The 461,373-nt window shown below is 71.8% G+C and carries 374 protein-coding genes and 5 pseudogenes (2 of these 379 only partly in view); 189 read left to right on the forward strand and 190 right to left on the reverse strand.

The genetic code is table 11. The features are described 5' to 3' along the window. A protein-coding gene (locus IPQ09_00495; protein MBL0192698.1) for an NmrA/HSCARG family protein crosses the window boundary here: on the reverse strand, nucleotides 1-693 show its 5' portion. 252 nt of this gene lie to the left of the window's left edge; only the first 693 of its 945 coding nucleotides appear in the window; its start codon is at nucleotides 691-693; the stop codon falls past the left edge of the window. A 140-nt stretch (nucleotides 694-833) separates the two neighbouring features. Here IPQ09_00495 and IPQ09_00500 point away from each other — a divergent pair, with 140 nt between their 5' ends. Then, entirely contained in the window at nucleotides 834-1,859 is a 1,026-nt protein-coding gene (locus IPQ09_00500; protein ID MBL0192699.1) for a hypothetical protein, read from the forward strand. Between the two features lie 21 nt (nucleotides 1,860-1,880). Here the strand turns inward: IPQ09_00500 and IPQ09_00505 are convergent, their stop codons facing one another. Further along, nucleotides 1,881-2,696, reverse strand: coding sequence for an alpha/beta fold hydrolase (locus IPQ09_00505; GenBank protein MBL0192700.1), 816 nt, complete (start codon nucleotides 2,694-2,696; stop codon nucleotides 1,881-1,883). A 3-nt stretch (nucleotides 2,697-2,699) separates the two neighbouring features. Further along, nucleotides 2,700-3,038 (reverse strand): hypothetical protein, encoded by a 339-nt coding sequence (locus IPQ09_00510; GenBank protein MBL0192701.1) that lies wholly within the window; start codon nucleotides 3,036-3,038, stop codon nucleotides 2,700-2,702. A 121-nt stretch (nucleotides 3,039-3,159) separates the two neighbouring features. On the opposite strand from IPQ09_00510, the gene IPQ09_00515 reads away from it, so the two are divergent. Next, a complete protein-coding gene (locus IPQ09_00515) occupies nucleotides 3,160-3,648 on the forward strand; it encodes a hypothetical protein (GenBank protein MBL0192702.1) in 489 nt (162 codons plus the stop codon). 25 nt (nucleotides 3,649-3,673) lie between these two features. On the opposite strand, the gene IPQ09_00520 is transcribed toward IPQ09_00515, so the two are convergent. Continuing rightward, nucleotides 3,674-4,831 (reverse strand): hypothetical protein, encoded by a 1,158-nt coding sequence (locus tag IPQ09_00520; protein ID MBL0192703.1) that lies wholly within the window; start codon nucleotides 4,829-4,831, stop codon nucleotides 3,674-3,676. Nucleotides 4,832-4,906: 75 nt separating this feature from the next. Continuing rightward, a pseudogene (locus IPQ09_00525) lies at nucleotides 4,907-7,145 on the reverse strand (molybdopterin-dependent oxidoreductase). A 199-nt stretch (nucleotides 7,146-7,344) separates the two neighbouring features. Here IPQ09_00525 and IPQ09_00530 point away from each other — a divergent pair. The 6 genes from IPQ09_00530 to IPQ09_00555 all read left to right on the forward strand — a co-directional run bounded on the left by IPQ09_00530 (nucleotide 7,345) and on the right by IPQ09_00555 (nucleotide 13,974). Further along, a complete protein-coding gene (locus tag IPQ09_00530) occupies nucleotides 7,345-8,322 on the forward strand; it encodes a cobalamin biosynthesis protein CbiX (protein MBL0192704.1) in 978 nt (325 codons plus the stop codon). After that, on the forward strand, nucleotides 8,319-8,900 hold the full coding sequence (locus IPQ09_00535) for a PepSY-associated TM helix domain-containing protein (GenBank protein ID MBL0192705.1): 582 nt from the start codon (nucleotides 8,319-8,321) through the stop codon (nucleotides 8,898-8,900). Before IPQ09_00530 ends, IPQ09_00535 begins: the two co-directional genes overlap by 4 nt. Nucleotides 8,901-9,151: 251 nt before the next feature. Beyond that, the gene (locus IPQ09_00540) at nucleotides 9,152-10,990 is read left to right on the forward strand and encodes a TonB-dependent receptor (GenBank protein MBL0192706.1); all 1,839 of its coding nucleotides are present in this window, start codon (nucleotides 9,152-9,154) and stop codon (nucleotides 10,988-10,990) included. Next, nucleotides 10,987-12,150: an HmuY family protein gene (locus IPQ09_00545; protein MBL0192707.1), complete on the forward strand. Its 1,164-nt coding sequence runs from the start codon at nucleotides 10,987-10,989 to the stop codon at nucleotides 12,148-12,150. Before IPQ09_00540 ends, IPQ09_00545 begins: the two co-directional genes overlap by 4 nt. Before the next feature lie 6 nt (nucleotides 12,151-12,156). Beyond that, on the forward strand, nucleotides 12,157-12,978 hold the full coding sequence (locus IPQ09_00550; GenBank protein ID MBL0192708.1) for a hypothetical protein: 822 nt from the start codon (nucleotides 12,157-12,159) through the stop codon (nucleotides 12,976-12,978). A 261-nt stretch (nucleotides 12,979-13,239) separates the two neighbouring features. Further along, nucleotides 13,240-13,974: a hypothetical protein gene (locus tag IPQ09_00555; GenBank protein ID MBL0192709.1), complete on the forward strand. Its 735-nt coding sequence runs from the start codon at nucleotides 13,240-13,242 to the stop codon at nucleotides 13,972-13,974. A gap of 25 nt (nucleotides 13,975-13,999) precedes the next feature. Here the strand turns inward: IPQ09_00555 and IPQ09_00560 are convergent, their stop codons facing one another. Both IPQ09_00560 and IPQ09_00565 read right to left on the reverse strand, forming a co-directional pair. Then, nucleotides 14,000-15,070, reverse strand: a complete 1,071-nt coding sequence (locus IPQ09_00560; GenBank protein ID MBL0192710.1) for an alkene reductase — start codon at nucleotides 15,068-15,070, stop codon at nucleotides 14,000-14,002. Nucleotides 15,071-15,192: 122 nt separating this feature from the next. Further along, the gene (locus IPQ09_00565) at nucleotides 15,193-16,662 is read right to left on the reverse strand and encodes a cytochrome P450 (protein MBL0192711.1); all 1,470 of its coding nucleotides are present in this window, start codon (nucleotides 16,660-16,662) and stop codon (nucleotides 15,193-15,195) included. A 133-nt stretch (nucleotides 16,663-16,795) separates the two neighbouring features. Between IPQ09_00565 and IPQ09_00570 the strand changes: the two genes are divergently transcribed. Then, nucleotides 16,796-22,816, forward strand: coding sequence for a hypothetical protein (locus IPQ09_00570; GenBank protein ID MBL0192712.1), 6,021 nt, complete (start codon nucleotides 16,796-16,798; stop codon nucleotides 22,814-22,816). Between the two features lie 503 nt (nucleotides 22,817-23,319). Here IPQ09_00570 and IPQ09_00575 read toward each other — a convergent pair. Continuing rightward, the gene (locus IPQ09_00575) at nucleotides 23,320-25,599 is read right to left on the reverse strand and encodes a bifunctional salicylyl-CoA 5-hydroxylase/oxidoreductase (GenBank protein MBL0192713.1); all 2,280 of its coding nucleotides are present in this window, start codon (nucleotides 25,597-25,599) and stop codon (nucleotides 23,320-23,322) included. A gap of 242 nt (nucleotides 25,600-25,841) precedes the next feature. Between IPQ09_00575 and IPQ09_00580 the strand changes: the two genes are divergently transcribed. Continuing rightward, nucleotides 25,842-27,137 carry a hypothetical protein gene (locus IPQ09_00580; protein ID MBL0192714.1) on the forward strand — a complete coding sequence of 432 codons (1,296 nt, stop codon included), beginning with the start codon at nucleotides 25,842-25,844 and terminating at the stop codon, nucleotides 27,135-27,137. 103 nt (nucleotides 27,138-27,240) lie between these two features. Further along, nucleotides 27,241-28,236 (forward strand): hypothetical protein, encoded by a 996-nt coding sequence (locus IPQ09_00585; GenBank protein ID MBL0192715.1) that lies wholly within the window; start codon nucleotides 27,241-27,243, stop codon nucleotides 28,234-28,236. A gap of 58 nt (nucleotides 28,237-28,294) precedes the next feature. Here the strand turns inward: IPQ09_00585 and IPQ09_00590 are convergent, their stop codons facing one another. After that, nucleotides 28,295-29,254: a hypothetical protein gene (locus tag IPQ09_00590; GenBank protein ID MBL0192716.1), complete on the reverse strand. Its 960-nt coding sequence runs from the start codon at nucleotides 29,252-29,254 to the stop codon at nucleotides 28,295-28,297. Between the two features lie 127 nt (nucleotides 29,255-29,381). On the opposite strand from IPQ09_00590, the gene IPQ09_00595 reads away from it, so the two are divergent. Further along, nucleotides 29,382-29,987, forward strand: coding sequence for a TetR/AcrR family transcriptional regulator (locus tag IPQ09_00595; protein ID MBL0192717.1), 606 nt, complete (start codon nucleotides 29,382-29,384; stop codon nucleotides 29,985-29,987). An 8-nt stretch (nucleotides 29,988-29,995) separates the two neighbouring features. On the opposite strand, the gene IPQ09_00600 is transcribed toward IPQ09_00595, so the two are convergent. Next, nucleotides 29,996-31,600, reverse strand: coding sequence for a response regulator (locus IPQ09_00600; protein MBL0192718.1), 1,605 nt, complete (start codon nucleotides 31,598-31,600; stop codon nucleotides 29,996-29,998). A gap of 261 nt (nucleotides 31,601-31,861) precedes the next feature. On the opposite strand from IPQ09_00600, the gene lon reads away from it, so the two are divergent. The 4 genes from lon to IPQ09_00620 all read left to right on the forward strand — a co-directional run bounded on the left by lon (nucleotide 31,862) and on the right by IPQ09_00620 (nucleotide 37,472). Beyond that, nucleotides 31,862-34,399, forward strand: a complete 2,538-nt coding sequence (gene lon, locus IPQ09_00605; protein ID MBL0192719.1) for an endopeptidase La — start codon at nucleotides 31,862-31,864, stop codon at nucleotides 34,397-34,399. Between the two features lie 190 nt (nucleotides 34,400-34,589). After that, on the forward strand, nucleotides 34,590-36,404 hold the full coding sequence (locus IPQ09_00610; protein MBL0192720.1) for a sel1 repeat family protein: 1,815 nt from the start codon (nucleotides 34,590-34,592) through the stop codon (nucleotides 36,402-36,404). Continuing rightward, on the forward strand, nucleotides 36,401-36,958 hold the full coding sequence (locus tag IPQ09_00615; protein ID MBL0192721.1) for a hypothetical protein: 558 nt from the start codon (nucleotides 36,401-36,403) through the stop codon (nucleotides 36,956-36,958). The genes IPQ09_00610 and IPQ09_00615 overlap by 4 nt, the downstream gene beginning before the upstream one ends. Before the next feature lie 52 nt (nucleotides 36,959-37,010). Continuing rightward, nucleotides 37,011-37,472, forward strand: coding sequence for a hypothetical protein (locus IPQ09_00620; protein MBL0192722.1), 462 nt, complete (start codon nucleotides 37,011-37,013; stop codon nucleotides 37,470-37,472). 88 nt (nucleotides 37,473-37,560) lie between these two features. On the opposite strand, the gene IPQ09_00625 is transcribed toward IPQ09_00620, so the two are convergent. After that, complete coding sequence (locus IPQ09_00625; GenBank protein MBL0192723.1) at nucleotides 37,561-38,667, reverse strand: hypothetical protein; 1,107 nt, start codon at nucleotides 38,665-38,667, stop codon at nucleotides 37,561-37,563. Between the two features lie 145 nt (nucleotides 38,668-38,812). On the opposite strand from IPQ09_00625, the gene IPQ09_00630 reads away from it, so the two are divergent. Next, nucleotides 38,813-40,015: a hypothetical protein gene (locus IPQ09_00630; GenBank protein MBL0192724.1), complete on the forward strand. Its 1,203-nt coding sequence runs from the start codon at nucleotides 38,813-38,815 to the stop codon at nucleotides 40,013-40,015. A gap of 296 nt (nucleotides 40,016-40,311) precedes the next feature. Here IPQ09_00630 and IPQ09_00635 read toward each other — a convergent pair whose 3' ends face one another. Beyond that, nucleotides 40,312-40,968 carry a universal stress protein gene (locus IPQ09_00635; GenBank protein MBL0192725.1) on the reverse strand — a complete coding sequence of 219 codons (657 nt, stop codon included), beginning with the start codon at nucleotides 40,966-40,968 and terminating at the stop codon, nucleotides 40,312-40,314. 463 nt (nucleotides 40,969-41,431) lie between these two features. On the opposite strand from IPQ09_00635, the gene IPQ09_00640 reads away from it, so the two are divergent. The 3 genes from IPQ09_00640 (at nucleotide 41,432) to IPQ09_00650 (ending at nucleotide 44,111) form a co-directional block, all read left to right on the forward strand. Beyond that, entirely contained in the window at nucleotides 41,432-42,001 is a 570-nt protein-coding gene (locus tag IPQ09_00640; protein MBL0192726.1) for a hypothetical protein, read from the forward strand. Nucleotides 42,002-42,149: 148 nt separating this feature from the next. Then, nucleotides 42,150-42,953, forward strand: a complete 804-nt coding sequence (locus IPQ09_00645) for a hypothetical protein (GenBank protein MBL0192727.1) — start codon at nucleotides 42,150-42,152, stop codon at nucleotides 42,951-42,953. A 402-nt stretch (nucleotides 42,954-43,355) separates the two neighbouring features. Then, on the forward strand, nucleotides 43,356-44,111 hold the full coding sequence (locus IPQ09_00650; protein MBL0192728.1) for a 2OG-Fe dioxygenase family protein: 756 nt from the start codon (nucleotides 43,356-43,358) through the stop codon (nucleotides 44,109-44,111). 52 nt (nucleotides 44,112-44,163) lie between these two features. Here IPQ09_00650 and IPQ09_00655 read toward each other — a convergent pair whose 3' ends face one another. Both IPQ09_00655 and IPQ09_00660 read right to left on the reverse strand, forming a co-directional pair. Beyond that, nucleotides 44,164-45,108 (reverse strand): alpha/beta hydrolase, encoded by a 945-nt coding sequence (locus IPQ09_00655; GenBank protein MBL0192729.1) that lies wholly within the window; start codon nucleotides 45,106-45,108, stop codon nucleotides 44,164-44,166. Between the two features lie 40 nt (nucleotides 45,109-45,148). After that, on the reverse strand, nucleotides 45,149-46,687 hold the full coding sequence (locus tag IPQ09_00660; GenBank protein MBL0192730.1) for a TolC family protein: 1,539 nt from the start codon (nucleotides 46,685-46,687) through the stop codon (nucleotides 45,149-45,151). A gap of 230 nt (nucleotides 46,688-46,917) precedes the next feature. Here IPQ09_00660 and IPQ09_00665 point away from each other — a divergent pair, with 230 nt between their 5' ends. The 7 genes from IPQ09_00665 (at nucleotide 46,918) to IPQ09_00695 (ending at nucleotide 52,367) form a co-directional block, all read left to right on the forward strand. Beyond that, nucleotides 46,918-47,691: a haloacid dehalogenase-like hydrolase gene (locus IPQ09_00665; protein ID MBL0192731.1), complete on the forward strand. Its 774-nt coding sequence runs from the start codon at nucleotides 46,918-46,920 to the stop codon at nucleotides 47,689-47,691. Between the two features lie 160 nt (nucleotides 47,692-47,851). After that, nucleotides 47,852-49,009, forward strand: coding sequence for an acyl-CoA dehydrogenase family protein (locus tag IPQ09_00670; protein ID MBL0192732.1), 1,158 nt, complete (start codon nucleotides 47,852-47,854; stop codon nucleotides 49,007-49,009). A 115-nt stretch (nucleotides 49,010-49,124) separates the two neighbouring features. Then, a complete protein-coding gene (locus IPQ09_00675; protein MBL0192733.1) occupies nucleotides 49,125-49,748 on the forward strand; it encodes a hypothetical protein in 624 nt (207 codons plus the stop codon). Nucleotides 49,749-49,799: 51 nt separating this feature from the next. After that, the gene (locus IPQ09_00680; GenBank protein ID MBL0192734.1) at nucleotides 49,800-50,951 is read left to right on the forward strand and encodes an acyl-CoA dehydrogenase family protein; all 1,152 of its coding nucleotides are present in this window, start codon (nucleotides 49,800-49,802) and stop codon (nucleotides 50,949-50,951) included. Between the two features lie 83 nt (nucleotides 50,952-51,034). Then, nucleotides 51,035-51,418, forward strand: a complete 384-nt coding sequence (apaG, locus tag IPQ09_00685) for a Co2+/Mg2+ efflux protein ApaG (GenBank protein MBL0192735.1) — start codon at nucleotides 51,035-51,037, stop codon at nucleotides 51,416-51,418. 49 nt (nucleotides 51,419-51,467) lie between these two features. Further along, a complete protein-coding gene (cyaY, locus tag IPQ09_00690) occupies nucleotides 51,468-51,803 on the forward strand; it encodes an iron donor protein CyaY (protein ID MBL0192736.1) in 336 nt (111 codons plus the stop codon). Nucleotides 51,804-52,070: 267 nt separating this feature from the next. After that, a complete protein-coding gene (locus IPQ09_00695; GenBank protein ID MBL0192737.1) occupies nucleotides 52,071-52,367 on the forward strand; it encodes an RNA-binding protein in 297 nt (98 codons plus the stop codon). 137 nt (nucleotides 52,368-52,504) lie between these two features. On the opposite strand, the gene IPQ09_00700 is transcribed toward IPQ09_00695, so the two are convergent. Then, nucleotides 52,505-57,766 carry a hypothetical protein gene (locus IPQ09_00700; protein ID MBL0192738.1) on the reverse strand — a complete coding sequence of 1,754 codons (5,262 nt, stop codon included), beginning with the start codon at nucleotides 57,764-57,766 and terminating at the stop codon, nucleotides 52,505-52,507. Between the two features lie 135 nt (nucleotides 57,767-57,901). Here IPQ09_00700 and IPQ09_00705 point away from each other — a divergent pair, with 135 nt between their 5' ends. The 8 genes from IPQ09_00705 to IPQ09_00740 all read left to right on the forward strand — a co-directional run bounded on the left by IPQ09_00705 (nucleotide 57,902) and on the right by IPQ09_00740 (nucleotide 64,589). Next, nucleotides 57,902-58,615, forward strand: a complete 714-nt coding sequence (locus IPQ09_00705; protein MBL0192739.1) for a MerR family DNA-binding protein — start codon at nucleotides 57,902-57,904, stop codon at nucleotides 58,613-58,615. A gap of 36 nt (nucleotides 58,616-58,651) precedes the next feature. Next, complete coding sequence (locus tag IPQ09_00710; protein ID MBL0192740.1) at nucleotides 58,652-59,869, forward strand: IscS subfamily cysteine desulfurase; 1,218 nt, start codon at nucleotides 58,652-58,654, stop codon at nucleotides 59,867-59,869. A gap of 61 nt (nucleotides 59,870-59,930) precedes the next feature. Next, nucleotides 59,931-60,332, forward strand: a complete 402-nt coding sequence (gene iscU, locus IPQ09_00715; protein ID MBL0192741.1) for a Fe-S cluster assembly scaffold IscU — start codon at nucleotides 59,931-59,933, stop codon at nucleotides 60,330-60,332. A gap of 28 nt (nucleotides 60,333-60,360) precedes the next feature. Beyond that, entirely contained in the window at nucleotides 60,361-60,825 is a 465-nt protein-coding gene (locus IPQ09_00720) for an iron-sulfur cluster assembly accessory protein (protein ID MBL0192742.1), read from the forward strand. 1 nt (nucleotide 60,826) lies between these two features. Beyond that, on the forward strand, nucleotides 60,827-61,387 hold the full coding sequence (gene hscB / locus IPQ09_00725) for a Fe-S protein assembly co-chaperone HscB (GenBank protein ID MBL0192743.1): 561 nt from the start codon (nucleotides 60,827-60,829) through the stop codon (nucleotides 61,385-61,387). Next, nucleotides 61,377-63,287 carry a Fe-S protein assembly chaperone HscA gene (gene hscA / locus IPQ09_00730; GenBank protein MBL0192744.1) on the forward strand — a complete coding sequence of 637 codons (1,911 nt, stop codon included), beginning with the start codon at nucleotides 61,377-61,379 and terminating at the stop codon, nucleotides 63,285-63,287. Before hscB ends, hscA begins: the two co-directional genes overlap by 11 nt. 98 nt (nucleotides 63,288-63,385) lie before the next feature. After that, the gene (locus tag IPQ09_00735; protein MBL0192745.1) at nucleotides 63,386-63,748 is read left to right on the forward strand and encodes a 2Fe-2S iron-sulfur cluster binding domain-containing protein; all 363 of its coding nucleotides are present in this window, start codon (nucleotides 63,386-63,388) and stop codon (nucleotides 63,746-63,748) included. Nucleotides 63,749-63,812: 64 nt separating this feature from the next. Further along, nucleotides 63,813-64,589 (forward strand): DUF1275 domain-containing protein, encoded by a 777-nt coding sequence (locus tag IPQ09_00740; protein MBL0192746.1) that lies wholly within the window; start codon nucleotides 63,813-63,815, stop codon nucleotides 64,587-64,589. 54 nt (nucleotides 64,590-64,643) lie between these two features. Here IPQ09_00740 and IPQ09_00745 read toward each other — a convergent pair whose 3' ends face one another. After that, nucleotides 64,644-64,967: a hypothetical protein gene (locus tag IPQ09_00745; protein MBL0192747.1), complete on the reverse strand. Its 324-nt coding sequence runs from the start codon at nucleotides 64,965-64,967 to the stop codon at nucleotides 64,644-64,646. A 243-nt stretch (nucleotides 64,968-65,210) separates the two neighbouring features. On the opposite strand from IPQ09_00745, the gene IPQ09_00750 reads away from it, so the two are divergent. The 4 genes from IPQ09_00750 (at nucleotide 65,211) to IPQ09_00765 (ending at nucleotide 73,162) form a co-directional block, all read left to right on the forward strand. Next, complete coding sequence (locus IPQ09_00750; GenBank protein ID MBL0192748.1) at nucleotides 65,211-67,664, forward strand: DUF1588 domain-containing protein; 2,454 nt, start codon at nucleotides 65,211-65,213, stop codon at nucleotides 67,662-67,664. A gap of 11 nt (nucleotides 67,665-67,675) precedes the next feature. After that, on the forward strand, nucleotides 67,676-69,073 hold the full coding sequence (locus IPQ09_00755) for a DUF1501 domain-containing protein (GenBank protein MBL0192749.1): 1,398 nt from the start codon (nucleotides 67,676-67,678) through the stop codon (nucleotides 69,071-69,073). A gap of 873 nt (nucleotides 69,074-69,946) precedes the next feature. Then, nucleotides 69,947-70,537 (forward strand): hypothetical protein, encoded by a 591-nt coding sequence (locus tag IPQ09_00760; GenBank protein MBL0192750.1) that lies wholly within the window; start codon nucleotides 69,947-69,949, stop codon nucleotides 70,535-70,537. Nucleotides 70,538-70,708: 171 nt separating this feature from the next. Continuing rightward, a complete protein-coding gene (locus IPQ09_00765) occupies nucleotides 70,709-73,162 on the forward strand; it encodes an FAD-dependent oxidoreductase (protein MBL0192751.1) in 2,454 nt (817 codons plus the stop codon). Nucleotides 73,163-73,442: 280 nt separating this feature from the next. Here the strand turns inward: IPQ09_00765 and IPQ09_00770 are convergent, their stop codons facing one another. From IPQ09_00770 to IPQ09_00780, 3 genes are all read right to left on the reverse strand, one after another. After that, nucleotides 73,443-73,721: a hypothetical protein gene (locus tag IPQ09_00770; GenBank protein ID MBL0192752.1), complete on the reverse strand. Its 279-nt coding sequence runs from the start codon at nucleotides 73,719-73,721 to the stop codon at nucleotides 73,443-73,445. 244 nt (nucleotides 73,722-73,965) lie between these two features. Then, complete coding sequence (locus IPQ09_00775) at nucleotides 73,966-74,595, reverse strand: hypothetical protein (protein ID MBL0192753.1); 630 nt, start codon at nucleotides 74,593-74,595, stop codon at nucleotides 73,966-73,968. 322 nt (nucleotides 74,596-74,917) lie between these two features. Continuing rightward, nucleotides 74,918-75,526 (reverse strand): TetR/AcrR family transcriptional regulator, encoded by a 609-nt coding sequence (locus IPQ09_00780; GenBank protein MBL0192754.1) that lies wholly within the window; start codon nucleotides 75,524-75,526, stop codon nucleotides 74,918-74,920. Nucleotides 75,527-75,693: 167 nt separating this feature from the next. On the opposite strand from IPQ09_00780, the gene IPQ09_00785 reads away from it, so the two are divergent. Both IPQ09_00785 and IPQ09_00790 read left to right on the forward strand, forming a co-directional pair. Continuing rightward, complete coding sequence (locus IPQ09_00785) at nucleotides 75,694-76,695, forward strand: NADP-dependent oxidoreductase (protein MBL0192755.1); 1,002 nt, start codon at nucleotides 75,694-75,696, stop codon at nucleotides 76,693-76,695. Between the two features lie 60 nt (nucleotides 76,696-76,755). After that, on the forward strand, nucleotides 76,756-77,607 hold the full coding sequence (locus IPQ09_00790; GenBank protein MBL0192756.1) for an oxidoreductase: 852 nt from the start codon (nucleotides 76,756-76,758) through the stop codon (nucleotides 77,605-77,607). A 180-nt stretch (nucleotides 77,608-77,787) separates the two neighbouring features. On the opposite strand, the gene IPQ09_00795 is transcribed toward IPQ09_00790, so the two are convergent. The 5 genes from IPQ09_00795 to IPQ09_00815 form a co-directional block, all read right to left on the reverse strand. After that, nucleotides 77,788-78,027, reverse strand: coding sequence for a DUF1272 domain-containing protein (locus tag IPQ09_00795; GenBank protein ID MBL0192757.1), 240 nt, complete (start codon nucleotides 78,025-78,027; stop codon nucleotides 77,788-77,790). Between the two features lie 236 nt (nucleotides 78,028-78,263). Beyond that, nucleotides 78,264-79,247 carry a hypothetical protein gene (locus tag IPQ09_00800; GenBank protein MBL0192758.1) on the reverse strand — a complete coding sequence of 328 codons (984 nt, stop codon included), beginning with the start codon at nucleotides 79,245-79,247 and terminating at the stop codon, nucleotides 78,264-78,266. 193 nt (nucleotides 79,248-79,440) lie between these two features. After that, nucleotides 79,441-80,265 carry an SDR family oxidoreductase gene (locus IPQ09_00805; protein MBL0192759.1) on the reverse strand — a complete coding sequence of 275 codons (825 nt, stop codon included), beginning with the start codon at nucleotides 80,263-80,265 and terminating at the stop codon, nucleotides 79,441-79,443. Further along, complete coding sequence (locus IPQ09_00810; GenBank protein ID MBL0192760.1) at nucleotides 80,262-80,948, reverse strand: hypothetical protein; 687 nt, start codon at nucleotides 80,946-80,948, stop codon at nucleotides 80,262-80,264. The genes IPQ09_00805 and IPQ09_00810 overlap by 4 nt, the downstream gene beginning before the upstream one ends. Before the next feature lie 40 nt (nucleotides 80,949-80,988). Beyond that, on the reverse strand, nucleotides 80,989-81,726 hold the full coding sequence (locus IPQ09_00815) for a hypothetical protein (GenBank protein MBL0192761.1): 738 nt from the start codon (nucleotides 81,724-81,726) through the stop codon (nucleotides 80,989-80,991). A 109-nt stretch (nucleotides 81,727-81,835) separates the two neighbouring features. On the opposite strand from IPQ09_00815, the gene IPQ09_00820 reads away from it, so the two are divergent. From IPQ09_00820 to IPQ09_00830, 3 genes are all read left to right on the forward strand, one after another. Further along, the gene (locus tag IPQ09_00820; GenBank protein MBL0192762.1) at nucleotides 81,836-83,125 is read left to right on the forward strand and encodes a VWA domain-containing protein; all 1,290 of its coding nucleotides are present in this window, start codon (nucleotides 81,836-81,838) and stop codon (nucleotides 83,123-83,125) included. Nucleotides 83,126-83,185: 60 nt separating this feature from the next. After that, the gene (locus IPQ09_00825) at nucleotides 83,186-83,941 is read left to right on the forward strand and encodes a hypothetical protein (GenBank protein ID MBL0192763.1); all 756 of its coding nucleotides are present in this window, start codon (nucleotides 83,186-83,188) and stop codon (nucleotides 83,939-83,941) included. Nucleotides 83,942-84,112: 171 nt separating this feature from the next. Continuing rightward, nucleotides 84,113-85,513 (forward strand): sulfatase, encoded by a 1,401-nt coding sequence (locus tag IPQ09_00830; GenBank protein MBL0192764.1) that lies wholly within the window; start codon nucleotides 84,113-84,115, stop codon nucleotides 85,511-85,513. A gap of 29 nt (nucleotides 85,514-85,542) precedes the next feature. On the opposite strand, the gene IPQ09_00835 is transcribed toward IPQ09_00830, so the two are convergent. Beyond that, nucleotides 85,543-86,367 (reverse strand): RNA methyltransferase, encoded by an 825-nt coding sequence (locus IPQ09_00835; GenBank protein MBL0192765.1) that lies wholly within the window; start codon nucleotides 86,365-86,367, stop codon nucleotides 85,543-85,545. A 109-nt stretch (nucleotides 86,368-86,476) separates the two neighbouring features. Here IPQ09_00835 and IPQ09_00840 point away from each other — a divergent pair, with 109 nt between their 5' ends. From IPQ09_00840 to IPQ09_00850, 3 genes are read left to right on the forward strand one after another with little or no spacing between them, the layout of a single operon-like run. Continuing rightward, nucleotides 86,477-87,415, forward strand: a complete 939-nt coding sequence (locus tag IPQ09_00840) for a pantoate--beta-alanine ligase (protein MBL0192766.1) — start codon at nucleotides 86,477-86,479, stop codon at nucleotides 87,413-87,415. Between the two features lie 14 nt (nucleotides 87,416-87,429). Further along, complete coding sequence (gene tmk, locus IPQ09_00845; protein MBL0192767.1) at nucleotides 87,430-88,056, forward strand: dTMP kinase; 627 nt, start codon at nucleotides 87,430-87,432, stop codon at nucleotides 88,054-88,056. Nucleotides 88,057-88,087: 31 nt separating this feature from the next. Beyond that, entirely contained in the window at nucleotides 88,088-88,759 is a 672-nt protein-coding gene (locus IPQ09_00850) for a hypothetical protein (GenBank protein ID MBL0192768.1), read from the forward strand. 64 nt (nucleotides 88,760-88,823) lie between these two features. Here the strand turns inward: IPQ09_00850 and IPQ09_00855 are convergent, their stop codons facing one another. The 5 genes from IPQ09_00855 to IPQ09_00875 form a co-directional block, all read right to left on the reverse strand. After that, nucleotides 88,824-90,815, reverse strand: coding sequence for a protein kinase (locus IPQ09_00855; GenBank protein MBL0192769.1), 1,992 nt, complete (start codon nucleotides 90,813-90,815; stop codon nucleotides 88,824-88,826). Between the two features lie 398 nt (nucleotides 90,816-91,213). After that, entirely contained in the window at nucleotides 91,214-92,200 is a 987-nt protein-coding gene (locus tag IPQ09_00860; protein ID MBL0192770.1) for a YcbK family protein, read from the reverse strand. Between the two features lie 7 nt (nucleotides 92,201-92,207). Continuing rightward, the gene (locus IPQ09_00865) at nucleotides 92,208-93,242 is read right to left on the reverse strand and encodes a hypothetical protein (protein MBL0192771.1); all 1,035 of its coding nucleotides are present in this window, start codon (nucleotides 93,240-93,242) and stop codon (nucleotides 92,208-92,210) included. Between the two features lie 6 nt (nucleotides 93,243-93,248). Next, a complete protein-coding gene (locus tag IPQ09_00870; GenBank protein MBL0192772.1) occupies nucleotides 93,249-93,836 on the reverse strand; it encodes a hypothetical protein in 588 nt (195 codons plus the stop codon). Between the two features lie 93 nt (nucleotides 93,837-93,929). Then, nucleotides 93,930-94,379 carry a hypothetical protein gene (locus tag IPQ09_00875; GenBank protein ID MBL0192773.1) on the reverse strand — a complete coding sequence of 150 codons (450 nt, stop codon included), beginning with the start codon at nucleotides 94,377-94,379 and terminating at the stop codon, nucleotides 93,930-93,932. A gap of 169 nt (nucleotides 94,380-94,548) precedes the next feature. Here IPQ09_00875 and IPQ09_00880 point away from each other — a divergent pair, with 169 nt between their 5' ends. Further along, nucleotides 94,549-96,366, forward strand: coding sequence for a hypothetical protein (locus IPQ09_00880; protein ID MBL0192774.1), 1,818 nt, complete (start codon nucleotides 94,549-94,551; stop codon nucleotides 96,364-96,366). 89 nt (nucleotides 96,367-96,455) lie between these two features. Next, nucleotides 96,456-97,946, forward strand: coding sequence for a protein kinase (locus tag IPQ09_00885; protein ID MBL0192775.1), 1,491 nt, complete (start codon nucleotides 96,456-96,458; stop codon nucleotides 97,944-97,946). 159 nt (nucleotides 97,947-98,105) lie between these two features. On the opposite strand, the gene IPQ09_00890 is transcribed toward IPQ09_00885, so the two are convergent. Together IPQ09_00890 and IPQ09_00895 are read right to left on the reverse strand one after the other, a co-directional pair. Further along, nucleotides 98,106-100,793, reverse strand: a complete 2,688-nt coding sequence (locus IPQ09_00890; protein ID MBL0192776.1) for a hypothetical protein — start codon at nucleotides 100,791-100,793, stop codon at nucleotides 98,106-98,108. 138 nt (nucleotides 100,794-100,931) lie between these two features. Continuing rightward, entirely contained in the window at nucleotides 100,932-101,828 is an 897-nt protein-coding gene (locus IPQ09_00895; GenBank protein ID MBL0192777.1) for a trypsin-like serine protease, read from the reverse strand. Between the two features lie 150 nt (nucleotides 101,829-101,978). Between IPQ09_00895 and IPQ09_00900 the strand changes: the two genes are divergently transcribed. Together IPQ09_00900 and IPQ09_00905 are read left to right on the forward strand one after the other, a co-directional pair. Further along, the gene (locus IPQ09_00900) at nucleotides 101,979-103,025 is read left to right on the forward strand and encodes a PEGA domain-containing protein (protein MBL0192778.1); all 1,047 of its coding nucleotides are present in this window, start codon (nucleotides 101,979-101,981) and stop codon (nucleotides 103,023-103,025) included. A 55-nt stretch (nucleotides 103,026-103,080) separates the two neighbouring features. Continuing rightward, on the forward strand, nucleotides 103,081-103,755 hold the full coding sequence (locus IPQ09_00905; GenBank protein ID MBL0192779.1) for a hypothetical protein: 675 nt from the start codon (nucleotides 103,081-103,083) through the stop codon (nucleotides 103,753-103,755). Between the two features lie 110 nt (nucleotides 103,756-103,865). Here IPQ09_00905 and IPQ09_00910 read toward each other — a convergent pair whose 3' ends face one another. After that, entirely contained in the window at nucleotides 103,866-105,773 is a 1,908-nt protein-coding gene (locus IPQ09_00910) for a hypothetical protein (protein ID MBL0192780.1), read from the reverse strand. 218 nt (nucleotides 105,774-105,991) lie between these two features. Here IPQ09_00910 and IPQ09_00915 point away from each other — a divergent pair, with 218 nt between their 5' ends. After that, on the forward strand, nucleotides 105,992-108,490 hold the full coding sequence (locus tag IPQ09_00915; GenBank protein MBL0192781.1) for a hypothetical protein: 2,499 nt from the start codon (nucleotides 105,992-105,994) through the stop codon (nucleotides 108,488-108,490). 98 nt (nucleotides 108,491-108,588) lie between these two features. On the opposite strand, the gene IPQ09_00920 is transcribed toward IPQ09_00915, so the two are convergent. From IPQ09_00920 to IPQ09_00935, 4 genes are all read right to left on the reverse strand, one after another. After that, entirely contained in the window at nucleotides 108,589-108,822 is a 234-nt protein-coding gene (locus IPQ09_00920) for a hypothetical protein (GenBank protein ID MBL0192782.1), read from the reverse strand. 262 nt (nucleotides 108,823-109,084) lie between these two features. Next, on the reverse strand, nucleotides 109,085-109,591 hold the full coding sequence (locus tag IPQ09_00925) for a hypothetical protein (protein MBL0192783.1): 507 nt from the start codon (nucleotides 109,589-109,591) through the stop codon (nucleotides 109,085-109,087). A 2-nt stretch (nucleotides 109,592-109,593) separates the two neighbouring features. Further along, entirely contained in the window at nucleotides 109,594-110,583 is a 990-nt protein-coding gene (locus IPQ09_00930) for a hypothetical protein (protein MBL0192784.1), read from the reverse strand. A 1-nt stretch (nucleotide 110,584) separates the two neighbouring features. Further along, entirely contained in the window at nucleotides 110,585-112,063 is a 1,479-nt protein-coding gene (locus tag IPQ09_00935) for a serine/threonine protein kinase (GenBank protein ID MBL0192785.1), read from the reverse strand. A 168-nt stretch (nucleotides 112,064-112,231) separates the two neighbouring features. Between IPQ09_00935 and IPQ09_00940 the strand changes: the two genes are divergently transcribed. After that, the gene (locus IPQ09_00940) at nucleotides 112,232-113,299 is read left to right on the forward strand and encodes a PD40 domain-containing protein (protein MBL0192786.1); all 1,068 of its coding nucleotides are present in this window, start codon (nucleotides 112,232-112,234) and stop codon (nucleotides 113,297-113,299) included. A 40-nt stretch (nucleotides 113,300-113,339) separates the two neighbouring features. Here IPQ09_00940 and IPQ09_00945 read toward each other — a convergent pair whose 3' ends face one another. Then, nucleotides 113,340-113,675 (reverse strand): hypothetical protein, encoded by a 336-nt coding sequence (locus IPQ09_00945; GenBank protein ID MBL0192787.1) that lies wholly within the window; start codon nucleotides 113,673-113,675, stop codon nucleotides 113,340-113,342. A gap of 249 nt (nucleotides 113,676-113,924) precedes the next feature. On the opposite strand from IPQ09_00945, the gene IPQ09_00950 reads away from it, so the two are divergent. Next, nucleotides 113,925-114,914 carry a hypothetical protein gene (locus IPQ09_00950; GenBank protein ID MBL0192788.1) on the forward strand — a complete coding sequence of 330 codons (990 nt, stop codon included), beginning with the start codon at nucleotides 113,925-113,927 and terminating at the stop codon, nucleotides 114,912-114,914. Beyond that, nucleotides 114,911-115,477: a hypothetical protein gene (locus IPQ09_00955; GenBank protein MBL0192789.1), complete on the forward strand. Its 567-nt coding sequence runs from the start codon at nucleotides 114,911-114,913 to the stop codon at nucleotides 115,475-115,477. Before IPQ09_00950 ends, IPQ09_00955 begins: the two co-directional genes overlap by 4 nt. Nucleotides 115,478-115,488: 11 nt before the next feature. Here the strand turns inward: IPQ09_00955 and IPQ09_00960 are convergent, their stop codons facing one another. Both IPQ09_00960 and IPQ09_00965 read right to left on the reverse strand, forming a co-directional pair. Further along, a complete protein-coding gene (locus tag IPQ09_00960) occupies nucleotides 115,489-116,307 on the reverse strand; it encodes a metal ABC transporter permease (protein ID MBL0192790.1) in 819 nt (272 codons plus the stop codon). A 20-nt stretch (nucleotides 116,308-116,327) separates the two neighbouring features. Further along, nucleotides 116,328-118,067, reverse strand: coding sequence for a hypothetical protein (locus tag IPQ09_00965; protein ID MBL0192791.1), 1,740 nt, complete (start codon nucleotides 118,065-118,067; stop codon nucleotides 116,328-116,330). Nucleotides 118,068-118,589: 522 nt separating this feature from the next. Here IPQ09_00965 and frr point away from each other — a divergent pair. The 8 genes and pseudogenes from frr (at nucleotide 118,590) to IPQ09_01005 (ending at nucleotide 127,808) form a co-directional block, all read left to right on the forward strand. Continuing rightward, nucleotides 118,590-119,147: a ribosome recycling factor gene (frr, locus tag IPQ09_00970; GenBank protein MBL0192792.1), complete on the forward strand. Its 558-nt coding sequence runs from the start codon at nucleotides 118,590-118,592 to the stop codon at nucleotides 119,145-119,147. A gap of 241 nt (nucleotides 119,148-119,388) precedes the next feature. Then, nucleotides 119,389-120,423: a Stp1/IreP family PP2C-type Ser/Thr phosphatase gene (locus tag IPQ09_00975; GenBank protein MBL0192793.1), complete on the forward strand. Its 1,035-nt coding sequence runs from the start codon at nucleotides 119,389-119,391 to the stop codon at nucleotides 120,421-120,423. Between the two features lie 140 nt (nucleotides 120,424-120,563). Beyond that, nucleotides 120,564-121,244 (forward strand): DedA family protein, encoded by a 681-nt coding sequence (locus IPQ09_00980; protein ID MBL0192794.1) that lies wholly within the window; start codon nucleotides 120,564-120,566, stop codon nucleotides 121,242-121,244. Nucleotides 121,245-121,307: 63 nt separating this feature from the next. Next, complete coding sequence (locus IPQ09_00985) at nucleotides 121,308-123,089, forward strand: methylmalonyl-CoA mutase family protein (protein MBL0192795.1); 1,782 nt, start codon at nucleotides 121,308-121,310, stop codon at nucleotides 123,087-123,089. Between the two features lie 138 nt (nucleotides 123,090-123,227). Beyond that, complete coding sequence (locus IPQ09_00990) at nucleotides 123,228-124,286, forward strand: L,D-transpeptidase (GenBank protein ID MBL0192796.1); 1,059 nt, start codon at nucleotides 123,228-123,230, stop codon at nucleotides 124,284-124,286. A gap of 317 nt (nucleotides 124,287-124,603) precedes the next feature. Continuing rightward, nucleotides 124,604-126,590, forward strand: a pseudogene (locus IPQ09_00995) (sodium-translocating pyrophosphatase). Between the two features lie 155 nt (nucleotides 126,591-126,745). Continuing rightward, entirely contained in the window at nucleotides 126,746-127,378 is a 633-nt protein-coding gene (locus tag IPQ09_01000; protein ID MBL0192797.1) for a hypothetical protein, read from the forward strand. A gap of 91 nt (nucleotides 127,379-127,469) precedes the next feature. Next, nucleotides 127,470-127,808, forward strand: coding sequence for a hypothetical protein (locus IPQ09_01005; protein MBL0192798.1), 339 nt, complete (start codon nucleotides 127,470-127,472; stop codon nucleotides 127,806-127,808). A 10-nt stretch (nucleotides 127,809-127,818) separates the two neighbouring features. Here IPQ09_01005 and IPQ09_01010 read toward each other — a convergent pair whose 3' ends face one another. The 6 genes and pseudogenes from IPQ09_01010 to IPQ09_01035 form a co-directional block, all read right to left on the reverse strand. Continuing rightward, entirely contained in the window at nucleotides 127,819-128,775 is a 957-nt protein-coding gene (locus IPQ09_01010) for a calcium/sodium antiporter (GenBank protein ID MBL0192799.1), read from the reverse strand. A 142-nt stretch (nucleotides 128,776-128,917) separates the two neighbouring features. Then, nucleotides 128,918-129,682 carry a c-type cytochrome gene (locus IPQ09_01015; GenBank protein ID MBL0192800.1) on the reverse strand — a complete coding sequence of 255 codons (765 nt, stop codon included), beginning with the start codon at nucleotides 129,680-129,682 and terminating at the stop codon, nucleotides 128,918-128,920. Then, nucleotides 129,679-130,929 (reverse strand): YncE family protein, encoded by a 1,251-nt coding sequence (locus IPQ09_01020; protein MBL0192801.1) that lies wholly within the window; start codon nucleotides 130,927-130,929, stop codon nucleotides 129,679-129,681. Before IPQ09_01020 ends, IPQ09_01015 begins: the two co-directional genes overlap by 4 nt. Next, nucleotides 130,926-131,552 (reverse strand): hypothetical protein, encoded by a 627-nt coding sequence (locus IPQ09_01025; protein MBL0192802.1) that lies wholly within the window; start codon nucleotides 131,550-131,552, stop codon nucleotides 130,926-130,928. The genes IPQ09_01020 and IPQ09_01025 overlap by 4 nt, the downstream gene beginning before the upstream one ends. Nucleotides 131,553-131,644: 92 nt before the next feature. Next, nucleotides 131,645-133,165 carry a hypothetical protein gene (locus IPQ09_01030; protein ID MBL0192803.1) on the reverse strand — a complete coding sequence of 507 codons (1,521 nt, stop codon included), beginning with the start codon at nucleotides 133,163-133,165 and terminating at the stop codon, nucleotides 131,645-131,647. Nucleotides 133,166-133,702: 537 nt separating this feature from the next. Further along, nucleotides 133,703-134,164, reverse strand: a pseudogene (locus IPQ09_01035) (hypothetical protein). Between the two features lie 983 nt (nucleotides 134,165-135,147). Here IPQ09_01035 and IPQ09_01040 point away from each other — a divergent pair. Further along, entirely contained in the window at nucleotides 135,148-135,984 is an 837-nt protein-coding gene (locus IPQ09_01040) for an enoyl-CoA hydratase/isomerase family protein (protein ID MBL0192804.1), read from the forward strand. Between the two features lie 87 nt (nucleotides 135,985-136,071). Here the strand turns inward: IPQ09_01040 and IPQ09_01045 are convergent, their stop codons facing one another. Further along, the gene (locus IPQ09_01045) at nucleotides 136,072-136,671 is read right to left on the reverse strand and encodes a GNAT family N-acetyltransferase (GenBank protein MBL0192805.1); all 600 of its coding nucleotides are present in this window, start codon (nucleotides 136,669-136,671) and stop codon (nucleotides 136,072-136,074) included. Nucleotides 136,672-136,749: 78 nt separating this feature from the next. Here IPQ09_01045 and IPQ09_01050 point away from each other — a divergent pair, with 78 nt between their 5' ends. After that, nucleotides 136,750-137,520, forward strand: a complete 771-nt coding sequence (locus tag IPQ09_01050) for a hypothetical protein (protein ID MBL0192806.1) — start codon at nucleotides 136,750-136,752, stop codon at nucleotides 137,518-137,520. A 28-nt stretch (nucleotides 137,521-137,548) separates the two neighbouring features. Next, a complete protein-coding gene (locus IPQ09_01055; GenBank protein MBL0192807.1) occupies nucleotides 137,549-138,844 on the forward strand; it encodes a chloride channel protein in 1,296 nt (431 codons plus the stop codon). A 79-nt stretch (nucleotides 138,845-138,923) separates the two neighbouring features. Here the strand turns inward: IPQ09_01055 and IPQ09_01060 are convergent, their stop codons facing one another. Further along, entirely contained in the window at nucleotides 138,924-139,661 is a 738-nt protein-coding gene (locus IPQ09_01060) for a hypothetical protein (protein MBL0192808.1), read from the reverse strand. Nucleotides 139,662-139,772: 111 nt separating this feature from the next. On the opposite strand from IPQ09_01060, the gene IPQ09_01065 reads away from it, so the two are divergent. Both IPQ09_01065 and ppk2 read left to right on the forward strand, forming a co-directional pair. Next, nucleotides 139,773-141,794 (forward strand): CocE/NonD family hydrolase, encoded by a 2,022-nt coding sequence (locus IPQ09_01065; protein ID MBL0192809.1) that lies wholly within the window; start codon nucleotides 139,773-139,775, stop codon nucleotides 141,792-141,794. A 71-nt stretch (nucleotides 141,795-141,865) separates the two neighbouring features. Next, nucleotides 141,866-142,642 (forward strand): polyphosphate kinase 2, encoded by a 777-nt coding sequence (gene ppk2 / locus IPQ09_01070; protein ID MBL0192810.1) that lies wholly within the window; start codon nucleotides 141,866-141,868, stop codon nucleotides 142,640-142,642. Between the two features lie 80 nt (nucleotides 142,643-142,722). Here the strand turns inward: ppk2 and IPQ09_01075 are convergent, their stop codons facing one another. From IPQ09_01075 to pilB, 6 genes are all read right to left on the reverse strand, one after another. Continuing rightward, nucleotides 142,723-144,009, reverse strand: a complete 1,287-nt coding sequence (locus IPQ09_01075) for a hypothetical protein (GenBank protein MBL0192811.1) — start codon at nucleotides 144,007-144,009, stop codon at nucleotides 142,723-142,725. A 90-nt stretch (nucleotides 144,010-144,099) separates the two neighbouring features. Next, a complete protein-coding gene (locus IPQ09_01080) occupies nucleotides 144,100-145,356 on the reverse strand; it encodes a sodium:proton antiporter (GenBank protein MBL0192812.1) in 1,257 nt (418 codons plus the stop codon). Continuing rightward, a complete protein-coding gene (locus IPQ09_01085; GenBank protein MBL0192813.1) occupies nucleotides 145,353-147,197 on the reverse strand; it encodes a hypothetical protein in 1,845 nt (614 codons plus the stop codon). Before IPQ09_01085 ends, IPQ09_01080 begins: the two co-directional genes overlap by 4 nt. Before the next feature lie 30 nt (nucleotides 147,198-147,227). Then, the gene (locus tag IPQ09_01090) at nucleotides 147,228-147,839 is read right to left on the reverse strand and encodes a nitroreductase family protein (protein MBL0192814.1); all 612 of its coding nucleotides are present in this window, start codon (nucleotides 147,837-147,839) and stop codon (nucleotides 147,228-147,230) included. Nucleotides 147,840-147,894: 55 nt separating this feature from the next. Further along, nucleotides 147,895-149,004: a type IV pilus twitching motility protein PilT gene (locus IPQ09_01095; GenBank protein ID MBL0192815.1), complete on the reverse strand. Its 1,110-nt coding sequence runs from the start codon at nucleotides 149,002-149,004 to the stop codon at nucleotides 147,895-147,897. A gap of 50 nt (nucleotides 149,005-149,054) precedes the next feature. Beyond that, nucleotides 149,055-150,764: a type IV-A pilus assembly ATPase PilB gene (pilB, locus tag IPQ09_01100; GenBank protein MBL0192816.1), complete on the reverse strand. Its 1,710-nt coding sequence runs from the start codon at nucleotides 150,762-150,764 to the stop codon at nucleotides 149,055-149,057. Between the two features lie 117 nt (nucleotides 150,765-150,881). Between pilB and IPQ09_01105 the strand changes: the two genes are divergently transcribed. From IPQ09_01105 to IPQ09_01115, 3 genes are all read left to right on the forward strand, one after another. Then, nucleotides 150,882-152,075: an FHA domain-containing protein gene (locus IPQ09_01105; protein ID MBL0192817.1), complete on the forward strand. Its 1,194-nt coding sequence runs from the start codon at nucleotides 150,882-150,884 to the stop codon at nucleotides 152,073-152,075. Nucleotides 152,076-152,168: 93 nt separating this feature from the next. Further along, nucleotides 152,169-155,144, forward strand: a complete 2,976-nt coding sequence (locus IPQ09_01110; GenBank protein MBL0192818.1) for a PHP domain-containing protein — start codon at nucleotides 152,169-152,171, stop codon at nucleotides 155,142-155,144. Nucleotides 155,145-155,263: 119 nt separating this feature from the next. Beyond that, complete coding sequence (locus IPQ09_01115) at nucleotides 155,264-155,956, forward strand: hypothetical protein (GenBank protein ID MBL0192819.1); 693 nt, start codon at nucleotides 155,264-155,266, stop codon at nucleotides 155,954-155,956. Nucleotides 155,957-156,129: 173 nt separating this feature from the next. Here IPQ09_01115 and IPQ09_01120 read toward each other — a convergent pair whose 3' ends face one another. Further along, nucleotides 156,130-156,675, reverse strand: coding sequence for a hypothetical protein (locus IPQ09_01120; protein ID MBL0192820.1), 546 nt, complete (start codon nucleotides 156,673-156,675; stop codon nucleotides 156,130-156,132). A gap of 77 nt (nucleotides 156,676-156,752) precedes the next feature. Here IPQ09_01120 and IPQ09_01125 point away from each other — a divergent pair, with 77 nt between their 5' ends. Continuing rightward, a complete protein-coding gene (locus IPQ09_01125; protein MBL0192821.1) occupies nucleotides 156,753-157,220 on the forward strand; it encodes a hypothetical protein in 468 nt (155 codons plus the stop codon). 559 nt (nucleotides 157,221-157,779) lie between these two features. Here the strand turns inward: IPQ09_01125 and polX are convergent. Next, nucleotides 157,780-159,516, reverse strand: coding sequence for a DNA polymerase/3'-5' exonuclease PolX (gene polX / locus IPQ09_01130; protein MBL0192822.1), 1,737 nt, complete (start codon nucleotides 159,514-159,516; stop codon nucleotides 157,780-157,782). A gap of 84 nt (nucleotides 159,517-159,600) precedes the next feature. Here polX and IPQ09_01135 point away from each other — a divergent pair, with 84 nt between their 5' ends. The 3 genes from IPQ09_01135 (at nucleotide 159,601) to IPQ09_01145 (ending at nucleotide 163,730) form a co-directional block, all read left to right on the forward strand. Continuing rightward, nucleotides 159,601-160,536 carry a MoxR family ATPase gene (locus IPQ09_01135; GenBank protein ID MBL0192823.1) on the forward strand — a complete coding sequence of 312 codons (936 nt, stop codon included), beginning with the start codon at nucleotides 159,601-159,603 and terminating at the stop codon, nucleotides 160,534-160,536. Nucleotides 160,537-160,680: 144 nt separating this feature from the next. Beyond that, a complete protein-coding gene (locus tag IPQ09_01140; GenBank protein ID MBL0192824.1) occupies nucleotides 160,681-161,937 on the forward strand; it encodes a DUF58 domain-containing protein in 1,257 nt (418 codons plus the stop codon). After that, the gene (locus IPQ09_01145) at nucleotides 161,934-163,730 is read left to right on the forward strand and encodes a DUF3488 domain-containing protein (GenBank protein ID MBL0192825.1); all 1,797 of its coding nucleotides are present in this window, start codon (nucleotides 161,934-161,936) and stop codon (nucleotides 163,728-163,730) included. Before IPQ09_01140 ends, IPQ09_01145 begins: the two co-directional genes overlap by 4 nt. Nucleotides 163,731-163,734: 4 nt before the next feature. Here the strand turns inward: IPQ09_01145 and IPQ09_01150 are convergent, their stop codons facing one another. From IPQ09_01150 to IPQ09_01165, 4 genes are all read right to left on the reverse strand, one after another. Next, a complete protein-coding gene (locus IPQ09_01150; protein MBL0192826.1) occupies nucleotides 163,735-166,173 on the reverse strand; it encodes an ABC transporter substrate-binding protein in 2,439 nt (812 codons plus the stop codon). Beyond that, on the reverse strand, nucleotides 166,170-167,627 hold the full coding sequence (locus IPQ09_01155; protein ID MBL0192827.1) for a sigma 54-interacting transcriptional regulator: 1,458 nt from the start codon (nucleotides 167,625-167,627) through the stop codon (nucleotides 166,170-166,172). Before IPQ09_01155 ends, IPQ09_01150 begins: the two co-directional genes overlap by 4 nt. A 112-nt stretch (nucleotides 167,628-167,739) precedes the next feature. Beyond that, nucleotides 167,740-168,258 carry a hypothetical protein gene (locus IPQ09_01160; GenBank protein ID MBL0192828.1) on the reverse strand — a complete coding sequence of 173 codons (519 nt, stop codon included), beginning with the start codon at nucleotides 168,256-168,258 and terminating at the stop codon, nucleotides 167,740-167,742. A gap of 158 nt (nucleotides 168,259-168,416) precedes the next feature. Next, nucleotides 168,417-168,860 (reverse strand): DUF1554 domain-containing protein, encoded by a 444-nt coding sequence (locus IPQ09_01165; GenBank protein ID MBL0192829.1) that lies wholly within the window; start codon nucleotides 168,858-168,860, stop codon nucleotides 168,417-168,419. A 347-nt stretch (nucleotides 168,861-169,207) separates the two neighbouring features. Here IPQ09_01165 and IPQ09_01170 point away from each other — a divergent pair, with 347 nt between their 5' ends. Beyond that, a complete protein-coding gene (locus IPQ09_01170; protein MBL0192830.1) occupies nucleotides 169,208-169,369 on the forward strand; it encodes a hypothetical protein in 162 nt (53 codons plus the stop codon). Nucleotides 169,370-169,734: 365 nt separating this feature from the next. Here the strand turns inward: IPQ09_01170 and IPQ09_01175 are convergent, their stop codons facing one another. The 7 genes and pseudogenes from IPQ09_01175 to IPQ09_01205 form a co-directional block, all read right to left on the reverse strand. Then, entirely contained in the window at nucleotides 169,735-170,991 is a 1,257-nt protein-coding gene (locus IPQ09_01175; GenBank protein ID MBL0192831.1) for a DUF1554 domain-containing protein, read from the reverse strand. Nucleotides 170,992-171,172: 181 nt separating this feature from the next. Next, nucleotides 171,173-171,498, reverse strand: a pseudogene (locus IPQ09_01180) (DUF2325 domain-containing protein). 1,464 nt (nucleotides 171,499-172,962) lie between these two features. Next, nucleotides 172,963-174,042, reverse strand: a complete 1,080-nt coding sequence (locus IPQ09_01185; GenBank protein MBL0192832.1) for a succinyl-diaminopimelate desuccinylase — start codon at nucleotides 174,040-174,042, stop codon at nucleotides 172,963-172,965. Continuing rightward, complete coding sequence (locus IPQ09_01190) at nucleotides 174,039-174,884, reverse strand: 2,3,4,5-tetrahydropyridine-2,6-dicarboxylate N-succinyltransferase (GenBank protein MBL0192833.1); 846 nt, start codon at nucleotides 174,882-174,884, stop codon at nucleotides 174,039-174,041. Before IPQ09_01190 ends, IPQ09_01185 begins: the two co-directional genes overlap by 4 nt. A gap of 266 nt (nucleotides 174,885-175,150) precedes the next feature. Next, the gene (locus tag IPQ09_01195) at nucleotides 175,151-175,954 is read right to left on the reverse strand and encodes a hypothetical protein (protein MBL0192834.1); all 804 of its coding nucleotides are present in this window, start codon (nucleotides 175,952-175,954) and stop codon (nucleotides 175,151-175,153) included. A 123-nt stretch (nucleotides 175,955-176,077) separates the two neighbouring features. Beyond that, nucleotides 176,078-176,506 carry a nucleoside-diphosphate kinase gene (gene ndk, locus IPQ09_01200; GenBank protein MBL0192835.1) on the reverse strand — a complete coding sequence of 143 codons (429 nt, stop codon included), beginning with the start codon at nucleotides 176,504-176,506 and terminating at the stop codon, nucleotides 176,078-176,080. A gap of 121 nt (nucleotides 176,507-176,627) precedes the next feature. Beyond that, nucleotides 176,628-178,712, reverse strand: coding sequence for a DUF4132 domain-containing protein (locus IPQ09_01205; GenBank protein MBL0192836.1), 2,085 nt, complete (start codon nucleotides 178,710-178,712; stop codon nucleotides 176,628-176,630). Nucleotides 178,713-178,888: 176 nt separating this feature from the next. On the opposite strand from IPQ09_01205, the gene IPQ09_01210 reads away from it, so the two are divergent. The 9 genes from IPQ09_01210 to IPQ09_01250 all read left to right on the forward strand — a co-directional run bounded on the left by IPQ09_01210 (nucleotide 178,889) and on the right by IPQ09_01250 (nucleotide 188,725). Beyond that, the gene (locus tag IPQ09_01210) at nucleotides 178,889-179,155 is read left to right on the forward strand and encodes a hypothetical protein (GenBank protein MBL0192837.1); all 267 of its coding nucleotides are present in this window, start codon (nucleotides 178,889-178,891) and stop codon (nucleotides 179,153-179,155) included. Nucleotides 179,156-180,003: 848 nt separating this feature from the next. Next, nucleotides 180,004-181,170, forward strand: coding sequence for an AAA family ATPase (locus IPQ09_01215; GenBank protein MBL0192838.1), 1,167 nt, complete (start codon nucleotides 180,004-180,006; stop codon nucleotides 181,168-181,170). Nucleotides 181,171-181,328: 158 nt separating this feature from the next. Continuing rightward, the gene (locus IPQ09_01220; protein MBL0192839.1) at nucleotides 181,329-181,598 is read left to right on the forward strand and encodes a hypothetical protein; all 270 of its coding nucleotides are present in this window, start codon (nucleotides 181,329-181,331) and stop codon (nucleotides 181,596-181,598) included. Between the two features lie 68 nt (nucleotides 181,599-181,666). Next, nucleotides 181,667-182,512 (forward strand): phytanoyl-CoA dioxygenase family protein, encoded by an 846-nt coding sequence (locus tag IPQ09_01225; protein ID MBL0192840.1) that lies wholly within the window; start codon nucleotides 181,667-181,669, stop codon nucleotides 182,510-182,512. A gap of 303 nt (nucleotides 182,513-182,815) precedes the next feature. Beyond that, nucleotides 182,816-184,882, forward strand: a complete 2,067-nt coding sequence (locus IPQ09_01230) for a hypothetical protein (GenBank protein MBL0192841.1) — start codon at nucleotides 182,816-182,818, stop codon at nucleotides 184,880-184,882. 23 nt (nucleotides 184,883-184,905) lie between these two features. Next, nucleotides 184,906-186,018 (forward strand): VWA domain-containing protein, encoded by a 1,113-nt coding sequence (locus tag IPQ09_01235; GenBank protein MBL0192842.1) that lies wholly within the window; start codon nucleotides 184,906-184,908, stop codon nucleotides 186,016-186,018. Continuing rightward, nucleotides 186,015-187,247, forward strand: coding sequence for a hypothetical protein (locus IPQ09_01240; GenBank protein MBL0192843.1), 1,233 nt, complete (start codon nucleotides 186,015-186,017; stop codon nucleotides 187,245-187,247). The genes IPQ09_01235 and IPQ09_01240 overlap by 4 nt, the downstream gene beginning before the upstream one ends. After that, entirely contained in the window at nucleotides 187,199-188,050 is an 852-nt protein-coding gene (locus tag IPQ09_01245; GenBank protein ID MBL0192844.1) for a hypothetical protein, read from the forward strand. Before IPQ09_01240 ends, IPQ09_01245 begins: the two co-directional genes overlap by 49 nt. Nucleotides 188,051-188,080: 30 nt before the next feature. After that, complete coding sequence (locus IPQ09_01250; GenBank protein MBL0192845.1) at nucleotides 188,081-188,725, forward strand: hypothetical protein; 645 nt, start codon at nucleotides 188,081-188,083, stop codon at nucleotides 188,723-188,725. Nucleotides 188,726-188,753: 28 nt separating this feature from the next. Here the strand turns inward: IPQ09_01250 and IPQ09_01255 are convergent, their stop codons facing one another. Then, the gene (locus IPQ09_01255; protein MBL0192846.1) at nucleotides 188,754-189,722 is read right to left on the reverse strand and encodes a hypothetical protein; all 969 of its coding nucleotides are present in this window, start codon (nucleotides 189,720-189,722) and stop codon (nucleotides 188,754-188,756) included. Nucleotides 189,723-190,599: 877 nt separating this feature from the next. Between IPQ09_01255 and IPQ09_01260 the strand changes: the two genes are divergently transcribed. Further along, on the forward strand, nucleotides 190,600-191,313 hold the full coding sequence (locus IPQ09_01260; GenBank protein ID MBL0192847.1) for a hypothetical protein: 714 nt from the start codon (nucleotides 190,600-190,602) through the stop codon (nucleotides 191,311-191,313). Nucleotides 191,314-191,329: 16 nt separating this feature from the next. On the opposite strand, the gene IPQ09_01265 is transcribed toward IPQ09_01260, so the two are convergent. After that, nucleotides 191,330-192,571 (reverse strand): c-type cytochrome, encoded by a 1,242-nt coding sequence (locus IPQ09_01265; protein MBL0192848.1) that lies wholly within the window; start codon nucleotides 192,569-192,571, stop codon nucleotides 191,330-191,332. A 165-nt stretch (nucleotides 192,572-192,736) separates the two neighbouring features. Between IPQ09_01265 and IPQ09_01270 the strand changes: the two genes are divergently transcribed. The 3 genes from IPQ09_01270 (at nucleotide 192,737) to IPQ09_01280 (ending at nucleotide 199,659) form a co-directional block, all read left to right on the forward strand. Beyond that, nucleotides 192,737-193,693 (forward strand): D-alanine--D-alanine ligase, encoded by a 957-nt coding sequence (locus IPQ09_01270; protein ID MBL0192849.1) that lies wholly within the window; start codon nucleotides 192,737-192,739, stop codon nucleotides 193,691-193,693. Between the two features lie 186 nt (nucleotides 193,694-193,879). After that, nucleotides 193,880-198,094, forward strand: a complete 4,215-nt coding sequence (locus IPQ09_01275) for a DNA topoisomerase 3 (protein MBL0192850.1) — start codon at nucleotides 193,880-193,882, stop codon at nucleotides 198,092-198,094. Between the two features lie 143 nt (nucleotides 198,095-198,237). After that, the gene (locus tag IPQ09_01280) at nucleotides 198,238-199,659 is read left to right on the forward strand and encodes a TPM domain-containing protein (protein MBL0192851.1); all 1,422 of its coding nucleotides are present in this window, start codon (nucleotides 198,238-198,240) and stop codon (nucleotides 199,657-199,659) included. On the opposite strand, the gene IPQ09_01285 is transcribed toward IPQ09_01280, so the two are convergent. Then, nucleotides 199,634-201,226, reverse strand: a complete 1,593-nt coding sequence (locus tag IPQ09_01285) for an N-acetylmuramoyl-L-alanine amidase (protein MBL0192852.1) — start codon at nucleotides 201,224-201,226, stop codon at nucleotides 199,634-199,636. The genes IPQ09_01280 and IPQ09_01285 overlap by 26 nt on opposite strands. A gap of 183 nt (nucleotides 201,227-201,409) precedes the next feature. Between IPQ09_01285 and IPQ09_01290 the strand changes: the two genes are divergently transcribed. The 3 genes from IPQ09_01290 (at nucleotide 201,410) to IPQ09_01300 (ending at nucleotide 204,151) form a co-directional block, all read left to right on the forward strand. Further along, complete coding sequence (locus IPQ09_01290) at nucleotides 201,410-201,817, forward strand: YbjN domain-containing protein (GenBank protein ID MBL0192853.1); 408 nt, start codon at nucleotides 201,410-201,412, stop codon at nucleotides 201,815-201,817. A 289-nt stretch (nucleotides 201,818-202,106) separates the two neighbouring features. Continuing rightward, nucleotides 202,107-202,901 carry a hypothetical protein gene (locus tag IPQ09_01295; GenBank protein MBL0192854.1) on the forward strand — a complete coding sequence of 265 codons (795 nt, stop codon included), beginning with the start codon at nucleotides 202,107-202,109 and terminating at the stop codon, nucleotides 202,899-202,901. 50 nt (nucleotides 202,902-202,951) lie between these two features. Then, nucleotides 202,952-204,151, forward strand: coding sequence for a hypothetical protein (locus IPQ09_01300; protein ID MBL0192855.1), 1,200 nt, complete (start codon nucleotides 202,952-202,954; stop codon nucleotides 204,149-204,151). A 36-nt stretch (nucleotides 204,152-204,187) separates the two neighbouring features. Here the strand turns inward: IPQ09_01300 and IPQ09_01305 are convergent, their stop codons facing one another. From IPQ09_01305 to IPQ09_01345, 9 genes are all read right to left on the reverse strand, one after another. Continuing rightward, on the reverse strand, nucleotides 204,188-205,546 hold the full coding sequence (locus IPQ09_01305) for a hypothetical protein (GenBank protein MBL0192856.1): 1,359 nt from the start codon (nucleotides 205,544-205,546) through the stop codon (nucleotides 204,188-204,190). Nucleotides 205,547-205,777: 231 nt separating this feature from the next. Then, nucleotides 205,778-207,076: a sigma 54-interacting transcriptional regulator gene (locus IPQ09_01310; GenBank protein MBL0192857.1), complete on the reverse strand. Its 1,299-nt coding sequence runs from the start codon at nucleotides 207,074-207,076 to the stop codon at nucleotides 205,778-205,780. 94 nt (nucleotides 207,077-207,170) lie between these two features. Further along, nucleotides 207,171-216,962 carry a tetratricopeptide repeat protein gene (locus IPQ09_01315; GenBank protein ID MBL0192858.1) on the reverse strand — a complete coding sequence of 3,264 codons (9,792 nt, stop codon included), beginning with the start codon at nucleotides 216,960-216,962 and terminating at the stop codon, nucleotides 207,171-207,173. A 2,081-nt stretch (nucleotides 216,963-219,043) separates the two neighbouring features. Next, entirely contained in the window at nucleotides 219,044-219,961 is a 918-nt protein-coding gene (locus tag IPQ09_01320; protein ID MBL0192859.1) for a tetratricopeptide repeat protein, read from the reverse strand. Nucleotides 219,962-220,139: 178 nt separating this feature from the next. After that, nucleotides 220,140-222,284: an AgmX/PglI C-terminal domain-containing protein gene (locus IPQ09_01325; GenBank protein ID MBL0192860.1), complete on the reverse strand. Its 2,145-nt coding sequence runs from the start codon at nucleotides 222,282-222,284 to the stop codon at nucleotides 220,140-220,142. 94 nt (nucleotides 222,285-222,378) lie between these two features. Continuing rightward, the gene (locus IPQ09_01330) at nucleotides 222,379-222,618 is read right to left on the reverse strand and encodes a hypothetical protein (GenBank protein MBL0192861.1); all 240 of its coding nucleotides are present in this window, start codon (nucleotides 222,616-222,618) and stop codon (nucleotides 222,379-222,381) included. 314 nt (nucleotides 222,619-222,932) lie between these two features. Then, nucleotides 222,933-224,420: a hypothetical protein gene (locus tag IPQ09_01335; GenBank protein ID MBL0192862.1), complete on the reverse strand. Its 1,488-nt coding sequence runs from the start codon at nucleotides 224,418-224,420 to the stop codon at nucleotides 222,933-222,935. Between the two features lie 14 nt (nucleotides 224,421-224,434). Beyond that, the gene (locus IPQ09_01340) at nucleotides 224,435-228,208 is read right to left on the reverse strand and encodes a hypothetical protein (GenBank protein MBL0192863.1); all 3,774 of its coding nucleotides are present in this window, start codon (nucleotides 228,206-228,208) and stop codon (nucleotides 224,435-224,437) included. A gap of 2 nt (nucleotides 228,209-228,210) precedes the next feature. Continuing rightward, nucleotides 228,211-229,989 (reverse strand): hypothetical protein, encoded by a 1,779-nt coding sequence (locus IPQ09_01345; protein ID MBL0192864.1) that lies wholly within the window; start codon nucleotides 229,987-229,989, stop codon nucleotides 228,211-228,213. A 647-nt stretch (nucleotides 229,990-230,636) separates the two neighbouring features. On the opposite strand from IPQ09_01345, the gene IPQ09_01350 reads away from it, so the two are divergent. Both IPQ09_01350 and IPQ09_01355 read left to right on the forward strand, forming a co-directional pair. Beyond that, on the forward strand, nucleotides 230,637-231,296 hold the full coding sequence (locus IPQ09_01350) for a hypothetical protein (GenBank protein MBL0192865.1): 660 nt from the start codon (nucleotides 230,637-230,639) through the stop codon (nucleotides 231,294-231,296). Nucleotides 231,297-231,308: 12 nt separating this feature from the next. Beyond that, complete coding sequence (locus IPQ09_01355) at nucleotides 231,309-231,683, forward strand: YraN family protein (protein MBL0192866.1); 375 nt, start codon at nucleotides 231,309-231,311, stop codon at nucleotides 231,681-231,683. Between the two features lie 33 nt (nucleotides 231,684-231,716). Here IPQ09_01355 and IPQ09_01360 read toward each other — a convergent pair whose 3' ends face one another. Then, nucleotides 231,717-232,430, reverse strand: coding sequence for a hypothetical protein (locus IPQ09_01360; GenBank protein MBL0192867.1), 714 nt, complete (start codon nucleotides 232,428-232,430; stop codon nucleotides 231,717-231,719). 120 nt (nucleotides 232,431-232,550) lie between these two features. After that, on the reverse strand, nucleotides 232,551-233,381 hold the full coding sequence (locus IPQ09_01365; GenBank protein ID MBL0192868.1) for a HEAT repeat domain-containing protein: 831 nt from the start codon (nucleotides 233,379-233,381) through the stop codon (nucleotides 232,551-232,553). Between the two features lie 294 nt (nucleotides 233,382-233,675). On the opposite strand from IPQ09_01365, the gene IPQ09_01370 reads away from it, so the two are divergent. From IPQ09_01370 to IPQ09_01390, 5 genes are all read left to right on the forward strand, one after another. After that, nucleotides 233,676-235,478, forward strand: a complete 1,803-nt coding sequence (locus tag IPQ09_01370; GenBank protein MBL0192869.1) for a hypothetical protein — start codon at nucleotides 233,676-233,678, stop codon at nucleotides 235,476-235,478. A gap of 63 nt (nucleotides 235,479-235,541) precedes the next feature. Then, a complete protein-coding gene (gene ftsY / locus IPQ09_01375) occupies nucleotides 235,542-236,867 on the forward strand; it encodes a signal recognition particle-docking protein FtsY (GenBank protein MBL0192870.1) in 1,326 nt (441 codons plus the stop codon). Nucleotides 236,868-237,421: 554 nt separating this feature from the next. After that, a complete protein-coding gene (locus tag IPQ09_01380; GenBank protein ID MBL0192871.1) occupies nucleotides 237,422-238,120 on the forward strand; it encodes an outer membrane beta-barrel domain-containing protein in 699 nt (232 codons plus the stop codon). Nucleotides 238,121-238,140: 20 nt separating this feature from the next. Next, on the forward strand, nucleotides 238,141-239,001 hold the full coding sequence (locus tag IPQ09_01385) for an outer membrane beta-barrel domain-containing protein (protein MBL0192872.1): 861 nt from the start codon (nucleotides 238,141-238,143) through the stop codon (nucleotides 238,999-239,001). Nucleotides 239,002-239,193: 192 nt separating this feature from the next. Then, a complete protein-coding gene (locus IPQ09_01390) occupies nucleotides 239,194-240,105 on the forward strand; it encodes a trypsin-like serine protease (protein MBL0192873.1) in 912 nt (303 codons plus the stop codon). Between the two features lie 11 nt (nucleotides 240,106-240,116). Here IPQ09_01390 and IPQ09_01395 read toward each other — a convergent pair whose 3' ends face one another. Beyond that, the gene (locus tag IPQ09_01395; protein MBL0192874.1) at nucleotides 240,117-241,028 is read right to left on the reverse strand and encodes a YihY/virulence factor BrkB family protein; all 912 of its coding nucleotides are present in this window, start codon (nucleotides 241,026-241,028) and stop codon (nucleotides 240,117-240,119) included. Nucleotides 241,029-241,135: 107 nt separating this feature from the next. Here IPQ09_01395 and IPQ09_01400 point away from each other — a divergent pair, with 107 nt between their 5' ends. Next, a complete protein-coding gene (locus IPQ09_01400; GenBank protein MBL0192875.1) occupies nucleotides 241,136-241,774 on the forward strand; it encodes a DUF3105 domain-containing protein in 639 nt (212 codons plus the stop codon). Between the two features lie 39 nt (nucleotides 241,775-241,813). Here the strand turns inward: IPQ09_01400 and IPQ09_01405 are convergent, their stop codons facing one another. Then, the gene (locus tag IPQ09_01405; GenBank protein MBL0192876.1) at nucleotides 241,814-242,434 is read right to left on the reverse strand and encodes a hypothetical protein; all 621 of its coding nucleotides are present in this window, start codon (nucleotides 242,432-242,434) and stop codon (nucleotides 241,814-241,816) included. Between the two features lie 72 nt (nucleotides 242,435-242,506). Between IPQ09_01405 and IPQ09_01410 the strand changes: the two genes are divergently transcribed. Continuing rightward, nucleotides 242,507-242,962, forward strand: coding sequence for a hypothetical protein (locus IPQ09_01410; GenBank protein ID MBL0192877.1), 456 nt, complete (start codon nucleotides 242,507-242,509; stop codon nucleotides 242,960-242,962). A gap of 12 nt (nucleotides 242,963-242,974) precedes the next feature. Here IPQ09_01410 and IPQ09_01415 read toward each other — a convergent pair whose 3' ends face one another. Beyond that, nucleotides 242,975-244,162, reverse strand: coding sequence for a GGDEF domain-containing protein (locus tag IPQ09_01415; protein MBL0192878.1), 1,188 nt, complete (start codon nucleotides 244,160-244,162; stop codon nucleotides 242,975-242,977). After that, on the reverse strand, nucleotides 244,143-245,204 hold the full coding sequence (locus tag IPQ09_01420; protein ID MBL0192879.1) for a hypothetical protein: 1,062 nt from the start codon (nucleotides 245,202-245,204) through the stop codon (nucleotides 244,143-244,145). Before IPQ09_01420 ends, IPQ09_01415 begins: the two co-directional genes overlap by 20 nt. 133 nt (nucleotides 245,205-245,337) lie before the next feature. Here IPQ09_01420 and IPQ09_01425 point away from each other — a divergent pair, with 133 nt between their 5' ends. Then, nucleotides 245,338-246,270 (forward strand): rhomboid family intramembrane serine protease, encoded by a 933-nt coding sequence (locus IPQ09_01425; GenBank protein MBL0192880.1) that lies wholly within the window; start codon nucleotides 245,338-245,340, stop codon nucleotides 246,268-246,270. Nucleotides 246,271-246,335: 65 nt separating this feature from the next. Then, complete coding sequence (locus tag IPQ09_01430; protein ID MBL0192881.1) at nucleotides 246,336-247,670, forward strand: hypothetical protein; 1,335 nt, start codon at nucleotides 246,336-246,338, stop codon at nucleotides 247,668-247,670. Nucleotides 247,671-247,746: 76 nt separating this feature from the next. On the opposite strand, the gene IPQ09_01435 is transcribed toward IPQ09_01430, so the two are convergent. After that, nucleotides 247,747-248,061 (reverse strand): hypothetical protein, encoded by a 315-nt coding sequence (locus IPQ09_01435; protein ID MBL0192882.1) that lies wholly within the window; start codon nucleotides 248,059-248,061, stop codon nucleotides 247,747-247,749. A gap of 280 nt (nucleotides 248,062-248,341) precedes the next feature. On the opposite strand from IPQ09_01435, the gene IPQ09_01440 reads away from it, so the two are divergent. The 4 genes from IPQ09_01440 (at nucleotide 248,342) to IPQ09_01455 (ending at nucleotide 254,249) form a co-directional block, all read left to right on the forward strand. Beyond that, nucleotides 248,342-249,436 carry a hypothetical protein gene (locus IPQ09_01440; GenBank protein ID MBL0192883.1) on the forward strand — a complete coding sequence of 365 codons (1,095 nt, stop codon included), beginning with the start codon at nucleotides 248,342-248,344 and terminating at the stop codon, nucleotides 249,434-249,436. A 38-nt stretch (nucleotides 249,437-249,474) separates the two neighbouring features. Beyond that, nucleotides 249,475-249,780, forward strand: coding sequence for a hypothetical protein (locus tag IPQ09_01445; protein MBL0192884.1), 306 nt, complete (start codon nucleotides 249,475-249,477; stop codon nucleotides 249,778-249,780). Between the two features lie 60 nt (nucleotides 249,781-249,840). Beyond that, on the forward strand, nucleotides 249,841-251,913 hold the full coding sequence (locus IPQ09_01450) for a hypothetical protein (GenBank protein MBL0192885.1): 2,073 nt from the start codon (nucleotides 249,841-249,843) through the stop codon (nucleotides 251,911-251,913). 221 nt (nucleotides 251,914-252,134) lie between these two features. Continuing rightward, nucleotides 252,135-254,249: a beta-propeller domain-containing protein gene (locus IPQ09_01455; protein MBL0192886.1), complete on the forward strand. Its 2,115-nt coding sequence runs from the start codon at nucleotides 252,135-252,137 to the stop codon at nucleotides 254,247-254,249. Between the two features lie 20 nt (nucleotides 254,250-254,269). Here IPQ09_01455 and IPQ09_01460 read toward each other — a convergent pair whose 3' ends face one another. From IPQ09_01460 to IPQ09_01470, 3 genes are read right to left on the reverse strand one after another with little or no spacing between them, the layout of a single operon-like run. Continuing rightward, the gene (locus IPQ09_01460) at nucleotides 254,270-255,361 is read right to left on the reverse strand and encodes a hypothetical protein (GenBank protein ID MBL0192887.1); all 1,092 of its coding nucleotides are present in this window, start codon (nucleotides 255,359-255,361) and stop codon (nucleotides 254,270-254,272) included. A gap of 2 nt (nucleotides 255,362-255,363) precedes the next feature. Beyond that, the gene (locus IPQ09_01465; protein ID MBL0192888.1) at nucleotides 255,364-256,698 is read right to left on the reverse strand and encodes a serine/threonine protein kinase; all 1,335 of its coding nucleotides are present in this window, start codon (nucleotides 256,696-256,698) and stop codon (nucleotides 255,364-255,366) included. Then, entirely contained in the window at nucleotides 256,691-257,320 is a 630-nt protein-coding gene (locus IPQ09_01470) for a sigma-70 family RNA polymerase sigma factor (GenBank protein ID MBL0192889.1), read from the reverse strand. Before IPQ09_01470 ends, IPQ09_01465 begins: the two co-directional genes overlap by 8 nt. A gap of 92 nt (nucleotides 257,321-257,412) precedes the next feature. Here IPQ09_01470 and IPQ09_01475 point away from each other — a divergent pair, with 92 nt between their 5' ends. Further along, nucleotides 257,413-259,347 (forward strand): hypothetical protein, encoded by a 1,935-nt coding sequence (locus IPQ09_01475; GenBank protein MBL0192890.1) that lies wholly within the window; start codon nucleotides 257,413-257,415, stop codon nucleotides 259,345-259,347. Between the two features lie 91 nt (nucleotides 259,348-259,438). Here IPQ09_01475 and IPQ09_01480 read toward each other — a convergent pair whose 3' ends face one another. The 10 genes from IPQ09_01480 to IPQ09_01525 form a co-directional block, all read right to left on the reverse strand. Next, entirely contained in the window at nucleotides 259,439-260,692 is a 1,254-nt protein-coding gene (locus IPQ09_01480; protein ID MBL0192891.1) for a Zn-dependent hydrolase, read from the reverse strand. Nucleotides 260,693-260,911: 219 nt separating this feature from the next. Further along, entirely contained in the window at nucleotides 260,912-261,472 is a 561-nt protein-coding gene (locus IPQ09_01485; GenBank protein ID MBL0192892.1) for a dihydrofolate reductase family protein, read from the reverse strand. 32 nt (nucleotides 261,473-261,504) lie between these two features. Beyond that, on the reverse strand, nucleotides 261,505-264,501 hold the full coding sequence (locus tag IPQ09_01490) for an FHA domain-containing protein (protein MBL0192893.1): 2,997 nt from the start codon (nucleotides 264,499-264,501) through the stop codon (nucleotides 261,505-261,507). A gap of 111 nt (nucleotides 264,502-264,612) precedes the next feature. Next, nucleotides 264,613-265,929 carry a protein phosphatase 2C domain-containing protein gene (locus IPQ09_01495; GenBank protein MBL0192894.1) on the reverse strand — a complete coding sequence of 439 codons (1,317 nt, stop codon included), beginning with the start codon at nucleotides 265,927-265,929 and terminating at the stop codon, nucleotides 264,613-264,615. Further along, nucleotides 265,926-266,369 carry an FHA domain-containing protein gene (locus IPQ09_01500; protein ID MBL0192895.1) on the reverse strand — a complete coding sequence of 148 codons (444 nt, stop codon included), beginning with the start codon at nucleotides 266,367-266,369 and terminating at the stop codon, nucleotides 265,926-265,928. The genes IPQ09_01495 and IPQ09_01500 overlap by 4 nt, the downstream gene beginning before the upstream one ends. A 305-nt stretch (nucleotides 266,370-266,674) precedes the next feature. Then, nucleotides 266,675-268,618, reverse strand: a complete 1,944-nt coding sequence (locus tag IPQ09_01505) for a hypothetical protein (GenBank protein ID MBL0192896.1) — start codon at nucleotides 268,616-268,618, stop codon at nucleotides 266,675-266,677. Nucleotides 268,619-268,814: 196 nt separating this feature from the next. Continuing rightward, nucleotides 268,815-269,789, reverse strand: a complete 975-nt coding sequence (locus tag IPQ09_01510; GenBank protein ID MBL0192897.1) for an FHA domain-containing protein — start codon at nucleotides 269,787-269,789, stop codon at nucleotides 268,815-268,817. Between the two features lie 168 nt (nucleotides 269,790-269,957). After that, nucleotides 269,958-270,632, reverse strand: a complete 675-nt coding sequence (gene lexA / locus IPQ09_01515; protein MBL0192898.1) for a transcriptional repressor LexA — start codon at nucleotides 270,630-270,632, stop codon at nucleotides 269,958-269,960. Nucleotides 270,633-270,823: 191 nt separating this feature from the next. Beyond that, nucleotides 270,824-271,477, reverse strand: coding sequence for a hypothetical protein (locus IPQ09_01520; protein ID MBL0192899.1), 654 nt, complete (start codon nucleotides 271,475-271,477; stop codon nucleotides 270,824-270,826). 32 nt (nucleotides 271,478-271,509) lie between these two features. Next, nucleotides 271,510-271,992, reverse strand: a complete 483-nt coding sequence (locus IPQ09_01525; protein MBL0192900.1) for a cyclic nucleotide-binding domain-containing protein — start codon at nucleotides 271,990-271,992, stop codon at nucleotides 271,510-271,512. 130 nt (nucleotides 271,993-272,122) lie between these two features. On the opposite strand from IPQ09_01525, the gene trxB reads away from it, so the two are divergent. Then, a complete protein-coding gene (trxB, locus tag IPQ09_01530) occupies nucleotides 272,123-273,079 on the forward strand; it encodes a thioredoxin-disulfide reductase (GenBank protein ID MBL0192901.1) in 957 nt (318 codons plus the stop codon). A 156-nt stretch (nucleotides 273,080-273,235) separates the two neighbouring features. Here the strand turns inward: trxB and IPQ09_01535 are convergent, their stop codons facing one another. The 6 genes from IPQ09_01535 to ruvB form a co-directional block, all read right to left on the reverse strand. Next, the gene (locus IPQ09_01535) at nucleotides 273,236-274,885 is read right to left on the reverse strand and encodes an outer membrane protein transport protein (GenBank protein MBL0192902.1); all 1,650 of its coding nucleotides are present in this window, start codon (nucleotides 274,883-274,885) and stop codon (nucleotides 273,236-273,238) included. Further along, entirely contained in the window at nucleotides 274,882-276,777 is a 1,896-nt protein-coding gene (locus tag IPQ09_01540; GenBank protein ID MBL0192903.1) for a hypothetical protein, read from the reverse strand. Before IPQ09_01540 ends, IPQ09_01535 begins: the two co-directional genes overlap by 4 nt. A gap of 5 nt (nucleotides 276,778-276,782) precedes the next feature. Further along, nucleotides 276,783-277,502, reverse strand: a complete 720-nt coding sequence (locus tag IPQ09_01545; protein MBL0192904.1) for a hypothetical protein — start codon at nucleotides 277,500-277,502, stop codon at nucleotides 276,783-276,785. Between the two features lie 150 nt (nucleotides 277,503-277,652). Beyond that, nucleotides 277,653-278,930 (reverse strand): GHKL domain-containing protein, encoded by a 1,278-nt coding sequence (locus IPQ09_01550; GenBank protein MBL0192905.1) that lies wholly within the window; start codon nucleotides 278,928-278,930, stop codon nucleotides 277,653-277,655. A gap of 1 nt (nucleotide 278,931) precedes the next feature. Then, the gene (locus IPQ09_01555) at nucleotides 278,932-280,902 is read right to left on the reverse strand and encodes a PAS domain S-box protein (protein MBL0192906.1); all 1,971 of its coding nucleotides are present in this window, start codon (nucleotides 280,900-280,902) and stop codon (nucleotides 278,932-278,934) included. A 74-nt stretch (nucleotides 280,903-280,976) separates the two neighbouring features. After that, nucleotides 280,977-282,119: a Holliday junction branch migration DNA helicase RuvB gene (ruvB, locus tag IPQ09_01560; protein MBL0192907.1), complete on the reverse strand. Its 1,143-nt coding sequence runs from the start codon at nucleotides 282,117-282,119 to the stop codon at nucleotides 280,977-280,979. Nucleotides 282,120-282,229: 110 nt separating this feature from the next. Between ruvB and IPQ09_01565 the strand changes: the two genes are divergently transcribed. Together IPQ09_01565 and IPQ09_01570 are read left to right on the forward strand one after the other, a co-directional pair. Further along, entirely contained in the window at nucleotides 282,230-284,644 is a 2,415-nt protein-coding gene (locus IPQ09_01565) for a Smr/MutS family protein (GenBank protein ID MBL0192908.1), read from the forward strand. 68 nt (nucleotides 284,645-284,712) lie between these two features. Then, nucleotides 284,713-285,339, forward strand: coding sequence for a GNAT family N-acetyltransferase (locus IPQ09_01570; GenBank protein ID MBL0192909.1), 627 nt, complete (start codon nucleotides 284,713-284,715; stop codon nucleotides 285,337-285,339). Nucleotides 285,340-285,480: 141 nt separating this feature from the next. Here the strand turns inward: IPQ09_01570 and IPQ09_01575 are convergent, their stop codons facing one another. Together IPQ09_01575 and IPQ09_01580 are read right to left on the reverse strand one after the other, a co-directional pair. After that, nucleotides 285,481-286,638 (reverse strand): glycosyltransferase, encoded by a 1,158-nt coding sequence (locus IPQ09_01575; protein ID MBL0192910.1) that lies wholly within the window; start codon nucleotides 286,636-286,638, stop codon nucleotides 285,481-285,483. An 87-nt stretch (nucleotides 286,639-286,725) separates the two neighbouring features. After that, nucleotides 286,726-287,316: a TetR/AcrR family transcriptional regulator gene (locus IPQ09_01580; protein MBL0192911.1), complete on the reverse strand. Its 591-nt coding sequence runs from the start codon at nucleotides 287,314-287,316 to the stop codon at nucleotides 286,726-286,728. A gap of 81 nt (nucleotides 287,317-287,397) precedes the next feature. On the opposite strand from IPQ09_01580, the gene IPQ09_01585 reads away from it, so the two are divergent. After that, nucleotides 287,398-287,727: a type II toxin-antitoxin system Phd/YefM family antitoxin gene (locus tag IPQ09_01585; GenBank protein MBL0192912.1), complete on the forward strand. Its 330-nt coding sequence runs from the start codon at nucleotides 287,398-287,400 to the stop codon at nucleotides 287,725-287,727. A gap of 32 nt (nucleotides 287,728-287,759) precedes the next feature. Further along, the gene (locus IPQ09_01590; GenBank protein MBL0192913.1) at nucleotides 287,760-288,020 is read left to right on the forward strand and encodes a type II toxin-antitoxin system RelE/ParE family toxin; all 261 of its coding nucleotides are present in this window, start codon (nucleotides 287,760-287,762) and stop codon (nucleotides 288,018-288,020) included. Nucleotides 288,021-288,594: 574 nt separating this feature from the next. Here the strand turns inward: IPQ09_01590 and IPQ09_01595 are convergent. The 10 genes and pseudogenes from IPQ09_01595 to IPQ09_01640 all read right to left on the reverse strand — a co-directional run bounded on the left by IPQ09_01595 (nucleotide 288,595) and on the right by IPQ09_01640 (nucleotide 299,572). Continuing rightward, nucleotides 288,595-290,244 carry an RHS repeat-associated core domain-containing protein gene (locus tag IPQ09_01595; GenBank protein MBL0192914.1) on the reverse strand — a complete coding sequence of 550 codons (1,650 nt, stop codon included), beginning with the start codon at nucleotides 290,242-290,244 and terminating at the stop codon, nucleotides 288,595-288,597. A 486-nt stretch (nucleotides 290,245-290,730) separates the two neighbouring features. After that, nucleotides 290,731-291,156 carry an SMI1/KNR4 family protein gene (locus IPQ09_01600; protein ID MBL0192915.1) on the reverse strand — a complete coding sequence of 142 codons (426 nt, stop codon included), beginning with the start codon at nucleotides 291,154-291,156 and terminating at the stop codon, nucleotides 290,731-290,733. Between the two features lie 67 nt (nucleotides 291,157-291,223). Further along, nucleotides 291,224-292,219 carry a BMP family ABC transporter substrate-binding protein gene (locus IPQ09_01605; GenBank protein ID MBL0192916.1) on the reverse strand — a complete coding sequence of 332 codons (996 nt, stop codon included), beginning with the start codon at nucleotides 292,217-292,219 and terminating at the stop codon, nucleotides 291,224-291,226. Nucleotides 292,220-292,260: 41 nt separating this feature from the next. Then, a complete protein-coding gene (locus IPQ09_01610) occupies nucleotides 292,261-293,259 on the reverse strand; it encodes a cation diffusion facilitator family transporter (GenBank protein ID MBL0192917.1) in 999 nt (332 codons plus the stop codon). A gap of 100 nt (nucleotides 293,260-293,359) precedes the next feature. Continuing rightward, nucleotides 293,360-294,094, reverse strand: coding sequence for a hypothetical protein (locus IPQ09_01615; protein ID MBL0192918.1), 735 nt, complete (start codon nucleotides 294,092-294,094; stop codon nucleotides 293,360-293,362). After that, the gene (locus IPQ09_01620) at nucleotides 294,091-294,867 is read right to left on the reverse strand and encodes a hypothetical protein (protein MBL0192919.1); all 777 of its coding nucleotides are present in this window, start codon (nucleotides 294,865-294,867) and stop codon (nucleotides 294,091-294,093) included. The genes IPQ09_01615 and IPQ09_01620 overlap by 4 nt, the downstream gene beginning before the upstream one ends. Nucleotides 294,868-295,086: 219 nt before the next feature. Beyond that, entirely contained in the window at nucleotides 295,087-296,583 is a 1,497-nt protein-coding gene (glpK, locus tag IPQ09_01625; protein ID MBL0192920.1) for a glycerol kinase GlpK, read from the reverse strand. Nucleotides 296,584-296,826: 243 nt separating this feature from the next. After that, nucleotides 296,827-298,602, reverse strand: a complete 1,776-nt coding sequence (locus tag IPQ09_01630) for an AarF/ABC1/UbiB kinase family protein (protein ID MBL0192921.1) — start codon at nucleotides 298,600-298,602, stop codon at nucleotides 296,827-296,829. Between the two features lie 51 nt (nucleotides 298,603-298,653). After that, nucleotides 298,654-299,193 carry a serine hydrolase gene (locus IPQ09_01635; protein ID MBL0192922.1) on the reverse strand — a complete coding sequence of 180 codons (540 nt, stop codon included), beginning with the start codon at nucleotides 299,191-299,193 and terminating at the stop codon, nucleotides 298,654-298,656. A gap of 19 nt (nucleotides 299,194-299,212) precedes the next feature. Next, a pseudogene (locus tag IPQ09_01640) lies at nucleotides 299,213-299,572 on the reverse strand (serine hydrolase). A gap of 312 nt (nucleotides 299,573-299,884) precedes the next feature. Between IPQ09_01640 and IPQ09_01645 the strand changes: the two are divergent. The 3 genes from IPQ09_01645 to IPQ09_01655 all read left to right on the forward strand — a co-directional run bounded on the left by IPQ09_01645 (nucleotide 299,885) and on the right by IPQ09_01655 (nucleotide 303,308). Then, nucleotides 299,885-301,096, forward strand: a complete 1,212-nt coding sequence (locus tag IPQ09_01645) for a type II secretion system F family protein (protein MBL0192923.1) — start codon at nucleotides 299,885-299,887, stop codon at nucleotides 301,094-301,096. A gap of 22 nt (nucleotides 301,097-301,118) precedes the next feature. Continuing rightward, the gene (locus tag IPQ09_01650; GenBank protein ID MBL0192924.1) at nucleotides 301,119-302,459 is read left to right on the forward strand and encodes a two-component sensor histidine kinase; all 1,341 of its coding nucleotides are present in this window, start codon (nucleotides 301,119-301,121) and stop codon (nucleotides 302,457-302,459) included. Between the two features lie 150 nt (nucleotides 302,460-302,609). Next, nucleotides 302,610-303,308 carry an ABC transporter substrate-binding protein gene (locus tag IPQ09_01655; protein MBL0192925.1) on the forward strand — a complete coding sequence of 233 codons (699 nt, stop codon included), beginning with the start codon at nucleotides 302,610-302,612 and terminating at the stop codon, nucleotides 303,306-303,308. A 51-nt stretch (nucleotides 303,309-303,359) separates the two neighbouring features. Here IPQ09_01655 and IPQ09_01660 read toward each other — a convergent pair whose 3' ends face one another. Then, nucleotides 303,360-304,355: a hypothetical protein gene (locus IPQ09_01660; protein ID MBL0192926.1), complete on the reverse strand. Its 996-nt coding sequence runs from the start codon at nucleotides 304,353-304,355 to the stop codon at nucleotides 303,360-303,362. Beyond that, nucleotides 304,333-305,850 (reverse strand): serine/threonine protein kinase, encoded by a 1,518-nt coding sequence (locus tag IPQ09_01665; GenBank protein MBL0192927.1) that lies wholly within the window; start codon nucleotides 305,848-305,850, stop codon nucleotides 304,333-304,335. The genes IPQ09_01660 and IPQ09_01665 overlap by 23 nt, the downstream gene beginning before the upstream one ends. Nucleotides 305,851-305,929: 79 nt before the next feature. On the opposite strand from IPQ09_01665, the gene IPQ09_01670 reads away from it, so the two are divergent. Further along, a complete protein-coding gene (locus tag IPQ09_01670; GenBank protein MBL0192928.1) occupies nucleotides 305,930-307,027 on the forward strand; it encodes a C-type lectin domain-containing protein in 1,098 nt (365 codons plus the stop codon). Nucleotides 307,028-307,080: 53 nt separating this feature from the next. Here the strand turns inward: IPQ09_01670 and IPQ09_01675 are convergent, their stop codons facing one another. After that, complete coding sequence (locus IPQ09_01675) at nucleotides 307,081-308,400, reverse strand: sigma 54-dependent Fis family transcriptional regulator (GenBank protein MBL0192929.1); 1,320 nt, start codon at nucleotides 308,398-308,400, stop codon at nucleotides 307,081-307,083. A gap of 143 nt (nucleotides 308,401-308,543) precedes the next feature. Between IPQ09_01675 and IPQ09_01680 the strand changes: the two genes are divergently transcribed. Then, complete coding sequence (locus IPQ09_01680) at nucleotides 308,544-309,398, forward strand: hypothetical protein (protein MBL0192930.1); 855 nt, start codon at nucleotides 308,544-308,546, stop codon at nucleotides 309,396-309,398. Between the two features lie 88 nt (nucleotides 309,399-309,486). Here IPQ09_01680 and IPQ09_01685 read toward each other — a convergent pair whose 3' ends face one another. Beyond that, complete coding sequence (locus tag IPQ09_01685; GenBank protein MBL0192931.1) at nucleotides 309,487-309,861, reverse strand: PilZ domain-containing protein; 375 nt, start codon at nucleotides 309,859-309,861, stop codon at nucleotides 309,487-309,489. 195 nt (nucleotides 309,862-310,056) lie between these two features. Here IPQ09_01685 and IPQ09_01690 point away from each other — a divergent pair, with 195 nt between their 5' ends. From IPQ09_01690 to IPQ09_01705, 4 genes are all read left to right on the forward strand, one after another. After that, nucleotides 310,057-310,491 carry a hypothetical protein gene (locus tag IPQ09_01690; protein ID MBL0192932.1) on the forward strand — a complete coding sequence of 145 codons (435 nt, stop codon included), beginning with the start codon at nucleotides 310,057-310,059 and terminating at the stop codon, nucleotides 310,489-310,491. A 172-nt stretch (nucleotides 310,492-310,663) separates the two neighbouring features. Further along, nucleotides 310,664-312,436, forward strand: coding sequence for a peptidylprolyl isomerase (locus IPQ09_01695; protein MBL0192933.1), 1,773 nt, complete (start codon nucleotides 310,664-310,666; stop codon nucleotides 312,434-312,436). Nucleotides 312,437-312,473: 37 nt separating this feature from the next. Continuing rightward, nucleotides 312,474-313,763: an insulinase family protein gene (locus IPQ09_01700; GenBank protein MBL0192934.1), complete on the forward strand. Its 1,290-nt coding sequence runs from the start codon at nucleotides 312,474-312,476 to the stop codon at nucleotides 313,761-313,763. A gap of 268 nt (nucleotides 313,764-314,031) precedes the next feature. Then, nucleotides 314,032-314,496, forward strand: a complete 465-nt coding sequence (locus IPQ09_01705; GenBank protein MBL0192935.1) for a hypothetical protein — start codon at nucleotides 314,032-314,034, stop codon at nucleotides 314,494-314,496. A gap of 254 nt (nucleotides 314,497-314,750) precedes the next feature. Here IPQ09_01705 and IPQ09_01710 read toward each other — a convergent pair whose 3' ends face one another. Together IPQ09_01710 and IPQ09_01715 are read right to left on the reverse strand one after the other, a co-directional pair. After that, nucleotides 314,751-315,674 carry an alpha/beta hydrolase gene (locus IPQ09_01710; GenBank protein MBL0192936.1) on the reverse strand — a complete coding sequence of 308 codons (924 nt, stop codon included), beginning with the start codon at nucleotides 315,672-315,674 and terminating at the stop codon, nucleotides 314,751-314,753. A gap of 63 nt (nucleotides 315,675-315,737) precedes the next feature. Further along, nucleotides 315,738-317,252, reverse strand: a complete 1,515-nt coding sequence (locus tag IPQ09_01715) for a mechanosensitive ion channel family protein (GenBank protein ID MBL0192937.1) — start codon at nucleotides 317,250-317,252, stop codon at nucleotides 315,738-315,740. 510 nt (nucleotides 317,253-317,762) lie between these two features. On the opposite strand from IPQ09_01715, the gene IPQ09_01720 reads away from it, so the two are divergent. From IPQ09_01720 to IPQ09_01765, 10 genes are all read left to right on the forward strand, one after another. After that, a complete protein-coding gene (locus IPQ09_01720) occupies nucleotides 317,763-318,206 on the forward strand; it encodes a hypothetical protein (protein ID MBL0192938.1) in 444 nt (147 codons plus the stop codon). 84 nt (nucleotides 318,207-318,290) lie between these two features. Further along, nucleotides 318,291-319,340, forward strand: coding sequence for a hypothetical protein (locus tag IPQ09_01725; GenBank protein MBL0192939.1), 1,050 nt, complete (start codon nucleotides 318,291-318,293; stop codon nucleotides 319,338-319,340). A 38-nt stretch (nucleotides 319,341-319,378) separates the two neighbouring features. Continuing rightward, nucleotides 319,379-320,044, forward strand: coding sequence for a glutathione S-transferase family protein (locus IPQ09_01730; GenBank protein ID MBL0192940.1), 666 nt, complete (start codon nucleotides 319,379-319,381; stop codon nucleotides 320,042-320,044). A gap of 44 nt (nucleotides 320,045-320,088) precedes the next feature. Beyond that, nucleotides 320,089-321,135: an HlyD family efflux transporter periplasmic adaptor subunit gene (locus IPQ09_01735; protein MBL0192941.1), complete on the forward strand. Its 1,047-nt coding sequence runs from the start codon at nucleotides 320,089-320,091 to the stop codon at nucleotides 321,133-321,135. Beyond that, nucleotides 321,132-322,115, forward strand: a complete 984-nt coding sequence (locus tag IPQ09_01740; GenBank protein MBL0192942.1) for an ABC transporter ATP-binding protein — start codon at nucleotides 321,132-321,134, stop codon at nucleotides 322,113-322,115. The genes IPQ09_01735 and IPQ09_01740 overlap by 4 nt, the downstream gene beginning before the upstream one ends. Beyond that, a complete protein-coding gene (locus IPQ09_01745; GenBank protein ID MBL0192943.1) occupies nucleotides 322,112-323,239 on the forward strand; it encodes an ABC transporter permease in 1,128 nt (375 codons plus the stop codon). Before IPQ09_01740 ends, IPQ09_01745 begins: the two co-directional genes overlap by 4 nt. Further along, a complete protein-coding gene (locus IPQ09_01750; GenBank protein ID MBL0192944.1) occupies nucleotides 323,239-323,907 on the forward strand; it encodes a TetR/AcrR family transcriptional regulator in 669 nt (222 codons plus the stop codon). The genes IPQ09_01745 and IPQ09_01750 overlap by 1 nt, the downstream gene beginning before the upstream one ends. A gap of 52 nt (nucleotides 323,908-323,959) precedes the next feature. Further along, nucleotides 323,960-325,105, forward strand: a complete 1,146-nt coding sequence (locus IPQ09_01755; protein MBL0192945.1) for a hypothetical protein — start codon at nucleotides 323,960-323,962, stop codon at nucleotides 325,103-325,105. Between the two features lie 62 nt (nucleotides 325,106-325,167). Continuing rightward, nucleotides 325,168-325,881, forward strand: coding sequence for a dienelactone hydrolase family protein (locus tag IPQ09_01760; protein ID MBL0192946.1), 714 nt, complete (start codon nucleotides 325,168-325,170; stop codon nucleotides 325,879-325,881). Nucleotides 325,882-325,949: 68 nt separating this feature from the next. Continuing rightward, entirely contained in the window at nucleotides 325,950-326,777 is an 828-nt protein-coding gene (locus tag IPQ09_01765; GenBank protein ID MBL0192947.1) for a dienelactone hydrolase family protein, read from the forward strand. Nucleotides 326,778-326,816: 39 nt separating this feature from the next. Here the strand turns inward: IPQ09_01765 and IPQ09_01770 are convergent, their stop codons facing one another. Genes IPQ09_01770 through IPQ09_01780 form a run of 3 tightly spaced genes read right to left on the reverse strand, consistent with a single transcriptional unit; the run spans nucleotide 326,817 to nucleotide 329,881 of the window. Further along, complete coding sequence (locus tag IPQ09_01770; GenBank protein ID MBL0192948.1) at nucleotides 326,817-327,371, reverse strand: class I SAM-dependent methyltransferase; 555 nt, start codon at nucleotides 327,369-327,371, stop codon at nucleotides 326,817-326,819. Nucleotides 327,372-327,397: 26 nt separating this feature from the next. Then, on the reverse strand, nucleotides 327,398-329,074 hold the full coding sequence (locus IPQ09_01775; GenBank protein ID MBL0192949.1) for a hypothetical protein: 1,677 nt from the start codon (nucleotides 329,072-329,074) through the stop codon (nucleotides 327,398-327,400). A 45-nt stretch (nucleotides 329,075-329,119) separates the two neighbouring features. Beyond that, nucleotides 329,120-329,881 carry a hypothetical protein gene (locus IPQ09_01780; GenBank protein MBL0192950.1) on the reverse strand — a complete coding sequence of 254 codons (762 nt, stop codon included), beginning with the start codon at nucleotides 329,879-329,881 and terminating at the stop codon, nucleotides 329,120-329,122. 120 nt (nucleotides 329,882-330,001) lie between these two features. On the opposite strand from IPQ09_01780, the gene IPQ09_01785 reads away from it, so the two are divergent. Continuing rightward, entirely contained in the window at nucleotides 330,002-331,795 is a 1,794-nt protein-coding gene (locus IPQ09_01785; protein ID MBL0192951.1) for a phosphoenolpyruvate carboxykinase (GTP), read from the forward strand. A gap of 109 nt (nucleotides 331,796-331,904) precedes the next feature. After that, the gene (locus IPQ09_01790) at nucleotides 331,905-332,606 is read left to right on the forward strand and encodes a hypothetical protein (GenBank protein ID MBL0192952.1); all 702 of its coding nucleotides are present in this window, start codon (nucleotides 331,905-331,907) and stop codon (nucleotides 332,604-332,606) included. Nucleotides 332,607-332,626: 20 nt separating this feature from the next. Here IPQ09_01790 and IPQ09_01795 read toward each other — a convergent pair whose 3' ends face one another. Then, nucleotides 332,627-332,971, reverse strand: a complete 345-nt coding sequence (locus IPQ09_01795) for a hypothetical protein (protein ID MBL0192953.1) — start codon at nucleotides 332,969-332,971, stop codon at nucleotides 332,627-332,629. 131 nt (nucleotides 332,972-333,102) lie between these two features. Further along, nucleotides 333,103-333,522: an EVE domain-containing protein gene (locus IPQ09_01800; protein MBL0192954.1), complete on the reverse strand. Its 420-nt coding sequence runs from the start codon at nucleotides 333,520-333,522 to the stop codon at nucleotides 333,103-333,105. A gap of 186 nt (nucleotides 333,523-333,708) precedes the next feature. On the opposite strand from IPQ09_01800, the gene IPQ09_01805 reads away from it, so the two are divergent. From IPQ09_01805 to IPQ09_01820, 4 genes are all read left to right on the forward strand, one after another. Then, nucleotides 333,709-334,335 (forward strand): deoxynucleoside kinase, encoded by a 627-nt coding sequence (locus IPQ09_01805; GenBank protein ID MBL0192955.1) that lies wholly within the window; start codon nucleotides 333,709-333,711, stop codon nucleotides 334,333-334,335. Nucleotides 334,336-334,499: 164 nt separating this feature from the next. Beyond that, nucleotides 334,500-335,657: a metallophosphoesterase gene (locus IPQ09_01810; protein MBL0192956.1), complete on the forward strand. Its 1,158-nt coding sequence runs from the start codon at nucleotides 334,500-334,502 to the stop codon at nucleotides 335,655-335,657. Between the two features lie 42 nt (nucleotides 335,658-335,699). After that, nucleotides 335,700-336,881 carry a DUF2236 domain-containing protein gene (locus IPQ09_01815; GenBank protein ID MBL0192957.1) on the forward strand — a complete coding sequence of 394 codons (1,182 nt, stop codon included), beginning with the start codon at nucleotides 335,700-335,702 and terminating at the stop codon, nucleotides 336,879-336,881. 52 nt (nucleotides 336,882-336,933) lie between these two features. After that, nucleotides 336,934-337,965, forward strand: coding sequence for a hypothetical protein (locus IPQ09_01820; GenBank protein ID MBL0192958.1), 1,032 nt, complete (start codon nucleotides 336,934-336,936; stop codon nucleotides 337,963-337,965). Nucleotides 337,966-338,030: 65 nt separating this feature from the next. Here the strand turns inward: IPQ09_01820 and IPQ09_01825 are convergent, their stop codons facing one another. Continuing rightward, the gene (locus tag IPQ09_01825; protein MBL0192959.1) at nucleotides 338,031-338,636 is read right to left on the reverse strand and encodes a TetR family transcriptional regulator; all 606 of its coding nucleotides are present in this window, start codon (nucleotides 338,634-338,636) and stop codon (nucleotides 338,031-338,033) included. A gap of 4 nt (nucleotides 338,637-338,640) precedes the next feature. Next, entirely contained in the window at nucleotides 338,641-340,089 is a 1,449-nt protein-coding gene (locus IPQ09_01830; protein MBL0192960.1) for an aspartate aminotransferase family protein, read from the reverse strand. A 163-nt stretch (nucleotides 340,090-340,252) separates the two neighbouring features. On the opposite strand from IPQ09_01830, the gene IPQ09_01835 reads away from it, so the two are divergent. After that, the gene (locus tag IPQ09_01835) at nucleotides 340,253-340,513 is read left to right on the forward strand and encodes a hypothetical protein (protein MBL0192961.1); all 261 of its coding nucleotides are present in this window, start codon (nucleotides 340,253-340,255) and stop codon (nucleotides 340,511-340,513) included. On the opposite strand, the gene IPQ09_01840 is transcribed toward IPQ09_01835, so the two are convergent. Next, complete coding sequence (locus tag IPQ09_01840; GenBank protein ID MBL0192962.1) at nucleotides 340,497-340,940, reverse strand: hypothetical protein; 444 nt, start codon at nucleotides 340,938-340,940, stop codon at nucleotides 340,497-340,499. The genes IPQ09_01835 and IPQ09_01840 overlap by 17 nt on opposite strands. 66 nt (nucleotides 340,941-341,006) lie before the next feature. Here IPQ09_01840 and IPQ09_01845 point away from each other — a divergent pair, with 66 nt between their 5' ends. From IPQ09_01845 to IPQ09_01865, 5 genes are all read left to right on the forward strand, one after another. Further along, a complete protein-coding gene (locus IPQ09_01845) occupies nucleotides 341,007-342,029 on the forward strand; it encodes a hypothetical protein (GenBank protein MBL0192963.1) in 1,023 nt (340 codons plus the stop codon). Between the two features lie 148 nt (nucleotides 342,030-342,177). Continuing rightward, nucleotides 342,178-342,405 carry a hypothetical protein gene (locus tag IPQ09_01850; protein ID MBL0192964.1) on the forward strand — a complete coding sequence of 76 codons (228 nt, stop codon included), beginning with the start codon at nucleotides 342,178-342,180 and terminating at the stop codon, nucleotides 342,403-342,405. A gap of 57 nt (nucleotides 342,406-342,462) precedes the next feature. Next, nucleotides 342,463-343,092, forward strand: coding sequence for a DUF2239 family protein (locus IPQ09_01855; GenBank protein MBL0192965.1), 630 nt, complete (start codon nucleotides 342,463-342,465; stop codon nucleotides 343,090-343,092). A 52-nt stretch (nucleotides 343,093-343,144) separates the two neighbouring features. Beyond that, nucleotides 343,145-344,098 carry a universal stress protein gene (locus IPQ09_01860; GenBank protein MBL0192966.1) on the forward strand — a complete coding sequence of 318 codons (954 nt, stop codon included), beginning with the start codon at nucleotides 343,145-343,147 and terminating at the stop codon, nucleotides 344,096-344,098. A 45-nt stretch (nucleotides 344,099-344,143) separates the two neighbouring features. Further along, entirely contained in the window at nucleotides 344,144-345,211 is a 1,068-nt protein-coding gene (locus IPQ09_01865; protein MBL0192967.1) for a hypothetical protein, read from the forward strand. A gap of 55 nt (nucleotides 345,212-345,266) precedes the next feature. Here the strand turns inward: IPQ09_01865 and IPQ09_01870 are convergent, their stop codons facing one another. From IPQ09_01870 to IPQ09_01890, 5 genes are all read right to left on the reverse strand, one after another. Continuing rightward, the gene (locus IPQ09_01870) at nucleotides 345,267-345,719 is read right to left on the reverse strand and encodes a universal stress protein (GenBank protein MBL0192968.1); all 453 of its coding nucleotides are present in this window, start codon (nucleotides 345,717-345,719) and stop codon (nucleotides 345,267-345,269) included. A gap of 3 nt (nucleotides 345,720-345,722) precedes the next feature. Continuing rightward, complete coding sequence (locus IPQ09_01875) at nucleotides 345,723-346,097, reverse strand: CBS domain-containing protein (protein MBL0192969.1); 375 nt, start codon at nucleotides 346,095-346,097, stop codon at nucleotides 345,723-345,725. Between the two features lie 138 nt (nucleotides 346,098-346,235). Next, on the reverse strand, nucleotides 346,236-347,012 hold the full coding sequence (locus IPQ09_01880; protein MBL0192970.1) for a hypothetical protein: 777 nt from the start codon (nucleotides 347,010-347,012) through the stop codon (nucleotides 346,236-346,238). Nucleotides 347,013-347,049: 37 nt separating this feature from the next. Next, nucleotides 347,050-349,047: a PAS domain S-box protein gene (locus IPQ09_01885; GenBank protein MBL0192971.1), complete on the reverse strand. Its 1,998-nt coding sequence runs from the start codon at nucleotides 349,045-349,047 to the stop codon at nucleotides 347,050-347,052. Further along, nucleotides 349,040-350,179 (reverse strand): hybrid sensor histidine kinase/response regulator, encoded by a 1,140-nt coding sequence (locus tag IPQ09_01890; protein MBL0192972.1) that lies wholly within the window; start codon nucleotides 350,177-350,179, stop codon nucleotides 349,040-349,042. Before IPQ09_01890 ends, IPQ09_01885 begins: the two co-directional genes overlap by 8 nt. Nucleotides 350,180-350,305: 126 nt before the next feature. Here IPQ09_01890 and IPQ09_01895 point away from each other — a divergent pair, with 126 nt between their 5' ends. Then, nucleotides 350,306-351,694, forward strand: a complete 1,389-nt coding sequence (locus tag IPQ09_01895; GenBank protein ID MBL0192973.1) for a sigma-54-dependent Fis family transcriptional regulator — start codon at nucleotides 350,306-350,308, stop codon at nucleotides 351,692-351,694. Between the two features lie 67 nt (nucleotides 351,695-351,761). Here IPQ09_01895 and IPQ09_01900 read toward each other — a convergent pair whose 3' ends face one another. Genes IPQ09_01900 through IPQ09_01940 form a run of 9 tightly spaced genes read right to left on the reverse strand, consistent with a single transcriptional unit; the run spans nucleotide 351,762 to nucleotide 360,527 of the window. Further along, on the reverse strand, nucleotides 351,762-352,202 hold the full coding sequence (locus IPQ09_01900; protein ID MBL0192974.1) for a universal stress protein: 441 nt from the start codon (nucleotides 352,200-352,202) through the stop codon (nucleotides 351,762-351,764). 10 nt (nucleotides 352,203-352,212) lie between these two features. After that, entirely contained in the window at nucleotides 352,213-352,983 is a 771-nt protein-coding gene (locus IPQ09_01905; GenBank protein MBL0192975.1) for a sulfite exporter TauE/SafE family protein, read from the reverse strand. Further along, nucleotides 352,980-354,338, reverse strand: a complete 1,359-nt coding sequence (ccoG, locus tag IPQ09_01910; protein MBL0192976.1) for a cytochrome c oxidase accessory protein CcoG — start codon at nucleotides 354,336-354,338, stop codon at nucleotides 352,980-352,982. Before ccoG ends, IPQ09_01905 begins: the two co-directional genes overlap by 4 nt. Next, entirely contained in the window at nucleotides 354,335-354,946 is a 612-nt protein-coding gene (locus IPQ09_01915) for a c-type cytochrome (protein MBL0192977.1), read from the reverse strand. The genes ccoG and IPQ09_01915 overlap by 4 nt, the downstream gene beginning before the upstream one ends. Further along, nucleotides 354,939-355,118, reverse strand: coding sequence for a hypothetical protein (locus IPQ09_01920; protein ID MBL0192978.1), 180 nt, complete (start codon nucleotides 355,116-355,118; stop codon nucleotides 354,939-354,941). Before IPQ09_01920 ends, IPQ09_01915 begins: the two co-directional genes overlap by 8 nt. Further along, the gene (gene ccoN, locus IPQ09_01925) at nucleotides 355,115-357,442 is read right to left on the reverse strand and encodes a cytochrome-c oxidase, cbb3-type subunit I (protein ID MBL0192979.1); all 2,328 of its coding nucleotides are present in this window, start codon (nucleotides 357,440-357,442) and stop codon (nucleotides 355,115-355,117) included. Before ccoN ends, IPQ09_01920 begins: the two co-directional genes overlap by 4 nt. Next, nucleotides 357,435-357,593, reverse strand: a complete 159-nt coding sequence (locus IPQ09_01930) for a cytochrome oxidase (GenBank protein MBL0192980.1) — start codon at nucleotides 357,591-357,593, stop codon at nucleotides 357,435-357,437. Before IPQ09_01930 ends, ccoN begins: the two co-directional genes overlap by 8 nt. Then, nucleotides 357,581-359,920 carry an HAD-IC family P-type ATPase gene (locus IPQ09_01935; protein MBL0192981.1) on the reverse strand — a complete coding sequence of 780 codons (2,340 nt, stop codon included), beginning with the start codon at nucleotides 359,918-359,920 and terminating at the stop codon, nucleotides 357,581-357,583. The genes IPQ09_01930 and IPQ09_01935 overlap by 13 nt, the downstream gene beginning before the upstream one ends. Nucleotides 359,921-359,933: 13 nt before the next feature. Then, nucleotides 359,934-360,527: a universal stress protein gene (locus IPQ09_01940; protein MBL0192982.1), complete on the reverse strand. Its 594-nt coding sequence runs from the start codon at nucleotides 360,525-360,527 to the stop codon at nucleotides 359,934-359,936. Nucleotides 360,528-360,930: 403 nt separating this feature from the next. Here IPQ09_01940 and IPQ09_01945 point away from each other — a divergent pair, with 403 nt between their 5' ends. Both IPQ09_01945 and IPQ09_01950 read left to right on the forward strand, forming a co-directional pair. Then, entirely contained in the window at nucleotides 360,931-362,340 is a 1,410-nt protein-coding gene (locus tag IPQ09_01945; protein MBL0192983.1) for an MBL fold metallo-hydrolase, read from the forward strand. A 149-nt stretch (nucleotides 362,341-362,489) separates the two neighbouring features. Beyond that, nucleotides 362,490-363,296: a dioxygenase gene (locus IPQ09_01950; GenBank protein MBL0192984.1), complete on the forward strand. Its 807-nt coding sequence runs from the start codon at nucleotides 362,490-362,492 to the stop codon at nucleotides 363,294-363,296. A gap of 12 nt (nucleotides 363,297-363,308) precedes the next feature. Here IPQ09_01950 and ybaK read toward each other — a convergent pair whose 3' ends face one another. Continuing rightward, nucleotides 363,309-363,791 carry a Cys-tRNA(Pro) deacylase gene (gene ybaK / locus IPQ09_01955; protein ID MBL0192985.1) on the reverse strand — a complete coding sequence of 161 codons (483 nt, stop codon included), beginning with the start codon at nucleotides 363,789-363,791 and terminating at the stop codon, nucleotides 363,309-363,311. A 75-nt stretch (nucleotides 363,792-363,866) separates the two neighbouring features. Here ybaK and IPQ09_01960 point away from each other — a divergent pair, with 75 nt between their 5' ends. Then, a complete protein-coding gene (locus IPQ09_01960; GenBank protein MBL0192986.1) occupies nucleotides 363,867-364,421 on the forward strand; it encodes a hypothetical protein in 555 nt (184 codons plus the stop codon). 93 nt (nucleotides 364,422-364,514) lie between these two features. On the opposite strand, the gene IPQ09_01965 is transcribed toward IPQ09_01960, so the two are convergent. The 7 genes from IPQ09_01965 to IPQ09_01995 all read right to left on the reverse strand — a co-directional run bounded on the left by IPQ09_01965 (nucleotide 364,515) and on the right by IPQ09_01995 (nucleotide 372,610). Then, complete coding sequence (locus IPQ09_01965; protein ID MBL0192987.1) at nucleotides 364,515-365,093, reverse strand: hypothetical protein; 579 nt, start codon at nucleotides 365,091-365,093, stop codon at nucleotides 364,515-364,517. Nucleotides 365,094-365,448: 355 nt separating this feature from the next. Beyond that, nucleotides 365,449-367,191 carry a PE-PGRS family protein gene (locus tag IPQ09_01970; GenBank protein MBL0192988.1) on the reverse strand — a complete coding sequence of 581 codons (1,743 nt, stop codon included), beginning with the start codon at nucleotides 367,189-367,191 and terminating at the stop codon, nucleotides 365,449-365,451. Nucleotides 367,192-367,301: 110 nt separating this feature from the next. Continuing rightward, nucleotides 367,302-368,102, reverse strand: a complete 801-nt coding sequence (locus tag IPQ09_01975) for a phenylalanine 4-monooxygenase (protein MBL0192989.1) — start codon at nucleotides 368,100-368,102, stop codon at nucleotides 367,302-367,304. Nucleotides 368,103-368,137: 35 nt separating this feature from the next. After that, nucleotides 368,138-369,073 carry a CehA/McbA family metallohydrolase gene (locus IPQ09_01980; GenBank protein ID MBL0192990.1) on the reverse strand — a complete coding sequence of 312 codons (936 nt, stop codon included), beginning with the start codon at nucleotides 369,071-369,073 and terminating at the stop codon, nucleotides 368,138-368,140. Next, nucleotides 369,051-370,718 carry a carboxypeptidase regulatory-like domain-containing protein gene (locus IPQ09_01985; protein MBL0192991.1) on the reverse strand — a complete coding sequence of 556 codons (1,668 nt, stop codon included), beginning with the start codon at nucleotides 370,716-370,718 and terminating at the stop codon, nucleotides 369,051-369,053. Before IPQ09_01985 ends, IPQ09_01980 begins: the two co-directional genes overlap by 23 nt. A 54-nt stretch (nucleotides 370,719-370,772) precedes the next feature. After that, complete coding sequence (locus IPQ09_01990; GenBank protein ID MBL0192992.1) at nucleotides 370,773-371,165, reverse strand: hypothetical protein; 393 nt, start codon at nucleotides 371,163-371,165, stop codon at nucleotides 370,773-370,775. After that, nucleotides 371,057-372,610: a hypothetical protein gene (locus IPQ09_01995; protein ID MBL0192993.1), complete on the reverse strand. Its 1,554-nt coding sequence runs from the start codon at nucleotides 372,608-372,610 to the stop codon at nucleotides 371,057-371,059. The genes IPQ09_01990 and IPQ09_01995 overlap by 109 nt, the downstream gene beginning before the upstream one ends. Before the next feature lie 154 nt (nucleotides 372,611-372,764). Between IPQ09_01995 and IPQ09_02000 the strand changes: the two genes are divergently transcribed. Next, on the forward strand, nucleotides 372,765-373,439 hold the full coding sequence (locus IPQ09_02000; GenBank protein ID MBL0192994.1) for a hypothetical protein: 675 nt from the start codon (nucleotides 372,765-372,767) through the stop codon (nucleotides 373,437-373,439). A gap of 120 nt (nucleotides 373,440-373,559) precedes the next feature. Continuing rightward, complete coding sequence (locus tag IPQ09_02005; protein ID MBL0192995.1) at nucleotides 373,560-373,949, forward strand: hypothetical protein; 390 nt, start codon at nucleotides 373,560-373,562, stop codon at nucleotides 373,947-373,949. A 78-nt stretch (nucleotides 373,950-374,027) separates the two neighbouring features. Here IPQ09_02005 and IPQ09_02010 read toward each other — a convergent pair whose 3' ends face one another. The 5 genes from IPQ09_02010 to IPQ09_02030 form a co-directional block, all read right to left on the reverse strand. Further along, nucleotides 374,028-376,151 carry a M13 family metallopeptidase gene (locus tag IPQ09_02010; protein MBL0192996.1) on the reverse strand — a complete coding sequence of 708 codons (2,124 nt, stop codon included), beginning with the start codon at nucleotides 376,149-376,151 and terminating at the stop codon, nucleotides 374,028-374,030. An 81-nt stretch (nucleotides 376,152-376,232) separates the two neighbouring features. Beyond that, a complete protein-coding gene (locus tag IPQ09_02015) occupies nucleotides 376,233-377,288 on the reverse strand; it encodes a hypothetical protein (GenBank protein ID MBL0192997.1) in 1,056 nt (351 codons plus the stop codon). 63 nt (nucleotides 377,289-377,351) lie between these two features. Next, the gene (locus tag IPQ09_02020; protein ID MBL0192998.1) at nucleotides 377,352-378,116 is read right to left on the reverse strand and encodes a 16S rRNA (uracil(1498)-N(3))-methyltransferase; all 765 of its coding nucleotides are present in this window, start codon (nucleotides 378,114-378,116) and stop codon (nucleotides 377,352-377,354) included. After that, the gene (locus tag IPQ09_02025) at nucleotides 378,113-378,997 is read right to left on the reverse strand and encodes a 50S ribosomal protein L11 methyltransferase (GenBank protein ID MBL0192999.1); all 885 of its coding nucleotides are present in this window, start codon (nucleotides 378,995-378,997) and stop codon (nucleotides 378,113-378,115) included. The genes IPQ09_02020 and IPQ09_02025 overlap by 4 nt, the downstream gene beginning before the upstream one ends. Nucleotides 378,998-379,001: 4 nt before the next feature. Continuing rightward, nucleotides 379,002-379,940 carry a hypothetical protein gene (locus IPQ09_02030; GenBank protein ID MBL0193000.1) on the reverse strand — a complete coding sequence of 313 codons (939 nt, stop codon included), beginning with the start codon at nucleotides 379,938-379,940 and terminating at the stop codon, nucleotides 379,002-379,004. 236 nt (nucleotides 379,941-380,176) lie between these two features. On the opposite strand from IPQ09_02030, the gene IPQ09_02035 reads away from it, so the two are divergent. Then, a complete protein-coding gene (locus IPQ09_02035) occupies nucleotides 380,177-380,803 on the forward strand; it encodes a hypothetical protein (GenBank protein ID MBL0193001.1) in 627 nt (208 codons plus the stop codon). 46 nt (nucleotides 380,804-380,849) lie between these two features. Here IPQ09_02035 and IPQ09_02040 read toward each other — a convergent pair whose 3' ends face one another. The 4 genes from IPQ09_02040 to IPQ09_02055 form a co-directional block, all read right to left on the reverse strand. Further along, nucleotides 380,850-382,748, reverse strand: coding sequence for an ABC transporter ATP-binding protein (locus IPQ09_02040; protein ID MBL0193002.1), 1,899 nt, complete (start codon nucleotides 382,746-382,748; stop codon nucleotides 380,850-380,852). A gap of 55 nt (nucleotides 382,749-382,803) precedes the next feature. Continuing rightward, nucleotides 382,804-384,462: an ABC transporter permease gene (locus IPQ09_02045; GenBank protein MBL0193003.1), complete on the reverse strand. Its 1,659-nt coding sequence runs from the start codon at nucleotides 384,460-384,462 to the stop codon at nucleotides 382,804-382,806. Beyond that, nucleotides 384,463-386,208 (reverse strand): lysine--tRNA ligase, encoded by a 1,746-nt coding sequence (locus IPQ09_02050; GenBank protein MBL0193004.1) that lies wholly within the window; start codon nucleotides 386,206-386,208, stop codon nucleotides 384,463-384,465. A 172-nt stretch (nucleotides 386,209-386,380) separates the two neighbouring features. Then, the gene (locus IPQ09_02055; protein MBL0193005.1) at nucleotides 386,381-386,914 is read right to left on the reverse strand and encodes a CD225/dispanin family protein; all 534 of its coding nucleotides are present in this window, start codon (nucleotides 386,912-386,914) and stop codon (nucleotides 386,381-386,383) included. Between the two features lie 230 nt (nucleotides 386,915-387,144). Here IPQ09_02055 and IPQ09_02060 point away from each other — a divergent pair, with 230 nt between their 5' ends. After that, on the forward strand, nucleotides 387,145-387,489 hold the full coding sequence (locus IPQ09_02060; GenBank protein ID MBL0193006.1) for a DUF2752 domain-containing protein: 345 nt from the start codon (nucleotides 387,145-387,147) through the stop codon (nucleotides 387,487-387,489). Nucleotides 387,490-387,551: 62 nt separating this feature from the next. Here the strand turns inward: IPQ09_02060 and IPQ09_02065 are convergent, their stop codons facing one another. Together IPQ09_02065 and IPQ09_02070 are read right to left on the reverse strand one after the other, a co-directional pair. After that, on the reverse strand, nucleotides 387,552-388,574 hold the full coding sequence (locus IPQ09_02065; protein MBL0193007.1) for a hypothetical protein: 1,023 nt from the start codon (nucleotides 388,572-388,574) through the stop codon (nucleotides 387,552-387,554). Between the two features lie 52 nt (nucleotides 388,575-388,626). Further along, complete coding sequence (locus IPQ09_02070; protein ID MBL0193008.1) at nucleotides 388,627-389,634, reverse strand: cysteine synthase A; 1,008 nt, start codon at nucleotides 389,632-389,634, stop codon at nucleotides 388,627-388,629. Between the two features lie 193 nt (nucleotides 389,635-389,827). Here IPQ09_02070 and IPQ09_02075 point away from each other — a divergent pair, with 193 nt between their 5' ends. The 4 genes from IPQ09_02075 to IPQ09_02090 all read left to right on the forward strand — a co-directional run bounded on the left by IPQ09_02075 (nucleotide 389,828) and on the right by IPQ09_02090 (nucleotide 393,936). Further along, a complete protein-coding gene (locus IPQ09_02075; GenBank protein ID MBL0193009.1) occupies nucleotides 389,828-390,448 on the forward strand; it encodes a fasciclin domain-containing protein in 621 nt (206 codons plus the stop codon). A gap of 242 nt (nucleotides 390,449-390,690) precedes the next feature. Further along, nucleotides 390,691-391,926: a DNA polymerase IV gene (gene dinB / locus IPQ09_02080; protein MBL0193010.1), complete on the forward strand. Its 1,236-nt coding sequence runs from the start codon at nucleotides 390,691-390,693 to the stop codon at nucleotides 391,924-391,926. Between the two features lie 60 nt (nucleotides 391,927-391,986). Beyond that, nucleotides 391,987-392,760: a hypothetical protein gene (locus IPQ09_02085; protein MBL0193011.1), complete on the forward strand. Its 774-nt coding sequence runs from the start codon at nucleotides 391,987-391,989 to the stop codon at nucleotides 392,758-392,760. 324 nt (nucleotides 392,761-393,084) lie between these two features. Next, entirely contained in the window at nucleotides 393,085-393,936 is an 852-nt protein-coding gene (locus IPQ09_02090) for an MBL fold metallo-hydrolase (GenBank protein MBL0193012.1), read from the forward strand. A gap of 68 nt (nucleotides 393,937-394,004) precedes the next feature. On the opposite strand, the gene IPQ09_02095 is transcribed toward IPQ09_02090, so the two are convergent. Continuing rightward, entirely contained in the window at nucleotides 394,005-395,390 is a 1,386-nt protein-coding gene (locus IPQ09_02095; GenBank protein ID MBL0193013.1) for an O-antigen ligase family protein, read from the reverse strand. Between the two features lie 8 nt (nucleotides 395,391-395,398). Continuing rightward, the gene (locus IPQ09_02100) at nucleotides 395,399-396,448 is read right to left on the reverse strand and encodes a glycosyltransferase family 2 protein (GenBank protein MBL0193014.1); all 1,050 of its coding nucleotides are present in this window, start codon (nucleotides 396,446-396,448) and stop codon (nucleotides 395,399-395,401) included. Between the two features lie 68 nt (nucleotides 396,449-396,516). Here IPQ09_02100 and IPQ09_02105 point away from each other — a divergent pair, with 68 nt between their 5' ends. Then, complete coding sequence (locus IPQ09_02105) at nucleotides 396,517-397,095, forward strand: polysaccharide biosynthesis/export family protein (protein MBL0193015.1); 579 nt, start codon at nucleotides 396,517-396,519, stop codon at nucleotides 397,093-397,095. A 132-nt stretch (nucleotides 397,096-397,227) separates the two neighbouring features. Continuing rightward, nucleotides 397,228-398,595: a sugar transferase gene (locus IPQ09_02110; GenBank protein ID MBL0193016.1), complete on the forward strand. Its 1,368-nt coding sequence runs from the start codon at nucleotides 397,228-397,230 to the stop codon at nucleotides 398,593-398,595. Here IPQ09_02110 and IPQ09_02115 read toward each other — a convergent pair. Together IPQ09_02115 and IPQ09_02120 are read right to left on the reverse strand one after the other, a co-directional pair. Beyond that, nucleotides 398,592-400,697, reverse strand: a complete 2,106-nt coding sequence (locus IPQ09_02115) for a peptidase M4 family protein (protein MBL0193017.1) — start codon at nucleotides 400,695-400,697, stop codon at nucleotides 398,592-398,594. The genes IPQ09_02110 and IPQ09_02115 overlap by 4 nt on opposite strands. 227 nt (nucleotides 400,698-400,924) lie before the next feature. Next, entirely contained in the window at nucleotides 400,925-402,766 is a 1,842-nt protein-coding gene (locus tag IPQ09_02120) for a hypothetical protein (protein MBL0193018.1), read from the reverse strand. 177 nt (nucleotides 402,767-402,943) lie between these two features. Between IPQ09_02120 and IPQ09_02125 the strand changes: the two genes are divergently transcribed. Beyond that, nucleotides 402,944-404,122: a glycosyltransferase gene (locus IPQ09_02125; protein MBL0193019.1), complete on the forward strand. Its 1,179-nt coding sequence runs from the start codon at nucleotides 402,944-402,946 to the stop codon at nucleotides 404,120-404,122. Between the two features lie 81 nt (nucleotides 404,123-404,203). On the opposite strand, the gene IPQ09_02130 is transcribed toward IPQ09_02125, so the two are convergent. Together IPQ09_02130 and IPQ09_02135 are read right to left on the reverse strand one after the other, a co-directional pair. Next, nucleotides 404,204-405,751 (reverse strand): GMC family oxidoreductase, encoded by a 1,548-nt coding sequence (locus tag IPQ09_02130; GenBank protein MBL0193020.1) that lies wholly within the window; start codon nucleotides 405,749-405,751, stop codon nucleotides 404,204-404,206. Continuing rightward, nucleotides 405,748-406,140, reverse strand: coding sequence for a hypothetical protein (locus IPQ09_02135; GenBank protein MBL0193021.1), 393 nt, complete (start codon nucleotides 406,138-406,140; stop codon nucleotides 405,748-405,750). The genes IPQ09_02130 and IPQ09_02135 overlap by 4 nt, the downstream gene beginning before the upstream one ends. 131 nt (nucleotides 406,141-406,271) lie before the next feature. Here IPQ09_02135 and IPQ09_02140 point away from each other — a divergent pair, with 131 nt between their 5' ends. The 4 genes from IPQ09_02140 (at nucleotide 406,272) to IPQ09_02155 (ending at nucleotide 410,574) form a co-directional block, all read left to right on the forward strand. Continuing rightward, nucleotides 406,272-408,875: a fused MFS/spermidine synthase gene (locus IPQ09_02140; GenBank protein ID MBL0193022.1), complete on the forward strand. Its 2,604-nt coding sequence runs from the start codon at nucleotides 406,272-406,274 to the stop codon at nucleotides 408,873-408,875. Between the two features lie 536 nt (nucleotides 408,876-409,411). Then, the gene (locus IPQ09_02145; GenBank protein ID MBL0193023.1) at nucleotides 409,412-409,960 is read left to right on the forward strand and encodes a hypothetical protein; all 549 of its coding nucleotides are present in this window, start codon (nucleotides 409,412-409,414) and stop codon (nucleotides 409,958-409,960) included. 243 nt (nucleotides 409,961-410,203) lie between these two features. Then, the gene (locus IPQ09_02150; GenBank protein ID MBL0193024.1) at nucleotides 410,204-410,392 is read left to right on the forward strand and encodes a hypothetical protein; all 189 of its coding nucleotides are present in this window, start codon (nucleotides 410,204-410,206) and stop codon (nucleotides 410,390-410,392) included. After that, the gene (locus tag IPQ09_02155) at nucleotides 410,350-410,574 is read left to right on the forward strand and encodes a hypothetical protein (GenBank protein ID MBL0193025.1); all 225 of its coding nucleotides are present in this window, start codon (nucleotides 410,350-410,352) and stop codon (nucleotides 410,572-410,574) included. Before IPQ09_02150 ends, IPQ09_02155 begins: the two co-directional genes overlap by 43 nt. Here the strand turns inward: IPQ09_02155 and IPQ09_02160 are convergent. Continuing rightward, nucleotides 410,564-411,514 carry an SUMF1/EgtB/PvdO family nonheme iron enzyme gene (locus IPQ09_02160; GenBank protein ID MBL0193026.1) on the reverse strand — a complete coding sequence of 317 codons (951 nt, stop codon included), beginning with the start codon at nucleotides 411,512-411,514 and terminating at the stop codon, nucleotides 410,564-410,566. The two genes, IPQ09_02155 and IPQ09_02160, sit on opposite strands and share 11 nt — an antisense overlap. A gap of 230 nt (nucleotides 411,515-411,744) precedes the next feature. Between IPQ09_02160 and murA the strand changes: the two genes are divergently transcribed. From murA to IPQ09_02200, 8 genes are all read left to right on the forward strand, one after another. Continuing rightward, nucleotides 411,745-413,028: a UDP-N-acetylglucosamine 1-carboxyvinyltransferase gene (murA, locus tag IPQ09_02165; GenBank protein MBL0193027.1), complete on the forward strand. Its 1,284-nt coding sequence runs from the start codon at nucleotides 411,745-411,747 to the stop codon at nucleotides 413,026-413,028. Between the two features lie 98 nt (nucleotides 413,029-413,126). After that, nucleotides 413,127-415,568, forward strand: a complete 2,442-nt coding sequence (locus IPQ09_02170; GenBank protein MBL0193028.1) for a serine/threonine protein kinase — start codon at nucleotides 413,127-413,129, stop codon at nucleotides 415,566-415,568. 135 nt (nucleotides 415,569-415,703) lie between these two features. After that, on the forward strand, nucleotides 415,704-416,819 hold the full coding sequence (locus IPQ09_02175; protein ID MBL0193029.1) for a hypothetical protein: 1,116 nt from the start codon (nucleotides 415,704-415,706) through the stop codon (nucleotides 416,817-416,819). Next, a complete protein-coding gene (locus tag IPQ09_02180; GenBank protein ID MBL0193030.1) occupies nucleotides 416,816-417,370 on the forward strand; it encodes a hypothetical protein in 555 nt (184 codons plus the stop codon). The genes IPQ09_02175 and IPQ09_02180 overlap by 4 nt, the downstream gene beginning before the upstream one ends. A gap of 32 nt (nucleotides 417,371-417,402) precedes the next feature. Then, complete coding sequence (locus tag IPQ09_02185; GenBank protein ID MBL0193031.1) at nucleotides 417,403-418,311, forward strand: SpoIIE family protein phosphatase; 909 nt, start codon at nucleotides 417,403-417,405, stop codon at nucleotides 418,309-418,311. After that, entirely contained in the window at nucleotides 418,308-418,841 is a 534-nt protein-coding gene (locus IPQ09_02190) for an ATP-binding protein (GenBank protein MBL0193032.1), read from the forward strand. Before IPQ09_02185 ends, IPQ09_02190 begins: the two co-directional genes overlap by 4 nt. Continuing rightward, complete coding sequence (locus IPQ09_02195) at nucleotides 418,838-419,248, forward strand: hypothetical protein (protein ID MBL0193033.1); 411 nt, start codon at nucleotides 418,838-418,840, stop codon at nucleotides 419,246-419,248. Before IPQ09_02190 ends, IPQ09_02195 begins: the two co-directional genes overlap by 4 nt. 103 nt (nucleotides 419,249-419,351) lie before the next feature. After that, entirely contained in the window at nucleotides 419,352-420,221 is an 870-nt protein-coding gene (locus IPQ09_02200) for a hypothetical protein (GenBank protein ID MBL0193034.1), read from the forward strand. Nucleotides 420,222-420,290: 69 nt separating this feature from the next. Here the strand turns inward: IPQ09_02200 and IPQ09_02205 are convergent, their stop codons facing one another. The 6 genes from IPQ09_02205 to IPQ09_02230 form a co-directional block, all read right to left on the reverse strand. After that, entirely contained in the window at nucleotides 420,291-421,349 is a 1,059-nt protein-coding gene (locus tag IPQ09_02205; protein ID MBL0193035.1) for a proline dehydrogenase, read from the reverse strand. Continuing rightward, nucleotides 421,346-422,527, reverse strand: a complete 1,182-nt coding sequence (locus tag IPQ09_02210; GenBank protein MBL0193036.1) for an acyl-protein synthetase — start codon at nucleotides 422,525-422,527, stop codon at nucleotides 421,346-421,348. The genes IPQ09_02205 and IPQ09_02210 overlap by 4 nt, the downstream gene beginning before the upstream one ends. Before the next feature lie 12 nt (nucleotides 422,528-422,539). After that, nucleotides 422,540-423,652 (reverse strand): hypothetical protein, encoded by a 1,113-nt coding sequence (locus tag IPQ09_02215; protein ID MBL0193037.1) that lies wholly within the window; start codon nucleotides 423,650-423,652, stop codon nucleotides 422,540-422,542. A gap of 73 nt (nucleotides 423,653-423,725) precedes the next feature. Further along, nucleotides 423,726-425,048, reverse strand: a complete 1,323-nt coding sequence (locus tag IPQ09_02220; protein ID MBL0193038.1) for an aspartate aminotransferase family protein — start codon at nucleotides 425,046-425,048, stop codon at nucleotides 423,726-423,728. Next, nucleotides 425,045-426,007, reverse strand: a complete 963-nt coding sequence (locus IPQ09_02225; protein MBL0193039.1) for a diguanylate cyclase — start codon at nucleotides 426,005-426,007, stop codon at nucleotides 425,045-425,047. The genes IPQ09_02220 and IPQ09_02225 overlap by 4 nt, the downstream gene beginning before the upstream one ends. 94 nt (nucleotides 426,008-426,101) lie before the next feature. After that, entirely contained in the window at nucleotides 426,102-427,067 is a 966-nt protein-coding gene (locus IPQ09_02230) for a tetraacyldisaccharide 4'-kinase (protein ID MBL0193040.1), read from the reverse strand. Nucleotides 427,068-427,156: 89 nt separating this feature from the next. On the opposite strand from IPQ09_02230, the gene IPQ09_02235 reads away from it, so the two are divergent. Further along, a complete protein-coding gene (locus IPQ09_02235; GenBank protein ID MBL0193041.1) occupies nucleotides 427,157-427,855 on the forward strand; it encodes a class I SAM-dependent methyltransferase in 699 nt (232 codons plus the stop codon). Here IPQ09_02235 and IPQ09_02240 read toward each other — a convergent pair. Continuing rightward, the gene (locus tag IPQ09_02240; protein MBL0193042.1) at nucleotides 427,839-428,015 is read right to left on the reverse strand and encodes a DUF4177 domain-containing protein; all 177 of its coding nucleotides are present in this window, start codon (nucleotides 428,013-428,015) and stop codon (nucleotides 427,839-427,841) included. The two genes, IPQ09_02235 and IPQ09_02240, sit on opposite strands and share 17 nt — an antisense overlap. 128 nt (nucleotides 428,016-428,143) lie before the next feature. Here IPQ09_02240 and IPQ09_02245 point away from each other — a divergent pair, with 128 nt between their 5' ends. Next, entirely contained in the window at nucleotides 428,144-429,526 is a 1,383-nt protein-coding gene (locus tag IPQ09_02245; protein MBL0193043.1) for a hypothetical protein, read from the forward strand. Between the two features lie 71 nt (nucleotides 429,527-429,597). On the opposite strand, the gene IPQ09_02250 is transcribed toward IPQ09_02245, so the two are convergent. Then, on the reverse strand, nucleotides 429,598-430,164 hold the full coding sequence (locus IPQ09_02250; protein ID MBL0193044.1) for an NUDIX hydrolase: 567 nt from the start codon (nucleotides 430,162-430,164) through the stop codon (nucleotides 429,598-429,600). Nucleotides 430,165-430,216: 52 nt separating this feature from the next. On the opposite strand from IPQ09_02250, the gene smpB reads away from it, so the two are divergent. Then, nucleotides 430,217-430,699, forward strand: a complete 483-nt coding sequence (gene smpB / locus IPQ09_02255) for an SsrA-binding protein SmpB (GenBank protein MBL0193045.1) — start codon at nucleotides 430,217-430,219, stop codon at nucleotides 430,697-430,699. Then, a complete protein-coding gene (locus tag IPQ09_02260) occupies nucleotides 430,696-431,025 on the forward strand; it encodes a hypothetical protein (protein ID MBL0193046.1) in 330 nt (109 codons plus the stop codon). The genes smpB and IPQ09_02260 overlap by 4 nt, the downstream gene beginning before the upstream one ends. 38 nt (nucleotides 431,026-431,063) lie before the next feature. Here the strand turns inward: IPQ09_02260 and IPQ09_02265 are convergent, their stop codons facing one another. Both IPQ09_02265 and IPQ09_02270 read right to left on the reverse strand, forming a co-directional pair. Next, the gene (locus IPQ09_02265; protein MBL0193047.1) at nucleotides 431,064-431,900 is read right to left on the reverse strand and encodes a metal ABC transporter ATP-binding protein; all 837 of its coding nucleotides are present in this window, start codon (nucleotides 431,898-431,900) and stop codon (nucleotides 431,064-431,066) included. Further along, the gene (locus tag IPQ09_02270) at nucleotides 431,897-432,871 is read right to left on the reverse strand and encodes a zinc ABC transporter substrate-binding protein (GenBank protein ID MBL0193048.1); all 975 of its coding nucleotides are present in this window, start codon (nucleotides 432,869-432,871) and stop codon (nucleotides 431,897-431,899) included. The genes IPQ09_02265 and IPQ09_02270 overlap by 4 nt, the downstream gene beginning before the upstream one ends. 105 nt (nucleotides 432,872-432,976) lie before the next feature. Here IPQ09_02270 and IPQ09_02275 point away from each other — a divergent pair, with 105 nt between their 5' ends. The 6 genes from IPQ09_02275 (at nucleotide 432,977) to IPQ09_02300 (ending at nucleotide 437,961) form a co-directional block, all read left to right on the forward strand. Then, the gene (locus IPQ09_02275; GenBank protein ID MBL0193049.1) at nucleotides 432,977-434,017 is read left to right on the forward strand and encodes an arginine N-succinyltransferase; all 1,041 of its coding nucleotides are present in this window, start codon (nucleotides 432,977-432,979) and stop codon (nucleotides 434,015-434,017) included. Between the two features lies 1 nt (nucleotide 434,018). Beyond that, nucleotides 434,019-434,972, forward strand: coding sequence for an alpha/beta fold hydrolase (locus tag IPQ09_02280; protein MBL0193050.1), 954 nt, complete (start codon nucleotides 434,019-434,021; stop codon nucleotides 434,970-434,972). A gap of 75 nt (nucleotides 434,973-435,047) precedes the next feature. After that, nucleotides 435,048-435,755, forward strand: a complete 708-nt coding sequence (locus tag IPQ09_02285) for a DUF938 domain-containing protein (protein ID MBL0193051.1) — start codon at nucleotides 435,048-435,050, stop codon at nucleotides 435,753-435,755. Continuing rightward, nucleotides 435,755-436,705, forward strand: a complete 951-nt coding sequence (locus tag IPQ09_02290; GenBank protein ID MBL0193052.1) for an endonuclease/exonuclease/phosphatase family protein — start codon at nucleotides 435,755-435,757, stop codon at nucleotides 436,703-436,705. The genes IPQ09_02285 and IPQ09_02290 overlap by 1 nt, the downstream gene beginning before the upstream one ends. A gap of 70 nt (nucleotides 436,706-436,775) precedes the next feature. Beyond that, entirely contained in the window at nucleotides 436,776-437,699 is a 924-nt protein-coding gene (gene grxD, locus IPQ09_02295) for a Grx4 family monothiol glutaredoxin (protein ID MBL0193053.1), read from the forward strand. A gap of 1 nt (nucleotide 437,700) precedes the next feature. Next, the gene (locus tag IPQ09_02300) at nucleotides 437,701-437,961 is read left to right on the forward strand and encodes a BolA family transcriptional regulator (GenBank protein ID MBL0193054.1); all 261 of its coding nucleotides are present in this window, start codon (nucleotides 437,701-437,703) and stop codon (nucleotides 437,959-437,961) included. A gap of 60 nt (nucleotides 437,962-438,021) precedes the next feature. Here IPQ09_02300 and IPQ09_02305 read toward each other — a convergent pair whose 3' ends face one another. Next, on the reverse strand, nucleotides 438,022-438,855 hold the full coding sequence (locus IPQ09_02305) for a hypothetical protein (GenBank protein ID MBL0193055.1): 834 nt from the start codon (nucleotides 438,853-438,855) through the stop codon (nucleotides 438,022-438,024). A 274-nt stretch (nucleotides 438,856-439,129) separates the two neighbouring features. Here IPQ09_02305 and IPQ09_02310 point away from each other — a divergent pair, with 274 nt between their 5' ends. Together IPQ09_02310 and IPQ09_02315 are read left to right on the forward strand one after the other, a co-directional pair. Further along, complete coding sequence (locus IPQ09_02310; protein ID MBL0193056.1) at nucleotides 439,130-439,738, forward strand: hypothetical protein; 609 nt, start codon at nucleotides 439,130-439,132, stop codon at nucleotides 439,736-439,738. Between the two features lie 17 nt (nucleotides 439,739-439,755). Beyond that, on the forward strand, nucleotides 439,756-440,073 hold the full coding sequence (locus IPQ09_02315; GenBank protein MBL0193057.1) for a cytochrome c: 318 nt from the start codon (nucleotides 439,756-439,758) through the stop codon (nucleotides 440,071-440,073). A gap of 74 nt (nucleotides 440,074-440,147) precedes the next feature. Here IPQ09_02315 and IPQ09_02320 read toward each other — a convergent pair whose 3' ends face one another. Then, nucleotides 440,148-441,140, reverse strand: coding sequence for a hypothetical protein (locus IPQ09_02320; protein MBL0193058.1), 993 nt, complete (start codon nucleotides 441,138-441,140; stop codon nucleotides 440,148-440,150). 1,438 nt (nucleotides 441,141-442,578) lie between these two features. Between IPQ09_02320 and IPQ09_02325 the strand changes: the two genes are divergently transcribed. Together IPQ09_02325 and IPQ09_02330 are read left to right on the forward strand one after the other, a co-directional pair. Further along, nucleotides 442,579-443,337, forward strand: coding sequence for a hypothetical protein (locus IPQ09_02325; GenBank protein MBL0193059.1), 759 nt, complete (start codon nucleotides 442,579-442,581; stop codon nucleotides 443,335-443,337). Between the two features lie 333 nt (nucleotides 443,338-443,670). Next, nucleotides 443,671-445,671, forward strand: coding sequence for a WGR domain-containing protein (locus IPQ09_02330; protein MBL0193060.1), 2,001 nt, complete (start codon nucleotides 443,671-443,673; stop codon nucleotides 445,669-445,671). 84 nt (nucleotides 445,672-445,755) lie between these two features. Here IPQ09_02330 and IPQ09_02335 read toward each other — a convergent pair whose 3' ends face one another. Then, a complete protein-coding gene (locus tag IPQ09_02335; GenBank protein ID MBL0193061.1) occupies nucleotides 445,756-447,090 on the reverse strand; it encodes a hypothetical protein in 1,335 nt (444 codons plus the stop codon). 187 nt (nucleotides 447,091-447,277) lie between these two features. On the opposite strand from IPQ09_02335, the gene IPQ09_02340 reads away from it, so the two are divergent. Continuing rightward, a complete protein-coding gene (locus IPQ09_02340; GenBank protein ID MBL0193062.1) occupies nucleotides 447,278-449,074 on the forward strand; it encodes a ferritin-like domain-containing protein in 1,797 nt (598 codons plus the stop codon). A 100-nt stretch (nucleotides 449,075-449,174) separates the two neighbouring features. Beyond that, nucleotides 449,175-451,334, forward strand: a complete 2,160-nt coding sequence (locus IPQ09_02345) for a family 20 glycosylhydrolase (GenBank protein MBL0193063.1) — start codon at nucleotides 449,175-449,177, stop codon at nucleotides 451,332-451,334. Between the two features lie 81 nt (nucleotides 451,335-451,415). Here IPQ09_02345 and IPQ09_02350 read toward each other — a convergent pair whose 3' ends face one another. Then, on the reverse strand, nucleotides 451,416-451,865 hold the full coding sequence (locus IPQ09_02350) for an MAPEG family protein (protein MBL0193064.1): 450 nt from the start codon (nucleotides 451,863-451,865) through the stop codon (nucleotides 451,416-451,418). Nucleotides 451,866-452,221: 356 nt separating this feature from the next. On the opposite strand from IPQ09_02350, the gene IPQ09_02355 reads away from it, so the two are divergent. Next, nucleotides 452,222-452,800 carry a hypothetical protein gene (locus tag IPQ09_02355; protein MBL0193065.1) on the forward strand — a complete coding sequence of 193 codons (579 nt, stop codon included), beginning with the start codon at nucleotides 452,222-452,224 and terminating at the stop codon, nucleotides 452,798-452,800. Nucleotides 452,801-452,837: 37 nt separating this feature from the next. Next, the gene (locus tag IPQ09_02360) at nucleotides 452,838-454,001 is read left to right on the forward strand and encodes a TPM domain-containing protein (protein ID MBL0193066.1); all 1,164 of its coding nucleotides are present in this window, start codon (nucleotides 452,838-452,840) and stop codon (nucleotides 453,999-454,001) included. 15 nt (nucleotides 454,002-454,016) lie between these two features. Here the strand turns inward: IPQ09_02360 and IPQ09_02365 are convergent, their stop codons facing one another. The 5 genes from IPQ09_02365 to recA form a co-directional block, all read right to left on the reverse strand. Next, the gene (locus IPQ09_02365; protein ID MBL0193067.1) at nucleotides 454,017-454,670 is read right to left on the reverse strand and encodes a DUF1801 domain-containing protein; all 654 of its coding nucleotides are present in this window, start codon (nucleotides 454,668-454,670) and stop codon (nucleotides 454,017-454,019) included. An 84-nt stretch (nucleotides 454,671-454,754) separates the two neighbouring features. After that, complete coding sequence (locus tag IPQ09_02370; protein MBL0193068.1) at nucleotides 454,755-455,954, reverse strand: hypothetical protein; 1,200 nt, start codon at nucleotides 455,952-455,954, stop codon at nucleotides 454,755-454,757. A 472-nt stretch (nucleotides 455,955-456,426) separates the two neighbouring features. Continuing rightward, on the reverse strand, nucleotides 456,427-457,023 hold the full coding sequence (locus IPQ09_02375; protein ID MBL0193069.1) for a hypothetical protein: 597 nt from the start codon (nucleotides 457,021-457,023) through the stop codon (nucleotides 456,427-456,429). A gap of 61 nt (nucleotides 457,024-457,084) precedes the next feature. Then, nucleotides 457,085-458,092 carry a hypothetical protein gene (locus tag IPQ09_02380; GenBank protein MBL0193070.1) on the reverse strand — a complete coding sequence of 336 codons (1,008 nt, stop codon included), beginning with the start codon at nucleotides 458,090-458,092 and terminating at the stop codon, nucleotides 457,085-457,087. A gap of 2,449 nt (nucleotides 458,093-460,541) precedes the next feature. Continuing rightward, on the reverse strand, nucleotides 460,542-461,373 hold the 3' portion of the coding sequence (gene recA, locus IPQ09_02385) for a recombinase RecA (protein MBL0193071.1). The gene runs 194 nt beyond the window's last position; only the last 832 of its 1,026 coding nucleotides appear in the window; the start codon falls outside the window, past its right edge — the gene reads right to left on this strand; the stop codon is at nucleotides 460,542-460,544.

Here is a 461,373-nt window from a genome sequence, read left to right on the forward strand (position 1 = left end):
GCCCGTGAGGTGCTCGCCGGCGATGCCGACGGTCTTGCCGGCGAGGTCGGGCCGCTTGAACACGCCATACGCACACTTGCCGATGTCCTCGGCGGCGATGCCGGGCAGCTTCTTGTCGGCCATCGGCAGCACGAAGGCGAGCTTGCCGTCTTCGCCCTTCCTCGGGCCCATTCCAAAGTATACGAGGTTATCCCAATAGAACGAGGTGAGCAGCATCGTCGTGGGCACTCCGGCCTCGGTGAAGAACCGGTTCGCCTCCCCCTTGGCGTCGAAATGGGGCACCTTGTACTTGTCTTTCAACGTGGGCATGCGAGCGTCGCTGACAGGCACGCGGAGGCGGGTGTCCTCGAGGGTCGACCACACGGCGTGAGACACGCCCGCGGCCTTGGCCGCCTTCGCGAGCGACGCGGCCTGGGCCATCTCCTTCTCCGGCGAGAAGTGCTCCCAGAAGTTCGTCACGCAGAACGCGCCGTACGCGCCGGCGAACGCCTTCTCGAGGCTCGCGTCGTCGTCGAGGTCCGCGGCCACCACCTCCGCCCCGAGCGCCGCGAGCTCCTTGCCCTTGTCGCCGTCTGGCTTGCGCGTGATCGCGCGCAGCGCAAACCCACCCTGCTTGTCGGCCAAGATGGCCCGCGCGAGCCCCCCGCCCTGAGCCCCGGTCGCGCCCGTCACAGCGATGATCTTCTTGGTCATGTTCGTCCGTCTCCTGGTTGGAGGCGGCAGGGTACCACCGCGGGGCGCGGGGGGGCGCGGCGGGCGGCGCCCCTCGCCGCGCCCCTCGCCGCGCGACACGCCGAGTTGCCGCGGCAGCGAGGGCGGACTATTCCAAGCCGATGCGCTCGCCTCTCCCCTCGCTCCGCTCCGTGACCCGACTCACCGCGCTTACTGCGCTCGCCGCGGCAGGGCTGCTCGCGGCTTGCGTCGGCACCGACCCCGTGCCGGGGGGTGGCACGCCGAACCCAAGCGCGACGACGACCACCACGAGCACCACGACGGGCACCACTCCGGGGACCGACGCCTCGCTCCCCGACGGCGCCGCCCCCGACGCCTCGCTCCCCGACGGCGCCGCCCCCGACGGCGCCGCCCCCGACGCAGCGGACGCCGCACCGCCGCCGCCCGCGCCTCCCGTGGTGTCGCCGAACGTTTGGCTCGACGCGCGCAAGATCCCCGCGACCACCACGACCCTGCGCACCTGGACCGACAGCACCGCGAACGGCGCGAACGCGACGAGCCTCGCGGCGCTCACGTTCTCGCCCACCGCGGTCGGCGGGCGACCGGGCGTCGTGTTCGTGGGCGACGCGTCGCAGGCGCTCTCGATCCCGGCCGCGAAGGTGCCGCCGTTCCGCGCGTTCGCCGGGGCGGGCTACGCCGTGTTCATGGTCGCGGCCTACAAGGACACGGCCGCGCGGACGGCGCAGGCGGTGCTCTTCGCCCGGCGCGCGTCGACTGGCATTTTTCCAGCCTTGGAGCGCGTGGGCCTCCAGCTCACGATGAACAACACGCTCACCGAGGTCGCCGCCGAGCTCACGAGCTTCAGCGGCACGCAGGTCACGGTCGAGGCCAAGGCCGCCACGCCGACGAAGACGGCGCCGCACCTCTACGTGGTCCACGGCGTCGGCGGCGCGGTGACCTTGCGCGTGGACGGCGCCGTCGTGCAGACCGCCTCCGGCTTCGTCGAGAACAATTTCCCGACGAACGCCGACCTCCCGCTCGACATCGGCGCATACACCTCGACGACGGCGGCGCAGTTCGGGCTCGTCGGCGCGATCGGGTTGGTTGCAGTCTACACGCGACCGCTCAGCGTCGCCGAGGTCGCCGCGGGCGAGGCGGCCACGAAGGCGGCGTGGGGGATCCCGTAGCGCGGGCTCGAGCGCTCGCGCTCACTCCGCGCGGGTGACATGCGCGAGGATCAGCTCGTTCACGGACACGGCGTGGGTGAGCGGCCCGGCGTGACCGGCGCCGGGGATGACCACGCGCTCCGCCCGTGGGAGGGCTCCGTGCAGCAAGCGGCCCACCTCGCGCGCGGCGAGCGGCGTGCGTTCACCGGTCAAGAGCAGCGTGGGGGCGCGCACGCCCGAGTAGGCGGCCGCGGGCGCGCGGTCGCCGAGGACAGACTGGACCTCACGCGCCACCTTTCGTCCCACGCGGAGCGCCTCGGCGCGCGCCTCCGCGGGAAGCATGTCCCACGCCTGCTCGCCGCCCCAATAGGTCATGAACGCGCGAAACCAGAGCTCGGAGCCCTGGAGCGCGGGGTCGGACAGGGCCGACCTCGCCACGAGGTCGGCCACCTCGGCCCGCGCGTCCGCCGCAGCGGCGGCCTCGAACAGCACACCGAACGCGACCGGATCGTAGAGCGCGAGGGTGCGCACGAGGTCGGGCCGCTCGAGCGCGACCCGGAGCGCGAGGAGGCCTCCGTACGAGTGCCCCACGAGATCGACCGGTGCGTCACCGGCGAGCGCGCTCTCCGCGAGCACGACCTCCGTGACCGCAGCCACGTCGAGCGCGAGGTCGAAGGGCGCGTCGTCCGGCCACCGCGGGTTGTCGCCGTAGCCGAGGAGATCGGGGGCGACCGCGCGGCGGTGCGCCTTGGCGGCCAGGCGGGCCATGAGCGGCCGCCACTGACGCGACGACATCGCGCTGCCGTGGAGGAGCACGACGGGCGCTCCCGCGCCGTGAGCGCGCGTGACGAGCGCCACGCGTCAGCCGGCCACGTCGGGGGGGGCGCCGTACAAGGGCACGACCGAAGGCGGCTGCGGGCCCGCGTCGCCAGGCGGCGCCGCAGGAGCGCCGGGCGTGGTCGTGGAGGGCGCGGGCGGCGCGGGCTCGAGCGGCGGCGGGCCGCCGTACTTGGGCGCGCAGCTCACGGCCGCGGCCGCGGCGAGCGCCACGCCGCCGAAGACGAGCGCGGCGCGCGTGCGCAGGGCGACGTCACCCGATCGGCCCGCCGGCTCGAGGAGCGAGCGCTCACCGCAGAACGGACAGCAGGGCTCGGCGTCGCGGCGATGCCGCTCGCAGGCGGCGCATGGGCGGAGGCTCATGCGGGCCAGCCTACCTGCGGGTCGACGCGTGTGGAAGGCGGCGCGATCGCCGTGGGTCGGCTACAGTCTCGCCATGGAAGTGCGAGCGAGGCCGCGAGCGCAGCGACGAGGTACCTGGTGGGTGCGTGCGGCCGCCGCGTCGCTCGGCGCTTGCGTGGTGGGGCTCGCCGCGCTCGGCGGCTGCGGCGGAACAGATCCGACCTATGTGTACGTGCCGGTCTCTTCGTCCGACGCTCGCCCGGGGCGTGTGAGCCCCAACGAGCCGCAGGGCAGCGGCGCGAAGCCAGCGCGCGCCACCTACTCGCGGAAGTGCACGACGAACGCCGATTGCGTGCTCGTGAGCTTCGCCGAGGCGGCGTGCGACACATGCAAATGCCCCAACGACGCCATCGCGGTGGAGGAGCAGCGGCGCTTCTTCGACGAAGAGGGGGCCTTCCGGGACACCTGCCGTGAGACCCCGAAGCCGTGCCAGGCCGACTGCGCGCCCCTCGCCGCGCGGTGTGAGGGCGGGGCGTGCACGCTCGTGAAGACCGGCGGCGCCCCCGCGCGCGACGCCGGCGCTCCGGACAGCGCGCCAAACGATGACGCGGGCGACGCCAACCCGGAGTAACGACCGCCGCGCCCGCGGCACACGCTCAGGGGCAGCTCCCCGCCCAGGCGTCCCCGCAGGCGCGAACGGGCGACCCGGGCTCGACCACATTCCCGAGCACCGAAGGCACCGACGTGAAGCGCACGGCAAACGACGAGGCGTCACACGCACCGTCTTTGCCGTCTTGGGTAGGATCTTCGAGGAGATCGCGGCTGGCGCAGATGCTGTCGCGGAGGTTCAGGTAGAGGCGGTCGGTTCCACACAGATAGGCCCCTGGAGTGAGCGGGTGCGGCACGCTCTCGAGGCCCGTGAGGAACTTGGTGACCACGAAGCGCCCCGACACGACGCCGTCGAGGATGGCGTAGCTGTCCCCGGTCTTCGAGAGCCTGCCGGTGATGAGCCCGCCGACGACCGGGAGGGGATAGGTCCCGACGCGCACGAGACCGGAGAACGAAGCGACGAGCACGCCGCCGCGCACGTACGCGCGGGTGTCGAAGATCGTGGGGACATACGGGACTCCGCCGAACAACGAGCTGCGGTCGACGGTCCACCGATCGGTGCCGTCGAGCTTCGGCCGAGGGGCGTCCGGGCCGCCGTCGTTCGCGCCCTCGAGGCCGAAGCTCGTGAAGAGCGCGAGCTCGACTTCCGAGTCGTCGGGCTGCTCGTTGTAGCCGCTGACGCGAAGGAGCAGCCCGTTGGTGCCCGCGCGGAGGCGCGCCGTGATCGTGTTGCCATCACCGAGGACCGTGAGCAGCGACAGCAGGTAGGTGCCCGCGGCGTTGTCGACACCGTTCGGGTAGTCGCACACCCCGGGGCCGCTGGCAGGCTTGCACGAGCGAGGCCCAGGGCACGTGCACGTGCGGTCGAGATCGTATCCTTGGGTGTTGGGCGCGCTCGGGTCCCGGGGATCGCCGGCCTCGAAGCTGACGAACGCGTTGACGAACGACTTGGCGCCACCCCCCACCCCCACGGGCCGCTCGGGTGGGAGCGCGGACACACACGAGGGCGCCGCGTCGCGGTCGGCCCCCGCGTCGACGACGCCCGTCTCTTCGGGGATCGGCGGGGTCACGACGACGTCGGGGCCCGTGTCGGGCGCGCCGCCGGTATAGCCCTCGAGCGGATTGAGCAGCGTGCACGCCGCCGCGACGAACGCGAGCCCGCCAGCGAGGGCGAGTGAACGCGCGAGCGCGGGAGGGGAGCGCATCCCGTGACGGTATCTGGCGCCGCTGGGCTCGTCCATGGTCGGAGGATTCGACGCGCGCCGCAGCCTGCCGCCAGGCTACTCGTGGGATCGCCCCTCGGGCGCCCGCGCGACCGTGACGGGCACTCCGCTGAACGCCGCGTTCGCGCTGAGCCCGTCGAGGAAGGTCGCGTCCGTCACGTCGTTCACGCTCGCGCCAGGCCTCGCCCCGGCGACGCGGAGCCCGTCGCCGCCGTGCCCCCACCCGTGCGGGAGGCTGACGACGCCGCGCCGGATCTCGTCGCTCACGAACACGGGAACGCAGACCTCGCCGGTGCGCGAGCGCAGCGTCGCGAGGTCGCCGGAGGCGAGGCCGCGCGCCGACGCGTCGTCCGGGTGCATGAGCAGCGAGCAGTCGTCCGCGCCCTTCCTCCCCTTCGTGAGGCGCTCGACGTTGTGGAGCCACGAGTTGTTGCTTCGGAGTGACCGCCTCCCGATGAGCACGAGCTCGTCCGGAGCGCGCGCGGGCCGCGCGAGCGACGCCCGCAGGCGCTCGACGTCGCCGAGGAACACCGCCGGCGCGACGCGCACCTTGCGGCGCCCCAAGAGCTCGCGGAGGCGCGGGGTGAGTGGCCCCAGATCGCGCCCATGCGGGGCCTCCTCGAGCGCGCGCAGCGAGAGCCGGTGCGGGCCGGTGCGGAGCAGCCCGTCGAGCACGCGCTTGGGCCCGAGCGCCCGGGCCGACCTGACGGCGAGCCGCGCACGCAAGGGCCCGAGCCCGCGCCGCCGCGAGACGATCCGGTGGGCGAGGTCGGACAGGATGTCGAAGTCGTCGCGAGCCTCGCCGCGCGGCGGGAAGACCGCCGGGGCGTAGCGCGCGAAGTTCCGCACGGCGAGAGCGTAGAAGACGAGGTCGTAGTGATCGCGCTCCAAGCCGAAGGTGGCGGGGAGGATGAGATCGGCGTGGCGCGTGGTCTCGTTCCGGTACACGTCGACCGACACCATGAAGTCGAGCCCAGGCAGCGCGCGCGCGAGCGCCGCGCCGTTGGGGGTGCTCAAGACGGGGTTTCCGGCCATCGTCACGAGCGCGCGGATCTGCCCCTCGCCGGGCGTAGAGATCTCCTCGGCGAGCGCCGCCACGGGCAGCTCCCCGGCGAACTCGGGCAGGCCGCGCACACGCGTGCGAAACCTCGCGAAGCTGCCGCGGAGCCCCAGCGCGCTGCCGAGGCGCACCACGTCGACCGCGGGCCGCGCGAGCATCTTGCCGCCGGGGCGGTCGAGGTTCCCCGTGACCACGTCGAGGGCGAGCGCGAGCCATGCCGTCACTCCGCCGAACTCCTGGGTGCAGGCCCCGAGGCGCGCGTAGCACGCGGCGCCGTCGGCCTTCGCGTGCTCGACGGCGAGGCGACGGATGGTGTCGGCGTCGATGCCCACGGCGGCCGCCACCTGCTCGGCCGAGAAGCCTCGCGCCACCGCGCGCAGGTCGTCGAGCCCGTCGATCGGCGCGCCCACGCGGTCGGGGCGCTCGAGCTTCGCCTCGAAGATGGCGTCGATCATCGCGGCGAGGAGCAGCGCGTCGCTGCCCGGGCGAACGAGAGTGGTGCTCGTCGGCGACCTCGGCGGTCTCGGTGCGGCGCGGGTCGACGACGACCACCTTGCCCCCGCGCGCGCGAAGCTCCGCGAGCCGGCGCTTCATCCCGGGAGCGGTCATCACCGACCCGTTCGACGCGAGCGGGTTCGCGCCGAGCACGAGCAGGTGGCGCGTGCGATCGAGGTCGGGCACGGGCATCATCAGCTGGTGGCCGAGCACCTCGTAGGCCGCGAGCATGTGCGGGAGCTGGTCGGCGCTGGTGGCGGAGAACCGCGAGCGCGCCCCCACCTGCTGTGAGAACAGCACCGAGCCGAGGAGCCCCGCGTACGAGTGCGCGAGCGGGTTGCCCGTGTAGGTGGCGAGCGCGTGCGGGCCGTGGCGATCGAGGACCGCGGCGATGCGGCTCGAGGCCTCGTCGAGCGCCTCGTCCCAGGCGATGGGCGCGTGCCCGCCCGCGCGAGTCTTGCGCAGCGGCCGCACGACGCGGTCGGGGTCGAGGCGCACGTCGTCGAGGGCGGCGGCCTTCGGGCACAGGTACCCCCGACTGAACGCGTCGTCGCGATCGCCCTCGACCCGCAGCACGCGGCGCTCGCGCTTCGCGGCGCGCTCGTTCGGAGGATCCGAGCCCACCGTGAGCACCACACCGCACGAGGCCTCGCAGAGCATGCACGTCGCGGCCACGCGCTCGCGCCCAGCGTTTGCGTCGCCTGATCTCCCCGCGCTCTCCGCCCCGCTGGTGCCCTGCATCGAGCGAGCCTCCGCGCAGTCTCGCCCCGCGTCAAGCTGGGCCGGGGCGGGCTCCCTCCCCCTTGGCTGCGCGGCGAGGGCGGAATTGTTCGGCCCTCGTGTCTTCGCTTGACACTATCGAAAATGAAAATCATATTCATATTCATCAAACGTGCGGGGCGTACCCGTGCACCACGGCGGGGAGGCGACGGAGAAGGCGATGGAGCTGCGGGCCGGGTCGATTCGGAGAGTCATCGGGTGGTCGGCGGCGGTGACGCTCGGCGCGGGTGCCCTCGCCTACGCTGTCGCCCACGGCGGTCGACCGGCGGAGGCGCGGGCGGAGCGGGAGCGGAAGATCGCCCTCTTGCTCGTGAACCACGGCTCCCGCTCCGAGGCCTGGCGCAAGGGCCTGCTCGGGCTCGAAGACGACGTGAGGGGTCCCGTCCTGAAGGGGGACCGCGTCCGAGGAGTGAAGACCGCGTTCATGGAGTACACCGAGCCGTCGATCGCGACGCGGCTGAAGGACCTCGACCACGAGGGCTTCTCCGATGTCCTCGTGGTCCCGATCTTCCTCACCGTGAGCCCTCACTCCTTCGACGACATCCCCACGATCGTCGGGAAGAAGGAGAACCCAAGATCGGTCGAGCTCCTGAAGATGGAGCGGATCGAGCGCTACACGCCGAGGGCCCAGGTCCACATCGCGCCGCTGCTCGACTTCACCGACCTGCTCCGAAAGAACGTGCTTCGCCGAGCGCGCGCGCTCAGCCGAGACGCCTCCAACGAGGGGCTCGTGCTCATCGCGTACGGCGACGAGACCTACGAGAAGGAGTGGGACCGCCTGCTCGACTCCGTGGGGGCTCACGTGAAGGAGGAGCTCGGGATCACGGAGCAGGCCCACGGCTGGTGCGGACACATCGCGCACTACGACCCCAGCCACACCACGCGAGCCATTCAGAGGGTGCTCGAGAAGAAGCGGCGCGCCGTCGTCGTCCCCGTGCTCGTCGCCTACGACGAGATGTTCCAGGTCAAGATCATCGGCGATGGCGTCGCCGCTGTGCCCAACGCGCGCGACCGCGTGGCCTACAAGCCAGACGCGATTTTGCCAGACCCCAACGTCGAGGCGTGGGTGGTGCAGACCACGCGTGAGCACGTCGACCGCATCGTCGGCGGCGCCGCCGCGACGCCAGGCCGACCATGACCCATCGACCGGAGTGGAGCGCGCGCTGGAGGCGACTCAACGCGGCCGTGCACCGCGACCTCGGCTACTTCTTCACTGCGCTCATCATCGCCTATTGCCTCTCGGGCGTAGCGCTCAACCACATTGAGGACTGGAACCCCGACTTCGTCATCGAGCGTCGTGCCGTTCGCCTCGATCGCACGTACTCCGGCGAGGAGCTGTCTCCGGCGGTGATCGCGGCGTTTGGGAGTCGCGTGGGCGAGCCGCGCTACAAGGTCTACGACCAACCGACGCCCACTCAAGTAAAGATTTACTACGACAACGCGACTCTGCACGTTCACCTCGACGCGGCGGAGGGGACGTACGAGCGAGTGGGGAGGAGGCCGCTCTTCTTCCAGGCCAATGTCTTGCACCGAAACAGCCTCAAGGGGTGGAGGTGGGCTTCGGACGTGTTCGCCGGCGCGCTCGTCGTCGTCAGCGCCACCGGGCTGCTGATCCTGCGAGGCAAGTACGGGCTCGCGGCGCGGGGCAAGTGGCTTGTGTTGGCCGGGCTCGCGCCCCCGTTCGCGGCGCTCCTCCTCTTCGAGTTGAAGGCATGACTCGCGCGTCGACGACGCCGAGCGCGCCTCCGCGCGACCGTTCATTGACAATGACCATCTTCTTCATTTTCAGTCCCTACGCCGCTCGGCGGCGCTCTGGGTCCCGCCCACCTCGCGGGTGCCTGTTGGCGGCCCCGCTCCTCGCCGCGGGCCTCGTCCTCGCGCGCCCGGCGCTGGCGCAGCGGGCACAGGCCGCCGAGTCCGTGGTGGTCACAGGCACGCGCACCCCCGAGAGCGCTCAGCGGTCCACCGTGAAGACCGACGTCGTGACCCGTGAGGAGGCCGAGCGTCGAGGGGCCACCAACGTCGCGGAGGCGCTCTCTTCCCAGCCCGGTGTGCAGGTCAACCCCGGCGCCTACGGGACGCTCGGCGGGGTGAGCGCCATCCAGATCCAAGGGTTCGACCGCGACCGCGTGCTCGTGCTGGAGGACGGGGAGCGCGTGGTCGGCGACGTCGGTGGCGCCATCGATCTCGCGTCACTTCCGACCGCCGACCTCTCGCGGATCGAGGTGGTGGCGGGCCCGACGAGCTCGCTCTACGGGACCAGCGCGATAGGCGGCGTGGTGAACGTGCTCTCGCGTGGACCGGACGCGGAGGGGCCGAGCGGGCGGCTCCGGCTCGAGGGGCGCAGCCAGCCGGGATACCTCACCCAAGGGACCGTCGCCTATCGCAGGGGCGGGGCATGGCTCGCCCTCGACGGCGACGCCGTCGGGACCCGCGAGCGCGCCGACAGACCCGGTCTGCCGGACTTCACGCTCCCCGCGGTGACGCGCCGATCGATCGGCGCGCGCGCCGCGATGGAGGTGCTGCCGCGGGTCGACCTTCGAGTCCGCGCGCGCTACTTCGACGACCTGACGCGCGGGCTCGAGACCACGCTCGCGCCCGGGCTCGGCCGGTATTTCGTCGATCTCCCGACGCGCACGCGTCGCGTCACGTTCCACGTGATCGAGCGCGTCGACCTCGGGGGAGGCTCGAACCTCCGCCTCACGCTGGGCAAACAGGCCGCCTTCGGGGAGGCGACGAAGGACCGTCGTGACTCGCCCGTCGACGAGTCTCGACTCCGAGAGCATGGGATGCAGAGCGCGGAGGGCGCGCTCACCCTCGCCGACGGCGCGCGCACCTGGGTCGTGGGCGCGCGCCTCGAGGCGGAGAGGTTCTCCCAGGACCTCCAGCGAACAGAGAGCCGAGCGGGCGGGCTCGTGACCTCCGAGGGGCCTGAGGTCGCCCCGGTCGGCTTCGGGACGGCCGCGCTCTACGGGCAGCTCGCCTGGAAATTCAAGCAGCTCACGGTCCTCGCGGGGGGCCGGGGCGAGCTGCACTCGCGTTACGGCGGAGTGGCCGTGCCGCGCCTCGCCGTGGCCTACCGGCCAAGCCAGGCCGTCCAGGCGCGCGCGTCGTTCGGGCGCGGATTTCGCGCCCCCAGCGCGAAGGAGCTGGGGTTCTCGTTCGATCACTCGTTCTACGGGTACCGGGTGGTCGGGAACCCCGGCCTCGGCCCGGAGGCCTCGTGGGGCGGGAGCGCGGACGTCTCGTACGCCCCCCACGCGGCGCTGACCCTCCGCGCCGCGGGCTTCGTGAACCGAGTGAGCGGCCTCATCGACGTGGACACCGCCGCGGGCGTGACGAACGGGTCCGTGACCGACTACCGGTATGTGAACTTCGGCGACGGCACCACGCTCGGCGCCCAAGCGGGCGTGGTCGCGAAGGTCGGGGCGACGCTCCGCGCCGAGGCCACGTACGACTATCTCTACACGCGCGACGAACGGAACGAGCGGCCCTTCGGCGGGCGCCCTCCCCACACCGTCACCGCGAGCGTCCGAGCGGCGCCGCTCTGGAAGGTCGAGGCCGTCGCTCGGCTCCGCGTGGTGAGCGACGCGTTCGCCAGCGACGAGCTCCGGTCGCCTGGCTACGCGGCGCTCGACGTCCGCCTGGGGCGCGCGCTGTGGCCGAGCGCGCAGGCGTACGTGGGGGTCACGAACGTGCTCGACGCGAGGCAGGACCAGGGGCGCGTGGGCGACCTCCGCCCCCCGTTCGGTCGCGTCTTTTATGGGGGCATTCGGGCCGAGTTTCCTTGGGAGGACGAGACATGAAGACGCTCACATCGCGCACGTCGTCTCGCACCGCGCGCGCGGCGCTCGTCGCGCTCGTCACGCTCGCCGCGGGCTGGGCGACCGCGTGCAGTGACTCCGCGACCGCGCGGCCGGACGCGGGGACCGGCCAGCCCGGCGGGGGCGGCGCGGTGGAGGCGGCGACGGCCTTCGCGAGCGGCCAGGAGATCGCGATCGCGGTGCCGGAGAAGGGGAAGGTCTTCCTCTCGCTCTCGCCGCTCGGGATCGTGCCCGCGCCCGCCGATCCGCGGGTCTCCACCGGGTGGGACATGGCGTTCGAGCAGTACACGATCACGACGAACGGAGGGGTCTCCGGGCCGGGACAGGCGGCGTCGTTCGGGCCGCTCGACGCCGCCGCGTTCGTGGGCGACGCCGCGCCGACGGTGCCGTTCCTCGTCGCCGACAAGGCAGCAGGCGCGTTCCTCGATTGGTTCGCGTACGAAGGCGCGCCGTCCCACGCGCTGTTCTCGCGCTTCCACGTCGTCGGCGTGAAAGACGGAGAGCGCCTGTGGAAGGTGCAGCTCCTCTCATATTACGGAGAGCGAGACGGCGCGCCGATCAGCGCGCTCTACAGCCTCCGGTACGCGGAGCTCACGGACCGGGGCGAAGGCCCGACGCAGCAGGTCGATCGCCTCGAGGGCACCGCGGGCGGGCCAGGCGGGGGCCCGAACGAGCCGAGCGAGCTCCTCGACCTGGCGACGGGCGCCCGGTCGCAGCTCACGCCCGCCGACGCGCTCGCGTCGCGCCTATGGCACCTCTCCTTCCGGCGACAGACCGTGGGGGTGAACGGCGGCCTAGGCGGCCCGCGCGGCGTCGCCGCGTGCGATCTGGACGAGGCCGGCCTCAAGGACGAGACGATGGACGTGGTGCGGGCCCGCACGCCGGAGAGCGAGCGCGCGCGCTTCGCGAGCGTCACCCGGGCGTCGTTCGACGGCAGGTCGTTTCGGGCGGACGGGGTCGTGAGTGGCTTCAGCGACGCGTGGGTCGACCGCGCCGGCGCCTCCCCCGCGCCGGCCTACGCGACGTGGATCGTCGTCGACGCAGAAGGCAACAAATTCATGATTGGTTTCAGCAAGTTCGTCTCTGCCAGCACGACGTCGCCCGGCACGATCGTGATGCATCTCAAGCCGGTCTCGAGGTGAATTGAAATGAAGCAGACCACTCGACTCGCTTGCGCCCTGGTGTCGTTCGTGGGCCTCGTCCCGCTCGTGACCGAGGGCTGCTCGGACACCGCCGCGAGCGGCGACGCGGGCCCGGCTACGTCCGCGTCCGCGCAGCCGAAGGGCGCCGCGCCGCCGCAGCCCAGCGCTTCCACCTCCGCGCCGCCGCAGCCCACCGACGGCGGCGCCGACGCGTCGCCGAGCTGCGACGTGGCGCTCGATGCCGCCCTCAAGCCGATCGACACGGTGTCGACCGGCGCGGTCACGGTCCTCGAGGAGAGCGGCGGCGCGCGCCTGCTCTTCGTCGACGCGACGGCGGGCGGCCCCGCCGCGGCGAGCACGAACCCTCGCGTGTACCTGGACCTCGGCACAGGGCGGCGAGTCGAGGTCTCCGACAAGGCAGCGCGAACCTCCTCGGGCTGGGACCTGGCGCTCGAGCGCGCGGTCATTTTCACCAACAGTGGCCACGGCGGCCCGGGCGTGGGCTCCGCCGTGTACGTCGCGAAGCCCTTCGCCGACGTCACCGCCGCCGACGCGGGCGGGAAGACCTTCCCCACCGAGCGCTTCGTCGACGAGCGCTGCGCGCCGATCCTCGACCCCGGCGGCGCGCTCAAGACCTCGTTCGACGGCTGGTACGACTACGACGCCGCCACCAACAAGGTCACCCCGAAGACTGGCACGTTCCTCGTGAAGGGCGCCAAGGGGGCGCTCTACGGCGTCGCGGTCACGCAGTACTACGCCACCTCCGACGGCGGCGGGCCAGGCGCCGCGGGCGCGAACCCGCGGGCCCCCCCGTCTCCTGGGGCGTGACCCCGGCCTTTGAAGGGAGGGGTCCGTTTTCGGCGGGGGGGGCGCGTTCTGCGGTACACTGCCCTGAGGGACGGGCCGCCGCCGCCGAAAACGGGCGGACCAACGAACCACGACTCCAGGAGACTAGCGCCGCGGGGAATGCGCGGGCGGGGCGCGGGGGCGTTCTGCGCCACATGGCACATGCTGCCGCGGATGAGGCGCGGAAATTGGCGACTTTTGGGGGCGTCGCCGCTTGGCCCGCATCCTGCTCTAGCTACCGCCATGGCCCGTTCTACTCATGCCCTCGCGCTCTCGATGCTCCCCCTCGCGATCGGCGTGGTCGCCGCGTGCGGGGGCCGCGTGGACGTCGATCCAGGGGAGCCGGTTCCCGTCGCGAGCACGACCGCCACTGCCACGGCGACCGCCACTGCCACGGCGACCGCCACCGCCACGGCGACCGCCACCGCCACCTCAACCTCCCCGCCCCCGCCGCCCCCGCCACCGTCCTGTGTGCCCGAGAACTGCAAGCTGCCCCACACCGCCTCGGCGACCTGCGTGGAGGGCCAGTGCGTGCCTGTCACGTGCGAAGACGGGTTCGGGAGCTGCGACGGCGTCGGGAGCAACGGCTGTGAGGCCGCGTTGGTGATCGCGTTCCGCGACGCCGACGGCGACGGCTTCGGCGATCCCGCGCAGCCGACGCTCGCATGTCCGACCGCCGGCTACGTGGCGAACCAGGGCGATTGCTACGACGGGAATCCCGACGCGCACCCCGGCCAGACGGCGTTCTTTGCGACAGCGCGGGGCGACGGAAGCTACGACTACGACTGCAGCGGCGACGAGACCAGGCGGTTCCCGCGCACGCAGCAATACTGCCTCTGCACCGACTTCGCGTGCAGCATCGATGAAGGCTGGATCGCCACGGTCCCCGGGTGCGGCGCGGAGGGGAGCTGGGCGCTCCCGGCCGGTGGCTTGATCTGCGAGCCGATCCCAGAGGGGCGTACGCAGGCGTGCCGTTGACGCGCGCGACCGGCTCGGGTCCTAGCTAGAGCGTGGGGTAGTCGGTGTAGCCCTTCGGACCCGGCGTGTAGAACGTGCCCATGTCGGGGGGGGTGATCTCGGCGCCCCTCCTCGCGCGCTCGACGAAGTCGGGATTGGCGAGGAACGGGCGCCCGAAGGCGACGAGGTCACCCTTCTTCTCGGCGAGATCGGCCTCGGCGCGGGCGGCGTCGTAGCCACCGGAGAGAATGAACGCGCCGCCGAACGCGCCGCGGAGCGCGGCCTTCAGGTCGGCGGAGACGGGCGGGGCGCCCATCGACGAATGATCGACGAGGTGCAAGTACGCGACGCCGAGCGCGCCGAGGGCCTTCGCCAGGTCGGTGAACTGAGCGTCGACTCCCTCGAACCCGCCCGTGGCGTTGAAGGCGCCATACGGCGACAGTCGAATGCCAACTCTGTCTCTGCCAATGGCGTCGGCCACGGCCCGAACCACCTCGAGCGCGAACCTATTGCGGCCCTCGGCCGAGCCGCCGTAGCCGTCGACCCGGGTGTTCACGTTGGCGTTCAAGAACTGCTCGATCAAGTAGCCATTTGCGCCGTGGACCTCGACACCGTCGAAGCCCGCCCGGAGGGCGTTCTTGGAGGCGGTCACGTGCTCCGCGACCGCGCGCTCGATGTCCGCAGACTCCATGGCCCGCGGCTTGCCATGGGGCTTCATTCCCGCCGCGTCGGTGTACATTTCGCCTGGGCAAGCCACGTCGGTCGGACCCACGATCTCGCCCCCGGCGGGAAGGTTGAGCTCCGCGGAGACGCGACCTGTGTGCATGAGCTGGGCGAAGATCTTCCCGCCCTTCGAGTGAACGGCCTCGGTCACGAGCTTCCAGCCCGCGACCTGCGCTTCGGAGTAGAGGCCGGGGATGCGCGGGTAGCCGAGGCCATTCGGTGAGGGGGAGGTGCCCTCGGTGACGATGAGGCCCGCGCCCGCGCGCTGCCCGTAATACTCCGCCATCAGCGCGTTCGGCGAGTTGCTCTCGACGGCGCGCGAGCGGGTCATGGGCGCCATCACGAGGCGGTTCTTCAGGGGGAGGCCAGCGAGCGTGGTGGGGTCGAAGAGCATCGGGGGAATCCTGTCGTAGAGGGGTCCGCACACCCTACGGATTCGCTTCCGAATCGGAAGTGCCAACTTTCGGAACGCACTGTTGATTCTGGAGGGACGATGTCCATCCAGCGGCCGAGGCCTCATCTTGCTTCGGGTGAGGTGGACCGCCGCTCACGCTCGCGGTGGTGCACGACCGCGGGCACGCCGCCCTTGGGGCGCAGCGTCGCGAACGCGTCGGCCTCGATGGGCTGCGTAGGCAGCTCGAAGCGCGCGCGTCGGAGGAGCGTCGCGAGGACCAGCGGGCCCTCCATCATCGCGAAGTGGTTTCCGATGCACACGCGCGGTCCCACGCCGAACGGCAGCCACGCCGACTTGTGCCGCGTGGCCTCGCGCTCGGGCAAGAAGCGATCGGGGTCGAAGCGGTCGGGTTCGGGCCACACGTCGGCGGACATGTGCAACCCGTAGGGGTTCACGAACACGATCGTCCGCTCCGGCAGCGCGACGCCCGCGATCTCGACAGGCTCGAGGGTCCGGCGGGGCAGCAGCACGACCGGCGGGTAGAGGCGCAGCGCCTCGCGGAACACGCGCGTCGTGTACGCCAGCCGCTCGGGCTCGTACGATGTGGGCCCCTCGGGGCCGAAGGCGTCGGCCTCGGCCTGCGCGCGGGCGAGCGCCTCGGGGTGCCGGCCGAGGAGGGAGAACGACCAGGCCAGCGCGTTGGCCGTGGTCTCGTGTCCCGCGACGAACAGCGTGTTCGCCTCGTCGCGCACCTGCTTGTCGCTCATGCCCTCGGTGCGGCCGCCCTCGACGTCGCGGACGAGGAGCAGCTTCGTGAGGAGATCGACGCGCTCCTGCGGGCTCGCGCGGCGATCGTCGATGAGCGCCTGCACGTAGGTGTCGAGGCGCTGCACGGCCGCGACGAGCTCAGGATCCCGGCGGCCCGGGAGCAAGATGGGGTCACGCAGCGCCTCCTCGAGCTTGGCCTGCACCGAGGCGAGCGGCGCGGGCACGACGGGCTGGAGCTTCTCGAGCAGCTCGATGAGGGTGATCTGAAGCGTGAGGTAGCTCGACGCCATTTGACCGTCGACCCACTTGAGCGCCACGGTGAGCGCGTGGCCGATGTCGTCGGCGTCGCCCGCGCTCTCGGCGCCGAAGAGCGTGGCGGCCACGACGCCCATCGCGATGCGGGTGGTGAGGCGCGACAGATCGACCCGCTCGCCATCGGCCACCTCGGCGAGCGCCCGGCGGGCGACGTCGCTCATCGTCGGGGCGTAGCCGGCCAGCGGCTGCGCGTGAAAGAGCGGCGACATGAGGCGGCGCTGCTTCTTCCAGAGGTCGCCCTCGCTCGTGAAGAGCCCGTCGCCCGCGAGCTCGTGCAAGAGCACCCGGATCCCTGGCGACTTTTCGAACGATTTCGCGTGCTCGACGAGCACCGCGTGCGCGGTCTCGGGGGCGCTCGCCATCACGACCCACCGGTGCAGGAAGCGCAGCCTCGAGAGGGGGCCGGTCTCGCCCACCGTGCGCAGGAAGCGCAGCCGGTCGTCCTGAAAGAGGTGCACGTGACCGAGGACGTTGCCGCCGGGCACCACGGGGAGCTCGTCGATGGACATACGCTCGAGAGTACGCGCGATACCCCACGACGCGAGCGGCGATCCGCGACGGCGCCGACGCGGGCCCAAGCGCGGCCTTTTTGGCTATTCACCAGCCCCCAAAGCCGAGAGACTCACCGCGCGAGGTCTTTCCATGCAGCGCTCCGTCTGGCTTCTCGGCGTCTTCATCACGCTCCTGGCGCTCGGTTGCCCCGGTCAGAAGCCCCCCGTCGCGCCGCCTGGCCCGGAGGTCGCGAAGGCCCCCGAGGAAGAGAAGATCGTGTGGCGCCTCTCCAAGAGCGGCCTCGGCTTCCGCCTGAGCCAGGCGGACACGGACACGCCCCACAAGGCGACGCGCGGCGCGGTGACGACGCCGCTCGACGAGAAAGACACGGCGAAGCTCCTCGCGCGGCTCGCGCCCATCAAAACCGAGCCCGAGGACGTGGTGCCGTTCGCGATGCGCGCCAAGTCGCTGCCGCCGCCCGTCACCGGAGAGACGGTGCGCGAGCCCTTCCCGCCGCCCCCGGGCCCGCCGCCCGCCGAGGTCGCGCGCGGGCCGCTCAAGGTGGAGCGGGCGCTGCCCAAAGGAGAGGTGCCGATCGCGCCGCACCTGGCCGTGACGTTCTCGCAGGCGATGGTCCCCATCACGTCGCACACCGAGCTCGCGAAGCTGCCCTCGCCGGTGCGCCTCAGCCCACAGCCGCCGGGAGAGTGGCGGTGGCTCGGCACGCAGACGGTGGTCTTCCAGCCTGAAGCGCGCTTCCCGATGGCCACCGAGTACAGCGTCGAGATCCCCGCGGGCACCCGCTCGCTCGCCGGCGGCGCGCTGGAGAAGGCAGAGCGCTTCACCTTCAGCACGCCGCCTCCGCGGGTCGTGGGGATGTGGCCGAGCGGCAGCGAGGTCAATGCGGATCCGCTCATGTTCATTGAGTTCGACCAGGCCGTGGAGCCGTCGCGCGTCCTGCCCTTCCTCGAGCTCGGCGGCACGACGGGAAACGTGAAGCTGCGCCTCGCCTCCGACGACGAGATCGCCAAGGAGAAGGGCATCGCCCTCCGGCTCGAGCGGGGGGAGAAGGGCCGCGCGTTCGCGTTCAAGGCCGAGCAACCCCTTCCTCTCGCGTCGAGCTTCGGCCTCGTCGCGCGGAAGGGCACCCCTTCGGCCGAGGGGCCTCGCGGCGCCGCCGCCGACCACCGCCAGACTTTCTCCACGTACGGGCCGCTCCGCCTCGCGGGCTCAAACTGCTCCGTGAAGAAGGAGCCCTGCAGCCCGGACGCGACCTTCGCGCTGGCGTTCTCGAATCAGCTCGCGCTCGATTCCTTCGAGCCTGCCAACGTGATCGTCGATCCGCCGATCCCCCACGCGAAGGTGAGCGCGGGCTGGCGCTCGATCACGGTGTCGGGGCGCAAGAAGGGCAACACCACCTACCGCGTCACGGTGAAGGGAGGCCTCCGCGACGTGTTCGGCCAATCGCTCGCGCAAGACGCCACCGCCGAGCTCCACGTGGGCCGCGCGGCGCCCGCGTTCTTCGAGGAAGACACCGCCATGCGGGTGCAGGACCCCGGCGGCGTGCCCGAGGTGCTCGCGTTCTCCGTGAACCACAAGGCGCTCCGCGTGAAGCTCTACGCGGTCAAGCCGGAGGAGTTCTCGGCCTACGAGAAGTTTCGGCGCGACTGGGACTGGCACAACAAGCGCACGACCCCGCCGGGGAAGCTCGTGCTCACGAAGGTGCTCACCCCGCGGAGCGCGCCTGACGACCTCGTGGAGACGCACATCGACCTCACCCCCGCGCTCGTGGGCGGGGTCGGCAACGTGCTCGCGATCGTCGAGCCCGTCGCGCAGCCCCGCCGCCCGGAGGCTCACCTTTGGTCACGCCAGTGGGTGCAGGTCACGAAGCTCGGCGTCACCACGGTGCACGAGCCCGGCGGCGGGCTCGCCTGGGTGACCGATCTCGCCACCGGCGCCCCGGTCGCCGGCGCCAACGTGCACGTCGACGCGCACCCGCCCGTTCAGACCGGCGCCGACGGCGTCGCGCACTTCCGCGCGGAGGCGGTGAGGCTGCTCGTCGCTCGGCGCGGCGCCGACGCGGCCTTCCTGGGGGGAGGCGAGAACCCGTTCTACTCGAGCTACTCGCCCTCCGAGCGGGTGACCTGGTTCACCTTCGACGATCGCAAGCTCTACAAGCCCGGCGAGGAGGTGCACCTCAAGGGGTGGCTCCGCGCCATCGACTTCGGCAAGAAGGGCGACGTGACGCTCCCGACCGAGCTCGCCGGCAAGCCCGTGAAGTTCACCGCGCACGACGGCCGCGGCAACGAGATCGCCAAGGGCGAGGCCACGCTCGACCCCGCGTACGGCTTCGATCTCGCCTTCAAAATCCCCGACAACGGGAACCTCGGGGAGGGCGACATCCGGCTCGAGTGCGGAGGCAACTCGCGCTCGCACGGGTTCATGATCGAGGAGTTCCGGCGGCCCGAGTTCGAGGTGTCCATGACCACGGGCGAGGGGCCGCACTCGGTGGGAAAGCACGCGATCGCCTCTGTCGCGGCCAAGTACTTCGCGGGCGGCGGCCTGCCGAACGCGTCGACCCAGTGGCAGGTCTCCAGCCAGGAGGCGCAGTTCACGCCGCCCAATCGCTCCGACTTCCTGTTCGGGCGCGTGCCTGACTTCTGGTGGTCGTGGCACCGGCATGGCCGCTCGAGCCATAGGGGCCAGGGGCCGTCGCAAGAGTCGCTCACCGGCACCACCGGGCCCGATGGAACGCACCGGGTGCGGGTCGACTTCGACGGCACGGAGCCCGCGTTCGCGCGGCAGCTCTCCCTCACCGCGACCGTGACCGACGTGAACCGCCAGGAGTGGGCGGCGCGCGGCTCGATGTTGGTGCACCCGGCGAGCGTGTACGTGGGGATGAAGCTCTCGAAGACCACGCTGCGCGAGGGCGAGAGCGTCTCGGCGCGGCTCGTCGTGACCGATCTCGACGGCAAGGCCGTGGCCGGGCGCAAGGTGCACGTCGACAGCGCCCGGCTCGAGACCGAGCTCCAGCGGGGGGAGTGGGTCGACAAGGAGCTTGACCAAGCGAGCTGCGATCTCGACTCGACCGCAGAGCCACTCCCCTGCGACCTCGCCACCAAGCGCCCGGGCGTCTACCGCGTGCGGGCGACCGTGACCGACGAGTGGGGCCGCAAGAGCCAGACCGAGGCCTCGGTGTACGTGTACGGCGGCGTGGAGACCGACCGCAACCTGCGCTCCGAGACCGTGACGATCGTGCCGGACCGCAAGGAGTACCGCGTCGGCGACGCCGCCGAGCTCCTCGTGATGTCGCCGGTCGCCCCGGCCGAGGCGCTGCTCACCGTCGAGCGCTCGGGCGTCGTGCACGAGCGGCGCTTCCGGATCGAGCGGCCGACCCAGCCGCTGACCGTGAAGCTCGAGGAGGGCTGGGCCCCGGGCGTGACGGTGTCGGTCCATGTGGTCGGCAGCGCGGCGCGTGAGAACGAGCGAAACCAGGCCGATGCCTCGCTCCCCCGGAGACCCGCGTTCGGCAGCGGCGCCGTGGTGCTCTCGATCCCGCCTGTGGACCGCGGCATCACCGTGACGGTCAAGGCGCGCCAGGAGCGGGTCGAGCCCGGGGCCCGGGTCACCGCCGACGTCACCTTCCAGAACGAGCGCGGACAGCCGCTCCCCGAGGCGCGCGCGGCCATCGTCGTCGTCGACGAGTCGGTGCTCGCGCTCGCCGGCTACAAGCTGCCCGATCCTCTGGCCGCGTTCTACCCGCAGCGCACCGCCGGCACGCGCGACCGGGAGCTGCGCACGGCGGTGCGCGTCGCGGAGCCGGGCAACCTGAAGCAGGTCGCCGACGACGACGACGCCCCCCGCGCTGGGTTCGCGAAGAGGGCCGGAATGCCGGCGCCGGCGCCCACCGCGTCGGCGGCGATGAGGATGCAGAAGCCCGAGGCGAGGCTCGTCTCGGCGAAGGAGAAGGGCGCCCCCATCACGATCGCCGAGGTGGCGATCATGGGCCGAGAAGAGGACGCGAAGATCAGCGTGCGCAAGGACTTCAGCGCGCTCGTGGCGTTCCTCCCGCGCGTCGCCGCCGACGGCCGAGGCCACGCCGAGGTGACCTTCAAGCTCCCCGACAGCCTCACGCGCTACCGCATCATGGCGGTGGCCGTGAACGGCGAGCACGACTTCGGCAAGGGCGAGGGCACCGTCACCGCCCGGCTCCCGCTCATGGTGCGGCCCTCGCCGCCGAGGTTCCTGAACTTCGGCGACGTGTTCGAGCTGCCCATCGTGCTTCAGAACCAGACCGATCGCCCCCTCGCGGTCTCCCTCGCGGCCCGCGCCACCAACGCGCAGCTCACCGATCCGCGCGGGCGCCGCGTCACCGTGCCGGCGAACGACCGCGTCGAGGTGCGCCTCCCCGCGCGCGCCGCGAGGCCAGGCCGCGCCCGCTTCCAAATCGCCACGTCGAGCGGCGACAAGGCCGACGCGGCCGAGGTCGACCTGCCCGTGTGGACCCCCGCCACGACCGAGGCGTTCGCCACCTACGGCGTGCTCGACCAGGGCGCGGTCGCGCAGGCTGTGACGATGCCGGCCGGGGTCGTGCCCGAGCTCGGCGGCCTCGAGGTCACCACCTCGTCCACCGCGCTGCAGGCGCTCACCGACGCGGTGCTCTACTTGGTAAACTACCCTTACGACTGCGCCGAGCAGCGCGCGTCGCGGGTGCTCGCCATCGCGGCCCTCCGCGACGTGCTCACCGCGTTCCGCGCGAAGGGGATGCCGCCGCCCGAGCGCGTGCTCGAGTCGATGGCGATCGACCTCGCCGAGCTGAAGGCGCGCCAGCACTACACGGGCGGGTGGGGCTTCTGGCGCTCTCACGAGGCGAACCCCTTTGTCTCCCTTCACGTGGCGCACGCGCTCGTGCGGGCCGAGAAGAAGGGCTTCAAGGTCGACGCGGACATGAAGCGGAGCGCCCTCCACTACCTGCGCTCGATCGAGCAGCACATCCCTCGGTGGTACAGCCTCGAGTCGAGGCGGGCGCTCATCGCGTACTCGATCTTCGTGCGTGAGCTCGCCGCCGACGCCGACCCCAAGCGCGCCCACGCCCTCTTCACCGACGCCAAGGGCCCCGAGCACCTCTCCATGGAAGCGCTCGGCTGGCTCCTGCCCACGCTGAACGGCGACGCCAGCACGAAGGCCGACGCCTCCGCGATCCTGGCGTTCCTCGCCAACCGAGTGACGGAGACGGCGGGCGCGGCGCACTTCACGTCGTCGTACTCCGACGGCGCGCACGTGCTGCTCCACTCCGACCGGCGCGACGACGGCGTGCTGCTCGAGGCGCTCATCCGCGTCGACGACAAGAACACGGTGATCCCCAAGATCGTGACGGGGCTCCTCGCGCACCGCAAGCGCGGCCACTGGGGCAGCACGAACGACAACGCGTTCGTGCTCCTCGCCCTCGATCGCTATTTCAACACCTACGAGAAGGTCACCCCCGACTTCGTCGCGCGGGCCTGGCTCGGCGACACGATGGTGTCGGAGCACGCCTTCAAGGGCCGCACGACCGAGCGCGATCGGGCCGACGTGCCCATGAGCTTCCTCGCGCGCGGCGGCGACAAGGCCCAGCGCTTCGTCGTGGGCAAAGACGGCCCGGGGCGGCTCTACTACCGCGTGGGCATGCAGTACGCGCCCGCGGATCTGCGGCCCCCGCCGATCGATCGCGGCTTCGTGGTCACGCGGCGCTACGAGGGCGCGGACGACCCGAAGGACGTCTCGCGCGACGCGAGCGGCGTGTGGCAGGTGCGCGCGGGCGCGAAGGTGCGCGTGCGGGTCTCGATGGTCAACGTGGCGCGGCGCTACCACGTCGCGCTGGTCGACCCGCTCCCCGCCGGGTTCGAGGCGATGAACGCGGCGCTCGCCATGACCGGGTCCATCCCCGACGATCCGGCCCCCGCGGAGGGTGGCCGCCGCGCGTGGTGGTCGCGCTGGTACGAGCACGAGAACCTGCGCGACGAGCGCGTGGAGGCGTTCACGTCGCTGCTGTGGGAGGGCGTGCACGAGTACGTGTATGTTGCACGCGCCACGACGCCCGGGGAGTTCGTGGTGCCGCCGCCGCGCGCCGAGGAGATGTACATGCCCGAGACCTTCGGCCGCGGCCCAGGCGACAAGGTGGTGATCCGCTGAGCGACGACGTCCCGTTCTCCTTCTCCTTCTCCTTCTCCTTCTCCTTCTCCTTCTCCTTCTCCTTCTCCTTCTCCTTCTCCTTCTCCTTCTCCTTCTCCTTCTCCTTCTCCTCCTTCTCCTTCTCCCTCCTCCGCGCGCGAGGGCCCAGAGCGTGGGTGGGGCTCTCGGCCGCGGGTGGGAGGAGCCGCATGTCCGAGGTCGTCGTTCCCGCGCGCTCCCAAGCACCTCCACCTCACCCACCCCCACCCCGCCACCTCCACCGCGCTTCACTCTGCCGAGTCGCGGAGGGGGGGGGGGGGGGGCGGGGGTGGGGGGGCGGCGGGGGGGCCGGGGGGGGGGGGGGGGGGGGGGGGGGGGCCCGGGGGGCCCCCCCCCCCCCCCCCCCCCGGGCCCACCCGCGGCCAAGAGCCCCACCCACGCGGTGGCCCACCACGCGCACCCCCGCCGTCCCAACACCCGCGCGCCCCGCGCGCCCCCGCGCGCACCCCCTCCCTCCGAGGCCCCTACCCCGGCCGCCCCATCGCCCGCACCACGCCGTACGCGTTCGGGACGAAGTGCTCGGCGACGCCCGCGTCGAGCGCGGCGTGCATCGTGAAGTACGGGTCGCGCAGGTGCCCGCGCCCGATCGCGATGAGATCGGCGCGGCCCCCGGCCAGGAGGGTGTTCGCTTGATCGGCGCTCGAGATGTTGCCGACGGTGATCGCGGGCATGCGCGCCTCGTTGCGCACCTCGTCGGCGAACGGCGCCTGGAACATGCGGCCGTAGAACGCGGGGCGGCCGCCCGGCACGGTCTGCCCCGTGGAGACGTCGACCACGTCGCACCCGGCCGCCGCGAGGGCGCGCGCGATGGCGACCGCGTCCGCGCCCTCGTTGCCGCCCGCGGCCCAGTCGGTGGCTGAGAAGCGCACGCTCATGGGGCGCGCCGCGGGCCACACGGCGCGCACCGCCGAGAACACCTCGAGCGGGAAGCGGAGGCGGCCCTCGAGGCCGCCACCGTAGGCGTCGGTGCGCGCGTTCGTGAGCGGCGAGAGGAAGCTCGCGAGCAAGTAGCCGTGGCCCATGTGGAGCTCGAGGAGGTCGAAGCCCGCGCGCGCGCCTCGCTCGGCGGCGGCGACGAAGTCGGCGGTCACGCGCGCCATGTCGGCGCCGTTCATCTCGCGCGGCGTCTGGCTGTGAGGGAAGTACGGGAGCGGAGACGCGGAGAGGAGCGGCCACGCGCTCGCGGCGTCGAGCGGCTCGTCCATGCCCTCCCACATGAGCCTCGTGGCGCCCTTTCGCCCGGCGTGCCCGAGCTGGAGCCCGATCTTCGCCGGGCTCTCGCGGTGCACGAAGTCGACGACGCGCGCCCACGCCGCCTCGTGCGCGTCGGTGTAGAGGCCCGCGCAGCCCGGGGTGATGCGCGCGTCGGCCGACACGCACGTCATCTCGCTCATCACGAGGCCCGCGCCGCCGATCGCGCGGCTCCCGTAGTGAACGAAGTGAAAATCGGTGATCAGCCCATCATGTGCAGAATACATACACATGGGCGACACGACCACGCGGTTCACGAGCCGCATCTCGCGGAGCGCGAACGGCGTGAACATCGGCGGAACGGCGGGCCCCTCGGGCGCGGAGGCCACGCCCGCCCGCGCGTCGAAGTCGCGCGTCACCTCCTCGACGAACCCGGGGTCGCGGAGCGCGAGGTTGTCGTAGCCGATCTTCTTGCTGCGGGTGAGCAGTCGGAAGGTGAAGGCGAGCGGATCGAAGTGGAGGTAGCGGCGCGTGTGCTCGAAGAAGCGCAGGCTGTCCTCCGCCGCGGCCTGGGTCTTCTCGACCGTGAGCCGGCGCGCCGCGTCGTACGCGGCGAGGGCCCGAGGGAGCTCGCTCGGCGACTGGACGTCCGCGAGCGCCTCGGAGAGAGAGATCGCGTCCTCCATGGCGAGCTTCGTGCCCGACCCGATGCTGAAGTGCGCGGTGTGGCACGCGTCGCCCACGAGCACGACGTTCTCGTGGCTCCAGGCCTCGCAGCGCAGGGTCTGAAAGGTGAGCCAGGAGGAGCGGTTCGACTCGAGCGGGTGCCCGCCGAGGTGCTCCGCGAAGAGGCCTTCGAGGAAGGCGAGCTGCCCGGCGAGGTCGAGGTCGGCGAGGCCCGCGCGCGCGAACGACTCCTCGTCGGTCTCGACGATGAAGGTGCTCGTGTCCTCGTCGAAGCGATACGCGTGCACCTGGAAGAGGCAGCGCGGGTCGGTGGGCAGCTCGGCGAAGAGGAACGTGAAGGCCTCGAACTTCTGCTTCGTCCCGAGCCAGATGTAGCGCGCGTTGCGCCGCTCGAGCGTGGGACGGAAAGTGCGCTCGTAGAGCGCGCGGGTCCGGCTGTTGAGGCCGTCGGCGGCGACCAAGAGATCGCAGGACCCGCGCAGCGCCTCGATGTCGACGACGTCGCGCCCGTACTCGACGACCACGCCGAGCGCCTCGGCGCGGCGGCCGAGGATGTCGAGCAGCGCGCGGCGCGAGATGCCCGAGAAGCCGTGGCCCACCGAGCGGGTGCGCTCGCCCGGCGCCCACGAGAAGTGCAGGTCGATGGCGTCCCAGTGGGCGAACGTGCGGCGGATCGCCTCGTGCGACTCGGGGTCGTTGTCCTCCAGGTAGCCGAGGGTCTCGTCGGAGAACACCACGCCCCACCCGAAGGTCTCGCCGCGCGCGTTGCGCTCGAGGACCGTTACGTCGTGCGAGGGGTTGGCTTTCTTCAGCAGGATGGCGAGGTACAGGCCGCCCGGGCCGCCGCCGATGCAGACGATGCGCATGAGGTCTTGTACCTCACGCGGGCCGGCGACCGTCACTCGTCCGCCCGCGGTGACCGAGCCCGCACCAACAATTTCCGGTGGACGGCTGGATCACGCTCATGGATCATGCCATAGCCATGGACCCGGTCGCCGCCGGCGGGATGGCGCAGAAACATCGGGAATTTTCGCTGTAGGACAGCGGCACACCTTTCGCAACATAGCGGACAGCAGCCCACAGGCGGGGCCGCTCAAGGAGAAACAGCATGGCCCTCTCGGATTGGATGTCGAAGTCGCGTTGGCTCCCCCTCGTCGCCTTGATGGCGCTCGGCTCGTCGGTGGGCTGTTCGGCCGCGGTCGCGGAGGGCGAGGGCGAGGCCGAGGAAGAGGGCGTGTCGACGGACGACATCACGCAGCTCGACCACACGAAGGTGAAGCGCCAGTCGATCGGCAACTGCTGGCTCTACGCGGTGGCGTCATGGACCGAGGCGCTGAACAAGCGCTCCACCGGCAACGAGGCCAACGTGTCGGAGTCGTACTGGACCTACTGGCACTGGTTCGAGCAGCTCGCCAACGGCCGCGCGTCGACCGAGCTCTCCACGGGCGGCAGCTACGGCACGGCCGCGGGCATCATCGACCGCTACGGCCTCATGCTCGAGAAGGACTTCATCCCCGAGGAGGCCGAGGCCGAGATGTCGGCTCGCCAGTCCTCTGCGCTGGAGGCCATCAACACGTCCCTCAAGAGCGGCCCGCTCGCCGACTCGGCCGTCCGCCGCGACCGCGCGAAGGTCCGCGCCGAGCTCGACAAGGCCTGGAAGCTCTCGCCCGAGACCATCACCAAGCTGAACAACGTGTTCGGCGCCGGCGTCACCAAGACCCTCGACCGCAGCTACACGCGCCGCACGCCGGGCAACACGGTCATCCGCGCCCGCGACTTCGAGGCGCGCCTCTACGACTTCCGCACGAAGGCCGAGCGCAAGATCAAGCTGCAGGACGCCATCGGCACCGGCTCGTCGTGGTCCCGCACGGGCCCGAACGCGTTCCACGAGGAGAACTACCCCTCGAGCGCCGCCTCGCGCCGCAAGTTCCAGATCGCGGTGCAGGAGTCCCTCCACGCCGGCATCCCGGTCATCATCTCGTGGAAGGTCGACTTCAACGCGCTCTCGAGCAACGCGCAGTTCTCGATCGAGGAGCTGAACCGTCGTGGCCCGGGCCGCCAGGGCGGGCACATGACCGTGCTCGACGACTACCAAGTGAAGCTCGCCGACGGGAAGGTCCTCGCGGCCGGCACGCCCGTCACCGACCAGAGCCTCCTCGGCGCCGCGCTCTCCCCCGCGGCGCAGATCGAGTTCTTCCGCGTGAAGAACTCGTGGGGCTCCATCCGCCCGGACCGCTGGAACGAGGCGGCCAAGCCGGGCTTCCACGACCTCACGATCGGCTACATGAACGGCCCGATCAAGGAGTGCCCCGAGGGCGTCACGGACGCGACCAAGTGCACGAGCCAGGTCACGCCCTGGTGGGACGCGGTGCTCCCGGCCACCATCGGCACGGACATCTTCTAGTCCGCACGCGCCTCTCGGGGCGCGTCACGGTCACGCTCGCGGGCGGTCCAGTCACGGATCGCCCGCTGGCGTTTTGTGCGTGCCCTGCTCTACGCTGCCGAGGATGAGACGTCCTCTCCTGCTGGGCATCGCTGCAACGGGCCTCATCGCGGCGGCCTTCGCCTGCGGGAGCGAGGAGTCGGCGCGGACGACGACGACGCCCCCCGACGCGACGCCACCGATCACCGTCCCCGACGCGCGGCTCCCCGACCCGCCACCGCCCGACGCGAGCGACGCCGCGCCGACACCGCCGGACGCCAGCGACGCCGCTCCGACACCACCAGACGCCGAGGGCGGCGCGGACGCGGGGCCACCGCCGAGCCCGCTGTCGGGCGTCTGGCAGGGCACCGCGATTCAGGAGGGAATCGATCCGTTCACCGTGCTCGTGAGCGTGCACCCCACGGCGCTCGCCGCTCCCGCGGGCGCGGTGGTCGGCCTGATGACCTACCCCTCCCTCGGCTGCGGCGGCTACCTCACGCGGCACGAGCCGGCCACCGGCGACGCCGGAATGATCGACGCCGGCGCACCAACGACGAGCCTCCGCCTCTTCGCCCACGAGTCGGTCCCCCCGGAGGTGGCGTGCATCGTCGAGGGCGACGATCTGCTCACGCTGCAGCCCGACGGCACCCTGCTCTACGAATACTGGAGCACGTTCGGCGGCGCCCCCCAGTACGCGAGCGGCGTGCTCACGCGCGTGGGCGCGGGCGGCCCGGTCGAGGCGCTCGGAGGCAGCTGGGCGGAGCCCACGGCGGCCCCCAACGGCGTGCGCACGCTCATGGCGAGCCTCGTGCGCACCGACACGATCGGCGCGCCCGCGGGCCTCTTTCTCCGCGCGAACGCCGACCGCTCGTACGCGTGCGGCGGCGTGTGGACCCTGCGCGCGCGGACGTCCGCGACCGATCTCCTCGTGGACGAGAGCTTCCCGGCGGGCCAGCTCGGGTGCGACGGCCTCGCCCCCGGCGGCGCGAGGCTCCAGCAGGCAGGCGCGCAGCTCCAGGTCACCCGCGCGACCGACGCCGGGCCCGAGCCGCCGATCACGCTCACCCTCGGCGGGCGCTGACGCCCCACGCCTCTCGGAAAAAGTCTGCTCTATTTCTGGGCCAGGGACGAGGCGGCGCTCAGCGCGCGAGCCTCGCCCCGAGCTCGGCGTCGTCGAGGCCGCGCGCGATGGCGGCGGCGCGGCGACGGAGGGGGCTGGCCGGCGAGGCGCCCTTCAGGTGCGCGAGCAGGCCGAGAGACACCGCCCGCAGGCGCACGAAGCCGCCGTCGCCGGCGTGGCGGGAGGCCGCGCGCGCCATGGCCAAGGCCTCGGTGTGGGACCCCTGGCGCCCCAAGACGTAGGCGAGGCCGAGCGCGCGTCGACACGCCGCGTAGGGCGTCTCCGCGGCGATCCCTTCGTAGAGCTCGCGGGCGGGTCCGAGCTCCCCGCAGCGGAGGTGCTCGTGCGCCAGCTGATCGGCGAGCCGGGCGGCGTAGTTCGCGCGCTCGGGATCGGCCACGTCTAGGGCACCGACGAGCTCCGTCGCCTCCTCGAGGGCGTAGGTCTTCGACTGGAAGCTGTCGAGGCGATCTTCCACGTAGGCGAAGACGAGCGCCCGCTCGAGGCGAGCGGCGACGGCCGCCGTGATCGGCACCTCGGCGAGCCGGGCGTGGGCCCCGCCGTAGTCGCGCTTCCTCACCGCCAGCTGCGCAAACCCAAGCGCCAGCCACACGCGATCGGCCGAGTCCGAGGCTGGCGGCCGATTCCAGACGTTCAGCAGATCGCGGAGGAGGTCCGCGGGCAGATCGGCGCTGCGGCTGTGGAACATGCCGAGCCACCGCAGCCGGACCTCGACCGAGCGAGGGAGCCCGTAGACGCGGAGCAGGCGCACGCCGTGCTCGCCGCCGTCGCGCGTGCCCCGGCCGCGGAGACGGCGCAGTCCCCGCTCGACGGACTGGGCGTCGAGGGCGGGCGTGGCGTGCTGCGCCACCTTCAGCGCGACCGCCGCGAGCGACCCTGCGTCCGCCACGAGCGCGTCGACGTAGTCCCCCCACGTGTAGCCGGGCTGGCGTGGATCGAGGGCGGTCTCACCGTACATTCGCCCCATCCTACAGCCGGCGCGCGGGGAGGGCGCGGGGTCGCGAGCCGAGGACGCGCTTTTTTTCGCGGGACCGGGGGCGAGACGCCGCCTCCCCTTTTTCGGCCGACTTGCTACTCTGTAGGAGATGCGCGAGACGCCGACCGATCCGCGCCGCGAGCACATTCTCGACGCCGCGCGGCGGCTGTTCGCCGAACACGGCCCGCAGAAGACCACGGTCGCCGACATCGCCAAGGCGGCCGGCGTGGGCGTGGGCACGGTGTACCTCGAGTTCGACTCGAAGGACGCGATCGTGTCGGAGCTCTCCGGGACGATGCACGGCGTCGTGCTCGCGGCCATGCGCGAGGCGGTGCGCGAGCGGGACGCCGACGCCGATCTGTCCACCGCCTTCATCGCGGTGATCGAGGCCCGCACGCGGGCTTTCCTGTCGTTTCGAGAGAAAGGGCCCGGGGGAAAGGGCTGTGAGCTGCTCCAGTGCCGCACCGAGGTCACGCGCCGCGAGCAGGCGCGCTTCTTCGAGCGCGAGCGGGCGTTCTACGCGGAGCTCTTCGCGGTCGCCGGTCGCCGACGCGAGCTAGGGCCCCACGAGCCGGGGCGGGCCGCGGAGCTCGTGCAGCTCGCGCTGGCGTCGCTGTCGCCTCCGTCGCTCTTCATTCTGCCGCCGGCGGACGCCGCCGCGCGCGCGCGGGATCTCGCCGCGCTGCTCGTCGCGGGGCTCGCGGCGCGACGGTAGGTGCACGCTCAGCGCGGCGCCGCGCCGCTGGCGTCGGGCGGCTCGAGCGCGGCCCGCAGCGCCGCCTCGAGGTCGGCGAGCCGGTAGGGCTTCTGCAGGAACACGACCCGCTGGTCCGAGAGTTGCTCGCCGACGTCCTCGAGGCTGAAGCCCGTCGAGAGGATGACGGGCAGCGTGGGCTTCATGTCGCGCAGCGCCTTCAGCGTCTCGACGCCCGACAACACCGGCATGGTCATGTCGAGCAGCGCGAGCACGATGTCGTCGCGGTGCGACCGGAAGAGCTCGAGGGCCGCCCCGCCGTCGGGGGCGGCTACCGTCTCGAAGCCTAGCGTCCGGAGGAGGACGCCGAGCGTGGCGCAGATCGCGCGCTGGTCGTCGGCGATGAGCACCGTGCCTCGCCCCTTCCAAGCGGAAGGCGGGGGGTCGACCACGGGCGGCGGCTCTGGGAGATCGACGGCCGGGAGCAGCAGCGTGAAACGAGCGCCATCGCCGGGCGTGGACGCCACCGTGATCGCGCCGCGGTGACCACGCACGATGCCGAGCACGGCCGACATCCCGAGCCCGCGGCCGGCGAATTTGGTCGTGAAGAACGGCTCGAAGATGCGCGCCTTGGTCTCCTCCGACATCCCGCAACCCGTGTCGCTCACCTCGAGCGCTACGTATTGGCCCGGGGCGAGACCCAGGCCCTCGGCCTCCGCCTCGGCGACCGCTCGCGCGGCTGTGCGCAGCGTGATCGTGCCCTCGCCGTCGCCGAGCGCGTCGGAGGCGTTCGTGAGGAGGTTCATGACGACCTGCTGCAGCTCGGCGCGATCGCCCATGACACACGGGAGCGTCGACGCGAGGTCGTGGATGACCTTGGCCCTGCGCGTGATCACGACCGCGAGGAGACTCGCGAGGTCGGCGAGGAGGGCGCCGAGGTCCACCGGGGCCATGACGAGGGGTCGCATGCCCGCGTACGCGAGCAGCTTCTGGGTGAGCTCGGCCGCGCGCAGCGACAACTTCTCGATCTGCTCGAGCCCGGTCGCCACCCGCGCGAGATCGGCCGGCTCCACGCCTGCCCCGGCGCGCTCCTCCAAGGTCCTCCGCGCGAGGCTCGCGTGGCCGAGCACGCCCGTCAGCAGGTTGTTGAAGTCGTGGGCGACGCCGCCAGCCAGCACGCCGAGGCTCTCGAGCTTCTGCGACCTGGCGAGCCGCAGCTCGAGCTCGTGACGCTCGGCTTCGGCGCGCACCCGGCTCGTGACGTCGAAGACGTATCCGAGGTAGTGCGTGGCGCTCCCCTGGGCGTCTCGCAGGATGTGGGTGAAGTCGTAGAGCCAGATCACCTGATCGTCACGGCGCCGCACGCGGTAGGGCTCGTGCTCGAACGACTCTGCGCCGGACTCGGTCGCGGAGGTCACCTCGGCGCCCACGCGGGGGAGGTCCTCGGGGATCACGAGGCTGCCGTACGACACGGTGCCCGATAGGAACTCGTCGGCCCCGTATCCGAGCAGCTCGTGGACGTTCCCCGAGACGTACTCGACCGGCCACCCGGCCTCATTCCTCCACTTGAAGACGACGACCGGCCCGCGCTCGAAGAGAGCGCGCTCGTCGAGGTGAGGGAGCGGGTGCGGCACAGCTCGACTATACCGACGCGCGCCACCTTCGCCTCGCGCAACCGTCAGCGCGCGCGAGCGGAATCGCCCGGGGCCCCCGTTGACGCGGCCGTGAACGAAATTAGGTTCTGTTCACGACGGGGCGGCTGACGCGGCGCAAGGGTGCGCGGCGGCGTCGCGGCCCGCCTACGACAGCCCAAAGCGGCGCGGATCTCCCGCGCCGTGGCGGTCGACCTACGGCTCTGACTCGCCACTGCCCCCAGAGAAAAGAAGAAGATCCCCATGACGACGTCCCGTGGCGGCGCTCCCGCGCCCACAGCTCCCCTCGCCGCGCTCCCCCTTCGCACCGGGGTGCTCTTCCCCGGCACCACCCTCACGCTCTCGGTCGGTCGGCCTCGCTCGCTCGCGCTCCTCCGCACGCTCTACCCGGGCGACGTGATCGTGACGCTCACACAGCGGAACCCGAAGACCCAGAACCCCGAACGGCAGGAGCTCCACACCGCGGCCACGCTCGCGAGGGTCGAGAGCATTCAGAAGCGGAGCGAGTCGGACTGGCAGCTCTCCGTCACGGGGCTCGATCGCGCGACGCTCATCGACCTGCACGACGACGGCCCCTTCCTGCGGGCCACGGTCGAGAAGCTGCAGGAGCGCGGGGGCGACACCCTCGAGGCGCAAGAGCTGGCCGCGGCCCTCGTGCGCTCGCTGAAGGACGCCACCGAGTCGGAGGGCGGCGCCCTCGCGCACCTCGACGCCCGGGCGCTCGACCCCGCGACGCTCGCGGACACCGTCGCGGCGCAGTCGAACGTGGCGACCGAGCGCGAGGTCGCCCTGCTCGCCGAGCTCGACGTCCCGAGCCGTCTGCGAGCGCTCACTGACGCCCTCGGCGAGCTGCGGGCACGCGGCGAGGTGAAGGCGAAGATCGAGAGCGAGGTGCGGCAGCGCTTCGGAAAATCGCAGCGCGAAGCCGTGTTGCGCGAACAGCTGAAGGCGATCCAGAGAGAGCTCGGCGACGACGACGACGACAACGAGACGAGCGAGCTCGGCGCGCTGAAGAAGCGGCTCGCCGAGGCGAACCTGCCCGAGGAGGCGCGCAAGGTCGCCGATCGCGAGCTCGCGCGGCTCGCCCAGATGGGTGGGCAAGGCGCCGAGGTGCACGTCATCCGCAACTACCTCGAGCTCATCGCGGATCTGCCTTGGTCGAAGCGGGCCGAGGTGCGCCTCGACGTGTCGGCGGTCGAGGAGCAGCTCGAGCGCGATCACTACGGCCTCACCGACGTAAAGCGGCGGATCCTCGAGCACATGGCGGTGCTCGGGCTCGCGCAGGGGTCACCCGAGACGGGCGACATGGCGAGCGGCGACCCCGAGCGCGGCCCCTCCGAGCAGCGCGGCACGCTGCTCTGCCTCGTGGGTCCCCCGGGCGTCGGCAAGACGAGCCTCGGCGAGTCGATCGCGCGGGCCACGGGCCGCCCCTTCGTACGCGTCGCCCTCGGCGGCGTGCGCGACGAGGCCGAGGTCCGCGGGCACCGGCGCACCTATGTGGGGGCGCTGCCAGGCCGCATCCTCCACGCCCTGCGCAAGGCCAAGGTGAAGAACCCCGTCGTGCTCCTCGACGAGATCGACAAGCTCTCCCAGGGCTTCCAGGGGTCCCCGGAGGCGGCGCTGCTCGAGGTGCTCGACCCCGAGCAGAACCACACCTTCACGGACCACTACCTCGAGCTCCCGTTCGATCTGTCCGAGGTGCTCTTCCTGTGCACGGCGAACACACTGGAGACGCTCTCCGCGCCGCTGCGCGACCGGCTCGAGGTCGTCGAGCTCTCGGGCTACACGCCCGAGGAGAAGGTGCGCATCGCGAAGACGCACCTCGTGCCGAAGCGGACGCGTGGCCACGGCCTCTCGAGCGCCACCGGAGAGCGCCTCACGATCACCGACGAAGCGCTCCTCGCCGTCATCCGGGACTACACACGAGAGGCCGGCGTGCGCCAGCTCGACAGGGAGCTCACGCGGCTCTGCCGGGCGGCGGCGCTCCAGATCGCCAAGGCGGCGAAATCGCCGAGCGCGACCGACGTCACGGCCGACACGGGAGATCCGGCGAGGGTGCACGTGGAGGCGCGGAACCTGGCGGAGCACCTCGGCCGCCCCCGCTTCGAGCGTGAGGCCCACGACGCCACGTCGACGCCCGGCATGGCCACCGGGCTCGCGTGGACGCCCTTCGGCGGGAGCACACTGCACATCGAGACCTCGCGCATGCCCGGCAAAGGTCACGTCGAGATCACAGGTCAGCTTGGCGACGTGATGAAGGAGTCCGCCCGCGCCGCCCTCACCTACGTGCGCAGCCACGCGAAGGAGCTCGGCCTGCCGCCGGGCACGCTCGAGAGCGAGGACGTGCACATCCACGTACCGGCGGGGGCGGTGCCGAAGGACGGGCCCTCAGCGGGCGTCACGATCTTTACCGCGCTCACCTCGCTCTTCACCGGCCGCAGCGTCCGAGCCGACACGGCCATGACCGGCGAGGCGACGCTCCGAGGGCGCGTGCTTCCGGTGGGCGGCATCAAGGCCAAGGTCCTCGCCGCGCACCGCGCCGGACTCACCCGGGTCATCCTCCCCGACCGCTGCGCGCGGGAGCTCGACGAGGTGCCAAAGGAGGTCCTCGACGCCCTCGAGATCGTCCTCGTGGAGGACATGCGGCAGGTGCTCGAGGCCGCGCTCGAGCCGGCGCCCCCCGCCCTCGCCGACGACCTCTCCCCTCGCTCGAGCGCTGCCATCAAGGCGCAGGAGGGAGCGCAAGAGGGAGCGCAGGAGGGAGGTGGCCTCCCCGGCTGAGCAACACGACGAAAGCCTCCTCGAGCCCCGCGAGCACTCCCCTCGCGGGGCTCGGTCTTTCGCTCGCCGGCAGCGACGGCCCCGCCCGCGAGGGCGAGTTTTCCCTTCGCCGACACTTTCCGCTATCGTCTCGTCCCGACACTTCGCGCGCTCGTGCGCGCGAAGGCGTGAGGCTTCCGGGAGGCGTTTCATGAAGAAGATCGCAGCGTTGGCGATGATGACCGGGGCACTGGGTGGGTGCTGGGGGTGTGGCGAGAGGCTCCCGCCGGGCCCGCCGCCGCCGCCGTCCGGCCCGCGGGTCATCGTGGAGGGCAACGGCGAGCCGCTCATCGTCGACTGGGAGCCGCAGCACCGCGGCAACCTCGAGGTCGCGATGAAGGAGGGCCTGGCGGTGGTCGAGTACAGCGACCGCGGGTTCCGCCTCTTGAAGAATTGCAGCGTGGACGGCCAGTACGATTTCGTCGGCATGTCGACCAAGGAGCAGCTCGTGCGGCTCGAGTCGGCCGACGACATCCGCGCCAACCTGCCGCTCGGCGGCGCGGGGCTCGTGGGGCAGCTCGGCGGCGAGCTCGGGCGCTCCACCACGCTCGACGTGGCGATGGTGATGATCGGGAAGATCCGCACCACGTGGAACCACGTCACGAAGAAAGATCTCCGCGGCGAGTGCGCCGGCGCCTCGCACTTCGTGAAGGGCGCGATGGTCGGCGCGTTCGTGATGGAGACCGGGGACAAGGCGCACGCGCGCGCCGTGGCCGAGTTCTTCAGCATCGGCGCCGGGGGCGGGTCCACGCGCGCGTCCAAGATCCACAACTCGGACGGCAAGCTCGAGGACTGCAAGGCGGCCCTCCCGGAGTCGCTCAAGGCCCCCGCGCGCTGCGCGGCGCTCCTCCGGGTCGAGCTCATCCCCATCGCCGCCGAGAAGCCGGCCGAGGCTGCCGTCGCCGCGGCGGAGAAGCCCCAGGCCGTGCAAGAGTGCCCGAGCGGGATGGTCCGCGTCGGCGGCAAGTGCACCGCGCCGACCCCCGAGGCGACCACCGCCGCGGCGACCGAGTGCACCTACGGGCAGGCCAAGCAATGCGCGGAGCTCTGCGAGCGCGACAGCGGCGTCAGCTGTGGTCGCCTCGGGCTCCAGCTCCTTCGCGGCGAGAACATCGCGAAGGACCTCAACGTGGGCTCGAAGGCCACGCTCCGAGGCTGCAAGCTGAACGACGGGCCGTCCTGCGAGTACCTCGGCGACTTCCTCGCGAGCAACGAGGGCGGCGCCCGCAACATGAAGGACGCCACGGCCGCGTGGGGCCGCGGCTGCGAGCTCGGCCAAGACCGCGCGTGCACCTCGGCGGGTTCGACGTTCTACACGGGCGACGGCGTGACCCAGGACTACGCGCAAGCGTCGAGGCTGCTCGACCGCGGCTGCAAGGGCGGCAACCACAGCGCGTGCAGCACGCTCGGCATCATGTACCTCGGCAACGCCGGCGTCGGCACCGATCGCAAGATGGCCGCGAAGCTCTTCAAGCAGGCGTGCGACGGCGACTCGGCCGGTGGCTGCTCGAACCTCGGCTACATGGTCGAGTTCGGGAAGTCGGTGGTGAAGAACGCTTCCCTCGCCGTGCGCCTCTACGAGAAGGCGTGCTCACTCGACAAGCAGGCGTGCGTGTCACTCGCGCAGGTGACCCACGCCGGCATCGGCGTGACGAAGAGCGCCGGAGACGCCATCGAGCTCTTCAAGACCGCATGCAACGCGGGCGAGCCGACGTCGTGCTCGGTGCTCCGCGCCTACGGCAACCGGGGCGGTACGGTCGACGAGGCCGCAGCCAACCGAAACCTCCAGATCTGGAAGGGCACGTGCGCCTCCGGGATCGAGCGCGACTGCACGGCCATCGGGGTCGCGTTCACCGCCTTCGGCAAGGTGAGCGAGGGGCGACGCTTCATCGAGCGAGGCTGCTCGATGGGGGACGAGTGGGCGTGCGCCCTGCTGAAGCTCAAGGTCATGGTGCCTGAGCGTTGACGCGCGGAACGCCACGCGCCAAGTGTGTCGCGCTCGGCCTGCTCGCGCAGCTCGGGCTGGCCACGGGCTGCAAGGGCGCGACACGAGCGGGGCAGGACGACGATGGCGCCGCGCGGAACGCCGCGCGCCCCACCTCCGCGCCGCTCATCCCTGCGAGCGCGTCGCTGCCCGGGGAGTTCTTGCCAGCGAAGGATCCGGTCCCGCACCCCGCGCCCCCGGCACCGGAGCCGACCTGGCTCGGGTTCGAGGCGTATCCGGGGGTCGAGCTGCTGTGCGACGAGCACGTCACCGCCGCGCCGGGCGGCAAGGTCCGCGAGATCCACTGGGCCTCGTACGGGAGCGAGTCGCCTCACTACGAGATCACGTCGTATTACAAGCGCCACGACGCGGGCGCCCCCGAGCTCGATCGCGACGAGGCCACGTTCGCCCTCGGGAGACACCAGCGGCTCTCGGTCATCCGGCTGCCCACCACGCAGCCCTTCCCCCGGTGCGAGCGCGCGCCGAAGCCGAAACACAAGGCGGTGATCGTCGTGTCCCGCGCGGTACCGCGGTGACGCGCGGGGATCTTGGCCCGACGGCGAGCTCTCGCCTAAGGGGACCGGCGGTATGCGCTGGAACACCCTCCGCGACGACGATCCGACGATGCGCCCGCCCAGCGGCGCGCACGTCCGCGAGGTGCGACTTGACGCGACCGACGCGACGCACGCGACCGACGCGACGCACGCGACGCACGCGACCGACGCGACCGACACGACCGACACGTCCCGCCCGACCGAGGTGCCCCTGATGTCCGAGCTGCGAGCGAAGCGCGCTAGCGAAGAAGAGGGGCTCGACACCCCAGCCGCCGCCGAGGCGCTGCGCCCGGCGCGGCTGCCCCGGGACGCGGACGAGCTCCTGCGCGCCTCGATCGCCCCGCCGGCCGCACCGATCGAGCCTGGCGGCGCTTCCCGCTCCGCGCGTCCCGCACCGACGCCGGCGGCTCACGCCGTGCTGCTCGTGCTGGGTGGTGTCCTCGCGATGTGGGTGATCGCGATGGTGGCCCTCGCCGTGGTGCACTACGCCCGCTGAGCCCGCGGAGGTACCGGGGGGTCGGGAGCTCTGCGTCGGCGCGCGCCGCGCCATGGTCCGCGCGCGCACGCCCGCGCGGACGGAACGCTCAACGGCAGCGAACGTAGCCGCTGAAGGGGAACGCCGTCGTGACGGCGCTCTTCGTCGTGTTCGCCGCGAGGTCGTGGACACGGAGGTAGTAGGAAGTGTCGACGGACTCCCAGAAGGCCACGCGGCCGTCGGCGAGGGCGCACGGGGTGTTGAAGTCCATATCGGTGAAGGGCTTCGGGGTGAACTCCTTCACCGCGCCACCAAACTTGTAGAGGAACAGGTGGTCGCCGGTGTTGGCGTCGTCGTCGCCCTCGAAGACGAGGCCCGACCCGTCCTGAAGGAAGTGCGGCGCCTGGGCGTAGAGCGACGTGAACGGGCTGTACTGGGACGACACGTCGGCCCCGAACGTACCATCAGGATTCACCTGAAATATCGAATACATACGCGGAGCGACGATGTTCTCGGCGTCGCCCCACTTGAAGGGCTTGACCCCGGAGACGACCGCGAGCGTGCCGTCCGGCGCGACGTCGTGGACGATCTCCACGTCCTTGCCGATCGACACCGGCGCCTCGAAGGCGAGGTCGGCCCCCTTCCGGCGGGCGACGAACGCGCCGCCGCGGCCCGAGAGGAAGAGGCGGTCGCCAGCGTAGCTCGTGGTGCCCCAGTAGAGCGCCTGGGCGAACAGCGTCGTGACGTTCCCGTCGAAAGGGATGAGCGCGGCCTTGCCGTCGGCCCCCACACTGTAGAGCCCGCTCTTTCCGCCGCCGGTGTAGTGCGCGTAGTAGCGCCCCGTGACGGGATCCCGGACGTCCCACGCGGTGCCGGCGACGGCCCGGGAGAGGCCTCCGGGATAGCTGGCGGCGAGCACGTCGCGCGCGACGAGCGTGTTGGCATCCACCGCGCGGGTGACGCCCCGCGCGACGTACCGCAGCTCGGGCGGCACGGCCGGGCCCGGGGGCGGGCCACCCTCTGGCCCCGCGGGCGCGCCGTCCGGGAGGGTGCCCGTGCCTGTGCCGGTCGGGCCAGGCGGCACGATGGCGCCGTCGGGCAGCACGGCCCCGCCACCGTCGGCATCGGGGACGCCCACGGGATCGCCGCTGCACGCGGCAAAAGCGAGCGGACCGGACGCGAGCAGTGCGATGCACGGGAGCAGGAGCGAGCGCATCCGGAGGGCATAGCACGGCGCACGTCCAACGCTCGCCCACGACAACGTTCCGGGAGGGCTCACGGAAAAGCCGACCGGCGTGGCTCGTCGGAGGAAGGTCGGAGCGAAAGCGGCGTATGACCCCGGCGAACCCCAAGGAGTCGTCATGAAGCCGCTCGCATTCCTCGCCCCGTCGATCCTCGCTCTCTCCGTGCTCGCCTCGCCCTCGCTGGCCCTCGCGCTGAGTGAAGACGGCGCCAACACGCTGCGCTCGATCGACTACTACAAGACCCAGGTCGACCTGAAGACTCGGCCCTTCGCCAACGGCGACTCGGACTACACGATCGGCCAGGCGATGTATCAGTACGAGACGAAGCTCAAGACGGTGAAGGAGCGCCTCGAGAAGGTGCCCGCCGCCGACCGCTCCGACCCCAAGTACGAGGCGACCGCGAAGTGGGTCGGCGAGTTCGAGTCGACGCTGAAGAAGTGGCAGGCCGAGCGCGGCACCAACACGCAGAACCTCAAGGCGAAGGCGGCCGCCGAGGAGGCCTACAAGACCGAGTCGCGCAACCTCGGTGACGCGCTGGGCTTCGTGAAGGCAGTCCGGGGCACTTACTCGTACGACCTCGAGCCCGCCGCGATGCTCGCGAAGTGGCGCAGCGCCGAGGCCCTCACCGCCTTCGCCGCGAAGTGCGACCGCGAGTTCGCCGCCGTCGACGCGACGAGCTACTACGGCCGCGAGAAGGTCGAGGCGTGCAAGAACGCGGCGGAGTGGCGCACCGTGCTGAAGCCCTTCCTCGACGCGAGGGCGCAGGCGAAGGCGAAGAAGCTCGGAGACTCGGTGGCCGCGACCCTGACCCGCATCCGGAACGGCGAGTCTGTCTACGAGGCGCAGCTCGACCGCGCCCGCAAGCCCACCGAGTACCTGGCGAGCCTCCGCGGGTCCTACGAAGCGCTGTACACCGCGATGGGCGCTCCGCTGCCCGCGGGGCTGTTCTCGTCGATCGAGTCGGCGGCCGCGGGCTACGCGGCGGCCGTCACCGCGGGCCAGGCCAAGGTGAGCTACAAGCCCGGGCGGTTCTCCGACCCGGCCGTGTCGGCGGCGGTGAAGGCCGCCCTCGCGACGAGCAAGGTGAAGGTCGTAAAAATCAGCCAGACCTTCGGCGACTGGGACATCCGCAAGAGCGGCCTCATGCCCACACACCGCATCCGTGACTCGGTCGTGCTCGGCCAGGCGGCCGGCGAGACGCACTGCCGCGTCTACACCATCACGACCTCTCAGCAGTACGCCGGTGGCGGCCGATACGCGGGGAACCTCTCGGTGGACCTCGGCCGCGAGCCCGCCTTCCTCATCGCGTCGTGCAAGTGAGGATGTGAGCCCGTGAGCCGGTAGCCGTCGTGCATGGGGACACCTCGCCTTCAGCTCGGGCTCGCCATCGACCGTCGTTCGCGCGCGGCCCCAAGCAGCCCGTTGGGTTTCTCCCGTCGCCCGTCGGCGCCGCATCCCGACCGCCTCCGTTGCGATCCTGCAGGTGCACGCTCACCTCGGAGACTAGGCCCCGAGCGCGGACGAGGACGGGCCTCGGTCCGCAAGTCAACGGGCTGCGAGGCCGCGCGCGACGCTTCTTGTTCTCGTCGCGCGGGCCTGGGGCGCGGCGGAGCGAATCAGAAGTCGACGCCGGTGGGGCTCACCGCCGAGTCATGACCGGAGAAGGGCCACTCGCGTTGGTACGAGTAGGTGTGGCCGCTCTTGGCGTGCGACGCGTGGCGCTCGCACCACCAGTGGTTCCCGCGGCTCTCGAAGCGCACGCGGGTGCAGTCCGGGCACGGCGGCTCGATGGCCAGTGCCTCGTCGCCCGGCGGCGCGGCGCCGCGGGGGCTCGCGACGAGCACGGGCATCGGGGCGTGCGCGACCAGCTTGTCGGCGGTCGAGCCCATGATCCACTGCTTCAGGCGGGGTCCCGCCTCCGACCCCACGACGATCATCGTGGCGCTCACGTCCGACGCAAGCTGCAGGATCTCGCGCACGGTGTCGCCGTAGCGGAGGTGGATGCCGACGTGGAGCCCGCCGAGCCCGCCCATCGAAGCAGCCTTCTCTTCCACGTACGTCCGCAGACGCCCGGCGAGCGCCGCCGAGCTGGCCTCGGTGCGGGGCGCGTTCGCGTCGAACACGTGGACGAGGTGGAGCTCGCCGCCCGGCGCCCAGGTGGCGATCTTGGCGGCCCTTTCGAAGGCTGGACCGTCGGCGGCGGTGAAGGCGAACCCGACGACGATGGACACCGTGGCGGAACGGGGAGACGAGGGGGGTTGCGCGGCGCTCATGAGGGACCTCGAGGTTTTGGAGTGAGGGCTGGCGCGCGCCGCAGGGACGCGCGGGCCCGTCCTTTGATAGCTGAACTGCGGCGGCCTGGGGGGCCTCGTGCGGCACGATCCGCGAGGCGCCGGAGAAATCGTCGCCCGTTGATAAACCCGGCCCGATGACTCCACCCACGGGCAGGTCACGCGTGTGACCGCTCTCGGAGGAATCATGCTGCGCCGCGCCAACACGCTCTTTGGGCTCGCTCTCGCCTCGTTCGCCTCGCTCGCCTCGCTCGCGCCGTCCGCGGCCTGGGCTCAGCCTGCTCAGCCTGCTCAGCCTGCTCAGCCTGCTCAGCCTGCTCAGCCTGCTCAGCCTGCTCAGCCTGCTCAGCCTGCTCGGCCTGCTCAGCCTGCTCAGCCTGCTCAGCCTGCTCAGCCTGCTCAGCCTCCCGCAACGGCGGCGGTCTCCGGCGCGGACGCCGTCACCGTGGAGCTGCGGGCGAACGACCCTCGCGCCACGCTCGAGCGTCGTCAGAGCACGACCACCGTCGGAGGGCTCGGCCTGCCCGACCTCGGCATCGGCGGCCTGACGCAGTGGGAGAGCGCGTGCGTGGCCCCTTGCTCCACGGCGCCCGTATCCCCGGATTACTCTTACAGAATTTCGGGAGACGGGCTTGTCCCCAGCAAGACCTTCACCCTCCCGCGGGGGCCCCGCGCCCTCCGCATCGACGCGGATCTCGGCTCCTCCACAGGGCGCGTGACCGGGATGGTCCTGACGGCGGGCGGCGCGGGCGCGATTCTGCTCGGCGGCGTCGCCTTGGTGGCGTCCCCGATCCTGTCGGCCAACGACGTGGGGAGCGAGGGCTTCCGTACCGGGGTGCTGGCGGGTGGCGCGGGCGCGGTCGGGCTCGGCGTGCTGCTCGCCGCCGCCGGCCTGACGCTCTGGCTCACCAACGGCAGCACCCTCAGGTTCGATCCGAGCCCGGCGCTCGCGACCGCGCCCCCTGTCGGACCGCGGGCCGCGGTGCGGCTGCTCCCCACCGGCCTCGCCTTCTGATTGGCGCAAGGTCGCGGACGTGAGACGGGCGCGAGACGCCCGAGGACCGGCCGTGGGAGCCCCCCTGCGAGCCCGCCCCCCGAAGGACGCGGCGTGCTACATCCTTGGAGAGCGCCGCTTTGGCGAAGAGCGATCCGAGGAGTCCACCATGAAGACACCGCTTGCCCTGACCCTCTCCTTGACGGCGGCGCTGCTCGTCGCGTGCAGCTCGTCGACCACCCCCGCGGGGGACGCTGGCGGCACGGCGCCGCCGCCTCCCGGCGCGGCCTGTACGACCTGCTCGGGGCCCTCCCCTGCGGACGCGAAGCTGTGCCCCGACGGGGCGTCTCTCGGACGCGTGTGCCTCGCACGCGCGGACGGCACGTGCGGCTACGACTTCCCCCCCTGCCCGCCGGCCAAGCCCGACGCCGCCACGCCGAACGACGCCGCCACGCCGGACGCCGCCGACGCGGCCCCGGCGCCGCTCGGGCTCGGTGAGTCGTGTGGAGGCCGCGGCCGCCCGCCGTGCGCATCGCCGCTCTTCTGCAAATTCCCGATCGCGGCCGCGTGCGGCGCGGCCGACCAACCCGGGGTCTGCGCCGACAAGCCCGCGGTCTGCACGAAGGAGCTCGCGCCCGTCTGCGGCTGCGACGGCAAGACCTACTCGAATTCGTGCGAGGCCGACAAGGCCGGGGCGAGCGTGGCCTCGACCGGCGACTGCCCGCTCGCCGACGGCGCGGCGTGTGGCACCCGCGGAATCCCGGGGGTGTGCGCGCCAGGCTCGTTCTGCAAGCGCTCCATCGCAGCCGCGTGCGGCTCATTCGACGCGCCGGGAGCCTGCTCGAAGATCCCCATGACGTGCGCCCCCTCGCGCGACCCCGTGTGTGGGTGCGACGGCACGACCTACGGCAACGCGTGCGAAGCCGAGAAGTCCTCCGTCAGCGTGAAGTCCCTGGGCCCCTGCCCGACGTGACCTGCGGATGCGACACCGGCCGGCTCGCGGCGTCGATAATGAATGCAGAATACACATGATTCTCGCGTGACGACGTGAACGCGAATCCACGACGAATACCCCACGATGCATTCCCAAGGGGCGGTGGCCCCCGTGACGCGGCGCTCGCGGTGGAGATCGCCGCCCACGCGGGGGACGCCACCCAAGAAGCGGCCGACCGATGCGTCGTCCTCGGGGATCGGTTGGTGGCGCTCCTCACGGGCCTCATCCGCCGCTGAGGGTTCGCGTTCGCCGCCCGCGGCCTTCGGGTCGCGGGCGAGGTCGCGGTCGGGGGTCGGGGTAGCCCTGCCGGCCGCGTGCGGCGCCATGCCCGCGCGTGGGCGGTAGCGAGATGGACCTTCTCGCTGTAGTGGTACGCCGCGTATGCCGCCTCCGCTCGAGCTCCACGCCCCGCGCTCGCGCCCCGCGGCGCTCGCCTCACTCCGTGACGTAGGGTTCGCCGTCGTGGCACCCGACGCGCTCGCCGGCGTCGCGGAGCTGCCGCGTGACTCGTTCGTGGGGCTGGAGCGCTCATGGGCGAGCCTCCCGCCGGATCCCCACCTGCTCGACGGTGGCGCGTACCGCTTCCGCAGGCACGGGTGCTTCGTGCAGCAGCTCGTGGGCGCGAGCGACCTCTCGTCGACGCCACCGCGGCCCCACTACCAGCCCGTGACCTACAACGCTCTGCACGGGGGTATCGTGAGGTGGTTCGCCCCCCTGGAGTCGACCCTCGCGGAGGCGCCCGGGTTCGTGCGCCTGGTCGCGGGTCTCGGTCGCGCGTTCGCGGACGCGCGCGCCGACGTGCGCCCCACGCGCTGGCACGTCGAAGCCCACGCGTTTCGCATCGACCCGCGCGAGGGCGTAGGGCGGCCGACGCCGGAGGGCGCGCACCGTGACGGCGTCGATTTCGTCGCCGTGGTGCTCGTGGATCGTCGCGGCGTACGGGGCGGCGAGACGCGCGTGTTCGACGCCGCAGGGCCCCACGGCGTGCGGTTCTCGCTCGTGGCGCCGTGGTCCGCGCTGCTCCTCGACGACGCGCGCGTCGTGCACGAGACCACGCCGATCGTCCTCGAGGAGCCGGGGGGACACCGCGACACCCTCGTGCTCACCTACCGCGAGGCCGGCTTCCAGGAGCCCTGAGCCCGCGCGTCGCGGAGCCACGCCTACGGCATCGCGACGCCGGCGATCGGCGCTACCCGTCCCCGAGCAAGAAGTCCTTCGCCGCCGCGAGAAAGTCGTCGGGGGCGTCGACGTGCGCGAAGTGCGAGCCTCGCTCGAGCCACGTGAGGCGCGCGTCGGGGACGAGGGCGGCGAGGCGCTCGCCCACCGCGGGCGGCACCATGGGATCGCTGCGCGCGTACACGAGCAGCAGCGGCGTCGGGAAGCGCGCGAGCGAGGAGAGGTCGCGCTCGAAGCGACGCATGCCGGCCACCGAGAGCGTGTCTGCGAGGTAGCGCGCGAACGCGCGGCGTCCCGCCGGCGTCTGGAGGGGCGCCGAGTACTCCTCGACCTCTTCACGCGACTTCAGCGACTCGTCGTAATAGTGAACGTTCTTCCACACCCAGCGGCGCGGATCGCGCGAGACGAGCACGTCGAGGAGCCCGGGCGCGCCAGGGAGCCGCAGCGCGGCGTCGAGCGCGCGCATGCGCGGAGTGACGATCCCCGGAGAGTGGAGGTTCACGAGGCGGCCTACGCTGCCGGGGTGGCGCATCGCGAGGTGCATCGCGAGGTAGCCGCCCATCGAGTTGCCGAGCACGGACGGCGCTCCGAGGCCGAGCTCCCGGAGGAGCGCGCCGAGCAGGTCGGCGAGCGCTTCGGGGCCGTAGGGCAGGTCGGGCGCGTCGCTGCGGCCGGCGCCGGGCAGATCGGGCGCGATGACCTCGCACTCGCCGCCGAGGCGCTCCAGGAGGTAGCGGAACGAGTAGCTCGACGTCATCAGGCCGTGGATGCAGACGAGCTTCTTCGCGCCCGGCTTGGCGCCCCCGAAGCGGCGGACGGCGAGCGTCACCTCGCCGAAGTGGGGTGTGCGGACGCGCACCCGCTCGTCGCGGCACGCCGGTGAGAAGAACGGGTGGTCGAGCCGCGGGAGCGCCGGCAGCGAGGCGTACGGCACGGGCTCGAAGGGTGCAAGATGCATAGACTCCTCGGGGGCGCCGCGACCGCCGCGCGCCCCGAGGCTACCGATCGTAGGGGCGGGCGTCACGCCCGAGGGCGTGCTCGAGCCGCACGCGCGCCGCGCGGGCCTCGATGCGCGCGTTCAGCTGCTCGAGCCGCGCGCGGGTGAGGTCGGCCTCCGCGTCCGTGAGGGTCGTCGAGGTGGCGCGCCCGTTCACGAACAGCTCGCGCGCGACGCGGTGGGCCTCCTCGGCGCTCGCGAGCTGCCGCTTGCTCGACACCGCGGCGAAGTCGGCCTCGCGCACCGCCTGGAAGGCTTGGGTGACCTCGAGCTCCACGCCGTCGCGGACGGCCTCGCGTTGAGCCTCTGCGCCGGCCACGTGGGCCTCCACGTCCCTCGCGCCCGCGAACGCGCCGTACGCGTCGTTGGGCGACCAGGTGACCTGCGCGCCGAGCGCCCAGGTGCCGAAGAACTCGTTCGCCTGGGGGAAGCGGCGCTGGTTCGGGTTCGCGTACAGCGCGCTGCCGAAAGCGGCGACGCTGGGGTACGCGCCGCCACGATACGCCTCGGCCTGCTTGCGCGCCGCGGCCGCGCTCGCGTCGATGCTCTTGATCTCGTAGCGCCCCGTTCGGGCCTCCGCGATGAGCTGGGGGAGGCTGCCGACGAACGGCGCCACCTCGCCGTCGATGCCCTCGCCGGGCACGAGCGCTTCGTCCTCTTTCGCGTGGATGGCGAGCGCGACCTGCTTCTCGGTGAGGGCCGCGAGGTTCTTCGTGCGCTCGACGGCGAGCTCGGCGCCGGCGACGGCGGTCTCGGCGCGGAGCACGTCGGCGCGCGAGGCGCTGCCCACCGCGAGGAGGTTCTTGGCGTCGGCGAGGTGCACCTTCACGGCCTCGAGGCTCTGGGTGGCGACGACGACCGCGCCGCGAGCGCGCAGCCAGTTGTAGTACGCGACGCGACCCTCGGCCGCGGACTTCGCGCGGGCGGTGACCACGTCGAGCCGCGCGGCGTCTTGGCTCCTCGTCGCGGCGGCGTAGCCTTGGTTGATGCGGAGAAAGTAGTCCGAGATCGGCACGACGAGCTGCGCCTCGAGCGCCCACTGGTTCAGCACGAGCGGGAACGAGAAGCCCACCGCCACGGTGGGCGTGGGGTTCGGCGTGCCAGCCGGCAGCGGCGTGCCGACGATGGAGCCGGCGCCGGTGGCGGAGGGCGGCGTGAAGTCGGAGAGGCGCGTGTACGAGAACTTCCCGGAGAGACGCGGGAGGTAGTTCGACCACGCCTGGTCGACCTTCACCGCGGCGGAGCGCACCGACTCCTGGGCCGCTCGCGCCGAGTAGCTCGTCTCCGCGGCGCGCCGGCCGACGACGTCGGCGGTGAGCGCCCCGCCCGCCACGGCGGTGCCGCCGAGGTTGGGCCGGGGGGCCTGCGGAGCAGCCACCTCGGGCGCGGGGCTCGGGGCGGCGGGGGCGGGCGCAGGGCTCGGGGCGGGCGCGGGCTGCGCCGCGGCGACGCGCACCGCCGCGGACGCCGCGACGGCCAGGGCGAGCGCCACGCGGCGTGGCGAGAGCGGTGAAGACGAGAGGGAGCGAGGTCGTGGCATCAGGACACCTTGGACAGGACACCGTGGGCGGACCGAGGAGAGGGCTCGACGCGCGCTCTGGAGCGCGTGGTCGGCGCGAACTTAGGTCGGCGGGGCCTCATTTCAAGTCCCGCGTAGGAATTATTGACCCGCCGGTCATTCTTTCCCGACGCGCGGCTCGCGCCGAGGCCAGGCGGCCTGCCTCTCGCCAGGCCTTTCCGTTCCAAGCGAGAGCCGATATCGTGCGGCGCGTGAGAGTGGAACCCTACGAGACCGTGCGGCTCCGCCTGCGCGAGGCCGCCCGGCGGAGCCCCTCCGGTGCCGTAGCCTTCGACGGCGACGGCACGCTCTGGTCGGGCGACGTCGGAGAGGACTTTCTCGAGGCGCTCCTCGCCGAGGACGCGTTCTCGGCGGAGGCCGCGGAGCTCTTCCGAACCGACGCGGCGGGCTTCAACGTGCCGGCGCGGGGCGGCGCCAAGGCGCAGCTCGAGGCCATCTTCGAGGCGTATGGGCACGGGCGCTTCCCCGAGGACCGCATCTGCGAGCTCATCGCCCTGGCCGTCGCAGGGCGCGCGACCGCGGAGATCGACGCGTTCTCGACCCACCTCGTCGAGACCCGCGGCCTCGCCGCCCGGCTCCACGGGGAGAGCGTCGCCCTCCTCGACGAGGCGCGTGGCCTCGGGCTCGAGGCCTTCCTCGTGAGCGCGTCGCCGCGCCCCATCGTCATCGCGGGGGCGCGCCTCGTCGGGATCGACCCCGACCACGTGATCGCCGCGACGGCGTACGCCGCGGGCGGTCTGTCGACGCGCGAGATCGACGCGCCGATCCCGTACGGTCCAGGAAAGGTCGCGCGCCTACGCCGCGTCATCGGCGCGCGCCCCCTGGTGCTCGCCGCGGGCGACAACGTCTTCGACCTCGCGATGCTGGCCGAGGCCACGGTGCCTGTCGCAATTCGCCCGAAGCAGCGGCTGCTCGTACGGGCCGGCGAGCTCCCGGCCCTCGTGGCGGTCGAGCCGGCCGCGTAGCAGCCCCGTGGCGCTCGCCTCAGCGCGCGCAATCGTTGCCGTTTACAGGCCGCGACGCGGACAGTAGAACCACCGCCACACGCCGCCGCCACGATCCCGCCTGCCTCGCGCGCCTCCACCGGCGCGGCCAGGGGGCCCCCCGACTCTGGAGCGCACGAACATGAATTTCGAGCTGACCGAAGAGCAGAAGATGATCCGCGACACCGCGCGGGACTTCGCGGCGCGCGAGATCGCGCCGAAGGCCTCCGAGATCGACAAGGCCTCGCGCTGGCCGGACGAGATCGTGAAGCGTCTGGCCGAGCTCGGCTTCCTCGGAATGATGGTCCCGGAAGAGCACGGCGGCGGCGGCCTCGACGCGCTGTCGTACGTCCTCGCGATGGAAGAGATCAGCGCCGCCTGCGCCTCCTCGGGCGTCATCATGAGCGTGAACAACTCGCTCTTCTGCGATCCGGTCACGAAGTTCGGAACGCCTGAGCAGAAGGCCGAGGTCCTCGGGCCGGTCGCGCGGGGCGAAAAGCTCGGCTGCTTCGGGCTCACCGAGCCCATGAGCGGCTCCGACGCGCACACCATGCTCACCTTCGCCGAGCGCCAGGGTGACTCGTGGGTCATCAATGGCGCGAAGAACTGGATCACGAACGGCCCGCAGGCCGACTACATCGTGCTGTTCGCGGTGACCGACCGCGGCGATCCGAACGCCGCCAAGCCGAAGGTGCGGCACACCGCGTTCCTCATCCCCGCGGGGACGCCCGGCTTCACGAAGAACGCGCGCGACCACAAGCTGGGCATCCACGGGGCGCACTCGTGCACCGTGTTCTTCGAGAACTGCCGCGTCCCGCACACCGCCGTGCTCGGCCCCGTGGGCGACGGCTTCAAGGTGGCGATGGCCACGCTCGACGGCGGCCGCATCGGCATCGCCGCGCAGGCGCTCGGCATCGCGCGCGCGGCCCTCGACGTGGCGACCGCCTACGCCCAGGAGCGCAAGTCGTTCGGCGTCCCGATCGCGCAGCACCAGGCGATTCAGTTCATGCTCGCGGACATGGCGACCGAGCTGGACGCAGCCCGGCTCCTCACCTGGCGCGCGGCCAGCCTGAAGGACAAGGGTGTCCGCCACAGCATGGAGAGCGCGCAGGCGAAGCTCTACGCGAGCGAGGTCGCGACGCGCGTCGCGCACAAATCGCTGCAGATTCACGGCGGCTACGGCTACTCCACCGAGTTCTCCCCCGAGCGCCACTACCGCGACGCGCGCATCACGGAAATCTACGAGGGCACGAGCGAGATCCAGCGCATCGTGATCGCGGCGAAGGTGCTCGCGTCGTGAGCGTACGCGTCGACGCGCGGCGCGGGGCGGGGCGGCGGGCGCGGCCCTCGCGCTCTCGATGGCGCTCGCGGCCTGCGGTGGAGAGCCCCCCGCGAAGGAGCCGGAGGGGGCGCGCATGCCCACGCCCAACCGGGCCGCCCCACCGCTCCCGCAGGTCTCGCAGGAGCTCGGGCAGATCGACCCGGCGCTGACCGACCGCGCGTTCGAGCGCGTGAAGCCGAAGCTGCTCGCTTGCCAGACCCAGGGGCAGAAGCGCCTCGACTACCTGGCGGGTGACGCCAAGTTCTTCGCGCGAATCGACGCCACCGGCAAGGTCCGCTGGATCTACCTGGAGGAGTCGACCCTCGGCGATCGCGACACCGAGCGCTGCGTGCTCGACGTCCTCACGGGGGCGCCCTGGCCCGCGCCGGTAGGGGGCGAGGCGGAGGTCCAGAAGGGCTTCGGCTTCGACCTCCACGACGCGCGGGAGCCCTCGGCGTGGGGGCCCGAGAAGGCGGCCGTCGGCGCGAAGGCCCTCGCCGACGCGGTGAAGCAGTGCCGCGACGGCAAGAGCGGCCCGCCCTTCCAGGTGACGGTCTACGTCGAGCCGGACGGCAGCCACGGCAAGGTCGCCAGCGTAGGGGTCGCGGGCCCCACGAAGGAGGCCGCCGCACAGATCGACTGCGTGGCGGCGGCGGCGCGCGCCATGCGCTTCCCGAGCCCCGGAAGCTACGCGGCGAAGGTCACCTTCTCACTGTAATTTCACGATTCGTTTCCACATGTTGCGCGCATTCGCGCGCCGGGAGCCATCATGGACCTCGAGCTGACCGAGACCCAAGAGCACGTGCGCCTCGCCGCCCGCGACTTCGCGACGAGGGCGATCGCCCCGAAGGCCCGCGAAATCGACGAGAAGGAGCGCTTCCCCGAGGAGCTCATCCGCGGCCTTGGGGAGCTCGGCCTGCTCGCGGTGAACGTGCCCGACGACGTGGGCGGGTCGGGCGCGGGCGTGGTCTCGTACGGGCTCGCGATGCAGGAGATCGCCGCCGCCTGCGCGTCCACGGCCGTGACCATGGCCGTCACGAACATGGTGGGGGAGGTGATCTCCGCGTTCGGCACCCCCGAGCAGCGGCAGGCCTACTGCCCGAAGCTCGCGAGCGCCGAGTACCTCGCGGGCGCCTTCGCCCTCAGCGAGGCCGGCGCGGGCAGCGATCCGGGCGCGATGCGCACCGTGGCGCGCGACGACGGCGACTCGTGGGTCATCGACGGCGACAAGCAGTGGATCTCGAGCGGATCGTACGCGGGCGTCTTCGTGGTGTGGGCGCGGACGGGCGACACCGCCACCCTCCCCGGCACGAGGGGCGTCTCGTGCTTCCTGGTCGAGGGCGGCACCCCGGGCCTGAGGATCGGGCGCGCCGAACAGAAGATGGGGCTCCGCGGGTCGAACACCGCGGCGCTCGAGCTCGAGGCCTGCCGCGTGCCCAAGTCGGCGCTGCTCGGCAAGCTCAACGGGGGCTTCAAGGTCGCGATGATGGCGCTCGACGGCGGCCGCATCGGCATTTCGTGCCAGGCCCTCGGCATCGCCCGCGCGGCGCTCGAGGAGTCGGTCCGCTACGCGCGTGATCGGCGGGCGTTCGACCGATCGATCGGCGAGTTTCAGGCCATTCAGTGGAAGCTCGCCGACATGAAGACCGAGCTCGACGCGGCGCACCTGCTCGCGATGCGCGCGGCGTGGCTGAAAGAGGAGGGGAGGCCCTTCTCTCGGGAGGCGAGCATGGCCAAGCTCTTCGCGAGCGAGGCGGCGAACCGCATCGTGAATCACGCCGTACAAATCCACGGCGGCTACGGCTACATCCGCGAGTTCGCGGCCGAGCGTCATCTCCGCGACGCCCGCGTCACGACGATCTACGAAGGCACGAGCGAGGTCCAGCGCCTCGTGATCGCGCGGAGCGTCTTGTCGCCCTGAGCCATCGAGCTCTGCCGCTTGCGCGGCGGGCCACGCTCCTTCTCTTGAAGTCTCGCCCACAAAGTGGCACTTCTGCTCTCCTCGTGTCGAACGCCATCACCCAAGGCATCCGCGTCTCCGTCTCCACTCAGTACGTGCCGGAGCAGTCGTCGCCGAAGGCGCACCGCTACGTGTTCGCGTACACCATCCGCATCGCGAACGAAGGGCCCGAGCCGGCGCAGCTGCGCAGCCGGCACTGGGTCATCACCGATTCGAATGGCAAGGTCGAGGAGGTCCGCGGCCCAGGGGTCGTGGGCCAGCAACCCACGCTGCGTCAGGGCGAGCAGTTCGAGTACACGAGCGGCTGCGTGCTGGCCACGCCGCGCGGCGAGATGCGCGGCACCTACCAGATGCACCGCGCCGACGGCTCGCGGTTCGACGCGGCCATCGCGCCGTTTGCGCTCGCCTTGCCCCACTCGCTGAACTGAGTCGCCAGCCGACTCGCGCGGCTGCCCCCACCCTGCCGCGAGGCCCCTCATGAGCGAAGCCCCCATGGACGAGACCATTTACTACCGCCACGCCGAGGCCGCCTTCCGCCGCGTGGAGGCCGCGCTCGAAGGCTTCGACGCCGACGAGGTGGACTTCGATCGCGCCGGCGACGTGCTCCGCGTGACGTTCCGTGACGGCGGAAAGTGTGTGCTCAACACCCAGCGACCCACGCGTCAGCTCTGGCTCGCCGCCGACGCGCACGCGTGGCACTTCTCGCTCGACGACGGGGGCGCGTGGCGCGACGACCACGGAGGCGACCTCGACCTCTTCGCGCGAATCTCGGAGATCGTCAGCCGGCACGTGGATCGCCCCGCGTCGGTCTGAAGCGCCCGTAGCGCGAACGGACGCAACGCACCCTAGCGACATCGCTTGCATATCCTCCGTTTCGGACTACCTTGCGGGCACTCACTCACGTTTCTCCGCTACGACGACGACGCTCTCTCGCTTCACCCTGGGATCGCGGACCTCGCTGCAAACGGCAACGACGCGAGGGAACGGAACAACGCTTCCGTACCCGACCTTCCGATCTCCACGGCTGATTGGATGGCAGGTTTTTCAAGACCGGGCCGTTAATTGAATCGAGATTCACACATGGGCAATCGTCTCTACGTCGGCAACCTCTCCTTCAACTCCAACCAAGACTCCGTCCGCGCGGCTTTCTCCACGTTCGGCGAGATCACCGACGTGCACGTCGTCTCCGATCGCGAGACCGGTCAGTCGCGCGGCTTCGGCTTCGTGACGATGGGCACCTCCGAGGCGGCCCAGAAGGCCATCCGCGAGATGAACGGCGCGCTCCTCGACGGCCGCGCGCTCAAGGTCAACGAGGCCGAGGAGCGTCAGAACCGCGGCGGTGGCGGTCGCGGCGGCGGCGGCGGCGGTCGCTGGTAGGCGGCGGACCGCCCTGCCCGCGTCGCGGCGCAGGTCTGGTCAGCATGAAGGCCCAGCCCCGCGAGGGTTGGGCCTCTCTTTTTTTCTGCGGACCTCCAGGCCACGCGTGGCTCCGACCCCGGGGGGAGTGAGGTCCGCTATCCCTCGCCGCCGCTGTCGCCGACGTTGACGCCGATGGCCTGACGCAGGTCCGCGTACAGCTCGCCGGTAGCGAAGAGGTAAAGCGCCCCGAGCTTTTCGCGCGCGGCGCCGGCGTTCGACGCCGACTCGATGGCGCGGCTCGCGGTGGCGACGTCCTGGGACAGCAGCAGCCCGACGCGCAGCGTGGCCTGCTCGGCGGCGCGGCTCCACCGTGGGACATCGAGCCGCGCGCCCTCGGCGCGGGCGATCTCGACGGCTCGAGCGACGCTCTCGCGTTCGTCGGCGGACATCAGCGAGAGCAGCAGGCGGTCCTGCTTCGTCGAACCGCCGTCCGAGCCACGCTCGCCCATCGCCACGCGCACGGCCGTGGCGAGGAGCTTCGTCAGCTCCGTGGGTGCCCGGAAGAGCGCCGCGGGGGCCAGCTCGGGGCGCTGTTTGGCGAGCGCCGCGCCCACGAAGTAGGGCAGGAGCGCCTCCCGGCCAACGACACCGTCGACGTCGACGGCGATCGCTCCGAACGGCGTGCTCGACGACGCGAACGGCGAGCCGTCCGGCGTCGGCCCCACGAGCAGCTCGGGATTGCCAACGGCGAGAATTTCGGCGCCATCGTGGAACATCGTGCGGATGACGTCGGCGTTCCGGAGGTGAGTCCGTGACAGCCGCGTGCCGAAGGCGCGGACCCGCTCTTCATCGCTCATCTGCGCCTCGAGGAGGCGGCACATGGCGGGCGTCATCCACGCGAAGACGCTCGTGAGCAGCGGATCGAGGTCCTCGGGGAAGAGGTGCGAGGTCCACGCCTCCTCGAGCAGACTGCCAGGCACGTCGCCGAGGCCGCAGGGCGGGTAGTCGTCGATGAACTGCTGCTCTTCGGCGGACGGGACGCGAAACTCCGCGAGCACCTGCGCGGTCGCGAGCGCGCGATCGAACCTGCGCTGCCGCAGGTACACGCCGTACAGCAGCTCGTAGCACCGCGCGTCATGCGGATCGCGCTGGAGCTCCTGGCGGAGCGCGGCGCAGGCCAGGTCGAGCTCGTCGCGAGCGACGAGGTCCTCGACGGCGGCGAGGTCCGCCGGAGAGAGCGGCGCAGACGCCCCCTGGACGTCGTTGTCATCGCGATCGTGATCCTGATCGTGATCCTGATCGTGACCGTGATCGTGATCGTGATCGTGATCGTGATCGTGATCGTGATCGTGACCGTGATCGTGATCGTGATCGTGACCGTGATCGCGGTCGTGATCGTGGTCGGGATAGGCGTGCGCGGGCGGCGCGGGCGCGTCGGAGCGCATTCGCGCGAGCTCGTGGTCGAGCGAAGCGCGCAGCTCGTGGTCGCCGCTCGCGTCCGCGCGGTGGCGCATGCGGCGATAGGCTGCCTCGAGCGCCGCAGGATCACCCAGCTCGCTCAAGGCCGCGACGAGCGCGTGGAAGGCGTCGTCGCGCGAGCTGTCCGCGTCGAGCGCCGCCTCGTAGAGATCACTCGCACGCGCGCGATCGCCGAGCTGCCCGAGCGCGACCTCCGCAGCCGCGATGAGGGAGCGAGCCTGCCCCTGAGCGCTGTCACGTCGGTGCGCCGCGCCCTCCAGCGCGGTCACGAGGCCCCCCCAGTCGTGGTCTGCGCCGTAGGCCCAGTAGCCAGTCTTGAGGAGCCAGTCGTCGTCGTCGCGGAGCGCAAGCGCCTCCGCGACGACGGCCTTGGTGGCGGGCAGATCGCAGAGCTGATGAGCGTAGAGCTCGATGGTCGCCACGAGCGCGGCGTAGCGCGCGTCGGGCTCCAACGTAGCGCGCGCCCCCCGGAGGCGCATGGCCGCGGCTCGCTCCAGATCGCCGAGCGCCACGAGCGATTCGGCCACCGCGGCGAAGAGGCCCGCGCCGACCTCGGGCACCGGTCGCTGGCCCGTCGCGCCCTCGGAGGGGTCGTCCTCCACGTCGACGAGCATCGCGCGATCGGCGAGCTCGACGACGCGGGCGTGGTCCCCGGCGGACGCGAGGCGCATGGCGAGCGCCGCGACGACGTCGACGTCGAGCTCGGGGGCGCGCGCGGCGACCCGCGAGAACGCGGCCGCCGCGTGGGGATCGTCGGCAGGCTCGGGCGCCCCCTCTCGAACGAGGACGTCGGCGAGGCGTTCCACGGGCTCGAGCTCGGAGGGCTGGGTCTCGACGGCGGCCAGAGTGGCGGCCATCGCCTTGCTCAAGTCGCCGATACCCATGGCGATTTTCGCCTTGATGAGCAGCCTGGCGAACAGCGCGGAGGCGTCACGATCGCGGGCGGCGGCGGTGACGAGAAGCTCGCACGCGGGCTCGGCCTCCGCGAAGCGGCCGGCGGCAACGAGCGAGCTCAACACGGCGACGGCGGCGCCCTCGTTCGAGGGATCGGCCTTCAGCGCCGCCTCGTACGCGCGGTCGGCGTCGTCCGCCTCACCGAGCGCGCCGAGGCGCGCGCCGAGCTGGAGCAGGAGCTGCCCCTTCGTCCGCTGGGACTCCGTGGCGTCGATGCGGCCTCGGAGCGCGAGCAGCGCGCCTCGCTCGTCGCCGACCTCTCGCGCGACGCGCTCGATCCCCTCCCACCCGCCCGCACAGCCAGGGTCGGCCTGCGTCGCCTGCTCGAAGAACCGACGCGCCTCGAGGGGGTCGTCGCACGCGAGCGCGACGGCCAGGAGCTGCTCCGCCCTCTTCCCGGGCTCATGCGCGAGCGCTGCGAGCCGAACGCGGTACCCGCGGGCGACCGCCTGTTCCTGCATGCGCTCGGCGAGCATCGCGCCCTGGGCGAGGATAGCCTCGTTCGTCGGCGCGAGCCGGGCCGCGCGCGCGAGCAACTCCGCCGCCCGCACCTGATCGCCGAGGCGCGTCTCGCTCACCTCGGCTGCGTACGCGAACGCTTCGGCGCGTGCGTCGTCGTCGGCGACGACCTCGGGCGCGACGGCGCGCGCGCAGACGGCCTCCACGAGCCCGGACCAATCGCGGAGGCCCAAGTAGCAGCGCTCGAGCGCCTGCCGCGCCTCGGCGTGGCCCGGCGCCCGCTCGAGCAGCGCGCACAGCGCCGTCACGGCCTCCTCGCGCTTGAGGAGGCGCGACTCGAGGAGGTCGGCGAGACGGAAGTAGGCCTCGACCCGCTCCTGCTCCGGACCGTGAGTGACGATCTGTTCGAGCGCCCAGCGCGCGTCTGCGTCCTGGTCGAAGCGGGCGGCGATCCGCTCGAACGCGCGGAGCACGACGGGGCTCGTGGGATCGAGATCAAGCGCCGCCTCGACGTGGAGCTGGGCGTCCGCGTGGAGGGCCTGCGCGTCCGCCAGCGCGAGGTGGAGCGCGACCCTCTCTCTCTCCAGATGCGGCGCCGCGGCGCGCTCGAGCGCCCGCTCGGCGAGCTCCGAGAACGAGGCGATGTCCCCGGCGGCCCAAGCCGCGAGCGCGCGGCGACGGAGCGCGACAGGGTGCGAAGCGGAGAGCCGTTGGAGCTCCTGGGCGTACGGCTCCGCGTCGGAGGGGCGCCCGATCGGACCGTCCAGCCAGCGCACGAGATCCGCGAGGAGCGGTACCCTCGCGGTCCCCTGCGCGCGCTCGAGCTCCTGCCCGCAGACCCGCGCGAGCAGCTCCCATCCGCCGAGCCTCGACGCGGAACGCTCAATCGCCAAGAGGACGGAGGGTTCGTCGGGCGCGACTCGGTAGGCGTCGGCGAGCGCGTCGAGTGCCTGCGCTGGCTCGGCGAGGCCGACCTCCAGCGCCGAGGCGAGCCTCGCGAGGAGGCGCGCGCGGGCCTCGTCGCCCGGAGCGCGGTCGACGCGCGCGAGCAGCAGATCGCAGAGGTCGTCCCAGCGCCCGGCCTCACGGAGCGCGCGCTCTTCGCCGTCTTCGCCGAGCTCCCACTCCTGGGGCACCCGCACGGCCGCGAGGTCGTTCCGTGCGTGGGTGAGCTCGCTCGGGGGAGGCTCGTCGACATGGGCGGGCCACGCGGAGTCAGCGTGACGCGCGGTCGCCGCTCGGCGCTGAGGGTCGACATCGGAGTCGCCGGCGAGCGGCTCGGGCGCCGAGTGGGGCGTGGCCCGCACGAAGGTCGCCCCCGACAGCTCCAGGTCCGCGTCGGTGGCGTCGGAGAACGACGGGAGCCGGCGCGCACCGGCGCGATCGGTCGACACGCCCGCAGAACCCGACGAGCTGGGCGCGGGCCCACGGACCAGCGACCCCAGCGACCGCTGCGGATCGGTGGCGAGGTCCTCGGCGTAGCCGAAATCCTGCTTCGACGAGATCACGGGCGCGTGCCTCGAGGCCTCCGGAGGCTCCATGTGCGACGCGCGCGCCTCCAGCGCCGCCTGCGACAGCAGCTCGACGTCGGCCGAGTCGGGCTCGAACAGCTCGAAGTCGCCCGTCCCGAGCGGGATGTCGTGCTCGGCCATCATCACCGCGTTGGAGCGCGCGATCAGCGTCGCCTCGACCGGCTCCCCGTGCTCCCCGCTCGCCTCGAGGATCGCGTCGTCGGGGAGCTCCTCGATGGCTGGCATCGGCTCGAACGCGATGCGGCCGTCGCGGTCGCGCGGCAGCATGTGGGGCACGATGGTGTTCGGCTCGCCGTCGGCGCCCACGGCCCACGCTGGAGCCAGCTTCGGTGGGAGCGTCGGCTCCTCGAGGCTCGCGGGGCTCGAAGCGCTCGCGAAGCTCGAGGGCCTCACCTCTCGGCGCTCGGCGAGCCACTCGTCGGATCCGTCGACCCACGGCTCCGCCGCCGAGCGCCACGAGGCGGGGCCTCGCGATTCCGCGTCGTCGGGATCGCGCGGGGGAGCCTCCGTGCGCCCCAGATCGGTGGCCGGCGCGCTCGACTCGACGCCGTCGCCGGTGTCGGCCTCGGGCCGCGCTTCGTCGAGGAGCGCAGAGCGGCTCCACAGGGCGGCCGCGTCGAGCAGCGGCCCGTCGACCTTCGCTGTGACCGCCGCGGTCCGGTGGCCTGCGGGCGGCGGGGGCCGGGCCGGGGCCACCCGCGCGCGGGGCTGGGCGCGGAGGTCGGCGGAGGTGCGCTCTTCGTCGAGGAACGGGTACGCCTCGGGCCCTACGGCCCGGGTAACGGGGGCCGCCGAGTCGGGCGCGCGCGGGCCCTCACCGCTCTCGGCGATCTCCTCGTCCAGCGTCGCGGCGCGGCCGATGTGCGTCGGAGACGGCGGCGCGTCGGAGATGGGCGCACGGGTGTCCTCCGAGACAGCATCCGACGCCCCCCGACGGCGCAGTGCCTCGATGTCAATCTGCGCCGTGGCTTCGTCGTCGCTCGGAGGTCCCAATCGTTCCAACAGGATACCACGGGCGCGTGGCCGAGCACACGAGCGCGCGACATAACCCTCACCCTTACGTAAGGGCGCTTGACGGCCGGCGTCTCCCGGCTTAAAGAACCAATACCCTTACGTGAGGGTTTCGTCATGAACCAGCGCAACGTTCACCTTCCGCTCCTCCAAGAGCCGTCCGAGACCTGGCCCCGAGCCGAGGCCGACGAGAGAAATCTGCTGCAAGTAGGCGACCTTGCGCGGCTCTGCGGGAAGACCGTGCGCGCCATTCATCTCTACGAGGAGCTCGGCCTGCTGACTCCCGCGGCCCGCTCCCGCGGGCGGTACCGCCTCTACGCGAGCACGTCGCTCGTGCGTGTGCGCTGGATCGGCAAGCTCCAGGACATGGGCTTCAGCCTGACCGACATCCAGTCGCTCGTCCGCGACTGGGACGATCAGCGCTCCGCGACGAGCGCGATGGCGAAGATGCGCGAGCTCTACGCGCGTCAGCTCGCGGAGACCCGCGCGCACATCGTGCGCCTGCAGGCCCTCGAGCGCGAGATCGTGAGCAGCATCGACTACCTCGACACCTGCGACGTCTGCGATCCGGAGCGCCTCGTCGCCTCCTGCACGTCGTGCGAGCACCACGCGGTGGGCACGCGCGTGCCCGAGCTGGTGTCGGGCTACAGCGTCGCGCTCCCCGCCGCGCCCGCGTCGTCGGCGGCGGCGCCATCCTCGCCCGCCCACGTCGCCTCCCTCGACGACGCACCGCCGGCCCCATCGCGGCCTCGCGCCGCGCGCGGGAAGCGCGACGCCCCCGCCCGCGACGCCCCCCCCGTCCGCCCCGTCGACCCCGCAGAGACCCCCTAGCCCCCTTAGCCCCGTCCCCGAGAGCGCGCCATGGCCCTGACCTTCCCCATTTTCATGGACTACCACTCGACGACGCCGGTGGACCGGCGCGTCCTCGACGCCATGCTGCCGTACTTCACAGAGAAGTTCGGCAACGCCGCGAGCCGTAACCACGCGTTCGGCTGGGTAGCGGAGGAGGCGGTCGACCAGGCCCGCGAGCGCGTCGCCGCGCTCATCGGCGCGCAGAGCGAGAAGGAGATCGTGCTCACGTCCGGCGCCACCGAGAGCAACAACCTCGCGCTGAAGGGCGTGGCTGAGTTCTACAAAGACAAGGGCAACCACATCATCACCACGGTGATCGAGCACAAGGCCGTGCTCGACACCTGCCGCCACCTCGAGGGCGAGGGATTCGAGGTGACCTACCTCCCCGTGCAGCGCGATGGCCGAGTGTCGCTCGAGGCGCTCGAGCGCGCGATCACCGACAGGACCATCCTCGTGTCGGTGATGCTCGCCAACAACGAGATCGGCACGGTGCAGCCCCTCGCCGAGATCGGAAAGCTCACTCGCTCTCGCGGCGTGCTGCTCCACACCGACGCGGTGCAGGGCGTCGGCAAGGTGCCCTTCGACGTGCAGGCCATGAACGTCGACCTGGCGTCCATCACGGCGCACAAGATGTACGGCCCGAAGGGGATCGGGGCGCTCTACGTGCGACGTCAGCGGCCGCGCGTGCGCGTCGCCGCCCAGATGGACGGCGGCGGCCACGAGCGCGGCATGCGCTCCGGCACGCTCAACGTCCCGGGCATCGTGGGCCTCGGCCGGGCGGCCGAGATCATGAAGGAAGAGGGCGCGGCCGAGAGCGCGCGCATCGGCGCCCTGCGCGACCGCCTCCAGGCGCGCCTCATGAAGGAGCTCGACGAGGTCTACCTGAACGGCTCGGCCGAGCACCGCCTGCCCGGCAACCTGAACCTCTCGTTTGCGTTCGTCGAGGGCGAGGCCATGATGATGGCCATCAAGGACGTCGCGGTCAGCTCCGGCTCCGCGTGCACCTCCGCGAGCCTCGAGCCGAGCTACGTGCTCCGCGCGCTAGGCGTGGGCGACGAGCTCGCGCACTCGAGCATTCGCTTCGGCCTCGGCCGCCACACCACCGAGGAAGAGGTCGACTACGTAGCCGAGCTCGTCATCAAGAAGGTGCGGCACCTCCGCGACATGTCGCCGCTCTACGAGATGCACAAAGACGGCGTCGACCTCTCCAAGGTGGAGTGGGCCCACCACTGAGCCGCCCCACGACGGACCTCCCGAAGCGCCCCGCGCAGTAAAGCAGCAGACAGGTAAGACCATGGCCTACAGCGAAAAAGTCATCGAACATACCGAGAACCCGAAGAACGTGGGCACGCTCGACAAGAGCGATCCGAGCGTGGGCACCGGCCTCGTCGGGGCGCCCGCCTGCGGCGACGTGATGCGCCTGCAGATCAAGGTGGGCGACGGCGGCGTCATCGAAGACGCGAAGTTCAAGACGTTCGGCTGCGGCTCGGCGATCGCGTCGTCGTCGCTCGCCACCGAGTGGCTCCGCGGCAAGACCATCGAGCAGGCGGAGACCATCAAGAACTCTGACATCGTCCAGGAGCTCGACCTGCCCCCCGTCAAGATACATTGCTCCGTGCTCGCGGAGGACGCCATCAAGAGCGCGATCGCCGACTACCGTCAGAAGCAGGCCGCGCGAGCGTCGAGCAAGGGCTGAGACAGCGCACCGAAGACCCGAGGCACCCATGCACAGCTCTCCAGAGGCCACCTCCTCCCCCGCGTCGCCCAAGGCGGCGACGGCAGCCACTGCAGCGCCGCAGGACGCGAAGACGTCCGAGCCCGCCCCGACCTCGGGCGCGGCGGCGGCCTCCATCTCGGTGAGCCCACGCGCGGTCGAGGCCATCAAGAAGCAGCTCCATAAGCGCGGCGTGCCCGACACCGCCCTCCGCGTCGGCATCCGCGGGGGCGGCTGCTCGGGCTTCTCGTACGTCATCGAGTTCCACGACGGCCCTCCGCGCGCCCGCGACCGCGTCTACGACTACGTGGCCGCAGACGGCACGCCGGTCCGCGTAGTGGTCGACCCGAAGAGCCTCGTCTACTTGAACGGCTCGGTGCTCGAGTGGGAGAGCAAGCTCCTCCAGCAGGGGTTCAAGTTCATCAACCCACAAGAAAAGGCGAGCTGCGGCTGCGGCCACAGCTTCCAGGTGTGACATGGGCGTGTCCTCCCGCTCTGTCTCCCCCTCACGAGAGGAGAGCCCGTTCGCGCTCCTCGGCCTCGAGCCCGCCTTCGACCTGGACGTCACAGCGCTCGAGCGCACTCACCGAGAGCTCTCGCGAGCCCTCCACCCGGACCGCTACGTCGGCGCCCCCCCGGGCGAACGGCGCCAGGCCCTCGATCGCGCGGTGCTCGTGAACCAGGCGTTCCGCGTGGTGCGCGACCCGCTGAGCCGCGCCGAGGCGCTCTTCGCGCTGCGCGGCGTGCCGCTCGGCGACGGCCACGAGCCGAAGCCGAGCCAAGCGTTCCTGATGGACGTGCTCGAGTGGCGCGAGGAGCTCGGTGACGCCAAGGCTGGGCGCGACGCCGCGCGCGTGGCCGCGCTGGGCGCCGTCGCGCGAGAGGGCACCGCGCGCGTGCTCCGAGCGCTCGCGAGCGCCTTCGAGGCCGACGCGGACCTCCACTCAGGGGTCGCGCTGCTCGGCGAGCTCCGCTTTTTTCGACGCTTCGCCGACGAAGTCTCCGCCGCAGAGGACGACCTGCTCGATGCTCCTTGAAATCTTCGATCCCAAGGCCCCGGCGCGCGCCGTCGGCATCGATCTCGGCACCACCAACTCGCTCGTCGCCTACGTGCGTGACGGTGCGCCCACCACCATCGAGGACTGCCACGGCTCCATGCTCACGCCGAGCGTCGTCCACTACGATGCGCGCGGCCACGCGGTGGTCGGGAAGGCCGCGCAGGCCCTCGCGGCGGAGAGCCCTCGCGAGACCATCGTCAGCGTGAAGCGCTTCATGGGCCGCGGCGGCGACGACCCGGAGACACGTCGCCTCGGGCCCTACCGCTTCCTCCCGCCGGAGCGCGGCGGACCCAACGTGGTGCGCTTCGACGTGCGGGGCCGCGCGGTCACCCCTGTAGAGGTCTCGGCCGAGATCCTGCGCGCGCTCCGCGAGCTCGCGGAGGACGAGCTTCGCACCGTCGGTCCCTGCGTGATCACCGTTCCCGCCTACTTCGACGACGCCCAGCGCCAGGCCACCAAAGACGCCGCGCGGCTCGCCGGCCTCGAGGTGCTCCGGCTCCTGAACGAGCCCACCGCCGCGGCGCTCGCCTATGGGCTCGAGCAGCGAACAAACGGCCTCTTCGTGGTCTACGACCTCGGCGGCGGCACCTTCGACGTCACCGTTCTGCTCCTCGAGGACGGCGTGTTCCAGGTCAAGGCGACCGGCGGCGACAGCGCCCTCGGCGGCGACGACATGGACCGCCTGGTGGCCGAGGAGCTGCTCGCCCAGATGGGGGTCCAAGCGGGCTCTCCCGAGCGCACCCCCGCGCTCGTCCGCGCGACGCTCGACCTCGCGCGGCAGGTCAAGCACGCCCTCACCGACGCGGCCACGGTCACCGTGGAGAGGCCGCGTGGAGAGGGGTCGCTCACCCTCGCACGCGAGGTGCTGGAGCGGCTCGTCGCGCCGCTTCTCGCGCGCACGGGGGCGTCGTGCAGGCGCGCCCTGAAGGACGCCGGCGTCGCGGCGAGCGATCTCGACGGGGTCATCCTCGTCGGCGGCACCACGCGCGTCCCCGCGGTGCGCGCGTACGTCGAGGAGCTCTTCGGCAAGGTTCCGCTCGCGGGCATCGATCCCGAGGGGGTCGTGGCGATGGGCGCCGCCGTCCAGGCCGAGCTGCTCACCAACGCCTCGCGCGACGGCGAGGTGCTCCTGCTCGACGTCGTGCCGCTCTCGCTCGGCATCGAGGTGGGCGGAGGTGTGGTCGACAAGATCCTCCCTCGAAACACCACGATCCCCACGGGTGCGCGCGCGACCTACACCACCCAGGAAGACAACCAGACCGGCTTCGCGCTCCACGTCGTTCAGGGTGAGCGCGAGCTCGTCGCCGACTGCCGCAGCCTCGCCCGCTTCACGCTGAAGGGCATCCCGCCCATGCCCGCCGGCATCGCGCGGCTCGACATCACCTTCAAGGTCGACGCCGACGGCCTGCTGACCGTGCACGCCCGCGAGACCACGACGGGGATCGAGCAGCGCGTCACGGTCAAGCCCACCTACGGTCTGGACGACGAGACCGTCGAGCGCATGCTGATCGACGCCCTCGACCACGGCGAAGACGATCTGCGCCGGCGGCGCGTGCTCGAGGGGCGGGTCGAGGCCGAGCGCGTGCTCCGCGCCACCGAGCAGGCCCTGGTGGTCGACGCGGCGCTCCTCGTCCCAGGCGAGGCCGAGACCATCCGCCGAGCCATCGCCGCGCTGAAGGAAGCCGCCGCGGGCGACGACCCCGGACGCACGCGCACGCGGCTCGACGATCTGGATCACGCGACCAAGGAGCTCGCGGGGAGGCGCATGGACCAGGCCGTGGCGCGCGCCCTCGCGGGGCAGCGCCTCGACGCCGTGGAAGACGGCGTGAAGCACGCGAAGGGCGTCGAGAACGCCCACACCGAGCGACCGCTCGACTAGACCGATTCACCCCCGCGGCGGCGGAGCCCGCCCGAGCCAAGACAAGCCCGCGCCCGCGTCCCGCGAAGCGCGCGCCCCCGCCCTCCATGGAGAGCCCCATGCCCATCGTAGCGTTCAAAGAGTTCGGGGAGATCGAAGTGCCCCTCGGCACCAGCCTGCTCCAGGCCGCGCAGAAGCTCGACGCGCCGGAGGGCTACGCGTGCGGCGGCGTGTGCGCGTGCTCCACGTGCCACGTGTACGTGCTGTCCGGAGCGTCGCTCCTCTCGACGGCGGAGGACGAGGAGGAGGACATCCTCGACAAGGCCTTCGACGTGCGCGCCACGTCGCGGCTCGGGTGCCAGGCGAAGGTCGCCCGCGACGGCCGCGTCGAGGTGGAGATCACCCGCGAGAGCCTGCAGGCGTACGAGAACGAGCACCCCGAGACGCGGGGGAAATACACGAAAAACAACACGAAACGGTGAGCTCGGCCGCGGGGCCACGACGACGCTGCGCTCGGCGCGCACAGATGCTATCGGGGACCGAGCGATGTTTCGCCACCACGGCTTCGGCCGGACCGAGCGCCAGAACCGCAGCCTCGCCGCGTACCTCGCCGCGGTGGGTGGCTTCGTGAACTCGGCCGGGTTCGTGCTCATCGGATCCTTCACGTCGCACGTCACGGGCAACGTCGGCCGCCTGGCCAACGACCTCGCCACCAAGGAGGTGGGCGCCGCGGCGACCGCGGTCACGATGATCGTCGCCTTCTTCGTGGGCGCCTTCCTCGCGGCGATGGCGGTGGAGACCAGCGTCTTCGGGCGCCTGGGGAACGCGTACGCCGTGGTCCTCCTGTGGGAGGCGGGGCTCTTTCTGCTCTTCCTCGGCACGTCTACGCTCACCCCCGAGGCGCACCCGCGGCTCAAAGACATGGAGGCCGCGCTGCTGTGCGCGGCCATGGGCATGCAGAACAGCCTCGTCAGCCGCATCTCCGGCGCGGTCGTCCGAACGACGCACCTCACGGGCGTGGTCACAGACCTCGGCGTGGAGTCGGCCCGCTGGTTCCGCTGGTGGCGCGACACCGTCGGGGAGGCCCTCCACGTGCCGCTGGCGCTCGGGAAGAAGCACACCGCGAGGCCCCCGCACGAGAAGCTCGCGCTGCTCCTCACCATCGTGGTCGCGTTCTCGGGAGGCGGCGCGCTGGGCGCGATCCTCGCGGTCCGCTTCGCGCACGCGGCGCTGTTCGTACCGACCCTCGCCGTCGTGGTCTGCGCGGCCTACGCCTTCGCTACCGGGCGATCTGCGCATCACGGCGTCGATCCGCCGGCGTGAGGACGACGCCGCCTCTCCGCGCCCGTTTCTGGGGGCGTCCCCGAGCCGCTGCGCTCACCCCGTGGGCGCGTCCGCCGGGCCCGTGTCGGCGGGCGGCGGAGCGGTGTCGGGCGCGACGGTGTCGGGCGCGGCGTCCTTCGGCGGCGGCGGCGGCGTCACCGGCGCGCTTCCGTCCGTGCGGGGGACCACCCCCGGAGGGAGCGGGTTCTGCGAGGGGGCGGACACGGGCTGGTACGACGGCGCGGGGGTGAGCCCGCCTCCCTCGGCCTCGGGATCGGAGCTGCAGCCGAAGGCGAAGGCCGCGGCCGCGGCGACGTACGCCGTCGCAGCGACGACCGTGACGATCCGACGTTCCGACCTAGACCTGCGCGCGACCATGCCGACAGCGTACCAGGTCCGGCGCCCCCGCGGTAGGACGGCACGACACGGCGCCCAGCCCGACCGTGCGCAGCCCGCACCGCGGGGCGCTCCTTGGCGCTCCTTGGCGCTCCTTGGCGCCCCCTGCCGACTGTGTGGGCGACCGGGGACGACCTAAGGCGCGCTCGCACCTCGACGCGCGGATCACCGCGAGGTCACTTGACCTTTTGCCACATGCATCGTTGAACTATGTGCATGGACAACGTGCAGAGACGCCCCCGCTCCACGAGCCGGTTCTCACGGCCGCGCGCGAGCGCCCTCACCCTCTTCGGCGCCGCGCTCGCGGCCACGGTGCTCGGGTCGAGCACGGGCTGCGGCAGCAGCGAGGAAGACTCGGGCGCCGCGTGCGTGAGCACCCGCGAGTACTTCACCACGCAGGTGTTCGGGAAGGCAATGGTCAGCTGCGCGGGCTGCCACACCCCGGGCGGGCTCGCCGACCAGGCGGGCGCCAAGTTCAAGATGTACCGCGAGACCTACCCCGACTTCGTCAGCGCGAACCTGAACGCGCTGCGCGAGTTCTCGGAGGTGGAGGTGCGCGACACCCCGCTCATCCTGCTGAAGCCGCTCGGCGAGCGCGGCCACGGCGGCGGCGCGGTGCTCTCGAAGGAGTCCGAGGAGTACAAAATCCTGAGCAACTTCGTGGCCGAGCTCCGCGCCGGCACGGACCGCCAGTGCGAAGGCGCGGACCGGCTCCAGGTCCTGAACCTCTCGCTCCGCGAGACCGCGCGCAAGGCGTCGATCCAGCTCGCCGGCCGCGTCCCCACCGACCAGGAGCTCGAAGAGGCGACCTCCGAGGCCGGCTTCGACGCGTTCATCGTGAAGCTCACCCGCGAGGAGCTCTTCTACGACCTCCTGCGCGAGACCTGGAACGACGCGCTCCTCACCGACCGCGGCCTCGACGCGGGCGTCGGCGCCAACTTCGACAACGCCCCCGAGCTCTACAACGACAGGGCCCCGGGCTACACCCCGGAGAACCGCGCGCTCGCGACCCTCGCGGTCAGCGAAGAGCCGATGCGCTTCATCGACTTCGTCGTTCGCAACGATCTGCCGTTCTCCGACGTGGTCGCGGGCAACTACGTCGTCGCCAACCCCTACACCGCCCGCCTCTACGGCCTGCCTCACGACAAGCCCGTCGCCGCGTCCAGCTACCTCGACTGGAAGCGCATCGAGCTGTCGCCGGTGCAGCACTCGGTCACCAACGGAGTGGCGAAGGCGACCGGCGTGCCCGCTTCGGGCATCCTCAGCACCCCAGGCTTCCTGAACCGCTGGGAGACCACCCCGACGAACCGCGGCCGAAAGCGCGCTCGCGTGGTGCTGAAGAACTTCCTGGCGACCGACGTGCTCAAGTTCGCGCAGCGGCCCGTCGACTCCACGGCGCTCACCTCGGTGCAGAACCCCACCAGCAACTCGGCGATGTGCTCGGTGTGCCATCGGGTGATGGACCCCGTGGCCGGCGGCTTTCGCGGCTTCGGCGAGCAGGCGCTCTTCCGCTTCGACCCCGCCGACAAGTGGCACGACGACATGCTGCCGCCGGGCTTCAACGGCGCCCAGACCCCGCCCCAGAACTACGGCAACGCCATCATGTGGCTCGGCGCGCAGATCCCGAAGGACCCGCGCTTCGGCGTCTCGATCGCGCAGGTCATGTACAAGGGCATCGTCGGCGACGAGCCGCTCTCGTTCCCCCAAGACCGCGCCGCGAGCGACTACGCCGATCGCGTGCAGGCGTTCTCGGTGCAGAACGACTTCTTCGTAAAGGTAGGGGCCGAATTCACGGCGTCGAACTTCAACCTCCGCAAGCTCGTCGTGGCCCTCGTGCGCAGCCCGTACTACCGCGCCAAGACGGGGGAGCTCGCGAAGGAGGCGCTCCACGCCGGCCTCGGCCAGGGTCGTCTGCTCACCCCCGAGGCGCTCGGCCGAAAGTACCGCGCCACTACCGGGCTCTACTTCTTCACGGGCGACGCCGCCCGGAAAGACGAGACCCGCGCGCGCGACGGCTACCTGCGCTCCGACCTCTCGAAGGACGCCGAGTGGCGCCTCGTCTACGGCGGCATCGACTCGGCCGACGTCACGCGTCGCACCGACGTGATGAGCCCCATCATGGTCGCCACGAGCCAGTATGCGGGCGCCCTCGTGGCCTGCAAGGCCACCAGCTACGACTTCACCAAGCCCATCGGCGAGCGCCGCCTCTTCCGCTCCGTGGAGCTCAACACGGTGCCCTTCGCGCCGCGGGCCAACGACACCGCGCCGCTCGCGCCCGTGGGCGACTCGGAGCCGAAGATCCGCAAGAACATCCAAGAGCTCTACTGGCGACTGCTCGGCGAGACCGTGGACATCGCCTCTCCCGAGGTGAACCGCGCCTACTCGCTCTTCATCGACGTGTGGAAGGACCTCGAGGAGGCCGACCTCAAGGGCAACGGCAACAACAAGGGTATCGGCAATGGCCGCTGCGCCGCGACGACCGACTGGGACAAGGGCGCGCGCTTCGAGCCCGACGCGAATGGCAACGTCCGCGCGGTCTTCACCGAGCTCCGAGCGCGGCCTGACAAGGCCCCGTACGAGGCCGGCATGCGCCTCGACCGCGACGAGAACTTCACCGTGCGCTCCTGGCAGGCCGTCATGACGTACCTTCTGACCGATTACCGCTTTACGCACGAGTGAGGAGCCGCACCATGCAACGCCGAAATTTCCTGAAGGTTGCGGGACTCGCCGGGCTCTCTCTCATGGGCCCTTGGGGCCCGGGCGGGCGCGCGAGCGCCGATCCTGCCGTGTGGGGCGGTCCGTTCCTGCTGCACATGCACGCGAGCGGCGGCTGGGACCCCACTCTCTTCTGCGACGGAAAGCTCACCGCCGAGGGCTCCACTCCCGAGTACGAGAACCGCCTCGTCACGGCCGTCGAGGTCGTGAACGGCGTGCCCGTGCCCTCGGCCACCGCCACTGGCAAGTACCTGCTCACGTCGGGCGGCGCGGCCCTCGAAGACCCGGTGCACTTCTTCCAGACCATCGGCCGCGACGTGCTCGTGGTGAATGGCATCGACACCCAGACCAACAGCCACGAGACCGGTGTGCAGGGGCTCGGCTGCGGCCACAACGACGTCGAGCTGCCGGCGATCGCCGCGCTGTTCGCCGGCACGGTGGCGCTCGAGCGCAAGGTGCCCATGGCCTTCCTCGCGAGCGGCGCCTACAACCGCACGGGCGACGTGATCGCGCCATCGCGCTTCCCCGGCAACAAGGTCGACCTCCTCACCGACCCGTTCAAGGGCGTGCCGGCGAACGAGAAGGGCCTCCTCACCGACCTCGGCGCCAAGCGTATTCTGGAGTTGCGGGCCCAGCGCATGGCCGAGCTGCAGGGCAAGTCCACGCTGCCCCGTGAGCGGCGCACCCTCGCGGCGCTGGCCGAGTCGACCAAGAGCGGCGACGCCATCAACCTGCTCAAGTCGGTGACCGAGGGGCCCCCGCCCGCCATCGACTCGTTCGTGAACGATCTCGCGCCAGACACGCGAGGCGCGCTCACGGCGGTCACCAACGGCGTCTCCCGGTTCGTCGATCTCGGGCGCCCGCTCGAGACCATGCTCCGCTGCTTCGCCGCCGGGATCTCGATTTCCGCCACGTGGGCGCAGGGCGGCTTCGACACCCACGCGCAGCACGACCAGAACCAGACCTCGGCCCTCGCCTCGTTCGTCGCGCGCATCCGCTACGTGCAGCTCCGCGCCGCGCAGCTCGGCCTGAAGGACAAGCTGTATGTCCTCGTGACCAGCGATTTCGGCCGCACCCCGAAGTACAACACCGGCAACGGCAAGGATCACTGGAACGTCACCTCGGCGCTCCTCATGGGCCCGGGCATCCGCGGTGGCCGCGCCATCGGCAAGACCGACGAGGGCCACAAGGCCCTCAACGTCTCGAAGTCGAACGCCTCCGAGAACGTCCCGGCCTACGAGCCGAACGGCACGCGCATCCACCCTTCTCACGTGCACCGCGAGCTGCGTCGCGTGCTCGGCGTCGAGAAGGCGCCGTTCATCGGTCAGTTCGTGCTGCCGTCCACCCACGGGCCGCTGCCCCTGCTCGCGTAAGGGTCCAGGGAGCTCGGTGCGCGTGCCGGCAGAGGCGCGCCCGCGTCCGTCCGCGCGGGTGTTCCCCGCGCCGCGTGCGCGGGCCAAGGGAGCGCCGCGCGCGCTCGGCGTCTCGCTGCGTCGCGCCCGTCGCCGTGCCCCCGCATGAACGGGCCGCGAGGGTAAGTTTTTGGTTGACGAGGTAGGATAAGCAGCTACATAAGCGCGCACCCAGGAGGGCTTCTCACCATGCGTACCTCGATCTTCGCGCTCGCCGCCGCTTTCTCCGTGTCGATGCTCGCCGCCTGCGCGGCCGACACCTCCATCTCCGAAGACGGCGTCGATGAAGAGATCACCGGCGAGACCGAGGACGCCCTCTCGGTCAATGGCAACTACGGCTTCTACGTCGTGACCCGGCGCGACTTCCGCAAGTGTGTCTCGCCGCTCTGCGGCGGCGTCTTCGTGAAGCGCGCGAACCGACCCCTCACCACGTGCGCCGACGGGACCCGCCAGCCGGAGTGCTACGTCGGCAGCTACGACTTCGCCGCGACCGGCCTCGACTCGGACGAGCAGGCCGACTTCCGCGGCGTCTTCGAGGCGAGCCACGCCGTCGTCCGCGCCACCATGGTGTCGACCCGCTTCAACGGTCAGCGCGTCGGCAAGCTCCGCGTCGCCGAGGCCTGGAAGGGTGCGGCCGAGGCCAGCGTCACCGGCACGTTCTTCCGCGCTGCCGACAACGGCATTCGCTGCATCAAGGCGCCCTGCCCCAGCACGACAGCCTACACGCTCAACTCGAGCGACCAGCACAACGTCATCCGCGTCGGCATCGACTCGGTCGGCGCCGCGCGAGACGAGGTGGCCGCGGCCCGCACCGCGCTGACGACCCGCGAAGGGATCCTCGTCGCCGGTGGCATCGCCGTCCCCCGGTGCCTCCCCACCGCGACGGACTGCGGCCCCTTCCTCACCGCCGAAGACTTCTACCTCCGCGTGAAGCACCAGGCCGGCCCGGCCGCCTGCGGTGGCATCGCGGGCCTCGGCTGCAAGGCGGGCGAGTACTGCTCGTACGCCCCGAGCGCCCAGTGCGGCGCGGCCGATCAGATGGGTACCTGCGCGCGGCGCCCCGACGTGTGCACGAAGGAGTACCGCCCGGTCTGCGGCTGCAACGACCAGACCTACGGCAACGCCTGCATGGCCGCCGCCGCTGGCGTCTCGGTCGTGAGCGAGGGCGCGTGTGTCACGGGCCCCACCCCCGGCGCCTGCGGCGTCCGTGGCGGCGTCCTGTGCAAGGCCGACGAGTTCTGCTCCTTCTCCTTGGCCGCCCAGTGCGGCGCGGCGGATCACCCCGGCGCCTGCGCGAAGCGCCCCGAGGCGTGCATCCAGGTGGTTCAGCCGGTCTGCGGCTGCGACGGCCGCACCTACGGCAACGCGTGCACCGCGGCGAGCGCGGGTGTGTCGGTCGCCAGCGACGGCGCCTGCGCGAAGTGACGCGCGAGGCGCCCGAAGAGGTCGCCTCCCCTTCCCCGGTCCTTCAAGCCCGCTCGGCGCTCGCGTCGCAGCGGGCTTGAAGCGTAGGCGCGGTTGGCAGCGGCGCCCGCCCACGATGAGGCGGGCCCGCTTCGGCCTTGCGTCCCCCGGCGGTGCGGGTATCCGTCGAGCATGACGACCTCGGACGGAAGGCGCGCGCTCGTCGTCGGCGCGGGGATCTTCGGCGTGACCGCGGCCCTCGAGCTCCGCGCGCGCGGCCTCGACGTGACGCTCCTCGATCCCGGGCCCCTGCCCCACCCGCTGGCCGAGTCGACCGACATCAGCAAGGTCATTCGTCTCGACTACGGGGCCGACGACCTCGCCATGGCGCTCATGGAGACCGCGCTCGACGGCTGGCGCCAGTGGAACGCGCGCTGGAACGCCGACGGAGGGAGGTCGCTGTTTCACGAGTGCGGTGTCGCGTTCCTCACGCGAACGCCGATGGCCCTGGGCGCCGTGGCGGCTCCCGACGGCCACCCCCTTGGCGGCTTCGAGGCGGAGAGCTACCAGGCGCTCCTGCGCCGAGGCCACGCGCCTCAGCGCCTCGGCGCGGCCGAGATCCACGCCCGCTACCCCGCGTGGCGAGAGGGCGCCTTCGTCGACGGGTATTTCAACCCCGAGGGCGGCTGGGCCGAGAGCGGCGCGGTGGTCGCCACGCTCGCGCGCGAGGCCGAGTCGCGGGGAGTCCGGCTCTGCCGCGGGCTCACGTGCGCGGGGCTCCTCGAGCGTGGCGCGCGCGTCGCGGGGGTCGTCACACGCGAGGGCGCGACCCTGGAGGCAGACCACGTGGTCGTGGCCGCCGGCACGTGGACCCCGAGGCTCCTCCCACACCTCGGCGGCGCGCTCCGCTCGGTGGGTCAGCCGGTGTTCCACCTCGCGCCGCGCGACCCGTCACCCTTCGGGACGGCGCGATTCCCGGTGTTCGGCGCCGACATCGCCCAGACTGGCTATTATGGATTCCCGGTGCAGCCCAACGGCGTCGTGAAGATAGCGAATCACGGCGTCGGTCGCGACGTCGACCCCGGCGACGTGGCGAGCACGGACTCCGAGCTCGGGCGCCCGAGCGCGTCGTCTCCGCGGCGGAGGTCGAGGCGCTGCGCGCGTTCCTGCGCGACACGTTCCCGGGGCTCGTCGACGCCCCGATCGTGGGCACTCGCCTCTGCGTCTACGGCGACATGTGGGACGAGCAGTTCCTCATCGCGCGCGATCCGGAGCGCGCGGGCCTCACGGTCGCGGCGGGCGGCTCGGGCCACGCGTTCAAGTTCGCGCCCGTGCTCGGCGGCCTCATCGCAGACGCGACGCTCGGCGTCCCTCACCCAGCCCTCGAGCGCTTCGCGTGGCGCCCCCTCAGGGCCGCCGCGCCCGGCGAGGCCGCGCGCCACCACGGATAACCCTGAACGTGCGCGAGCGCGCAGGGTTCGTTCAAGGAGTGCAGTAGTGCCTGGCGCTGTCGGACCCGCGCCTCCCCGCTTGCGGTTCACGGCCCCCCGGGTAGCGTCGATCCGTGACAGCGCAGTCGCCGGAGCGGTTCTCGAGCGCGCACGCCACCTTTCAGCCAGGCGCGTGGCGCGTGTACGGTCTCATTCGGGGCGCGCCGACCGAGGCGAACCACGGCTGGGGCGAGCGCGCGGAGGACGGCAGGCGGGTCAAGGTCTACCGCGCGGATCCGGGCGCTCCGCCGGCGACCACCTCGGCCAACTGGAAGGGCTACACCGAGGTCCTCCACCTCGGCGCCGACGGGCGCCTGACGCTCGTGCGCTTCGACTACGCGAACCGAGAGCTCCCGTCGAGGGTGGTAAACGAGCGGATCACGGGCGACTTCTTCCTCGTGCTCAAGGCGACGTTTCGCGGACCGCGCCTCTACGTGCGGTTTCGCGACGGGGTCCTCACGGAGGACACCGCGGGGTGGCTTCACGAGGAATCCACCCCGGGCACCTTCGAGAGGACGCTGCGCGAAGGCGCCCATCCCGACTTCCCGGACGCCCCGGAACACTGACCCGTTCGCGGCGAGTCGACGTTCGCCGCGCTCAGCCGGGCGACGGTCGCACGACGCGGCGCCTCGGAAAGAGCACGAGCGCGAGGACCGCTGGGATCCAGAGAAAATACGCGTTCATCGCGCCAACCACGCCGAGGGCCGACCCAAGCCCCTCGGCGCTCGCCTCACCGGTGGCCTTCGCGAGGCTCACCGGTCCGGCGACCTCCGCGCGCTCTTCACCCGTGGCGGCGCGTTTCAAGCCCTTCGCCGCCGCCCCCCAGACCCGCACCGGCCCCACGATGCCGGACGCGAGCGCCGACCCGACGCCGATGGAGCGCCGACTCATGGGCGGGGCGACGCCGATCTTGCCGGTCGGGCCCGGCGTGGGCGTCAGGGTCAACTCCCCATTATGCCGCTTCACCACGACGCGCGCCGGCGAGCTGGCCGATTTCGCGACCTCTCCCCTCAGCTGCGGCCAGTCGCGAATGGGGACGTCGTTGACCGACACGATGCGTGTCGTTGTCCTGCACTCCCGCGCTCGGCCGGGCCGCCCGCCACGACCACGACCCGCATGCTCTCCTCGTCCACGACCTGGCTCCCGGCCGCCGTGAGACCGAACGTGATGAAGCAGGCGGCGCAGAGGTAGCAGCCGATCGGGCCCGCGACGGCGAACAAGGCCCGACGCGCCAACGAGACCCCTGCCCAAGCCTCGCGGTGGTCCGCCCCCAAGACGGCCTGGGCGCCCCGCACCCCGGACACGCGCGCGGCGAGATAGCGAAGCCCAAAGAACGCCGCTCCGTTGAGGAGGGCGGCGAGCGCAAGCAAGAAGAGGCCAGTTCCCATGCGGTTCTCCGGCGATCGACCAGGTCGTGTGGCGAGTCCAACGTCGCGCTACAGGGACTCGCACACGAACGATGGACGTAGCTCGTGGGCGCAGCGGATGTCGTTCCAGCCTGCGTACTTCTTCTCGAGGCTCTCTTTCACCTCGGCCGAGCCGCCCGCGCGCACGCCCACCGTGCCGACGTCGGCGGAGAGCTGCTGCTGCTTGCTGCCGCCGAGCTGCGCCCCTTGGGCGCGAACACACGCCACATAGTCCGCCACGTTCTCGCGAACGCACACCCCGTCGAGGAGGGTGCGCCCGGCAGGACACGTGATGGATGTCTGGTTCAAAGCGGGCCCGGCTCCACCGCAAGAAGGGAGCGCGAAGACCGCGAGCGCGACGCCAAGGTGGCCGAGAGGGAGTCGACGGGACACCCCCCGGATCGCACCACGAGCGCGCCCTTTTTGTCGATTGGGGCCGAAGCGAGTGGCTCCTATCGGCGAGGACCGCGCGTCGCAGGCAAGGCGGTGCAACGACGAAGACGGCTGTACGTTGAGGAGCCGCGACGCCCCTTGCGAGTGCGGGACTGGCGCTCTACAGCTGCCGCTCGAGGGCGCTCGCCACGAACACCAGGCGGCGCACGGCCTCGCGGACGGGGTCGACCGCCGGGTCGTACGCGCCCTCGTGGGCGAGCTCGCGCTCGACCTCGTCCACGAGCTCCTCGAAGTGGAGGCTCTTGGCGAGCTCCACGCGGAGCCGGCTGCCGCGCTCGGTCTCGCGCGCGCGAGCGAGGTCGTCGATGGCCTCGCGCGTGGCGTGGGCCCACGCCGCCATCCCCCGCAGGTACTCTACGAACGCCGTGTCCTCCCGGAAGAGCCGGGGCACCCCGCGCGCCGCGCCGAGCACCTGCACGAGGCCGTCGCGCACGTGGGCGAGGCCCTGCGCCTGCCCCTTCAGCCGCCGGGCGTCGGGCCCGGTGCGCGGGTGGAGGGCGAAGCGGATCGCCTCGAGCCCACGCACGAGCGCCTGCACCTCGCGCTCGAGCTGCACGAGCACGCCGTGCGCGTCGGCGTCGCGGTCGGCGGCGCTCTTCGTCGCGGGGCGGAGGCCCGACTCCTCTTCGGGGAGCGGCGCGCCCTCGGACGACGCGTCCGCGGCCTCGCCGGCGCGCGGACCGCCGGGCGAGGTGACGAGGAGGCGCGAATTGGGCGTCGAGGGGGGCATGGAGTGGGGAGCCTGTTCGACCATACGCTCGCGCGCGGAGAGTCTTCCCCAGAAAAAACCAACGATGCCGCGGTGGTCGCCCGCGGCTCGAGATCCGCCGCGAGAGGCCGGGGTGCGCGGGCTCATCGCGGGGCCTGAGGCCGGGCTGAGCCGCGGAACATGTGGCTCAAGCACTCCGAGCCGGCGAGCCTCGCGTCCGAAGGCGCCCGGATGGCGAAGGTTCAGAGGAACTTCGTCGCAGGCAGACGTCCCACATCTCTAGGGTGACGAGCTCGGCCCACGGGTACGCGGCCCTCGACCCGAGGTCCGAGACGCGTCCTCTTCAGCGTGCGCGAGCGCGCGCCGTCGGCTCATTGTCGGGGGACGCCAGCCGGAGTGCCGCGCGAACGCCTGCCTCGAGGATCGCGTCGGACTCTGCGCGGTCGGGGGTGGCGCGCGCGAGCTGCAACGTTCCGGCGAGGAGCCCGAAGAACGCGGCGGCGTCCGCTCGGCTCACCTTCTTGCCTCCGCGCCGTTCCGACAGGCCATCGGCGACGAGGTCGAGGCTCGGGGCGCTCTCGGACGCGAACGCTTGCCTCGTGCCGCGTGGATGCCTTGCCACCTCCGACGCGAGCGCGGCGGTCGGGCACCCCGCGCCCGGAGCATCGCGGTGCTCGGGGCTCAGGTACGCGCGGACCGCCAGCTCCACATCGCCCGCGCGGAACGCCTGTTCGAGCTGCACGTGTCGGTGCTTCAGCGCCCGAACGAGGGTCTCGCGAACGAGTGCCTCCTTCGACTTGAAGTGCGTGTAGAAGGTCCCGACCGTCAGACCCGCCTCGCTCATGATTTTCGCGAGGCCCACGGCCGCGATGCCATCTTCGCGGAAGAGGCGCGATGCTGCCTCCACGATCCGGTCGCGTGCGGCTTCGTTGTGTCCAGGGGCGTATCGCATGGCGCTCTCCGTTCTCGCCTCGCCGATGCCATCGTAATCATACTGCAAAAGTCGACAAGGGCTCGCGCGACGAAAGAAATCGGCGCCGGCCCCTTGCGTCTTCCTGATGGCAGTATAACTATACTGCCACGGGTCGACGCGGTCTCGACCCACGGAAACAGGAAGTCATGAGAGCCCTCGTCCTCGCGCGTTACGGCGGACCCGAAAACGTCGTGTTTGCAGATGTCCCCCGGCCGGTGCCGAAGCGGGGCGAGATCCTCGTGCAGGTCCACGCGGCCGGATTGAACCCGATCGACAACGTGATCCCGAAGGGCTCGTTCAAGCCCGTCCTCAAGCTCACGTTGCCTGCAACCATGGGCAGCGATCTGGCGGGGGTCGTCGTCGAGGTCGGCGCCGGCGTGACCCGCTTCAAGGAGGGCGACGAGGTGTTCGCCAGCCTGTTCGATCTCGGCTCGGGCTCCCTCGCAGAGTTTGCGGTCGTGCCGGAGAGCGCCGCCGCGCTCAAGCCCTCGAACGTCGACTTCGTCCCGGCCGCCTCGGTTCCGATGGTCGGTCTGACGACCTGGCAGGCGTTCACGGAGCGCGCCCGCGTGCGACCCGGCCAGAAGGTGTTCGTCCCCGCTGGCTCGGGCGGCATCGGCACGTTCGCCATCCAGCTCGCGAAGCACCTCGGCGCCACGGTGGGTACGACCACGAGCAGCGGGAACGTCGAGCTGGTGAAGCGCCTCGGGGCCAGCGAGATCGTCGACTACACGAAGCAGGACTTCACGGACGTGCTGCGCGGCTACGACGTCGTGCTCGGCACGTTGAAGGGCGCGGAGCTCGAGAAGTCGCTGCGCGTCCTCGAGCCGGACGGCATCGTCGTCTCCCTCGTCGGACCGCTCGACGCAGACTTCGGGCGCGCGCGGAGGATGGGCGCCCTCTTCGTGTTCATCTTCCGGCTCATGAGCTTCTGGATCCGCCGGCAGGCGCGGAAGCTTCGCGTCCGGTACTCGTTCCTCTTCGTCCACGCGAGCGGCAGTCAGCTGTCGGAGATCGGCGAGCTTCTTCGGGAAGGAACGATCACGCCCGTCATCGACCGAGTCTTTCCGTTCGATCAGGCGAAGGAGGCGCTCGCATATCTCGAGACGGGACGGGCCAAAGGCAAGGTCGTCGTGCAGCTGCGGTGAGTTTGAGATGGCGCGCGAAGGCGCGCGTCGCCCCCAAGAACGAAAGAATGTGAGGACAACATGGACAAGAACGTGAAGAAGGTGGCACTCGTCACGGGCGCATCGTCGGGGATCGGCGAAGCCGTGGCCGAGCGGCTCGCGAGCGCTGGTTACAAGGTCTACGGTACGAGCCGGCGGGGCGCCAAAGCAGGAGAGCGCTCGTTCGAGATGCTGAGCCTCGACGTGACGAGCGACGAGTCGGTCCAGGCCGCCGTCCGCGAGGTGATACGGGCGCACGGACGCATCGACCTCCTCGTCAACAACGCGGGCTTCAGCGTCTCTCCCGCGGCGGCGGGAGAGAGCTCCATGGAGCAGACCCGGGCCATCTTCGACACCAACTTCTTCGGGCTCATCCGGATGACCAACGCCGTCCTGCCCCAGATGCGAAAGCAAGGCAGCGGGCGCATAGTCAACATCGGCTCGGTGCTCGGCTTCATGCCGGCGCCGTACATGGCGCTCTATTGCGCGACGAAGCACGCCGTCGAAGGGTACTCGGAATCCCTCGACCACGAGCTGCGCACGCGAGGGATTCGCGTCTCGGTGGTCGAGCCCGCGTACACGCGGACGCAGTTCGAGGCGAATACCCTGGAGCCCGACTCGCAGCTCGACGAGTACCGCACAACCCGCGCGGCCCTCCGCGAGCTCATGACGGAAGCCGTTGCCACCGGTGACGAACCGAGCGTCGTGGCGGAAGTCGTGCTCAAGGCCGCGGCTGCGGCTCGTCCGCAGCTTCGCTACACGGCCGGTCCGCTCGCAGCCCGCTTGCGCCTCCTTCGCCGATTCGCGCCGGCGGGCATGGTCGACGGCGGCGTTCGGAAGAGCCTCCAGCTCGACAAGCTGCCGGCGCCGCGGACCGCGGCCCTTGCTCAGTAGCGCGAGGAGAGGAACGAGGCCATGAGCGAGCCCGCACGATATTGGTGAATGAGGGTCGGCCCGATGACTCCGCCCCAACCGGCTCCCTTGGCTCCGCTCCCTCGCTCGCTACCTGGTTTACAGGTCCGTCGCTCGCTACAGGTTCGGCTCACATCGTGGGAAGGGTTACCGTTCCGCAGGTCAGGCGCAGCCGAGCGGCTTGTGAATGCGGCTGGTCGATGGCGGGCTCGTCGCCAGCTTGCTCGCCGGGCGACGCGGCCGAGGTACAAGTTCTCCCCCGCAGTTCGGGCACGTCCCCTTGAGCCTGACGTCGGCGCACTGCGTACAGAACGTACACTCGAACGAGCAGATCCGAGCGTCGCCAGAGTCCGCGGGAAGGTCCCGGTCGCAGCACTCGCACCCAGGACGGAGCTCCAGCATGCGGGAATAGTCCCACGCTTGGGCAACGCCGGCCATTCCCATACTTGCCACACAAGGAACCTAGCAGCCCGTTGATTTACTCCCGTCGGCCCGTCGGCGTCGCATCCCGACCGCCTTCGTTGCGATCCTGCGGTGCGTGCTCACCTAGGAAACTAGGCTCCGCGCGCGCCTCGGATCGCGCCTCGGCGGGCCGGGCGCGGACGACGACGGGCCTCGGTCCGTAAATCAACAGGCTGCTAGGCGCGGAACCCCTCGACCGCCGGCCCCATCCCCGCGGGCTCGGCCAGGCGCAGCGCGCGAATGCGGGCCGCGTCTTCCACGCGACCGAGCTCGGCCGCGGTGCGCTCGAATTTCTCCAGGTCTTCGCTGCCAATGACGGGCGCGAAGCGCTCGAGGATGCTCATGACGTGGCCCCACTGCCCCTCGAGCAGGCGCGCGTAGGCCAGCACGCGAATGGCCGTGATCTTGAGCTCGGGCGACTCCGCCTGCACAAAGACCGGCTCGGCGAGCCGCACCGCGGCGGCGCCGTCTTGCGCCTCGAGGGCGACGTACGCCTGGGCGAGGGCGGCGGCGAGCGGGGCCTCGTCGACCTTGGGCTTCGCCGACGCCATGAGCTGCTGCACGTTCCGCACGAGGTAGACCCCCGCGAGGATGGCGCCGAAGATGACCCCGTACTTGAGCGCGACCGCGGCGATGAAGAGCGCCGTGAGGATCGACACCACCCGCGCCGCGTTCTCGCCCCGCTTGGGCGAAAAGAGCTGAAAGAACGCGGACATGACCGCGCCGCCGTCCATGGGCAGGATGGGGAGCAGGTTCAGGATTCCCCAGCCGAGCGTGACCCACACGAGCCGCGTGATGGCCTGGCCCACGAGCGGGGGATGAGGCACATACGCCGCGCCGACCAACATCGCCGCGCCGAGGACGATGCCGACGAGCGGGCCCGCGAGGCTCACGACGATTTGTTTGCCCGGCGTGAGCCGCTTGCCGCCGGGCCACGACGTGGTGCCGCCCATGCCGTGGAGCTGGATCGCGGGCACGAGGCCGAACAAGCGGCCCGCGAGGGCGTGGCCGAGCTCGTGGAGCAGCACCGCCAGGAACGCCCCCAGCACCCACACGACCAGCAGTATCGGGGTCTTCATGTCGCCCATGCCGAAGAACAGCATGGTGAGAAAGAAGGACCCGTGCACCTGCACCGGGATGGAGCCCAGCCGAAAGTTCATGGCGCCACCTCGCCTTCGGCTCGGGGCCGGCATAGACCTCCGTTCGCCCCTCCGGGGCTCACTTTCAGGTTCATCACGGAGACAATGTGGGCGCGCGGAGGCGGGATGTAAAGGACGGGGCGTCGCTTGCTGGGGTGGGCCGCAGCGTCGGCCCGCGGCGTTGGCCCGCGGCATCCTGGCCTCGCGGGCTCGTTCAGACGCGCGTGGCGAGCTCTCGCTTGCGCATCAGGCGAGACGCGAACGACGTGTAGAGGCGCACCACCCAGCGCGGCGTGAGCGCGGCGAGCCCGAGGAGCACCTTCATCACCAGGCCGGGCACGACGATGGCGCGGCCACGGCGGAAGCCCGCGAAGGCCTGGCGCGCGCAGGTGAGCGCGGAGATTTCGATGAGCCCTGGCACCTTCATGCCCGTGAAATTCCCCGCGTTCTGCTCGAACTCGGTGGCGACCGGGCCGGGGCACACTTGGGTGACGGTCACGCCGGTGCCGGAGAGATCGCACCGCAGCGCCTCGCTGAAGCCGGTGACGAAGTGCTTCGTGCCCACGTACGCCGCGAAGCCGGGCATCAGCGTGAGCCCGGCCCCCGAGCTGATGTTCAGGATGCCTCCCCTGCCCCGCGCCACCATCGGGCCGACGCAGGCCTGGGTGAGCGCGACGAGGCTCGTCACGTTGAGGTCGAGCATCGCGCGGACGCGGGCGGGCTCCGCGAGGTCGAGCATCCCCATGAGCCCGACGCCGGCGTTGTTCACGAGCACGTCGATGTCGACCCCCTCGCCGGCGAGGCGCTCGACGAGGCGCACGGCCTCGTCCGGAGCGCCGAGATCGCACGCCTCGGCGCGCACCTCCAGCGACGGGTGGGCGCGGCCGAGCTCGTCGGCGAGCGCGTCGAGGCGGTCCTTGCGGCGGGCCACAAGCACGAGGCGCTTCGCGCGCGCGGCGAACAGCTTCGAGAGCTCGAGCCCGATGCCCGAGCTCGCCCCGGTGACCAGCACGGTGCCGTCGAGCGGCGGGCGGCTCATAGGCTCTCCATACACGAGTAGAGCGAGCACGAGGTCATGCACGCGCGGAGGCGCGCGCGGCCCGCCGGCACGAGCGCCGAGACGTAGCGCAGGCACTCCTCCTGCGGCATCGACGGGCAGCGCGCGCGCAGCGCCTTGCACTCGGTGACCGCGGTGGGGTCGGGGCACGAGGCCTTCATGGCGCGATCGCCACACGCGTACACCGCGCACGCGTCGCAGCGGTTCTTTGGGGAGAGCGCGCGCAGGCACGCCACCGCGGCCTCGGCGACCTTGGGTTTCAGGAACTTTTTGTAGGTGGCGCAGTGGTCGCCCGGGAAGGCGAAGCCGCTGCAGGCGATGCACGCGGGGAGCGCGCCCGACACCGCGTCGTTGCACACGGGGCCCGCGCGGCGGACCGTGTTCGTCACGATCTCGCCGCAGGTGCTGCGGTCGACCTCGTCGTCGTCGCCGCCCTCGGCGGTGGGATCGCCGAGATCGCCCTCGGCGGTGGGCGCCGCGAGCGGGACGGGAGGCGGCGGGGGCGCGACCTCGCGGCGAGGCTGGACGGGCTGCGGCGGGATGTGGACCTCGCCTGACTGGAGCTCTCCCCCGCGCGCGGCGCACGCGCCGAGCGACGCCGCGCCGAGGGCGACCACGAGCTCGCGGAAGCGTCGGCGATCGAGGGCTGAGAAGCTGGAGGTCATACGTCGTCTCTCTCGTTTCGCGCGCCGTGCGCGCCCCACGTTACTCTGCGCCGGCGCCGCCGTGCGCGTGAACCCAGGCGGCCGCGCGCGCCCCGACCTCGGCCCACACCTGCTCACGCGAGCGGCCGCGCGCCTCGGCCCGGGTGACCTCGAGCGAGTGGTCGCCTCCCGGGACGATGTCGAGCGTGGCGCGGGGGCCGAGCGCGGCGGCGAGCTCGCGCATGCGCGCCTCGCTCGCGAACGGATCGCGCGTACCATGTGCAAAGTACATGGGAACCGGCGCGGGCACCGCGCGCAGCAGCGCCTCGCGCGAGGCCTCTTGTGCCGGGCGCTCGCGCGGCGAGAGCGGGTACCCGAAGCACACGAGGCCGCGCGGCGGCTCGGCGCGGGCGCGGCAGAGCTCCGCCGCGGCGCGGCTGCCCATCGACTTTCCGCCGACGAACAGCGCGCCGCCGACCTTCTCTTCCGTGTCCTCCACCACCGCCCGGAAGGCCTCCACGAGCCGCGGGAGGCGGTCGGGCGCGCGCCGTCCCTCCACCACGTAGGGGAAGTCGAAGGTGCGCACCGAGACGCCCGCGCGCGCCATCGCCGACGCCACGCGAACCATAAACGGGTGAGCTTGAGGCGCGCCGGCCCCATGGGCGAGCACGAGCACGAAGCCGCCCACGTGCTCCGAACGGTAGAGCCGCGTCGGGAGGCGCAGCTCGGCGCCGTCCGCGCTCACGCACCGCACGAAGGTCTCGTCGAACGTCTCGTCCAGCGGAGGGGTCGCGTCCACCGGGACAAGGGTGACACATCAGCGAGGGACGTGTCGTGCGGGACCGCCCACCCGCCGCCCGCGCGGGCACAGGGCGACGAGGCCCACGCCGCGTGCTAGACGAACGCCCATGGCCCTCCGCCGCGCGCTCGCGCTCTCTTTTCTCCTTTCTTTCGCGGCCTTGACCTCGATGGCGCCCGCCTGCGGCTCGCAGGAGCCCACGAGCTTTTTCGACGCCGCGCTGCCCGACACCTTCGTGCCGCCGCTGCCTCCGCCGGGCTCGTTCCCCGACGCGGGCGAGGCGACGGACGGCGGCTTCGATCTCGACGGGGGCTGCGCCACCGCCACAGCGCAGGCGAGCCGCATCCCCGTGTACATGCAGCTCGTGCTCGACGGCTCGGGCAGCATGGACGGCTTCAACGGCACGAGCTACGTCGCCGGCGAGCGCGAGGTCGACCCCGAGACGCTCACCCCGCGCATGGATCTGACGAACGTGCCCACGCAGTCGTCCGGCAAGAAATGGATCGCCGTGCGAGGCGCGCTCAAAGCCTTCTTCGACGGGCTCGTGGCCAAGCCCGATCCGAGCCTCGCGGTGGGGCTCTATCTCTTCTCCAGCAACGTCGCGAAGCCGACCGCGCAGGTCGACGTGGCGATGGGCTTCGTCGACGTGACCCAAGCGGGCGCGCTGAAGGGCCGCCTCAGCCCGCCGATCTACCCCATGGGCGGCACGCCGCTCGGCGCCGCCGTGAAGAACCAGCGGCCCCTCCTCGTGGGCTATCGCCCGGTCGCCCCCGTGCTGCCCGGCGGCAAGTACGTGATGGTGGTGATGACCGACGGCGTGCCCAACGCCGAGTCGCTCACCCAGGCGCAGGCCAACGCCGACGTGGTGGCCGCCGCGACCGCCGCGCGCACGGGCACGCCCCCGGTCACGGTCTTCGTGGTGGGCGTCGGAAACCCGTCGGCGCAGATCGATCAGTACGACGAGCTCTTCCTCGGGCAGCTCGCGCAGGCGGGCGGCGCGCCGGAGCCCGGGTGCAACCCCGCGTGGTCGGACACCGCCATGTCGGGCAAGCCGTGCCACTTCCAGGTAACCCCGGGCGCCAAGACCGCCGCGCAGATTCGCGACGATTTTCTCACTGCCATCAACCAGATCCGCGAGAAGGTCGCCTCGTGCGAGTTCACCCTCGAGCGCCCGCCGGGCGGCGGCGAGCTCGACCCCACGCGCGTGAACGTGCTCTACACGAGCGGCGCGGGCGTGGAGACGCCCATCCCGCAAGACGCGTCGAGCGGCTGGACCTACGACGACCCCGCGCGCCCCACGAAGGTCATCTTGAACGGCAAGGCGTGCGCCGACATGAAAGCCGATCCCGACGGGAAGGTCCGCGTCGTCATCGGCTGCAAGACGATCGTCACCAAGTAGGGGGCGCCGCGTCGCCGTTGTTCGTCGTTGCGGGGCGGCCCGTTTTCAGACAGATCTGAGATGTCTGTGGTCGAGCGCGTCGGGCCTGCCGAGCGGCGCGAGACCCACCTTTTTCTCCGCGAGAGGGCGAAGATGCTGCGATCGAAGCTTGGCCTAGGGATGTGCGCGGCGATCGTGGGCGTGTTCCTGCTCGGCGCCTGCGGCTCCAAGTCGGGCACGGCCGACGGCGGCGTGATCGAGGAAGAAGAAGAGCTCGACGCGAGCGTGACCCCCGTGCGCGACTCGGCCACGCCGGTCCCGCCGGCGTTCGAGGGCGGCATCAAGCCCGAGGACTCGGGGGTCGGCCCCGTGCCCGACGGCGGCAACGACCTCTCCGGGTGCCTCGACCCCGGCGATCCCGGGGGCACCGAGCCCACCTCGAAGCTGCTGCCCAACACGGACGACTGCGACAAGAGCAAGGGCACCGTGAAGGGCGTCATTCGCGGGCTCGCCGACACCGACATGTACCGGCTCACCCTCGCCGACAAGACCTTCTGCCGTCAGGACAGCAACTTCAAGCTCGACGGGACGGCGCTCGAGTTCTGCGCGTTCATCCAGTGCAAGGTGAACGGCGCCAACACCGAGATCGAGTCCTGCGGCGGCGGCATCAAGAAGGACTCCGACATCGGCCTCCACGGCTGCTGCGCGGGCTCGCCCACCGAGATGAAGGTCACGTGGAACTGCTCGGGCACCATCGACGAGCAGTCGGACGTGTACTTCCGCGTGAAGCCGACGCAGAACGTCTGCACTCCGTACACGCTCACGTACAATTTCTAGCTTTCGCCGGCGGGCGGGTCGTTCGGACGCTGTCTCCGTGAGCTCCGCGCGCTGTCGTCGGCCCAAGGGTCGGGCGCGCGGCGGACGCAGCCGGACCGTGAGCGGCCTGGGCCAGGTCATGAACCGCGAACCTCCAGGGAACGGGTGAGGCCTGCTAGGGTCCCGCCCGCCATGGCTACGCACCGATCGCTCCCGCCGCTCCTCGCCTCGCTCGCCTCGCTCGCCTCGCTCGCCGCCTGCGGCGTGGTGGGCTGCTCCCACCCTAACCCGCCCCCTGGCCCCACGCCCACGGACGGTACGCAGGCCGCGGCCCCGCCTCGACCTGCGCCGCCGGTCGCGCGGGGCAGCGCCCCGACCTCGACGCCGGCCGCTCCTGCCGCCTCGGCCGAGGCCGCGCCGAAGCCGGCCGGCGCGACCGGGGGCCCGCTCAACGTGCTGCTCATCAGCATCGACAGCCTCCGCGCCGACATGCCGTGGGCCGGCTACCCGCGCGCGATCGCGCCGAACCTCACGGCCCTCCACGCGAAGAGTGTATCTTACACTCATGCCTACTCCACCTCGTCGTTCACCTCGAAGAGCGTGGCCGGCATGCTCTCCGGGCGCTACCCGTCGGAGCTCGCGCGCACGGGCCGCTTCTTCACCAAGTACTTCGACGACAACGTGTTCATGTGCGAGCGCCTCCACGAGAGGGGCACTCCGTGCGTGGGCGGACACGCGCACGCGTACATGGGGAAGGGCCTCTCGGGCTTCGAACAGGGCTTCTCGGACTGGCGGCTCGTGCCGAATATCCCCTTCGACTACAACAAAGATCCCTACGTCACGAGCCAGGCCCTCACGCCGATGGCGATCGAGATGCTGAGCGCGGTGTCCAAGGGGAGCGCGCCGTTCTTCGCGTGGTTTCACTACATGGACCCGCACGACGAGTACAAGCGGCACGACGAGTCGACCCACTTCGGGAAGACCGCGCGCGACATTTACGACGAAGAGGTGTTCTACACCGACCTCTGGATTGGCAAATTGCTCGACTGGGTGAAGACCCAGCCGTGGGCGGCGCGCACCGCCATCGTCGTGACCGCCGACCACGGCGAGGGCTTCGGCGAGCACAGCTTCTATCGCCACGCCCACGAGGTGTGGGAGCCGCTCGTGCGCGTGCCGCTCTTCGTGATGCTCCCGGACGCCGCGCCGCGCGTGATCGACGCGCCGCGCGGGCACGCCGATCTGGTGCCCACCTTCCTCGAGCTGCTCGGGGCGCCGGCCGACACCGGCCTGCCCGGCGCGAGCCTCGTCGGCGAGCTGCGCGGCGGCGCCACACCCCAGCGCGACGTGGTGGTCGACCTGCCGGAGGACGAATACAACGAGCGGCGGCGCGCCCTCGTGCACGGGCGCTACAAGCTCACCGCGTTCGGGAAGGACACCCGCTTCACGCTCTACGATCTCGAGGCCGATCCGGGCGAGCTCACAGATCTCGCGCGCACCCGCAAGGACCTGCTCGACGACCTGCGCGAGCGCTACCGCGCGGCGTCGGCGCGCATCCCCGAGGTGGCGCCGCGCGGCGGGATCCCCAAGCACTGAGCTTCGGCCCGCGGTCTCCGCGGGCTCGCTCAGCCGCGGCGCGCGGCCCGCAGCGCGTGGAGCCCGATGCCGCACGCGACGCCGACGTTCAGTGAGTCCCACCCCGGCGCCATCGTCACGCGGAGCCCTCGCGCGAGGGCCATGGTCTCGGCCGCGAGGCCGGTGCCCTCCGCACCGACCACGAGCGCCGACCGCGGGGGCACGTCCTCCGGGGCGAGCGCGGCCACGTCGAGCTCGCCGCGCGGGGTGAGCGCGAACACCGCGTAGCCCGCCTCGAGGAGGCCTCGCACCACGTCGACCTCGGCGCCGCCGCGCGCGAAGGGCACCGCGATCGACGCGCCCACCGAGACGCGGATCGCCTTGCGGTACAGGGGATCGCACGACGCCCCGTCGAGCAGCACCGCGTCCGCGCCGAAGGCCGCGGCGTTCCGGAAGATGCCGCCCACGTTGTCGTGGTTCGTCACCCCGCACACGCCCACCACGAGCGACGACGCGGGCAGCCCCGCGAGCAGCTCGCGAGGCGCGCGCGAGGGCCCGCGCGAGGCGAGGGCGAGCACCCCGCGATGAATGGGGAAGCCCACGACCGCGCTCATCACCGCCTCCGGCGCGGTGTACACGGGCACCTCGGGCCCGAGCGCCCCGAGGGCGTCGTCGAGGGCGCCGCGGCGCTTGTCGAGCAAGAGCACCGACCGCACCCGCTCCGGCGCGCGGGAGAGCAGCACCCGCAGCACCACCTCGCCCTCGGCGATGAAGCTGCCCTCGTGGCCTTCGGCGCGGGCGTCGCGATCGCGCAAATCGCGGTAGGGCGCGAAGCGGGGATCAGCGGCGGAGTCGAGCGGTTCGGGGCGAGGCACGCGCGACCCGATACCACACGGTCACTTCGCGCGCGGCAGGCGCTGCGCGGAGACGCCGGCGCCGTTGATGCGACCTTCCGGCGCCTGCTAGGGTCCCGCGGCCATGGGAATGGGAGAGCCGCGAGCGAGCATCGAGGAGACCACGTCGCCGGAGGCGCTGCGCGACGCCTGCGAGCGGGCGCGACGCGCCGGCGCCGGCGTGGCGTTCGTGCCCACCATGGGCGCGCTCCACGAGGGGCACCTGGCGCTCGTGCGCGCGGGGCGGGCGCGCGTGGGACCGGGCGGCCTCGTGGTGGCCTCCATCTTCGTGAACCCCACGCAGTTCGGGCCCACCGAAGACCTCGCGCGCTACCCTCGAGACCTCGCGGGTGACGCGGCGAAGCTCGAGGCGGCGGGCTGCGATCTGCTCTTCGCGCCCTCGGCCTCTGCGATGTACACCGAGGGCGACTCGACGCGCGTGCGGGTCGATGGCCTCACCGCGCACCTCTGCGGCCCCTTCCGCCCGGGGCATTTCGAGGGGGTCGCCACCGTGGTCACCAAGCTCTTCGCGCTCGTGGGCGCGTGCGCGGCGATCTTTGGGAAGAAGGACTACCAACAGCTCGCGGTGCTCCGCCGGGTCGCGCGCGATCTGTTCTTGCCGGTGGAGGTCCTGGGGCACGGCATCGTGCGTGAGCCGAGCGGCCTCGCGATGAGCTCTCGCAACGCGTACCTGTCCGACGCCGAGCGCCTGCGGGCCCTCGCCCTCTCTCGCGGGCTCCGGGCGGCCGCCGCGGCGTTCGGCGCGGGCGAGCGCGACGCGGCGACCCTGTCCGGCCTCGTACGCGCCGAGGTGGAGCCCGCCGCCGACAGCGTCGACTACGTGTCGGCCGCCGACCCGGACACCCTCGCCCCGCTCGAGGGCCTTGTAGGTGCGCGCGCGCGCGCGCTGCTGGCGATCGCCTGCCGTGTGGGGGCGACGCGGCTCCTCGACAACTTCGTCCTCGGGGAGGACACGCCGGGCGATCTCGAGCCGGCCTCGGCCTCGCGCGGCGAGCGGAGGGCCTCGTGAGCCGCGGCCGCTTCATCGTGCTCGAGGGCCTCGACGGCGCGGGGACCACCACCCAGACCGCGCGCCTCGTGTCGGCGCTCCGCGCTCGCGGCGTCTTCGCGCGTGGGACGCGCGAGCCGAGCGACGGGCCCATCGGCACGATGATTCGGCAGGTGCTCTCGGGCCGCTTCGTGCTCCCGGGCGGGCGCGCGCCCGGCTGGGCGACCATGGCGCTCCTCTTCGCGGCCGACAGGCTCGACCACGTGGAGGCCGAGATCGCCCCCGTGTTGGAGCGCGGCGGGGTGATCGTGTCCGACCGCTACGACGCCTCGAGCCTCGCGTATCAGTCGGTCACGAGCGCGCGCGAGGGCGCGGTGGACTTCATTCGCACCGCGAACGCCCAGGCTCTGCGCCCCGACGTGATCGTCGTGGTGAACGTGCCGGCGGAGGAGGCCGCGCGGAGGCGCGAGTCTCGCGGCGAGGCCGCGCAGCTCTACGAGCAGAGCGAGGTGCAGCGCGCACTAGCTGCATTCTACAAGGATCTCCCGACCCACATGCCGCGCGACCGCGTGGTGTTGGTCGACGGCGTGGGCACGGAGGACGAGGTCCACGCGCGCATCGTGGCGGCGATCGAGTCCACCTGCGGCTGGCCGGAAGCTTGACCCCGCCCACGGCGTGGGGCAAGGGATCGGCGTGATGCGCTTCGCCCTCGCCTCCGCCCTCGCGCTGTCTTTCACCGCCCTCGGGCTCGCGTGCGGCGCGGGCGAGGCGCCACCGCCGAGCTCGCCCGCCGACGAAGCGGCGAGCGCGCGCCCCGCGGCGGGGCCACGCGCGAAGGCCACGCAGCTCTCGCGCAGCGGCGTGAGGCGGGTCGTGAGCGGCGGGTTCGGGCGCTTCCTGCAGAGCGTGGAGGTCGACGATCGCCCCGCGTTCCGCGACGGAAAGTTCTTGGGCTTCAGGCTCACCGAGCTCCGCGGCGATCTCGAGGCCTGCGATCTGCAGCGCGGCGACGTCATCACGCGGGTGAACGGCCGAGCCATCGAGCGCCCCGAGGAGGCGCAGGCGGTGTTCCTCGCGCTGCTCACGGCGAAGGAGCTCGTGGTCGACTACGAGCGCGGCGGAGAGGGGCGGCGGCTCGTGCTCCCGATCGTGGACGACGGCGGCCCCGAGGCGAGCGCGCCCGCGGACTCGCAGCCCTCGCAGGCGCCGCAGCCCCCGCCCGCCGCTGCGCCCGCGCCGACGACGACGCCGGACGTACCCCCCGCGATCGCGCCTGCGCCCACCCCGCCGCCGCCCGCGGCGCCCGCGCCGAAGCCGGCGAAGAAGCCCGCCAAGAAGCCCGCCGCGAAGCCCTCCAAAGACTGAAGGTCGCCCCGTCGCGAATGGCGGGGCACGAATGGACAGCGAAAGCCCGCTGGGGGCGGGCCCCTCAGCCCGTGAGGCGCGCGAGGGCCATACGGTCGTTGTCGAACGTGCCGGTCGGGCCTTGGTTCGGCGAGAAGCGGACCATGAGCGTGCCGTCGGCGAGCTCGCACAGGTGCGCCTCGTCGAGATACCCGTGCACGAAGCCCTCGGAGTGGAGGAGCGCGACGACGCGGCGCAGCTCGTCGGCCTCACTCGGGGTCACGCGGCGCTGGGGCGCGCGGGCGTCGGGGTGCGCGAGCCACAGCGCGCCCGCTTCCCGCGCGACGCGCAGCACGGGCTGGAGGAGCGGGTGCTCGAGCCGCGCGAAGACGCGCGCCCGCGTGAGCGTCACGTCGTCGAGGGGCACGGCCTCGACGAGCCTCCCGGCCCAGGTGTCCTCGAGCAGGCCGTCGGGCCGCGCGCGGAGGCGCCCCGCGTCGGCCTCGCGGGGCGCGGGCGCGATGGAGCCCTTCTTCAGCGTCGCGCGCTCGATGGTGCTCGGCCACACGATCGAGCTGAGCTCGCGGCGGGCGGCGAACGCGTCTTCGGGGCGATCGTTGGGCGACTCGGCGAGCAGGCGCAAGACGATCTCGTCGTGCCGCACGTCCAAGTCGCGGTGCGCGCCGCTCGGGCGCGTGCGAAAGGCGCCGTCGCGCTGCGTGCGGGGGGCCGCGTCCGGCGCCGGCGGGCGCTCTCCGGTCAACATTTCCCAGAGGATCGCGCCGACCCCGTACAGATCACTGCGCACCGTGGCGGGGCGCCCCTCCCGCTGCTCGGGGCTCATGTAGGCGAGCGTGCCGATGAGGCCCGCGGTGGCGGTGGCCGACAGATCGCCGAGGTGCGCGGCGCCGAAGTCGCCGAGGCGGGTGACGCCGGCGTCGTCGAAGAGCACGTTGGCCGGCTTCACGTCGCGGTGGAGCACGCCGAGGCGGTGCGCCTCGCCGAGCGCCGAGAGCACGGCGATCGCGATCTCGACCGCTCGTGCCGGCGCGAGCGGCTCCTTGCGGAGCATGTCGTCGAGGGTGCCCCCGCTCATCCACGCGAGCACCAGCGCGGGCCCCTCGGGCAGGTAATCGCGCAGCGGGAGCACGTTCGGGTGATCGAGCGCCGCGAGCACCCGCACCTCGCGCTCGAACCGCGCGAGCGCGTCGCGCCCTGCGCCGCGGGCGTCGTACCCGGCGAAGATCTTCACGGCGACGTGCTCCCCGCGCACGGTGTCGTTGCACTCGACGACGCGCGCAGACGGAGAGCTGCCCACCTCCCGGACCACCTCGTAGCGCCCGAAGAGCCGAGAGCGCACGGCGATCGCCTCGGCGCGGTCGGTCGCGCCGGCGCCCGCGCCCGCGGCGGCCAGCGGGACCGGCCCGCCGAGCGCCGCGAGCTCGTGCGACGCCTCGGCCTCGGCCTGGGTCAGGCCGAGCTCGTGGAGGCCGCGCACGAGCCAGGTGAGCGCCTCGCGCCGCTCGGGCGCGCGCGCGGGCACCTTCTGGAGCGCCTTGGTCGCGTGCTCGAGCTTGCCGAAGCGGAGCAGCAGCCCGCCGTATGCGACGTTGAGCGCGTATTTCTCGGGGGCGCGGCGCATGGCGCTCTCGAGGGTCCGGGCGGCCGAGACGACGTCGCCCGCGGCCTCGAGGAGCGCCGCGGCCTTCACCGCGTCGCCTGCTTTGTCGAAGGCGCGCGCCGCCTCCTTCGGCTGCTGCGCGGCCTCGTAGAGCCGACCGGCCCACGCCGAGTGCCCGCGCTGCTCGAGGCGCTGCGCCGCGCGCGAGAGCTCGGAGGCCGCGCCCCGCATGGCTTCGAGCGCCCGCTCCGCGAGCGGAGCGTCGCCGGCCTCGGCCGCGAGCACCACGCTGCCCGCCGGATCGCCGGCCAACAGCGCCTCGCGCGCGGCGAGCCCGAAGGAGCACGCGCGCTCGTAGAGCTTCCGGGCGGTGTCGTGATCTCCGAGCCGCGAGGCCAGCTCCCCCGCCTCGAGGAGGCGCTCGGCGCGGACGAGCTCGGCGAGCTCGGGGTTCATGGCGAGACCTCGCCTGCGGCTCGGGGCCGCCTTCGACCAACGTTCGCCCCTTCGGGGCTCACTTCGAGGTTCATGCCGCGCTCCCTTCGGTCGCTTGGCATAGGCATGCCGCTCGCCTGCGGCTCGCTTGCATGTTCAAGGCGAGACCTCGCCTGCGGCTCGGGCCCGCCTTCGACCAACGTTCGCCCCTTCGGGGCTCACTTCGAGGTTCATGCCGCTCACTTCGCCCCTTCGGGGCTCACTTCGAGGTTCATGGCGAGACCTCGCCTGCGGCTCGGGCCCGCCTTCGACCTACGTTCGCCCCTTCGGGGCTCACTTCGAGGTTCATGGCGAGACCTCGCCTGCGGCTCGGGCTCGCCTTCGACCAACGTTCGCCCCTTCGGGGCTCACTTCGAGGTTCATCCGTCGGCGCCCGCCGCGCCCGCCGCGCCGGGCGCCTCGGCGTCCTCGTCCTCCTCGTGCATCGGCTCGGTCGCCTGTCCGCCCTCGGCCCGGAGGGCCGCGTCGACGTCGGGCAGCAGCGAGAACGCGCGCACGGGCCGCGCCCCGCGCGCCGCGGCCGCGCTGTCGGCCTTCGCCGCGACGTCGGCCAACACACCGCGGAGCCGGCTGCGCCCGCCCGGCCCGCTCGTGTCGATCCAGAAGTAGCTCCGCGGTCGGATGTCGACGTGGACGAAGCCGCTCACCGGGTAGACGCCCACGCCGGAGTATCCCGCCTCGCGCGCGAGCTTCGCCACGTCTTCGTCGGTGGCGCCGGGCACGATGAGGTCCATCGCGCGCCCGCGGCCGTGGTTCGAGTGGCCGCCCGGCTTTGGCGTCCGGTAGCCAGAGATGACCCGCACCTCTTGCGCAGAGAAATGCCTCGCGATCCGGTACACCGCGTCGAGCAGCGCGGGCTCCACCGGGTGCTCGTTTCCCGTGCGCGGATCTCGCAGGAGGTGGGCCGCGGTGTCGAGCTCGGCCGCCGCGAAGCCGCCGGTGTCGGTCTGCGCGGGGAGCGTCACGCGCTCGGCCGTGTTCAGCGCGACGAGCGTGAGCATGGGGCGGCCCTGCGCGTCGAGCGCAGGCGCGCGCCCAGGGGCGGGCGTGTGCCAGGCGCGGACGGTGTTCGCGTAGCCCTTCGGGATCGGCGGCTCACCCCGCCCCTTCGGCTTCCCTTTGGGCTTCTTCGGCGCGCCGCCGCCGCGATGCGGGGCCTGGCCGGGGCGGGCCGGCGCCGGCGGCGCCGAGGGGCGCCGTGGAGCCGCCGCCGGTGCGGGGGCAGGCGCGCGGGTCGCAGGGCGCGGGCTCGCGGGCGGGTCGGCGATGGCGTCGCCGGGCGCGACGAGGCCAGCCACGACCAGCGCGGCGACCGCGACGAGACCTGCGCGGCGGTCGCGGAGCACCGGCCTCCTAGAGCGCGCGCTCGCGGGCGCGGCGGTACGGGAGCGCGCGCACCGCGTCGAAGCGGATCTCGCCCTCGCCCTCGCGGCGTACGCCGGCGTGGCCCTCGAGGCGGAAGCGCTCGCGCTGCACGCGGCGGAGCACCAGCGTGCCCTCGTCGGCCGAGAGCGCGGCCGCGGGCAGCAGCGCGCGGCCCGTGTCGGGGAAGGCGCAGCGGTACGCGGTGCGGGTGGCGTCGGAGGGGCGGACCTCGACGCCGATCGTGGCGCTCGACTCGTCGGCGTCGGCGGCCCACGTGAGCTCGGCGGCGCCGAGCGAGGTGAGCGAGGTGAGCGAGATGAGCGAGGTGAGCTCGCGGGGGTCTTGGCCCGCGAGCCGCACGTCGGCCACGTCGCGGGGGACGGCCACGGTGGCGGTGAACGCGGCGCCCTCGACGTCGCCCGGGGAGGGCTGCGCGCGCACGGTGACCGTCGCGCGGGGCGCGAGGAGGCCCGCGCCCTCGGGGGTCAAGCGTGCATTGTACACTACCCCGGAGAGCACCCCCGCCGGATCGGGCACGTGACGGGCGACGAGCGGCGCGCGGAAGGTGTCGCCCACCTCGAGCGCCACGCCGCCGAGCTCGACCAGCTCGAGGCTGCGCGAGGCCGCCGTTCCGGCGAGCCCGCCCTCTCGCGTCCCCGAGAGGCCGGGGCCGTCGACCGGGACACAGGTGCCAAGGACGGGCAGCGCGTCGCCGAGGCCGGCGATCCGCAGCGCGGCCTCGTCCAGGGGGCCTCCGTGCGCGCGCACGACCCGAGCGACCACCTCGACCCGCGCGCCGTCGGTGGAGGAGCGCTCGAGGGTGACGAGCGCGGCCTGAGACGTGCCGGCCTCGGCGTCGGCCGCGTCGGGCGCGGTGGACAGCGAGCACCCCATCGCCGCGCTGCCGAGGAGCGGCGCGAGCACGACGGCGCGAGCCGCGCGCAGCGAGGCGGACGCCGCCGCAGGCGTGGCGGCCCGTGAGGCGGCGAGCAGAGCAGACAGCAGGCCGGAGGGGGATCGCATGGACAGCTACAGCTTAGACGGCGACCGGCCTTCGAGCAAGAGGCGCCAATGCCCGCCCGAACCGCCAGCGAGGCCCCGGAGGAGCGCCTCGGCCGCCCGTCGCGACGCCTCGGCGTGGTTCGCGCGCCACTGCTCGCGGCCGCGGGCGCCCACGAGGTTCGCGACGCCGAGCACCGCCGCGAAGCGCGCGCCGGCCCGCTCGGCCGCGAGCCCCACAGCGAAGGCCTCGAGGTGCTCGACCGCGGCGCCGGTCGAGCGCGACAGGGCGCGCGCCGCCTCGTCGTCGACCGTGAGCGTGAGCGTCGTCACGCCCGAGACCGCGGCGACCCCGGGCGCGAGGGCCGAGGTGAGCGCGGCGTCGGCCACGAGCTCGCGAGCCATGGGCTCAGGGAGCGCCGCGAGCCCCGCCGCCACGCCCGCGCTCGCGAGGCGCGTCCGCGCGAGGGCTACGACGTCGAGGACCTCGAGCCCCGCGCCCTCAAACGCGCCGCAAGTACCTAAAAACACGACGTTCTTCGCGCCGGTCACGCGGAGCTCGTGGGCCGCCCCAAGCGACGCCTCGACGAGCCCGACGCCGCAGGTGGCCGCGACCACGCCCGGAGGCAGCCGCCCGCGAGCGGCGCGATCTCCGGGGGGAAGGCCCCGAGCACGAGCAGATCGGGGGCGCTCACCGCGACCGCGCAGGCCTCACTTCACGCAGAACGGCGGGAGCGGATAGCAGCAGCCGCGGCACGTGGTGTCACACGGCGGCATATCGCCGAGAGCGATTTGAAGGAAACCTTTCGCGGCCACGGCGCTGTCCGACAGGTCACACAGAGGCGGCAGGCTGGGGCCCGCGTCCGGCGGCGGGGCCGCGTCGACGGGCGGCGGCGCGGCGTCAACCCCGACGGCGCTGTCGGGCTTCGACGCGTCGATCGGCGGCGGGGACGCGTCGGTGGGCGGCGGCGGGGGCGGCGGCGGCTGCGAGTCGCGCGCCGTAGACGCCGCGGGCGCGCCGTCTTTCGTGGTCGTGCTCGCGTCGGTCCCCTCGGGGGACTCCTCGTCGGTGACGACAGGAGAGCCGGCGCAGGCCGCCACCATCGACGCGGCGAGGCCGGCCAAGAGGCCTCCGAAAAGGAACGTTCTGAACGAGCTCATGGGGATCCACAGCGTATGGCACGCCGGCGCCTCCCGGCAACGAAGGCTCGGCGCTTTTGTCCTACGCGCGCCTACCTCCACGCACGCGCCGCGGCGGCGCGGAGGACGCGCGGCCGCCGCCTGGGCGTGGAGGGCGCCGCGACGCGCGATTTCTGGGTAGCATCGGCGCGTGTCTCTACGACGCCATGTCCCGCGGGGCGCGCGCGCTCGCCTCGTCGCGGCGACCCTGGCCGCCCTGCTCGGCGCGCCGCGTGAAGCGCGCGCCGCCGATCCGCCCTCGTCGACCCGCACCGGCTACTCGCCCTACGAGCAGGCGACGATCTCGGACACGCTGAAGCGCACCGGCTTCGTGGCGGAGCCCGGGCCCGACGGCAAGATCATCGAGTCGGTCGAGATCGTGCGCCTCGAGGTGATCGAGCCGCGCGATCCGGCGCCCGCGTTCTTGAACGCCGTCCACACCACGTCGAAGGACTACGTCATCCGCCGCGAGCTGCTCCAGCGACCTGGCGAGGCCTTCGCGACGGTCATCGCCGACGAGACCGAGCGCAACATGCGCCGGCTCTTCCAGATCTCGCTCGTCGTCGTGCTCGCGGTGAAGGGGAGCGACGACCGGCACGTGCGCGTGCTCGTGATCACGAAAGACGTGTGGAGCCTCCGCCTCAGCTACGACCTCGCGCTCACCTCGGGGGGCCTGGAGACGCTCACGATCGTGCCGCAAGAGACGAACCTCTTCGGCCTCCACCACACCGCGCGCACGCAGTTCACCTACAAGCCGGAGAGCCTCACGTTCGGCCTCGGCTACAAAGTGCCGCGCGTCCGCACCACGTGGATCGGCGCGTCGGCCGACCTCGGCGTCACCGTCAACCGGCGCTCGGGCGAGGCGGAGGGCTACGTGGCGAAGGCCTCGGTGGCGCAGCCGCTCTACTCCACGCGCGCGCCGTGGGCGTGGGGCGCCGGCGTGGACGCGAGCCAGGGCGTCGTGCGGCGCTACTCGCAGGCGAAGCTGTTCATCGACCCGCGCACCGGCGTGCCCTTCGAGTACAACGCGCGCAGCGTCGGCGGCACGGCGAGCGCGACGCGCAGCTTCGGCTGGCGCCAGAAGCTCGACGTGTCGTTCGGCTACGGGCTCACGGTCGCCAAGAACGAGGTCGACCCCGCGCGCCTCGCCGCCTACGGCCGCCCCATCGACCCCGTGAAGCTCGCCGCCTTCGAGCGCGCGAACCTGCCCATCGCCGAGACGCGCTCCGGCCCCTTCCTGCAGGGCCACGCGTACACGACGAACTTCCTCACCGTGACCGACTTTCGCACGCTCGGCCTCCAGGAGGACTTCCGCCTCGGCCACGACGTGTACGTGCACCTCTACCCGGTGCTCCAGGGCTTGGGCTCCACGCGCGACCTGCTCGGCGCCTATTTGGGTGCACAGTACACATGGGCGCTCCGCGACGGCATGGTGCGCACGTCCATCGAGTCGACCACCGAGCTGCAGCTCGGCGGCGACACGCGCTTGTCGGACGCCTCGATCGAGGGCGGCCTGCACGTGGTGACCCCGCGCCTCGGGTTCGGCCGGCTCGTGTTCAGCGCCGCGGCGGCGAACCGCTACGAGAACTACCTGAACCGCCAGTCGTTCCTCGGCGGCGAGGGGAGGCTCCGGGGCTACCCGAGCAGCTTCTTCAACGGGAAGGACTTCGTCGTGGGGAACCTCGAGTACCGCTCGCGCGCGCTCGAGATCCTCTCCGTGTTGGTGGGCGGGGTGCTCTTCTACGACGTCGGCGACACGATGAACGGGTTCGATCGCCTGCGGCCCAAGCAGTCGCTTGGCGGCGGGCTCCGGTTCCTGTTCCCCCAGCTGAACCGCGCGGTGTTCCGCACCGACCTCGGCTTCCCGATGGATCGCGGGCCGTTCACCCCCGGCGCCAAGCCTGTGGATCCCGTGAACTTTTACTTCGCGTTCGAGCAGGCCTTCGGGTTCGGGGGCGTCGGTCCCTGAGCTCGAGGACACCGCGTCGCGGCGGAGCGCCCGACGCAGCGCGCGATCACGTCGCGGCCGGCCCGAGGAGTGCTACCCTGAGCCTCGCCGTGCCCCTCTCCTTCGACGAAGCCCAGCGCTCGCCCGTGAGCTCCGGCGACATCATCGCCGGCAAGTACCGCGTCGATCGTGTCCTCGGCGCGGGGGGCATGGGCGTCGTGGTGGCGGCGACCCACACCGACCTCGGGCAGCGCGTCGCGCTCAAGTTCGTGCTGCCACACATGCTCGGCGGCCAGTCGGTCGAGCGGTTCTTCCGCGAGGCGCGGTCGACGGCCCAGCTCAAGAGCGAGCACATCACGCGCGTACACGACGTCGGGCGACTCGACAGCGGCGCTCCCTACATCGTGATGGAGCTGCTCGAGGGCACCGATCTGTCGGTGCTGCGCAAGCGCGCCGGCGAGCCGCTCGCCGTCCCCGACGCCGTCGAGTTCGTCCTGCAGGCCTGCGAGGGCCTCGTCGAGGCGCACGCGGCCGGCATCGTGCACCGGGACCTCAAGCCGCAGAACCTGTTCGTCGCCCGGAAGATGAACGGGGCGCCACTGGTCAAGATTCTTGACTTTGGGATCTCGAAAGCTACGGGCGCCGCCGCCGTGGGCCAGATGAACCTCACCGACTCGGCGACGGTGCTCGGCTCACCGCTCTACATGTCGCCCGAGCAGATGCGCTCGGCGCGCAGCGTCGACGCGCGCAGCGACATCTGGGCCCTCGGGGTCATCCTCTACGAGCTGCTGGCCGGCAAGGTGCCGTTCGACGGCGAGACCGTGACCGAGCTGTGCCTCAAGGTGGTGATCGAGAAGGAGAGCCCGCTCGCCGAGCACAGGCCCGAGCTGCCCGCCGGGCTCGCGGAGATCGTCCATCGCTGCCTCGCCAAGGACCCGAACGAGCGCTTCGCGAACGTCGCGGCCCTGGCCGACGCGCTCGATCCGTTCTCGCGGAGCGCCGAGAAGGGCGCGCCGCACCGGTCGTGGCGCTCGTTCTCCGACACAGCGGACGCGTCGGGGCCGTCGGAGCTCAGCACCGCGCGCAACGCCGCGGTCGCGCTCGCCGACTCGGGCGGGGGCGCCAGCGCGATCGCCAGCGCGCAGCGCGGCGAGGACAAGAGCAGCACGCAGAGCACCTGGGGCAACACCCAGAGCGGCAGGCGCGCGCGCACCCGCACCTTCGCGTGGGCCTTCGGGGGCGTGGTCGCGGCGGGGCTCTTGCTGCTCGCGGGCGTGCACCTCGGCGGCCGCACCTCGCCGCCGATCGTGGCGTCGCCGGCGGCGTCGCAGCCGACGCTGGCCTCGGCCGCCGCCACGACCAGATCGAGCGGGCAGGCCGGCCAGGCTGCGGGGCCCAGCGAGACCGCTCAGCCGACCGTGCCACTCGTGGCGCTCTCGGCGCTCCCGGTAGCGAGCGCCGCGCCGAGCCAGACCGCCCGGAAGCCGCCGCCGACGCCCGCGCCGAGCGCGACGGCCCACGCCACGACGCCCTCCGCCTCCGCCCCGCGCGTGCCGCCCACCGCGAGCGGCAAGGTCAACGGCTCCCCGATCCTGCACTGAGCCGCTCGACCCCTACGCCTGCGCTCTTCGTTCCGGTGCGCCTACGGCCACCGCACTGTTCGGGCAGTCTGCCTTCGCCCAGGCGCCGGCGGCCCTCCGGCCCCGCCCCCGACGGCGCCCGACGAGGCGCACCCGCTCGCCCTTGAACCATCGATTGGCCTACCGACGGCGACGGCGTCGCCAGCCCGCGAGCACGAGGCCGAGGACGATGCCCGCGACGCCTCCGGGCGCCGCGGCGCCCGGCGCGGCAACCGCACACCCGGCGTCGGGGCTCGGCTCCACGCACCGACCGTTCGAGGCGCAGATCGTGGGAGCCACGCAGTCGTTGCTTGACGCGCAGGACTTGCCGCAGACACCGCTCCCGGAACACTTGTAGGGTGCACACTCCGCGCGCGCGCCGAAGGCGTCCTTCGAGGTGTGGTCGTCCACGCACGTGGCGCCGGGACCGCAGAAGACCTCCCCGCGCTGCAGGCCGTCCTTGACGGTGCCGCAGATCCCGTCGTCGACGCCGGAGCTCTTGACCGCGGCGGCGCAGGCTTGGCACGTGCCGTTGCACGCCGTGTCGCAGCACACGCCGTCCACGCAGAAGCCGGTGGCGCACGCCCGGCAGCTCTCCCCGGCAGCGCAGGCGCACGCTGCGCCCGGGGCCCGCCCAGCGACGCACGCGCCCGCCGCGCAAAAGAAGCCCTTGGCGCACGCCGCGTCGGCGGCGCAGGACGACGGGCACGACGCCGCCACACCGTCGCACAGGTACGCGCAGGACCCCGACGGTGGAGCGCCCTGCTCCGCCGCCCCACAGACCCCGGGCGCCGCGGGCCGATCGCATCGGGCGCACACCCCGTCGCACGCGACGTCGCAGCAGACGCCGTCCACGCAGAAGCCGGTCGCGCAGGCCGCGTTGGAGGTGCACGCCTCGCCGCCGGTCCCACGCAGCAGCTCCGCCGCGGCCGGGTTGGTGATACCGCCGCCCACGATCAGCACCAGGCCCTGGGGCAGCAGGCTCGCGGTGTGCGCGCCGCGCGCGGCGAGCATCGAGCCGACGGACGTGAAGCCTCCGCCCGTAGCGCGGGGGTCGAAGACCTCGGCCGCGGTGAGGTACAGGGAGTTGCCTCGGTCGCCGCCCGCGATGAGGACCTTGCCCGTGGGCAGCACGGTCGCCGTGTGGCTCTTGCGGACGCTGCTCATGCGCCCCGCTGGGCTGAATCCGCCACTGACCGGGTCGAAGAGCTCGGCCGTGGCCTCCAACGTCGATTCCGACGACGAGCCACCGGCCACGAGCACGCGGTCCGACGGGAGCAACGTGGCGGTGTGCAGCGCGCGCCCAACGGACATCGACCCCGCGGCGCTGAAGGCGTCCGCCGCCGGGTCGTAGAGCTCCGCGACCAGCGGGTACACCCCCTCGGCGGAGCCGCCGGTGATGAGGACCTTGCCCGTCGTCAGGATCGTGGCGCGGTGGAAGTTGCGCGCTGCGCCCATGGTCGCCGTGTAGCTGAACGCGCCCCTCCCCCCGTCGCCGGCGGGATCGTAGAGTTCGGCGCTCGAGCGAACCGACCCCGGGAACGAGGAGCCGCCCGTGATGAGCACCTTGCCCGAGCGGAGGGCCGCCTCGGCGTGGCGGTACCGCGGCGTGTTCATTCGCCCGGTCGCAGCGAAGGTGCCGAGCGCCGGATCGTAGAGCTCGGCGCTCGATAGGTACGTCGGAAGCGTGGGCGCCGCCCGGGCGCCGCCAGCGACGAGGACCTTACCGGACGGAAGCGTCGAGGCGGTGTGGTCAAACCGCCCCTCGAGCGGAGCGCCCGTCGCGGCAAAGGCGCCGGCCACGCCACCCGCGAGGTCATAGAGCTCCGCGCTCGCGAGGCCAAACACGCCGTCGCCGGCCCCGCCCACGATGAGAACCCGACCCGACGCGAGCACGCTCGCGGTGTGCAAACCGCGGCCGGTGACCATCGAGCCCGTCGCGCCCCACACCGGATCGACGACGGCGGGATAGGCGACGCCGCCGCCCCATGTGACCCGCACGGTGCAGCGCGCCGCGCCCGGGCGGACCACCGGGCGGCCCCAGGGGCCAACCGGGCTCGTGTCGTACGCGCAGCCGCTCACCGCGAGCGTCGCCTCGTGGCGCTTCCCCTTCGCGTCGAGGAGGTATGGAGGCGCGACGCGAAGGGCAGGCGCGCCCGTAGCATCGAGGAACTCGAGCGTGTTGCTCACGAGGCGGAGCCCCGGGACGCGGGCGACCCCTACCGAGTAGCGGAGCTCCTCGACGGCGGGTCGGCTCTCGAAGACGGCGAAGTCCTCCGTGCCCTCCGCGCTCACGTGGTGCACGAGGTCGGCGCCCTCGAGCGCGCCGCGGTAGACCGCGACGTCGCCCGCCACCTCGATGGGTGTATCATGCACCCGTTCCAGGGCAAAGCTGAGCGCGACGTGCGAGGTCTCGTCCTCGAGGAGCACCTCCTCCGACGCGCGGAGGGGCAGCGCGACGCTCGCCGCGCGAGGGACCTGCGCGCGCGCCTCGGGGGTGATGACGGCCCGCGCGTGGAGCGCGTCAGACCCGCTGGCGACCTCGAAGCGGTCCACGGCGACGCGCCGGGGCGTGGGGTCTGGCATCGCGACCTGCGCGACCTGCCCGAGACGAGAGCGCGCTGCGCGACGGGCGAGAGGGAGGCGCGCGCCCAACTCCGCGAGCCGACGGGCGGCCGTGGCCGACTGGGGCAGCACGGCGGCCGTCGCGTGGGGCGACCCGGCGTCGCCCTCCGCGGACGCGAAGGAGCGCGGAGCGTCGCCGCAGCTCGGAATGACGCACCCGAGGCCCACAAGAACGGCGCACCCGACGCCTCGACGAAACTTCATGCTCTCTCTCCCGCGCCACGGAGGCCCGTCGCCACGTTAGCCCACCCTGCCGGGCGACGTGCAGGCGTGGAGCGCTCGATCGCAAAGAGACAGCGCGGCCGGACTCGACCGGGCGAGGCGTTCTCGCAGCCTGAAGCGTCAGGGCGCGGTGTTCCCGCACGCGACGGGCTTCATCGTCGCGACGTCCGCGCCCCCTGCGACCTGGCCCGCCTGCTCGATGAGCTCCCTCACGGGGGTGGTGTCGAAGCGGGTGATCGCCGTCTCGCGCCGGGGCGAGCTCATGCCGCCGCGGCGGTGCGACTGGATGCCGATCAGCCGCCCGCTGGACGTCTCGACGACGGGCGCGCCGATGTCGCCGGCGCACGGCGCGCGGTCGATCGTAAGCCGCCCGTTCTCGCGCTCGATGACCCGCGCGCGCTTCACCTCCTTGCCGCCGTCGCAGCGATCGAAGCCGAGGGCGTCGACCTTCGCGTCCGGCCCGGGCGCGCTCGCGAGGTCGAGCGGCACGACCCAGGGCGCCGCTTCGCTCAGCACGACGACCACGAGGTCGACGTCGCGGCGCTTGCACGCGGGGATGACGACGTGCGACGCCTTCCGCTGCGCCCAGGCCAGCGAGCCCGACGCGATCTCGACGCGCACCTGGTCGTCCTTCTTGGCGGCATCGAGCGCGTGCACCCCCGCCTCCTGCTTGAAGCAGCGCCGTGTGGTGCCGATGAGGCGCGGGCCGAGCACCACGCCGGCGCACGCGACGTTGCCCGCGTGGACGTGGACCATGGCCCGCTCCTGCTTCGTGCTCACGAGCGGGTGCTCGGGCTCGGCCCCCTCGGGCTCGTCCTCGTCGGGGTCCACGGCGGCGGCGGTCGGCGCCACCGTGCCGGTGCCCGACAGCCCAGGGCGCTCCATGTTCACGAAGCCCACGCGGCCGCCGCAGCCCGGCGTGGCGAAGGCCGCGAGCGCGAGCGCCGCCCACGGGGCGAGGACCTCGAGCGCCCGAGCGCCCGCCCACGAAGAGCCGCGATGAGCGTGTTTTTCCACGCTCCTAGCGTACGGCGGATCGGTCGGGGCCGTGGCAACTATCGACGCCGCGAGCGCAGGCTTCGATGACCTTCGATTCCGTTCGCGGCGGGAGTCGAGACGATGTGAACGCCGCCGGTCCGCCCCCGACAGCTGCTAGGCTGCGCTCCCGTGAGACCGCCCGCGACTCCTCCTTCTTCCCCCACGCCCCCGCGGCGCACGCTCGCGCGGCGCCTCCAGGGCGCGGCGCGCCTGGCGCTCGTGGTGCTCGCGCTCAGCACGCTCGGCGCGGTGGGCCGCACGGCGCGCGCCGCCGAGCTCGACGCCGAGACGCTCATCTCCCAAGGGATCGCCCTCCGCGAGCAGGGCAAGGACGACCAGGCCCTCGAGCTCTTTCGGCAGGCCGAGGCCAAAGGGAAGACCCCTCGGGCCACGGCGCAGGTCGCGCTCGCGGAGCAAGCGCTCGGCATGTGGGTGCTCGCCGAGGCGCACCTCGGGGGGGCGCTCGCCGCGAAGGGCGATCCGTGGATCGAGAAGAACCGCGCGGCGCTCGAGGGCGCGCTCGCGGTCGTGCAGAAGCACGTGGGTGCGCTCGAGGTGCGCGCGAACGTCGCGGGCGCCGAGGTGTACATCGACGGGACTCTGGCGAGCTCGCTGCCTCGGGCGAGCGCGCTGCGGATCGAAGTAGGACCGCGTCGCCTCGAGGTGCGGGCCCCTGGCTACCACCCCGTCGCCCGCTCGGTCCTGATCTCCACCGAGGCCCTCGCGCGCGAGACCTTCACGCTGGCGCCGCTCCCGCCCCCTCCGCCGCCCGCCTCCGGGCGAACCGGCCCCCGCGAGGCCCCTCCCCCGCTCGTGCTCACGACCCCCACCAACGTGCCTCGCACCGTCGGCTGGGCGCTGCTCGGCGTGGCAGGCGGCGCGGCGGTCTTCGGCGGCGTGTCGTTCCTCATCCGCGAGGTCCAGACCGGCCGCTACAACGACCGCACCGACTGCCCCGGCGTGGACAAGCCGGGCCAGCCCGCGGCGTGCCAGTCGATCCTCGACGCCGAGGCGACCTGGCGGACGGTGGGCGTCGCCTCGTTCGTGGGCGCTGGAGTCCTCGCGGTCGGCGGGCTCGGCCTCGTGGTGTTCGCTTCGAGCCCGAAGGCGTCCACCGCTCCCAGAGCCGCGTGCGCGCCCGCGGGTCTCAGCCTCCAGTGCGCTGGGACGTTCTGACGCCGCGGCGCGCCGCCGAGCGCGCACGCCCCGCGAGTGCTAGGGTGCCCCCGCCATGAAAAAGCGCTCACGCCACGCCGCAGCCGACCGGCTGTTCCCCGCGCTGCTCCCCGCGCTCGTCGCCGCGATCACCGCGGCCGCCTGCGGGAGCCGCGGCCCGCTCGACGACACGCCCTACGGGAGCGCGTCCGACGCGTCGACGGGTGACGGGAGCACGACGCCGACGCCGATCCCCGTCCCCCTCCCGTCGGACGGCGGCGCGGACGGCCGGATCGGTCCCGATCTGCCTCCCATCGTGGACTGCGGCCTCTGCCTGGCCACCGAGTGCGGTCAGCCCATTCTGGCGTGCGTCACGAACCCCACCTGCCAGCAGGCGTTCCAGTGTGTCCTCGCGACGTGCGGCGCCTCGCTCGACCCGGCCTGCATCCTCGGATGCGCGAAGACCTCGCCCGCCGGCGCGCTCCAGCTCTTGTCGATCTTTCAGTGCGTGACCGGCAAGTGCGGGCCGGACTGCGGCGAGGTGCTCGGACAGCTCGGCGGCGGGCTGCCCGGCTTCCCCGGGACGCCCGGGCGCGACGCGGGCACGCCTCCGCGGCCCGACGGGGGCCCTCCCCAGCCCGATGCGGGGCCGCGACCTCCGGGTGTGCCCGCGCGCGACCCCCGCGAGGGCCGAGAAGCGCTCGAGCGCGCTTTCTCCGCGTGGCCCGATCTCCTCACACCGAGCCGCTGACTCGCGGCGTCCCCGGGCGATGCGCCCGGACACGCGCCGGCGTCGCGCCCGACGGGGCGCCCCGCGTCGCGCGTCGCGCCCCGCTCGCGCCCACTGTCGTTTCCGAGGGCTCAGGGGCCGCAGAAGCGGGTGCCGACCGCCTGCAGCCACCGGCCGTAGTTGAGCCCGTAGGTCGCAGGGTTGCAGAAGGCCGCCGCCCCACCAAGCAGCGCCGGGAGCGCGCACTGGGCCGCCTGGGTGGAGCTGGTCGCGCACTGTCCGCCGGGCCGGGTCGTGCTGGTCTTGCAGGCGTCGCCAGCGCCCGCGGGGCACGCGCCGCAGCTGGTGCCGAGGCAGTCGGCGGCGCAGCCGAGGTTGCGCAGACACCCGGCGTTCACGAAGGGCGAGACACACGCCGCGAGGCCCTTGCCGAGCGACGGGAGGTTCGGATCGAAGAACGGCGACTGAAAGTTCGCCATACAGGTCCCGCAGCCGGGCTCGGTGGCCGCGAGGAACGCGTAGTAAGCGACGCAAGGCGGCGTGTCATGGCCACCCGCGCACGCGGCCGCGGCATCGGACAGAGCGGCGGCGGAGCACGCGCTGGCGCCCTGGCGGAGCACGGGCTGCGAGACACCGGCGGGGCACGCGGGGTACGGCGCGGGGCAGGTGGCGGCGCCGCCGCAGACGCGGGGCACGGCGACCGTGTTGCAGGTGGTGCCGGTGGCCGCGCAGTCGCCGCAGACCGCGCCCGCAGAGCCGCAGGCTCGGTTCGTGAAACCCGCGAGGCACCTATCGCCCTGGCAGCAGCCGGGGCAGTTGGCGGCCGAGCACGCGGGCGCCGAGCAGACGCCGCCGGGGTTGCAGGTGCCGGCGCCGCAGTCACGGCACGCTTGGCCTCGCGCGCCGCAGGTGGCCGCGTCGGTGCCCGGCACGCAGGTGTTCCCGTCGCAGCATCCGGCGCAGTTCGCGGGGCCGCAGGTGGGCGCGCCGCCGCAGAGGCCGCCGGCGCCGCAGGTCTGGCCGGTGCCGGCGCAGTTGAGGCACTGGTCCCCCTTCGCGCCGCACGCCGTGTCTTGGTCGCCCGCCGTGCACGCGTCGCCAATGCAGCACCCGGCGCAGTTCGCCGGACCGCAGGCCGGGGGCGTGACGCAGGTGCGCCCGTTGGGCTGCTCGCGCGGCGCGCAGACCTGTCCGCGCGGCGTGCAGTCGTTGCACGCCTCGCCGCCTCGCCCGCACGAGGTGCTGTCGATGCCCTCGGTGCAGGTGCCGCGCGCGTCGCAGCAGCCGCCGCAGTTCATCGGACCGCAGCGGCCGATGCCCTCGCAGAGCCCGCCGCCGCCCGGGATCGGGCCGCACGTGGTGCCCTGGGCCGTGCAGTTCTGACACGCCTGGCCCTTGGCGCCGCAGGCGGTGCCGTCGGTGCCGACCTGGCACTTGTCGCCGACGCAGCAGCCGTTGCAGTTCGTCGCGTCGCACGTCGTGCCGCCGCACACGCGGAGCTTGGGATCGCACGCCTGCCCCTTCGACCCGCAGTCGACGCAGGCGCCCGCCCCCGTGCCGCACGCGAGCGCGTCGGTGCCCGGGAGGCACACCGAGGCGCCCGCCGTGGTCACGCAGCAGCCCGCGCCGCAGGTCGTGGCGTCGCACGTGGCCACCTTCTTGCCGCACGCCTTGCGCGTCGCGTCGCAGGTGTCGAAGCCCGTGGCGACGCAATCGGCGCACTTTCCACCAAGGTTTCCGCAGGCTTGCACATCGGTGCCCACCCGGCACACCCCGCGCGCGTCGCAGCAACCGGTGGGGCAGGTGCTCGGACCGCAGGTGCCCGCGTCGGGAGAGGCGTCGGGCGCCCCGTCGACCCGCGCGTCGGCCGTGACGCCTCCATCGAGGATGGCGTCCTCGAGGCTCGAGCGCCCGCACCCGGCGCCCGCCGAGGAGGTCAACCCGGCCAGACCCAGCACGAAGACGGCAGACGTGGCGACCCGCGCGGCCGGCGAGGCGCCGGCGGCGCCGCCCTTGGAATGAAGCTTGTTTTTGCGCATGTGCGTTCGGTCCGGGCCCGCTCCTGTGGCCCGGCGCGGCGTGGACGCCGCGACCCGTAGGCCGGTCCAGCAGCGTAGCGCGGGACGCCCCGGCAGACCAACTCTCTTGCGCGCGGCCCGCGCTCGCGCCGTGCGCGCGGCGGAGCTTGGTGCCCGGACGCATGCACCGCGGCCACACCCCCCGAGACGAGCGGCCGGGTCGCACGTACGCTTCGTCCATGGCGCCGCTCCGGGACCTCTTCGCGCCGCTCTCCGAGCCGCTCGCGCACCGGCTGCGCGAGGCGGTGCTCCGCGCGCTGCGCGAGCTCCCCTGCGACGTCACGGTCGGACCGGTCACCCTCGAGGGCTCCCGCGCCACGCTGGACGAGGTGACGCTCTCGAAGAGGGCCCCAGGCGGCGAAGTGCGGGTCGTGGCGCGGCGCGTGATCTTCGGGCTCCGCCCCCAGGGCTGGCTCGTGCGCGACGAGCCCGAGCTGTGCCTCGAGGCGATCGACGCGACCGTCGAGGTCCTCCCCCCCGCCCCGCTCGCGCCCCTCCGCGCGGTCCTTCGCTTCCACCCCAGCGGGCGGACCGAGCGCTGGGTCGACGGCCACGCGTTCCTCGAGGGCGCGGGCCTCTCGCTCTCGACCGCCGTGAAGGCGAGCGCGATCGAGGTGACCCTTGGCGAGCTCCGCCTGTCGGGCGCGCGCACCGATCTCCGGGGGTGGCTCGCGCTGGGCCTCGGCGCAGCGCCGCGCGTCGCGGGTGGGCTGTCGGGTCGCCTCGCGCTCAGCGATCTCCCGCTCGCGCCCCTCGCCTCACTCCCGATCGACCCGCGCGAGCTGGCGGTGCAGGTCGCGCTCGACATCGACGGGCGCATCGGCCACGGCGCGCTCCCGGACGGGCGGCTCACCCTCACCGCCGTAGGCGCCGCGCTGCGGGCCCCCCATCAGCGGCGCTTTCTCCCCCACCTCCGCCTCGAGCGCGCGCGGTGCGAGGCGCGCGTCCACGGCGGGCGCGTGGACCTCCGCGCGGAGCTCGAGCCCAACGGCGGGGGCCGCGTCAACCTCGAGGCCGAGCTCGGGGCCGCTATCCACGCGACGGTGCGTGAGCTCGCGCCGGCGACAATCCAGCTCGCGATCCAGCTGGCGCTCGATCTCGCGAACGCGGGGGTGCGCACGAGCCGTACGGCGCTCCACGGCGCGCCGGTCTCGGGGGTCGTCACGCTCGACGCGGGCCGCCTCCACGCCGAGCTCGACGCAGCCGCGATCACGGTCGATCTCGACGGCGCCTCCTTCCCGCTCGACCGTCCGCGGCTCGTACTCGACGGCCCCGTCCGCGCCCCGGATGTGCGCCTCGAGGCGTCCCTCGACGGCGGCGCCCTGTCGTTCGCGCGCCACGCGGACGGCGTCCTCTCGCTCCACGTGCGGGAGGCCCGCGCGCAGCTCTTGCCGCGCCTCGCCGCGATGGACCCCGGGATGCCCCCGCTCGTGGTCTCGGGCGAGCCCTCGCCGCCCGGCGCGATCGTCGTCCCACGGGGCCTCTCGATCACGCTGGAGGCCCGGCCGGCGCCCGACGCGCTCTTGGCCGAGCTCACGCTCGAGGGCGAGGGCACCCGCGTCGTCGTGCACCTCGACCAGCACAGCGGGCTGCACCGCGCCTCGCGCGTGCTCGGCCACGTCGCGCTCGCGCACGCGACCGCGCTCCTCGATCGCGCGGGATGGGCTCCTGGCCTCACGCTCTCGGGCGAGCCGCTGATGCTCGATCTCGCGCTCCTCGGCTCCACGACCGCGCGCGACAGCGCTTCCACCGCGGGCACGTGCGCGCTCTCCTCGGCCACGCTCACCTACCAGGGCCGCGCGCTGACCTTGGGACCGATGTCGGTGCGGGCACACCTCGCGCCCACATGGCTCGCCTTCGACGAGCTCGACGCGCGCGTCGGGCGCGGTGTGGTTCGGGCCGCAGGCGTCGCGACCTTCGGGGGTGAGGCTCCGCAGGCGCGCGTGCACATGGTCTGCCACGACGTTCGCCTCGGGCGAGGCGAGCTCTTCCCCGAGGGCGCCCCGCTCGATGGACGCGCGTTCGCGCACGGGTGGATCGCGCTCACCGGCGCCGGACTCGCGCACGCGCGAGGCGAGCTCCGCGGGAGGGTCGAGGCGCCGCGCTACGCCTTCCTCACGCGAGCCACGGCGAGCCTCGACCGCGTGGGGCTGCCCCCGGTGCCCACGGAGGGCGACGGCCCACTCGAGGCGCACGCCGTGCTCGAGGGCGGCGCGCTCTGCGTGCGCTCGCTCCGCGCGAGCGTCCCGGGCCTCCGCGCGAGCGCTCGCGGGGAGGCCCGCGCCGAAGGCCAGCTCCGGGCGGAGCTCGCGCTGGTGGTGGACCGCGCGTGGCTCTCGCAGCGAGCCCTCTACGCGCTCCCCGCCGCCCTCCTAGGCCGCGTCGACGTGCCGGTCGCGCTCCGCGGCTCGGTGTCGCGCCCCGCCGCCCGCGCCGAGATCGCGAGGGCCGTCTTGAAGAGCCTCGGCGACAGCTGGAGCCGCGCGTGGCGCGACCTCGGCGTGGAGTCGACCACGCCGCGCGCGCTCGGCCCGCGCTCCCTCCTCATTCCGGACGCGCCGCTCTCGCCCGAAGAGGCCGCGCAGCTGCGCGCGCTCGTCGGCGGGGCGCTCCCCCTGGGCGCGCTCGGGGAGCTGGCAGCGCGGTTCACGGAGGGCGCACCGACGGAGGACGTGTGATGAGCGACGAACCGATCCCGCGAGCCTCCTTCTCGACCTGCGCGGGGAGGGCTCGGGGTGCGGGGTGCCCACGCAGCGTGGGGCGTCGCGCGTGCGCGCTATTCGATCGAGCGCTCTTCAAGCATGAACACGACCTCCGCCGTCATCTGGGGTGTACTCCGGTGAACAGGCCCTGCTTCCACAGTTGCCCAGGAAGGTCGCCCTCTTTCCGCTAGGGCGCGCAGTTGCTCGCTGTCTGATCCTCTGGTGATCGTCGTGAAGCCGGATCGCTCTTCCAGCCAGTAGATCTCGCTCAGCTTCGCCCCGTTGAGAAAGTCGGGGCCCGTGCTCACCGCCGATCCTCCCCGCGCCCCAACTCGGGCTCGCACGCCTCGCACAGCGACTTGCACACCGGCGGCCCCCCCTGTCTCGAGCGAGACGGGGCCTCTTCGCGTGGGCCCGCGGCCGAGCACTGGCCGCGCGCCCGCGCGACGGCGAGGGGAGCCCGCCCGGCGGGCTTTGAGCGGGTCTCCCTCGGGGCGCTCCGTGCGCCGGCCTTCAGGCCGGCGTTCCGTGGGAATGTGCCACCGAAGGGGCACACTCCCCGTGGGCGCCTCAAGGGCTCGCGAGGCGACGGAGGGTGAACCTGCCGTCGTACTTGCACGCGTCGTCCGGCACCCTCGCGTCACCCCCGAGCTCTAGGACGCCCACACCCGCCGCGCTGAGCGTGAACGTGGCGGCGTTGTAGGTGATCGTGAGCGAAGCCGAGAACGTGCACGACGACGGCGCCACGAGGGTGCCCACCGCGCCGCTCGTGCTCAGGGTGATCTGGCACGCCGGGGAGTCGGCGTTCGTGCCCTTCACCTGGCCGTTGCCGAGATCGACCAGATCGAAGGTGTACGTGCCGTTGAACGCGAAGTCGGCGCTGGCGCGGCACTGGGTCAGGTGGTCGCGCGGGGGAGGCGCGTCCGATCGCCAGCGGCCCACGAACGCAGCCGGCCCCGTGGCCAGCGCGACCGGCGGCGCCTCGTCGACCGGCGCCTCGATGCCGACGATCTGGTTGCAGGCGAGCCCAGGCAGCAGCACCAGCAGAGCGATCACGTGGCTCCGGGCTCGGACCATGGCTAGAAGCTCCCCTGGAGCGACGCGCCTGCGCCGTCCGGCGAGCAGGCGGGCGCGAGCGAGGCGCTCGGCCTTCCGCCGCGGGACGAGCCGTTCGTGAAGAGCAGCGTCAGGCCGCCCGCCGCGAGGACCCCGCCGACGACGAAGAGCACGGTGGACACGTTCCCCGCGGCGAGCGCGTCTTCGCGGAGGGCCTTGCCCGCGGCGTTGCACACGTTCCCACGACAGCCGCCCGAGTCGAGGGACTCGCGGTTCTTGGAAATGGCTCGGACACCGAAGTAGCCACCCACCCCCGCGGTCACCACCCCGGCGGCCGCGGCGACGAAGGCGACCGTGCGGAGCGGCGAGGTCTGCGCCGGCTCGGCGGGGCCCTCTGTTGGGCGGTCGGGGGCCAGCTGACGCGGCGCGGCCGGTTGGCTGGCCAGCGCGGCGAGCGCGGGCACCGCGACGAGGCGCGTCTCGCCCTCGCGGAGCGACACGCGCGACGCGAAGGGCGCGCGACCGGGCGCGGTCACCTCCACCGAGTGCTCGCCCGGATCGACAGGGATCTCGACGCCGTAGCCGGCGGTGACGACCACGCCGTCGCGGCGCACGACCACGCCCGGCGTCGCCTTCACGTCCGGCCCCACCGACACCACGAGCCGCGCGAGCCGGGGCTCGAGCGCCTCGGCGCGCTCCTTCGCGGCGGCCGCGCGATCGGCGCGCCCCTCGCGCGTGGCCCGCGCGGAGACCTCGAGGTACTCCGACCACGCGCTCGCGAGCTTGCCCTCCGCCTCGTGGCACGAGGCCAGCGCGAGCTGCGCGCCGCTGACGGGGTCGAGGCGGAAGCTCTCGGCGAACAGCGGGCAAGCCTCGGCGTAGCGCTTGGCCTCGAACAGGTCGTGTCCCCGCTGAAAGAGCGACTCGGCCGCGGCCGTCGTCTGCGCGCGCGCGACACCTGCGCAGAGCCCGAGGGAGATCACGAGGGCCAGCTGAGGAGAACGTCTCGGCATTTCAGTTCCTCGTGGCAGGCATGAGGCTACCCGGCCCCGCGGGCGCAGGCGCAGGCGCGGGCGCAGGCGCGGGCGCAGGCGCGGCTGGCGGAGGAGGCGGAAGAGGCACGGAGGCCGGCTTCCCAGCGCCTGGGACGCGCGCTGACGAGGGTCGCGCGCTCGCGGCGGCGGCGGCGGCGGCGGCGGGGACGACGGGCGCACCAGGCGCGGGTCGCTCGCTGGCGGGCGCGCTCACGGCGGGCGGCGCCTCGCCCGAGCGCGGGGGGGCCGAAGGGGCGGCCACGGCGGCCGAAGCGACCCCGGGGGCTTCGAGCGCAGGCGGCTCCCCCGCCCCAGGCCCGCGCGCCACGTGGCGTGCCGCGAACCCCGCGAGCCCCGCGAGGAGCGCTGCGCCCGCGGCGAGCGAGAGGGGGCCCCGAAGGGGCCGCGCGCGGGGCTCGTCGCGCTCCCCCGGCCAGACGTGCGGCTCGTCGGCCGGCACGGGCACCGCGCTCGCGGCGACCGCGGCGACCGCGGCGTTCGGGACAGGAGCCCGCGCAGGCCCGTCCGCGGGGGCGAGCGGCAGCGTGGCGCCGAACGCGAGCGACGTCGCGTCGCGCACCTCCGGGGCCGCCGGCGCAGGCCGGGGAGCGGGCGAGTACGCCGTCATCGCCAGCGCCGCCGCGAGCTCGCTCGCGCCGGCGTAGCGGGCCGCGGGGTCCTTCTCGAGGCACCGCAGCACGACCGCCTCGAGCGCGGGAGAGAGGCCGGGGCACGACGCGGAGGGGGGCCGCGGGCGACCGTGCAAGATGAGCTCGCTCAGATCCGGCAGGGACGTGGCGAGGAACGGCAGCTCGCCCGTGAGCAGCTGGACCATCACCACCCCAAGGGCCCACACGTCCGTGCGCGCGTCGACCGAGCGCACGTCGTTGATCTGCTCGGGGGACATGTACAGCGGCGTGCCGAGGAACGCGCGCGTGGCGGTGAGCGGGGTCGGCGTCGTGGCCTTCGCGATGCCGAAATCGAGGATCTTCAGCGCGGTGGCCCCGGTGGGTCGACGGGCGAGGAAGAGGTTGGCGGGCTTCAGATCGCGGTGCACGATGCCCCGCTCGTGCGCCTCGGCGAGGCCCTCGCAGGCTTGCAGCATGAGGGCGATCACCTCGCCGCTCGGGAGCGGACCTCGCCGCGCGAGGGCCGCCGCGAGGTCCTCGCCTTCGAGCAGCTCCATGGCCATGTAGGGCGCGCCGCTCGCGAGGCAGCCGACGCGGAACACGCGCGCCACGTGGTCGCTCTGGAGCGCGGCGACCGCCCTCGCCTCGCGCTCGAAGCGCGCAGCGGCCTCGCCGCCCCGCCCCTCGCCGAGCAGCACCTTCACGGCCACGCGCCGATCGAGCTCGGGCTCCCGCGCCACGAAGACGGCCCCCATCCCGCCCTGCCCGAGCAGTCGCTCGACGACGTAGACGCCGTCAACGAGGTCTCCGGGCCGAAGAGGGGCTTCCACGCGACAAACTAACCACGACGGGAGGGGAGCCGCAAAGGGCCGCGTGGGGTGCGCGGCGGGCCGCGACGCGATCCCCGTCGGCCGCCAAGTTGAGCGCTCCGCCGTCGTCGTTGAACGGTGCTATTCTCTCGTCCATCGCGTGAGTGGCCAGGTCTCGGGAGGTACGTCTTGAAGCGATCCGTGGTGCCTACGTTTATTTTCATCGCCTCGTTGACCTCGTTCGCCGCCTGCGTCGGCTCCGATCCGGTCGTCGGCGCCGACGCCGCGCCGCCGCTCGACGCGACGGCGCCCGGCCTCGAGGCCGGCGCCGACACGAACGCGCCGCCCGTCGACGCGGCGCCGCCCGTCGACGCGGCGCCGCCCGTCGACGCAGCCGACGCGGCGAACCCGTGTCCGCACTCCAGGCTCGGCGCCAACGGACGGTGCGAGCCGGTGTGCGGCGTGAGGTTCACGCTGGGCGCCGACATCGCGCCGGGCCCCGCAGCCTCTCCCAGCGTCGTGAGCGTCGCGGGCCAAGGCGAGGGCAGCTATGGCCTCGCCAACGACGGGTCGTTCATGTTTTTCTCCCCGAGCCGCACGGCAGCCGGCTACGCGTTCGCGAAGAAGACGGCGGGGGGATACGCCGTGGCCGAGATTCCGGCGGCGAACCTGACCGAGGTCGACGGGAGTCGCGGCGGTCACCTCACGAGCGACGGACGCCACGTCGTCTTCGTGAGCTCGAAGAACGTCCTGCTGTATGGCGACGCGAACCTTAGCACCGGGGCGGTCACGTTCGCGCCGACGGGCGGCCCGTTCGCGACCCTGAACCCCCTGCTTCCGCCGCCCAACGACAGCACCATCACGAGTCCAGTCTTGTCGGGCGACGGGCTAACGTTGGCGTTCTCTCGCAACTCGACGAACCCGGGCGTCGCGGGCACCTACCAGTCGCGCCGCGCGGACGTCCTGTCGCCGTTCCCTCAGGCGAAGCGCCTCGAGGGGGACCTCTCCAATTTCGCCCGGTATTCGTCGATTTCCGCGCTGTCGTACGACGGCCTGACCGCGTTCGTGTTCGACGCGTTCACCACACGGGTGTTCACGCGAGCGAACACGGGGGACGAGTTCACGACGGACCTGACGAGATCGGCCATTCCCGCTTGGCTCGTGGGCGTCGCCGACAAGTGCGACACGCTCGTCGCCACCCGGTCGATCGGCGGGTCTCAGAACCAGGAGATCGCCACCGTCACCGCCACTCCCTGAGGTCGACGGCCACCGCGACGCGCGCCGAACCCGGCGCGCGTCAGCGGCGCGCGTCCGGGATCCCGAGGCCCCCGTCGAGCCCCTTCAAGAGGCAGGTCTGGTAGCCGAAGAGGTCCGCTGCGCACCTCTCGAAGATCGCGGTCGTCGAGGCGTTGGCATCCGTCTTGCCGTCTCTGCAGACGATGAGGGCCGAAGCGCAGTTCAGCGAGGCCACGTAGTGCGCGTCGCACCCGGCGCCGCTCGGATCCCGCCCGCTCCTGCACTCCTCGATGGCGCTCGGCGGCGGCTCGGGATCGGCGGGACACGCCTTCTTGCACGCGGCCTCCGAGACCACGGCGGGCTTCCCGGAGGCGCCCCCGTCGGGGGTCTCTTCCACGAGGCCTCCACATGCAGACAGCGCGAGCGCGCCAAGCACACCAGCTCCCCTTCTCCTTCGTGGGTTCATCGACGCTCCTCCGGGCTAAGAGGCTACGTGATCCCCGAGCCTCCGCGTGCTTGGGCTCGCGCGCACCCGTAATCACACGTTCACGCGCGAGCGCCGGCGCCGTATTTCGCTGCGCGACGCGCTGGTACAGGCCATGCTTGAGCGCGCCCGATGTACATCGCCGACCGACCGCGCCCTCTCATGGCCCCCCACGGTCGCGCGCTCCTGCGCGCCCTCACGGCCGGCTCGTGGGGCTCGGCCTTCCTGCTGCTCTCGCTGGTCCCCGCGTGCTACAGCTCCACCACGGAGACCCGCTCCACGCAGGTGCGGTGGCCGTCCGAGTCCTGCGGCGGTGGCGCGTGCCTCCCGCTAGGGCTCAAGTCGTGCGAGGAGGCCTGCCGCGCGGGACTCGACGACTTCAGCCCGGACACCGACACCCTCGACGGGTGCACCCCTCCAGCGCTCGACGAGCGGGGCGACGTGCAGACGACCTGCACGATCACGCGGCCCGCGTACGACCAGGTCATCGGCCTCGGGAAGGGCCGCCCTCCCCGCGGCTTCGTGCCCGAAGAGCGCGGCGTGACGCTCGCGGCGTTCCTCCGCCAGAGCGCCGACCTCGAGGCCGCGAGCGTGACGGCCTTCGTCGCGCTGAAGCGCGACCTCGGGGCGCTCCGGGCCCCGCGCGGGCTCCTTCGGGCCTGCGGTCGAGCGGCGCGCGACGAGGGCCGGCACGCTCGCGCGCTCGGGGCTCGGCCTCGCTCGCAGCGCCGCGCCGTGCGCGACGCGAGCCCTCACGCCCCAGGGGTCACCCGGCTCTCGCTCGCGGTGCAGAACGCCGTCGAGGGGTGTGTGGGCGAGGGGTGGGGCGCGCTGCTCGTCGGCTTCGGCGCGAGCCACGCGGTGGACCGGGAGCTGCGGGCGCGCTTCGCGCGCATCGCGGCCGAAGAGGCCTCGCACGCGGCCCTTTCGCTGCGCGTGCACGACTGGCTCCGCGCGCGCCTCAGGCCCGAGGAGCGGGCCGTCGTGGGCCGCGCCGTCCGGCGCGCGGTCGCCGATCTCGAGGCTCGCGTCGGGCTCGACCTGCCTCCGCGCGAACACGAGGCGCAGCGCGCGGGCCTGCTCCCCTCGCAGGAGGAGCAGCGCGCGTGGTTCCCCACCTTCGCGTCGGCCATCGAAGCGAGGCTCGCGTGAGCCGCGCCTACGCAGCCATCGCCGCAGCCATCCGCCCGCGCGCCCGGCGCGCCGCGGCGCTCGCCGCCCCCGCCGTGGCCGTCGCGGCCGCGCTCGCGGGGCCCTGCGCGTGCAGCCTGAACACGGGGGCGTCGCCGCTCGCGCAGGCGCGCGACCCCTATTTTCTCTACCTCCCGTACGCCGTGTGCAGCGCGCCTGGCGCGGGCGACGCGGGCGCCGAGTACGACGCGGGGACCGCCACGGTCGACGCGGGCCCCGATGGCGCGCTCGTCTGCCGCAACGTCGCGAACGCGGCCGCGCCGCGGGTGGCGCTCGCGGCCCTCCCCTCCTGCGACGTCATGTGCGAGGCGCTGAAGGACGGCGAGGCCTGGCCCGCCGGCGACGTCGGGGGGCTCGCCCGCTGCACGACCACCCGGCGCGCGGCCCGCTCGGGCGGCGGCGTCGAGGTCTGGGCTTACTGCGAGTACCCGGTGCTCGTGGCGACCTACTGGCGTGGGAACGGCCCGGCTCCGACGCTGGTCGGCGCGCCGCCCGAGGGCACGCCGACGCTCCCCGGCGACTGAACCGCCCGCGCTCAGCGCGCGCGGAGGCGCTGAACCCCGAGGGAGGCCAAGAACAGCGCCGCGAGCATGATCACGATGGCGGCGCCCTCGGGCCAGGAGAAGGCGTGGCCTGCTACGAAGCCGGCGAACACCCCGAGCACGCCCGTGAGCATCGCGTAGCCCACCACGCCCCCGAGCCCCTTCCCCAAGGCGCGGCCGGCGGCGGCCGGGATGACGAGGAAGGCGCTCACGAGCACCACCCCGGCGAGGCGGATGGCCGCGACGACCACCGCCGCGAGCAGCGCGAGCAGCGCGCTCTCCAGCCAGCCCACCTCGATGCCCGAGAGGCGCGCGAGCTCCTCGTCGAAGGTGGCGTAGGCGACCCGCGTCCACGCGAAGAGAAAGAACGTGGCGGTCACCGCCGCGATGACGATCACGATCGCGAGGTCGTCCGACCCCACGAGCAGGATGTTGCCGAAGAGGAGCTGCTCGGGGTCGAAGGTGGCCTCGGTGCGCTTCGCTTTCCGCAGCAAGATCACCCCAAACGCGAAACACACGGCGAAGAGGATCGCCATCGCGACGTCCGAGCGGAGCCCACCCTTGCGGCGCAGCGCGCCGATCGCGATCGCGGCGAGCGCCGTGAACGGGATGGCCACCACCAGCGGCGCCGAGACCCCGAGGAACATCCCGAGCGCGATGCCGCCGAACGCCGCGTGGGAGAGCCCGTCACCGAGCGTGGCGAGCCCGCGCGCCGTGACGAGGACCCCGAGCACCGCGAGCAGCGCCGCGAGCAAGGAGCCCGCGAGCAGCGCGCGCTGGAACAGGGGTATGGCGAGGTAGGAGAGGTCCATCCGAGCGCCAGCCTACGCGGTCAGAAGCCGAGCTGCTTCTTCATCAGCTCGCGCAACACACGATCGGACACGTCGACGCGCACCCACCGCTTGGGGACAGGCGCCTCGCCACGCGAGCCCCACGCGAGCACGGCCGGCGCGGTGGGCACGGGCTTGCTCTGGTCGACGAGGAAAGGCTGCCCGAGGAGCACGAAGCTCGCCTCCTTCCCGAGGGCCTCCACGTAGGCGGCCAGGGTCTTCTCGTCCGAGAGCTTCTGCTCCGGGCGTGAGGCCCGCGTGACGAGCTCGAGCGGATCGTCGCCGAGGGCGGCGCACAGCACGCCGCCCTCGGCCTCCCACGCGAGCCCGAGCTTCGTGTCGGGGAGCTTGCCCTTCCCCTCGATGAGCACCTCGAGCACGTCGCATTTACCGACGCCCTTCGCCTCGCCCGTGGTGCGCTGCACCTTCTTCAGGCGGAGCGGGTCCTTGAAGGCCGGCGCGCGGAGGAGATCGGCCGCGTCGGACACCGAGCGGCGCGCGATCTCCGAGTCTTTTGCGCCCACCGGAGTGCGGAGCACGAGCCCCTTCGCCTTGCGCTCGCCGCCGAGCGCGACGAGCGTGAGCGCGTCGCCCCGACCCCGCGCGAAGCCGCCGATGGCCGCGCGCAGCTTGGTGGCCTCCGCCTCGGGCAGGCGCGGGCCGAGCGTCGTGAGCAGCGCCACCTCGATGTCCTTCGCGTCGGCCGCGCGCTCCTCCGGGGCGCTGCGGGTGAGCAGCGCGGCGATGGAGTCTTTCGGGGCGTCGAGGAGCGGGGTCGTAGCGCCGACGGTCATGGGCGTGAGGCCACCGTCGCCCGCGTCGCGGGCGCCCTCGAGCTCGGCCGCGATGTGGAGGTCTTCGTCGGTCGCGTCGAGGTCGACGCTGAGCTTCTCGATCGCGCCGATCGCGCCGAGCCGGCGCTGCACCAGGCCGTCGGCGACCGCCACGATGGCCCTCGGCTCCGCGAAGTCGGGGGCGCGGCCGCCGTGGGCCGAGCGCTGCTTGGCGTCCGAGTCGAGCAGCTCGGCCATCGTGGCCTGCCAGCGCCGCTCGAGCAGCGGGCGGAGCCGCCCGGCGAGGGCCTTCGGTCGCACCTCGACATGGACCGGCGCCTTCGGCGGCGCCTCGCGCGGCAGGTTGCGGGTCGCGTACGGCCCGAGCCGCGTCAGGGTCGCGGCGTCCTTCGCCACGACGAGGTACCCCGAGCGCGTCACGCCCACGCCCACGCCTCCGCCGACGCCTGCGCCGCCTCCCTTGGGCGTGAGGACGGTCAGCGAGCCCTCGTCCCGACCCGTGTACTTTGCAGTCTCCGACTCCAGCAGGACGCCGCGCGCCTTGCGGAGCTCCACGAGCTTGGCGACGACGATCCACGAGGGCGCCTCGACGTCGCCCGCGAACGCGAAGTACACCGGCGAGGTGCCGTCGACCTCGGGCCCCATCGCCAGGTCGACCCCGGCGAGCGAGCACATCACGGCGCCCGCGGTCTGCGGCATGAGGCCGAGCGCGCCGCCGACGCCGCGCTGGAGGCGCCCCCAGGTGGCGTTCGGGGTGAGCGCGACGCCGTCCGCGAGGAGGTCGTCCGGCGCCGCGACTTTCTCCTCCAGCGCCGCGGGGGCCTCGCCTGGCGGCGGGCCGTCGGGCTTTCCGCACGAGCTGCACCCGGCGACCCAGGGCGTCGCGAGCGCGAGGGCCGCGGTGGCGGCGAGGCAGAGGTTTCGCACACGATCGCCGGGGCCGCGCATGGCTCTGTCCTAGTGGGTCGGCCGCCCGACTTCAATCGTCCCGGCCGGCGTGGTCCGGGGGCGCGGGCTCCAAGCCTGCCGCTCCAGCGCGATCGGGACCGGTTCGCGTGGCATAGGCACGCCGCTCGCCTGCGGCTCGCTTGCATGTTCATGGCGCGTCCCCTCGCCTGCGGCTCGGCGCCGCCATCGACCTGCGTTCATGGCGCCACCGCGCCTTCGGCTCGGCGCCGCCATCGACCTACGTTCGCCCCTTCGGGCCTCACTTCGAGGTTCGCCCCTTCGGGCCTCACTGCCGGTTCATGGCGCGTCCCCTCGCCTGCGGCTCGGCGCCGCCATCGACCTGCGTTCATGGCGCCACCGCGCCTTCGGCTCGGCGCCGCCATCGACCTACGTTCGCCCCTTCGGGCCTCACTTCGAGGTTCGCCCCTTCGGGCCTCACTGCCGGTTCCCGAATCGATGGCCCTGGGCTACAGTGCCGCCCGAAATGGCGAAAGGCGCGCCCCGCGCCCCCGGAAGGTCCCGATGATCGACGACGTCCACAAAGAACTCTCCTCTGCGAGCGCCAAGGCCCACGACGCGCTCCGCCGCGACCTCGCCAAGCTCCGCGCGGGCCGCGCCAGCGCGAACCTCCTGGACGGCGTGCGGGTCGACTACTACGGCTCCTCGACGCCCCTCTCGCAGATGGCCAACATCGCCATCCCCGAGCCGCGGCTCCTCACCGTCAAGCCGTGGGACCGCTCGGCCGTGAAGGCCGTGGAGAAGGCCATCCGCGAGACCGACCTCGGCCTGAACCCCCAGACCGACGGCGACCTCATCCGCGTGCCGCTTCCCCCGCTCACGGAGGAGCGCCGCCGCGAGTTCGTAAAGATCGCCAAGAAGTACGGCGAAGAGTGCAAGGTCAGCGTTCGCAAGGCCCGCCACGAGGCCGTCGACCTCCTCAACGAGATGGACAAGGCCGGCGAGGCCAGCGAAGACGACGTGGAGCGAGGCAAGAAGAAGGTCGAAGAGCTCGTCGCCGAGGCCACGAAAATCGTCGAGCAGCTCGTCGCCACAAAAGAGAAAGATATCATGGAGGTATGAGTTTCTTTTTCCCCCCGGGCACGCCCCGGCGGCCCTCCTCTCGCGCCCCATGTCGGCGCCGTCGCCCGTGGCGCGAACAGAGCAAGTGAGCAGCGCAAGTGACCTTGACACCTCCAAGGGTCGGTGAAAGCCTGGTGGCAATGACCGTCCGAAGCCCCGCAGCCTCGACGTCTCGCGCTCGCGCGGGCGAACGCCAGGCGCCCGAGAGGCACGCGTGATGCAGCCGAGAGAGCTATCCGCCTTGCGCGCCGTCGCGGCAGGGCTGAGCGACGTTGGGCTCCAGCGCGAGCACAACGAAGACTCCTTCATCGTCCTGACCGAGCACGACCTCTTCGTCGTCGCCGACGGCATGGGCGGCCACAAGGCCGGTGACGTCGCGTCGAAGCTCGCGACCGACACCATCTCCGACTTCTTCCGCTCCACCGCGAACGAAGACGTCACGTGGCCCTTCCACTTCGACACCAACCTCTCGGAGGAAGAGAACCGGCTGCTCACGGGCATCCGCGTGGCGAACCGCCAGATCTTCGAGCGGAGCTCACGGTCGCGCGAGTGCCACGGAATGGGCACCACGGTGGTGGGGGCGATGTTCAGCCCGCGCAAGAAGCGCATGTACATCGGGCACGTGGGCGACTCGCGCTGCTACCGCGTTCGCTCGGGCGCCATCCAGCTGCTCACGCGAGACCACTCCCTCATCAACGACTACCTGCTCGCCATGCCCGACCTCACCCCCGAGCAGCGCAGCGAGCTCCCCAAGAACGTCATCACGCGGGCGCTGGGCATGCACGACCAGGTCGTGGTCGATCTCCAGCACGACGACCCGAAGCCAGGCGACGTCTACGTGCTCTGCTCCGACGGCCTGTCGGGCATGGTCGAAGACGACGAGATCCTGCTCCTCGTGAGAGAGGCGGCCGACCTCACCTCCCTCTGTACGGCCCTCATCGCGAAGGCGAACGAGCACGGCGGCGAGGACAACGTCACGGCGGTGGTCGTGAAGATCGAGGACCCGAGCGGCGCCGCGGCGGAGCCCGCGACCGCCGCGCACGCGCACGCCGACGACCTCGACGAGCCCACGGTCGTCGAGGCGCGCGCCGCCCTCGTGCCCGCGCCGAGCCCCATGGAGCAGCCGCTCCAGCCGGACGGCGAAGGCGACGAGCCAACCTCGCCGGGCATCATCAGCCGCGCTCCGCCGTCGCTCGACGACTTCGTGACGCGCGAGACCGCGGTGCCGGACGGCGACGAGCCGCCGCCGCCCAACAAGTCGACCGACTCCAGGTAGGCGCGCGCCCCGCGGCCTCCGCCCGGGCCCACTTTCCTCGGTCTCGCGCGAGCAGAGCTTGCGCGCCACGCCGCGCCAGCCTATTGGCGAGCCTTCCTGAGCGGCGCTCGGCGAGCGACTCAGCACAAGCGAGCACCTCCATGGACATCAAAGAAGTCGTCGACAAGGTCCGCCACCTCGACAAGTTCCTCGGCGAGATCACCCAGACCTACGGCACGACCACCTACGCCATCCTCGCGGCGGTGGTCTTCTGCGAGACGGGCCTCGTGGTGCTCCCGTTCCTGCCTGGCGACTCGCTGCTGTTCGCGTCCGGCGCGGTGGCGTCCCTGCCCAACTCGGGCCTCAACGTCGGGCTGCTCGGGCTCATCCTCATCGTCGCCGCCGTCGTCGGCGACACGGTGAACTACCATGTGGGCAAGGCGATCGGCCCCCGGGTCATGAAGGGCGAGAAGTCGAAGATCTTCAACAAGAAGCACCTCGACAAGACCCACAAGTTCTTCGAGAAATACGGGGCAAAGACCATCATCCTCTGCCGCTTCGTCCCCATCGTGCGCACCTTCGCGCCGTTCGTGGCGGGGGCGGGCGCGATGAACTACTCGAAGTTCATCCTCTACAATGTCGTGGGCGCGGTCGCCTGGGTCGTGCTGATGATGGGCTCGGGCGTGCTCTTCGGGCAGCTCGAGGTCGTGAAGAAGAACTTCGAGCTCGTGGTGATCGGCATCGTGGTGCTCTCGGTCCTGCCGATGGTCATCGAGTGGTGGAAGAACCGCGGCAAGACGGCCGACGACGCCCCGGTCGAGCCCGCGCCCGCCAAGGAGTAGCGGCCAGCGCGAAGGCGCAGACGACGCAGTGACCCGCGCGCCCGCCGGCGCTATGGTGTCGCCATGGCGCAAGACGGCTCTGCCTCCACGCGCGGCTCGCACGACGAGGCCGCGAAGCTCCCCAACGTTCACGCCCAGGCCGACCTGGGGGGCGACGTTCCTGGCGATATCCCCGGCGATCTCGCGGTGTTGCGCCAAGCCACGCTCGCGTGGCGGGCCACGGTGCTCGCGAAGAGCGAGGCCAAGATGCCGCCGCGGAAGGCGCGCTTCACCACCTGGAGCGACGCGGAGGTCGCCGACGTGCGCACCCCGGCGGACGTGCCGCTCGACTACACGCGCGACCTCGGCATGCCGGGCGAGTACCCCTTCACGCGCGGCGTGCAGCCGACCATGTACCGCAGCCGCCTGTGGACCATGCGCATGTTCGCGGGCTTCGGCACGCCCGAGCAGACCAACGAGCGCTTCAAGTTCCTGCTCGCCCAGGGGCAGACGGGGCTCTCCACGGCCTTCGATTTCCCCACCCTGATGGGCTACGACTCCGACTCGCCGCGCTCCCTGGGCGAGGTGGGCATGTGCGGCGTGGCGGTCGACACCCTGCGCGACATGGAGGTGCTCTTCGACGGCATCCCGCTCGACAAGGTCACCACGAGCATGACCATCAACGGTCCGGCGATCGTGCTCCTGTGCTTCTACATCGCCCTCGCCGACAAGCGCGGCATCCCGCGGACGGCGATCGGCGGCACGGTGCAGAACGACTGCCTGAAGGAGTTCATCGCGCAGCACGCGTGGCTCGTGCCGCCGCGGCCGGCGATGCGCATCGTCACCGACATGATCGAGTTCTGCTCGAAGGAGGTGCCGCGCTGGAACACCGTGTCCATCAGCGGCTACCACATCCGCGAGGCAGGCGCGACGGCGGCCCAGGAGCTCGCCTTCACCCTGGCCGACGGGGTCGCCTACGTGGAGAGCTGCGTGGCGCGCGGCATGGACGTGGACGACTTCGCGCCGCGCCTCTCGTTCTTCTTCGACGTGCACAACGACTTCTTCGAGGAGATCGCCAAGTTCCGCGCCGCGCGGCGGCTCTGGGCGCGGCTCATGAAGGAGCGCTTCGGCGCGAAGAAGGCCGAGAGCATGAAGCTCCGGACGCACGCGCAGACGGCCGGCGTGTCGCTCACCGCGCAGCAGCCGTACAACAACGTGGTGCGCGTCGCGCTCCAGGCGCTCGCGGCCGTCCTCGGCGGCACGCAGTCGCTCCACACGAACAGCCTGGACGAGACCTACGCGCTCCCCACCGAGGACTCGGTGATGATCGCCCTGCGCACGCAGCAGATCGTCGCCGAAGAGAGCGGCGTGGCGAACACGATCGACCCGCTCGGCGGCGCGTGGTTCATCGAGGAGCTCACGACCAAGCTCGAGGAGGAGGCGCTGGCCACCATCAAGCGCATCGACGCGATGGGCGGCATGGTGTGCGCCATCGAGAAGGGCTACCCGCAGCGCGAGATCGCGGCGAGCGCCTACCACTTCCAGCGCCAGCTCGAGACCGGCGAGCGGGTGATGGTCGGCGTGAACAAGTACGTCAGCGACGAGGCGACGAGCGGCGGCATCCCGCTGCTGCGCATCGACGAAGAGGTGCAGAAGCTCCAGGTGCGAAACCTCGCCGCCGTGAAGTCCGGGCGCGACGCGGCGGCGGTCACCGCGGCCTTGGCGGCGGTCGGCGAGGCGGCGCGCTCGGGCGCGAACCTCATGCCCCCGATCATCGCGGCGGCGAAGCTCTACGCCACGCAGCAAGAGGTCTGCGATGTGCTGCGCGAGGCGTTCGGCACGTACACCGATCCGGCCGAGTTCTGAGCCTTCGGCTGGGGCGGTGGTTTGTCCATGCTGGATCCGAAAGGATCCAGCGCGGGTGGAGTGAAGGTATGAAACAGGCGTAGATGTAGGCAAACGTGGCCGAACGTGGCAGGCACGCTCCGTGCTTAGGGGGCCGCCATGAAGGTCTCTCGCTTCGCCCCGCTCGCCCTGGTCGCCTGCCTCTTTGCCCCGCTCGCCGCCGGCTGCGCCGCCGAGACCGGCGAGGAAGAGCCCGTCGTCGCGGCGGACTCGGAGGACGAGCTCGTCGCGAAGGCCGACGAGCACTGGTTCTACAACGGCGCCGTGCCCACCCTCGAGCAGTCGCAGCTCACCGTGTCGCTGAAGGGCAACACCGCGCGCCTCACCGGCCTCCTGCCCCAGGGCGCCTCGGTGCCGGCGCTGCCGCACGCGAAGACCAAGGCCGAGGGCGGCCGCACCCGCATCGACCTCGTGTACCCGATCGCCACGGCGCGCCCCGGCAAGAGCAACTCGCGCCCGGGCACCTACGCGTTCCAGCTCGCGAAGCCCTACCGCCCGGACGGCTCGGCGTGGACGGCGAGCGAGGGCGAGCACTTCGTGCCGTGGGGCGGCTTCCCGTTCATCTCGTACAATGGTGGCATCGCCGTCCACGGGCCCATCACGTCGACCTCGGCGGTCAGCGCGGCCGACCTCAACGTGTGGGTCCTGAAGCGGGGCGCGGTGTCGGGCGGGTGTAACCGCATGATGGGCGAGCACGTGGTCGAGCTCGCGCACGCGATCGGCGTCAACATGCGCAAGGTCTACGTGGCCAACAAGATCTACACGCCGCCCCACGCGCCCGTGAAGGTCATCGCCGACTACGACCAGTACGACGGCAAGGCGATCGACGTCGACTACCCGACCGACACCGGCGTGGTGCGCCCGGGGAAGGTCCTCGGCGCCGACAAGGTCGTGATGTTCGGCTCCTGGGTCGCCTCCGAGCTCCCGAACGGCAAGGACCTGCCCCCCAACATGAAATGGGAAGGCGGCGTCGCGGGCGACTACTACGTGTTCGCGGAGCACGCGCTCAAGAACACCGTGTGCTCCGCGCCCAAGGCCGACCTCGCCAAGCTCGGCGCGTACGCGAAGCTGAAGGGCGAGCTGCCGACGAACTTCTGCGCTCAGAAGGCCTGCTACCTGAGCGCCCTCCGCGCTGGCCGCACTCCCGCCTGCAACTGAGCGAGCCCGCCACCCTCGCTTGGCGAGGCTCGAGGCCCGCTCGCCCTGCGTAACGCATTTCTGCGTGACGAACTGAAATGGTCTGCGGCCGCGTCTTGTTCTTGACCGTGGACCGAAAATCCCGTTTCTGGCCTCCCACTGGCCCCCCACACTCGCCGTACCGTGCGAGGGCCGAGCGACGAAGGCATGCCGCCGCGTCCCCGCCCCTGTCCCCTTAGAAGGAAACCCAGTCCGTGGAATTTCTGCCCCACTCGGCCATCGGAACGGGCGCTGTCGCGCTCATCGTGGCCCTCGGCTTCTACTTCCGCGTCAAGTCCATGCCGGAAGGCAACGAGCAGATGGCCCGCATCGCGCGGTTCATCCGCGAAGGCTCGATGGCCTTCCTCTCCCGCGAGAGCAAAAGCCCCCGCCGATACGCGCCGCGCGGGTTCGCGGCGCGTGCCGCGAGCCTCGGCGGTCGGGCCCGGGCTGGGCGTTCTCGCGGGCGCGTTCCTGTCGCTCCTCGCCGGCTTCTTCGGCATGAAGGCCGCCACCTACGCCAACGTCCGCACGGCCGAGGCCGCCCGCGGCAAGGGCAAGGCCGAGGCGCTCCTCACCGCGCTCGACGGCGGCGCGGTCATGGGTCTGTGCGTCGCAGGCCTCGGCCTCATCGGCATGGGCGCGATCTACCTCATGTTCCGACACACCGAGTCGCACCGCTTCGGCACGGTCATCCACTCGTTCGCCGTGGGCGCGAGCTCCATCGCGCTCTTCGCGCGCATCGGCGGCGGCATCTACACCAAGGCCGCCGACGTCGGCGCCGACATCGTCGGCAAGGTCGAGGCGAACATCCCCGAGGACGACCCCCGCAACCCCGGCGTCATCGCCGACAACGTGGGCGACAACGTCGGCGACATCGCCGGCATGGGCGCCGACATCTACGAGAGCTACGTCGCCGCGGTGGTCGCCGCGATGGCCCTCGGGCTCACCATCCCGCAGGCCCAGCTGCAGCCGCTCGCGCCCTCCGAGACCGACGAGACGAAGCTCCGCGTCATCGCCGTCGCGCTCCCGCTCCTGCTCGCCACCATCGGCCTGGCGGTCTCCATCGTCGGCATCTTCATCACCCGCGCGATGAAGAACATGCCGCCGGCGCGCGTGCTCCGCCTCGCGCTCATCCTGCCGCCGTTCCTCGTCATCGGCGCGGCGTTCCCGGTGCTCGCCAAGCTCGGAATCAGCCAGACCGCGGTCATCGTGCTCGCGGCCGGCGCCCTCGGCGGCGGCATCGTCGGCCTCATCACCGACTACTACACGTCGATGGGCCCCATGCACCGCATCGCCGAGGCGTCGCTGACGGGCCCCGGCACCAACGTCATCCGCGGCCTCGCCGTGGGCCTGGAGAGCACCGCGATCCCGCTGCTCACGGTGTGCATCGCCGGCGCGGTCTCCAACCACTACCTCGGCCTCTACGGCATCGCGCTCGCCGCGGTCGGCATGCTCGCCGGCACCGCCATCGTCATGACGGTCGACGCGTACGGCCCCATCGCCGACAACGGCGGCGGCATCAGCGAGATGAGCGGCCTCGGCAAAGAGGTCCGCGACATCACCGACGAGCTCGACGCGGTGGGCAACACCACCGCGGCGGTGGGAAAGGGCTTCGCCATCGGCTCGGCCATCCTCACCGTGGTCGCGCTCTTCGCGGCCTTCAGCATGGAAGTGAACGCGGTCCGCAAGGCGCACGGCGGCAAGGACCTCGTGCTCCAGCTCACCGACGCGAAGGTGCTCATGGGCATCCTCTTCGGCGCCATCCTGCCGTGCCTCGTCGGCGCGACCACGATGACGTCGGTCGGCAAGGCCGCAGGCGCCATCGTCGAGGAGATCCGCCGCCAGTTCCGGGAGATCCCGGGCCTGCTCGAGGGTAAGCCCGGCGTCGAGCCCGAGCCCCGCAAGATCGTCGACATCGCCACCACGGCGGCCATCAAGGAGATGATCCTCCCTGGCGCCATCGCGGTGCTCGCGCCCGTCGTGGTCGGCGGCCTCTTCGGCGCCGAGCTGCTCGCGGGCATGCTCGCCGGCTCGCTCGCCGTCGGCGCGACGCTCTCGCTCATCATGGCGAACGGCGGCGGCGCCTGGGACAACGCCAAGAAGTTCATCGAGAAGGGCGGCCTCCCGGGCCACAAGAAGGGCTCCGACGCGCACAAGGCCGCGGTCGTCGGCGACACCGTCGGCGACCCCTTCAAGGACACGTCCGGCCCCGGCATCGCGATCCTCATCAAGGTCATGGGCGTCGTCTCGCTGCTCATCGCCCCGCTGATCGCGCTGCGCTAAAGTCACGTCCCTCCGTCGATTCCCCGAAGGCCGCCCGCACCCGCGCGGCGCCCGCGTTGGCGCGCCCCCTCCCCCTCCCCTCCCGGGCCGGCCGCTCCGGCGAAAACCGGCGACCGTGGTTGACGCGCGCGCGCGCCTCGCCGAAGGTGCGCGCGATGGCATCCAAGAAGACTGAGGCGGCGGTTCGTGGTGCAAAGCTCGTCAAGAAGGCGCTGGCCGCGGCGGCGGCGGTCGATTTCCTCGCGAGCCCAGAGCCCATGGCGGCTTCGCTCGCGAAGAAGATGGTGCTCCCGAACGGCGAGCCGCTCTCGGCGGGGATGCGGGCGCTGCTCGTCGTCGACACCGACTGGCTCGGCGTGGACTTCGACGACGAAGAGGGCGAGATGTCCGGGATGTCGCTGGAGGAGGCCGTGGAAGAGGCCTTCGGCGAAGAGGCCGTCGCGGCGTTCGCCGAGGCGTACGATCTGCTCCCCGAGGAGGTCGTCTACTTCGACGGCGACGTGTCGAGGCCGGCCTGCCTCTACTGCGGAGTCGCCGACGACGAGGGTGAATACCCTGTCATCCAGATGAGCTGGGAAGACGGAGTGGCCAAGATAGGCGGCTTCGTCCCGTTCGACGTGTGGGTGGCCCAGGAGCTCGGCGCGCTGCCGCGAGGCGCAGAGCTCGGCGACGTGCCGGCGGAGTACGCGGCGCTCCCAGGAGCCAGCGCCAAGGCGAACGCTGACGGCCGCGCGGTGTTCACGCCGATCGCGGGCGAGCCCGTCGCCCCCGAGGTCGCCCCCGAGTGAAGCCGCGCGGGCGTGAGGCTGCGGGCGGGGCGTGAGCGATGGGTGCGATTCCTTCTTGCGAGAGACGAGGAGTTGGGGCGACCCTCTCCGAATGAACCTCATCCCTCGCGCCCTCTCCCTCGCTCTCCCCCTCTGCGCCTGGCTCGCGTGCGGCGGTGTCGCCGCGACCGACGCCGCGCGACAGGTGTCCGGCGCCTACTGCGAGAAGCTCAAGACCTGCGTCGGTGACGCGACGTTCACCGCGTCGTACCCGACCGGCGTGCCCGGCTGCGTCGAGAAGGGGCAGTCGGCGCTCCCGGCCGACGCGAAGGACAAGAGCTCGCCGTGCGGCCAGGCAGAGATCGACACGTGCATCAAGGACATCCAGTCCTCGACCTGCCCCGCGAGCAACGGCGTGCCTCCGCTCCCTGCGAGCTGCGAGAAGTGCTGAACACGCGGCGCTAGCGCACGCCCAGGGCGAGCCCACCCAGGAACGCGCAATAGCCCGCGACCAGCACCGCCCCCGCGAGGCGACTCACCGCCGGTCGCAGCATGAAGCCCGCTCCTGCCAGCGTGATCACGCCCAACACGGCGAGGTCGAAGCGGAGCTCCGCGAGCGGCTGCTCGACGCTCCCGACGAGCCCCGCCGCGCCGAGGATGAGCAGCACGTTGAAGATGCTCGAGCCGACGACGTTGCCGATAGCGACCTCGGCGTGACCGCGCCGCGCGGCCAGCACCGAGGTCGCGAGCTCCGGCAGCGACGTGCCGACCGCCACGATGGTAAGGCCCACCGTGTGCTCGCTCATGCCGCACAGGCGCGCCACACCGCTCGCGCCGTCGACGAAGAGCTTGCCGCCCGCGAGCAGCGCGAGGAGGCCCACGAAGGAGACGACGACGAGGCTGCGTCGGCTCCTCGCGTGGGGCGCGCCCGCGGTCTCGGCCGCGGCCTGGACCGCGCCTAGCTCCGCTCGATCGACCCGCCTTGGGCGCAGCGTCAGCGCGGAGTGGAGGAAGGCCCCGAGGAGGAGCAACGCGCCCTCGAGCCGGCTGATGCGGCCGTCGAGGAGAACGAGCGGCACGGCGCAGGTCGCCACGAGCAGCGCCGGCAGGTCCCGGCGGCGCAGCCCGGGATCGACCTTGGGCGGCGATACCAGCGCCGTAACGCCGAGGATGAGGCCGAGGTTCGCGATGTTGGAGCCGATCGAGTTGCCGAGCGCGATGGGGCCTTGGTGCGAGAGCGCGGAGCCCACCCCGACGACGAGCTCGGGGGTCGAGGTGCCGTACGCGACGACGGTGAGCCCGATGACGAGCGGCCGCACTCCAAGCGCCGCGGCGAGCCCGGAGGCGCCCCGCACGAGCCACTCCGCGCCGATGTAGAGGCAGAAGCCCCCGACCACCAGCAGCAACGCGTGGGTCAAGGCGACACCTCGCGTTCGGCTCGAGCTCGCCGTCGACGTTCGCTCGCCCCTTCAGGGCTCACCTCCAGGTGCACGGCGACACCTCGCGTTCGGCTCGAGCTCGCCGTCGACCTTCGCTCGCCCCTTCGGGGGTCACTTCCGTTCATCGCGCCGGGGCGGCGCGGTAGAGGCCGAGGTACGCGAGCAGTGCGCCGAGATCGCCGTCCGAAAGCACCTCGAGCGAGAAGGGCGGCATGGTGCCGCTGTAGCCGAGGAACACGCCGTGCCGCACCTTCTCCACGAAGACGAGGCGTTGTTCGTTCGACGTGAGGTACGTGTGCTCGGCCAGGGTCTGCCCAGGGAGGAGCGGCGCGCGAGGGGCGATGCGACCGAAGCCCGCGTCGCGCGCCCCGTGACAGCTCGCGCAGGCCGCCTCGTACACGGCCGCGCCGCGTGTGGGGTCTCCGGCGGGCAGGTCCGCCACCTGCTGCACTACCGTGAACGGTACGGGAGCAGTAGGGTTGGCCGGGGCTGGGAGCGAGTCGAGGTAGGCGTAGAGCACCTTCGCCTCCTCGCCGTCGCGGGCCCACGGATCGCGCGCCCCCATGAACCGTGTGCGACACGCGTTGATGGAGCGGAGCAGGTCGTCCTCCTGGCCGGCCCAGTACGTCGCGCGCTTCGTCACGCCGCCGAGCGGCGCGCCGGGCAGCGTGCGGCCATCCGTCACGTCGGGCTCCGCGACGTGGCACGTGGAGCAGGCGAAGAAGTTCAGGGTCGACTCGGACGCCCGCGGATCGTCGAACACGGCCCGCCCGTGGTCGATGGGCGTGTCGAGGGTGGAGGGCTGGGCCTCCCCGCCCCCGCACGCGAGCCCGAGCGCGAGCGCCGCTGGCGCCACCCCGGCGATGCGCCGCACCACGGGGCTCACTTGGGGCCTCGCACGATCAGGCGATCGGGGTAAACCCCGACGCCGACCGAGCGGCGCGTCGCGAGCGTGGCCCGATCGAGCGAGAGCACCACGCTCGGCTTCTTGCGATCGCCCTCGCACACGACCCACACGGCCGTCGCGTCGGCGCCGAGCACCGCCTCGTGCGGGCTCATGCACTCGCTCGGATCGAACGCGCGCTGGCGCTTCACGGCGCCGGTCCGAGCGTCGAGCACGCGCACGCCATCGGGAGCCTGTGTGGGCACGAAGAGCTCGGCGCCGTCCTCGCTCCACGCGGGAAAATAGGGAGCCCCCTGCGTGGGGAACACGAGGCCGGTCGGCGCGCGGGTCGCCACATCGACCACGCGGAGGTCCTTCGAGTCGAGGTCGGCGACGAGCAGCTCCCTCCCCGAGGGCGACAGCGCGGCGGAGTAGGGCCCGTACACAGGCGCGCTGGGCGCGGACTGCGCGGCGGGACCGAGCGGCACTCGCACCGGCGCGGCCGCGGGATCACGCAGATCGAGCACCGCGATCGCGTCGTCGCCATAGCACGCGACGAACGCGAGATCGCCGCCGGGCCGGGAGAGCGCGAGCCCGTGCGGCGCCGCGCACACCGGGACCTTCACCGGCTCGGGCGAGCCCGTGAGCGAGAGGGTCTCGGGGTCGAGCACGGCCAGCGTCGCGCGCCGCGCGGCTGGCTCAAGGCCCTTCGCCGTGGCCCTCGTGAGGTCGAAGTGGGTCACGACGAGGCGGCGCCCGTCGTCGCTGAGCACGATGTCGCCGGGGTTCGGATCGACCCGCGCCTCGCCCACGACGCGCAGATCGGAGAGCCGCAGCTTCTGGACGACGCCGAGGCGGGCGCTGCCGCCGTGGGAGGCGTGTGGGCCCGACGCCGCGGCGGTCGCCGGGTACGAGAGCGCGACGTACGCGAAGCCGCGGACGCGATCCAGCGCGATGTGGTGCGGCCCGTCGAGGTCGACGGGATCGCGCCCGACCGGCAGGGTCGCGAGGACCTCGCCGCGCGCGATGTCGATCGCCGTCACCGTGTCGGAGCCCGCGTTGCTCACGAGGCCGAGGTCGCCCTCCACCGGCGGCAGCGGCGCGCGGCGCTCCGGATACACCGGTGGCCCCGTGTACGGCTTGTACGTCCGCGGGCCGGAGTCGCTGCGCGTGCACGCGGGCGTGGCGAGCGCCGCGCAGACCGCGAGCGCCGCGCAGGCCGCGAGCCCGCACGCGCGCAGCCCCGTCACGGCGTGACCGTGAAGACCACCGAGCCGCCGTCGAAGGGGCCGGTGACCACCGCGTTGTTGTCGAAGGTGGCGGTCTGCAGCTTCGCGGTGATCGGGCCCTTCTCCGCGCTGAGCTTCTGCCACACGGTGGGCGTGGGCGTGTAGGTCGTGAGGGTCGTGAAGACGCGGACCGCCTGCGGATTGGCTCCGGAAGAGAACGTGACGAGGTGCGCCTTGCCGTTCAGCGCGGCGCCGTGCGCGTACGCCTCGCCGCCCCCGAACAGGCGGGACGCGCGCCACGTCGGCGCGGTCCGGCCGGTGTGGCTCATGAGGCCCGTGAAGCCGGCGAGGCACGGGCCCGACCTGGGCGCGCTGCGGAGACCGGTGCGCGGGCTCGCCGCGTCGGTCCACGCGAAGGCCGGCGGCGTGGCCGCGGAGACCTGCGCGTTGGCGGCGGGCTTCTCGAACACGAGCGGCGAAGGCGCCGCCTTCGCGGGGAGGGCGAGCATCGCGTCGAGGGCCTCGTCGCTGGCCCCGCCCTCGTACACCACGTCCTCGAGGCCGGCGACAGTGGACGAGCACGCGGCGCCGAAGGAGAACAGCCCAAGCGTCACCAAGAAGAGCGATATACTGAGCAGTCTCATATACTTCTCACGCGCGGCGTACGTGTACCACGGCGCGACGCGAGGGGCGAGCGCACGACCCCGACCGCGCGCGGCGCCGCTCGAAGCGCGCGCTACTTCGCCTCGGCCGAGCAGGCCGCGAAGCGCCGCCCGAAGTCGGCCTTCGCGTCGTAACTTCCGGTGATGACCTTGCTGGCCACGAGCTTGGCAGACAGGTCCCGGAACACCGCCCACGCTTGCGGGCAGTCGCCCGCCTTCAGCGAGCACGCGGCCGCCCACTCGCGGAGGCTCTGCGCGCCGCCACCCACCATCGCGTTCCGATCGTCGGGCTTGGTGACCTTCGACATGAGCGTCATCGCGGTCTGCGTGTGGGTCTTGCAGAACGCCGCGGGCTTCTTGCTCGTCACCCCCTCTTGGACGCGGCGCATGGCGAAGATGTACCGGTCGCGCTCGGTGCCGTCGGTGCCGGTGCAGCGCTGCTCGACGACGCTGTCGACCATCATGTCGATGACCTCGGGCCCGGTGCCGGTGGACATGTGGGCCTCTTGCATCTTGCGCATGAGCACCTTGCCGGCGGCGCACCGCCCCGAGAGCATGAGGCACTGGGCGCGCGTGCCCGCGCCCCACGAGGCGGGACCGCTCGACACCATGTTCGGGCGAGGATCGGCGACGTCGCTCTTGTCGAGCTCGGCGATGCAGCCCCGCCCGTCGCCGGCGTTGAGCTTCTGCAAGGCGGCGTTGTAGTGCTCTTGCGCCTTCTCGTTCAGGTTGATGCGCTGGTCGACCTTGCCCGCGAGGTTGGCCGCGGCCGGAGTCTCGGGCGCGCGCGCCGCCGCCGCGTCGGGGTTCTCCCCCTCCTCGAGCTCGCGGAGCGTGAGGCGAATGGGCGCCTTGCACGTCTCGATCTCCTTCGCGCTGTCGCCACGGCACGAGCTGAGCACGCCGCCCTTCTTCTCCGCGGCCGACGCCTGCGTGCGCGCCGCGCCGGCCTCCCCGCCCCAGACGCTGCCGGTGATCTCCCCCTTGATGTTCTTCGTGCTCCCGAGGGCGAAGGCCCCGAGCGCGTACGCGTACACGAAGTGCGTGGCCCCGCGGCAGCCGGGCAGCTTCGCGACCTCGGTCTTGTAGACCGCCGGGCGCGTGGCCGCGCGCGTGCCGCTCACGAAGTACTCCATGCGGAACTTCTCGCCGGCAGAGACCCGCCCGCCGAGCGTCGCGGCGCCGAGCGGCAGCTTGGCGTAGAGGTCGACCTCGCTGCCGATCTCCACCTTCTCCACCGAGCCGCTCGTCCACGACACCGGCTTGTAGGCGCCGAGGCTCCCCTTCACCGAGTCGTCCTTGCAGGTGTCGATCACCTGCAGCTTGCACCCATCGTATTTCACGAACACGACGTCGGCCGTGGTGAGGGTCTCGAACTGCGCGGCGTCGGTGGCGTCCCACTCGAGGATGAAGGGGCGGTCATGGTTCTTCGCGTCGCAGCTCTGGCCCGCGAGGGTCTTGCCCATCAGCGTGCTCTGACCCGAAGCGCGGTCGGGCCCCGCGGCCGGGATCGCGGGCGCGCCGCCGCACGCGGCGGCGAGGATCGAGGTGAGCGCGAAGGCGGAGGCGAGCGGCGAGGCGAGCGGATGCTTCATGGATCTCCAGAGCTTTGACCACACGTGGAAGGTGCGAGGCAACCTACGTCGACCGCGGCCGGATCCTTCCCCGGCGGCCTCGCCCGTCGCCCCTCGCCGACCGCGAGGGGCCCCTCCTCGTACTGGCGCTCTCGCCGCACCCTCGACTCAAGGCAGGCGCCGCACGTCCCACCTCACGCGCCGCGCGCGCGGCCCCTTCGCGCGCAGCACGAGGCCGCCGAGGGCCACCTCGGACTCCTGGGCCAGCGCCGTGTTCACCCGCGTGCGCGCGACGCCGCCGTGAGGGCCCGCCGCGACGCACTGGGCGCACTCGACGAGCTCGGCCTCGGCCACGCGGGCGAACGACGCCGGCGCCTCGCCCGCGTCGCCGCGCGCGTCGTACGACAGCTCGGTGCCATCCGCCAACCGGAACGCGCCGGCGGCGGCCTTGGCGGGCACCACGAGCACGTCGAGGCGATCGGCGACGCGCTCGGGCGTGACGACCTCGGGGTCGGTCGCGGGGGCGAGGGTGTCGATTCGTGCATCGTACATGGGCAGGAGCGCCCCCTCGGTGAGCCACAGAGGCAGGTGTCCGAGAGGCGCCGGCACCTCGACCTTGCGTCCCCCCTCGAGCACCTCGGAGGTGGCGAGGTCGACGAAGCGCCCGGGCGGCAGCCACAGCGACTTCGTGGTCTGGCCGCGCCGCACGACGGGCGAAGTGAAGAGCGAGCGCCCGACATAGAACGAGTCTTCCACGGCGTACGCCTCCGGCACGGTGGGGTGCACCAGGAACGGGTGGCGCGTGATGGGCACTCCCGTCGCGTTGGCCTCGATCGCGAGGCCGTGGAGATAGAGCCCGAGGCGCGTGTGGAGGCGCGTCATCGCGCGGTACACGTCCTGGGTCTCCTGGTCCTTGAAGAGCGACCACTTCTCCTTCTTCGCGCCCACGGGGTTCGCGCAGGCGTTCTGCTCTTGGAACACCGGCGACACTGCGCCGAGCTCGACCCAGCGGAGGTAAATCTCCTTTGTCGTTCGGCGCGCTCGTCACACACTTGTAGCCCGACACGTCGCTGCCCCAGACCGGTACGCCGCTCATGCCGAGGGGGGTGGGGGGGGGGGGGGTGTTGGGGGGGGCCGGGGGGGTGGGGGGGGGGGGGGGTTTCTCCGGGGGGGGGGGGGGGGGGGGGGGGGTGGGGGGTGTTTGGGGGGGGGGGGGGGGTTGGGGGTTGTGGGGGGGGGGGGGCCTGGGGGGGGTGGTGGGGGGGGGGGGGGGGGTTCGGGTTGGGGGGCGGGGGGGGGTTTGGTCCGGGGGGGCCGGGGGGGGGGGGCCCCCGGCCCGCTTTTGGGGGGGGCCGGGGGGGCCGGGCCCCCCGGGGGGGTTTCCGGGGCCCCCCTTCTGGCCGGGGGGGCTCCCGGGGGGGGGGGGTTGCCCCGGGGGGGGGGCCCCCTTCTGGGGGGGGGGGGGCCGGGGGCGGGTTTTGCGGGGGGGGGGGGCCCCCCGGGGGGGGGGGCCCCGCGGGGGGGGGGGGGGGGGCCGCCCCCCCCCCCCCGGGGGCCCCCCCCCTTGGGCCCCCCCCGGGGGGGGGGGGGGGGGGGGGGGGGGGGCCCCCACGGGCCCCCCGGGGGGGGGGGGGGGCGCGGGGGGGGGGGGGGGGGGGGGGGGGCGGGGGGGGGGGGGGGGGCCGGGGGGGGGGGGGGGGGGGGGGGGGGGGGGGGGGGGGGGGGGGGGGGGGGGGGGGGGGGGGGGGGGGGGGGGGGGGGGGGGGGGGGGGGGGGGGGGGGGGGGGGGGGGGGGGGGGGGGCGGGGGGGGGGGGGGGGGGGGGGGGGGGGGGGGGGGGGGGGGGGGGGGGGGGGGGGGGGGGGGGGGGGGGGGGGGGGGGGGGGGGGAGAGCGGGGTTCGCGCGCGCATGTGGACGACTCTCCCACCTCGCGCGGCCTCACGCCAGACACCTCCGCGGGCGAACCCCGTGGACGACCGCGCCGCGAAATGCGACACGGGCGCATGAGCCACCCCAGGGATCCAAGCGCTCGCTCGCACGCCCCGCACGCCCCGAGCGCCCCGTGCGACGTGCGCGTCGAGCAACACGGCGCCGTCGCGGTGCTCGTGCTCGACGACGAGCGACGCAAGAACGCCATGACCCCCGAGCTCGGCGACGCCCTCCGCCGCGTCGTGACCGAGGTGCGCGCTCGGCGGGGCGTCCGGGCCGTGGTGCTGACGGGCGCGGGCGACGCGTTCTCGGCGGGCGGCGATCTCACCATGCTCGAGCGGCTGCGGCGGGTCTCGCGGGAAGAGTCGAAGGCGACGATGCTCGCGTTCTACGGGCGATACCTGTCGATCCTGGAGCTCGAAGTGCCCACGATCGCCGCGGTGCGGGGACCCGCGATCGGCGCGGGGCTCGCCGTGGCGCTGGCGTGCGACCTCATGGTGTGCGACGAGGACGCGAAGCTCGCCGTGAATTTCGCGAAGCTCGGGCTCTACCCGGGAATGGGCACGACGTACTTCCTCGAGCGCCGCGCGGGCGCGCTCCGCGCCGCCGAGCTGGTGCTCACCGGCCGCCGCTTCACCGGGCGAGAAGCGCTGGCGTGGGGCCTCGCCAACCACGCGGTGCCTGCCGCCGAGGTGCTGCCGCGCGCGCTCGCGCTGGCCGAGGACATCGCGCGCTCCTCACCGGCCACGGTGCGCGCCCTGAAGACGCGGCTCGCGCCGAGCCCCGAGGCGCTGCGCGCCGCGCTCGAGCACGAGGCCGAGCAGCAGTCGGAGAGCTACCTGGGCGCCGATCTGGGCGAGGGGCTCGCGGCCGCGCGCGAGCGCCGAGCGGCGGTGTTTCAAGACGCGTAGTCGGGCGGGCGCGCGCCCCGCGACCGACCGCTTCACCGGGCGCGCGGGCGCGATGAATCGACCACTACGCGCGCTGCGCGGGAGCCCTCAGCCCGGCGGCCCCGGGGTGGTCATCGTCCACACCGGCGGAGCGCCATGCAGGGTGAGCTCGTGGCCCACCTCGTAGCCAAATTTGCGGTAGAGCGAGAGGTTCACCGGGTTCGAGGTCTCCAGGTGAGCGACCACGCCGGCATCGCGCGCCAGGCCGGCCGCGTGCCGTAGCAGCGCGCCGCCGAGGCCGCGCCCCTTCTGCGCGGGGTGCACGCCGAGCACATACACGTAGAGGTGTGACTCCGCCGGGTGGAGCTTGAGAATGGCGCTCTCGATCGCGAGCCCCACGCGGAGCAGCCGCGCCGAGGGCACCCCCGGTGGTAGGGAGAACGCGCGCGCCTGGGCGCCGAGCGAGAGCGGCCACGTGCCGGGCGGAGTGAGCGCGACGACGCCGTGCTCGGGGCCCCCCTCGACGGTGAGCGCGCCGCCCACGGAGTGGCTCTCGGTCAGCGCGTGAAGGGTGATCCAGCGGAGCCACTTCGGTCGCGTGTCGGCGTCGGGGAGGAGGAAGCGAAAGAGCGGATCGTCTTCGAACGCCAGCGCGAGGGTGGCTGCGGCGGAGGGGAGCTCGGATCGTTCGAGTGGCCGGACGCTCATGATGCGTGGATACTACAATGAGATGCGCCGGGCCGTGACCCGCGACGGGATCTGCCGGCAGCTGCTACGCTCGTGGCGATGCGCAGCGCCCTGCTCGGATCGATGTTCACCCTCGCGCTCGCCTGCAATCCCACCGGTGAGACGCGGCGTCCTGTGGTCGCGCACGACGCCTCGGTCGCGCGCGAGGTCGCGTCGATCGTGGAGCCCCCCCCAAGCCCCGCCCCGAGCGCAAGCTCCGCACCTCCCCCAGAGGCCGACGCCAGCGAGCCTTGCCTCGGGGCGGGCCGCTTCGATCTGGCGGCGCTGCTCGCCTCGCCCGCCTGCGCGCTGCGCGGCGACGATCCGCGCGCGCGCGCGGTCGCGCAGCACGGGCCAGCCAAGGCCCCCTCGCTCGCGTTCGAGGTGAGACCTACGCACCCCAGCGCGAGCTCCGGGGCCGCGGTCGAGGTCGAGCTCGTGGTCACCAACACCGGACGCGCGCCGGTCGAGGTGGTGCTCGTGGTGCGCCCCGACGAATGGGGCAACCTCGCGATTCGCAGCGCCAAGGACCGCGACGGTGCTTGGGAGACGCTCCGCGGCGCGCGCGGCCCCTCCTTCGATCCCGCGGACAAGCGCGCGCCCTGGTGGGCGGCGGTGCGCATCGCCCCCGGGGCCACGGGACACACCCGCATCGCGGCGCGCGCCACCGTGACGCGCGTGGAGCACCTCGCGGCGCCCCCGGGGATGGCCGCGCCGTACGCCGCGCGCGAGTCTCCCGCGAAGCCCGGGACCTACGACCTGCGCCTCAGCGAGCCGCTCTCGGGCCGCGAGCTCCACCCCGCGGTCACCTTGCGGATCGACGCGCCGTGAGTCTCGCGCGTTTCGCACCGAGCGCGCGATGACGCACGCCCATCTCTCCCGCGACCGCCTCACCGCCCTCGGGCAGTGGCTCGTGCTCGGTGCCCTCGTCGGCGTCGCGTGCGGCGGCGCCTCGGCGCTCTTCCTGTGGCTCCTGGAGCGGGCCACGGAGGTGCGCGCGCGGCACGAGTGGCTCGTCTACGCGCTCCCGATCGCCGGGCTCGTCGTGGGCTCCCTCTACGAGCGCTTCGGAGAACCCATAAAGGGGGGAAACAACCTCGTCATCGACACGATCCACGACGACGGGCCCGAGATCCCCCTGCGGATGGCCCCGATGGTGCTCGTGGGCACCGTCCTCACCCACGTGTTCGGCGGAAGCGCCGGGCGCGAGGGCACCGCCGTTCAAATGGGCGCGAGCCTCGCCGACTGGCTCTCCCATCGCCTCGGCGTGTCGAAGGCGGTGCGCCGCCAGCTGCTGGCCGCGGGCGTGGCGGGCGGCTTCGGCTCGGTGTTCGGGACGCCGATCGCCGGCACCGTGTTCGGGCTCGAGCTCGTGGTGCTCGGGCGCATCGAATACGAGGCGCTCGTCCCGGCCTTGGTGGCGTCGGTGGTCGGCGACCTCACGACCCGCGCGCTCGGCGTCGGGCACACGCATTACCCCGCAGCGCCGCACGTCCCTCTCACGCCGCTCCTTCTCGCCAAGTGGCTCGTGTTCGCGGCCGCGGTCGCCGCCACGTCGACCGCCTTCATCGAGCTCACGCACTGGCTGAAGAAGCGCGGGGAGCGCCACCTGCGGCGGCTCCCCCTCCGCATGTTCGCAGGTGGCGTCGCGGTCATCGCCATGTGGAAGCTCGTGGGAACGAGCGACTACCTCGGCCTCGGAGTGCCCACGATCGTCCGCGCGTTCACCGACCCGAGCCTCCCCACCTACGCGTTCGCGCTGAAGCTCGTCTTCACGGCCGTGACGCTCGGCGCCGGCTTCTTGGGCGGCGAGGTGACGCCCCTCTTCTTCGTGGGCGCAGCCCTCGGGAGCGCGCTCGCTCGCTTGCTGGGCATTCCGCTCGAGCTGGGTGCGGGCGTGGGCCTCGCGGCCGTGTTCGCGGCGTCGTCGAATACACCGCTCGCCCTATCGATCATGGCCGTGGAGCTGCTCGGCGCCCACGTGTTCCCGCACGTGCTCATCGTATGCGTCGTGGCCTATCTGCTCACGGGACACCGAAGCATCTACTCGTCCCAGCGGCTCCTCGGCGCCAAGGGAGGCGAGCGGCTCACGCACCCCCGCGCGCTCCGCGACCTCGACCGCGGCCCCGACGAGCCGCCGAGAGGGGCCAAGTAGCGGCCTGTCAGGCGCGGGGGACGGGAGCGCGGCGACTCGGTCGCGCGGCCCGCGCTCGAGCACACGCGGGCTGCGCCTCTCAAGGCCGCAACAGGACCAGCGGTCGCTCGGAGGTCCCCGAAATGCGCAGTCCGCTCGAGCTCGAGCGATAGGCGCTCTCCGTGTCGGCGCGAGCGCCGCTCACCGTCCCGAAGACCGCGATCCTGTCGCCCGGCCCGAGCCGCGCCTCGAAGCAACGAGTCCTGTGGGCCCCCCCGGGTGACAGCGGCAGAATTTGGGGCTGGCCGGACACGGCGACAGGGAAGAACGCCTTGAGCGAGGGGTTCGCGCGGGCACGCGCCGTCACGTCTTCCGTGGCGAGATCGAGGAGAAAAGGGGCGCGCACGAGCGCGTCTCCCCGACTCACCACCGCGCTCGGCGGGAGCGGCCCTTCGTCGCCGACCAAAGACTCCGAGCGACCGAGCTCGACGTGGACGCGGGACTCCCCGTCGTCGTCCAGGAGGACGAGAGGCTCGCGCGACGCGTCGCGAGCCCGAAGCTCCCAGTACCGCGCGTACGTCCCCGTGCTGCGGTTCATGCCTGTGTCCGCCTCTTGTTCGAGGCAGACGAACCAGAAGGCACATGGCGCTCCGGTGAACGGCGCCGGGAACGTCGCGCTCGAGGGATCGATGCGCCCGACCACACGGACCTCGGTGCCCTCGCCCACGCCCTCGCCCCCTGCGATGGCGCGCGCCACCGAACGGGTGCGAGCACGGAGCGCGCTCGCGACGCGCGGCGCGACGAAGAAGGGTCGCCAGAGGTCAGAGAAGAAGCCCACGCGCGCGGACCTTACTCGATCGCGTCGGTCGGCGCTCCCCTCGGGGTGTGGCGGAGTTGGGCGAGCGCGTCGACCGTGGCGACGCTCGGTGGAGGGGTGGTAGAAGGCGTCGTGGCTCTCTTCGGCTCACGCCTCGCGCGCTCGCTCCGGTCCCCGTTCGCGCTGCTCGCGCTGGCTGCGGTCTCCTCCGCGTCCTGTGGGGCAGCGCCGCCGCCCCCCGCTCGCGCTCCCCAGGCGAAGGCTCGCACGGTAAACCCCGCGCCGCTCGTGCCCTACGATCTCGCGAACGAGCAGGACATCCCGAAGGCGATCCGTGAATACTACACGAAGTACGAATACCGCATCCCCATGCGCGACGGGGCGCGCCTCTTCACCAACGTGTACGTGCCCAAAGACGACGAGCACGTCTACCCGATCGTGATGCAGCGCACGCCCTACAGCGTATTGCCGTATGGCATCGACAACCTTCCGCCCGCGTCCAACGCGCGCCTCCTGCGTCGGTTCGCGCCGAACCCGCTGCTGGTGAAGGACGGCTTCATCTTCGTCCACCAAGACGTGCGTGGGAAGATGATGTCGGAGGGCACCTTCGTCGACGTGCGCCCCCACCGCGCGGGCAGCGGCCCGACCGACATCGACGAGACGACCGACGCCTTCGACACGATCGACTTTCTCGTGAAGAACGTGCCGCGCAACAACGGCAACGTCGGCGTGTGGGGCATCTCGTACCCCGGCTTCTACGCCGCTCAGGCGGCGATCTCGGGGCACCCGGCGCTGAAGGCCGCCTCGCCCCAAGCGCCGGTGACCGAGTGGTTCTTGGGCGACGACTTCCACCACAACGGCGCGCTCTTCCTCGCCGACGCCTTCGACTTCTACTCGAGCTTCGGGCAGCCGCGGCCCAAGCCCACGGCGAAGTCGCCCCCGTGGGGCTTCGAGTACGGCACGGGCGACGCGTACGACTTCTTCCTCGCGCTCGGCCCGCTCTCGAACGTGAACGCGCGGCACTTCGAGGGCAAGCTCATGTTCTGGAACGACCTCATGGCGCACGGCACCCGCGACGACTTCTGGAAGGCTCGCGACCCGCGCCCCCACTACAAGAACGTGAGGCCGGCGGTGCTCACGGTGGGCGGCTTCTTCGACGCCGAGGACGTCTACGGCACGCTGGAGACCTACAAGGCGTTCGAGGCGCAGAGCCCTGGGGCGCACAACACCCTCGTGATGGGCCCCTGGCGCCACGGAGGCTGGGCGCGGGGCGAGGGCGACCACCTCGGCGCAGTGAGCTTCGGCCAGAAGACCGCGCGCATCTTCCACGAGCGCGCCGAGCTGCCCTTCTTCCAGCGGTGGCTCAAGGGCAAGCAGACCACCCCGCTGCCGGAGGCCTTCTGCTTCGAGACGGGCACGAACGAGTGGCGGAGCTTCACCGCGTGGCCTCCCCGCGAGGCTCGCGCGGAGACCTTGTATTTTGCACCGAACGGCCGCCTCGCCGCGGCGCCCACGCGCGGGCCCGCGCCCGAGTCCGACAGCTACCTGAGCGATCCGAGGCGGCCGGTGCCCTACAGCGGGAAGACAGCCAGCGACATTGATGCAGAATACATGGTCGAGGACCAGCGCTTCGCGTCGCGGCGGCCCGACGTGCTCGTGTTCTCGACGCCGCCGCTCACCGACGACGTCACCCTCGCGGGTCCGCTCGAGGCCACCCTCTGGGTCACCACCACCGGCACCGACGCCGACTTCGTGGTGAAGCTCATCGACGTGTACGCCGACAACGCGGAGGACCCCGAGCCGAACCCGACCGGGCAGCGCTTCGGCGGCTACCAGCAGCTCGTGCGGGGCGAGGTGATGCGCGGGAAGTTCCGCGACAGCTTCGAGGCGCCCAAGGCCTTCGTGCCGGGTGAGCCCACCCGCGTGCGCCTGACGCTCCCCGACGTGCTCCACACGTTCCGCCCGGGCCACCGCCTGATGGTGCAGGTGCAGAGCTCGTGGTTCCCCCTGGTCGACCGCAACCCGCAGACCTTCGTGGACATCCCCAAGGCCAGCGAGGCCGATTTCCGCGCGGCCACCCACACCCTCCTCCGCACGGCCGACCGCCCGTCCACCCTCGGCGTGCGCGTCCTGCGCGGGCAGCTGCCTCGTTGAAGAGGTAGCGCCGTCTTTTCGCTGACGACGTCCGGGTGTTGGCTCTACGCTCCACGCCAAAGCGAGGAACCATGGGCAATCTGAAGCGCAAAGACTACGAGGCCGCGTTGGAGCCGCTCCAGGTGGAGCTGAACGAAATGGCGCGCTGGCTGAGCCACACGGGCACACGCCTCGTGGTGCTGTTCGAGGGCCGCGACACGGCCGGCAAGGGCGGCGCCATTTCGGCTATCTCCGACTGCCTGAGCCCTCGCCAGTGCCGGGTCGTGGCGCTCTCCAAGCCGAGCGAGCGCGAGCGGGCGCAGTGGTATTTCCAGCGCTACGTGGAGCACCTGCCCGCGGCCGGCGAGATCACCCTCTTCGATCGGAGCTGGTACAACCGCGCGGGCGTCGAGAAGGTGATGGGGTTCTGCACTCCCGCGGAGGTCGACACGTTCTACGAGCAGGCGCCGGTCTTCGAACGGCAGCTCGTCGACACCGGCACGTTGCTCGTGAAGTACTGGCTCTCCGTCGACCAGGACAAGCAGGAGGAGCGCTTCGCCGAGCGCTTGTCCGACCCGCTGAAGCGCTGGAAGCTCTCGCCGATCGATCTCAAGGCGCGCGAGCACTACGCGGCCTACGGCAAAGCGCGGGACGTGATGTTCAAGGCCACACACAAGAAGTGGGCGCCGTGGTTCGTGGTCGACTTCAACGACCAGAAGCGGGGGCGCCTCAACCTGCTACGCCACCTGCTCGATCAGGTGCCCGACAAGCGCGTCCCCGACGTCGAGGTGCCCTTCCCCAAGCTCGAAGGGAAGCCCGCGAAGGAGAAGTTCACGGGCCCGGTGTCACCGATTCGCGGCAAGTACTGAAGCTCAGCCCGCGGGAAAATGAGCGCCGAGGCACCGGACTCTGCGCTCACCTCGCGCTCACCGTACCCTGGCCTGCGCGCTCACCCGCAGAGGCCGGCGCAGGTCTCCTGCGCGCGTAGGCACGAGAGCCCGACGGGGCTCGGGCGTACGGGCGACCAGCGCCGCGTGGGCAACGAGAACCAGTGCGAGTCGCCGAGGAGGCCGCAGTCGCCCTTCCCGAAGCCCGCGAAGAACCCCTGCCCGTCCGCGCGGGGCGCGAACACGAACGCGCTGCGACGCTCCGGCGAGGCCTTGTCGATCGTGGTGAAGTCGGGCGCGAACACGCACGCCTTGGTGGAGGGCTTGTTCAGCGAGTCGCCGAGCGGCATGCGGGACCACGCGGCCGTCGCCACGTCGAGCGTGTAAATCTCGTTCTGATTTCCCACCTGGCCGTCGTCGTGACCACCGAACACGACGACCCGCTTGTTCACCGAGTCGAACATCGCCGCGTGGTTGATGAGGCCGAGCGGCGCGTCGCCGTTGGTCTCCACCTTCGTCCACGTCGACGAAGCGAGGTCGAGCTTCCACACGTCACGGAGGAAGGGCCCCAAGAAGGCGTTCTTGTCGCCGCCGGAGACGACCCACGCCACGCGCGACGCGGCGTCCAGCGCCATCGCGTGGAAGAGGCGGGCTGGGGGACGCGCGGGGGTGTCGAGGGTGCGCCACGTCGAGGTGGCGAGGTCGAGCACGAAGGTGTCGTTCTGCGGGGCGAACGCGAGGCCGTCGGTCGAGGTGTTCCCACCGAACACGACGAGCTCGCCGCGCGCGTCGTCGACCGCGGCCGCGAGGTTCGCGCGCGGGCTCGGCGCGGTGCCCTGCGTCGCGAGCTCGCTCCACGCGCGCTTGGCGAAGTCGAACGACCAGAGGTCCGCGAAGAGAGTGTAGGGGCCGCTCCCACCCTTTCGGGTTCTACCGCCGAACAGGAGCGCGCGATTCCGCGCGCGGTCGGCCAGCATGACATGGCGGGCTCGCGCGGGTGGCGCCTGGTCCACCGGGGTGAAGTCGCCGCAGCCCACGTCGAGCAGGAAGCTGCCTCCGTCGTGCACCGCGGCGGCGACGGAGCCGCACGGCGCGACCGCGGTGTCGCCGCCAAACATCACGAGGATCTTGCCGTCGGCCGAGAGGGCCCCCGCGGAGTCACCGCGCGGCGCAGGCAGCGTGGAGCCGCGAGTGGGCGGATTGCTGGCGCACGCCGGGGCACCGCCGCCGGGCGGCTCTCCCGCGCCGGCCTCCCGAGGGGGCGTTGGCTGCGCGACCGGTTCGGGCGCCGAGGAGGAGCACGCGAGGAGGAGCGTCGGGACCAGAAGGAGACCAGCGAGGAGCCGCACCGGGCTAGGCTACCACGGCGCGCGGCCTACGCCCGCGGCATGCGGGCTCGCGCGGTGGCGGTCACGCGCCCCGTGGAAGACGCGCGCCCCTCAGCCCTCGGTCGCAGAGGCCTCCGCAGCCACGCGCCTCGCGACGGCGCCGAGCGACAGGCCCTGCACGAGCACCGAGAACACCACCACCACGTACGTGACGGTCACGATGGTGTCGCGCGCCGGCGACGCGGGGAGCGACAGCGCGAGGGCGACCGAGATCCCGCCGCGAACGCCGCCCCAGGTGAGCACCGTCACCGCGCCCTTCAGCGGCGCGACGAAGCGCCGCATCGCCGTGAGCGGGATGACGACGCTGAGATACCGCGCGAGCAGCACGACGACGATCGCCACTCCGCCGAGCCCGATCGCGCCCTTCGACATGGGGAGCGTGGTGAGCTCGAGGCCCACGAGCACGAAGAGGACGGCGTTCAGGACCTCGTCCACCAGCGTCCAGAACTTGTCGATGTGCTCGCGGGTGACGTCGCTCATGCCGCGCGCGCGGCCGGCGTTCCCGATGATGAGCCCCGCCATCACCGCGGCGAGGGGCGCGGAGACGTGGAGTCTCTCCGCCAGCGCGTACCCGCCGAACACGAGGGCGAGCGTGAGCAAGAGCTCGGTCTGGTAGTGGTCGATGCTGCGCAGCAGGCGATACACCGCGTAACCCGTCACGAGGCCAAAGACGGCGCCTCCGCCTGCCTCCCGCACGAACGTCGTCGCGACCTGAGCCGCGGTGGCCTGGCGCCCCGAGACCACCGCGCCCACGACGGTGGAGAACACGACGACCCCCACTCCGTCGTTGAGGAGAGACTCGCCGGCGATCTGGGTCTCAATGCGCTTGGGGACCTTCGCTTCCTTCAGAATTCCCATCACCGCCACCGGATCGGTGGGGGAAATGAGGGCCCCGAACACGAGCGCGTATCCGAAAGACACGGGGGCCCCGAACGCGCGCCCCGCACCGTAAAAGAGGACGCCCACGATGGCCGTCGACAGCAGCGTACCGACGAAGCTGAGCCCGAGCACCACGGCTCGCTCGCGCTTCAGGTCGCCGAGGTCGATGTGGAGCGCGCCCGCGAAGAGCAACGCTCCGAGCATGCCGTGCATGAGCGTGTGCTCGAGCTCTGCCCGCGCGACCACGTTCATCATGAGGGGCCGGAGCGAGACGAAACCCACCCGGTCGAGCACGACGAGGAGGGTCGAGCCCACGAGGGACATGGCCATGATCCCGATCGCCGGCGGCAGCCGCAGCGACCGCTGGTTGACGTACGCGAACAGCGCGGACAGCGTGAGCACGGCCGCGAACACCTGAAAAGCAGTCACGGTGTGCGAACCCTAGCCGTCCACTCCGGGGGCCCCACGCGCGGGGCGCCCCAGGTCCACCGGTCGACCAGCCACGGCCCTTCCGACGCGAGCGGGTCGTCCTTGCCGATCACCCACGCGTCGATCGTCCCCGACGGCGCCACGCGCATCCGCACGAAGCTCTTGAAGCCCGGGTGCCCGAGCACGGTGAAGACCTGCTGCATCTCCAGGCCTCCGAGGGCGCAGAGCGCCAGAAACAAGCCGTAGAGGAGCGCGCTCGCGTACGCGTGCACGAGGATCATGAGCGGCTCGTGGGTGAGCGCGTGGAGGTGGTTCCCGAAGCTCACCTGGAGGAACGCGAGCCCCGCCGGCAAGAGGCCGAGCGCCAGGCCGAATGGGAACGCGAGCGCGAGGACGCGCCGGGGGTGTGCGCGGTGGTGACCCGCGATCGCGTAGAGGGCCCAAATCCACGCGCCGCTGGCCACGGCGGCCGTGACCGCGAAGCGCACGAGCCCGTGCCCGCCGGCCGCGAGCTCGACCCCGCCGACCACCGCCGCGACGATGTGCATGATGTACCCAGCGCGGCCGAGCACGAGGCGCAGCGGGACCTGCAGCGCCAGGCGCCGCGAGATCCGCGCGCTCGGATAAGCCGCGGCCGCGGGGCTGGGATCGGGGACGATGCGCGTGCCGTGGAGGAAGGCGCCGCTGCCGCCCGCGATGACGTGCATCGACTCGCCCACGACGCGGCGCTCGTAGTGGTGCATGTCGCCACACTGGTAAAGGACCCGGTCGCGAGACAGGTCGAGGCCGCTCGCGGCGAGGATGCGCTCGCCCACGTCCCACGGCTCGCCGAAGGCGATCGCGGGGTCGGGCGACGCGAGCCACACCCGGTCGCCCGAGGCGTGGCGACGACGCGACGCGAAGAAGCTCCGCTGGCGGTAGTCGAGGCGCCCGAGCTGGCGGTCCACCCCCCAGAGGTCGAGGCCTGGGGCCAGCGGAAGCGCCCAGTAGCTCGCCTCCTGCACGGCCTCGTACCCGAGCAACGTCAGGCGGCGGCGGCGCTGCTCGTCGGTGCCTCGCCACAGCGCGCGGGTGGTCTTGGCGACGCCCGCGATCGTGCTGATCGTGCCGCCGAGCTCGTCCAAGTGGAGCCCTCGCGCGACGAGGCCGACCGCGCGCGACGCGGAGTCCTTCTTGCGCGGCTCCTCCGCGACGCCGTGGCCGCGGAGTCCGTCGCCAGCCGTGCGGCGAAAGAGCCTGCCGAAGCCGTCGAGCCCGTCGTACCAGTCGTGGTTGCCCGGGATCGCGAGCAAGAGGCGCGGCGGTGCGGCGGGATCGAACGTGGGCTCGAGGAGCTCGTTCCACGGCTCGAGCACCCGGCGGAAGATCTCGTCGGCGGTGGCCACTGGGTACGCCGTGTCGCCGCCGAACAGCAGCACGTCTCCGCGGGGCAGGACGCGCTCGCCCTCGCCCTCGCCTTCGCAGGCGTCGTCGCCAAGGACGGTATACTCGGAGAAGACCATGCGGCCCACCTCCCGGCTCACATCGCGGTCGTCCCCCGTGTCGGCCACCCAGTCGACCCAGAGCGGCCGCCCGAGGCCCTCCAGCACCGTCGGCGCGTCGGCCCGGAGGCGCAGCACCTCCGCCACGGCGCGGAGCAGCTCCTCGGGCGAGAGCGGTCGCATCCAGTCGCGCGCGTCGACGGCCTCGCGCGCGATCGCGGTCGAGACCAAATTTCGAAAGTGCCCCCACAGCGACGTCGCCCCGTACCACCGAATCCCGAACGGCGCGGTGGCGCCCTGGCGGAACACGACGGGCGCCGCGCGGTCCCCCCGCGGCGCGAGGCGCACCGGAGCGCTCACGGGCTCACGGGCGCGCGGAGGGGAGCCTGCCTATAGAAATACCGCGATCTCATCGAGCTCCTTTTTGCGCAGCGTGGGCACCTGCGCGCCCTCCGCGGGATACCCCACGACGAGGAGCAGATAGGGCCGCTCGTGCGCAGGCCTCCCGAGCAGCTTCGAGAGGAAGCCCATGGGGCTCGGCGTGTGGGTCAGCGTGGCGAGCCCGGCGTGGTGGAGCGCGGCGATGAGAAAGCCGGTGGCGATGCCCACCGACTCTTGAACATAGTAATGCTTGGTGCGCGCGCCGTCGGCGGCGAGGCCGTGGCTCTCGGCGAAGATGGCGATGAGATACGGCGCGGTCTCGAGAAAGGGCTTGTCGGCGTCGGTGCCGAGCGGCGCGAGGGCGGCGAGCCACTCCTCGGGCGCCCGGCCGCCGTAGAACGCGTGCTCCTCGGCCTCGGCCGCCTCGCGAATGCGCCGTTTGGTCGCGGGATCTCCCACGACCACGAACCGCCAGGGCTGGAGGTTGGCGCCGCTCGGGGCCGTGCCCGCGGCCCGGATCGCGTCGGCGATCGCCTCCCGAGGGACGGGCTTCGGGGAGAAGCTCCGCACCGAGCGGCGCGCGCGGAGCTCTTGGTAGAACGCCGCCGCGCGCGCGCGCATGTCGTCGCTCGTGCGCTCGTGGAAGACGAGAGGCTCCTCTGCCACCGTCACACCGTTAGCGCTGCGGGCGCGTCTGGCGTTGCTCCACCATCGAGCGGAGCTCCTCGGGCTCGAGCGAGCGGCTCAGCGCTTCCTCGAGAGACACGTAGCGACGCATGAGCAGGTTGAAGAGCGACTGGTTCAGGGTCTGCATGCCAAACTTGTCTTGGCCAATCTGCATCTGGCCATAGATCTGCTGTATCTTCGACTCGCGGATCAGGTTCCGGATGGCCACGTTCGGCACGAGCACCTCGAGGGCCATGCACCGCCCGGGCGCGCCGGCGCGCGGCAGGAGCTGCTGCGAAATGACGGCCTGGAGCACGAACGAGAGCTTCGAGCGGATCTGCTCCTGCTGGTGGGGCGGGAACACGTCGATGATGCGGTTGATCGTGGAGATCGCGCTGTTCGTGTGGAGCGTCGCGAAGACGAGGTGACCGGTCTCGCTGATCGTGAGCGCCGCCTCGATGGTCTCGAGGTCGCGGAGCTCGCCGAGCAGCACGACGTCGGGGTCCTGCCGCAGCACGTACTTGAGCGCCCCGCCGAAGCTCGCGGTGTCTTGCCCCACCTCTCGCTGGTTGACGACCGACAGTTTGTGCGGGTGCAGGTACTCGATCGGATCTTCGATGGTGAGGATGTGGAGACGCTGCTCGGAGTTTATCTTGTCGATGATCGACGCGAGCGTGGTGGTCTTGCCCGAGCCGGTCGGCCCCGTCACCAGGATGAGGCCGTTCGGCTTCTGGGTGAGCTCGGAGATGATCGGCGGGAGGCCGAGCTCCTCGAAGCTCAAGATCTTGAACGGGATGGTGCGCAGCGCCCCCGCTACGGCGCCGCGCTGGATGAAGAAGTTCGCGCGAAAACGCGAGAGGCCCTTCACCGTGAAGCTGAGGTCGAGCTCGTTGTCGCGCTCGAACTGGATCTTCTGCTCTTCGGTGAGCACCGAGTAGCAGAGCGCCTTCGTCTCGGTGGGGCCGAAGGGCGGCAGCTTCAGGGGGATGACCTCGCCGTCGATGCGCAGCAGCGGGGGCGTCCCCACGGTGATGTGCATGTCGCTCGCGCCCTTGTCCACCATGGCCTTCAGCAGCTGGTGGAGGTTGACGCGGAGCTCGGGGGGCTGTTGTTGCGACATCGATCTTTTCGGTGGGCTCTACGGTGGGGCGCTTCGGCAGGCTTCCGCGGTCAGCCGTCGGACATGGTGACGCGGAGGACCTCTTCGGTGGTGGTCACCCCGTCGAGGACCTTGAGGATCCCCGCGGCGCGAAGGCTGCACATGCCGCCCTTGATCGCTCCGAGCTTGAGCTCGGCGGTGGACGACCCCTGGAGCACCATCTCCTTCAGGTTCTCGGTGAAGCGCATGACCTCGTAGAGCGCGACGCGGCCCTTGTAGCCGCTGCCGTTGCACGTGCGGCAGCCCGCGCCCTTGGAGAGCCGGCCCTGGCATCGCGCGATCTGCTCGGCGTTGAAGCCAACCTCCTTCAGGACGGCGTCCTCCACGACGATCTGCTGCTTGCAGTCGACGCAGATCTTTCTCGCGAGGCGCTGGGCGAGGACGAGGTTCACGCTCGCCGTGATGAGGAAGGGCTCGACACCCATGTTGAGGAGACGAGAGATCGTCGCCGGGGCGTCGTTCGTGTGCAGCGTCGAGAGCACCAAGTGGCCCGTGAGCGCCGCCTTGACCGCGATTTCAGCGGTCTCGAAGTCGCGGATCTCGCCGACCATGAGGACGTCCGGGTCCTGCCGGAGGAACGCGCGCAGGGCCATGGCGAAGTTGAGCCCGATCTCGTCGTGCATCTGCACTTGGTTGATGCCGTGGAGGTTGTACTCCACCGGGTCTTCCGCGGTGCTGATGTTGGTGTCGATCTTGTTGAGATCGGAGAGCGCCGAGTAGAGGGTCGTGGTCTTCCCGGAGCCCGTAGGGCCGGTGACGAGCACCATGCCCCACGGCTGACGGATGGCCCAAAGGAAGTCGTCGAGCGCCTTCCGGTCGAAGCCGAGCTTCGTCATGTCGAGCTGGAGGTTGCCCTTGTCGAGGAGACGCATGACGGTCTTCTCGCCCCAGAGGCACGGGAGGACGCTCACGCGGAAGTCCATCTCGCGGCCCTTGCCGAGCTTCAGCTTGATGCGCCCGTCCTGCGGGAGGCGACGCTCGGCGATGTCGAGCTGGCTCATGATCTTGATGCGGCTCGAGATCGCGTTCTTCAGCTTGACCGGGGGGCTCATCTCCTCGATGAGCACGCCGTCGACGCGGTACCGGACGCGCAGCGATTTCTCGTACGGCTCGATGTGGATGTCGCTGGCGCCCTTCTTGATGGCGTTCAGGAGGATCATGTTCACGAGGCGGATGACCGGCGCGTCCTCCGAGGCCTTCTCGAGCTCGACGAGGTTCAGGTCGTCGTCTTCGCCCGTGAACTCGATCTCGGACTCCTCGAAGCCCGCCATGACCTCGTCGTACGAGGGGCCGACGCTGTAGTTGCGCTCGATCGCCGCGAGGATCGCGTTCTCGGAGGCGATGACCGGCTCGATGTTGTAGCCGGTGAGGAACTTCAGGTCGTCGATGGCGTGGAGGTTCGTGGGGTCGGCCATCGCCACGATGAGCGAGCTGCCCGCGCGCGACACCGGGATGACCTTGTGCCGCTCGCACTGGTCGCGCTGGACGAGCTTCAGGATGTCGCCGTCGATCTCGTACTCGTCGAGCTGGATCGTGGGGACGCGGTACTGCTGCGACAGGAAATTCGTGATGTCTTGGTCGCTGACGAAGCCGAGCCTCGCGAGCGCCGCGTTCAGGTTCTGACCTGACCGCGACTGCTCGTCCTGGGCCTGCCGCAGCTGCGAAAGGGAGATGAGCTTCTCTCGAACGAGGAGCTCGCCGAGTCGGTTCTGGTTTGCCATACGTCCTCTTCGGGTGAGTCTACGGTGGTCCGCCGCGAATTCGTACGAGATTCCGCGGCGCCGGGCGCGAGCGCGACCGCGGCAGCGCTCGCACAGTGTGGTACCCTGCGGGTTGTCGTGGGACTGTTCGACCGCATCTTCGGCCGGGGGCGCGACGCCGCGAGGGCTCGCAGCGCCGAGGTGCGCGGCGAGCTCGCGAGGGCTGCCGAGCTCTACGCCGAGGCAGGGCGTCCGCTCGAGGCCGCCCGCGTGATGCTCCTCCGCGGCGACGGCGACCCGGACCACCGGGCGCGGCTGCAGCACTATACCCAGGCCGCGAAGCTCGCGCCGGAGGGCACCCCGGAGAACGTCGAGGCGAGGAGGAAGCGCGCGCTGCTGCTGCTCGCGCTCGTCGGCGACGTGGCGCTCTCCGCGGTCAATCGGCGCGACGTCGAGGACGCGGCCCGCGAGCTCGAGGCGGTGGGCGAGCACGAGCGCGCGGCCGAGGCCTACGCGAGCATCGACGACCGCGAGGGCGAGGCCCGGGCGCTCACAGCGGCGGGCGACGTCGAGAAGCTCGAGTTTCTGCTCGCGAGCGAGCAACACAAGGAGCGCGGCCAGCGCCGGCGACGCGACCGCAACGCCGAGGTCGATCTGCTCGTGACGAGCGGCCGCCGCCGCGAGGCGCTCGAGCTGCTCGAGCTGCTCGCGAGAGAGAGCCCCGACGACGCGACCGTGCGCGAGCGCGTGGCGAGCCTGCGCGCGCGGCTCGCGCGGGGGCCCATCGTGACCTTCGCGCTCGGCGCGCTCGGCGCGCTCGGCGAGGAGCGGCTCACGGTCGCGTTCGGCAGGGAGCTCGTGGTGGGCCGCACGGAGGGCACGGTGCTCGTGCCTTCTAGCGCAGTGAGCCGCCAGCACCTCGCCGTCACGCGCGAGGAGGGGGGCTTCTTCGTGCGCGATCTCGGCAGCCGCAACGGCACCCAGCTGCGCGGCCTCCCCATTCGCGGAGCGCTCCCCGTGGGCGAGGGCCTCGAGCTGAGGCTCGGTCGCGAGGTGCCGGTGCACGTGACCCCGAGCGCGCTGCTCGCTGGGGCCGTGCAGGTCGAGGTGCCGGGGCAGCGCGTGAGCTCGGCGTTCGGCCCGGTCGTCATCGCCGTGGGAGACGGGCAGTGGGTGCTTCGCGAGGGCGCCGACGGCCTCATCGAGCTCTCCGCCAAGGCCCCCGCCGCCTACCTGGGTGACGTGGCGCTCGGCGACGGGACGACGCTGCTCGTGGGCGACGCGCTCGCGGCAGAGCGTGGGGGTCCGGCGCGCCTGCGCGTCGTGGGCTGACGCGCAGTCGGTTGAACCGGGCGCTCGCCGCGCGCGCGCCGTGCGCAAAACATTGCACAACGCAGCTCCCCGCACCGCGGATAGACATGAGGCATGGATCGACGAAGGACGGCGTTGGCCTCGACGTGCTCGTTCGCGTTCGCGTGCGCCTTCGCGTGGCTCGCGGTCTTCCGCGGCTGCGCGGCGCCCGAGGGTTGCCTCGGCGGCGACGACGGGGTCTGCTCGCCACCCACGCCCTGCCGGGGGCTCACGTACACCTGCGCCGCGCCCGCGCTCGAGATGCGGCGCGTGGAGCGCGCCGCGGACCGCGCCTCCGGACCCGACGCCCTGGCCGCGACCGGCGATGTCCTCCTCCGCAACGACCACCTCCGCCTCGTGCTCGACGGCCTCGGCGCGCCGCACTTCCTCTCGCCGTCGGGCGGAGCGATCCTCGATCTCTCGCCGGTCGACTCCGCTGGCAATGGCGACGACGGAATAAACCAGATCTTTCAGGCGGTCGGGATCCTCCCCGGCGACGCGGTGCGCGCGACTCGCATCGACCTCGAGGATCGCTCACCGCGGTACGTCGCGGCGATCGTGCGGGGCACGCTCGACGGGCGCCCGAAGGTGTCCGTCGTGACCCGCTACGAGCTGCGCCCCTGCGAGCCGGGCGTGCGCGTACGGACCGAGCTGTTCCACGGGGGCGACTCGCCGGAGAGCTTCTTCCTCAGCGACGCGCTCTACTGGGGCGGTCGCAAGAGCGCGCCCTTCACGCCGCTCGCGGGGCGAGGCTTCGTCCACCCCGACCTCGACCTGCTCGAGCTCGATCGCTCCTTCGTCGAGCAACCGTTCCTCGCCTCGCGGCCGGAGCGTGAGGCCGCACCGTCCTACGCCGTGGTCGGGTGCGGGGAGGGCAAGCAGGCGCTCAGCGGCTTTCACAGCGACTCGATCTCCGCGGCCGGCCTCCCGCGCACGGTCGTCATGCCGGGCGACGCGCTGGCCTTCGAGCGGTTCTTCGTGGTGGCGCGCGGACCGGGCATGGGCGGCGCGGTGAGCGAGGCGCTCCGAGCGCGCGAGCAGCTCTTCGCGGAGCCCACGCGCACGGCGCGGGGTCGCGTGCGGCGCCCCGACGGGCGGCCCCTGACCGCCGCTGACCACGCGAGCGTGCTCGTCTACGAGCCGGGCCCCGGCGGCTCGCCCGCGCTCGACGCGCGGACGGTGTGGACCGAGGCGACGCTCGACGCGCAGGGCGCCTACCGGGTCGCCGTGCCCGCCGGCAAGCGCCTCGTCGCCGTGGCCCACACGCTAGGCCGCGCCGCCTCGCCGCCCGCGACGTTCACCACGCTCGGCGACGTCGAGGTCCCGGACCTCGTCTCACCCGAGCCGGGGCGCCTGGAGGCGCGGGTGGTCGACTCCGCGGGGCAGGCCGTGCGCGGCGAGCTCGTGCTCACGCCGGTGCGCGCCGAGGACGTCGCCGCAGCGCGGGGGTCGCTCTATGGCGCGTTCGACGTCGCGCACTGCGCGCCGTACCTGGGTCCTCCGCACGGCGGCTCCCCCGCGTGCAACCGGGCGCTGCTGGGCGCGGATGGGCGCGTGTCGGTCGCGGTGCCCGCGGGCCGGTACTGGGCGTACGCGACCGAGGGCCCATTCTCCACGCTCGCGCGCGCAGAGATCACCATCACCGACGGGGCGACCACGACGACCACGCTGGTGGTCGACAAGCTCCCGTCGCTGACGCCCGCGGGCGCCCTCTCGTCCGACTTTCACGTGCACGCCGGGGCGAGCTTCGACAGCAGCCTGCCGGAGATCGACCGCGCTCGTTCGTTCGTCGCGACGGGCATCGACGTGCTGGCCGCCACCGACCACGACGTCGTCACGACCTACGAGGCGGCGATCCGCGAGCTCGGTATCGGCGACCGCGTGCGCGTGATGCCCGGGGCGGAGACCACGGGACACATTCTCTTCTACCGACCGCCCGGCTCCGACATCCCGAAGGTGGTGGGGCACTACAACTTCTGGCCGCTGCGGTACGACGCCGCGCTGCCGCGGAACGGCCTCGCGTGGGACGAGCTCCTCGAGCCGGGCCCGCTCTTCGACCGCGTGTCGGCGTCGTTCGACGGCGCCGGCGTCATCCAGTTCAACCACCCGCTGGCCGGCTCGAGCTTCGGGCGCGACGAGGGGTTCCTCACGGCGATCGAGTTCGACGCGCGCAAGCCCGTGCCCGCGGAGCCTAGCGACGTCGGCCCCGGCCAGCTGCGCCGGAGCCGCGGCGGGCGCACCGCGCTCGACTACCACGTGCAAGAGGTGATGAACGGCACGAGCACGCGGCAGTTCCAGCAGTACCGGCTCGCGTGGTTCTCGCTGCTAAACCAGGGGATCCTGCGCGGCGGCACGGCGAACAGCGACTCGCACACGCTCGCCGTCGAGGTGCTCGGGTATCCGCGCAACCTCGTGCTCGGCGGCCACACGCTCCGCGCCTTCGACGTCGAGCGCTTCAACGCGGATGTCCGCGCGGGCAAGATGATCGGCACCAACGGGCCGGTCATCGACGCGAGCATCGAAGGGCGCGGGCCCTCCCTCGCGCCGCTCCGCGCGGCCGCCGACTCGGCGCTGACCCTCGAGGTCCGCGCGGCGCCGTGGATCCCGGTCGAGGAGATCCGCGTGCTCGTGAACGGCAAGGTGCGGCGCGTGCTGCGAGGGCCCGAGCTCACGCGGCCCACCGATCCGTTCGGACGCGCCGGCCTGGTGCGTTTCACGGGGAAGCTCCCCTTGTCCGAGCTGCTCGCGGGGCTCCCGCCCGACTCCGACGCATGGATCGTGGTCGAGGCCGGGCTCCCGCTGTTTCCCTCGGCCGACCTCGATCGCGACGGCTACCCGGACACCACGGACAACAACGGCGATGGCTCCATCGATCTCGACGATCGGCGCGGCTACGGCGAAGACGACGCGTACGTGGAGCCGGGTCGACCGTCGGAGACCGATCCGCGCTTCCACGCGAACGTCGTCGCGCCGGGCCACTGGGCCACCGCGTTCACCAACCCGTGGCTCATCGACCGAGGGAGGGACGGATGGTCAGCTCCCGGCCTATGAACAGCGCGCGGCTCGCGTGGGCGGCGACGCTCGCATGCGTTCTACACGCTTCTGTCGCCGCGGCGGAGGGCCCGTGCGACCGGGGGCGACCGGGGCTCGGGACCCCGATCCGCGTCCCCGTGTTCGGCCCCGCCGACCTCGGCGTCGCGCAGGAGGCGTGCGCCCGCACGTCGCTCACCGTCGAGAGCCGCCTCGCGCTGCTCATCGCCGAGGACGACTTCTACGGGAGCGTGCTCATGGGCGCCGCCCTCCGCGCCTCGCTCCGGCTGCCTTTCGCCGGGGCGTGGCTCTCGGCGTGGCTCCCGGGCCTCGAGTACCGCTTCGTCGCGAACGCCACGGTCGAGAGCGACGGCGCGAGGGTCGGCGCCGGCGCGCTGGGCCTCCACGCGCCCATCGCGCGCACGGAGCGAGCCCAGCTCGTCGCCTACGGGCGGCTGCTGCTGCCCACGGAGACGGTGTTCGCGAGGGCCCGGCGCTACGGCTTCGAGCCGGGGCTCAGCGGGGTGTGGTCGCGCGGCGCCTTCGAGCTCGTCGGCTCGCTGTCGTTCGCGTCGCTCATCACCACCGTGCCGGGCCGCGCGACCCTCGAGTGGGCGCCCGCGGCGACGACAGATCTGATCTTTCGCCCCGTGCGCGGGTTCGGGGTGGCCGTCGGCGCAGGCCTCCGCCCTCTCCAGTCGTTCGACCCCCACGCCCAGCTGCGCTTCTATCCGTACCGGGCGCTCGCCATCTCGCTCGGCGCGGCGCTCCCCGTCGGGGGCCGCGACCGGACGAACCTCGCGGGCGCCGTGTCGATCGGCTGGGACGACTGAGCCCACCCGCGCGGCGCGCGTCCATGCGGGGCGCGCGCCCGCGAGTGCTGCGCTCAGCTCGCGAACGCGATACCCCACGCTTCTCGCTGAGACCACGCGTCGTGTCCGCGCCCGGGTGGCACCGCCCGGCGCGCTGGTCGCGCCTAGCGATATCGCGACCGCACGGCAGCATTCTACGGAGGAAGTGAGCGGGTGGCGAGGACGTCGTCGCGAACCAGCGTCGCCACGCGCAGCCGCGCGTCTTCTCGTACCGGGAGCGTCGGGACTCGCTCGAGCAGGACGGCGGGATCCACCAACCCACACCTCACGGCGACCCGGCAGAAGTGACGATCCTTCTCGCGGGCGGCGACATACTTCGAGAGGAGCAGATCGTGGATCTCGAGGCAGAGTCCCTTCGCGCCTCGAGTCCCCGGGCCCTGAATGGTCACTAGGCGACTTTCCCACCCTGCCGGCAGGAGCGCCGTGCCGGGCTCGACGCCCTGAGCGTAGTAGCCGAAGGTGTCGTGGAACGGGGACAGCTCTCCCAGTGAGCCATCGATGAGCTCCCATCGCTCCGGGTGATTCCGAGGGTAGACGTCCGCCTCGACGGAGACGAGGAGCTCAGCGGGGGCGTCGGGAAACTGGCCGAGGACCGCCTGGCTTCCGACGATGATGAGCTCGTCGTCGTCGGCGATGGTGGTCGCGGCTCGAATGATGTGCTCGAGCTGGGAACGCTTCACGAAGCGCGTGACCGGAGGATGCGCCATCGTGTTCGCGCGTCCAGGACGCCCGCGAACGGGCTCACTTGGCGGAGGTCGTGCATTCGCTCGGAGCCTTCGAGCATGGCACGGACCAGAGCATCGCGAGGCTCCTCGAGGAGCGCGTGCCAGGCCTCGGCGTACGCACGCGGGACCGAGTCGTCGAGCAGCCAAGCCGCGACGCGCCGCCGGGCGGCCGAGACGAGCGCGGGATCGGCCAGGAGTCGCTCGACGACGGCGGCGTGGAGTCGAAGGCTCCTCTCTTGGACGTGATCGTGAAGGTCCACGCACGAAGCATACAGCGCGCGGGCTCGTGGAGCACGCTCGCCGTCCCGTCCACCCTGCCGGCGAACGGCTCGTTGGACGCCCCCGCCGCGGTCGACCGCCGCGCGCGTCGAGACGCGCTCCGCGACCTTCGAGCGAACCGCAGGTACGAGGATCAGAACGACGCGGCCTCACTGCGGCGTGATCCCGCATGGAAGGTCGCATGCGACCGCAACGCCGACGAAGACGACGCTGCTGCGTGAGCCGCCGCGCACTGCGCGCCCACCGCCGCACCGCGCGCTTCGCCGCGAGACGGCTACGCGCGTCCGCCACAGGCCCGCCGAGACTTCGCCAGCCCCATCGCTCGCCCTTCGTCGGCTCCCGACTAAAATCGCCCCCTCCACACACCGCCCCCACATCCAGTGAATTATCCGGGCTCTAGGCGAGGAGGAGCAACGAAGTACGGCGACGTAAGTCGGCGAAAAGCCGACCGAATCAAGCGGTTCGGCGCTCTAGTCTCCTGGAGTCGTGGTTCGTATCAGAAGTCGGGTCTTCGGTGTCATGCCGAGGAGCGATGGGGTGCCCCGTTTTCGGCGGCGGCGGGCCCGTCCTCAACTCGGACGTCGTTCCGCGCGGTGGAGGCCGCGCTTTGCGCTCAGGGGACAGTGGTTTCGGGGGTGACCGCGCGAGAACGCCGACCCTCGAACATGAGTATCCTCCCACCGCCGCCGAAAACGGGACACCCCCTCGCTCCCTTGTGGCGAAAGGCCGAACCCGCGCGACTTCTGGAAGGGATCACGCTTCCAGGGGACTAGCCGCGCGTCAGCTCCGGCGCGCGCGGCGCCACTCGACGAGCTCGCCCGCCGACCGTGTGTTCAGCACGTGCTCCGGGCGGAGCCAGGCGCGCCGCGCGATCCCCACGCCGTAGCGGAGGTGCGAGAGCTCGCGGACGCCGTGGGCGTCGCTGTTGATCACCACGAGGACGCCGGCGTCGCGCGCCTGTCGCGCCAGGTGCTCGTCCACGTCGAGGCGCGTGGGGGAGCTGTTCAGCTCGATGGCCACGCCGGTGCGCGCGAGGGCCGCGAGCACGACCTCCATGTCGAGCGCCGCGGGCGGCCTGTGCCCGATCTGCCGGCCCGTGGGGTGCCCGAGGCAGTCGATCTTGCCCGACTCGATCGCGCGGACCACCCGGCGGGTGAGCTCCTCGCGCGGCATGTCGAGCCGCTGGTGCACGCTGCCGATCACCCAGTCGAGCTCGTCCAGCGCGTCCTCGAGGTCGAGCGCCCCGTCGGCGAGGATGTCGGCCTCGAGCCCCGCGAAGAGCCGCAGCTCGCCCTCGTGGGAGGCCTCGACCTCGCGGAGCACCTCGCGCTGCGCGCGGAGGCGCTCGCGGCTGAGCCCTCGCACGAAGCCGAGCGACTCGGAGTGATCCGTCACGGCCAAATAAGTCCTAGCTAATGCCCGGGCGGCCGTGGCCATCTGGGCGAGGGTGCTCTTGCCGTCGGTCTCCGTCGTGTGCGAGTGCAGATCGCCGCGAAGGTCGGCGAGCTCGACCAGGCGCGGCAGCGTGTCGCTCGCGGCGGCCTCGACCTCGCCGCGGTTTTCCCGGAGCTCGGGCGGCATCCACGCGAGGCCGATCGCCGCGTACACGCCGGCCTCGTCGTCGCCGGCGACCTTCTTCCCCGCCGCGTCGAACACGCCGTACTCGCTCACCTTCAGCTGCTTCTTCACCGCCAGGGTTCGCATGGCGACGTTGTGGTCGCGCGAGCCGGTGAAGTACTGGAGCGCGGCGCCCCACGACGCCGCGGGTACCACGCGCAGGTCCGCTTGCATGCCGCCCTCGAGCACGACGCTGGTCTTGGTCTCGCCCTGTCCTAGGATCTCCACCACGTCGGGCGCGGCGACGAACGCGCGCATGATGGCGGAGGCGTGCTCGGGCAGCGCGGCCACGAGGACGTCGAGATCGCCGACGGTCTCGGCGCGGCGGCGGAGGCTGCCGGCCGGCTCGCACGCCAGCACCCCGGGCACCGCCCGCATGCGCTCGCAGAGGGCGTCGGCGGCGAGCCACGCCTCGGCGAGGGGCCTCCGCTTCGGGGCCTCGGCGCGCTTGCGCCACGCAGCGATGGCGAGCACGAGCCTCTCCTCGCGCTTCGCGCCGAAGCGCGGCAAGTCGCGCAGCCGGCCCTCCTTCGCGGCGGCCTCGAGCGCGTCGATCGACGTGATCCCCCGCTCCTTCCAGACCTGCTGCGCGGTCTTCAGGCCGATGCCCGGGAGGTTCATGAGGTCGGTGAGGCCCGGCGGAAGCGTCGCGCGGAGAGCCTCGGCCTCGGCGAGCTTCCCCGTGTCGAGCAGCTCCCGGATCCGCCGCGCGACGCCCTCGCCCACGCCCCGCACGCCCTCGAGCTTCCCGGCCGCGGCGAGGTCAGCGAGGCTCTCGCCGAGCCCCTCGATGGCGCGCGCCGCGGAGCGGAAGGCGCGGACCTTGAACGGCACCATCCCGCTCAGCTCTTGCATGTCCGCGAGCTCGTCGAGGGCCCGGGCGATGGCGAGGTTGTCCACGCGACCGAGTGTAGGCGATCCCGACAGCGTACGCCCCGCCACTCTCTCCCGGCCCGCGCCGCGTTCCGCTACGCTCGGGACACCATGGACAAGCGCGCGAGCACCCTCGCCGATCTTCGGGCCCAGGTCGGGGGCGTGCTCCGCGGCAAGGCCGAGGTCGTAGACCAGGTGCTGGTCGCGGCGCTCGCGGGCGGGCACGTGCTGCTCGAGGACGTGCCCGGGGTCGGCAAGACCACCCTCGCGAAGGCCTTCGCCCGCTCGCTCGGCGTGTCGTTCGCGCGGGTTCAGTTCACCCCCGATCTCTTGCCGTCCGACATCCTCGGCTCGCTCGTGCTCGACCGAGACTCCGGCACGTTCGCGTTCCGAAAAGGTCCGATCTTTACTCACGTACTCCTCGCCGACGAGATCAACCGCGCGTCGCCGCGCACGCAGTCCGCGCTGCTCGAGGCGATGAGCGAGGGGCACGTCACCGTGGACGGCGAGACCCACCCGCTGCCGCCGCCGTTCGTGGTGCTCGCCACGCAGAACCCCTCGGACCACCACGGCACCTACCCGCTCCCCGAGGCGCAGCTCGACCGCTTCCTCGTGCGGCTCTCGATGGGGTATCCGAGCCACGCCGAGACGCTCGAGCTGCTCTTCGCGCGGGCCACGGTCGACCCGCTCGACGCCCTCGCGCCCAGGCTCCCCGAGGGCGGCCTCGTGGAGCTGCAGCGCGCGGCGCGAGAGATCCGCGTGGATCGCGCGGTGGCGAGCTACCTCGTGTCGCTGGTCGAGCGCACGCGCGCGCACCCCGACGTCGAGCTCGGCGTCAGCCCGAGAGGGGCCCTTGGCCTCTTCCGCGCGAGCCAGGCGCGCGCGCTGCTCCTCGGGCGAGGCTTCGTGGCGCCCGACGACGTGGCCTCGCTCGCGGTGCCCGTGCTCGCCCACCGCCTGCTCCTCGGACCCGAGGCGAAATACGCGGGGCGACGGGGCGAGGGTGTCATCCGCGCGATCGTGGAGAGCGAGCCGGTGCCTGCGTGAACCTGGAAGTGAGCCCCGCAGGGGCGAACGAAGGCCTATGGCGGGCCCGCGCCGCAGGCGAGGTGTCGCCATGAACCTGGAAGTGAGCCCCGCAGGGGCGAACGAAGGCCTATGGCGGGCCCGCGCCGCAGGCGAGGTGTCGCCATGAAGATCGACTGGGACCGGCTGAACCACGTGTTCATCCCCGTGCCCACGGCCGAGCGGCGGCGCCGGGTGAGGCCCCTCTCGCCGCGCGTCGCCCGGCTGATCGAGCTGCTGTTCTCCGTGACGAGCGTCGGGTGGGCGCTCTTCCTCGTGGGCGCGGTCGTGGGCACCCTGTCGCTGGCCGCGCCTCGCTCACGCCTCGCGTTCGTGTCGGGCACGGCGCTCGGTCTCTTCGCGCTCTCCGTCGCCGCGCGCGGGCGGTTTCGCGTGCGCGAGGGGCGCGCTCGCCTCGAGCAGCCGACCCGCGTCACGGTCGGCGAGGCCATGGAGGTGCGGGTGCTCGTGGACGCGTCGGACCGCGCGAGCGATCTGGCGGTGCGCGGGCCCTTTTTGCCCTATTTCGCGCGCTACGAGGGCGCGCCTCCGGCCCTCGCGGAGGAGCGCGGCACGCGCACCCTCGCGGCCACCGCGCGCGTCCGCTTCCTGAAGCGCGCCGACCTCTTCCTCGGCCCGTTCGCGGTGGCGCGCCGACTGCCGTTCGACGTCGTGAGCGGGCCGCCCATCGAGACCGAGCCCTTCCGCATCAAGGTGGTGCCGCGCCCCGCGCGCGTCTCGCGCCTCGCGCTCGCGCCCTCGCGAGACACGGCCCTCGACGCGCGGCGCGCGACCCGGCGCGCGGGCCTCGCCGACCTCGCCGGCGTTCGCGAGTACCGCCCCGGCGACCGCGTGCGCGACCTCGACGTGCGGACGTGGGCGCGGACGGGCGTGCCCGCGGTGCGCGAGTACCACGACCCCGAGAGGCCCCACGCGCTCCTCCTCCTCGACACGCACGCCGACGACGGGGACGCCTTCGAGGCCGCGGTGTCGCTCACCGCCGGGGTGGCCGAGATCGTCTCGGAGGGCTCGCTCTCGCTCGAGCTGCTCGTGCTCGGTGATGCGCTCCACCCGCTCGGCGCGAGCCGCGGCCGCGAGGTCGTCCCGCGGGTGTCCGACGCGCTCGCGGTCGCCGAGGCGCGCCGCGGGCCGCTCGACGCGCGCCGCCTGCTCGCGCGCATCGCGCCGCACCTCGGCGCCGCGTCGTCGGTGGTGTTCGTGACCACCCGGTGGGATCCCGCCCGCGACGAGGTCGTCCTCGCGCTCACGCGGCGCGGGCTGTTCGTGCGCGCCCTGGTCGTCGCCGACCGGCCAGGTCCGCTCCCCTCGGGCGTGGTGGCGCTGTCGCCCGCGAGGATCGCGCAAGGGGGCCTCGACCTATGAGCGGCGCGATCGCAAGCCCGGCCCGGCTCGCCCTCGCTCGCAGCGCCGGGACGCTCGCGTCCGTGCTGCTCCTCACCACGCTCGTCGACGTGCGCGCGATCGCGCTCGCCCTCCCCTTGGCGCTCACGCTTCGCGTGCAACCTGCACGCATCCCACGCGCCGCCGAGCTCGGACTGTACTTGCTCCTCGTGCTCGGCTTCGGCGCGGGGGTGCGCGCCCTCGGCGAGACGCCCGGCGGCCTCGCGGCGCAGATCGCAGCCGGAGCGCTCGTGGTGACGGCGAGCCGCGCCTTCTTCGTGCCCACCGTGCTCGCCAAGGGAGGCGACGTCACCGCGGTGCTCGTGGCGAGCGCCGCGCTGGCGGTCCAGGGACACCGCGTCGCCGAGCTCGCGCCCTCGCTCGCGGCCGCGCTCGGCCTCGCGACGCTGGGGCGCGATCCCACGTTCGGCGCGGGCCGGCCGCGCGTCGCCTGGGGCTCCGCGGCGGCGCTCATGGTGGGCGCGCTCTGCGTCGGCGGGGCCTCGTCGCGGATCGTGCCCCGCGCGACGTTCGCCGTGGCCCGGCGCTTCGCCATGCGCGCGTACGACCGGCCGCGATCGGGGTTCGACGACGCGCTCACGCTCGGCGACGCCCAGGAGATCCTGGAGTCGGACAAGGTCGTGCTGCGCCTCACCGGCGACGACGTGGAGTACCTCCGAGGCAAGGTCTACCAGTCGTTCGACGGCGCGCAGTGGCTCGGCCTCGCGAGCCACTCGACGCCCGCTGCCCCGTCATTCCCGGCGCCCACCTCGCCCTCGAAGAGCGTGCACGTCGAGGCCACGAGCGGGCACGGCGTGCTCTTCGCGCCGCTGGGGTTCGTCGTTCCAGGCGCTCGAACCCGCGCCGACGGCCTCACGCACGGCCCGAAGCGCACGAGCTGGGACGCCACCAAACCCGCGGGCGACGGCCTCTCGCTCGGCCCGCCGTCGGCCGACGACCTCCAGCTCCCTCGGGCCCACCGGGACGAGCTCCGCGCGCTCGCCGCCGAGTGGACCGTGGGCGCTGCGACGGACGCCGAGCGCCTCGAGGCCCTCGAGACCCATCTCCGAGGCTACCGGTACACCCTGCGGCGCGAGAGGTTCGAGGGGAGCGCGCTCCGCGACTTCCTCTTCGTCCACCGAGCCGGCCACTGCGAGCTGTTCGCGACGGCGTTCGCCCTCCTCGCGCGCGCCTCGGGGATCCCCGCGCGCGTCATCGGCGGCTACCGCGTAGCAGAGGCCGCCACTTCGGGACCGGGCTACGTGGTGCGCGAGCGCCACGCGCACGCGTGGGTCGAGGCGTACAGCGCGACCCCGACGACGCCGGCCGCGTGGCGCACGTGGGACCCCACGCCTCCGAGCGCGTTTCTCCGGCGCCCGTCACCACTCGAGGTGGCGCTGCTCTCGGCGGAGGCGCTGCTCGACGGCCTTGGAAAGCCCAAGGCGCTCGTGGGTGGTGGCGTCCTCGTCGCGGTCGGCGTCGGCGTGTGGCTCGGCGTGCGACGTGCCCGAGCACGACGCGCGCGCCTCGCCGCGCCCGTGGTGCCAATCCACCCCGAGCTCGAGCGGCTCGAGGCCCACCTCGCGACGCGCGGTGTCCAGCGGGACCGCGCCGAGGGACTCTACGCCTTCGCCGAGCGCCTCGAGACCCAGGGCGACGACCTCGCCGCCCGCGCGGTGCGCGCGTGCGCGGCGCTGCGGTATGGCCACGAGGGCACCTCGGAGGAGCTCCGCGCCCTCGTGTCGGCGCGCCTGGCGTCGGACGCGCGAGCCTGAACATTTAGTGCGCACTTGGGCTCCCACGGACGATCTTGCCGCCCTTCACGACCCACGGCTCGAAGGCGCCCTGCACGCGCCCGTTCGGCCCGAGGTCGAGATCTCCCGAGGCCCCCTCGTAGCCTGCGTCTTCGCCTCGCGCGACGGCGCGGAGGAGTCGCCCGAGCTCGGAGGGGCCGTAGCCGCTCTTGCCTTGGCTGATGCGGATCATGGCGTCGCGCAGCTTGGCGGAAGGCGCCGCGAGCCCTTCGGCCTCGATCGCGAGCGCGAGGAGGACCACCGCGTCGAACTGGTGCGCCGCGAAGGGCTCGTCGGGATCGCCTCCGTGGGTGGCGCGGAACTGCCTGCGGAACGCAGAGAGCTCCGCTCGATCCGGCGCCGCGGAGGCGACCGCGACGCCCTCGACGCCCTCCGCGAGCGAGGGGGCGTTCACGTCCTCGACGTCGCCGCGCGCGAACTCGATGAAGTCGCGCGAGGCGAGCGAGTCGCCCGCGAGAAGGCGGAGGCCCTTGCGCTGCGCGGCGGGGATCGACGTGACCACGCGGCCTCCGACCTTCGGCGACACGAGCAAGGCGAGGCAGTCGGCCTTCTCGCGCGCCACCTCCGCGACCAGGTCGTCGTACCGGCGCCGCGGCTCCGGCGGGACGAGGTGGCGCGTCGTCTCGAGCGGCGGCGCGGCGCGCGCCTCGGCCTCGAGCGCCTGCGCGAAGGGCGCTCCGTGCGCGTCGCTCGCCGCCACGATCGCGAGCCGGCGGCAGGGCCGACCGAGCGGCGCCCCCGAGCGCCCCTTCGCGGCGCGCGCGAGCGCGGGCCCCTGGGCGTCGTCGGACGGCGCGAGGCCGACGAAGAGCCCAGGCGCGCGGTCGCTCGGGGCGAGCGACTCGGCCGTGGCCGTCGCCGAGACGGCGAGGACGCCGCGCTCCGCGAGCGCGGGTCCGACCTCGACGGCCTGCGGGCTGAGCAGCGGCCCCAGGACGGCCGGCACGCTCGCCCGCGTCGACGCCTCGAGCGCTCGCGCGCTCAGGAACGCGCCGGAAGCGCCTTGGTCGTCGAGCGTGTCAAGCACGAGGGTACGACCACGTACGCCGCCTTCGCGGTTGATAGCGGCGACGGCCGTACGGGCCGCCCGCTCGAGCTCGCTCCCGCGTCGGCGGTTCGCGCCGGAGAGATCGGTCAAGAGCGCGAGGCGCACGCGTCCTTCTGGGCGGCCGGCGTCGGCGGCGGGCTCCCCCGGGCCCGCGGCGGCGTCACTCGACGCAGTGGGCGCGCGGCTCGGGTCGACCGCGCGCGGTGCGCGGTGCGCGCTCGTGATCGCGATCGTGATCGATGCAAGGAGCAGCGTGAGGGCTGCGACCGCGCCGAGCCGCCACCTTCGGGCGCTCGCGCGCGGCGGGGTCGCGGAGGCTCGGCCACGCTCGTCGCCGTCGGGCTCCGGAGTCGCCGGCGTCGCGGCGCCGAGGGCGGGCTCCGCGCTCGGGGACTCCCCATCAGGGAGCGTCGCGCCGTCGTCGACTGTGGATTCCGCGGGCGCGTTCACCGGCGGAGAGCACGCACGCATCGCCCCTTGGAGCGCCACAAGCCAGGTGTCGACGTCCGCAAAGCGCGCCTCGGGCTCGGGCTCGGTCGCGCGCGCGAACCACGAGTCCACCTCCGCAGGGAGGCTCGGGACGAGCGCCGAAGGGCGCGGTCGCTCCATGCGATACGCCGCGAGGCCGAGCGCCTCGAGCGAGGCGCGGGGGATGGCGGCCGTGCCGGTCATCAGCCGGAAGAGCACAAGCGCGAGTGAGTAGAGATCGCTGCGCGCGTCGACGGGTCTGCCCGCCGCCTGCTCGGGGCTCATCGTCGAGCGTGTCCCGACGACGTCCCCCGCCTGCGTGAGCTGCGTCTCTTCGCCCTCGGCGAACGCCACGCCAAAGTCAAGAATCTTGACAAATGGCGTGGTCCCCATTCCCGCGCAGAGAAAGAGGTTTCCAGGCTTCAGATCGCGGTGCACGAGCCCGGCGTCGTGAGCTCTCTTCAGCCCGCTGCCCACCTGCTCGGCGATCGTGAGGACCTCGCGCGGCTCGAGTCGGCCGCGCGCGTCGAGCTCCACCCCGAGGTCGTGGCCCTCGAGCAGCTCCATGACCAGGTAGGGGCCGAGCTCCGGGGACTCGCCCGCGTCGAGCACGGCGACCACGTGAGGGCTCCGCACCTTGGCGAGCAGCGCGGCCTCGCGCTCGAAGCGTCGGAGCGCCGTGGGGCTCGCGGCGACCATCGAATTGACGAGCTTCACCGCGACGTCGACGCCGAGCGCTTCATGGCGCGCGAGCCATACGGTGCCCATTCCGCCCGCGCCGAGAGGGCGCACCAGGCGCACCTGGGGCGTCACGCGGCTTCCGGGCTCGGCGGACCGCGGCGCCGCGGGCGAGTCGGTGGGCGCGGACGGGCCTACGACGCGCGTCACGTCAGCCGGGTCCCTCTTGGCCCGGGCGGTAGACCTCGAGATCGACCCCGAACTTCGCGATCCACCGGTGCACCTGCACCCGCGTGGTGTTCATTTGGCGGGCGACCTCGCTGAGGTTGCCGCGGTGCTCTTCGAGCAGCGCCAGGAGCGCGCGCTCGCGCTCGTCGGCGGGCACGGGCGGGCGCGGCGCCTGCGGGCTCCTCGGTTTCTCCGCGCTCGGGGGCCTCGCCTCGGGGGCGGCGGTGCGCCCGGAAGTCGCGGGGGCGCGCGCGACGCCGAGGCCCGCGGGGAGGTCGGAGAGGCGCACGACGCCGGCGTCTCCCGCGAGGACGAGCGCGCTCGCGAGCGCCTGCGAGCTCTCGCACGTTGAGCCGCCACTCGTGCGCGCCGAGCGCCCGCGTGGCCTCGGGAGTGAAGCGAACGCGCGACGCGTAGGCCGGCGCGACGCGCGGCAAGAGCTCGGCGATGAGGAGCCCGAGATCCCCCATGCGCTCGCGCAGCGGCGCGAGCCTGTGGGTGTAGCCCGCGAGGCGCATGTGCAGATCCTCCCGGAGGCTCTCGACGGGACGCAGCGTCGCGGCGATCACGCGGACGTCGACCGACACGGGCCGCGTGGAGCCGACGGGGACCACCTCGCGGGTCTCGAGCGCGCGGAGGAGCACGGCCTGCGAGCCAAGGGCGAGCTCGCCGATCTCGTCGAGGAAGAGCGAGCCGCCCGACGCCGCGCGGAAGTAGCCGGGCTCGTCGCGCACGGCGCCGGAGAACGCCCCCTTCACGTGCCCGAAGAGCTGCGCCTCCAGGAGGCTCTGTGTGAGCGCGCCGGAGTTCACCGCCACGAAGGGTCCGCGCGCGCGCGCCGAGAGGGCGTGCGTGGCGCGGGCGAGGACCTCCTTGCCGGTGCCGCTCTCGCCGAGGAGCAGCACCGGGAGCTCCGAGGCCGCGATTTTCGCGAGGCGCCCGAGGTCTTCCGCCACGGGAGGCACGAGCGACGCGAGCCCCTGGCTGCGCCCCGCGAGCGTCGCGCCGAGCGTGGTCTCGTGTGTCGAAAGCGCGCCGCGCGAGAGGAAGAACAGGCAGCTCCCGAGGGAGAACGGCTGGTCGTGCGCGAGGGGACCTTGGATGTGCCGAGCGTCTCCGACGAAGGTGCCGTTCCGTGAGCCGTCGTCGGCGAGCGTCCAGTCGCTCGCGGCGCCGCTTCCGCGCAGCAGCCGCGCGTGGCTCCCCGAGACGCGATCGTCGGGGAGCGAGATCGCGAGCACGTCCCCCGTGCGCCGAGCCTCGAACGCCGCCCCGCGCCCGAGGTGCACCTCGCGGACCCCGGCGAGCGACATGCGGGCGCCGCCCGCGAGCGGACGCTGCCCCTCGAACGCGAGGGTGAGCAGATCCGCGCTCGCGGCCCCTTGCGAGCCCTCACCTGAACCGACCGCCGTGCCCTCCACCGTGTGACCGCCCATGAAGCCAGTAGGCTAATGCACGCCCCTCGAAATCCGAAAGACCATCGGCCGGTGCGCGGGGGGCCGTGTAGGCGTCCAGTCGTCCGGGTCAGAGTCGATGCAGTAGCTCGACTCAGGGCAGCACGGTGCGGCACTTCCCAAGCTCACAGCGCACCGAGATGGTCCCGCCTTCGAGGTCGCTCTTGCCGTCCTCGGAGACCCGGCCGGGAGCGTTCGGGCAGCCGAGCGCGCAGGTCTTCCGCGCGGCTGCCTCGCACGCCTCCGCCGCGGCCAGGCTCGACTTGGAGATCCCGAGCACAGGCTGGGCGCCACAGTAGCAACCCCGGGCGACCATCGCGCAGTCGCTCTCGTCCGTGCAGAGCTTCAGCGCGTCGGTGTACGTCCCCCCGAGGGCGCCGCATACGAGCCCCGCGTCCGAGCGCGCGTCGCTCGCGCTCGCGTCGGCGCTGCCGTCAGCGACGCTGGCGTCCGGAGCCGGGGTCGTGTCTGGGAGACTGGCGTCCACGATCGGACCCGGTCCGTCAGCGGCGCCGTCCGCGCTCGCGTCGGCGACGACGCTCGAGGGGGAGCACGCGACGAAGATGCCAATCGCGGCGAGCGCGAGGAAGGAGACGACAAAGGTGGACCGCATGGCCATGATGGTAGCGTGATCCTCCTGCTCGCGCTCGGCAACGGGGCATGGCAATCCCGCACGTTGCCGATAGCCGACGCGGCTCGCTTCCCTCGCGTGACCTCGGCGGCGTAGCTGAAGATGACCGCCTCCACGTCCTCGAGTGGGAGCGCGGCGGGCTACTGCTCCACGCAGTAGACGGCTGCCGGGTTGAAGCACACCGAGGACGCGTTCACACCGATCGCCTGCGCGTTCACGCGGCCCAGCGTTCCGATTTGGCCCGTCACACCGGTGGACGAGCTGGACCACTGGTCGCAATGGGTCCCGGCGGCCCACTGGTTCGAGCCGACGCCCGTCCACGCGTAGCCCGCGCCGGGGGCGATCGGGTTCGTGAGGTTGGCGGACTGCACGTCGAACACCGCGAGCGCGGTCGTTTGAGCGATGAGGGTGCGCCCGTCTACCTGGTAGTAGCGCGTGTTCGGGCTGAGCACCCAGTCGACCTGCGCGACGGCGTCGCGGTTCACGCCATCGACCAGGAGCGCCTTGTAGGTCGGGCCGGGAGGCACGACGCTCGACCGCATACAGAACGAGTCGGCTCGCGCGACGCCGGTGGCGCCGGTCAAGGCGGGATCGTTCGCGAAATCCCCCGTGTGAAGGCCCGGCGCTGAAGATGATCTTCCCCAGCCTCGGCGCTCGCGGCGTCGCGGAGACGGGCGGGTTGGACGCTGGGCCCTCGGAGCCACCCACGATCGCCGTCACCGTGTACCAATAGGTGGTGCCGTTCGCCGCGGTCGAATCGGTGTAGCGCTCGACCGCGCTCCGGCCGATCTGCACACCTGGCGTCGCGTCCGACAGGGAGCGAAGCACCTTGTAGGTCGCGCCGGCCAGGGGGAGCCAGTCGAGAGCGACAGACGCGTCCCCCGCGATCGCCCTGAGCCCGATGGGCGCTGGGGGCAGCGCTCCCTTCGGCGTGGCGCTGACTTGCGCAGAAGGGGCGCCCTCCACCCCGTCGCGCACGGACGAGACCGCGTACCAATACGGCGTGCCGTTCACGAGCATCGTGTCGATGTGCTGCTCGATCGTGCTCGTCGCGACAAGCGCGCCGACGTTCCCCAGGGTGGTCGACCGATAGATCCGGTACGACGTCCCGGCGTTCGTCGGATTCCACCGGAGGCTCACGGTCGTATCGCCCGCACTGGGCACGAGCCCGGTGGGCGGAGGGACGCCCTCCGAAGGGGAGTCTACGGCCGTGTCTCGCGCGCCCGCGTCGATCGAGGCTTCATTGGAGGAGGCCGCGTCCGTCGCCGGAGTGGGCGCGGGGTCTGTCGTGTCGTCGGGCTCGCTCCCGGCGCACGCCGCGAGCCCGCCAGCGGCCCCGAGCGCGCCGAGCAGCGCGATCATCACGAGCCGATTAGCGCGGAGGATTCTTCGGATCATTCGGAGATATGACACCAATGACTGCGACCGCGGCGGCACTTGATGAAGGATCGTGGGACTCTACTGCTCCACGCAAAAGACGCCCTGCGAGAGACCGCATTGACTGGTCGTGGTCACACCGATCGCCTGCGCGGTCACCCGCCCCAGGACGCCCATGTGGCCCTTCACGCTGGTCGCCGAAGTGGACCAGCCGTTGCAGTGGTTGCCGGCGGCCCACTGGTTCGAGCCGATGCCCGTCCACGCGAAGCTCGTGCCGGGGGAGATCGGGTTCGTGAGGTTGCTGAACTCCACGTCGAAGACGGCGCTCGCGCTCGTTTGGGCGATGAGGGTGAGCCCGTTCGTCTGGTAGTATTTCGTATCCGGCTGAAGCACCCAGTCGACGAGCGCGACCGCGTCGCGGTGTACGCCGTCGACCAGGAGCGCCTTGAAGGTCGTTCCGGGCCGCACGTGGCTCGACTTCATGCACAAAGAGTCGGCTCGCGCGATGCCGTTTGCGCCGGTCAAGCTGGCGTCGTTCGCGAAGTCGCCCGAGTGGGAGCCTGCGTAGAAGATGATCTTCCCGAGCCGCGCCGCGCGAGGGGTCGCGGAGACGGGCGGCGCCGACACAGGGCCCTCCGAGCCCCCGACCACCGCGGACACCGTGTACCAGTACGTGGTGCCGTTCGCGGCGGTCGCGTCGGTGTAGCGCTCGACCGCGCTCGCGCCGACGAGTGTGCCCGGCGTGGTGGCCGAGAGGGAGCGCTGCACGTTGTAGGTCGCGCCTGCCATCGGCGTCCACGCGAGGGCGACGGACGCGTCACCGGCGACCGCGGTGAGCCCGGTGAGCGCCGGGGGCAGCGGGGCCTTCGGCGTGGCGGGGACCTGCGTCGAGGCGGGGCCCTCCGCGCCGTCGCGGACGGCCGTCACGGTGTACCAATACGTCGTGGCGTTCGCGACCGTCGTGTCGACATGCTGCTCGGTCGCGCTCGTCGCGATCATCGCGCCGAGAGTCCCTGACGCGGTGGACCGGTAGACGCGGTACGTCGTCCCCGCGGTCGTGGGGTTCCAACGGAGGCTCACCGTGGCGTCGCCCGCGGTGGCGATGAGCCGCGTTGGCGCGGTCAAGCCGCCGTCCGAAGAGGCCTCCGCCGTCGCGTCTCGCGCGCCGGTATCGCTCGAGCCATTCGAGGCGCTGTCGGAGGAGGCCGCGTCCGCCGGACCCGCGTCCGCGCCGGGCGGCCCGGTCCCCGCGCACGCCGCGAGCCCGGCGGTGGAGCCCAACGCGGCAAGTAGCGCGACGACCGCGAGCCAACTACCCGTGAGGAGCCTTCTGACCATTGGAGCAGGATGACACGGCGCACGGCGCGTGCGTCCGACTTCCACCCGCTCCCTCGTCGGATCATCTCGTGACGCGCCCGCGGCGACCCAGTGCGCGACGACAGCCTTGGTGACCGTCGCCGCGGGCCCGGTGTGGGCGGTTACCGGTACGGTGCCCGCGCTGTCGCAGCGAAGGCCCGCGTCACGCCGCGCTGCGCCGAGCCGCGAGGTCGCCGACGGCGGCGCGGAGCGCAGAGACCGAGGCCGTGCGGAGGTACACCACCCGCGTGCCTGAAGGGCCAGGTCCTTCACGCGGTCGCGCAGCGCGTGCGACACCATGCCGACCACCACGAACACGGCGGCGACGCGCCCGAGGGCGTGGCGGGCGCCGCTCGGCACGCGGGTCTCGAAGTGGCGGAGCGCGAGCCCGCGCTCGGCCACCACCTCGCCGTAGCGCCGGGAGAGCCCCCCGCACCCACCGACGAGAATCACCGTGTCACCCGCTCGCGTATCGTTTGGATGGACCATACGACCTGGCACTGCAAGGAGGGCGCCAGTCGTCAACCCAGGCGAATTCCTCATGGATCGCGAGGTCTCGCGCTATTCCCTGAAGAGTTGTCGCGGAGAGCGCCCTAGGCCGCCACGCGCGCGCCAAGTTGGCAATCGAACCGACGCGCGCCTCCTGGTGCCGTGCGCGGGGAGGTCCTTGGGCGCGGGGGTTCGCCGCGCGCAAGCCTCGCCGCACCTGCGACCGCGCCGGCGCCCAGGACGGCGTGGAGGCCCGCGCAGGTGGTCCTCGCGGCGCGGCACGCTGGTCCTCCACCTGGAGGATAGACGCGCCCTCTTCCGCTGGTAGAAGCTTCCCAAATGCGCAACTTCTGGCTCGTCTCGATGGGATCGATCTTCGTGGGGGCGGTCGTGGCGGCGTGCTCGAGCGCGACCCCGCTGGCAGGCACTGGGAGCGACAGCGGCAGCACGAGCCTCGAGGCGGGCGGGGATGCCGGGTCGACAGCGGTCCTCGCGACGTGCGCGAAGGTCGCCGAGGCGACGTGTGCGCGGTTCGATCGGTGTAGACCCTGGGAGCTCCCGCAGGGGAGCCTGAAGCTCTGCCAGGACAGCGAGGTCGCGTCGTGTTTTCGCGCGAGCACACGTAAGGACACGCGGATCGCGAGCGCGGAGTGCGCGGCAGCGATCCAGGCGCTGGCGTGCGACGCCGAGTGGCCCGCCGCGTGCCGCGGGACTCGAGACAATGGAGCGGAATGCTCCTCGTATGCGCAATGTTCGAGTGGCCGGTGTCCGGGCGTGAGCGAGGGGACGTGCGGCGCATGTGCCAAACCTTCGACCGAGGGGGACTCCTGCTCGGGGGCCGACGGTTGCTCGGGGCTGTTCTATTGCGACCGAAGTAGCGCGGCCTGCGTCGGGTATGCGGGGAAGGGGCAACCCTGCCTCGGTCGTCGGTGCGGGCCGGACCTCACGTGCACGACCGACGACATATGCGTGTCGTCGCCAGGCGAAGGCGAGAGGTGCACCTCGGCCTGCAAAGCAGGCCTCTGGTGCGGTGAATCCAACGTCTGCGAGAAGCTGACGCGGGAAGAGAGCCCGCAGAAGCCGGCAGGCGGCGCCTGCGCACGAGATTCCGAATGCCTGCAGGGTTACACCTGCGCGAGTCAGGTGTGCACTCTCGCGCAGCCCTTTCCCCCTCCCTGCGACTGACGCGAGCGTCGTGGGCCTCTCTTGGCGCGGAGCGGGAGGCGGGAGGCAGGGAGAGACGGCGGAGAGCGCTTCACGGGCGTCGCATGAGGCTTGGACGTCGCCGGCGCGCTCTTGGCGGGGGCGAGCGAGGGTCGTTCCGAGTCTCGGTGTCCGAAGGCGACTGTGTGGGGGTCCTCGCGGCTGCCGCCCTTGAAGCCGCCGCCATGGATCGCGATCGGCGCCGACCGCGGCCGCCGCGCGCGCCAGTTGGCAAACGGACCGACGCCGGGGCCTCGCGCGCTACTCGCAGAGCCACCGCTGGAAGATGCGGTAGCCCTCGTGGACGAGCGACACGGCGCACGACTCGTCGCGCTGATGCGCCTGCGCCGCCTCGCCCGGACCGAAATTGACGGCGGCGAGCCCGAGCTCCGAGAAGCGCGCCACGTCGGTCCACGCTTGCTTCGGCTCGACCGCGCGCACCCCGGCGGCGATGAGCTCGCGGACGAGCGGGTGCGTGGCGCTCGGCATCGCCGACGGGCACACGTCGAGCCACTCGACGCGCGCGCGGCCGGCCACGAGGGCGAGCACGTCGGCCTTCGCCTGCTCCACGGTGCACCCCGGCGCGAACCTGTGGTTCACGTTCAGCACGAACCGGTCGGGCACCACGTTGCGTCCGCGGCCGCCGTCGCGGGCCTGCGTGACCGTGGTCACCGTGCGGTACACGAGGCCGTCGACGCACGACTCGATGGGAGCGCGGGCGGCGAGCTCAACCAGGAACGGCGCGGCCTTCGACACGGCGCTGTCGGCCTCCCACGGCCTCGACGAGTGCCCCGAGCGCCCCTCGAACGTGACCGTCGCGTGGATGCCGCCGTTGCAGCCGAGGTGGAGGCGGTTGTCGGAGGGCTCGAGACAGACCGCGAGATCGACGCCGCGGAGCTCGGGATCGCCCTCGAGCACCGGCCCGAGCTCGTTCTCGGCGTAGGGGCCCTCTTCGCGGGCGTAGAAGACGAGCGACACGTCCACCCGCAGGCGCTCGCGTGCCCGCTCGGCGAGCGCGATCATCACCGCGAGGCCCGCCTTCATGTCGCTAACGCCCGCGCCGAAAATGCGGGCGCCGTCGCCACGCGCGGGGCCGTTCTCGGTGCGCACCGTGTCGGTGTGGCCGCAGAGCGCGACGTGCGGCCGGCCGCCGCGCCGCACGAGGGGCACCACGATGGAGTCGCCCGTGCGCCGGATGGGGCCCGCGAGGGGAAGCCGCGCGAGGCGCTGCGCGATGGCGTCGCAGAGGGCTCGCTCCTCGCCGATGGGCGAGTCGATGCCCACGAGCCAGAGCAGCGTCTCGTCCAGGAGCTCTTCGACCGGCGCCGTGGGCTCGCTCACACCGACACCCCAAAGTCTCGCAACGCGTTGTTTAAGCTAACCTTTTTGTCGGTCGCCTCGCTCCGCTTCCCGATGATCATCGCGCACGGGACGCCGAACTCACCCGCGGGGAAGCGCTTCATGCGCACCCCGGGGATGACCACCGAGCGCGGGGGGATCTTGCCTCGCAGCTCGACGGGCTCGGGCCCGGTGACGTCGAGGATCAGCGTCGACGCCGTGAGCACCACGCCCGCGCCGAGCACCGCCTCGCGCCCCACGACCGTGCCCTCCACCACGATGACGCGCGAGCCGATGAACGCGCCGTCTTCGATGATGACAGGGCGGGCGCCCGGCGGCTCGAGCACGCCGCCGATGCCCACGCCCCCCGCCAAGTGCACGTCGCGCCCGATCTGCGCGCACGAGCCGACGGTCGCCCAAGTGTCCACCATGGATCCCGCGCCCACGCGGGCGCCGATGTTGACGTAGCCCGGCATGACGATGACGCCCGGTTCGCAGAACGCGCCGTAGCGCACCACCCCGGGAGGGACGACGCGCACGCCCGCCGCGTCGAGGCCGCGCTTCAGGGGGATCTTGTCGTGAAACTCGAAGGGCCCGACCTCGAGCTTCTCCATCTTGCGCAGGGCGAAGTAGAGCAAGATCGCCTTCTTCAGCCAGGAGTGGACGGTCCACTCGGCGAGCGGGTCGTTCGGGTCCGCGGGAGGCGACGCGACCCGGTAGAGGCCGGCGTCGAGGCCCGCGAGCGCCTCCAGCACGGCCGCCTCCTGGGGGGTGCCGGGGGCCAGCAGCGCGCGATTCTCGAAGGTTGCCTCGACGAGGGACCGGAGGGTCTCGGTGTCCGACATGACGAGGGAGAGTAGTTCGGGGGCCGCGTTTCGCGAACCTGAAGTGAGCCCCGGAGGGGCGAACGAACGTCGATGGGGAGCCCGAGCTGCAGGCGAGGTCTCGCCATGAACATGCAAGCGAGCCGCAGGCGAGCGGCATGCCTGTGCCAAGCGACCGGAGGGAGCGCGGGATGAACCCCGACGTGCAGGATCCGCGCATGCCGCGGGTGCCGGCTCTCGTCGCAGCGACCTGCGCGGTGCCTCGGGCTTCGCCCGATGCACGTGGACTACGCGGTCGCGGAGGCAGCGTCGAACTGGAAGCTCATTCGACCTGGCGCCGCGTCGAAGCCGAGCCCGGCGGCCAACGCCACGCTCGCGATGACGTCCTGGTAGACGACCTTGGGCGCGGCGACGCGCGGACACATGGGCACGGCGCCGGCGGGGCGCTCGAGGGCGAGCTCGATGCGGGGGCTACCCTCGCCCGCGCCGCTGTCTGAGCGCGCAGCGAGCGACGCCCCAGGGAGCGCCGCGAGGGCACCGCGACAGAGCCACAGCACGACGGTCGCGTCGGCGACGACGCGCACCTCGCTGCCGGGAAGCGCCGCCCACACCCGGCCGGGCGCCTCGACGCCGCAGGGCTCGAGCAGGGCCTCGACGACGTCGCGCAGCGTGAGCTCGGCGCGCCGCCCGGCGGTCGCGCGGGTCCACATTTCGCACGCCTCGACGCACGCCTCGAGGCGGGGGACGTCGCCCGCCAGCGCCCGCTCTAGGCGGAGGCGCGCGCCGGCGGAGTGTCGCGCGCCCGCCGCGGCCGCCTGCTCCACGGCCTCCGCGACCCGATCGATCGACTCGAGGGCGAGGCGCCCCACGTCGCGCGCGGGGTCGTCGCCCGCCTTGTGCTCGAGCATCACGCGAAAGAACGTGGCGAGCCGGGGGAGCCCTTCGCGCAGCTCTGGCAGGAGCTCGACCACGACGGCCTGGCCAACGCGCGGGCTCTTCGCGAGGTGCTCGACGTTCCGGAGCGCGACCAAGACGTCGCGCGCCTCGCTAGGTGCAATATGCACGTGCGGGGACGACGCTCTCTCGCTCACCGGGCCCTCATGGTCACAAGGGGTACCACGTAAGACACGCTCGCCGAGCGAGATCGTGTGATCCAGCTCGGCGAGGCGGCGTGCGCGACGAATCCCTTAGAACGCTTGGCGGTGCCGAGCGCTTCAGGCGACCGGGGCGACCTCGGAGGCGGCGAAGAAGTAGGCGATCTCGATCTTCGCGTTGTCGAGCGAGTCGGACCCGTGCACCGCGTTCTCGCCGATGCTGGCGGCGTAGAGCTTGCGGATGGTGCCGGCCTCGGCCTTCGCCGGATCGGTCGCGCCCATCGCCGCGCGGTACTCGGCGACGGCGTTGTCCTTCTGGAGGACGGCGACCACGACCGGGCCGCGGGTCATGAAGTCGCAGAGCTCGCCGAAGAAGGGGCGCGCCTTGTGCACCGCGTAGAAGCCCTCGGCGACGCTGCGGGCGAGGTGGGTCTTCTTGACCGCGACGAGGTCGAAGCCCTTCGCCTCGAGGTGGGCCAGGATGGCGCCAGCGTGCTTCTTCTCTACGGCGTCCGGCTTGATGATGCAGAGGGTGCGTTCGACGGCCATGGCGTGCTCCAGGGCGGGCGCGCGGGCCCGCGAAAGTGGAAGGGGCGCACCCGCACCAAAAAGGCGCGGGAGCGGGGGCGCTATTAGGGGACGGGTCCGGAAAGCGCAAGCGTTCCGAGCCTCAAGCGCCGAGGGCGAGCCCGTCGCGGACCAGCTCGGAGAAGTCCCGGGCGGAGAGCGCGCCAAAGGTGAGCCCCTCCCCGCGCGCGTCCACGACGGTCGCCGCGCCGGTGGTCTGCGGCGGGGAGTGCGCGAGGTCCGAGATGTCGCAGCCCGGTCTCACCGAGAGCCGCACCGACAGGCGCGCGCCATCCGCGCCGACGGCGTCGCGGAGAAACAGGCCAACCTCTCCGGCGCTCGCGCGGCGAAACCCGCGCGACTCCAGGGTGCCGAGCGCCTTGGGCGCGGAGACGGCGCGCCCCGCCACCCGCTCGAGGGCTGTGGCCCGGCGCTCCTTCGGGGTGGGCGACGCGACCGCGCGGCCGAGCTGCTCGAACGGCTGGAGGATGGCGTAGTCCGCGAACAGGCCCGCCCACGCGGCGCGCTCGTCGCCGGGGAGCTCGACCGGGTGAGCGACACGCACGGTCGCCCCGGCGGGCAGCTCGAGCGACGCGTCGCGCGCGTCCGCGAGCGAGCCGTCCTCCGCGACTCGGAACGTGCGGTCGCCCGAGGGGCCGCGCGCGGACCACACGAGCCGACGCGCGAGGCTCCCCACGAGCGGGTGCGCCACGAGCAGGGTCCGGAAGGCCTCGAGGCCCCACTCGCGCCCGGAGACCATGGCCCGCTCCATCCGTCGTCGCTCGCGGTCGGCGACCGCCTCGAGGTCGGCGCGCAGCGCGTCGAAGCGGGCCTTGGCCGCCTTCACGGCCTCCGAATCGTCCTCCCGCGTCGGCCGCGGCAGCGAGCGCGATCCTGCGTCAGAGCCCGCCGGGCCGCCAGGCGAGCCTTGTGCGCTGCCCACGCGGACGAGGGGGCGGAGAGCCTCGTCGAGCGACACGGTAAAATCGCGGGCGCCATAAGAAAGAGCCAGCGTCCCGTCTGGCGCGAGGCCTAGATCCGGAACGGTGCGATCGCCGAGCTCGCCCTCGGTGAGCCCACGCGCTTCGGCGGCCTCGAGCACCAGAGCGCGCGCGTGCTGCCTCAGCCCGTCGAAGCGGGTCGTCTCCGCGATATGTGCAAGATGCATGAGCGCGCGATCGTCGGCGAGCTGCGCGAGCGCCGAGCAGGCTCGCTTGGCCTTCTCCTGGTGCTTGCGCGCCCACTCCCTGGCGAGGGCGCCGAGGCGGCGGCCGCTCGCTTCGGAGGGGAACAGCGCGGCGGCAAAGAGCATCCACTCGTGCCGACCCGGCGCGTCACCGAGGACCCACTGCTCGACGAGCTCGCCCGCGAAGGCCTCGAGGGCCCCGGGGGCGAAGGACGCGCGGAGCCGCGCGATCCCCGCGTACGGGGGATCCAGAGGGCAGCTCTGCAGGAGCTCGAGCAGCGCGTCGCGGCCGTCGGCGTCGAGCTCCCCACCGCCAGCGAGGGTGAGCGGCGGCAGCTCCGCTTCGCGCAGGAAGGGAGGTCGCTTCGGGGGCTTCGCGCCGATGGCCAGCGGATCGCGCGCGAGGAGCCCAGCCACGAGGTCGCGGCTCTCCGCGTCGTACCGGTCCGAGGCCCCCGCGACCGCGGCGGCGTCGCGATCGGCGAGGAAGCGCAGGGCCGCCTCGGCGTCGCTCCGGGCCTCTCCCTGGGCCCCTAAGGCGTCGGGGATGAGGCCGAGCGCGGCGATCTCCGCGTGCTCCGCGAGCCACGCCAGCGCGACGCGCCGGTACTTCTTGCGGCGAGCGGCCACGCGCGCCATGCGCGGCGCGGCCTCCGGGCTGACGAGGCACATGAACGCCTCGAGGTGCGCGACGCCGTCTTCGTACCCGCCCAGCCAGCGGAGCCAGTCGGTCTTCAGGAAGCCCGGCAGCGCGGCGAGCCCGTGCGCGCGGACGAGCGACAGCGGAGATCCGCGCAGATGCGCGCGGCCCGTGTTCCACGCCGCCAGGCGCTCGTCGTCGGGCACCCTGCGATAGACGAGCTGCCCTCGCTCTCGGATCAGCGCGAAGTCCGCGCACGCGTACTTGCTTGTGCGGATCGCCTCCCAGGTATCGGCGCGCCACGCGGCCAGCTCCTCCGCGCTCATGCCGCGATGAACCGGCTCGACGGGGGCCTCTTCCATCGGAGCGACGCTCGCGAGCTCGAGTCCCCGGACCTCGACGAGCCGCCCCGCCGCCCGGCGGGTCGAAGGTCCGCCACGGGCGATCACGGAGCGAGGGCGGCGTCTCCCCGGCGACGGCGGAGGGCTCTGGCGCCGCGCGGCGCTTCTCCGAGAGCCGACGCACGGCCTGCGCCCCCTTGCCGTCGACGGCGGCGGACGCGAGCTCCGGCGCGTCGCGAAAATACCCGAGAACGATCGGCTGCAAGACCGCGTGCGCCGCGTACGGCGCGAGCGCGGCGGCCGCCTCGGGCGAGCGCACGCAGGCCAGCGCCTGGGCCACCTGCCGCGGCGGCGTCTTGAGGAGCGGACCGTACTTCGGCTTCTTCAACAGCGGCGGGAGCACCTCCGCGCCGAGCGCCACGAGCGCCGACGGGGGCAACGCGACGGCGAGGTCGAGCGCGTAGGTCGCGAAGTCGTGCGGACGCGCGCACGCGGCGCGCACCACCTCCACGTCGCTCGCCGCGGAGAGGAGGAACGAGCAGTCGGGCCCGCCGGCCCGCTGCGACTCGGCGAGGTCGAGGTTCGCCCACGGCTCGTCCGGGAACACGAACGCGAGCGACGCGCGCTCGAGCAGCGAGGCCCCCTCACGGAGCGAGGCCGCGACCGCGACGGCCTCCGCGTACTCGGCCTCCGAGGCCGCGCAGACCGCGTGCCGCACGGGGAGCACCGGCTGCCAGCGCGCACCCCTCGGATCGGGCGGGCCGGCGGTGAGCCACACGGCGGTGGTCCATCCGCCATTGGCGGCCGTGAGGCCGAGGGTGGACGCGCGGTGGAGCACGCGCACGGCGTCGACGAGGCCGCGGAGGGCGGCGATCGCGCCGAGGAACGCGATGCTCCCCGCGGCGCGACGCACGAAGTGCTCGGTCGCGGCGAGCACGTCGATCGTTGCGCTCTGCACGGACTCGACGGAGAGGTCTCCTCGAGGAGGCCGAGCGCGGCCTGGTGCAGCGCCCGGTGCTCGGGCTCCACCTTGCGGGTGCCCGCCCGGAAGATCGCGGCGTGCGGCCTGGCATCGCCCCCGAACGCGCCCTTCACGCAGGCGAGCTCGTGAGCCTTCGCCAGCGCGCGCCGCGCGACCGCCTCGGTCATGGGGTGCGCCGTGCCAGGGAGAGACCGGCGGGGGTGAAGGTGCTTCTTCAGATCGTCGGGGAGGAAGAGCGGCGCCACCATGGGCGAAGAGCTTACCGGGAGGCTCCACGCTGGGGGCGCGTCTTCGCGCTCGTTCGCCTCGTTTCGCCCTCGCGCGGGGCCGATGCGCGTTACGCTCGCCGCCGAGGAGACACCCTTGGCAGCGAAGAGGAAGAACGACGGCGCACCGGGGACGGCACCCCACGCGACGACCCACGCGCAGCGGCCCCCGGCGGAGATCGCCTGCGCGGACGAGCTCGCGCTCTTGCGCGAGCGCGACACGAGCCCAAGGCCCCCCGGGTGGCGCCTGTCACCGAAGGCGGTGCGCACCTTCATCCTCGGGGATCCCGCGCGCGGGATCCGGAAGAAGTTCGTGGGCAATCCGTCGCTCGTCGATCGGGCGATGGTGGCGCTCGCGACCAACCGCGGGCTCATCTTCGTCGGCGAGCCGGGCACCGCCAAGTCGCTGCTCAGCGAGCTCTTGTGCGCGGCGATCTGCGGTCGCTCCACGTTGACCATCCAGGGGAGCGCCGGCACGACCGACGATCAGATCAAGTACTCCTGGAATTACGCGCTGTTACTCGCCGAAGGGCCTACCCCTCGCGCGCTGGTCCCGGCGCCGCTCTACACCGCGATGAAGGAGGGGCTGCTCGTGCGGTTCGAAGAGATCACGCGCTGTCCGCTCGAGATCCAAGACTCGCTCTTGGCCGCGCTCTCCGACCGCGTCCTCGCCATCCCGGAGATGGAAGGGCCCGACGCGATGCTCTTCGCGCGCGAGGGGTTCAACGTCATCGCGACGGCCAACACCCGCGATCTCGGCGTCAACGAGATGAGCGCCGCGCTGAAGCGTCGGCTCAACTTCGAGACCGTCTTCCCCATCCCCGACTTCGCCGTCGAGATGGAGCTCGTGCGCGAGGAGACCCGGCGGCTGCTCGCGCGGTCCGGCGTGCCCACCCTCCCGAGCGCGGAGATCTTGGAGCTGCTGGTCACCACGTTCCGCGAGCTCCGCGCCGGACAGACGGTCGATGGACAGGCGATGGACCGGCTCTCGGTCCCGATGTCGACGGCGGAGGCCGTGAGCGTCGCCCACGCGCTCGGCGTGCGCTCGCACTACGTGTCGGGGGACGAGGCCACCCCCGCCGACCTGGTCGAGTGCCTCGTCGGCGCGGCGCTCAAGACCGACACGGAGGACGTGGCGCGCCTGCGGCGATACTTCGACCAGCGCGTGTCGAAGCGCACGGAGCCCCATTTCCGTGCCTACTACGAGGCGCGCCACCGGCTCCCCGGCTGATCGCAACGCGGCGAAATGCGGTAAGATCCACGGATGTCGGCGCGTCCCGAGGCCAGCGCTACCGAGGAGGCCGCGCGCCGCCGACGCCCCTCCACCGGGGCTTCTTTTCCATCCTCTTCGCGCTGCTGCAGCTCGCGGCGGCGACAGCGACCGCTTACGTGTGCGGACTGTGGGCGACCGCCTACATGGCGTGGGTGTTCCCCGGCCTCGTCGGCCTCGTGGTGACCGGGGCGTTCTTCCTCGCCGCGGTCACCTCGGCGGTGACCTCGTTCGCGGCGAAGGGGCGCGGGAAATGGATCTCCGCGCTGGGACTCGTGCTCGCGGTCTTGGCCTTCGGGGGACTCTACGGCGGGTGCCGCAAGGGCGTTCACGACTTCGAGTGCCAAAACGCCCTCCCGGGCACGGCGAAGTGCGCGGGCTTCTGGTGAGGCCGGCCCGGTGGCCTCCCGATCGCGAGATCGCCTGACTACTCTGTGACGGGCAAGCGGAGACTCCCATGAAGCTCTCGGACGACGATCGGCGACGGTTCGATCAAGGCGGGTTCGTTGTCCTGCGCGGGCTGTTCCGCGAGGCCGAAGTGGCGCCCGTGCGCGACGCGTTCGACCGCCTGTACGACACCTCCCAGACGCTCCGCACGACGGGCGACCACGACGGCGCGTTCTTCGTGCTGGGCGCGCCGCCGGAGGGACCGGTGGTCGTGCAGCGGGTCGTATGGGCGGGCGGCGCCGAGCCCGGGCTGCTCCGGCTCAGCGCGGATCCTCGGCTCGTCGAGCCGGCGCTCGAGCTGCTCGGCACGTCGCGCTGCGAGCAGCTCCTCTGCCAGGCGCACTTCAAGATGCCCAATGACGGGGTCGCCTTCGACTGGCACCAAGACATCCAGCATCGCGACAAGGGCGGAGACACCTGGCGCGACGTCACGGGCCGCGGCTCGTTCGTGCAGACCATCCTGCTCGTCGACGACATGACCGAGGAGAACGGTCCGCTCGAGTTCGTCCCGAGAGAGGCCGTCGAGCTCGACCCCGCGGGTAGGCTCATCCACGGCGAGGGGCCGCGGGTCGATGGGTCGCGCGCCGTCCCCGTCACGGGGCGCGCCGGCGACGTGCTCGTGTTCGGCCCCTACGCCGTGCACGGCAGCCGCCCGAACCACTCTCCCCTCCCCCGACGTGTGCTCATCAATGGCTGCCGGCGCGGCCGCGCCCGGCAGCGACCTGGACGGCGGGCGGTCGAGGACGTCGGCGCGCCGGCGCGCGCCCCGCCAGGACCGCGCCGCTCGGGCCCTGGGCTCCACCCGGAATCGGCGCCACCAGCGCGGCCCGAGGCGCGCCACCGGCGCTCAGGCTAGCGTGGGCCTCCACGTCGTCGGCGTTCGCCACCACAGCCCCGCGTGCGCGCGGGTCGTCCGCGCCGCGATCCGCGCGCTGCGGCCGCGCTTCGTGCTCATCGAGGGCCCGAGCGACATGAACGATCGGCTCGACGAGCTGCTGCTCGCGCACCGCCTGCCCATCGCGCTCTTCACGTACCGGCAAGACCCGGGCGGGCGCTCGCGCAGCTCGTGGGCTCCGTTCTGCGACTACTCGCCCGAGTGGGTCGCGCTCCGCGAGGCGCGCGAGGTCGGCGCGACTCCCCTCTTCATCGACCTCCCCGCTTGCGGGATCCGGCCTTCGACGGCGAGGAGAACCGCTACTCGGACCGGCACGTGCGGGCCTCCGACAGGCTCGGCGAGACCGCGACGACGCTCGGCTTCGAGGACACCGACGCGCTGTGGGACCACCTCTTCGAGCAGCCGCGCGACCTCGCGCTCTTGACCCACGACCTGTCGCGCTACTTCGAGGCGCTGCGCGCCGACGAGGCCCCGCGCGGCGGCGACGGAGAGCGCGAGGCGTTCATGAGCGCCTACGTCGAGTGGGCGCTCGCGGAGGCCGGCGACGGCGACGTGCTGGTCGTGTGCGGAGGCTTCCACGAGCCGGCGCTCCTGCGCACCGCAGCGCACGCGCGCGCGCGCGCGACCGTGCACGCGGGGGCGGGCTCGGCGAGGCCTGTCGCGCCTGTCCCTAGCGAGGCGCGGATTGGCACTTATCTCGTGCCCTTCTCGTTTCGTCGCCTCGACTCCTTCGCGGGCTACGCCTCGGGAATGCCGCAGCCGGCGTTCTACCAAGCCGTGTGGGAGCGCGGCGCCGACGACGCCGCCGAGGCCATGCTGTTCGAGGCCATCCGGCACCTCCGCGCGAAGCGACAGCGGGTCTCGCCGGCCGACGCGATCGCGGCCTCCACGCTCGCGCACGGGCTCCGCGCGCTCCGTGGGCACGCGGCGCTCGCCCGCCTCGACGTGCTCGACGCCCTCGCGGGCGCGCTCGTGAAGGAGGCGCTGAACGGGCCGCTCCCGTGGACACGGCGCGGTCCGCTCTCGCCACGGACCGAGCCGATCCTCGCGGAGATCGTGCACGCGTTCGCGGGCTCCCGCGTAGGCACGCTGGACCCGGCGACCCCGCGTCCGCCGCTGCTCGACGACGCGCTCGCCGAGCTCGAGGCCGCCGGGGTGCAGCTCGCCCGGGTCAGCGCGCGCCTGAAGGTGCGCCTCGACGAGCCGGGAGGCGCGCGGGCGAGCACGACGCTCCACCGGCTGCGCACGCTCGCGATCCCCGGCTTCGTGCTGGTGCGAGGCGCGAACCTCTCGCGGACCGCGACCGATCTGTCGGAGGAGTGGTCGATCGTGCACCTGCTCGAGACCGATCCGGCGCTCATCGAGGCCTCGATCTACGGCGCCACGCTCGAGGGCGCGGCCTCCGCGCGGATCGAGGAGACCGCGCGAGACGCCCCCGACGTGGGGGCCATCGCCGACGCCCTCGCGCTCGCCGCCGCGTGCGGCCTGCGAACGCTCACCGAGCGAGGGCTCGCGGACATCGCCGCCCGCGTGGGCGCGGAGCCGTCGTTCGCGGCCCTTGGGCGCGCGCTTCGCAAGCTGCTCGCCCTCCGTCGCGGAGAGCTCGTCCTCGGGGCCACCGGCCACGCCGAGCTGCCGCGCGTGCTCGAGACCTGCTTCGATCGAGGGCTCTGGCTGTTCGAGGGCACGGCCGGCCCGACGGCGCCGCTCGACCTCGCCCACGTCGACGCCGTGTCGGCGCTGCGAGAGGTCCTGCGCGAGACCGACGACGACGCAGAGGCCCTCACGACCCGCGCGCTCGAGTGCTGCTCGCGGCGCGCCGTCGATCCGGAGGCGCCGCCGGCCCTCCGCGGGGCCGCGCTCGGCGTGCTCTGGTCGATGGCTCCCCACGGCGACGGCGACGCTGTGCACGAAGACCACGCCGCGCGCGCGATCGCGGTGCTCCGCGCCGTCGCACGACCGGCGACCTTCGGCGACTTCCTCGGCGGTCTCTTCGCGCTCGCGCGGGCCGAGGTCGTGCGCGACCGCTCGATCGTCGCGACGATCGACGCCTCGGTCACGGGGTTTCTGCGGGAGGACTTCCTCATCGCGCTGCCGGCCTTGCGCCAGGCCTTCTCGTACTTTCCGCCGCGCGAACGCCTCGCGATCGCCGAGAGCGTGCTCGCGATCGGAGGGCACGCGGGCCACGACCCCATGGCGCTGCTGCGCGCGCCTGTCGACGCGGAGCTCGTTCGTCGCGCCGCCGCGCTCGAGGGCGCGGCCCTCGCGCTCGCCCGGCGCTTCGGCCTGACGGACCCGCTGGACGATCCCGAGCAAGGAGTTACCCCGTGAGCGCCGGCGAGCGCGACGAGCGCCTGGTCCGCTGGCGCCTCCTGCTCGGGCGCGCGTCCGAGGCCGCGCTCGACGGGCGCTCGGGTCTCTCGGCCGACGACCTCGCCGCCGACGCGGCACTCGGGTGGCTCTACGAGCGGGGCGACGACCTCGCGGCCCGCGACATCGACGACCGGCAGGGAGGCCACGGGCCCTCTGCGCTCTCGGTGCCGGAGTGGCTGTCGGAGGTCCATCGCCTGTTCCCGAAGGAGACCGTCGAGCGCATCGAACAAGACGCCGTCGAGCGGTACCAGATCCACGAGGTGGTCACGAACCCGGAGGTCCTCGCGAGGGTCGAGCCCAACGAGACGCTGCTCCGCGCCGTGCTCCTCACGAAACATCTAATGAATCCGGAGGTCCTCGCGCTCGCGCGGGAGCTCGTGGCGAAGGTCGTCCGGCGGCTCATGGAGAAGCTCGCGAAGACCGTGCGGCGAAGCTTCCACGGGACGCGGAGCCGAACACGCTCGAACATGAAGATCGCGAAGAACTTCGACGCGAAGGCCACGATCCGCAAGAACCTCGCCACCTACGACGCGCGCGCGAAGCGGCTCTTCATTCGCACGCCGCTCTTCGTCTCCCGCACGCGGCGGCAGCTCGACAAGTGGCAGATCATCCTGCTCGTCGACGAGAGCGGGAGCATGCTCTCGTCGGTCATCCACGCGGCCGTCACCGCGGCCTGCCTCTGGGGCCTCCCCTCGACCAAGACGCACCTCTGCATCTTCGACACCGAGGTCGTCGATCTCACCGACCGCGTCACCGATCCGGTCGAGGTGCTGATGAAGGTGCAGCTGGGCGGCGGCACCGACATCGGGCGCGCGGTCGCGTACGCGGCCGGCCTCGTCGAGAACCCGCGGCGCACCATCGTGGTCCTCATCACTGACTTCTTCGAGGGCGCGAGCCCCGCCGTGCTCGTCTCGCGGGTGCGCTCACTTTGCGCGCAGGGCACGCTGGTCCTCGGGCTCGCGGCGCTCGACGCGCAGGCGAACCCCTCGTACGACCGCGATCTCGCGCGGCGCCTCGTCGAGGCCGGCGCGCACGTCGGCGCGATGACTCCGGGCGAGCTCGTGGCCTTCCTGGCGGAGAAGGTGCGGGCATGAGTCGCGCGGATCTCCTCGCGCTCACGCCGCAGTCGCTCGCGCAGCTCGCCAACATGGGCCTCGTCAAGCGGGCGCAGCGCGAGCTCGACGACGGCCTCGGGCCGGCGCTGGTGGAGTCCGACGCCGGCGAGGTCACCGGCACCTTCCCCGACGGCGTCGTGGCCGTGCTCGCGCCGCAGCGCAGCCTGAAGGACTCCGCGTGCACCTGCGGGGCGACGTCGGTCTGCCGGCATCGGGTGGCGGTCGCCCTGGCCTACGCCCCGTGGCACGCGGCTCGCTCGGGCGAAAGACCCGACGCGCCCGACGAGGCGCCGACCGACGCGGTGCTGCAGCCGCCGGCCAAGCCGTGGTCCCCAGGCGACCTCGACGACGACACGCTCGCGCGCGCCGCGGGCCCGCGCGTGTTCGAGCGTGCGCGCGCGACGGCGCGACGCGGGCTCGTGGCGACCGTCGAGCGCGGCTCGGTGCCGGTCGCGAAGCTGCCGGCCTGCACGGTCCGCTTCCTCGTGCCTCGTGAGCTCTCGTACGCGCGCTGCGACTGCGTCGACGGAGCCGTGGCGTGCGAGCACGTCGCGCTCGCCGTGTGGGTGTTCCGTGAGGCCGACCGCGCCGCGCCGGGAGCGCTGACCGCGGTCGTGTCGCTCGGCTCTGAAGAGCGGCTTTCGACCGCGGCCGAGGACGCCCTCGCGGACACGCTCACCCTCGCCTGTGACTTGCTCGCGCGGGGCCTCGAGGCCTTTCAGCCTGCGCCCACCCGCTTCGCGCAGCTCACGGCGCGCCTCGAACGCGAGGGGTTCGCGTGGGTCCTCGATCTCGCGCGCGAGCTCGAGATCGCGCTCGAGGGTTACCACGCGCGCAGCGCGCTCTATGGGGCGCGAGAGCTCACGGCCCTCCTCGCGGAGCTCCGGGCCCGCACGCGCGCGGCCCTCGCGGACGCGCCCGAGCTGCCCGCGCGGTTCGTGCTCGGCCGCGGCGAGGCGCGGTGCACCGAGCTCGATCACGTGCGCCTCGTGTCGTTGGGTGCGCGGCTGTCGGCCGATGGGCGCGCGCGCTTCGCGGACGTCTTCCTCGCCGATCCCGACACCGCGACGGTCCTCCGATTGCGCAAGCGGTGGGACCCGCAGGAGGGGCGGCGCCCGAGAACGGTGAAGACCTCGGGCGGCGGCGCGTCACCGGCGCCGTGTCTCTGCGCGTGCTGGCGTACGGGCAGCTCGTGTCGAAGTCGGTGAGGCGCCTCGCGAACCGCACGGTCGAGATCGGCACGTCGCGGGCCGCGCTCTCCTCCGTCACGCCCCACGCGGGCGACCACTCCGCGCTGCCTTCGCCGCTGCTCGTGCGTGATCTCGCGGCCCACGCGGAGCGCGTGGCCCGCCTCCCGCCCGGAGCGCTTCGCCCGCGCGTGCTCGCCGAAGACGTCCACGTCGTGGCGATCTCCGAGGTGCGAGACGCGGCCTACTCGTCGTCGGAGCAGCGGCTCATCGCGACGATCGCCGACGAGGTGGGGAGCCCGTTCACGTTGACCCTCAGCCACCGCACCGCCGCCCCGCACGCCATCGACGCGGTCCGCGCGGCGCTCGACGCGCGCCCGCGGTTCGTGAGCGGCACCCTCGCGACGACCGACGCGGGCTTCGAGCTCACGCCGCTCTCGCTCACGACCGACAGCGGCCTCGTGGTCCCCGATCTCACCGGGCCCACGAAGGTGCGCGCGCTGCCGCCGCTCGCGTTGCGCCGGACGTCGTCGCCGCTCGAGGAGGCCCTCACCGCGACCGAGGCGGCCCTCGAGGAGCTGTGCTGCGTGGGGCTCGGTGCGGCCACTCCGGGCGCCCTCAACCGCCTCCGCCGGGCAGCCGGCCAGCTCGACGACGTCGGGCTCGTCGGGCTCGCGCGGCGCGCGCTGCGGGTCGTAGAGCGGACCTTGGCCGGGGAGACGCGCGAGGCTGCCGACGCCTGGCTCGACGCCGCCGCGCGCCTGTCGCTGACGCGAGAGGCGGCGACTCGCATGGCCGCGGGGACCCGTGACGTTGAGCCCTGACGCCGCGCGGGTCTTGCGCGAAGATGGGGCATGCACAGCGCACCTCCCCCGTTTTGTCGCCAGCACGTCCTCGCCCCGGTCCATCACGCCCGCCGCGCGGCGCTCACCACGTGCGCGCTCACGGCGCTCGCGCTCGCAGGCTGCGGCGGACGCGCGGCGGCCCCCAACCTGCCGCTCCCCGAGGCCGGGCGCCCTGTGCCCCCGGCCTGGCAGGCGCCACCGCAGCAGGCAGCGCCGCCTGGGCAGCCTGCGCAGGGCGGCCCTGCGCCCGCGACCGGTGATCCGCGCGAGGCCGACGTCCCCGCGCTCCTCGGCGCCACCCTCACCGTGCTCCAAAAGTACCGCGACGAGGAGACCGCCGCCGCCGCGATCGTGCCCTATCTGCACAAGAGCCTCCTCGACGCGAGCGGCGCGCGCCTGACGACCGACGTGCGCTCGTTCAGCTTCAAGAAGGCCCACGGCTCCGCGGGGCTCTACTCGGTGCCCGTCACGATCACGCGCGTGCGCCCGAGCGCGGTGACCGCGATTGGCTATGGCCCCACCGGCGAGCAAGGGCGCTCGATTGACTACTTCGTCGCGAAGCGCCCTGGAGTAAACGGCATGCCCGCCCCGGTGACCGTGTTCTTCCCGGCCGGAGGCGGCCCGCCGAAGGTGGCCTATTTGGGCAGTCTGTAATCGTCGCGCCGCGCGCCCCCTGCGCCCTTCAGCGCGGCGGGCGCGGGCTCGGCAAGAGATCGCCCGACACGTTCAGCGCGACGATCACGTACGGCACGGCCTGCGACACGTCTTGGCCCGTTCGGTAAGGGGACTTCAGCCACCAATTCGCCAAGAAGAGGAGAGTTGGCTCGAACCCGGCTCCGTCGCGCTTGCGGAAGGTCCACGCGGCGAGCGGGCCGGCCCGATGGAGCGCCAGGCCGCCGTTGTTTGGGTTGTCCCCCGGGGCGAAATGCTCCGACGCCGTGAAGGCCTTGCTGGTCGACCAGCGCACGCCCACCGTGAGGCGACTGTCGAGGGCCTGGACCAGCAAGTCGGCGTCGTTGTGGGCCCACCACCCGGCGTCGCCCACGAGCAGATCGTAATAGATATCGTAGAAGGCGCGATCGCCCGCGCGCAGCTTCATGTCCGGCCGGCCGGCGCGCACTTGGTCGCGGAAGACGATCGGGCCCGCTTTGAGCTGGACGTTCGCTCCGACGAGGAGCTGGGTCCCGGTGGTCGCGTAGTTCTTGGTGGCGGCGTCGCCCTTCGACAGCGCGCGGAGGTTCGTGTCGGAGTAGATCACCTTGGCGCGGTCGGCCGTGGGGAACGACTGGAGCAGGTTGAACGAGCCGAAGTACCCGATGAGCTCGTACTGCGCCCACAGCGTGAGGAAGCTCGCAGGCTGGACCTCGACGATCGGGCCAATCCGCGCGAACGCGGCGCTCAGCGTGGGCGCGACGCCCACGGAGACGAAGTTGTCGCGGAGGGCGACGCTCGAGTGCTCGTAGAGTCGGTATCGGTACGACAGCCGGGCGTCGGTGATGAGCCCGAGGGGATTCACGCGCACGAGCGTGAGGTCTTTGTAGACGACGCGGTGCTTGGGCGGTCCGCCGTCGCGGTAGCCTTGGGCGCTCGCGGGCGCCGGCGCCGCGAAGAGCAGCGCGGCGAGCGCGGCGAGAGCAGTGAACGACCTCATCCGGTGCATGCGCCATCGTCGCCCAGGCCGCGCGGCACGACAACCGGCGCGCGCCGCGCCCGCCCGTGCGCCATCCGAGTGCTACGGAGGCGGGAGGCCAGCGCAGCCGAGGTCGCGGGGGCAACGCTCGCGTCCGCGGGCGGAGAGGCGCTCGCGCCGGGCGGGCTTGGAGCGTTCGGTGCGGGTGTTGGGGTGCTCGCTGCGGGCCCGAGCGTCGGGGGCGCGGCGGCCGTGGGAGAGGGCGACGAGGCGGCGGCCACGGGTGGCGGGCTGTACGCGGGGGAGCGACTCGCGAAGTACGCGACCACGCCAACGAGGACCACCGCGCCCACGGCGGCGAGCGGAGCGCCTCGGCGCGCGGAGGGCTCGACGGCTCGGCGTCCTTCGGTGCGCCCCACGAGGCGGTCGTCCGATCGACAGGCTCCGGCTCGAACGCGCGCCCAGCAACGACCGGCTCTTGCGCGACGGCGGACGGTGGCGGGGCCTTGGTGGCCGCGGCATCGGGCGGGGCGCCGGGCGTCGAAGGGGCCACCAGCGTGGCCGCGGAGGCCGGCACGCGGAGCACCCGGGAGATGCGGTTCACCGAGAGCATGGCCTCTTGGGAGGCGAACGGGCGGAGCGCCTCGGCGAGCTCGGCCACGTCGGCGAAGCGCCGCGTCCGGTCCTTGTCGAGGCAGCGCACGATGACCGCTTCGAACTCGGGCGGGACGGCGGGCGTCAGCTCGCGGAGGGACGGCGGTGGCCGCACGAGGATCGCGGCGATCACGGCGCGGTCGGTTCGCATCGACACCGAGCCGTCTTGCCACGGGGCTGACGCGATTCTGGCCACTGGACATGGGGATAGTGGCGTTGGCCGCGGCGCGTGGTACGACGGGCCATGGTTCAACGTCGCATCGTTGGGGCGCTCGCGGTGTTGGTCTTCTCCGCGCTGGGGGCCGCGGTCGGCTGCGGGGGCAGCCTCGTGACGGCGGCCGACGCGAGCGCCGACGGCGCCGTGGTCGCCCCCGACGGCGCGGTGATCACCCCCGACGGCGCGGTGATCACCCCCGACGGCGCCACGCTTACCGACGCGGGGCGCGAGCCCAAGCTGCACCGCGCGACCGCGACCGCCTGCTCCGAGACGCGCGCGACGCGGCCCGACCCAGACACACCCGAGACCGGCGGAGGCCCCCCGGTCGACTGCCGAACACATGCAGAATGCACGAATGGTCGCAACGGGCGCTGCGACGGCAACGGGCACGACGGCTGGCGCTGCACCTACGACATGTGCACGAGCGACGCGCAGTGCGGCGGCGCCTCCGCCGTGTGCGCCTGCAGGGGCGGGTTCCGCTCGGACAACCACGTGTGCCTCACCACGTCGAACTGCCGCGTCGACCGCGACTGCGGCGGCGGGGCCGGATACTGCTCGCCGTCGCTCGGGAGCTGCGGCCACTACACGCCGTTCGTGGGGTATTTCTGCCACACGCCCGCCGACACCTGCATCGACGACGAGGACTGCACCGGCACCGGGCAGTTCGGCCAGAAACCCTACTGCGCGTTCGACCCGAAGGTCGGTCACTTCGCCTGCTCGACCCAGGAGTGCGCGGGATAGAGTCTCGAGCGAGAGGCTACTTGAGCGCGCGCAGATACGCGAGCAGGCTCGCGCGGTCGTCCGACGAGAGCGCCTGGCCGAACGTGTGACCGCGTGGCGCCGCGCCGGGCGTCAGAGGGGCGAGCAGCGCCTCGAGCGAAGGCGCCTCTCCTGCGGACAGCAGCGGGGCGCGGTCGCTTACACCTCGGAGCGACGGAACGCGCGCCGTGCCCGTCGTGCGCTCGGGGCTCTCCAGGATGGGCGCGTTCCCGCGGACCGCGCCGAGCGGCACCGCTGGCCCCGTGAGCCCCTCACCTGCGTGACAGCCTCCACACTCCCGGGAGAACACCTCGCTGCCGCGCCCCGCGGCCTCTGGAGGCCCGAGCTCTTCACCGAGGCTGCGCACGTAGAGCGCGAGCCCGAGCGCGACCTCGCGCGGGGGGCGGTGCGACTCGCCGAGGCTCGTGATGCACAAGGTCTCGATGCGGATCGCCAGCGGCACGAGCCCGTTGCGGACCGTGGCCGCCTTGTGGAGGTTCACCTGGAAGCGAACCGGGCGCAGATCCGTGATCGCCGTCGGGTTCTCGACGCCGTCGCTCGTCACGTCGACCCGCCCGGGGCCCCACGGCTCGGGGCCGCCGCCGCCCTCGTCGGCGATGAGGCGATCGATGCGAAGGCGCGCGTTGGTCTTGCCGGGCACCCAGCGCGCGCCTTCGACGGTCGAGTGGCAGGTCGCGCAAGTGAGCGCGTGCACGAGCGCGCCGCCCGCGGCCTCCGCGACCACCACGCCGTTGACCTCGCCGTCGCGCTCATCGAGCCCGTAGCGCGCGCTCGCGTCGGCCCGCGCGAGCGCCGGGCGCAGGTACGTGGCGACCTGGAGCGGATAGGCGACGAAGGCGGAGCGCCCGAGCTCGAGCAACTCCGCCTCGCTCGGCGAGCCCGCGCCTCGCGGGAGGGAGAGGGCGCGGAGCGACGCGCGCGACGGCTCGGCCGCGCCAAAACGCGCGGGCGCGGTCCGCGGGTTCCACTCGGGAAGGGCGCCCCAGCGCTCCTCCGTGTAGGCGGCGAGGCGACGCTGCGCGTAGCCGTTGGTCGAGCTCACCAGCGAGCCCTCGAGCTCCCTTCGTCGAAAGGCGGGCTCGTGCAGATAGGCGGCGAGTGGGCCCTCGCTCACCTCGCGCGACGGGCGCGGCCCCTCTACGGCGCCTCCGGCGCAGGCGGCGAGCGCGACGGTCACGACGACGGTCGGCGCCCACGCGACGAAGCGTGTACACTGCATGAGTGCGCGTCGCGACCTCGGGAGGGGCCCACGACGCTGGGGTAGCTCGGCCTCCACGAGGCGTAGAGTACACGCGTCGCGGCCCCGGCGCTCGTCGGCGCCCACGCCACGCGGGGGCGCGCGTTCGGCGTGGGCGCTCGCGGGTACGCGTGAGAAGATGCGCGCGTGCGGATCCGAGTTCTCCGTTCGAGCTATGAAGGCAGCACGTCCGAGGTCGCGGACCTCGACCCCCTCCCCGACCCTACGCCTTGGCTCGCCGGCCACGAGGTGACCCTCCACGACCTGCGGAAGGCGACCGCGCCCGCCGAGGTGGCGCGCCTCGCGGCCGAGGGGTGCGACGTGTTCGTCAACCTCTGCGACGGCATGAGCTACGAGGACCTCGCCGGCGTCGAGGTGATCTGCGCGCTCGAGGCGGCTGGCGCGGCCTTCACCGGCCCCAGCTCGCCGCTGTACGCGCTCACGAAGGAGCAGATGAAGCGCCGCGCGTTGGAGCTCGGCGTGCGCACCCCGGCGTTCGTCTTCGCCCACACCGAGGCCGACCTCGAGCGAGCGGGGCGGACCCTCTCCTACCCCGCGATCGTCAAGCACGCGGACGGCTGGGGCAGCGTGGGGATGACGGCTGCGTCTCGGGTCACCGACGCCGACGCCCTCGTGGCGCGCGGCCGCGAGATGTTCGCGCTCGCCGGGGGTGCCCTGATCGAGGAGTTCATCGAAGGGGACGAGTACTCGGTCCTCGTCGTCGAAGGCCGCGACGCCGTGTGGGTGCCAGGCCCCGTCGCGTGCCGCTTTCCGCCCGGCGAGACCTTCAAACACTTCGACCTGAAGTGGCGCACGTTCGAGGGCCTCGCGTGGGGCCCCTGCCACGACCCGGCGCTCCGCGCCGAGCTCGCCCGCGTGACCCGCGTCGTCTTCGAGGGCCTCGGCGGCACGAGCTACGCGCGCTGCGACTTCCGCGTCGACGCGTCGGGACGCGCGTGGTTCCTCGAAGTGAACACCACCTGCGGGGTCTTCTACCCGCCCGGCGCGGAGGGCTGCGCCGACCACATCCTCTCGGCGGAGGCCGACGGGCACGAGACCTTCGTCGCGTGCCTCCTCGACGCCGCCGTCGCGAGGCGCCGCTGACCGGCGGCGTCCGGGACACCCTGCGCGCCGTCCTGGGCCACGCGCTCTCCCCTGCTCCTCGCGCATTCTCGCAGACCTCGGCGCGCGCGCGGCGGCACGCGACTTGCCACTTGCCGTGCGCCATTGGCCACTTGCCACTCGCCACTTAGCGGCGCGTCCCCCACGGCGGAAGAGTAGAGAGTCCCCATGCCCACGCTCGTCATCGCCGAGAAGCCCAGCGTCGCGCGCGATCTCGCGCTCGCCCTCGGGGCGAGCACGCGAGGCGAAGGGTGCTTTCGAGGTCCCGACCACGTCGTCACGTGGGCCATCGGGCACCTCGTCGCGCTCGCCGAGCCCCACGAGGTGAACCCGGCGTGGAAGAAGTGGCGCCTCGGGGACCTGCCGCTCGTGCCGCTCGAGTGGCCGCTCGTCGTCGCGGAAGCGACGCGGTCGCAGTTCGAGATCGTGCGGCGGCTCCTCGTCGCGCGCGAGATCCGCGACGTCGTGTGCGCGACCGACGCTGGCCGCGAGGGCGAGCTCATCTTCCGGTACATCTACGAGGCCGCGGGCGCGAAGAAGCCGGTGCGGCGGCTCTGGATCTCCGCGCTCACGCCGGAGGCGATCGCCGAGGGCTTCCGGAGGCTGCGCCCCGCGAGCGCCTTCGACGGTCTGGCCGACGCCGCGCGCGGGAGGAGCCGCGCGGACTGGCTCGTAGGCATGAACCTCTCGCGCGCCTACAGCCTCCTCGACGACGACAACCTGTCGGTCGGGCGCGTGCAGACGCCCACGCTCGCGATGGTGGTGGCCCGCGAGCTCGAGCTCCGCGCCTTCGCGCCGGAGGAATACCTCGAGGTCGTCGCGACGTTCGACGCGGGCACGCCGGAGCGTCCTGCTCGGTACGAGGGCACGTACGAGGCCCCGGGGCGAGGGCGGCCGGCTGGCGCGGGCTCGCGCGAGGCGAGGCGCCTCCCGGCGGACGGCGCGCGCGCGAACGAGATCGTGGCGCGGGCGCTCGCCGGGCGGGCCAGCGTCGCGCGGGTCAAGCGCGAGTCGAAGCGCGTCCCGCCGCCGGAGCTGTACGACCTCACCGAGCTCCAGCGGCACGCGAACCGCCTCTTCGGCTTTACCGCGCAGCGCACGCTCGAGGTCGCGCAAGACCTCTACGAGAAGCACAAGCTCATCAGCTACCCGCGCACCGACAGCCGGCACCTCCCCACGTCGCACGAGCCCCTGCTTCCGGACATCGTGGCGGCGATCGCCACGCCGTACGCGGGGCTCCTCGCCGAAGGCACCGCCACGCGGCCCCTCGGCCGGCGCTTCGTCGACGACGCGAAGGTGACCGACCACCACGCGATCGTCCCCACCGACACGTCGCCGCCTTCGCGCCTCGGCGCCGACGAGCGACGCATCTACGACCTCGTGTGCCGTCGCCTCCTCGCCGCGTGGCACGACGAGCACGTCGTCGCGGTCACGCGCGTGACGACCCACGTCGTCTCGCAAGATGTTGCATTCACTGACGAATTTCACAGCCACGGCGCGAGCATCGAGGCGGTCGGGTGGAAGGTCCTCGAGCCGCGAGGCGGCGATCCGAAGGGACCTCGGCGGCCGCGTGAGGCCACGCTGCCGGGCGGCCTCGAGGAGAAGCAAGCGGCGCTCGTGCTCGCCGCCGCGCCCGTGAAGAAGGTGACCACCCCGCCCCCGCGGCTGACCGACGGCACGCTGCTCACGGCCATGGAGACCGCCGGCCGCACGCTCGACGAGCGCGACCTGTCGCAGGCCATGCGCGAGCGCGGCCTCGGGACCCCGGCCACGCGCGCGGCCATCCTCGAGACCCTGCTGCGACGCGCGTACGTCGTGCGCGACGGAAAATCGCTCGTCGCCAGCGACAAGGGCGTGGCCCTCATCGAGCGCGTGCACAGCCACGTGAAGAGCCCCGCGATGACGGGCGAGTGGGAGTGGAAGCTGTCGGCCATCGCCCGGGGCGAGGGCACGCTCGACGCGTTCATGCGCGACATCGAGGCGTACGTCCGGGAGGTGGTCGCCGCGGCGCTCGCCGAGCCGGCTGCCACATCGGTCGGCTCGACCAACGCCGCCTCGCCACCGCTCGGCCGCGCGCCCTCCGCCGACATCGCGGGGCGGCCCCTCGGAGAGCCGACTCGGGCCCAACCCTCCTCCCCGGCGCGCGCGGCGCCTCCCTCGCGGGAGCCCGACCGCGAGGAGGAGTCACTCTTCGTTGGCAGGTCGCCCTCCGCACACCCTCCCGCCACCCACGCGACCGTTCTCGCGCACGCGCGCGCGCCCCGCTCGAGCGACCTCGACACGCTGCTGCGGGGCCCGTTCGGGCTCGCGTCGTTCCGCCCCTACCAAGAGGAGGTGTGCCGCGCCATCGCGAGAGGCGAGGACGTGCTCCTGGTGATGCCCACGGGCGCGGGAAAGTCGCTCTGCTATCAGCTCCCCGGCGTCGCCCGCGGCGGCACGACCCTCGTCGTGAGCCCCCTCATCGCGCTCATGGAAGATCAGGTCGAGAAGCTCGCCTCGCTGGGGTTCGCGGCCGCGCGCATCCACTCGGGCAGGCCCCGCACCGAGTCGCGCGAGGTGTGTCGCGCCTACCTCGCCGGGACCCTCGATTTTCTCTTCATCGCGCCCGAGCGCCTCCGCGTGCCCGGGTTCCCGGAGCTGCTCGCCAAGCGCAAGCCCACGCTCATCGCGATCGACGAGGCCCACTGCATCTCCCAGTGGGGACACGACTTTCGCCCCGACTACCGGATGCTCGGCGAGCGGCTCCCCGCGCTGCGACCAGCCCCCATCGTCGCCCTCACGGCGACCGCCACGCCCGAGGTGCAAGACGACATCGTGGCCGAGCTGCGGCTCACGACGCCGAGCCGCCACATCCACGGCTTCCGCCGCACGAACCTGGGCGTCGAGGTGGTGGAGCGCCTGCCGAGCGAGCGGGCCGAGCTCGTGCGCACGCTGCTCGCGCCTGCCGAGCGACGCCCCGCGATCGTGTACGCGCCGACCCGAAAGGAGGCCGAGTCGATCGCCAAGGAGCTCGGCGGCGGGCGCGCGAGCGCGAAGACAGGCGGCGTGCGCGCGGGCGCCTACCACGCGGGCCTCGGCGCGGCGGCGCGCGATCAGGTGCAGTCGGCCTTCCTCGGAGGCGCGCTCGACGTGGTCGTCGCGACGACCGCGTTCGGCATGGGCATCGACAAGGCCGACGTGCGCACGGTCATCCACTCGGCGCTGCCCGCGACGGTCGAGGGCTACTACCAGGAGATCGGCCGCGCGGGCCGCGACGGAGCGCCAGCGCGGGCCATCCTCCTTCACTCGTTCGTCGACACGAAGACCCACGAGTTCTTCCTGGAGCGCGACTACCCCGACGAGGAGCTGCTCTCGCGCATCGCGCGGGTGCTAGGCGACGAGCCGAGCGAGCCCGACGCCGTGCGCCGACGCTCGGGCGTCGACGAGGCGAGCTTCGAGAAGGCGCTGGAGAAGCTGTGGGTGCACGGCGGCGCCGTCGTCGACGCCGACGGCCACGTGCGCCGCGGCGCGAGCGACTTTCGCGCCGCATACGCCCGGCAGCGGGCCCACAAGCAGGCGCAGCTCGCGAAGATGCGGGCCTTCGCCGATCTCCCCTCGTGCCGCATGATGGCGCTCGTCGCCCACTTCGGCGATCAGCACGACAGCGGCGCGCCGTGCGGCCAGTGCGACGTGTGCGCCCCCTCGGCGTGCGTGGCCGAGGCGTTCCGCGCGCCGAGCCCCGCCGAGACCGACGCCGCCCGGCGCGTGCTCGAAGCGCTGGGCACGCGCGACGGCCAGACCGTGGGCCAGCTCCTCCGTGATGTGTTCGACGACGGCGCCCTCGACCGTCGCGGCCTCGACCACGTGCTCGCCGCGCTCGCGCGGGCGGGCGCCGTGCGCATGACGACGGACGAGTGGGTGAAAGACGGCGCGACGATCCAGTTTCAGCGCGTGCACCTCGGGGGCCGCGGCGGGCGCGCGCTCATCTACGAACCCGACCTGCAGATCGCGGCGTCGCCGCCTGCGCGCACCAAGCGGAAGAAGGTCTCCGCGCGCGGGAAGGCCACGCGGAAGGGGGCGCCGACGCGCACCCGCGCCGACGCGAGCGCCGTGCGCGCCACGGAAGTCCGCGAGACCTCCGTGAAGGGATCGGCGAAGCGAGCCCGCGCGAGCTCCGACGAGGCGCCGCGTACCGCGCTGTCCGAGGCGCTCCGCGAGTGGCGCGCGGCCGAAGCGAAGCGCCGGCGCATTCCCTTCTTCAAGGTCATGAACGACCGCACCCTCGAGGGAATCGCGGCGGCGCGCCCGGGCGATCTCGAGGAGCTCCTCGCGGTGGCGGGGATGGGCCCCACGACCTGCGCGAAATACGGCGGCGCCCTGCTTCTTCTTGTCGCGCGAAGCTGAGCCCGGCGGCCCCACCATGCGCGCCATGCGTGCCGGGGCATAGGTCTCACCTATTGAGGCCAGCCCAGCGCCCACACGCAAGCCTCGTGCGAGGAGTGCTCGCTTCTTCCATCGACCGGTCCGGCCTGCTTACCTCGTCAGCGATGCGTCGCTTCTTCGCGTTCGTCCTCGCGTGGGTGGTGTGGGTCACGCTGCCCGGGCCCGCCTGGGGCTACACGCCACCGCCCATTCAAGGCGCCGTGAACGACCGCGCGGGGCTCCTCTCCGCCGCGGAGCGCGCGACGCTCGAGAGGCGCATCGCCGAGCACCGGAGCGCACGCGGCTTCGAGATCGTGGTCTTCACCGTGGCCTCGCTGGGCGGCGAGAGCATCGAGGACGTCGCGTACGGCGCGTTCAACGGCTGGAAGGTCGGCCGTGCGGGCAAGGACGACGGCGTGCTGCTCGTCGTCGCCCCGAACGAGCGCAAGACCCGCATCGAGACGGGCAAGGGCGCGGGAGGGGCGATCACCGATCTCCAGTCGAAGCGCATCTTGTCGGAGCGCGTGGGACCTCGTCTGAAAGAGGGGAACGCCTTCGAGGGCCTCCGCGACGGCGTCGAGTCGATCGCCTCGCTGATGTCGGGTGGTCCGCTCGTCCCCGACGGCGGCGCCGAGCCGCGCCCGACCGCGACCGCTGCCGAGACCACCCCGCGGACGGTCCCAACGTACGCCCCGACGAGCTATTTCGTGGACGCCTCGGGGGGCTTCTCGGCGGCAGAGCGTGCGCGCTACGTGAAGGAGACCGAGGCCCGCGTGGCGAGCGGAGAGGCGGCCGCCGCGGTCGTCGTGATTCCCGAGACGGAGCGCGCGGATCTCCCGTCGATCGTGGGCGCGAACGAGGCGGCCTTCCGCAAGGGGCTCACGGGGGTCCGCGGCATCGTCATCGTGCGGCGGAGCGACGCGGCAGGCTTCGGCTACGGCGCCTACGAGGCCGAGGGGCCCGGCCGCGACGAGTTCGAGCGCCTCTCTCGCGGGCTCGCCGCGCGAGTCGGGCAGCCCACCGCGGAGGCGCGGGACGCGGCGATCGTGAACGTGCTGCTCGAGGCTCAAGCCGCGCTCCCCGCGCCGACGCTCCCCGGGTTCTTCGAGAGGCACGGGGACCGCCTGTGGGGGTTTCTGGTCCTCGCGATGGTGGTCGCGGTCGTCTTCTTCGGCTGGCTGGGGGCGAAGCGCGGCTTGGAGGGGCGGCGGCGGCGGCTCAGGTGGCTCGTCCGGCGGTGGCTCGTCGTACGGAGGCGGCTCCTCGAGCTCGGGCGGCGGGAGCTCGTACGGCGGCGGCTCTTCCGGGGGCTACAGCGGCGGCGGCGGCTCCTCCGGGGGCGGCGGCGCGAGCGGCGGCAGAGTCGCCCTGCCTCGGCGGGGGGGGGCGGGGTCCGGGCTCTTGTCGGGGGGGGGGGGGGGGGGGGGGTCGCTGGGGCGGGGCGGTCGGGGTCGCGGTCGGGTGGCGTTGGTCTTTCCCGACACACTCCTAGCCCTCGCCTCGCTCGAGCCGACGCGACGCTCAGCGCCCCTCGCGATAGGCCATGATCGCGTTGGCGATCGCGTCGGCCAGGCGGCCCTTGTAGTCCTCCGAGGCGAGGCGCCGCTCTTCGACCGCGTTCGAGACGTAGCTCACCTCGAAGAGCGCGGCCGGCATGCGCGCGCCCACGAGCACGTAGAAGCCCGCGGGGTGCACGCCGCCGTCGACGATGTCGCCGTACTTCCCCGAGAGCGAGGCCACCGCCGAGCGCTGCAGGAGGTTCGCGAACCGCCGCGAGCGCGTGGACTGGTCGGCGAGCCGCATGTTCTGCAAGATGGCCCCGAGCTCGGCGGTGGCCGCGCGGCTCGTGGCGTTCTCGCGCGCGGCGATGCGGTTCGCCACCTCCGACGCGGCGGTGTCGAGCACGTACGTTTCGATGCCCTTCTTCGCGCGCACCTCCGCGGCGTTGCAGTGCACGGAGACGAACAGATCTGCGCCGAAGGCGTTCGCCCGCGCGGTGCGCTCCTCGAGGGTCACGAAGCGGTCGTCGTCCCTCGTGAGCATGACGCCGAGGCCCTGCTTCGCGAGCACCGGCGCCACCTTGTGGGCGATCGCCAGGGTGACGTCTTTCTCTTGCAGGCCCGTTGGGCCGATGGCGCCCGGATCGTGGCCGCCGTGACCAGGATCGAGCACCACACGCGCCACCTTGCGCGTGTCGCGACCGCCCGCGCCAGGCGCGCTCTTCGCGATGTCGATGACCACGCGGTACGGCTCGACGAGGTGGAAGACCTTGCGATAGCAGGGACCCGCCAAGTCGAGCAGGACACGAGACCCCGTGATCGTGGGCTCGGCGCGGAGGCCCGTGGCGATGCCGCCGAGCTTCATCTCCTGCGCACCTCCCGCGAGCTCCACGCCGTCGAGCTCGATGAACGTTCGGGGCGCGCGACCGGGGATCGCGTCGTCTCCGACGCGGTAGCGCGCGGCCCGATCGAGGTGCACGACCACGCGGGCGCCTTGCTCGCCGGCCCACTGCTCGATCCGCGTGACGCGCGGCGCGACCTGCACCGCCTGCGCGCTCGCGGCCCCCGCGTCGCTCAGCGCGGCGCCGAGCGCGCCCTCGCTGAGCAGCCCCTGGTCGATGGCCTCGAGCACCGACGACGGCGGCCGAAAGCTGCGCAGCGACGCGAGCCCCGAGCGCAGGGTCTCGAGGCAGCGGGGCGACGCGGAGCCTTGCCGAGAGAGGCGGTAGAGCTCCCCGTAGGTGACCGTCGGGTCGTGGACGAGCTCGCCCGCGAGGTGCGCCGCGCGCACGCTCGCGTCGCACGCTGTGGGCGAGGCCGGATCGCGCGCCGAGAGGCGCAGGGCGTCGATGGCGCGCTTCGCGTCGTCCGGTCGCTTGTCAGCCCGATAGAGTCGCTCGAAGAGCGCCCCCGCGAGCGCGTGCAGGATCGCCGCCCGTGGGCCCGCCCCCTCGAGCGTCGCGCGAGCCTCGACGGCGTCGGCCGCGCCCAGCAGCTCCGCTCGCGGGGGCGCTTCCGGCGACTGCAAGAGAGAGCGCGCGCGGACGGCCTCGGACTCCTCCGCGACCCCGGCGTCGGTCCGCGCACCACCGCCACAGCCGAGCGAGGTCCCCACCGCGACCAGCGAACCCCACGTGAGGGCGCGGGCGAGGAGCCCGCGAAGAGGCCGCGCGACGCGACGCGCGCGAGGTCTGGTAGAGTCGTGCAGGTGGAGGACACGGTGACCGAATCGCCAGAGAGCCGCGCAAAAACTTTCGCCGATCGCACGACGGGCCAGGTGTTCCCGGACGGTCGCGCCATGGTCGACGCCTACATCGATAGGTTCGTGAGTGCCCATGAAGGATGCACACTTCCCCCCCTCGACGAGACCGGATACACCCAGCTGCGTCGAGGCTCCGCGAGCGTCGGGGTCAACGTGCTGGACGACCACGGGGTCCTGCTCTTCCTCGCCCCCGTGATACCCGTAGTCACCGCCGGACGCGAGGCTTTCTACCGCAAGCTCCTCGAGCTCTCGTTCCTCGCCACCAGCGACGCGGCGTTCGCGATCGACGCGGAGAAGGACGAGGTCTACCTGCGCGCGGTCAGGCGCATCTCTGGGCTCGACTACGAGGAGTTCGAAGACCTCTTGCAGACCGTGGGCAAGGTCGCCGACGAGTGGGACGACCGGCTACGCCGCGAGTTCAGCGGCCCCACTGGGCGCCTCTAGTAGCAGCCTGTTGATTAGTAGTAACTCGCTGAACGAGCTCCCTGCGCGAGCGGTTCGGCTCGGCGCGCCTTCGCCCTCGCGACGGCCTCACCCAAGAACCAGGGCATCTTAGGGTCCATCGCGGTGGAGGTCGCCACGTTCCTCGAAGTGCCTTCAGCGGCCACCCGCGCCCGCTTGAGCGGTCGGGCTCGCGTGCTACCCTAGCGGGGCATCGCCCGGTGCGTCGCCGCCCGCCGAAACCCGCTCCAACCCCGTCGGCGCGCCGCGCGCTCTCCCCTCGCAAGGACCCATGACCCTCGCCTCCCCCGGCACCCACGCCGCGCCCCACCGTCCCGCGACCGACCTCACGGCGGACGACTTCGACCGCCACGCGCTCGCCTTCCGCCCCTTCTGGGAGGTCGACGAGGCCCCCGCGGCGGCGCCCACGGTCCCCGCGTCGGCGCCCGTTGTGGCGGCGGAGCCGCCTGGCGGTCAGTCGAGGCCCCGCGTGAACACGCTGATGATGGCGGACGCGCCGGCGAAGCCGTCCGCGCCTCTCCCCGCCTTCGATCTGCCCGTATCCGCCGTCAAGCTCCCGCCAGCCCCAATGTCCGAGTCCGACGTCGCGAAGACCGCGGTCTTCAAGTCGGTGAACGCGAGCGACGTCGACCTCCCAGACGACTACCGGCCCGCCGGGAAGAAGGGGCGGCCAGCGCTGCTCGTCGGCCTCGGGATCGCGGCCGTCGTCGCCGTCCTCGCGGGCGCGGCGGTCGCCCTACGCGGATCGCCGGAGGAGCCGAAGGCGCCCGCCACCGTGGCTGCGCCGCCGCCGAAGACCGCGGACATTCCGCCGGTGGAGCCTGCAACAGCGTCTCCTGCGGCGCCCACCAAGGCCATCGCGACCGCCGCCGCGAAGCCCGCTCCCGCTCCTCCGCACGCACCCGAGCCTGTCGCCGCGAAGCCCGCGCCTCCGCCCGCCGCCGCCAAGCCCGCGGCCCCACCCGCCGCCGCCAAGCCCGCGGCCCCGCCCGCGAAGCCCGCGGCCCCGCCCGCCCCCGCGAAGCCCGCCACGAAGGGCGGCATCGTGCGCGACGCGCCGTTCTGACGGCGCGAGAAACTCGGTCCTCGCTCCATTCTCGCGGTAGTCTTGAGGGGATGACCTCTCCTTCGCTTCCCCGCTTCCGCAACCACGCGGCCGGGCGGGCCCTCGCGTGGATCGTCGCGCTCGCCGCGGCGACCCCGGTCCTCCACAGTGCGGCCGCGCAGGCGCAGACGCCGCAGGACGAAGCGCTGACCAAGCGCGCGCGCGCGCGGTTCCAGGAGGGCGTTGACGCGTTCGACAAGGGCCAGTTCGAGAACGCGCGCCTCTCGTTTCTCGAGGCTTACGCGCTGAAGAAGCACCCCGCGGTGCTCCTCAACCTCGCGCAGAGCTGCCTGCGCTCCGGCCACTCGGGCGAAGCCGCGAGGTATTTCCAACAGTTCATTCATGACTCCACCCAGGCCACGCCGACGCAGCGCGCCGACGCCGAGAAGGGGCTCGCCGACGCCCGCTCCAAAGGGGCGCGCGTCGAAGTCACGGCCCCCGCAGGCACGGACATCTTGCTCGTCACCGCGGCCGGTGACGTCAAGCTCGGGAGCACGCCGCTGCGGGAGCCGCTCGACATCGACGCCGGCACCTCCACGCTGAAGGGACGGCTGCCGAGCGGTACGATGGAGACGGCCACGGTCTCGGCGCGCGCTGGCCAGCGGACCACGGCGAGGTTCGGACAGGCCGCGGCCCCCGTCCCGGTGCCGGTGCCAGTCCCCACGCCTACGCCCACGCCCACGCCCACGCCGAGCGCGGCGTCGGTCGAGCCTCCCGCGGGCCCCCCGAAGGTGGACCCACCGCCGGGGGAGGATGCGGCTCCCGCCCCGGCAGCGAAGAAGAACTGGCTCGCGCCCCCGCAGACCCTCTGGCCGGTCTACGTGGGAGGCGGCGTGGGCGTCGCGGGGCTGGTCGGCACGGTCGTCTTCATCCTCGCGCGCGGGTCGGCGGCCACCTCCGCCGAGAACAACACCGCCGAGATCCGCAAGGCCGCGGCCAAGCGAAACCTGTCGACCTCCGGGATCTGCACGTCGCCCCCGGCCGAGTTCAAGCAGGCCTGCGCGCAGCTCGAGAGCAACAACTCGTCGGTCAACACCTTCAACACGCTCGCGATCGTCTCTGGCGTCACGCTGGCGGCGGGGGTGGTGTTCGCAGGCGCGTACTATCTCCTCGCTCCCAAGCGGGAGACGACGGCGGCGAAGCTCCTCCCATGGGTGTACCCGCTCGTCCAACCGGACGGCGGCGGGGTCGCGGTGGGGCACTCATTTTAGCCACAACCATCGAATATAATTGTTTTTTTCGACGGTTCAAGGTGCGTAGCGGAGCACCCGAGGGAGCTCGGGCTCGCGGTCGTCTTTGCCGTCCGGTCGCTCGAGCCACACCGCCGCGCAGCCCGCGTCGGTGCAGCCTGCGTCGGCCACCGCGTCGGCGCGTAGCTCCTCGCGGCGTCGCGTGACGTCGCCGAGCGACGAGCCGAACCCGCGAACGGCCAGCGCAGGGATGGGCGCTCGCTGACGGCGGGCCCCGGTCGGGGCGCGCTCGGCCCACGCGAGCACGTGCCGGCCGCCCACGCTCCCGAGAAAAAACGGCCCGGGTTGGTGGCCGCAGGTCGCCCGGCCGAGCTCCTCTCGCGTCGTCTCCCCGGAGGCGAGGTCGACGCGCAGAAGGTGGACGCTGGTGGAGAACCGCGATGTGCGGGTCGTGGGCAGCGCCGAGGCGTCCTCGCCCGCGGGGCAACCCTCGTGGTCCTGCGTCGCGACGGCGTAGAGCGTGCGCTCGTCGGCGTCGACGGAGAGCAGATCGTCGTCGTCGTGGAGGCGCGCGGAGAGCTTCTGCGTCGCGCCGCCGCGCGTGATGGAGAGGGCCCCCGAAGCGCCCACGCGAAAGACCCCTGGCCCGCTCGACCCGTGAAAGAGGGCGTGCTCCCGCTCCTCGTCGTCGAAGTCTCGCTCGGAGAGGAGGGGCGCGAGCGGGCCCACGGCGGCGCCCAGCGGCGCGCGGGAGAGCGTGCCCTCGTCGTCGACGATGAGCGAGGCGCGCGAGGGCTCGCAGAAGAGGCTGGGCTCGCCCGTGAGGGGGCTCGGCAGCGCGGCGCGCGCGGGCCCCTCGCCTAGGTCCGCCCAGGCGGCGGTGCGCCCCTCGAGCCAGAAGAGCCCCGCGCGCGTGCTGCACGCCACGCGCCCCGCTTCGTGCTGCCCGAGAAGCGCGCCCCGCGAGTCGAGGCGGACGAGCTGCCGCGCCAGCCCTCCCTCGAGCCGCCCGCGGAACGCCACGATCACGCCGGCGCCCGCGGGGTGGACGCTCACGTCGGAGTCGTGCACCCACTCGGCGGACGGCAGCGCGTCGGTGATCCACGCGACGCGCTCGTCCTTCTCGACCCGCGCGACGCGGAGGACCTTGTCCTTCACGGCGAGGCCCGCGAGGACCACCGCGCCGTCCGCCAACATCACCGCGCCGATCGGCGCGGAGAGCGAGGGCATCGACAGCGGGCGCGCGGGAGAAGGCGCGGAGGTCGTCGCGGGAGGGGGCGCGACCGCCTCGACGACGGGAGCACGACGCCCGCACGTGCACGCGCCGAGGCCCCCCGCAGACAGTGTGGCTGCGAGGAGCCCGAGCCGCGCCGGGAGCCGACGGGAGCGTGGAGAGCGCACAAAGGGGGCGGCCATTGGTAGATTCAGCTTTCTGCCACGCGAAGGTGGCCACATGCAAAACCCCCGTTCAAACCGTGCGTGCGGATTTCCCGCACACGGCTTACCGGTGGTCTCTCGTGCCGCCGCATTACGCGGCCTCCGGATACTGGACGGTGCCTCGCAGACGGTGGAGACCGAAGCCCTCGGTGAAGTAGTCGCGGGTCCACTTCTCGAACGCGCCCGCTGTAGGGCCTCGCTATCGGTCGTTCAGCGGCCAGCCTTGGCGCCCACGACGAGCTTCCGAAACGAGGTCCGCGGCATGCCCGCGTCTCGCGCCGCAGCCGTGAAGTTGCCACCGTGTTTCTCGAGGAGCGCCTGCCCGTAGCTGACCGTGGGGCTCGCTCGCGGTGCGTGCGGCCGGCGGAGCCCCCGGGCGATGTGCGCGTCGGTGAGGACGCGCCCGTCGTCCGCGAGCTCGGCGGCGCGGAGCAGCACGTTACGAAGCTCGCGCACGTTGCCCGGCCAGTCGTGCGCGGCGAGGCGCGCGAGGGCGGCGGGAGTGAGCGCGCGCGGACCGATCTCGCTCGCGTGGGCGGCGAGCAGCCTGCGGGCGATGGCGGCGACGTCGCCACGACGCTCCCTCAGCGGCGGGAGCTCAAGCACGAAGGCCTCGAGGCGGTGGTAGAGATCACGACGAAAGCGCCTCGCCTGCACGTCCTCGAGCAGGGCCTTGTGCGTCGCGGCGACCACCCTCACGTCGGCGCGCTCGCCCCCGCCGCCGCTCCCCACGCGCCGCACCTCGTACCCGTCGAGCGCGCGCAAGAGCTTCGGCTGCGCGTCGAGGGGCAGCTCGCCGATCTCGTCGAGGAAGAGGGTGCCTCGCTGCGCGTCGCCAAAGGCCCCCGCCCGTCGCGCGACCGCGCCCGTGAAGGCGCCGCGCTCGTGGCCGAACAGCTCGCTCTCCACCAGTTCGCGGGGGAGCGCGGCCACGTTGACCGGCACGAACGGCGCCGCGCGGCGCTTGCCCTCGGTATGGAGAGCTTGCGCGACGAGCTCCTTCCCCGTGCCGGTCTCTCCCGAGACGAGCACCGGGGAGCTCCGGTTGGCGAGGCGCCGCACCCGCGCGGCCAGGCGCCGCATCGCCAGCGATCCGCCGGCGATCTGGGGCAGCGGCTCGCCCGCCTCGCCTGCAGCCTCGTCATCGAGCTCGCGGCGCTGGACCACCAGCTGGGTCTCGCCCAGAGTGATGGTCCCGCCGACGCCCGCCCACGCCTCCCGAACCCTCGCGGGGCCGACGTACGTGCCGTTGCGCGAGCCAAGGTCGACGACGCGCAGCCGGCCGGCCGCGAGCGCGACCTCGCAGTGCACACCGCTCACCATCGGATCCTCGAGCCGGTGCGACGCGCGCCTCGATGACCCCAGCGTGAACGGCGCCTCCCCGAGCGCGAGCACCGACGTCCCGTGGCGTTGATGCACCTCGAGCACCCACTCGCCTCTCTCGCCCGGGAGCGCGTCCGTCGGCAGCTCCACCGTCAAGTCCGTGTCTCTTTCGATCTCGCGATCCATCCTGCACCTCCTCGCGCGACAAGAAAAAAGCGCGTGCCCTCCTCTCGGGAGAGCACGCGCGTTCGTTGCGCCGCGATATGCAGTTAGGTGAAGATCAGCCCACCGCGATGCCGAGCACCTTGCGGAGCGCGAGGTACTGCTCGCTCACCGAGAAGACGAGCAGCTCCTTCATCTTCTCCTGCGGGGGCAGGTCGCCAGGCAGCTGCTGCTCGGCGCCGATGATCTTCTTCGCGATGTCGAGGTCGGCGCAGAGCAGGAGCCCCGCGCGCGCCGCTGTCACCTCGGTCGCCTGCATCCAGCGCTTCAGGTCGGCGCGAGCGCCGTCCTCGACGAAGCGGTTGACCACGAGGCGGAGCGAGTCGCGCTCCACCGGCTGCATGTATTTTACAAAGGTCGAAGCGGTCGACGCGACGGCCTGCGCCATGTTCTCGGGCACCGCGAAGTCGGGGAGCACGATCTTGATGGCGGAGAACAAGATCACCTTGAGCTCGTCCAGCGTGGGGAAGAGCGTCTTGATGTAGTGCTCGGAGCGGTAGTGCGCGAGGTGCTTGCCCACGATGAACGTGAGCTCTTGCGGCGAGAACCCGGTCAGCACCGTGTTGCCCGCGACGCTCGCGACGGGGCGCGACGGCACAGTCACCAGCGCGCCCGGCACGTCGTTGCGCAGATACAGCTCGGGGAGCTGGATGCCGAGCACCTGCGCCGCCCACCCGAAGGTCTTGGCGAAGGTCACGGTAGAGGTCGCGGGGTCCTGCTTGAAGCGCTTGTCGAGCGACGGCAGCTGCTTCGCCTGGGCGAGCGCCGTGGTCTTGGCGAGGATCGCCGCGGGCGTGACGAATTCGAAGATCTTCCCGATGAAGATGTTGTCGTCCTTGTGGAAGAGGTTCTTCACCCACTGCTCGTTGTCGAGCCGCGACTTCACCTGGATCATCCCGCGCGGGCGGTAGTCCTCGAAGAAGCGCTGCTCCTCGGCGTCGGCCTTGTGCAGGAACGAGAGCGCGGCGCACATGCACCAGGCGCGATCGTAGTCGTGCATCTTCAGCGACAGCTTGTACAGGCTGCGGTACGGGTCGACCCGAAGCGGCTCCTTCTGGAGCACGATCAGGTGCTCGCCCATCGCCGCCTCGGTGTTGTCGGTGTTCTCGTAGAGCTCCGCCAGGATCTGGCGCTCGAGCGCCTCGTCCGGCTTGAAGCGCGTAGCCATCTTGAAGGCCTCGATGGCGCTCGACCAGTCGCGCTGCCGATCGCGGTAGATGAGCCCGAGGCTGTGCCAGAGCGAGTACTCGAGGTCGGAGTCGGAGACGTTCGCCGTCGAGAGCCGACGGAGCATCTTGCGATACGCGCGCTCGAGGCCCTTCCAGTCCTGCTGGTTGGTCAGGATCTTGTTGATGCGCTCGAAGGCCTGCAGATCGCGGGGGTTGAGATCGAGGGCCTCGTTGAAGAGCTCGACCGCGCGCTCCTGGTCGCCTTCCTTGTCGCGGAAGAGCTGGGCCATCGTGAAGATGAACTTCGACTTGCGGATCGGGTCCTTCTCCATGTCGGCGATCGCCTGCACGGTGTCGATCATCCGCGCCCAGCTGCCCGTCGACTCGTAGAGCGACAGCATCTTGTGGAGCAGCGGGCGGTCCTCCGGCTTGAGGTCCTTCGCCTCCTCGAGGGCCTCGATCGCCTTGGCCGGGCTCTTGTCGAAGTCCTGCCAGATGTCGGCGATCTCGACGAGCATCTTGAAGCGCTCGTCGCCGTCCATCACGTTGTCGAGGATCTGGCGCTTGTACGCGACGACCTGCTTCCAGTCCTTCACGTCCGAGTACACCTCGATGAGGGCATCGAGCGTGGGGCGGTGGGCCGGGTCGACGCCGAGCGCCTTCTCGAAGTTGTTGATCGCCTGCTTCGCCTGTCCCTGCTCGCGCTTGATGCGCCCGAGCTTGAAGTAGACGTCCGCGCGCGCGTCGAGCTCGTCTTCGCCGAGGGTGGTGAGCACCTTCTGGAAGTTGTTGAGCGCGCCGGCCCAGTCACGGAGCCGGAAGCACACCTCGGCGAGCCCCCGGATGGTGACCTGGTCGGTCAGATCGAGCTGCTGAGCGGCCGAGTAGGCCTTCAGCGCGCGATCGTCCTTGCCGAGAGACGCCTGGACGCGACCGAGGTTGTTCCAAAGGTCGTGCTGCTCGGAGCGATCCCGCTTGCCGGCCTTCCGCGTGAGCATCTCGAGGAGGGGCTCGGCCTTCTCCCAGAGCTCGCGCGCGACGTAGTCGTGGGCGAGCGGGAGCGCCGCGTCCTCGTTGTCCGGATCGGCCTCGTTCGCCGACTCCCACGCGAGGACCGCGGCCTCGTGCTCGCCGAGCATCTCCTCCCGGAGACGCCCGAGCTCGACGAGGATGCGGGCCCGCTGGCGGGGCACGGCCGTGTAGCTCTGCTCCTGGTCGAGGTACCGCGCCGCCTTGTCGTAGTCGGCGTTGTCCATCGCCAGCACGCGCAGCGCTTGGAGGGAGGGGATGTGCGACGGATCGAGATCCATCGCCATCTCGTACTTGTCCTGCGCCGAGAGGCGGTCGCCCACCTTCTCGTCGAGGGCCTTACCGATGCGGTAGTAGGCCTCGACCCGCTGCTTCGCGTCGGGCGTGAGCTCGGCGACCCGGGTCATCGCGTCGATGGCCTGGGTGATGTCGCCCGTCTTCTCGTAGAGCTTCGAGAGCGCCTCGAGGGCAGGCACGTTCGTCTCTTCCAGGTCGACGATGTTGCGGTACGCGTCGATCGCTCGCTCGGGATCGGAGATCTCGTCCGAGTAGACCTGCGCGATGGCGCCGTAGAGCTCGACCTTGGTGCGGCGATCGATCGTCGCCGAGATGTGTCGCTCGTAGGTCGCGATGAGCGGCTCCCACTGACGGAGCTTGCGGTAGCAGCGCGCGAGCGCGACGTACGCCTCCTCCTGGTTGGGGTCGATCTCGACGGCGTGCTCGAGGTGCTGAGCGGCGAGGTCCGCCTTGAGGAACTGCTCCTCTTGGAGACGCGCGAGCTTCATGAGCAGGTCGATGCGCTCACGCTCCGTGGTGACGACCTCGAGCTCGTTCTCGTGCACGCGGACGAGGTCCGGCCAGAGCTGGAGAGCCTCGTACACGCGGCCAAGACCTCGCAACGACTGGAGATTTTCGGGTTCAATCTCCAAGACCTCGCGGTACAGCTGCGCGGCCTTCTGCCCCTCGGCGGGCATCGCCTCGTAGAGGGTGGCGATGCGGAGCTTGGTCTGAGCGATGAGGTCGGGCGCGTCGAGCGCACCCACCTTGCGGTGGAGGATGTCGACGAGCTCGCGGTTCTGGACACGCGACGCATAGATGCGCTCGAGGTTCTCGATCGCGGGCAGGAACTTCCCGTCCACCTCGAGCGCCCGCGTGAAGTAACCGACGGCCTGGTCGGTCTGGCTCATCTGGCTGTCGAGCAGCTCGCCGAGCTCCGTGAGGACCTCCTTGCGGTCGGTGTCGCCGACGGCCACCTCGAGCGCCCGCGTGAGCGTGGCGCCGAGCTGTTGCCAGTTGGCGTTCTTCCGGTAGAGCTGCGCCATCTGCCGCAGCGCGCCGACGTTGTTCGGGTCGAGCTGGACGATCTGCTGGTAGAACGGCTGGGCGTACTCGGGGTGGCCGAGATCCTCGCCGTACCACTTCGCCAGGTGGAGGCAGAGCCGCACCTTCTGGGGCGCCTCCGTCTGCTGCTGGAGCAGGTCGTTGGCGCGCTGGATGACCTCGCCCCAGCGGCTCGTCGCGAGCGCCATGCGCTCGAGGTACTTCGAGGTCTCCTTGTCGTGGAAGTCCTCCTCGAAGGCGGTGAGCAGCGCGTCGAGCGCGGCGCCCTTGTCCTCGGCCTTCTCCTCGCAGACCTTCGCCACGCGGCGGAGGAGGTCGGAGCGCTCGGGAACGTCGGTGCGGGTCTCGCGGCGCGCGAGGTAGAGCTCGATGAGCGCCTCCCAGCGAGCGGCGGCCGTGTGGAGGGCCTCCAGCTCGAGGAACGCCTCGTCGTGCGTCTCGTCGAGCTCGAGGACCTTCTGCCAGGCGAGCGTGGCCTTGTCGGGCTCTCCGACGGTGTCACGCCAGAGCGCGGCGACTCCGCGGAGCTCCTCGATCCGTGCGGGCACGTCGGCGAGCGCGTCGGCGCGCCGCATCTTCACGTCGATGACGTCGACCGGCTGCTCCTGCTCGCGGTAGATGGCCTCGAGCGCGTCGAGCGCCTCGAGATCGGCCTCGACCTCGAGCAGCTTGCGCCACGCCTCGGCCGCGTCGTACGGCTGCGCGAGGCGGTCGCCGTAGGTGCGTCCGAGCTCTCGGAACAAGGCCTTGAGCTCCTCCGCGTCGAGCAAGGCGGCGGCGCGATCGACCTGCTGGTGGAGGGCGCTGACGAGCTCCGTCGGGTCGTCCTCGCGGCGACGGATCTCGGCGATCGCCCGCAGCGCGGCGAGGTTCGAGTAGTCGTAGTCGAGGACGCGGTTCCAGTCGCTGAGAGCGAGCTCGTCGCTCGCGAGGCACTCGGTGAACACCCGGGCGCGGCGCGTGAGGATGTTGACCCGATCGTCGTCGGACTCGGCGATGTCGTGCTGGCGCTCCAGCACGTCGACGAGCTCGCGCCACGCTTGCTGGCCCTCGTAGAGGCCCGCGAGCGCGAAGAGCGCCTCGGGATCCTCGCCTCGAAGGTCGAGCACGAGCTTCCACGTGTCGATCGCCCGCGTCGCGTCGTTCAGGCGCTCCGAGGCGAGTCGCGCGAGCTTCGCGCGAATGTCCGCCTCCGCGGCGTCCCCAGCGGCGTTCTCGAGCTCTCGCTCGAACACGCCGTTCAGGAGCACCCAGGCGCCCTCCGCCTCGTAGATACGCGAGAGCGCAGCGATCGCGCCCTCGTGCCCACGCTCGAGGCCGTCGAAGATCGTGCGGTACGCCCGCGTCGCGTTGGCGGCGTCGAGCAGACGTGTCTCGTAGACCTCGCCGAGGCGGGCGTAGAGGTCGACGAGGTCGACCTGCTCCATCGGCACCTTCACGCGCGACTCGAGCACCTCGGCCAGCTCGCGCCACTGCTCGAGCGAGAGGTAGATGCGATCGAGGTTCTCGAGCGCCTCCGGCTCCAGCGGGTCGACCGTGCGGACGTACTTGTAGGTCTCCTCCGCCTTCTGGACGTCGCCCAGCTGCTCCTCGAAGGTGCGCGCGAGGCGCTTTCCGAGCGTGCGCTGGACCTCGTGGTCGGCGGGGTGAAGACCGAGCACGTCGGCGTACGCGTTGGCGAGGTGCTCCCAGCCGCCGTCGAGCAGCGCGGCGACGCGCGGAGCCTCTTCGCCGGCGCGCTCGTCGAGCGGGTACTCTTGCAGTACCCGCACGTAGACGGCGAGGGTCTGGACCGGATCGAGGAGCTTGTCCTCGAAGAGCTCGGCGATGCGGTAGTACGCCGCGAGCCGCTCCTCTTTGCCGCTGACGCGCCCCTCGACGACCTCAGGGGGGATGTGCGACAGCTGTGCTTCGTAGACCGCGGTGAGCTTCGCCCACTCCGCGGTGTTCTGGTAGAGCGGCTCGAGGATCTCGGCGACCTCGGCCTGCAGGAGGTTCTGCGCGAAGAGCCCCTCGAGCGCGGCGAGCGTGCCCTGGTGGTCCGGAGCGGAAGAGATGACCTCGCGGTACGAGGCGATCGCCAGCTCAACGGCGCCGAGCTTGAGCTCGTACACTTGCCCGAGCCGGAAGCTCAGCTCGAGACCCTCGGCCGGCGAGTCGGCGATCTCCGCCTCCCGCTTGAGGATGGCGGCGAGCTCGCTCCACCGCTCGGTCACGGTGAACAGCCGATCGAGAGAGCGCAGCGCCACCAGGTTCTCTGGCTGCACCTCGAGCACTCGCTGGAAGCGAATGATCGCGTTGACGTTGTCCTCGAGCGAGAGCTCGAAGATCTGCGCCGTGCGGAGCCCGAGCTCAACGAAGCGGTCCGGGTTCTCGGCGAGCCGCGCGAGCTCCGCGTCGTAGAGCGCCGCCACGTCGCCGTAGAGGCCGAGCGCGAGCGCGATCCGCTCCAGGTTCTGGAGCGTGACGTCGTTGCCGTTGTCGAACACGAGCGCTCGCGCGAACGTGTCGAAGGCGTTCTTCGCCTCGTCGAGCGCGTCCTCGTAAAGCCGCGCGATCCGGTGGAGCAGATCGACGCTGAGGAAGGCGTCGTCGCTGTGCGCGACCTGCACCTCGTGGACCGCGACCAGCGCGCGCCACTCGCCCGCAGCCTCGTAGATCGGCTCGAGCACCGCCGCCGCAGCGAGCGGCTCGACCGCGCCGGACTTGAGGCCCTCGAGGGCGCGCAGCGTGGGCGCGTGATCGGGCGCCTGGCCGAGAATGTCGCGGTAGAGCTCCACCGCGCGGGGCACGTCCTCAAGGCGCTTCTCGTAGAGCTCCGCGATTCGGTACTGGAAGCCGATGGCCTCCGCACCGTCGGCGCACATCTCGCTCTCGCGAGTGAGCACGCTGAGCAGCTCGGTCCAGTTCTGGGCGTGCTCGTAGAGCACGTCGAGCCGGGAGAGCGCCTGCAGGTCGTCGGGATCCAGCTCGAGGATGCGCTGGTACGTGTCGATCGCGCGAGGCACGTCGCCGAGCTCTCGCTCGTAGACCGCGCCGACCTGGTAGAGAATGCGCTTCTTCTCGTCGGGGTCGACGATGAGGTCGACCTTGCGCGCGTACACCGCGAGGAGATCCGCCCAGCGGCTCAGCTCGAGGTAGCGCGTGACGAGCGCGTCGAGGGCGCGGAGGTCGTCCGGGTCGAGCTCGAGGAGCACGTTGTAGACCGCGATGGCGGCCTCGGGCTTCGAGAGCACGTCCTCTTCGATGGCCGCGGCCTGGAAGAGCGCGTGCTTCTTGTCGTCCGGCTCGTCGAGGATCTCGGCCTTGCGCTGGAGCGTGAGCGAGAGCTCCGCGTAGCGCTCGGTCTGCCGGAACAAGCGCTCGAGCGACTCGATCGCGTTCAGGTTGGTCGGGTCCTGCGTGAGGACGCGGCGGTAGTGGGCGATCGCCGTGTCCACGCTGCCGATGTCGCGCTCGTGGACCTCGGCGCTCATGGTGAGGAGCGTGCTCGACAGCACCACGTCGGTGGTGGCGAGCGCCTGGCGCTCGTACACGTCGGCGAGGTCCTGGAAGCGGCCCGTCGTGCGAGCGACGCGGTCGATCTGCGTCTGCGTTCGGTCGCTCGCGGGATCGGCCGCGAGGGCGCGCGCGAGCGTGGTGAACGCCGAGTCGAGATCGCCGGCGGCGTCCTCGTGGAGCTGAGCGATCTGGTGGAGCAGCTCGACCTGGCGCGACGCGTCGTCGCTGCGGCGGACCTGCACCTCGTGGGCGCCGATGAGCTTCGCGAAGTCGCCCGTCTGGCGGTAGAGGGGCTCGAGGAGATCGGCGATGCGCAGCTCGTGCGCGGAATCCGCGCCGAGACGCTCGAGCGCGGCGAGGGCGGGGGCGTTGCTTATCTCGCGGTCGAGCACCTCGCGGTAGCCTTCGATGGCGACCTCGACCTGCCCCATTTCGGACTCGCGGAGCGCCGCGAGGCGGAGCATCAGGCCAATTTGGGCGGCCTCGTCCTGAGCGAGCACGAGCTGCGCCTCGAGGTTGTCGGCGAGCTCACTCCACATGCGCTGACGCGTGAAGAGCGCGTCGAGCGCGGAGAGCGCGGCGGCGCTGGCCGAGTCGATCTCGAGGACCTTGCGCCAGCAACCGACCGCGGCTTCGGGGCGGCCCAGGTTCACGTCGTACGTGGCCGCCATCTGACCGTAGAGCTGCTCTCGCTCGTCAGGGTCGACGCTCTGATCGATCCGCCGCTCGAAGACGCTGATGAGGTCCGTCCACCGCTCGGTGCGGACGAACAGCTGCTCCAGGGCCGCGAGCGCGGGCGCGTCGGCGGGATCGAGAGACAGCACCTTGCCGTAGGCAGCGGCGGCCGCGTCGATCTCGCCGAGGTGCTCCAGGACGTTGGCCTGGCGCATCCAGTACTCACGCGCGAGGGCGGCGTCGGTGAGGGTCTCCGCGACCTCGTTGTAGAGCGCGGTGAGCTTCGTCCACGCATTCGATGCGTCGGCGACCCGCTCGAGCTCCGCGCGCGTGTCGGCGAGGGCAGGCTGCTCCTTCACCGCCAGAGCGAGCGCGTCGAACGCCTTCCCCTGGTCGGCGAGCGCCTCGCCGCTGATGCGCGCGATCTTCCGGAGCAGCTGCACCTTCCGATCCGAGTCGGCGTCGGTCTGGCTCAGGATCTCGAGCGCGTTGATCAGCTTCACCCAGTCGCCACGCTCCTCGTAGATGCCTTCGAGGATCGTGGCGGCCTCGCCGCGGAGGCTCTCGTTCGTGAGGAGCGCCTCGAGCGCGAGCCGCGCCCCTTCGTGGGCGGGCGCGAGGAAGAGGATCTCGCGGTAGTTCTCGAGCGCGCCGGCGGCGTCGCCGAGGTGCGTCTCGAGCACGCCACCAAGGCGGTGCTTGAGGTCGACGATCTCCTCCTCGGAGAGGTCGAGCTCGATGCGGCGGCGGAGCACGTCCGCGTACGGCGCCCAGCGCTCAAGTTGCCTGTAGAGTACATCCAACGCGGCGAGGGCCTGGGTGTCGGTAGGCTCCTCTTCGAGCACCGCGTCGTACGTATCGATGGCGCGATCGACGTCGCGCAGCTCAGTCTCGTAGAGCTTCGCGATCTCGTAGCTGATGAGCTTCTTGTCCTCCGAGGTCGGGGCGAGCTCGCGCTTCTTCTCGTAGATGCCGAGCAGCTCGCCGAACTTCTTCGTCTCGCGATAGAGGCGCTCGAGTGCCTCGAGCGCGGCGGGGTTCTCACCGTCCGCCTCGTACACGGCGCGGTAGGCGGCGAGCGCGCTCTCCACGTCGTGGCGCTCCTCCACGTGCACGCGACCTAGGCGGAGTCGGAGCATCACCGCGAGATCGTGGTCGGCGGAGTCGTCGGCGCGACGCACGACCACGTCGTACGCCTCGACGACGCGCTGCCAGCCGCCCACGGCCTTCGCCGCGCGCTCCACGTCGAGCGACGCCGCCTCGTCCTGGGGCGAGACGTCGAAGGCCGTGAGGTAGCGCTCGAAGGCCCTCTGGGGGTCCTTGACCTTCGTCTCGTAGAGCGCGGCGACCTCTCGGAGCAGTCGGACCTTCTCGAGGTCGTCTTCTTCGTGGCCGAGCTTCACCTCGATCGCGTTGGCGAGGCTCTTCGAGTTGTTCGCCGCCGTGTAGATGGGGATGAGCGCCTCAGCGGCGCGCAGGCTCTGGGGCTCGAGCTCGAGCACCTTCTCGTAGGCGCGCGCGGCCCGATCGGCCTTCTGCTTCTTATCCGCCCAGAGCTCGGCGATCTTGAAGAGCAGGCCGATCTTGGCCTCGGCGTTCGCCTCCTTGGCCTCCTGCTGCTCGAGGACACGGATGAACTCGTCCCACTTGCCGCTCTCGGCGTAGAAGACCTCGAGGTCGTCCCACCGTCCGAGCACCAGGTACTTCTTCTTCAGCGCCTCCTGCGCCTTGCGATCTCCCGGCTCGAGGGCGAGCAGCTGGCGCCACGCGTTGACCGCGCCTTCGTCGTTGCCGAGGCGGTCACCGTAGAAGGTGCCGAGCTTCGAGAGGATCTGGACGCGGGCAGCGTCGTCGTAGGTGACTTCGACCTGTCGCTCCAAGACCACGACGAGCTTGTCGTATTCCTTGGAGCGCTCGTAGAGCTGCGAGAGCGCGCCGAGCGCCTCTGCGTTGCTCTCGTCGGTGGTGAGCACCTCGTTCCACAGCTCGATGCACACCTCGGGCTTCTTCACGCGCTCGGTCGCGAGCTTCGCGATCTCGAGGAACTTCGCGGCGCGCTCGGCTCCGTACGTGCGCTCTGCCTCGCGTCGGTGAAGCGTGAGGAGCTTCTCCCAGTCGCGGCGCTTCTCGTACATCTGGCGGAGGAAGTCGTTTGGCGACCGCGTTCTCCGGAGTCGATCTCGACCACCTGCTCGTAGGCCTTCACGGCCTCGGCCTGATTGGCGAACTTGCCGGTGTAGAGCTCGGCTGCCTTCGTGAACAGCTCGACCTTCTCGACCGGATCGGGCACGAGCGCCGCGAGCGAGAGGAGCGTACGAACGTACTCGTTGTAGCGCTTCGCTGCCTCCTGCTTCTCGGCCGCCGCGCGCAGCTCCGCGATCTTCTCCTCGTCGACCGCGCCGGACGCCGGCGAAGCGACGGGCGTGGGCTCCGCGGGGGGCGCCGCCGCCGCGGCGGGCGCGGCGGCTTCGGGCTCTTCCGCGACGGCCGCAGGCGCCTCCGCGACGGCCGCAGGCGCCTCCGCGACGGCCGCAGGCGCCTCCGCGACGGCCGCAGGCGCCTCCGGCGCCTCCGCGACGGGCTCCTCCGCGACCGCGGCAGGGGTCTCGGCCACCGCCGCAGGGACCGGGGGAGGCGGCTCGGACGCGGGCATCGGCGGCGCCGCGATCGTCGGCGCATCCGCCGGCTCGTCCTCTTCCGGCTGGACCGTGGCTAGACGCGCCGGGGCGTCGATGGCCGCGATGCGTGCAGACGCGAGCTCGAGGGTCGTTGGATCGATCGCCGCGAGCTCGACGGTCTCGGCGTCGTGCATGGTCACCGGGAGGACGGAGCGGCTCGCGGCGGGCGCGCCAAGGGCTTCGCCGATTTGCGTCTCGAACGCGAGCACCGTCGGGTGATCGGGGACGAGCGACTTGAGACGCTCGAGGCTCACCCGCGCGCGAATGAGATTCCCCAGGCTGCGCCACGCGATCGTGCCTGCTTGCGACAAGAGGAACGCGAGGTTCTCGGGCGTCGTCTGCTGCGTCGCCGCCTCTTCGGCGAGGCCGAGCACGCCCTCCCAATCGCCGCCCTTCTTGCCGCGCAGGTCGCGCAGGTACTGGAAGGCGCCTTCGTTCGACGCGTCGTAGCGCACGGCCTGCTCGAGCCAGCTCGCGCCTACTTCGAGGTTGCCGTGGCGCGCGCCCCAGCGCACGCCAAACGCGAGCGCCGCCTGTCCACGCGCGTGCCTATCGGACAGCTCTGCGACGATCGCGGCCTGCACTTGCTGCAGCTCTTCGCCGCGCCCCGCGTCGATGAGGAGCCCCTCGTAGAGCGCCGCGACCTGCTGCGCGCTCGGGTCCGCCGCGTAGGCGGTGTGCATGAGCCCCTCGAGCTCGTCAGGGGCGAAGCGACGCGCGACGCGCGCGGCGCGCAGGAGCACGCGGGCTTTCGCTCCGGGCGGGAGCTGCGCCGACGCGCGAACCAAGTGCGCGACGTGGGTCTGCCACGACCCGCTCTCGACCTGCACGTCCTCGAGGCACGCGCTCGCGAGCGCTGCGCTCGGGCCGCCCTCCGCTGCGCCGAGGCTCTTCGCGTACGTGGACGTCGCGCGGTCGTAGTCGCCGGCGTCGCAAAGCACGTCGCCGAGCTCGAGCAACAGCTCGGCGCTGCGCGGGCCCTTGAGCGTCTTGAGCTCGAGCTCGAGGAGCTTCTGCACCATGTTCAACTTGCCGAGATCCCAGTAGACGGAGCGCGCGCGCGCGAGGCTCTCCGTCACCGCCGGATTCAGCTTGAACGCGTCTTGGAAGTGCTTCAGGGCCTTCACCCCGAGCAGGAATTTGTCCTCGAGCAAGAGCCCGAGCCGCAGATGGCTGCGCGACTTCTCCTCGTTCGTTCCAGACGAAGTGCTCTGCTCGAGCTCCTCGACAAGCCCTTGCCAATCCCGAACGTTCTCGAGATGCGAAAGACGCTCCTGAAGGTCCATTGACTCCCTCGGTCCGATTCACACGCCGAAGCTCACTTCGTGCGACGTGCCGCGCTCGACACGCCTCCGCTGAGCAGGTGAATTTCCGTACTCAAGCTACCAGAGGCCGCACGGCAGGTGTGCGGCTTCTCTCGCGCGATCGAATTTTTCCGAGCCCCGGGCGGACCTCACACGATCACGGCCCATTGAACGGCAAACGCCCGCCGCGGGCGAAGCCGCGGAGGGCGCGTGAGCGTCGCATGCGGGGTCGGGCTACTGCAGCTGACCGCCGAGCTTGGTCGCGAGCTGCTGGCTCTGCGAGCACTGGTCGGCGTAGCGCGCGGCTGCGGCGCCCTTGCAAACGATCTTGTTGAACGACTGGAGCTGCTGAATCGCCTCGCTCTTTCGCGGCGGCTTCACGGTGGCGTACGCGGCGCCGAGGTTGAAGAAGGCGATCTGCTCGCCGCCCGAGCTGCACTGCCCGCACGCCTTCTTGGCGGCCTCGTACTCGGGCACCGAGCCGCTGATGTCGCCCTTCATTTCCCTGATCTGACCGGCGAGGCTGTGCAGCCCGAAGAGCCCCTTGTCGCCCTCCTTGCCGAACGAGAGGCCCTCCTTGACGACCTGCTCGGCCTGATCGAGGTACCCGAGGCGAATGTACAGATCCGCGAGCGGGATGTAGAACGAGAGGACATCGGGCTTCGTCTCGATGGCCTTCGAGTACGAGCGCAGCGCGCCCTGCTCGTCGTCCAAGTGGAGCAGCACCTCGCCGAGCTCGAAGTGCGCGTCCGCAAGGTTCGGGTCCTTCGAGATCGCCTGCTCGAGCGGCTCCTTCGCCTCGGCCCAAGTCGCGGGGCCCTTCACGGCCATGCGCGCCTGCGCCATGCCACGCTGGAAGTAGTAGTTCGCGAACGTCGGCGCGACGGCCTCCGCGCGCTTGCACGTGGAGGCGACCTTGTCCCAGGCCTCCTTCTTCGTGTACGCGAGCGCGAGCTTCCAGAGAATGCGGTGGTTCGTGGGATCGAGGTTCGTGGCCTGCTCGTACTTCGAGATCGCCTCTTCGATGTTGACCGACTTCGACTTGTCCCCCTCATTCGCGAGGTTGACAGCTTCGATGTTGTTCCGGCTGCACCCCGACGCGGTGGCGAGGATCAGTACGACCGGAACGGCGAGCTTTGCGAACGTCTTCATCGGCGCGGCATCCTAGGGCAGAAGGTCGGTCACTCTCAACCAAAAGCGGCGGCGAGGCCGATCCGTTTCTCGCAGCGCCTCCGAGGCACGATGGCGCGCTTCGCAATCCACGAATCAAGAACGAGAACGCCGCCCGAGCCGTGAGGCGCGGGCGGCGTGCGAGCGTGCAGCGGGGCGATCAGTCGCCAGGGCTGAACGTGATGGGATAGACGACCGTGACGATGCCGCCCTCAGGCTGCGGGAACGACAGGTTGCCGAACCCGCGGACGACGCACGACACCACCGCGCGATCGCTGAGGTCGGAGCCGCCGTCCTGGGCCGTGGAGACCGCGCCCGAGCGGTCGATGACGAACTTCACCGCGACGCGCCCGGTGAGCGCCGGGTTCGTGCGCAGACCGTTCTCGTAGCAGAGACGGAACCGACCGAAGTTCTGGCGGACGATACGCTGGATGACCTCCGGAGGGAGGCGACCGTTGACCTGCGTCGCGCCTTGACGGAGCTTCGGGGTCTTCGTCGCGTGCGAGCCGCCGAGGCGGCCATGGCCGTTGCCCATGCCCTGCCCCGTGCCGGTGCCAGCGCCGTGACCGATGGTGCCGATGTTGCCGAGGCCGATGCCCTCGCCGCGACCGCCACCACCCTCGCCGACACCCGAGAGGCCGAGGCCGCCCGCGCCGAACGAGTCGCCGATGCTGTCGCCCCACATGTTACCGCGCGCGGACATGGGATCGTTGCCGGACGACTCTTCCCTGCCCCACGGAGCGGTCGGGGCGTTCGGATCGCCGCCGGCGCCAACGTTGAGCAGACCGATCATGCCGAACTCTGCCGCCTCTTTCAGCGCGGCCTGTCGCGCGATGTGGGGGTCGGCGTTGTCGGCGGGGCCCTGCACGCCGAAACGGTTTCCCGTCGCCTTCGTGTTCGGGTTACCCATCGAGCCCTCTTCGCCCTTCGCGCGCGTACCCGTGCCGCCTTCCTTGTTGTCGGCGTTGTTGTCCGCGACCTGCTCGGTCGGCTTCTCTTCCTGCTCGCGCTCGGCCGCCGCGTTCAGCATCTTCTGCATGAGCAGGATCTGGTCGCGGTCGATCGCCTCGCTGTCGTCGAGGTTCATCTTCGGCATGAAGAACGCCAGCGACGCGACGATGCCGATGTGGAGCAACGACGAGAGCCCGACGAAGAGGAACGCCGCGGGATCCGCGCCGGCGAAGATGCCGGCCGGCGGCGCCTTGCCCGCGTTGACCGTGCTGACCTGGAAGACGAGCCCACCCTCGAGCTCCATCCGCGCCTTCGCGCTGGCAGGGAGATCGAACTCGTGCCCACCCGACAGCTCGCTCGAGGGACGCGCGCGACCCGAGGCGATGAGCTCCTGGAAGGTCACCTTGCCCTGTCCGGGGATCTCGACGGCGCCAGTAGCGCGGGGGAAGATCACGAGGGCCGCCGCGCCGCCGCGAGCGACGACCACGGGCGCGCGAGTCGTGCCGAGGGCCTCGCTGGGGACGAAGTAGTCACACACGACCTGCGTCTCTTCGCCGACGAAGAACGAGCGCGGCGGAGAGAGGTGCGAGACGTGGAGGACGTTCGTGTCCCACATCACCATGACCTCGAGGGCGGCGACGTGCGCGACCTCGACCTCGTCTGGGTTCACCTCGGGGCCGCTCTTGATGAGCTTGTAGGTGGTAGGCGCGTTCGGGTCGTAGTCGCTGCCGCCGGGCGAGTAGCCCACGCCGGCATCGGCAGCCGCCGCGACGAAGGGGTTCGCGGGCGCCGCCGCGAACGGGTTCGCCGCCGCTGCCGCGAACGGGTTCGCCGCAGGAGCCGCCGCGAACGGGTTCGCCGCCGCAGCGGGCGCTGCCGCGAACGGGTTCGCCGCAGGCGCGGGCGCCGCCGCGAACGGGTTGGAGGCCGGGGGAGCCGCCGCGAAGGGATTCACGCCGGGATCGCCCGACGAGGGGGCCGCCTCGGGGGCGGGGGCCGCGACTGGCGCCGCGAGCTCCGGGGCCGCGGCCTCGGCCGCGGGACCCGCGCTCTCGAGCACGATCGTGGTCGAGCCGATCTGAATCTGGTCGCCCGGGCGAACCTTGCACTTGTTGACGCGCTGACCGTTCACCATCGTGCCCGGCTCGTTGCCGAGGTCGATGAGGGTGATGTCACCTTCGGAGGCGACCTCGATCACGGCGTGCATGCGCGAGGCGAGCTCGTCGTCCACCCGCAGGTGGCTCCGCGGGTCCTTGCCCACCTTGACGATGTCCTGCGCGACCGTGTCGCGGCGGATGAGCTGCTCACCCTGATAGAGCGCGAACGTGAGCGCGACCTTGCCCTTGCCTTCCATCGCAGACCTTTCGCCGCTTCCTAGCGGCTCTGCGGCAAGCGCCGCAGCATGAATGCCCTCGCGGACGAGGGAAATGTTTGGCGAACGTGGCCCGTCAGAGGTTCTCGACGGACTTCAACATCTCCGGAACGAACGACGTTCGCGGGCGAATGAGCGTGGTGCGAACCGGGCCGGGGCGAACGCGAATCGTCGCGTCGTTCGGGCCGAAGCCACCCGCGCTCAGCGGGTCGTCGGAGAACTCGTACCCGTAGCCGTCTCCCCCGCCACCACCGGCGGCGCCGGGCTTGGCAGCAGGAGCCCCAGCGCCCTGCGCGAACGCAGAGGTGCTGAGCAAGAGCGCTCCGAAACCCACAAGACCCACGAAGAGACGCTTCGCATTCGCCATGTTCGTTCTCCTTCTCATCGCACGATGTACCAACCCTTTGGAGGGAGCGCGCGGAAAATTCGCCCCGGTGGCGCGTTTTCTCGTTGCGTTTCAGAGTGTTGGTAAAAATCCAGCGGCAGCTGACCTCCAGCATACCGCGGGTTTCTCAGAAGCGCGTGCCCCGAGAACCTTTCGGCGCTCCGGGGCACGTTGCGAGCGTCTCGGGTGCAGTAGACAGCGCGGTGAGGCGCAGGTTCCCGGATCTCGCGTTTTTTTTGTGCGGGCTACTTCTTGGGTGCCGGCGGGGCTGCCGGCGGGGCCGCCGCGCCGGAGGCCGCAGGCGCCGCCCCTGAGGCCGCCGGAGCAGGCGCCGCCGGAGCGGGCTCTGCGCCGGGCATGTCGAGGAACTGGATCGTGTCGTCGATGTCCTGCACGCGCTCCTTCGAGCGCTTGACGGCGCCGTCGTACTCGCCCTTGCCCTGGGCCTTCTCTACGAACGACTGGAAGATGCCTTTCGCCTGGAGGAGAGCCGCCTTGGTCGCGTCCTTGCCCGCGCCCGACTTGGCCTTGAACTCCTGCACGAGGATGCCCTCGTTGTAGAAGGCGTCCGGGCGCGCGGCGTCGAGCTTCTTGCACGTGTCGAGCTCGGCCTGGACCAAGGCCACGGCCTGGTCGTAGTTCGCGTCGGTCGCCTGGATGGGACCGCGGAGCGCGAGGGCCAAGCCGAGGTGCGCGTCGTAGTCGTTCGGGCGCATGACGAGCGCCTTGCGGTACGCAGTCGCCGCCTGCTCGAAGCCGCGGAACGACAGGTTGACCGCCGCGTAGTTCATCTGCGCTTCGAAGAACTTCGGGTCGAGCCGAGCGGCAGTGGCGAACTCGGCCACCGCGCTGTTCACCTGCCCGAGCTCGTTCTGGATGAGGCCGGCGGTGTTGTGGATGGGCGCGTAGTTCGGGTTCTTCCGGATCGCCTGAGAGCACACGAGCGCGGCGAGCTCGAGCTGCTGGACATCGGCGCGCTTGGCGATCGCCGCGTTGGTGGCGATCTGCCGGCCGCGAGCGCCCTTCTGCGACGACTTCACCGCGCCCGCGCGCTTCTTCGCGAGCTGGAAGTAGTAGAGCGCGAGCTGGTTGAACGCGGGCATGTAGGCGTCGTCGATCGCCAGGGCGCGCTGGAGGTTCGTCTTCGCGCACTCCATGTCGTTGCTGCAGCCGGCCGTGCCCTGCGCCGAGTCGCGCTGCATCTGGAACATCGCGAGGTTCACGAGCGCCGGGACGTTCTGGAACTTCGCGTCGAGCACCGCCTGCTGGAGCGTGGCGATCGCCGCGTCTTCGTTGGAGTTCGCTTTGAAGTCGTAGAGCGCCAGCTGGACCTTCGCGAAGTGGAAGTTCCCGTCGTCGGAGAGCGCCTTCGTGAAGCGCGCACGCGCCTCCTTGTCGTTTCCGCAGCGCTGCCACGCGAGGCCAGCGTTGTAGGTCGCCTCGGGGAACTTCTTGCTCTTCTGCTCGGTGGCCGCCTCCTCGAACTTCTTGGCGACCTCCCCGCAAGCGGCGTCGTTCCAGTCGGCCGCCTTGTCGTGGCCGACCATCGTCTCGATGGCGGCGTTGAACTTGGCCTGCGCGCCTTCGCTCACCACCTCGCCCGCCGTGACAGGCTTGCCTGGGGGCGGAGGTGTCTTCCCCGGAGTCTTGACCTCGACGTTGGCCCCGCCGCCGCAAGCGGTGAGGGCCAACACGAAGAGGCTCGCCGTGAGGATGCCCAGCTTGGATTTCATCGCGACGCTCCTTTTCACTTCTTCTTCCCCGCGGCGGGCTTCTTGGGCGCTTCTTTGGCGGCCGGGGTCTCGGCGCCTGCCTTCTCGGTGGGTGCCGCGCTCGGCGGACGCCACGCCTGTCCACCGATCAGGATCGGCGGGTTCTTCTCGTCGAGACCGCTGTTCGACAGCGTGGGTGCGCCACGGAGCTCGTCGACGACGTGGTACTCGGACTTGTAGTTGCGGGCCAACCAGACCTCGCAGTCACGCGAGTAGTTGTCGAAGTACTGGTACTTCACCGACAGGTCGAGGCACTTCTTGAGCGCCGGCTTGGCGTTGCCCACCTTGAACGGCTCGCTCGCCGCGTCGAGCGCGTCGTAGTACGTGCCGCGGATCTCGGGGTCGGTCTTCCACGCCTTGGGGATTGGCGCCTTGCGGAAGTCCTCCACGAACCGACCCCACATGAGCCCCGAGCGAGAGCCGGCAGCGATGACCCACTTCGGCGGGGGGACGGGCTTGAGGTCGAGGATCTTGACGTAAGAGGGCTCGACCTTCGCGATCGCTTCCTTCTTCTTCGTGTACCACTCCTTGACCTTGCCCCCGATGTGCTTGAGCACGTCTTCCTTCGTACCCACGCCCTTGTACTCGGGGAACACGAGCGGCTCGACCACGGCGCGGCGCTCTTCCTCGGCGATGACGAAGTAGGCCTCGCCCACCGCGTTCAGAGCCTTCGCGAGGCGCTTGTCCTGCTGGCCGGCGTCCTCCGCCGGGTAGGCGGCGCGGATCTTCGCTTCGGCGTCGGCCGGGTTCGCCCAGAGGCTGCGGACCTTCGCGTACTCACCCTTCGCCTGGCGCACGCCGTTCTTGATGTGCGAGTACGTGCGCGCCAGGGTGACGTGCGCCTGGACCTGGATGTCCGGCGGCGCCTTGTCGATCACGCCCATCGAGCCCTGCAGCGAGTTGCGGGCCTTCTCCCAGGCCATGCACTCCTCGCCGTTGAGGCACTCGCCCTCCTTGTCGGCGGCGCGGAGGCCCTCGGCCTTCTCGGCGTAGTGCGCGCCGATCGCGAAGGCGATCGACGCGGTCTGCGCCGGCTTGCTGGCACCATAGTTCTTCTTGAACTTGGCGGCGTCCTTGATGGCCAGGTCCTCCTGGCCGAGGCCGAGGCGGAGGAGCGTGGCGTCGGCGAGGGCGGCGTCGGCCTTGTCGCCCTTGGGGTCCAGCTCGACGTACTTCTCGAACCAGTCGGCCGCGAGCTCGTACACCGCGATCGCCTGGTAGTTGCCGCCGATCTCGTAGGTGGCCTTCTTGGCGAGCGGCGAGTGGGTGGTGGAGCGCGCGTCGAACGCGAGCAGCGCCTGGCGCGCGTCGATCGCCTTCGCGATGAGGCGCGCGGCCTGGAAGGCGCGCGCCGCGTTGTAGACGATTTCGTCGCAGCGGTCGGCCTGGGGCGCCTGGCCGGCCGCGACCGGATCCTGGCAGTACTTGCGGAACATCTGGAAGTACGTGTTGCCCGCCGCCTCGTACTGCCCGAGCGCCTGGTTGCCGCCCTGCTTGTCGGCGATCTCGACGAGCTTCTGCGCCTTCAGGCGGAGGATGTCGACCTGCACCTTGTTCAGGTTGGTGCACTGCTCTTGGTTCTTCGCGACCTTGTCCGGGCTGCAGTAGAGCTCCAGGAACTTGGGCACGTCGGTCGCCATGTCGTCGTAACACGACGGCCGCGACGACTGCGACGCGAGCACGTTGATGCTCTCGAGATAGAGCTGCGCCGCGTAGATGCCCACGTCGCGATCGGCGTTGGTGAGCGCGATGTCACGGAACGCGGAGCCGGCCTCTTCCCAGTGCTTCGCCTCGAAGTACGTGCGGGCGCGCGCGTACTTGACCTCGACGAGCTGCTCCTGGCCCGTGTTGTCGTTGGCCGGCGGCTTGATGTAGCAGATGTAGCGGTTGAACGCCTGCACCATGCCCTTCTGCTGCTCGGTGAACTCCTTCGGCTTGAGGGCCGCGGCCTCCTCTTCCTTCTTCCGCTTCTCCTCCTCCGACTTGTTCTTTCCGGGGAGCTGGCCGATGCCCTTCCGGGCCTCCGCCTTCGGGTGGGAAGCGTCGTACATCTTCTGGTAGCAGAGCACCGACGCGTACGCGGCCTCGGGCGCGTCGGGCCCCGTGGGGTTCTCCGCGACGACGGCGTCGAAGGCAGGGCCGCACTCGGCCCACTTCTCGTCGGCGTAGAGGAGGTCAGCCATGTTGTATTTGATCTTGTAGATCGTGGGCCAGTCCTCCTTCACGATGCGCGGGAAGGTGAACGTCGCGAACTGCTTCGCGTCGAAGGTGTCGACGACCTTCTTGTAGAGGTACGCCGCGAGCGCCTTCGTCTTCGGGTCGTTCGTGCCGCGCTGCCCGCCGGAGCCGGCGGCCTCGAGGTGCCACGACATCGCCGTCTCGGCGGTGATCGACGCGGTCTTGTTGGCGCACGCCTGCTTCGCCTCGGCGCTCTGGCTACCCGCGTTGAACTCCTTGTAGTGCTTCACCTGGTTCTCGATCTCGGCCTTGATGGCGTCCTTGTTGGACGACTTCATGGCCATGGTCGCTTCGGTGATGTGCGCCTGATACATGCAGGTCCTCGCGCCGCTCTTGTCGCGGTTCATGAGGTCCTTGTAGAGAATGATCCCCTCGGGATAGTGGCCGGTGTCCAGGTAGTTGTTACCCAGATCGTCCATCATCTTGAAGGTGTTGTCGTTCCCCGTCGTGTCGCCCGAGATGTTGTGGAAGAAGTTGTACGCCTGGGTGGGGTCACCCTTCATGGCGTACACGGGCACGATGTCTTTTCGCGCGCTGTCGGCGAGCTTCGTCGCGCCGGGGAGCTGCGAGAAGTTCTTGCCGAAGTCGATGGTCTTCTTGAAGGCGTTCATCGCCTTCTCGAACTCACCCTTGTTCCAGGCGACGTAACCGAGCTTGTACCAGGCGTACCCGTACACCTTGTTGCCAGGCGCCGGGTACTTGATGACGTTCTCGTACGCCTGCGCCGCCAGGTCCCACTTGCTGGGATCGCCCTGCGCCTCGTTGAAGAAGAGCTCGCCGAACGCCAGGTAGACGTTCGGGATGTACTTCGAGTTCGGACGCTTGTCCTTCAGCTCGAGGTACACGATGCGCGCCATCTTGTAGTCGCTCGCCTGCTCGTGCTCGTAGGCGAGGTAGTAGAGGACCTCGTCGAGCTGGGCGTAGTCCTGGTAGTCGTTCTTGACCAGCGTGTAGTACTTGATGGCCTGGTTACGGGCCGACTTCATGATCTGGTCGGCCTGGTTCGCGAGCGCCTGCTTCTGGCCCGCTCCCGCCGGGTTGGTCTTCCGGAGGCCGTCGCGCTCGATCTCCGCGTTCGTCTTGTCGCGGAAGGCCGCCGCCTCGAGCTCTACGTAGGCCTCCGCGAGCCGACGCCCGAGGGTGACGCGGTCGGCGGCGTTGCGAGGGGTGTTCCCGAAGAGGCGCTCGATGCCCTGGATCTCCGTGAAGAGGAGGGCGCGCTGGCGAGCCTGAAGGCGGCTCTTGCGCTCGTCGCGCGGCACGTCGTTGACGACCGGCGCGGGCGGCTTGTTGTCGGTCTTCTTCTTGTCGCCGACGGGCGCGACCCCACGGAAGCTCGCCTGGGTGCCCTTGCCGTGGGCCGCGAACTCCTTCGGGCCGGCGACGGCGCACGCGTTGAGCTCTTTCTTGGCCTTCTCCTCGATGCACATCCCTTGGGCGGACGCAGAGAATTCGACCGCGGAGGCGGAGAGGAGGATGCCGAGCGAGACGAAAGAAGTTTTGCGATTCATCGTTACCTGCCGCACTTCGAGGTGATGGTCTGCCGATAGAAGCCGAGCTCGTCGCGCCAGTACTCGCCGTCGAACGGCCAGATGACGTGCTCGTCGTCCGCTTTCACGATGTTCCGCTCCGACTCCTTGGCCGTGACCTGGCTGCCGGCGATGGCTTGGTCGAGCTGATTGCGTCGCGCAGACGTGATGTCGATGAGGATCTTCGCGCTGTCGCGGAGGTGCTCGTTGAGCTCGTCGAGGTTGCGCTGGTAGCGCTCCTTCGCGAGGGTTCCTGCGTTGCGCACGGCGATGTCGCGCGCGAGCTGGAGGGCGTCTTTGGTGTCGTTGCCGAGGGGCGAGTCGCGGAAGGTGCCCGGCGCCTTCTTGAACCGGTTGGCCTCGTCGTCGAGGAGCTGGACGTACTGTAGGTGACGGAGGAGCTGACGGTCGGAGAGGGCGTTCTCCACGACGGTCTTGATGCGCGGCGGGAGGTCGGCCTTGCCGTCGCGGACGTCCTTCAGAAACTTGTAGAAGGCTTCTTCTTGGCCGTCGCCCTTGAATCGGGTGAGGACCTTGTTGAGCTCGTCGTAGATGGGCTGGTACTTCGTCTGCAGTTTCGCGACGATGACCTCGGCGTCGTCGTACTGGCAGTTGGCGAAGTAGATGACCGAGCGGAGCACCTCGGCCTCGGGGTAGTACGAGTTCGGGAAGTACGGCGCCTGGAGCGTGTGAATGTTGCCGAGCGCGTGGGCGTAGTCACCGGCCATGAAGTAGGCCCACGACTCCTCGAAGAGCGAGTCGAGCCAGTACTCGCTGCCGACGTCGACCTTATTCCAGTACTTCACCGCGGCCGAGAGCTTCGTGGAGTCGATGGTGGGCGAGCCACCCTCGTCGAGGCGCACCGACGCCGAGTAGTACGTGCGGGCCATCGAGAGGTACGCGAGGTCGCGCATACGCGCGTCGTCGTCGACGCCCTCGACGCCCTCGTCGATCGCGCCGACGATGCGCTGGAACGACTGCACCGCCGGGACCGACTTGCGCAGCTGCACGTTCGAGATGCCGCTGAAGAACTGGCCGCGGACGTAGTACTTCGACTCGCGGCTCACCTTCGTGAACAGCCGGAGCGCGTCGGCGTACTGGCGGTTGCGGTACTTGTACCGGCCGAGCAGGTAGTTGAGCTGCCAGTAGAGGTCGCGCTGGTTTGCGTTGTTGAACTTGTCGACCGCGGCGTCGTTGTACTTGCCGACGCGCTCGACGATGTCGGCGGGCTCGGGCAGGTCGGTCGCGAGCTTCGAGAGCCAGAGCAGGGTCTCGTTGAACTTCAGGTGGTTCGGCTTGTCCGCGATCTCGCTGAAGATGCCGTACGCGGCCTGGTAGAACTTCAGGCGGTAGAGGGCGATCGCCAGGTGGTACTGGGCGAGCTGCTTGTTGCCCTCGTCGTCCTGGGTGTCGCCCTTGTACACGCGGTAGAGGCCGAGCGCGGCGTCGAGCCACTTCTCGCCGTCGAAGAGGCGCTTCGCCTGCGCGGCGGGCTCGGTCATCTGGCCGGCGGTGGGAGGGGGGCCGGTGTCCGCGGGCTTCGCCGGAGCGGGCGTCGCGGGATCGTCGAGCTCGATGTCGGCCCCGGCCGCCGCGGCGCCAGCGCCGGGCTTCGCGCCGGGCTTCGCCCCGCCCTTGGGGGCGGCCGCCGCCGGCTTCTTACCCTTCTGCGCGTCCGCGTCGTGCGGGGTGATGAGCGCCAACGACACGACGGGGAGGGCAGTCAGAAGGAGCTTGCGCGCGCGCGCCAGGGACATACGCATGGGAGGATTCCTCGAGGGTGCCGGGACACGAAGGGTTGGGCGCGGGAGCGACCGGGTCAGGGAGAGCTCGGCCAGGGCCGAACTCCGCGGAATTGCGAGGCAATGCTCGGTCGTTGACCGAACCAGGCGCCACCTCGCGCCGAAATGCTCAACGATGTTGAGCGGATACTCTCTCCGAGGGCGGCATGGTAGGAAGGCTCCTTTCCGCTTGTCAAGGTGAAACGGGCAGGCCCCGTCTCACCCAGGCGCACCCACATACGCCCCCACATGGCGGTTCGCGCGCCGTGGAGGCGCCGTCCGGGGCGTGTAGAATGCGCGAGGCGCGCTCGCCTTGGGGCGGAACGGAAGAGAGTGCGCGCGCGGGTGCTCGGTCACGCGACCACCCTACACGCCGGGGCACCTCCACTGGGTCCGAATCGTCGACCCCCGCCCGACCGGCGTCCGGCCGCCTGGGAGCGGGCGCGCCAGGGTCGCGGGCCCCGCCCCGCCTCGCGCGGGCCACTCATCGCGCTTGACGCGTTTTGGCGGAGGGAGGTACCTTCCCGCACCAGCGGTCGCCGGGCCGCGCGCGGTGAACCCCCCTCGATGGCCGCCGCCTCGTAGAACGCCGCAATCTCGCATTTTTTTCGATCCTGGAGAGCCTCCGCATGATCCGCTCCCGCGTGCTTTTCGCCGTGCTCTTGCTCGGCACCGGTTCCGTCGTCGCCGCCGCCCCTGGTTGTTCGTCGACGGGCGTCGGCGATCCGTGCGTGCCCGAGCAAGAGTTCGACCCGACGTTCCTTGGCTTCAGCCAGAAGCAGGTCAACGTCGAGTCCAAGAGCTTCCAGTGCCAGACCCGCCTGTGTCTCGTGAACCACTTCCGCGGCCGCGTGTCTTGTCCGTACGGCCAGACCGCCACGGGCAACGGCATCTCGTCCGAGGCGTGCGTGCTCCCGGGCAGCCCGAACCGCCCGGTCGAGGGTGTGGCGAACTCGCCCGAGGGTAAGCGGGTCGAGCCGCAGTGTCTGAACCGCGTGGCCGACAAGACCGTGTACTGCTCGTGCCGGTGCGCGAACTCCAAGGGCGCCACCGACGACGGCGCGAACTACTGCGCCTGCCCCGACGGTTTCCAGTGCGAGCAGCTCGTCGACCCCACCGGGCAGGGCAACGAGGGCCTCACCGGCGGCTACTGCATCAAGCAGAACACCAAGTACGATCCCGCGGTAGACTGCACCGGCGACTGCGACAAGTCGAACCCGAAGACCCAGTGCAAGGGCGAAGTCGAGGGCGCCAAGCCCGCCGCGGCGGGTGCCGACGCCGGCAAGTAGCCTGCTCGGCCGATGGCGCGCGCCGGGAAGAGCCTCGGGCGCGCTGCAGAAGATGCCGCGAGCGACCACCTGGTCGCCCGCGGTTTTCTCATTTTAGGGCGCAACGTGCGGATCGGGCCGCTCGAGCTCGACATCGTCGCGAGGGACGGCGCGCTGGTCGCGCTGGTGGAGGTGCGGGCGCGCCGAGAGGGCGCGCTCGTCGGGGCGCTCGCGAGCATCACGCCGGAGAAACGGCGGCGCCTGCTGCGCGCCGCGGCGGGGTTCCTCGCTTCCCCGCCCGTCGACCTCGCCGGGGTCACGCGCGTGCGGATTGACGTGTGCATTGTGCATGTGTCTCGCGAGGGCGTGAAGGTAGAGCACCTCGCGGGCGCGCTCACCGCCGATTGAACGCCCGGGCGGCCGAGTCGAAGCGTTCGTTCCCTACCCCTCGAGCGAGGCCTTCATCTCGTCGCGAACTCCAGCGATCTTGGCGATCGATTCGGCGCTCGCCCCGGACCCTCTCGCCGCCTCGATCCCCGCGTCGAGGGCGGCGACCTCGCGGGCCTGGCGCGCCTTCAGCTTCTCGACCATCGTCGCGAAGGTCTCGAAGAAGTCTTGGAGCTCGTCGCCCTTGCGCAGCTTGCTCTGGAAGTTGAGCTTGCCGTTGCCCACCGCGGTGAGCAAGAGCTTCATTTTGTAGACCGGCCCCGCGACCTTGTGCGTGAAGTAGATCCCGAGCAGCCCGATCAACACCACCATGAGGCCGAGGCCGCCGACGAGGGCCCGCATCATGGTGCGCTGCTCGGCTGCGAGCGCCTCTTGGCGCGCGACCACACCGTTCGCGGCGGTGGTCGACTCTGCCGTGAACGCCTTCGCGAGCTCGGGGTCGCTCCCGTAGATGGGGTCCTTCGAGATCTGGACGGCGAGGATGTCGCTCACCTTCTTGCTCTCGGCGACGACCTGCTGGCCCTGCGCCACCACCTTCTGGCTCGTGCGCACGAGGAACGCCCCGAGGACGGCGCTTATCACGAGGGCGATGGCGATGATGTACCCCGTGTAACGGAGCTGGAATCGCGAGTCGACGATGTAGTTCTTGAAGCTGCGCTTGTAGCGCGGAGCCGACGGCGAAATGGAGACGGCGGATAGGCGGCTCATCGGGTCCTCTCGGGGTGCGAGCGCGCAAGACCGCGCCCACGCGTATCGTGCCCGTTCGCGTGGCGCTTGGCTATTCTTTGGCCGCGGGTGGGCCACTCAGGGCGGCCGAGGGCGGCGCGGTCACATGTTGCCGGCGTTGGCCACGAACTGCTTCACGGCGGCGCTGGCGAGCGCCGCGAGGAGCTGGTCCTCTGCCGCGTGGCTGCCCGGCGCCACGCCCGACATCGTCGCCCCGTTCCCGATGGGCGCGATGAGCGCCTTCGCGGGGTAAGAGAACACCGCGATGTTCACCTTGGTGCGGAGATTTCCGCCCGAGTAGTCGAACTTCTCGACCGAGATGGAGAGGAAGAAGCCCTTCTTCTTCTTGTTGGCGGCCAGGGCCTTGCGCGCGGCCTCCGGCGTCTCGCGCGCGGGCGCGAGCTGGAAGTCGGCCTGCTCTTCCAGCTTCGCGCGGACGGCCCGAAGCACGACCGCCTCCACCTCGGTCGCGGGGCGATCGCTCGCCGAGGTCACGGGGGAGAGCGCGACGTAGTACTTCGCGCCTGGATGGCTCGGCGGCTCGTATGCGCCAGCCGGCGGGGGCGACGGAGCGGCCGGGCGCGCCTCGAGGCTCTGCACCGCTCGCGCCATCTGGAGCTTCGGGCCCTCGGCCGGCTCGCTCGTGAGGCGCTCGCGCAGGCAGGTGAGCGCCGACGGTCGCGCGAGGCGTCGCAGCGCCGTCGCCGTCGCGATACGGACGATCTCGGTGTCGTCGGACAAGGCCTTGCAGAGCGGGGGCACGGCGTCGTCGGCGTCGGTCGCGCCGAGCTGGAGCACCGTCGCAGCCCGCACGCGCGCGTCGGGCGACTGCAGCTTGGGCACGAGCTCCGCGACGCTTGGGACGTCGGCGACCGCCAGGGAGGGGCTCAGGACCGTGGCGATGAGCGCCCCGACCGTCGCGAGCCGCCCCACGCGCGAAAGCCAAACGCGCGCGCGGCCAGGGGGCGAAGCGCCACTCACGGTCGAGCGGTTCCCCGCGGAAAGCCAAGGCGCGCGCGTCATGGGTGGTTTCAAGGTACACCGAACGCTTTCCCCTGGACAGGGGCGAGGGTCTGGAAAGATGCTCGCAGCGCTGGTGGAGCGCGCCTGCCGTGGAGAGCACCTGATGGAAGCCATTGGCAGCCCGGTTGGACGGTGACGCGAGCGGAATGTTCACCCCGCGCCCCACGGCGCGAGACGCTCTCCGCGGCGGGTGCCCACCGCCCCTTGGCGGCGCTCGCGTTCGCGGCGGCCTCGCTCGCCTGCGCCGAAGCGCGCGCCGAGCGCATCACCGTCCGCGGACACAGCGCGTTCGACGCGCGCGTGAGGCGCGATCGCGGAGATCTCGTGGTCGAGGGCGTGCTCCGCGACGACGTCGGTGAGGCGCTCGGAAAGCAGATCGTCGCGCTCACCCTCGCGCGGCGGGACGCCAACGGCGGCGCGGACCCCGCGACGGACGAGGCGCTCCGCGCGGCGCACTCGTGCGGCGTCGGGCTCATCACCGGCCGCACCCGCGGCCTCGAGATCGCCACGGACGGCAGCGGGCGATTTTGCGTGCGCGCGCGCCTCGAGAAGGAGCGCTTCATCGCGACGCTCGCGTGGAAGGGCGCGCCCCTCCTCGAGGGGACCACGCTCAGCGTGCCCGTCGACCTTGGTCGCCGCGCGGTCTCCCTCGCGTTCGAGCCTCGCCCACGCACCGTGTCACTCGAGCGAACACCCGCGCGCTTCTTCGCGAGCGCGGAGACCGACGACGAGGGGGTGGCGCAGCCGCTGGCGGGGCTCCCGCTGACGCTCGCGATCGAGGGCTCGAGCGGCGGCGCGCCGATTCCGCTGGGGACCGCGACGACGGACGCGCGGGGGCGCGCCGCCATCGACGTCGAGACGCAGCGCCTCGGCCCGCCGCGTGGGACGCACCTCGTGCTGGCCTTCGCCGGCGACGCGGACGCGGTCTCGGCGGAGGCGCGCACGCCCATCGAGATCCACTCGCGGGTCACGTTGCGCTCGCCCACGTTGGAGGGCCCGAGCAGCCCGTCGAACCCGGAGGAGGGCATCCCGATCGAGGTGCTCGCGACGACCGCCGCGGGCCCCGTGTCGGAGGGTGTCGTCGAGGCGACCGTCGGCGACGTCGTCGTTGGGGCCGCGCGCGTCGAGGGCGGGCGCGCCAACCTCGTGGTGACGTTCTCCGCGGAGGGCGGCGGCACGCGCGAGGTGCGTGTGCGCTACCTGCCGCAGTCCCCCTGGCACCTCGCGGGTCCGGAGGTGCGGGGAGAGCTCGCGCTGCGCGGGCCAAGCTCGTGGTCGCGCGCGCCGCTCGCGATCGCCGGCCTGCTCCTCGTCGGGTGGCTCGTGGCCGGCCGGAGACGCGCCGTGCCCTCGCCGGCGCGAGGAGGAGAAGGCGCCGGGGCGGCGCGCGTCCCGACGGAGCGGGCGTCGCTCGAGGTCGTGCCGCACGCCGCGGGCACCGCGCGCCGCGGTGAGTACACCGGCACGGTGGAAGACGCCCACGAGGGCGTGCCTCTCGCGCGCGTACGGGTGCGCGTCGAGCGGCGCACCTTCGCCGGCGTCGAGACCCTCGCGGACGCGGTGACCGACGACGCGGGACGCTTCTCGTTCGTGCTGGAGGCCAAGCTCCCGGGCGACTCGCTCGCGGCCGAGGGCCCCTTTCACGCGCGCTTCGATGAGGCGCTGCCGCAACCCGGCGCCCTCCGCATCGCCCTCATCACGCGCAAGCGTCGCCTCGTGGAGCGGCTCGTCGGTTGGGCCCGGCGCGTCGGCGGACCCTACGATGCGCGGCCGGAGCCCACTCCAGGCCACGTTCGCCGTGCGGCCCGGGGGCGCGATGCGGGCGTGGCCGCGTGGGCGGCCGCGGTCGAGCGGGCCGCCTACGACCATCAGAGCGTCGACGAGCGGGCCGAAGCGGACGTGCTGGAGCTCGCTCCGCGGCCGGATCTCCTCGCGCGCGACGGCGCGGGCCCCCGCGCGGCGGCCGATCCACGCCCAGATTTGGCGAAGGTGCCGAAGCGCGTTTGACATGCGGCGGACGCAGTTTCTATAAGGTGAGGCCCGTCCCTCGCGTCGGGACCAAGGAGCGCGATGAATCCAATCGTTATCGTCATCATCGTGCTGGCCGTCGTGGCAGCCATCGCCTACTTCGCGTTCGCCAAGAAAGCGCCGGAAGAGCTCCCGCCCGCGGAGCCCGCGAAGAAGCCCATCCCCGAGAAGAAGCCGGCTGGCGCCGCGGACACCGCGAAGAAGGCCGACAAGCCCGCCGCCAAGAAGGCCGAGCCGGAGAAGAAGCCGGAGCCCGCCAAGAAGGCCGAGCCCGCCAAGAAGGCCGAGCCCGCACCCCTCGCCACCACCGCGGTGGAGGCCCCGCAGGCGAAGTCGCAACGCGAACCGGCCGCCGAGGCCCCGCCCGTCGTCATCGCCCCCATCGCGCCGATCGTGGTCGAGGCCCCGCTCGTGGCGCCGCCCACGTCGAAGCGCGACGTGCTCGGCCTGCGCAAGGGGCTGAAGGCCTCCCGCAAGGGCTTCATCGCGCGCCTGACCGCGCTCTTCACGGGCAAGAAGGAGATCGATCCGGCGATCCTCGAGCAAATGGAGGAGGTCATGCTCTCCAGCGACGTCGGCATCAAGACGACGAGCGCGATCCTCGAGCGGCTCCGCGAGCGCCTGGAAAAGAAGGAGCTCGACGACGTGGACGCGGTGTGGGCCGCGCTGCGCGCCGAGGCCTCCGCCATTCTGTCGGTCGAGCCGCGCGCCCGCGTCGCCGGCAGGCCCCTCGTCCTTCTCATGGTGGGCGTGAACGGCGTGGGCAAGACCACGACCATCGGCAAGCTCGCCACCAAGTGGAACGCCGACGGCAAGAAGGTGGCGCTGGCCGCGGGCGACACGTTCCGCGCGGCGGCCGTCCAGCAGCTCGAGGTGTGGGGCAAGCGCGTGGGTGCGGAGGTGATCCGCGGCAAAGAGGGCGCCGATCCGGGCGCCGTCGCCTTCGAGGCGACGACGCGCGCGAAGGACGGCAACTTCGACGTCCTTCTCGTGGACACGGCCGGGCGCCTCCACACGAAGGCGCCGCTCATGGACGAGATCAAGAAGATCCGAAAGACCATCGCCAAGGCCATGGACGGCGCGCCCCACGAGACGTTCCTCGTGCTGGACGCCACCACGGGGCAGAACGCGCTCACCCAGGCCCAGCTCTTCAAGGAGGCTGTCGACCTCACGGGCATCGTCCTGACGAAGCTCGACGGGACGGCGAAGGGCGGCATCGTGCTCGGCATCTGCGACGAGCTCAAGATCCCGGTGCGCTACATCGGGCTCGGTGAGCGGGCCGAGGACCTCCGAGAGTTTCACGCCGACGACTTCGTCGAGGCGCTGTTCGGCCAGAGCGATACGGCCGGCGAGAGCTCCGACGAGTGATCCAAGAACCCTCCGATTCAGGCAGCAAATGCGAAGTTCACCGCGTGCAGAAGGATTGTCGTTGAAGCTCGAAAACGCGCATGGTATAGTCCCGCGCACTTTCGCTGTACGCCTGAATCCCTAATCGTTTTCGTTAGTTGCGCACCGTGCAGGGTAGAGCGGCAGAAGGGGTTGCGATGAAGCAGGCTGGGAATACCCTGACCACTTCCGGCGGTGCGACACGCCGAGGTTGCCTAGGGCAGATGAAGGGCATTCGCCGCGTGGCGGGCTGCCTTCTCGCGGTGTCGGCGCTCGTGGCCACGCCGCAGGTGGCGTTCGCTCAGAAGGGCGGCAAGAAGCCCCCGGCGGCTCCGGCGGCGAAGCCCCCGGCGGCTCCGGCGGCAGGTGCTCCCGCGGCGCCCGCGGCGGGGGGTGACGCGATCGAGATCGACGATCCGAACGCGCCGAAAAAGCCAGACACGCCGCCGCCAGATCAGCCAGCCACGCCGCCTGCGGGCGGAGTGTCGGGAGGCATCTGCGACATCGACCCGACCGCCTGCCCCAAGCAGTCGGACATCAAGGCCCTCGCCGACAAGAAGGTGGCGGCCGAGGTGTACGCGGTCGAGCAGGAGTTCGCCCTGAAGAAGGGCCGCGTCGAGGTGAACCCGTACGGTGCGTTCACGCTGAACGACCAGTTCGTGAGCCACCCCGCGTTCGGCCTCACCGCGAACTACTACCTCACCAACGTCCTCGCGGTCGGCATCAACGGCAACCTGTTCGCCGGCCTGAACGTCGACTCGGACTTCAACTTCCAGAACCGCCGCGCGACCCGCGTCGCGGTTCCGCTCACCGAGTACCAGTGGAGCGCGGCCGTACAGTTCTCGTACGTCCCCATCTACGGCAAGTTCTCGGGGTTCAACGCCTTCATCTTCAACTACGACGTCTACGCGCTCGGCGGCGTCGGCGCCCTGTCGACTCGTCCGATCGCGGTCATCGACCCCGACAACCGCAAGTTCGACTTCAAGCCGAAGATCGACTTCAACGTCGGCGTCGGCTTCCGCATCGCGTTCAACAAGTGGTTCGCGGCGACCCTCGAGCTCCGCGATCACATCTACGTTGAGCAGCTCGAGAACATCCAGGTCGGCCGAACGCAAGCCGAGCAGACGGATTCGAACACGTGGCTCGGCGACAAGCCGCTCACGAACCACATCCAGGCCCAGCTCGGGGTGAGCGTCTTCTTGCCCTTCGGCTTCGAGTACCGGTTGCCCAAATGAGCGCGCGAGAGAGGACTGTCATGAAGCGGCGTAACTTCCGTGGCGCGTACGCGCTCGGTATCGCAGGGCTCGTCGGGCTCGGCGTGCTCGGGGTCGAGCGCACCGCGCAGGCCGAGGAGATTCAGCTCACCGGCCCGCTCGCGGGGGCTCCGCCCGTCCGCAAGCTCCGCCAGCACCGCAAGGGACGCTTCGAGATCGCCCCGGCGTTCTCGTTTACGCTCCTCGACGAGTACCGGCGGACCATGGTCGTCGGCGCCACGGCCACCTACAACGCGTTCGATTGGCTAGGCTTCGGCGTCTACGGCGGCTACGGCGCCATCGCGCCGCTCACCGCGCTGAGCGACAACGTGAACGACTCTGCTCCGCGCAACTCGCGGACGGCGGTCAACCTGGACAACCCGTCGAAGAACGGCGCTGTTCGGAACTTCGGCGCGCAGGTGTCGAAGATGACCTGGATGGTCGTTCCCCAGGTCCAGATCGCGCCGTTCCGCGGCAAGCTCGCGCTCCTCAGCAAGGTCTTCGTCGACACCGACCTTTACCTGCACCTGGGCCTCGGCTTTCACGGGCTCGAGGAGCGCGCCGACTGCACCAGCGGGGCGTGCACCACGGACGTGAAGGCGATGACCTCCCGCGTCGCGATCTCGCCCAACTTCGGCCTCGGGTTCAAGTTCTACACGAGCAAGCTCGTGAACTTCGGCCTCGAGTACCGCGCGTTCCCCTACTCCTGGAACCGCGCGGGTCTCGACCAGCGCGGCGGGGGCAACGACGGCAAGTTCCCCGATCAGAAGATCGACAGCAACGATCAGACCTTCAAGTTCAACCAGATGATCACGCTCTCAGTCGGGTTCGCGTTCCCGTCGCAGCCCTCGCTCAGCGAGTAGTCGTTTCCTCGTGCCGATGCCGGCGCGCGCCCTCTCGGGTGCGCGCCGTCTTCCTTTTGTGCGCGGGCGCGTCCGTGACACCTCACCGCCGCGCCCCGTAGCGCACCCTAGGCGCAGTGCAAGCACAAGCAATCATGAACTAATTTCGCCAGTTACCCTTCCCTGTGGGGGAGCCCGCGTCACACTTGAACGATGAAGCGTGGGTGGTCAGCGGGCGCTCTCCTGGGTTGGGCCGAGGTCCTCGCGGCCTCCGCGTTCTCGCTGCTGGCGCCGGGATGCGCGCGAGCGCGTCCGCCCGAGGTCTCGCCGGCGGTCCTCGCCGACGCGGCCCGAGGCGTGGTCGCCGTCGCCACGGCCGCCGAGGACGGCGCCGACCACGTGACGCTCTGCTCGGGCGCGCTCGTCGCCCCCAACCTCGTGCTCACGGCGAGGCACTGCGTCACGCGCGCCCTCACCTCGACGCCCGCGTGCGACGCCGAGGGGCACTCGCACAACGGGGTCCACCTGTCCGCCGACGTCGACCCCGGGCGGATCACGATCTACGTGGGCCGCCGGGTTCGACCCGACGTCGACACGCCCGTCGCGCGCGCCGAGCGCACGCTCCACCCGAAGGGCCGAGTGCTCTGCGACGCCGACGTCGCCTTCCTCGTGCTCGACCGACCCGTCGTAGGGGCGAGGGTGCTCCCCATGCGTCTCCACGCCTCCGTGGAGGCCGGCGACTGGGTCGTGCCCGTGGGCTTTGGTGGGGGACCGAACAACATCGTGGGCCTCCGCGTGGCGCGCAACGACAGCCGCGTGCTCGCGATCGGGCCGACCGCGAACGTGCGCACGGGCGCGGTGCTCGGTCCCCGCGAGTTCGAGGTGGACCAGGCGACCTGCCGCGGCGACTCCGGGGGACCCGCGCTCGACGCGCGCACCGGAGAGGTCGTGGGCGTCGTGTCGCGCGGCGGGAGCTGTCTCGCCTCGGGAAACCACGTGTACACGCGGGTCGACGCGTACGCGCGCCTCGCCGCCCACGCGTTCGTCACCGCGCGGCGCGTCGCCGCGGCGAACCTCGCGCGGCGCGAGGTGGAGCGAGCGGACGAGGCGCGCGCGGCGCGATGAGGTGCGAGGAGTCAGCGGCGCGCGCCCTCGAGCTGCGCGTTGAGCTCCGCGCCGATGAGCAGCGCGAGGCTCGTGAGCCAGAACCACACGAGGAGGACGGCGACCGCCGCGAGACTCCCGTAGTAGAGCGTATACTGCCCGAGAGAGCCCACGTAGAGGCCGAACGCCCACGAGATCACGAGCCAGAGCACGATGGCGAGCACCGCCCCGGGCCAGATGCGGCGACGGACCCCGATCGGGTAGGCCACGGCCAGCCGGTAGAAGATGGCGACGCCGCACACGGCGAACGCGAAGAACGCGCCGAGCCCGAGGGCCTTGTCGACGTGGGCGCGCAAGCGGACCGCGGACGGGGGGATGTGGAGCCCCCCGGTCACCGCCGGCACGTCGTGCGCGGCCGTCGCGATCGCTTCCCATCCCACGGCGAGAAACGACACGGCGCACACGGCGACGAGCCCACCTGCCACGAAGCAGAGCGAGAGGAGCCTCTTCTTCCAATAGGGCCGGCGGGTGGGCACGCTCAGCGCGCGCTCGAACGCGTCCATCATGCCGTGGACGCCCGACGAAGCGAGCCAGAAGAAGCCACCGAGCGCGAGCGGCGCGAGCTTCAGGTCGGCCGCGGCGAGACGCTCGAGCTCTCCCCGCGAGATCGTGACGACCGCCGTGGGCGCCGACGTGAACACGGGCGCGAAGAAGGCCTCCACACCGCGCGTGCGCGCGAACCGGCCGAGCAGCCAACCGGCCACGACCACCAGCGGGAGGAGGCTGAGGAAGAAGTGAAACGCCATGGCGGGCGCGGCGCTGAGCCCGTCGTGGTAGTAGAGCCCCTCCGCGAGCCGACGGACCGTGCGGCCGAGCCGCATGACCCAGCGGGCGGACGGGTCGAGCGGCGGCGACAGTCTCCCAACGGGCGGCGACTGGGCCACCCCCTCAGGCGACGCCGGCGCAGTCGGATTCGCCGGAGGTTCGGGCTGCGACATGGCGAGGACGCTTGGATGTGACGCACCCGCCCGCCCCGTGTCAAGCTCGCGGCGTGAACCGTCCCTTGCTTCTCTTGCTCGCGCTCCTTGTCCCGGGCGCGCTCCTGGCCGCGGGCGGGTGCTCCTCCGACGCCGCAAGCGCGGACGCCTCGGCGGACGCCTCGCCCGATCGGGTCCGCCTCGCGAAGCCCATCATCATCGACGCCAGGTGCCGCATCGAAATCGACACGCCGGCGCTCCTCGACAGCCCTCACGTGGCGATCGACACGCCCGTCACGTACAACTCGAACCCGCCTGCGAGCGGACCGCACTACCCGATCTGGGCGGCGTTCCAAGAGTACCCATCGCCCGTCGATCGTCGGTATTACGTGCACGATCTCGAGCACGGCGCCGTCGTGCTGCTCCACAACTGCGCCGCGAAAGACGCGGGCGCCGAGTGCGCCGCCAACGTCGCGGGCCTGCGCGCAGCGGTCGCGTCGGTCCCCAGCGACCCCCTCTGCGCGGGCACCGAGGTGAGGGTACGGACCATCATCACGCCCGATCCGCTGCTCGACGTGCCGCTCGCGATCGTCGCCTGGGGGTGGACCTACAGGGCCGACTGCCTCGATCAGCCTTCGCTGAACGCGTTCGTCAACGCGCACTACGGCCAAGGCCCCGAGGCGGTCTGCGCCAACGGTCAGCCGCAGTTCTAGAGCGGCTTTCTCCCGCCACCCCACTCGCCGCCGGCGGCCTCAGAGACCCTCGTGCGGATTGTCGGCCGACGGCGCAGGCGGCGCCCCATGGGGGACGTGAGGGGCCGCCTGCGGGGCGGCCGACGCCGCGGGCGCTGCGGGGGTCTCGGGCGATGCCTGCGGGGCCGGCGCAACCTCCGTCGCGACCGCGCTCGGGACGCCGCCAACGGGGGCGCTCGGGGCGGCCGCCCCGACGCTGGCGGCGGTCGGAGCCCCCTCGGGCGAGCTCGCCTCCGGCGCGGCCCCCGCGGGCTCGTGTCTGTCGGACCCGAGCACCTCGCGCTGGAGGGTGGTGGCGACGCTCTCGATCGCGCGTCCGACCTCGCGCACGCCCGTGACGACGGCGTCCTCGAGCTTGTCCGCGGGCATCTTGGCCGCGGCCGTCTTGGCGGCGGTCTCCACGACGCGCACACCCGAGCGCACCACGCTCTCGAGCGCCGCCATCGGCACCTTCTCCGACGCGTGCTTCGCGGCCTCTTCGACCTTGTGCGCCGAGGACAGGACAGCCTTCTCGAGCTTCTCGGTCGGCACTTGCTCGACGGCTGCCTTCGCGCGCTTGAAGAACGCGCCGAGGCTGTCGCTGACCTCCGAGAAGACATCCTTCTTGTCGTCGTCGCCCATGCCAGCATTCTGGGCGCCTGCCTTCGGCGTGTAAAGGCGTGGCGAGCGGGGTGCCTTGCGGTATCACGGGGCATGCGCCGCTCGTCTCGCCCGTCTCGCCCGTTCCGCGCCTCTCTCTTCGCCGCGCTCGTCGCGGCCGCCACGGCTTGCGCCACGACCCCGCCCCCCGCGGGCCCCGCGCCGTCCCCTCCGACGTCACCTGCGCCGTCCTCGTCGGCCTCGTCTGCCGGCTCGGCGGCGACGGATGCGGGCGAAGCGGCACCCAAGGCCGCGCGCCCGCCCCGCGTCACGCTCCCGCTCTGCGGCTGCGCCCTGTGCGCTCCCGTGGTCTCGGAGGACGCCTGCACCCAAGACGCCGACTGCGCGCCGGCCACGCCTTGCCACGCCGAGGCGTGCGTCGCGAAGGCCAAGGCGAAGGCGCCCACCCCGCGCACCTCGTGCACCATGATTCTGCGTTGCGACTCCGTCGACGCCAACACGTGCGGGTGTCTCGAGGGTCGCTGCGCGCTGTACCCTCGGAAGAAATAGCCGACGCTCGCCTCACCCCGCGCGGCGGGGCTCCTTCGCCAGCCGCGTCTCGCTCGCGCGCGGCATCGCGGGCGCAGCGTTCGACTGGTTGCGCCCCGAACGCTTCGAGACATAGAGGGCCTCGTCGGCGGCCTTGAAGAGCGCCTCCCACGACTTGCCAGCCTCCGGGAAAGTCGCCACGCCGATCGAGCAGGTGACGTTGAGCGGTCCGTTCTCCGTCGCGAACGTAGTCTTCTCGACCTCCTCGCGGATGCGCTCCGCGAGCAACATGGCGCCGGCCTCGTCGGTCTGCTCGCAGAGGACGACGAACTCCTCGCCGCCGAAGCGCGCGACGATGTCGGTCGTGCGCTTCTGGCGCTTCAGGATCTCGCCGAGCCCCTTGATGACGACGTCGCCGACGTCGTGCCCGTAGGTGTCGTTCACCTTCTTGAAAAAATCGATGTCCGTCACCAGCACCGAGAGCTTGCGCCCGAAGCGCGTCGCCGACACGACCTTCTCGTGCGCTGCCTCGAGCATCGCGCGCTTGTTCAGGAGGCCGGTCATGCCGTCCGTGGTGGCCATCGTCTCGAGCTTCGCCACCATGCGCGCGTTCGAGAGGGAGACGGCGAGGTGGCTGGCGAGCACCTCCAAGGTCGGACGGACCGAGTCGCCGAACGCGCTCCGGCGCTTCGCCCCGAGGATGAGGGTGCCCAGCGGGCGCCCGTGGAGCACCAACGGAAGGACCAGGAGGCTCGGGAGCTTCGGCCACGCGAAGCGCTTGCCCAGCACCACCTGGTGCTGCGGATCGTACTCACCCTTGTAGGGGAGCGGAAAACGGTTCTGCACCACCATCGAGACGAGGCCGGTGTTGTGCGCGAAGCGAGCGCCGACGTACGCCTCCACCACGCCGCCCTCGCTCTCTGCCGCGACGATCTCGTGGGTCTTCGTGGTGTCGTCCCACATCGTCACGGCCGCGAGGTCGAAGCTCGCGATCTCGCGCGCCGCCTTCACCCCCGCCTCGACGACCTCCTTCTCGCTGAGCGCCGCCCCGAGCGCCTGGGCGGCCCGATAGAGCTTGCCTTGCTCGACCTTGGCGCGCTCGAGCTGCAGGAACACGCGCTCGTTCTGGATGGCGCGAAGACAGTACCGGGCGGCCTGCGCCGCGAGCTCCTGCTCGTGCGGAGAGAACGGCCGGTTCTCCTTACGATCGATGACGAGCACGCCCCGAAGCGCCGACTCGGGCGGGGCGCTCTTCGCGGCCGGGCGCTTGCCGCCACGCGCCGTCTCGGACCGTCTCGTCGACCACGGGGAGGGCGCAGAGGGCGCGCACGGGACAAGCGCCCGTGTAGTAGGGGACCTTGAAGCTGGGCTTCAGGTTCTCGAGCGCCACGCGCTCGCGCTTGGCCGTCACCGCGCCGAGCACGCCGTCGCCCACGGACATCGGCGCGTCGTTCACCTCGTCGGAGGAGGTCGACAGCTCGCTGATGCGGAGGTGCGTCCCCGCGTCGTTCTTCCAGAGCAGCACGGCGGTGTGAAGCTCCAGGGTCCGGCGAAGCAGCTCGAGCGCGTAGTGAACCGACTGGTGGATCTCCTCGACGCTCGATCGCGCGAGGCGGTCCTCCGTCAGCAGATCGCCGGCTCCCTCGCCGTCGCGCCGGCCGCGCTCCTCGCCCGCGCCAAGGAGGCGGTAGCTGCGTGCGTCCTCCTTCAACTTCACGAGCTCCTCGTCGAGCCGCGCGCGCGACGACGAGCGGACGCGGGCCACCTCAGCGCGCAGGAAGCCCACGTTGAGCGCGGTGAATGCCAGCCCGAAGCCTGCGCGCTGCGCGAGCGGGGCGAGCCCCTCACCGAGCTGGAAGCGGCGCGCGAGCGCTTCGTAGCCGAGCGCGAACACGAGCGTCGAAATGGCGGCCCCCGGCCGAGCGAGCGCAGCCACGAGCGCGAAGAGGATGTAGAGCGCCGGCGCGAAGCGACCGTCGAGGGTGCCATCCAGCCGGACGAGCGCCTGAACAACGAGCGCCGCGAGGAGAGCGCCGAGCTCGAAGTCGGCAGAGAACGGCGCCTCTCCGGTGACCCGCGCGCGGGCTCGCGCCGCCCGCCCGAGCACGAGGAGGAACACCGCGAGCGCCAGCCCGTCCCCAAGGGGGCTCCGGGCGGGCCCAGCGACCACGAGGTAGGCGGAAGTCCCACCCACGGTCAGCGGGACGACCCCTCGTCGAGCAGCGCGGCGAAGCGTGAGGAGGGCGCGGACGAGCGGTTCCATCAACGGGTCATACGTCGGTATCAGAGGCCCCGAGGGGCGGCCCAATTTCCGGGGTCGCCCTCACGCGCGTCGGTGAATTGCTGCGGATCGCGCGCCACGTGCCTTCCGCCTCCGAAGGACGTACCCTCTCGCGGTGCCGCACGCGAGCGACCCTCCCCCGGAGCCCGAGGCCACGCTTGGCTCGCGGCTGCGCGAGCTCGTCCTCGGGTCGAAGGAGCTGCGCGACGCGCCGGTCACGCGCGCGATCGTGGCGCTCAACGTGCTCGTCTTCCTCGCGTGCGCGGCGCACGCGCGCTCGGCAGGGGCCATCGCCCGGATGCCTCAAGACACGATGCTCGTGTTCGGCGCGAACCTCGCGTCGCTGACGGTTGGAGACGGCCGCGTCGAGGCCCTGCTCGCCTCGTGCTTCCTGCACTTCGACCTCCTCCACATCGGCTTCAACCTGATGTCGCTGCGCTCGGTCGCGCCCTTCGTCGAGCGGAGCGTCGGGCCGGCGCGGTTCTTCCCCCTGTTCCTCATGACAGGCGTGGTCGGCAGCGCCGCGAGCGCGCTCGTCGGCTGGACGGCCACCGAGCGCCTCAGCGCGGGCGCGTCGGGGGCCATCTGCGGCGTGATCGGCGCGGCCGCCGTGCTCGGCTACCGCACGCAGGGGGCTCGCGGCCCGCTGACCACGTCGATGGCGCGCTGGCTCGCCATCATCGTCGCGCTCGGCTTCATCGCCCACTTCGACAACGCCGCGCACATCGGGGGCGCCGTCGCGGGCGCCGTGATCGCGGCGTCCTGGCGGCGAGGGTACAGCTACTCGCCGCGCGGACAGGCGCTCGTCGTCGGCGGGTGCATCGCCCTCGTGCTCGGCACGGGCGGCGTCGTGGCGTGGCGCGATCTCACCGACCCCTACCTGTTCCTCGGCAGCGACGACCGCCTGCGGATCGCGGAGGGTGCGCTGGCGGAGGGCCGCTGCGACGTTGCCCGCGAGGCCGCGACGCGCGCGCTCCGCCTCGGGCGGCGCGACCGGGTCACAGTCGAGATCGCGGGCCGCATTCTGGTGCGGTGCCAGAGCCGCTGAGCCGCGGTGTCAGCGCGGTCACCGGCCGACGAGCCAACCGCGCTGCCCGATGGTACGATGCGAGCGTGCGCCGCAAGCTCTCTCGCCCCACGCTGTTCGCCGTCGTCTCCCTCGCCACGCTCGCTGCGCCGACCGCGATCGTCGCGTGCGCGGTCGGCACCGACCGGAAGGAGTTCGGCGACAACTTCGCCGACTCGGCCACGCCCGACGCCGCCGTGTTCGTCGACGCGGCCTCCGACTCACCGATCCCGCGCGACGGCGCGCCGCCGGTGGACGCGACGCCCGACGCGACGCCGCCGCCCGTCGACGCAGGTCAGGACCAGCTCTCGCCGCCCATCGACGCCGCGGCCGACACCTCGCCGTCGTGCGCCGGACAAGTCGCGATCGTCTCCGGCGACGACACGCAGCTGAGCGCGGCGATCCACACGTCCGGCGCGTGGACCACGCAGGCCGTCGCGGGCGCGAGCGCGGCGAGCGGGCCCGCGGTAGCGGCGCTGGGCGCGGGCTTCGTCGCCGTGTTCCGCGCCGCGGGCGACGCGCTCTCCTCGACGACCTCGTCCGGCACCACATGGAGCGCGCCGGTACGCGTCGGCGCCGCCTCCGCGCGCTCCACTCCGGCGCTCGCGATCACCGGCACCACGGCGCACCTCGCGTTCCAAGAAGCCTCGTTCCTTTATGCGTATTCTCCATGGAATGGCGCGGCGTGGGACGCGCCGACCGCGATCGGTGCGCCCCAGAGCTTCGGCTTCGAGGCGCCGTCCCTCGTGGGCGTGGGCGCCTCCGTGATCGCCGGCTTCGGCGGCTCGAGCGAGGGCCCGCTCTACCTCCAAGAGCGCACGGGCGCCGCGTGGGGGGCCGCCTCCAGCGTGACCGGCACCTGGGTGTGTGGCACCAACGGCGGCGGTGGCGTTTCACGCTGCGGCGGCGCGCCCGCCCTCCTCGCCACGGGCGGGGCGACGGCCGACCTCCTCGCGGTCCACGTCGACCGCGCGACGCGGATCCTCACGAGCTCCACGCGCGCGGCGACGACCAAGACGCTCACGGTCCACGGGCCCGTCGGGGCCGGCGTCACGAGCGACGAGGAGGTGTTCCTCGCGAAGGCGGGGCCCACCCGCGCCGTGCTCACGTTCCGTGGGCAGGACGGCAAGGGATACGCGGCCCTCGTCGATCTCTCGGGCGCCGCGCCCTCGTGGAGCGCGCCGGTCGCGCTCTCGAGCTCCACGCTCGCGTCGGTGCCGCGCGTGGCCACCGGCGTCTGCGGCGACGACGCGATCGCCACCTTCGTGCTCGCGGGCGGCGGAGTGAAGATCCTGCGCCTGCGCGGCACCACGTGGGGCTCGGAGGAGGCCGTGGGCTCGGCGCCCGCCGCGCGCTTCGCGTCGATCGCGACGCGCCCGTAGCCCTAGGGCCGCGCTGGGTGGCCGGCCGGGGAACGGGTCGCGCTGCACGCCGTGGCGCGCGGGCCAGCGCTCCGTGTCAGTGTGCGTCGATCACGACCCAAACGTCGTCGAGGCAGAGCTCGCCCTTGGCGTGGGCGGTCAGCTTGAGATCGGAGAGCTTGCCCGGCCTCCCGTTAATCGTGACCCGCGTGCGCTTGGGGTCGAGCGTGCCGCGCACCGTCTGCTGCGTGGAGGCGATCGTCAGGCGGTCGCCGTCGACACTGGTGATGATGCCGTGCACATACCGCGAGGTCGCGGCGGGCTCCTCCGCGTGAACGACGCCGGAGCTGAACGGGGTCGCGGGGGTGAGCCACAAACCGAGCGCGAGCGCGATGCCGAGTCGTCGTACCATGAGCCACCTCCTGCCGGCTCACCGCGCCCCCCGCGATGATCGCCCCGGTCGCACGGCCTTACCACCGAATTGCCCGGCGTCCAGCCCAATCGGGGGCGAGACGCGAGATCGCAAATGAGGCCGTGAAATCCTGAATGAATCCCGGGGGCGACGGTGGGCGTCCGCCTGACGTTCGTGCGGTCGAGGCGCCGACGGCGGGCGGCCTATCCATGCCGCCCGACCGAAGAGAGGAGGGCATGAATGTGTGTTCGGACGGTGGGTCGTGAACTAGCCTTGCGCCATGCCGCTTCACGCCGCGACAGCCCGTCAGTTGGCGAGCACCGAGCTCTCGCCCCTCGAGTCCGCGTGGGACACGCGCGGGTACGCCGCCCAGCTCCGCGCGGTGCTGAGCGCCGGTGAGGCGATCGGCGAGCGGTTCGCCAGCGGACCGCGCGTCATCGCCGTGCGCACCCTGCCGCTGACGACGCTCCCCTACCCTACCCGCTACGCCCTCGGGGGCTCGGCCTTCTCGCCCGCGCCGTTCGTCACGCTCACGCACCGCTGCGTGCTGGTGCAGTTCCTCGAGCACGGCGCGCCGAAGACCCTCCTCTTCAACCCGACCGACGCCGAGGCGTCCCGTGCGACCCCCTTCTTCGCGCGCCTCGCGGCCGAGGCCGGGCCGCGCCTCTCCGCGTGGATGGCGCGGTCCTTCGAGCCCCTGGAGGCGCAGCTCTCCAAGCTCGGCCTCGCGGCGACCGACATCGACTACGTGGCGTTCGACCACTTCCACACCCAGGACCTGCGCTCGCTCCTCGGGACCCGCGACGGCGCCAGGGCGCCGCGCTTCCCCAACGCGACGCTGCTCGCTCCCGCCGCCGAGTGGCAGGGGTGGGACGACCTCCACCCGCTGCAGCGCGCGTGGTTCGTGGCCGACGGCAAGCGAGGCGTGCGAGAAGAGCGCGTGACCCTCACGACCTCCGACCTCGCCCTCGGCGACGGAGTGATGTTGCTGCGCACGCCCGGACACACGGTCGGCAACCAGACCCTGTTCGTGAACACCGACGGCGGCGTGTGGGGCATCAGCGAGAACGGCACGTGCGCCGACAACTGGTCGCCCGTCGAGAGCCGCATCGCCGGCCTCTCGGCGACCGCGCGGGCGCAGGGGCTCGACGTGCTGCCCAACTCGAACACCCCCGAGCGCCTCGCGCAGCAGTACACCTCGATGCTGCTCGAGCGCGCCGTCGCCTCGCGCGTGAAGCGTGCGCCCGCGTTCGCGCAGATGTTCCCCTCGAGCGAGCTCACGCCGGGCCTCGCGGCGCCGGGCCTTCACCCCACGCTGGTCCACACCGCGCTCTCGTTCGGCGCGCTCGTGCGGCCCGCCCGCCAGGTCGCGTGAGCGAGGGCGACGCGCGAGGCGTGTCCCCAGATGGGCGCGTGCCCGCGTTCGCGCGCGACTTCCCGGCCGACCCTGCGCTCCGGGCGCTCACGGCGGCCTTCGAGGCGGGCGACTACCGGCGCGTGCGCGACGAAGGAGGCGCCCTCGCGGCGCGCTCCCCCGAAGGCCCCGTTCGAGACGCGGCGCTCGCGCTCGTGCGCCGAACGAGCCCCGATCCGCTCGCCAAGTGGCTGTTTCTGCTCGCGGCGACGCTGATCGTGGCGCTCTTCGGGTATTGGGTCGCGCACGACGGTCCGGATCCGAGCACGCCCACGCCTGCGCCGACGATCGAGTACATCAAGTAGGGCTCGCCCGAGGCCCACGCGTGGCTCGCCCGCGGGGGACTTCCGAGTATGCTTCGCCGCATGCTTCGCCGCTCCCTGCGCGGGTTCGCGCCATCGGTCGGATCCTTCGCTTCGCTCCTCGCGCTGCTCCCGCTCGCCGCCGCGTGCTCGTCCGTCGCCGATCCGGCGCCCGCGCCCCCCGCGCCCGCGAGCATCTTCGTGCTGCCGAGCGCCCTCACCGACCTGCGGGCCGAGCGCTTCCTCGACCACCCGTTCCCGAGCGATCTGCGCCGCGACGCTGAAGGAAAGGTCGTCTACGAGGGCTTCTTCGACCCGTTCGAGTCGGTCCTGCTCCGCGACTACGTGGCCGCGACGCGGGGGCTGCTCGACGGGTTCTCTCCGGCGGGCGCGATCTACCTGCGCTTCACGCACGATCTGGACCCAGCATCGCTTCCTCGAGACCCCGGTGACGCGACGCGAGCCGAGTCGGCGATCCAGCTCGTCGACGTCGATCCGAAGTCCCCGGAGGTTGGCAAGCGGCGCCCCATCGAGACGAGCTTCCGCGCCGCCGCGGGGGTCTACATCCCGAAGGACACGCTCTCCGTGCTGCCGCTCCCGGGCATGCCGCTCCGGCCGCACACTCGCTACGCGCTCGTGGGCACGAGGGCCCTCCGCACCACCTCGGGCGAGGCGCTCACGGCGTCCGACGATCTCCGAGAGGTCCTCGGCGCTCGCCCCGCCACCGAGCGGAGCGCGGCCGCCCGCGCCGCCTACGGCCCCGCGCTCGAGGCCCTCGCGACGGCCGGGATCGCGCGGGACGCCATCGTGCACCTCGCGGTCTTCACGACCAACGATCCCACCGAAGACCTGTTCCGCATCGTCGACTCGCTGAAGACCCAGGTGCCCGCGCCGAAGGCGACCGACGTCGTGGCGAAGGACCAGGCGGCCACGTACGACGTGTACGAGGGCAACTACGGCCCCACGCCGAACTACCAACGCGGCGAGGTCCCGTTCGCGAAGACCGGCGGCGAGTTCGTGTTCGAGGGCACGGGCGACGCGCGCAAGCCGGTGCTCCAGGGCACGTTCAGCGTGCGCTTCGCCCTGGTCGTCCCGAACGCCGAGAAGTGCCCCGAGCCGCCCGCCGGCTACCCCATCGTGATCTACGCGCACGGCACCGGCGGCGACTACCGCAGCATCATGTCGCGGAGCGTGGCGCCCATGCTGGCCGAGTCGTGTCTGGCGACGATCGGAACAGATCAGATCTTTCACGGGACTCGGCCCGGAGCGCCACCGGACTCCGACCCGAACAAGGAGGGCAACATTCAGCTCCTGTTCTTCAACCTGAACAACCCCACCGCCGCGCGGACGAACGGGCGCCAGTCGGCGATCGACGTCGCGCAAGAGGCGAGGCTCTTCACCGAGAGCTCGTTCTCGGTGCCCGCCACGGTGTCGCGCTCGGGCAAAGAGGTGAAGCTCGACGGCAAGCGCGTGCTGTTCTACGGCCACTCGCAGGGGGGTCTGAACGGCCCGCTGTTCCTCGCCGCCGATCCCTCGGCGCGTGGCGGCATCCTGAGCGGCACCGGGAGCCTCATCACGATCGCGCTCCTCGAGAAGACCGAGCCGAAGCCGAGCGTCGCCGGGGCACTGAAGACGCTGCTGTCGCTCACCGATCCGGAGGAGGCGAAAGAGCTCGACCTGTTCCACCCCGTCGCGAACCTCGCGCAGGCCATCGTCGACACGACCGATCCGCTCCACTACATGGGCCGCATCATCCAGCGACCGCGCGACGGCTTCGCCGCGAAGAGCATCTTCGAGACCGAGGGCATCGGCCCCGACGGCAAGGGCGACAGCTACGCGCCACCCCACGGGATCGAGGTCGGCGCGGTGGCGCTCGGGCTGCCGCGACAGGCGCCCGGCGTGTTCCCCCTGCGTGAAGCGAAGTACGCGGGCCTCGGCGACGTGACGGTCCCGCCCGAGGGCCTCTCGGGCAACCTCGCGGGGGGCAGCGCCACGGGGGTGCTCGCGCAGTTCGCCCCGCGCGGCACCTCCGACGGCCATTTCGTGGCGTACGACAACCCGCAGGCGAAGAGCCAGATCGCGAAGTTTCTCCGCAACCTGGCGGACGATCCAAAGGGCCGAGTCTCCCCTCCGTAGACCGCAGCCGCGACGCGGGAACCTTCGTCCAGCGGGCGGTGTCGGAGAGAGGACCCATGACGATGCCATCGTTGCGACGTCCCCTCGCGCCTCCCCTCGCGGTCGCCCTCGCCCTCGCGGTCGCTCCGCTGCTCGGCGCCGCGTGTGCCCCGTCCGCGTCCATGCCACCGGGGCCCGCACATGCGCCGCGCCCGCCCCCAGCGCCACGCGCCGCTCCGCCCGTGGCTCCCGTCAGGACGAAGCCCGCCCCGCCGAAGATCACGACCTCGATGGCGGGCGATCCGTCACCGGCAGCCCTCGCCGAGGCGAGGCTGCTCGCCTCGGGCTGCGACGACTTCGCCGAGCGCCGCAAGGCGTCCGTTCAGGCCGAGCTCCGCCGCATGCACGACGCGTTGGACGCCGCGCTGCAGGGGTGGCGTGAGGAGCAACCCGAGTGTTGGGCGGAGTCGCGGCGGCAAGCCGAGCAGCGCCGCCTCGAGGCGAACGGCTCGACGCTCCGCGGACTCGCCGGCATCGGCTCGGGCTACGGGAGCGGTGGCGGTGCGATGCGCGCCATGGGCTCGGCGGGCGCGTCGCTCCAGGGTGCCGCCGCGGGCGCCGCCCCTCGCCCCGGCCCCGTCACGTCGGCGAGGGCGCACTCGAGCACCAACAACCAGATCGCCGGCGTCGACGAGGCCGACATCGTCAAGACCGACGGCAAGTACGTGTACCTTGCACTAAACGGAGCGCTCCGCATCGTCGAGGCCATGCATCCGCGCGTCGTCTCGACCACGCCGCTCCCGGGCACGGTCCGCGAGCTCTTCGTCCAGGGAGACCGCGCCGTGGTCTACACGTCCCGCGGCGGCGCGCCGAGGCGCTGTACCTACGGGTACGACTGCGCCTTCGCGGGCGACGGCACCTCGACCGAGGTGACCGTGCTCGACCTGAAAGATCGCGCCCAGCCACGCGTCACGCGCACCCTGGGGCTCACCGGATCGCTCATGACGGCGCGACGCGTGGGCACCGTCGTGCACACGGTAGTCGCCGACGACGACGTGCGCGCCGCGAGCTACCCTACCTGGCCCGCGGGCCTCGCGACCTGCGGCACCCCCGAGAAGGTCGTGCGCGCGCGCTTCGCCAAGCTCCGCGCCGAGAACGAGGCGCGGCTGAACCAGACCGCGCGCTTCCCCTCGATCCGCGACCGAGGGGGCGAGACCCCGCTCTGCGGGCACCTGCTCCGCTCCGCGCTGGACGACGGGCACGCGTTCACGAGCCTCGTCTCGTTCGACCTCACCGACGACGGTTCACCCGCCCAGACCGCCACGGTCGAGAGCCGGCCGGGCGCGGTCTTCGCCTCTGCCGACACGCTGTACATGTCGGTGGTCCACGGGCGACGGCCCCAGCGCGCCGGGCGCTGGTACTCCTTTTATCCGACGACCGACGAGGTGAGCGAGATCCACGCGTTTCGCATCGGCGAGCGCCCGGAGGCCACGCGCTACCTCGGGAGCGGCGCGGTGCCCGGCCACGTGCTGAACCAGTTCGCGATGGACGAGTGGTACGGCTACCTCCGCGTCGCGACCACACGCGGGCGGGTGCCTAGCCCAGGGGTCGAGAGCACGCTCTCGGTGCTCGCCCACCGCGACGACGGCAGCCTCGTCCGGGTAGGCGCGGTCGAGCACATCGCGCCGGGCGAGGACATCCGCGCCGTCCGCTTCGACGACGACCGCGGGTACGTCGTCACGTTCAAGAAGACCGATCCGCTCTTTGTGCTCGACCTCGCGCAGCCGGATAAGCCCGCAATCCTGGGGGAGCTCAAGATACCTGGCTTCTCCACCTACATGCATCGGGTCGACCCCGACCACCTCCTCTCGATCGGCTTCGACGCCCAAGACCGAGGCGACTTCGCCTACTTCGACGGGGTGCTGCTGCAGCTCTTCGACGTGAGCAAGCCGACCGAACCCGTGCTGCTTCACAAGGAGAAGATTGGCACCCGCGGCTCGAGCTCCGAGGCGGCGACGAACCACCTCGCCTTCAACTACTTCCCCGAGAAGGGCCTGCTCGGCGTGCCCATGACCGTGTGCGAGGGCGGCGCCGCGGGCGTGCACGGCAACGAGATCACGTTCAGCGGGCTCTACGTGTACGACGTGAGCGTCGAGCGGGGCTTCCATCGGCGCGGCGGCGTCGATCACTCGTCGCGGGGCGTGAGCTGCAGTACGTGGTGGTCGCGCGCCACGTCGACCGTGAAGCGCAGCGTGTTCCTCGACGACCTCGTGTACTCGATCGCGGGAGATCGCGTGAAGGTGCAGCGGCTCGGCTCGCTCGGCCGCGACGAGGCCGAGCTCCCCATGACGCCCTGAAGGCGCGCACGGGCTCGCCGCTACAGGCGGCCTACGACGCCGAGCGCGGGGAGGAACGCGGCCGCTTCGCGCGTCCGCGGTGGCGCGGGGAAGTACACCCCGGCGACCTGCCCGAAGACCGCGAGGTGCCGGGTCAGAGACCACTCGAGCCCCGCGCCGGCGCGGACACCGGCGCGCACGCCGTCCGCGAAAAAAAAGGGGATCGCGAGCGTGGCGAACGGCCGCAGCGGCCCGAGCGGGACCAACGCCCGCGCCCCCACCTCGAAGCCGCTCGTGGCGCCCAGCAGCGCGCCGGCGGAGAGCTCCGCGAATCGGGTGACGCCGACGCCGAACCCTCCGTACACGACGGCGCCCCTCAGCGCTCCGTCGACATCGAGCCGCGCGACAGCAAGCGGTCGCCCGGCGGTCGCCCAGACGAGCGGCGGCGCGGACGCATCGGTGTCCCTCCCCGGCGCAGGCGGCGCCGGCGCGACGGCGGCAGCGACCAGCGGCGGCACACGGACGCTCTCGCGCTGACCCTCCCGCACGCGCAGTCGGGCAGAGAACGGCACGAAGCCCGGCGCGGAGGCCTCGACGAGCACGTCGCCCGGGTCGACGGGGACCGGCGCACCCCAGGCCAGCGCCGGCACGCCCCCTCCGTTGAGCCGCACGGTGAGCTTGGGAGACGGCACCAGCGCCGAGGGTGCGGGCGCCTCCACGATGAGGGTGACCGTGGGCACCCTCGGGCCGAGCTCGGCCAGGCTTCGCTGACACTCCTCGACGCGATCGTCGCGCTTGTCGCGGCGCGCGGCCGCGAGCGCCTCCGTGAAGAGCTGCGTGGCCGTGCTCGTACGCCCTTCAAGGCTCCGGCAGAGCGCCAGGTTCATCAGCGTGCCGCCGCCCGGATCGAGCCGCTGGCTCTCCTCGAAGCTGTCGCAGGCCTGCGCGTACCGGCCCGCGTCCATGAGCTCACGCCCACGATCGAAGAGCGTCGCGGCGACTCCCTGCTGGTTGCCCGCGACGTCGGCGCGAGCGGGCGGCGCGAGCGTCGCGAGCCACGCCAGCCACAGCAGCGTCGCGAGCGCTCGGGCTCTCCCGCCACCGTGCCGTGCGCTCCCCACCCGCACGCACATGGCTATTTTCGCTCGCGAAACGAGGGACGATCGAGCGGGCGCGCGGACGAGAACGAGGGCGCGGGCGCGGGCGCGATCGGCGCGGGCGTGGTAGCCGCAGACGGTCCGTGGACCGACGCGCGCGGCTTCACCGGCGTGGGCGACGGCGACGGCGACCGCGGCGGCCCCGCGGGCGCCACGTCGCTCGCCGCGATCGTGCTCGGGGCGACAGGGGGTCCCTCCGCCGCGCTGGCCGGGGAGGCCGCGGGCAAGGCGGGGGGAGAGGGGGGCTCGCTGACGGCCACGACGGGGGACGAGTGCCGCGCGGCCCGGGCGCCCATGCCGAGCGTCCCGCCGAGCACGACGAGGGCCAAGCCCCCCGCGACCGTGAGGCGGGCGGCGGACGGCCCACGACGAAGCGGCAGCCGCTCGAGCTCCCGGGCCACCTGCTCGACCCTCGGACGCCGCTCGGGGCGCTTGTCGAGGCACCGCAGCGCGAGCCGCGCGAAGGCCCCGGGGATCGAGCGCCGCAGCCCACGTGGATCGGGCACCACGTCCCGCGTGGTCGACACGATGGCTTCCATCGCGGTGACGCCCTGAAAGGGCCGCTCGCCCGTAGCGAGCTCGAAGAGCACGACGCCCAGCGAGAACACGTCGGTCGCGGCGTCCGTGGGCTTGCCGAGGGCCTGCTCGGGCGACATGTACCCGGGGCTCCCGAGGACCACGCCCTCGGCCGTGAGCACCTCCGACACCTCGCGCGGCGCGCCCTCTTCGCCCCATTTCGCGAGGCCAAAGTCAAGAATCTTGACCATCCCCGTGGCGTCGAGGATCACGTTCTCCGGCTTCACGTCGCGGTGCACGACGCCCGCCGCGTGGGCGGCCACGAGCCCCAGAGCGAGCTCACGGCCGATACGCACCACCTCGGCGAACGGCACCGGGCCTTGCCGCAGCAGCGCGCGGAGCGTGCGACCCTCGACATACTCGAACACCAGGTACGCGCTGGAGTCGTGCTCCCCGACCTCGAGGAGCCGCGCGACGTTCGCGTGCGCCACGGCCGCCGCGGCCTTCGCTTCGCGCAGGAAGCGCCGCTTGCGGTCGGGGCTCGCGGCGCCGTGTCCGCTCACGACCTTGAGCGCGACGGCCCGCCCCAGGCGCTCGTCGCGCGCCTCGTAGACGACGCCCATCCCGCCGCGCCCCAAGACGCGCACGACGACGAACCGGTCGACCGCTTCGCCGGGCACGAGCTCGGGCGTCAGCCGCTCGTGGACGCCGGTGCTCGCGAGCCTCCGCAAGAGCTCGTCCGACTCGGTGGCGTCGTCGGAGTCCCAGGTCTCGGCGACGGAGGCCGGCTCAGCCATCGCCGCTCGGGACGAGCCCGAGCTCGCGCCCGCGCCGCTTCAGTCGATCTTTGAGCAGCTGAAAGCGCTTCCGCAAGCGCGCCTGCGCTGCCGCGTCGGCGGGCTCGCCCTCGTCGGCGAGCACGGTCGCGATCTCGGCCCACGACAGCTCGCGCTCCACCCGGAGAGACAGGAGCATGAGCTCGTCGACGTCGAGCTCGCCCTTGAGCGTGTCGATCGCCGAGCGGTTCTCCTCGCGGAGGCGGCTCACTGTGCGCGTCCGGACCTCGGCGACGAGCTCCGACAACGCCCCGAGCTCCGAGAGGGGGATCGCTCGACCATGGGCCCGCTCGCTGCGACGGTAGCGGGCCGAGGCGCGGCGCGCGAGCGCGTACGCCCAGGTGCGAAAGGAGCACTCCCACCGAAAGGCAGGGAGCCCGCGCCAGACGTCCTCGGCCAGGAGCGAGAACACGTCCGCTCCCATGGTCTCGCTGCCGTGAGCGTGGACGACGAAGCGGAGCAGCTCGGGTCCTGCCCGCCGCAGCGCGAGGGTCGCCGCCTGGTTCGTCGCGCCCCGCTCCATGAGCGAGCGCAGCTCATTCTCGAGCGCGTCGTGAGCGGCTCTCGCGGCCGGGGCGGACATCCTCCAAAGCGTACACGAAGCGGCGCGCTCGGGGCGAGCCGGGCGCCTCCCGAGGCCGGCGTGCCTTTCCGGCGCCGCAACCGCATGGCACGATGAGCCTGGAGACCGTGCGCAGCGCCCTACCTCGCATCCTGCTGTTCGTGGCCCTGGGGGTCGCCTCGTCCTCTGGGAGCGCCGCCGGAGACCCGGTGCGCGAGACGCAGGACAAGGGGGCGTCGTTCGCTGACGCCCCGATCGCGCTCACTCCGCGAGGCCCCACGCTCGTCTTGCTCGGCGCGCGGCATGTGCCGGGCCGCCGGGAAGGTCCGCGCGACGAGTTCGCCGACGCGCTCGGGCCCGGGGTCGATCTGGTTCGCGAGAGGCGCGGCGCGAGCGACGCCACCGGCTCACTCGGGACGTTCGAGGACTGGGTACGACTCCCGACACCTCCGCGCGAGCCTCGCGTGCGCTACGAACTGTCGCTCGGTGCGCTCGCGGGTCTGCGCCTGGTCGCTGGCGTGCTCGAGGTCCTCGACGCGGAAGGCGCGCCGCGCGCGCACATGCTCCCACCATGGATCGCGAACGCGCGAGGGCAGCGGCGACCCGTAGGCGTCGAGGTCCGAGGGTGCGCCGTCGATCGCGACCCGCGCGCGCCATGGGGCCGAGCGCCCGTCGCGCCAGGAGCGGCCACCTGCACGGTGGAGCTCTCGTGGGACCTCGCCGCGTCCGACTATCCCGCGCTGCTCGACCCCGAGTGGACCGACGCGGGAGACCTCGCCGTGGAGCGCTCTCTCCACAGCGCGACGCTCCTCCCGAGCGGACGTGTGTTGATCGCGGGCGGGTACTCGACCTCGCTCGGCGCCGACCTCGCCACCTCGGAGCTCTACGATCCGACCACTCGAACCTTCGCCGCCACCGGCTCGCTCACCACCGCGCGACGGGCACACACGGCGACCGCGCTCGACGGCGGGCTCGTGCTCGTCCTCGGTGGCGACGTGAGCTTCAACCCGCCCCGCGTGCTCGCCTCGGTCGAACGCTACGAGCCGTCGACAGGCGAGTGGGCCTCCCTCCCTTCGCTCTCCGAGCCGCGCTCGCACCACACGGCGTCGCGGCTCCGCGACGGGCGCGTGCTCGTCGTCGGGAGCCTCGACTATTCGCGGGACGGCGTCGCGTCGTCCGTGGTGGAGCTCTGCGCGAGCGACGGCGCCTCATGCCGACGCGCCGCGAGCCTCGCGGTCCCCCGCGCGTCGCACACCGCGAGCTTGCTCCCGGACGGGCGCCTCCTGGTGGCGGGCGGTGGCGCCAGAATCTTCAATGACATCAAAACCTTGCACGCGAGCACCGAGCTCTTCGACCCGCTCCGTGACGCGTGGAGCGCGGGGCCCACGCTCCCGCGCGCGCGCTTCGACCACGCCGCGGTCACCCTCGCGAGCGGCACGACGCTGCTCATCGGCGGGAGCCTCGCGCCCCAGGGGGAGGTGACCACGGGCGAGGTGCTCGCCGTATCCCCCGCGGGCGCGGTCTCCGTGACGCGGCCGCTCGCCGGCACGCGGTGGCTCCACCAGGCTACGGAGGTGTCGGGCGAGCGCGTGTTGGTCCTCGGCAACGCGGCGGCCTTCTACTCGCCGAGCGCGACCGCGGCGGCGGAGCTCTACGAGCCCGCTGCGTCGACGACCACCGCCGATCTCGAGCCGCGGTACTGGCACACCCAGACCCTGCTCGGGGACGGCAGCGTGCTCGTGGTCGGTGGGAGCGCGCGCGCCCCGCGGCGGGCCCGCGTCTTCACGCCCCCCGCGCCACCCACTCCCCCGCCGACGACGACCGCGCCCCCGCCGCCCTCAACGACCGCGAGCGCGCCCTCACCGCCGCCGTCGCCGACCTCGTCCGGCGTGGGGAGCGCGGCGCCGAGCGAGCCGACGCCAACCACGGGCTTCTACGCGTGCGCGGTGATGGGCGACCCCGCGCCGCCCGCGGGCGGGGTCGCCGCGGCGCTGGTCGCGCTCGTGCTGGCAGCGGCGAGGCGGCGGCGCACACGAGGACGAGCGTAGCGTCGTCGGCGAGTGGGCTCGCGATCAGGAAGGCGCGTCGGCGCCCTCCGCGTCTCCGCGTCTCCGCGTCTCCGCGTCGTCGAGGTCGCGACTACCGCCCGGCCCGATCGAGCATCGCGTGCAGCAGCACGTTGCAGCCAGCGGTGATGTGCTCGGGCTTGGCGTCCTCGATCTCGTTGTGGCTGATGCCGTCTTTGCAGGGGATGAACACCATGCCGGCCGGCGCGAGGCGCGCGACGTACACGGCATCGTGGCCCGCGCCCGACACGGCGTCCATGTGCGAGTAGCCGAAGGTCTTCGCCGCGTTCGCCACGGCCTCGACGCAGCCCTTCTCGAACTGGCAGGGCTTGAAATACGAGACCTGCGTGAGCTCGACCGGGAGGCCGCTCTCCTTCGCCGTCTTCTCGCAGAACGCCTTGATTTCAGCGTCCATCGCGTCGAGGTTCTCGTCGTCGATGTTGCGGAGATCGACCGAGAACTTCACGGTTCCGGGGATCACGTTGCGGCTGTTCGGGTGGACCTGCACGAAGCCCACGGTGCCGCGTCCGTGCGGCGGGCGGCTGTTCCCGATGGCGACGACCTCTTGCATGATGCGCGTGGCGACCTGGAGCGCGTCCTTGCGGAGCGGCATCGGCGTGGGCCCCGCGTGGGCTTCCATGCCCTTCACGACGCAGTCGTACCAGCGGAGGCCGAGCACGCCCTTCACGACGCCTATCGTAACGTCGGCGTCCTCGAGCACGGGCCCCTGCTCGATGTGGGCCTCGAAATAGGCGCCCACCGGGTGCTTGCCTGGCTCCTCGTCGCCGATGTAGCCGATGCGCGCGAGCTCGTCCTTCACGCTCTTGCCGTCCACGTCCTTCGCCGCGTACGCGTGCTCGAGCGTGAAGGCGCCGCAGAACACGCCGGAGCCCATCATGACGGGGACGAAGCGCGAGCCCTCCTCGTTGGTCCAGTAGACCACCTCGATCGGCGCCTCGGTCTCGATGTTCTGGTCGTTCAAGGTGCGCACGACCTCGAGGCCCGCGAGCACGCCGTAGTTGCCGTCGAACTTGCCGCCCGTGGGCTGGGTGTCGATGTGGCTGCCGCACATGACGGGGGCCAGCGCGTCGTTCTTGCCCTTGCGGCGCATGAACACGTTGCCGATCTTGTCGACGGTGACGGTCATTCCCGCCTCGCGCGCCCACGAGGTGACGAGGTCGCGCCCCTCCTTGTCGAGGTCGGTGAGCGCGAGGCGGCAGACGCCGCCCTTGGCGGTCTTGCCGATCTCCGCGAGCCGCATGAGCGAGGCCCAGAGGCGATCGCCGTTGATCGAGAGGATGTCCTTCGCTTGCGTGGTGCTCGTCATGGTCGCGCGCGTTCCTTCCCCGGTGCGCGTGTCGACGCGCCCGGAGCGGCAGTGTCGCAAGGCACGGGGCCTCGTTTCAACCCCAACCGACGCCGAGCGAGAACAGGACCCCTGCGGCTGTTCTGGTCCGCGGAGTGCTGCGAGGGGCCCACCTCTGTCCACGGCCACATTTCGCGCCCCACGTTGGGGCGCGGCGGCAGCAGAATCAACGGGCTGCCCTCAGCCACGCGCGCGCTTGTAGTGCATCGCCACGGCGCCGTTGCGGAGCGGGCTCGCCGAGACGAGCTCGAGCCGCCGTGTGCTGGTCAGGCCGCGCTGGTACAGCGTTGGGCCGTGACCGGCGATCCTGGGGTGGACGAGGAACCTGTATTCGTCGATCAAGTCGAGGCGGTCCAGCTCGGTCGCGAGCTGTTCACTGCCGAGGAGCACGCCGGCCGGGGTGGCGTCCTTGAGGTTCTCCACGCTCGCGCGCAGGTCGCCGGCGAGGGCGTGGCTGTTCCTCCACGGGAAGTCGCTCCGCGTCGACGACACGACGTACTTCGGCTTGATCTCGAGTTTGGCTGCCCACTCGCGCAGGGCCGGCGGCGCCTCACCGTCGCCGCGGGCGATCGCGGGCCAGGTGCCCTCCATGAGCTCGTAGGTGACGCGGCCCCACAGCATCGCCCCGCACTCGTCCATCAGGCGGGTGAAGAAGGCGTGCGTCTCGTCGTCAGCGATGCCCTCTTGGTGGTCGACGCAGCCGTCCAGAGTCACGTTGAGGCTGAACGTCAGTCGTCCCATGCGTGTCTCCCCCTGTGGCCCACCGCCGCCCCTCAGACCGGATCGCGCCGCTTCAAAATGATGAGCAAGAGCCCCATCATGAGGAACGTCATCCCGTAGAGGACCACGAACGGCAGCCACAGATCCGCGTAGTAAATGAAGCCCCACCCACCGGCGAGGTGGTCAGAGGCCATCTGCGCGATGGCGCACTTGAAGTGGCCGTTCTCGATGAAGTCCGGGGCGCTCTGGAGGGTCGGCTTGTGGAGGTCGATGTACCAGGCGGGATCGCGCTCGATCGCGGCGCGCTCGTGCACGATGGAGCCCTCGAAGCCCCAGCGCGCCGGCATGACGTACATGAGCGGCTTCAGCATCTCGTTCGTGGTCATGGGCACCATGAGCCCGCCGAGGACCACCTGGGGGATGAGCGCGATCGGCGTGAGCGCCATCGCGGCCTCCGCCGAGGACACCATCGTGGAGAGCAAGAGCCCGAGCGCCGTGGCGTTCATGCTCACGCCCACCATGATGCCGAGCTCCATCAGGAACGCGCCGGGTCCGCCGTGGAAGCCGAGGGTGGCGAACACGATGCCGAGCAGCATCGAGCACTGGACCACGCAGATGGCCGACAGCACGATGTACTTGGAGAACACGTAGTTGAAGAGGGACAGGTTCACCATGCGCTCGCGCATGTAGATCGCCCGCTCGGTCACGATCTCGCGCGCCGAGTTGCTGGTGCCGAACCACACGCAGCTCACCACCACGAAGAAGAGCGCCGCCGTGTTGTCGTTGGTGGGCTGCATCCGATTCAGGAGATCGGCCGAGCCCGTCGCGTTCGACTGGCCCCGCTTCGACAGCTCCTGCAGCGCGCCGAGGCACCAGAACGGCACGGCCTGCTTCTGCCCCGCGAACACGAACGCGAGCATCACGCCGATGATGGGCGCCTGGAGGAACATGATCGCCGCGCCGGCGCGGTCGCGGATGCGCACCTTCCAGTACCGCGAGATGAGCAGCATGAGCTGACTGAAGAGCGCCACCTTGGGCGCGTGCGGCACGCCGCGGGCCGCGGCCTCGGTGCCCACCGCGCGGGGGCCGGAGTACATCTGCTGGAAGACCGGGTTCTCGTTGCGGAAGAACTCGTTTCGCCAGTGACGCGCCGCCTCGAGCCTCGCCGGGTTTCGCGGCGTGTTCGGGTCGTGCCGCTTCATGTCCTCGTGCACGGCCTTCTCGCGCACCTGGAGCATGTCGAACATGTCGCGAGGGTTGTCGATGCGCTTGCCGGCGTGCTGCGGCGCGAGGCTCCGGAAGGGGCTGTCGGGGCGCTCGATGAGGCTCGCGAAGAAGCGGTACGAGGGCTCGCCCGTGGGCCCGAAGTACGTCGGGATGCCGCCGTACCCCATGATGAAGGTCATGTTGAACTTCTCGAACTCGTCCTTCGCCGGCTGATGGATCGTCATGATGATCGTCTTGCCGGTCTTCTTGGTGAGCTCGGACAGCAGCGTGATGAGCGCCGTCGTGTCGTCGGCCGCGAGGCCGCTGGTGGGCTCGTCGAGGAAGAGAATGACGGGATCGGTCACGAGCTCGAGCGCGATGTTCACGCGCTTGCGCTGTCCGCCGGAGAGGACCTTCTTTTCCGGCTTGCCGATCTCCAGGTTCTTCAGGGCGTCGAGGCCGAGGTCCTTCAGGGTCTGCTCGACGCGCTGGTTGATCTCGGCGTCGGAGTAGTCGGGCGGGAGGCGGAATTTCGCCGAGTACTTCACCGCCTCGAAGACCGTGAGCTCGGGGTGGACGATGTCGTCCTGGGGCACGTACCCGATGGAGCCGCGGAGCGCGTCGTAGATCGCGTAGAGGTCCTCGCCGTTGATGCGCACCTGCCCGCTCGAGGGCGGCAGGTAGCCGTTCAGCGTCATGAGGAGCGTGGTCTTGCCCGCCCCGGAAGGCCCCATCAGCGCGATCATGTCGCCCGGCATGGCCTTGAAAGACACGTGGTCGAGCAGCACCTTCATCTTCGACTTGTCGTCGCGATCGGGCACCTCGAGGGAGAGGTCCCACGCCTCGATGTCGTAGAGCGGCTTGCCCGCCCAGGAGGCCTGCTGGTCTTCGACCACGAGGCCGAGCTGCTGGCCCGTGAGCTGGAGGAGCACCGGCATGGGGCCGATGAAGATCTTCTCGCCGTGCTGCACCGGCACGCGCTGGCCTGGCGCGAGGCGCTGGCCGCGGACGAACGTGCCGTTCGCGGAGCCCTTGTCTTCGAGGAGCACGTCGTTGCCCTGCCGCACGAGCACCGCGTGGTGCGAGCTCACCTGGGCGTGCGGCACGACGATCTGGTTGTCGGGCGTGCGGCCGATGGTGATGATGTTCTGGGCGAGGTCGGCGAGGTTCAGCTCGCCGATGACCGTGCGGTGCTTCCGGCCTGGCTCAGGCCCCGCCCCGGGCGGAGGCCCGGCTGGAGGCGCCATGCCGGCCGGAGGGGCGCCGACTGGAGGGCCGTGCAGCGGCGCGCCCTGCGCACGCCCGAGCTGCAGCAGCACGCTGGTCGGTACGGGGACGGGCCCGAACGCGAGCACGCCGTTGGGGTCGAGCGGCACGGCCTGTCCGGAAGGGAGCCGCTGGCCGTTCTGGTAGGTGCCGCTGGTTGACGCGTTGTCGGTCACGGTCATGCGATCGAGCATCACCGTCGCGTGGTTCCCGCTCACCGCGCTGCTCGCGAGCACGAGGCTCGCGGTGCTCGACTCCCGCCCGACGATGAAGTGCCCAGGCGGCGCCGGCGCCTGACCGACCGACATGGCCATCAGCGCGAGGGCGGGATGGGCGAGCGGCAGCGGGGTCTGTCCGAGCGCGATAGGTGTCCGAAAATCGAAGGGTATCGGCTGGTTAGGGGCGACGGGCGCGCCCCCCACGAACGTGGGGGCGGCGCCGTTGTCGAAGAAGGTGAGCTGCGCGCCTTGCCGCACGATGCGCGCGTGCCGGGGGGCAACACCTGGGCCGTGGACCACGACGTCGTTGTCGGGGGCCGATCCGATCGAAACCTGCTCTTTGCCGAACCCGGGGATCATCGGCCGCGATGCTACACTGAAGGGCCCGAGGACTTCGAGATTCCGGGGCCGACCACCCGAGACGGGGGGCCCAAGGCAACGCCCCTCGGCGTCGGTGCGCGGGTCCGGGCGCTACTCGCCCGGGGGCCGGGCGCTCGGGCTAGGGCCTCGGTGCCCCGGCGCCGACGGCGGCGCGAGCGGGGGCGTCTCCGCGGGGAGAGAGGGCGCGGCCGTGGGCTCCGACTCGCTCGAGGCGGGGGGCTCGCCGACACGTGGCAAGGCCGAGAGCGGCACGGCGATCTGCGGGTCGACGTGCTCCGGCTTGATGATCACGGCGTAGAGCCCGGCACTCGCGACCGCGACCGCCACCACCGCCGCGAGCACCAGGATCCCGATGAGCCACCACGGCCGTGTGGGCGCGGCCGCGCTGCGCTGCGAGCGCGGGGGGCTCGGCGGGAGCACCGCGGGCACGGCAGGCCCGACGTGCGGCGGCGGTCCAGCTCCGGGCACGACACCGAGCGCCGGCGCGATCGGGACCGTGGCCACCGCAGGCGAGCCGGTCGGCGCGGGGCTCGCGAGGGGCGCGGCGAGCACCGTCGCTCCCGCCCTCGCCGCGGGCGGATCCGGCACGGTGCCGAGCCCCGCGGAGACGAGGGTCGCCGCGGCCGAGGAGCTGCTCGAGCCCTCTCTCGGGCGCGCGAGCAGCACTGTGATGTTGTCGTGCCCCCCGCGCGCGTTCGCGAGATCGACGAGCTGGCCGGCGGCCTGCTCCAGCGGGACCTGACCGGCCATCGCGAGGATCTCGGCCTCGGTCACCAGATCGGTCAGGCCGTCGCTGGCGAGGACGAACACGTCGCCGGGCGCGAAGGGGACAGGCTCGGGCCGAAGCTCGACCTGCACTTCGGCGGCGATGCCGAGGGCGCGCATGATCTTGTTCGCGTCGGGGTGGGTCGCGGCCTCCTCGGGGCGGATCATGCCCGCCTCGACCATGAGCTGCACCATCGAGTGGTCGCGGGTGATCTGCTGAATTCGACCGCGCGACATGAACAACACGCGACTGTCGCCCACGTGCGCGACCTCGGCACCGTGCGGCGTCAGCAGCACCGCGACGACCGTCGAGCCCGCGCGCGCCTCGCCCGCGGCGAGCGGGAGCTCGCGGATGCGCTGGTGTCCGAGGGTGATCCCGTCGCGGAGTAGCTCGCGTCCGCTCGCGCCGGCTGGCGCGCCGTCGAAGGTCTCTTGGATGGCCCGGGTCGCCGCGGCCGACGCGTCCTGCCCGTTCGCGTGGCCACCCATGCCGTCGCATACGACGCAGAGGGTCCCGAAGCGCGTGGCCTTGTGGAAGCCTGCGTCCTCGTTGATCTGCTTCTCCGGATCGCGGCCCGGATCGGTGCGGAGCGCGAGCTCGGCGGCGATGGGCTCGACCAGGGTGTCTCGGGGCGTCGTCAACGCGTCACCGTGAAGCTCACGGGGCCAAAGCGTACCTCGGCTCCCACGCGGACGGAAACCCAGACCTCCGGAGCGATGCGCGCGCCGTCAACGTAGGTGCCGTTGTTCGAGCCGCCGTCGCGCACCTGCACCGCGCCGTCGAGCAGGCGCACGTGCGCATGCACGCCGCTCACCCGCGGCTCGGTGAGCAGGAGGCGGCACCGCGCCGGATCGCGGCCGACCGCGGCCTCCGCGACGGTCAACGGGAAGTCACCGGCCGGGCCGACGAGGCGCGCGCTCGCGAGCCGCCCCGCGTCGCCGTAGGGGTCTACCGGCGGCGCGAGGGCCGAAGGGAGAGCGCCCGTCAAGGCGTAGCTCTTCGGGACCGCCGCCGCCGCCACGGGCGCGCCGAGCGGCTGCCCGCACGAGAAGCACACCGACGCGACGCCGGGCGTCGTCATGGTGGGGAGCCGACACGAAGGGCAGATGACCTCGCCGATGACCAGCCCCTCGGTCGCGCGCCGCACCGCCGGCGGGGCTCCGGAGGCAAACGCGGCCGGGGGCGCTGACGGAGACGGCTGCGGGGGCGGCGCGGCCGCCGCAACGGCGTACGCCGGGGGGGCCGCCGCAGGAGGCGCCACGTAGCCGGCCGGCGCGTATCCCAGCGGGGCGACCGGCGCGACCGACGCGCGCGCCGCCTCCGGCGCAGGGGGAGCGCCGTAGCCCGAGGGCCCGAGCCCCGACGGTGCCGGCGCCGGCGCCGGGCTCAGACTAAAGGGGGCGCGGCGCCGTAGCCTCCGCCGCCGTAGCCTCCACCCTGGCCGCCCGGGGGCGGGCCGCCGTAGCCTCCGGGCGCGCCGTAGCCTCCGCCCGGGGGGGCGCCGTACCCGCCACCGCCGCCGTAAGGCGCAGGACCACCGGCCACCACCGGCGCGGCGGGCGGCGCCGCCGAGCGACCACGCTTGCCACCGCCTCCGCCGCCTCCGCGGAGGAGCACCACGAGCAGCAAGATGATGACCACCACGCCGCCGCCGATACCCGCGATGAGCAGAATGTTCATCGGCTTCTTCTGCGCCTTGAGCGTGAGGACGGTCTTCTCGTCGTACCCGCTCGCGCGCTTCGCTCGGTTGTCGTAGAGCACGAGCCGCGTGATCATTTGCTCGCCGTTGCCCTCGAGGATCTTCTCGTCGTCGGGCACCTGGAGAGAGACGAACGTGTCCGAAGCCTCGAGCGCTCCACCGCGCAGGTTCTGGGCCGTGATCGTCTGCATCGCCTGCTGGGCGACGCGCGGATCGTTTCGGTTCACGTTCGGATCGGGCTTCGAGCCAGCCGGCACGAAGTAGGCCTCGGCTCGCGTCTTGTCGCCGCCCCAGCAGAAGTTGCCGTACACCCGGAAGGTGCCGCCCGGGTGGAGGGGGTTCGCGTCGGCCTCGAGCTTCGTCTGCGCGAGGTTGAGATCGAGCGGCCACTGGGTGGGGTTCACGCCGAGCGGCACTTCCTTGAACGTGGCGTCGGGCTTGATGGGCGGGCTCGTGTTGTCGAACGCGAGGATGAACGACTGCTCGACCGTGGGGGCCAGGCACGCGAGCTTCCACTTGACGACCCACATCTTGTCGAACCGGTCGTTCACGAGCTTCACGATCGTGCGCGCCTTGGTGACCGACTGGCCGGCCTGGACGATGTCGAAGAAGCCCCCGATCTCGGGGTTCGCGATGTCCTGCATGTACTGGAAATCATTCAACGAAAGCTTGTCGTTGACGAACCCACGCGCGTTCGGGAAATACACCGAGATGACCGGCAGCGGCGTCTTCGGGGAGGCGCTGTTGTCCTCGGGGAAGCGGCCCTTGTTGAAGAACTGCTTCATCACCTCGGCCGTAGCCGCCACGCTGCCACCGTCTTCGCGACCGGCGCCGTTCGACAGCAGCACCATCGCCTGCATCATGGGGATGTTCTGCACGCTGCCGCTGTTGCCGAGGTCGCCGAAGGCGCGGGCGATGTTCTTCACCTGCCCACCGAAGGGGCGGCCGCTGCCGCTCGACGCCGAGGGGGTCCCGTTCGCCGCCAGGACGGCGATGAGCTTCGCCTTGTCGCGCGCGGGGGTCCACGCGGTGTTCGCGCGGTACGCGTTCAGCTTGTCGTCGAAGATGATGAGCTTCGCGAGGTCGTTCGGGCCAAGCGCGCCGATGAACTGGTTGGCGACCTCGCGGGCGTCTTGGTACCGGCCGCCCATCATGCTCGAGGCGTCCAGCGCGATGAGCCAGGCGGTGCCGACGAGCGGGTCCTTCTTCGCGGCGCCCCAGGCGGTCTTGCTCACGAAGGTCGCCGGGCTCTCGGCGTTGTCGACGCGGACGAAGAGCCGCGCCTGCGCGTCCGGGAAGGGGAACGGCTTCGCGATGGCGTTGGGGGTCTCCACCGCGGCGCTGAGGCAGTTCAGGTACGCGTCCCCGCGGAGCGCGGCGCACCCGTTGTTGCTCACGACCTCGCTCAGCGAAGAGAACTGCACGAGCTCGACGACGGTGGTGAGCAACGGCGCACCGTCGCGCACGCCCGCGCGTGGGTCGATGCGGAGCAGCTTGGTCTCGACGGCGGCGCTCGCGGGCCGAGCCGCGAGGACGAGGAGCAGCGCGAGGGCCGCGGCGAGCGCCCGCACAGCCACTGCGAGGAGAGATCGGGCGGGCGCGTGCGTGGCGGAGGCGGCAGATCGGTTCACGAGGGCTCCTTGTCGCGTTGACGAAATACCAAGCTTTCGCCCTGCCAGGAAGGACTCACTCCTCCCTACGCCGATCGCGCGCGCTTCGCGGGCCGCGGCAGACCACGCCGCGACGCCCAGGAGCCGTCGAGTGGACGCTGCAGCGCGGGGGATCATGCAGCCGCGCGACCGCGCAGTCGCGTCGCGAAGGCGCCCCTCAGTGCGTGCGCGTGATGAGCTTCACGAACGCGACATAGCCCCCGAAGCGGAGCTTATCGCCATCGCGGAGGTCGCGGCGCCCGTTGAAGCCCACATGCTCCTCGTTGACGAACGTGCCGTTTGTGGAGCCCGTGTCCTCGAGGGTGATGGTGCCGCTCACTCCGTCGATCGAGAGGGCCGCGTGCCGCGAGGACGTGGTCGCGTCACTCAGCGGGATGTCGACGTTCTCGCCCGAATTCGCGCGGCCGATCACCTTGCGGCCGCCGGTGAGCGGCCAGAACTCCCCGGCGGGGTTCGCCTGGTAGGAGACGACGAAGCCACGCAGCGCGTTGGCGGGCAGCGCCTGGGGCGGAGGCGGCTGGTACGCGGGCGCAGCCGCAGCGACGGGCGCGGGCGGCGGTGCAGGCGCGAACTGGGGCTGCGGGGCCTGATCGAAACCACCGCCGCCGAAGCCCTGGCCCTGCTGCGGGTAGCCGCCGAAGCCTTGCGGTTGGTGGGGCTGATGCGGCTGCTGCGGTTGCTGCTGGCCGAAGCCGCCGCCACCGAAGCCCTGCTGTGGCTGCTGACCGAAGCCGCCGCCACCGAACCCCGCGTTGGGGTCGGGGAAGCCGCCCTGCTGCTGGCCAAATCCACCTTGGGGCTGCTGACCGAAGCCGCCGCCCTGATCGAAGCCGCCGCCACCGTACTGCGGCTGTTGACCGAAGCCGCCGCCACCGCCGGGGAAGCCACCCTGCCCCGCGGGATAGCCGCCGGACTGCTGGAAGCCCCCGCCCTGCTGGCCTTGGGGGTTGCCGTACGCGTCATTCGTGAAGGGCATGGCGTCGATCGGCGGCAGCCCACCCTGATGCGGCTGCTGGGGCGCGCCGTATTGGGGAGCTTGCCCAAATGGCGAGGGGCCGAGCGAATATCCGCAGACGTTGCAGAACTTGTCGGAGGACTGTGGAACAGCGCCGCATTGCGGACAGGGGGCCATGAGATTCTCCAGTGGACCAGAGGGCGCACGTCGGGCGCGCCCGCGACGATCATATCCGACAATTCTCGCGGCGCGCGAGTACCTGACGAAAATCTAGGCGGGCGGCGGCGCGATCCCTACGCGCGGCGCGGCGCGGCGCGACGCGGCCAGGGCACGAAAGAGGGGCGCTCAGATGCGGCGAAACACGCCCACGACGACGCCGAGGAGCATCGTCGCGCGGAAGTCCATCGCGCGCACCAGGATCGGCGCCATGGTCTTGTTCGCGGGCTGGAAGCGCACGTAGTCCTTCTCGGGGAAGTAGTACTTGACCGTCGCCTCGTCGCCGATGAGCGCGACGACGATGTCGCCGCGGCTCGCGGTGAGCTGCTTGCGCACGAAGATGTAGTCGCCGCTCAGGATGCCGGCGTCGATCATGCTGTCGCCCGAGACGCGGAGGCCGAAGACCTCGCGGCCGCCGCGGATGAGCCCGCGGTCGACGCGCACCGTGTCGATGACGTTCTCTTCGGCGAGGATGGGCATGCCCGCCGCCACGCGACCGAGCACCGGGATCTCGACGAGGTCGTCATCGTCCATCCGGAGCGACTGGGCGTTGGCTTCGTCGTTCGACGCCTCGAGCGGGCCCACCGGCCCCGGCCCCGTGGGGCGGAGCGCGCGGCTCTTCATGTCTTCGCGCGTGAGGTATCCCTTGCGCTCGAGCGCGCGAAGGTGGTCGTTCACGCCGTTCGTGGAGCGAATCCCCATGCGCGCGCCGATCTCGCGGAGCGTGGGAGGGTACCCCCGATCGACGATGGACTGCTTGATGTAGTCGAGGACCATCTGCTGCCGCTGGGTAAGCCCTTGCATGTTGCAACGAACAGTACTGAACGCACGTTACCAGGTCAAGAACGCGGCACCGTTTGCGCGCAAGAGCTTGATCTTACAACGGAATTTTCGATGCGTGGGGCGCGCACACTGGCCGCGTTCGAGGGCCGTCCGGGGGCCTCGGAAGGCCCTCCCCGACCGCCGCCCCACAGGGACGGGCGAGCAGCGGCAGGCTACTTCTTCTTTGCCCAGACGGTGTCGATGAAGGGCCCCTCGAACGGATCGCCGTGGCAGGTCTCGCAGCCGTGCTCCTTGCCGTCGACGCGCTTCACTTTGTCGACGAACTCCGTCTGCATCCACTTCGCGAGCGCCTTCTTGTCGCCGTGGTCGAGCGACTCCATGCGCCCCTGGTGGCAAGAGTCGCAGTAAATTGGGCTCCCGTCGGCGAGCACGAGGCCGCGCGAGAAGTCGTTCCACATGCGGGTGGCGACGGCCTTCTTGGGCGTGGCGGCCTTGAAGTCGTCGGCGTCGTGGCAGGCGCCACACTGGACGCCGAGCGCCTTGGTGAAGGTCTTCATGACCTTCCGCAGCTTCTGCGGCTCGATTTTGTCGAGCGGGGGGAGCCGCTTGGGGTCGAGGCCGATCGCGGCGAGCTCCGAGGCCATCGCGCTCGGCGCGATGGGCTTCATCACGACCGGCGCCTTGACGGGCGAGGCCACCGCGCCGCTCGGCGCCGGTGCTGCCGAACCGGACGCGACGGGCGGCGCCGAAGGCCCCGGGCCCGCGGGGACGACGGGGGCGGGAGTGTTCCCACCGCACGCGGCGGCGGCCGTGGACAGGGACACGCCGAGGAGGAGCGCGAGGAGGGGGAGCTTGGAAGATGCCATCGTCGGGAGGGGGGCCTTTGAGAGTCGGGGCGTCAGAACTTGCCGGAGGTAGAGAGGAACGTAAGCTTCTCGTTGGTCTCGCGGAGCCTGCTCGTGAGCATGCGCACGGAGCTCCAGAGGACCTCGTAGGCGAGATCCTTGTTCAGAAAGAGCAGGTCGTCGAAGTCGTCTTTGGCGATGACGAGGAGCTTGCAGCGCTCGTGGGCCAACGCGTCCGCCGAGCGCACCGACTCGTCGAGGAGCGCCATCTCGCCGAACACTTCGCCAGGCCCCAGCACCGCGAGGGCCTCCTCGCCCATGCCGGAGACGTTGCGCGAGATGCGCACCTTACCCTCGGCGACGATGTACACGCGGTCGCCGCGATCACCGTAGTTGAAGATGCGCGCGCCGAGACCGTACGACTCCTCGTGGGTCACCTCGGCGATCAGCTGTAGGGCCTCGCCCGTGAGGCCCTCGAAGAAGGGGACGCGGGCGAGCTGCTCCTCGCGCTGGGCCGTCGGGCTGGGGTCGGTCACGGCCGGGAAGCGTAGCGGCAATCGCCGCCACCCGTCCACGGGTTAGCGGCGAGCTACGAGCGACGAGAATCGATCGCGGCCGCTTTGGATCATGTGGGCGGCGCGCGAAGCCGGGCGTAGAGTCGCCGCCATGACGGACACGAGAAAGGTCATCATCATCGGCTCCGGCCCTGCGGGCCACACTGCGGCGATCTACGCTTCGCGCGCCAACCTGCAGCCCCTCATGTTCGAGGGGCTCGTCCGCGGGGGCATTCCCGGCGGGCAGCTCATGATCACGAACGACGTCGAGAACTACCCGGGGTTCCCCGCGAAGGTGACCGGCCCCGATCTCATGAAGGCGTTCCGCGACCAGTCGCTCCATCAGGGCGCGGAGATCCGCACCGAAGACGTGAACCGCGTCGACCTGTCGTCGCGTCCCTTCCGCGTGTGGGCGGGCGACGACGACACGGAGTACCAGGCCGAGACCCTCATCATCGCCACGGGCGCCCAGGCGAAGTGGCTCGGCATCGAGAGCGAGCACGCGCTGAAGGGGCGCGGCGTCTCGGCGTGCGCCGTGTGCGACGGCGCGTTCTTCCGAAACCAGGACGTGGCCGTGGTGGGCGGCGGCGACACGGCGATGGAGGAGTCGATGTACCTCTCCGGTCTGTGCCGCAGCGTCGCGCTCATCCACCGCCGCGACGAGTTCCGCGCCAGCAAGGCGATGCAAGAGCGCGTGCTCAAGAACCCGAAGATCACGGTCCACTACAACACCGAGATCGACGAGATCCTCGACGTGACCAAGGGCGAGGTCACGGGCGTCCGGCTGCGCAACAACAAGACCGGCGAGAAGCAGACCCTCGACGTCACGGGGTACTTCGTCGCGATCGGGCACACTCCGAACACGGACCTCTTCGCCGGCGCGCTCGAGCTGCACGACAACGGCTACATCAAGACCAAGCCCGGCACGACGCAGACGAGCGTCGCGGGCGTGTTCGCCGCGGGCGACGTGCAGGACTTCGTCTACCGGCAGGCCGTCACGGCCGCGGGCTCGGGGTGCATGGCCGCCCTCGAGGCGGAGCGCTGGCTCGCCGCGAGCTCGAGCCACTGACGCGGCACATCCGGGTACCTCCCCCGGGCGTGGCCGGCTTCGGCCACGGATTTGGGGAGGTCGGCCCGGACGCTGAGCGAGATCGAGGTCGAGTGGCGGCCAAACCCTCGAAACTCAACGAGATTCGAGCGCTGAGGGTGCCACCCCGGCGGCGCGCTAGAAGCGGTACGACACGCCGACGTTGAGCACGTTGATGGCGTTCGTGATCGTGCCGAGGTTGACCGGCCAGTTGGTCTGGTATTTCGTGCGGCCCGCCGCGCCGTTCACGCTCCCGCAGAGGTCGCCGGGCTGGTTCGAGGTGGCGGGGTTGCACGCCGTGCCCGCGACCGCCGGGACGCCGGCCGCGCGCGGGTCGCTGTTCGTCATGTCGGCGACGAACACGTGCCCGTAGCCGACCATGAAATCGAGGGCGCCCGCGTCTGCCGCAGAGCCGGTCCGTACGCGGAACGTCGCGCCGAGCGCGAGCCCGAGGCGCGAGGCCGCGGCGAAGTCGATGTTTTGGTACTGCTTGTCCTGCGCCGACGACTCGAAGAAGCCGCCGCCACGCAGCGCGAGGCGATCGCGGATCACGTTGAAATCGCCGCCCAAGCGGACGCCGATGACGTCGCGGTAGCCACGCTTCTGATCCGCGTTCCCCGGGATGCCGCCACCGGGGATGCCCGAGACGGGGATGATCGCGTCCCCGGTCTTCGCGTCGCTCGGGAAGCGCACCTGGATCGAGTCGATGGCGCTGTTGTTCGCCCAGGTGAGGTCGAGCTCGGCGTCGAAGAGATCGTCGGCCATCGGATCGCGGTGGCCCTTGCGCGACGGACCGCCGGCGAGCGGCGCGTGGTAGCGAACGCCCAGCTTCGCCTCCATGGGGATCGCGAGCGTGACGGCGGCCTTGCCCGGGCCGCAGGTCCCCTCGACCGCCTTGTTGCCCGTGCCGCAATCGCCGAAGAACGTGTCTCCGTAGATGATCCGGCTCGCGTCGCCCCTCGCGTTGGCGGGCGTGAAGTAGTTGGCGGCGGTGCCGAGATCGCCCGACGCACGGACGGAGTCGCTCACGCGGTACCACGCAGCAAGATCGAGGCGCTCGTTCGGCGAGTAGAGGGCGCCGAACGTGCCGCCGGGGATGAAGTAGTCTTTGAGCTGCAGGTTCGTGCGGACGTCGTTCACGGGCGTGGCCGAGTCGACGTTGAGCGCGACCGAGGCGCTCGCCAGCTTGAGGTCGGCGAAGCCCCACTGGAAGCTCGCGCCGAGCCGGAGCCCTGGGATCACCTCGAAGCCGACGCCGAGCGACGGGAAGGCCAGGACGCCGTGGCGCCGGAGGAGCATGTAGCGGTTCGGGGAGGCCTGGTCGTTGACGAAGTCGGGCCAGTTGCTCTCGCCGGCGGCGCTCGGGCCGAGGAGCGCGAGGCCGACGCCGAGGCGGTCGCTGATGCGCAGGGTCCCCGCGAGCTGGGGGTTCGGGTTGACCTCGACGTCGTTGCAGACCCTCGGGAACGCGCCGCCCGAACCCGCCGCGAGCGGCTCGGTGGAGGTGTCTCCCGCGGCCTTCACGCGCGTGAAGCATGTATGATGCACGATCGCGCTCGCCTGGAGCGTGAGCTTCGTGTCTTGCCCGGCGAGGCCGGCCGGGTTGAAGAACGTGGCGAGCGGATCGGAGGCGCGCGCCACCCAGGCGCCACCGCGCGCGAGCTGCTCCGAGCCGTTGTCGGGGAACTCGGTCACGTTGGAGGCGCGGGCGGCTTGCGCGTGGAGCAGGATCGACGCGGCCCCCGCGAAGGCGAGCCCCGCGCTCGAGCCGCGGCGGCACGCCCTCATTCGCGCACCGGCGTCGCCTTGAGCGAGGCTTTCCCTTCCTTGACGTAGACCGAGAACTTCACCCGCTTGACGCCGTGGCGCTGCATGAGCGCGTCACGGTTCTTGCGCAGGGTGACCTGGAACTTCTCGAAGGTGAGGCCCTCGACCCCCTCCGAGCACTCCTTCTTGATCCGCACGTAGTCGTCGTAGACAGCGAGCCAGTCGGCCGACTCGCTCGCGGGCGACGAGGGCGCGACGCCGGCCGCCGCCGCCGACACGGGCTCGGCAGCGACGGGCTTCGCGATCATCGTCCGCTCGTCTTCCTCCTCGTCGTCGTCCCCACCGCCCGGAGGCGGCGCGATCGCGCCGAAGTCGGCCCCGCCCGGCGGCGGCGCTTGGAAACTCGGCGCGGAGGCGAGAGGCTTCGGAGGCGCGAGCGGGGGGCGCCCGATCGGTGCAGGTGCTGCGGGCGCGTTGAACGGCGCGGGCGGCCCAGGGGGCGCGGGGGCCGCGGGGGGATTGAAGGGCGGCGGCGGCCCGGGCGGATTGAAGGGCGGCGGCGGCCCTTGAGGGACCGCGGGGGCTGCCGCTGGGCTGCCGGCCGGGGGCGGCGGACCGCCAGCGGACGGGGGGGGCACGAACGGCTTCGGGGGCCCCGGCGGGACGACCGGCGCCTGCTGCCCGGGGGCGATGGTCGACTGCGAGAGCGGGAAGCTGAAGGCGCTCATGCTGGGCTGCGCGGGGACGGGCCCAAGGATGGACTCCAGGTCGGCGGGCTTGCGCGCCGCGCCGCCGCCCTTCTCCACGACACGCTCGATGCCGGCGTTGATGTCCTGCGCGAAGGCGCGGTACTCCCCCTGGAACCGAGGGAGCTGCAGGTAGTCGATCTCGCCCTTCTTGAGCCGCGCGGCCTGCGCGCGCACCTCGCGGAGCGGGCGGGAGTGCTCGAAGAACGAGAAGAGGTAGCCGAGCCCGGCGCCAGCGAGGACCGTCAGCACGACGAGCCACGTCTTGACGTTCGCCTTGTCCTTGTCGTCGGCGCCCGAGATGAAGGCCATGGGGCCGCCGATCAAGGTCCGGCTGCGGAGCACGGCCACCGAGGCGCCCAGGTCCCAGGCCTCGCCGGGCATGCGCACGGTCATGAGGCTCGTCTGGTCGCCCGCGGCCGCGTGAACCTCGGAGAAGAGCTTCGCGGGGTCGAGCTTCAGGTCTTCAGGGGTGAGCGCGTCGAAGACCGCGACGTCGAAGCCCTCGGTCGCGGCCAGCGCGACCTTGGTTCCACCCACGTAGAACGCGACGTTCGTGCGCGTGCGCGTGGAGATCTCCTTGGCGAACGACGCGTCGACCCAGCGAAGGCCCACGACCGCGCCGAGCGGCGCCTGGCCAACCTCGTCCTCGACCGGGCGCGCCACGACGCGCGCCAGCTTGCCGCCGAGCACCCACGCGTCGTCACGCATGAAGCCGTGCAGCGCGTCGAACACGAGCGGGTAGCCACCAAGCTCGAAGTCGGGGAACGCGTTGACCGAGTCGTAACCGAGCTGCGCCACGAGGCGCCCGTCCCGGTCGACCAGGAAGAGCACGTCGGACTTGTACTCCGGCGGGAGCTTGCCGTTGAACGCGGCGAGGGCCTTCTTGCCCTCCTCCTTCGAGTTCGGCGAGATGTCCTTTCCGTTCGAGGACTTGAGCGCCTTGGTGACGGCGGGGTCGACGCTCACCAGGATGAGGTTGTCGAGCCGCCGCCGCGCGTCGATCTGGAGCGCCCAGTTGACGACCTGGCCGTCCCCGCGCAGGGCCTCTTCCATGCCCTTGGTGTTCGCGCGGTTGAACTGCCCTACCGCCAGGGACACGACGTAGATCGCGGCTCCGACGAGGAGGGAGAGAATGAGCACCCACAGACGCGAGAGGATCATCATGGCGCTCAGTCCCCCCCTTCCCCGAGGTTGATCGGCTCTTTGATCTCGAACGTGCCCCGGTCTTTCGCGATCGCGCTGACGCCCTTGCCAGCCCGTTTTCCGCCGAAATACGCCTTGAGCACGTAGTCCCCCGCGGGGAGCGCGAAGGCGAAGCCCCCGTCACGCCCGGGGTACGCCACCGCGACGGTCTGAGGATCGACGACCACGAACGTTCGGACGCTGGGGAAGAGCTCGTCGCGGAACTCGTAGCGGCCGCCGCCGTCTGGCGCGGTCCACTCGCGCGTCGCACCCGGCGCGATGGGATCGGCCGCGAAGCTCTTGTTGCCGACGATGAAGGGCTTGTGAGGGAACGGGTCGACGTTCTTCAGCACGAGCTTCGTCTTGGGTGAGACCGCGATCGTCGTAGGCACGATGCGCCCGCCGGAGATCTTCATGAGCACGGGCTCGTGCGGGGCGGCCGTCTGGGCGGTCGTCGCCGCGACGCAGACGTCGCGCGAGAGGTTCGCCGAGAGCACGCGAAACCTGGCCTCGACGGCCGGGGACGGCTCACGCCAGGTCCACCTGTGGGCGTCCGGCTTGGCGGCCTCCGCGTACACCTCGGGGAGGAGCTTGTCCTGACCCGTGATGCGACCGCGGACGTTGGGGGTGACTGCGTGCCCGATCCCCGACAGCGCGAGCGCGGCGGCGAGGATGGGGACGAGATGTGCGTATTTCCCTTTTTGCATGGATTCGGGCGGCGGCGCGCCGATCCACGGGCGCTCGCGCGGCCTCGGAGGATACCCGAACGCCCCGCCCCGTGGGGAGAAACTCGGGCGAGGTCGCGGAAGAACCTTCCTGTCGACCGGCGGCCGTTCGCCCGGCCGTTCGCCAGGCCGTCAGCGCTGCGCGCCGAGCCTCGGGAAGGTGAGCACGAAGCGCGTCCCGCCCTCGTGGCGGCGCTCAATCGCGATCTGCGCGCGGTGGTCGTCCACGATCTTCTTCACGATGGACAGGCCGAGGCCCGTCCCTTCGCCCGGAGCCTTCGTGGTGAAGAAGGGGGTGAAGACCCGCGCGACGTCCTCCTCGGCCACGCCCGCGCCGTTGTCCTCGACCACCACGAGCACACTCTCCGTGGTCGCGCGCGTCGCGACGCGGAGCACCCCGGGCCGCGCCGTGGCCGCCATCGCGTGACAGGCGTTGGTCACCAAGTTGACGAACACCTGCGCGAGCTGCTCGGGCATTCCGCGCACCATCCCGTGCTCGCCGTCCGCGAAGTCACGCACGACCTCGGCGCTCGCCTCCGCGAGCACGTGCTCGCAGAACGTGAGGGCCTGCTGGACGACCCCCTCCACCGACACGGCGACCTGCACCTCGCGCGAGGGGCGGGCGTAGCTGTTGAGGTCGCGCGTGAAGCGCAGCATGCGCCCCGCGCTGTCGCTGATGCGACGCAGGCGCTCGATCGCCTCGGGATCTCCCCCCTCGCGGGCCTGGCGGAGGAGGGCGTCGGTGTACACGACGATGGAAGTGAGCGGGTTGTTGAGCTCGTGCACGATGCCCGCGGCGAGCTGGCCGAGCGACGCGAGCTTCTCGGCCTGCACCATGTGCGCGGTCAGGGCCTGGAGCTCGCTCGCCGCACCGCGCGCGCGCACTTGGGCGCGCGCGACCGCCAGGCCACGCTCCATGGCGAGGCCGGTGCGCAGCAACAGATCGTGCTCCGCCGAGCCAGGCTGGGCGCCCCCGTCTGCGGTCGATCCGAGGTGCAGCGTCGTGCCGGCGGCCCCGACCGGCACGACAATCTCTTCGAGGAGCGAGGGGAACAGGCGGGCGCCCGGGCGAGCCTCCGTGGGCGCGTGGAGCGCTGGCGGGAGCGCGACGACGAGCTCGGGCGCGCGGCTGCGAACGCACAAGACGGCGCCCACCGCGCGCGCGGGCAGCAACTCGGACACGACGCGCACGAGGGACTCGACGACCGCGCGCTCGCCCTCGTCGACGGGCATCTCGCACGACGCGACGAACAGGCGATCGAGCCAGCGGGGCGGCATCTGGAGGGCGCGCATGTGCATGCCCGACGCCTTTGCGTGCGACTCGGGAGCGTCGCGCTCGTCGGGACTGGCGGCGACTGCGGCGTCGGGCGCCGGCACGAGCTCGGGGGACGATCGGGAAGGGCGTCTCATTTCATGGCTCTCCCTGACGGCCCTCGCTCGATCGGTCGAGGTCCAGGATGTTCTGCCGGCCCACGTAGCTCTTGGTCTCGTAGCGGGTTATTTTCCCGATTTTGCGGACTATTTCGGCCATGCGGTCGGCCTCGGAGCTGATGACGTCGGCGGCGTTGGAGCCAGGGGTCCCCGGCGCGAGGACTCGCTTCAGGAGCAGCGCGTAGTTCAGCACGCTCGTGAGCGGCTGGTTCAGCTCGTGCGCGGCGGCCCCCGCGAGCTCCGCCACGATGGCCTGGCGCTCCTGCGCGAGGATCTGCTCGTGCGCTCGCTCGAGGCGCGCCTCCATTTGCATCTTCTCGCGGAGGTCGGTGAACAAGCCCACCGTGCCCACCGGCTGGTCTCCCTCGTAGATGAGCCCCCCCGCGAACAACACCGGCACGATCGCGCCGGCACCGTCGACGATCTCGGTGCGCACGCCCTGAACGCGGCCGCCTCCGGCGCGGATCATCTTCATGTGTTTGGCCGCGCCGCCCTTTGGGTAAAGGATCTTGACCGATCGTCCGACGACCTCCGACGCGGGCCGCCCGTAGATGCGCTCCGCGGCCTGGTTGAAGAGCACGACCTCGCCGCGCAGGTCGGCCGTGATGATCGCGTCGACCGACGAGTCGATCACCCGCTGGAGGAAGTCTTTGGTCTTCACGAGCTCCGCCTCGACCTCGCGGCTCCGAGTGACGTCTCGGAACGAGCAGAGCACGATGCCCTCCTCCCGGAGCACGGAGCTGAAGTTCACGTCGAGGATCGCGATGCGGCCGTCGCTTCGGCGCACGAGGACGTCGACCCCCTTCGGGAACACGCCCCGCGCGAAGCCGCTCCCGAGCGCGTCGGCCATCGTCCGATCTTCGAACAGGTCTTGCAGGCGGCGACCGCGGAGGTCCTCCTCGGTGTAGCCCGTGATATCGCGCGCGCGCGGGTTCGAGAAGTGCAAGCGCCCCTCGGAGTCGACCACGACGATGCCGTCGCCCGAGCTCTCGAAGAAGTCGGCGTAGCGCTGGAGCGAGCGCATGCGGCGCTCGGCCTCGAACCGGGCCACAGTGACCTGCTGGGTCTGGTCGCGGAGGGTCTGGAGCACGCGCGCGTTCCGCAGCGCGATGGCCATCGCGCTGGCGACGATGCGGCACATGGCGAGCTCGCGCTCGCCGAAGGCGCCCCGTTGCCGCGCTCGCAGCGTGAGCACGCCCGTCGCCCGACCCTCGTACAGGATGGGCATGATGGCGAGAGAGCTGAACGCGAGCGCGTGCCCCTCGCTGCGAAAGATCTCGAGCGCGGGGTGCGTCTCCGCGTCGTCGATCATCAGGGTCTCCCCCGAGGCGAGGACGCCCTGGATTTCAGGATACTTGGAGAGATCGATGGGCAGATCGCGCAGCTGCTCGTCGTCCGAGGCGGCGACGACGTACCCCACGTTTCCCTCGCGGACGAGCACGATGGACACGCGGTCGACGTGCGCGACCTCGGCGATGCGCTGCACGACCGTGAAGAGGATCCCGCGGAAGTCGAGGTTGGACGCGAGGGTCTGGGTGAGCTCGGTCACGATGAGCGCGTCGCGCTCTCTCCGCGCAAGCTCGTCTTTTGCGGCGCGGAGCCGGAGTTGGCCGCGCACGCGCGACACGAGCTCGACCGCCTTGAAGGGCTTGCGAAGGAAGTCGTCGGCCCCCGCGTCGAACGCCCGCGCGATCTCGTCCTCGGCGTCGAGGGCGGTGAGCACGACGACCGGCACGTCGCGCGTGTCGGGGCGCGCCCGCAGAATGCGCAAGATCTGGTAGCCGTCGGGGCTCGGCATCACGAGGTCGAGGAGGACGACCGACGGACGAACGCGGTCGATCTCCTTCAGCGCCTCGCCGCCCGAGGCCGCGGCGATCCACTCCATCCCGGCCTGGCCGAGCGCGCTCGTCAGCACATGGCGGCTGACGGCGTCGTCGTCGACCACGAGCACGGGTCCTTCTGCCATTGGTCTGATCATAGCGCCGGTTTCGCCCAGGACAGCAAGTCCTCGACGGTCCGCGCCCGTCAGTCTTCCACGAAGAGCCCCGCCTGGAGCGCGGCCTGGCCGGCCGGCCGCGCCCGCCCGAAGTGGTCGTAGGCGCGCTTCGTGGCGATTCGGCCCCGCGGAGTCCGGCCCAGGTACCCCTGCTGGAGAAGGTAGGGCTCGTACACGTCTTCGATCGTGTCGCGCGGCTCGCCGAGGGCGGCGGCGAGCGTCTCCACGCCGACCGGGCCCCCGTCGTAGTCGTCCAGAATCACCTTCAGGAGCCGCCGGTCCATCTCGTCGAAGCCGGCGCGGTCGATGTCGAGGCGCTCGCACGCGGTGCCCACGGCGCGCTCGTCGATGGCGCCCGAACCGAGCACCTCCGCGAAGTCCCGGCAGCGCCGCAGCAGGCGGTTGGCGACCCGCGGCGTGCCGCGCGACCGCACGGCGATCTCGTGGGCGGCGGGCGCGGTGATCGGCACGCCGAGCAGCTCGGCGCTCCGCGCGACGATACGCGCCAGCTCTTCGGGGGGATAGAAGTCGAGCCGCACCGCGTGACCGAAGCGGGAGAGCAGCGGGCCGGTGAGCAGGCCGGTGCGGGTGGTCGCGCCAACCAGGGTGAACGGGTTCACGGGAATTTGGATGGAGGAGGCGAAGGCGCCTTCCCCGGTGACGACCTCGATCTGGAAGTCCTCGAGCGCCGGGTAGAGGCTCTCCTCGACGATCGGGTTCAGGCGATGGATCTCGTCGATGAAGAGGATGTCGTTCGGGCCGAGCTTGGTGAGGAGCCCCGCGAGCGCCCCCTTGTGCTCGACCACGGGCCCGTTCGTCATGTGGAGCGTGACGCCCATCTCGGCGGCCAGGATCTGCGCGAGCGTGGTCTTGCCGAGGCCCGGCGGCCCGGAGAGCAGGAGGTGATCGAGCGGCTCGCCACGTCGGCGCGCCGCCTCGACGAACACGCGGAGGTTCTCCTTGTGCTTCTCTTGTCCGATGTAGTCTGCAAATACTTTGGGACGGAGCGCGCGGTCGTAGCGCACATCGTCGCCCTGGAGCCCGCCGCCCACGGCCCGCCCCTCGCGACCCCCGACGTCCGGCTCGACCGCGGCCTCCGCAGCCAATTTCCCCGCAGCGCGCGAGCGGCCCTCCTGGCCTGCCCCACCTGCTCTTCGGCTCCCGTTCGCCATCGCCCGCGGACGGTAGCACCTCTCGCGGAGATTGCCGCTGCGCGACGCCAGACCCCGCGCTATCACTCCGCGCCCCGCGGCGCGCCCGCCGCGGCCCCGACACGACCACCATGCCCCCGCTCGATCCATCCCCCTGCCCCGCCAAGACCCGCCGAGACCTCGAGTGGGACCGCCTCCTCGCGGCCCTGGCCGACCGCTGCGCGGGCGTGCCCGGCAAGAAGCTCGCGCTCGCCCTGCCCTTCGCCGCTACGCGCGAAGACGCGGTGCGGCGGCTGGGCGAGGCGTCGGAGGCCGCGGCGCTGCGCCGGCGCGGCGAGCCGCTCCCCACCGCGGCGCTGCCCGACCTGGGGGTGTCTCTGGACCGCGCGAGGGCCGAGGGAGTCCTGTCGCCGGTGGAGCTGCGCGCCCTCGCCGCCGCGCTGGAGAGCGCGCGGACCACGCGGCGCTTCTTGGCGTCGCGGCGAGCGACCTGCCCGCTCCTCCACGCCGCGCTCACGACCGACCCCACGCTCGACGCCCTCGAGGGCGAGCTCTCGGGATCGTTCGACCCCGACGGCACCCTCGCCGACCGCGCCAGCCCGCGCCTCCGCGAGCTGCGGTCGGAGCGGGACGCGACGCGCGCGCGCATGCTCTCGCGCCTCGAGGAGCTCATGCGTCGGTACGAGGGCATCCTTCAGGACTCCTTCGTGACCGAGCGCGAGGGCCGGTGGGTGCTCCCCGTGCGGAAGGACGCGCACGAGCGCTTCCCGGGCCTCGTCCACGCGACCAGCGGCAGCGGCGCCACGCTCTTCGTCGAGCCGCGCGCCGTCATCCCGCTCGGCAACCGGTTGAAGGTGCTCGACGCCGACGTGGAGCGCGAAGAGCTCGCGGTCTACGCGCGCCTCTCGGGCCTCGTGCGCGACGCGCTCCCGAGCGCCACGGCGGCGGTCGAGGCGCTGGCGACGGCCGACGTGCTCGCCGCGATCTCGGCCCTCGCCGAGGACGCCTCCCTCACCTTCCCGGAGCTGTGCGCGGGCCCCGAGCTGACCCTCGTCGGCGCGCGGCATCCGCTCCTCACGCTCGACGGGGTGGCCGTCGTCCCCAGCGACGCGAGCCTCGCGGGCGGCCGGGCGATGATCATCTCCGGGCCGAACGCCGGCGGCAAGACCGTGGTGCTGAAGACGCTGGGGCTCGCCGCCCTCATGGTCCGCGCGGGCCTGCCCGTCCCGGCGGCCGAGGGCAGCCGCGTGGGCCTCTTCGATCGCGTCCTCACCGACGTGGGCGACGACCAGAGCCTGCACAAGAACCTCTCCACGTTCAGCGCGCACGTGAAGAACCTCGCCGAGGTGCTCGAGGCCACGCACCGCGGCGTCCTCGTGCTGCTCGACGAGCTGGCGACGGGCACCGATCCGCGGGAGGGCGAGGCCCTCGCGGCGGGGCTGCTCGACTCGCTCACAGCCCGCGGCGGCACGGTCGGCGCGACGACCCACTACGAGGGGCTGAAGGCGCTCGCGCTCGCCGATCCACGCTTCGTGAACGCGAGCGTGGGCTTCGACTACGCCACCATGACGCCCACGTTCGAGCTCGCCATGGGCGTGCCGGGCCGCTCGAGCGCCCTCGCGGTCGCCGCCCGGTTCGGTCTCCCGCGGACCGTGCTGGACCGCGCGGAGCGCTTCCTCTCGCGCGAGGACCTCGCGTTCGAGTCAACGGTCAAGAAACTTGACGATGAGCGGGCCGCCCTCGCGCTCGCGCGCGCCGAGGCGACGCGCAGGGCCGAAGAGCTCGCGCGCGCGCAGGAGGAGGTCGCGGCCGAGCTCGCGCGCCTGCGCGCCCGCGGGAGCAAGGAGCTCGCGCTGGAGGCGGAGTCGCTGCGGCGCGGGCTCGAGCGCGCCCGCGACGGGCTCCGGGCGGCGCAGGCGACGCTGCGCGGTCGACGCGCCGATCCCGCGGAGCTCGCGGAGGCCCAGCGGGCGCTGACGCGGGCGTTCGCAGAGGTGTCGCTCGGCGGCGCTCTCGAGCCGCTCCTCGCCGCTCGAGGCGACGACCCGATCCCCCGCGCCCCGCTCGCGCCCGCGCAGGTGCGGCGGGGAGCCCGCGCCTGGGTCGCGCGCCTCCGGGCGGAGGCCGAGATCCTCGAGGTCGCGAGCGACGGCATCGTCCGCGTCGCGGCCGGCGCGCTGCGCGTGAAGGTCCCGGTCACCGAGCTCTTCGCCGCGGAGACCACGGCCGAGCGGCCTCGCGCGCGGAGGCCCTCTGCGCTCCAGGGTGACGCGACGGACCGCCCGCGAGAGGCCATCCAGACCGGCGACAACACCTGCGATCTGCGAGGGCTCCGCGTCGATGACGCCGTCGCGATGGCGATGGTCTTCCTCGACCGCGCGCTCAACGCCGGCGCGCGCGTGTGCTTCCTCGTGCACGGCCACGGCACGGGCGCGGTGCGCGACGCCGTGCGGCGAGAGCTCTCCGAGAGCGCGTATGTGGAGCACTTCCGGCCGGGCGGCTCGCACGAGGGAGGCGACGGCGCCACGGTCGTGCACCTCGCGTAGCGAGAGGTTCGCGCGCGCGAGTGCGCGGCCCGGTGGACGGCGACCCGTGCAAATGGTGTGACTGCTGGATGGCCAAGCGAAAGAGCGAGCGCCCAACCCGAAACGGCCTCGGGACACGCCTCCTGACGCCGCGGTTGCTGCTACGTCCGCCCGCGGAAGACCACGGCGCGTCGATCGCGCGGGCGCTCCGTCGGAACGCCGCTCACCTCGCGCGCGTGAGCCCCAGCGTGCCGCCCTCGTCCTCGCTCGTCGCGGTCGCCCAGCGCGTCGCGGCCGAGCGGCGCGAGTTCACTCGCGGGACCACCTTCGCGTTCTACGCGTTCATTCGCGCGGCCGCCGCGCCCCCCGCCGGGCCCCCGGACGTGGTCGCGAAGGTCGTCCTGAGCGGTGTGCACCGCGGGGCGCTGCAGGGCGCTTACTTGGGCTACTGGGTCGACGCGCGGCACGAGGGGCAGGGGCTCGCCTACGAGGCTGTGCGCGCGGTCATCGAGTTCGCCATGACGGACGCGCGGCTGCACCGACTCCAGGCCGCGATCCAGCCCTGGAACGCACGCAGCGTGGCGCTCGTGCGGCGCCTCGGGTTTCGGCACGAGGGGCTGGCGCGGCGCTACCTGGACGTCGGTGGCGGCTGGCAGGACCACGAGGTCTACGCCCTCACGTCCGAGGAGTGGCGCTACGGACCCGCGCCCGTTTGAGCTCGGCGCGGGAGCACGAAACCTCGCTACAAGCCAACAGCATGGTCGCGGCGATTGAACCCCATCGCGCATGTACGTTCATATTGATTCCTCCAGGAGGCGGACTGCGGCCGGCGGACGTGAGTGCAGTGCTCAATGTGCTCAATGCCAACGGTCGGTGCGCGCCGCCATGAGCTGCTCGAGCTCGGACGCCGCGCGAGCTGCGCCCCCGGCGGCACGAAAGCCGGCGGCGACCCGGCCGGCGCCTTCATTGAGAGCCATCGCGGCGTGCACCGCGGCGCGCAGACGCGCCGGGGTGAGCGACCTTCGGTCGATACGCACGCCCGCGCGCGCGACCTCGACGTGACGAGCGACCTCGAGCTGGTCGCGTCCGAACGGGACGACGCAGACCGGGACGCTGGCCGCGAGCGCCTTCTGGGTGATGCCCATGCCCCCATGGCAGACCACACACGCGGCGCGCTCCAGCAGCGGACCATGCGCGACGAAGCGCTCGACGCGAACGTTCGCGCGTGCGCGCGGGCGGAAGCTCGCTGGATCGACCCCACCGGTGGTCGCTACGACGAAGGCATCTTCGTCCCCGAAGGCGTCGAGCGCGGCGTGCACGATCGCGCCGTCGTCCTGGTACTCGCTGGAACAAGCGACGAGGATGAGCGGCCTGTCCACGCGGTCGAGCCATTCCGGGCGCGCCGATGGCGGCTCGAAGAGCCCCGGTCCGACCATCACCACGCTCGCAGGGCGCGCCGAACAAGCGTATTCGAACGGCTCGGATGTATAATACAAGATGCGCGGCGCCGCCCTGCCCTGCTCCAGCATGTCCGCGAGCCCGGGGAGACCGACCCGCGCGCGCACGCCGTTCATCCGCGCGAGGTTCTGGTTCATCAGGCGGTGCACGATCTTGCCGGCCACGAAGTCCCGCGCGCGCCCGAGGAGGTCGCCCCGCGGCGCGAGCCCGGGACCGAACGGCGGGAGGCCGGGGAGGCGCCAAGGCAGGAAGTACGGCATGAAGAGCGCCCACGGCAGCCCTGAACGCTCCGCGACGGCGCTCGCGCCCCAGCAGTTGAAGTCCACGAGCAGGGCGTCCGGTCGCTCCGCGGCGAGCGCCGCCTCGAGGTCTGGGATCTCGTGCTCCGCGCGCGCCACGAACACCCGCGCGGCGCGGTCGAGGCCGTCCCCGGCCGACTTGGCGCGGTGATCGTCGTGGGGGATGGCCTCGATCGAGCCCGCGATCGCGCGCGCGCGGAGCCCCGCCGCCGCGACACGCGGGTGCCTCGTCCGCCAGCGTGAGGAGCACGACTTCATGCCCGCGGCGCGCGACCTCGAGCAGCGTGGGCATGACCGGGAAGAGGTGCCCCCGCGCCGGCGACGTGTAGCAGAGGAGCTTCGCCATCACTCGCTCGCCGTCCCGAGAATCCCCGCCACCGTCCCGCGAACGGCGCGCTCCGCCTCGGCGCGGGACAGCGCGAGATCGCGACGCAGAATCTTCCACACGTAGACGTCGCAGACGGCGACCAGCTGACCCCGGAGGACCGCTCGGGCGCGCCCGCGTCGGAGGGTGAGGTCGGCGGCGAAGACGCGCTCGATCCACGCCACGTGGGTGGCGCGGCCACGGCGCGTGATCGCCGCGATCTCCTCGAGGCTGTCTTCCTGGGCCAGGAGCCGGAGCGCCACGTCGGCCCAGGCCTCGTAGTGGTCGAAGAGGTTGGCGATGGCGCCAGGGGTGTCGCCGGGGGTGGCCTCCTGGCGCTGTGCTTCGACGCGGGCCTGCCCGTCCGCGGCAGCAGCGGCGAGGAGACCCGACTTGGAGCCGAAGCGCCGGAGCAAGGTCTGCAGCGTGACGCCGGCACGTTCGGCCACCAGCTCGAGCGTGAGCTCGTGGAATGGACGCTCGACGAACAGCGCCTGCGTCGCGGCGATGAGCTGCTGCGCGGTGCGTTCCGCGGCGGCAGCCCGTGCGGTCATCTTGTAGGGGCGCGACATTTGATGATAGTAACACTATCACCAAATTGAGGAGACGCAAGAACCTTGCCCCTCCCGCCAAAGAGGACTAAATTCAGTCCCATGGACAGGTCAACAAATGGCCCCACTTCCGCCCTGCAGATTGCGCAGGACATCGTCCCCATTGGCGAGCTGAAGGCCCACCTCTCCGAGAAGATCCGGGCGCTCCGGGGCAGACGGCGTCCGCTCGTGGTTACGCAGAACGGGAGGGCGGCGGCGGTCCTGCTCGCGCCCGAAGAATTCGACCGACTGACGACCCAAGCGCGCTTCGTTGCGGCCGTTCAGGACGGGCTCGGCGATCTCGACGCGGGTCGAGTCGTCAGCGACGAGGACCTCGGCCGTCGCCTCGACGCGCGCTTCGGCGCGGCGGGCAAGCCCACCAAGAAGAAGTGATTCGCTGGACCGAGCGCGCAGCCGCCGATCTGATGGCCATCGGCGAGTACATCGGGGCCGACAACCCCACCGCCGCCCGCGCGTGGGTCGAGAAACTCAGGCAGCGCGCAGTGAAGGCCTCGATGGTGCCGCGCACGGGCCGAGTCGTGCCGGAGATCGCACGCGACGACGTGCGCGAGGTCTTCCAGCGCACGTACCGCATCGTCTACCGAGTCGTCGATGACGGCATTGTCGTGCTCACCGTGTTCGAGGGGCACCGCCTTCTGGGCAAGCTCGATCCCGACCAAGGCTGAGCGCGAGGAAACTGTGCAGCGGTTACCGTAACCGCTGCGCGGACCCCACTTCGCGCGAGTGATCGGGGGAGCGCAAACTGCACCCATTCAGCCGAAACACTGAGCCTTGCACCGAACTGCGATTTGCACCCATCTCATTCCCGGTGCACTACGTGCGTCGACTTAGCCGACAGAAGAAATCGGTAGAGGGAGAATGAAAGCCCTTCGGGTAGGTATGCCGGCACTTCGCGGGTCTGCCCGTCTTGCATGTGCAGAATGAGAGAGCGACTCACCGGATCTTTGGATGGAAGGTCTACTCGGCGCATTTCGGAAAAAGCGACAAACTGTCGTGGCCTGCCGTCGGAACCGATAACAACGAGCCCGCTTTCGCAAATGACAAGGGCGTCCCGCGGATCCCCAAAGCAGTTCTCAAGAACTCCGACAGCATCATCAGGCACACACCCCTTCGCGCCTTCCCACCACGCAGGCCGCTCCCCGTGCGTGAGTGCGTAGTAATTTTCTAGCCCGCGGACGGCGCCGTTCGAAACGGTACGCCTTCGGAAGTTTCGACTTGCGTGGATCGCGATCGGAACGCTCATATTGGTCCCTCGAAGAACATTGTTCCGTTAGTTCGCAGTTGAAACCCAAGCGCCTTCAGCAAAGGTTGCAGCCTTCCCGTTGGCTCGATAATCCTGGTGGTCTCGATTCTTAGTCCCGTAGCGCCCTCTGCGCGCGCGGCGTTCTTCAGTGCACCGAATACCCGAAGGCCTGCGCTACCAAGGCCACCCGGACTGCCCAAGTACGCTACTTTTGCTATCGCCTGACCGTTCTTGACGGACATCGTACCTTCGACAATCGCATCGGTTCCGGCGAGCCCCATATCCGCCGCGGTCAACGCCCGTGGCGCAATAGTTACTCCCTCGGCCGCCGCCCCCTCAGCCGCCGCCGCCTTCGCCGCCGCTCCCCCGGCAGCCCCAGCGGTCGCCACGGCCTGGACAGCCGCGACCCCAAGCGCCACCACGCCCCGGGTTACGTCGCCTTCCCCACGATTCGCGATGGGAATCTTCGTGTGACGTTCCACAGCCTCGGCGGCTTCCGAGACCCCAATCGAGCGGCCGGTGTAGAAGTGGATCGCCTTTTGCGCGCTCCCAAGCCCGGATATCTGTACCTGCGACTCGATCCCCTGCCTCACGACCTCGTTCACGGCGTGGAGCGGTACGTCCGGGAGATGATAGCTGTACCCTCGGAACCGTAGCGCACCCTGGGTATCCGGAACCAGCGCGCGTACGACGTCACGTCCGGTGAGGCGGTCGATCCGTGCGTCGTGCGCAGCGACCCTCGGGTCCACAGGCCGCTCGGCGACTTCGGCCGTGGGTTGTGACGCTGGCGGCGCCGGTGACGGCGCCGGCGCCTCCCCCTCCACAACAACCTCGTCCGTCTCTTGCGTGCCATCGGGCAGCATCCGCGACAACCCCCACGGGTCCACCGCCGACATCGTTCGCCCCGACACGTAGGCGTACGGGTTCGGGTCCGCGCCCCAGCCGTGCACGGTCAGCGGATCCGGGCTTATCCACCGTCGGAGGTTCGTGCTCAGATAACGCGCACCGAAATAGGTCAGACCCACTTCGATGTCTTCCTCCTTCCCGGTGAAGCGCATGTCTTCGCGGAACGCGCCCCAGCGCTCGGGTCGGTAGTCGGACTCCACAACGCCGTTCGCGTCGTACGTGATCTTCTCGACCACCTCCCCGGTCTCCTGGTCGAGCATGACCGACGCCGAGCCGAGCTGGTCTCCGAGCTCGATGAGCAGGCGCGGGTGGGGCCCAGGCGCCCCGGGAAGTGAGGCGTTCCCGTACACGACTCTGCCAAACCGGCCGAAGGTGATCGCCTCGTTCTCTGCCGTGGTCACATAGTCGCCGTCCTCGAACGCGGCTCGGTTTACGCGAAGCGAGCCGAACACCTCGAGCGTGTGCGCGTCGCCAGAGGGCTCTACAGACGTCTTCAGCGTGCGCTGACCGCCAGAGTACGCGTACGTGAGCTCGTACGCGGGCGGGCTCACCGCCGGCTCCGGGTGCCGCGGCGTGGCGTCGTCCACGACCGGGAGGTCCCAACGACGGGCGCGGGCGAGCTGGCCCACCTCGTCCCATTCGTAGGCAAAGCGCTGGTTGCACGGCAGCGACGCCTCGCACGCCGCCCCGGGCCGATGAACGAACACGTCCACCATGTTCCCGGCCGCGTCGTACTTCACCTGCGCCGCGTCGGTGGCGACGAGGCGGGTGGGGTGTGACGCGTCGTGCTGCTGGACGCCCTGCGACCTGGACGCGTGCCGCGACGACGCGCGCGGGCTCGTCCAGCGCCGCCGGGGCACAGACTTCGTCCCACAGCGCGCGGCCGAGGCGGGAGCGCGACGAGCCTCTCCTCGTGCTTCCCCCGGCCGAGGCAGCCTTCGACTCGCGGCGAGCGCCGCGCGCGGGCTTCGCGGGCGTCCTCGCCCTCGTGCCTGTGGCTGCCGCCCACGGCCCGCGCCTCGCGACCGCACGCTGGCCTCGGCGCCACGGACGCCACCGACGGCGCTCTCCCCGCAGCTCGTCACCCGCCCTCCCGACGGGCTACCCGTGCTCTCCGACTCCCCTTCGCCATCGCCCCCGGACCGTACCATCTCTCGCGGACCTTGCCGCTCCGACGCGGGGCCGCGCGCTGCCAGTCCACGTCCCGCGTGGACCTCCGTTCGAGTCTAAGCTTCCGCGAGGTACGTCCAGAAGTCCGCGATCCCAACGCGAAGATCGAGCAGGTTCTCTTCGGGCTCGTCGTGCCACCAGACGTAGACGGCACCGTCCTCGGAGCGGCAATCGACGAGGAACAAGTTGCCCCCGCCATCGACCGCGAACGGGAAGAGATACGGTGGATGAATCTCTCGCTCTTGAACCAGTGACCGATACGCGCCCATCGCAGAGAGACCGCGGCTCTCCGCCCGAAGCGGTAGACATTCGAAAATCGCCACCGTCGTGGCCCCGCGACGGAAGATGTACGCGTCCGGCACGCTGCCGTTTGCGCGCAAGTAGTGCTCCCGAAGACCCGGCGGGAACCGAAGGCCGATTTCCGCCTCTGCCGACGACAGCGCCTCGCGGGTCAGGGGTGTTCGCGAGCTCTCGAACCTCATCACGCGTACCGGCCCCCATCCACTTCAACCACTGCGCCATCGCCGCCGACATGCGGAGCGTACCCCCTCACTCCTTGGGCACGCGCCGTGTCCCCGCGATCACCTCGGCGCGCAGCGCCTCGACGCGGGTCACCACCTCGGGCGTCAGGCGCGAGGCGTGGGGTCCCTCGTGCACCCAGTCGACGCCGCCCTCACGGAGCCCGAACACGCGCATCCCCGGGCGAAATTGCCGCTCCTTCACGTCGCGCACCACGTCGAACACCGCCACGTCGACCCGCTTGACCATGCTCGTCGCCACCACCCCGGGCATGTCGTCGTGCTGGTCGGAGTCGACGCCGACCGCGAGCACCTTCGCCTCCCGGGCCGCTTCGAAGACCCCGTGCCCGCTCGCGCCGGACGCGTGGTACACGACGTCGGCGCCGCTCGCGATCTGCGTGGCCGCGAGCACCTTCGCCTTCGCGGGATCGTGGTACGCCTCGGGCGTCGAACCAATGTATCCTGCATGCACCTGGCAGCGCGGGCAGGTGGCGAGCACGCCGGCCTCGTACCCCGCCTCGAACTTGCGGATGAGCGGCCCGGCCATGCCGCCCGTGAAGCCCACGTGCCCGGTGCGCGACAAGAGCCCCGCAGCGGCCCCCACGAGGAACGAGCCCTCCTCCTCGCGAAACGCGAGGGCGGCCAGGTTCGGCGGGAGCGGGCCGCCGCGCGGCGCGTAGTCGACGCACGCGAAGGGCACCTTCGGGTACGCCGCCGCCACGGTGTCCACGTCGCTCGAGAAGATGAAGCCGACGCCGATCACGACGTCGACACCGCGCGCCGCGAAGAGGCGGAGCGCGGCCTCGCGATCCTCCGCGCCGGAGGGCTCGACGAAGCTCACCTCGGCGCCCAGCTCACGCTCGGCCCGCGCGAGCCCCTCGTACGCGGCGTCGTTGAAGCTCTTGTCGCCGCGCCCCCCCACGTCGAAGACGAGCCCCACGCGGACCGCGCCGGGCGTCGCGACCCGCGTCGCCGCGCGCGACGGGAGGAAGGTCACCGCGACGGCGACCGCCGCGAGGCCGGCCATGAGCCACCGCCCCGCCGTCGCCGCCGCGCCCCTCGTGCGCCTCACGCGGGTTCCTTCGCCTCGCCCTTTGGACCGGCCACCTCGAGCGAGGCGCGGTAGGCGCGGCGCGCCTGCTCGAGCCCGCGGCCGTCGCCCTTGGAGTCGACCTCGATGAAGATCTTGCGCATGCGCGGCAGCTCGGCGCGGATGACGCGCTCGATCTCGTTCGTGGTCTCCTCGACCTCCTCGACCGTCGCCCCGGGCCGAAAGGCGAGCTTCATCGCGAGGATGACCACCTCGGGCCCCACGTGCAGGGTGAGCACCTGCGTGACCCGCGAGACGCCCTCGACCGACTCGGTGAGGGCCAGCGCGTGCCCCTGCTCCTCGGGTGTCGCGCTCGAGCCGATGAGCAGCGCGTGCGTCAGCTTCGAGAGCCCCACGGCCACGCCGCAGAGGAGCACGCCGATGAGGATGCTCCCGATGGCGTCGAAGCCCTGCCACCCGGTGATGCCCGTGAGGAGCACCGCCACGAAGGCGAGGGTGAGGCCCACGAGCGCCGTGGTGTCCTCCGCGAGCACGAGGGGGATCGTGGGATCGCGCGCCTCGCGGAGCGCCACGCGCACGGGCTTGCCCTTGGCGAGCACCTTGAACTCCGCCCACGCGACGCGGAAGCTCATGGCCTCGAACGCGAGCGACACGCCGAGCACGCCGTAGCTCCACAGCCGGGAGCCGGACTGGGGCTCGGGGTGCCGCAGGTGCGCGACCCCCTCGAAGACCGCGAACGCGCCGCCCACCGAGAAGAGCATGAGCGCCACGAGGAGCGGCCAGAAGTACTTCTCTCCCTCGCGACCGAACGCGAAGCGCTCGTCAGCGGGGCGGGCGGCGAGGCGCATGCCGAGGAGCAAGAGGCCCTGGTTGCCCGTGTCGGCGAGCGAGTGCACCGCCTCGGCGAGCGTGGCCGTGGAGTCCGACAGGTACGCCGCCCCGAACTTGCACACGGTGATGGCGAGGTTGCCCGCCAGCGCCGCGACGACGACCTTCTTGCTGTCCGCCTCGCTCATCGGTCCGCCTCCCGCTCCGGGGCTCTCACGGTGCAGGGCGCTCGGCGCGCTCGGCCGTAATCCGCTGAAAACTTTAACAGATTCATGTACTTCGTCGCTCTTAGAGGGCGGGCTTCCCGAGGTAGGCGACCGTGACCCTCGCCCTCGCCGACTGGAGAAAGTCGTTCGCCGCGAGGCGGAGCCGCTCCTGCACCAGCCACCGGACCATCTCTTCGTGGACGTCCTCGAGGCGGAACATGCGGAGGGGGTGGAGCGAGGTGCGAAACGCGCCGCGGAGCTCGTCTTCGCTCGGGCGGAGGATGGGCGCGATGGCGCGATCGACGTAGTGGCCCGCGCGGACCCGGCGCATGAGGAAGACGCGCAGCTCGGTCTCCTGGAACCGCTCGTCGTCGAGCAGCTCGGAGAGCCTGCCAGCCCCCCCGACGCGGAGCTCGAGCTCCTCGCGGGCCTCCTCGGTGGAGCGTGGCAGCCCGGTCGGCTCGACCCCGGTGCGCACCTGCAGCGACGCGAGCATGTCCTCCGCGATCAGCCGGTCGACGGCCGCTCGCACGAACCTCGCGGGGTAGTCTCCGCGTGCGACCTCCAGGCCTTCGGCGCGAGACTCCACCCGCGCGAAGAACGCGAGGGCGCGCTCCGTGATGAAGCGCGGGCGCTCGGCGCCGCCCGTCTCGGGCGTGAAATACCGCACCGCGACGCGATCGATCAGCGTCCGCTCGGCCGCGCTGGCCATCGGTGAGGCGTGCACCGGCGACGATCCGAGCGCGATCTGCACGGCCACCCACGCCGGCACGCCGAGCGCTGCGACCCGGCGACCCCGTGCCCGCGTGCGGCTCATCCCCCGGCGGCTCCGGTCTCGGGCGGCGTGGTCGTGCGGGGCAACTGCGCGCCGCTCTCACGCTCCGCGGCGACGTGCTCGTGGTGGTGAGCGAAGCCGCGCGCGGCCCGCCGAGCCTTCAGAAACTCCGCGAACGCGAGCACGCCGTCGAGCTCCCGCGCCCCGAGCGCCTCGGCCACCTCGACGAGCTGCTGGCGGAGGCTCTCGGCGCTGCGCGCGCGGCGGCCGCTCTGCGAGCGGGGCACCTCCTCGGAGGGCGCCGCGCTGTCGGCCGGGGGCTCTCCCTCCGCGTCATTCGCCTCGCTCGCCTCGGGCCACTGGGGACGCGCGATGGCGCGGATGGCGTGCGCCGCGAGCCACGCCTCCATGAAGGTCTTCAGGCGCTCGCTGCGAAAGGTGAACCACCGCTCGCGCTCGAGCGAGAACCCCATGAGCACGTCTTTGAAGCGGCGGAAGGCGCCCTTGCCGTCGATCGCCTGCGTGAGCTTCGCGCGGAGCTCGAGCTCGTCGACCATCGGGATGAAGCGCTCCATCCAGCGGTACTGCTCGCGCGAAGAGACGGGGTCGATGCGGAGGTAGTTCGTGTCGGAGCTGATGCGCACGTGCATCTGCGGATCGGCCACGCCGTCCACCACGCGGAGCACCTCGCCCGTGGCGAGGTGGAGGTAGCTGTGGACCTCCGGCGCGTTGTTCTCGAACGCGTCCTCGAGCGCCTCCCAGTCGACCGCGACGTCCCGGAGGGGGGTGCGCCCTGACGCATCTTCAGTGGTCATTGAAACTCCTTCGAACGCCAAGCGCCGCGACGAGGTCTGCCCGTCGCGCTACCAGCCCAAGCAAGGCCCCCCCGCGGCGACACGGAGGCCGCCGCGACGGAGGATCACTCGAAGGGTCTCACGGCGCACACGAAGAACAAAGCCTCTCGGCGCCGTGCCGCCCAGAGCCCACGCCGGGAGGCGGGCAAGACCCCAGGAAACACAATTATTTTCAAATACTTACGTCGCAGGCTCCGACGAGCGCGCGCGCGCCACCGCGCCGGCCCACCCCCGCGCGCGTTCGGTCCGCTCCGCGTCCTCCATCGAGGGCTCGAAGCGTCGACCGAGCTTGAGCATTCCCGACACGGCTTCGAGGTCCGCGAGGCCCGCGCCGAGCCCCGCGAGCATCGCCGCGCCGCGCCCCGTGGACTCCACCTCGGTCGGGCGCTCGACGACGATCGACGAGATGTCGGACTGGAACTGCATGAGCAGGTCGTTCGCGCTCGCCCCGCCGTCGACGCGGAGCCGCGCGAGCGGCCGCCCGGCGTCCTTCACCATGGCGGAGAGGAGGGCCTCCACCGAGAACGCGATGCCTTCGAGGGTGGCCCGCGCGAGGTGCGCGCGCGTGGTGCCCCGCGTGAGGCCCGTGATGGCGCCGCGCGCGTCAGGGTCCCAGTACGGCGCGCCGAGGCCGGCCAGCGCCGGGACGAAGTGCACGCCGTCGGACGACACGACCCCCGCCGCGAGCGCCTCGATGTCCTTCGCGCGCTCGATGAGGCCGAGCCCGTCGCGGAGCCACTGCACCGCCGCGCCGGCGATGAACGAGCTGCCTTCGAGCGCGTAGGTGGTCTCGCCGCCGATGCGGAACGCCACCGTCGTCACGAGGCCGTGGCGGCTCATGACGGGGCGGTTCCCCACGTTCATGAGCGCGAACGCCCCCGTGCCGTAGGTGCACTTCGCGTCGCCCTCGTGGAAGCACGCTTGCCCGAACAAGGCAGCCTGCTGATCTCCCGCGATGCCCGCGATGGGCACGCCGTCGGGGAGGAACGAGAGCCCACAGGTGCGGCCCACGATCTCGGCGCTGCCCACGATGGTGGGCAACACCTGGGGTGGCACGCGGAACAGCTCGCACAGCCAAGGCTCCCACGCGAGCGACTCGAGCCCCATGAGCAGCGTGCGCGACGCGTTCGTCACGTCGGTGACGTGGACCTTGCCGGCCGTGAGGCGCGACACGAGGAAGCTGTCGATCGTCCCGAACGCGAGCTCCCCGGCCTCGGCGCGGGCGCGCGCGCCGGGCGTGTGATCGAGGAGCCACGCGACCTTCGTGCCGGAGAAGTACGCGTCGAGGACGAGGCCCGTCGCGGCCTTCACCTTGGGCTCGTGCCCGGCCTCGCGCAGCGCAGCGCAGGCCGCGGCCGTGCGCCGGCACTGCCACACGATCGCGTTGGCGATGGGCTCCTGCGACGCGCGGTCCCAGACGACCGTCGTCTCGCGCTGGTTCGTGATGCCGATGGCGGCGATGTCCGCGCCCGTCGCGCCCGCCGAGGCGAGCGCCGCGACCACCGAGCGCTCGACCGAGCTCCAGATGTCGCGCGGGTCGTGCTCGACCCAGCCGGGCTGGGGGAAGTGCTGCGGGAACTCGACCGTCGCGCGGCCGAGGGTCTCGCCCGTGAGCGAGACGACGAGCGCGGTGCTGCCGGTGGTGCCTTGATCGATGGCGAGGAGGTGCTTGGCCATCCGCCACACTTATCGCCCCTCGCGCGCCTTGGGGAGCCCGCGCGAGCACCGCCGGCGCCAGGGCGCCATTTCGGCCGATCCGCGGGCGGAAGTGACTTCGACGCGGCCGTTTTGGGTCGGGGCCCAAAACCAGGAGGTGGGGCCCCACCGGGCTTCGCGCGCCCTCGTGAGGGCGGAGGACGGAGTCCTCCGGCGACAGGTCGACTAAATCAGCGGGATTGATCGAAGATCCTGACCGCTGATTTAGGGGCGGGGCGGGCGAGAAAAGATCGACGAGAGCACGAGCAGCAGGGAGGCGACGCCCGCGATGGCGTAGAGGGCGACCGCCCGCGCGTGGTCCCCGCGCCCCTCGAGCGACAGCCCCGTGAGGCCCGCGGAGATCGCGATCGCGGTATAAATGAGCTGCCGCCCGATGGCGTACACCGTGCGCGCGCCCTGCTCGACGCCGCGGACGCGCAGCTCGAGCTCGCCGCGGCGTGCGCGCGTCAGCACCTTGCGGAGATCGTCGGGCAGAGTGACGGCCCCGAGCGCCATCTCGCGGATGGTCTCGAGCGCGATCTGCCCGTAGTCGCGGTTCCCGAGCACGAACTCTTGGAGATAGGGGTTGATGATCCCCATCGGGTTCAGCTCGGGATCGATCTGCGAGCACGAGCCGTAGAGGAGCAGGATGGTGCGCTCGAGGAGCACCCAGTCTTTGGGGATGTGGAATACCCCGGAGAGCTCCTTAAGCCCCACGTTCATCTGCCGAAGATCGAGCAGGTTCTCGAGCCCGCGCTGCGGGTCGATCTTGATGTCCTTGAGGTTCAAGCTCTCGAGCTTCACGTCCTCTTGGAAGCGTCTGTGGAAATAGTCGATGATCTTCTCGCTCATCGCCTCGTCGCTCGTGCGCGAGAGGAATCCCATCTTGCGGAGGGCCTTCACGAGCCTGTCGGTGTCGCGCCGAATGACCCCCTCGAGGAACTCGGGGATCCCCTCGCGCATGGCCGAGGAGAGCTCCGCGACGGCCCCGAAATCGAGCAGGATGAGGTTGCCCTGGGCGTCGAACATGAGGTTCCCCGGGTGGGGATCGGCGTGATAGACGCCGTCGATGAAGATCATCTGGCAATAGGCCCGCACGAGCCTATTTGCGAGGTCCTTGCGGTCGATCCCGAGCGCGGCCATGCGGCCGACGTCGGCGACCTTGTAGCCCTCCACGAACGTGCTCGTGAGCACCCTCTTCGTGCTGAGCGCGCGGATGGGCGTGGGGAAGCGCACGCGCGGATCGCGCTCGAAGTTCTTGGCGATTCGCTCGACGCTCTCGGCCTCGCGCTCGAAGTCGAGCTCGTGGCGGAGCAGATCTTTGATTTGGTGGTAGTAGCCATCCAGCCCCTGGATGGGCACGAACCACTGGATGATCCGTAAGATGCGCCGAATGGTGACGAGGTCGAGGCGCACGATGCGGTCGATGTCGTGGTGCTGCACCTTCACCGCCACGACCACGCCGTCGCGGGTCACCGCGCGGTGCACCTGGCCGAGGCTGGCGCTCGCGATGGGCTCCTCGTCGAACTCGGCGTAGCACTCCGACACCTTGCGACCGAGGTCCGACTCGATTCGCAGGGCGATCTCGGCGTACGGGCGCGGCGGCACCTGGTCTTGGAGCCCCTCGAGCTCGCTCCGGAACTCCTCGGGCAGGAAGTTGGCGAGGATCGACAGGAGCTGGCCGACCTTGATGAAGAGCCCCTGAAGCACCAGGATGGTGCTCTCTACGCGCTTCGCGTTCCGCTTGTGGACGTCGGCGAGGTGGCGCTCCTTGTAGCTCTTCCCCCACAGCCGCGCCTTGAACGAGAGCCACAGGTAGCTCGCGATCACCCGGAAGGTGGTCCAGTACGCGCGAATGAATCGGTAGCGGCCCGCGCTCACCTTCCGGTACGCGCCCTTCGCGGGGCCGGCCGCCGCGCCCGCCGCGCCCGTCGCACGCCGCGCCAGCGCGGCTCGCGGAGCCGCGACGTCGGGCGGCGGCGTGGTGTCGGTGTGGGCCATGGCGTGTGAGGCTAGCAGGCAGGGTCGAAGGGCTGGGCCCCGTTCTGGGATTCAGCCCTCGCGGCGCTCCATGGCGAGGGCGGCGAGAGCGTCGTGGGCCACCGGTCTGGCGGCGCGGATCGCGGCGTTGTTACGTGTGGGATGCACGCGATTGGTCAGGAGCGCGACGCCTACGCGGGCGTCGGGATCGGTCCAGAAGCTCGTGCCCGTGAAGCCGAGGTGGCCGAAGGTGCGCGGCCCGAGCAGGGTGCCCGCGCTCGAGCCCGCGGCGCTCTTGCCGTCGAACCCCGCGAGGAGGGTGCCACCCGGGCGGGGCGCGACCATCCACGAGCTCCGACCGGAGAGGCCGAGCGGATCGGCGGCCGCCCCCCTCAGGCAGGCGCCGAGGGCCGCGCGCGCGAACGTGAGCACCGCGCCCAGCGTGCCGAACATGCCCGCGTGCCCCGAGCCGCCGTCTCGGGTGAGCGCCCAAGCGTTCTCGTCGTGCACCGCGCCGCGCACCTCCCCGCCACGCGCCGCCACCACCTCGGTCGGCGCCGCGCGCGCGTCGAAGCCGATCCCCGCCGCCCGGAGGGCGCGGGCCGTTCCCAACGAGCCGCCGAGGCCCAGGGGCCTTGGCGATGAGCTCCCCTATGGCCTCGCCCGCATCTCGGGCTCCGACGGCGCGCGCGAGGGCCACGCCCGCGAGGATGTACCCAAGATCGCTGTAGAGCGGCGCGTGGCCGCCGGGGCCGTGCTCCGGAGGGGCCTCCGCGCGCGCGTTGGACGCCGCGACGAGCACGGCCTTGGCGCCCAAGCGCCCTTCCTCGAGGTCTTCGTAGAACGGGAGGTGGGCCGGCAGCCCCGCGCGGTGCGCGAAGAGCAGCTCGAGCGGGACCCCCGCGGTGCGCGACCCCCGCAGCTCGGGCAGAAACGACTCGAGCGACGCGCTCCGGTCGAGGCCCGCTGCCTCGAAGGCGAGCGCGGTCATCGGCTTCGTCAGGCTCGCGAGATCGAAGAACGACGCCACATCGCCGCTGCCGTGGCTCGCGGCGGGCGCCCCGGCCGGCGCGCAGCGAAAGTAGCCGGACGCCACCTGAGGGGCCACGTTCTCCCGCACGAGGCGGTCCGACACCGACGCCGCCCCGTCGCACCAGGCGTGCAGATCGAACTCGGCGAGGTCTCCCCGCGGTCGCGGTCGCGTCACGCCGACATTCAACCACACACTCCGCGGTCCGTCGAAAAGCGGGCGCCCGTCGTAAGCCTTTTGACCGCGGGAGGGCAGCACCGGTAGGCTTGGGGGATGGCGGAGTTTGTCTGGGAGGCGCGCGGCCGCGCGGGCGATTTGCGGCGCGGCACGATGGAGGCCGAGGACGAGTCCGTCGTCAACACGCGGCTGCGCGCGCAGCAGCTGATGCCGACGAAGGTCAAGAAGAAGTCGGCATCCATCAACTTCAGCTTCGGGTCAGGCGTCAGCGCGAAGGATCTGCTCACCTTCACGCGCCTGTTCGCCACGATGATCGACGCGGGTCTGCCCATCGTGCAGTGCCTCGAGATCCTCCAGGGTCAGACCGAGAACAAGCGCTTCGCGGTCGTCCTCGCCGACATCAAGGCCTCGGTCGAGCAAGGCATGACCTTCAGCGACTCGCTGCGACGGCACCCGAAGGTGTTCGACCAGCTCTACGTGAACCTCGTGCAGGCAGGCGAGGTCGGCGGCATCCTCGACACGATCTTGAACCGCCTCGCGCAGTACAACGAGAAGGCGGTCAAGCTGGCTCGACAGGTGAAGGGCGCCCTCGTCTACCCGTCGGTCGTCTTCGTGATCTTCGTCGTGCTGATCGTCGGCCTCCTCGGCTTCGTGGTCCCGCAGTTCAAGGGCATCTTCAAAGACCTCGGCTCGGACGACGAGCTCCCCTGGCTCACCCAGAAGGTGGTCGCGGTCTCCGAGGGGTTCACGAGCCACTTCTTCCTAATCGCCCTCTCGGTGGGCGGCGTCGTGTTCGCGTGGTCGGTCGCGTACAGCCGCACGCCGTTCAAGCGCGCGGCGCATCGGGTGTTCCTCAGGCTGCCCGTCATCGGCGACGTGCTCCAGAAGATCGCGGTCGCGCGGTTCACTCGCACGCTCGGCACCCTGCTCACCTCGGGCGTCCCCATCCTCGACGCGCTCGACATCGTGGCCAAGACCGCCGGCAACCTCATCATCATGGACGCCATCTACTTCTGTAAGCAGAAGGTCAGCGAGGGCCAGAACATCTCGGTCCCTTTGCTGGAGGCCAAGGTGTTCCCGCCAATGGTCGTGCAGATGGTCGGCGTCGGCGAGCAGACCGGGGCGCTCGACCAAATGTTGACGAAGATCGCAGACTTCTACGAAGACGAGGTCGACGTCGCGGTCGCCGCGCTCACGAGCCTCATCGAGCCCGTGATGATGGTCGGCATCGGCGGCACCGTCGGTATCGTGCTCATCTCGATGTACCTGCCGATCTTCAGCATCGCCGGAAAGATCAAGACCACCTGAGGGCCGCCGCCGTGGCCGTCGCATGAAGCTCGGGCTGCCGAGCGCGGCGCGCGACGCCGAGCTTCCGAAGCGCCTCGCGTGGGTGACCGCGCTGCGCCTCGGGTTCCTCATCGCGCTCCTGGCTGCGACGTCGTTTCTCTATCTGAACGGCGACCTCAATCGCTACCCCGCCAGCCAGCGGGTCATGTTCCTCACGCTCGGCTCGGGCTTCGTGTTGGCGCTCGGGTACGCGCTCGCGCTCCGCAAGGGGCGCCGCCTGGACGAGGTCGCCGTGGGGCAGCTCGTGGCCGACCAGCTCACGTGGACCGCCATCGTGTACGCGTCGGGAGGGCCGGGCAGCGGCGCCACGTCGTTCTACGCGCTCACGTGCGTGCTCGGGGCGGTCCTCGTGGGCCTGCGAGGGGCCGCGATCGCGGCGCTCTCGGGCATCGGGGTTTACGTGCTGCTCTGCCTCGCCTTCGCTACCCAGACGCTGCGGCCGCCCTCGGACCAGCTGGGCGCCGCGTACGCGACCACCCTCGAGGCGATGGCCTACCCGCTCGCCACGAACGTGCTCGGCATCGGGCTCGTGGCCTCGCTCGCAGGCTACCTCGCCGAGCGACTCACGCGGACCGGCGGCGCGCTCGCGCTCGCCTCCGCGCGCGCGGAGGAGGCCGAGCGCCTCGCTGTGCTCGGGCGCATCGCGGCCGGCCTGGCCCACGAGATCCGCAACCCGCTGGGCTCGATCTCGGGCTCGGTGGAGATGCTCCGCGAGTCGGCCGAGCTCTCCGAGGAGGACCGCCAACTCTGCGCGATCATCTCCCGCGAGTCGCTGCGCCTGAACGACCTCGTGACCGACATGATGGACCTGGCGCGACCGCGCGCGCCGAGCCCCCGGGTGGTCGACCTCGCCCGGATCGGCCGAGAGGTCCGCGCGCTCGCCTCGCACTCGGAGCGGAGCGCCTCGGGCGACGTCGAGGTGCGCTTCATCGGCCCCGAAGGACCCGCGCTCGCCGTGTGTGATCCCGCGCAGATGAAGCAGGTCCTCTGGAACCTGGTGCGCAACGCGGTGCAGGTCACCCGCGCAGGTTCGCAGGTCACGATCCGAGTGGAGCCGCGCGATGACGACGTGCTCGTCGAGGTCGAGGACGGCGGCCCGGGCATCGCCGCACCGGACCGCGCGCGCATCTTCGACGCGTTCTACACGACCCGCGCGACGGGCGCGGGGCTCGGCCTGGCCGTCGTGAAGCGAATCGTCGAGGACCACGCCGAGCTCGGCGCGCGCATCGAGGTGCGCTCTCCCGAGGGCGCCGGAGCGATCTTCTCCGTGAGCCTCCCGCACGCCGAGGGCGACCGGTCGTCGCCAGATCTGCTCCAAGCCTAGCGAGAGCATCGAAGCGCTTGGGTCGGTGGGGTGAATCGACGCCCGGGCGCGTTCGTCTACCGTGTGGGTCGCCATCGCACCGCACACCCCGACGACCCCGCTTGCCCGTTCGGTTTTACGCTCGGCACGTTGCTTGCTAGGAGTCTCGCCATGACGAAACCGTCGCCCTCTCCGCCGCCCTCGTCTCCCCTCGACGTGACCACGGCCTCGCTCGGCCGCACGCTCCGCCGCCTCGTCGCCGCGGCCGCATGCCTCACGCTCGTCGGGCTCGCTTCGCCCGCGGGCGCGCAGGCCAACGCGCAGGCCTTCGTCGAGCAAGAGCACGGCCGACTCGCCGCGCTGATGAAGCAGCCGGCGAGCCCGACGCGCGACACGACCATCTCCAGCGAGCTCGACCGGATGGTCGACTACGACGCGCTCGCGCGGCGCACGTTCGGCCTGCCTTGCCCCCCGCGGGTCAGCCAGTGCCAGAACCACTGGGACTCCCTCACCGGCGACCAGAAGAAGGAGGTCACCGAGCTTCTCCGCAGGCTCGTCGCCCGGAACTACAAGAAGAACCTCCGCAAGACCCTCGACTACGAGGTCACCTACAAGGGCGCGCGGGCCGCGGGCGACGACACCACGATCCGCACCGAGGCGAAGTCGAAGACGAAGCCGCGGGAGAGCCCGGTCACGGTCGACTACATCGTGAGCTCGGCGTCCGGCGGCTTCAAGGTCGTCGACATTCGCACGGAGGGCTCGAGCCTCGCGAAGAACTACTACCAGCAGTTCCACCGCATGCTCACGACGCCCGGCCAGGGCTACCCGCACGTGACCAAGCGGCTGCGGGACAAGATCGCGGAGCCTTGATGCACGAGTCCAGGCGGCGCGGCGCGGCGCAGAGGCGCACCCTGGGCACGCTCAGTAAGTGAACTGCGCCATGACGCCGAGGCCCTGAGGGCTCACCCGCACGGTCTCGCTGCGGGCGCCGAGCACATAGACGAGCCCGAGGCCCGCCGTCGCCGCGCCCAAGGCGATCGGGAGCGCGACGCTCGCGTAGGCTGCGCTCCTCTGGCTGGCGTAGTCGGCCGCGAGCCGCTCGCGCTCGAGCGCGTCGCCCGACGCGTCGTGCTGGCTCGCCGTGGAGAGGGCGCGGCCGTATTGGATCGCGGGGAGCAGCACCGACACCGCCGCGGTGCCCGCCGCTACGTAGATCCACACGGGAGAGAAGGGTCGCACGGTGCGCACCTCGGACCGGAAGGGGGGCCGAGCGCGAGCCCCTTCGTCCACGCCGCGCGGCGCAGCGGGCGGCACCGTCGGGGTCAGCGTGCGCTCCTCGCCTGCCTCGAGCGCCAGGTCGTGGCGCGTGGACGACGCCCCGACGCCGAAGACCACGACATGTTTGCCAGGGGGGAGGAGCGCCACGAACCCGGCGAGGCGCGGCGCGCCGCCGTCGACGCGGACCTCGACGGGGACTGGGCCCTCCGGGACGCGTAGCTTGCCGCGCGTCCGCTGGAGCTCCGCGACGCGCGCCTCGGCGTCGCGCGCTTGCTTCTCCACGAGCTCGGGCAACGACTCTGCGGCCAGGCGGCGGCGGGCTACCTCCTGGAGATACGCCGCGTACCCCTCGACGGCGCGCGACGGATCTCCGAACGCGTCGTAGGCGCGCGCGATGTTGAACGCGAGCCGGTAGCCACGCTCACGGCCGAGCTCCGCGTAGATCGCCTCCCAGGTGACGATCGCGCCCGCGAAATCGCCAGCGACGTAGAGGTCCATGCCTCGCTTGAAGCGCGCGCGTGACGCCTCGAGGTCCGTCGCGGCGTCGTCGGGCCCGTCGGCACGCGCAGGGGGCGCGCTCGCCAGGACGAGGGCGCCCGCCAACACGAACGCGAGCCTAGAACGGGGTCGGATCGACATTCAACGCAGGCTTGTTGGGGGGGATGGGAGGCGCGGCGGCCGGTGACGAGGCCGACGAGGCCGGCGACGGCGCGGACGGGGAAGGCTTCGTCAGGGGGTGGGCCAGCACGCGACCGCCTGCGAACGCGCTCGAGGAGGGCGAGGAGGGTGAGGCCGCGGGCGCGCCAGAGGCGAGCGCGTGAGGCTCGTGCGGTGGGTCGACCGACGTGCTCGACGCGCGGGGCGAGACCGCCGCGGGCAGCGCGCTCGGCGGACGCCTCTCCTCGCCGGTCGAGCTCGTGGTCTCCGCGGGCACGCCTGCGCGCGCGTCCGCGCGCACGCGCAGCGCGCCGAGGACCGCGCCGCCCATCAGCGCCGCGAGCGCCACCACCCCCAGCGTTCTCCCCCAGGTCCTCGCCGCGAGCCCGTGAGGAGGGGTGGCCTCGGCCCCGCGGCGCGTCGAGGCGGGCATCTCCACGACGCGAGCGTCCGCGCCGAGGGCGCCGAGCGCCTGACCGATCACGTCTGCGCGCGCGCGCAGATCGTCGCCCGCGATGCGCTCCACGCGCTCTGCGAGACGGGCGCGCGCGACACTGTCGTCGACGTCCGCGGTCTCGGCGAAGCGACCCAACGCGCGTGCGACCTCCTCGGCGGTGGCCGGGCGTTCCGCGCGCTCGCGCGCGACCATGCGCGCGTGGAGATCGACGAGCGCGTCGTCGCCCGGGAGCGTCGGTGGGGAGTCCAGGGCGAGCCGCCGGAGCACGTCGAGCTCGGTGCCCTCACCCCACATGCGCTCGCCCTCGACGCACTCGAAGAGCACGGCGCCGAGCGCGAACAAGTCGGACCGCCGGTCGAGTGGCTCGCCGAGGCCCTGCTCGGGGGACATGTAGGCCGTCTTGCCCCTCACGTCGCCGGTCTTGGTCAGGGCGCCCTCCGCGTCGACCTTGGCCACGCCAAAATCGAGCAGCAGGACGTCGCCCTCGCGCGAGACCATCACGTTGTGCGGCGAGACGTCCCGGTGAACGAGGTTCAGCGGCGCCCCACCCTCGTCGCGGAGCTCGTGCGCCGCGTGGAGTCCGAGCGCGACCCGCCCCACGACGTACGCCGCGAGCTCCCGCGGCAGCGCGCGGTCGAGCGGGTCGCCCGCGCCCGCGAGGAGCCGGTCGAGCGGCACGCCGTCGACGAAGTCCATGACGAGGAAGGGCTCGCCATCCTCCTCGCCGGACCCCCGAGTGCGGACGACGTTGGGGTGCTCGAGGCGCTTGGCGAGCGTCACTTCGCGGTGGAAGAGCGCGCGCTTGTCCGGATCCCCTACGAGCTCGGCGAGGAGGCGTTTCACGGCGACGAGGCGCCTCGTCTGCCCTGGGCCCCGCTCCACGGCGAGCTCGACCCGCCCCATGCCGCCGCGGCCGAGCAACAGGATGGGGCGCGGCGCGGCGGGGTGACCGCCGCGGACGCCGCGGCCGGCTCCGCTCTCCGGCGGCTTTCGTGGGTCGCGGGTCGTGGGTTGCCCCATCACTCAGAAACAATAGCCAACTTTGGGCAGGACGAGCCCTTCCTGCGCGGGGAGGCGTGCGCAGCGGTACGATAGAGGCTTGCCGCCTCGCCTCCGCCCCCTCCGCCGAGCGCCCGCGACCTTCGCGCTCGCGCTCGCGCTCCTGGTCGCCGCCTGCCTGCCAGATCTGCGGGAGTTCCCTGCCGAGGCGGTCGGCGGCCGGTGCGGCGACGGCTACGTCGACGGTCCAACGGGCGCGGCGCCGGAAGAGGCCTGCGATCCCGGCGACGTGGGCGCGCTCGGATGCTCTCCCACATGCGCCCTGGTGTGCGAGGGCGGCGTCCGACTCGCGACGAAGCACTGTTACTTCTTGGCCGGCTCGACGAACAGCTACGCCGCCGCGGCGGAGCGTTGCCGCGCGGCTGGCGCGCACGTGGTCACCTTCGGGGGCGCCGACGAGATCGCGTCGGTCGACGCGATCGTGCCGGCGGGCGACTACTGGGTGGGGCTCGTGAAAGATCTCACCACCGAGGCGTACACGCCCGAGCGCGGGCTCGGTGAGCCTGGATACCCTGCCCCCCCCAAGACAGGTCCGTGCCCAGGCTGCTTCGCGCGCGCCGATCCGGGGCAGTCCTTCCCCGCCGAGGCCGGCGCGAGCGGCGAGCTTGGGTGCCTCATCGCGCGCCGCGGCGCCACGTCACCTTGGCGAGCCGCGCCCTGCGCACGAGCGTCCCCCGCCGACGTCGTTTGCGAGAGGGAGCCACCTGGCACCCGCGCCGAGGGCTGTCCGGGGGGCGTGTGCGTGCGCCTCTCGCCGACGACCAAGCGATACCTCTTCGTCCCGGCGCCGGCGCTGGAGCCGGAGGCCGCGGCGGGCTGCGCGTCCTTTGGCGCCCGCCTCGTGCTGCTCGAGAGCCCCGAGGAGCGCGAGGAGCTGGCCCGCGAGATCGCGCGGCTCTCGCCCGATCTCGCCGGCGTGTGGATCGGCCTCGCGCGCGCAGCCGGCGCGACGGCGTTCCTCTGGGACGACGAGGCCGCGCCCACCTCGCGCCGAGAGCCCATGTGGGCCGACAAGGAGCCCCAGGCGACCGGCCCGAGCCGCGCCTACCTCGACCTCACACGCGGGGGGTACGACACACGCCTCGTGCGCGCGCGCGACGAGGCGGGCAAGACACGCCCGTACGTCTGCCAGTACTGAGCTGAGCGCCCCCCCGCGGCGCGCAGCCGCGCGGCTCGCCGAGAGCTGCGGTCCTAGCGGACGCCGTGCTTCCGGAGGTATGCGCGGACGTGGTGGCGCTCCATGCCGCTGCGGCGGGCCATCTCGCTGACGTTGCCGCCGGTCGAGGCCGACAGCTCGAGGAAGTAGCTCCGCTCGAACTGCGCGACCGCGGCGCGCTTGGCGTCGGCGAAGCTCGCCTCCGCGGCTCCACCTGCCGCTCCACCTGACGCTCCACCGCGCGTGGGCTCTGGCGCGTGGGCCAAGGTGAGCACGTCGTCCAAGGCCTCCGGCGCGTGGGCGAGCGTCGCGGCGACGGACGCCACGTTGACGAGCTCCCGCACGTTGCCGGGCCAGTCGTACTGGGCCCGGTTCTTCTCGATCCAGCCGTTCACGACGTCGGCCTTGTCGGCGAGCCCCTGCCGCGCGCAGATGGCGGCGACGATGTCCGGGATGTCGACAAGGCGCTCGCGGAGGGCGGGCGTCTCCACGCGTATCTGCGCGATACGAAAGAACAAGTCGGAGCGAAAGCGACCGGCGTTCATCTCGGCGCCGAGGTCCCTTCGGGTCGCCGCGAGGAGGCGTACGTCGATGGGCTCGAACGTCGTGGCCCCCACGCGCTTGACCTGGCGCTCCGCGAGCGCGCGGAGGAGCTTCGGCTGCAGCTCGACGGGGAGCTCCCCGAGCTCGTCGAGGAACAGCGTGCCGCCGCTCGCCTCGGCGAGCGCCCCCTTCCTCCGCTCGGTCGCGCCCGTGAAGGCGCCCTTCTCGTGACCGAAGAGCAGGCTCTCGGCCAAGGTGGCGGGGATCGAGCCGCAGTCGACGACGACGAACGGGCCGCCCTTGCGCGGCGACGCGTCGTGCACCGCGCGCGCGACGAGCTCTTTCCCGGTGCCGGTCTCCCCCAAGATGAGCAAGCTCAGTGGAGTGGGCGCCACCTTCTCGAGGACCCCATAGAGGCGACGCATTCGCGGCGACGAGCCGACGAGCTCGCCGAAGCTGGCGGAGAACCCGAGGTCGACGCGGCGCTTGCCCGAGGGCTCGACCACGAGCCGCGTCTGGCCGACGTCGATCTCCGTGCGCTCTCCGAGCACCACCTCGCGCACACGCACCTTGCCGATGAAGGTGCCGTTGGTGCTGCCGAGATCGCGGAGCACGATGCCCTCGGTCACGGCGCGGAGCTCGCAGTGGAGCGCGCTCACCTCCGCGTCGGCGAGGGGCACGGCGGCGCCGGGATCGCGACCGACCACGAGCGACTCGACATCGATCGGGACCCTCGCGCCGTCCGGCAGGTGCAGTACCCCGCCGCGCACGAACCAGTTGAGCGAGCGCGTGCGGGTCTCGTTCGCGGCCATGCCACGGTCGTAGCGCATCAGGTCCGCGGGCGGCGCACATTCGCGCCGTCCACGCGCTCGCGCCCCCTCGGCCCCCGCACCTCGGGGAACCGCGCTCTGCGGGAACCCATGCGCTCCCCCGCCGACCGTGGCATGCTCCGAGCGTGGCCTCGCGATCCGGGTCCCCTTGGAGAAGACACGCTCTCGCGATCCGCCTGGCGACCGCGGTGGCGGGCCTCGGCTGCGGGCCGAGCGAGCCCGATCCCGAGATCACGTTCGCGAAGGATGGCACCGACGTGGCGAGCGCCGAGGGCGACGTGGAGCTCCTCGCGGCGTCGCTCGTGGGAGGCGGCGCGGGCACGCTCACCCTCAGCGCAGAGGGACTCGGTGGCCGGCTCGGCGGGGTCCAGCCCGCGGACATCGGCGACGGGGCGCGCGCCGTGTTTCTCCCGGCCGGGTGCCTCACGGTGACGCACAGCCTCCCCGAGCGTAGCGTGGCCTACCGGTTCGACGGCTGCCTCGGCCCGTTCGGCCTCCGACGCGTCTCGGGGACCGTCAGCGTGGTGTACACGAAGTCCACCGAGGGCCTCGCCCTCGACGTGAAGGCGAGCGGCCTCACGATCGGGCGCGCGACCGGGGTCGCGTTCACGGCGCGTGCCGAGATCTCCGCCGGCGCCCAGCCGGGAGAGCGCCGCACGGCGTGGCGCGCTGAGCTCGAGGGGGTCTCCGCGCGCGACCGATCGATGAAGCGATCCATCACGCGTACGCTCCAGTTCTCCACGGGCGGGACCTGCGTCGACACCAGCGGCAAGTCCACCGGCACCGTCGCGGGCGCCACGCTCGACGTGGTCGTCGAGGGGGTGCGCCGTTGCCGTGGCGCGTGCCCAGAGGCGGGCGGCAAGATCCAGGTGAGCGGCGAGGGGCGGGGCCCCCTCACGCTCACATTCGACGGGACCACCGAAGCCAAGGTGGACGTCGGCGGCAAGACCCAGACGGTGGCGCTGGCGTGCGCGAAGTAGCGCCGCGCGAGCGCTCCTAAACCATCGAGCATGATCTTCGATCAGGCCCGATGATTCATTCCTTCGTCATCCATCTAGGGGCAGGCCGCTACGGGAGCGTGCGGGAGCCCGGGGGCGGGGGCGGCACGGTCTTCGGCCCCTCGTCGGAGGCGAGCAGGAACGCGAGGCCGAACACCATCCCGTCGGGCTCCTCCTGGATCCACACCACGCGCCCTCTGCGGGTGAGGGTGTCCTCGTCGGTGCCGAGGGTGATCTCGAAGACCTCACCGAGCGCGACCAGGTCCTCCACGATGACCCGCACGCCCCCGCGGCTCACGTTGAGCGCCCAGCCCTCGAGGGCGCGGTCGGGCGCACGGAGCGTGACGCGGTCGGACACCTCCCGCCGGGCGCCGCCGCGCCGCATGGCGTGAACACCTGCCGAGGGGATGCCGAGGGGCGGCGTGAGGGAAGTGCGCTTTGTCAATGGACTCACGAGGATAGCGCGCCCCGCCCCCATCGCGCCAGAAGTCGGCGATCGGTGGCTCCGGCGGGCGCCCCCGCCCGCGCGGACCGCACGCGGGACCGAGAAAGCTTGACGGGAGCGCCGCGGCGCGCTCTTGATGGCACTCGGCGAGCCTCTCGCCGTCGTCTGTCGTGCCCTTGCTCGTGCCGGGTCTGCGTGACACCTCAACAGCTCAAGAAAGCGCTCATTCAGTCGGGCCTCGAGGTCTACCGCACGCTGGGGGACGAAATCGTCCTCGCCGATCGGCCGCGGGAGAACCTCATTCTCGACTCGGGCGTGCGGGTGCGCACCCCCTTGAACGGGACGTTCCGCCTCCGCCTCATCCTGCGCGCCGAGCAGTCCTCGTTCTCCGGCGACGAGCCCGCGCAGCTGTTCGAGCGCGCGCGCGCGCTGTCCACCGCCGCGGTGGAGCGGGGCTTCGCCGAGCTCGGCACCCAGGTGGCGCCCATGCGCGATCCGACCGACGCCGCGCGCGTGCTCGACACGTTCTACGAGGTCATCTACACCCGGGAAGTGGCCACCCTCGAGGAGGCGTGCGCGGAGGCGCGGTTCGCGCTGAGCGTCGAGAAGAGCGCCTCGACGGGCCGCTAGCGCCGGTTGACGCGCCAGCGCGAGGTTGGCGCGGGCGCCCAAGGCTCGTGCCGCCTCGGCATGCCAAATGGCGCTCGAATTCAACGCGTTGGCGTCAGCGGCCGCGCGCGCGAGCCCCGCGCCGGGGGCCCAGTCTGGCGGGCGTTCATTTCAACGAGCGTCCGGCCGTGGTATGGCCCGCCTCCCCATGTTGGACCTCTTTCGCAAGCGCGGGCTCACGTCGGTCGTGTACGGCGCAATCATCGTCGCGACCATCCTCGTCTTCGTGATCGGCTTTCGCCCGAACTCTGGCCAGAAGCTCGGCTCGATCAAGGAAGAGTGCGTGGGCGAGGTCCACGGCTTCTGCATCGACCCGCGCACCCAGCGGGCCTCGTACCGGCTGCTCATCCCCCGCGGGAAGTCCGGCGAGATGCTCACGGCGCGCGCCGAGGGCATGGGGCTCGGCAAGATCTCGCTCGACGGCCTCATCGAGCGAGAGCTCTTCATCGCCGAGGCCCACCGCCTTGGCCTCAGCGTGAGCGACGAAGAGGTCACCGAGTCGATCTACAACGGCTTCATCTTGGTCAGCGTCCCCTCCGACAATCCGCAGCTCGGCTACACTCTCGGAGTTCGCGACGGCCGCATCAACCCTGGCCTGTACGGCGCGTTCCGCGATCCGAAGACCAAGCGCTTCGACACGAAGGTGTACGAGCGCACCGTCCGCTCGATGACGGGGCGCTCGCCCTCCGACTTCCGCGAGTGGCAGCAGCGCGAGCTGCTCGCCGCGCGCATGCGCGATCTCGTGCGTACGCCCGTGCGCGTGTCGGAGCAGGAGGGGTGGGACCGCTACCTCGAAGAGAAGTCCACCTCGGCCCTGAACTACGTCCACGTCCGCGCCACGTACATGGAGAAGTACGGCGTGACGGCGACCCCGGCCGACGTCGAGGCCTGGGCGAAGGACGCGACGAACGCCGCCACCGTCGAAGGCGCGACCATCCGCCACGTGCTCGTGAAGATCAGCAAGGGCGCGAAGGACGACGAGAAGGCCGCGGCGAAGGCTCGGCTGGAGAAGGCCATCGAGCGCATCAAGAAGGGCGAGGCCTTCGCCGACGTCGCCCGCGAGGTCTCGCAAGACCCCGGCAGCGCGATGCGCGGCGGCGACGTGGGCACCAAGACCGACGGGTTCGTCGAGCCCTTCAAGAAGGCCGCCGACGCCATCAAGGCCGGCGAGATGACGGGCGTGGTCGAGACGACCTACGGGTTCCACGTCATCCGCAAGGACGACGACGCGAAGGAGAAACGCAAGAAGGCGTATCTCAAGGCGAAGTCGCTCGAAGCCGCGAAGGACCTGGCCTCGAAAATCCACGCGAGCGTCAAGGGCGGGAAATCGGCCGAAGACGCCAGCCGCGAGGCCCTCGCCCCGCTCGTTGCCCTCGCGGCGAAGGCGCCCGCGCCCACGCCCACGCCCGCGCCCGCGCGCCCCGCCGGACCGAAGGACGCAGGGGCCGACGCCTCGACCAGCGGCGACGGCGGCGCGCCTCCGCCCAAGGCGCCTACCCCCGACACCGATCAGGAGCGACCGCAGCCCCTCACGGGCGCGTCGTTCAACCGCCAGGGCTCGCCCATCCCGGGCCTCTCGGGCGACACGGAGACCAAGGTCCGTTTGTTCGCGTTCGACGCGAAGGCGGGCGCGCTCATGGACGAGCCGCTCCGCGTCGACGACGGGTTCATGGTGGTGCTGATCCGCGAGCAGAAGCCCGTGACCCGCGCCGACTTCGACAAGGAGCGCGACACGTATATGGCGATGCTCCTGGCGGCCAAGCAGGCCGAGGCGCTCGCGCTCTACGCGAAGCGTCTTCGCGAGTCCGCCAAGGACGCCATCAAGACGCACACGGAGCTGATCGTCGGGCAGAAGCGCAAGGGCGACGCGGGCCCCGCGCCCGACGAAGAAGACGACGGCATGTGATGTGCGAGGTCCAGTGACGAGAGCTTTGCCACGCGCCTTGCCGCCGATTCCGTACGAGACCTTCACGCTCTCGAACGGGCTCGTCGGCGTCGTCGTCCCCCAGCCGAGCCTCCACCGCGCGCACGTGGCGCTCCACGTGCGCGTGGGGTCGCGCTTCGAGACGGCCGCGACCAACGGGCTCTCTCACTTCCTGGAGCACATGCTCTATCGAGGGACCTCCACGCTCCGCAGCGCGCACGAGGTGAACCTCGCGTTCGAGTCGCTCGGCAGCTTCCTCTACGCCGCGACCCACTCCGACTTCGGCGTGTTCTCGGTCACCCTCCCGCCCGAGAGCCTCGGGCCGGCGTGCCGACATTTCGGCGAGGTGCTCACGGGCCCGGCGTTCCTCGACATCGAGCTCGAGAAGGGCATCGTGTGCGAGGAAATCCTGGAAGATCTCGACGACGAAGGGCGCCAGGTCGACGCCGACAATCTCTCGCGAGAGCTCATCTTCGGCGCCGATCACCCGCTCGGCTTCACCATCACGGGCGACGAGGCGCGCGTGCGTTCGTTCGACCTCGCCATGCTGAAGGAGCACCACGCGCGGCACTACACGGCGGAGAACTCGGTGCTCTGCTTCTCCGGGAACGTCACGGTGGCCGAGGCCCGCGCGCTCGGCGAGGAGTGCTTCGCGGGGCTCGCGCGCGGCCCGCGGGTGGAGCCGGAGGCGTTCCGCCCCTCGCAGCGCAAGGCGCGCGTGAAGCTCGTGGAGAACATGGCGAGCCAGACCGAGCTCCGCATCTCGCTCCGCGCGTTCTCCGAGTCGAGCGCGGAGCGCCCCGCCATCGACACCATGATGCGGGTGCTTGACGACGGAATGTCCACGCGGCTCTACCACCGCATCTGCGACGCGCAGGGGCTCTGCTACGACGTCGGGGCCTCGTTCGATGGCTACGAAGACCAGGGCGTCATCGACTTCGCCGCGGGGACGCTCCACGCGCGCACCACCCAGGTGGCCGGGGAGATCCTCGCGCTGCTCCGCGAGCTCGCGGAGCACGGCCCCACCGACGCGGAGCTCGACAAGGCGCGCCGCCGGAACGCGTGGGACGTCGAGGCCATGCTCGACTCGCCCGAAGACATCGGCAGCTTCTATGCGGGCGGGATGCTGTTCCAGCGCTTCGAGACCCTGCACGATCGACTGGAACGAAACGCGGCGGTCACGCGCGAAGATGTGCGCGACGTGTGCGCGCGCCTCGCCGAGCCCGGACGCCTGAACGTGCTGGCGGTCGGCATCCTCGAGGGCGGCGAGGGCAAGCGGCTCTCACAGCTCGTCAAGGCGTTCCGCTAGAACGTGTATTCCACACGTGAACGTCCCGCGCTGCGAGACGCTAGCAGCTCGTGAGTCGCCCCGTTGCTTGCTCATGCGTGGTGCGCCGGCGCGCTTGCCGCGGGCGCGCGGCCTGCCAAAATGACCGCATGAGGACAGTCGGGCGGCGCGCGGCGGGCAGCGGGGATCGAGCGGGCCTCGACACGCTCGTGCTCCGCTTCGGCGGCGGCGCGCCGAAAGGTATCTTTCGCTACAAGACCCAGGAGGAGGCCAACGCACAGTGGGACGAATGGACGAGCGAACGCGTGCGGCGACGTATGAAGATGTGCTCCGAGTCGCCGCCCTCCTCGAGCGCGAAGGAGCCGAGTACGCGCTGATCGGCGGCTACGCCCTGGCACTTCAGGGCATCGTGCGCCTCACGGAGGACGTCGACATCCTCGTCGAGCCGACGGCCGAGAACGCGGAGCGGTGGGTGCGCGCGCTCTCGCAGCTCCCCGACGGCGCAGCGCTCGAGCTCGCGGGCGACACCACCGTGCACGAGGAGCCCTACGCCATCCGGGTGAACGACGAGTTCACGATCGACGTGATGAATTCGGCGTCGGGCTACACGTGGGCCGAGCTGCTGCCCTACCGGCGGCGCATCGACGGGATCAACGTGGTGTCGCTGGAAGGACTCCTGCTCATGAAGTCGCATGGTCGGCTGAAAGATCAGGCCGACGCCGAGGCGATCCGCCGCGCCCTCGCGGAGACGTAGCCCCGACAGGCGAGCTCGAGCCACGACGGCGAGGGCGGCGGGGCTCTCGCGGGGGAGTCGAGTCCAGCCGCCGGGAGCACGACTCCCCGAGTTTTCCGGCGCAGGGTCGCCTATGGATGACGATTCGACCGGCGGGGTGTCGAGGACCGCGAAACGCGACGAGGAGGTCGGCCTTCGGCTTCTTGGGTCCCAAGCCCGAAACGGACGCGGTTCGCATTTTTAGAGTCAAGCTCGCACATCTAGAGATGTGTACTCTACACGCGAACGTCCCGCGCAGGGCCCAAGAAGTCGACGAGCAGCGCGCTGACGGCGCCAGGCTCGGTCCAGTGGAGCATGTGCCCGGCCCCCGCCAGGGTCTCCCGTCGCACGGACGCGAAGCACGCGAGGCGATCGGACTCGTCAGGCGGCTGGAACCCGCTCGGGCCACCGTCGACGGAGAGCACCGGGCACGCGACCCGGCGCGCGAAGGCCTTGTAGGCCTCGACGTAGAACGGCATGGGCGAGAGCGTGCGATGGAGCGGATCGGCCAGCCACGACAGCACGCCGTCTTCGCCCACCCGCGCGAGCTCGGGCACGCGCCGCGCGAGGACCTCTGGCTTGACGCCGCTGTGGTTCTGGACAAGGCGCGCGAGCACGTCCTCGTGGGTGCCGACAGGCCGCGCGCTCGCTGTACGCGCGCGGCGCACGTCCTCGATCCAGCGCCGCATGCGGATGGGGGCCGTCTCGAACGGGTTGTCGAACGGCCCCGTGCCCTCGAGCAAGGCGAGCCGCTCGATCCGCTCGGGGAACGAGCCCGCGTAGAGGGTGGCGACGGTGCCCCCCATCGAGTGACCGACCACCGACACGCGGGGCGGCGCTTCGGAGGCGCTCGCGCGCGGCACGCACGCGTCGACGACGTCCGCGAGGTCGAAGACGTAGTCGGGGAAGTAGTAGTAGCCGCCCTCGGGCACGCGGGGCGCACGCCCGAAGCCGCGCTGGTGCGGCGCGAGCACGCGGAAGCCCGCGGCGACGAGCGACGGAGCGACTTCGCCCCAGGTGCCCGCGGCGTCCATGAAGCCATGGAGAAGCACCACCGTAGGGGGGGCCGACGCGACCTCGCCCTCGGGGGCGGCGGGCGCCCACTCGAGCACGGACTGAACGAGGTCGTTGGCCCGGATCGAGAGCTCGCGAGGGTTCATCGCCGACTTCCTAGCACCTCACCCCGAGAGCGCGCGCGTGGCGGGCCCACCCGGCCGCACGGATCACTCGGACGACCCGAAGAACGCGCGGATCTTCCCGAGGATCTCCGTGGAGCGGGCGTCGAGGTCGGCCTTCGCCTCGACCGGCAGCTCGAGCTGGCGCTCGTCGAGCTCGAGCTGCCGCTTGGCGAGCATCAGGCTGAGCCGCTCGACCAGCTCGGGGTGCGCCGTGAGGAGCGGCCTCAGGGCGTTGTGGCCGACCACGAGCAGCTCGCACTCTTGGGTCGCGCGGATCGTGGCTGCCCGCCGCGCCCCCGTCATGAGCGACATCTCGCCGAAGAACTGGTCCTTCCCAAGCCGCGCGATCTCGACAGGTCTCGTCCCCGCCAGCGACGCCTCGAGCAGCACGACGACCTCGCCCCGGAGGACCACGAAGAGGTCGTCGCCCGGATCGCCCTGGCGCAAGATGGTCTCGCCGGCCGCGTAGAGCCGGCTCGTGCAGCGGTCGGCGAGGGCGCGCAGCGCGTCGCTCGGGATGAGCGCGAAGAAGGCCACCGTCGCGAGCGCGGCCTCGCGCTCCCCCGCTCGCGCCGTGGCGAGCGCAGCGCGGGCCTCCTTGGACGTGTCGATCACGTGGAGGTCGCGCTGCGGGAACGGGATGGTGATGCCGGCGCGCCGGAACGCGTACCACACGTGCTCGCGCACGGCCGAGTCGGTCCACGTGGCGAGCGCGAAGGCGCGCGTGAAGTAATAGAGCGTGTAGAGCACGCCGCTGTCGCCGAACCCCGAGAGCACCACGCTCGGCGCGGGATCGGTCAGCGCGTCGGGGATGCCCTCGAGCGCCGAGAGCGCCACGGCCTTGACGCGCTCAGGCGGCGCGTCGTAGGCCGCGGACAGCTGGATCGAACGCCGAGACACGTCGGTGGGCTTCGTGAAATTGCGGATCGTGTGGCGAGCGAGCGCGCCGTTCGGCACGAGGATGTCCACCTCGTCGAGCGTGCGCAGCTTCGTCGCGCGCCAGCCGATCTCGAGGACGCGGCCGAGGCTGCCGTCGACCTCCACCCAGTCGCCCACGTTGAAGGCCTTCTGCGCCTGCACCGAGAGACCTGCGAAGACGTTGCCGAGCGTGTCTTGGAGGGCAAAGCCGACGACGGCCGAGAGCACGGCGCTGGTCGCGAAGAGCGACCCCATGTCGACCCCGCCGAGCCGCAGCGTCGCGAGCACCGCGAGGGCGTAGAGGAACGCCTGGAGCAGGTCCTCGAAGATCTTCGGCATCGGGGGGATGACGCGCTTCGTGAGGCTCGACTCCGAGACGAAGAGGCCCGCCCCGCGCGCGGTCGTCATCGTCAGCAAGAAGAGCGCCAGCAGCTCGAGGCGCGTCCGGAGGGAACCCACGGCGAGCGCCGCCCCGAGCGCCACCACGAGGTGGAGCGCGAAGAACGCGAGCGGAACGAGGAGCTTGCGGCGCGACCCCGGGGGCAGGGTCGCGGTCAGCACGACGAGCAGCAAGGCCGCGAGCGGCAGGAGCATGCCGTCGGCCGTCCAGAACGCACCGAGGGTGTCGAGCCGCTGAGCCACGTTTCGATGCCTAGCAGAGCCGGAGCAGCGCGTCCTGGGACGAGCGCAGCGGAGCGAGGGGAGCGCGTGCCACCCTGTGCCAGCAGGGGACTCGTTCGTTGAAATCGTTGACAAATTCAGCTGGAACGGTCGTTGCGTTATGCCTAGACATGCAAGCCCGAACGCGCCGCCCCGCCTCCGTCGCTCTCGTCGCTCTCGTCATGTTCACCACGCTCACCGCGGTCACGACCGCGCAAGCGGAGGAGGTGGAGCTCGCCCCTCCGGCTCCGGCCGCTCCCGTCGCTCCCGCCGTCGCTCCTATCGCTCCCACCGCGCTGCCCGCGCCCGCTACGATGGCAGCCGCGCCCACTCCGCCCGCCACCCCGGCCCCCCGCCGGCCCCGGCCGCGCCCCGGCCGCGCCCGTCGCGCCCGTCGCGCCGGCCATCTCGTTCCGCGCCTGCGCCGAGACGCCCCAAGGGTGCACGGCCGAGTCCCGCCCCAACGGGGGTTGGTACGGCTACCAGACGCTCGTGACCGACGCCGTCGCGGTGACGCTCGCGTTCGCCGCGGTGAAGCTCGGCCCTGTCGCGGGCGTCGCCTCGTTCGGCACGTACTTGCTTGGCGCGCCCATCGTGCACGCGGTCAACGGCCGCCCCGCGATGCTCGCGGCGAGCCTCGGCACACGGGTCGTGAGCCCGATCCTGGGCGCGGTCTCTGGCGCGGCGATCGGCGCGGCGGTGGACGGGTGCCGAGGTGGCGGCGACTACCTGTGCGGAGGCCCCATCGGGGGCGCGGCGATCGGCCTGCTGAGCGGGGTGACCGCCGCCGTGGTGCTCGACGCCGCGGTGTTCTCGCGGGTCCACCCCGAGGCGACCGCGCCCGCGCGCCAAGCGTGGGACGGCAAGCCCACGCTCGCGCCGACCATGGCGGCCAGCCCCACCGGCGGCACCGTCGGTCTCGGCGGGGTCTTCTGACCGGCCGCGCGCTTCGCCGACGGCTCCACGGACGGGCCACCGTATCCTCCACCGTGCACACATCTGACTTATGAAGGAATCGAGATGAAGCTCGCGACCCTGACGACCCTCGGCGCTCTGCTCTTGCTCACCCGCTTGGCGGCCGCGCAGCCAGTGACCGATCCGGGCGCGCCGCCGGCGCCCGCCGCGCCGCCCGCCGCCCCGGCCGCCCCCGGCCCCGCGAGCCCGGCCGCCTCGACGCCTCCTCCCGCGGCACCGGCGACGACGACGCCCGCTCCTGCGGCGGCAGCGCCACCGGCCGCGGCGGTTGCGCCTGCGTCTCCCTCCACCGAGTTGCCCCCGGCGGAACCTTCCGCGCCGCCCGCGAGCGCGCAAAAGAACGACCTCCCGTCGAGCCTCCGAGGCAGGTTCGGGCTCGACACCGCGTCGTTCACCGACGGCGACGACGCGCTCTCGGTGATCGCGCTGCGCTTGCTCGCGTCGGTGCCGGTCTCTCAGCGAGTGGCCCTCGACGCGCGGCTCCCGCTCGGCCTCGGGATCGACAACTCCACGGCCGCGGTGCTCGGCAACCTCATGCTCGGCGCCCACGCGACGCTGCCGATCGGCACCTCGACCTGGATCTCGGTCGGCGGCGCCCTCGGCGTGCCGCTGCTCTCGGGCCGCACCCAGCGGAGCCAGGCCTACGCGGCGGCCCAGGTCCCGAGCGCGATGTGGAACCTCCACGAGTACACCCCGTCGACGGTGCCCATCGAGCTCCGGGCGGCGCTCGAGCACGTGTGGTCGCCCATCAGCCTCCGGGCCGAGCTCGTCCCCGTGGTGATGGCGCCGCTCGGTCGCAATGATCAGGTCGAGGTCGCGATCCTGCACGCCGGCGAGGTGGAGATCGGCGGAGTGGTCGCCGGCGGCCTGCGCCTGCAGGGCGTGGCGCTGCCTACCTTCGCCGAGCTCGAGAACACCACGTTCGCGGCCCGGTCCTCGTACCAGGCGGCGTTTGAGCCGTTCCTCGCCGTGCAGAAGCCCGGCTACTATCTGCGGGCGGGGTTCATGCTGCCGCTGAGCAACCCGCTCGGGTACTCGAGCACGGGCCTTGGCACCTACGGCGTGCGCCTCGCCGCGGGCGTCCACCTCGACTGAGGTCGCGCTCGCGGCCGCCCGGCGTGGTACGAGCGACCATGGCGATCGAGATCTTTTGGGGAAGTGGCAGCGGTCCGTCGTGGCGGGTGCTCCTCGCGCTCGCGGTGAAGGGCGTGCCGTACGAGTCGCGGCTGCTGTCGTTCTCGAAGGGAGAGCACAGATCCGCCGAGATCGTGGCGATGAACCCGCGGGGGAAGGTGCCGGTCCTGCGCGACGGCGCGTTCTCGCTGAGCGAGTCACTCGCCATCCTGACCTACCTCGATCGGCGCTTCCCCTCACCGCCGCTCTTCGGCGAGACGCCGGAAGAGGCCGGGCAAATCCTGCGCGCGATCATGAACCACGAGTGCTACGCGCTCGCGGCGCTCGCGGCGTTCAGCCGGCCGCTATTGTTCAACCGCCTCGACGCCCAGCGCGATCAGGTGCTGCTCGCGATCGACGGCGCCCGGGCGGAGCTGTCCGCGCTCGAGGCCGACCTCGAGTCGCGCGCGTTCCTCATCACCGAGGCGCTCTCGGCCGCCGACCTGTTCGTTTACCCGCAGGTCAAGACCTTCGAGCGCGCCCTCGGGAAGCCGGGGGCCGACACGCTCGACCACGAGCTCGGCCCATTCTCCGCGGTGTTTCCCCGCATCGCCGCGTGGTGCGGGCGCATCGAGGCGCTCCCGGGCTACGACGCCACGTTCCCGCCCCACTGGCGCGAAGGCTGAGCTCGCGGCTTGCCCTGGCCGGGTGGCCGGGTATTCTTGGTCGTATGATAAAGAACGCCGCGGCCCTGCTGCTCGCGTTCGCCGCCGTCGGGTGCGCGAAGCGCAGCGAGCCGCCTCCGGGCTACCAGGGCGTCGTCGAGCTCGATGAGCGCGTGGTCGCCGCGGAGGTGTCCGGCCGCGTCACGCGCGTCGCTGTGCACCGGGGCGATCCGGCAGCCAGCGGAGCGCTCCTCGCCACCCTCGACGACTCGCTAGCCCGGCTCGCCCGCGACGCGCGCGCCCACGAGGCCGAGGCGGCGCGCGCCGAGCTCGCGCTCCTCCGCGCGGGGGCACGACGCGAGGACCTCGGTTCGCTCGCGGCGCAAGCGCGAGCCGCCGCGGCGTCGCAGGCGTGGCTCGCGAAGAACGTCGAACGCGCGCGCGCGCTGCGCGACGCAGGGGCCGTGCCCGAGGGAGAGCTCGATCGCGCCGAGGCCGAGCTCGCGCGGAGCACGGCGGAGCACCAGGCCCTCGAGCAGCGCGTCGCCGGGGCGCGCGCGGGTGCCAGGCCACAGGAGCTCGCGCGCGCCGCCGAACGGGTCGCGGCGCTCGAGGCGACGCTGGCCCTCGAGGACGCGCGCCTCGCTCGCTACTCCGTGCGGTCAGGGAGCGCGGGCGGGAGCGCGGGCGGGGGCGAGGGCGGGGGCGACGCGGGCGCGGCGGACGCGACGCCGTCCGTGAGCTCCGGCGCCGACACGGGCGCGGCGATGGTCGTGCTCGAGACCCACGTGGAGCCAGGCGAGCTCGCCGGCGTGGGGGCGCCCATCGCGACGCTCGGCGACACGCTCCACCCGTACGTCGACGTGTTCGTGCCTCAGGCGAAGCTCGGCCCCCTCCGCGCAGGTCACCGCGGCACGCTCCGCGTCGACGCCTCGACGGAGGCGTTCCCCTGCGCGGTCGAGCACGTCTCGCGCGCCACCGAGTTCACGCCCCGCTTTCTCTTCAGCGAGCGCGAGCGCGCGAACCTCGTGGTGCGGGTGCGCGTGCGGGTCGACGACCCCGCGCGACGGCTCCACGCCGGCGTGCCCGCGTTCGTGGAGCTTCTGCCATGACCGCCGCGGAGGCGCCTGCTCACCCTGGGGACGTCATCATCCACACCGAGCACCTCGCCCGTCGGTTCGGCGCGCTCGTGGCGGTGCGCGACATCTCGCTCGACGTCCACCGCGGCGAGATCTTCGGGGTGCTCGGGCCCAACGGCGCGGGCAAGTCGACGACCATCCGCATGCTCTGCGGCATCCTCGACCCCACGGGAGGCAAGGGCACCGTCGTCGGCTTCGACATCGCGCGGGAGTCGGAGCGCATCAAGGAGCGCATCGGCTACATGACCCAGCGCTTCAGCCTCTACGAGGACCTGACCGTCAGCGAAAACCTGAGGTTTTACGCGGGCATCTACGGCGTTCCGCTCTTCAAACGCCGCGCGAGGGTCGACGAGGTGCTCGGCCTCACGGGCCTCACGGCGCGGCGCTCGCAGCTCGCCGGGACGCTCTCTGGGGGGTGGAAGCAGCGCGTCGCGCTCGCGTGCGCGACCATCCACGCGCCGCAGCTCCTCTTCCTGGACGAGCCGACCGCCGGCGTCGATCCCGTGAGCCGCCGCGCGTTCTGGGACCAGATCCATCAGCTCTCCGCCGAGGGCACGACCGTCCTCTTGACGACGCACTACATGGACGAGGCCGAGCGCTGTCACCGCCTGTCCTTCATTTTCCGCGGTGCCCTCCTCGACGTCGGCACCCCCGGGCAGATCGTGGAGCGGCGAGCGCTCCGCGTGGTCGAGATTGAGATCGCGCGCGCGACCGAGGTGGCGGCCGCGCTCCGGCGGCGCCCGGAGGTCGAGGAGGTGGCGCACTACGGCCACGTGCTGCGCGTGGCCACCCGCGACGGCGCCGATCCCGAAGACGTCGCGCGCGAGGTCGCCGCCAGTGTGGGCGCGGAGCTCTCCGCGGCGCGCCCGGCGCGCGTGACGGTCGAGGACGCGTTCGTGGCGATGGTGCGGGCCGACGAGGCGAGCTCGGCGGGCGGGGCAGAGGCGTCATGAGGGGGCGGGCGCTCGTCATCGCGTGGAAGGAGCTGCTCCAGCTCCGACGCGATCGCCTCACCCTCGCGATGATGATCGTGCTGCCCGTCGCGCAGCTCTTGCTCTTCGGGTACGCGATCAACACCGACGTCCGCCACATCCCCACCGTGGTCTTCGACCAAGACCGCTCCGCCGCCTCGCGTGACCTCGCGAGGAGCATGCAGGCTACAGGTTTCTACGATCTCGTCGGGGAGGTGGGCAGCTACGAGGAGATCGATCGCGCGATGCGCTCGGGTCAGGCGCGGATCGGCCTGGTCGTACCTGCGCGCTTCGCCTCCGACGTCACGCGGGGCAAGCCTACGTCCGTCCAGCTCGTGGTCGACGGGTCTGACCCACAGATCGTGGCGAGCGGCCTCAACACGGCGAGCTCGCTCGTGCTCGCGCGCTCGAGCCGCGTCTTGGTCACGCGCCTCGGACGCGCCGGCGCGCCGCTCGCGGGCGAGCCGATGCGCCTCGAGCCGCTCACGCTCTACAACCCCGACCTCCGGACGGCCGTCTTCGTGGTGCCGGGCCTCGTGGGCGTAATCTTGACGATGACGATGGTCATGCTGACGGCGATGGCCCTCGCCCGCGAGCGCGAGCGCGGCACCCTCGAGCAGCTCATCGTGTCGCCCGTGAAGAAGCTCGAGCTGGTGGTAGGGAAGATCCTCCCCTACATCGGCATCGGCTACGTGCAGATGAGCCTCATCCTCGCCGCGGGCCACTTCGTCTTCGCCGTGCCCATCGTGGGCTCGCTCCCCCTGCTTTACGCGCTCGCCTCCCTGTTCATCGCCGCGAACCTCGCGCTCGGTCTGTTCTTCTCCACGTTGGCGAAGACGCAGCAGCAAGCCATGCAGATGTCCTTCTTCTTCATCCTCCCGAACATCCTCCTGTCGGGCTTCATGTTCCCCTTCGAGGCCATGCCGCGCCCCGCGCAGTGGATCGCGCAGGGCCTCCCGCTCACACATTTTCTGCGTATCGTGCGCGGGATCGTCCTGAAAGGGAGCACGTTCCCCGACCTGCTGGGCGAGCTCGTCTGGCTCGCCTGCATCCTCTCCGCGCTGGTCGCGCTCGCGTCGGCGCGCTTCTCCAAGAAGCTCGGGTGATGGGGCGCCCGAGGAGCGACATCGGCCCCCGCATCGTCCACGCGGCGCGCGAGAGGTTCCTCGCGGAGGGCGTGGACGGCGCCTCCCTGCGGACGATCGCCGCCGACGCCAAGACCAGCGTCGGGATGGTCTACTACTACTTCCCGACGAAGGACGACCTCTTCCTCGCGGTCGTCGAGGAGGTGTACGGCGCCCTGCTCCGCGACCTCGAGGAGGCCATTTTGTCGGCGGCCACGGTCGAAGCGCGACTGCGCCGCGCCTCGACCCGCATCGGCGGCGCGAGCGCGCTCGAGCTCGACGTCGTGCGCTTGGTCCTCCGCGAGGCACTGGTCCCGTCCTCCCGCCTCGACCGGCTCTTCGCGCGGTTCACGACCGGGCACATCGCGCTGCTCGCGGGGACGCTCCGCGAGGGGGTCGCGGAGGGCGCGGTCGACGCGACCGTTCCGCCGCCTCTCCTGCTGCTCTCCACCCTCGCGATGGTGGCCCTGCCTCAGCTCCTCGTGCGGGCGATGGGCGAACGGGCCCCCGCGCTCGTCGGCCTTCCCAAAGGCGACGAGCTCGCCGAGCACTTGGTCCGGCTGCTCCTGCACGGGATCGCGCCCGGCGCCGCCGTGGCCAGCCCGCCGCCCGCGCGCGCCGCGCCTCGCCGACGCCGGAGACCGGGGTAGCTCACGCTACTCCGCGCTTGCATCCGCCGCGTGACCCTGTTCCGCTCGAGGTATGCACCCTTGGCTCCGCGCGCGCGCCGCGCTCCCCAGCTTTGCCTTGCTTGCAGCCCTCACCGCCTGCGGTGACTCGACGCCACCGCCGCGAAGCCCGAGCGACGCTCCGGGAGAAGCGCGGGGGAAGCCCGGCAAGAAGAAGAGCCTCACCGACGAGGTCGTGTTCACCGATCAGGACTCGCCGCCGTCGAAGGGGTCCCCCACGCCCGCGCCCACGAGCCGGCTGGCCCCTCCGCCCACGCCTCCGCCTACGCCAGCGCCCACTCCCGCGCCGTCGGGCACCTGGATGCCTGGAAAGTACATGACGGAGGCCGTCGGCCTCGTCGCGGGCGCCGCCTCACGCCTCGACGCGCGCTCGAACTACGGCTTCAGCGTGGAGCACTCCGCCATCCTTGGCGCCTTCGTGCGGCAAGGGCAGAAGATCAGCATGCGCCAGAGCTTCCTCAAGGCGCACGAGTACGTGCTCCTCGGGGGCGGCTCGTCCGGCGCGGAGGACGTCGACCTCGCCATCGTCGACGCGAACGGCAACCCGGTCGCGGCCGACATCAGCGCCGACGCGACCCCGGTCGTGAAGTTCCGTCCCCCGGCGGACGGCACCTACGAGATCCGGCTCGTGCTCTCGAAGTCGCGCACGGGCGGCAACTTCGTCGCGGTCGCCACCATGCGCACGGGGGGGTATTCGGTGCCGCGCGACACCATCGTGGCGTCCTTCTCGAAGGCGCTGAACGGCGCGACCCGCGTCGCGGGCAACGACGCCATCCGCGCCCGCGGCGGCCTGGTCTTCCACGAGGAGCAGAACTGGTCTTTTTACGCCACGGTGCTGAAGCCGCGCGAGAAGACGGCCTTCAGCGGACTTCGCTTCGTGAAGAGCCCGACCATCGTGCTGGCCGGCGGCGACACGCACTCGACCAACATCGACCTCGCGGTCGAGGACATGAACACCCAGGCGATGGTCGCGAAGGACGTCGCGCCCGATCCGATGCCGCTCGTGGTGGTAAACTCGGTCGACCCTTCGCACCGGTACCGGGTGCACGTGGAGAACGTGGCGGGCAACGGCCCCTCGCTCGTGACCATGCTGGTGCTCGATACGGGCAACAGCGGGCCCCCGAGCGGCGGCGGCACCACCCTCGCGGCGCCGCGCTGAGCGAGCCGCGGCGCGAAGGCTCGCTCGCGAACCGCGCGGCGAGCCTCGGGCTGCTCGCCACCTTGATGATGGGCGGCGCGGCCTGCCGAGGCGACGGGACCACCAAGGCGAAGCGCGCCGAGCTCGCCCCGGCGCCCGGAGACATGAAGCGCCTCCCCAACGCCGGCGCGGGCGAAGACGCACCCCTGGTGTTCGGAGTGCACGGGCGCGGCGACACGCCCGAGAGTTTCTCGGACCTGTTCCACGCATACGGCACGCGCGCGCTGTTCTACTTCCCCCGCGCCCCCGCGCCGTACGGGGAGGGGTTCACGTGGTTCGACCTCGCCCATGGCATGGACGAGGCGACGGTGGGCGCCAACGTCGCGGCCGCCGCGGAGGCGCTGCGCGTGCGCCTCGAACGGGTCGCGCGGGGACGACGCTACGTCGTGGTCGGCTTCTCGCAGGGCGGCTTCCTCGCCTACGCCCTCGCGGCGCGGTTCCCAGGGGAGCTCGCGTGCGCGCTACCGATCGCGGGCGCGCTGCCGACCTCGCTCCGCCCCACGCAGCGACGCACGGGCCCTGACCGCGCCACGCTCCCCGCCCTCTTCGCGTTCCATGGCGCGTCCGATCCGCTCGTCGACGTCGCCTGGGACCGCGCCTCCGCCGAGAGCTTCCGGGCCGCCGGCGGCGAGGTCACGCTCCGCGAGTACCCGGGCCTCGGCCACCGCACGACGCCCGCGCTCCGCGCGGAGCTCTACGCCGCGCTCGACGGGTGCCTCGCGCGGCTCGGTCGCTGAGGGCACCCCGCGCGCGTCCGCTCACCGCGGCGATGTGCAGCGAGTCGCACACCCCGTACACTCGCGACATGGTACGGCGCGCCCCGAGGTCCCTCTCCGGTCAGGTTTCGCGGCATGTCTCGCGGCATGTCTCTCGGTGCCTCGCGACCTTCGGCCTGCTCGGGCTCGGGCTTGGGGCCCTCACCGTGACGCCGGCCTGTCGCACGCAGTCCGGCCCCGACGGCGAGGCGACCGCGAAGAAGACGCCACGCCCCGAGGTGCGCGCCTTCACGGCCGAGGGCACCGAGCTGTTCGAGAGCTTCCTGAACGACGCGCCGGACGACGCGCCCATCGTCGTCGCCATCCACGGCAGGGGCGACTCGCCGAAGAACTTCCGCGAGCTCTACCGGCGGTTCGGGGGCAAGGTGCACCTCCTCGTGCCGAAGGCCTACGCTCCGTTCCACACGGGCTTCTCGTGGTTCGACCTCCGCGAAGGGATGACCGACGCGGAGCTCGGTGCGAGCGTGGGCGCTGCGCTCGAGCGGCTCCACCGCGCCGTGGCCTCGGTCGTCGGCGGCAAGCGCTACATCGTGACGGGGTTCTCTCAGGGCGGAATTCTCTCGTACGGCTTCGCCTCCCGCTACGCGGCCGAGGTGAGGTGTGCGCTGCCGGTCGCGGGCTCCTTGCCCGGTCCGCTGCTCCCGGGCCCAAAACAGCAGGCCGCAAAGACGCGCGCGTTCCACGGAGACGCGGACGACGTCATCGCCGTCAAGTGGGGATTTGCCACGGTAGAAACGTTCCAGCGAGAGGGCGCCGACGCTCGCCTCACGACGTACCCCGGACTCGGTCACTCCATCAGCGACGGGCTCCTGTCGGACTACTTCGCGGCCCTCACCGAGTGCGTCGGCGCGCCCTGACGATCGTCTCGTCGCCGTGAGCCCGCGGGCGCGAAGGGCTCAGGTCGGCTCGAGCCAGTAGATCGACCTCGGCCCACGCCGCACGGTGAGCCCACGCGAGCCCGCGAAGGCGTCGACCGCCGCGCACAGCGCGGGGTGCTTCGGCGAATAGTCGTGGCCGGCGAGCCGCCCGTCGGGGCGCAGGCACGCGGACCACACGACCAAGTCCTCGGCGACGCTCGCCTCGTCGTGGCTGCCGTCGAGGAAGACGCGGTCGACGCTCGAGGGCCCGAGCGTCGCCGCCGCGGTCGCCGACGAGGTCGCGAGCACGCACACCGGGATGCCGAGCGACGCCATGTTCGCGCGAAACGTCGCCTCGACGTCCTCCACCGCGAGCGCGGAGTCGTAGCGCGCGCGGAGGCCGTCGCGGGAGCCGCTCCACGCATCGACGCAGACCAGGCGCGTGCCGTTCGCCTCGCAGATCTTGCCGATGAACGAGGCACTTCGCCCCTTCCACGAGCCGACCTCCACGAACGTGCCGCCGACGAGCCCGCGCGCGAAGCGGGCATACCATCGGCCCTCGTCCTCGGAGAACCAGCCCTCGATTCCCTTCACTCCGCGCTCACCTCCATGAGCGACGCCTACGGGGCCGAGGTCACGACGAGCGGAGTCGGCGCGGTCACGTCACGGCCCAGGGTGAGCCACAGCGTGCCGGTGGAGCGCACGAGGCTGGGGAAGAAGTCGACGTCGCGACGGAGCGTCTCCGTCCCGAGCGTGATGGTGGAGGGCACCGCCGCGCCCTTGAAGCCGTGGATGACGAACACCGGTCGGTGCAGGCCACCCGCGCCCGGCGTGACGGTGAGGCTCACGGCGCCCTGGGCGTCGGCGTCGATCTCCCACACGCCGTACACCGCGTTCCAGCCTGCAAACGCGTAGGGCGCGCTCGCCGTTCGGGCGATGCCCTCGGGGCCCGCGCGACGGACGGCGCCGCGGGTGGCGACGAGCGTCGAGTCGAGGCTGGCCTCGATCTCCGCGACCTGCGCGGCCACCGCGCCGGCCGACTTGGCCCCGAGGACGAGGTAGTTCGAGTGGCTCTGGTAGGGATACCCGGAGACCTGCCGCTGATCGCCATACGCATCGTAGAGCCGACTGCCCACTGCCCCGCGGCGGAGGCCCCACGCCATGCGCTTCGAGCGAGTCTCGCCGGATGAGATCTCGTATTGATTGAGCTGGTAAGGCCAGTTCCAATCGATGGGCATGGTCTGCGTCGCCGGCGAGCCCGGCCCGACGACCTTGTTCGCGCTCGTGCGACCCCAGTTATTGTAGAGCCAGGTGCCGCCCGCGTCCTTCGTCGTGAAGTCGACGGTCTGGACACTGCCCATCTCGGAGTCCGTGGAGTTGTTCCACATATGGACATACGGAATGCGATTCGGTTGCGAGTAGTCCCACGGAGACGAGTTGAGGACCGGGCCGGGGCCCGTGGTCTTGAACTTGTAGGCGTCGCCCCAAGCCACACCGTCGACCGTGCCCCCCGTACCGTTCTCGAACGCGAGATCGCCATACGGCGCGCGGTCGTCGGAGTCGAGCCGATCGGCGGGCGCGCGGGTCATGTCGTACGTGACCGACCACAGCGGGTGATCCTTGCCTGTCGCAAAGAACCAGTGGAGGACGATCGTCACGGGCCCGTTGGGCCACCCCGTCGCGTCGAACGCGAACTCGTGAATCACGTGGTGCGGTCCGAGCAGGACCTGACGGTACGTGCCGAACTGGTAGAGCGACGACCAGAGGTTCCCGGTGCCGTTCAGGTGGTTGATGGTGTAGCCCCAGCCGGGGTGGTCGGGGCGGCCGCCCTTGACCGTCATGGCCGTGCCGTCGGGCTTCTCGTAAGTGAGCTGGCGCAGGTACCCGCCGGTGTACCCGGACGGATCGCGGGCCGTGTTCCGTACGAGCGCCGCAGAGCGAGGCTTGCCGCGCGAGTCGAGCCACGTGAACACGTCGCTCAGGTAGCCGTCGAACGAGCGCGACGGGTCGAGGGTGATCTGACCGGGCACCGGCGGCGTCGGAGGCTCGGCGTCCGCCGCGTCCGCGGGACTCTCCGCGTCGGGCGTCGCGCCGTCCTCCGAGGCCGCGTCGGGGGCCGCGTCGCCGACTGGTGTGACCGTCGACGTCGCGTCGGGACCTACGGTCGACCCATCGGACGTCGCCGGACCGGCCGGGGTAGTGCCGCACGCGACGAAGGGGATTACCGCGGCGGTGAGCGCGAGCGCAAGGAGAGGAGCGATGGAGCGCGCGCGGCGCCACGAGACGTGCGAAGCCATACGAAAAAACTACGCGCCGCCCGCGCTGGGCGCACGCCGATTCGGTCAGTACCGCTCCTTCGGCTCGTCCGCCGAGGTGAGCTCGACCTTCGGCAGCACGTCGTGGATGAAGCGGTCGCGGACCTCCCTCGCCCGGCCGTCCTCGCCGCGCGAGGGCACGGCGACGCCCACGATGAGGCAGGAGCCCTTGCCCCACGCGGGGTAGGCCGCGTACGCGGCGGCGTAGTTGTCGCGCGCGACGAGCGTCGCGGTCTTCGCGAACACCGAGTCGATCTCCACGATGCGCGGGCTGTCTACGGGCTTCGCTCGCCAGCCCACCGCGATGGGGGAGTCGCGGTGGAGCTCCACCTCGAACGCCTCGACCCACGGCGTGGCCCAGGCCTCGAACGACTTCGTGCACGCCCCGGCCACCGTGTTGTCGTCGACGTGCGTGACCACCGCCCCGACGACCGCGTGGTGCCCCTTGCCGTAGCGGAAACCGACGAGGCTCGGGATCGACCAGAAGCGCACGCGGGTCCACGAGGGGCCGTCGGGGAGCGGGAGCCGGACCGAGCCCTGCCGGTCGGTCTGGGGTCGCGTGGCGGCCACCTTCAGCTGCTCGAGCGCCGCGGCGTGCTCCGTGCCGCCTTCGCCCCCTTTGGCGGCCCCGCCGTTGTCTTTGGGCGGGGGCGCAGCGAGGACGGGCGTGCGCGCCTCCGGCGGGGGGCTCGAGCACGCGGAGGCCGCGAGCGCCGCGAGCGCACCAGCTAGGCGCGCGAAGACCGTGAGCCTCGAGAGGGGCGTGTGCGTATGCGGAGCTTCTCGCATCTCCTAAGAACCATGGACCCGCGCGGGCCTCCTGTCATGGGGGGCGTTCTATCACCTCACGAATGAGTGTCGCCATCTTCGGCGCCTTGGGTGCCAAGTCCGCGAAAACGCGGTATGGCGTTGCCCATGAGCTCCGCTGCCCCCCCCACGAAAAACGTTCACCTCCTCGAGTGGGTCAATGAGATGGCCCAGCTGACCAAGCCCGACAGCATCGTCTGGTGCGATGGCTCCGAGGCCGAAAAGGAAAGCCTCACCGCCCTCGCCGTCAAACAGGGCATCCTCGAGCCCCTCAGCGCCGAGAAGCTGCCCAACTGCTTCCTGCACCGCTCGAACCCGAACGACGTGGCGCGCGTCGAGCACCTCACGTTCATCTGCACGCCGACCAAGCAGGAGGCCGGCCCGACGAACAATTGGATGGCCCCGGACGAGGCCTACGCGATGATGTCGAAGCACTTCGACGGATCGATGAAGGGCCGCACGATGTACGTCGTGCCGTACGTGATGGGGCCCCTGGGCTCGCCGATGAGCAAGGTCGGCGTGGAGCTCACGGACAGCGTCTACGTGGCGATCAACATGCGCATCATGACCCGCATGGGCGCGGGCGCGCTCGCCATGCTCGGCGACTCCAACGACTTCAACCGCGGGCTTCACTCCACGCTCGACGTGAACCCGGAGCGCCGCTTCATCTGCCACTTCCCCCAGGACAACGCGATCTGGAGCTGCGGGTCGGGCTATGGCGGCAACGTGCTGCTCGGCAAGAAGTGCCTCGCGCTCCGCATCGGCAGCTACCTCGGCCGCAAAGAGGGCTGGCTCGCGGAGCACATGCTCATCCTCGGAGTGGAGAGCCCCGAGGGCGAGATGACCTACGTCGCCGCCGCGTTCCCGAGCGCGTGCGGCAAGACCAACTTCGCCATGATGATCCCGCCCAAGCGCTTCAAGGGCTGGAAGATCTGGACGGTCGGGGACGACATCGCTTGGATGCGCGTCGGCGAGGACGGGCGCCTCTACGCGGTGAACCCCGAGTTCGGCTACTTCGGCGTGGCGCCGGGCACGAGCAACGAGTCGAACCCGAACGCGATGAAGACCATCGCGCGGGATACCATTTACACGAACGTCGCCAAGACGCCGGACGGCGACGTGTGGTGGGAGGGCAAAGACGGCCCGATGCCGCCCGAGCTCATCGACTGGAAGGGCAACCCGTGGAGCCCCAAGTCCACCGAGAAGGCGGCGCACCCGAACTCTCGCTTCACCGCCCCGGCGACCAACAACCCGGTCATCTCGAAGTTCTACGACGATCCGGAGGGGGTGCCCATCTCGGCGATCATCTTCGGCGGCCGCCGCGCGACCACCGTGCCGCTGGTCATGCAGGCCTTCAACTGGCTCAACGGCGTGTTCTTCGGCGCCACCCTCGGCTCCGAGACCACCGCCGCGGCCACCGGCAAGGTCGGCGTCGTGCGCCGCGATCCGTTCGCGATGCTGCCCTTCTGCGGGTACAACATGGGCGACTACTTCCAGCACTGGCTGTCGATGCAGTCGCGCATCGCGAACCCGCCGAAGATCTTCCTCGTCAACTGGTTCCGGAAGAGCAAAGACGGCAAGTTCCTCTGGCCCGGCTTCGGCGAGAACATGCGCGTGCTCAAGTGGATCGTCGACCGCTCGCGCCTGCGCGTCGGCGGCCACGAGACGCTCCTCGGCTGGGTCCCCAAGGCGGGCGATCTCGACCTCTCCGGGCTGAACATCAGCGCCGAGCAGGTCGACGAGGCCACTCACATCGACGTCGACGAGTGGAAGAACGAGCTCTCCTCGCTCGACGAGTTCTTCGGCACGATCGGCGACACGCTGCCGAAGCCGCTGAAGCTGCAGCGAGATCTTCTCCTCGCGCGCATCGAGTCGTACCTCCCGCAGCCGGAGTAGCCAGGCCGCGCCCGGCGCCCGGCGCTACCATGAAGCGATCCGCCCTCGAGCCGAGCGGCGGGTCGCTTCTTTCTTTGCGCTGGAGCGTACCTCGCTCACGATGTCGCCGATGAGCGCCTCGCCTCCCGCCGCGTCCGCCGCCCTGCGGCTCCTCCTGCTGCTCGGAGGCCTCGCGTTGGCCGCGTGTGGCGAGAACGAGCCGCCCCCCGCCGTCCCCGGGGGGCCACACCCCGGCGCGAGCGTCGCCCCCACCGCGTCGGCCGTGGCGGCGCCCCTTCCCGACGACGTCGCGTGCGCGCGGCGCAAGGCGCGCGAGGCGTCGTGTCCCGGAGCGACCCCCGGCGACGCCGAGGTGCGTGGCAGGGTGTGCATGAGCGAGCGCGCGTGCCTCGCGACCGTCTGGAGACAAGACGCGATCGACCGCTACATGGCGTGCCGCAGCGACTCGCCCTGCGGGACCGACTGCCAGCGGGAGGTCGCCAAGAAGACCGCGCCCGGGCCAGCGCTCGTCACGGCCACCGCGCAGTGCCAGAAGCTCTGCGCCGGAGGCGGCAGCGATGGCGCGCCGCTCTGCTCGCAGGTCCTGGGGAAGTTCGCGGCCTGGTCGGCAGACGCGCAGGCGCAGGCCACCCAATGCTTCTCGGAGAAGAGCGACTGCTTCGACGCGCTCGAGTGCGCGCGCAAGGCGGCGAGCGGGCCAGAGGCGGATCGCGACGCGTGCCTCGGCAAGGCCGTGGGGCGGGCCTGCCTCGACGGCGGCGACGCGCCGATGTGCCGCGAGGTGCGCGAGCTGTTGCGGCCGAAGAAGTAGCCTCGACTCGGCCCGCGCGGTCAGCCGGAGCGCTTCGCCGCGGAGTCCATGTCGGGCCTCGCGGCCCCCTTGGCGAGCCCGGGCCCGTCGACGCGCGCGACGCGGCGCTCCTCCGCGAGCAGAGCACGCAGGCGCGCGACCTCGGCGAGGCACCCCCGCTCTCGCGCGCCGCCAGCGCCCTCCTCGGCGCGGTAGACACGCGCGAGCTCGAGCGCGCGGAAGGCCGCGTCGTAGAGCCACCCGCGACGCGCGTCCCGCAGGACCCGCCCCCCGAGCTCACTGCGGCACGCTGCGCACGCCACGCACCGGAGATCCGAGAGGTCTTCGTCGGCGCGAGGGCGCGCGCAGGTCGGGCAGAGGCTCATGGTCGCCGGGGAGTGTGGCGGGTCTCCGCCGAAATGGCGAGTTTCAGGGCGAGCCCTCGCCTCCGCCTCCGGCTCGCGTTCGACCTTCGTTCGCCCCTTCGGCCTCACTTCAGGTCCTTGGCGGCGCGACGTCAGCCCTTCGGGAGCTTGGTCTTGCCGAGCTCGAGGATGACGGCGAGCTCCGCGGCCTCCACCTTCGTCACGCTGATGCGAGAGCGCTTCACCATCGCCATGTCCTTCAGCAGCGGGTGGGCCTTCATGGTGGCCAGATCCACCGGCACCTTCAGCGGCACCACGGGGGCGAGGTCGACGCCGCTCCAGTCCTCCGTCGTCGTGGGATCTTGGCAGGCCTCCTTCACCACCTTGGCGATGCCGACGATCTCCTTGCCGTGGTTCGAGTGGTAGAAGAGCGCGACGTCGCCGAGCTTCATGGCCCTCAGGTTGTTTCGCGCCTCGAAGTTGCGGACCCCGTCCCAGAACGTGCGGCCCTGCTCGACGAGTCGCTGCCACGGGTACTTGGCCGGTTCGCTCTTCACGAGCCACGCGTTCATGGCGACACCTCGCCTGCGGCTCGGGGCCGCCATCGACCGTCGTTCGCCCCGGCAGGGCTCACTTCCAGGTTCTTGACCATGACCCAGAACCTACCAGGAAAGCTCGACGGCGACCCATCAACCACCGCTCCGTCGAGGCCCTCAGCGTGGGGGTCGTGTGGGCCGGGTGTCGTGTAGGCTGGCCGTGTGGAGCCTAAACGCCGGTACGTCGCGGTCGCGGGCACGATAGGCGCGGGGAAGACCTCGCTCACGGCGTGGCTCGTGAAGCGCTACGGTTTTCGGCCGTTCTACGAGCCGAACGACGACAACCCCTACCTGGCCGACTTCTACGCCGACATGAAGCGCTGGGCGCTGCAGTCGCAGCTCTTCTTTCTGGCGCACAAGATCAAGCTCCACCAGGAGCTCGACCGCGCCCGGGCCGCGGGCCCCGTGGTCATCGATCGCACCGTGTACGAGGACGCCGAGATCTTCGCGCGGAACCTCCACCGCCAGGGTGTGCTCGACAAGCGCGACTTTGGTGTATACTACACGCTCTACGAAGGCATCCGCGAGAGCCTGCGGCCCCCCGATCTGCTCATCGCGCTCACGTGCTCGCTGCGCGCCACCAAGCGGCGTATCCAGTCGCGCGGCCGCGCCATGGAGTCGGCGATCCCCGACGCGTACCTCCGCAGGCTCCACCGCCTCTACGAGGAGTGGTTCGAGGGCTACACGCTCTCACCCATCGTGCGCATCGACACGACCGACCTCGACTACGTGGAGAACCTCGTCGATCTCATCGAGCTGCAACGCCGGGTCGACGAGGCCCTCGCCTAGCTGCCCGTTCAGCGCGGTTTACCCAACTTTACGCGGCTCGACACCTCCATGCCGCCCCGGACATCCTACGGTCTAGTGGGCCGCGTTTGCCGACCGCGCGACCGCGCTTTGGCGACGCGAGACCGCGCGACCACCTCCCCGCCCGCGTCCGAGCGCATCGCCCCATGAACCTCCCCCGCATCCTCGTGTTCGTCCTCGTGATGACCCTCGTCGTGGGCGGGGGCCACTACTACCTCTACGCGCGCCTCGTGCGAGACACCGAGCTGCCCCAGGGGTGGGCCCGCCTCGCGACCACCGTGCTCGTCGGCATGCCGGTGCTCACCGTCCTTGGCATGACCCTCGCGCGCGGGCCTCGCGCCCTCGCCTCTCCCGTCGCGTGGGCCGCGTTCGTGTGGATGGGGCTCGCGTTCTTCCTCTTGCTCGGCGTCGCCGCCGGCGACGTCGTGCGGGTCGGCCTTCGGGCCGCCGCGCTCGCGAGCCCGGGCCTCCGTGATCCGGAGCGACGGCTGTTCTTCGCCCGCTTGCTCGGCGGCTTCGCGGCGTTTGGCGGGGTAGGCCTCGCGGCGGGTGGGATGCGCAGCGCCCTCGGCGAGACCGCCGTTCAGCGGGTGAAGGTGTCCCTGCGGGGCCTCAGCCGCTCCGGCTACCGCATCGTGCAAATCTCCGACGTCCACGTCGGCCCGACCATCGGCAGAGACTTCATCGCGGCGTTGGTCGCGCGCATCAACGCGCTCTCCCCCGACGCCGTCGTCATCACCGGGGACCTCGTCGACGGCAGCGTCGCGGAGCTCGCCGCTCACGTCGCGCCGCTCCGCGACCTCGCCGCGCGCGACGGCGTCTTCTTCGTGACGGGCAACCACGAGTACTACTCCGGGGCCGACGCGTGGCTCGCCCACCTGTCGACCTTGGGAGTGCGCGCGCTCCGGAACGAGCGCGTCTCGCTCGGAGGCGAGCACGGCTTCGACCTCGCCGGCATCGACGACGCGTCGGCGCACCAGTTCGGCGCCGGCCACGGGGCCGATCTCACCGCGGCGCTCGCGGGGCGGGACACGAAGCGCGCGGTCGTGCTGCTCGCCCACCAGCCACGCGCGGCGCTCGAGGCCGCGAAGCACGGCGTGTCCCTCGTCCTCTCGGGGCACACCCACGGCGGCCAGATGTTCCCGTGGAACCACGTGGTGAAGCTCCAGCAGCCGTTCATCGCGGGGCTCTACCGCCACCTCGACACCCAGGTCTACGTGAGCTGCGGCACGGGATACTGGGGCCCTCCCATGCGGGTGGGGGCCCCGGCGGAGATCACCGAGATCGAGCTCGTGGCGGCCTGAGCCGCGCGAGCGGCGCGCGCGAACTGTTGCTACGCTCCAAGCGTGATCCCCTCACGCTTCGTCGGCAGAGACGCGGCGCGCGCGCGGTTCGGCGCGCGCGTCGACCGGCTCGCGACCTTCCTATCGGAGTGCGACCCGCTCGCCGACGCCGTGGTGCTCGCGCTCGCCGCGCTCCCACCTGGCGAGGGCTTCCGCCTCTTCTCCGAGTGCGCGGCCAAGGGCGTCGACGCGGTGCCGCTCGCGCCCGACGCGCTCCGCGCGTTCTTCCACGAGACCGAGCAGACCCCCGCCTGGTTCGATCCCGTAAGAGCCGAGCGCGGGCGCCGCGTCTTCCTTCGGTACGGGCCGCTCGCCGGCATCGTGCTCGGGGGCCGCTCGCTCATCCTGGGGTACGTCTCTCCCGCGGGGAACAAGCCCCTCGTGTTCTCGGGCCGTCTCGCCGCCCAGGCGCCGCGGCGCCTCGCGGAGACCGGGCGCTTCGTGCAGGCGATCGCGGAGCCGCACGGGACCGACGTGGGCGCGGAGGGCTACCAGATCACCCTCAAGGTCCGCATCATGCACGCGCAAGTCCGCCGAATGATTGAACTCTCTGGCAAGTGGCGGCCCGCCGAGTGGGGTCGACCGATAAACCAGCACGACATGGCCGGGACCACGCTGCTCTTCTCGCTCGCCGTGATCGACGGCCTCCGCTCGCTGGGGGCGCGCATCGACCGCCAGGAGGCCGACGACTACGTGCACCTCTGGCGAGTGATAGGCCGCCTGATGGGCGTCTCGGCCGAGCTGCTCCCCGCGTGCGAGGCCGACGCCATCGCCCTCGCCGAGGTGATCGCGGCGACGCAGGCGCCCCCCGACGACGACGCGCGCGCGCTGACGAGCGCCTTGCTCCGAGTCCCGCACGAGGAGGCGACCACACCCATCGAGCGGCTCCTCGCGAGGCCCAGGGCGGCGCTCGGCGGCGCCGTGACCCGCCACCTCCTCGGCGCGGAGCTCGCCGACGAGCTCGGCGTGCCGTCCACGCCGCTGTCGGCGGCCCTCCCCCTGCTCCGCGGCGTCACGAGGGCGCGCGAGCTCGTCCACGCGATCGCACCCGGCCGGCGGGAGCGCGCCGTCGACGCGGGGCTCGCGTATTGGCGGGGCGTGGTGGCGCGGGCGCTGCGAGGGCGACCGACCGGGTTTCAGCCGCCGGAGGGCCTGCGCGGCGTCCCCCGGCCAGGGCCCGCGTGACCGAGACGCCGAGCCGATGTCACACCCCGACCTCGCGTGACGAAGGAGGGGCATGGCTCGTCCTCTAGCCACGTCGTTCCTCCCGCGGCTCGGCCTCGTGTGCGCGCTCGGCATCGCGGCCTGCAGCACCACGCCCCAGGCGGCCTCGCGCAATCCGCTTCGCGTAGCCCCACCGACCCGGGAGCCCCCCCCGCTGGAGTCGTCCCCGTCGTTCGCCGCGCTACGCGACGCCGCGGCCCTCGGAGAAGCGGGCGCCGCGGACGCCGCCGCGCGCGCGGAGATCGCCGCGACCCCGCCCTACGATCTTGCGGCCGACCTCACCGCCCGCGGGGTCGACGCGAAGCGACGCCTCGGCGCGGGCGCGGCGACCGCGGTGGTCGGAGACGTGTTCTTGCTCGCGGGGCCGCGCAGCTTCGGTGGCTTCGCGTCCAGCCGGAGCCTCACCGCGCGCGCTTTGTCTGCATTCTACAACGACCGCTTCGGCCGGCGACCGGGCGAGGCGATCACAGTGTATCTGTTCGGCGACGCGCAGAGCTACTCGGCGTTCTGCAAGGCCGCGATCCACGAGGAGTGCATCTCGATCTACGGCTTCTACTGGCCGTCGGAACGCTGGATGGTCATGAACGCGGGCCTCGGCCTCGGCACCCTCACGCACGAGCTCGTGCACCCCCTCGTCGAGGCCGACTTCCCCGACGCCCCTACCTGGCTCAACGAGGGCATCGCCTCGATTTTCGAGGCCCCCACGTTCCCCAAGCCCGGCGAGATCCATGGCGTGAAGAACTGGCGACTCCCGCGCCTGCAGGCCGCGCTGGGCGGCCGCTCCACGCGCGCCAAGGCGATGCCGCGGACGCTCTTCGGGATGGCAGACGATGTCTTTCGCGACGACGACGAGGCGCTCCACTACGCGCTGGCGCGCTACTTCTGCCAGTGGCTCGACGAGCGCGGCGAGCTGTGGCCGTTCTACCGGGCGTACCGCGACGAGAGGCGCGCCGATCCGACCGGGGCGGCGACCTTCAAGCGCGTGGTGGGCACGACGCCTGAGGAGGCCGAGGCCCCCTTCCTGGCGTGGCTCTCGCGCCTCTGACCGGCGGTGACGCGCATCGTGCGCGCCTCGATGCGGGTCGGGCGGTGTGCGGGTCGGGCGGTGCCTCAGCCGCGACGCGGCGGGGCGAGCCCCTCGAGGAGGTCGAGCGCCTCCTCGCCGGACGCGCGCAGATCGCCGGTGGCGCCGCCGTCAATCCAGTCTTCGATGACGACCCGCAGCGCGCCCACGATAGCGCCCGCGGCGAGCCGCGCGCGGCGGCCCTCACCGCCCCCCCGAGCGAGCGCCGCGGTTAGCACCGCGAGCGCGCGGCGGTCCCACTCGAGGTCTCTGGCGAGCAGCTCGGGCGACGCGGCGAGGACGCGGTGCTCGCGGAGGATCTCCTCGCGCGCCGCCACGTGCTGCTCCGAGAGGGCGACGAGCGCCCGGCGGACGGCGCGAAACGGGAGCTCCCGCGGTCGCGGGGCCGCGAGCAGCGCATTGAGCGCCTCGAGCTGCGCGGCCCGGCGGCCGAAGAACGCGTCTTCCTTCGTGGGAAAGTAGCGGAAGAACGTGCGCCGCGAGACGTTCGCGGCGGCGGCGATGTCGTCCACCGTGACCGCGCCGAAGCCCCGCTCGTGGAACAGCTCCTTCGCGACGCGCTCGAGCGTCTCGCGGGCGGCCGCCTTCTTCCGGTCGCGGAGGCCGACCTCGGGGCTGGCGCGGGCGATCACGCGCTCACCCCGGCACCGGGGTGAACATGCGCCCCACGAACGCGACCAACAGCTGACCTCGCACGTCGAGGGGGAGCTCGTTCAGCAGCGCGTTGACGTCGGCCATGTCGCGCGGGGCGGTGCCGCCGCCCACGCCGAGTCCGTCCATGAGGCGGCCGAGCCCCTCGCCCGACGCGTCGGAGGCGATCATCGCCGCGAGCTGCGAGGCGAGGTCGCGTGGCGGCTTCACGCCCCCGCCCGCCGCGCGCACGTGCGCGACGCACTCGCGGAGGGCCTCGAGGAACGGCCCGACCCACCGCGTATTTCCCGGGTTGATCGTCATGTGGATGTTCTCCTTCGAGGGGCCGCTCGCCAGCTGCGCCTGCACAGCGAAGCCCTTGGCCTTCAGGGCGTCGCACAAGGAGAAGACGCTGAGCTCGTCCGAGGTGAAGCCGACGAGGCTCATCTGCGGGGTGCCCATCACGCGGAGCCCGGGGATGGCGTTGATGCCCGCGACGAGCGCCTTGTGCGCGTCGTAGAGATCCTTCGCGATGCGCATGTAGCCGTCGTCGCCGACGAACTGCAGCACCGCCCACGCGGCCGCGAGCGGACCGCCCGACTTCGAGCTCTGGATGGTCGTGTTGATCATCGTGTACCCGGTCCACTCCGAGCACGCGAAGAGCTGAAATTTGCGAATGGACTCGTCGCGGTAGAGCACCACCGAGGCGCCCTTCGGGCAGAGCCCGTACTTGTGGAGGTCCATCGACATGCTGGTGACGCCGGGCACGCGGAAGTCGAAGTCGGGCACGTCGGCGCCGAGGCGCCTGAAGAAGGGCAAGAGGAACGCGCCCATGCACCCGTCGACGTGGCAGAGGACGCCTCGCTCCTGCGCGAGCGCGGCGATCTCGGGGACCGGGTCGACCACGCCGTGGGCGTACGAGCAGGCCGAGGCGACCACGAGCACGACGTCGTCGTCGAGCTTCGCGCGCATGTCGTTCACGTCGGCGAGGAACGTGTTGGGGTCGACCGCGGTGAGGACGAGCTCGACGCCCAGGTAGTGGGCTGCCTTGTGGAAGGCCGCGTGGGCCGTGACGGGCACGAGCATCTTCGGGCGCTGGAGGCCCGGACGGTGAGCCCGCGCGTAGTCGCGCGCGGTCTTCACGGCCAGCATGATCGACTCGGTGCCGCCGCTCGTGAAGTTGCCGACCACCGCCTCGTCGCCCCCGAGGTGGCGCCGCGACATGTCGACGAGGTCGTTCTCGAACGCACGCAGGCTGGGGAACGTGGTGGGGTCGAGGCCGTTCTCGGTGAGGTAGGCCATGAAGGCGTGCTTGCCGACCTCCTCGATGTCGGCCCCCGCCTCGAACGTGTACGCGAAGAGCTTCCCCTCGCGCCAAGGCCAGTCGTCTTTGCGGGCGGACTCGACGGCGTGGGCGACTTCGGCCTTCGTGAGGCCAGTGGACGGAATGCGCATGCGAGGCTCCTTCGGTTGAGCAGAACCTAGCATCGTGACACTAAGTGTCAACTGGCATTAAGTGACATACTTGACGAATGGGGGCGCGGAGTTGCCCGCAAGAACTGCCCTCTCGGCGGCTTCCACACGTGACCACACTGCGCCCGGCCTCATCCGGTTGCCCATGTGGCGACTCGGCGGCCGACCCTCGTTCGACGCGGACGCCGGGCCGGGGTCCGGCACCGCCGGCGGGCCCGGGGCCGACGACGCCGCCGGGCCCGCGTTCGACGCCGCCGGCGGGCCCGCGTCCAACGCCGACTTCTCTCTCGCGCGGCACGCCGACGCGAGAAGAAGCAGCCACGCGAGGTACACGAGGGCGCGCCCCGCGCGGAGGGTCCGCTCGGCCCGGATCATCGACCGACAGCCCCTCAGCGCGCGCGCGTGACTGAGCAGAGCGCCCAGCCGCGATCACCGTCGTCGAAGGCGACGTGCACGAGCTTGCCGTGGACCTGATCGACCGTGCCGTCGAACATGCTCATCGTGCGGCTCCAGGGCGCGCGTACCTTCGCGCCCACGGCGAACGCGCACGAATCGCTCGGGGTCGGCTGCGGCGTGCCCGCGGGCTGCATGGCGGTCACCTCCGTCCACCCGTGGTCACCGTCGTCGAAATCGATCTCCGCGAGCTTACCGTAGCGTGTCTTGATTTTGCCGGGGTACATTCCGCCCCCGGACCACGGGGCCTTGACCACCGAGCCCACGCCCGGCTCCTTGCCCTTGCCGCAGCCGGCGAGGGGTACCGCGACGAAGGCGGTGAGGAGCGCGGCGAGCGCGACGGGCACGACGGACCTGGACACGCGGGAGCGATGAATCATCCCCGCAGCGTACGCGACGGCGGCCACGAGGGAAGATCGAACGACGGGAGGCGTAGGATCGCACGCATGGCGCTCCGCTCCACTCGCCGCTCCGCGGCTCGTCTCGCTCGCCTCGCGTGCCCGGCTCGCGCCGCGTGGGCCGCGCTGGCTCTGACCGCGGCGCTCGCGAGCTGCGGCACGCCGCCGTGCGAAGACGGGGAGACGTGCACGAGCGAGCTCGACGGTGCGGCCCCGGGCGCGAGCGACGCGGCCGACGGCGGGGCACTCGGGCCCTCTGACGGAGCGACGCGCGACGACGCCGCGGCGAACGACTCGGGCCGCCCGCTGCCCGACGGCGCGCCAGGCGACGGCGCGCCAGGCGACGGCGCGCCAGGCGACGGCGCGCCAGGCGACGGCGCGCCGGGCGACGCGGGCGCGACCCTCGACGGTGCGCTCGACGGGGGCGGCGCGGACTCGGGCGCGGACTCCGGGGCCGACTCGGGCGCCGACTCCGGGGCCGACGCGGGCGCCGACTCGGGCGCGGACTCCGGGGCCGACGCGGGCGCCGACTCGGGCGGGGGCAACCCGGGCGGGTGCGTCTCGGGCGCCTTGGGCACGCACGCCGCGCGCTTCAAGTGGGTCGGCTCCGGACCATCCTCCACGGCCAGCGTGAGCTACGAGCTGAACAACCTGCCCGACCGAGCGCGCTGGCGCGCGGGCGCGTACAGCCGCGCGGGCGTGGGGTATGTGCCGCGCTTCACCGACACGTTCCTCGGAGTCGGCGGGCTGGAGATGGGAGGGACGGTGTTCATCGACGTGGAGCTCAGCACGGCGATGCTCGCGTCGGTGCGCCGAGTCACGCTCGGGCTGTTCGGCCGGAGCTTCAACACGACGGCGCCTGGCTCGTTCTCGTGGATGACCTTCGACGGCGCGGGCGCCGCGCCGAGCGGCCTCGTCTCCAACGCGGCCCCGTATCGCTGGTACAGCGCCGACGCCACGTCGGCCTTCCGGCCGGGCAACGGCGGCGTGCTGCTCCGCATCAGCCCGGGCGGCCCGTCGGGCACGCTCATCGTGAGCCGGGTGGAGCTGTGCTTTGACGCCTCGCCGTGACGACCGCGACTGAGGTCTGGTGACCGCGACCACGACGCCACGCCTTTCGCCTCCGCACCCGGGGCCCGCAAGTCTGCAAGCCACCCGCTTCCAAGTCCATGATGTGACGCGCGGAGACGCTGGCGCACGGTTTGCTTGGCCGTCGGTCGTGGCCACCGCCCCCAAAAAGCAGAGGCGCTCCTCCGTCGTCGCGAAGCGCCTGAAGCGCGGGCGCGCCGTGCAGGCCCCGACGGCGCTCGCGGAGGCGCCCCGCCAGACGCTGCTCGCGGGCCCCCGAGTGAGCGACCTCGACGACTTCGACGACGCGCTCGCGGCGATGGACCGCGCCGCCACCGAGGAGCCGCGCAGGACGGCCCTGGTGCGCAAGCGCGCGTAGAGCCACCTTGACATAATATTACCATGGTTTATTTGTCCTCCTGGGAGGATTAGTACCATGGTTCATTTGTCCACGTTCACGGCGTTCGCCGGTCCGCGGCGGCTCGCCGGGGGCCCCGTCCAGACCGTCGTGCTCGCCGCGCGCGCGGCCGCTCGCGCCCATACGGGAGCGGCGGCGCCTGGCGTGCTCGTCTTCGAGGACGCGACCGGCGCACAGGTCGACTTCGATCTGGAGGGCACCGAGGCGGAGGTGCTCGAGAAGCTCGCCCTCCACCCGCTCGCACTGAGGGCCGCGGCCGGCGACGCGCCGCGACGCGCGGGGCCCGGGAGGCCTCGGCTCGGCGTCGTGGGGCGCGAGATCACCCTCTTGCCGCGCCACTGGGAGTGGCTCGAGCGGCAGCCAGGGGGCCCCTCGGTCACGTTGCGCAAGCTGGTGCACGAGGCGAGCAAGAAGGGCCAAGGCGCGGCCCGCGCGCGGCTCGCGTGGGAGGCCGCGGGCCGCTTCGCGTGGGCCATCGCAGGCAACCTCCCCGGCTTCGAGGAGGCGTCTCGAGCGCTCTACGCGCAGGACGCCGCCGGCCTCACGGCGCACATGGCCGAGTGGCCACCCGACGTGCGGGCCCACGTGCTCGCGCTGGTCGCGGCGGGCGCAAGCGAGGTCGACGCCGAGCCCCCTCCCGCGCCCTGACCGCCGCTCGATTTCGGCCCCGCGCGGGCGACCGAGCGACTAACCTGGCGGCGTGAACCGAATTCTCGTCGCCGTCGATTTCTCCGAGTCCTCCGACCTCGCGCTCACGGAGGCCGCGCGGCTCGCCAGGCGCGCCGAAACGCCGGCGACCGGGCAAGCTGCGCAGGCCGCGCAGGTGGGTGTGTGCCACGTGCTGCCCAACGTGATGCCCGTCCACCCGCTGTTTCCGCAGCACACGGGCCGCTCGATGCTCGCCGTCACCGACCTCGAGCATCGCGCGAGCGTCGCCGTGGGCGAGCGCTTCGCCGCGTGCGACGAGGGCGCGGAGAGCGCCGGCCGCCTGGAGGTGCTCGCGTTCGTCGACCAGGGCGACGACGAGGCGGCGGCCATCGTCGCGCGCGCGACCTCCTGGAAGCCCAGCGTGCTCGTGATCGGGAGCCACGGACGCACGGGCCTCGCGCGGGCCCTCCTCGGCAGCGTCTCCGAGGAGGTCGCGCGGCGGGCGCCGTGCCCGGTGCTGGTGGCGCGTGGAGCGCACCTCGCGGGCCCGGTGATCGTGGCCGCCGACCTGACCGAGACCTCGCTCCACGCCCTGCACGCCGCGGCGGCCGAGGCGAAGGCGCGCGGAGTCGGGCTCGTGGCGGTGTTCGCGCTGGACGTCCCGACCGACTTTCTCCCCTACGGTGTGCTGGCTCCGTTCGGGGTCTACGAGCAGACCCCGGGCGCCGAGGACATCCGCGAGCTGCGGGCCGCCGCCCAAGAGACGCTCTCGACCTGGCTCGCGGCCGCGTCGGTGGAGGCCACGGCGATCGTGGTCGACGGGCGCGCCGCCCAAGAGACCGTGAAGCTCGCCGAGTCCCTCGGCGCCCAGCTCGTCGTCTGCGCGACGCACGCGCGCGCGGGCCTCGATCGCCTGGCCATGGGCAGCGTCACCGAATCGATCCTTCGACACGCGCATTGCTCCGTGCTCGTGGTACGCATGGAGAAGGACGGCGCGACGGCCTGACCCGAGAGGCGCGGCGCCTCACAGCACGCGCGGGAGACCTGGCATATGTGGAAGACCGAGGACGGCAGCACGGGCCGGCTCGTGCAACTGTGCATCGGTTATTTCGTCTTCTACGTAATTACCGGCGTCGCGGTGAAGTACTTCCAGGGCGTCGGCATGTCCGACATCGAGTACAATGTGTACTCTACAGCTGCAGGCACGCTCACGGCGCTGGGCGTGACGATGGTCAATGGCTGGTACCGCATCGAGACCTCCGAGCCGACGAAGTTCCTCGGGAGGACGGTCCCGGGCGAGCTCCGCTACATCATCCCCTCGGGTGTGTGCACGGCCGTGGTCATCCCCACGACGACCCTCATGTACTCCCTGAAGGGAGTGTCGGTGATGGTCGCCATGGTCATCATGCGCGGCGCGGTGATCGTGATAAGCCGCCTCGTCGACGCGGTGCAGATCCGGCAGGGCATCCTGAAGAAGCGCGTGTACGCCCAGGAGAACCTCGGGGTTGCGTTCGCGATCGCGGCCGTCGCTACCACCCTCTTCTTCTCGAAGAACGGTGAGGGTCAGAAGCCGTTCTACGCGTCGGTCGCGGCGATGACGATCCTCGGGTCGTACGTGACCGCGTACGCGATCCGCATCTACATCATGAACTACTACAAGAACACCCGACCGCCGGGCGTGAAGCTCGACAACAAGGGGTTCCTTGGCAACGAGCAGATCTCCGCGTCGATCACGCTGACCGTCGCGGCCGTGGTGCTCTATCACTCCCCCGGCTGGTTCGGCGCGACCTCGCCCCTCGTCGGGCAGTTCGTAGGCGCCATTCGCACGCCCCGGCCCGACTGGGGCTGGGCGTTCTTCTCGGGCGTCTCGTTCGGCGTGGTGGCGTTCTTCTCGGTGTTCATCTTCATGTTCAAGGGCCGCACCGCCACCTTCGCGGGCCTCGTGAACCGGCTCACGTCGCTGGTCGCGGGAACCACGGCCACGCTGGTCGTGTGGGCGCTCCTTGGCGGCAAGCCCCCGAAGGTCTACGACTGGCTCTCGCTCGGGCTCATCTTCGTGGCGGTGTATTTCCTCACCGCGGCGGAGAAGCGACGCGCGGCGGAGCTCGCGAAGGCCTGAGCCAGCTCGCCCCGCGCGGTGTTGCGGGGGGCGAGAGGCGAGGGGCACGGTCGGACTACGTGGGCTGAGGTGAAGCGGGGGTCTCGCGGAGCACGACGACCGTGCGATCGCAGTTGGCGACGACCCAAGTCGCCGTGGTGCCGAAGAGCTTCTCGACGCCCGTCGCTCGGTGCGATCCGAGGAGCACCATGTCGACGCCCAGCTCCGTGGCGAGTCGACAGATCACACGCCAGGGCTCTCCGACATCGACCACGGTCGAGTCGACGTTCTCGGAGGGTACCTGGTCGGCGAGCTCGCGGAGCTCCCGCTGGGCATGCCGCACGAGCCCGCCCAGCTCCGGACCAAGCTCACGCCCTGGGAGCGTGAGCCCGTCATCGGGCACCACCACGTGCAGGAACACGAGCCGAGCGCGGTACCTCGCGGCGAACTCACGCGCGCCGTCGAAGACCGCTCCCGGCCGTTGGGTCTCGTCGAGCGCGACGAGGACACGCTTGGGCGGGAGCGCCACGGCTCAGCGGAGCCTCGTCTCGAAGATTTCCGCGAGCACCCGGCACGCGTCCACGGTCGTGAAGACACCGACGACGTGGTTGGCCTGCATGACGATCGCCGAGCCGTACTTGTGCTCGGCCATCTCCGCGGCGACGACGGTGAGCGGGGTCTCCGCGTCGGTGACGTAGGGCGAGCCGCTCATGGCGTCCTCGACCGTGACCACGTTGGGATCCACGTCCTTGAGGGTCTCGATGACGTTCACGTCGCGCTGGCTCAGCATGCCGACGACCTTGCCGCCGTGGAGCACGGGGAGGTGGCGGATGCGGTGCTCGGCCATGACCTTGGCGGCCATCGCGATGGTCTGCTCCGCGCCGATCGTATGCGGCGAGGTGCTCATGTACTTGTGGATCGGGGGAACGGGCTTGCTCATGATGACACCCGTGTAGCAAACGGTGTGCCGCCACCGCTGTGGGCCGTTTCGTCGGGTGAACAGGCGAGCCGCGCATGCGCTGCGCGAGCGGCGCACAACGTGCGGTCAGGGCACGCGGCGATACCCTCGGGCCACGAGCTCATGCTCGTAGCCGGCGAGGTGGGCGCGCCCCATGATGACGAGCGCGGCGGGCGGCGCGGGGTAATCCCGCATCATTCGCGCGGTCCCCTCGGCCATTAGCGTGTCGCGAACGGTGACGAGCGCCACGGCCGGGTGGACGAGCCACGCCCAGGAGTGGCGCCTCGAGAGCCACGCGGGGACGAGCAAGAGCAGGTGCAGCTCGAAGGCGAGGGCGACCCCCGTGAGGCCGGCGGCGGCGTCCGCGAGGACCTGGGCGTCGAGCACGACGCGCAAGAGCATGAGCGCGAGCTCGGTCCACGCGACGACGAAGAAGAGCGCGAGGTAGATCGACGCGGCGTGGAGCGCCATCGGCACGACGTCGGTCTGTTCGAGCTCGATCGTGTGACCCTCGCGACGGGCCCGCGCGTCCACGATGGTGCTGTCCTTGACCTTGCCGAACGTGACGGCGCGGAGAGCGGAGCGAGGCGCGTGAATGAGCACGCCGAGGAGGCCGCCGAGCGCCACGCGGCGGCGCTGGAACGTCTCGACCCCGCGCAGGTCGAAGCGCTCGACGACCGCCCTCCCGAGCTCGGACGCGCGAGCGAGCTTCACGTGGGCTTCACCGAGCGCGACCACGAGGCGCGGGGGCTCCTCCGGCGACGCGAAGACGCGCACCGCGTAGCTCAAGGTCTCCGCGCCCGCCGCCTCGACGGCGCGCGCCGCCTCGGGAGAGAGCCGTGCGGGTGCGGGCGGGGCGGTCATCGACGAGAGTGTAGACCCACCCCGGGCGCGACGCCCGCTAAGTGGACCTCGGCGGCGGCGTCGACGGCGGCGCTAGCAGGCTGTCGAGGGTGGTCTCGAGCTCCTCGATGCGCACGGGCTTGGTGAGATATCGGTAGAAGCCGGCCTGCTCGCCGCGCCGGCGGTCGCGCTCGGAGGCCGCCGCCGTCAGAGCCACGACGGGGATGTCGGCGGTCTCAGGCATCTCGCGGAGCCGCCGCATGGCGTCGAGGCCGCTCATACCGGGGAGGTTGATGTCCATGAACACGACCGAGGGCAGCCGCTCGCGAGCGATCTCGATGCCGAGCTCGGCCGTGGGCGCGGTGATGAGCTCGAGGCCCTCGTAGCCGGCGAGCGCGTCGCGCATGAACGCGACGTTGGCGGGGTTGTCCTCCACGTAGAGCACGAGGCCACCGGCGCCGCCGCTGAGGCGGGGGCGGCTCCCGTGCCGTGGCGCGCTCGAGGGCGCGCCGGTGGAGTGCGTCGGGAGATCGACCCAGAACTCGGAGCCGCGGCCGGGCTCGCTGCGGAAGCCCACGTCGCCGCCCATCAGGCGCGCGAGGCGGCGGGTGATGACGAGCCCGATGCCCGTCCCCTCGATCGGCCCGGTCTCCTGACCTGCGCGATAGAACGGCTGGAATAGCCGACCTTGCTGCTCGATCGCGATGCCGGGGCCCGTGTCGCGCACGAGCACCCGGAGCTGGGACACGCCTAGCGGGCGCGGATCGCCCTCGACGCTCGAGACCTCGAGCCGCGCGGTGCCCCCAGGGCGATTGTACTTGAGGGCGTTCGAGCCGAAATTCATGAGGATCTGGATGAACCGCGTGCGATCGACCGAGAGCATGGGCACGTCATCGGGGGGGTCGACCACGGTGAGGGCGACGTCCGCTCTCGCGGCGGCAGGCGCCAAGGTCGCCGCCACTTCCTGGAGGGCCTCGCGAACGCCCACCGGCTCCGTCGAGATCGACACGCCCCCCGCCTCGATGCGCGCGAGGTCGAGGATGTCGTCGATGAGGTGAAGCAGGTGCTCGCCGCCCTTCAGGATCTGGTCGACGCGCTCGCGGTGACGGTGCGAGAGGGGCTCCTTCTTGTCGCGACGCAGAAGCTGCGCGAAGCCGAGGATCGCGTTCAACGGCGTGCGGAGCTCGTGGCTCATGGACGAGAGAAACTCGCTCTTGGCGTCGCTCGCGGCCTCGGCCGCGGCCCGCGCCTCGCGGAGCTCTTCGGCGAGCCGCACGTCGTCGGTGAGGTCCCACACGGTCTTGACGATGCCGCCCTCGAGGGTCCTGCGGATCGTGATGCGCAGGCTCCGACCGTCGCGCGTGCGGACGTCGAAGCCCGCGCCGAGCACGCGGCGAATGGCGAGGCCATCGGCGAGGAAGCGCACGCGGTCCGACTCGGACGGGAACGCGAGGTCCTGCATCCACGCGCGCACGGTCTCCTCGTAGCTGCGGCCGATGAGGGCGCCGGTGACCGAGCCGAGCAAGCGCCGATAGACGCTGTTGCAGAGGACGAGGCGCTCCTCGGCGTCGAACAGCGCGAAGGCGTCTTGGGTGCTCTCCACGGCGCTCGCGAGCCGGTCGGCGGCGAGCTTCGCGGTCGCCTCCATGCGGCGACGCTCCGTGACATCGCGAATCGCGGCCGACACGAGCCCCCCGCGACTCGTGGTGACGGGGCTCAAGCTGACCTCGATGGCGAGCTCGCTCCCGTCGGCGCGGCGTCCGAAGAGGGTGAGGCCGGAGCCCATCGGGCGCGCGCCGGGGCGCTCCGCGAACGCCATCATGTGCGCGCGGTGGCCTGCGCGGAAGCGCTCGGGGAGCAGCACCTCGAGCGGGCGGCCCACGAGGTCGGAGCGCGCGTAGCCGAACAGGGCCTCGGTCTGCTGGTTGACCAGCGTGATGAGCCCCGATGCGCCGACGACCACTATCGCGTCGGGGGCCGTGTCGAGCAGGTGGCGGTAGAGCCCCTCGATCGAGGAGGGGCCGAGCTCGTCCGTCACGGAGGTCACCTCAATCACGGTCTGTGTCCTCCGGAAACCTCGCGTGAAACACGGCGCCGGGCGCCCCCTCGTCGACCCAGATGCGCCCGCCGTGGGCCTCGGTCACCAAGCGACAGAACGTGAGGCCCAGGCCGCGGCCGCCCCGCTCGGGCACGCTTCCGGCCGCGCCGGACTGCACGAACGGATCGAAGATCGACTCGCGGAGCTCCTCGGGGACGCCGGCGCCGGAGTCGGCGACGCGCACCTCGACGCCGCCATCGTAGGGCGCGACCTCGACCGTCACGCGGCTCCCGCGGGGCGCGTGCCGGACGGCGTTCTCCACAAGGTTCGCCAGCATGCGGCCGGCGAGCTCCGCGTCGGCCCACACCGTGGCGGTCTCGATCTTTGGGACGAGGGTGACATCGCGCTCCCGCGCCGAGATCTCCAGCTCGTCGCACACGTCGGCGACCAGCGCCGCCACGTCGACCTGCGCCTTCGAGGGGGCGAGCTTGCCCTCGTCGCCCTTCGACACGTCAAGAAGGTTGACTATTAGCCGCGTGAGCCGCCTCGCCTCTCGCCGAATGTGCCCAGCGGACGCGCGCGCCGACTCGGACAGCGTCTTGTCGCGGAGGAGGAGCTGCGCGTGGAGGTCCATGGCGTTCACGGGGTTCTTGAGGTCGTGGACCAAGAACGCGGTGAGCCGCTCTTTCTGCAGCTGAACGCGCAGGAAGGCTGCGCGCTGATCTCGGAGGAGCTCGTAGTGGGCGCGGAGCTCGGCGCCCGTGCGGCGCAGCTCGAGGGCGGTCTTCACGCGCACGAGGAGCTCGGCCGGTCGCACCGGCTTGGTGAGGAAGTCGGCCGCACCCGCCGACATCGCCTGGTCGAACGTGTCGACATCGCGGAGCGCGGTGAGAAACAGGATCGGGGTGTCGCGGCCACCGGGCAGCGCGCGCATGCGCTCGCACGCGGCGAAGCCATCGACCTCGGGCATCCGCACGTCGAGCAGGACGCAGTCGGGGGCCTCCCGCGCGAAGGCCGCGACGCCCTCTTCCCCGCCCGTGGCGACCACGACCCGATAGTCTTCGTCCTCGAGGGTGCTCCGCGCGAGGGAGCGGTTCGCCTCGTTGTCGTCGACGACGAGGACCGTCGCGGGGCCGGGCGGGGCGATCATCGGGGCTCTGGTAGCACACTCGCGCGCGAAGGATCGACGCTCCACGGCGGCCCCGGGGACCTTACGGCTCGCGCGCTGGCGGCGAGCGATGTATAGAGGGGCCAGATTTTTCCCGAGTAAGGTCGCATGTCTCGCAGTGAACAAAAGGTGGCACGGATCCTCATCGTGGACGACGACGCGAGCGCGCGCGCTGCGTTGAAGGCGTTCCTCGGCGCCGAGGGCTACGCCGTCCAGGAGGCCGAGGACGGACAAGCGGGCCTCGACTGCGCAGCCACCAGCCCCCCCGACCTCGTCGTCACCGACCTGATGATGCCGCGGATGGACGGCATGGCCCTCCTGCAGAAGCTCCGTGAGCAGGACCCTCACCTTCCGGTGCTGATGGCCACTTCCCAGCAGGAGCTGAGCTCCGCGGTGGCCGCGATGCGGGCGGGGGCAGACGACTACCTGACGAAGCCGATCGACCTCGACGCCCTCTTGGTCGCCGTCGAACGCGCCCTCCAGCGAACCCACGTGCGCGTGGAGGCCGAGAACCTGCGCCGCCAGCTCCGCGAGCGCGACGCCGAAGGTCTCCAGGGCCTCATCGGCGCGAGCCCCGCGATGCAGAAGGTCTACCGCGTCGCCCGGCAGGTCGCGGGCTCACGGGCGACGGTGCTCATCACCGGCGAGAGCGGCACGGGCAAGGGAGAGCTCGCCCGAGCCGTGCACACGCTCGGTCCGCGGGCGCAGAAACCGTTCGTCCCACTCCACTGCGCCTCGCTCGCCGAGTCGCTGCTCGAGAGCGAGCTCTTCGGCCACGAGAAGGGATCGTTCACGGGCGCAGATCGCCGCCGCACGGGCCGCTTCGAGCAGGCCGACGGCGGCACGCTCTTCCTCGACGAGATCGGCGAGATCCCGCCGGCGACCCAGGTGAAGCTGCTCCGCGTGCTGCAGGAGCGCACGTTCGAGCGCGTGGGCGGCAACGACACGGTCACGGTCGACGTGCGGGTCGTGGCCGCGACCAACCGCGATCTTGCGGCGGCCGTACGCGACGGAAAGTTCCGCGAAGACCTCTACTACCGCCTCAACGTCGTCCACATCGAGATGCCGCCGCTGCGGCTCCGAGGGGGCGACGTCGTCGTGCTCGCGAACCACTTTCTCCGCAAGTTCGCGCAAGAGAACCGCAAGCGCGTGGAGGGCTTCACCGACAAGGCCCGCGCCAAGCTCGTCGCCTCACGCTGGCCGGGCAACGTCCGCGAGCTCGAGAACGCCATCGAGCGCGCGGTCGTGCTGTGCGAGGGGCCCACTGTGGACGCCGACGACCTGCCCTTCGAAGCGGCGGCCGAGACCCTCGGGGGGCTGCGCATTCCGGGCTCCACGATGGCGGAGATCGAACGGTATGCCATATTGCGCACGCTCGAGGCCGCCGACGGCTCCACCAGCAAGGCCGCGGACCTGCTCGACATCAGCGTGCGCACCATCCAGTACCGTATTCACGAGTATGGGCTTTCGCGCAGCTCGAAGCGCGCGGGCTCCTGAGCCACGCGGCGCGCTCCCTTCGCGGGGCGCGCCGACGCAGCCGGCCCAGACCTCGACCGGCGCGCCGTCAGCCCGCGGACGCGGGCTTCTCGCGCACCACGAACACCGAGCGATCCGCGTGGTTGACCACGCGTGACGCCGTGGTGCCGATGAGGCGATCGAGCCCGCCGTAGCCGTGCGAGCCGATGACGATGAGATCGACGTTCTCGGACTTGGCGACGCGACAGATGATGTCCCACGCCGTACCAATCTCGACGAGCGTGCCCTGAACGAGGTCGGCCGGGAGCTTCGCCACGATGCCCTCGAGGACCTTCTTCGAGTTCTCGATGAGGATCCCGCTGAGGTCGAGCGTGCTCACCGCCCAGAAATGGGCGGGCACCTCGGGAGGCAAGCCGACCGACGTCACGAGCAGCAGCTTCCCGCCGAGCCGCTCGGCCATTCGCGCCGCCTGCTCGACGACGAGCGGGGTGCGTGTCGAGCCGTCCACGCCTACGAGGATTGTCGTCATGGGCACCACTCTACCGAACCGGCTCGCCGAGCGCGAGGGTCGAGAGCTCACGCGCCACCCCCTCGAAGCCAGACGACCGCGAAGCGTGGCAGTCGGCCCCCGCCGAGGGCGCGAGCCCCCCGCGGACGCCTTGCGCGACGCCGACGGCGCCAAGCGTGACGATCGCCACCCCCGCCGCGCGCCTCGCCCACGGTCGCTGAACGAGCCGCCGCGCGAAGCCCACGAACGCGTCGACGAAGAGGAGCCACGGCAGCGCACCCAGGCCAAACGCGAGCATCCCCACGGCGCCCCAGCCTGGTTCGCCGACGCTCGCGCAGACCGCGACGGCCGAGTACACGAGCCCGCACGGCAACATCGCCCAGAGCCCACCGGCGGCGAGCGCGGCGGGCAGAGTGCGGAGCGGGAGCAACCGCCCGAGCGCAGCGCGCACGCGAGCGCCGAGACGCCCCTCGAGCGGGAGGCGCACCTCACCGGCCGGCAGCGCACCGGCGAGACGCAAACCGTAGAGGACGACGAACACCGCCGCGACCACGCGCGCGCCGGCGCCGAGCGCGGGCCACGCGCGCACCCCGGCCGCCCCCCAAAGGCTCGCGAGGAGCCCAAGGACCGCGTACGCAGAGAGGCGCCCACCGTGAAACACCGCGAGCGCGAGCGCGCGACGCGCGCCTCGAGCCTCGAGCCTGGACGAAAACAGGCCGACCAAAGGACCGCACATGCCCACGCAGTGGGTGCCCCCGAAGAGGCCGAGGAGCGCCAGGGCGAGGAGGGTCCGCGGCGTCACGGGGAGTTGGGTCCCAAGAACTGCGCCTGGAGCTCGATGGCCTCTGCCTCGCCCGCGCGCCGGACGTGAAAGCGCACCGGCCTCGGAGCCCCGCGAGGCCCCGTCACGAAGAGCGGGACTCGCCGCGACTCGTACGGGGCGAGGTCGAGCGACGGGGCGGCGAACGTGAGCGTCAGCGGCGCGGCGCCTGGGGGATCGCTCGGGGCAAAGTCGAAGTGCGCCGGCACGTCGGACTTGTTCACGATGTGCACCTCGAGAGTGTTCCGCACCTGATCGCCCACGAGCTCGTAGGGCGGGCCCGAGAGCCGGAGGACGTTCGCGGCGTACGTGGTCCGCTGCCGGATCGTGACCACCGCGACCAAAGCGCCGATGAGGACGAGCGCCCCGTAGAGCGCCATCCGCGGGCGCAGGAGCCGGGTCTTGTTGCCCTCGAAGCCGTTCTCGGAGTCGTAGCGAATGAGTCCCTTTGGGCGACCGAGCCGGGTCATCACGTCGTCGCAAGCGTCCACGCAGGCCGCGCACGCGACGCAGTCGACCTGGAGCCCCTCGCGAATGTCGATGCCCGTCGGACAGACGACGACGCAGCGGTCGCACGACACGCAGTCGCCTGCCCCCTCTGCCTTCACTTTGCCGCGCGCGCGCGGCTCGCCGCGCTGCGTGTCGTACCCCACGATGAGAGTGTCGCGATCGAACAGCACCGACTGCATACGACCGTAGGGGCAAATCACGAGGCACGTCTGCTCGCGGAAGCGGGCGAAGTTGCCATAGAAGATCAGGGTCATCACGGTCGCCCACACGAACGGCGACAGGTGCTCCGCGGGCCCGGCTCGCATCATGGTGACGAGCCCGTCCCACGAGACGAAATAGAGCACGAAGACGTGCGCGACCACCGACGAGATGGCGACGAAAACGACCTGGAGCGCGACGCGGCGCCACCACGCGGGCTCGCTCTTGCTCCGCTCCCCCCGCGAGCCGAGGATGAGGCGCTCGACCGGCCGATAGACGCCCTCCAGGAACACCGTCTGCGGGCAGGTGTAGCCGCACCACACGCGCCCGAGGAGGCCCGTGAGCACGACGATCGTGATGGCGAGGCCGGTCAGCGCGAAGAAGGCCAGATAGGTGTCCTGCGCGCCGAGCGCGAGCCCCAGGATGTGGAAGCGGCGCGACGGGACGTCGAGCCATATCCCCGGGGCGCCGCGGATCTTGACGAACGGGAGGACCAGGAGAACCGCAACGAGGACCGCGAAGAGTACGCGGCGGGCCCGCGTGAACCTCCCTTGAACGTCGGCGGTGACGATGCGCAGGTGGCGCCCGTCCGTGAGGAGGGACGAGCGCCGAGCCTTCGAGGGCTTCACGGGTCCGGCGTGCCCTGCGGCGGCTTCCCGGGCAGGTTCTTGCCGCGGAGCGTGAGCACGTACGCGGTCACCGCGAGGGTCTTGTCGGGTCCGAGCGTGGGGAGCCACGCCTGCATGCCCTTGTCGGGCACGCCCTCCGTGATGGTCTTGTAGATCTTGGCGTTTGATCCGCCGTGCAGCCACGCGCTGTCGGTGAGGTTCGGCCCAATGAGCCCGCTGCCGTCGGGCTTGTGGCAGGCCGCGCACATGGCGGCGAAGGTGGCCTTCCCCTTCTCCAGGGTGACAGGGTCCTTCGACAGGGTGTCGAGCGCCTCCGGGCCGACCGCCCCCTGCGCGCGGAGCTTGTCCGCCTGCGCCGCCGCGATCTGCGCTGCCTCCTTCTCGTACTCCTCGCGCCCGACGGGCGCGAAGTGGAACGTGTGGAACACGAACCAGTACACCCCCGCGGCGAGCACAGTCACGAGGAAAATACCTTGCCACCACTGTGGAGGCGACACGTTCGCCTCCTGGATACCGTCGTAGTCGTGCTCGAGCGGCCCCTCCCACCAGGGCGTCTCGGCGCCGCGCCGCTCGGGCTTCTCGGCCTTGGGATTCTCTTGCTCAGACATCGGACTCGTCCTTCTCGAGAGGGAGGGTAGACACGGCGTCGAACGCCCCACGCTTGGGCAGCGCCGCGCGCAGGACGACGAGGCAGAAGATGGTGAAGAACAGCGCGAGGCCGAACAGCGGGAGCGCGAGCAGTGGGCTCTGCGCGAGGAACGCGAGGGCTTGACTCTTCATGGCTTGTCCGTCTTCTCGGCCACGGGCGCCGTACGAGGAGGGGTCTTCCCGAGCCGCTGGAGATAGGCGATGACGGCGACGAGCTCGGTGTCGGGCTCGGTCTTCGTGCCCAGCGTCGCGAGCTCGGCGGTGATGGTGCGGGCCTGAGCCTTCGCGCTCTCCTCCGCCTTCAGGATGTCGTCGCTCCGATAGGGCACGCCGACCTGCGACAGCGCACGGAGCTTGACGGGGGTCTTCGCGTAGTCGAGCGAGTTCGTCTCGAGGTGCTTGTAGGGCGGCATGTTCGACCCGGTGGTGATGGCCCGCGGATCGATCATGTGCTGGTAGTGCCACGCGTGGGAGTACTTTCCACCGACGCGGGCGAGGTCGGGGCCGGTGCGCTTCGACCCCCACTGGAACGGGTGGTCGTATTGGGAGTCGGTCATGTCCGACGGCGCCCCGTAGCGCTGCGCCTCGTGCGTGAGCGAGCGGATCATCTGCGAGTGGCAGGTGTAGCAACCCTCGCGCAGATAGACGTCGCGCCCCTCCACCTCGAGGGCGGTGTACGGCGCGGCGTTGGCCGAGGCGGCCGCGCCGGCGGGCTTCACGAGGAGCGACGGGATGATCTCGGCCACGCCGCCGATGATGACGGCCACGGCGGCGAGCGCCGAGAAGAGCAGCGATCGGCCCTCGAGGATGCGGTGCCACGAGGCCTCGCCGCGCGCCCTCGCCGACTGTACGGCGAACGCTCCGAGGATGGTGACCGCGATGGCGACGCAGGCGAAGAGCACCCCCGCGAACCCGTTCGCCACGAGGGTGAGCATGATCATCGTCGTCGCGAGCACCGTGTAGATGATCGGCGGCGCGGTCAGCATCTTCACCCAGCTGAGCTCCGGCGGCGAGGCGAGGCGAACGACGGTGACGGAGGTGGTGACGGCCTTGCCCGACCGCGCGGTGACCGCGAGGTTGTAGGCCATGAGGATGAACCCGGTGAGGTACAGGCCGCCGCCCACCACGCGCATCCAGTACATGGGCTTGACCGCGATGAGCGTCTCGATGAACGTCGGGTAGACGAGGGAGCCGTCGGCTGCCAGGGCGCGGAGCATGAGCCCCTGGGTGATGCCGGCGACCCACATCGACACGACGTAGAGCACGATACCGAGAGTACCCAGGTAGAAGTGCAGGTTCGCGAGTCGCGTGGAGTGGAGCTTGGTGCCGTAGAGCCGCGGCACCATGTAGTAGAACATCGCCGCCGCGAAGAACCCGTTCCATCCGAGCGCGCCGTTATGGACGTGCGCGATGATCCAGTCGGTGTAGTGACCGAGGGCGCTGACCGCGCGAATCGATAGCAGCGGCCCCTCGAAGGTGGCCATGCCGTACGCGGTGATTCCGGCGACGAAGAACTTGAGGACCGGGTCGTCGCGGAGGCGCTCCCAGCGGGCGCGAATCGTGAAGAGACCGTTGACCATGCCGCCCCAGCTCGGGGCCCACAACATGATGCTGAACACCACACCGAGGGTCTGCGCCCAGTCAGGCAGGGCGGTATTGAGCAGGTGGTGCGGCCCCGCCCAGATGTACATGAAGATAAGCGACCAGAAGTGAATGATCGAGAGACGATAGGAGAACACCGGTCGATCGACGGCCTTCGGCACGTAGTAGTACATGATGCCGAGCACGGGGGTCGTGAGGAAGAACGCGACCGCATTGTGCCCGTACCACCACTGCACGAGGGCGTCCTGAGCGCCGCCAAAGATGGAGTAGCTCTTCATCGCCATGACCGGGATGGCGAGGCTGTTGACCAGGTGGAGCAGCGCTACCGTGATGATGGTCGCGATGTAGAACCAGATGGCCACGTAGAGGTGCTTCTCGTTGCGCTTCGCCAGCGTCCAGAAGAAGTTCACCGCGAACACCACCCACACCACCGTGATGGCGATATCGATGGGCCACTCGAGCTCGGCGTACTCTTTTCCTTGGGTGAAGCCGAGGGGGAGCGAGAGCGCCGCCGACACGATGATGGCCTGCCAGCCCCAGAAGTGGAACTTCCCGAGGGCGTCCGAGGCCATACGGGTCTTCAAGAGTCGCTGGGTGGAGTGGTAGATTCCGGCGAACACCATGTTCCCGACGAACGCGAAGATGACGGCGTTCGTGTGGAGCGGGCGAAGCCGACCATAGCCGAGGAACGGGTGCACGTTGGCCGGCCACCAGGCCAGCTGGAGCGCCACGATGACGCCGACCAGCATTCCCACGATCCCCCACATGACGGACGCGGCGACGAACTGCCTCGGCAGGTCGTCGTCGTAGGTCACTTTCACCTCGGAGGTCTCGATCTCTGTCGCTTCACTCATGAGCGTCCTCGGTTTCTTCCTTTTCTATCGGCAGCAGCGCCAGGCGGTCGGACTCCTCGAAGTCGCGCTGCTTCCACGAAAAGAGGAAGAGCGCTATCGAGCCGACCACCAACATCAAACTCACGAACACCTGCAAAACTACGACGTCCATATCTTGGCCCCCGCCGAGAGCTCTCTCATGGTGAGCACGATGAGGCCCACCGAGGAGAGCGGCATGAGCACGGCGCAGAGGAGGGGCGACATGTGCCCCGACGCCGCGAGGGCCACCGTCACCACGTTGTAGGCAATGGCCACACCGATATTCCTGCGCACGACTCCGCGAAGCCGCCGCGCCACGCGCAGGGCCCGGCGCACGCCCTCGAAGCCCGCGCCAGTGAAGAAGAAGTCGGCGCGGCTCGCGACGAAGGGGCGATCGACCGCGGGAGTCCCCGAGCAGAGGGCGACCTCGAGCGCCAGGGCGTCGTTGACGCCGTCGCCGATCATCAGCGTCTTGGCGGCGTCGTTGGCCTCGATCCACGCGCGCTTCGCCCGTGGATCGGCGCCCGCGACGACGCGGTCGGCGGGGATGTCGAAGCAAGCCGCCACCGAGACCGCGCGGTCCTCGCGATCTCCAGTGAGCACGAACGCCTCGTAGCCGTCGCCGACGAGCCCCGCCACGTCGCGCTCGGCGCCGTCGCGGAGAACCTCTTCGGTCTCGAACGAGGCGCGCACGACGCCGCGCTCCATGTACACGACGTCGCCGGGATCCGCGGGGGAGCCGGACACGGCGCGCGGCGGGGCGCCCAGGTAGGCCGTGGCCGAGCGCACCCCTCGACCGGGCTCCTCCGTCGTGATGAAGTCGTCGTCGAGGACCGCGTCTTCCCCCACGAGCGCGGCAGAGATCGCCTCCGCCTTCGGGTGCGAGCTGCGCACCGCGAGGTTGTACAGCACGCGCCGGCTCGGGGAGGAGAGCGCCGCGAGGGGGGCCAGATCGCGGAGGACGAGCCGCCCGGTGGTGAGGGTGCCGGTCTTGTCGAACACCACGCGGCGCACCTCCATCGCGCGGTCCAGGAATCCGTCGGCGCGGACGAACAGCCCGGCGCGCCGAAGCCCCGCGTGGGCGAGCTCATAGGCGAAGGGCGTGGCGATGCCCATCGCGCATGGGCAGGTGACGATGAGCAGGCCGCTCGAGACCTCGAAGGCCCGCCACGGACCGGCGTGAAGTGCCCAGAACGCGAAGGTGGCCGCGGCCAGCAGCAGCACGATGACGACGTAGGCGCGGGAGAAGGCCTGCCAGAACTCGACCTGTGCGCGGCCCTCGGGGACGGCGCGCAGGAGGTCGCGGAGACCCGACTCCTCGAAGTCTTGGGCGAGCCGCACCCGCGTCGCCTCCGCTTGGCGGAGGAAGGCACCGGCCGGCACGCGCTCGGCCTCGGCGTAGCGGGCTGGCTCGGGCTCGCCGGTGATCCAGTCGAGCGAGAAGCTCGCGGCGCCCCCGAGCGGGGTCGCGTCGACCGGCACGAGATCGCCCGGCGCGAGGAGGATGACGTCGCCTCGACGGAGCTCGCGGCCCTTCACGATCTCCACATGACCGTCACGCACGCGGCGCGCGAGCAGGCCGTCGGCGCCGTCGCTCTCGAGGAGGTAGGCTCGGTTCTGGCGCAGCACGCGCTCCTGCAGGAAGCGCCCGACGAGCATGAGCGCGATGAACACGTTCAGCGTGTCGAAGTAGGTCTGCGCGCCAGACCTCGCGAAGAAGCCGTGCGCGGACGAGGCGTACGCGAGCCCGATCCCGAGCGCGATGGGCAAGTCGAGGTGAAAGGCGCGCCGCCGCAGCGTGGCCCAAGCCGAGCGGAAGAACACCGCCCCGCCCACGACGACGCTGACGGTGGAGAGCGCGAAATCGAGCGTGTGAAACAGCCGATAGAGCGCCCCTTCGCGGAGCCCCGCGTAGGTAGAAATCGCGAAGATCATGGTGTTCATCGCGATCGCGATGCACACGCCCATGCGCCAGACGAGGTCGTCGGGGGGGCTCTCGGCGCCGCGCTTGGCCGACGAGAAGCGGTAGCCGAAGCGGCTCAGGCCGTCGACGAAGGTCTCGAGGGGGAACGACGGGGTGACCACGAGCTCGCAGCGCCCGGTAGACGGGGTCGCCCGCACGTGACCGGCCTTCGCGTGCCTGCGAAACAGCTCCTGGAAGATCCACACGCACGCGGAGCAGTGCATCCCCTGGACGTCCAGGACAACCTTCGTGAGCCCGCGCGCGCCGCGGAGGGCGACGCCCTCGGCCTCGAGCCAAAGGCGATCCGGGCGGGCGGCGCCCTCGGTCATGGGGTTGCCGCTGCCCAGCTCGTAGTAGCGCAGCAGCCCCTCCGAGCGGAGGAGCTCGTTTACGTTCTCGCAGCCCGAGCAGCAGAACGTGCTCGTGCCGCTCGGTAGTCCGCAGTGCGCACAGGCCCCCGCCCGCCTGTCAGTCGCAGGTATCGGAAGCGCCGACATGGCTGCCCCGCGATCAGAGCTTCTGGCGCGGCGGCGAGACCGGCAAGACGCTGGAGTGGTGGGACTCGTGCTTCGAGTGCTGCTGGCACCACTCCACCTTGCCCTGGCTCGCCTGGCGAACCTCGGCGCACCGCTCGCAAGGCGGCAGGACGTGCGGCGCATTGTCGGACTCCTTCGGCCGCACCACGACGACGGAGCACGGAGCGAGCCGCACCGTGCGCTCCGCTATGGATCCAAAGAACGCCCGGGCGAGCCCGGTCCGACCGTGGGTTCCGACGAACACGAAGTCGGCGTCGGCGGACCGCGCCACGTCCGAGAGTATCGTCGCGGGCTCGCCGACGTTGACGTGCGTGACGAGCGTGACCCCGACGGGCAACGTCTGGCGCTCGACCGTCTCGCGCAGCGCCTCCGCCTGGTAGTCGAGGCGAGCCAGCTGCGCGTTCGCGGCGCCCTGGTCTTCGTCGACGCCCGGCATGAGCGCCAAGGCCCTCACCACGTGAACGGTCGAAGGCGCCAGGCTCGCCGCGTGGGCGATGGCGGCCTCGAGGGCACGGCCCGCCAGCTCGGAGGTGTCATAGCCAACGACGATGTTGCGCTTCAGGGTCATGGCTCGCCATCAGCAATCGGTGTGCCACGGGCGCACGCACGAAATTTCGGCAAAATCAGCGCGCTCGTTGGCCGCGCGTGGAGGACGCCGCAGCGCTTGCCGAGCCCGCGCAAACTCTGCGCAGGGGACCGCGCGAGGGGCGAGCGCGAGCGCACGCGCCGACGAGGAGCGCCGCCCCGGCGCGCCTCGCCGTCCGCTGGCGGGCCGCGGCCCCGTACTTGCAGCGCCCGCGTCGCGCCCGAGACCGCTGAGCTGGCTCGACGGGGATCGGAGGACGCTGTCCACCTGGTCTGGGTCCCGAGCCCAACGCAGACGCCTCGGCCTCGAGACTCACGCTCGCCCAGTCGACCGGTCATCCCACAGTTCATCGCGGCGGGGTCTCCGCTGCGCGCGAGGTCCCTTCTTGTCCATTCAGCTACAGTTCTTCGGCGCCGCCGGTACGGTCACGGGATCTCGGCACGTCGTGTCGACCGCCCAGAGCTCGATCCTCCTCGACTGCGGCCTCGTGCAGGGGCGCCGACTCGACTCGTTCGCCGCGAACCGATCGCTCGGCTTCGATCCGCGCTCGATCGACGCGGTCGTCCTCTCTCACGCGCACATCGACCACTCGGGCGCGCTGCCCATGTTGGTCAAGCTGGGCTACGACGGCGCGATCTACTCGACCGCCGCCACGCGCGACCTCTGCGCGGTCATGCTCCAGGACGCCGCCCGCATCCAGCGCGCGGACGCCGACTACATCGGTCGACTGATCGAGCGCGGGGCGGACGACCTCCAGCGCGTCGAGCCCCTCTATGGCGAGGACGACGTCGTCGCGGCGCTCGATCGCTTCACGGGGTGCGAGTACCACCGCCACGCGCAGATAACCCCCGACGCGCGGCTCTCTCTCCTCGACGCGGGCCACGTCCTCGGGAGCGCCATCTCGGTGCTCGACCTCGACGACGAGGGGCAGAACGCGCGCGTCGTCTTCACCGGCGACCTCGGGCGAACGAACATGCCGATCCTCCGCGATCCGGACGTACCCAGCGGCGTGAACGTGCTCATTCTGGAGAGCACCTACGGCAACCGCGTGCACGCGCCCCTCGAGGCGATGGACGACGAGCTGGCGGTCATCCTCACGCGGACGGCGAAGCGCGGCGGCAAGGTCGTGATTCCCACCTTCGCCCTCGAGCGCGCACAGGAGATCGTGATGGCGATCGCGCGACTCCGAGCGAAGCGCGCGGTGCCGCTCGTGCCGGTGTACGTCGACTCACCCCTCACGGTGAAGATCACCGACATCTTTCGGATGCACCCCGAGTGCCTCGACGCGGAGGCCCGCGCGTCGATCCGCGGCAGCGCGAGCCCGTTCGATTTCGACGATCTCCACTACGTGTCGGATCCCGAGGACTCGAAGGCGATCGACGCGTCGCCAGACCCGTGCGTCATCCTCTCGGCGAGCGGCATGTGCGAGGGCGGTCGCGTGCTCCACCACCTCCGCGCGACGATGGAGCACGACCAGAACGCGATCGTCATCGTCGGCTTTCAGGCGCAGCACACGCTCGGGCGCCGGCTCGTCGAGCGGCGCTCCAGGGTGCGCATCTTCGGGATCGAGCGCCCTGTCAACGCGAGCGTCCACGTGCTGAACGGCTTCAGCGCCCACGCCGGACGCGACGAGCTGCTCGCGTTCGCCGAGGCGGTGCGCGACCGCGGCCCGCTCCGCACCGTCGTCCTCGTCCACGGCGAGCGCCCGGCGCAGGAGGCGCTCGCCGAAGGGCTCCGCGAGCGCGGGTTCCCAGACGTGCGCGTCCCGCAGCTCGGCGAGAGCATGGTCGTGTAGCCCGTCGACTCTCCAGCCGGGCGCGTCCACGATGCACGACGGTCGGGCGCCTTCGACGAAGTGGCGCGCTCGTCGTTCTCGAGGGCGGAACATTCCTTCGCTTTTATTGCGTATTTTGCCCCACTCCCGGCTCGTAGAGAATGGCGCAAATGTCCGTACCGCGCACACCTGCCGTCTACATTCCCCACGGCGGAGGGCCCTGGCCCTTCGTCGACGTCGGGTTCGGTGAGCCCGACTCCTTGGCGCGCCTCGCCGCCCACCTTCGGGGCCTCCGAGGGCTCCCGTCCACGCCACCGCGCGCCGTGCTCGTCGTGTCGGCGCACTGGGAAGAGCGTCTACCCACCGTGACGACCGCAGAGCGCCCCCCCCTGCTCTTCGACTACTTCGGGTTCCCTCCGGCGGCGTACGAGCTCACGTGGCCGGCACCGGGCAGCCCTTGGCTGGCAGGGCGCACGCGCGCGCTCCTCGACGCGGCAGGCATCGCGAGCGCCGAGGCGCCCGAGCGGGGCTTCGACCACGGCGTCTTCGTGCCTATGAAGCTCGCCTACCCCGCGGCCGAGGTGCCTACGGTGCAGCTGTCGCTCAAGGCCGGGCTCGACCCCGCGAGCCACCTCGCGATCGGCCGCGCGCTCGCGCCCCTCCGCGACGAGGGCGTGTTCGTGATCGGCAGCGGCATGAGCTACCACAACATGCGCGGCTTCGGCCGGCGCGAGGCGCGGGCGGCGTCGCTCGCGTTCGACGCTTGGCTCGCCGAGACCGTCGCGCTCCCTCGCGAGCGCCGCGACGCGCGCCTCGTAGAGTGGCGGGCTGCGCCCTCCGGGCTCGAGGTTCATCCGCGGGAAGAGCACCTGCTCCCGCTCATGGTCGTTGCGGGCGCTGCGGGCGACGACCCGGGCTCGGTGCCGTACGCCGACGTGCTCATGGGGGTCCGGATCTCCTCGGCGCGCTTCGGCTGAGAGTTGGGCGCGCTACGTCGGCGTGGTCGAGAGCGGCGCCACCTTCGCGCGGGTCGCGGCGACGTAGTCGGCAGGCGCGAGCAAGATCTGCGTGCCGCGGACGCCCGCCGAGACGCTCACCACATCGAACACGAGGGCCGATTCGTCTACGACCACCGGGAATCCCTTCTTCGAGGCGAGCGCGGTGACGCCGCCGCGGACATACCCCGTGAGCGGCTCCACCTCCTTCAGCGCCACCGGCGCGACCTTCTTGTCCGACATCGCTCGCGCAGCCGCCTTCAGATCGAGCTCGCGCCCCGCGGGCACCACGGCGAAGAACACGCCGGCGCGCTCCCCTCGCACGACCAAGGTCTTCAGGACCTGGGCCTCGGCCAAGCCGATCTTGCGCGCCACGGTCTCGGCCGAAAGGTCCGCGAGATCGACCTCGTACCCGACCAGGGTGTAGCGGATCTTGAGTCGATCGAGCGCGCGCGCGGCGTTGGTCTTGTCGGGCATGCTCCATGTCATAGCCGAGGTCTGCGCCGTGCACGTGGTCCCCCCAAGCGCCGCCCGGAGCGTTACTGTGGTGGCGTGCGTTACGAAATCGATCCGTCCCACTCGACCCTCGAGATCTTCACCTCCGCGGACGGGCTCTTCGCCCGACTCGCCCACGATCTGCGCCTCTCCGCGGTCGCCAGCGAGCTCAGCGCCGAGCGCGCAGACGGCGCGGTCTCGGTGCGAGCGAGGGTGCGCCTCGGCGCGTTGCGAGTCGACGGGGTGATGAAGGACGGCGCCCTCCGTGAGGGCGTGCTGAGCGCCGACGACCGCGCGCAGATCCTCACCAAGATGCGGGCCGAGGTGTTCGGCGGGCAGGGCGAAGAGGCCCACGTCGAGCTCGATGGCCACCTCCGGGGCTCGTCGTTCTCGGGCACGGTGAGGTCGCCCGCCGGCCGCTCCGCGAAGGCGCACGGCACCGCCACGACGACCTCATCGACCCGCGGCGAGAAGGCCGTTGAGGATGTCACCGGGTCCTTCGAGCTGTCGCTGCGCGAGCTGGCCGGCCACGACGTGAAGGGGCCCCTCGGCGCGTTTCGCGTCTCGGATCACGTGCGCGTCGCGTTCAAGGCGCGCTTCGTGGAAGCCTAGCGGACGAACCGCTTGATAATCGAGGATTTTCCACGAGTTGCGAGCCGTGCGGGGCGCGACCAAGGGTCCTGTTGCGCTCGGCGCCTGGGCGCGTCAAGAGAAGCGCTCGGAGAGCGCAGCCACGACGTTCGGGACGCCCAGCGCCGCGAGCGCGCCGAGCACGAGCCCCGCGACGAGCCAAGTGAGCCGGCCTGAAGCCACCGCGCGCGAGCGGCCGGCGAGCGGGAACTCCACGAGGCGCACGGTGGCCGTGTCGGCGTCGACCAGGAGCACGCCGTCCACGTCGAACGCGATCCGGTACTCGAGGAGCTGGCGCCGGGTCGTCGCGGTCTCGAGCCGCGGCGCGAGCGCGCCGGTCTTCACCTCGGCGACGTAGCGCCCGCTCGTGTCCTCGACGACGAGGTCGGCGCGGACCTCGACCCCCACCGGTACGCCGTCCACACCGAGCGGGTAGCGAACTACGGCCTGCCTCTGGAGCACGCGGAAGCCGCGGCGCTCGAGGATTCCCTCTGCGCGACGCTCGCCGGCCGCCCCCTTGACCCGCGCGGCGACGAGCCGCGCGCGCATGCGTCGCTGGTGAAGGGCGAGGCGCGCCGTCTGGAGCAGGGCCCAGGCGACGGCCAGGACCAAGAGCCCGAGCAGCACGGTCACCGGCGCGGTCCGCGGGTCCACCCTCCCGTGGGTAGGCTAAACGTCCGCGCAGGGCCAAACTTCCTGAGGCAACCCGGGACGACGCGGGCCGCGGCGTCGAGACCACACGCCCTCCGCGAGCCGCTCATCGAACCATGAGCGTCGCGTATCCGGACCAGAGCCCCCCGCACCGCCGACCGTCGCGCGGACGCGAAAGCGGTGCTCGCGTGGTCGCGAAGTGGGACCCCCAGCCGGTGTAGATGCCGCGCTCACGCGACTTGACGAGGACTTGGACCGCACGGCTCGCCAGGGGTAGCAGGCCGCCTCCGGCGATTCCGCCGCTCGTTCGGCGGCGCCCGACCGCCGCCGCTGCGCTGAGCGCCTCGCTTGGAGGCCGTCAGGGCCCCGCGACGAGCACCTCGCGGGCGATGCCGTCCGCGCCGTTCTTGCCGGCGGGTGCGCCAGCGCCACCGCCGCCGCCCGCGCCCGCCGGGCCAGGGGCCCCGAGCGTGCCCGTGTTGCCCGACTCGACCAGCGTGGCCGTCGAGGCGCGGGCGATACGCGCCGAGTGCCCCCCGCTCCCTCCGCCACCACCGGAGCCGGAACCGCCCGCGCCTCCGCTCCCTCCGCGCCCGCCGCCTGCCGCGCTCGACGCGCCGGAGCCGCCCGCGCCCCCGCCGCCGCCGGGCTGGCCCACGCCTCCGAGACCGCCGGCGCCGCCCGTCCCGCCCTTCCCCAAGGTGAACACGTTGTTCTCGACCGTGGCAGCACCGCCGCCTACGAGCACGCCGATCGACGAACCCCCCGCGCCTCCGCCGGCGCCGCGCGGGCCGCCCGCCCCGCCGCAGCCGCCGGAACCTCCGCCGCCGCCGCCGTCTCCGATGCAAATGGGCCAGCTGCGCGCCGAGGCGCCGCCGCCACCGCCGCCGCCGCCGCCCCCGCCGTTCCCTCCCGGCAGGCCAGGCTTCCCAGGAGACGAGACGTAAAGGCCATTGACGATCGTGCCGACGGGTTCCCCGCCGTCACCACCGGAGGCTGGCGGCGCCCCCGTGCCGGCGCTCGCGCCCGTGAGCCCGGCGCTCCCGCCGCTCGAGGAGATGCACGCGCTGCCGGACCCGCCGCCACCGCCGGCGGCTCCGCCCGTGCCCGGGGCCCCTGCGGCCCCGCTGCTGTCGGAGCCGACGCCGCCGTTGCCCCCTCGACCCCCGGGGGCCGTACACGATGGCGAGGCGGCGCCCGGCTGGGCGCTCGAGCAGCTCGAGCAGCCTCCGGCGCCGGTGTTCCCAGTCGCGGCGGGCGTCGTGGGCGGCGCGGCGTCCGTGGTGCCGCGCACCCCCTGGTTTCCCGGGCCCAGGAGGAAGACGTTGTTTCGGACGAACAGCCTCCCGCCCGACGAGCTAACCACACGCACGCCGTGCACGCTCTTGCCGTCCTGGGCTTCGGGGATCTTCACCTCGAGGGTGAGGTTCGCCACGTGCATGTCCTCGCGGAGCTCACGAATGAGCACGCCGTCGCCCGCGAGCGGCCCCGTGGTGGGGGCCACTATCGTGGTCGCGATGTCGGTGGTGCCGTGCTTTCGCGAGCGCCGAAACGGGAAGGCGGCGTCGGCCTGGTCGAACCCGCCGTAGAGGCTCACGCCGGAGGGCAGCTCGACCGACTCGGTGTACTTCTCCGCCGAGACACAGACGGGCCTCTTCTTGGTGCCCGAGCCGGCCACCATCACCGCGCGCGCGAGGGTCTTGAGGGGCTTCAGCCGAGTGCCGTCCCCCGCGTCGTCTCCCTTCGACACGGAGACGTACACGCAGGTGGCCACGACGCCGTCGGAGCCGTCGCAGTTGGCGTCTTCGAAAGCGGGGTCGAGCTCGTCGTCTTCGCTCCGCTTCGTGCACCGATACTCACACCCGCAGTTCTCCCCGTCGGTTTTTCCATCGAGATTCCATGTATTTGGCGGACACTGCCCTACGACGCACCCTCCGGGCGGGGGCTTGGCCGCGCCGTCGGCTTCGGGGCCGCCGCCGTCCGGGTCGACCGCGCCGGGCTCCTCCCCCTCGTCGGGCCCGAGCTCGCCCGTAGCGCACCCCACCGGAGCCCCCGCGACGCCGAGGCCGACCACCAAGAACCACCACGCGAAAGACTTCATGTCTGGACGCTGCTCCAAGCCAAAGCGAGAGGCGCGGGCGACCGCCCACACCCCAAGTCTACTCGGCCTTCGTGAAAGAGCCCGCGCGTTCACCGCGGCTCGCAGGAAAGTCAGACCGCGCGGAGCCAGTCGCCGAGATCGCGCTTCAGCGCCTCTTCCGACTGGGCGACGAAGAGCACGCCCTGGTAGTCGGTCGGGTCGAACGGCGTGGCCGCGACGCGATCGAGATCGAAGGGCCGTAGCTCAGCCTCTTGGGCAAAGCGGCCAAGCTCGCCGAACGACGAGAGCAGCCCCGCGCCCACCACGCGGCGCGCCTCGGGCGGACCGTAGACGCCGAACTCGAGCACGTACCAATAGAGCCGAATGAGCGCCTCGGTCTGCCGGGCGTCGGCGCGGAGCGTCGCCTCGCCGAACAGGCGGTTTAGCTCCGCGAAGCCAGGATCTGCCAGCATGGGAGCGTGGCCGACGAGCTCGTGGATGATGTCGGGCTCGGGCGTGTAGAGCGGCGCCGAGTGGTGCCGGATGTACTGCGTCGCGAGAAACACGCCCTCGGCGAGGCGCTCCATGAACTGGCGCGGCGTCACGAGCCCCGCGACCGGCTCGAGGCGGAAGCCCGTGAGAGGCGCGAGCACCTCGTTCACCTCGGCGAACGACGGCACATGATCGGCGCGAAACCCGAGCTGCGGGGCCCTCGCGCGGTAGGTCGGGCAAGCGTACTGCGCGTGCAAGGGCGTGAGGTGCGCGAGCGCGGTGCCCCAGACCGCGACCTCGTGCGGCTCGTAGGCGACGTCGGGCGGCGGCGCCCCCGGCCGGTGCGCGAGCGCGAGCCCCGCGATGCGGTTGCGCCGCGCGCGGTACTCCGGATCGCGGAATCCCGGGTGGTCGCGGTCGAGCTCGACGAGATCAGGCACGCGCGGGGGTGTAGCACCGCGGCGGTCAGGAGAAGTCAGAAGAAGATCGGGTTCGACACCGCGAAGGGCTTGTCGCCCGGGGCGACCGGGGCGAGATCGCGGGCGCCTTTCGCGACGAACACCACGTAGTGCCGCGCGCGGCTGGTCGTGGGCGCGACGTCCACGGTGAGATCGAAGCGCTTCGCCGGGCCCGGGCCGACCGAGGCGCCGAGCGGCATCTTCTTGGCGGTCTCGCCGTCGACGAGCACCTCGAGCTCGGTGGCGTCGACCCAGCTCGCGGCCGACACGGTGACCTTGTACGCACCCGCCTTGTCGGTGCCGCCCGGGCCCGCGCCGCCTGGCCCCTGGACGGTCATCGAGAGGCCTCCCGAGATGACCGAGGCCCCGGTCTTGATGAAGTCGCGCACCGACTCGGGCGTGACCTTGTTGGGGTCGTCGTGCCCGAACTTCATGCAGGTGCGCGGATAGCCGACCTTCGCGCTGCGCCAATGGTGGCTGTCGGAGCTGCCCACCGCCCACGTGGTCTTTCCGGCGTTCAGGAGCGAGAACCACGACTTCACCGAGTCGTCGCGGCTTCGGTCGAAGTCGGAGCTGTTGAACACCTCGATCGCCTCGAACTCCTCACTCCACACGCCGTCGCGGCCCTTCGCGGTGGCGTAGTCGTACACGGCCGCAGAGAAGTAGCCGCGGAAGCCCGGGTAGTTCGGGTGATTGACGATCAGCGCGGGCTTCTCGGGCCGCTCGTGGACGAGCTTGAAGATGTCCGGCGGGGACTTCCCGATCCAGTCGACCGCGCCGCCGTTCTGGGCGCCCGGAATGGGATTGAGCGGGATGACCCCGAAGTGCCCATACGAGAACGTGGTGAGCTCTTCGGACGGGAAGCTCGAGGCCCACTTCGAGAGCCCGAGCTTCGCAATGATCGGCTTAAAATCGATGATCCACTCGTGCTCACTCGAGATAGGGAGCTCCAGGCCCCTCTCCCACCGCGGCGCGCACCTTCATGGGCGCCGTGTCGTCGGAGTCGGCAGAGAAGTTCGAGTGGATATGGAAGTCGGCGCACATGACGCCGGTCGTGTCGACGCTTCGAAGCAGGGTCACCGGCACCTCGGTCACCTTGCCGGCCTCGGCCGTCACGACCTGATCGAACAGCTCGTAGTCGAAGCCACGGGACACGAGCACGCGGTGCGCCCCGGGCGGCACCACGACCTTGGCCACGCCGTCGGCCGGGAACTCCTGGAGGAGCACGCCGTTCGGCTCCTCCACGACGCCCCACGCGACGGGCGCCTTCGCCACCGGCGTCTGCGGCAAGATCTGCACGCGCACCGGGAGCGGTTCGTTCGTGCCCGCCTCTTTCGCGACGATGTTCAGCGTCGCGCCCCGCGCGAGCACGAGCTTCGCGGCGGACGCGTCGGCGGCGAGGTTCACGGCGGGGCTCGTTGCGTAGCCGGGCACGAGCGCGTGGGCCATGGCGGCCTGGGCCGGCAGGCGCAAGGAGAACGCGCCGTCCTTGTCGGCGTGGCCGCGCGAGAGCACCCGCCCGTCTTGCCCGGTGACCACGACGGTGGCGCCGCCGAGCTTCGCGCCGTCGTCGCTCTCGACTGTGCCCTTCACCTCGCGGCGCGCGGGGCCGCCGTTCGCCGCCTGCACCGCCTGGAGCAGCCCGTCGAGCTCCGGCCCGCCGCCGATGACCTCGGCGTAGTCGGTCTCCACGGTCTTGCACGCCTCTGCGGTGAGGCCGGAGCCCTGGAAGTACTGGAAGCCGGAGACCTCGAGGGCGAACTCGAGCTCCTTGCCGGGCTGCGCGATGGCGAAGCTCGTGCGCTCTCCGTCGTACCCGACCCACGGGTGCTTCCCCTTCGGCACGCCGTACCCGCCGCTCTCGGTGAAGAGGGCGGAGCGGTTCGAGTGGAAGAAGCCGAACATCTGCTTGCCGCTGAACGTCAGGTCTTCGGGCCGAGTGTTCATGAACGACAGCCGCAGCTTCACCTTGGAGGCGCCGGGCTCGAGCACGTAGTCGAGCGCGGCCGGGAAGTTGTACTCGTCGGGCAAGAGGCCGCGGAAGGTCTCGAGGAACGGGATGTTCTTCAGCACGCCGGACGAGCGCACCACGGCGGCCTTGCCGTCGGAGCCGTCGGCCAGAACAGTGACGTTCTCGGGCGCCACGACCTGCCGCGAGAGCGCGAGGAGCATCTCGCCGTATTGGCTCACGCCCGTCGGCCGCCCGTCGGCCCCGACGACCTCGATCGCGTTGATCTCACCTCCGAAGGGGTTGTAACCGTCGCTCGCGCGCGCGCCCTCGATGAACACCGCGATCGTGTCGTTCGCCAGGACGAAGTCGGTGTCGACGAGGCGATTGCGCGCGTCGTCGGGGCGCTTCAGCCCGGTCAGGCTACGAAGGCGCCCTGCGCGCGCCTGTCCCGCGGCCTTCGCCCCGAACGGATCGGCGTGACCGTTGGCGTCGCCGCCGGGGAAGCGCTTGGCGACCACCCCATCGCCACACGTGGGCTCCGGCGGCTCCGTCGTGGGTGGCTGCGGATCGCCGACCGTGTCGCTGCCGCACGCGAGCGCGGCGAGGGGGAGCGTAGCGAGGGCGGTGAGGGCGAAGAGGGAGCGCATCTCCACACCTTGCCACGACCATCCGCCCCGCGTCGAACCGAGCGCTGCTGGCGTCTACTGCCACACGACGAGGTACGAGCTCAGCACGATGTTGCCGCGAGCGATGTCGACGGCCTGCCCCGCGTACGTGGTTCTGTACGACAAGGTGTTCACCTGGCCGAGCTTGACGGAGCTCGTGACGTCGACGACCCCGGGCAACACGTCCTGACCAGGGCACCACCCGCCGCGGCCGAAATACCAGGTCCCCAGCTGGTTCGGCACCACGCCCTTGGCGACGTCGTTCGCGCAGCCGAGCGCCGACTGCGCGCCCGGGAAGCTCCGCTTCTGCACCGCGCCGTTCACGCCAAAGAGGTGCTGGTGGTCGCAGAACTCGGCGCAGTTCCCTGCCGCGGCGCCGTGCCCCGTGATGAGCGTGTAGAGCTCCACCTTCTTCGCCGTCGCCGGCACGTCGACTTGAAGGTCGGGGTGCAGGCTGTCGTAGCCCGGGTTCCAGTTTCCCCCTTGCCCAGGGGAATCGCCGAGACCGGCCGCAGGGGCTTCTTGCGGTTGGAGAGGCGGAGAGAGAGCGACACCAGGTAGTTGGTCTTGCGCGGATCGAACTGGCCGTTCGCTCGCCACTTGAAGTGGGTCGCGCCCCCCTTCAACAGCGGGAGCACGCCGGAGATGTCGGTCACCCAACGCCCCTCGCGCCAATAGGTGGTGATCCACCGCGCGAGCTCGGTGTCGCAGCGCCACGGCGGCGGGCCTGCGTCGGTCGCGCCCGCGTCGGTCGCCTCGGGCGGCTGGCACACCCAGAGGTGAGAGAGGTAGTCCCACGCGCCGCACTCGCCGTCGCGGTGGTCGACGCAGTCGGTGGTGAGGTCGGCCTCGAGGGTGTCGAACGCGGCCATCGCGGCGGGCTCGGGCAGGGTCACGTCGGTCTCGAACGTGTCGTACACAGTGCGCTCTTTGGCGAGCGAGACCACCGTCGCCGGCGGCGCCGCCGAGAGCGCGCGCTCGCGGGCCCACTCGAACTCGTAGTAGGTCGGCTCGTTCACGAGGAACGACAGCTTCGGGATGATGCCGTTCGAGCCGAGCTGTCCGAGCATGCCCACCTCGCGGATGCGCTGGAAGCGGTCGATCGCGAAACCCATCGTATCGTACTGCTTGTACGGGGGGCGCGACGCCACGCGCGCCTTCATCATCTCGCCTATCCACCCCGGCACGTCGACGGCGAAGGTGTCTGCAAAGTGCACGCGCTTCGCCCAGTCGCCGTCGGCGGCGTCAAGCTCGGCCTGCCACTTGTCGCGGGCCGCGACCCACCCCGTGTCGCGGCGGAGCGGCAAGAAGAAGTAGTGCACGTGCGGAGGCGACTTCGCGAGCACGTCGCGTACGAGCGAGCCCTTGTAGAGGTTCGTCGAGTACTCGCCGAGCTCGCCCGGCGCGTACATGAGGAAGACGTAGCTGTCTTCGCCGGTCCACTCGCGCTTGAAGTCCCAGTCGCCCTTCGTCGTGGGGATCACGAAGGGGCCCGCCGTGTCTTTCGGCTTGGTGCCGTAGGGGCCGTCGCGGAACGGCTCGACCGGGGGGAGCCGGAAGCAGTCGGCGACGGCGACGCAGTTGCTCCCGGCCGCCGCGAGGCAGCGCGCCACGTCGCGCGCGACGCCGCCTTCACGCCCCTCGAGGCTGCCCGCGGCGCACGCGCTCTCGCACGCGCCGAGGTCGAGTGGAGGGCACGCCTGGCTGGCGCTCGCGCACACCGCGCACGGCGCGACGGCGGCCTCGGGGACGGGAGGCGGAGGGGCCGCCGCGTCGGCAGGGTCGGCCCCGGTGTCGCCGCACGCGGTGAACAGCGCGCCCAGCGCCACGAGGCCCGCCGCGGCGCCGAGCGCCCAATTTCGCCGTTTCGCCATGGTCATTCCTCCGAAGCGTCTCGTTGTCATCTTAGCCCACCGCGGGGCTACGACGGGGGCGGCAGGCGCTGCCACGTCGATGGCGCACGAAGCGATCCGCGAAAAGCTTGCATTTTGACCTACCACTTTCGCTTACATCAGACACGGTACGGGCATGCGCATCCGGAAGCTCGCCCTCACCCTCGCCCTCGCCCTCGCTCCCGTCTTCGCTTCGTCTTCGGGCTCGGCCGACGCTCCTCACTGGGAGCGCGTCACCGACAGCGGCGGCGTGACCGTGTTCAAGCAGGAGGTCGAGGGCAGCCCGGTCATCGCGTTCAAGGGCATCGGCGTCGTCAACGCCCCGCTGGTACGCGTCGCCTCGGTGGTGACCGACTCGAACCGCACGGTCGAGTGGATGGACCGCATCGCCGACGCGCACATCGTCCGCCAGGTGTCGCCGTTCGAGCGCATCGTCTACACGCACCTCAAGTCTCCACCGCTCGTCGCCGATCGCGATTTCGTCACCGACGCGAAGGCGGAGTTCGATCGCGCCAACAAGCGGGTCACCATCCGCATCCACTCGGTCGCCGACCCCGCCGCTCCGCCCACGTCGCACGTGCGCGGCCAGATCCTTCACAGCTCGTTCGTGCTCACCTCGATCGAGGGGGGCCAGAAGACGCTCGTGGTGACGGAGATCCACGCCGACCCGAAGGGCTCGCTGCCGACCTGGGTCGTGAACCTGATCCAGAAGGACTGGCCGTTGAAGACCATCGCCAACCTCCGCGCTCAGTGCGCGAAGGGTGACATCAAGGACTCCGCCGACATCGCGGCGCAGCTCGCCAGCCCCTGAGCCTCCGCGCGCGCCCCCCCCCCCACGCGCGGCGCGGCGCGGCGCAAAGTTCGCCGCGGGCGCCGCCGATCGAGTACCGTGGGGGTGGTGCGCCAGAACGGCGAACGAGGAGGATCGGCTATGCGGCACGGGGTAGGTGGTGGAGCACGAGCGTCGTCGCTCAACGGGGAGCGGCGAGCGCTCGCGGCCCTCGCGATCGTCGGCCTCTCGCTCTCGGGCGGCTCCGCGGCATGCGTCCCCATGCCTGCCTACAACGTCGTCCGCAGCGACGTCGGCACCGAGATGCCGAAGCCGGCCGGCTGCCGGCTCGAGCTCATGCCGCGCCCGCCGAAGCGCCGCCACGAGCAGCTCGGCTTCATCGAGGTGAAGACCTCGCCGGTGCACACCGAGGACCAGTTCAGGGCGCTCGTGGGCGACTCGGTCTGTCAGATCGGCGGCGACGTCATCGTCGCCGAGAAGAAGCACGGCGAGTTCCTCGGCGGGACGATTCTCCGCTACCTGCCCGAATAGCCGTCGGCCACGCCGGGCTCCGATCACCGCGGTCGCGCCTCGCGCAGCCGCGGTCACGCTTGGTGGCGGCTACGGCGGCTACCAGACCTCGCAGCGCTCGCTGCGCACCATCTTCTGGCCCGTACTGCAGTGGAACGCGTCGGCGAACGCGGCGGTGTTGGAGAGCGGACCGTTGACTCGCAGCTGCGGCGGCGAGTGCGGATTCGTCGCTACCAGCAAGCGCATCGCCTCGTCGCGGTAGCTGCCGCACCACGCTTGCGCGAAGCCGAGGAAGAACTGCTGGCGCGGGCTGAACTCGCCCTCCGCCTGCTTCGCGTCCTTCCCGATCTCCTTCTCCAGCGCCATGAGGGCCAGCTTGACGCCGCCCAGATCGGCGAGGTTCTCGCCGAGGGTGAGCTTCCCGTCGACGTGGGCGTCGCCCAACACCGTGTACGCGGAGAACTGCTTCTCCACGCAGGAGGCGCGCTTCACGAACTCCGCGTCGACGGCGGGCGTCCACCACGACTTCATGTTGCCGTCGGCGTCGAACTGGCGCCCTTCGTCGTCGAAGCCGTGGGTGAGCTCGTGGCCCATGACCATGCCGATGCCGCCGAAGTTGGCGGGTGACGCGACGGTGGTCGAATAGAAGGGCGAGCGCAGGATGCCCGCGGGGAAGACCATCTCGTTCAGGAGCGGGTCGTAGTAGGCGTTGATGGTGGGCGGGCTCATCTGCCACTCCGCGCGATCGACCGGTTGACCGACCTTGCGGAGCTGCCGCTGAATCTCGAAGGCTTCCGCGGCCTTCGCGCTGCGGTTGTAGCTCTGGCGATCGGCGGTCAGCCCCTCGTAGCTCCGGAAGGTGTCGGGGTAGGCGATCTTGTTGGCGATCTTGGCGAGCTTGGCTTGGGCAAGCTTTCGGGTCGGCTCGTCCATCCACGCGAGGCCGTCGAGGTTGCCCTTCATGACGCCCTCGATCGCGAGGATGAGCTTCTGCACGGCCTCCTTGCCGCCGGCCCCCAGCGTGCGCTTCACGAACGGCTGGCCGAGCGCCTCGGGGAGCGCCGCGTCGGTCGCGCGCACGCACCGCTTCCACCGCGGCGGGAGGTTCTTCGCGCCCGAGATCGCCTGGCGCCACGCGAAGCCCTCGTCGACGAAGCGCTTCGGGAGCCGCGAGAGCGCGTCGCGCGTGACGTGGAAGCGCAGGTAGGCGCGCACCTTGGCGAGCGGCAGCTTCTTGCCGTCGAGGAGGGCCGAGAGGCCCTTGAAGTAGGTGTCTTGGGCGACGTTGAAGTCAGCCGTCTTCTCCATCCCGAGCTCGGCCAGGTAGCGGTCCCAGCCCAGGTTCGGGGCGACCGTCGGCAGGTCGGCGCGCTTCACGAGGTGGTAGTTCTTCTGCGGCTCGCGCAGATCGGTCTTCGTGAACGAGATCTCGGCCAGCGCCCTCTCGACGGCGAGCACGTCGTCCGCGCTCTGCTTCGCCTTCCCCTTGTTCTCGCCCAGGAGGCCGAACACGTTGGTCACGAACTTCGTGTATTTCGCACGCAGCTCGAGCGCCTTCGCGTCGGTCTTCAGGTAATACTCGCGATCGGGCATGCCGAGCCCGGCCTGGTGGAGGGCGAAGATGACGCGGCTCGCCTCCTTGAAGTCTTGCTCCGGGCCGTAGTCGAAGAACACCGTGGTGCCCGACTTGTGGAGCTTGCCGATCACGGTGGAGAGCGAGCGCACGTCCTTCGCCTGCTCCACGAGCTTGAGATCGGCGTCGAGGGGCTTCGTGCCGGCGGCCTCGATGGCGGCCTCGTCCATGCAGCTCCCGTAGAAGTCACCGAGCAGCTTGGCGTAGGGCTCGTCCTTCCCTGCCCCGCTGGCGTACCCCTCGAGGATCTCCTTCAGCAGCTTCTCGTTCTCCTCGCGCATGACGCTGAAGCTGCGCATCCAGCTCGCCTCTTCGTCGGGGATGGGGTGAGCTTTCACCCACCCGCCGCACGCGAACGAGAAGAAGTCGTCGCAGGGGGCCACGCTCCGATCGAGCGCGGCGAGGTCGACCCCCGACGGGCCCGGCACGACCTTGCCGGGAGCCGGCGTGGCCACCGACGGCGCGGGCTGCGCGGACCCGAGCGCGGGCGGCACGGCGGGCGGCTCGGGCGCGGGCCCGCAGGCCGCGAACAGCAGGGGAAGGAAGAGGCCGGCGGACAGGCCGCGCGCACGGGTGCTCCAGGGCAACATGTGCGCGACGATACATGAAGCGCGTGCGCTTTGCCTCTCGAGTCGGGAGCGCGAAGCCGGCGACGAGCCGCGCCGAGCGCGCTAGCGGAAGCCGAAGCGCGACCAGTCGGTGTACCACTCGGCGTTCGGCCACCGCGTCTTGCAGTAGCCCGCCGGCACCGCCGTGAGGCCCTTCTGGCGGAGCCATTTCTTGTCGAGGGGGCACACGAACGAGCGGTACTCGGCGGCGCTCGCGTCCCACGAGGGGAACACGACGGCCTCGCTCGCCGCCGGGCGCTTGACGCGCGCCTCGTAGCCGGGAAACACGGGGTAGTCGGAGTCGACGGCCTTGCCGCCCCACTGCACCTGCGCGTCGCGCACGAAGACGGGCACGCCGACGCCGTCTTTTCCGGCGGTGCGCATGACGGTGTTCTCCGCGTAGTTGCGGGTCGCCATGTCGGTGCCGATGAGGTGCGCCAGCTCGACGACGTGCTCGCCGTTCATGCGGTTGCAGCCCTTCGAGAGGGGGCCGCGCTTCAGCTTCCACACCTCGCCGAGCTCCTCGCTGGGGGCGACGTCGATGGGGCCGTGGAACGCGTGGCCGACCGGCGAGTACTTGATGAACGGGAAGCCGCCCCACATCGTGGCGTCGGTGTTCTCGCTCGTGCGGAGCGAGGGCGTGAACGGGATCGAGTAGAGCGTCTTGTTGTCGCCCGGCCAGTTGCGGTACGGCGCGTTGCGCGAGGCGTCGATTTTGTCGGTGGCGGCCGTCGCGACGGGGTAGCCCACGGCCACGCGGGTGCGCCCATCGACCGTGGCGGTCCTCACGTAGGCGGGGAGCTTGGCGACATCGTAGCCGCGCGGGAGCAGCCCGGTGACGAGCGCCACGCTCGACTGGAGCGACACCTCGACCTGCGCGTTCTCGAGGGTGGGCAGCGGACCGGAGTAGATCCACTGGACGCTCTTGCCGGTGAGGTCCTCGATGTTCGGGATGACCGCGCCCTCGAGATCGGCGCCTTCGGGGCCGGCGGCCGACTCGGCCGAGCAGCCGGCGAGACCCACAGTGACGGCGGCGGCGGCGGCGGCGGCGAGCCCGCGGAGGAGCCCGCGCGCGAGCGAGGGGCGACGGGCGGCGGCGAGGGGGTGAGCGCGGAGCATGGGCCCTCCATCCCTAGCACCGATTTCGCGTGGCGCCCGCCCCACGGCGGGCTCGACCGCGTCTCACCCGCCCGGCGGCGCGGCTTCGAAACCACGCGACGCGTCGAGCACGCGCACCGCGCCGAGCACGGCGGCGACGACAGTCTCGGTACGGAGCACGAAAGGACCAAGAGAAACACGAGCAAATCCAGCATGTTCCAGAAGTTCGAGCTCTCCGTCGCTGAGCCCGCCCTCAGGCCCGATGGCGAACGTCAGCGGGCTCGACAGGTACGCCTCGAGGCGCGCGCCGAGCGGCTCGGCCGCCAGCGGCGCGAGGGCGAAACGGCCGCCCGCAGGCGCGAGCTCCAGCGCAGCCGCGAGGGACATGGGCCCGGAGACCTCCGGCGCGTCACCCCGGCCGCACTGCCTCGCCGCCTCGTCGCCGATCTTTCGCAGTCGCGCCACCCGGTCGTCGCGGCGCCTCCCCTCGAGGCGCACGACCGAGCGCTCGGCCTCCACGAGCACGACCAACGTCGCGCCGAGCTCCGTCGCGTCGCGCACGATCGCGTCGACCTTGTCGCCCTTCGCGAGGCCCTGGAGCAGCACGAGCGGCCTCGGCGCGACCACGCGCGCCGGCCTGGGCTCGCCGACCACGAGCTCGAGCGAGTCGGGATCGCCGGCAGAGGGCGCGAGCTCCGCGGCGGCCTCGAGGCCTCTCGCGGCGTCGAACACCACGAGGCGGTCGCCCGGCCCGAGGCGGAGCACGCGGGTCACGTAGCGCCAGAGGTCGTGCGGGAGCGACAGGCGACCCGCCCGCAGGCCCGCGAGCGGCGCGCGACGCGGCCTCACGAGGGAGCGCGGAGCACGATCGCGACCCACTCGCCCCGCTTCGGAGCGGCGAGCAAGCGGAGCGGCGCGTACGCGCCGATCACGTCCGCCTCCTGCGGGAGGAGGATGCCCGAGAGCACGAGCAGCCCGCCGGGCCTCACCTTCGCGGCGAGCGCGGGCGCCATGGGGATGAGCACCCGGGCCTCGATGTTGGCCACGACCACGGGGAACGTACCCGGCACGTCGCCGAGGTCGTTCGCGCTCGCGGTGACGCGGTCGGCTAGGCCGTTGCGCGCGGCGTTCTCGGCGACGACGGGGAGCACGTCGGCGTCGTTGTCCGTGCATACTGCACGTTTGGCCCCGAGCTTCAGCGCGCAGAGCGCCAGGATGCCGCTGCCCGTGCCCACGTCGAGCACCTCGGCCCCGGCGAGCTCCGGGGCGTGCTCGGCCAGCGCGGAGCACACGAGCGACGTGGTCTCGTGCAGCCCGGTGCCGAACGCGCGGCCCGGCTCGAGCTCCACGACGTGCTCGCCCTCCTTCGGCTCGTAGGCCTCCCAGGGCGGCCGCACCACGAGGCCCGGAGCGACCGCGAACGGGCGAAAATGCTCCTTCCACGCGTCCCGCCACGCGTCGCCCACCACGTGCTCGAGCCGCGCGCCGAGCTCCGGCGCCAAACCGGCGAGCGCCTCCTGCGCCGCCTCCTCCGTGGAGAAGCTCGCGACCAGGGTGATCTTTCCGCCGGCGTCGGCCCGCTTCAGCGTGGTGTCGTCGCGCTCCTCGACTCCCTCGGCGCCGAGGTCGAACAGCTCGCTCGCGACGAGCTCGGCCGCATCGGGCTCCACCGTGACGTGCAGAAAGGGAAATTGCGGCGCGGCATCGGCGGCCTCGTTGACGGTGGACATGGGCCTACTCCAAAATGCTGACGCTGACCGTCCCCTGGCCAGGCGGCGCCGGCTGGGGCTGGGTGGGGGTGGTGCTGAAGACCCCGCCGAGGGCCAGGCTCCCAAGCACGATGGCCGCGGCGCCGACGACCGCGCCGCCGATCGCGACGGGGAGCACCCACCGCGAGCCCTTGGGCTCCGGCACGGCGACCCGGAGCGGCGCGCTGGAGTCCCCACGGCTGACCACGGCGAGGCCGCCCTTGTCGAGCCCCTGGAGGTAGTACTCCACCAGCGGCGGCTTGACCGCGGACGGGGGGATGGCGGCGCGCACCCCGCGGGCCGTGTCGATGGCGGCGGGCGCCCGCTCGAACGGGCCGCGCGTGCCGCTGCGGAAGAAGAGCTCGACGCGTTCCACGCGGTGGCCGGCGTCGTCGAGGTGCGCGACGATCTCGATCTGCGTGGACCGCTCAGCCTGCGACGGCGACGTGTGGCGCATGCCCACCGGCGGCGGAGGCGGCGCCTCGGCCACGATGAGGCCCGGCCGACCGTCCTGCTCCCAGCGCGCCTTGGTGGCGGCGAAGAAGTCGCGAAAGCGCGGCGACTCGGCGGGAGGCAGCGCGTACTCCGGCTCGGCCGCGAGCAGCCCACGGACGGCGCTCTCCGACTCTTCCTTGCGGTTGAGCGTGATGTAGTTCAGCGCGAGGAGCCGGTAGATCTCGATCTTCTGCGCCTTCGTGTTGTTCGGCCGGAGGAGGGCCGCGGAGAGGATCTGGATCGACTCCTCGTACTGCTGGTCCTCGAAGAGCTGCTGCCCCCGCGCCACGAGGTCGGCGCGTGGCGCGGGCGCCGGCGCGGCGGTCGCGCCGCGCGACTGGGCGAGGGCGCGGCAGGGCGTGGCGAGCGTGGGCGCGAGGAGCGTGAGCGCCAGGAACGTCGCTGCGGGGCGCGTGAGGGTGCGGGACACGCGCGGAGGGTAGGGGATCTCCCCGCGGGGGTCGAGGCCGTTGCGCGCGACGCCACACTCCGCGCGCCGGGCCCATGGTCCTCGGGCTCGCGGCGCGTCGCGACGTCGAGGCGACGCCCCGCACGAAATAGAGTGGACGCGCGCGACGCGAGGAATAGTCTCCTTCGGGGGGCAGCGCAGGGCAGCGCAGGGCAGCGCTGGGCCGGACGCTGTTGCAGCCTACCGAGGGAGGTCGCGTGAGCAAGGCAACCGTAACGAGGTCGGCGGCGTGGGTGGGGGTCCTGGGGTTCGCGCTCTGCTTTGCCCAGCCAGCGACCGCGTCCGTGACGAAGTCGCTCGACGTCCGGGAGGGCTTCTATTTTCAAGCGGGCTCCCAGTCGTCCGTTGGCTGTCTGCGCGCGCTCAAGCTCGACACGACCGAGCTGGAGGCCGACATCGACACCGCGCTCCCCACCAGCGGCGCTCAGGTCAAATGCGTCGCCGTCCTGACCGACTTCGAATGGAGCGCTGCGCCCGCCGATCCGATGGCCATCGGCGGCCGCGTGTCCGTGAAGAACAAGCAAGCCCTCACGACCCTGCTCGCGGCCCGCAAGCCGCACGAGGTCGTGATGCAGTTCGCGATCTACGAGTACGATCCCATGGGGAAGAAGTACTTCCTCGCGGTGGGCTCGAGCGGCACCGACCTCCACGCGGTCCTCGACCCGCAGGGCGCGACGGTGGACCCGACCCCGGCCATCGACGTCTCGGCTCCGCAGAACCACGCCGTCACGTTCTCGTTCAAGCCGAAGGCGACGCCGCAGACCGTGACCATAGGCGCGGCGGTGGGCCGCACGGTCGCCAAGCCGTGGCGGCTCGGCAAGTAGGCGTTCAAGCCGTCCACCACCGACGTACGCGGGAGCTGCGGGCGCCTTACTGGTAACCCTTCGCCTGGAGCGCGAAGAGACGCGCGTAGGTGCCTCGTTTGGCGACGAGCGCGTCGTGGGAGCCCTCCTCGGTCACGCGGCCCCCCTCGAGCACGAGGATGCGGTCGGCCATCCGCACGGTCGGGAACCTGTGTGAAATCACCAGGGTCGTGCGGCCCTCGGCGAGCTCGTGGAAGCGCTCGAACACCGTGTGCTCGCTCTCGGCGTCGAGCGCCGCGGTGGGCTCGTCGAGCACCAAGATGTCCGCGTCGTCGCGCATGAACGCGCGCGCGAGCGCGATCTTCTGCCACTGGCCGCCGGAGAGCTCGACCCCCCCGCGAAACCAGTGGCCGAGCGGCGCCTCGAGGCCACCCTCCAGCGACGTGATCAGACCGCCCGCGCCGCCGAGCTGCGCGGCGTTTCGCACGTGAGGCTCCTCGTGCATTCGCGGGACGCTGCCCACGCCGACGTTCTCGCGGAGCGAGAGCTGGTACTGGTTGAAGTCTTGGAACACCACGCCGAAGCGGGCCAGCAGCGCGCGCCGCTCGGCCGCCGCGCCCGGCCCGTCGCCTGCGAGGACGTCTCGGCCGTCGACCGTCACGCGGCCCTCCGTGGGCGAGTAGAGGCCGGTCATGAGCTTCACGAAGGTGGTCTTCCCTGCCCCGTTGTGCCCCACCAGAGCGACCCGCTCGCCCGCGGCGAGCGTGAGGTCGATCCCGCGCAGCGCCCACTCGTCCCGGCCGGGGTACTTGAAACCCACGCCCTCGAAACGCACGACGGCGCCCCGGCGCTCGTCGGCGGAGCGAGACCGCGGCGCGACCGGGAGCGCGACCGCGCCCGTCGCCCCACGCGCCCCCTCCTCGCCCGCAGCGCGCGACCCCGCGACCTCCGCACCGCCGAGGAACGAGAAGAGGTTCGACATGTACAGGTTGTGCTCGTAGATCGAGCCGAGCGACGACAGCGCCGCCTGGAACGCCGCTTGACCCTGTCGGAAGGCGAGCACGTAGAGAGTCATCGTGCCGAGGGTGAGCGTGCCCCGCGCGGCCAGCAGCGCCACGGTCGCGTAGGTGCCGTAGAGGGCCAAGGTCGCGAGCAGCGACAGGCCGGTCGTCGCCGACGACTTCTTCACCGCGAGCCGCGCGTCCTCGGCGTAGAACGCCTCCGCGAGGGTCTTGTAGCGGGCGAGGAAGAGCTCGGCGAGGTCGAAGAGGCGCACCTCCTTCGCGTGCTCGTCGCTGGCGAGCGCATGCTCGAGGTAGAGGAGCTTGCGCGACTCGGGCGAGCGCCAGTTTCGCAGCTTGAACTGCTCCTTCGAGTACTTCACCTCGGCGAGGGTCGCCGGCACGGTGGAGAGCAAGAGCAGGGCCGCGACCCAGGCGCCGTACCCCACGAGCAGCGCGATGTAGCCGCCCAGCGTAAGTGTATTCTGCACGAGAGTGAACGCGTCGGACACCAACGCGAGGGGCCTCGACGACGCCTCGCGCCGCGCCCGGGTCATGCGATCGTAGAGCTCGGAGTCCTCGAACTCGGCGAGCTCGAGCCGCGAGGCCTTCTCGAGGATCGCGGTGTTCACATCGACGCCTAGCCGCGCCCCGAGCACCTGCCGCACGAGGCCCGCGCCCCGGCTCGCGAGCGCCATGGCCACGACGAAGCCGAGCTCGACCAGCACCCAGCGGAGCGCGAGGGCCTCGCGCCGCGCGACGACCGCGTCGACGAGCTGCTTGCCGACCCAAGCCACCCCGAGCGGGAGCGCGCTCCCCGCGAGCACGAGGGCGAGGTAGCCCCGCGCGAGGCGTGGGGAGCTCCGGTGCACGAGCGTGGCGGTGCGCCAGGCGTAGCGCGCGCTCTCGGCGAGGCGCGCGCGGAGCGGCGCGGGCGCCGGCGGCGCGGCGGGGAGCCGCGGCAGGCGTTTACCTCCGGTAGCGGACTGGGTGCCAGCGGCGTGCGGCGAGCGCGCCACGCTATTCGAAGCGCAGACCGTCGACCGGACGGATGCTCGCCGCGGCGAGCGCCGGGTAGATGGTCGCGAGCGTGCAGATCACGATGGCGCTGGCTGCCACCAGCGCGAAGTCGGCCGGGTTCACGGCGATGGGGAGTCGATCAATGTAGTATACATCTGGATCGAGCCGCACGCCGAACCACTTGAGGCCGATGCAGCTCGCCGCCCCAGAGCTCACGCCGAACACGGTGCCGAGCGTCCCGATGACGACGCCCTCCATGATGAACGTGCGCAGGATGGCCCCGTCGCTGGCGCCGAGGGCCTTCAAGATGGCGATGTCCTTGGTCTTCTCGGTGACGAGCAGGAGCAGCGTGCAGATGATGCAGAAGCTCGCCACGACGGTGATCATCGTGAGGATGAGGAAGACCGCGATCTTCTCGACCTTGAGCGCCGAGAAGAGGTTCTTGTTGATGCCGCGCCAGTCGCGCACGCGGAGCTCGGGCCGCGCGACCACCTTGTCGAACGCCGCGAAGTCGAAGTCGGCGAGCTCGGGCTCGTCGACCTTCACGTCGATCGCCGACACCTTCCCGCGCATGCCGAAGTAGTCCTGGGCAGAGCCCAGCGTGGTGTACACGTGGCTCGCGTCGTACTCGTACATTCCGCTGAAGAACACCGCCGCTACCCGGAAGCGCTTGGTCTTCGGCATCACCCCCATCGGCCCGAGGTCGCCGAGGGGTGAGATGAGCGTGACCTCGTCGCCCACGTAGACGTGGAGTGTCTTCGCGAGCTCACGGCCGACCACGATCCCGGGGCGGACGGGCGGCGGCGGGAGCTTCTCGCGGGTGATGGGGTCGAGATCGAAGCCGAGCAGCTCCGGCCCCTTGGTGTAGGGCTCGCCCCCCGGCCCGCGCCCGATGATCTCGTTCTCGTCGAGGTGGAGGAGCGCCTCCGGCTTGTCGAGGTACTCGAGCTTGCCGAGCTCGATGTTCGCCGGCAGGTCGATGACCTGGCCAATGGTCTTCGTGTCCACGCCTCGAACGACGACGCCGGCGAGGTTCGAGTTCGACGTGATCATCACCTCGCCGTACAGCACGGGCGAAGCGCCCACGACGTGGGGCGCCTTTCGGATCCGCTCGAGGAGCGCGTCGCCGTCGGCGAAGGGCACGAGCGACTCCTGGTCGACGACGATGTGGGCGTTGTTGCCCAAGATCTTGCGCTTCAGGTCGGCCGAGAAGCCCCCCATCACGCTGCTCGCGTCGCACAGAGCGCACGAGCTGATGCTGACCCCCGCGATGGACAGCACGCTGATGACCGAGAGGAAGCCCGACTTCTGCGAGCGCACGTGGCGCACCGCGACGAAGAGGCTGAACGCGCGCTTCTCGAACAAGTCGAAGAGCACCGGCACGAGGATCGCGAGGCCGGTCCACAAAAACACGAGGCCGCTCGCGAGCGCCCCCGCGCGCACCGCCGCGTCCTTCAGCGACCACGCCGACCCGCGCAGCACCGGCAGCTGGGTGGTCCAGTAGGTGAGGCGCACGAAGCCAATCCCCGCCGCCGCCCCCAGCAGGGCCACCACGAAGCGCCCGCGGTGGCCCGCCCGCAGCTCCGCGACGCCTCGCCACACGATGAGGAGCGAGGCGACCGCGACGAACACGAGCAGGCCGACGAGCCAGGGCGTCACTCAGCCCTCCTTGCGCAACAGGGGGAAGAACACCACGTCGCGGATCGACGCCGAGGAGGTCAGCATCATCACCAGGCGGTCGATGCCCATGCCGAAGCCCGCGGCGGGCGGCATGCCGTGCTCGAGCGCCCGCACGTAGTCGGCGTCGTAGTCCATGGTCTCCTCGGCGCCCTTCTGCTTCTTGCTGACCTGCTCCAAGAAGCGGGCTGCCTGGTCCTCCGGATCGTTCAGCTCGCTGAAGGCGTTGCACAGCTCGCGCCCGTGGACGAAGAGCTCGAAGCGGTCGACGAGCTCGGGGCGAGCGTCGTTCTTGCGCGCGAGCGGCGAGGTCTCGAAGGGGTAGTCTTTCACGAACACGGGCAGGCTCTTGGCGCCGTCGCTCGAGCGGTAGTCCTCCGGCAGAAACGGCTCGCAGAGGTACTCGTAGCAACAGAAGAGGCGCTCTCCGTCATTGTCGCACTTGTCGAAGCCCTTCCGGAAGTTGCCCCAGTCGATCTTCTTGGCGCGTGGCGAGCTCTTCGACCAGGCCTTCATGTGGTCCACGAAGCCCGGCGCGAGGAGCGCCACGAGCCCGCCACCGCTGGCCTCGCCGGCGACGGCGTCGCGCCACTCGGGGATCTCCGCGGCGAGCGCGCCGCGCCTGACGGCGTCGGCCATGGGCACGCGCGCGAAGGGTTCGTCGAACGTGAAGGGGCGCGCGGCCTTCCACGCGGCCTGCGCGTCGGGCATGGCCTCGGCGAGGGCTGCGTCAGCGCCGCGGAGGAGCACACAGGTGAGGTCCATCAGGTCTTCGTACGTCGCGTACGCCTGGTAGAACTCGAGCATGGTGAACTCGGGGTTGTGCCGCGTCGACACTCCCTCGTTGCGGTAGCAGCGACCGATCTCGTAGACCCGGTCGAAACCGCCCACGAGCAGCCGCTTCAGGTAGAGCTCGGGCGCGATCCGCATGAAGAGCGGCATGTCGAGCGTGTTGTGGTGCGTGAGGAAGGGCTTGGCCGCCGCGCCGCCGATGAGCGTGTGCATGGTCGGCGTCTCGACCTCGAGGTACCCGGCGTCGTCCAGGAGGCGACGCACCGCTCGCACGATGAGGCTGCGGGCCCTGAACACCTCCGCCACGGCCGGGTTGGCGACGAGGTCGACGTAGCGCTGCCGGTAGCGGGTCTCCACGTCGGAGAGCCCGTGCCATTTCTCGGGGAGGGGCCGGTACGCCTTCGTGAGCAGCCGCAGCCGGGCGGGCTCGAGCGAGAGCTCGCCGCGCTTCGACGCGGTGAGCGTGCCCTCGGCCTCGATGAAGTCGCCGAGATCGAGGTCGTCCAGTTTCGTGTACTCTGCACCCAGTTGAGCCTGATCGCACAACAGCTGGAGCTCGCCCGAGCCGTCGCGGAGTCGCACGAAGGAGAGCCCACCGGTCGAGCGCAGCGCGAGCACCCGCCCGCGCACGTGGAACCGCGCGTCTGCGGCGAGGGCACGCACGGCCTCCTCTGCGTACTTCCCCCCGTCGCCGCGGGCCGGCGCGAGGCGCGCGCGCAGCGCGCCGAGGGCGAGCGTGCTGCCGCCTAGGCGAGGCGCCGAGTCGTTCGCGAACGGGTTCTCTCCGCGCTCGCGGAGGCGCGCGGCGGTCTGCTTGCGACCGTCGATGATGGCCTGCTCGGACGAGCCCGTGGCAGACGTCGCCGACGTGGCGGGAGCAGCGGGGGCAGCGGGCGCAGCGGGAGCGGCGGGAGGAGCGGGAGGAGGCGCGGACATGGGCAGCCGAGACTCATAGTCGCCTGCGGTCGCGCGGTCGAGTGGCGTCCGCCGACCGAGCCCGCCAAGGCCGGACGTGGCGCCCACAAAACGGCGCCGCGCGCCGCCCTGAGGACGACGCGCGGACCGAGGTCACGCCGGAGAGGCCGACGCGGCGAGATCCTGCCCGGCCTCAGCCGTGGGCCGCGACCTGCATGATGATGTTGATGATGGTCGACACGAGGCCAAGACCGATGGCGATCATGCCGAGGATCTTGACGATGCCGAACTTCGCCTGAGCGCCAGCGCTGTCGCCCTGGTCCGCGAGTCCCTTGCCCTGGAAGAAGAGGACGAGGCACGCGATGCCGAGCGGCCAGCAGCAGAGGCACGAGGCGATGGAGAGGACGAGCGGCATCGTCGTGTCGACGCTTCCGCCACCGCCCATCTGGGGGGGGCCGCCGAAGCCACCGCCCGGAGGGCCGCCGAAGCCCGGGGGGCCGCCGGCCGGAGGACCGCCGTACCCACCGCCCGGAGGGCCGCCGAACCCGGGAGGGGGCGCGCCGTAGCCGCCGCCGCCGGGAGGAGCGCCACCGGGAGGGGGACCACCAAAGCCGGGAGGCCCGCCACCAGGAGGAGGACCGCCGTACCCGCCGCCGCCAGGGGGAGCCCCGCCGGGAGGGGGACCGCCGTAACCTCCACCGCCCGGAGGACCATAACCACCCGCCATATTCACGATTTCGTTTGATTGCATTGGCTGCACTCCTCCTCTGGCAGCTAAGTCGCCGACCTCAGGGACCTCAGGTTCGCACAAACCTCCGCGACGCGAAGAGAGAAATGCACATCGGCGCCCTTCCGCTCGACGATTCCGTCTGCTTGACTTCTCGCATCGTGCCGCTAGCGCTCCCTCGCTTCCCGTTCCTGCCGCGCGCGCTCCTCCTGGGTGCGGGGCTCGCAGGCATGGGTCTGCTCGTGCTCTTCGGCTTCGCGCGCTGCCCCGTCGCGCAGTGGCTCCACGTGCCGTGCCCCGGCTGCGGGATGACCCGATCGGTGGAGGCCCTCGCCCACTTCGACCTCGCGGGCGTGCTCCGCTACAACCCGCTGGGGCCGGTGCACGTGGCGCTCTCTGCGTGGATCATCGCGCGCTCGATGTACGTGCTCGCGCGCGACGGCAACCTCGGGGCCTTGGCCCACAAGAACGAGGCGACGCACATGATGTACGCGTTCTTCGCCCTCCAGGTGATTCAGCTCGTGCTGTGGGGGCTCCGCTGGTTCGGTCTCTTCGGCGGCCCCTGCCCGGTGTGACCCACGCGCCTTGCGTGTATTCTACACACGACCCGTGAGGCACCCGTGTCGAAGCGGAGCGATCAGTCGCGCTGGAGCTTCTTCATCTCTTCGATGTCGAGCGCGTCGCCGAAGTACACGAAGACGTTGTCGATGAACCCGGGGAACGAGACCTTCTTCGCGCCGTCGCGCGTGGCGGTCGCCGCCGCGTTGCCGACGGTGAAGCGGGTCTGCGCGCGTGAGAACGAGCGGCCCGGGTAGTCGACGCACTCCATGAGCGTGACCTCGGTCGCCTCGGTGCCGCGGTAGAAGCACATCTCGAGGTCCGCCGTGGGTTCATACGTCATGGCGACGAACGTCCACTCGTCCTCCAGGAGGTAGTTCCGGAGGCTGCCCTTCTTGCCCGGCAGGGCTTGGCCAACGGACGCCATCAGGCTCGTCTCGGAGCCCTTGTTGAACCCAAACTCGAACATGGGCATGCCCCCTACCGGGCCCATCGAGACGATGCGCAGGTTGTCGCGCTCCGCTCCGGTCTCCGAAGAGCGGCGCACCCAAGCGGCCACGGTGAGGCGCTCGACGGGGACACCCGCCGGCACGGCGTCGGTCGCGTCGTCGATGTCGATCGCGTTGGCCGAGGGCCCGCCCATGCGCGCACGCCAGAAGTTGGGCTGCGGTCCAAACGCGCCACCCGGCGTGTTCGCGAAGTCGCTGGAGGCCCCGCGGTACACCGCGCGCTGCGTGAACGTTCCCTCGTTGCGCGTGCACGTCGGCGAGTTGAACGCGAACTGGCACAAGAAATTCAACTCGAAGCGAAGCACGATGCGGGGCGGCACGTTCGTGGGCGGCGGACGCGCGTCGCCCGAGGCGTCGGCGCCCGCGTCGAGGAGGCTCAGCGCGTCCACCTCGGCGTCGCCAGGGCCGCCGTCGGGCGGGTCGACCGGCGTAGGATCCGTGGGGGTGCCGGTAGGGCGCGCGGTCACGGTTCCCGTGGCGCTCGCGAGCGGACCGGCGTCCCCCCCGGCGGTGGCGCCGAGATCGCCGAAGCTCAGGCCGCAACCCAGTCCGGCGATGGCGAGAAGACCCCAGGCGAGCGTCCGTGTTTTCACCCGGCGACTGTAGCCGAGGGTCGCGGCTCGGGCGAGCGCCAAACGGTCACGCTCAGGCGACGAACGAGAGATCCTCGGCCTCGGTGGACAGGCCCCGCTCGGCGAGCCACGCGGGGTTCAAGAGACGCTGCTGGTACCGCGCGGCCCCGTCGCAGAGCAGCGTGACGATCGTCTTGCCCGGCCCGAGCCGGCGGGCCAGCTTCACGGCGCCGACGCAGTTCAGCGCTGCCGAGCCGCCGACGAAGAGGGCGTCGCGTCGCGCGACGAAGTGAAGCATCTTTACCATTTCGGCGTCGGTGCCACGGAGGGCGCCTCGGAGGCGGGCGCGGGCGAAGTTCGCGGTGATGCGACGGATGCCGATGCCCTCGATGATCGACGAGCCGACCGCGTCGAGCGTGCCCTCGTTCACGTGCGCGTAGAGCGAGCTGCCCTCGCAGTCGATGAGCCAGCTCTGGGCGTCTGGCGCCCGCTCGGCCAGCTTGGCGCTGACCCCCGCGAGACTGCCTCCCGTGCCCGCCGAGGCGACGAAGCCGTCGATCCTGCCGTCGGTGTCTCGGAGCAGCTCCTCGGCCGTCGTGCCGTAGTGCGCGTCGAAGTTCGAGGTGCTCTCGAACTGGTCGGCAAAGCACCCTCCCCGCTCCTCGGCCCGGCGACGGGCCACGTGGTAGTAGTTGTCTGGGCTCGCGAACGGCGCGGGCGGCACGAGCTCGAGCTCGGCGCCGAGCGCCCGCAGCGTGTCGATCTTCTCCTGCGACTGGTTGTTCGGGAGCACGATGAGGAGCGGGTGGCCGAGGGTGCGCGCCACGAGCGAGAGCCCGATGCCCGTGTTGCCGGCGGTGCCCTCGACGATCAGCTGCCCTGGGCGGAGGCGCCCGCCCTCCCGCGCGCCGCGCACGAGCCCGAGCGCCGTGCGGTCCTTGATGCTGCCACCTGGGTTCAAGAACTCGGCTTTTCCCAGAATTTCGCAGCCGGTCTCGCGGGAAAGGCTGGGGATCCGCACCAGCGGAGTGTCTCCAATGAGCCCCAAGAGGCCCTCCCGCAGCTTCGCTCCAAGGTTCATCCGCCCACCCTAGCGCAAAAGTTGCGCCAGGCCGCCTGCACGAGAGCGCGAAATGTGTCTCGTCTTCGGGGCCAAAACGGTCTACAGAGGGCGCGCCATCTCCGAGGAACTTTCGCCCGGGCGCCTCTGCAGTACGCGCTCTGCCCCGCGCATCGGAATGGCGCCCAAAAGTATCAGGAGGAGCATACGTCCCATGAAGAAGCTCGGTCTCGCCTCGCTTGTCATCGTCTCGGCCGCCATCGCGTTCGTCGCTTGCGGCGATCCCCCGCCGCCGGTCGTCCCCCCCACCCCGTCGGCTGAGCCGCCGCCGCCGCCCCCGCCGCCGCCCCCGCCGCCCGTCAGCGCGTCGGCCTCCGCGTCGGCCGCCCCGGTCGAGCCCCCGAAGCCCGCCGTCCCCGAGAAGAAGAACATCGTCGACTCGGCCGTCGAGGCCGGCAACTTCAAGATCCTCGCGGGCCTCCTCGGCGACGCGGGCCTCGTCGACACCCTGAAGGGCGCTGGCCCCTTCACCGTGCTCGCCCCCACGGACGAGGCCTTCGGCAAGCTCAAGGCGAAGGACCTCGAGGCCCTCAAGAAGGACAAGAAGAAGCTCGAGGCCGTCCTCAAGTTCCACGTCATCGGCGCGAAGGCCATGGCGGAGGACGTGAAGAAGATGAAGGACGCCGCGACCCTCAACGGCAAGAAGGTCACCATCAAGGTCGAGAAGGACGGCAGCGTGATGGTCGGCAAGGCCAAGGTCACCAAGGCCGACATCGACTGCTCCAACGGCGTCATCCACGTGATCGACACCGTCCTCATGCCGCCCGCGAAGTGACGCGAGCGACCTGACCCGGCCTTCGGGCCCCTGACGACGCCGGCGCCTCGCGCGCCGGCGTTGTACTATTTTGTCGGCCTCGCGATGGCCTTGTCAGCGCGCGACGGACGATCGATCCTTCGAGGCGTGTACGACCGAGCGCAGGCGACTACGCGGCGAGCGCGCGCGACCCGCGACCACGCGTCGCGGCGTGGTCGCGGCGGCCGCGTCCGAGCGTGAGGCGCGAGATCCTCCACATCGACATGGACGCGTTCTTCGCGTCCGTCGAGGAGCTCGACGACCCGAGCCTCCGCGGCAGGCCCGTGCTCGTCGGCGGCCCTGCGCGGCGCGGCGTGGTCGCGGCGGCCTCGTACGCCGCACGCGCGAAGGGCGCGCGCTCCGCGATGCCCATGAGCGAGGCGCTGCGACGCTGCCCGGACGCCATCGTCGTGCCGCCACGTCGCGCGCGCTACGCCGAGGTCAGCGGCCAGATGTTCGAGATCTTCGGCCGGTACACGCCGCTCATCGAGGGGCTCTCGCTCGACGAGGCGTTCCTCGACGTGACCGCGAGCCGCGCGCTCTTCGGCGACGGGGCCACGATCGCCGCGGCCATCCGCGGCGCCATCCGCGCCGAGCTCGGCCTCACCGCCTCGGCGGGCGTCGCCGAGTGCAAGTTCGTCGCGAAGATCGCGAGCGACCTCGACAAGCCCGATGGGCTCGTCGTCGCGCCACGCGGCGCCGCGGTGGCCGAGTTTCTCGCGCCGCTCCCCGTCGAGCGCATGTGGGGCGTGGGTCCAAAGAGCGCCCCGCGACTGCGCGCTCTCGGGCTCCGCACGCTGGGCGATCTCGCACGCGCGGCCCCGAGCACGCTCGCGCTCGCCCTCGGCACGGCGCCCGCGCACGCCGCCCGCGTGAGCCGCCTCGCACGGGGCGAGGACGACCGCGCCGTGGTGCCGCACGGCGAGGCGCGATCGGTGGGGTCCGAGTCCACCTACGACCAAGACCTCGTCGGCCGCGCGGCGCTGTCGCGCGCGATCCTCCAGCACGCGGAGATCGTGGGGCGGCGGCTCACGGCGACTGGCCTGTCCGCGCGGGTCGTCACGGTGAAGCTGAAGCTCGCGGACTTCACTCTGCTCACGCGACAGCGCTCCCTCCCCACGCCGGTGAGCGACACGCAGTCGCTGCACGAGGTCGGCGCCGCGCTGCTCGAGCGCTTCAATGTGGACGCCGCCCACATTCGCCTCGTTGGGCTCTCGGCGTCCCACTTCGACGACCACGGGGGCACGCGGCCGCTGTTTCCCGAGCTCCTCGAGCCGGAGCGCGCGCGGCGCGAGCGCATCGAGGCGCTCGTCGGCGCCGTCAACGAGCGCCACGCGGGCGCTGTGACGCGCGCGTCGCTGCTCGAGGCGCCGTCGCGCGGCGACGCCGCGGGCAAGGGCGTCGAGCTCGTGCGGGAAGAGCTCGCGCGCCTCGTCGCCACGAAGCGGCGCCAGCCCTGAGAGAGATCCGCGGGGAGACGAGGGTGGTCGGAGGGACGACACTTCTGTATGGTCCGCGCCATGATGCCCCGCGCCTCGTCGCCGCCGGACGCCCGCACGCGCGCACGCGCCGCGCTCGCGCTGGCGCTCGCCGGGCTCGCCATGACGCTCGCCGCCTGCAAGCCGCAGGAGGGCAAGGCCTGCCGCACGGAGGCGCGCGAGACCTGCACGGGCAAGACCGAGGCGCTCGTCTGCCACGACGGCAAGTGGGAGCGTATGGCGTGCGGCGGCCCCGCGGGCTGCCAGAAGGTGGGCAGCAACGCCCAGTGCGACCAGTCGATCGCCTCCGAGAACGACGCGTGCAACCTGCCCGACGACGTGGTGTGTGCGCCCGACGGGCACGCGATGCTCGAGTGCAAGCGCCACAGGTGGGTGCGCACGGCGAGCTGCCTCGGCGCCGGCGGCTGCGCGCTCTCCGGCAAGAAGGTCAAGTGCGACAACAGCGTGGCCTCGGTGGGCGAGGCCTGCTCGAACGCCAAGGACTACGCCTGCTCCTCGGACCACAAGGTCGAGCTCGTGTGCAAGGACGGCAAGTTCGCCGTCTCCTCCACCTGCCGCGGCCCGAAGGGCTGCGCCGTGGTCGAGGGCGGCCCGGGCGACACGCAGGGCCGACGCATCCTGTGCGACGACACGCGCGCGCAGCTGAACGACCCGTGCAACAAGGCGCAGAGCTACACCTGCGACATGGACGCCAAGGCCATCTACGTCTGTCACTCGGGCCACTACGTGCTCGACGAGGCGTGCAAGGGGCGCCTCAACTGCCGCGTCCTCGGCGCGAAGGTCGGCTGCTTCTAGTCCCCTGGAAGCGTGATCCCTTCCAGAAGTCGCGCGGCTCGGCCTCTCGCCACAAGGGAGCGAGGGGGTGTCCCGTTTTCGGCGGCGGTGGGAGGATACTCATGTTCGAGGGTCGGCGTTCTCGCGCGGTCACACCCGAAAGCACTGTCCCCTGAGCGCAAAGCGCCGTCTCCACCGCGCGGAACGACGTCCGAGTTGAGGACGGGCCCGCCGCCGCCGAAAACGGGGCACCCCATCGCTCCTCGGCATGACACCGAAGACCCGACTTCTGATACGAACCACGACTCCAGGGGACTAGAGCGCCGCCGAGGGTAGACTCGCCCCATGAAGCTCACGGCCATCGAAGGGAACCACCAACGCCTCGACGGCGGGGCGATGTTCGGCAACTGCCCGAAGGGCATGTGGGAGCGCTGGGCACCGCCGGACGACAAAAACCGGATCGATCTCGCGTGCCGCGGCCTGCTCGTCACCGAGCCCTCGGGCCGCCACGTGCTCCTCGAGACCGGCATCGGCACGTTCTTTCCGCCCAAGCTGCGCGAGCGTTACGGCGTCGAGGGCACCGAGCACGTGCTCCTCGCCTCGCTCGCCGCGGTGGGGCTCCGGCCCGACGACATCGACGTCATCGTCCTCTCGCACCTGCACTTCGACCACGCCGGCGGCGCGCTCGCGCCCTTCGAAGAGGGGTTGCCGCATCGCCTGGCGTTTCCGCGCGCCGCGTACGTCGTGTCCGAGGGTGCGTGGGGGCGCGCGAAGCGACCGCACGCGCGCGACAAGGCCTCGTACATCCCCGAGCTCACCGCCCTGCTCGAGGAGACCGGTCGGCTCGAGGTCGTGAGCGGGAGCTCCTCGTCGACGCTAGGTGCAAACTACACGTTTACGTACTCCGAGGGGCACACGCCCGGGCTCATGCTCACGCGGGTCGCGGGCGGCGCGCGGCCGATCACGTTCTTGGGCGATCTCGTCCCTGGCGCGGCGTGGGTGCACCTCCCCATCACCATGGGCTACGACCGCTACCCCGAGCTGCTCATCGACGAGAAGGAGCGCGAGCTCGGGCGCATCCTCGCCGAGGGCGGCCTCGCGTTCTACACGCACGATCCGGCCTTCGCCGCGAGCGGACTCTCGCGCGACGAGCGGGGCAAGTTCTCCGCGGTGGACCTGCGCGCGACGCTCGACTGACGGCCTCGACGGCGTGCCATGGCCACGTGGCCCGAGCGACGCCGTGCGCGCAACGGCGCAACGGGCCGCTACGGCTGCCCCTTCACGCGCGTGTAGATGAAGATGACGAAGATGGTCGCCGTGGCAGCGACCGACACCCACGTCCAGTCCTTCTGGGTCATCTTCACCTCCCAGTGCGGCGCCGTACGCTTCACCGCGCCGTAGTAGGCGCCGCAGAACCCGTAGTAGACGAACATCATCGGGTGGTAGGTGAACGACAAGAAGAAGATGCCCACCAGGATGCCCGCGAACGACGTGATGAGCGCCACCGAGAACGGGTAGAGGCGCGGATCCATGCCCCACGGCGGGCGGAACGCGACCTCCCACGGGATCTTCACGCTCGACCACACGAGGGCGAACCAGAGGATGATGCCGGGGAGCCCGAGCTCGGCCGCCGAGAGCAGGTACGAGTTGTGGGCCGTGATGAAGTAGTTCTCGATGAACTGGTTGTGACCTAGCCCGAAGATGGGGCTCTGCTTGAAGAAGTCGGCGCCGTCGTAGAGCGCGCCGAGGCGCTCGAGCGACGAGGCCTCGGCGTCCTCGCCCGAGCGACCACCGAGCAGGAGCACGGGCGAGCCGCAGACGCCCGCGACGACGAGCCCCTTGAGCCCGTATTTTCGCAGAAAGTACACGCCGAAGATCGCGAGCAGCACGAGGATGCCGCCGCGTGAGCCCGTGAGTATGACGCAGTAGAAGACGACCCCCAGCGACACGGCGATCAGGAGGTTCTTGGTCTTGCTCTGCATCACGCTGTAGAGCGCGAACATGAACGTGAGCCCGGCGCCGATGAACACCGAGAGCTCGTTCGGATCGGAGAGCGTGCCTCGCCAGCGCGCGCGGCCGTTCGCGACGCTGAACGTGCCGAACAGGCCGGGGCGCTCGCACTCGTAGTCGTCCTTCGGGTCGCGGTCCTCGCGGCACTGGTAGCTGTCGAGGCAGTCGCGGCCGTCGGGCTCGCCCTTCGACTTGTCGTGGGCCTCCGAGCGATCCTCGCCCTCGGAGATCTTGATGCACTGAAACTCGCTCCGCCCCTGGTAGATGCCCGCGCCGCCGAGCGCGAGCGACACGAAGAGCATGGCGGTGCCGAGCCCCTTGTAGCGCTCGTAGGTGCGGGCCGAGTAGCAGATGATCGTGAAGTAAATGACCGGGAAGAAGAGCGTGACGGTCATTCCCGCGATCGGCTCGGGGCCGACCTTCACGACCGTGCAGATGACGTTCCACGCGACGTACGCCAGCATGACGGGCCACTGGGGCGAGCCGAGCTTCAGCTTGTTCGTGGCCAGATCGATGCCGATGCCGACCACGCCGAGGCCGATGGCGATGTAGAGCAGCTTGAACGGCTCGAGCGCCGGAACGCACTCCTGCGGGCGCACGAACAGGACGATGATGAGGAGCGCGGCTCCGACGACGGACAAGGTTCAGCTCACGGAGTGGAGGGCTCGGGGGTGAGGCCGAGCGAGGGATCGAGGGGCGCGAGGCGCTCGGGCTCGGCCGGCCAGTCCGGCGAGAGCTTGTACTTCACGAGCCCGACGCCGAAGCCTACCCCGTGTGAGACGTGCACCACGGGAAACATCGCCCACACGAGCGGCACGCCCAGCGGACCGAGCGCGCGCCCGACCCGCACGGCCTCGGCGCCGGTGGCGAGCGCGTACGCCGCGAACGCGAGCGGCGTGAAAGGTTGCAGCGGCGAGGTGAGCAACATGGCCGCGCCCGACAGGGTGACGAGGAACGGGATCGCGGGCCGGATCGACAAGAATTTGCCGCGCTTGAGCAGGGTGCGGGCGCGGCCCTGGCCGTACTTGTAGTACTGCTTGGCGAGGGCCTGGAAGCTACCGCGCGGGAAGTAGTGCACGACGATGTCCTTCGAGAGGTACACCTTCCCGCCACCCTCGATGATGCGCTGGTTCAGCTCCGCGTCCTCGTTGGTGACGGCCTTCGGATCGTACATGCCCATCTTCTCGAACACGCGTCGGCGGAACGCGCCGAGGAAGACGGTGTCGACGAAGCCCTCGCTCTCGGGCGAGCGGTACTTCGCGCCGCCGACCCCGAGCGGGCTGTCCAGCGCGGCGCAGAGCGCGCGCTGAAAGAGGCTCTTGGCCCGGGCCCGCTGCGCGCCACCCACGTTGTCGGCGCCGCTCTCGCCGAGGACCCGCACGCACTGCGAGACGTAGTCCTGGGCGTACTCGCAGTGGACGTCCATGCGCACGAGGATCTCGCCGCGCGCGACGGCCAGGACCCCGTTGATCCCGGCGGACTGGATGCGCGCGGGGTTGTCGATCACGCGGATGCGCGCGTCCTCGGCGGCGAGGCGCGCGAGGATCTCGCGCGTCGCGTCCATGCTCATGCCGTCGGCGACCACGAGCTCCAGGCGATCTCTCGGGTAATCCTGCGAAAGTACAGTCCTAATGCAGGACTCGATGTACGCCTCCTCGTTGAGGCAGGGCATGGCGATGGTCACGAAGGGCTGCAACATTCCGTTTCCTTCCAACGACGAGCTTTGCCGCTTCCCGGAGGCGGCCGGAAGTATGATACGAGGAAACCATGCGTCTCGTCTCACTTGCCATTCTCGTGGGCGCTCTCGCGCTCGGGGGGTGCAGCAGCACCCGTACCTACAACTGGGCAGCGGAGCGCGCCGCCGGCTACAAAATTGGACCTGGGGACGTGGTCCGCATCAGCGTGTGGAAGCACGACGAGATGAGCCAGCAGGTCACCGTCCGGCCGGACGGCGCGATCTCTCTCCCGCTCATCGGCGACATCATGGCCGAGGGAAAAAACGTCGACGAGGTCGCGGCCGACATCGGCAAGCGCGTCACCAAGTACTTCGCCGATCAGCCGCCGATCACCGTGCAGGTCGCGGAGGTGCGCTCGTACAAGATCTACGTCGTGGGCGAGGTTCAGCGCGGCGGTGAGTTCACGCCGAACCACCAGGTCACGGTGGTGCAGGGCCTCGCGCTCGCTGGCGGCTTCACGCGCCTCGCCGCGCCCGACGAGATCGTCATCGTCCGCCGCGACGCGCGGGGCGAGCGCCGCATCCCGTTCAGCTACGGCGCGGTCGTGAAAGACAACCAGCTGCAGCAGAACCTCATGTTGCAGACCGGCGACACGGTCATCGTCCCGTAGCGACGCGCGGTGGCCGGCTCGCGAGCCCGGGCCTCGCTTCGGCTTCCGCCACTCGCCGCCGCTCGCACGACGGCGCCGGGCGCCCTCCCCGCCTTGGCCACGTAAGCCCGCAAGCCCCGGAGCCCGCGCCCGATGTTCGACCTCTTCCGCTCACCCAGGCGTGTCCTCGTCTTCCTCTTCGAGCTCGTGCTCGTGGGCCTGCTCGTGGTCGCGGCGGGCGTGATTCGGCTCGGCGTCCACGACGGCCTCAGCTACGGCAACGTCGTCAAGCGCGCCATCGTGTTCGCGATCATCCTGCAGGGCGTCCTCTACTACGCCGGGTTCTTCGATCCGCAGTTCGTGCGCCAGCCGCAGCAGGCGTTCTCCAAGGTGTTGAAGGCGCTCGCGCTCTCGACGCTCGTGAACGTGCTCGTCTACTACTTCCTGCCGCGCTTCGAGATCGGCCGCGGCATTTACCTCTCGTCGGTCGCCCTCGTGGCGGTGGTGCTCCCCGGGTGGCGCATCGTCTACGACTCGCTCACCGACAGCGCGGGCTTCCGGCGCAAGACCCTCATCGTCGGTGTGGGCGGCCTCGCCAAAGAGATCGCCATGCTCATCCGCGACAACCCGAGCACGGGCCTCGAGCTCGTGGGCATGCTCGGCCGCGATCGCGCCGCGATCGACGAGGAGCAGGCGGTCATCGGCACCTACGGCGAGCTCGCCGAGGTGGTGACTCGCGAAGGCGTGGACCTCGTGCTCGTCGCCTACCCGGCGCGCCGCGGCACGCTGCCGGTCGAGCAGCTCCTCGAGATCAAGTTCCGTGGCATCGAGGTCGAAGAGGGCGTCGACTTCTACGAGTCCATGACCGGCAAGATCTACGTGCGGGAGCTCAAGCCGAGCCAGCTCATCTTCGCCGAGGGCTTCACCGCGCGCGTCACTACGCGTCGGCTCAAGCGCATCCTCGACCTCGTCTGCGCGGTCCTCGGCCTCATCCTCGCCGCGCCCATCATGGCGCTCACGACCATCCTGATCCGCCTGGAGTCGAAAGGTCCGATCTTTTACAAGCAGGTGCGCGCGGGCGAGTTCGGGAAGCTCTTCACGATCATCAAGTTTCGCAGCATGCGCACCGACGCCGAGAAGCACGGCGCGCAGTTCGCCAAGCAGAACGACGATCGCATCACCCGCGTGGGCGCCTTCATCCGCAAGACACGCATCGACGAGCTGCCGCAGCTCTGGAATGTGCTGAAGGGCGAAATGAGCATGGTGGGCCCGCGCCCGGAGCGCCCCGTGTTCATCGAGCAGCTCGAGCAGCAGGTGCCGTACTTCAAGCAGCGCCTCTACGTGAAGCCCGGCGTGACCGGCCACGCGCAGGTGCGGTGTGAGTACGGAGCCTCGGCCGAGGACATGCTCCAGAAGCTCGAGTACGACCTCTATTACATCAAGTCGTATTCGGTGCTCTTCGACCTCTCGGTGATGCTCGACACGGTGAAGGTCGTGCTCTTCCGTATCGGCGCGCGCTAGCGGGGGCTTAGCACGCGCGCGGTCGCGTCGCCTTCGACGCGTGCACACTGCATGGGTGTGCTGTCTCTGTGCTTCGAGGGAGCCCCTGCCCGAAGTCGGCGGCGGCGGCGCGCGAGGACGGCGGCGGCGCCGAGCCCGAGCCCCACGAGCGCCCCGGGGGAGCTGCCCGTGGGAGCGCCCGTGGCGGCGCACCCGCCGCCGTCTTGAACGACGAGGGTCTGCGGCGCCGGCCGGGAGGCCCCTGGCCCACCGTCGGCGGTGGGCGCGCCCCCGTCGCTGACCGCGCCCGCGCCGCCATCGCCGCTGGGCTCGGGCGTGCCCGCGTCGGGGACCGTGGGTGTTCCCTTCGCGGCCTCGTCGCACACGCCGGGAAGCACGCCGACCGCGATCCACGCGCACTCCACCACCGCCACCTCGGCCGCGCTGAACTTGAGCGCTACGGCCGCGGTCTTCGAGGCGGTGGCCGCCGCCTTGAAGTCGGACGTCGACATCAGGTACTTCGTCTCGACCTCGTACCAGAGCTTCTCGGCCTTCTCCCAGCCGAGCCTCCCGCCAACCACCACCTTCGAATACGGGTTGGTGCCGCCCATCGTCATGAGGAACGCGGCGTTGTTCGGGATACCGGAGTTGATGTGCACGCCGCCGTTGTCTTGCTGCGTGTTGACGAACTCCTTCATGTGCGAGGGCTGCCCCTTCGCCCTGGGGTTCGCGAGATCGCGAATGGGGCCGGACGCCCCGATGGTCTCCCCGGTGAGCCAGTTGTTCCGGTCGTCGGCCTTGTAGGTGTGCTCGATGAACGAGGAGAAGATGTCGGAGATGGCCTCGTTCAGCGCGCCCGGCTGCCCTTGATAGACGAGCTTCGAGGTGCTGGTGGTGATGCCGTGGGTGAACTCGTGCGCCACCACGTCGAGCCCGGCGGACAGCGGCTTGAAGCGCGTGGCGCCGTCGCCGTAGGCCATCTGGGTGCCGTCCCAGAAGGCGTTCTCGTAGTTGTTGCCGAAGTGCGCGGTCGAGATCATGGGCGCGTTGCGCCCGTCGATGCCGGAGCGGTTGAACTTGGTCTTGTAATAGTCGTAGACGAACCCGGCGAAGAAGTGCGCGTCGACCGCGGCGCCCTTGCCGCGCGCGACCGTGGTGTCCCACGTGTTGACGGCGGTCGAGCCGACGATCGTGCCGGGCAGCGACTGCGTCGTGGCGGCCGTGTGGGTGCGGATCTCGGCGGGGCGGGTCTTGTCGACCATCGTGAACGACCCGCCGTTCTCCGTGACCTCGAAGGTCTTCATGTCGCCGAGCACGCCGGGGCTCGTGGCCTTCACGGTCTCGAGATCGTCGAACGCCTCGAGCACCGCGCCGGTGATCGCGTCGAGGGTGACGTCGAGGACGGCCGCCGTGGTCGCGCTCATGGCCCGCGCGACGTGGTGCCACGCGAGCCGGGCGGGCGCTCCAGGCGTCGCAAAGACGACCAGCTCGGGACCGGCCGCGGCCGGCCGGACATCCGCCCGCGTCACATCAGGGACACGGGCGAGCAGCTCCGCCTCGACCCGCACGGCCGCCGCCTGCGCAGTGACGACGGGCACCGTGGACGCGAGCCGCACCCCGCGGACCACGTGGGCGTCGAGCGCGACGAGCGCGCCATCGTCGTCGAAGTGCGCGAGGACCTCGCCGCCGCGGACGGGCACGCCGCCCTCCACCTGCTGGAGCCGCACGTGCGCGCCGCTCGCGCTCACCTCTTCGCTCACCACGCGCAGCGCCCGGGGCACGTCCGACGGCTCGCCGATCGCGAGCAGCTCGCCGTGCTCGGCGAGGAACGAGACCGCCTGACGACCTGGCGTGCCGCCGCTGAGCGCGGCGCGGGGCACGCGCCCCTCGAGGTGGCGCACGTTGCCGAGCTCGGTGGACACCTCGACCTTGAACGGGCCCCCGTGCGCCCCCTCGAGGGCCTGCGCGTGCTCCTGCTCGAGGCTCGCGGCCGCGCTCACGAGATCGTCGGCGCCGGCGCTGCAGCCAGCGACCGCGGCCGACGCACCCACGGCGAGCGTGAGCAGGACGCCGCGCAGGAGGCGGTGCGGGGCGAGGGGGCCGGTTCGTCGAAGGCGCAGCATCGCTTCAGCGAAGCAACATGCGAGCCACGAGGCAAGCCGGCCGAGACCCCGGGCGAGCGCGGACGCGCACGCGCGGAGGCCATGTTGTGGCGGTTTTTCGCCGGTGCGCGCTTCGGTGGAAGCGTGCGGCGATGTAGGCCGACGGCCTTTCGTATGGATCGAACTCGATCCATGTCTGGCCCGCTCCCGCCTCACCCGAAGCTCGCGCGAGAGCTCGGTCGTCGAGGTCAGCCCGTGGGGCGCGGCGGCGAGAACACCGAGAGCGGCGGCGGCTCGGTGACGTCGGTGGTGAAGAACCCCGAGAGGCCGAAGAACACCTGATGCCGGAGCAGATCGGGCGCCGCCAGCGTGCCGGAGAAATTGACGTAGCGGTTCGAGTACCCCCCGAGCGCCCCGAGCCAGTTGGTGAGCCTGTAGCGCACGAGGGCGGTGACGCCCGCGAACGTGAGGAACGCCTCGCCGTCGTTGTTCGGGCGGAGCACGGCGCGGCTCACCGTGCCGGTCATGAGCACCGCCACGTTCCGCAGGGTGGCGTGAGAGGGGAACGGGACGCCGCCGATCAAGCCGTCGATCGAGGTGGTGCGCCCGTAGCCGATGCGGGGGTTCGCGGCTCCGAACACGTAGCCCGCGCTGAGCTGCGCCTCGAAGGTAGGCTTCTGGTAGAGCACCTCGCCGCCGGCTTGTGGGCTCACGATGAGCGAGCGATCGTCGGGGTCGAGCGCGTTGGGATCGACCGGGGTGCCGGGCACCGGCGCCGGCGTGGGCACCGAGATCGGCGGGGGCGTGCCGACCGCGACCCCGCCGCGCCCCGTGACAGAGAGCGCCTCGCTCGCGAAGTACGTGGCGCCCGCGTTCACGCGGCCGACGTGCACCGAGAAGTCGCCGCGACGGACGGGGACGTTGCGCGTGAAGTCGAGGAAGAAGTTGTTGTAGAGCCCCTCGTATTCGACGTCGCCGAACACGCGCGCGCTCTGGCCCACGTCCTTCAGCACCGTGCCGGAGGTGTTGAGCTGCACGTAGTCGAGGCCGCGGTGGAAGAGGCGGCTGCCGTCGGACAGCAGGCTCGGCTCGTCGCGTAGGGTGGTGCTCGCGGTGGCGCCGACGACGTGCACGTACCGGGTGGTGGGGCTTATCTCCTGGAGGAGCTGGAAGGTGAGGTTCGACAGCGTGAACGTGCGCTGGACGTTCGCGGGGTCGACCTGGAACAGCGCGCCGTCTTGCTGGCGCGACGAGTTCAGGGTCTGCACGCTGGAGAACGCCCGGATGGCGAGGCGCGTGCTCCGTCCGAGGCTGAAGCCGCCGCCGTAGAGCCCAAGGACGCTGCCGTCTTGAGGGAGCGCGGGCCCATTGTCGAGCTTGTAGTACTGCTGCCCGAGCACCTGGAGGCTGAGCTGCTGCGGCTCCTCGCCCTTGCCCCAGAACTCGAGCTCCACGCGCCCCTCGACGGCGTTGTACGCCGCCGGGTGCGGCGTGACCGGGCCGTTCTCGACGTCTTGGGTCTGGATGACGTTGCTGTTGTAGCCCGCGACGAGCGACGCGAACGTGGTGATCTCGGTGGGGCGGTGCTGGACCGGGCGGCCCTCCGGATCGAGCAGGCGCGCGCCTCGCGCCCCGCGGGACGCGGAGCGCTGCTGGGCCCTCAGCACCTGGGCGGCGGCCTCGCGGCGCTCTTCCTCGGCTTGGGCCGCGGCGCGCGGGTCGAACTGCTCGTCGCGCGTGGTGCGCGGATCGATAGGGAGGAGCCCGGTGCCCTCTGCGAGGGTCGTGCTGCTCGTGCGCGGATCTTTCGGATCGGCGAGGGTCGCTGGCGTGACTGGCGCGCCGCCCACCCCGCCGGGCGCGGGCGCCTTCGGGGGAGGCGATCCGGCGCCGGGCTCCGCGGGCCCTTTCGCCGCGGGCTCCGTGGCCTTCGGCGCGGGCGGCGCGGGCTCGGGCGCTGCGGGCCTCGGCGCTGGCTGAGCAGGTGGCGCGGGCGGGGCGGGCTCAGCGGGCTTCGTCGTGGGCGCGCGGGGTGGGCGAGCCGGCGGCTTGGCCGGCTGGGCGAGCTGCGCGAGAAGAAGAAGCCACATGGTGTTCGGGAGGCGGCGACACCCTGTGCCCCCGACTTTTCCCGATGTTGCCCCACCTTGGAGCGGACACCAACCGAAAACCCGTGGAGGGGGGAATTTGGCGGTCGCCGATCGGCGCCGAGGTCGCCGGGCGGGAGTCCCCTTTTATGCGGGTGCGCGAGGTCGTAGGGTGGTCGCGTGCGAGTCGTCGCCGTCACCCAAATCTGGCCGAACAGCCTCGAGCCGCTCGAGGCCGCCTTCAACCGTCAGCAGTTCCGTGAGCTCGCCAACCTGTGCGATCTCGAGGTCCTCGCCGCCGTCGCGAGCTTCCCGCTGGCGGGCGTCACCGGGCAGCCGCCGCGCCCCGCGAAGCTCGCCGCCCTCCCGGGAAGTGAGCTCGTCGCCGGAATACGTACGACCTATCTGAAGCAGCTCTACGTGCCCAAGGTCGGCGTGCCGATCGCGGTACCGCTCTACTTGGCGTCGGCCGCGCCCCATCGGGCGCTCCTCGCGTCAGCAGACGTGATCTTCGGCACTTGGGCGTACCCCGACTCGTGCGCGGCGGTGCTCCTCGCGCGCATGCTGGGCAAGCCGTCCGTCGTGAAGGTCCACGGGTCCGACCTGAACGTGATCGCCAAGCGGCCCAGCGCGCGCGCGGTGCTCTCGCGGGTGCTGCCCCAGGCCCACGCGCTCGTGTCGGTGTCGGAGCCGCTCTCGGACGAGCTCGCCCTGCTCGGGGTGGACCGCGCGCGCATTCACCTCGTCGGCAACGGCGTCGACGACGGGGTGTTTCGGCTGCAAGACAAGGCCGAGGCCCGGCGCGAGCTCGGCGTTGGCGTCGATCGTCGCGTGGTGTTCTTCGTCGGACGGCTCGAGCCGGCGAAAGGCATCGACGAGCTCATGACGGCGTGGGACCAGGTCGCGCGGGACGAGCCCTCGGCCACGCTCGTGCTCGCGGGCGACGGTGTGTCGCGCGTCAAGGTGGACCAGTGGGCCCGCGGCCACGGCGACGGCGTGCGCGTGCTCGGCGGTCAACCGCTCTCGGCCATCGCGCGGTGGCACGGGGCGAGCGATCTGTTCACGCTGCCGAGCTGGCGCGAGGGCACGCCGAACGCCGTCCTCGAGGCGCTCGCGAGCGGGCGGCCGGTGGTGGCCACGCGCGTCGGCGGCATCCCCGACGTGCTGCGCGATCCGGAGGCCGGCGCGCTCGTGCCCGCGAAAGATCCGGCCGCCCTGGCCGCGGCGCTCACGGCCGCGCTGCGCAAGCCCTGGGACGCCGAGGCGGTGCGCCGCACGGGCCCGGGCACCTGGCGCGAGAGCGCGGCGAAGCTCCACTCGGTGCTCGAGGGCGCGCTCCGCGGCTATTCGCGGCGATGATCTTCGAGCCCGGCGCAGCGCCGGGCTTCGCGCGAGGCCCCCCGGGCTCTCCCTGCTCCTGCCCGGCCTGAAGGCCGGCCGCTACGCGAGCAGCGCCTCGGCGAAGGTGGCGGCGAGGCCCATGATGGTGTGCTGCGGGTTCACGCCCAGGTTCGTGGGGATGACCGACGCGTCGGCGACGACCAGGCCCTCGTAGCCGTGCACCCGGCCGAGGCCGTCGACCACGCTGCGCTTCGGATCGGTGCCCATGACGCAGCCGCCGAACAGGTGGCTCAAGATCGCCACGTATTTTCGGGGATCGAGCGGCGCGTCTTTGAGAGTGTCGATCTGGTCGGCCGCGAGCTTGTAGGGCATCCCCGAGATGCCCGGGAGCACCGCCTTCGCGCCCGCCGCGACGTGCTGCTTGGCCACGAGCCACATGCCCTGGCGGAAGCGCTCCATGTCGGCAGGATTGAGTGTATAATGCACCACTGGATTACCAAGCAGTGACGAGGTGATCTTCCCCACTGACTCGGCGCGCACCGCGTGACACCACATGGCGATGTGTCGGTATTCGGAGAGGCGCCGCATGAGCTCGACTCCCCCGCCCGAGAGGCGACTGGCCACGAGCTCGAAGGGTATCGCGAGGGTCTCGAGCTTGAGCCCGGGCTCGTCGCGGAAGCCGGTGCTCGCCCACCCCTGCGTGGCGCCGAGGTTCATGTCGACCGGCTCGTCGTAGCAGCCAAACACCCCCGTGCCCGGGTGCGCGCGGAAGTGGGCGCCGAGCGCGGGCAGGCGCACCCCCGAGCGCATGAGCAGCACCGGAGAGTGGGTGACCGAGGCCGCCACGACGACGCCCTTGCGCGCGCGCACGTCGAACCGAGTCCCCTCGCGCCGCGTGCGCGGGTGCACGAAGCGGCCCGAGACGCCCACCGCGCGGCGGCCCTCGAGCACCACGTGGCTCACCGGCGCAGACGAGAGCACGAGCCCGCCACGGGCGAGGGTCTCGGGCACGTAGTTCAGGTTCGTGCTCTGCTTTTTCAGCGAGCGGCAGCCCTGGAGGCACTGCCCCGAGCCCACACACCCGGCGACGTAGCGCCGCATGACGTGCGACTCCTTGAACCCCAGCGCCTCGGCGCCCGCGATGGCGAGCAGGTTCGCGCGCCCGAGCGCCGCGGCGGGCACCTCCTCGACCGAGAGCTCACGCTCGATGCGCGCCTGGTGCGCGCGCACCGGCCCCTCGAGCCCGGTGACGCCGTGCTCGCGCGCCCACTGGGCGAAGATGTCGCCCGGCGTGGGTACGCAGATGGCGCTGTTCACGACGGTGGTGCCGCCCATCGTGCGAGCCTGCACCACGGGCCAGAGCGCGCGGCCCATGGTGACCTGGGCGCCCCAGTCGTCCATGAGGTCGCGCATGCCGCCGTACACCGAGTGGGGATAATGTTCGGGATCGCGCCACGCGCCGGCCTCCACGAGCGCCACGCTGGCGCCGCCGCGGGCGAGGGTGACCGCGGCGGTGGCGCCGCCCGCCCCCGAGCCCACGACCACGTAGTCGACCTCCGCCTGGAAGTGGTGCTCCTCCTTGCTGCGATAGGCCACGTGGCGCCCCGAGGGAGGCGTCGCTCGCAGAGGCGCGTGCCGAGCGCTCACTCGGTCCTCCAGGTGTCGGGATCGGGGGGGAGCGCTCGGAGGCCGAGGCGCGCGCGCACCTCGGCGCCCTGGCCCCACGCGAGCCCGGCCACGAGCTTGAGCAGGAAGATCGCCTGGCGCACCACGTAGCTGTCGGTCTGGGCGATCGCGTGCGCGTGCTTGTCGCCGAGGCGCGGCGAGAGCGCGAACGCGGGGACCGGCACGCCCACGGTGAACACGGGGGTCAGGTGAAACACGATCGCCCCGAGCACGACCCCGAACCACACGAGGGGCGTGGTCTCCTCGCGGTAGCGCTCGAGGAAGGCGTCGAGCCCGCAGTCTTCGGCGCCCGGCAGCTCGTCGGTGCGGGGGTAGAGCAGCACGATCGCGGACCGCACGAGAGCAAGCACGCGCCGAGTCTAGCACCCCCGTGGGCGTTTCACGCTCCTGGCGAACCGAACGGGGGCACGCGCCCGCGCGGCGCGAGCCCCTCGAGCCCCGAGTCGAGCGAGCCGTGAGCGAGCCGTGCGATAGTGCCGGCATGCGCGCGCGCGATCTCGGCGTCACCTCGCTCTTCTTTCTCTCGGGCACGAGCGGGCTCGTGTTCGAGGTCGTGTGGCTCCGGTACCTCACGCTGGTGGTTGGCCACACCACGTTCGCCGCGAGCGTGGTGGTGTCGGGCTTCCTCGGGGGCTTGGCGCTCGGAAGCTATGTCTTCGGGCGATGGGCGGGCCGCGTGTCGCGCCCGCTGCGGGCGTACGCGGGGCTCGAGCTCGCGACGGGCCTCTCGGCGCTGGTGTTCACGTGGCTGCTCCGCGACGCGTCGCGCCTCGCGGCGCTCTTGGGCGCGCCGGGCGGTGGCCCCCTCCCCGTGCGCGTGCTGCTGGCGGTCGCCCTGGTGGCGCCGCCGGCGTTCGTCATGGGCGGCACCCTGCCGCTCCTCACGCGCTTCGTCGCGCGGGAGCTGCCGGAGGTGGGGCGGCGCTTCGGGCTCCTCTACGGGGTCAACACGCTCGGCGCGGCGACCGGCGCGGCGCTCGCGGGAATCTGGGTCATCGGGGCGTACGGGGTGTGGCGGGCCGCCGCCGCCGCCGCCGCCGTGAACCTGCTCGTGGCAGCGGTCTCCTTCGCGGTCTCGCACAGCGTGGAGCGCGCTCTTCCCGAGGCCGAGGCCGGCGAGGCCACCGCGACCGAAGACGCCAAGACCGACGCGACCGACGCGACCGACGCGACCGAACCGCCTCCGCTAGACCGCGCGGGCCGCCTGTTCGTCGTCGCGTTCGCGGTCGCGGGGTTCACCTCGATTGGCTACGAGGTGCTCTGGTTTCGAGTGATTGGCATGTTCGTCCACTCCACGTCCTATGCCTTCTCCATGTCGCTCGTGGCCTTTCTGCTCGGCCTCGTGCTCGGCTCGCTGCTCTATTCCACGCGGCTCGCGGGCCGCTACCGGGACGTCGACATCTTCGCCACGGCGCAGCTCTTGCTCGCGTTCCTCGGGCTGCTCTCGATGGTCCTCCTCGGGCACTCGGGCGCGCTCGGCGAGGGGCTCCGCGCGCTCCTGCCCGGCGAGGGCACGCACATCGCCCGCATGCTGCTCCACGCCGCGATCGTGATGCTCGTGCCCTCCACGGTGATCGGCGTCGTGTTCCCGTGCGTGGTGCAGCTCACCACCACCCACCTACGGGCGGCCGGGCGCACCGTAGGTCTGCTCTATTCCGTGAACACACTGGGCGGGATCGCGGGATCGTTCGTAGTGGGCTTCGTGGCCATTCCGCTCGTGGGCACTCAGTGGTCGTTCGTGGCGATGGCGGCCGCGAACGCCGCCGTCGCGGCGCTCCTCGTGCGGTCGGACCCGGGCGCCGAGACCCGCGTGAGGGCGCGCACCTACGTCGCGGCCCTCGCGCTCGCGCCGCTCTCGCTGCTCGCCGTGCCGCCGGGCTGGCTCGTGGGGCAGTGGCTGAGAGGAACTCCAGGCACGCCGCTCGACGTGAAGGAGGGGCGCGACGGCGTGGTGGCCGTGCTCTCGCACTCCTACGAGGAGGACTGCAGAGGCAAGCCCGACTGCCCCGCCGAGTGCGCGGCGAAGCCGTGGAGCTTCCGGCAGCTCAAGTTCGGCTCGGTGTCGTACGCGACCACCTCGGTGCTGGGCCGGCGCTACATGACGACGCTCGCGAACCTGCCCATGCTGAGCCACCCGGCCCCCAAGGACGCGCTCCTCGTGTGCTTCGGCACGGGGACCACCGCCGGCACCTTCGCGGGGTACGCCGAGCTCGGCTCGCTCACGATCGTCGACGTGAGCCCGGAGGTGTTCGCGGCGGCGCCCTACTTCGAGTCCGAGAACCACGGCGTGCTCCGCGATCCCCGCACGAAGGTGGTGCTCGACGACGGGCGCCACTTCCTCGCTGCGCACCCCGAGGCGCGCTTCGACGTGATCTCGTTCGAGCCGCCGCCGCCCATCTCCGCGGGCACCGTGAGCCTCTACACGCGCGAGCTCTACGCGCTCATGGCGGCGCGCCTCCGCCCGGGCGGCCTCGTCACGCAGTGGATCCCGATGCAAGAGCAGTCGGACACGCAGAACCGCATGCTCGTGCGGAGCATGCTCGAGACCTTCGCCGACGTGTCGCTGTGGATGCCGTCGATGAACGAGGCTGTGCTCCTCGCCTCGAGCGAGCCCGTCGCGCTCGACCTCGCGCGGTGGCGCGCGCGGTGGGAAGAGCCCCGGGTGCGCGAGACGCTGGCGCGCTCGGGCTTCTCCGGGCCCGCCGCGCTGCTCGGCACGTTCGTGGCCGATCGGGCGGCCCTCGAGCGCTACGCCGCCGGCCACGCGGCGGTGACCGACGATCTCCCGGTGGTCGAGTATCCGCTCCAGCGGCGCGTGCCGGCCTTCGACGTCGCGACGCTGTACGCCGACCACGCGAGCCCCCTCGACCACGCGGTCTCAGTGCGCGACGAGGAGCGCGCGCGGCTTCCGGCCGAGCGCGCCGCGAGCGAAAAAATGGCGCTCGCGGCGCGCGAGCACTTCGCGGGCCGCCGCGCCGCGGCCACCGCGCTCGTGGGGGAGGCGGAGGCGCTCGCCGGCCCCACGGCGTACACGGAGCTCTTTGGCCACTCGCTCTACCCGTGTGTGCTCCGCGCAGAGCGCTAAGTGGCATAGAGGCGCGACCGGCGAGCGCGTCCGCGAAACCTTTGACGGCCTGCTAGCGCTCCCGCGGCCTCGATGGGACTCTGCTACCCTCCCCGTGATGCGCGACGACCGAGCTCCGGCGCCCTCCTCGTACGGGCCCGCGGGCCCGATGTCGGCGGCCGGGATCGGCGTCCCTCCTCCCCCGGCGAGCGGCCTCGCGGCGTGGCTCCCGGGCCTCTGGGTGCTCCGCCACTTCCAGCACGCGTGGTTGCGTGACGACGTCGTGGCGGGGCGCGGGCCCGGGGCTGCTCCCCGGCGGGCGCTCGCCGGGCGGGGCGCGGGGGGGGGGGGGGGGGGGGCGGGCGGGGCCGGGGGGGCGGGGCGGGCGCGGGGGGCCGGGGGGGCCGGGGGGGGGGGGGGCGGGGGGGGCCGCGGCCTGGCTCGGCGACGGCGGCTGCTCGGATCGCGCGGGCTGGCCGGCTCGCGCTGTTCACGGCCCCTACGCCGGCCCGGGGCGCGCGGCCCCCCGGCCTGCCCTCGAAGCCAGTGCAGGTTACATGAATGGGATGGGCCTCGCCGTGCTCGTGGCGCAGCTGCCCAAGCTCTGCGGGTTCTCGGCGGGCGGCGACAGCGTCCCCGAGACGGCAGCGCTCTTCGTACGCGGATGGCTCGCGGGCCGCGTGAAGCCCGAGGCCGTGGTGATCGGCGGCGCCTGCCTCGTGCTCATCCTCGCGCTCCGGGCGGTGGCCCCCAAGCTCCCGGGGGTGCTCTTCGCGGTGGTCGGCGCCACGCTCGCGGTGACGTGGCCGGCGGGCGCGCGCGCGGGCGCGGTGCCCCTCTGCCGTGCCCTCTCCGAGCTCGGGGATCTGGCCCTGGCGGGCGCGGGCATCGCCCTCGTCTCGTTCGCGGACACGAGCGTGCTGTCGCGCACGTTCGCCGCCCGAAACCGCTTGGTCGTCCGACCGCAGTCTCGGCCCGGCGCGGCGAACCTGTCGCGGGCTTCTCGCGGTTCCCCATCAGCAGCAGCTCGTCGCGCACCCCCGTCGCCGAGTCGGCGGGCTCGCGCACCCAGCTCACGGGGGTGGTGGGGGCCCTCGCGATCGTGACGCTGCTCGTCGCCGCGCCGTCGCTCCTGCGCAATCTCCCCACCACCGCCCTGCCCAAGCGGCGTCGCGCGTGCGGTCTTCTATCGCCGCCGCCCGGCTGTCGATCGTCGCGTTCCCCGCGGTCGCGCTCGGCGCCCCTCAGGCGCGCCCCCTGTCGCTGCGCTTCATCCGCCGCGCGTGGCTCACACGCCCACGGCGTGAAGGGGCCCCAGGGGCCCGACCGCGCGCCAGGTGCCGGGGCTCATGCTCTATCGGTGGGACGCCCCGCTCTTCTTCGCCAACGCCGACACCTTCCGGGAGCGCATCGTCACCGCGGTGGACGACGCGGAGGGCGGCATCCTCTGGGTCGTGGTGGCGGCCGAGCCCACACCGACGCGACCGCCGCCGAGATGCCCCGAGCCCGCCGCGGGCGAGCCGCTGCGTTCGCGCTGAAGGACCCGGTCAAAGACCGCCTGGAGCGGTACGGCCTGGGAAAGAAGATAGGCCACGAGTTCTTCTTCCCGACGATCGGCGTCGCGGTGAGGTCGTTCCTGGAGCGAAACCAGCTCGAGTGGACCGACTGGGAGGAAGGATCCAAGCCCGGGGCCGAGCCGCCTCCAGCCGTCAAGGAGTGACGTCGGCGCAGCAGCGGAAGCCGGTCGAGTAGTCGTGGTACGTGTAGCCGTGCGCGCTGGTGCGGTACGCGCAGCCGTCGCCGTGCTGTGAAGTGTCCAGCCAGTAGCCGCCCTGGAACGTGCCGTTCGGATCGGCGGTCCACTCGTGGAGGTTGCCGACCATGTCGAAGGCGCCGAGGTCGTTCACGCAGTCGGGGGAGGCGCCGGTCTTCGCGACGCCGCCCTCGAGCTGGTTGTTGCGGGGGTCGTTCAGCTCGGCGAGGCCCCAGCCGCGGCTCATCGTCGCGGCGTGGTAGGTCAACATGGGCGTCGCGCCGTGGTCGTGGCACTTCCCAGGCGCGCGCACGGGGCCGTACGGGTACGCGTAGCCCTCGCTGCCGCCGCACGCCGCGCGCCACTCCACGGGCTGGCAGAGCCGCTTGCCCGCGGCCGCGCACGCGCGCTCCGCCTGCGAGGCGCTGATGTAGCCCTGCGGGACGACGCCGGCCACACTCTGTGCAATGTACACGCTTCCCGCGACGGGCGTGTGGTACGGCGAGTGCGGTCGGAGCGTGCCGTCCGGGAGCCGCTCGACGAGCGAGCCCTCGTATTTGTCGACGCAGAAGCGCGAGGCGAAGCTCACCATGTCGGCCGGGCACCGCGCCCCCGGACGGGCGGCGGGCAAGGTGCCCTCGGCGACGGGGTTCAGCCGGGACGGGACGTAGGTCGCGATGGCGTGCTCGACCGAGCCCGGGCTCCCCGCCGGGACGCGCCGGCGCGCGCCGGAGAACGCCGGCTCGAGGGCCGCGCGCGCGGCGGCCACCTGCGCGCGGCACGCGGGCGGGGCGCTCTCGGGCGGCGCGGCCTCCACGACCGACGCGGGCCCGAGGACCGCGACCATCGCGAGGCAAGCGACGACGCGAGCGCCCGCCGAGGCGACCTGGGTGCGACGCGAGGCCATGCCCTGTCGGTAGCACCGCGCGGCGGCTGCGGCCAAGCGGCGAACGCCGGCGGGGGAGGGGCGTCGTCTCGGTAGGGGGGAGGCGGCGGGCCGCGGCCGGCGCGCACGGCCCGCGTCTCGGCGGAGGGCGCGAGGCGCGCCCTGAGGGGGCGGGGACACACGCGCTCACACCTCCCCACAACCCCGCGTTCCCGGTAGCCTTTCCGCCGAATCTCGGGCAAAGAGCCACGATGGACGCCATTCGAGTTCGCGGCAGCGCGACCCCCCTCCGCGGTCGAGTGCGGGTCAGCGGTGCGAAGAACGCTGCGCTCCCCATCCTGTGCGCGACGCTCCTCTCGGACGGCGAGAGCCGCCTCCGCAACGTGCCCCGCCTCCGCGACATCGAGACCACAGCCGCGCTCCTGCGCTTCATGGGGCGCGACGTCTCGGTCGCCACGCCGGAGGTGATCGTGGCGGCCGGGAGCAACGTCCGCCCCGAGGCGCCCTACGAGCTCGTCAAGCAGATGCGGGCCAGCGTCATGGTGCTCGGGCCGCTGCTCGCGCGCTTCGGCCGCGCGAAGGTCTCGCTCCCGGGCGGCTGCGCGATCGGCGCGCGCCCCATCGATCAGCACCTGAAGGCGCTCGAGGCGATGGGCGCGACGATCCGCCTCGACCGCGGCTACGTCATCGCCGAGGGGCCCGGCGGCGGGCGGCTGCGGGGCGCGGAGGTGGTGTTCGATCTGCCGACGGTCACCGGCACCGAGAACATCATGATGGCCGCGGCGCTTGCCAAGGGCACGAGCGTGCTCGTGAACGCGGCGCGCGAGCCCGAGGTCGAGGAGCTCGGCCGCATCTTGAACAAGATGGGCGCGCAGGTCTCCGGGGCGGGCACCGACGTCATCGAGATCACCGGGGTCGAGCCCGGCGCGCTCGCGCCGTTCGACCACGCGGTGATCCCCGACCGCATCGAGGCGGGCACGTACATGATCGCCGCGGCGATGCACGAGGGCAGCGACGTGGTGCTCGAGGGCGCGGAGTGGGACGACCTCGAGGCGCTGTCGCTGAAGATGCGCTCGGCCGGCGTCCAGGTGACGGGCGAGGGCCGCGACATTCGCGTGCGCCGCGCCGGCCCGCTCCGCCCCGTGAACGTCACCACCGCGCCGCACCCCGGCTTCCCCACCGACATGCAGGCGCAGTTCATGGTGCTCATGTGCTGCGCGCAGGGCGAGAGCGTCATCACCGAGACCATCTTCGAGAACCGCTTCATGCACGTCCCGGAGCTGCAGCGCATGGGCGCGAGCGTGGCCCTCCGCGGTCACACGGCGGTCGTGCAGGGCGTGCCCCGGCTCTATGGCGCCAGCGTGATGGCGACCGATCTGCGCGCGAGCGCCTCGCTCGTCGTCGCGGGGCTCGTGGCCGAGGGCGAGACCGAGGTGCGCCGCGTCTACCACCTCGACCGCGGCTACGAGGAGCTCGAGAAGAAGCTCTCCGCGCTGGGCGCGGACGTCGCTCGCGTGAAGGGCGCCGAGGGCTGAGCTCGGGCGCTGAACCTCCGTCACGCCCTCGCGACGCGGAGGCGCGGCGCTACGTGAAATCGCGCGGCCCGCAGGAAATGCGTTAGCCTCGCTGCGACATGAGCTTTCTGCAGCCCGGGAGCGTCTTCGGCAAGGATTTTCGCATCATCCGGCACCTGTCGTCGGGCGGCATGGGCTCGGTGTTCGTGGTCGAGCAGCTCTCCACCGGGAAAGAGCGCGCGCTCAAGGTGATGCACACGGAGTTCTCCACCGACGAGGCTCACCGCACTCGGTTCGAGAGCGAGGCCCGGGTGTCCGCATCGATCGAGAGCGACCACGTGGTGGAGGTGCTCGCCGCGGGCGTCGACGCCGAGTCGAACATCCCTTGGCTCGTGATGGAGCTGCTCCGTGGCGAGACGCTGGACGACCACGTCACGCACCGCGGCCCCATGACCATCAGCGCGGTCCGCGAGTGCGCGAAACAGCTCCGCCACGCGCTCGAACAGGCGCACCTCCTCGGCCTCGTGCACCGCGACCTCAAGCCCGAGAACCTGTTCCTGGCGAGCGCTCGCCGTGAAGACGTCCCGTTCACCCTGAAGATCCTCGACTTCGGCATCGCCAAATGGGCGCAGGAGGCCAAGGGCACGCTGAAGAACTCGCAGATGCTCGGCTCTCCGCTGTGGATGGCGCCCGAGCAGCTCCAGACGGGCGCGCTCATCTCGCCGGCGACCGACGTGTGGGCGCTGGGTCTCATCGCGTACTTCCTGCTCACCGGCACGCACTACTGGGCGACGGCGAACAGCCCGGATCCGAGCATCACCGGCCTGCTCATCGAGATCGCGAGCAGCCCGATGACGCCCCCTTCGGAGCGCGCGGCGCAGTTCGCGCCGCGATCGCCGGTGCCCGAGGGCTTCGACGCTTGGTTCGCGCGCACGACCCACCGCACCATGTCCGCGCGTTTCGAGCACGCGGGCCCGTGCCTCGAGGCGTTCATCGCGCTCATCGAGGAAGCCCAGGGCGCGGCCGCCACCACGCTGCCGATCATTCCGCGGGCGGAGCCCTCGTTCGGCGCGTCGCTCACCGGCGCCGAGGACCCCGAGATGCTCCTCCGCATCGCGCGGGTCTACGAGCTGCGCGACACCGACCGACCGCGCGCCGTCGAGGCGTACCGCCGCGTCCTCTCGGTGGCGCCTCGGTCCCGCGAGGCATTCGATGCACTCTGCACGCTCCTCGAGAGCATGTCGCGCTGGGACGAGCTCGCCACTTTGCTCGCCGACGAGGCCGCCGCGGCGCGCGCGAACGCGACCGGGCGGGTCGCGGCCGCCCTTTGGCTCCGCCTCGCGGCCGTCCGCCGAGCGCACCTCGCCGACCCCGAGGGCGAGCACCAGGCGCTGCTCGCGGCGTTCGACGCCGAGCCGCTGAACCGCGCGGTGACCGCCGCGCTCGTGACGAGCCTCGCCGCGCGCGGCGATTTCCTCGGCGTCGAGGCGCTGCTCGCCCGCGCGCGCAGCGCGGGTCAGACCGGGCGCTTCCTCGACGAGCTCGCGGGCGACGCGGCCTCCGCACGAGGCGACCTGGCGAGCGCCGAGGCCGCCTACGGCCGCGCGGTCGTGGACGACGTGGGCGACGTGGCCCCCGCGAACGAGAGCGAGCTCGCCCTGCTCGCGAAGCTCGCCCGAGTGAGCGGCGGCACCGGCTCCACCGCCGCGGCCGAGGTGCGCGCGCGGTGGACGCGCGTGCTCGAGGTCGACCTCATGCACGCCGAGGCCTGGGCGGCGCTCCTCGCCCTCCTCGGCGAGAAGGGCTCGCCGACCGACCTCCGCATGGTGGCTGACGCGGCGGTGACCACTCTCGGCGACGCGGCCCCCCCGAGCGCGCGGGAGGTGCTCGGGAAGCCCGCACCCAAGGCCGCGCCGCTGTCGATCCACACCGACATCCTCCGAGCCCTCGCGGACGGCGAGCTCGGCGACGCCGAGGCCACCCGCGCCGAAGTAGCCGCCGCGCCACCGCGGAGGCCGCTCGCGTCGTTCGGCCTCAGCCTGAAGGAGCTCGTCGACCCCATGACGAGCTCGAGGGCGCTCCTCACGAAGGCCATGCCCATCTACCGGCAGCTCTCGGCCGCGAGCGCCGCGCTGGACCTGACGTCGAGCCGCAAGGTCTACTTCAAAGAAGGCCAGGGCGGCTTCCAGCGCCTGTGGAGCGAGCCTCCGACGGTCGTCATCGGCGCGGACATCGCGGCGTGGACCCCCGACGAAATCACCTTCGCCGCGTTCGAGTTGCTGGCGGGCACCCGACCCGAGCTCGAGCTGCACCTTGCCTTCCAGCAGCTCACGTCGCCGAGCGAGCCCTCCGAGGGCGCACGTCGCTACCTCGTGGCCGCGGAGCGCGTCGCAGCGCGCCTCGGCCTCCTCGCGGCGCGCTCGCTGCTCGCGGCGGCCCGACCGCTGGCCGCCCGCGGAGGTCCTCACGTGCTCGCAGCCACCGCGTTGCAGGCCGAGCTCGCGCTCTTTGTCGCTTCGGGCGCCGCCGCGAAAATCCTCGCGCAAGCGCTGGACGGCTGAGGTGCCTCGGCTTCCCGGCCCGGCCGAACTTTGTGGCGAGCGCGCCGTCATGTCGGCTACGCTCCCGTGCGAACTTTCCACGAGGCCCGCGAGGGTGCCGGCCTCGCTCAGCGCCAAACTTCACGCAGGGTCTCGATGATTTACGAGTCGATGTATGAAGGACTCCGCGATGCCTGCGCGAACTTCGATTTGCGCCGAGAGCGGCTGGCGAAGTCTGCGATAGAGCGCTGGCTCGAGCCCGCGGTCGGCCCCTCGCTCTCCAGCGACAAGCTCATCTCGCACATCATCGCGGACGCCATGCTTCGCCGCATGGACCACCGCCTCGTCGAGTCGAAGAACATCTACCTCGAGAGCTTCGACATCTCGCAGATCGAGCTCTTCTACGCGATGACGAAGGGGTACCCGCAGGTCCCCAAGGCGCACGACATCGCGAACCAGTACCTCGTCCACGAGCTCGCGCAGCACGAGCGCGCGTCCTTCGTGGAGATCGGCATCGGGCGCGGGCTCCAGGTGAAGGGCGTGATCGAGCGGCTCGCGCAGGCGCCGGGCAAGCTCCGCGACCTCACGGTGCTCGCCATCGACCCCGACGTGGGCAACCTCTCGGCGTCGCGGGCGCTCCTCGAGGGGCTCGGGGACCTCCCCTTCGCGTTCCGCGTGCACACGAAGGAGGGCCTCCTCGAGCGGTTCGACCGCGCCGACTTCGCCGATCTCGCCAGCACCGCGGGCGAGGTGTGCGTGATGAACTCGGCCTACACGATCCACCACACGGTGCACCCGCTGAACAACCAGTCCCTTCGGACCGACCTGTTCCGGTCACTGCGCGAAGCGTTTCGGCCGCGGCTGTTCACCCTCGTGGAGCCGAACGCGAACCACGACACCGAGCACCTCGGCTCGCGCCTCCGCGCGTGCTTCGAGCACTTCGGCACGGTGTTCGATCTCGTCGATCGCTCCGGTCTCACGCCGGAGGAGAAGTTCGTCATCAAAGAGAAGTTCTTCGGACGCGAGATCCGCGACATCTTCGGCACGAGCGACGCCTTCCGATGCGAGCGACACGAGACCGTCGACTCGTGGCTCCTCCGCCTGGTGAAGTCCGGGTGGGAGCCCTACGGCGAGCTCGGCACGATCGACGTGCGACTGCCTACTTACTGCTCTGCCGCGGTCGACGATGGCCTCGTCCGTCTCGGCTATCGCGGCCTGCCTCTGCTCGCCGTCTTCGCGTATCGCGGGAGCCACCTCCAGGGAAAACCATGACCGACAGCGAGAGCAGCGTCCCCCTTTCGGCGCAAATGCAGGTGCACGGAGCGCTCATGGTGGGCTTCGCGCAGGCGTGCGTGAACCTCAATATCGTGGCGGGCCGCGACGCGACGAACTTCATCAAGGAGCTCCAGATCAACGACTGGTATCCGCTCACCGAGTGGGAGCGCCTCCAGGAGCTGGTGGTCCGCTCGTATGGGAACGTCGACCCCATCATGGTGAAGGTTGGGATCGCCATGATGACGGGCTGGTACCACTTCGGGCCGGGCAAGGGCATCGTGCGCAAGGGTGTGAGCTTCCTGCACTTCCAGACGGGCTCCGGTGGCTTCGCGAGCGTGGTCCGCGGTCCCGAGCGCGTGGTGGGCTCGTTCGAGCTCGAGCTCTTCGACAAGGCGAACGGGCGCGCGGTGGTGCACTCGACGACGCCGTTCAACCGAAAAATGGAGTGCGGGGTGCTGATCGGCGGCATGCTGGCGCCAGGCGACATCGACTACATCGACGTGCGGAACGACGAAGATCCGAACCACCTCGTGGTGGAGTTTCACTGATGAGCACCTCACCGCTGACACTCGAAGACGTCATGTCCCGTGACGACACGGAGCTCCTCAGCCGGATCTCCGAGAAGGAGCTCACCCGGCTCTACTGGAAGTTCCGGGGGCTCGCCAAGACGCTCGAGCGCGACACCGCGTTCTGGAGCTCGACCAACGAGAACCTGAAGGTGGCGTACGAGCAGCTCGACGAGAAAGAGCGCGAGCTCGCCGCCGCCTATCACATCATCCGCGAAGACCTGGAGGTCGCCCAGAGCGTGCAAGCCGCGCTGCTGCCGCGCATGTTCGCGACCATGGCCTCGGAGCTCGAGCTCAGCGTTTACCACAAGCAGCTCACCGAGGTCGGCGGCGACTACTACGACTACTTCCGCACGGCCTCCGACCGCTACGCGATCGGCGTGTTCGACATCTCCGGCCACGGCGTGAGCTCCGCCCTCGTCATGGCGTACTTGAAGGCGCAGTTCATGACCATCATGGAGCGCCTGGAGGACCCGGCGGAAATCGTGGAGTGGGTCAACAAGGCCTCCTTCGAGTTTCTGCGCGAGGTGCGAAAGTACGCGACCGTGAACTTCGTCACCTTCGCAGAGGAGTCGCTCACCTACGTGTGCGGCGGCGGCTACGGGCTGCTCCTCGCGGCGAGCGGAGAAGAGTACGACCTCGAGAAGCGCAATCACTTCCTCGGGCTGCGCCAGAAGCCCTACGTCGAGACGCAGCTGCCCTTCGTGGTGGGCGACCTCCTCGTGCTCTACACCGACGGCATGGTCGAAGCGCAGAACGCGGACGGCCGCGACTACACGGTCGCGCGGCTGAACGGGCTCATTCGCCAGAACCGCGCCCTGCCCACCGAAGAGATCGTGCGGCTCTGCGTGGAAGACTACCAAGCCTTCCGCTCCCAAGACTCCGACGACATCACGCTGCTGGTCGCGAGGAAGACGGCATGAGCCCCGAAGCATCGACACCGCTCTCCGAGCTGGACGAGCGGACTCTCGCCACAACGACCACCCGCCTGCGACTCACCGTGGGGCCGCTCGACCACGTCACCGGCGATCTCGCCGGGCTCGTCGGCGAGCACGCGCTCCAGCTCCTGGGGATGTTCTACCCGAGGAACGTGGCCCGGAAGGCCAACGTGGTCGTCACCGAGCTGGTCACCAACGTGTTCGAGAACATCTACGACCCCAAGTCGAGCTTCGATCTCGAGCTCGACGCCGGCCCCACGGGGCTCGTCATCGGTGTACGAAACCAGGTCACGCCGGAGCAGTACGCGAAGGTGAAGGCGCGCGTGGACCTCATTCGAGACACCCCCGACCTGCGGGCCATGGTCGCGAACACGATACGCGAGCGACGCAAGGAGCGACTGAAGGGGGGCCTCGGGCTCATGCGCCTCGCTCAGGAGAACAAGTTTGATATCGGCATCGCGTATCAGGACGGGGCCATGACTGTGACGGCGACCTACACGGCGGTGCAATCATGAAGGTCATCACCTTCGGCGAGATCGTGGACGGCGGCGCGAGCGTCTTCCACTCGGTAGCGACCCTCGATGCCCGTTCGCTCAAGCACCGGTTCGAGGGCGTCATTCGGGTCGACAACCCGTATCGATTCTTGAAGAGCCACATCGACGAGCTCGGCGTGAAGCTCCAGGATCTCAATCTCCAGGAAATCATCATCGATTTCACGGACTTGCGATTCTGCAACTCGAACGGGTTCTACGTCATCATGGACGTCGTCGAGGCGCTCTACCTCGGCTCAGGCGACGCGAAGGTCATCGTGCGGCGCATCGACGACGACGATTGGCAGCGGGAGACCCTGCCGATCCTCCTCAACGTCGACGACGAAGCCATCGGCCGACGCACGAGCTTCGAGAACGTCCGCGAGGCTTAGCAGCCCGTTCCTTCCCGTCGAGCTCCGCCGCCGCGATCCCCGCGCGGCAGGAGTTGCGATCGGTCAAGTCTAGGGGCGCGGCGTTTCCCTCAAGATGTTTGGAATGTCCCGGATGTCCCGCTTCACCGCGGCGCTCGTCGCGCTCGCGCTCGCGCTCGGCGCCAGAGAGTCCCTCGCCGCCTGCCCTGTCGGGCTCGCCGTGAAGGTGGACAACGACCTGCCAGGCAGCGGCTACTCGGAGGTCAAGCCCGAGAACTGGGAGAGCCACAACGTCGACGCGTGCCACGGCACCTACCGCTACTTGAGCCAGTACATCGGCGATCGGACGCGCAAGGGCAAGGCCATCTGGCAGCCCAGGATCACCGTCGCGGGCTTCTACGAAGTGACGGCGAGCTACCGCGGCTCGGTCAACCGCACGAATGATGCAGACTACACACTCTACGACGACAAGGGGCTCGTCACCCGCGCGAGCGTCGATCAGTCCGCGAGCTCCGGCTGCACACGAAAGGCGGTCGGCACGGCGTTCTGCGCGGTCGGCGGGGCCTGCCGCCTCGTGCTGGATGGGGACGACGGGAAGAGCGACGCCGCCGACGAGGCCACGTTCGTCCTCAAGGCGTGCGAGGTGCCCGACGCGGGCGTGCCCGACGCGGGCGTGCCCGACGCGGGCGTGCCCGACGCGAGCATGCCCGACGCAGCGACTCCCAGCCAGCCCGACGCGGGCGTGCCCGACGCGAGCATGCCCGACGCGAGCCGACCCGAGTCGCGCGAGGCCGGCACGGACACCGGGCCGCCGCCCCCCAACGGAGCTGACGCGTCATCGACGCCTCGCCCGCTGGGCGAGCCGCGAACGCTCGCTCCGCCCGACGATGAAGGCGGGTGCAGCAGCAGTGGCGGAACCCGCGGAGCGCCAGCGGGGTCGGCCCTCCTGGTTGGGAGCGCCCTCCTCCTCGGCTCGCGCCGCAGGCGTCGCTGAGGGCCGGTCCCGTCGTCCTCGCTCCTCTCGGTCCAACGGAGCTGGCCCGGAGACCTCACGAGGCTCTCCTCACGAGGGCGTGAGCCAGACGTCCCGACCATCGACCGGGCCGTCGAGGGGTGGACGTTGCATTCGCCCGAGCTCGGCGACGCGCGCCCATGGGGGCGCGACGGCGCGCGCCATGCCGAGGTCGCTGGCCCCGAGCGTCACCACAGCGCGGCCGAGCGAGGCGACGCGAGCGTGAGCCTCGGATGGATCGCGGACTGCCACGACGGAGAGGTTTCGCCCCGGCGGAAACAGGAGCAGCGGCGCGCCCCCGTCGAGCTCGGGGACGGCCACGAGCGCCCCTGCCGGGCCCTCGTGCACCTCACCGACGAGGAGCGCCGTGTCGCGCGCGCGGAGACGCTCGGCCCGCTCGGCCGCAGAGAGCGCGCCCGCGGGGACGTGGGTCTCCCACGAGGCGAGGGCCGCCGCGAGGGCGGCCGCGAGATCTCGCGCGCGCGCGGGCTCGCCGATCGACAGCGCGATCCGCGGGCTCAGGCAGCCGCGCTGGTCGAACGCGACGAGGTCCTCCGCGAGCGCGAGCGCGGCGGGCTCGAGGGGAGCCTCCCTAGACACCACGGCCACGCCCAGCCCCGCTCCGTGCGCCCACAGAGGCAGGCCGCGCTCGCGCAGGATGGCGCGGAGGCTCTCGTCGCGGCCGTACGCGTGCACGACGGAGGCCCCGGCGGCGTCGGAGAGCGACTCGACGAGCGTGACGTCGGGAGCGCCGAGGCGCTCGACGAGCGCAGCGGCGAAATGAGGCTCCCGGCGGGAGGGACGCACGTACACGCGGGGCGACGCGGCGCAGGCCAAGCAGAGGGCGCGGAGCGAGGCGGTGAAGACGTTCGCGGAGAGCACGACGGCCACGGCAGCTGCCGGGCGGACGGCCGCGAGGAGGCGCGCGAGCTCGTCGGGCCTGACCTCGCGCTCGAGGCAGCGCTCGATCCCGAACCGCACGCCCTCCGGGGAGAGGCCCGTGCTCTCGACGAGGCGCCGCTCCAGGCGCGGATCGGGGCGAGCCGCCAGGTCGGCCGCGACACCGACGAGCGCCCGCACCCGCGCGGCCGCACGCGCATCCGCGTTCACGGCTCGCTCGCGCCGCGAGCGCCGCCGAGCAGCTCGTCGATCGCGATCGAGCAGCCCCTGGGTGGGGCGAGGGGCGAGCGCCCGAGGAGCGCGAAGCCGCCCTCGACGCGCCGCACCTGGTCTTGAGTCTGCACCGCGAACGCGCTGTCGACGTTGAGGAGGTCTTCGATGCGCGCGAGGCCGATCTCACCGTCAGGTACCGGGCAGAGCGACTCGGGGTCGACCGGCACGACGCGGGCCCAGGGAGGCTCGATGTACACCCCGTGCGGCGTGCCCGCCGCGAGGAGCGTGCCTTCGTAGAACTGGCTGGAGAGCTCGGTCATGCCGTATTCGCACACGACGGCGCGCTCCGGCAGGCCGAACGCGCGAGCGAGCGCCGCGCGGAGCTCGGCCGCCGGGATCTCGCGCGAGCGCCCCTTGAAGCCGCCCGTCTGCATGAGCCGGCTGCCCGGCGGGAGGTGGAGGGCTCGGTCGCCGATCGCGTCGAGCAGGTGCACGAACGCGAAGCTCGTTCCGAGCACCACCGCCGGCTCGCCGCGCGCGGCGAGAGAAGCCACCCGCGCCTCGAGCGCATCGACCGCCACCTCCACCGCTGCACCGTCGCGCGGCGCGCCCAGGAAGTAGGCCTCTGCGCCGGCGAGCGGGGCGCAGAGCTCGGCGACGAAGCGGGCCAGCATATGGCCGAGCGAGGAGTCGGGGGCGAGCGCCGGCGGCGGCGCGAGCACGATCGCGTGCGGCGGCGCGCCAAGGCCCGCGAAGAGCGCGTGGCGACCAAACGCGACGGCGCCGGCGTCGTACGTGCGCGTGTGCCGCATCGCGTGCGCGCCCCGGGCGCCGCTCGACGTGCCGCTGGTGCGGAACGTGATCGTCGCGGCCTGCGGCGAGAAGCTTGCAAGATGCATGTGTCGAAAGGCGTCGGTGGGCACCGCGGGCAGCTCGTCCGCGCGGGTCACGCGGGCGAGGTCCACGCCGCGTGCGCGGCCGAGCCGCGCGAGCCCTGGCACACGCGACGCTTGGAAACGCGCGAGGTCCACCGCGAGCGCGTCGTAGGGCTCAGGTGACGTGCGCCTCTCGGTGAACGCGCGAACGAACGCCTGAGCGCGCGTGTGGAGGCGCTCACTCTCGGGATCGCGCAGGCGCTCGCTCGGGTCGTCGTGGAGCTGGCCGGGTGAGCCCATCCGCGCGGCGACTCAGTACCCGCGGCGGGCGAGATCGAACGCCACGTTGCGGTAGAAGCGCACGTGGTCGAAGCCGGTGCGCCGGTCGTACGTGTCGTCCTTGATCTGGCCCACCTCGTCGAAGTGATCCGCGGGAATGCAGCCACGAAAGTTGCCGTACTTCGCGCTGTCGACCGTGGCCATTCCGTCGTTCGGGATGAGGCTCCCGCCGTGCGCGACGATCGCGGCGACCGGGACGAGCAGCGGGTCCATGACGTCACGCCGGTAGCGGTAGGTCTCGAGCCTGTCGCCGCAGGCCGGGTAGTCCTTCCAGTTGCGGACGCCGCCCACGTTGCTCACGCCGGCCCACGACTGGTAGTACACGCGCGCGTCGTCGCGGTTCCGGGCGTTGAAGCTCTCGGAGCTCGACTCGGCCAGGGCGGTCAGCGCGGCGCGGATATTGGAGTCGCGCGCGAGATCGGCGCTGGTGAAGGTCATGCCGAACGCCTTGAACAGCTTGTTCAGCGCGTCGTCCGACTTGGTGGCGTCGAGCACGTTCAGGCCGACGTCGGCGATGTGGCTGCCGCGGTGGGGCGTGGAGACCGTGGTGAGCGACGCGACGCGATCGCCGTAGCCGAGCTGGGAGATGAGCACGCGGCAGTCGAGTCCGCCCATGCTGTGCGCGACGAGGTTCACGCGGCGCGGATCGCAGCCCGCGGTCGTGCGGCACTGCTCGAGCGCGGCGTCTACGTGCTTGACCAGCTCCTTCGCGCGGACTTCGGGCGAGTTGAACGGCTGGACACGGCCTTCGACCACGAGGTGGCCGTCGCGGCGGAGGGCGTCGGCCACTCGGTGAAACGCCCACACGTTGGTGAACGAGGGGCTCGCCGAGTCCGTGCCCATGAAGCCGTGGGCGAGCACGATCGCGTGCTTCGCGGGGCGACCGGAGGGGACGGCGCCTTGCACCGGAGCGGGGCTCAGCAGCGCCTGCTCTTCGGTGAGCTCCGACTCGTCCGGCTCGGCGTCGCTCGAGGCCTCGGCCGAGCAACCCAGCCCCGCGCCGCCCGCGCCGGCGGACCCGAGGAGGAGGCACGAGGTGAAGACCCCCGCCAACACACGCCCCACGCCGCGTCTTTCACCGCTCATGCCGACCTCCCGAAACGGGCAAACCTAGTGCAAACAGTGCGCGCGCGCCGCGAAATTCTGCCGGCGGGACCGCTCACGGTTCGCGCGGGGGCGCGTGGGCGGCCTGGAGCGCCTCCACGAAAGGCCCAATGCGCGCCTCGGGGAGGGTGAGCGGCGGCGACAGCGTGAGGACATCGCCCGACACGCCTCCCGTGAGCGTGAGCCAGCCGCCCCGGAGGAGGCGTCGAGAGACCGCCAAGGCCCTCGCGGCCGAGCCGAGGTGGACGCCCAGCATGAGCCCCCGCCCGGTGACCGTGAACCCGGCGGCGCGCAGCGCGCCTTGGAGCGCGGCGCCGACGCTGTGTGCGCGCGCAGGGAGCCCGAGCCGCTCGATCTCGGCGAGCGCCACGAGCGCCGCCTCGCACGCGGGAGGCGCGCCGAAATGAGTCGCGGTGTGGATCGCCGCGCCGCCGTGCGCGCCCCACGCCTCCATCGCGCCGGCGCTCCCGACGCAGGCCGAGATGGGATAGCCCGCGCCCAGCCCCTTTCCGAGGCACACGAGATCGGGGGTGCACTCGGACAGCGACGCGAGCCACGCCCCCGAGCGGCCGAGGCCCGTCCAGATCTCGTCGGCGGCGAGCAGCGCGCCGAATTCTGTGCAGAGTGCACGCAACTCGCGCAGAAAACCGGATGGCGGCTCGAGGCACCCTCCCCTGCCGAGCAGCGGCTCGACGAGGACGAGGCCCACGTCGCCCGCAGCGAGCGCCGCGCGCACCGAGGAGAGGCTCCGGTCGAGCTCGCCGGCGCCGCGGACGTCGGCGCGCGGGTACGGTGCAAACGTCACGCGCTCGCCGAGCTGGCCTGCGAAGGGTGCCCGGAACGCCGACGAGAGCCCGCAGGCCGCGAGCGGGCCGTGCGAGAGCCCGTGGTAGGCGCCGTCGAAGGCGACCACGCCGGGCCGCCCGGTCGCCAGCACCGCGGTCTTCATGGCCGCGGTGACCGCGTCCGCCCCGGAGAGGCCGAGCAGCACGCGCGCGCCCTCGACCGGGTAGAGCGCCGCGATGGCCTCGCAGGCGCGCACCTTCGCCTCGGAGGGGAACACGTCGCCGAGCGCGAGCGGCAGGCGCCCGAGCTGCTCGACCAGGGCGGCGGTGAGCGCCGCGGGCGCGTGCCCGAGAACGAGCGCGCCGAAGCCACCGACGAGATCGACGTAGCGATTGCCGTCCACGTCCCACACGAGGTCGCCCTCGCCGCGCTCGAACACCACGGGGGCCTGCTCCTCGCCGCTCGAGGCGCCGCGGGCCGCGCGGCGCGCGTCGAACGCGGGGCACTCGCGCGCGGCGAGGCGCGCTCCAAGCTCCCGCGAGCGCGGGCCGGGCACGGCCGTGCGGAGGAGCGGCCCGGCGTGCGGGCTCACGGTTCGGCGACGACGACGCGATTTCGGCCGCCGCGCTTCGCGTCGTAGAGGCGCTCGTCGGCCTCCTTGATGAGGTCGAGCCCCGTCTTGTGGCTCTCCCGGAGGCGCGCCAAGCCGATCGACACGGTGACGGGGATGGTCTCGTTCTGGAAGACGAAGCGGGCCGCCTCAACCCGCTGTCGCACGTCGTGGGCGAGCTGCGTCGCGCCCTCGAGCGTGGTCTCCGGGAGGAGCACCGCGAACTCTTCGCCCCCGTACCGCGCGAAGACCTCGTCGCGTCGGATGCGCGCCTGCACGAGCCGCGCGAGCTCCTTCAGCACGTGATCGCCAGCCAGGTGCCCGTGCGTGTCGTTGATCTTCTTGAAGTGGTCGATGTCGAACATGATGAGGCACATGTCGCGCTCGTGGCGCCGCGCCCGCATCATTTCCTTGTCGAGAGACTCGAGCAGGTAGCGCTTCACGTGCGCCTGCGTGAGCCCATCGATGATGGTCATTCGGTAGATTTCTTCGTGGTACTGGGACTCGACGTCCTGCCCCGACAGATACTTGAAGATCGTGGGCCCGACCTTCACCCGGTCGCCGTTGGTCAGGGCGCACTCGCGGACGATCTGGTCGTCGTTCACGTAGGTGCCGTTGGTGGAGCCGTCGTCCACGGCGTGCCACGCGGAGCCCCGCTGCTCGAAGTGCACGTGCCGGCGCGAGACCGAGTCACCCTCGAGGACGATGTGGTTTTCCGGCCCCCGGCCGATGCGGAGCGGGCTCATATCGAGGACGAAGCGCTTGCCGAGGAGCGTCGGCTCCTTCGTGTAGATCACGACCAGACAGTCGCCGCCGCCAGGACCGAGGTCCCCCGCGGGCTTCTGCACGATGGCGGTAACCCTCGTCTTTTCGTCGCCGTCGCCGTTCAAAAGAGCCCCTGCTGCAAGACGCAGCCCTCCACCTCCGACGGTACCCCGCATCGCGCGCCGTGGTCAAGGCGCCCGACCCCGCGCTCGTCGCCGCTTTTTCCAGTCTTTCCGCGAAGAAGCGGTCTACATGCACACACACGGTGCTTCACTGGGCGCCGGCGCCGGCGACGAGCCACGCGAGGCGATAGCGCAACGTGCCGGGCAGACCGACCCGGTGCCGGAGAAGGGCGACGGGGCGCCCGCCGAGCGCCGCCACGTCGAGGAGCGGTCCTTTCTCCGTCGCGACCCACACGTCGAGCCGATGGATGGCGCCGAGCGCGGCCGCGCGCGCCTCATCGGCCGGCGCGAGGACGCCGTGGTTGCCGAGCGCCAGGGTGATGCGGGGGGCGCTCCCGGCAGAGGCGAGCGCCTCCACGACCCGCGTCGGGCGGCCGATGGCGGTGGCGAGCCCGTAACGCAAGCCAGACAGCGCCCCGAGGTCCCAGGCCCCGCGGACGAGCTCGAGCGACTCGGCCGACGGTAGCCCGACGACCACGGTCGCGTCGGCGCGAGCGCCGAGGACCAACGCGAGCGGGCCGAGCCCCCGCGAGGGCGCGGGAGGACGCGCGAGCACCGAGAGGCTCCTCGCGCCGCGCGGCGCCGCGCGCCCACCGTCGAGCACGAGCGCACGCGCGCCTTGGGCGACGGCGAGCGCCGCCGCGTGCGCCCGACTGGGCCCAACGAACACGGTCGCGCCCTCGACGTGCGCGAGGACGCGCGCCGCGACCACCGCCTCGTCGCCCACGAGCCGCGCGGAGGTGCTCGACGACACGTGGACGGCGTCCGTGGCGGCGCCCCCGTAGCCGTGCCCGACGAGGGCGGTGGGTACGCCGAGGCTGCAGAGGTGCTCCACGCAGGCGACGGCGACCGGCGTCTTGCCGGAGCCGCCGAGCAGGGCCCCGAAGACCCCGACCGTGGGCGCGCGCACCGGCAGCGCCACGCGCCGCTGGGACCGCGCGAGCACCAGCGGCGACGTGAGCGCCTCGAGCGCGAGCCCTGCGACGCCCCCCTCGTCGAGCCACGCTTCGACCCGCCGTCGGGCGGTGCGTTCGAGGTGGGCGCGCGACGTCACCGCCTACCGATAGCCGACCCGGGGCCCGTGTTCCACGTGCGCCGCGGGAGCGCCGCACGCGCCGCACACGGCGGTGCTACGCTTGGCTCGTGGGGGCGGCCGACGACGCACGCGCGGGAGGCGCGCGGGGGTTCTACGACGCGATCGCGGGTCGGTACGATCGCGTGTATGCTGCACGTGGACGCGAGGCGGGGGCGAGGCTCGCGGAGGTGGCGGCGTCGCTGCCGGCGCGCTCGCGGGCGCTCGTGCTCGGCGTCGGGACGGGCCGCGAGCTCACCTCGTTGCTCGACGCGGGCCACGCCCCTACGGGCCTCGACTTCTCTCCCCGCATGCTGGAGCACGCGGGGCGACGCGCGCGGCCGGTGCCCCTCGTGCTCGCCGATTTCTGGCAGCCGCTCCCGTTCCCGTCGGGCGCGTTCGACGCATGCGTCGCGCTCCACGGCACGCTCGCACACCCGCCGAGCAAGGGAGCCATCGCCTCGCTCGCCGCTGAGCTGGCTCGCGTGCTGCGCCCCGGCGGGGTGCTGGTGATCGAGGCGCCGAGCCCCTCGTGGGACGCCGGCGGGGCCCCAGGCGAGGCCGACGACGACGGGCGGGCGGTCGCGCGCTTGGACGCCGAACACTCGGTGGCGGAGGACCGCGTCGCGAACGTGGCCGTGCCCTTCATGACGCTCGCCGCGACGAGCTGGGAGGCCCTCCTCGCGCCGTCGTTCCGCGCACGAGCCACCGACGACGGGCGCGAGATCCGAGTGATCGCGAGCGCGGTGGCGCCTAAGCCGGGCGCTTGAAAATGAAGTAGACCTCCTTCGAGTTCCCGCCCTTCTCGCGATCGAAGCTCGAGACCAACTCCCAGCCGTCGGCCCCCAGGGCGTTGAGGCGGCCCTCGAACTCCAGCTTCTCGATGTCGAGGACATCCATGGTGAGGCGCCGATAGGTCCAGATCGTCATCCCTCGAGGGTAGCCAAGAATGGCGGGAGGGTCGAGGGCCCTTCAACGCGCGCGAGGTGCGAGCACGCTCGACGTCGCGCGAACGTCCGCGCGGCGCGTGTGCGCCTGCGAGTGCTACGTTCGCTGGCGTGAAGGCACGTCGATTCCCGTGGAGCTTCTTGGTGCGGTCGCTCTCCCTCGCGGGCGCCATCTCGCTCTCCGCCTTCCCGTCCGGGGCGCGCGCCAACGGGAGGTTCCCCGCCACGAACGCCATCGTCGTTGCGCCGCGCGACCCGTCGTTTCTCGTGCTCCGCGCGACGTATGGCGTGCTCTTCTCGCGCGACGCGGGGAAGACGTGGGACTGGGTGTGCGAGCAGAGCCTCGGCTACTCGGGCATCGAGGATCCTCCCATCGCGCTCACCGAGCGCCCGGTGGTCGTGGGCGCGATGTTCGGCGGCCTGGCGGTGTCCGACGACCAGGGCTGCTCGTTCGCGCTCCGCAAGGGGCCGCTCGACAAGCGCGTGATGAACGACGTCACCGTCGCGCGCGGTCGCCCCCGCGAGGTCCTCGCGCTCTCCTCGAGCTACGCCGGCAGGGGCGACGCGGGCGGCGACGCCGGCGGGAACCTCTACACGTCCACGCTGTTCGTCAGCAAAGACGAGGGGCTCACGTTCGCCTCCACCGGCGCTACGCTCGACCCCACGGTGCTCCTCGAGACCGTCGAGGCGACGGAGAGCGATCCGTCGCGGGTGTACCTCAGCGGAGCGCGAGAGGGCGCCTCCGGCATCGAGGGTGTGCTGCTCATGTCGGTGGACGGCGGCGCCACCTTCACCGAGCGCCGGGTCCCGCTGGTCGCCGGGGAGCGCGCGGTGTTCATCGGAGCGGTCGATCCGAAGGACCCCGATCGGCTCTACGTGCGCCTCTCGGGCGGCCCCGACTTGGCCCGAGGGAGGCTGCTCGTCTCCGACGACGGCGGGAAGGCCTTCCGCGAGGTCTGGGCGTCCGACGGCCCGCTCACCGGCCTCGCGCTCTCGCCCGACGGCGCGCGCGTGTACGCCGGGAGCGTCAAGGACGGGCTCGTCGTGGCGGACCGCGGCACGCTCGCCTTCGAGGCGCGCGCGAAGGTGCAGGTGCAATGCCTCGCCACGGCCGGCGACCGGGTGTTCGCGTGCTCCAACGAGCGCAGCGGGTTCGTCGCGGGCGCGAGCTCCGACGACGGCCGCACCTTCGCGCCCCTGCTGCGCCTCGCCGGCCTGCGCGGGCAGCTCGCCTGCGGCGCGAGCTCGACGACGGCGGTCGAGTGTACGAAGAACTGGCCGCGCCTCCGGGACGAGCTCGGTATAGGCGCCGACGGCGGCGCGACGAGCCCCGCGCCGCCGTCGCCCGCGGCGCCCCCGCCGCCCGGCGACTCGGGCGGTTGCGACACGGTCGGCCGACGCGAGGTGGCGGGCACGGCGGGGGCCGGGGTCCTCGCGCTCGCCGTCGCGCTCGGCGCGCGCTGGGCTCGCCGTCGCGCGCGGCAGGCGCCGTAGCCCAAACGGCGCGCGCATCGTGCACAGTGGCGCATCGTGCCCGGGCAGGGCGCGCCCCTCGTGGCGCGCCTTCAGCGTCGGCGGCGCCGAAGAAACGTCTCCAGCGCGCTGACCACGAGCGCGTGCCGGATGACCCCCTCGTCGAGGAGCGCGGGGACGTCGGCGAGATCGACGAGGACGACCTCGAGCTCCTCGAGCTCGTCGAACTGCTGCGCCCCGGAGGGCACCGCGCCGTGCGCCACGAACGCGTGGCACACGTTCCCCTGCATGGCCGGGTTGGGGAGCACGGACGTGAGCGGCTCGATCGACGCGGCCTCGTACCCCGACTCCTCGCGGAGCTCGCGCACGGCGGCCTCGAGGGGGGTCTCGCCGGGGTCGATGACGCCACCTGGGACCTCGAGGCTCATCGCGCCGGTGCCGAAGCGGTACTGCCAAACGAGGACGAGCTGGTCTTCGGGCGTGATGGCGATCACGTTGCACCAGTCGTTCATGCGGAAGGTGTTCACGTTCATGCGCGGCTGGCCCGCGCCGTCGACGATCGCGTGGCGCTCGACGCCGAACACGCGGTACTCCGCCACGAGCTCCGTGCGGACGCGCGACCAGGGAGCGATGGTGGGGCCCTTGACTCGCGGGTGCATGCCGCCGCGATAGGCACTTTTTGGCCGGGGTGCAAGGTGGTACACGACGGGCGTGGCCAAGACGGACAAGAACCCGGGCGAGAAGCTCGTCGTCAAGAACCGTCGCGCGACGTTCGACTACGACATCGACGACGTCTTCGAGGCGGGCATCGTACTCGTGGGCTCCGAGGTCAAATCGATGCGGGAGGGGCGCGTGGAGATCGTCGACGCGTTCGCCTCGGTCGACCGCGGCGAGGTGTGGCTGAAGCAGCTCCACATCGGGCCGTTCGAGCGCGCCGCTGCGTTCCCCCACGACATCCGACGCGCGCGAAAGCTGCTGCTCCACAAAAACGAGATCGTGCGAATCGAGCGCGCGCTCACGCGCGAGGGCTACACCCTCATCCCGCTCCGGCTCTACCTCAAGGAGGGACGGGTCAAGGTGGAGGTGGGCCTCGCGCGAGGCAAGAAGCTCCACGACAAGCGCGCCGACATGGCGAAGAAGACCGCCGACCGCGAGGCGCGGGCGGCCATCGGCCGCGGGAGGAAGGGCGCATGAGCGAAGACACGGGCGCGGCGGCCACCTCGACCGACCCCACCGCTTCCTCGTGGCACCTCGCGTGGAGCCGCGGCGGCTTCGCGCGGTTCGTGAAGGTGTCCGACACGGCCCTCACGCTCTCGTCGACCGTGCCCTCGCCGCCCGGCTCGCGCATCGACGCGACCTTCGTCGACGCTCCCCAGCTCGGCTTCCGCGTGAAGATCCACGCCTCGCGGCGCCAGCCCGACGGCACGTTCGTCCTCGAGGGGCGCCCGATCGATCTCACCCGCGAGGTGCGCGCCCACGCGCTCGCGCTGATGGCGGCCCCGCCCCCCGCGGCGGGCTAATCCGCGCGCGCCCCGACTCCAGGGGCGTGACCGCAGGTTCAGTCGCCGTCGAGCGCCATGGTCTTGTGGTCGCCGACCTGGATGGCGGAGAGGTCGGAGACGTTGGACAGCTCGCTCCAGAGGCCCCACGCGCGGACCGTCCGCTCGAGGTACACGACGCGCTCCGCGCAGCGCGCGATGGCCTGAAGGTTGTGCGTCACCAACACGGCGGCCATGGTCTCGCTGGCGCTGATCTCCGCCATCAGATCGACGATGGCGGCGCGGCCGCCCACGTCGACGCCCGCGGTAGGCTCGTCCAAGATGAGGAGCGCCGGCTTGGTCACGAGCGCACGCGCGAGGAACACGCGCTGGGTCTCGCCGCCCGACAGATCGCGCATGGAGGCGCCCGCGAGGCGGGCCGCGCCGCAGCGCTCGAGGGCAGCCATGGCCACGTCGCGTTCGTGCCTGCGAATGACGAGCGGCCACCGCCCTCGGAGGTTGGCGACCACGACGTCGAGGGGAGTGGCGGGGAAATCGCGATCGAACGCCTTGCGCTGGGGCACGTACCCCACCTTGGCCCGGCCCTCGGCGACCGGGAGCCCGGCGATGCGGATCGAACCCTTGGTGGGCGTGAGCAAGCCGAGCACGCACTTGAGCAGGGTGCTCTTGCCGGCGCCGTTCGGGCCGGAGAGGCAGAGGAACTCGCCCACGGGTACGTGGAAGGTGACGTCCTCGAGCACCGCGCGCTTGCCGAACGACACGCTCACGCCTCGCACGTCGAGCGCGCGGGGCCCCTCGTCGGGCGGACGCGTGCCGTGAAACGTCGTGGGCTCGAGCCGCCGCGAGGCGGGCCCACGAGGGCGGTCCGAGAGCGACGAGGGCGGTCCCGCGCTCACTTCTGATACTTCTCGAGCTGCGCCACGTTGAAGCGGAGGGTCTTCTCGTAGCTGTCGGTCTCGGCGCCGCCGCCCACGGGGTCGAGCACCCCCAGCGGGACCTTGGCCTCGTCGGAGAGCACCTTCGCTGGCCTCGGGTCGAGCTGCGGCTCGCTGTAGAGCGCGGGCACCTGCTTGGCCTTGATGACCGTCAGCACCTTCTGCACGTAGTCGCCCGTGGGCGTCGCGCCGGGGAACGGCTCGATGACGGCCAGCACCGTGAGCCCGTAGCGTGCCGCGAAATAGCCGAAGCTGCCGTGGAAGGTGACGAAGCCCTTCTTCGGGAGCGCCTTCGTGCGCGCCTCGAGCTCCTTGTCGAGCGCCTCGAGAGAGTCTTCGAGGGCGGAGGCGCGCTGGCGGTACGCGACGGCGTGCGCGGCGTCGAGCTTGGCGATCTCCTCGGCGAACGCGCGCACGATGAGGCGCGCGTTCTGCGGGTCGAGCCAAACGTGGGGATCGAGCGCGCCCTTCTCGTGGTCGTGATCGTCGTCGTCGTCCTTCCCGCCGTGTTTCTCGCCATGATGGTGAGCCTCTTCCTCGCCGATCGCCTCGAGCTCGACCTTGCGGGTGGGCACGCGATCGCCCACGCGGAGGAGCTTGGCCTTCGGCGCGGCGTCCTTCATGAGGCGCTCCATCCACGGGTCGAGCCCGAGGCCCACCATCACGCCGAGGCTCGACTTGGCGACCTCCTCCACGTCGTGAGGCGTGGGGTCGAACGTGTGCTCGTTCTTGCCCGGAGGGAGGAGCAGCGAGACGTCGGCGTCGGGCCCCGCGACCCGCTTCACGAGGTCGTACACGGGGTAAATCGACACCGCGACGCGGGTCTTTCCCGCGGGTCCCCCGCCGCAGCTCTTGCAGCCGGAGAGCGTGAGGGAGCACACGGCCGCGAGCGCGAGGAGCAACGTGAGCGCGGGGCGAGCGAGGCGGTGCATGAGGGCAGAGCCTATGCCACGGCGCCCGCGCTGGGCAGGGGGAACGCGCACCATCCGGCGCGGCGCCCACGCGCGGGGATGTGATACCCTCGTCGTTCGGGGTCTATGCTCGACTACGAGATACGCGGCGCGCTGCCCTCCGACGAGGAGCAAATCCTCTCGGTCGCGCGCCACCTGAATACAGTCAACTTACCTGACGACAGGGAAGGGGTGCGGCTCATTCTGGACGCCGCGCACAAGAGCTTCACGGGCGCCACGAAGGACCCGAAGCGCCGCGAGTACGTCTTCGTGCTGGTGGACAAGACCCAAGACAAGATCATCGGCACCTCGATGATCTTCGGGCAGCTCGGGCGCCGCGAAGCGCCGTACATCTACCTCGACGTGATCGACGAGGAGCGGTACTCGCAGACCCTCGACAAGCACTTCAAGCACACGACGCTCTCCATCGGCTACTCGTACGACGGACCCACCGAGATCGGCGGGCTCGTGCTGCTCCCCGACTACCGGCGGGTGCCCGAGCGCCTCGGACAGTTCGTGTCGTACGTGCGCTTCTTGTTCATCAAAATGCACCGTGAGCTCTTCCGCGACGAGCTCCTCGCCGAGCTTCTCCCTCCCCTCGAGAAGGACGGCACGTCGCATCTGTGGGAGGCGCTCGGCCGGCACTTCACCGACATGACCTACGCCGACGCCGACCGACTCTCGAAGCGCAACAAGGAGTTCATCCGTGCGCTGTTCCCCGAGGGCACGCTGTACGCTTCGCTCCTGCCCAAGCTCGCGCAGGAGGTCATCGGGAAGGTGGGCGCGCAGACCCGCGGCGTCGAGAAGATGCTGCGGCGCATCGGATTTCGGTACGCCGAGCGGGTCGACCCGTTCGACGGTGGCCCCCATTTCACGGCCCTCACCGACGAGGTGACGCTCGTGCAGCGCACCGAAAAATCCCGCATTTCGAGGCTCGTACCGGCGAGCGAGCCCACGAAGACGCGCGCCCTCGTCGCGCGTCACCTGGAGTCGGCGCCGTACTTCCGCGCGGTGCTCTCGCCGGTGCGGGCGGGCCCCGGCGACGAGGAGTGCGAGATCGGGGCGCTCGCCGCCGAGCACCTGGAGCTCGCCGTGGGCGACGACGCGTGGGTGCTGCCCCTCGACTGACATGGTGACCCGAAGCGCAGCGCCGGCCGACGAGGAGGGAGGGGCGGAGGAGCTGGAGCTCCGCACGGCCGACGGCGTGTCGCTGCGGGCGACGCTCCGCGAGCCGCCGATCCTCGCGTGGCCCGCGCCGCGGGGCACCCTGGTGCTCGCCCACGCCGCGTTCGCGCGGCGGGTCGAGTGGGAGCGGCCGCGGGGCCAGGGGCTCGCGGCCCGCCTCGCGCGGCGAGGCTATCGGACGCTCGCCTTCGACTTTCGCGGCCACGGCGACTCGCCGAACGGCGCGCGCGGCCACGGCGACTCGCCGAGCGACGGCTACGACGCCTTCGTGCGGCACGATCTGCCCGCCGTGGTCGCGTGCGCGAAGGACCGCGGCGGGCGCGTGGTGGTCGTGGGCCACTCGCTCGGCGGTCACGTCGCGCTCGCGTCGCAGGGGCTCGGGCTGCTCGGCGCCGACGCGGTGCTCGCGGTCGCGGCCAACGTGTGGCACCCCACCTTCGAGCCGTCCCTCGCGCGCCAGGCGCTGAAGCGCGGCGTTGCGACGCTCATGACCGGCCTCACGCACGGGCTCGGAGGCTTCCCCGCGCGCGCGCTCCGCGTCGGCAGCGACGACGCGCGCCCCTCGGCGGTCGGCGCCTTCCTGCGCACCGCGCGCGATGGCTCGTGGCGCAGCGACGACGCGCGCGACGACTACCTCGCCGCCCTCACGCGCGTGGACATCCCGGTGTGCGCGCTCCTCAGCGAGGGCGATCGCCTCGCCTGCCTCCCCGAGAGCGGCCGGCGCTTTCTTGCGCGGACGCGCGGCCCGCGCGCCTCGTTCGTCGTCGGTTCGACGGGCGGTGCCCCCGCGCCCGACCACATGGCGCTCGTGACGGCGCACCACGCGGGCCCGTGCCACGAAGCGTGGGAGGCCGCGCTCGCGTGGCTCGAGGCAGAGCTCGAGCGCGCGGCGTCGTAGGCGTCGTACGGGAGCGCGTTTGGTCGCGCCCTCGCCTTCGACGCGCGCGAGACAAGTGGGCCGATTCGTGATGGAATATGGGGCTTGGACGATCGCCTGAGCTCCCCCTCCGTCGCCCGAAATCGCGACCCGATCTTGGAGGTCCTGGCGCCGCTGTGCTCCGCGCGACGGGCGGCGCAGGCGGCAGACGCTCGCGAGGAGCCGGTGCGGGTGCTCGAGCTGGCGAGCGGCTCGGGCGAGCACGCCGTGCACTTCGCCACGCACCTGCCGCTCGTGACCTGGCAGCCGAGCGACCTCGACCTGGCGAGCCTCGCGAGCATCGACGCGTGGCGGCTCGAGGCCCGCGCGACCAACATCCTGCCGCCCCTGCGCCTCGACGCGACGGACACCTGGCGACTGCCCGCGATCGGCGACGGCGCGCGCTTCGACGGCCTCGTGTGCATCAACATGCTGCACATCAGCCCCTGGGAGGCCACGGTCGGGCTCTTCGAGAACGCCGAACGCGCCCTCGCCCGCGGCGCGTTCGTGCTCCTCTACGGGCCGTACCGCCAGGGGGGCCGGCACACGGCCGAGAGCAACGCGCGGTTCGACGCGAGCCTCCGCGTGCGCGATCCGCGCTGGGGCGTGCGCTGCCTCGACGACGTGACCGCGGTCGCCGCGGCCCGAGGCTTCACGCGCGAGCGCGTCGTCGAGATGCCGCGCGACAACCTCTGCGTGACGTTCAGGTCGACCGGCGAGCGCGACGAGCGCGACGAGCGCCCGCGCGGCGCCACGGAGGGGTGATGCGCGTCGTATCCTACAATGTGCGATACTTCGGCCACGGCACGCGCGGCGTCGCGAGCACCGAGGGCGGCATGCGCCGCATCGCCGCGGCCGTCGCGAGGCTCGATCCGCTCCCCGACGTGCTCATGCTCCAAGAGATCGAGACGCGATCGCTCCGGTCGAACGCGCTGCACTGGGGCCGCGGCGCCCCGCAGATCGAGACGTTCTCCAGCGTGCTCGCGGCCGAGCTCGCCCTGAAGCGCACGACGCTCGACGCGTACGCACCTCACTACTTCCCGGCGCACGTGTACGGCCTGAAGGCGAGCCCGGTGTACACGACCGGCCTCGCCATCCTCGTGCGCAAGAGCCTGCCGGTTCTGCACGCCAAGGCCGAGGACATCACCCAGCGCGAGGGCTACTGGTTCCCCTCGCTGAAGCAGACGCGGCTCTGCGCGCACGTGCGCGTCGCGCACCCGAAGCTCGGCGAGATCGATCTGTTCAACACGCACCTGTCGCTGCCGCAGGCGTTCTCGCGCCAGTTCTGGCGACGCGGCGACAAGATGGGGCACGGAGAAAACCAGCTCGCCGAGATCGAGGCGCTGCTCGCGTTCGTCCGCGCCCACCGGGGCGGAGGAGGCCTCGTGCTCGCGGGCGACTTCAACGCGGCGCCCGGCTCACCGGTCATCCAGCGGGTCTCGGACGAGGGACTGCGGCACGCCCTGACCGACCTCCACGGCCTCGACGAGGCGGGGCTCAAGGCGTTCCCGACGGCCGGATTCATGCACCTGCGCATGCACATCGACCACGCCTTCACGAGCCCCGAGCTCGTGTTCCACGAGCTCCACGAGACCTTCCCGTTCGGCAAGCGCGAGGGGCACTTCTGGGGGCTCTCGGACCACATGCCGCTCGTCGGCAGCGTGACGCGCAAGGAAGCCGCGACCGAGCCGCAGGGAGCGCGCGCCGAGGGCTGACTCGCTCGCCACGCTCGAGCTAGGTCGCGCGCGCCTTGACGCCGCGTCGCCGGCATACGAGGAAGGAGCCATGTCGCTCCCCGAACCCGTCAAGGCGCAGATCGAGGCCGAGCTCGCGAAGAGCAAGGTGGTGTTGTTCATGAAGGGCAGCAAGCACTTCCCTCAGTGCGGCTTCTCCTCGCAGGTCGTGCAGATCCTCACCACAGTGGGCGTGCCCTTCGAGACCGTGAACGTGCTGAAGGATCCTGCGATCCGGGACGGAATCAAGGTCTACGCGGAGTGGCCCACCATCCCGCAGCTCTACGTCGACGGGCAGTTCGTCGGCGGCTGCGACATCGTGAAGGACCTCTACGCGTCCGGCGAGCTCGGCGAGCTGCTAGGCGCGGCCCCGAAGGAGGCGCCCGCGCCCCCCACCGTCACCCTCTCTGACACCGCGAAGCGAGCGATCACCTCGGCCGACGACGGCTCGGGCGACACGCTCCGGCTCGAGGTGAACGCCGAGTTCCAGTACGACCTCTACTTCGGGCCGAAGGAGACGAGCGACGTCGAGACGACGGCGAGCGGCGTCGTCGTTCGCATGGATCGCGGCACCGCCTCCCGCGTGAACGGCCTCCACATCGGCTGGGTGGAAGACCAAGGCGGCGCCTTCAAGATCGACAACCCCAACGAGCCGCCGCGCGTGCGAGGGCTCTCGGTCGAGGGCCTCCAGGCGATGCAGACGCGCGGCGACGCGTTCGAGCTCATCGACGTGCGCACCGACGGAGAGCGCCGCACGGCGAAGATCGAGGGAGCCAGACACCTCACGGAGGAGACCGAGTCCGCGCTGCTCGCGCTGCCACGCGACACCGTGCTCGTGTTCCACTGCCACCACGGCATGCGCAGCCGGAGCGCGGCCGAGCACTTCCTCCGCGAGGGCTTCCGGAAGGTGTGGAACCTCGAGGGCGGCATCGACGCGTGGTCCCTGAAGATCGACCCGAGCGTGGCGAGGTATTGAGATGAGCGAGCACCCCACCGACTTCCAGGGCAGCGTCCTCGACGCCCTCCGAACCAGCATCCAAGGGGCCCTCCCCGACGCGCAGGTGGAGGCCTCCGGCGGGGGCGGCCATTACAGCCTGGTCGTCACCTCCACCGCGTTCGCCGGCAAGGGTCCGGTCGACGCGCAGCGCCTCGTGTACTCGGCGATCGCCCACCTCATGAAGGGCGATCGCGCGCCCGTGCACGCCGTCGACTCGCTGAAGACCAAGGCGCCCCGCTGAGTCGGCGCGTGACCGTGAGTGGCCACGAAGGGACGAGCCTTCCCGAGGCTCGATCGCGCTTCAGCGGCGGGTGAACACCACTCGGAAACGGTTGGTCCACCCGCGCACCGGATCCCCATTGGCGTCGAGGGCGGTGACGAACATCTCGCGGAGGGCGCACTTGGCTGCGGCGTTCGCGAAGCCCTGCGACGGCGCCGCCATGATGAAGACCTTCGCGGGTCGGCCGTTCGGGAGCACGTCGGCCTTCGCGTGGACGACGACGGAGCCGTCGAGGTCGGCGTTCTCGCCCTGGAACGCGAATGGGCACTTCCAGTGGCGGTCGCCCCCGAGCGACGCGATGCGCGTCAGGTCGTTGCCGCCGCCACCCCCGCCCGCGCCGTCGCCCGCGCCGTCGGGGACGCCGTCGGCGCGCGCCATCGCGTCGTATACGGGCCTGGGCGACGTGGCGGCGCTCTGTGACACGCCGCCCGCGTGCTTGGAGCTGTTGCCGTGCACGATCGGGACCGCGCTCGCGGCGGTGTCGAGCGCGAGGGTGGGGCCCACCTCGGCGGCCTGGGCGGCGAGCCAGGGGAGCGGCACGGCGTGCACGACCGGTGGCGCGGGGCGTTGGCCCGTGGCCGTCGACCGGGGCACCGGGCCACGACTTGGACCGATGGCGCCGGTCACCCGAGGCGCTGGGGAGACCTTCTCGCCTTCGTCGAGCGAGGTGTCGATCCACTCGACACGCCGGGGCGCCGCTCCCCCCGCCGAAGCCTGCGGGAGGGCGAGCCACAGAAACGCCGCGTGGAGCACCGCGGAGACGAGCACCGGGCGTAGCGCTGAGCTCTCGAGCGCCCGCGCAAGCGGGCTGCTCTCGTCGCGCAGGTCGCGCAGGTGGCTGGGCGGTGTCGACATGGGCTCCCCTCCGTGCCTTACAGACCTGCAAGGAACAACCTTACAGACCTGCAAGGATACATGGGCCGACCCTCCGCGCAAGGCGCCCCACGCGCATTCCTGTGCCCTCCCTGGGGAGGCGAGGCACGACCTTCGCCCGTGGGGGTCGCCCCGGCTTGGCCGTCCCCTTCGGTCTCCTTCCTCCGCGCGGCTCGAGGGGGCCGGGGCGACCTCGGAGAGGAAAGTCGCCGCCGGCTCATAACGGGGCCGCGCGGCGGCCACTCACGAGCAGACCATGACGCTCCCCTCCGCGCCCCCCGCCGATCGCAACCCCCTCCTTGGCTTCGCGGCGGCGCTCGCCGTCTTCTCCGTTCTGCTCTCTCCTGCGCAGGCGCGCGCCGAGTCGGTGGCGTTTACGCTCATGGCGGGGCCGAGCGCCTACGCGACCAGCTGGCGCGGCGACTTCGGAGGTGGCGGGACCCTGCGCGCCGGGGCCCGCTTCGCGCGCGTCGTGGCGGTCGAGTTTCAGGGGTGGGAGAGCTATGCCACCGTCGATCATCGCATCAACACGGGGCTCTCGCTCGGAGTCGCGGGGTATGTCCCGTTACGGAGCGTTCGCCCGTATGGGCGCGTATTTGCCATTCACCAACACGAGGAGTCCCTCGTGTCCGTGGAGGACGCGCCCGGCGGCGTCGTGCTCGGCGTGGGCGCTGGCATTCGACACCGCGCAGGCGGCGGGCTCACCCTCGGGGTCGAGGTACCGCAGAGGCTCCTCGGACGAAGGCTCGAGCCGGCGCTCACCGTGAGCGCGAACGCGAAGTGGTTCCCCGACGCGCTCGGTCCACGATGGGTATTTGGTGTCGACCTCGGGATCTCGCTCAAGTTCATCCCGGGGGGCGCGTGAGGATTGTTGCGTGTCTGGTGGCCGGCATCGCCTTGGTCACCGGGTGCAGCGGCGCGACGACGATCGACGAGCGCGCGTGCCCGCCAGGAGGGACGGCCTACACCTACGAGAACTTCGGGAAGGCCTTCTTCACGACCCACTGCACGACCTGCCACGGCGGCGCGAACGCCTACTCCTCGCGCTCGTTCGCGTCGGTCGAGTCCATTCGCGGCTCGCGCGAGCGCATCTTCGCGAACTCGGCGGCCGACAACGAGGCGATGCCCCCCGGCCCGAGCGGGCCTCCGCGCGCGGAGCGTGACGCCCTCGCGGAGTGGCTCCGGTGCGGGGCCCCCTGACGCTCCTGGGAGAGGTTCCAGCTCACCGGAGGCGCCGCGCCCGCGCTCGGTCGAAATCGGCGAGCGGGACCGGCTCACTTCAAGAACGTCGCGAGCCACGCCTCGACGGCGCTCGAGTCGACGTAGCCGTCGATGCTGGCGCCGGGCCTCACGACGTCCGGGCAGGCGGGGGTGCGCGACACGAAGCGCTTCGTCGCGACGAGCGCACCGGTCCGGCGCTCGTAGACCGACACCTCCTCGTCGTGGAGCAGGCGGCTCATCCCCACCACGTTGCCCGTCTTTCGGCTTCGGTACGAACCGCACGAGAGCGAGCGGATCGTGGTCTTCTCCGACGAGACGAGGTCGAGATCGCCGATCGTGGCGGCCGTGCCCAGCACCTTGCTCCCGAGGATGGAGTAGACCACCAGCGACCGGTTGGCGCTCGGGCCCGCGGTCTCGCCGGCGAAGCGGACGGGCCCCTTGGCGATCGTGCCGAGCTGCGTGTTCACGAAGCCGAGGGCGCGGCCGTCGCGCGGCAGCTTGCCCTCGAGCTTGGTTTTGTCGGCGAACGTGATCGTGATCGGGACCTCGAACTTGTACTTGGAGCGGCCGTCCCCGAGGATCGAGGTGGGCGCAGAGCGGGCGCGCTTCGAGAAGTCCAGGGTGGTCGTGAGCTTGGGGCCGCCGGAGGGGAGCGTCTGCCCGTCGATCTCGACCACCGTGCCGGGGTCGACCTCCAGCTCGAGCCGTGAGCTGGAGCTGTCGAGCTTGCCTCGGCAGCGCCGGCTGCCGCACGACACCGAGTCGCCTGTCACGGTCACCGCCGCGGGCCAGTCGAAGAGGAAGGGCCCTGAAGACTTCTTGACCTTCTTCGCCTCCGAAGGGGGAATCAAGGTCAAGTAAATCAGACCTTTTCCGCCGGGCTTCGAGGTCACCTTGTCGAGCGGGAACACCACCTTCGCGTCGCCGGAGGCCGACGCATAGGTCGACTGGTCGAGGTATTCGATCCGCGCGCCGGGGGTGGTTTGAAGGCGGAAGGTCATCGTGGCGCGGCCGTACGTAGGCGTGTTCTCTTCGAAGGAGATCACCTCCGCCTTTGCGGGCTTCTTGCACCGCGGACCGCAGATAACACGGAGCGCACGGGCCGATGTAAATCATCGGACTGGCCCTGTCCCGTAGGGCACTACGGCGAGCGGTTCCGGCCTAAACTCGCTACGCAGCTTGTCGCTGCGCGAACGGCAGTCGTGCTAGCTAGTCCCCTGGAAGCGTGATCCCTTCCAGAAGTCGCGCGGCTCGGCCTTTCGCCACAAGGGAGCGAGGGGGTGTCCCGTCTTCGGCGGCGGTGGGAGGATACTCATGTTCGAGGGTCGGCGTTCTCGCGCGGTCACACCCGAAACCACTGTCCCCTGAGCGCAAAGCGCCGCCTCCACCGCGCGGAACGACGTCCGAGTTGAGGACGGGCCCGCCGCCGCCGAAAACGGGGCACCCCCTCGCTCCTCGGAATGACACCGAAGACCGGACTTCTGATACGAACCACGACTCCAGGGGACTAGCGGACCTGGGCTGGAGGAGGGGTGAGTTTTGCCGGGTGCTCGCGCACGCGGCCCCCCGAGTCGCCGCCACACGCGGCCGCCAGGGACAGGAGGAGCATCGCGGCCAAGCCCCGCATGAGCCACCGCCTCGAAGAGCGCACCACGAGTCTACCCCATTCCGAGACTGAGGGCTTGTCGGCCGGGGTACTCCAATCCTCCCCGACGCGCTCGGTGTGTCCACCGTTGCCTTTCTGGAATTCTGGGTACGGGAACGCCCGTCACCCTCAACTGCGTCGGCTCGCTGGTCGGCTGCAGCTACCCGGCTACCACCCGGCGAGAGCGCCGCGAGTATCGGACGGAGGTCGTGACGCACTGGCGGCTGGTCGCGGCTCCCTGACGGGCGCGAGCGCGCGGGCACCACGCCCGCGCGAGTCGGGCCGCCGCTACCGCTCGAAGAAGAGTCGGCCGCTGTTCGCGCCGAAGCTCACCACGGGCTCGGAGGCGGTGGGCGTCGTGTCGAACACGCCCGCCGCGTAGTTGACAATGCGCAGGTCGGTCCACCGGAAGTTTTCGTGGGTGTTGAGCTCCCAGATGGCCTGGAGATCGGCGGTGGCCGTGGGGTCTATCGTGAGGTCGATGGGGGGTGCTCCCGCACGCGAGCGCGAGGCCGGCGAGGCTGGCGAGGGCGGCGGAGCGGAGAGCGAGAGAAGAGCGCATCGAAGGGACCTCCGGGCGGGAGCCTACCGTGGACGCGCGACCTCGGGGGACCGTTCAGCGGAGCATGTGGCGAGGGGTGAGTGCGCACGCGCGAGGCTCACCCGGGGCTTCGAGCCGCACGCGCACCGGTCGCGCGCGCGCGCAGCATTTGCCGCCCTTCGGGCCACTCGCCGCGGCGACCGCGCTCGAGTTCCAGCGCGCGCGCACGGGTTGCGTGGCGGCACCGGCCGCAGCCCAGCCGGGTCTCGCCTGGCTTGCGACTTGCACACACTCGGACATGGCGTTCCAAGGGCGATGTCCGACGTGGCTCGGGGTGGCGGCGATGGGAGCGATGGTGTGGATTGGATGTGAGCCGCCAACGCCCTCGGCCCCGCGCAAGCCGGTGGAGACGGAGATCGTCGTCGAGGCGCCGCTCGACGCCGTGTGGGACGCCACCGTCGAGTGGTTCGCCACGCGAGGTCTGCCGATCAAGAACATCGACAAGACCTCGGGGCTGCTCGCCACGGAGCACGTGATGCCGACCGCCCAAGCCGAGACCGTCATGAGCTGCGGCACCCCTGGCCCGAACCCCAACGGCAAGGTGGAGCACGCCGATCACCGGACGCACTTCAACGTGTTGCTCCGCGCACAGGGTCCACGGCAGACCAAGGTCACGGTGAACGCGTTCTTCGACTGCCTCGTGAACACCTATGAGAACGTCGGCCTGTTCGGAGGGCAGGTGCGCCTCGACTCGAGCGTGCGCCACAAGTGCGGCTCCACGGGTACGCTCGAGCGCTCCATCCTGTCGCGCTTGGAGAAGGTGAAGACCTCGCCGGCGACGGACGCTGGGGCAGCGCCCACCGCGGCGCCAAGCGCCGAGCCGAGCGCGACGCCATCGGCCACGCCGAGCATGAGCGCGTGCACTACGGACGCCGAGTGCCGCGGTGGTCGCGTGTGCCGCGCCGGGACGTGCACCAAGCCTGCGTGCGCCAAGGACGTGGACTGCCCTGAGCCCCAGATCTGTGAGAGCGGGGTGTGTCACGCCCAGAAGCCGTGAGCGCCTCGAGACGCGGGGATCGCGCGCCCTCGAAGCGTTGATACGCTCGTCGCCCACGGCCGCCACCGCACCTCATCGACCTCGAGACGCACCTTCCCCCGCTCCCGTCGACGTGCTGCCAGAAGGGCTATGGCCTGCTCTACCACCCGGTGGAGGAGGCCCTCTGGATGCTCGACTTCTCGGGTTCGCTGTGGCGCTACCGACACGAGACTTGGTCGCTCGTCTCGAGCTCCGAGCAGCTGATGCCCGAGGGGTACTCGCAGCGCTACTCTTGGGGCTTCTACTTCTACTGGGACGGCGCGCTCGGGACGCCGGTGTGCTTCGCCACCGGATATGTTCGCCTATTCGCCGCGCGAGACCGGCCGATGGCCTGCCCATTTGCTCGTGCTCGAGAAAGGGGAGCTCCGAGAGCGGCCCGTCACGTCCCTCCACGCGTGCGGCGGCATGGCGCACGATCCCGATCGCGACGTGACGTACGTCTTCGGCCCGTGGTTCGGCGACGGGACCCTGCAGCGCACCCTCGGGACCTACCGCGCCGGCACGTTCGCGCCCGCGGCAGGTGCAGTCGCGGGCGAGCGGCCCTTCGCGGCGCCCGGACACCTCTTCGGAGACACCGGGCGCTCGGGGCTCTACTGGCTACGGGGGACGTCTTCCACGAGGCCACAGGCAGAGATGCTCCCGGTCGCGCCGCCGAGCGTCGCGCAGGGGACCACCCGTGCGGGCCTCCACGCGGTCGGGAGCGACGGCGCGATCGCGCGTGTCGACTTCGACGGCGAGGCGTTCACGCAGCGCACCCCCGCGCCCCGCGGCTTTCCGGCGCGCGAGTCCACGTGCCTCGGCGCGGACTACGAAGGCGATCGCCTCCTGCTCGTGAGCGGGGTGCCCTCAGGATACGGCCCGTTCCCGAAGGACGCTTGGCTCGCGGCGAACGGAGAGTGGTCGAAGCTGACCCTCACCGGGACGGCGCCGGCGCTCACGGAGGCGGCGCTGACCTACGACGCCGCGCGCGCGGTGTGGATCCTCGCGAGCGGCCGCGACAAGGCCTACAGGAGCGGCACGAAGACCTTCGAGACCGACGAGAAGAGGTGGAAGTCCTACCCCTCTCGGTTCGTGGACGCGGAGGGGCAGGAGACCGGCGCGACGCACGTGGGCCTCATGGTGCACGACGCGCCCACGGCGCAGACCTTCGGCCTCGCGGGGCACTACGCGATGGATCGCGTCTACGTCTACGAGGGCGAGGGCGTGTGGCGACTCTTGTGCGATACGCCGGCGGGTGGAGCGTTCGACGTCACGACGCGCACGCTCGCGTGGCGAGAGGGAGCGGGCGTGACGACGCTGGACGTGGGCTCGCTCCTCGACGCTCGCGCGGCGTCTCGCCACGCCCTCGAGGACGAGGCGACGACGCAGGACAAGGGCCGCAGGGTGCAGGGCAAGGGCGCAGCGAAGCGCTCCGCGGAGCAACCCGACCGCTCGGCCGCCTCGCCGAGCGCCACCGGCACGCCCGACGCCGTGTGGCTGCGCTACCAGGACGAACGCACCGACAAGGTGTGGTTCGCTCGACGCGAGGGCGCGGCGCTCACCGTGCGCTTCGGCAAGCGAGGTGGCACGCTTCAGGAGAAGACCACGGAGCTGAAGACCGAGACGCTCGCGCAGAAGCGGCTTGGGTCGCTCGTGCGCGAGAAGCTCGGCAAGGGCTACGAACATGCCCCGGAGGGCGAGGCCGTCGCCGCGCTGCCGGGCCGCCGCGCGTTCCACCTCTCCCACACCACGCGCACCAAGAAGGGTGATGCGGAGGACGTGTGGGGCGGCGTCCCCTCGGGCGTCACCGCGCGCGAGTGGCCCGTGTGCGCCGAGTGCAGCGCGCCCATGATCCACGTCGCGACGTTCCACGCGCACGCGGACGGTTTGCCGCTGGTGAAGCACGCCGCGCTCATGGCGTTCGTGTGTGGCGGCGAGATGTGCGAGTGCTGGGACGCGGAGATGGGCGCGAACAAGGTGCTCTTGCGCACGGCGAAGGACCTCGCAAAGGGGACCCTGGAGGCCCCGCCAAAGGGCGCGGAGGTGGCGAAGGCGATGGTCTTCGCCTACCGCGACATCTTCGAGGTGGACGCCGAGCTCGAGCCCGACGCCGCGGGCCCGGAGACGTGCGACAAGATCGGTGGGTACCCCGGGTACCGCCAGGGCGACGAAGTTCCCACGTGCCCGACCTGCGAGGCGCCGATGGGCTTCGTCGCCCAGCTGAACGAGCACGATCTGAACTTCACGGGGGGCGGAATGGCGTACATCTTCCTGTGCCGTGAAGAGCACTCGGTCGCGCTCTTCATGCAGCGCTGAGGGCGCGCGCGCGGTCGTGCCGTCCGCACCGCGCACGCGGTGAAGGCTGCGGAGGGACGCGGCGCGGCGTCGAACGCGGCGCGCTCAGGGCTTCGTGCAGATGGGCGGCGCGCCGGGCTGGAAGCTCGACAGGTCGAGGCAGCCCCACTTCTCGGGGCACACGCTCGGGTTCGCCTTGCAGCCTGTCGCGGTGCAGTAGCCGCTCGACCTCCCGGGCATGAGCGCGCAGTAGCTCGCCGCGCCGCTGCAGCCGGTCGAGTCGGTGCAGGTCGCGCCGAACGAGCCGCTCGCGGCCCCGCCCGAGGGCGAGGGCGCGGGCGCGGCGGTCCCGAGGGGCTCGCCGAAGACAAAGAGGCAGCTCGTCGTAGGGAGCCCGACGTCACGGAGCGCCGTGAGCTGGTAGGTCTTCCCCTTCACGAGCGAGGGAGCGAAGCCTTCGGAGGGGGTGTCCTGGTAGGAGCCCGCGGGCGTGGTGCCGTAGCGCAGGCCGCTCTCCAGGGCCTCCGCGCTCGGGAGCACGTCGAGGCGCCACACCGTGCCCTGCGGACGGTCGAGGTTCGGGGGCACGCCCGGGTTCTTCGACCCCGCCTCGAGCACGTAGAGGTACCGCGCGGTGCCGCCCTTGAAGAGCACGCGCCCCTGCGGCTCGACGCCCTCGCCGGGGCCGCACGCCGTGGCCGGGCGCACGCTGTTCTCGTAGATGGGTCCGCCGAAGGGTGGCACCGCGCGGGCCTGCGCCTCGGGGATCCGGCGGCGCGCGAGCTCGGCGTCGACGAAGCGCTTCATGCGCGGCGTGTCGGTGGTGGGGATGCCGGTCGCGCTCCTGTCGAAGCCGTGGTTCGCCGCGGCGGGATACGCGCCCAGCACGGAGGAGTCGGCGAGGCCGGCGAAGAGGGCGAGCCCGGTGTCGGAGAGGGTGTCGAGCCAGAGCGGCTCCGCGGCGATGTCCCACTGGGCCGGACCGCGTGGCGTGATGCGGCTGTCGTGGCAGCACGCGCAGCCGGTGGCCGCGATCTGCGATTTCGCCCACGCGAGCTCCCCCATGAACGCGGCGTCTTTGAGGCGCGGGTCGGACGCGGAGGGGACCTTCGCCGGCTCGCGCGGGTAGTAGGGCCGCTGGGTTCGCACGACGTCGCAGGAGGCGTACTGCGAGAAGCTCTTCTCCGGCTGGGTCGCGCCGGCGATCGACACGGCCGTGCAGACCTTGCCGTCGGGCCCGGCGGACTCGCCCGCGAGCGGCGGCCGGCAGTCGAGGAAGGGAGGGATGAACACCCCAGGGAGCGCGTCCTCGACACGGGTGACTGGCGTGATGTCCGAGCGGTGGGTGACGGGCTCGGGCCCGCCGTCCGAGGCGGCTTCGGAGCAAGAGGCGAGCGCGGCCAAGGACAGGCAAGCGGCGAGAAATGCGGCGGACTTCATGGACGACACCGTACACGCTCGGCGCACCAATGCAACATGTTTGTTCAAGGTTATCCAAAACCATATGCAAACCGTACATGCGCCCAGGGCTCCGGCCACCGGGCGAGGGGCCCGGCCATCGTTTCGGCACCGGGCTGGCCAGACGGGTCTTGCCCGGCTCCTGCGCGTGGCCGAAGCTCCTCCCCCCATGTCCCCTCGCGATCTGCGCCTCCGGTTCCTCACGGCGCTCGGGCTCCCCGTCGCCACGCTCCTCGCGGCGGGTTGCAAGAAGACCCCCGTCGCGCACGACGCGGGGCCCTCGCCGGCGCTCACCGCGACCGAGCCGGCGCCCACCTTTCGGTCGGGTGAGCCTGCGCGCGCGGCCGCGATGCAGGCCATGGCAGCGACGCTCGGACCGGCTCCGGCTGCGCTCCCCTCCTGCGAAAAGGATCAGTTCCCCGAGACGGTCTGCGGCTTCGCGGAGGCCATGGATGCGCCGGCGCCGACGCCGGACGCAGGCGCGACGCCGGACGCAGGCGCGACGCGGGACGCAGGCGCGGCTCGACGCAAGAGCGCGGCCCGCCCGTTCGAGAGCTGCGGGCTCACCGGTGACACCCTCGCGGCCACCGGCGAGCTCAGCTGGGGACAGACCCTCACGGCCACGGTCGCCTCGCAGCACTCGTCATGGAAAGCCCACGATCCCGCCAACGCGAGCTTCAGGCTGGATCCTCTGAAGACCCGAAAGCAGCGTATCGACGTGGCGGGGACGCGCGCGCGCGTGGAGGTCGAGCAGCCCCCGGTCGTCGTGGCGAGGTACGCCAAGCTCGACCCCATGCGCGCGTGTTGTTACTCACGCTGCAACCCGCTCGTGGTCGCCGCGCCGACACGCTCCGCCGCGCCGACACGCTCCAGCGCGCCGCCAGCGGACGGCAAGTGGGCCTCACGGAGCGTCTGCTTCGAGCCGCCTCCCGGCGGCACGACGCTCCCCGCGCCTGGCGCCCGGGCGTGCCCGGCGGGGGTCAAGCTCGGCATCGGCCCGGAGGACGACGTGGCGCCGGCGATCGTCCCCTCCAACGTACGCACCGCGACGGGAGGTCCCATGTGCTGCTACGCCGCCCTCGCGCCGCTCCCTCCCTGTAGCGAAGCCTCGCTCGGTGAGGAGTGTTTCGGTCAGCGCCCCCAACACGCGAAGGGCCGCCCCATTCGCGAAGGTGGCGTGCTCGTCGTGGCCCCCACGGTGTTCTCCCCGGAATGGCAGGGGGCCGTCGCCCCGACGCTCGATGTCGACGGGTTGGCTCTCGAGGTGCGTGCGCGGCTCGCCGACGCGTGGACGCGCGACGCGGCGATGGAGCACGCGTCGATCGCCTCGTTCGCGCGCCTCGCCCTCGAGCTGCTCGTGCTCGGGGCGCCGCCAGCGCTCGTCGACGCGGCGCACGTGGCCGCGCGCGACGAGATTCGTCACGCGCGGTTCGCCTACGGGGTCGCGTCCTGGGCCCTCGGGGCGCCGCTCGGGCCCGGCCCCCTGCCCGTCTCCGCCACGCCCGCGGCGACCACGCTCGTCGCGCTCGCGCGTGAGACGTTCGCCGACGGGTGCGTCGGCGAGACGCTCGCGACGCTCGAGGCGTGGGCCGCGCGAGACGGCGCGGAAGACGTCGAGATCCGCGCGGGACTCGAGCGAGTCGGCGACGAGGAGGCGGCGCACGCGGAGCTCGCGTGGCGGGTCGTCGCGTGGTGCATCACCGAGGGTGGTGCGCCGGTGCGCGCGGCGATCGCGGAGCTCGCGACGCCCCTCGACGCGGAGGCTCGCGGTCCCCTCCCCGCGGCCCCCCCGCCGGAGGCCGCGGACGCCCAGCTCGCGCGCTTCGGCGTGCTGTCCGAGGGCGAACGCCAGCGACTCCGCCAGCGCGCGCTGCTCGAGATCGTGGGGCCGTGCGTGTCCGCCCTCCTCACCGCGGGGCGGAGATCTCGGTCGACCGAGCACGTCGAGCCGCACGAGCCCGCGTGACGCGCGCGCCGCAGGGGCCGCGTGCGCGACCCGGCCTCGGTCACGCCGGCGCGTTGTTCGCGGCGTAAATCGAGGCGAGAAGCAGTAGAAGGAGGCGGCCGTGCCCCCTCGCCTCGCCCCTCGATCGACGCCTCTTCGCGCGCTGGCCTCGGCCCTCTGCGCGCTGCTCCTCGGCTGCCCTCGCCCGCCCGCGCCGTCCGAGCCGTCCGCTCCCACGCCGGCGCTCAGCCCTTCGGCCGACGCCCCGGAGCCCGCGTGCGCCGTGGTGCCCGCGCCGCGCGAATGCCGCGTACACCCGGGCACGGTGACGCTCGCCGGCGCGCCCGAGGTGCGCCTCGTGCCTGGCTGGGCGAGCGAGAGGTACGAGCTCGACACGCGGGAGCCTCGGCCACGCATCCGCGCGGGCGCTCGCGCCGGAGTCTTTCGCGCCGAGACGACGCTCGCCCAGCTCGCGCCCGCGGGGGTGGCCCCGAGGCGTGTGATCGAGGACGAGCCCGCCTTCCCATGGCGCGGCCTCCTCGTCGACGTGGCGAGGCATTTCTTCACGGTCACCGAGCTCGAGCAGCTCGTCGATCGCATGGCGCTGCTCAAGCTCGACGTCCTGCATCTCCATCTCTCGGACGACCAGGGCTTCCGGCTCGAGCTCGACGGGCACCCCGAGCTAGCGCGCCGCGGCGCCTTCCGGCTCGAGGCGGGCCGGAGCGTCGGCGGCAGCTACTCGAAGGGCGAGCTCGCGGCCCTCGTCGCGTACGCAGAAGCGCGCTTCGTGGAGATCGTCCCCGAGATCGACCTGCCGGGTCACACGGGGGCGATCCTCGCCTCGCACCCCGAGCTCTCGTGCACGGGCGGCCCCTTCGAGGTGCCGAGCACCTGGGGCATCTTCGACGACGTGCTCTGCGCAGGGAACCCGGCCACGCTCGGCCTCGTCGGTGAGGTCCTTGGCGAGGTCGCGGGACGCTTCCCCTCGCCGTACCTGCACGTCGGAGGCGACGAGGTGCCCGCGACGCGCTGGTCGGCCTGCCCGAAGTGCCGCGAGGCCATGCGCGCCGCCGGGCTCCGCTCGCCGTCCGAGCTCCAGGGGGTCTTTACGGCGCAGGTCACCGAGCGGGTGCGCGCGCGCGGCAAGATCCCCGTCGCCTGGGACGAGGTGCTCGAGGCCGGCGCTCCCGCGGGCACGGTCGTCATGGTGTGGCGCGCCGGCGACGCCGCGGAGCGCGCGCTCCGCGCCGGCCACGACGTGGTGCTCGTCCCGAATGACCACGCGTACCTCGACGCGAAGCAGTCAGGACGAGCCGACGAGCCCGGCTCCGACCGCGTAGTCTCATGGGCCGACGTGGCCGCCTTTGCGCCCGAAGCCGCCCGGCGCGCCGAGGGCGCACGCGGCCGCGTGCTCGGCGGGCAGGCCGCGCTGTGGACCGAGCACGTGGGCTCGCTCGCGGACGCCGACACGCTGCTGTTTCCGCGCCTGCTCGCGGTGGCCGAGGCCCTTTGGAGCGCTCCGCGGCCTCCACGCGAGGACCTCGAGCACCGCACGCGCGCGCTGCTCCCCCTGCTCGACGCGCGCCACGTCGGCTACTTCGTGGCGCCCCCCGAGCTCCCCGAGCGCCGGGTCTTCCTCGAAAGCACGACGCTCGAAATCCCACGAGCGCCGCTCTACGGTGGGCGCGTCGACGTGGCGCTCGACGACGGGGCGTTCACCCCGTTCGCCGCGCCGCTCGTCCTCTCGGCGTCGACGCGCGTGCGCGCCGTACGGGTCCTGCCTAGCGGACGCCGCAGCGGCGTGGCCGAGGGGCGCGTGGTGCGTGAGCCCTTGGGCCCGGCGCGACCGCGGCCGCTGGGCGGGCCAGGCGTGCTCTACGACTACGTCGAGGGGGAGTTCGCGCGGGTGCCCGTTCTCCGCCAGCGCGACCCGAACGTGTCCGGCTCGCTGCGAACGTTCAGCCTCCCGCCCGCGCGGCGAAGGGAGCACTACGCGCTCCGCGAGCGCGCGATCTTCGTGGCCCCGGCGGACGGCGTCTACACGTTCACGGTGACGAGCGATGACGGCGCGGTGCTCCGCGTCGACGATCGGATCATCGTCGACAACGACGGGCACCACGCCCCGCGCCCGCGCGCTGGCGAGGTGGCGCTCGCCAAGGGAGCCCACGACGTGGAGCTCGGCTTCTTTCAGGGCGGGGGCGGCGACGCGCTGGCGGTCGCGGTGCGATCGCCCGACGGCGCGATCCGTGACCTCGGGGAGCTCTGCTTCTTGCCTCGATGACGTGGACCACCTCGCGCTCGGAGGTTCGGCGCTCGATTCACTCCCGTCGGTCCGCAAATCAACAATCAACAGGCCGCTCATCTAGCGCGGGGCGACCACCGCGTAGACCGCACTCCCGAGCAGGTAGAAGACGATGGCGTAACACGGGCCGGTCACGAGAAATACCCGCTTCGATTGGGTCTTCGAGAGGCGCGCACCGAGCAGGACTGGATAGAGCGAGCGAAGTACCACGTAGAGGAGACCTAGCCACGTGGCGTGGGTTGGAGACACGAAGACCGCATGCAGCCACATGGACAGCAGAAAAGGCACCATCTGTTCTTGGGTGTTCGCCACCGCGCGGTCGGCCGCGAGCATTCGCGCGTCCTGGCCGAAGTAGCGATCGAAGGTCTCGCCCCGGGCCGCGTATTCGGCGAGCAGCTTGTATTTGGTGCTGCGCTGGAGACCCAGCAAGAGGGTGTACCAGAGTCCGAAGTAGGCGGCCGTGACGACGACGGGACCCTTGTACGCTGCGAGATGGGCGGCCAAACTCATGGGGCTCCTGGGACGGGAGCCGCAGCCCCGCGAGCGACCAGTCTACCGGACGGCCGTGAGCAGGACACCGGCGAGGAGCGCCTGGTCGAGGGGGCGGGCTCGCCCCGGCGAGTCCCTGCGCGATCTCGAGCGCGGGATCTGCGCGACTTTGGGGTCGCAGGAGTCGTCGACTTCAGCGCGGAGTGTGCCACTTCGGTCGCCGGGTGCGGCGACATCGGGTCCGCCCTCGCCCCGAACGGCAGCATTTTCGCTCACTTCGCTCATGCCGCGGGCGCCCTCGTGGCGGCCCCTGGCGGCACGTGGTTTGCTTTGCCGGTTGCGCGCGACGGTCTCGCGCCGCACGGGAGGGACAGACAATGAAGAAGGAAGCGCTCCGCCTCACGATGGTCACGTTCGTCGCGCTCGTCGCCTCGGGCTGCCTCGCGAAGATCGACACGACGACCACCCTCCCCGAAGGAGGCGCCGAGGGCGGCGAGCCTCCCGTGGGCTCCGGCGGCGATCCTGGAGCCGGCGGGGGCGCGGCCCCCGGATGTTGGCAGAGCTCGAGGGACGCGCCGTCCGCGACCGGTCCGAGCGGGCGCGTCGGGTCCTGCTCCCTCTCCGGCACATGGGACTACGAGGTCACGTTCTCGGGGCCGAAGCAGCCCAAGCAGGTGTGGTCCTTCGACGCCGAAGGGCGCGCGGTGGGTGGCCCAGCAGGGACCAACCTGTGCGCGGGCTTCCCGTGGTCGGGCAACTACAAGCTGAGCGCCGCCGGCTTCGAGGCGATCAACATCCGGGGCAAGGGCGCGCCGAGCTGCAGCTTCTCCGGCAAGACCACGTTCACCGTGGAGTTCTCGGAGGACTGCAAGAAGATGACGCTCCCGCGCATCGTCACGGACAGCTGCACCGGCGGCGCCTTGTTCTACACGGGGACGATGGTCCGGCGCGACTGACCCGAGGCCGCGGACCTCGGAGGACCACCCCGACCGGATGCGGATACGCTACCACTCGGGGGTGCCCCTCAAGTTCTTGGCCGTCCGCCCGCTCGCCCGGCTCGTCGCGCTCTGCACGTTCGTCGCGCTGCTCCTCGCGGGTCGCCCCGCCGCCGCCACCTTCTCGCCACCCCCGATCACCGGGCACGTGACAGACACCGCCGGCAAGCTGTCGCGGGACGAGCGCCTCGCGCTCGACAAGAAGCTCGAGGACTACCGCCGCTGCTCGCTCCACGAGGTCGCCGTGCTCGTCACCGGCTCACTCGACGGCGAGACCATCGAGGACGTCGCCTTCAAGACCTTCCGCGCGTGGAAGCTCGGCCGCAAGAAGGAGGACGACGGAGTGCTCCTCGTCATCGCTCCCAAGGAGCGCAAGCTGCGCATCGAGACCGGCAAGGGCGTCGGCGGCGCGCTCACGGACGTGCAGAGTGCACGTATTCTCGCGGACAAGGTGAAGCCCCATCTCAAGAACGACGCGACCTTCGCCGCCATCGACGAGGGCACGACGGCCATCGGCGCGGCGCTCGGAGGCTGCGCGATGAGCGCGGCCGACGCGGGGGCCATCGCGGCGACGCGCGCGGTGCCCTCGAGCGGTGGCAGCGCGCCCCGCTCTCACGAGCCGAGCGGCACGCCCACGCCGTACGCACCGACAGAGCCCACCGCACCGAGCGCGCCGACTCCGGACTCGAGCCGCGACGACGTGCGCTTCGTGTTCGTCTTCGTCGACGTGGCGCTCGCCGCCCTCGGCCTGGTCGCGCTCGTGGTCTATGCGGCCTTCCGTGACCGGCGCCTCATCATCCCGTTCCCGTTCGCCTTCGTGGGCGCGGGCTTCGTGACCCTCGGCGTGGGGACGGCGACCGGCTCGGTCCTCTACGGCCTCGCGGCGTCCCACCTCACCTTCCTCAGCATCTACCTTGGGCTCTGGCGCTGGGTGCGCACGATCCACAAGGCCCCCATCCGCCCAGCCGCGAGCGGTTGGGGAGGCGCGGACGGGGGCGGACTCTCGTCGTACGGGGGCTCCTCGGGCTCGGCCAGCTCAGGCGGCGGCTATTCGGGTTCGGGCGGCGACTCGGGCTCCTCGGGCGGCGGCGGCTATTCGGGCAGCGGCTACTCCGGCGGTGGCGGGGAGTCCGGGGGCGGCGGCGCGAGCGACAGCTATTGAGGGCGTGGCTCGCCTTCAGGCTCCTTTCGTCGGATCGCCCTTCTCGCGATTGCGCCTGACAGCCTCGCGGACGAGCGCGACGATGGGCTCCTCGCGCACCTCGGCGAGCGCAGAGAGCGACATGTGCCGCATGCGCGCCCCATCGCCCGTGAGCAACCCCGCGGGATCGGCGAGCTCCGCGCCGCGCCAGAAGCCGAGGTTGACCGAGCGCGCGAACGCCTTGATGTGCGCGAACGGGCCGCTCAGCTCGTAGACCGGCTGGCCCCACTTGATCGACTCGCTGGCCTCCGGCGCCGCGCGCCGCACGATCTCGCGCAGCGAGGTCACGACCTCCTTCTGCCAGCCTGACAGACCGCCCACGTAGTCACCGACGGTCTTGCCCGCGGTGCGCGCGGACAGCGACTTCTTCGCGGCGGCAGGCTTCTTCGCCTCAGTCGCCTTCTTCGCCGCCTTCTTCGCCTCAGTCGCCTTCTTCGCGGCAGCGGGCTTCTTCGCCTCAGTCGCCTTCTTCGCGGCAGCGGGCTTCTTCGCCTCAGTCGCCTTCTTCGCGGCGCCGGTCTTCGTCGCCGTGGGCTTCTTCGCGGCAGCTGGCTTCTTCCCCTCAGTCGCCTTCTTCGCGGCAGGCGTCTTCGCGGTGCTGGCCTTCTTCGCGGCGGTGGGCTTGCTCATGCCTCCATGATGCGACCGCGGCGGACGGCCCGACAAGATGCAAGCGCGCCCTCTCGAGTGAAGGAGGTACGACATACGGTGGGGTCACTCGAAGGTCGCGACGTCGATCGACGAGAACGTCTTGCCCGCGCCGTTGATACCGCCGACCGAGTACATGCTCCCGGCGAAGAACGGCGTCTGGTGCACGTGCCCACGCGCCGACGGCAGCTTCGCAGGGAGGGTCTCGAACGTGAGCTTGCCCGCGCCATCGAAGCGCCCGCGGAGCACGTCGTTCCGGAAGGTCGCGCTACCCTCGAGTCCTCCCAGGACGTAGACGCCGTCGCCCACGAGCTCGGCCGCCGTCACGCTGCGCGGGAGCGCCAAGGCTCCCGCAGGCTCCCAAACCAGCTTGCCTTCGGGCGTGGGCTTCGCGCGAATCACGTCGGCGAGGGGCTCGTGTTTGCCCGCAGGATCGCCCCGGAGGCCGCCGAATAGGTAGATGAAGCCTTGGCGCTCGAACACCATGCCATGGCTGCGATCGGCCGGGAGCGGGGCGAGCGCCTCCATCGGGCCGGTCGTCCCGTCCGCGAGAACACGCATTCGGGCGACCTCCGCGACGCTCGTGCCCGTCTTGTGGCCCCGCCCGCCTGCAATATACACGTATTCGCCGAGGACCGCAGCGTGGGTGTGCATCACGCCCACGGGGAGGTTCGGCCCCTGGGTCCACCCTTCGATGCGCCCGTCCGCGCCGAACTTGGTCGTGTACGTCGCGGAGCTGATCGAGGTGCCCGTCGTCCCGCCGACGAGCACGAGCACATCGCCCACGCGCACGAGCGAGTGCCCCGCGATCTTGAGAGGGAGCGAGCCCGCTTCGCCGAACGCCTCGAGCCCGCCGTCGCCGCGGATCTTCGCGCGCACGACGTCCGAGAACTCGCCCTTCCAGCCCGTCGTCCCGCCCGTCACGTAGAGGTACGGAACCCCACCGACGACGAACACGTGCGTCGTGTGGTGATCACGCTGCGAGCCCAGGTCGACGTCGGAGCGCGTGAACCCGACGAGGGACGCCGTGCACACCGAGCCCTCGAGCCTGAGCCCCTTCGCGCACGGGGAGGCAACCGCGGCGTCTCCCGCGTCTGCGGGGGAGGCGGGTTCTCCCGCGGGTGCCGGCGGCGGCCCCGGCGAGCACGCAGCGGCGAGCACGAGCGCGAGGGCAGTGAGGGTTATCCGCGCGGAGCTTCGCATTCGGCGAGCCCGCGCGGCCAGCGTGGCAGACGTCACGCCAACGTGGATCGTGCTCAAGCTCACGGCGGCCCTCCGGCGTCACTCGTCACCCACTCAACCCAAGTTTCCCACGATGGCGAGCACGTGATCGTCGTGCCGGAATCCACCACGCAGGAGAAGGCCCCGCCGCTAGTGAGCCCACCGCCGTCGAACGGTCCGGCCTCTCGGAGCTTGGCGAGGAACTCGTCTGGCACCGCGCACGAATACACGGGTGTGCCGCACACCTCCGCGCAAACCTCGCGCAGTCCCGGCGACCTCCCCCCGTCCGCGTACTGCGTGGCCGACAGGGCCGCGACGACTACACGACACGCCGCCTCCGCCGTGGCCGGCACGGGAACGTTCGGCGGGCGCGCCGGAGTGACCGTTCCGACTTCGGTTTGACCGCCGCACCCCAGGAACATGGCGGCCGCGACCGCCGCGCCGAGGGCGAACGTCCCCAGCACCGCTCCGAGCGGTGCAGCCGCTGACCGCTCCCTTGTGCGCTTCGTGCAGGTGCTCATCGGCCGGCGTCCCGAAAACACCCGCGCTTCACGAAGGAAGTCTCGACCGCCTCGAGACACGTCCCCTGCTCTGCGCACGGCTTCGTCAGGCAGGCGGCGGCGGCAGCGCCCGCCCCAGCGTAGGCGTAGAGGCCCGCTGAGCAGTAGTCGTCGTCGAACCCACCTCGGCATTCGGCGACCTTCTCGAGGCAAGCCGAGACATAGTCCCGCGCGGACTGCCCGCCGACCGCCTCGCCCGCTTGTGCCAGACAGGCGTCCTCCCCGCCGCACCCTGGGCCCCCCCAACATTTGACGAATACGTCGAATGCGGCGGCGGAGGTATTGCGCGCGAACTGGCACTTATCGCTCTCGCGGCACGTCACGGGCCCGTTTGGGCACGCTGCACGCGAAGCCGCCGCCTGGCAAAACTTGTCCTCCGCGCTGGCTTTGCCGTCCGAGCCGTCCGAGCCCCCTGCGTCTGGGAGAATCGCGGCGTCCAGCGGCGCCGCGTCGAGGTCGGTGGCCGCGTCCGCGGGTGTGACGGCCTCAAGGACGGTCTGACCGCCGCACGCGACGACAGTCGCGATCACCCAAGTCCAAGCAAGTGGTTTCATGTCTTTCCTCATTCCCAAGGCGAGATCGCCGCCCACTCATGGCGCGCGGATACGGTCTTGATCACGGACCCGGAGTCTCGAGGGCACGACGTGCTCGTTCGGCCGCGCCACCCTCCGGAAAACGAGCGAGATACGAGCGCGCCGCGCGACGCGTCGCCGCGAGGTCGCCCGAGGAGGTGTAGGCATCCATTCGAAGCGCTGCGGCCTCCGGGGCGAGCACGCCTCGTGGAAACGCCTTGTCGTATCCATCGAGCGCTCGCAGCGCCCCGGCGGGGTCGCCCGCGACGATGCGCGCGCGCGCCAAGTCGACCTTCGCGGTCTCCTCGTCGAGGCGCGTCCGTAAGGGAGGGCTTGCGCGACGTGGAACCAACGGAGCGAGGCCCGACACCGATGCAGAGGCGATGGGCGGCCGCGTATCCGAAGGTGACACCGCGGTGACGGTGGGTCGCGCTGCGCTGGGCGAAGGCCCGTTCTCCGGCGGCCCCGGGAGGGTGGCGACGGGCGGGCACGCGCTGGGCGCGACGCTCGCGATCCGGTTCGGCGTCACCGTCGGACTGGACGTGGTCGTGGGGAGGTGTGCTTGTCGAGCGGCGATCGCCGCGACGAACACGGACGAACCCGCCATGAGGGCGACGGCCACCTTCGCCGCGAGCGACATCGCGGCGAGCTTGCCCCCGACCGCCGCGCTCGTGCCCACGGCGCCGGCGCTCGCGGCCAAACCCGTGGCGCCGTGGGTCGCGACGGAGGCCACGGCTCCGGCGCCCCCCGACGCGGCGAGCGGCCCAGACACGGTCGCGCCGGTCGCGCCGGTCGCGCCGGTCGCGCCGGCCGGTGCGACGCCGGCGGCGACCCCAGCGCCCGGCGCGGCGACGCTCCCGAGGCCAACCGCGGCCGGCGCCGTGGTCGTCGCCGTCGCCGACGCCACGGCGGCCCCGACGCCGAATCCGAGCGCGGCCGCCGCAGCGCGCCGAGCGGCGTCCGTCGGGCGATCATGGTCCGCCGAGCGGAGCACGGCGACGTCGAGGGGAGAGCGCGACGGATCCTCAAGCATGCGGCGGATCTCGGTCACGGGGCGCCTCCGAATCGGCTCTTGAGCGCGCTCATCGTCTCGTCGGAGGGGGGGCGGGGGGGGGCCGGGCCCCCACGCCCGGGGGCCGGGGGGGGGGGGGGGCGCCCGGGGGGCCCCCGGGGGGGGGGGGCCCGCCGGGCAGGGAGGGAAAAGCGGCGGGCCGGGGGGGGGCCCCGGGGGGGGGCCCCCCGGGGGGCGCGCCCCCCCGCGGGGGGGGCGGGGGGGGCCGCGGGGGGGGGGGGGGGGGGGGGGGGGGGGGGGGGGGGGGGCGCCCCCGGGGGGGGGGGGGGCGCCCCCCGGGGGGGGGGGGGCCCCCCCCCCGCCGTTCCAAAAAAAAGGGGGGGGCCTTTCCCCCCCCGGGGGGGGGGGGTTCCCGGGGGGGGGGGGGGGGGGGCGGGGGGGGCGGGGGGGGGGCCGGCGGGGGGGGGGCGGGGCGGGGGGCGGGGGGCGGGGCCGGGGGGGGGGGGGGGAAACAAGGGGGGGGGGGGGGGGGGGGGGGGGGGGGGGGGGGGGGGGGGGGGGGGGGGGGCCCGGGGCGCCGGGGGCGGGGGGCCGGGGGGGGCGGGGGCCGGGGGGGGGGGGGGGGGGGGGGGGGGGGGGGGGGGGGGGGGGGGGGGGGGGGGGGGGGGGGGGGGCCCGGGGGGGAAGCGGGGGGGGCCCCCGGCGGAACCCGGAGAAGGAGGCCGGGGGGGGGGCGGGGGGGAAAGGGGGGGGGGGGGGGCGGGGGGCCTCCCCCGGGGGGGGGCCCCGCGGGGGGGGGGGGGGGGGGGGGGGGGGGGGGGGGGGGGGGGGGGGGGGGGGGCGGGGGGGGCGGGGGGGGGCCGCCCGCCGGGGCGGCCCGGCGCCCCCCCCGGGGCGGGGGGGGGCGGGGGGGGGCCCCGCGGGGGGGGGGGGGGGGGGGGCCCCCCCCCCCCCGGGGGGGGGGGCCGGCCCGGGGGGGGGGGGGGGGGGGGGGGGGGGGGGGGGGGCGGGGGGGGGGGGGGGGGGGGGCGGGGGGGGGGCAGGGGTGGCGGCGGGGGGCGGGGGGGGGGCGGGGGGGGGGGGGGGGGGGGGGGGGGCGGGCGGGGGGGGGGGGGGGGGGGGGGGGGGGGGGTCTCGCCCCCCCCCCCCCCCCAGGGGGGGGGGGGGGGGGGGGGGGGGGGGGGGGGGGGGGGGGGGGGCGGGGGGGGGGGGGGGGGGGGGGTGGGGGGGGGGGGGGGGGGGGGGGGGGGGGGGGGGGGGGGGGCGGGGGGGGGGGGGGGGGGGGGCGGGGGGCCGGGGGCGGCCCCGGGGGGGGCCCCCCGGGGGGGGGCGCCCCGGCCCGGGGCGGGGGGCGGGGGCCCCCCCCCCGCCCGGGCGGCGCCGGGGGGGCGGGGCGGGCCGGGGGGGGGGGGGGGGGGGGGGGGGGGGGGGGGGGGGGGGGGGGGGGGGGGGGGGGGGGGGGGGGGGGGGGGGGGGGGGGGGGGGGGCCTCCCGGGGGGGGGGGGGGGGCTTTCCCCGGGGGGGGGGGGGGGGGGGGGGGGGGGGGGGCGGGGGGGGGGGGGGGGGCTCCGCCTTTTTTTCGGGGGGGGGGGGGGGGGGGGGGGGGGGGGGGGGGGGGGGGGGGGGGGGGGGGGGGGGGGGGGGGGGGGGTTTTGGGGGGGGGGGGGGGGGGGGGGGGGGGGGGGGGGGGGGGGGGGGGGGGGGGGGGGGGGGGGGGGGGGGGGGGGGCTTGGGGGGGGGGGCGCCCCCCCAGACGCAAGTAAAGCACGAGGGCCAGCGTCGCGGTCGGGGTCACGAGCCCAAGCTTCACCGGCGGCATCCAGCGCCAAGTCGAGGCGAGCCGTCAAGGGTTCACTCGCGGTGGCCGCGGACGGGGCGCAGCCCGACCGGCGTCCTGTTCGGGTGCTCGAGCGGGCCCGTGACGACGCCCTGTTCGCGCAGGAAGAGGGCGAGCTCCGGCATCGCGAGGTCACCGCGACGTCGCGCCGGAGGGACCGCTGCTTCGCGAGGACCACGGGCCCCATGCCGCCCTCGCCGAGCAGCGGGGCCATCTCGAGGTCGTCTGCGCCCAGCGTCACCGCCCGCGGGTCGTGTGGCGCCACGGGACCGTCCTCCCGAATGCGAAGAAACGCGGCGTGCGCGCCCATGGCCACGCCGGGAAAGGCCACCACCGCGTCGCCCACACGAAAGCGCGTGACGTTGGCGCCCACGGCCGTCACCACTCCGGAGCACTCCGTCCCGAGAATGGGCTGGCGCGGGCCGTTCCATCCCATCGCGAGACGCATCAACAGGCCCATCCCCGCGCGCCTCACACCTGCCCTACGACGGCTCTCCCTCGCGCGACACGCCAGGATGGCCCCGAAGCGGCGAACGAAGGTCGATGGCGCGCGCGCCGAAGGCGAGGTCTCGCCATGAAGCGGTGGTGACGGGACCGCGCCGGCCCCGAGGCCCGCCACGGCCGCGGACCTCGGGGCCAGAGCCGCGTCTGCTACGCGTCGCCCTCCGATCGACGGCCAGGCCGCACGGGCCCCGTCGCGATGATCGCCTGGCGCAGCGTGTTCGCCAGCTTCTCGTCGGCGAGCACGGCCTCGCGCGAGCGCTCGCGGCCGTTCCCGAGGGTCGACCCCGCGAACGACAGGTGATTGCCGCTCTTCTCGAGGAGCCCCCTCGTGAGGCCGAGGTCGACGAGCTCGGCGGCGCGATCGACCCCTTGGCCATAGCGAATCTCGAACTCGGCCTCGGTGAAGGGCGGCGCGCATTTGTTCTTGCAGATCTTCACGCGCGTGCGCCCACCCACGAGCTCGTCGCCCACCTTCACCTGCCCGATGCGCCGCACGTCGAGCCGCATCGACGCGTAGAACTTCAGCGCGTTGCCGCCGGTGGTGGTCTCGGGGCTGCCGAACGTGACGCCGATCTTGTGGCGGAGCTGGTTGATGAAGAACAGCGTGGTGCCCGTGCGGTAGGTCACGCTCGTGAGCTTTCGCAGGGCCTGGCTCATCAGCCTCGCCTGGAGCCCGAGGTGCTGATCGCCCATGTCGCCCTCGATCTCCGCCTTCGGGGTGAGCGCGGCCACCGAGTCGATCACGACGAGGTCGACGGCGCCGGAGCGCACGAGCATTTCGGTAATCTCGAGCGCCTGCTCGCCGGTGTCGGGCTGCGCGATGAGCAGCTTCTCCACGTCGACGCCCACGCCCTTCGCGTACGCGATGTCGATCGCGTGCTCGGCGTCGATGAAGGCGCAGACCCCGCCGGCCCGCTGCGCCTCGGCGATGGCGTGGAGCGCGAGGGTCGTCTTCCCGCTCGACTCGGGACCATAGACC

The organism is Myxococcales bacterium (assembly GCA_016720545.1).
GTDB lineage: Bacteria > Myxococcota_A > Polyangia > Polyangiales > Polyangiaceae > JAAFHV01.

Coding starts and splice junctions, on each gene's coding strand:
- IPQ09_01440 (MBL0192883.1), top strand. CDS start 248,342: ATGCCGCTTCACGCCGCGACAGCCCGTCAGTTGGCGAGCACCGAGCTC.
- IPQ09_00545 (MBL0192707.1), top strand. CDS start 10,987: ATGAAGACGCTCACATCGCGCACGTCGTCTCGCACCGCGCGCGCGGCG.
- IPQ09_01545 (MBL0192904.1), bottom strand. CDS start 277,502: ATGCAAAAAGGGAAATACGCACATCTCGTCCCCATCCTCGCCGCCGCG.
- IPQ09_01310 (MBL0192857.1), bottom strand. CDS start 207,076: ATGGATCGCGAGATCGAAAGAGACACGGACTTGACGGTGGAGCTGCCG.
- IPQ09_02140 (MBL0193022.1), top strand. CDS start 406,272: ATGCGCGCGCGCGATCTCGGCGTCACCTCGCTCTTCTTTCTCTCGGGC.
- IPQ09_01005 (MBL0192798.1), top strand. CDS start 127,470: ATGAACCTCATCCCTCGCGCCCTCTCCCTCGCTCTCCCCCTCTGCGCC.
- IPQ09_00720 (MBL0192742.1), top strand. CDS start 60,361: ATGCACAGCTCTCCAGAGGCCACCTCCTCCCCCGCGTCGCCCAAGGCG.
- IPQ09_02150 (MBL0193024.1), top strand. CDS start 410,204: ATGCTCTATCGGTGGGACGCCCCGCTCTTCTTCGCCAACGCCGACACC.
- IPQ09_01695 (MBL0192933.1), top strand. CDS start 310,664: ATGGCCCGCCTCCCCATGTTGGACCTCTTTCGCAAGCGCGGGCTCACG.
- IPQ09_01465 (MBL0192888.1), bottom strand. CDS start 256,698: ATGGCTGAGCCGGCCTCCGTCGCCGAGACCTGGGACTCCGACGACGCC.
- IPQ09_01325 (MBL0192860.1), bottom strand. CDS start 222,284: ATGGAAGGCAAGGGCAAGGTCGCGCTCACGTTCGCGCTCTATCAGGGT.
- IPQ09_00695 (MBL0192737.1), top strand. CDS start 52,071: ATGGGCAATCGTCTCTACGTCGGCAACCTCTCCTTCAACTCCAACCAA.
- IPQ09_01225 (MBL0192840.1), top strand. CDS start 181,667: ATGAAGCTCTCGGACGACGATCGGCGACGGTTCGATCAAGGCGGGTTC.
- murA (MBL0193027.1), top strand. CDS start 411,745: ATGGACGCCATTCGAGTTCGCGGCAGCGCGACCCCCCTCCGCGGTCGA.
- IPQ09_01895 (MBL0192973.1), top strand. CDS start 350,306: ATGTCTCGCAGTGAACAAAAGGTGGCACGGATCCTCATCGTGGACGAC.
- IPQ09_01745 (MBL0192943.1), top strand. CDS start 322,112: ATGAGGGGGCGGGCGCTCGTCATCGCGTGGAAGGAGCTGCTCCAGCTC.
- IPQ09_01915 (MBL0192977.1), bottom strand. CDS start 354,946: ATGTCTGAGCAAGAGAATCCCAAGGCCGAGAAGCCCGAGCGGCGCGGC.
- IPQ09_01605 (MBL0192916.1), bottom strand. CDS start 292,219: ATGGCCGGCCTCGCGGCGGTCGCCGTCGCGGTGACCTTCCTCCCGTCG.
- IPQ09_00925 (MBL0192783.1), bottom strand. CDS start 109,591: ATGGTCCGAGCCCGGAGCCACGTGATCGCTCTGCTGGTGCTGCTGCCT.
- IPQ09_01450 (MBL0192885.1), top strand. CDS start 249,841: ATGCTTCGCCGCTCCCTGCGCGGGTTCGCGCCATCGGTCGGATCCTTC.
- IPQ09_01025 (MBL0192802.1), bottom strand. CDS start 131,552: ATGAGACTGCTCAGTATATCGCTCTTCTTGGTGACGCTTGGGCTGTTC.
- IPQ09_00660 (MBL0192730.1), bottom strand. CDS start 46,687: ATGCCACGACCTCGCTCCCTCTCGTCTTCACCGCTCTCGCCACGCCGC.
- IPQ09_02175 (MBL0193029.1), top strand. CDS start 415,704: ATGATTTACGAGTCGATGTATGAAGGACTCCGCGATGCCTGCGCGAAC.
- IPQ09_00570 (MBL0192712.1), top strand. CDS start 16,796: ATGCAGCGCTCCGTCTGGCTTCTCGGCGTCTTCATCACGCTCCTGGCG.
- IPQ09_01055 (MBL0192807.1), top strand. CDS start 137,549: ATGACGCACGCCCATCTCTCCCGCGACCGCCTCACCGCCCTCGGGCAG.
- IPQ09_01580 (MBL0192911.1), bottom strand. CDS start 287,316: ATGTCGCGCCCCTACAAGATGACCGCACGGGCTGCCGCCGCGGAACGC.
- IPQ09_01260 (MBL0192847.1), top strand. CDS start 190,600: ATGGTTCAACGTCGCATCGTTGGGGCGCTCGCGGTGTTGGTCTTCTCC.
- IPQ09_00805 (MBL0192759.1), bottom strand. CDS start 80,265: ATGAGCCGCCCGCCGCTCGACGGCACCGTGCTGGTCACCGGGGCGAGC.
- IPQ09_00510 (MBL0192701.1), bottom strand. CDS start 3,038: ATGAGCCTCCGCCCATGCGCCGCCTGCGAGCGGCATCGCCGCGACGCC.
- IPQ09_01510 (MBL0192897.1), bottom strand. CDS start 269,789: ATGGCCCCCTGTCCGCAATGCGGCGCTGTTCCACAGTCCTCCGACAAG.
- IPQ09_00910 (MBL0192780.1), bottom strand. CDS start 105,773: ATGCGCAAAAACAAGCTTCATTCCAAGGGCGGCGCCGCCGGCGCCTCG.
- IPQ09_02240 (MBL0193042.1), bottom strand. CDS start 428,015: ATGACGATCTGGACCTATCGGCGCCTCACCATGGATGTCCTCGACATC.
- IPQ09_00645 (MBL0192727.1), top strand. CDS start 42,150: ATGAAGACACCGCTTGCCCTGACCCTCTCCTTGACGGCGGCGCTGCTC.
- IPQ09_01435 (MBL0192882.1), bottom strand. CDS start 248,061: ATGGTACGACGACTCGGCATCGCGCTCGCGCTCGGTTTGTGGCTCACC.
- IPQ09_00635 (MBL0192725.1), bottom strand. CDS start 40,968: ATGAGCGCCGCGCAACCCCCCTCGTCTCCCCGTTCCGCCACGGTGTCC.
- lexA (MBL0192898.1), bottom strand. CDS start 270,632: ATGCAAGGGCTTACCCAGCGGCAGCAGATGGTCCTCGACTACATCAAG.
- IPQ09_00500 (MBL0192699.1), top strand. CDS start 834: ATGCGCTCGCCTCTCCCCTCGCTCCGCTCCGTGACCCGACTCACCGCG.
- IPQ09_01620 (MBL0192919.1), bottom strand. CDS start 294,867: ATGACCACTGAAGATGCGTCAGGGCGCACCCCCCTCCGGGACGTCGCG.
- IPQ09_02305 (MBL0193055.1), bottom strand. CDS start 438,855: ATGTCGACACCGCCCAGCCACCTGCGCGACCTGCGCGACGAGAGCAGC.
- IPQ09_00550 (MBL0192708.1), top strand. CDS start 12,157: ATGAAGCAGACCACTCGACTCGCTTGCGCCCTGGTGTCGTTCGTGGGC.
- IPQ09_01585 (MBL0192912.1), top strand. CDS start 287,398: ATGGACAGGTCAACAAATGGCCCCACTTCCGCCCTGCAGATTGCGCAG.
- glpK (MBL0192920.1), bottom strand. CDS start 296,583: ATGGCCAAGCACCTCCTCGCCATCGATCAAGGCACCACCGGCAGCACC.
- IPQ09_01030 (MBL0192803.1), bottom strand. CDS start 133,165: ATGAAGCATCCGCTCGCCTCGCCGCTCGCCTCCGCCTTCGCGCTCACC.
- ftsY (MBL0192870.1), top strand. CDS start 235,542: ATGAATCCAATCGTTATCGTCATCATCGTGCTGGCCGTCGTGGCAGCC.
- IPQ09_00915 (MBL0192781.1), top strand. CDS start 105,992: ATGGCGCCGCTCCGGGACCTCTTCGCGCCGCTCTCCGAGCCGCTCGCG.
- IPQ09_00775 (MBL0192753.1), bottom strand. CDS start 74,595: ATGCCCCCCTCGACGCCCAATTCGCGCCTCCTCGTCACCTCGCCCGGC.
- IPQ09_02300 (MBL0193054.1), top strand. CDS start 437,701: ATGAGCGAGCACCCCACCGACTTCCAGGGCAGCGTCCTCGACGCCCTC.
- IPQ09_00575 (MBL0192713.1), bottom strand. CDS start 25,599: ATGCGCATCGTCTGCATCGGCGGCGGCCCGGGCGGCCTGTACCTCGCC.
- IPQ09_01275 (MBL0192850.1), top strand. CDS start 193,880: ATGCCCACGCTCGTCATCGCCGAGAAGCCCAGCGTCGCGCGCGATCTC.
- IPQ09_02290 (MBL0193052.1), top strand. CDS start 435,755: ATGCGCGTCGTATCCTACAATGTGCGATACTTCGGCCACGGCACGCGC.
- IPQ09_00810 (MBL0192760.1), bottom strand. CDS start 80,948: ATGACCTCCAGCTTCTCAGCCCTCGATCGCCGACGCTTCCGCGAGCTC.
- IPQ09_00755 (MBL0192749.1), top strand. CDS start 67,676: ATGCAACGCCGAAATTTCCTGAAGGTTGCGGGACTCGCCGGGCTCTCT.
- grxD (MBL0193053.1), top strand. CDS start 436,776: ATGTCGCTCCCCGAACCCGTCAAGGCGCAGATCGAGGCCGAGCTCGCG.
- IPQ09_02360 (MBL0193066.1), top strand. CDS start 452,838: ATGCGGATACGCTACCACTCGGGGGTGCCCCTCAAGTTCTTGGCCGTC.
- IPQ09_00705 (MBL0192739.1), top strand. CDS start 57,902: ATGAACCAGCGCAACGTTCACCTTCCGCTCCTCCAAGAGCCGTCCGAG.
- IPQ09_01320 (MBL0192859.1), bottom strand. CDS start 219,961: ATGAAGACGTTCGCAAAGCTCGCCGTTCCGGTCGTACTGATCCTCGCC.
- IPQ09_02195 (MBL0193033.1), top strand. CDS start 418,838: ATGAAGGTCATCACCTTCGGCGAGATCGTGGACGGCGGCGCGAGCGTC.
- IPQ09_01205 (MBL0192836.1), bottom strand. CDS start 178,712: ATGGAAGAGGCCCCCGTCGAGCCGGTTCATCGCGGCATGAGCGCGGAG.
- IPQ09_00820 (MBL0192762.1), top strand. CDS start 81,836: ATGGCCCTCCGCCGCGCGCTCGCGCTCTCTTTTCTCCTTTCTTTCGCG.
- cyaY (MBL0192736.1), top strand. CDS start 51,468: ATGAGCGAAGCCCCCATGGACGAGACCATTTACTACCGCCACGCCGAG.
- IPQ09_01820 (MBL0192958.1), top strand. CDS start 336,934: ATGGCTCGTCCTCTAGCCACGTCGTTCCTCCCGCGGCTCGGCCTCGTG.
- IPQ09_01045 (MBL0192805.1), bottom strand. CDS start 136,671: ATGAGCGTCCGGCCACTCGAACGATCCGAGCTCCCCTCCGCCGCAGCC.
- ppk2 (MBL0192810.1), top strand. CDS start 141,866: ATGGGCAATCTGAAGCGCAAAGACTACGAGGCCGCGTTGGAGCCGCTC.
- IPQ09_00795 (MBL0192757.1), bottom strand. CDS start 78,027: ATGCTGGAGCTCCGTCCTGGGTGCGAGTGCTGCGACCGGGACCTTCCC.
- IPQ09_01775 (MBL0192949.1), bottom strand. CDS start 329,074: ATGGCTTCGCACGTCTCGTGGCGCCGCGCGCGCTCCATCGCTCCTCTC.
- IPQ09_01995 (MBL0192993.1), bottom strand. CDS start 372,610: ATGGCGAAACGGCGAAATTGGGCGCTCGGCGCCGCGGCGGGCCTCGTG.
- IPQ09_02160 (MBL0193026.1), bottom strand. CDS start 411,514: ATGGCCTCGCGTCGCACCCAGGTCGCCTCGGCGGGCGCTCGCGTCGTC.
- IPQ09_01300 (MBL0192855.1), top strand. CDS start 202,952: ATGACCTCTCCTTCGCTTCCCCGCTTCCGCAACCACGCGGCCGGGCGG.
- IPQ09_00620 (MBL0192722.1), top strand. CDS start 37,011: ATGCGCTGGAACACCCTCCGCGACGACGATCCGACGATGCGCCCGCCC.
- IPQ09_01255 (MBL0192846.1), bottom strand. CDS start 189,722: ATGAGGTCGTTCACTGCTCTCGCCGCGCTCGCCGCGCTGCTCTTCGCG.
- IPQ09_00630 (MBL0192724.1), top strand. CDS start 38,813: ATGAAGCCGCTCGCATTCCTCGCCCCGTCGATCCTCGCTCTCTCCGTG.
- IPQ09_02350 (MBL0193064.1), bottom strand. CDS start 451,865: ATGAGTTTGGCCGCCCATCTCGCAGCGTACAAGGGTCCCGTCGTCGTC.
- IPQ09_01590 (MBL0192913.1), top strand. CDS start 287,760: ATGGCCATCGGCGAGTACATCGGGGCCGACAACCCCACCGCCGCCCGC.
- IPQ09_01410 (MBL0192877.1), top strand. CDS start 242,507: ATGCGCCGCTCGTCTCGCCCGTCTCGCCCGTTCCGCGCCTCTCTCTTC.
- IPQ09_02145 (MBL0193023.1), top strand. CDS start 409,412: ATGAATGGGATGGGCCTCGCCGTGCTCGTGGCGCAGCTGCCCAAGCTC.
- IPQ09_01725 (MBL0192939.1), top strand. CDS start 318,291: ATGAAGCTCGCGACCCTGACGACCCTCGGCGCTCTGCTCTTGCTCACC.
- IPQ09_01535 (MBL0192902.1), bottom strand. CDS start 274,885: ATGAGGGCGTGCCGCCGCGGCTCGAGCGCGGGGCTCGCCTTCGCGGGG.
- IPQ09_00785 (MBL0192755.1), top strand. CDS start 75,694: ATGAGAGCCCTCGTCCTCGCGCGTTACGGCGGACCCGAAAACGTCGTG.
- IPQ09_01865 (MBL0192967.1), top strand. CDS start 344,144: ATGTGGAAGACCGAGGACGGCAGCACGGGCCGGCTCGTGCAACTGTGC.
- IPQ09_00890 (MBL0192776.1), bottom strand. CDS start 100,793: ATGAAGTTTCGTCGAGGCGTCGGGTGCGCCGTTCTTGTGGGCCTCGGG.
- IPQ09_02180 (MBL0193030.1), top strand. CDS start 416,816: ATGACCGACAGCGAGAGCAGCGTCCCCCTTTCGGCGCAAATGCAGGTG.
- IPQ09_01360 (MBL0192867.1), bottom strand. CDS start 232,430: ATGAGCCGCCTATCCGCCGTCTCCATTTCGCCGTCGGCTCCGCGCTAC.
- IPQ09_02110 (MBL0193016.1), top strand. CDS start 397,228: ATGTTCGACCTCTTCCGCTCACCCAGGCGTGTCCTCGTCTTCCTCTTC.
- IPQ09_02355 (MBL0193065.1), top strand. CDS start 452,222: ATGAAGAAGGAAGCGCTCCGCCTCACGATGGTCACGTTCGTCGCGCTC.
- IPQ09_01840 (MBL0192962.1), bottom strand. CDS start 340,940: ATGATTCATCGCTCCCGCGTGTCCAGGTCCGTCGTGCCCGTCGCGCTC.
- IPQ09_00655 (MBL0192729.1), bottom strand. CDS start 45,108: ATGCATCTTGCACCCTTCGAGCCCGTGCCGTACGCCTCGCTGCCGGCG.
- IPQ09_01190 (MBL0192833.1), bottom strand. CDS start 174,884: ATGTCGGACACCGAGACCCTCCGGTCCCTCGTCGAGGCAACCTTCGAG.
- IPQ09_02275 (MBL0193049.1), top strand. CDS start 432,977: ATGCTCGACTACGAGATACGCGGCGCGCTGCCCTCCGACGAGGAGCAA.
- IPQ09_01630 (MBL0192921.1), bottom strand. CDS start 298,602: ATGGCCCACACCGACACCACGCCGCCGCCCGACGTCGCGGCTCCGCGA.
- IPQ09_01050 (MBL0192806.1), top strand. CDS start 136,750: ATGCGCAGCGCCCTGCTCGGATCGATGTTCACCCTCGCGCTCGCCTGC.
- IPQ09_01095 (MBL0192815.1), bottom strand. CDS start 149,004: ATGTCGCAACAACAGCCCCCCGAGCTCCGCGTCAACCTCCACCAGCTG.
- IPQ09_02055 (MBL0193005.1), bottom strand. CDS start 386,914: ATGGCGGGTGGTTATGGTCCTCCGGGCGGTGGAGGTTACGGCGGTCCC.
- IPQ09_02155 (MBL0193025.1), top strand. CDS start 410,350: ATGCCCCGAGCCCGCCGCGGGCGAGCCGCTGCGTTCGCGCTGAAGGAC.
- IPQ09_02310 (MBL0193056.1), top strand. CDS start 439,130: ATGACGCTCCCCTCCGCGCCCCCCGCCGATCGCAACCCCCTCCTTGGC.
- IPQ09_00980 (MBL0192794.1), top strand. CDS start 120,564: ATGGACATCAAAGAAGTCGTCGACAAGGTCCGCCACCTCGACAAGTTC.
- IPQ09_00765 (MBL0192751.1), top strand. CDS start 70,709: ATGACGACCTCGGACGGAAGGCGCGCGCTCGTCGTCGGCGCGGGGATC.
- IPQ09_01500 (MBL0192895.1), bottom strand. CDS start 266,369: ATGACGACGCCCGGCGTCGCGTCGGTGTGCTTCTCGTGCGGGCAGCCG.
- IPQ09_01675 (MBL0192929.1), bottom strand. CDS start 308,400: ATGGCCGCGAACGAGACCCGCACGCGCTCGCTCAACTGGTTCGTGCGC.
- IPQ09_01520 (MBL0192899.1), bottom strand. CDS start 271,477: ATGGCATCTTCCAAGCTCCCCCTCCTCGCGCTCCTCCTCGGCGTGTCC.
- IPQ09_01215 (MBL0192838.1), top strand. CDS start 180,004: ATGCGCGTTACGCTCGCCGCCGAGGAGACACCCTTGGCAGCGAAGAGG.
- ybaK (MBL0192985.1), bottom strand. CDS start 363,791: ATGCCCGACAAGACCAACGCCGCGCGCGCGCTCGATCGACTCAAGATC.
- IPQ09_01110 (MBL0192818.1), top strand. CDS start 152,169: ATGGATCGACGAAGGACGGCGTTGGCCTCGACGTGCTCGTTCGCGTTC.
- IPQ09_02260 (MBL0193046.1), top strand. CDS start 430,696: ATGAGCGAAGACACGGGCGCGGCGGCCACCTCGACCGACCCCACCGCT.
- IPQ09_01175 (MBL0192831.1), bottom strand. CDS start 170,991: ATGGTCAGAAGGCTCCTCACGGGTAGTTGGCTCGCGGTCGTCGCGCTA.
- IPQ09_02365 (MBL0193067.1), bottom strand. CDS start 454,670: ATGAGCAAGCCCACCGCCGCGAAGAAGGCCAGCACCGCGAAGACGCCT.
- IPQ09_00825 (MBL0192763.1), top strand. CDS start 83,186: ATGTCTGTGGTCGAGCGCGTCGGGCCTGCCGAGCGGCGCGAGACCCAC.
- IPQ09_01930 (MBL0192980.1), bottom strand. CDS start 357,593: ATGGACGTCGTAGTTTTGCAGGTGTTCGTGAGTTTGATGTTGGTGGTC.
- IPQ09_01240 (MBL0192843.1), top strand. CDS start 186,015: ATGAGTCGCGCGGATCTCCTCGCGCTCACGCCGCAGTCGCTCGCGCAG.
- IPQ09_02060 (MBL0193006.1), top strand. CDS start 387,145: ATGGGTCTGCTCGTGCTCTTCGGCTTCGCGCGCTGCCCCGTCGCGCAG.
- IPQ09_02190 (MBL0193032.1), top strand. CDS start 418,308: ATGAGCCCCGAAGCATCGACACCGCTCTCCGAGCTGGACGAGCGGACT.
- IPQ09_00650 (MBL0192728.1), top strand. CDS start 43,356: ATGCCGCCTCCGCTCGAGCTCCACGCCCCGCGCTCGCGCCCCGCGGCG.
- IPQ09_00830 (MBL0192764.1), top strand. CDS start 84,113: ATGGCTACGCACCGATCGCTCCCGCCGCTCCTCGCCTCGCTCGCCTCG.
- IPQ09_02170 (MBL0193028.1), top strand. CDS start 413,127: ATGAGCTTTCTGCAGCCCGGGAGCGTCTTCGGCAAGGATTTTCGCATC.
- IPQ09_00875 (MBL0192773.1), bottom strand. CDS start 94,379: ATGAGCTCGTTCAGAACGTTCCTTTTCGGAGGCCTCTTGGCCGGCCTC.
- IPQ09_01880 (MBL0192970.1), bottom strand. CDS start 347,012: ATGACCGCCCCGCCCGCACCCGCACGGCTCTCTCCCGAGGCGGCGCGC.
- hscA (MBL0192744.1), top strand. CDS start 61,377: ATGCTCCTTGAAATCTTCGATCCCAAGGCCCCGGCGCGCGCCGTCGGC.
- IPQ09_02090 (MBL0193012.1), top strand. CDS start 393,085: ATGAAGCTCACGGCCATCGAAGGGAACCACCAACGCCTCGACGGCGGG.
- IPQ09_01940 (MBL0192982.1), bottom strand. CDS start 360,527: ATGACCCTGAAGCGCAACATCGTCGTTGGCTATGACACCTCCGAGCTG.
- IPQ09_02225 (MBL0193039.1), bottom strand. CDS start 426,007: ATGCGGGGTACCGTCGGAGGTGGAGGGCTGCGTCTTGCAGCAGGGGCT.
- IPQ09_00585 (MBL0192715.1), top strand. CDS start 27,241: ATGAGACGTCCTCTCCTGCTGGGCATCGCTGCAACGGGCCTCATCGCG.
- ccoN (MBL0192979.1), bottom strand. CDS start 357,442: ATGAGTGAAGCGACAGAGATCGAGACCTCCGAGGTGAAAGTGACCTAC.
- IPQ09_00930 (MBL0192784.1), bottom strand. CDS start 110,583: ATGCCGAGACGTTCTCCTCAGCTGGCCCTCGTGATCTCCCTCGGGCTC.
- IPQ09_01985 (MBL0192991.1), bottom strand. CDS start 370,718: ATGCGCTCCCTCTTCGCCCTCACCGCCCTCGCTACGCTCCCCCTCGCC.
- IPQ09_02115 (MBL0193017.1), bottom strand. CDS start 400,697: ATGCTGCGCCTTCGACGAACCGGCCCCCTCGCCCCGCACCGCCTCCTG.
- IPQ09_02270 (MBL0193048.1), bottom strand. CDS start 432,871: ATGCACCGCCTCGCTCGCCCCGCGCTCACGTTGCTCCTCGCGCTCGCG.
- IPQ09_01265 (MBL0192848.1), bottom strand. CDS start 192,571: ATGCAGTGTACACGCTTCGTCGCGTGGGCGCCGACCGTCGTCGTGACC.
- IPQ09_01665 (MBL0192927.1), bottom strand. CDS start 305,850: ATGGGGCAACCCACGACCCGCGACCCACGAAAGCCGCCGGAGAGCGGA.
- IPQ09_01295 (MBL0192854.1), top strand. CDS start 202,107: ATGACCCTCGCCTCCCCCGGCACCCACGCCGCGCCCCACCGTCCCGCG.
- IPQ09_00905 (MBL0192779.1), top strand. CDS start 103,081: ATGAAAAAGCGCTCACGCCACGCCGCAGCCGACCGGCTGTTCCCCGCG.
- IPQ09_00985 (MBL0192795.1), top strand. CDS start 121,308: ATGGCGCAAGACGGCTCTGCCTCCACGCGCGGCTCGCACGACGAGGCC.
- IPQ09_00555 (MBL0192709.1), top strand. CDS start 13,240: ATGGCCCGTTCTACTCATGCCCTCGCGCTCTCGATGCTCCCCCTCGCG.
- IPQ09_01470 (MBL0192889.1), bottom strand. CDS start 257,320: ATGTCCGCCCCGGCCGCGAGAGCCGCTCACGACGCGCTCGAGAATGAG.
- IPQ09_01575 (MBL0192910.1), bottom strand. CDS start 286,638: ATGAAGTCGTGCTCCTCACGCTGGCGGACGAGGCACCCGCGTGTCGCG.
- IPQ09_02250 (MBL0193044.1), bottom strand. CDS start 430,164: ATGCACCCGCGAGTCAAGGGCCCCACCATCGCTCCCTGGTCGCGCGTC.
- IPQ09_02010 (MBL0192996.1), bottom strand. CDS start 376,151: ATGTTGCCCTGGAGCACCCGTGCGCGCGGCCTGTCCGCCGGCCTCTTC.
- IPQ09_01790 (MBL0192952.1), top strand. CDS start 331,905: ATGAGCGCCTCGCCTCCCGCCGCGTCCGCCGCCCTGCGGCTCCTCCTG.
- IPQ09_01800 (MBL0192954.1), bottom strand. CDS start 333,522: ATGAACGCGTGGCTCGTGAAGAGCGAACCGGCCAAGTACCCGTGGCAG.
- IPQ09_00565 (MBL0192711.1), bottom strand. CDS start 16,662: ATGTCCATCGACGAGCTCCCCGTGGTGCCCGGCGGCAACGTCCTCGGT.
- trxB (MBL0192901.1), top strand. CDS start 272,123: ATGACGGACACGAGAAAGGTCATCATCATCGGCTCCGGCCCTGCGGGC.
- IPQ09_02200 (MBL0193034.1), top strand. CDS start 419,352: ATGTCCCGGATGTCCCGCTTCACCGCGGCGCTCGTCGCGCTCGCGCTC.
- IPQ09_00595 (MBL0192717.1), top strand. CDS start 29,382: ATGCGCGAGACGCCGACCGATCCGCGCCGCGAGCACATTCTCGACGCC.
- IPQ09_00535 (MBL0192705.1), top strand. CDS start 8,319: ATGACCCATCGACCGGAGTGGAGCGCGCGCTGGAGGCGACTCAACGCG.
- IPQ09_01705 (MBL0192935.1), top strand. CDS start 314,032: ATGGACGAGCGAACGCGTGCGGCGACGTATGAAGATGTGCTCCGAGTC.
- IPQ09_01250 (MBL0192845.1), top strand. CDS start 188,081: ATGCACAGCGCACCTCCCCCGTTTTGTCGCCAGCACGTCCTCGCCCCG.
- IPQ09_02330 (MBL0193060.1), top strand. CDS start 443,671: ATGTTCGCCTATTCGCCGCGCGAGACCGGCCGATGGCCTGCCCATTTG.
- IPQ09_02325 (MBL0193059.1), top strand. CDS start 442,579: ATGGCGTTCCAAGGGCGATGTCCGACGTGGCTCGGGGTGGCGGCGATG.
- IPQ09_01550 (MBL0192905.1), bottom strand. CDS start 278,930: ATGAGACGCCCTTCCCGATCGTCCCCCGAGCTCGTGCCGGCGCCCGAC.
- ruvB (MBL0192907.1), bottom strand. CDS start 282,119: ATGGCGAACGGGAGCCGAAGAGCAGGTGGGGCAGGCCAGGAGGGCCGC.
- IPQ09_01140 (MBL0192824.1), top strand. CDS start 160,681: ATGAAGATCGACTGGGACCGGCTGAACCACGTGTTCATCCCCGTGCCC.
- IPQ09_01645 (MBL0192923.1), top strand. CDS start 299,885: ATGGCGGAGTTTGTCTGGGAGGCGCGCGGCCGCGCGGGCGATTTGCGG.
- IPQ09_02050 (MBL0193004.1), bottom strand. CDS start 386,208: ATGTCCGCGCCTCCTCCCGCTCCTCCCGCCGCTCCCGCTGCGCCCGCT.
- IPQ09_01460 (MBL0192887.1), bottom strand. CDS start 255,361: ATGTGCGTGCGGGTGGGGAGCGCACGGCACGGTGGCGGGAGAGCCCGA.
- IPQ09_02120 (MBL0193018.1), bottom strand. CDS start 402,766: ATGTGGCTTCTTCTTCTCGCGCAGCTCGCCCAGCCGGCCAAGCCGCCG.
- IPQ09_02280 (MBL0193050.1), top strand. CDS start 434,019: ATGGTGACCCGAAGCGCAGCGCCGGCCGACGAGGAGGGAGGGGCGGAG.
- pilB (MBL0192816.1), bottom strand. CDS start 150,764: ATGGCAAACCAGAACCGACTCGGCGAGCTCCTCGTTCGAGAGAAGCTC.
- IPQ09_01855 (MBL0192965.1), top strand. CDS start 342,463: ATGGTTCATTTGTCCACGTTCACGGCGTTCGCCGGTCCGCGGCGGCTC.
- IPQ09_02210 (MBL0193036.1), bottom strand. CDS start 422,527: ATGGGCTCACCCGGCCAGCTCCACGACGACCCGAGCGAGCGCCTGCGC.
- IPQ09_01750 (MBL0192944.1), top strand. CDS start 323,239: ATGGGGCGCCCGAGGAGCGACATCGGCCCCCGCATCGTCCACGCGGCG.
- IPQ09_01735 (MBL0192941.1), top strand. CDS start 320,089: ATGATAAAGAACGCCGCGGCCCTGCTGCTCGCGTTCGCCGCCGTCGGG.
- IPQ09_01780 (MBL0192950.1), bottom strand. CDS start 329,881: ATGCGAGAAGCTCCGCATACGCACACGCCCCTCTCGAGGCTCACGGTC.
- IPQ09_00590 (MBL0192716.1), bottom strand. CDS start 29,254: ATGTACGGTGAGACCGCCCTCGATCCACGCCAGCCCGGCTACACGTGG.
- IPQ09_00950 (MBL0192788.1), top strand. CDS start 113,925: ATGGCCCCCCACGGTCGCGCGCTCCTGCGCGCCCTCACGGCCGGCTCG.
- IPQ09_02005 (MBL0192995.1), top strand. CDS start 373,560: ATGCGGCACGGGGTAGGTGGTGGAGCACGAGCGTCGTCGCTCAACGGG.
- IPQ09_00790 (MBL0192756.1), top strand. CDS start 76,756: ATGGACAAGAACGTGAAGAAGGTGGCACTCGTCACGGGCGCATCGTCG.
- IPQ09_01755 (MBL0192945.1), top strand. CDS start 323,960: ATGCACCCTTGGCTCCGCGCGCGCGCCGCGCTCCCCAGCTTTGCCTTG.
- IPQ09_00520 (MBL0192703.1), bottom strand. CDS start 4,831: ATGCGCTCCCCTCCCGCGCTCGCGCGTTCACTCGCCCTCGCTGGCGGG.
- IPQ09_00745 (MBL0192747.1), bottom strand. CDS start 64,967: ATGGTCGCGCGCAGGTCTAGGTCGGAACGTCGGATCGTCACGGTCGTC.
- IPQ09_01845 (MBL0192963.1), top strand. CDS start 341,007: ATGGCGCTCCGCTCCACTCGCCGCTCCGCGGCTCGTCTCGCTCGCCTC.
- hscB (MBL0192743.1), top strand. CDS start 60,827: ATGGGCGTGTCCTCCCGCTCTGTCTCCCCCTCACGAGAGGAGAGCCCG.
- IPQ09_01650 (MBL0192924.1), top strand. CDS start 301,119: ATGAAGCTCGGGCTGCCGAGCGCGGCGCGCGACGCCGAGCTTCCGAAG.
- IPQ09_02375 (MBL0193069.1), bottom strand. CDS start 457,023: ATGAAACCACTTGCTTGGACTTGGGTGATCGCGACTGTCGTCGCGTGC.
- IPQ09_01795 (MBL0192953.1), bottom strand. CDS start 332,971: ATGAGCCTCTGCCCGACCTGCGCGCGCCCTCGCGCCGACGAAGACCTC.
- IPQ09_01290 (MBL0192853.1), top strand. CDS start 201,410: ATGGTCGACGCCTACATCGATAGGTTCGTGAGTGCCCATGAAGGATGC.
- IPQ09_02185 (MBL0193031.1), top strand. CDS start 417,403: ATGTCCCGTGACGACACGGAGCTCCTCAGCCGGATCTCCGAGAAGGAG.
- IPQ09_00680 (MBL0192734.1), top strand. CDS start 49,800: ATGGACCTCGAGCTGACCGAGACCCAAGAGCACGTGCGCCTCGCCGCC.
- IPQ09_01890 (MBL0192972.1), bottom strand. CDS start 350,179: ATGATCGCCCCGCCCGGCCCCGCGACGGTCCTCGTCGTCGACGACAAC.
- IPQ09_01280 (MBL0192851.1), top strand. CDS start 198,238: ATGCGTCGCTTCTTCGCGTTCGTCCTCGCGTGGGTGGTGTGGGTCACG.
- dinB (MBL0193010.1), top strand. CDS start 390,691: ATGGACGCGTTCTTCGCGTCCGTCGAGGAGCTCGACGACCCGAGCCTC.
- IPQ09_01390 (MBL0192873.1), top strand. CDS start 239,194: ATGAAGCGTGGGTGGTCAGCGGGCGCTCTCCTGGGTTGGGCCGAGGTC.
- IPQ09_01405 (MBL0192876.1), bottom strand. CDS start 242,434: ATGGGCGACGACGACAAGAAGGATGTCTTCTCGGAGGTCAGCGACAGC.
- IPQ09_02340 (MBL0193062.1), top strand. CDS start 447,278: ATGTCCCCTCGCGATCTGCGCCTCCGGTTCCTCACGGCGCTCGGGCTC.
- IPQ09_01835 (MBL0192961.1), top strand. CDS start 340,253: ATGTGGCGACTCGGCGGCCGACCCTCGTTCGACGCGGACGCCGGGCCG.
- IPQ09_01540 (MBL0192903.1), bottom strand. CDS start 276,777: ATGATGATCCTCTCGCGTCTGTGGGTGCTCATTCTCTCCCTCCTCGTC.
- IPQ09_02215 (MBL0193037.1), bottom strand. CDS start 423,652: ATGAGCGGTGAAAGACGCGGCGTGGGGCGTGTGTTGGCGGGGGTCTTC.
- IPQ09_01655 (MBL0192925.1), top strand. CDS start 302,610: ATGACGAAACCGTCGCCCTCTCCGCCGCCCTCGTCTCCCCTCGACGTG.
- IPQ09_02025 (MBL0192999.1), bottom strand. CDS start 378,997: ATGTCCACCGTCAACGAGGCCGCCGATGCCGCGCCGCAATTTCCCTTT.
- IPQ09_01570 (MBL0192909.1), top strand. CDS start 284,713: ATGGCCAAGCGAAAGAGCGAGCGCCCAACCCGAAACGGCCTCGGGACA.
- IPQ09_01335 (MBL0192862.1), bottom strand. CDS start 224,420: ATGAAATCCAAGCTGGGCATCCTCACGGCGAGCCTCTTCGTGTTGGCC.
- frr (MBL0192792.1), top strand. CDS start 118,590: ATGATCGACGACGTCCACAAAGAACTCTCCTCTGCGAGCGCCAAGGCC.
- IPQ09_00780 (MBL0192754.1), bottom strand. CDS start 75,526: ATGCGATACGCCCCTGGACACAACGAAGCCGCACGCGACCGGATCGTG.
- IPQ09_02015 (MBL0192997.1), bottom strand. CDS start 377,288: ATGCTCCGCGCTCACCCCCTCGCCGCCGCCCGTCGCCCCTCGCTCGCG.
- IPQ09_01710 (MBL0192936.1), bottom strand. CDS start 315,674: ATGAACCCTCGCGAGCTCTCGATCCGGGCCAACGACCTCGTTCAGTCC.
- IPQ09_00960 (MBL0192790.1), bottom strand. CDS start 116,307: ATGGACCTCTCCTACCTCGCCATACCCCTGTTCCAGCGCGCGCTGCTC.
- IPQ09_01350 (MBL0192865.1), top strand. CDS start 230,637: ATGATCCGCTCCCGCGTGCTTTTCGCCGTGCTCTTGCTCGGCACCGGT.
- IPQ09_02335 (MBL0193061.1), bottom strand. CDS start 447,090: ATGAAGTCCGCCGCATTTCTCGCCGCTTGCCTGTCCTTGGCCGCGCTC.
- IPQ09_01490 (MBL0192893.1), bottom strand. CDS start 264,501: ATGATCCCCGGGTTCGGCAAAGAGCAGGTTTCGATCGGATCGGCCCCC.
- IPQ09_01090 (MBL0192814.1), bottom strand. CDS start 147,839: ATGCGCGCGCGCGCGGCGGCGTTCTACCAAGAGCTCCGCGCGCGCCGC.
- IPQ09_01160 (MBL0192828.1), bottom strand. CDS start 168,258: ATGCGGTCCACCTTTGTCGTCTCCTTCCTCGCGCTCGCCGCGATTGGC.
- IPQ09_00865 (MBL0192771.1), bottom strand. CDS start 93,242: ATGCGATCCCCCTCCGGCCTGCTGTCTGCTCTGCTCGCCGCCTCACGG.
- IPQ09_01935 (MBL0192981.1), bottom strand. CDS start 359,920: ATGTCGGCGCTTCCGATACCTGCGACTGACAGGCGGGCGGGGGCCTGT.
- IPQ09_01145 (MBL0192825.1), top strand. CDS start 161,934: ATGAGCGGCGCGATCGCAAGCCCGGCCCGGCTCGCCCTCGCTCGCAGC.
- IPQ09_00735 (MBL0192745.1), top strand. CDS start 63,386: ATGCCCATCGTAGCGTTCAAAGAGTTCGGGGAGATCGAAGTGCCCCTC.
- IPQ09_01305 (MBL0192856.1), bottom strand. CDS start 205,546: ATGGCCGCCCCCTTTGTGCGCTCTCCACGCTCCCGTCGGCTCCCGGCG.
- IPQ09_00670 (MBL0192732.1), top strand. CDS start 47,852: ATGAATTTCGAGCTGACCGAAGAGCAGAAGATGATCCGCGACACCGCG.
- IPQ09_00840 (MBL0192766.1), top strand. CDS start 86,477: ATGGGAGAGCCGCGAGCGAGCATCGAGGAGACCACGTCGCCGGAGGCG.
- IPQ09_00675 (MBL0192733.1), top strand. CDS start 49,125: ATGCCCACGCCCAACCGGGCCGCCCCACCGCTCCCGCAGGTCTCGCAG.
- IPQ09_00855 (MBL0192769.1), bottom strand. CDS start 90,815: ATGAACCCCGAGCTCGCCGAGCTCGTCCGCGCCGAGCGCCTCCTCGAG.
- IPQ09_01765 (MBL0192947.1), top strand. CDS start 325,950: ATGGTACGGCGCGCCCCGAGGTCCCTCTCCGGTCAGGTTTCGCGGCAT.
- IPQ09_00560 (MBL0192710.1), bottom strand. CDS start 15,070: ATGCTCTTCGACCCCACCACGCTCGCTGGCCTCCCCCTGAAGAACCGC.
- IPQ09_00800 (MBL0192758.1), bottom strand. CDS start 79,247: ATGAACTTTCGGCTGGGCTCCATCCCGGTGCAGGTGCACGGGTCCTTC.
- IPQ09_02100 (MBL0193014.1), bottom strand. CDS start 396,448: ATGTTGCAGCCCTTCGTGACCATCGCCATGCCCTGCCTCAACGAGGAG.
- IPQ09_00580 (MBL0192714.1), top strand. CDS start 25,842: ATGGCCCTCTCGGATTGGATGTCGAAGTCGCGTTGGCTCCCCCTCGTC.
- ndk (MBL0192835.1), bottom strand. CDS start 176,506: ATGGCCGTCGAACGCACCCTCTGCATCATCAAGCCGGACGCCGTAGAG.
- IPQ09_01830 (MBL0192960.1), bottom strand. CDS start 340,089: ATGCGCATTCCGTCCACTGGCCTCACGAAGGCCGAAGTCGCCCACGCC.
- IPQ09_02105 (MBL0193015.1), top strand. CDS start 396,517: ATGCGTCTCGTCTCACTTGCCATTCTCGTGGGCGCTCTCGCGCTCGGG.
- IPQ09_01875 (MBL0192969.1), bottom strand. CDS start 346,097: ATGAGCACCTCGCCGCATACGATCGGCGCGGAGCAGACCATCGCGATG.
- IPQ09_01660 (MBL0192926.1), bottom strand. CDS start 304,355: ATGTCGATCCGACCCCGTTCTAGGCTCGCGTTCGTGTTGGCGGGCGCC.
- IPQ09_01565 (MBL0192908.1), top strand. CDS start 282,230: ATGCCCCCGCTCGATCCATCCCCCTGCCCCGCCAAGACCCGCCGAGAC.
- iscU (MBL0192741.1), top strand. CDS start 59,931: ATGGCCTACAGCGAAAAAGTCATCGAACATACCGAGAACCCGAAGAAC.
- IPQ09_00530 (MBL0192704.1), top strand. CDS start 7,345: ATGGAGCTGCGGGCCGGGTCGATTCGGAGAGTCATCGGGTGGTCGGCG.
- IPQ09_01340 (MBL0192863.1), bottom strand. CDS start 228,208: ATGAATCGCAAAACTTCTTTCGTCTCGCTCGGCATCCTCCTCTCCGCC.
- IPQ09_02075 (MBL0193009.1), top strand. CDS start 389,828: ATGAAGAAGCTCGGTCTCGCCTCGCTTGTCATCGTCTCGGCCGCCATC.
- IPQ09_02070 (MBL0193008.1), bottom strand. CDS start 389,634: ATGAACCTTGGAGCGAAGCTGCGGGAGGGCCTCTTGGGGCTCATTGGA.
- IPQ09_01420 (MBL0192879.1), bottom strand. CDS start 245,204: ATGGAACCGCTCGTCCGCGCCCTCCTCACGCTTCGCCGCGCTGCTCGA.
- IPQ09_01345 (MBL0192864.1), bottom strand. CDS start 229,989: ATGCGTATGTCCCTGGCGCGCGCGCGCAAGCTCCTTCTGACTGCCCTC.
- IPQ09_00740 (MBL0192746.1), top strand. CDS start 63,813: ATGTTTCGCCACCACGGCTTCGGCCGGACCGAGCGCCAGAACCGCAGC.
- IPQ09_00610 (MBL0192720.1), top strand. CDS start 34,590: ATGAAGAAGATCGCAGCGTTGGCGATGATGACCGGGGCACTGGGTGGG.
- IPQ09_01355 (MBL0192866.1), top strand. CDS start 231,309: ATGGCGCGCGCCGGGAAGAGCCTCGGGCGCGCTGCAGAAGATGCCGCG.
- IPQ09_02085 (MBL0193011.1), top strand. CDS start 391,987: ATGATGCCCCGCGCCTCGTCGCCGCCGGACGCCCGCACGCGCGCACGC.
- IPQ09_01040 (MBL0192804.1), top strand. CDS start 135,148: ATGAGCCACCCCAGGGATCCAAGCGCTCGCTCGCACGCCCCGCACGCC.
- IPQ09_01600 (MBL0192915.1), bottom strand. CDS start 291,156: ATGAGGTTCGAGAGCTCGCGAACACCCCTGACCCGCGAGGCGCTGTCG.
- IPQ09_01615 (MBL0192918.1), bottom strand. CDS start 294,094: ATGAGCCGCACGCGGGCACGGGGTCGCCGGGTCGCAGCGCTCGGCGTG.
- IPQ09_01135 (MBL0192823.1), top strand. CDS start 159,601: ATGGACAAGCGCGCGAGCACCCTCGCCGATCTTCGGGCCCAGGTCGGG.
- IPQ09_01950 (MBL0192984.1), top strand. CDS start 362,490: ATGTCCGTACCGCGCACACCTGCCGTCTACATTCCCCACGGCGGAGGG.
- IPQ09_01315 (MBL0192858.1), bottom strand. CDS start 216,962: ATGTACGAGAAGCGCCGCGACTGGGAGAAGCTCCTCACGCTTCACCGA.
- IPQ09_01970 (MBL0192988.1), bottom strand. CDS start 367,191: ATGAAGTCTTTCGCGTGGTGGTTCTTGGTGGTCGGCCTCGGCGTCGCG.
- IPQ09_01900 (MBL0192974.1), bottom strand. CDS start 352,202: ATGACGACAATCCTCGTAGGCGTGGACGGCTCGACACGCACCCCGCTC.
- IPQ09_01385 (MBL0192872.1), top strand. CDS start 238,141: ATGAAGCGGCGTAACTTCCGTGGCGCGTACGCGCTCGGTATCGCAGGG.
- IPQ09_00625 (MBL0192723.1), bottom strand. CDS start 38,667: ATGCGCTCGCTCCTGCTCCCGTGCATCGCACTGCTCGCGTCCGGTCCG.
- IPQ09_01920 (MBL0192978.1), bottom strand. CDS start 355,118: ATGAAGAGTCAAGCCCTCGCGTTCCTCGCGCAGAGCCCACTGCTCGCG.
- IPQ09_01810 (MBL0192956.1), top strand. CDS start 334,500: ATGAACCTCCCCCGCATCCTCGTGTTCGTCCTCGTGATGACCCTCGTC.
- IPQ09_01740 (MBL0192942.1), top strand. CDS start 321,132: ATGACCGCCGCGGAGGCGCCTGCTCACCCTGGGGACGTCATCATCCAC.
- IPQ09_02000 (MBL0192994.1), top strand. CDS start 372,765: ATGCGCATCCGGAAGCTCGCCCTCACCCTCGCCCTCGCCCTCGCTCCC.
- IPQ09_01000 (MBL0192797.1), top strand. CDS start 126,746: ATGGCATCCAAGAAGACTGAGGCGGCGGTTCGTGGTGCAAAGCTCGTC.
- IPQ09_00990 (MBL0192796.1), top strand. CDS start 123,228: ATGAAGGTCTCTCGCTTCGCCCCGCTCGCCCTGGTCGCCTGCCTCTTT.
- lon (MBL0192719.1), top strand. CDS start 31,862: ATGACGACGTCCCGTGGCGGCGCTCCCGCGCCCACAGCTCCCCTCGCC.
- IPQ09_01485 (MBL0192892.1), bottom strand. CDS start 261,472: ATGGGACGACTGACGTTCAGCCTCAACGTGACTCTGGACGGCTGCGTC.
- IPQ09_01730 (MBL0192940.1), top strand. CDS start 319,379: ATGGCGATCGAGATCTTTTGGGGAAGTGGCAGCGGTCCGTCGTGGCGG.
- IPQ09_01155 (MBL0192827.1), bottom strand. CDS start 167,627: ATGGGCGGTCACACGGTGGAGGGCACGGCGGTCGGTTCAGGTGAGGGC.
- IPQ09_01480 (MBL0192891.1), bottom strand. CDS start 260,692: ATGACGAGCACCACGCAAGCGAAGGACATCCTCTCGATCAACGGCGAT.
- IPQ09_01610 (MBL0192917.1), bottom strand. CDS start 293,259: ATGAGCGAGGCGGACAGCAAGAAGGTCGTCGTCGCGGCGCTGGCGGGC.
- IPQ09_01475 (MBL0192890.1), top strand. CDS start 257,413: ATGAGCCTGGAGACCGTGCGCAGCGCCCTACCTCGCATCCTGCTGTTC.
- IPQ09_00965 (MBL0192791.1), bottom strand. CDS start 118,067: ATGCGCGGCCCCGGCGATCGTGTGCGAAACCTCTGCCTCGCCGCCACC.